The 461,373-nt window shown below is 71.1% G+C and carries 362 protein-coding genes, 7 pseudogenes, 2 CRISPR repeat arrays and 1 riboswitch (2 of these 372 only partly in view); of the genes and pseudogenes, 173 read left to right on the forward strand and 196 right to left on the reverse strand.

Annotated elements, in window-relative coordinates; translation table 11 throughout:
- The 10 genes and pseudogenes from casA to QOM21_RS08330 form a co-directional block, all read left to right on the forward strand.
- Positions 1-3,251, forward strand: the 3' portion of a protein-coding gene (gene casA / locus QOM21_RS08285; RefSeq protein ID WP_407549101.1) for a type I-E CRISPR-associated protein Cse1/CasA. It extends 1,417 nt beyond the left edge of the window; the window shows 3,251 of its 4,668 coding nt (coding positions 1,418-4,668); its start codon lies beyond the left edge, outside the window; the stop codon is at positions 3,249-3,251.
- Complete coding sequence (casB, locus tag QOM21_RS08290) at positions 3,248-4,042, forward strand: type I-E CRISPR-associated protein Cse2/CasB (protein WP_407549102.1); 795 nt, start codon at positions 3,248-3,250, stop codon at positions 4,040-4,042. Before casA ends, casB begins: the two co-directional genes overlap by 4 nt.
- A 72-nt stretch (positions 4,043-4,114) precedes the next feature.
- Positions 4,115-5,314 carry a type I-E CRISPR-associated protein Cas7/Cse4/CasC gene (cas7e, locus tag QOM21_RS08295; RefSeq protein WP_407549103.1) on the forward strand — a complete coding sequence of 400 codons (1,200 nt, stop codon included), beginning with the start codon at positions 4,115-4,117 and terminating at the stop codon, positions 5,312-5,314.
- The gene (gene cas5e, locus QOM21_RS08300; protein ID WP_407549104.1) at positions 5,311-6,057 is read left to right on the forward strand and encodes a type I-E CRISPR-associated protein Cas5/CasD; all 747 of its coding nucleotides are present in this window, start codon (positions 5,311-5,313) and stop codon (positions 6,055-6,057) included. Before cas7e ends, cas5e begins: the two co-directional genes overlap by 4 nt.
- A complete protein-coding gene (gene cas6e, locus QOM21_RS08305; protein ID WP_407549105.1) occupies positions 6,057-6,767 on the forward strand; it encodes a type I-E CRISPR-associated protein Cas6/Cse3/CasE in 711 nt (236 codons plus the stop codon). Before cas5e ends, cas6e begins: the two co-directional genes overlap by 1 nt.
- A 3-nt stretch (positions 6,768-6,770) precedes the next feature.
- Positions 6,771-7,727, forward strand: a complete 957-nt coding sequence (gene cas1e / locus QOM21_RS08310) for a type I-E CRISPR-associated endonuclease Cas1e (protein WP_407549106.1) — start codon at positions 6,771-6,773, stop codon at positions 7,725-7,727.
- Positions 7,724-8,086, forward strand: a complete 363-nt coding sequence (cas2e, locus tag QOM21_RS08315) for a type I-E CRISPR-associated endoribonuclease Cas2e (RefSeq protein WP_407549107.1) — start codon at positions 7,724-7,726, stop codon at positions 8,084-8,086. Before cas1e ends, cas2e begins: the two co-directional genes overlap by 4 nt.
- Positions 8,087-8,241: 155 nt before the next feature.
- Positions 8,242-11,616: direct repeats of the CRISPR family, unit length 29 nt; unit sequence GTGGTCCCCGCGCATGCGGGGTTGGTCCC.
- A gap of 93 nt (positions 11,617-11,709) precedes the next feature.
- Positions 11,710-12,468: a CRISPR direct-repeat array (repeat unit 29 nt; unit sequence GTGGTCCCCGCGCATGCGGGGTTGGTCCC).
- A gap of 171 nt (positions 12,469-12,639) precedes the next feature.
- Entirely contained in the window at positions 12,640-13,932 is a 1,293-nt protein-coding gene (locus tag QOM21_RS08320) for a hypothetical protein (protein ID WP_407549108.1), read from the forward strand.
- Positions 13,933-14,090: 158 nt separating this feature from the next.
- A complete protein-coding gene (locus QOM21_RS08325) occupies positions 14,091-15,293 on the forward strand; it encodes a hypothetical protein (protein WP_407549109.1) in 1,203 nt (400 codons plus the stop codon).
- Between the two features lie 2,574 nt (positions 15,294-17,867).
- Positions 17,868-18,224: pseudogene (locus QOM21_RS08330) on the forward strand (carbonic anhydrase); the annotation flags it as partial.
- 307 nt (positions 18,225-18,531) lie between these two features.
- Here the strand turns inward: QOM21_RS08330 and QOM21_RS08335 are convergent.
- Positions 18,532-19,623: an IS110 family transposase gene (locus QOM21_RS08335; protein ID WP_407549110.1), complete on the reverse strand. Its 1,092-nt coding sequence runs from the start codon at positions 19,621-19,623 to the stop codon at positions 18,532-18,534.
- A gap of 1,239 nt (positions 19,624-20,862) precedes the next feature.
- Positions 20,863-20,952, reverse strand: a pseudogene (locus QOM21_RS08340) (3-oxoadipate enol-lactone hydrolase); the annotation flags it as partial.
- Between the two features lie 604 nt (positions 20,953-21,556).
- On the opposite strand from QOM21_RS08340, the gene QOM21_RS08345 reads away from it, so the two are divergent.
- The gene (locus QOM21_RS08345; protein WP_407549111.1) at positions 21,557-22,588 is read left to right on the forward strand and encodes an MBL fold metallo-hydrolase; all 1,032 of its coding nucleotides are present in this window, start codon (positions 21,557-21,559) and stop codon (positions 22,586-22,588) included.
- Between the two features lie 555 nt (positions 22,589-23,143).
- Here QOM21_RS08345 and QOM21_RS08350 read toward each other — a convergent pair.
- The 11 genes from QOM21_RS08350 to QOM21_RS08400 form a co-directional block, all read right to left on the reverse strand.
- Entirely contained in the window at positions 23,144-23,431 is a 288-nt protein-coding gene (locus QOM21_RS08350) for a hypothetical protein (RefSeq protein ID WP_407549112.1), read from the reverse strand.
- 561 nt (positions 23,432-23,992) lie between these two features.
- Positions 23,993-24,565, reverse strand: coding sequence for a hypothetical protein (locus QOM21_RS08355; protein ID WP_407549113.1), 573 nt, complete (start codon positions 24,563-24,565; stop codon positions 23,993-23,995).
- Positions 24,562-25,683 (reverse strand): ROK family glucokinase, encoded by a 1,122-nt coding sequence (locus QOM21_RS08360; protein ID WP_407549114.1) that lies wholly within the window; start codon positions 25,681-25,683, stop codon positions 24,562-24,564. Before QOM21_RS08360 ends, QOM21_RS08355 begins: the two co-directional genes overlap by 4 nt.
- Positions 25,684-25,889: 206 nt before the next feature.
- Complete coding sequence (locus QOM21_RS08365; protein ID WP_407549115.1) at positions 25,890-26,732, reverse strand: ATP-binding cassette domain-containing protein; 843 nt, start codon at positions 26,730-26,732, stop codon at positions 25,890-25,892.
- Positions 26,729-27,790, reverse strand: a complete 1,062-nt coding sequence (locus QOM21_RS08370) for an ABC transporter permease (protein ID WP_407549116.1) — start codon at positions 27,788-27,790, stop codon at positions 26,729-26,731. Before QOM21_RS08370 ends, QOM21_RS08365 begins: the two co-directional genes overlap by 4 nt.
- Positions 27,787-28,770, reverse strand: coding sequence for a sugar ABC transporter substrate-binding protein (locus QOM21_RS08375; RefSeq protein WP_407549117.1), 984 nt, complete (start codon positions 28,768-28,770; stop codon positions 27,787-27,789). The genes QOM21_RS08370 and QOM21_RS08375 overlap by 4 nt, the downstream gene beginning before the upstream one ends.
- 549 nt (positions 28,771-29,319) lie before the next feature.
- Positions 29,320-30,039 carry a GntR family transcriptional regulator gene (locus QOM21_RS08380; protein WP_407555610.1) on the reverse strand — a complete coding sequence of 240 codons (720 nt, stop codon included), beginning with the start codon at positions 30,037-30,039 and terminating at the stop codon, positions 29,320-29,322.
- A 190-nt stretch (positions 30,040-30,229) separates the two neighbouring features.
- Positions 30,230-30,679, reverse strand: a complete 450-nt coding sequence (locus QOM21_RS08385; protein WP_407549118.1) for a PaaI family thioesterase — start codon at positions 30,677-30,679, stop codon at positions 30,230-30,232.
- 63 nt (positions 30,680-30,742) lie between these two features.
- Positions 30,743-31,609 carry a transporter substrate-binding domain-containing protein gene (locus tag QOM21_RS08390; RefSeq protein ID WP_407549119.1) on the reverse strand — a complete coding sequence of 289 codons (867 nt, stop codon included), beginning with the start codon at positions 31,607-31,609 and terminating at the stop codon, positions 30,743-30,745.
- Between the two features lie 306 nt (positions 31,610-31,915).
- Entirely contained in the window at positions 31,916-32,584 is a 669-nt protein-coding gene (locus QOM21_RS08395; RefSeq protein ID WP_407549120.1) for a bifunctional 4-hydroxy-2-oxoglutarate aldolase/2-dehydro-3-deoxy-phosphogluconate aldolase, read from the reverse strand.
- Positions 32,585-33,109: 525 nt separating this feature from the next.
- Positions 33,110-33,559, reverse strand: a complete 450-nt coding sequence (locus QOM21_RS08400) for a ribonuclease domain-containing protein (RefSeq protein WP_407549121.1) — start codon at positions 33,557-33,559, stop codon at positions 33,110-33,112.
- 273 nt (positions 33,560-33,832) lie between these two features.
- On the opposite strand from QOM21_RS08400, the gene QOM21_RS08405 reads away from it, so the two are divergent.
- From QOM21_RS08405 to QOM21_RS08420, 4 genes are all read left to right on the forward strand, one after another.
- On the forward strand, positions 33,833-34,459 hold the full coding sequence (locus QOM21_RS08405) for a helix-turn-helix domain-containing protein (protein ID WP_407549122.1): 627 nt from the start codon (positions 33,833-33,835) through the stop codon (positions 34,457-34,459).
- Positions 34,460-34,540: 81 nt separating this feature from the next.
- Complete coding sequence (locus tag QOM21_RS08410; RefSeq protein WP_407549123.1) at positions 34,541-34,720, forward strand: DUF6126 family protein; 180 nt, start codon at positions 34,541-34,543, stop codon at positions 34,718-34,720.
- Positions 34,721-34,968: 248 nt separating this feature from the next.
- Positions 34,969-37,647: a beta-N-acetylglucosaminidase domain-containing protein gene (locus tag QOM21_RS08415; protein ID WP_407549124.1), complete on the forward strand. Its 2,679-nt coding sequence runs from the start codon at positions 34,969-34,971 to the stop codon at positions 37,645-37,647.
- 195 nt (positions 37,648-37,842) lie between these two features.
- The gene (locus QOM21_RS08420; RefSeq protein ID WP_407549125.1) at positions 37,843-38,538 is read left to right on the forward strand and encodes a transcriptional regulator; all 696 of its coding nucleotides are present in this window, start codon (positions 37,843-37,845) and stop codon (positions 38,536-38,538) included.
- 160 nt (positions 38,539-38,698) lie between these two features.
- Here QOM21_RS08420 and alc read toward each other — a convergent pair whose 3' ends face one another.
- From alc to QOM21_RS08440, 4 genes are all read right to left on the reverse strand, one after another.
- Positions 38,699-39,823, reverse strand: a complete 1,125-nt coding sequence (gene alc / locus QOM21_RS08425; protein ID WP_407549126.1) for an allantoicase — start codon at positions 39,821-39,823, stop codon at positions 38,699-38,701.
- Positions 39,820-41,163, reverse strand: coding sequence for an allantoinase AllB (gene allB / locus QOM21_RS08430; RefSeq protein ID WP_407549127.1), 1,344 nt, complete (start codon positions 41,161-41,163; stop codon positions 39,820-39,822). The genes alc and allB overlap by 4 nt, the downstream gene beginning before the upstream one ends.
- Before the next feature lie 142 nt (positions 41,164-41,305).
- On the reverse strand, positions 41,306-42,844 hold the full coding sequence (locus QOM21_RS08435; protein ID WP_407549128.1) for an NCS1 family nucleobase:cation symporter-1: 1,539 nt from the start codon (positions 42,842-42,844) through the stop codon (positions 41,306-41,308).
- Between the two features lie 65 nt (positions 42,845-42,909).
- A complete protein-coding gene (locus QOM21_RS08440) occupies positions 42,910-43,683 on the reverse strand; it encodes an aspartate/glutamate racemase family protein (RefSeq protein WP_407549129.1) in 774 nt (257 codons plus the stop codon).
- 270 nt (positions 43,684-43,953) lie between these two features.
- Here QOM21_RS08440 and QOM21_RS08445 point away from each other — a divergent pair, with 270 nt between their 5' ends.
- Positions 43,954-44,757 (forward strand): IclR family transcriptional regulator, encoded by an 804-nt coding sequence (locus QOM21_RS08445; RefSeq protein WP_393897525.1) that lies wholly within the window; start codon positions 43,954-43,956, stop codon positions 44,755-44,757.
- Positions 44,758-44,854: 97 nt separating this feature from the next.
- Here the strand turns inward: QOM21_RS08445 and QOM21_RS08450 are convergent, their stop codons facing one another.
- Together QOM21_RS08450 and QOM21_RS08455 are read right to left on the reverse strand one after the other, a co-directional pair.
- Positions 44,855-45,145 carry a DUF5955 family protein gene (locus tag QOM21_RS08450; protein ID WP_407549130.1) on the reverse strand — a complete coding sequence of 97 codons (291 nt, stop codon included), beginning with the start codon at positions 45,143-45,145 and terminating at the stop codon, positions 44,855-44,857.
- Between the two features lie 291 nt (positions 45,146-45,436).
- The gene (locus tag QOM21_RS08455; protein WP_407549131.1) at positions 45,437-47,254 is read right to left on the reverse strand and encodes a serine/threonine protein kinase; all 1,818 of its coding nucleotides are present in this window, start codon (positions 47,252-47,254) and stop codon (positions 45,437-45,439) included.
- Between the two features lie 324 nt (positions 47,255-47,578).
- Here QOM21_RS08455 and QOM21_RS08460 point away from each other — a divergent pair, with 324 nt between their 5' ends.
- The 4 genes from QOM21_RS08460 to QOM21_RS08475 all read left to right on the forward strand — a co-directional run bounded on the left by QOM21_RS08460 (position 47,579) and on the right by QOM21_RS08475 (position 50,810).
- Positions 47,579-47,806: a hypothetical protein gene (locus QOM21_RS08460; protein WP_407549132.1), complete on the forward strand. Its 228-nt coding sequence runs from the start codon at positions 47,579-47,581 to the stop codon at positions 47,804-47,806.
- A gap of 137 nt (positions 47,807-47,943) precedes the next feature.
- Positions 47,944-48,555, forward strand: coding sequence for an NTP transferase domain-containing protein (locus tag QOM21_RS08465; protein ID WP_407555611.1), 612 nt, complete (start codon positions 47,944-47,946; stop codon positions 48,553-48,555).
- A 224-nt stretch (positions 48,556-48,779) separates the two neighbouring features.
- On the forward strand, positions 48,780-50,408 hold the full coding sequence (gene aceB / locus QOM21_RS08470) for a malate synthase A (protein WP_407549133.1): 1,629 nt from the start codon (positions 48,780-48,782) through the stop codon (positions 50,406-50,408).
- Positions 50,409-50,543: 135 nt separating this feature from the next.
- On the forward strand, positions 50,544-50,810 hold the full coding sequence (locus QOM21_RS08475) for an SCO5918 family protein (RefSeq protein ID WP_407549134.1): 267 nt from the start codon (positions 50,544-50,546) through the stop codon (positions 50,808-50,810).
- 96 nt (positions 50,811-50,906) lie between these two features.
- On the opposite strand, the gene QOM21_RS08480 is transcribed toward QOM21_RS08475, so the two are convergent.
- Positions 50,907-52,472, reverse strand: coding sequence for a YfcC family protein (locus QOM21_RS08480; protein ID WP_407549135.1), 1,566 nt, complete (start codon positions 52,470-52,472; stop codon positions 50,907-50,909).
- Positions 52,469-53,869 (reverse strand): M20/M25/M40 family metallo-hydrolase, encoded by a 1,401-nt coding sequence (locus tag QOM21_RS08485; RefSeq protein WP_407549136.1) that lies wholly within the window; start codon positions 53,867-53,869, stop codon positions 52,469-52,471. The genes QOM21_RS08480 and QOM21_RS08485 overlap by 4 nt, the downstream gene beginning before the upstream one ends.
- Before the next feature lie 367 nt (positions 53,870-54,236).
- On the opposite strand from QOM21_RS08485, the gene QOM21_RS08490 reads away from it, so the two are divergent.
- The 3 genes from QOM21_RS08490 (at position 54,237) to QOM21_RS08500 (ending at position 56,768) form a co-directional block, all read left to right on the forward strand.
- Positions 54,237-54,791 (forward strand): TetR/AcrR family transcriptional regulator, encoded by a 555-nt coding sequence (locus QOM21_RS08490; RefSeq protein WP_407549137.1) that lies wholly within the window; start codon positions 54,237-54,239, stop codon positions 54,789-54,791.
- 140 nt (positions 54,792-54,931) lie between these two features.
- The gene (locus QOM21_RS08495) at positions 54,932-55,747 is read left to right on the forward strand and encodes a GNAT family N-acetyltransferase (protein ID WP_407549138.1); all 816 of its coding nucleotides are present in this window, start codon (positions 54,932-54,934) and stop codon (positions 55,745-55,747) included.
- Between the two features lie 148 nt (positions 55,748-55,895).
- A complete protein-coding gene (locus QOM21_RS08500; protein WP_407549139.1) occupies positions 55,896-56,768 on the forward strand; it encodes a chitosanase in 873 nt (290 codons plus the stop codon).
- A 102-nt stretch (positions 56,769-56,870) separates the two neighbouring features.
- Here QOM21_RS08500 and QOM21_RS08505 read toward each other — a convergent pair whose 3' ends face one another.
- The 8 genes from QOM21_RS08505 to QOM21_RS08540 form a co-directional block, all read right to left on the reverse strand.
- Entirely contained in the window at positions 56,871-58,331 is a 1,461-nt protein-coding gene (locus QOM21_RS08505) for a nucleobase:cation symporter-2 family protein (RefSeq protein WP_407549140.1), read from the reverse strand.
- Between the two features lie 286 nt (positions 58,332-58,617).
- On the reverse strand, positions 58,618-60,018 hold the full coding sequence (locus QOM21_RS08510) for an 8-oxoguanine deaminase (RefSeq protein ID WP_407549141.1): 1,401 nt from the start codon (positions 60,016-60,018) through the stop codon (positions 58,618-58,620).
- A 78-nt stretch (positions 60,019-60,096) separates the two neighbouring features.
- Positions 60,097-61,497 (reverse strand): nucleobase:cation symporter-2 family protein, encoded by a 1,401-nt coding sequence (locus QOM21_RS08515; RefSeq protein ID WP_407549142.1) that lies wholly within the window; start codon positions 61,495-61,497, stop codon positions 60,097-60,099.
- An 82-nt stretch (positions 61,498-61,579) separates the two neighbouring features.
- The gene (gene pucL / locus QOM21_RS08520) at positions 61,580-62,503 is read right to left on the reverse strand and encodes a factor-independent urate hydroxylase (RefSeq protein WP_407549143.1); all 924 of its coding nucleotides are present in this window, start codon (positions 62,501-62,503) and stop codon (positions 61,580-61,582) included.
- Positions 62,504-62,510: 7 nt separating this feature from the next.
- Positions 62,511-62,918 (reverse strand): hydroxyisourate hydrolase, encoded by a 408-nt coding sequence (uraH, locus tag QOM21_RS08525; RefSeq protein WP_393897540.1) that lies wholly within the window; start codon positions 62,916-62,918, stop codon positions 62,511-62,513.
- A complete protein-coding gene (gene uraD / locus QOM21_RS08530) occupies positions 62,915-63,436 on the reverse strand; it encodes a 2-oxo-4-hydroxy-4-carboxy-5-ureidoimidazoline decarboxylase (protein WP_407549144.1) in 522 nt (173 codons plus the stop codon). The genes uraH and uraD overlap by 4 nt, the downstream gene beginning before the upstream one ends.
- A gap of 171 nt (positions 63,437-63,607) precedes the next feature.
- A complete protein-coding gene (locus tag QOM21_RS08535) occupies positions 63,608-63,988 on the reverse strand; it encodes a helix-turn-helix domain-containing protein (RefSeq protein ID WP_407549145.1) in 381 nt (126 codons plus the stop codon).
- Positions 63,985-64,290 carry a hypothetical protein gene (locus tag QOM21_RS08540; RefSeq protein WP_407549146.1) on the reverse strand — a complete coding sequence of 102 codons (306 nt, stop codon included), beginning with the start codon at positions 64,288-64,290 and terminating at the stop codon, positions 63,985-63,987. Before QOM21_RS08540 ends, QOM21_RS08535 begins: the two co-directional genes overlap by 4 nt.
- Positions 64,291-64,426: 136 nt before the next feature.
- Between QOM21_RS08540 and QOM21_RS08545 the strand changes: the two genes are divergently transcribed.
- From QOM21_RS08545 to QOM21_RS08570, 6 genes are all read left to right on the forward strand, one after another.
- On the forward strand, positions 64,427-65,266 hold the full coding sequence (locus QOM21_RS08545) for a TIM barrel protein (protein ID WP_407548230.1): 840 nt from the start codon (positions 64,427-64,429) through the stop codon (positions 65,264-65,266).
- Positions 65,267-65,329: 63 nt separating this feature from the next.
- Positions 65,330-66,226 (forward strand): 2-hydroxy-3-oxopropionate reductase, encoded by an 897-nt coding sequence (locus tag QOM21_RS08550; RefSeq protein WP_407548228.1) that lies wholly within the window; start codon positions 65,330-65,332, stop codon positions 66,224-66,226.
- A gap of 5 nt (positions 66,227-66,231) precedes the next feature.
- The gene (locus QOM21_RS08555) at positions 66,232-67,482 is read left to right on the forward strand and encodes a thiamine pyrophosphate-binding protein (RefSeq protein ID WP_407549147.1); all 1,251 of its coding nucleotides are present in this window, start codon (positions 66,232-66,234) and stop codon (positions 67,480-67,482) included.
- Positions 67,483-67,666: 184 nt separating this feature from the next.
- Positions 67,667-69,139, forward strand: coding sequence for a catalase (locus QOM21_RS08560; RefSeq protein WP_407549148.1), 1,473 nt, complete (start codon positions 67,667-67,669; stop codon positions 69,137-69,139).
- Between the two features lie 561 nt (positions 69,140-69,700).
- Complete coding sequence (locus QOM21_RS08565; protein ID WP_407555612.1) at positions 69,701-70,447, forward strand: hypothetical protein; 747 nt, start codon at positions 69,701-69,703, stop codon at positions 70,445-70,447.
- A 115-nt stretch (positions 70,448-70,562) separates the two neighbouring features.
- A complete protein-coding gene (locus QOM21_RS08570; protein ID WP_407549149.1) occupies positions 70,563-71,096 on the forward strand; it encodes a GNAT family N-acetyltransferase in 534 nt (177 codons plus the stop codon).
- A gap of 120 nt (positions 71,097-71,216) precedes the next feature.
- Here QOM21_RS08570 and QOM21_RS08575 read toward each other — a convergent pair whose 3' ends face one another.
- Positions 71,217-71,981: an SDR family NAD(P)-dependent oxidoreductase gene (locus QOM21_RS08575; protein WP_407549150.1), complete on the reverse strand. Its 765-nt coding sequence runs from the start codon at positions 71,979-71,981 to the stop codon at positions 71,217-71,219.
- 85 nt (positions 71,982-72,066) lie between these two features.
- Here QOM21_RS08575 and QOM21_RS08580 point away from each other — a divergent pair, with 85 nt between their 5' ends.
- On the forward strand, positions 72,067-72,441 hold the full coding sequence (locus QOM21_RS08580) for an MmcQ/YjbR family DNA-binding protein (protein ID WP_407549151.1): 375 nt from the start codon (positions 72,067-72,069) through the stop codon (positions 72,439-72,441).
- A 63-nt stretch (positions 72,442-72,504) separates the two neighbouring features.
- Here QOM21_RS08580 and QOM21_RS08585 read toward each other — a convergent pair whose 3' ends face one another.
- The gene (locus tag QOM21_RS08585) at positions 72,505-73,044 is read right to left on the reverse strand and encodes a GNAT family N-acetyltransferase (RefSeq protein ID WP_407549152.1); all 540 of its coding nucleotides are present in this window, start codon (positions 73,042-73,044) and stop codon (positions 72,505-72,507) included.
- Between the two features lie 260 nt (positions 73,045-73,304).
- Between QOM21_RS08585 and QOM21_RS08590 the strand changes: the two genes are divergently transcribed.
- Positions 73,305-74,168, forward strand: coding sequence for an MBL fold metallo-hydrolase (locus QOM21_RS08590; protein WP_407549153.1), 864 nt, complete (start codon positions 73,305-73,307; stop codon positions 74,166-74,168).
- A gap of 59 nt (positions 74,169-74,227) precedes the next feature.
- Here QOM21_RS08590 and QOM21_RS08595 read toward each other — a convergent pair whose 3' ends face one another.
- Together QOM21_RS08595 and QOM21_RS08600 are read right to left on the reverse strand one after the other, a co-directional pair.
- Positions 74,228-75,865: an AMP-binding protein gene (locus tag QOM21_RS08595; protein WP_407549154.1), complete on the reverse strand. Its 1,638-nt coding sequence runs from the start codon at positions 75,863-75,865 to the stop codon at positions 74,228-74,230.
- Positions 75,862-77,565 (reverse strand): AMP-binding protein, encoded by a 1,704-nt coding sequence (locus tag QOM21_RS08600; protein ID WP_407549155.1) that lies wholly within the window; start codon positions 77,563-77,565, stop codon positions 75,862-75,864. The genes QOM21_RS08595 and QOM21_RS08600 overlap by 4 nt, the downstream gene beginning before the upstream one ends.
- Positions 77,566-77,657: 92 nt before the next feature.
- Between QOM21_RS08600 and QOM21_RS08605 the strand changes: the two genes are divergently transcribed.
- The gene (locus tag QOM21_RS08605) at positions 77,658-78,548 is read left to right on the forward strand and encodes a response regulator transcription factor (RefSeq protein ID WP_407549156.1); all 891 of its coding nucleotides are present in this window, start codon (positions 77,658-77,660) and stop codon (positions 78,546-78,548) included.
- Between the two features lie 45 nt (positions 78,549-78,593).
- Here the strand turns inward: QOM21_RS08605 and QOM21_RS08610 are convergent, their stop codons facing one another.
- The gene (locus tag QOM21_RS08610; protein ID WP_407549157.1) at positions 78,594-79,511 is read right to left on the reverse strand and encodes a LysR substrate-binding domain-containing protein; all 918 of its coding nucleotides are present in this window, start codon (positions 79,509-79,511) and stop codon (positions 78,594-78,596) included.
- A gap of 122 nt (positions 79,512-79,633) precedes the next feature.
- Between QOM21_RS08610 and QOM21_RS08615 the strand changes: the two genes are divergently transcribed.
- On the forward strand, positions 79,634-80,197 hold the full coding sequence (locus QOM21_RS08615; protein ID WP_407549158.1) for a GNAT family N-acetyltransferase: 564 nt from the start codon (positions 79,634-79,636) through the stop codon (positions 80,195-80,197).
- Positions 80,198-80,220: 23 nt separating this feature from the next.
- On the opposite strand, the gene QOM21_RS08620 is transcribed toward QOM21_RS08615, so the two are convergent.
- The 6 genes from QOM21_RS08620 to QOM21_RS08645 form a co-directional block, all read right to left on the reverse strand.
- A complete protein-coding gene (locus QOM21_RS08620; protein WP_407549159.1) occupies positions 80,221-81,405 on the reverse strand; it encodes a winged helix DNA-binding domain-containing protein in 1,185 nt (394 codons plus the stop codon).
- A gap of 233 nt (positions 81,406-81,638) precedes the next feature.
- Complete coding sequence (locus QOM21_RS08625) at positions 81,639-82,874, reverse strand: XdhC family protein (RefSeq protein ID WP_407549160.1); 1,236 nt, start codon at positions 82,872-82,874, stop codon at positions 81,639-81,641.
- A 36-nt stretch (positions 82,875-82,910) separates the two neighbouring features.
- Positions 82,911-84,368, reverse strand: a complete 1,458-nt coding sequence (locus QOM21_RS08630) for an NCS2 family permease (protein ID WP_407549161.1) — start codon at positions 84,366-84,368, stop codon at positions 82,911-82,913.
- A 213-nt stretch (positions 84,369-84,581) separates the two neighbouring features.
- Positions 84,582-86,966, reverse strand: coding sequence for a xanthine dehydrogenase family protein molybdopterin-binding subunit (locus QOM21_RS08635; RefSeq protein WP_407549162.1), 2,385 nt, complete (start codon positions 86,964-86,966; stop codon positions 84,582-84,584).
- Between the two features lie 5 nt (positions 86,967-86,971).
- Positions 86,972-87,589, reverse strand: a complete 618-nt coding sequence (locus QOM21_RS08640; protein WP_407549163.1) for a (2Fe-2S)-binding protein — start codon at positions 87,587-87,589, stop codon at positions 86,972-86,974.
- Complete coding sequence (locus QOM21_RS08645) at positions 87,580-88,479, reverse strand: FAD binding domain-containing protein (protein ID WP_407549164.1); 900 nt, start codon at positions 88,477-88,479, stop codon at positions 87,580-87,582. Before QOM21_RS08645 ends, QOM21_RS08640 begins: the two co-directional genes overlap by 10 nt.
- 269 nt (positions 88,480-88,748) lie before the next feature.
- Between QOM21_RS08645 and QOM21_RS08650 the strand changes: the two genes are divergently transcribed.
- The 3 genes from QOM21_RS08650 (at position 88,749) to QOM21_RS08660 (ending at position 93,155) form a co-directional block, all read left to right on the forward strand.
- Complete coding sequence (locus QOM21_RS08650) at positions 88,749-90,413, forward strand: PucR family transcriptional regulator (protein ID WP_407549165.1); 1,665 nt, start codon at positions 88,749-88,751, stop codon at positions 90,411-90,413.
- Positions 90,414-90,988: 575 nt separating this feature from the next.
- Positions 90,989-91,825, forward strand: coding sequence for a hypothetical protein (locus tag QOM21_RS08655; protein WP_407555613.1), 837 nt, complete (start codon positions 90,989-90,991; stop codon positions 91,823-91,825).
- A 454-nt stretch (positions 91,826-92,279) separates the two neighbouring features.
- Positions 92,280-93,155, forward strand: coding sequence for a hypothetical protein (locus QOM21_RS08660; protein WP_407549166.1), 876 nt, complete (start codon positions 92,280-92,282; stop codon positions 93,153-93,155).
- 32 nt (positions 93,156-93,187) lie between these two features.
- Here QOM21_RS08660 and QOM21_RS08665 read toward each other — a convergent pair whose 3' ends face one another.
- Positions 93,188-94,009, reverse strand: a complete 822-nt coding sequence (locus QOM21_RS08665) for a GntR family transcriptional regulator (RefSeq protein WP_407549167.1) — start codon at positions 94,007-94,009, stop codon at positions 93,188-93,190.
- 130 nt (positions 94,010-94,139) lie between these two features.
- Between QOM21_RS08665 and QOM21_RS08670 the strand changes: the two genes are divergently transcribed.
- The 4 genes from QOM21_RS08670 (at position 94,140) to QOM21_RS08685 (ending at position 97,449) form a co-directional block, all read left to right on the forward strand.
- Complete coding sequence (locus QOM21_RS08670) at positions 94,140-95,003, forward strand: (2Fe-2S)-binding protein (protein WP_407549168.1); 864 nt, start codon at positions 94,140-94,142, stop codon at positions 95,001-95,003.
- Between the two features lie 172 nt (positions 95,004-95,175).
- Positions 95,176-95,484 (forward strand): hypothetical protein, encoded by a 309-nt coding sequence (locus tag QOM21_RS08675; protein ID WP_407549169.1) that lies wholly within the window; start codon positions 95,176-95,178, stop codon positions 95,482-95,484.
- Positions 95,485-95,567: 83 nt separating this feature from the next.
- Positions 95,568-96,080, forward strand: coding sequence for an NUDIX hydrolase (locus QOM21_RS08680; RefSeq protein ID WP_407549170.1), 513 nt, complete (start codon positions 95,568-95,570; stop codon positions 96,078-96,080).
- Between the two features lie 286 nt (positions 96,081-96,366).
- Positions 96,367-97,449 carry a DUF2637 domain-containing protein gene (locus QOM21_RS08685; RefSeq protein ID WP_407549171.1) on the forward strand — a complete coding sequence of 361 codons (1,083 nt, stop codon included), beginning with the start codon at positions 96,367-96,369 and terminating at the stop codon, positions 97,447-97,449.
- A gap of 74 nt (positions 97,450-97,523) precedes the next feature.
- On the opposite strand, the gene QOM21_RS08690 is transcribed toward QOM21_RS08685, so the two are convergent.
- Positions 97,524-97,889, reverse strand: a complete 366-nt coding sequence (locus QOM21_RS08690) for an ATP-binding protein (protein ID WP_407549172.1) — start codon at positions 97,887-97,889, stop codon at positions 97,524-97,526.
- Positions 97,890-98,204: 315 nt separating this feature from the next.
- On the opposite strand from QOM21_RS08690, the gene QOM21_RS08695 reads away from it, so the two are divergent.
- A complete protein-coding gene (locus QOM21_RS08695; protein WP_407549173.1) occupies positions 98,205-101,351 on the forward strand; it encodes an alpha-mannosidase in 3,147 nt (1,048 codons plus the stop codon).
- Between the two features lie 22 nt (positions 101,352-101,373).
- On the opposite strand, the gene QOM21_RS08700 is transcribed toward QOM21_RS08695, so the two are convergent.
- From QOM21_RS08700 to QOM21_RS08710, 3 genes are all read right to left on the reverse strand, one after another.
- Positions 101,374-103,116 (reverse strand): pyruvate dehydrogenase, encoded by a 1,743-nt coding sequence (locus tag QOM21_RS08700; RefSeq protein WP_407549174.1) that lies wholly within the window; start codon positions 103,114-103,116, stop codon positions 101,374-101,376.
- A gap of 207 nt (positions 103,117-103,323) precedes the next feature.
- On the reverse strand, positions 103,324-105,189 hold the full coding sequence (locus QOM21_RS08705; protein WP_407549175.1) for a protein phosphatase 2C domain-containing protein: 1,866 nt from the start codon (positions 105,187-105,189) through the stop codon (positions 103,324-103,326).
- A gap of 322 nt (positions 105,190-105,511) precedes the next feature.
- The gene (locus QOM21_RS08710) at positions 105,512-106,012 is read right to left on the reverse strand and encodes a hypothetical protein (RefSeq protein WP_407549176.1); all 501 of its coding nucleotides are present in this window, start codon (positions 106,010-106,012) and stop codon (positions 105,512-105,514) included.
- Between the two features lie 372 nt (positions 106,013-106,384).
- On the opposite strand from QOM21_RS08710, the gene QOM21_RS08715 reads away from it, so the two are divergent.
- Positions 106,385-106,867 (forward strand): DUF456 domain-containing protein, encoded by a 483-nt coding sequence (locus QOM21_RS08715; protein ID WP_407549177.1) that lies wholly within the window; start codon positions 106,385-106,387, stop codon positions 106,865-106,867.
- 71 nt (positions 106,868-106,938) lie between these two features.
- On the opposite strand, the gene QOM21_RS08720 is transcribed toward QOM21_RS08715, so the two are convergent.
- Complete coding sequence (locus QOM21_RS08720) at positions 106,939-108,468, reverse strand: DNA-3-methyladenine glycosylase 2 family protein (RefSeq protein ID WP_407549178.1); 1,530 nt, start codon at positions 108,466-108,468, stop codon at positions 106,939-106,941.
- Positions 108,469-108,617: 149 nt separating this feature from the next.
- A complete protein-coding gene (gene rsgA / locus QOM21_RS08725) occupies positions 108,618-109,778 on the reverse strand; it encodes a ribosome small subunit-dependent GTPase A (protein ID WP_407549179.1) in 1,161 nt (386 codons plus the stop codon).
- 376 nt (positions 109,779-110,154) lie between these two features.
- Between rsgA and QOM21_RS08730 the strand changes: the two genes are divergently transcribed.
- Positions 110,155-112,944, forward strand: coding sequence for a SpoIIE family protein phosphatase (locus QOM21_RS08730; protein WP_407549180.1), 2,790 nt, complete (start codon positions 110,155-110,157; stop codon positions 112,942-112,944).
- On the opposite strand, the gene QOM21_RS08735 is transcribed toward QOM21_RS08730, so the two are convergent.
- Together QOM21_RS08735 and QOM21_RS08740 are read right to left on the reverse strand one after the other, a co-directional pair.
- A complete protein-coding gene (locus QOM21_RS08735; protein WP_407549181.1) occupies positions 112,827-113,654 on the reverse strand; it encodes an acyltransferase family protein in 828 nt (275 codons plus the stop codon). The two genes, QOM21_RS08730 and QOM21_RS08735, sit on opposite strands and share 118 nt — an antisense overlap.
- Before the next feature lie 18 nt (positions 113,655-113,672).
- On the reverse strand, positions 113,673-113,888 hold the full coding sequence (locus QOM21_RS08740) for a hypothetical protein (protein ID WP_407549182.1): 216 nt from the start codon (positions 113,886-113,888) through the stop codon (positions 113,673-113,675).
- Positions 113,889-114,503: 615 nt separating this feature from the next.
- On the opposite strand from QOM21_RS08740, the gene QOM21_RS08745 reads away from it, so the two are divergent.
- Positions 114,504-115,226, forward strand: coding sequence for a transcriptional regulator (locus tag QOM21_RS08745; RefSeq protein ID WP_407549183.1), 723 nt, complete (start codon positions 114,504-114,506; stop codon positions 115,224-115,226).
- Positions 115,227-115,312: 86 nt separating this feature from the next.
- Here the strand turns inward: QOM21_RS08745 and QOM21_RS08750 are convergent, their stop codons facing one another.
- Positions 115,313-116,755 (reverse strand): nucleobase:cation symporter-2 family protein, encoded by a 1,443-nt coding sequence (locus tag QOM21_RS08750; RefSeq protein ID WP_407549184.1) that lies wholly within the window; start codon positions 116,753-116,755, stop codon positions 115,313-115,315.
- 507 nt (positions 116,756-117,262) lie between these two features.
- On the opposite strand from QOM21_RS08750, the gene QOM21_RS08755 reads away from it, so the two are divergent.
- From QOM21_RS08755 to QOM21_RS08765, 3 genes are all read left to right on the forward strand, one after another.
- A complete protein-coding gene (locus QOM21_RS08755; RefSeq protein ID WP_407549185.1) occupies positions 117,263-119,608 on the forward strand; it encodes an FHA domain-containing protein in 2,346 nt (781 codons plus the stop codon).
- Between the two features lie 117 nt (positions 119,609-119,725).
- On the forward strand, positions 119,726-120,757 hold the full coding sequence (locus QOM21_RS08760) for a hypothetical protein (protein WP_407549186.1): 1,032 nt from the start codon (positions 119,726-119,728) through the stop codon (positions 120,755-120,757).
- The gene (locus QOM21_RS08765; RefSeq protein WP_407549187.1) at positions 120,754-121,839 is read left to right on the forward strand and encodes a serine/threonine-protein kinase; all 1,086 of its coding nucleotides are present in this window, start codon (positions 120,754-120,756) and stop codon (positions 121,837-121,839) included. The genes QOM21_RS08760 and QOM21_RS08765 overlap by 4 nt, the downstream gene beginning before the upstream one ends.
- Here QOM21_RS08765 and QOM21_RS08770 read toward each other — a convergent pair.
- A complete protein-coding gene (locus QOM21_RS08770) occupies positions 121,799-123,139 on the reverse strand; it encodes a streptophobe family protein (RefSeq protein WP_407549188.1) in 1,341 nt (446 codons plus the stop codon). The two genes, QOM21_RS08765 and QOM21_RS08770, sit on opposite strands and share 41 nt — an antisense overlap.
- A gap of 524 nt (positions 123,140-123,663) precedes the next feature.
- Here QOM21_RS08770 and QOM21_RS08775 point away from each other — a divergent pair.
- Complete coding sequence (locus QOM21_RS08775; protein WP_407549189.1) at positions 123,664-124,590, forward strand: DUF6777 domain-containing protein; 927 nt, start codon at positions 123,664-123,666, stop codon at positions 124,588-124,590.
- 604 nt (positions 124,591-125,194) lie between these two features.
- A complete protein-coding gene (locus QOM21_RS08780) occupies positions 125,195-126,241 on the forward strand; it encodes an Ig-like domain-containing protein (RefSeq protein ID WP_407549190.1) in 1,047 nt (348 codons plus the stop codon).
- 119 nt (positions 126,242-126,360) lie between these two features.
- Here QOM21_RS08780 and QOM21_RS08785 read toward each other — a convergent pair whose 3' ends face one another.
- Positions 126,361-126,564, reverse strand: coding sequence for a cold-shock protein (locus QOM21_RS08785; RefSeq protein ID WP_393893624.1), 204 nt, complete (start codon positions 126,562-126,564; stop codon positions 126,361-126,363).
- 670 nt (positions 126,565-127,234) lie between these two features.
- Here QOM21_RS08785 and QOM21_RS08790 point away from each other — a divergent pair.
- The gene (locus QOM21_RS08790; protein ID WP_407549191.1) at positions 127,235-127,438 is read left to right on the forward strand and encodes a cold-shock protein; all 204 of its coding nucleotides are present in this window, start codon (positions 127,235-127,237) and stop codon (positions 127,436-127,438) included.
- Positions 127,439-127,693: 255 nt separating this feature from the next.
- On the opposite strand, the gene QOM21_RS08795 is transcribed toward QOM21_RS08790, so the two are convergent.
- The 6 genes from QOM21_RS08795 to lysA form a co-directional block, all read right to left on the reverse strand.
- On the reverse strand, positions 127,694-128,182 hold the full coding sequence (locus tag QOM21_RS08795; protein WP_407549192.1) for a lamin tail domain-containing protein: 489 nt from the start codon (positions 128,180-128,182) through the stop codon (positions 127,694-127,696).
- A 222-nt stretch (positions 128,183-128,404) separates the two neighbouring features.
- Positions 128,405-128,860, reverse strand: a complete 456-nt coding sequence (locus QOM21_RS08800) for a hypothetical protein (RefSeq protein ID WP_407549193.1) — start codon at positions 128,858-128,860, stop codon at positions 128,405-128,407.
- A gap of 27 nt (positions 128,861-128,887) precedes the next feature.
- Entirely contained in the window at positions 128,888-129,301 is a 414-nt protein-coding gene (locus QOM21_RS08805) for a cupredoxin domain-containing protein (RefSeq protein ID WP_407549194.1), read from the reverse strand.
- Between the two features lie 38 nt (positions 129,302-129,339).
- Positions 129,340-129,891, reverse strand: coding sequence for a hypothetical protein (locus QOM21_RS08810; protein WP_407549195.1), 552 nt, complete (start codon positions 129,889-129,891; stop codon positions 129,340-129,342).
- Between the two features lie 204 nt (positions 129,892-130,095).
- Positions 130,096-131,655, reverse strand: coding sequence for an APC family permease (locus QOM21_RS08815; protein WP_407549196.1), 1,560 nt, complete (start codon positions 131,653-131,655; stop codon positions 130,096-130,098).
- Between the two features lie 42 nt (positions 131,656-131,697).
- Positions 131,698-133,014 (reverse strand): diaminopimelate decarboxylase, encoded by a 1,317-nt coding sequence (lysA, locus tag QOM21_RS08820; RefSeq protein WP_407549197.1) that lies wholly within the window; start codon positions 133,012-133,014, stop codon positions 131,698-131,700.
- A gap of 188 nt (positions 133,015-133,202) precedes the next feature.
- Here lysA and QOM21_RS08825 point away from each other — a divergent pair, with 188 nt between their 5' ends.
- Both QOM21_RS08825 and QOM21_RS08830 read left to right on the forward strand, forming a co-directional pair.
- Positions 133,203-134,420 (forward strand): PucR family transcriptional regulator, encoded by a 1,218-nt coding sequence (locus tag QOM21_RS08825; RefSeq protein WP_407549198.1) that lies wholly within the window; start codon positions 133,203-133,205, stop codon positions 134,418-134,420.
- Between the two features lie 426 nt (positions 134,421-134,846).
- Positions 134,847-135,365 carry an RICIN domain-containing protein gene (locus QOM21_RS08830; RefSeq protein ID WP_407549199.1) on the forward strand — a complete coding sequence of 173 codons (519 nt, stop codon included), beginning with the start codon at positions 134,847-134,849 and terminating at the stop codon, positions 135,363-135,365.
- A 196-nt stretch (positions 135,366-135,561) separates the two neighbouring features.
- Here QOM21_RS08830 and QOM21_RS08835 read toward each other — a convergent pair whose 3' ends face one another.
- Positions 135,562-137,619, reverse strand: a complete 2,058-nt coding sequence (locus tag QOM21_RS08835) for a phosphocholine-specific phospholipase C (RefSeq protein WP_407549200.1) — start codon at positions 137,617-137,619, stop codon at positions 135,562-135,564.
- 336 nt (positions 137,620-137,955) lie between these two features.
- Here QOM21_RS08835 and QOM21_RS08840 point away from each other — a divergent pair, with 336 nt between their 5' ends.
- Positions 137,956-138,579 carry a LysE family translocator gene (locus QOM21_RS08840; RefSeq protein WP_407549201.1) on the forward strand — a complete coding sequence of 208 codons (624 nt, stop codon included), beginning with the start codon at positions 137,956-137,958 and terminating at the stop codon, positions 138,577-138,579.
- Between the two features lie 3 nt (positions 138,580-138,582).
- On the opposite strand, the gene QOM21_RS08845 is transcribed toward QOM21_RS08840, so the two are convergent.
- Positions 138,583-139,386 carry a class I SAM-dependent methyltransferase gene (locus QOM21_RS08845; RefSeq protein WP_407549202.1) on the reverse strand — a complete coding sequence of 268 codons (804 nt, stop codon included), beginning with the start codon at positions 139,384-139,386 and terminating at the stop codon, positions 138,583-138,585.
- Between the two features lie 118 nt (positions 139,387-139,504).
- On the opposite strand from QOM21_RS08845, the gene QOM21_RS08850 reads away from it, so the two are divergent.
- Positions 139,505-140,395, forward strand: coding sequence for a class I SAM-dependent methyltransferase (locus tag QOM21_RS08850; protein WP_407549203.1), 891 nt, complete (start codon positions 139,505-139,507; stop codon positions 140,393-140,395).
- 87 nt (positions 140,396-140,482) lie between these two features.
- On the opposite strand, the gene QOM21_RS08855 is transcribed toward QOM21_RS08850, so the two are convergent.
- From QOM21_RS08855 to QOM21_RS08875, 5 genes are all read right to left on the reverse strand, one after another.
- Positions 140,483-141,010 carry an ATP-binding protein gene (locus tag QOM21_RS08855; protein ID WP_407549204.1) on the reverse strand — a complete coding sequence of 176 codons (528 nt, stop codon included), beginning with the start codon at positions 141,008-141,010 and terminating at the stop codon, positions 140,483-140,485.
- Between the two features lie 215 nt (positions 141,011-141,225).
- A complete protein-coding gene (locus tag QOM21_RS08860) occupies positions 141,226-143,364 on the reverse strand; it encodes a xanthine dehydrogenase family protein molybdopterin-binding subunit (RefSeq protein WP_407549205.1) in 2,139 nt (712 codons plus the stop codon).
- 152 nt (positions 143,365-143,516) lie between these two features.
- The gene (locus QOM21_RS08865) at positions 143,517-144,503 is read right to left on the reverse strand and encodes an FAD binding domain-containing protein (protein WP_407549206.1); all 987 of its coding nucleotides are present in this window, start codon (positions 144,501-144,503) and stop codon (positions 143,517-143,519) included.
- On the reverse strand, positions 144,500-145,138 hold the full coding sequence (locus tag QOM21_RS08870) for a 2Fe-2S iron-sulfur cluster-binding protein (protein WP_407549207.1): 639 nt from the start codon (positions 145,136-145,138) through the stop codon (positions 144,500-144,502). Before QOM21_RS08870 ends, QOM21_RS08865 begins: the two co-directional genes overlap by 4 nt.
- 225 nt (positions 145,139-145,363) lie before the next feature.
- Positions 145,364-145,738, reverse strand: a complete 375-nt coding sequence (locus tag QOM21_RS08875) for a hypothetical protein (RefSeq protein ID WP_407549208.1) — start codon at positions 145,736-145,738, stop codon at positions 145,364-145,366.
- Positions 145,739-145,959: 221 nt separating this feature from the next.
- Between QOM21_RS08875 and QOM21_RS08880 the strand changes: the two genes are divergently transcribed.
- Positions 145,960-146,778 carry a lipase family protein gene (locus QOM21_RS08880; RefSeq protein WP_407549209.1) on the forward strand — a complete coding sequence of 273 codons (819 nt, stop codon included), beginning with the start codon at positions 145,960-145,962 and terminating at the stop codon, positions 146,776-146,778.
- Between the two features lie 79 nt (positions 146,779-146,857).
- On the opposite strand, the gene QOM21_RS08885 is transcribed toward QOM21_RS08880, so the two are convergent.
- Positions 146,858-147,565 (reverse strand): isochorismatase family protein, encoded by a 708-nt coding sequence (locus tag QOM21_RS08885; RefSeq protein ID WP_407549210.1) that lies wholly within the window; start codon positions 147,563-147,565, stop codon positions 146,858-146,860.
- Positions 147,566-148,109: 544 nt separating this feature from the next.
- Between QOM21_RS08885 and QOM21_RS08890 the strand changes: the two genes are divergently transcribed.
- Both QOM21_RS08890 and QOM21_RS08895 read left to right on the forward strand, forming a co-directional pair.
- Positions 148,110-149,303 (forward strand): serine hydrolase domain-containing protein, encoded by a 1,194-nt coding sequence (locus QOM21_RS08890; RefSeq protein ID WP_407549211.1) that lies wholly within the window; start codon positions 148,110-148,112, stop codon positions 149,301-149,303.
- Positions 149,304-149,663: 360 nt separating this feature from the next.
- On the forward strand, positions 149,664-149,933 hold the full coding sequence (locus QOM21_RS08895; RefSeq protein ID WP_393893602.1) for a hypothetical protein: 270 nt from the start codon (positions 149,664-149,666) through the stop codon (positions 149,931-149,933).
- Between the two features lie 86 nt (positions 149,934-150,019).
- Here the strand turns inward: QOM21_RS08895 and QOM21_RS08900 are convergent, their stop codons facing one another.
- Entirely contained in the window at positions 150,020-151,411 is a 1,392-nt protein-coding gene (locus QOM21_RS08900) for a hypothetical protein (RefSeq protein ID WP_407549212.1), read from the reverse strand.
- Positions 151,412-151,592: 181 nt separating this feature from the next.
- On the opposite strand from QOM21_RS08900, the gene QOM21_RS08905 reads away from it, so the two are divergent.
- Positions 151,593-152,840, forward strand: coding sequence for a molybdopterin-dependent oxidoreductase (locus QOM21_RS08905; RefSeq protein WP_407549213.1), 1,248 nt, complete (start codon positions 151,593-151,595; stop codon positions 152,838-152,840).
- Positions 152,841-153,091: 251 nt separating this feature from the next.
- Complete coding sequence (locus QOM21_RS08910) at positions 153,092-153,529, forward strand: hypothetical protein (protein WP_407555614.1); 438 nt, start codon at positions 153,092-153,094, stop codon at positions 153,527-153,529.
- On the opposite strand, the gene QOM21_RS08915 is transcribed toward QOM21_RS08910, so the two are convergent.
- The 4 genes from QOM21_RS08915 to QOM21_RS08930 all read right to left on the reverse strand — a co-directional run bounded on the left by QOM21_RS08915 (position 153,516) and on the right by QOM21_RS08930 (position 157,094).
- Entirely contained in the window at positions 153,516-154,367 is an 852-nt protein-coding gene (locus QOM21_RS08915; protein WP_407549214.1) for a class I SAM-dependent methyltransferase, read from the reverse strand. The two genes, QOM21_RS08910 and QOM21_RS08915, sit on opposite strands and share 14 nt — an antisense overlap.
- Complete coding sequence (locus QOM21_RS08920; protein ID WP_407549215.1) at positions 154,364-155,023, reverse strand: DUF2064 domain-containing protein; 660 nt, start codon at positions 155,021-155,023, stop codon at positions 154,364-154,366. The genes QOM21_RS08915 and QOM21_RS08920 overlap by 4 nt, the downstream gene beginning before the upstream one ends.
- Positions 155,020-155,739: a glycosyltransferase family 2 protein gene (locus QOM21_RS08925; RefSeq protein ID WP_407549216.1), complete on the reverse strand. Its 720-nt coding sequence runs from the start codon at positions 155,737-155,739 to the stop codon at positions 155,020-155,022. The genes QOM21_RS08920 and QOM21_RS08925 overlap by 4 nt, the downstream gene beginning before the upstream one ends.
- A gap of 218 nt (positions 155,740-155,957) precedes the next feature.
- Positions 155,958-157,094: an NAD-dependent epimerase/dehydratase family protein gene (locus QOM21_RS08930; RefSeq protein WP_407549217.1), complete on the reverse strand. Its 1,137-nt coding sequence runs from the start codon at positions 157,092-157,094 to the stop codon at positions 155,958-155,960.
- Between the two features lie 290 nt (positions 157,095-157,384).
- On the opposite strand from QOM21_RS08930, the gene QOM21_RS08935 reads away from it, so the two are divergent.
- A complete protein-coding gene (locus tag QOM21_RS08935) occupies positions 157,385-158,401 on the forward strand; it encodes a PP2C family protein-serine/threonine phosphatase (RefSeq protein ID WP_407555615.1) in 1,017 nt (338 codons plus the stop codon).
- A 31-nt stretch (positions 158,402-158,432) separates the two neighbouring features.
- On the opposite strand, the gene QOM21_RS08940 is transcribed toward QOM21_RS08935, so the two are convergent.
- From QOM21_RS08940 to QOM21_RS08975, 8 genes and pseudogenes are all read right to left on the reverse strand, one after another.
- Positions 158,433-159,617 carry a 4-hydroxybenzoate 3-monooxygenase gene (locus QOM21_RS08940; protein ID WP_407549218.1) on the reverse strand — a complete coding sequence of 395 codons (1,185 nt, stop codon included), beginning with the start codon at positions 159,615-159,617 and terminating at the stop codon, positions 158,433-158,435.
- Positions 159,617-160,918, reverse strand: coding sequence for a 3-oxoadipate enol-lactonase (gene pcaD, locus QOM21_RS08945; protein ID WP_407549219.1), 1,302 nt, complete (start codon positions 160,916-160,918; stop codon positions 159,617-159,619). The genes QOM21_RS08940 and pcaD overlap by 1 nt, the downstream gene beginning before the upstream one ends.
- Positions 160,915-162,459, reverse strand: a complete 1,545-nt coding sequence (pcaB, locus tag QOM21_RS08950; protein ID WP_407549220.1) for a 3-carboxy-cis,cis-muconate cycloisomerase — start codon at positions 162,457-162,459, stop codon at positions 160,915-160,917. Before pcaB ends, pcaD begins: the two co-directional genes overlap by 4 nt.
- The gene (pcaG, locus tag QOM21_RS08955) at positions 162,395-163,030 is read right to left on the reverse strand and encodes a protocatechuate 3,4-dioxygenase subunit alpha (RefSeq protein ID WP_407549221.1); all 636 of its coding nucleotides are present in this window, start codon (positions 163,028-163,030) and stop codon (positions 162,395-162,397) included. The genes pcaB and pcaG overlap by 65 nt, the downstream gene beginning before the upstream one ends.
- On the reverse strand, positions 163,030-163,770 hold the full coding sequence (gene pcaH / locus QOM21_RS08960) for a protocatechuate 3,4-dioxygenase subunit beta (protein WP_407555616.1): 741 nt from the start codon (positions 163,768-163,770) through the stop codon (positions 163,030-163,032). The genes pcaG and pcaH overlap by 1 nt, the downstream gene beginning before the upstream one ends.
- A gap of 316 nt (positions 163,771-164,086) precedes the next feature.
- Positions 164,087-165,304 carry a thiolase family protein gene (locus tag QOM21_RS08965; RefSeq protein WP_407549222.1) on the reverse strand — a complete coding sequence of 406 codons (1,218 nt, stop codon included), beginning with the start codon at positions 165,302-165,304 and terminating at the stop codon, positions 164,087-164,089.
- The gene (locus QOM21_RS08970) at positions 165,304-166,083 is read right to left on the reverse strand and encodes a CoA-transferase subunit beta (RefSeq protein WP_407555617.1); all 780 of its coding nucleotides are present in this window, start codon (positions 166,081-166,083) and stop codon (positions 165,304-165,306) included. The genes QOM21_RS08965 and QOM21_RS08970 overlap by 1 nt, the downstream gene beginning before the upstream one ends.
- A 129-nt stretch (positions 166,084-166,212) precedes the next feature.
- A pseudogene (locus QOM21_RS08975) lies at positions 166,213-167,013 on the reverse strand (CoA transferase subunit A); the annotation flags it as partial.
- Between the two features lie 235 nt (positions 167,014-167,248).
- Between QOM21_RS08975 and QOM21_RS08980 the strand changes: the two are divergent.
- Complete coding sequence (locus QOM21_RS08980; RefSeq protein ID WP_407549223.1) at positions 167,249-168,937, forward strand: IclR family transcriptional regulator C-terminal domain-containing protein; 1,689 nt, start codon at positions 167,249-167,251, stop codon at positions 168,935-168,937.
- Positions 168,938-169,272: 335 nt separating this feature from the next.
- On the opposite strand, the gene QOM21_RS08985 is transcribed toward QOM21_RS08980, so the two are convergent.
- Together QOM21_RS08985 and QOM21_RS08990 are read right to left on the reverse strand one after the other, a co-directional pair.
- On the reverse strand, positions 169,273-170,637 hold the full coding sequence (locus tag QOM21_RS08985; protein WP_407549224.1) for an MFS transporter: 1,365 nt from the start codon (positions 170,635-170,637) through the stop codon (positions 169,273-169,275).
- Between the two features lie 181 nt (positions 170,638-170,818).
- Positions 170,819-172,117: a YihY/virulence factor BrkB family protein gene (locus QOM21_RS08990; protein WP_407549225.1), complete on the reverse strand. Its 1,299-nt coding sequence runs from the start codon at positions 172,115-172,117 to the stop codon at positions 170,819-170,821.
- A gap of 18 nt (positions 172,118-172,135) precedes the next feature.
- Between QOM21_RS08990 and QOM21_RS08995 the strand changes: the two genes are divergently transcribed.
- Positions 172,136-173,779 (forward strand): acyl-CoA dehydrogenase family protein, encoded by a 1,644-nt coding sequence (locus QOM21_RS08995; RefSeq protein WP_407549226.1) that lies wholly within the window; start codon positions 172,136-172,138, stop codon positions 173,777-173,779.
- A 132-nt stretch (positions 173,780-173,911) separates the two neighbouring features.
- On the opposite strand, the gene QOM21_RS09000 is transcribed toward QOM21_RS08995, so the two are convergent.
- The gene (locus QOM21_RS09000) at positions 173,912-174,328 is read right to left on the reverse strand and encodes a hypothetical protein (RefSeq protein WP_407549227.1); all 417 of its coding nucleotides are present in this window, start codon (positions 174,326-174,328) and stop codon (positions 173,912-173,914) included.
- A 266-nt stretch (positions 174,329-174,594) separates the two neighbouring features.
- Here QOM21_RS09000 and QOM21_RS09005 point away from each other — a divergent pair, with 266 nt between their 5' ends.
- The 14 genes from QOM21_RS09005 to QOM21_RS09070 all read left to right on the forward strand — a co-directional run bounded on the left by QOM21_RS09005 (position 174,595) and on the right by QOM21_RS09070 (position 187,179).
- Positions 174,595-175,887: a GAF domain-containing protein gene (locus tag QOM21_RS09005; RefSeq protein WP_407549228.1), complete on the forward strand. Its 1,293-nt coding sequence runs from the start codon at positions 174,595-174,597 to the stop codon at positions 175,885-175,887.
- 218 nt (positions 175,888-176,105) lie between these two features.
- On the forward strand, positions 176,106-176,774 hold the full coding sequence (locus tag QOM21_RS09010; RefSeq protein WP_407549229.1) for a class F sortase: 669 nt from the start codon (positions 176,106-176,108) through the stop codon (positions 176,772-176,774).
- A gap of 142 nt (positions 176,775-176,916) precedes the next feature.
- The gene (locus QOM21_RS09015; RefSeq protein ID WP_407549230.1) at positions 176,917-177,510 is read left to right on the forward strand and encodes a GNAT family N-acetyltransferase; all 594 of its coding nucleotides are present in this window, start codon (positions 176,917-176,919) and stop codon (positions 177,508-177,510) included.
- Between the two features lie 92 nt (positions 177,511-177,602).
- Positions 177,603-177,686, forward strand: a complete 84-nt coding sequence (locus tag QOM21_RS09020) for a putative leader peptide (protein WP_332328088.1) — start codon at positions 177,603-177,605, stop codon at positions 177,684-177,686.
- Positions 177,687-177,866: 180 nt separating this feature from the next.
- Positions 177,867-179,564 carry a nitrite/sulfite reductase gene (locus QOM21_RS09025; RefSeq protein WP_407549231.1) on the forward strand — a complete coding sequence of 566 codons (1,698 nt, stop codon included), beginning with the start codon at positions 177,867-177,869 and terminating at the stop codon, positions 179,562-179,564.
- Positions 179,561-179,743, forward strand: a complete 183-nt coding sequence (locus QOM21_RS09030; RefSeq protein ID WP_393893581.1) for a hypothetical protein — start codon at positions 179,561-179,563, stop codon at positions 179,741-179,743. Before QOM21_RS09025 ends, QOM21_RS09030 begins: the two co-directional genes overlap by 4 nt.
- Positions 179,740-180,429: a phosphoadenylyl-sulfate reductase gene (locus tag QOM21_RS09035; RefSeq protein ID WP_407549232.1), complete on the forward strand. Its 690-nt coding sequence runs from the start codon at positions 179,740-179,742 to the stop codon at positions 180,427-180,429. Before QOM21_RS09030 ends, QOM21_RS09035 begins: the two co-directional genes overlap by 4 nt.
- Before the next feature lie 68 nt (positions 180,430-180,497).
- Positions 180,498-181,031: an adenylyl-sulfate kinase gene (cysC, locus tag QOM21_RS09040; protein WP_407549233.1), complete on the forward strand. Its 534-nt coding sequence runs from the start codon at positions 180,498-180,500 to the stop codon at positions 181,029-181,031.
- The gene (gene cysD / locus QOM21_RS09045; protein WP_407549234.1) at positions 181,028-181,981 is read left to right on the forward strand and encodes a sulfate adenylyltransferase subunit CysD; all 954 of its coding nucleotides are present in this window, start codon (positions 181,028-181,030) and stop codon (positions 181,979-181,981) included. The genes cysC and cysD overlap by 4 nt, the downstream gene beginning before the upstream one ends.
- Positions 181,982-181,983: 2 nt before the next feature.
- Complete coding sequence (locus QOM21_RS09050) at positions 181,984-183,327, forward strand: sulfate adenylyltransferase subunit 1 (RefSeq protein ID WP_407549235.1); 1,344 nt, start codon at positions 181,984-181,986, stop codon at positions 183,325-183,327.
- A gap of 214 nt (positions 183,328-183,541) precedes the next feature.
- Positions 183,542-184,651 carry an aliphatic sulfonate ABC transporter substrate-binding protein gene (locus QOM21_RS09055; protein WP_407549236.1) on the forward strand — a complete coding sequence of 370 codons (1,110 nt, stop codon included), beginning with the start codon at positions 183,542-183,544 and terminating at the stop codon, positions 184,649-184,651.
- A 38-nt stretch (positions 184,652-184,689) separates the two neighbouring features.
- Positions 184,690-185,493, forward strand: coding sequence for an ABC transporter ATP-binding protein (locus tag QOM21_RS09060; RefSeq protein WP_407549237.1), 804 nt, complete (start codon positions 184,690-184,692; stop codon positions 185,491-185,493).
- Complete coding sequence (locus tag QOM21_RS09065; protein WP_407549238.1) at positions 185,480-186,412, forward strand: ABC transporter permease; 933 nt, start codon at positions 185,480-185,482, stop codon at positions 186,410-186,412. The genes QOM21_RS09060 and QOM21_RS09065 overlap by 14 nt, the downstream gene beginning before the upstream one ends.
- A gap of 2 nt (positions 186,413-186,414) precedes the next feature.
- The gene (locus QOM21_RS09070; protein ID WP_407549239.1) at positions 186,415-187,179 is read left to right on the forward strand and encodes a sirohydrochlorin chelatase; all 765 of its coding nucleotides are present in this window, start codon (positions 186,415-186,417) and stop codon (positions 187,177-187,179) included.
- A 66-nt stretch (positions 187,180-187,245) separates the two neighbouring features.
- Here the strand turns inward: QOM21_RS09070 and QOM21_RS09075 are convergent, their stop codons facing one another.
- From QOM21_RS09075 to QOM21_RS09100, 6 genes are all read right to left on the reverse strand, one after another.
- Positions 187,246-187,845: a hypothetical protein gene (locus tag QOM21_RS09075; protein ID WP_407549240.1), complete on the reverse strand. Its 600-nt coding sequence runs from the start codon at positions 187,843-187,845 to the stop codon at positions 187,246-187,248.
- A 317-nt stretch (positions 187,846-188,162) separates the two neighbouring features.
- Complete coding sequence (locus QOM21_RS09080; RefSeq protein WP_407549241.1) at positions 188,163-189,254, reverse strand: glycosyltransferase family 2 protein; 1,092 nt, start codon at positions 189,252-189,254, stop codon at positions 188,163-188,165.
- A gap of 436 nt (positions 189,255-189,690) precedes the next feature.
- Entirely contained in the window at positions 189,691-190,893 is a 1,203-nt protein-coding gene (locus QOM21_RS09085; protein ID WP_407549242.1) for a S8 family peptidase, read from the reverse strand.
- Between the two features lie 567 nt (positions 190,894-191,460).
- Positions 191,461-192,819: an ABC transporter substrate-binding protein gene (locus QOM21_RS09090; protein WP_407549243.1), complete on the reverse strand. Its 1,359-nt coding sequence runs from the start codon at positions 192,817-192,819 to the stop codon at positions 191,461-191,463.
- Complete coding sequence (locus tag QOM21_RS09095) at positions 192,819-193,751, reverse strand: carbohydrate ABC transporter permease (RefSeq protein ID WP_407549244.1); 933 nt, start codon at positions 193,749-193,751, stop codon at positions 192,819-192,821. The genes QOM21_RS09090 and QOM21_RS09095 overlap by 1 nt, the downstream gene beginning before the upstream one ends.
- Entirely contained in the window at positions 193,748-194,689 is a 942-nt protein-coding gene (locus tag QOM21_RS09100) for a carbohydrate ABC transporter permease (RefSeq protein WP_407549245.1), read from the reverse strand. The genes QOM21_RS09095 and QOM21_RS09100 overlap by 4 nt, the downstream gene beginning before the upstream one ends.
- A 505-nt stretch (positions 194,690-195,194) precedes the next feature.
- On the opposite strand from QOM21_RS09100, the gene QOM21_RS09105 reads away from it, so the two are divergent.
- Complete coding sequence (locus tag QOM21_RS09105) at positions 195,195-196,085, forward strand: aminoglycoside phosphotransferase family protein (RefSeq protein ID WP_407549246.1); 891 nt, start codon at positions 195,195-195,197, stop codon at positions 196,083-196,085.
- 142 nt (positions 196,086-196,227) lie between these two features.
- On the opposite strand, the gene QOM21_RS09110 is transcribed toward QOM21_RS09105, so the two are convergent.
- On the reverse strand, positions 196,228-196,947 hold the full coding sequence (locus tag QOM21_RS09110) for an exonuclease domain-containing protein (RefSeq protein ID WP_407549247.1): 720 nt from the start codon (positions 196,945-196,947) through the stop codon (positions 196,228-196,230).
- A 201-nt stretch (positions 196,948-197,148) separates the two neighbouring features.
- Between QOM21_RS09110 and QOM21_RS09115 the strand changes: the two genes are divergently transcribed.
- Complete coding sequence (locus QOM21_RS09115) at positions 197,149-197,979, forward strand: SDR family NAD(P)-dependent oxidoreductase (protein ID WP_407549248.1); 831 nt, start codon at positions 197,149-197,151, stop codon at positions 197,977-197,979.
- Positions 197,980-198,032: 53 nt separating this feature from the next.
- Here the strand turns inward: QOM21_RS09115 and QOM21_RS09120 are convergent, their stop codons facing one another.
- The 3 genes from QOM21_RS09120 to QOM21_RS09130 all read right to left on the reverse strand — a co-directional run bounded on the left by QOM21_RS09120 (position 198,033) and on the right by QOM21_RS09130 (position 201,641).
- On the reverse strand, positions 198,033-199,283 hold the full coding sequence (locus QOM21_RS09120; RefSeq protein WP_393893562.1) for an SAV2148 family HEPN domain-containing protein: 1,251 nt from the start codon (positions 199,281-199,283) through the stop codon (positions 198,033-198,035).
- Between the two features lie 101 nt (positions 199,284-199,384).
- Entirely contained in the window at positions 199,385-200,725 is a 1,341-nt protein-coding gene (locus QOM21_RS09125) for a copper amine oxidase (RefSeq protein ID WP_407549249.1), read from the reverse strand.
- A 103-nt stretch (positions 200,726-200,828) separates the two neighbouring features.
- The gene (locus tag QOM21_RS09130) at positions 200,829-201,641 is read right to left on the reverse strand and encodes a Tat pathway signal sequence domain protein (RefSeq protein WP_407549250.1); all 813 of its coding nucleotides are present in this window, start codon (positions 201,639-201,641) and stop codon (positions 200,829-200,831) included.
- Positions 201,642-201,859: 218 nt separating this feature from the next.
- On the opposite strand from QOM21_RS09130, the gene glgX reads away from it, so the two are divergent.
- Positions 201,860-204,013: a glycogen debranching protein GlgX gene (gene glgX / locus QOM21_RS09135; RefSeq protein ID WP_407549251.1), complete on the forward strand. Its 2,154-nt coding sequence runs from the start codon at positions 201,860-201,862 to the stop codon at positions 204,011-204,013.
- A 35-nt stretch (positions 204,014-204,048) separates the two neighbouring features.
- On the opposite strand, the gene QOM21_RS09140 is transcribed toward glgX, so the two are convergent.
- The gene (locus tag QOM21_RS09140; RefSeq protein ID WP_407549252.1) at positions 204,049-205,374 is read right to left on the reverse strand and encodes an MFS transporter; all 1,326 of its coding nucleotides are present in this window, start codon (positions 205,372-205,374) and stop codon (positions 204,049-204,051) included.
- 138 nt (positions 205,375-205,512) lie between these two features.
- Here QOM21_RS09140 and treY point away from each other — a divergent pair, with 138 nt between their 5' ends.
- On the forward strand, positions 205,513-207,987 hold the full coding sequence (gene treY / locus QOM21_RS09145) for a malto-oligosyltrehalose synthase (protein ID WP_407549253.1): 2,475 nt from the start codon (positions 205,513-205,515) through the stop codon (positions 207,985-207,987).
- A gap of 239 nt (positions 207,988-208,226) precedes the next feature.
- Positions 208,227-210,254 (forward strand): tetracycline resistance ribosomal protection protein Otr(A), encoded by a 2,028-nt coding sequence (otr(A), locus tag QOM21_RS09150; protein WP_407549254.1) that lies wholly within the window; start codon positions 208,227-208,229, stop codon positions 210,252-210,254.
- Positions 210,255-210,332: 78 nt separating this feature from the next.
- On the opposite strand, the gene QOM21_RS09155 is transcribed toward otr(A), so the two are convergent.
- Positions 210,333-210,878, reverse strand: a complete 546-nt coding sequence (locus QOM21_RS09155; protein WP_393893555.1) for an FHA domain-containing protein — start codon at positions 210,876-210,878, stop codon at positions 210,333-210,335.
- A 252-nt stretch (positions 210,879-211,130) separates the two neighbouring features.
- On the opposite strand from QOM21_RS09155, the gene treZ reads away from it, so the two are divergent.
- The gene (gene treZ / locus QOM21_RS09160) at positions 211,131-212,960 is read left to right on the forward strand and encodes a malto-oligosyltrehalose trehalohydrolase (protein WP_407549255.1); all 1,830 of its coding nucleotides are present in this window, start codon (positions 211,131-211,133) and stop codon (positions 212,958-212,960) included.
- Between the two features lie 21 nt (positions 212,961-212,981).
- On the opposite strand, the gene QOM21_RS09165 is transcribed toward treZ, so the two are convergent.
- The gene (locus QOM21_RS09165; protein ID WP_407549256.1) at positions 212,982-213,515 is read right to left on the reverse strand and encodes a type 1 glutamine amidotransferase domain-containing protein; all 534 of its coding nucleotides are present in this window, start codon (positions 213,513-213,515) and stop codon (positions 212,982-212,984) included.
- A gap of 189 nt (positions 213,516-213,704) precedes the next feature.
- On the reverse strand, positions 213,705-215,183 hold the full coding sequence (locus QOM21_RS09170) for a purine-cytosine permease family protein (RefSeq protein ID WP_407549257.1): 1,479 nt from the start codon (positions 215,181-215,183) through the stop codon (positions 213,705-213,707).
- A gap of 111 nt (positions 215,184-215,294) precedes the next feature.
- Between QOM21_RS09170 and QOM21_RS09175 the strand changes: the two genes are divergently transcribed.
- From QOM21_RS09175 to QOM21_RS09185, 3 genes are all read left to right on the forward strand, one after another.
- The gene (locus QOM21_RS09175; RefSeq protein WP_407555618.1) at positions 215,295-216,935 is read left to right on the forward strand and encodes a PucR family transcriptional regulator; all 1,641 of its coding nucleotides are present in this window, start codon (positions 215,295-215,297) and stop codon (positions 216,933-216,935) included.
- 84 nt (positions 216,936-217,019) lie between these two features.
- Positions 217,020-217,964: a metallophosphoesterase family protein gene (locus QOM21_RS09180; protein WP_407549258.1), complete on the forward strand. Its 945-nt coding sequence runs from the start codon at positions 217,020-217,022 to the stop codon at positions 217,962-217,964.
- Positions 217,961-218,635, forward strand: coding sequence for a 4'-phosphopantetheinyl transferase (locus QOM21_RS09185; RefSeq protein WP_407549259.1), 675 nt, complete (start codon positions 217,961-217,963; stop codon positions 218,633-218,635). Before QOM21_RS09180 ends, QOM21_RS09185 begins: the two co-directional genes overlap by 4 nt.
- Before the next feature lie 66 nt (positions 218,636-218,701).
- Here QOM21_RS09185 and msrB read toward each other — a convergent pair whose 3' ends face one another.
- The 4 genes from msrB to QOM21_RS09205 all read right to left on the reverse strand — a co-directional run bounded on the left by msrB (position 218,702) and on the right by QOM21_RS09205 (position 222,513).
- Complete coding sequence (gene msrB, locus QOM21_RS09190) at positions 218,702-219,103, reverse strand: peptide-methionine (R)-S-oxide reductase MsrB (protein ID WP_407549260.1); 402 nt, start codon at positions 219,101-219,103, stop codon at positions 218,702-218,704.
- A gap of 18 nt (positions 219,104-219,121) precedes the next feature.
- The gene (gene murC / locus QOM21_RS09195; protein WP_407549261.1) at positions 219,122-220,519 is read right to left on the reverse strand and encodes a UDP-N-acetylmuramate--L-alanine ligase; all 1,398 of its coding nucleotides are present in this window, start codon (positions 220,517-220,519) and stop codon (positions 219,122-219,124) included.
- Between the two features lie 96 nt (positions 220,520-220,615).
- A complete protein-coding gene (locus QOM21_RS09200; RefSeq protein WP_407549262.1) occupies positions 220,616-221,254 on the reverse strand; it encodes a response regulator in 639 nt (212 codons plus the stop codon).
- Positions 221,251-222,513 (reverse strand): sensor histidine kinase, encoded by a 1,263-nt coding sequence (locus QOM21_RS09205; RefSeq protein ID WP_407549263.1) that lies wholly within the window; start codon positions 222,511-222,513, stop codon positions 221,251-221,253. Before QOM21_RS09205 ends, QOM21_RS09200 begins: the two co-directional genes overlap by 4 nt.
- 182 nt (positions 222,514-222,695) lie before the next feature.
- Here QOM21_RS09205 and QOM21_RS09210 point away from each other — a divergent pair, with 182 nt between their 5' ends.
- Together QOM21_RS09210 and QOM21_RS09215 are read left to right on the forward strand one after the other, a co-directional pair.
- Entirely contained in the window at positions 222,696-223,775 is a 1,080-nt protein-coding gene (locus QOM21_RS09210) for an FtsX-like permease family protein (protein WP_407549264.1), read from the forward strand.
- Positions 223,772-224,506, forward strand: coding sequence for an ABC transporter ATP-binding protein (locus tag QOM21_RS09215; RefSeq protein ID WP_407549265.1), 735 nt, complete (start codon positions 223,772-223,774; stop codon positions 224,504-224,506). The genes QOM21_RS09210 and QOM21_RS09215 overlap by 4 nt, the downstream gene beginning before the upstream one ends.
- Here the strand turns inward: QOM21_RS09215 and QOM21_RS09220 are convergent.
- Together QOM21_RS09220 and QOM21_RS09225 are read right to left on the reverse strand one after the other, a co-directional pair.
- Positions 224,451-224,930 carry an indole-3-glycerol phosphate synthase gene (locus QOM21_RS09220; protein ID WP_407555619.1) on the reverse strand — a complete coding sequence of 160 codons (480 nt, stop codon included), beginning with the start codon at positions 224,928-224,930 and terminating at the stop codon, positions 224,451-224,453. The genes QOM21_RS09215 and QOM21_RS09220 overlap by 56 nt on opposite strands.
- Positions 224,931-225,091: 161 nt before the next feature.
- Positions 225,092-225,934, reverse strand: a complete 843-nt coding sequence (locus QOM21_RS09225; RefSeq protein WP_407549266.1) for a pyrimidine reductase family protein — start codon at positions 225,932-225,934, stop codon at positions 225,092-225,094.
- Between the two features lie 67 nt (positions 225,935-226,001).
- Between QOM21_RS09225 and zapE the strand changes: the two genes are divergently transcribed.
- Together zapE and QOM21_RS09235 are read left to right on the forward strand one after the other, a co-directional pair.
- Positions 226,002-227,126: a cell division protein ZapE gene (gene zapE, locus QOM21_RS09230; RefSeq protein ID WP_407549267.1), complete on the forward strand. Its 1,125-nt coding sequence runs from the start codon at positions 226,002-226,004 to the stop codon at positions 227,124-227,126.
- Between the two features lie 146 nt (positions 227,127-227,272).
- Entirely contained in the window at positions 227,273-228,649 is a 1,377-nt protein-coding gene (locus QOM21_RS09235; protein WP_407549268.1) for an alkaline phosphatase PhoX, read from the forward strand.
- Between the two features lie 78 nt (positions 228,650-228,727).
- Here the strand turns inward: QOM21_RS09235 and QOM21_RS09240 are convergent, their stop codons facing one another.
- From QOM21_RS09240 to QOM21_RS09255, 4 genes are all read right to left on the reverse strand, one after another.
- Positions 228,728-228,940, reverse strand: coding sequence for a hypothetical protein (locus tag QOM21_RS09240; RefSeq protein WP_407549269.1), 213 nt, complete (start codon positions 228,938-228,940; stop codon positions 228,728-228,730).
- An 81-nt stretch (positions 228,941-229,021) separates the two neighbouring features.
- Positions 229,022-229,690, reverse strand: a complete 669-nt coding sequence (locus QOM21_RS09245) for an ABC transporter (RefSeq protein ID WP_407549270.1) — start codon at positions 229,688-229,690, stop codon at positions 229,022-229,024.
- Entirely contained in the window at positions 229,687-230,649 is a 963-nt protein-coding gene (locus QOM21_RS09250) for an ATP-binding cassette domain-containing protein (RefSeq protein WP_407549271.1), read from the reverse strand. The genes QOM21_RS09245 and QOM21_RS09250 overlap by 4 nt, the downstream gene beginning before the upstream one ends.
- A 43-nt stretch (positions 230,650-230,692) precedes the next feature.
- Complete coding sequence (locus QOM21_RS09255) at positions 230,693-231,370, reverse strand: AIM24 family protein (protein WP_393893537.1); 678 nt, start codon at positions 231,368-231,370, stop codon at positions 230,693-230,695.
- A gap of 173 nt (positions 231,371-231,543) precedes the next feature.
- Between QOM21_RS09255 and QOM21_RS09260 the strand changes: the two genes are divergently transcribed.
- The 5 genes and pseudogenes from QOM21_RS09260 to QOM21_RS09280 all read left to right on the forward strand — a co-directional run bounded on the left by QOM21_RS09260 (position 231,544) and on the right by QOM21_RS09280 (position 238,050).
- Positions 231,544-232,368, forward strand: a complete 825-nt coding sequence (locus tag QOM21_RS09260) for a peptidyl-tRNA hydrolase (RefSeq protein WP_407549272.1) — start codon at positions 231,544-231,546, stop codon at positions 232,366-232,368.
- A gap of 242 nt (positions 232,369-232,610) precedes the next feature.
- Positions 232,611-233,958 (forward strand): annotated as a pseudogene (locus QOM21_RS09265) (DUF692 domain-containing protein).
- A 3-nt stretch (positions 233,959-233,961) separates the two neighbouring features.
- A complete protein-coding gene (locus QOM21_RS09270; protein WP_407549273.1) occupies positions 233,962-234,999 on the forward strand; it encodes a TIGR04222 domain-containing membrane protein in 1,038 nt (345 codons plus the stop codon).
- A 99-nt stretch (positions 235,000-235,098) separates the two neighbouring features.
- Positions 235,099-236,220 (forward strand): TIGR04222 domain-containing membrane protein, encoded by a 1,122-nt coding sequence (locus QOM21_RS09275; RefSeq protein WP_407549274.1) that lies wholly within the window; start codon positions 235,099-235,101, stop codon positions 236,218-236,220.
- A gap of 135 nt (positions 236,221-236,355) precedes the next feature.
- Positions 236,356-238,050: an alpha/beta hydrolase gene (locus QOM21_RS09280; RefSeq protein WP_407549275.1), complete on the forward strand. Its 1,695-nt coding sequence runs from the start codon at positions 236,356-236,358 to the stop codon at positions 238,048-238,050.
- 79 nt (positions 238,051-238,129) lie between these two features.
- Here QOM21_RS09280 and hemQ read toward each other — a convergent pair whose 3' ends face one another.
- Both hemQ and hemG read right to left on the reverse strand, forming a co-directional pair.
- Complete coding sequence (gene hemQ / locus QOM21_RS09285; protein WP_407549276.1) at positions 238,130-238,894, reverse strand: hydrogen peroxide-dependent heme synthase; 765 nt, start codon at positions 238,892-238,894, stop codon at positions 238,130-238,132.
- A complete protein-coding gene (gene hemG / locus QOM21_RS09290; protein WP_407549277.1) occupies positions 238,882-240,351 on the reverse strand; it encodes a protoporphyrinogen oxidase in 1,470 nt (489 codons plus the stop codon). The genes hemQ and hemG overlap by 13 nt, the downstream gene beginning before the upstream one ends.
- 258 nt (positions 240,352-240,609) lie before the next feature.
- Between hemG and QOM21_RS09295 the strand changes: the two genes are divergently transcribed.
- The 4 genes from QOM21_RS09295 (at position 240,610) to QOM21_RS09310 (ending at position 245,136) form a co-directional block, all read left to right on the forward strand.
- Positions 240,610-241,662: a DUF4349 domain-containing protein gene (locus QOM21_RS09295; protein ID WP_407549278.1), complete on the forward strand. Its 1,053-nt coding sequence runs from the start codon at positions 240,610-240,612 to the stop codon at positions 241,660-241,662.
- 108 nt (positions 241,663-241,770) lie between these two features.
- Positions 241,771-242,967, forward strand: coding sequence for a thiolase family protein (locus QOM21_RS09300; protein WP_407549279.1), 1,197 nt, complete (start codon positions 241,771-241,773; stop codon positions 242,965-242,967).
- A 26-nt stretch (positions 242,968-242,993) separates the two neighbouring features.
- Positions 242,994-243,680 carry a chloramphenicol phosphotransferase CPT family protein gene (locus QOM21_RS09305; protein WP_407549280.1) on the forward strand — a complete coding sequence of 229 codons (687 nt, stop codon included), beginning with the start codon at positions 242,994-242,996 and terminating at the stop codon, positions 243,678-243,680.
- A 76-nt stretch (positions 243,681-243,756) separates the two neighbouring features.
- A complete protein-coding gene (locus QOM21_RS09310; RefSeq protein ID WP_407549281.1) occupies positions 243,757-245,136 on the forward strand; it encodes an FAD-dependent oxidoreductase in 1,380 nt (459 codons plus the stop codon).
- Positions 245,137-245,155: 19 nt separating this feature from the next.
- On the opposite strand, the gene hemE is transcribed toward QOM21_RS09310, so the two are convergent.
- A complete protein-coding gene (gene hemE, locus QOM21_RS09315) occupies positions 245,156-246,205 on the reverse strand; it encodes a uroporphyrinogen decarboxylase (protein ID WP_407555620.1) in 1,050 nt (349 codons plus the stop codon).
- Between the two features lie 158 nt (positions 246,206-246,363).
- Between hemE and QOM21_RS09320 the strand changes: the two genes are divergently transcribed.
- From QOM21_RS09320 to QOM21_RS09330, 3 genes are all read left to right on the forward strand, one after another.
- On the forward strand, positions 246,364-247,017 hold the full coding sequence (locus QOM21_RS09320) for a DUF3000 domain-containing protein (protein WP_407549282.1): 654 nt from the start codon (positions 246,364-246,366) through the stop codon (positions 247,015-247,017).
- Between the two features lie 332 nt (positions 247,018-247,349).
- Positions 247,350-248,012, forward strand: coding sequence for a response regulator transcription factor (locus tag QOM21_RS09325; RefSeq protein ID WP_016573641.1), 663 nt, complete (start codon positions 247,350-247,352; stop codon positions 248,010-248,012).
- Between the two features lie 78 nt (positions 248,013-248,090).
- Positions 248,091-249,374 carry an HRDC domain-containing protein gene (locus tag QOM21_RS09330; RefSeq protein ID WP_407549283.1) on the forward strand — a complete coding sequence of 428 codons (1,284 nt, stop codon included), beginning with the start codon at positions 248,091-248,093 and terminating at the stop codon, positions 249,372-249,374.
- 37 nt (positions 249,375-249,411) lie between these two features.
- Here the strand turns inward: QOM21_RS09330 and QOM21_RS09335 are convergent, their stop codons facing one another.
- A complete protein-coding gene (locus tag QOM21_RS09335; protein ID WP_407549284.1) occupies positions 249,412-250,143 on the reverse strand; it encodes a PepSY domain-containing protein in 732 nt (243 codons plus the stop codon).
- Between the two features lie 244 nt (positions 250,144-250,387).
- Here QOM21_RS09335 and QOM21_RS09340 point away from each other — a divergent pair, with 244 nt between their 5' ends.
- The 4 genes from QOM21_RS09340 to QOM21_RS09355 all read left to right on the forward strand — a co-directional run bounded on the left by QOM21_RS09340 (position 250,388) and on the right by QOM21_RS09355 (position 255,049).
- Complete coding sequence (locus QOM21_RS09340) at positions 250,388-251,605, forward strand: thiolase family protein (RefSeq protein WP_407549285.1); 1,218 nt, start codon at positions 250,388-250,390, stop codon at positions 251,603-251,605.
- Positions 251,602-253,731, forward strand: coding sequence for a 3-hydroxyacyl-CoA dehydrogenase NAD-binding domain-containing protein (locus tag QOM21_RS09345; RefSeq protein WP_407549286.1), 2,130 nt, complete (start codon positions 251,602-251,604; stop codon positions 253,729-253,731). The genes QOM21_RS09340 and QOM21_RS09345 overlap by 4 nt, the downstream gene beginning before the upstream one ends.
- A 146-nt stretch (positions 253,732-253,877) precedes the next feature.
- Positions 253,878-254,285 (forward strand): NTP pyrophosphohydrolase, encoded by a 408-nt coding sequence (locus QOM21_RS09350; protein WP_407549287.1) that lies wholly within the window; start codon positions 253,878-253,880, stop codon positions 254,283-254,285.
- Between the two features lie 548 nt (positions 254,286-254,833).
- Positions 254,834-255,049 carry a hypothetical protein gene (locus tag QOM21_RS09355; RefSeq protein ID WP_407549288.1) on the forward strand — a complete coding sequence of 72 codons (216 nt, stop codon included), beginning with the start codon at positions 254,834-254,836 and terminating at the stop codon, positions 255,047-255,049.
- Positions 255,050-255,206: 157 nt separating this feature from the next.
- Here the strand turns inward: QOM21_RS09355 and QOM21_RS09360 are convergent, their stop codons facing one another.
- The 9 genes from QOM21_RS09360 to ngcE form a co-directional block, all read right to left on the reverse strand.
- Positions 255,207-256,733: an amino acid permease gene (locus tag QOM21_RS09360; protein WP_407549289.1), complete on the reverse strand. Its 1,527-nt coding sequence runs from the start codon at positions 256,731-256,733 to the stop codon at positions 255,207-255,209.
- A 195-nt stretch (positions 256,734-256,928) separates the two neighbouring features.
- Entirely contained in the window at positions 256,929-258,881 is a 1,953-nt protein-coding gene (gene dxs / locus QOM21_RS09365; protein ID WP_407549290.1) for a 1-deoxy-D-xylulose-5-phosphate synthase, read from the reverse strand.
- Between the two features lie 246 nt (positions 258,882-259,127).
- Positions 259,128-260,441 carry a sugar ABC transporter permease gene (locus QOM21_RS09370; protein ID WP_407549291.1) on the reverse strand — a complete coding sequence of 438 codons (1,314 nt, stop codon included), beginning with the start codon at positions 260,439-260,441 and terminating at the stop codon, positions 259,128-259,130.
- The gene (locus QOM21_RS09375) at positions 260,438-261,238 is read right to left on the reverse strand and encodes an ATP-binding cassette domain-containing protein (RefSeq protein WP_407549292.1); all 801 of its coding nucleotides are present in this window, start codon (positions 261,236-261,238) and stop codon (positions 260,438-260,440) included. The genes QOM21_RS09370 and QOM21_RS09375 overlap by 4 nt, the downstream gene beginning before the upstream one ends.
- A 164-nt stretch (positions 261,239-261,402) precedes the next feature.
- The gene (locus QOM21_RS09380; RefSeq protein WP_407549293.1) at positions 261,403-262,497 is read right to left on the reverse strand and encodes a substrate-binding domain-containing protein; all 1,095 of its coding nucleotides are present in this window, start codon (positions 262,495-262,497) and stop codon (positions 261,403-261,405) included.
- A gap of 141 nt (positions 262,498-262,638) precedes the next feature.
- Complete coding sequence (locus tag QOM21_RS09385; RefSeq protein WP_407549294.1) at positions 262,639-263,838, reverse strand: ROK family protein; 1,200 nt, start codon at positions 263,836-263,838, stop codon at positions 262,639-262,641.
- 314 nt (positions 263,839-264,152) lie between these two features.
- Positions 264,153-265,082: a carbohydrate ABC transporter permease gene (locus QOM21_RS09390; protein ID WP_407549295.1), complete on the reverse strand. Its 930-nt coding sequence runs from the start codon at positions 265,080-265,082 to the stop codon at positions 264,153-264,155.
- 12 nt (positions 265,083-265,094) lie between these two features.
- Positions 265,095-266,018: a carbohydrate ABC transporter permease gene (locus QOM21_RS09395; protein WP_407549296.1), complete on the reverse strand. Its 924-nt coding sequence runs from the start codon at positions 266,016-266,018 to the stop codon at positions 265,095-265,097.
- 39 nt (positions 266,019-266,057) lie between these two features.
- Positions 266,058-267,494 (reverse strand): N-acetylglucosamine/diacetylchitobiose ABC transporter substrate-binding protein, encoded by a 1,437-nt coding sequence (gene ngcE / locus QOM21_RS09400; RefSeq protein WP_407549297.1) that lies wholly within the window; start codon positions 267,492-267,494, stop codon positions 266,058-266,060.
- A gap of 428 nt (positions 267,495-267,922) precedes the next feature.
- Here ngcE and QOM21_RS09405 point away from each other — a divergent pair, with 428 nt between their 5' ends.
- The gene (locus QOM21_RS09405; RefSeq protein ID WP_407549298.1) at positions 267,923-271,327 is read left to right on the forward strand and encodes a GH92 family glycosyl hydrolase; all 3,405 of its coding nucleotides are present in this window, start codon (positions 267,923-267,925) and stop codon (positions 271,325-271,327) included.
- A 247-nt stretch (positions 271,328-271,574) separates the two neighbouring features.
- Entirely contained in the window at positions 271,575-272,183 is a 609-nt protein-coding gene (locus QOM21_RS09410; protein WP_407549299.1) for a hypothetical protein, read from the forward strand.
- 131 nt (positions 272,184-272,314) lie between these two features.
- Here the strand turns inward: QOM21_RS09410 and acnA are convergent, their stop codons facing one another.
- Positions 272,315-275,026, reverse strand: a complete 2,712-nt coding sequence (acnA, locus tag QOM21_RS09415; protein ID WP_407549300.1) for an aconitate hydratase AcnA — start codon at positions 275,024-275,026, stop codon at positions 272,315-272,317.
- Between the two features lie 406 nt (positions 275,027-275,432).
- On the opposite strand from acnA, the gene sigJ reads away from it, so the two are divergent.
- Complete coding sequence (gene sigJ / locus QOM21_RS09420; RefSeq protein WP_407549301.1) at positions 275,433-276,317, forward strand: RNA polymerase sigma factor SigJ; 885 nt, start codon at positions 275,433-275,435, stop codon at positions 276,315-276,317.
- 193 nt (positions 276,318-276,510) lie between these two features.
- On the opposite strand, the gene QOM21_RS09425 is transcribed toward sigJ, so the two are convergent.
- Entirely contained in the window at positions 276,511-277,260 is a 750-nt protein-coding gene (locus tag QOM21_RS09425) for a S16 family serine protease (RefSeq protein ID WP_407555621.1), read from the reverse strand.
- Positions 277,261-277,736: 476 nt separating this feature from the next.
- On the opposite strand from QOM21_RS09425, the gene QOM21_RS09430 reads away from it, so the two are divergent.
- Complete coding sequence (locus tag QOM21_RS09430) at positions 277,737-279,266, forward strand: helix-turn-helix domain-containing protein (protein WP_407549302.1); 1,530 nt, start codon at positions 277,737-277,739, stop codon at positions 279,264-279,266.
- Positions 279,267-279,274: 8 nt separating this feature from the next.
- Here the strand turns inward: QOM21_RS09430 and QOM21_RS09435 are convergent, their stop codons facing one another.
- On the reverse strand, positions 279,275-279,526 hold the full coding sequence (locus QOM21_RS09435) for a substrate-binding domain-containing protein (protein WP_407549303.1): 252 nt from the start codon (positions 279,524-279,526) through the stop codon (positions 279,275-279,277).
- 104 nt (positions 279,527-279,630) lie between these two features.
- Positions 279,631-280,425 carry a VOC family protein gene (locus QOM21_RS09440; protein WP_407549304.1) on the reverse strand — a complete coding sequence of 265 codons (795 nt, stop codon included), beginning with the start codon at positions 280,423-280,425 and terminating at the stop codon, positions 279,631-279,633.
- Between the two features lie 220 nt (positions 280,426-280,645).
- Between QOM21_RS09440 and QOM21_RS09445 the strand changes: the two genes are divergently transcribed.
- Positions 280,646-281,143: a hypothetical protein gene (locus tag QOM21_RS09445; protein ID WP_407549305.1), complete on the forward strand. Its 498-nt coding sequence runs from the start codon at positions 280,646-280,648 to the stop codon at positions 281,141-281,143.
- A 64-nt stretch (positions 281,144-281,207) separates the two neighbouring features.
- Here QOM21_RS09445 and QOM21_RS09450 read toward each other — a convergent pair whose 3' ends face one another.
- Positions 281,208-282,341, reverse strand: coding sequence for an acyl-CoA dehydrogenase family protein (locus QOM21_RS09450; protein WP_407549306.1), 1,134 nt, complete (start codon positions 282,339-282,341; stop codon positions 281,208-281,210).
- Positions 282,342-282,598: 257 nt separating this feature from the next.
- Between QOM21_RS09450 and QOM21_RS09455 the strand changes: the two genes are divergently transcribed.
- The gene (locus QOM21_RS09455) at positions 282,599-284,191 is read left to right on the forward strand and encodes an AMP-binding protein (protein WP_407549307.1); all 1,593 of its coding nucleotides are present in this window, start codon (positions 282,599-282,601) and stop codon (positions 284,189-284,191) included.
- Between the two features lie 30 nt (positions 284,192-284,221).
- Entirely contained in the window at positions 284,222-285,103 is an 882-nt protein-coding gene (locus tag QOM21_RS09460; protein WP_407549308.1) for a PaaX family transcriptional regulator C-terminal domain-containing protein, read from the forward strand.
- 4 nt (positions 285,104-285,107) lie between these two features.
- On the opposite strand, the gene QOM21_RS09465 is transcribed toward QOM21_RS09460, so the two are convergent.
- Positions 285,108-285,872, reverse strand: a complete 765-nt coding sequence (locus QOM21_RS09465; protein WP_407549309.1) for an HAD family hydrolase — start codon at positions 285,870-285,872, stop codon at positions 285,108-285,110.
- Between the two features lie 452 nt (positions 285,873-286,324).
- On the opposite strand from QOM21_RS09465, the gene QOM21_RS09470 reads away from it, so the two are divergent.
- Positions 286,325-286,984, forward strand: coding sequence for a TetR family transcriptional regulator (locus QOM21_RS09470; protein ID WP_407549310.1), 660 nt, complete (start codon positions 286,325-286,327; stop codon positions 286,982-286,984).
- Between the two features lie 55 nt (positions 286,985-287,039).
- Here the strand turns inward: QOM21_RS09470 and QOM21_RS09475 are convergent, their stop codons facing one another.
- Positions 287,040-288,059 (reverse strand): MDR family NADP-dependent oxidoreductase, encoded by a 1,020-nt coding sequence (locus QOM21_RS09475; RefSeq protein WP_407549311.1) that lies wholly within the window; start codon positions 288,057-288,059, stop codon positions 287,040-287,042.
- 195 nt (positions 288,060-288,254) lie between these two features.
- Here QOM21_RS09475 and QOM21_RS09480 point away from each other — a divergent pair, with 195 nt between their 5' ends.
- On the forward strand, positions 288,255-288,851 hold the full coding sequence (locus QOM21_RS09480; RefSeq protein WP_407549312.1) for a ScbR family autoregulator-binding transcription factor: 597 nt from the start codon (positions 288,255-288,257) through the stop codon (positions 288,849-288,851).
- Between the two features lie 149 nt (positions 288,852-289,000).
- Positions 289,001-289,981, forward strand: coding sequence for a ScbA/BarX family gamma-butyrolactone biosynthesis protein (locus QOM21_RS09485; RefSeq protein WP_407549313.1), 981 nt, complete (start codon positions 289,001-289,003; stop codon positions 289,979-289,981).
- Positions 289,982-290,129: 148 nt separating this feature from the next.
- On the opposite strand, the gene QOM21_RS09490 is transcribed toward QOM21_RS09485, so the two are convergent.
- The 10 genes from QOM21_RS09490 to QOM21_RS09535 all read right to left on the reverse strand — a co-directional run bounded on the left by QOM21_RS09490 (position 290,130) and on the right by QOM21_RS09535 (position 304,416).
- On the reverse strand, positions 290,130-292,601 hold the full coding sequence (locus QOM21_RS09490; RefSeq protein ID WP_407549314.1) for an FAD-dependent monooxygenase: 2,472 nt from the start codon (positions 292,599-292,601) through the stop codon (positions 290,130-290,132).
- Positions 292,586-293,413 carry an enoyl-CoA hydratase family protein gene (locus QOM21_RS09495; protein WP_407549315.1) on the reverse strand — a complete coding sequence of 276 codons (828 nt, stop codon included), beginning with the start codon at positions 293,411-293,413 and terminating at the stop codon, positions 292,586-292,588. The genes QOM21_RS09490 and QOM21_RS09495 overlap by 16 nt, the downstream gene beginning before the upstream one ends.
- A gap of 592 nt (positions 293,414-294,005) precedes the next feature.
- Entirely contained in the window at positions 294,006-295,514 is a 1,509-nt protein-coding gene (locus tag QOM21_RS09500; RefSeq protein ID WP_407549316.1) for an amino acid permease, read from the reverse strand.
- 405 nt (positions 295,515-295,919) lie between these two features.
- Positions 295,920-296,924, reverse strand: coding sequence for an ornithine carbamoyltransferase (gene argF / locus QOM21_RS09505; RefSeq protein ID WP_407549317.1), 1,005 nt, complete (start codon positions 296,922-296,924; stop codon positions 295,920-295,922).
- Positions 296,925-297,194: 270 nt separating this feature from the next.
- Positions 297,195-298,454 (reverse strand): arginine deiminase, encoded by a 1,260-nt coding sequence (locus QOM21_RS09510; protein ID WP_407549318.1) that lies wholly within the window; start codon positions 298,452-298,454, stop codon positions 297,195-297,197.
- Positions 298,455-299,267: 813 nt separating this feature from the next.
- Positions 299,268-300,191 carry an LLM class F420-dependent oxidoreductase gene (locus QOM21_RS09515; protein ID WP_407549319.1) on the reverse strand — a complete coding sequence of 308 codons (924 nt, stop codon included), beginning with the start codon at positions 300,189-300,191 and terminating at the stop codon, positions 299,268-299,270.
- 719 nt (positions 300,192-300,910) lie between these two features.
- A complete protein-coding gene (locus tag QOM21_RS09520; RefSeq protein ID WP_407549320.1) occupies positions 300,911-301,366 on the reverse strand; it encodes a DUF6099 family protein in 456 nt (151 codons plus the stop codon).
- Positions 301,367-301,962: 596 nt separating this feature from the next.
- Positions 301,963-302,316: a nucleotide pyrophosphohydrolase gene (locus QOM21_RS09525; RefSeq protein ID WP_407549321.1), complete on the reverse strand. Its 354-nt coding sequence runs from the start codon at positions 302,314-302,316 to the stop codon at positions 301,963-301,965.
- Complete coding sequence (locus tag QOM21_RS09530; RefSeq protein WP_407549322.1) at positions 302,313-303,968, reverse strand: biotin transporter BioY; 1,656 nt, start codon at positions 303,966-303,968, stop codon at positions 302,313-302,315. The genes QOM21_RS09525 and QOM21_RS09530 overlap by 4 nt, the downstream gene beginning before the upstream one ends.
- A 55-nt stretch (positions 303,969-304,023) precedes the next feature.
- On the reverse strand, positions 304,024-304,416 hold the full coding sequence (locus tag QOM21_RS09535; protein WP_393893473.1) for a cell division protein SepF: 393 nt from the start codon (positions 304,414-304,416) through the stop codon (positions 304,024-304,026).
- A gap of 221 nt (positions 304,417-304,637) precedes the next feature.
- Between QOM21_RS09535 and QOM21_RS09540 the strand changes: the two genes are divergently transcribed.
- The 3 genes from QOM21_RS09540 to QOM21_RS09550 all read left to right on the forward strand — a co-directional run bounded on the left by QOM21_RS09540 (position 304,638) and on the right by QOM21_RS09550 (position 307,901).
- Positions 304,638-305,792, forward strand: coding sequence for a magnesium and cobalt transport protein CorA (locus QOM21_RS09540; RefSeq protein ID WP_407549323.1), 1,155 nt, complete (start codon positions 304,638-304,640; stop codon positions 305,790-305,792).
- A gap of 122 nt (positions 305,793-305,914) precedes the next feature.
- The gene (locus QOM21_RS09545; RefSeq protein WP_407549324.1) at positions 305,915-306,511 is read left to right on the forward strand and encodes a TetR/AcrR family transcriptional regulator; all 597 of its coding nucleotides are present in this window, start codon (positions 305,915-305,917) and stop codon (positions 306,509-306,511) included.
- A 148-nt stretch (positions 306,512-306,659) separates the two neighbouring features.
- The gene (locus QOM21_RS09550) at positions 306,660-307,901 is read left to right on the forward strand and encodes an MFS transporter (protein WP_407549325.1); all 1,242 of its coding nucleotides are present in this window, start codon (positions 306,660-306,662) and stop codon (positions 307,899-307,901) included.
- A 14-nt stretch (positions 307,902-307,915) separates the two neighbouring features.
- Here the strand turns inward: QOM21_RS09550 and QOM21_RS09555 are convergent, their stop codons facing one another.
- Both QOM21_RS09555 and QOM21_RS09560 read right to left on the reverse strand, forming a co-directional pair.
- Positions 307,916-308,587, reverse strand: coding sequence for a maleylpyruvate isomerase family mycothiol-dependent enzyme (locus tag QOM21_RS09555; RefSeq protein WP_407549326.1), 672 nt, complete (start codon positions 308,585-308,587; stop codon positions 307,916-307,918).
- A gap of 95 nt (positions 308,588-308,682) precedes the next feature.
- On the reverse strand, positions 308,683-309,138 hold the full coding sequence (locus tag QOM21_RS09560; RefSeq protein ID WP_407549327.1) for a MerR family transcriptional regulator: 456 nt from the start codon (positions 309,136-309,138) through the stop codon (positions 308,683-308,685).
- 113 nt (positions 309,139-309,251) lie between these two features.
- Here QOM21_RS09560 and QOM21_RS09565 point away from each other — a divergent pair, with 113 nt between their 5' ends.
- The 5 genes from QOM21_RS09565 (at position 309,252) to QOM21_RS09585 (ending at position 313,629) form a co-directional block, all read left to right on the forward strand.
- Positions 309,252-310,121 (forward strand): polysaccharide deacetylase family protein, encoded by an 870-nt coding sequence (locus QOM21_RS09565; RefSeq protein ID WP_407549328.1) that lies wholly within the window; start codon positions 309,252-309,254, stop codon positions 310,119-310,121.
- Positions 310,122-310,387: 266 nt separating this feature from the next.
- A complete protein-coding gene (locus QOM21_RS09570; RefSeq protein WP_407549329.1) occupies positions 310,388-310,510 on the forward strand; it encodes a putative leader peptide in 123 nt (40 codons plus the stop codon).
- A gap of 180 nt (positions 310,511-310,690) precedes the next feature.
- On the forward strand, positions 310,691-311,563 hold the full coding sequence (locus tag QOM21_RS09575; protein ID WP_407549330.1) for a glutathione S-transferase C-terminal domain-containing protein: 873 nt from the start codon (positions 310,691-310,693) through the stop codon (positions 311,561-311,563).
- A gap of 331 nt (positions 311,564-311,894) precedes the next feature.
- Positions 311,895-312,944 carry a hypothetical protein gene (locus QOM21_RS09580; protein WP_407549331.1) on the forward strand — a complete coding sequence of 350 codons (1,050 nt, stop codon included), beginning with the start codon at positions 311,895-311,897 and terminating at the stop codon, positions 312,942-312,944.
- 151 nt (positions 312,945-313,095) lie between these two features.
- Positions 313,096-313,629 (forward strand): hypothetical protein, encoded by a 534-nt coding sequence (locus tag QOM21_RS09585; protein ID WP_407549332.1) that lies wholly within the window; start codon positions 313,096-313,098, stop codon positions 313,627-313,629.
- Positions 313,630-313,755: 126 nt separating this feature from the next.
- Here QOM21_RS09585 and QOM21_RS09590 read toward each other — a convergent pair whose 3' ends face one another.
- From QOM21_RS09590 to gvpJ, 3 genes are all read right to left on the reverse strand, one after another.
- Positions 313,756-314,181, reverse strand: a complete 426-nt coding sequence (locus QOM21_RS09590; protein WP_407549334.1) for a DUF2267 domain-containing protein — start codon at positions 314,179-314,181, stop codon at positions 313,756-313,758.
- A 344-nt stretch (positions 314,182-314,525) separates the two neighbouring features.
- Positions 314,526-315,239, reverse strand: coding sequence for a GvpL/GvpF family gas vesicle protein (locus QOM21_RS09595; RefSeq protein ID WP_407549336.1), 714 nt, complete (start codon positions 315,237-315,239; stop codon positions 314,526-314,528).
- Between the two features lie 2 nt (positions 315,240-315,241).
- Positions 315,242-315,691, reverse strand: coding sequence for a gas vesicle protein GvpJ (gvpJ, locus tag QOM21_RS09600; protein ID WP_407549338.1), 450 nt, complete (start codon positions 315,689-315,691; stop codon positions 315,242-315,244).
- 762 nt (positions 315,692-316,453) lie between these two features.
- On the opposite strand from gvpJ, the gene QOM21_RS09605 reads away from it, so the two are divergent.
- The 6 genes from QOM21_RS09605 to QOM21_RS09630 all read left to right on the forward strand — a co-directional run bounded on the left by QOM21_RS09605 (position 316,454) and on the right by QOM21_RS09630 (position 324,831).
- On the forward strand, positions 316,454-318,673 hold the full coding sequence (locus tag QOM21_RS09605) for an NADP-dependent isocitrate dehydrogenase (protein ID WP_407549340.1): 2,220 nt from the start codon (positions 316,454-316,456) through the stop codon (positions 318,671-318,673).
- A 334-nt stretch (positions 318,674-319,007) separates the two neighbouring features.
- Positions 319,008-320,453, forward strand: coding sequence for a glyceraldehyde-3-phosphate dehydrogenase (locus QOM21_RS09610; RefSeq protein ID WP_407549341.1), 1,446 nt, complete (start codon positions 319,008-319,010; stop codon positions 320,451-320,453).
- 1,015 nt (positions 320,454-321,468) lie between these two features.
- A complete protein-coding gene (locus QOM21_RS09615; RefSeq protein ID WP_407549343.1) occupies positions 321,469-321,978 on the forward strand; it encodes a hypothetical protein in 510 nt (169 codons plus the stop codon).
- 305 nt (positions 321,979-322,283) lie between these two features.
- On the forward strand, positions 322,284-322,556 hold the full coding sequence (locus tag QOM21_RS09620) for a hypothetical protein (RefSeq protein WP_407549345.1): 273 nt from the start codon (positions 322,284-322,286) through the stop codon (positions 322,554-322,556).
- 1,015 nt (positions 322,557-323,571) lie between these two features.
- A complete protein-coding gene (locus QOM21_RS09625; RefSeq protein WP_407549347.1) occupies positions 323,572-324,405 on the forward strand; it encodes a hypothetical protein in 834 nt (277 codons plus the stop codon).
- A 150-nt stretch (positions 324,406-324,555) separates the two neighbouring features.
- Positions 324,556-324,831, forward strand: coding sequence for a hypothetical protein (locus QOM21_RS09630; RefSeq protein WP_393893447.1), 276 nt, complete (start codon positions 324,556-324,558; stop codon positions 324,829-324,831).
- Positions 324,832-325,387: 556 nt separating this feature from the next.
- On the opposite strand, the gene QOM21_RS09635 is transcribed toward QOM21_RS09630, so the two are convergent.
- The 3 genes from QOM21_RS09635 to QOM21_RS09645 all read right to left on the reverse strand — a co-directional run bounded on the left by QOM21_RS09635 (position 325,388) and on the right by QOM21_RS09645 (position 326,675).
- Positions 325,388-325,705, reverse strand: a complete 318-nt coding sequence (locus QOM21_RS09635; protein WP_407549348.1) for a hypothetical protein — start codon at positions 325,703-325,705, stop codon at positions 325,388-325,390.
- A gap of 126 nt (positions 325,706-325,831) precedes the next feature.
- Positions 325,832-326,116: a hypothetical protein gene (locus QOM21_RS09640; protein ID WP_393893445.1), complete on the reverse strand. Its 285-nt coding sequence runs from the start codon at positions 326,114-326,116 to the stop codon at positions 325,832-325,834.
- Between the two features lie 319 nt (positions 326,117-326,435).
- The gene (locus QOM21_RS09645) at positions 326,436-326,675 is read right to left on the reverse strand and encodes a hypothetical protein (protein WP_393893444.1); all 240 of its coding nucleotides are present in this window, start codon (positions 326,673-326,675) and stop codon (positions 326,436-326,438) included.
- A 1,187-nt stretch (positions 326,676-327,862) separates the two neighbouring features.
- Here QOM21_RS09645 and QOM21_RS09650 point away from each other — a divergent pair.
- On the forward strand, positions 327,863-328,549 hold the full coding sequence (locus QOM21_RS09650; RefSeq protein ID WP_407556025.1) for a hypothetical protein: 687 nt from the start codon (positions 327,863-327,865) through the stop codon (positions 328,547-328,549).
- 125 nt (positions 328,550-328,674) lie between these two features.
- Positions 328,675-329,022, forward strand: a complete 348-nt coding sequence (locus tag QOM21_RS09655) for a hypothetical protein (protein ID WP_407549350.1) — start codon at positions 328,675-328,677, stop codon at positions 329,020-329,022.
- Between the two features lie 1,262 nt (positions 329,023-330,284).
- Here QOM21_RS09655 and QOM21_RS09660 read toward each other — a convergent pair.
- Positions 330,285-330,566, reverse strand: coding sequence for a hypothetical protein (locus QOM21_RS09660; RefSeq protein WP_407549351.1), 282 nt, complete (start codon positions 330,564-330,566; stop codon positions 330,285-330,287).
- A 957-nt stretch (positions 330,567-331,523) separates the two neighbouring features.
- Here QOM21_RS09660 and QOM21_RS09665 point away from each other — a divergent pair.
- The 12 genes and pseudogenes from QOM21_RS09665 (at position 331,524) to QOM21_RS09720 (ending at position 354,965) form a co-directional block, all read left to right on the forward strand.
- Entirely contained in the window at positions 331,524-331,706 is a 183-nt protein-coding gene (locus QOM21_RS09665) for a hypothetical protein (protein ID WP_393893441.1), read from the forward strand.
- Positions 331,707-332,063: 357 nt separating this feature from the next.
- A pseudogene (locus QOM21_RS09670) lies at positions 332,064-332,291 on the forward strand (chaplin); the annotation flags it as partial.
- A 993-nt stretch (positions 332,292-333,284) separates the two neighbouring features.
- Positions 333,285-333,944, forward strand: a complete 660-nt coding sequence (locus QOM21_RS09675) for a Crp/Fnr family transcriptional regulator (RefSeq protein WP_407549353.1) — start codon at positions 333,285-333,287, stop codon at positions 333,942-333,944.
- A gap of 183 nt (positions 333,945-334,127) precedes the next feature.
- Positions 334,128-335,036: a hypothetical protein gene (locus QOM21_RS09680; protein WP_407549355.1), complete on the forward strand. Its 909-nt coding sequence runs from the start codon at positions 334,128-334,130 to the stop codon at positions 335,034-335,036.
- 107 nt (positions 335,037-335,143) lie between these two features.
- Positions 335,144-337,108 carry a hypothetical protein gene (locus QOM21_RS09685; protein ID WP_407549357.1) on the forward strand — a complete coding sequence of 655 codons (1,965 nt, stop codon included), beginning with the start codon at positions 335,144-335,146 and terminating at the stop codon, positions 337,106-337,108.
- Positions 337,105-338,013 (forward strand): hypothetical protein, encoded by a 909-nt coding sequence (locus QOM21_RS09690; RefSeq protein ID WP_407549359.1) that lies wholly within the window; start codon positions 337,105-337,107, stop codon positions 338,011-338,013. Before QOM21_RS09685 ends, QOM21_RS09690 begins: the two co-directional genes overlap by 4 nt.
- Positions 338,014-338,066: 53 nt before the next feature.
- Positions 338,067-338,534, forward strand: coding sequence for a Pycsar system effector family protein (locus tag QOM21_RS09695; RefSeq protein ID WP_407549361.1), 468 nt, complete (start codon positions 338,067-338,069; stop codon positions 338,532-338,534).
- A gap of 256 nt (positions 338,535-338,790) precedes the next feature.
- Positions 338,791-339,598: pseudogene (locus QOM21_RS09700) on the forward strand (IS5 family transposase).
- Positions 339,599-339,650: 52 nt separating this feature from the next.
- Positions 339,651-340,421 carry a transposase family protein gene (locus QOM21_RS09705; RefSeq protein ID WP_407549363.1) on the forward strand — a complete coding sequence of 257 codons (771 nt, stop codon included), beginning with the start codon at positions 339,651-339,653 and terminating at the stop codon, positions 340,419-340,421.
- A 1,016-nt stretch (positions 340,422-341,437) separates the two neighbouring features.
- Positions 341,438-347,764, forward strand: coding sequence for a protein kinase domain-containing protein (locus tag QOM21_RS09710; RefSeq protein ID WP_407555622.1), 6,327 nt, complete (start codon positions 341,438-341,440; stop codon positions 347,762-347,764).
- Positions 347,765-347,856: 92 nt separating this feature from the next.
- Complete coding sequence (locus QOM21_RS09715) at positions 347,857-350,838, forward strand: DEAD/DEAH box helicase (RefSeq protein ID WP_407549364.1); 2,982 nt, start codon at positions 347,857-347,859, stop codon at positions 350,836-350,838.
- A complete protein-coding gene (locus QOM21_RS09720; RefSeq protein ID WP_407549366.1) occupies positions 350,838-354,965 on the forward strand; it encodes an Eco57I restriction-modification methylase domain-containing protein in 4,128 nt (1,375 codons plus the stop codon). Before QOM21_RS09715 ends, QOM21_RS09720 begins: the two co-directional genes overlap by 1 nt.
- 58 nt (positions 354,966-355,023) lie before the next feature.
- On the opposite strand, the gene QOM21_RS09725 is transcribed toward QOM21_RS09720, so the two are convergent.
- On the reverse strand, positions 355,024-355,215 hold the full coding sequence (locus QOM21_RS09725; protein ID WP_407549367.1) for a DUF397 domain-containing protein: 192 nt from the start codon (positions 355,213-355,215) through the stop codon (positions 355,024-355,026).
- Complete coding sequence (locus QOM21_RS09730; protein ID WP_407549369.1) at positions 355,212-356,069, reverse strand: Scr1 family TA system antitoxin-like transcriptional regulator; 858 nt, start codon at positions 356,067-356,069, stop codon at positions 355,212-355,214. Before QOM21_RS09730 ends, QOM21_RS09725 begins: the two co-directional genes overlap by 4 nt.
- Positions 356,070-356,214: 145 nt before the next feature.
- Between QOM21_RS09730 and QOM21_RS09735 the strand changes: the two genes are divergently transcribed.
- The 8 genes from QOM21_RS09735 to QOM21_RS09770 all read left to right on the forward strand — a co-directional run bounded on the left by QOM21_RS09735 (position 356,215) and on the right by QOM21_RS09770 (position 367,738).
- Entirely contained in the window at positions 356,215-356,661 is a 447-nt protein-coding gene (locus QOM21_RS09735) for an ATP-binding protein (protein WP_407549371.1), read from the forward strand.
- A 70-nt stretch (positions 356,662-356,731) separates the two neighbouring features.
- Positions 356,732-358,927: a hypothetical protein gene (locus QOM21_RS09740; protein ID WP_407549373.1), complete on the forward strand. Its 2,196-nt coding sequence runs from the start codon at positions 356,732-356,734 to the stop codon at positions 358,925-358,927.
- Positions 358,924-359,196, forward strand: coding sequence for a hypothetical protein (locus QOM21_RS09745; protein ID WP_407549374.1), 273 nt, complete (start codon positions 358,924-358,926; stop codon positions 359,194-359,196). The genes QOM21_RS09740 and QOM21_RS09745 overlap by 4 nt, the downstream gene beginning before the upstream one ends.
- On the forward strand, positions 359,193-359,780 hold the full coding sequence (gene grpE, locus QOM21_RS09750) for a nucleotide exchange factor GrpE (protein WP_407549376.1): 588 nt from the start codon (positions 359,193-359,195) through the stop codon (positions 359,778-359,780). The genes QOM21_RS09745 and grpE overlap by 4 nt, the downstream gene beginning before the upstream one ends.
- Before the next feature lie 49 nt (positions 359,781-359,829).
- Positions 359,830-362,340, forward strand: a complete 2,511-nt coding sequence (locus QOM21_RS09755; RefSeq protein WP_407549378.1) for an Hsp70 family protein — start codon at positions 359,830-359,832, stop codon at positions 362,338-362,340.
- A gap of 113 nt (positions 362,341-362,453) precedes the next feature.
- Positions 362,454-364,253, forward strand: a complete 1,800-nt coding sequence (locus QOM21_RS09760) for an AAA family ATPase (RefSeq protein WP_407549379.1) — start codon at positions 362,454-362,456, stop codon at positions 364,251-364,253.
- Positions 364,250-365,575: an McrC family protein gene (locus tag QOM21_RS09765; RefSeq protein ID WP_407549380.1), complete on the forward strand. Its 1,326-nt coding sequence runs from the start codon at positions 364,250-364,252 to the stop codon at positions 365,573-365,575. Before QOM21_RS09760 ends, QOM21_RS09765 begins: the two co-directional genes overlap by 4 nt.
- A 27-nt stretch (positions 365,576-365,602) precedes the next feature.
- A complete protein-coding gene (locus QOM21_RS09770; protein ID WP_407549382.1) occupies positions 365,603-367,738 on the forward strand; it encodes a UvrD-helicase domain-containing protein in 2,136 nt (711 codons plus the stop codon).
- Positions 367,739-367,810: 72 nt separating this feature from the next.
- Here QOM21_RS09770 and QOM21_RS09775 read toward each other — a convergent pair whose 3' ends face one another.
- On the reverse strand, positions 367,811-369,475 hold the full coding sequence (locus QOM21_RS09775; protein WP_407549384.1) for an N-6 DNA methylase: 1,665 nt from the start codon (positions 369,473-369,475) through the stop codon (positions 367,811-367,813).
- A 146-nt stretch (positions 369,476-369,621) separates the two neighbouring features.
- On the opposite strand from QOM21_RS09775, the gene QOM21_RS09780 reads away from it, so the two are divergent.
- Positions 369,622-371,292 (forward strand): TIGR04141 family sporadically distributed protein, encoded by a 1,671-nt coding sequence (locus QOM21_RS09780; RefSeq protein WP_407549386.1) that lies wholly within the window; start codon positions 369,622-369,624, stop codon positions 371,290-371,292.
- A gap of 911 nt (positions 371,293-372,203) precedes the next feature.
- Here the strand turns inward: QOM21_RS09780 and QOM21_RS09785 are convergent.
- The 4 genes from QOM21_RS09785 to QOM21_RS09800 form a co-directional block, all read right to left on the reverse strand.
- A complete protein-coding gene (locus tag QOM21_RS09785; protein WP_407549387.1) occupies positions 372,204-373,532 on the reverse strand; it encodes a class I SAM-dependent RNA methyltransferase in 1,329 nt (442 codons plus the stop codon).
- A 257-nt stretch (positions 373,533-373,789) separates the two neighbouring features.
- Positions 373,790-375,838, reverse strand: coding sequence for an APC family permease (locus QOM21_RS09790; protein ID WP_407549389.1), 2,049 nt, complete (start codon positions 375,836-375,838; stop codon positions 373,790-373,792).
- A gap of 664 nt (positions 375,839-376,502) precedes the next feature.
- A complete protein-coding gene (locus QOM21_RS09795; RefSeq protein ID WP_407549391.1) occupies positions 376,503-377,621 on the reverse strand; it encodes a PucR family transcriptional regulator in 1,119 nt (372 codons plus the stop codon).
- Between the two features lie 142 nt (positions 377,622-377,763).
- Positions 377,764-379,710, reverse strand: a complete 1,947-nt coding sequence (locus tag QOM21_RS09800; protein ID WP_407555623.1) for an NAD-binding protein — start codon at positions 379,708-379,710, stop codon at positions 377,764-377,766.
- 329 nt (positions 379,711-380,039) lie between these two features.
- On the opposite strand from QOM21_RS09800, the gene QOM21_RS09805 reads away from it, so the two are divergent.
- Together QOM21_RS09805 and QOM21_RS09810 are read left to right on the forward strand one after the other, a co-directional pair.
- Positions 380,040-380,708, forward strand: coding sequence for a potassium channel family protein (locus QOM21_RS09805; protein WP_393893399.1), 669 nt, complete (start codon positions 380,040-380,042; stop codon positions 380,706-380,708).
- Positions 380,705-381,382, forward strand: a complete 678-nt coding sequence (locus tag QOM21_RS09810; RefSeq protein ID WP_393893398.1) for a potassium channel family protein — start codon at positions 380,705-380,707, stop codon at positions 381,380-381,382. Before QOM21_RS09805 ends, QOM21_RS09810 begins: the two co-directional genes overlap by 4 nt.
- 103 nt (positions 381,383-381,485) lie before the next feature.
- Here the strand turns inward: QOM21_RS09810 and QOM21_RS09815 are convergent, their stop codons facing one another.
- From QOM21_RS09815 to QOM21_RS09830, 4 genes are all read right to left on the reverse strand, one after another.
- Positions 381,486-382,334 carry a DUF3159 domain-containing protein gene (locus QOM21_RS09815; protein ID WP_407549393.1) on the reverse strand — a complete coding sequence of 283 codons (849 nt, stop codon included), beginning with the start codon at positions 382,332-382,334 and terminating at the stop codon, positions 381,486-381,488.
- Positions 382,335-382,337: 3 nt separating this feature from the next.
- The gene (locus QOM21_RS09820; protein ID WP_401471211.1) at positions 382,338-382,736 is read right to left on the reverse strand and encodes an OB-fold nucleic acid binding domain-containing protein; all 399 of its coding nucleotides are present in this window, start codon (positions 382,734-382,736) and stop codon (positions 382,338-382,340) included.
- Between the two features lie 101 nt (positions 382,737-382,837).
- The gene (locus tag QOM21_RS09825) at positions 382,838-383,521 is read right to left on the reverse strand and encodes a response regulator (RefSeq protein ID WP_393893396.1); all 684 of its coding nucleotides are present in this window, start codon (positions 383,519-383,521) and stop codon (positions 382,838-382,840) included.
- A 79-nt stretch (positions 383,522-383,600) separates the two neighbouring features.
- Positions 383,601-386,156 carry a DUF4118 domain-containing protein gene (locus QOM21_RS09830; RefSeq protein ID WP_407549395.1) on the reverse strand — a complete coding sequence of 852 codons (2,556 nt, stop codon included), beginning with the start codon at positions 386,154-386,156 and terminating at the stop codon, positions 383,601-383,603.
- A gap of 257 nt (positions 386,157-386,413) precedes the next feature.
- On the opposite strand from QOM21_RS09830, the gene QOM21_RS09835 reads away from it, so the two are divergent.
- Positions 386,414-386,953 carry a GNAT family N-acetyltransferase gene (locus QOM21_RS09835; protein ID WP_407549397.1) on the forward strand — a complete coding sequence of 180 codons (540 nt, stop codon included), beginning with the start codon at positions 386,414-386,416 and terminating at the stop codon, positions 386,951-386,953.
- A 205-nt stretch (positions 386,954-387,158) separates the two neighbouring features.
- Here QOM21_RS09835 and QOM21_RS09840 read toward each other — a convergent pair whose 3' ends face one another.
- The 4 genes from QOM21_RS09840 to QOM21_RS09855 all read right to left on the reverse strand — a co-directional run bounded on the left by QOM21_RS09840 (position 387,159) and on the right by QOM21_RS09855 (position 390,779).
- Entirely contained in the window at positions 387,159-388,337 is a 1,179-nt protein-coding gene (locus QOM21_RS09840; RefSeq protein WP_407549398.1) for an alginate lyase family protein, read from the reverse strand.
- A gap of 552 nt (positions 388,338-388,889) precedes the next feature.
- On the reverse strand, positions 388,890-389,657 hold the full coding sequence (locus QOM21_RS09845) for a DUF3710 domain-containing protein (protein WP_407549400.1): 768 nt from the start codon (positions 389,655-389,657) through the stop codon (positions 388,890-388,892).
- A gap of 1 nt (position 389,658) precedes the next feature.
- Positions 389,659-390,180 (reverse strand): dUTP diphosphatase, encoded by a 522-nt coding sequence (gene dut / locus QOM21_RS09850; protein WP_393893391.1) that lies wholly within the window; start codon positions 390,178-390,180, stop codon positions 389,659-389,661.
- Positions 390,177-390,779: a PaaI family thioesterase gene (locus QOM21_RS09855; RefSeq protein WP_407549402.1), complete on the reverse strand. Its 603-nt coding sequence runs from the start codon at positions 390,777-390,779 to the stop codon at positions 390,177-390,179. The genes dut and QOM21_RS09855 overlap by 4 nt, the downstream gene beginning before the upstream one ends.
- A gap of 58 nt (positions 390,780-390,837) precedes the next feature.
- On the opposite strand from QOM21_RS09855, the gene QOM21_RS09860 reads away from it, so the two are divergent.
- Positions 390,838-391,281 carry a DUF3093 domain-containing protein gene (locus QOM21_RS09860; protein WP_407549403.1) on the forward strand — a complete coding sequence of 148 codons (444 nt, stop codon included), beginning with the start codon at positions 390,838-390,840 and terminating at the stop codon, positions 391,279-391,281.
- A gap of 33 nt (positions 391,282-391,314) precedes the next feature.
- Here QOM21_RS09860 and QOM21_RS09865 read toward each other — a convergent pair whose 3' ends face one another.
- The 4 genes from QOM21_RS09865 to QOM21_RS09880 all read right to left on the reverse strand — a co-directional run bounded on the left by QOM21_RS09865 (position 391,315) and on the right by QOM21_RS09880 (position 394,995).
- Positions 391,315-392,178 (reverse strand): hypothetical protein, encoded by an 864-nt coding sequence (locus QOM21_RS09865; protein ID WP_407549405.1) that lies wholly within the window; start codon positions 392,176-392,178, stop codon positions 391,315-391,317.
- A gap of 15 nt (positions 392,179-392,193) precedes the next feature.
- A complete protein-coding gene (locus QOM21_RS09870; RefSeq protein WP_393893387.1) occupies positions 392,194-392,496 on the reverse strand; it encodes a DUF4193 domain-containing protein in 303 nt (100 codons plus the stop codon).
- Between the two features lie 576 nt (positions 392,497-393,072).
- A complete protein-coding gene (locus QOM21_RS09875; protein ID WP_407549407.1) occupies positions 393,073-394,335 on the reverse strand; it encodes a sensor histidine kinase in 1,263 nt (420 codons plus the stop codon).
- 6 nt (positions 394,336-394,341) lie between these two features.
- Entirely contained in the window at positions 394,342-394,995 is a 654-nt protein-coding gene (locus tag QOM21_RS09880; RefSeq protein WP_393893385.1) for a response regulator transcription factor, read from the reverse strand.
- Between the two features lie 336 nt (positions 394,996-395,331).
- Here QOM21_RS09880 and QOM21_RS09885 point away from each other — a divergent pair, with 336 nt between their 5' ends.
- Complete coding sequence (locus QOM21_RS09885) at positions 395,332-395,508, forward strand: hypothetical protein (protein ID WP_393893384.1); 177 nt, start codon at positions 395,332-395,334, stop codon at positions 395,506-395,508.
- A 61-nt stretch (positions 395,509-395,569) separates the two neighbouring features.
- Here QOM21_RS09885 and QOM21_RS09890 read toward each other — a convergent pair whose 3' ends face one another.
- Positions 395,570-396,385: an inositol monophosphatase family protein gene (locus QOM21_RS09890; protein WP_407549409.1), complete on the reverse strand. Its 816-nt coding sequence runs from the start codon at positions 396,383-396,385 to the stop codon at positions 395,570-395,572.
- A gap of 49 nt (positions 396,386-396,434) precedes the next feature.
- Positions 396,435-397,589, reverse strand: coding sequence for a ferrochelatase (locus QOM21_RS09895; protein WP_407549411.1), 1,155 nt, complete (start codon positions 397,587-397,589; stop codon positions 396,435-396,437).
- Between the two features lie 202 nt (positions 397,590-397,791).
- On the opposite strand from QOM21_RS09895, the gene QOM21_RS09900 reads away from it, so the two are divergent.
- The gene (locus QOM21_RS09900) at positions 397,792-399,060 is read left to right on the forward strand and encodes an MFS transporter (protein ID WP_407549413.1); all 1,269 of its coding nucleotides are present in this window, start codon (positions 397,792-397,794) and stop codon (positions 399,058-399,060) included.
- Between the two features lie 242 nt (positions 399,061-399,302).
- Complete coding sequence (locus QOM21_RS09905; protein ID WP_407549415.1) at positions 399,303-400,643, forward strand: D-arabinono-1,4-lactone oxidase; 1,341 nt, start codon at positions 399,303-399,305, stop codon at positions 400,641-400,643.
- 72 nt (positions 400,644-400,715) lie between these two features.
- On the opposite strand, the gene QOM21_RS09910 is transcribed toward QOM21_RS09905, so the two are convergent.
- Positions 400,716-401,993, reverse strand: coding sequence for a hypothetical protein (locus tag QOM21_RS09910; RefSeq protein WP_407549416.1), 1,278 nt, complete (start codon positions 401,991-401,993; stop codon positions 400,716-400,718).
- A 495-nt stretch (positions 401,994-402,488) separates the two neighbouring features.
- Here QOM21_RS09910 and sepH point away from each other — a divergent pair, with 495 nt between their 5' ends.
- Complete coding sequence (gene sepH / locus QOM21_RS09915) at positions 402,489-403,559, forward strand: septation protein SepH (protein WP_407549418.1); 1,071 nt, start codon at positions 402,489-402,491, stop codon at positions 403,557-403,559.
- Positions 403,560-403,679: 120 nt separating this feature from the next.
- On the opposite strand, the gene QOM21_RS09920 is transcribed toward sepH, so the two are convergent.
- Positions 403,680-404,519, reverse strand: a complete 840-nt coding sequence (locus QOM21_RS09920; protein WP_407549420.1) for a sulfurtransferase — start codon at positions 404,517-404,519, stop codon at positions 403,680-403,682.
- A gap of 246 nt (positions 404,520-404,765) precedes the next feature.
- Here QOM21_RS09920 and QOM21_RS09925 point away from each other — a divergent pair, with 246 nt between their 5' ends.
- Positions 404,766-405,539 (forward strand): VOC family protein, encoded by a 774-nt coding sequence (locus QOM21_RS09925; RefSeq protein WP_407549421.1) that lies wholly within the window; start codon positions 404,766-404,768, stop codon positions 405,537-405,539.
- 37 nt (positions 405,540-405,576) lie between these two features.
- On the opposite strand, the gene QOM21_RS09930 is transcribed toward QOM21_RS09925, so the two are convergent.
- From QOM21_RS09930 to QOM21_RS09945, 4 genes are read right to left on the reverse strand one after another with little or no spacing between them, the layout of a single operon-like run.
- A complete protein-coding gene (locus tag QOM21_RS09930; RefSeq protein ID WP_393893375.1) occupies positions 405,577-406,242 on the reverse strand; it encodes a thymidine kinase in 666 nt (221 codons plus the stop codon).
- Positions 406,243-406,299: 57 nt separating this feature from the next.
- Positions 406,300-407,490 carry an alkaline phosphatase family protein gene (locus QOM21_RS09935; protein ID WP_407549423.1) on the reverse strand — a complete coding sequence of 397 codons (1,191 nt, stop codon included), beginning with the start codon at positions 407,488-407,490 and terminating at the stop codon, positions 406,300-406,302.
- Positions 407,490-408,083 (reverse strand): DUF5998 family protein, encoded by a 594-nt coding sequence (locus tag QOM21_RS09940; protein WP_393893373.1) that lies wholly within the window; start codon positions 408,081-408,083, stop codon positions 407,490-407,492. The genes QOM21_RS09935 and QOM21_RS09940 overlap by 1 nt, the downstream gene beginning before the upstream one ends.
- A 38-nt stretch (positions 408,084-408,121) precedes the next feature.
- A complete protein-coding gene (locus tag QOM21_RS09945) occupies positions 408,122-411,112 on the reverse strand; it encodes a GNAT family N-acetyltransferase (RefSeq protein ID WP_407549425.1) in 2,991 nt (996 codons plus the stop codon).
- A 223-nt stretch (positions 411,113-411,335) separates the two neighbouring features.
- Here QOM21_RS09945 and QOM21_RS09950 point away from each other — a divergent pair, with 223 nt between their 5' ends.
- Positions 411,336-411,617, forward strand: coding sequence for an HPr family phosphocarrier protein (locus tag QOM21_RS09950; RefSeq protein WP_393893371.1), 282 nt, complete (start codon positions 411,336-411,338; stop codon positions 411,615-411,617).
- Positions 411,618-412,052: 435 nt separating this feature from the next.
- Here the strand turns inward: QOM21_RS09950 and QOM21_RS09955 are convergent, their stop codons facing one another.
- The 4 genes from QOM21_RS09955 to QOM21_RS09970 form a co-directional block, all read right to left on the reverse strand.
- Positions 412,053-412,742 carry a GntR family transcriptional regulator gene (locus QOM21_RS09955; RefSeq protein WP_407549427.1) on the reverse strand — a complete coding sequence of 230 codons (690 nt, stop codon included), beginning with the start codon at positions 412,740-412,742 and terminating at the stop codon, positions 412,053-412,055.
- Between the two features lie 208 nt (positions 412,743-412,950).
- Positions 412,951-413,763: a M23 family metallopeptidase gene (locus QOM21_RS09960; protein ID WP_407549429.1), complete on the reverse strand. Its 813-nt coding sequence runs from the start codon at positions 413,761-413,763 to the stop codon at positions 412,951-412,953.
- A 12-nt stretch (positions 413,764-413,775) separates the two neighbouring features.
- Positions 413,776-413,932: riboswitch (cyclic di-AMP (ydaO/yuaA leader) on the reverse strand.
- 243 nt (positions 413,933-414,175) lie between these two features.
- Positions 414,176-415,552 carry a M16 family metallopeptidase gene (locus QOM21_RS09965; RefSeq protein WP_407555624.1) on the reverse strand — a complete coding sequence of 459 codons (1,377 nt, stop codon included), beginning with the start codon at positions 415,550-415,552 and terminating at the stop codon, positions 414,176-414,178.
- Between the two features lie 29 nt (positions 415,553-415,581).
- The gene (locus QOM21_RS09970; RefSeq protein WP_407555625.1) at positions 415,582-416,934 is read right to left on the reverse strand and encodes a M16 family metallopeptidase; all 1,353 of its coding nucleotides are present in this window, start codon (positions 416,932-416,934) and stop codon (positions 415,582-415,584) included.
- A 265-nt stretch (positions 416,935-417,199) separates the two neighbouring features.
- Between QOM21_RS09970 and QOM21_RS09975 the strand changes: the two genes are divergently transcribed.
- Positions 417,200-419,647: a DNA topoisomerase (ATP-hydrolyzing) subunit A gene (locus QOM21_RS09975; protein ID WP_407549431.1), complete on the forward strand. Its 2,448-nt coding sequence runs from the start codon at positions 417,200-417,202 to the stop codon at positions 419,645-419,647.
- A 42-nt stretch (positions 419,648-419,689) separates the two neighbouring features.
- Here QOM21_RS09975 and QOM21_RS09980 read toward each other — a convergent pair whose 3' ends face one another.
- Together QOM21_RS09980 and QOM21_RS09985 are read right to left on the reverse strand one after the other, a co-directional pair.
- The gene (locus QOM21_RS09980) at positions 419,690-420,865 is read right to left on the reverse strand and encodes a CobW family GTP-binding protein (RefSeq protein WP_407549433.1); all 1,176 of its coding nucleotides are present in this window, start codon (positions 420,863-420,865) and stop codon (positions 419,690-419,692) included.
- Between the two features lie 341 nt (positions 420,866-421,206).
- Positions 421,207-422,382 (reverse strand): citrate synthase/methylcitrate synthase, encoded by a 1,176-nt coding sequence (locus QOM21_RS09985; RefSeq protein ID WP_407549435.1) that lies wholly within the window; start codon positions 422,380-422,382, stop codon positions 421,207-421,209.
- Between the two features lie 112 nt (positions 422,383-422,494).
- Between QOM21_RS09985 and QOM21_RS09990 the strand changes: the two genes are divergently transcribed.
- From QOM21_RS09990 to QOM21_RS10005, 4 genes are all read left to right on the forward strand, one after another.
- The gene (locus QOM21_RS09990) at positions 422,495-423,754 is read left to right on the forward strand and encodes a citrate/2-methylcitrate synthase (protein WP_407549437.1); all 1,260 of its coding nucleotides are present in this window, start codon (positions 422,495-422,497) and stop codon (positions 423,752-423,754) included.
- 96 nt (positions 423,755-423,850) lie between these two features.
- A complete protein-coding gene (locus QOM21_RS09995) occupies positions 423,851-424,861 on the forward strand; it encodes a sucrase ferredoxin (RefSeq protein ID WP_407549439.1) in 1,011 nt (336 codons plus the stop codon).
- A 759-nt stretch (positions 424,862-425,620) separates the two neighbouring features.
- On the forward strand, positions 425,621-427,285 hold the full coding sequence (locus tag QOM21_RS10000) for an ATP-binding protein (RefSeq protein ID WP_407549441.1): 1,665 nt from the start codon (positions 425,621-425,623) through the stop codon (positions 427,283-427,285).
- Entirely contained in the window at positions 427,282-427,956 is a 675-nt protein-coding gene (locus QOM21_RS10005; RefSeq protein ID WP_407549442.1) for a response regulator, read from the forward strand. The genes QOM21_RS10000 and QOM21_RS10005 overlap by 4 nt, the downstream gene beginning before the upstream one ends.
- A gap of 73 nt (positions 427,957-428,029) precedes the next feature.
- Here the strand turns inward: QOM21_RS10005 and QOM21_RS10010 are convergent, their stop codons facing one another.
- The 3 genes from QOM21_RS10010 to QOM21_RS10020 all read right to left on the reverse strand — a co-directional run bounded on the left by QOM21_RS10010 (position 428,030) and on the right by QOM21_RS10020 (position 432,588).
- Entirely contained in the window at positions 428,030-429,634 is a 1,605-nt protein-coding gene (locus QOM21_RS10010) for a cation acetate symporter (protein ID WP_407549443.1), read from the reverse strand.
- Positions 429,631-430,125, reverse strand: a complete 495-nt coding sequence (locus QOM21_RS10015; RefSeq protein ID WP_407549445.1) for a DUF485 domain-containing protein — start codon at positions 430,123-430,125, stop codon at positions 429,631-429,633. Before QOM21_RS10015 ends, QOM21_RS10010 begins: the two co-directional genes overlap by 4 nt.
- A gap of 342 nt (positions 430,126-430,467) precedes the next feature.
- Positions 430,468-432,588: a type IIA DNA topoisomerase subunit B gene (locus QOM21_RS10020; RefSeq protein WP_407549446.1), complete on the reverse strand. Its 2,121-nt coding sequence runs from the start codon at positions 432,586-432,588 to the stop codon at positions 430,468-430,470.
- 445 nt (positions 432,589-433,033) lie between these two features.
- Here QOM21_RS10020 and QOM21_RS10025 point away from each other — a divergent pair, with 445 nt between their 5' ends.
- Positions 433,034-433,264 (forward strand): hypothetical protein, encoded by a 231-nt coding sequence (locus QOM21_RS10025; protein ID WP_393893359.1) that lies wholly within the window; start codon positions 433,034-433,036, stop codon positions 433,262-433,264.
- 121 nt (positions 433,265-433,385) lie between these two features.
- Here QOM21_RS10025 and QOM21_RS10030 read toward each other — a convergent pair whose 3' ends face one another.
- The 7 genes from QOM21_RS10030 to QOM21_RS10060 all read right to left on the reverse strand — a co-directional run bounded on the left by QOM21_RS10030 (position 433,386) and on the right by QOM21_RS10060 (position 444,418).
- Positions 433,386-434,195, reverse strand: coding sequence for a S1 family peptidase (locus QOM21_RS10030; protein ID WP_407549448.1), 810 nt, complete (start codon positions 434,193-434,195; stop codon positions 433,386-433,388).
- A gap of 137 nt (positions 434,196-434,332) precedes the next feature.
- On the reverse strand, positions 434,333-435,889 hold the full coding sequence (locus tag QOM21_RS10035; protein ID WP_393893673.1) for an RNA polymerase sigma factor: 1,557 nt from the start codon (positions 435,887-435,889) through the stop codon (positions 434,333-434,335).
- A gap of 396 nt (positions 435,890-436,285) precedes the next feature.
- A complete protein-coding gene (locus tag QOM21_RS10040) occupies positions 436,286-437,281 on the reverse strand; it encodes a FadR/GntR family transcriptional regulator (RefSeq protein WP_407549450.1) in 996 nt (331 codons plus the stop codon).
- Positions 437,282-437,401: 120 nt separating this feature from the next.
- Positions 437,402-439,354 (reverse strand): ATP-binding cassette domain-containing protein, encoded by a 1,953-nt coding sequence (locus QOM21_RS10045; protein WP_407549452.1) that lies wholly within the window; start codon positions 439,352-439,354, stop codon positions 437,402-437,404.
- 187 nt (positions 439,355-439,541) lie between these two features.
- A complete protein-coding gene (locus QOM21_RS10050) occupies positions 439,542-440,306 on the reverse strand; it encodes an NUDIX hydrolase (protein ID WP_407549454.1) in 765 nt (254 codons plus the stop codon).
- Positions 440,307-440,353: 47 nt separating this feature from the next.
- On the reverse strand, positions 440,354-442,462 hold the full coding sequence (locus QOM21_RS10055) for a glycogen debranching N-terminal domain-containing protein (protein ID WP_407549455.1): 2,109 nt from the start codon (positions 442,460-442,462) through the stop codon (positions 440,354-440,356).
- Positions 442,463-442,585: 123 nt separating this feature from the next.
- Positions 442,586-444,418: a DUF4192 family protein gene (locus QOM21_RS10060; protein WP_407549457.1), complete on the reverse strand. Its 1,833-nt coding sequence runs from the start codon at positions 444,416-444,418 to the stop codon at positions 442,586-442,588.
- A 125-nt stretch (positions 444,419-444,543) separates the two neighbouring features.
- Between QOM21_RS10060 and QOM21_RS10065 the strand changes: the two genes are divergently transcribed.
- Both QOM21_RS10065 and QOM21_RS10070 read left to right on the forward strand, forming a co-directional pair.
- On the forward strand, positions 444,544-446,706 hold the full coding sequence (locus QOM21_RS10065) for a RecQ family ATP-dependent DNA helicase (protein WP_407549459.1): 2,163 nt from the start codon (positions 444,544-444,546) through the stop codon (positions 446,704-446,706).
- A gap of 247 nt (positions 446,707-446,953) precedes the next feature.
- A pseudogene (locus tag QOM21_RS10070) lies at positions 446,954-447,469 on the forward strand (hypothetical protein); the annotation flags it as partial.
- 953 nt (positions 447,470-448,422) lie between these two features.
- Here the strand turns inward: QOM21_RS10070 and QOM21_RS10075 are convergent.
- The 5 genes from QOM21_RS10075 to abc-f form a co-directional block, all read right to left on the reverse strand.
- Positions 448,423-449,073: a hypothetical protein gene (locus tag QOM21_RS10075; protein WP_407549460.1), complete on the reverse strand. Its 651-nt coding sequence runs from the start codon at positions 449,071-449,073 to the stop codon at positions 448,423-448,425.
- A gap of 66 nt (positions 449,074-449,139) precedes the next feature.
- Entirely contained in the window at positions 449,140-449,841 is a 702-nt protein-coding gene (locus QOM21_RS10080) for a ribonuclease HII (RefSeq protein WP_407549462.1), read from the reverse strand.
- Positions 449,842-450,308: 467 nt separating this feature from the next.
- Positions 450,309-451,217, reverse strand: a complete 909-nt coding sequence (locus QOM21_RS10085; RefSeq protein WP_407549464.1) for an ADP-ribosylglycohydrolase family protein — start codon at positions 451,215-451,217, stop codon at positions 450,309-450,311.
- Positions 451,218-451,228: 11 nt separating this feature from the next.
- On the reverse strand, positions 451,229-451,888 hold the full coding sequence (locus tag QOM21_RS10090) for a histidine phosphatase family protein (protein WP_407549466.1): 660 nt from the start codon (positions 451,886-451,888) through the stop codon (positions 451,229-451,231).
- 186 nt (positions 451,889-452,074) lie between these two features.
- Entirely contained in the window at positions 452,075-453,715 is a 1,641-nt protein-coding gene (gene abc-f, locus QOM21_RS10095; protein WP_407549468.1) for a ribosomal protection-like ABC-F family protein, read from the reverse strand.
- 373 nt (positions 453,716-454,088) lie between these two features.
- On the opposite strand from abc-f, the gene QOM21_RS10100 reads away from it, so the two are divergent.
- Entirely contained in the window at positions 454,089-454,844 is a 756-nt protein-coding gene (locus tag QOM21_RS10100) for a TetR/AcrR family transcriptional regulator C-terminal ligand-binding domain-containing protein (protein WP_407549469.1), read from the forward strand.
- A gap of 9 nt (positions 454,845-454,853) precedes the next feature.
- Here QOM21_RS10100 and QOM21_RS10105 read toward each other — a convergent pair whose 3' ends face one another.
- A complete protein-coding gene (locus QOM21_RS10105; protein ID WP_407549471.1) occupies positions 454,854-455,459 on the reverse strand; it encodes a DUF4937 domain-containing protein in 606 nt (201 codons plus the stop codon).
- A gap of 951 nt (positions 455,460-456,410) precedes the next feature.
- Between QOM21_RS10105 and QOM21_RS10110 the strand changes: the two genes are divergently transcribed.
- Complete coding sequence (locus QOM21_RS10110; protein ID WP_407549473.1) at positions 456,411-456,929, forward strand: TerD family protein; 519 nt, start codon at positions 456,411-456,413, stop codon at positions 456,927-456,929.
- 345 nt (positions 456,930-457,274) lie between these two features.
- On the opposite strand, the gene QOM21_RS10115 is transcribed toward QOM21_RS10110, so the two are convergent.
- Positions 457,275-457,847: a CGNR zinc finger domain-containing protein gene (locus QOM21_RS10115; protein ID WP_407549475.1), complete on the reverse strand. Its 573-nt coding sequence runs from the start codon at positions 457,845-457,847 to the stop codon at positions 457,275-457,277.
- Positions 457,848-458,070: 223 nt separating this feature from the next.
- On the opposite strand from QOM21_RS10115, the gene QOM21_RS10120 reads away from it, so the two are divergent.
- Entirely contained in the window at positions 458,071-459,381 is a 1,311-nt protein-coding gene (locus QOM21_RS10120) for an MFS transporter (protein ID WP_407549476.1), read from the forward strand.
- A 121-nt stretch (positions 459,382-459,502) separates the two neighbouring features.
- Here QOM21_RS10120 and QOM21_RS10125 read toward each other — a convergent pair whose 3' ends face one another.
- Positions 459,503-461,373, reverse strand: partial view of a vitamin B12-dependent ribonucleotide reductase gene (locus QOM21_RS10125; RefSeq protein WP_407549478.1) — the 3' portion only. 1,009 nt of this gene lie beyond the right edge of the window; 1,871 of the gene's 2,880 nt are visible here — the last part of the coding sequence; the start codon falls outside the window, past its right edge — the gene reads right to left on this strand; its stop codon occupies positions 459,503-459,505.

The following is a 461,373-nucleotide window of genomic DNA, read 5'->3' on the forward strand; positions in this document are numbered from 1 at the left end:
CGCTCCGGCACCTGGCGTTGGCAGGGAAGGTCGTCATTATCGACGAAGTCCACGCATACGACGCCTATATGAGTACCTATCTCGAGCGTGTTCTGGAGTGGCTTGCGGCCTACAAGGTTCCCGTCATCCTGCTCTCCGCTACATTGCCCGCGGCTCGCCGACATGCCCTTACCGAAGCCTACGCCGGTACAGGTGCCGGAGCCGGGATGGAGCTCCGGGCGGACTCGTACCCTCTCCTCACTGCGGTAGCTCCTGGCAGAGAGCCTCTGACCGCGCAGCCTCCGGCCGCATCCGGCCGAGGTACGGACATCGTCCTTGAGCCGCTGGACGACGACCTGTTGTCGCTGACGGACCGGCTCGAAAGGGAGCTGGCCGGCGGGGGCTGCGCCCTGGTCGTTCGCAATACGGTGGACCGGGTTCTGGAAACAGCGGAGCGGCTGCGGGAGAGATTCGGGGCGGACAGGGTTACCGTGGCCCACTCCCGATTCGTTGCCGCCGACCGCGCATCCAAGGACAGGGACCTGCGGGAACGGTTCGGGCCGGAAGGCGCGCGGCCCACCGGCCCTCATGTGGTGGTCGCGAGCCAAGTCGTTGAGCAGTCGCTCGATATCGACTTCGATCTCCTGGTCACAGATCTAGCTCCCGTCGACCTGATGCTACAGCGAATGGGGCGACTCCACCGCCACCCTCGCCACCGTCCCGCCCAACTGTGCAGCGCCCGTTGCCTCGTGACGGGCGTCGACTGGCGCAGCGACCCACCCGAGCCAATACGTGGTTCGCTCGGGGTGTACGAGGGGCACTACACACTGCTGCGTGCGTTGGCCGTGCTTCGTCCGTATCTCGAAGGGGCGCCGCTGAGCTTGCCGGCGGACATCAGCCCCCTTGTTCAAGGCGCGTACGGGGATGCGCCAGTCGGACCGGAGCACTGGGCGGAGGCCCTGGACGAGGCTCACAAGAAGTACCGGGCCAAGCTCGCTGACAAGCAGGCACGGGCCGAAGCCTTCCGCCTCGGTCCGGTCCGCAGGGCAGGACGGGCGGTCATCGGCTGGGTCGACGCAGGTATAGGTGACGCCGATGAAACCCGCGGTGGCCAGGCACAGGTGCGGGACAGCGAGGAAAGCGTCGAAGTGCTTGTTGTCCAACGCCGCAGGGACGGCATGCTCACCACTCTCCCAGGGCTGGACCGTGGGCGGGGCGGTCTGGAGCTCCCCGAGCACGCTGTGCCGCCGCGTGGGGCCGCTGAGGCGGTGGCCGCGAGCGCACTCTCCCTGCCATGGCATTTCTCCAAGCCGTGGGTCATTGACCGGACCATTGCCGAACTGGAGAAGTTCCAGGTGGGCGCCTGGCAAGCGAAGGAATGCCCTTGGTTGGCAGGGGAGTTGATTCTGGTTCTCGATGAGGATTGTCAGACCCGTCTGTCAGGCTTCGACCTCCGATACAGCCGCGCTGACGGATTGCTTGTGACACCCGCCGGTGCACGCGACACAAGAGTGGTGGACCTCGTGCCCTCGTTCGATCTGGTCTCCCGGCCATGGCTGCCCGTCCAGCTTCTCGACGGGACGACGACCCAGTTGTCCTTGCGGGACGCCTTCGCTCGGGCATCCGACATCCGCCGCCTGATCGGCGACGTCCCCACGCAGGAATTCGCCCTGCTCAGACTGATGTTGGCTCTCCTGCACGATGCGGTGGACGGGCCCGAGGACCTGGATGCATGGGAAGAGTTGTGGGAGGCCGAGGACTCTTTCGCCGCCGTACCCGGCTACCTCGACCGGCATCGGGATCGATTCGACCTTCTCCATCCCCAGCAGCCGTTCTTCCAAGTCGCCGGCCTTCGGACGGAGAAGGACGAGGTGGCCTCACTCAACCGCATCGTCGCCGACGTCCCGAACGGGGATGCCTTCTTCTCCATGCGCCAACCCCGAGTCGAATCACTGACCTTCGCAGAGGCGGCCCGTTGGCTGGTCCACGCTCAGGGATTCGACCCCTCCGGAATCAAGTCCGGACTGGTGGGCGACCCTCGCGTCAAAGGCGGCAAGGGCTACCCCCAGGGCGTGGCATGGGCGGGCAACCTCGGCGGCGTCTTCGCCCAGGGCAAGAACCTGCGCGAGACACTGCTGCTCAACCTCATCCCCGCGGACAACGACTTCCTCCAGACGGAGAAGGACGACCTGCCCGCCTGGCGCCGGGAAGCCCCCAGCGCGGCCCCCTGGGACCCGGACCCGGACACTCCCCGCCCCTCCGGACCCCGCGACCTCTACACCTGGCAGTCGCGGCGCCTGCGCCTGCACTGCACCAAGGACGCCGTGACTGGCGTCGTCCTCGGCTACGGTGACCCGCTCCCCCCACAGAACATGCACCATCGCGAGCCTATGACCGGCTGGCGACGCAGCGCCCCCCAGGAGAAGAAGCTCGGCCGCCCGGTCGTTTACATGCCGCGTGAGCACGACCCCAGCCGCGCAGCGTGGCGCGGGCTGGCAAGCCTGCTCTTCGCACAGCCCGGCCGCCGTGACCTTGGGGTGCAGCGTCAGGACGCTGCTGCAGGACTTGTCCCAGGAGTGGTCCAGTGGCTGGCACGGCTCGCCACCGAGGAGGTCCTCGACCGCCGCAGCCTCATCCGGACCAGAGTCGTCGGAGCGAAGTACGGTACCCAGCAGTCCGTGGTCGAAGAGATGGTCGACGACGGTGTCACCCTCTCCGTCGTCCTGCTGCACGGGGAGCGCCCGGACTACGGCAAGACGGCCATCGACGCGGTCGACGACGCGGATGCCGCCGTGAAAGCGTTGGGTCACCTCGCCCGCAACCTGGCACTGGCCGCCGGCTCCGATCCGGGGTCCGTGACGGAGACCGCTCTCGACATGGGATTCGGTTCACTGGACGGTCCCTACCGACGGTGGCTGCGGGACCTGGGCAAGAGCCCCGATCCACGCCTGGCCCGGGCCGAATGGCAGCACGAGGCGCACCGGATCGTCGGCGAACTCGGGCGCAGCCTGCTCGACTCCGCAGGTCCCGCGACGTGGGAGGGCCGTCTCGTCGAGACCCGCGAAGGCGGCACCCGCTGGATTGACGACTCCCAGGCCGAGTTGTGGTTCCGGCGCCGTCTGAACACGGTTCTGCCCGGCGCCTCATCCCGGGCAGACGGCACCCCGCAGGACCGCGTCACGCAGACGGCGGCTACCGGTGACAGCCCTACTCCCACGGACGAATCCCTGTGCGGCCCCACCAGCGATGACACCACGGAATGGATCACATGACCACGAACGACATGCTCACGTCACCTTCTCAGCCTCATGCGTGGCGCAAGCGCGGTCCGGTTGGCGCCGCCGCCGACCGCCACATCCGGAAGCTGCAGCGCGGCTATCGCATGGACCACCCGGTTGCGGTAGGTGCCCTGGCTCGCCTGCGGCGGGGCGTCGGCCGACCAGCACTCGACCTGGCGGACCTCTGGGGCCTGACCGGCTCGGAAGAGCTCCTCAACCCGCCGGACGAAGCACCCGACCAACAGCATCAATTCATCGACCACGATCGCGCGGAGCTCGCTCTGCACGTTGCTGTGACCCTGTGGGCACTGCACCAACAGTCCCACCACGAGGCAGATATGCATGTCGCTGACCACGGCCTGGGCCGGGCAGTCCGCGAGCTGATGCGCCGCAAGGCCGCCGCACCGGGCGACTCTGCTTCGACCGGGGAAGCCAGTGCCTCGTCGGGCAACGACGAAATCGATGAGCCCCTGCGCAAGCGATTCGTGCGAGTGAGCACCGCCCACACCGTCGACATTCTTGCCGCACGACTGCGCGAGGTCGTCCTCCTACTGCGCGCCGGTGGAACGCCCCTCGACTACGGCCTGCTGGCTGATCAGCTCTACGCATGGCAGCGGCCTTCCAATCGAGCCCAGGTACACCGGGCCTGGGGGCGGGACTTCCACCTCGCCGCGTCAGCTTCCAAGCGACGAGAGCCGGCCCCAGGCGGCCAGGGCAGCGTGCCCGGTCAGCGCGAACCATCCGATCCGTACCAGCCCTACGGCCCCCTCACCCCTGGGGACTGACGTTCACCGGCTTTCGGCTCTGCACCTCTGCGACGTAGCCACCACATCACCAGCGATAAGGACCTGATTCCCGTGCCTCGGACCATCCTCGACATTCACATCCTCCAGACCGTTCCGCCGAGCAACCTCAACCGCGACGACACCGGCTCTCCGAAGACCGCCGTCTACGGCGGTGTGCGACGGGCCCGGGTTTCCAGCCAGGCGTGGAAGCGCGCCACACGAGCTGCATTCCACTCGCTGCTCGATCCGTCGGAGCTGGGTGTCCGGACCAAGAAGGTCGCCGAGGCGGTGGCCGATCGGCTTTCCGCGCTGGAACCGGAGCTGCCGAAGTCGGCAGCATTGGAGTTGGCCGCCGAGACTCTACGAACGGCGACCGGATCCAAGATTGAGGTTCCGGCGCGAAAGGCAAAGGACGGCGAGGGAAAGCCTGCCCCCGAGTCCTCGTACCTGATGTTTCTGAGCGGGCGCCAGCTCAACGGCCTGGCAGAGCTGGCGATCGAGGGCAGCAAGGGCACGGACGACGTCAAACTGCTGAAAGACTTCCTCAAGGCCAAGGAGAACAAGGCACGCGCCCGTCAGCTGGTCGACAGCAAGCACTCCGTGGACATCGCCTTGTTCGGTCGTATGGTCGCAGACGCCGCTGACCTCAACGTCGACGCGGCCACACAGGTAGCGCATGCGCTCAGCGTCCACACCATCGACATCGAGTCGGACTACTACACCGCCGTCGATGACAAGAACTCCGACTCGGAGTCCGGCGCAGGCATGATCGGCACCGTCGACTTCAACTCCGCAACTCTCTACCGTTACGCGGCGCTCGACGTGAACACTCTGCACCACAACCTCGGCACGGGCCTGCAAGAGGACAAGCCGACCACCGCACCGACCCGACGAGCCGTCGAAGCCTTTCTCGAAGGGTTCGTTACCTCCCTGCCCACCGGCAAGATCAACAGCTTCGGCAACCACACCCTCCCCGCCGTCGTCATGGTCAAGCTCCGCACCAAGCGCCCTATCAGCTTCGTCTCCTCCTTCGAGAGGCCAGTGCCCCAAGGCGACACAGGCGGCTTTCTTCACGCGAGCTGTGCTCGCCTGGCAAAAGAAGTACCCGACCTGGAAAAGGCATACGGCGTCGCGGACAGCGAAAAAACCTGGATCATGCGCGTCGGCGAGGACACCGAGCCGCTCGCCGGCCTCGGCTCGACGGTGACCCTCGACGAGCTCATCAAGGCCGCCGCAACAGCCGCCATCGTTCGACTGGAGCCGAGTGCATGAGCGTGCTGCTCCTGCGGCTGGCGGGCCCCCTCCAGGCGTGGGGATCTGCTGCTCGCTTCCCCCGCCGCACCACGGAGAATGCGCCGACCAAGAGCGGTGTCATCGGCCTTCTTGCCGGAGCTCAGGGTCGCAGCCGCGAGGCCGACCTATCGGACCTCTCCTCGCTTCGGTTCGGGGTGCGCATCGACCAGCCCGGCACCCGGCTGCGCGACTTTCAGACCGCACATCACGCAGGTTCAGGCAAGGCCATGCCCTTGTCGGAGCGTTTCTACCTGGCAGACGCCGTCTTCGTAGCCGGCGTGGAAGGCGATGCTGGACTCGTCGAGGAGTTGCACGCCGCCGTGCGGGAGCCGACCTTCCTGCCCTATCTGGGCCGCCGTTCCTGCCCCCCGGCACGGCCGATCGATCTGGGTATTCGCGCCAATACCGACCTGAAGAGCGCCCTTTTGCAGACCAATTGGCAGGCATCCGATTGGCACCAGAGACGCGCACGAGCCGCAGCCATGACTGCGGCCTCCCGATCGACCCAAGCCCGGCCCCCCACCATCCGGCTCGACCTGCTGATCGACTGCGCTCCCGACGAGGACCCCGACATTACCCAGCGCGACCAACCGGTCAGCTTCGACCCCCGCCACCGCCGCTACGGGCTGCGTGACGTCACATCGCTCGCCGTGCACCTCCCGGTAGCACAAGCCCCCGAGCCTCCGCATCACGACCCCATCGCCGCACTGAGGAATGCCTGATGTACCTGACCCGCTTCCGTGTCAACACTGCGCGCCGCGAGGCCCGGCAGCTCCTCGGTTCGCCACACCGTATGCACGGAGCGGTGAACATGTCCTTTCCACAGTCACCGTCCAGCGATGGCACCGGGCCACGGTTGCTGTGGCGTGTCGATCACAACTCCCGTGCCGAATGCTTCCTGTTCCTCGTCAGCCCCGACCGCCCAGATCTGACACATCTCGTCGAGCAAGCCGGGTGGCCGGCAGCCGACCAGCCAGGTTGGCAATCGCACGAGTACGGAAGCTTCCTGAACGCGCTCAGCGAAGGCGACACGTGGGCATTCCGGCTCACCGCCAACCCTGTGCACAGTATCCGCCTCAAAGAAGGGCAGCCCACCAAGCGCACCGCGCACCGCACCCCTCTCCATCAGGCCAAGTGGCTGCTGAGCAGACAGAAGGGTGCTGGCTTCGAGGTCGTGGAGAAGCCTGTGGAACGCAGGCTTCTGGAGCACGGAGACGACTACGAACTCACCGTCCGCGACCCGCAAGACCTGCAATTCGCCAAAGCCATGAACGAGGGCGGCCGGCGGATGAACGTGAGCCTGACCAGGGCCACCTACGACGGACAAATTCGCGTGACTGACGCCGCCGCTCTGCGCCGGACTCTCACGCATGGCCTGGGCAAGGCCAAGGCATACGGCTGCGGCCTGATGACACTCGCACCGGTGCGGTGATCCATGACCACCGTCAGCCGACGGGGCGTCTCTTCGCCCCATGAACTCGCGCGCATCGGTGACCGGCTCTCCTTCATCTACCTGGAGCGGTGCACCGTGCATCGCGACGCCAACGCGATCACGGCCGAAGATGCGGAGGGCGTCACGCACATCCCGTCCGCCACCATCGGCACTCTTTTGCTCGGTCCGGGTACCCGCGTCACCCATCAGGCCATGGCCGTCCTCGGCGAGTCCGGAGCAGGAGTGGTGTGGGTCGGTGAGCAGGGAGTGCGCTTCTACGCAGGAGGTCGCGCCCTGACCCGCTCCTCCGCACTGGTCGAGGCCCAGGCCACCGCATGGGCCAACCGGCGTACCCGACTGGACGTCGCCCGCGCCATGTATCGGCTTCGGTTCCCGGACGAAGACCCGGCAGGGCGCACCCGGCAGGAACTCCTGAGCATGGAAGGCCGACGCCTCAAGGACTGCTACCGACGCGAATCCGCACGCACCGGCGTTCCATGGCGCCGCCGCGAGTACCACCGTGACGACTTCTCGGCCGGGGACGCACCGAACCAAGGGGTCACTGCAGCAGCCCAGTGCATGTACGGAATCGCCCATGCCGTCGTCGCGGCACTCGGATGCTCACCCGGCCTGGGTTTCGTTCACTCCGGTCACGAACGCTCCTTCGTCCTAGACGTAGCCGACCTCTACAAAACGGAGATCGCCATCCCAGCCGCGTTCGACGCGGCGGCCGAAGGACCTGAGGACATCGCCGCCCGCACCCGACGCGCGCTTCGCGACCGCATCAACAAGACCCGACTCCTTGACAGGTGTGTCCGCGACATTAAGAACCTGCTCGGGCACGGCAACGACCGGGACACAACAGACAGCTCTCCTTCTCAGGACATCGTCACCCTCCAGTCCGACCACGACACCCATGTCGGCGGAGGCCGCAATTACGACGACGAGATCGTCTGGTGACCATCATCATCCTCACCAATTGCCCAGCCGGCCTGCGCGGCTTCCTCACCCGCTGGCTCCTGGAAATCTCTCCAGGTGTCTTCCTCGGTGCCCCATCAGCTCGCGTACGACAAGCCCTGTGGGCAGAAGTCCGCCAGTACGCAGGCCAAGGGCGCGCCCTAATCGCCTATCAGACCAACAGCGAACAGGGCTACACCTTCGAAACCCATGACCACGCATGGCACCCCAACGACCACGAGGGCCTGACCTTGATCCACCGCCCCAACCCCCAGGCTCAGCGTAAGGACAGGAAGCCAACTGACGGTCCTCGTCACGGCTGGAGCAAGGCGTCCAAGCGCAGAAGATACGGCAGCCGATGAGCCTAGAGGACCACGAGTCGCCCCTTGGCGGAGCAACAAGGATCTGTTGCTGCCTCGCTGGACTTGGGCCCACCCACCAGAAGGCCGAAATGCCCGAATCGATGAAGGTAAACAAAATCACGTCTCTCTCCGCCTGAACCCGCAGGTCGCGGGCTGTGGTCCCCGCGCATGCGGGGTTGGTCCCTGGAGTCCGCTACGCCCGATTTGGGCGAGAAGGTGGTCCCCGCGCATGCGGGGTTGGTCCCGGGGGTGTGGGCTACGCGGCGGCCACCGTGTTGTGGTCCCCGCGCATGCGGGGTTGGTCCCATATTGAAGATCGTCGAATGCCCTGAGAACCAGTGGTCCCCGCGCATGCGGGGTTGGTCCCGGTCGTGCCGATCGACCCGAAGATGGTCAGCAGTGGTCCCCGCGCATGCGGGGTTGGTCCCTAAAAACAGGTCGATATTCGCTGAGAAAGGGTGTGGTCCCCGCGCATGCGGGGTTGGTCCCAGTGCCGAGCCCCAGATGCGGCCGACGCCGTAGTGGTCCCCGCGCATGCGGGGTTGGTCCCGACCACACCGCGGCGACCGGCCACATGAGGGCGTGGTCCCCGCGCATGCGGGGTTGGTCCCCCCATGGCCATACCCAGGAGTCCGGCAGACGTGTGGTCCCCGCGCATGCGGGGTTGGTCCCTTCGAGCCGACCTCGTACTCACCAGCGTGGATGTGGTCCCCGCGCATGCGGGGTTGGTCCCGTCGACATGTTCCTGCTCGACAAGGGCCTCTAGTGGTCCCCGCGCATGCGGGGTTGGTCCCAACAAGGGCGGGGCCAAGAAGACCACGTTGACGTGGTCCCCGCGCATGCGGGGTTGGTCCCTGCTCAGCCCCCGCCACCGGCGCCAGCTCCAGGTGGTTCCCGCGCATGCGGGGTTGGTCCCGACCGGGACAGTGTCCCTTTCCCCCACCGGTCGTGGTCCCCGCGCATGCGGGGTTGGTCCCGACAGCGGGTACGCCACCCGCACCGCCGCCACGTGGTCCCCGCGCATGCGGGGTTGGTCCCTGCCTTTCCAGCCGCTCCACCTCGGCCGCTTCGTGGTCCCCGCGCATGCGGGGTTGGTCCCGCGGGCCTTCATCGCCGCATTGGGGGCGGGGTGTGGTCCCCGCGCATGCGGGGTTGGTCCCGGCAACCTCGGCGGCATCTCGGTCCTCGACGTGTGGTCCCCGCGCATGCGGGGTTGGTCCCTACCCGACATCGGCTAGCACCGGAAACTTGGTGTGGTCCCCGCGCATGCGGGGTTGGTCCCGTCTACGGCAAAAACGCAGACTGGGTCACCTTGTGGTCCCCGCGCATGCGGGGTTGGTCCCTACCCACCGGAGAGGTTCAGTACCCAGCGCTTGTGGTCCCCGCGCATGCGGGGTTGGTCCCTGCGCCGGGCCGCCGCCGCATCCGGCCACCGCGTGGTCCCCGCGCATGCGGGGTTGGTCCCCGCTCCTGACGCAGCTCCCCTTTCCCGAGAAGGTGGTCCCCGCGCATGCGGGGTTGGTCCCGACCGCCGCACCGGGGCGCACACCTTGCGGCCGTGGTCCCCGCGCATGCGGGGTTGGTCCCGTCCACCTCGGCCGAAATCTTCGCGGCTTTGAGTGGTCCCCGCGCATGCGGGGTTGGTCCCGGCGTGATCGGCGGCGGAGGGGCGGCCGCGGGGTGGTCCCCGCGCATGCGGGGTTGGTCCCCGGGACAAGGCCGGTGGCCTGGGGATCGGCTTGTGGTCCCCGCGCATGCGGGGTTGGTCCCTACGTGCAGCGTCGCCCCGGCGAGCTGATCGAGTGGTCCCCGCGCATGCGGGGTTGGTCCCGACGAGATGCGGCAGGCCGCCTGATGAAGGTCGTGGTCCCCGCGCATGCGGGGTTGGTCCCAGCCGCAAGAAGGCCCTCCAGGAGAACGCGGAGTGGTCCCCGCGCATGCGGGGTTGGTCCCGCGGCCCTCCGACAGTCCGGAAAGGCCGCCTGGTGGTCCCCGCGCATGCGGGGTTGGTCCCGTCACTCACGCTGAGGCGGAACGGGCGCTGGCGTGGTCCCCGCGCATGCGGGGTTGGTCCCCCCTTCTGGGCGCGGGCCAGGTCGGACATGAAGTGGTCCCCGCGCATGCGGGGTTGGTCCCTGCCGCCGGCCGGCTGGCTACGTCGCCACCGTGTGGTCCCCGCGCATGCGGGGTTGGTCCCAGCATCGCTGCGATCGCTGACCATTGCGGTCGGTGGTCCCCGCGCATGCGGGGTTGGTCCCTGTTCGGCGCCCCCAGCCCCACCTGATCTTTTGTGGTCCCCGCGCATGCGGGGTTGGTCCCGGCTCGCATTCGTCGGGGCCGGCGTGGTCCCCGCGCATGCGGGGTTGGTCCCTTCGCCGCACTGCGCGGACAGCTCAGGGTCTCGTGGTCCCCGCGCATGCGGGGTTGGTCCCTCCTCGGCCACGGCCCGCACCACCCTCCCAGCGTGGTCCCCGCGCATGCGGGGTTGGTCCCGTCCATGTCGATGACGCTGTGCACCTCCGCGGGTGGTCCCCGCGCATGCGGGGTTGGTCCCCAGTACGACGAGGCCCGTGAGGTAGCCGGGACGTGGTCCCCGCGCATGCGGGGTTGGTCCCGGCACCGAGCGCGACGGAGAATAGGAGCCAGAGTGGTCCCCGCGCATGCGGGGTTGGTCCCGCCGCCGGATTCGTCGACACTCTCCTCAACGGGTGGTCCCCGCGCATGCGGGGTTGGTCCCATCGAGGTCATCCGGCATCAGTTCGACACCCTGTGGTCCCCGCGCATGCGGGGTTGGTCCCTAGCCGATCCTCTCTGGCTGGCGGACCCTCCGGTGGTCCCCGCGCATGTGGGGTTGGTCCCCCACGAAGGTGAGACCGTCCGCATCGCCGCTGGTGGTCCCCGCGCATGCGGGGTTGGTCCCTCGAGCTGGGTCAGCTCGCGGTCCTCGCGCAGGTGGTCCCCGCGCATGCGGGGTTGGTCCCTACTGCAACATGGTCCGCGCGCTGATGATCCAGTGGTCCCCGCGCATGCGGGGTTGGTCCCGACGCGGCCCTGGGCACGCAGCTCCTGGACATGTGGTCCCCGCGCATGCGGGGTTGGTCCCCAACCGGCTGCGGGCCCCCGCCAAGGGGCTCTGTGGTCCCCGCGCATGCGGGGTTGGTCCCATCCGGGAGGCCGTGCCCATGACCTGGTGGTCGTGGTCCCCGCGCATGCGGGGTTGGTCCCTGCGCCACCTCGGGGCCCTCATCGTCGTCGGGTGGTCCCCGCGCATGCGGGGTTGGTCCCTCCTAGGGCGGCGTGTTCCGGTCGTTGTGATGGTGGTCCCCGCGCATGCGGGGTTGGTCCCGCAGACGCTAAGTCGCGCCCACCTCTTCCCTGGTGGTCCCCGCGCATGCGGGGTTGGTCCCACCTGGGCTGGGAGGGCCGCCACCACCGCGTCGTGGTCCCCGCGCATGCGGGGTTGGTCCCACCTGGGCTGGGAGGGCCGCCACCACCGCGTCGTGGTCCCCGCGCATGCGGGGTTGGTCCCCTGGAGCGGGACGGCGTCCCGCCCGGAAGCCAGTGGTCCCCGCGCATGGCGGGGTTGGTCCCAAGCGCAAGGGCTACGTGTACCTGGTCTCCGCGTGGTCCCCGCGCATGCGGGGTTGGTCCCTCTCGGCGCTCATGGGGCGTCCCCTCTGCCCTGTGGTCCCCGCGCATGCGGGTTGGTCCCTCCATTCCACCCACCGGAATATGGAGGAATCGGTGGTCCCCGCGCATGCGGGGTTGGTCCCTCGACAGGATCGTTCATGAGCACGGGATCAAGGTGGTCCCCGCGCATGCGGGGTTGGTCCCACCCGCGCCCCGGCGGTCTGTCAGGACGAGGTGTGGTCCCCGCGCATGCGGGGTTGGTCCCAGCGCCGCCCAGACCGCCAGGTCCCAGAACGCGTGGTCCCCGCGCATGCGGGGTTGGTCCCGTCGTTGACGGCCGTCCACGCGGGGTTCCACGGTGGTCCCCGCGCATGCGGGGTTGGTCCCCCTCGTACCTTTGCACTCATCGGGGTACGAACGTGGTCCCCGCGCATGCGGGGTTGGTCCCGTCACGCCGGCGTGGGCTGGGTCTGGTACACGTGGTCCCCGCGCATGCGGGGTTGGTCCCACGGCCAGGACAGCACCGGTCAGGCGGGCGAAGTGGTCCCCGCGCATGCGGGGTTGGTCCCGGGTCCGCTCGGCCGTCGGGGTTCGGGGTGCCGTGGTCCCCGCGCATGCGGGGTTGGCCCCGACCCTCAGGCCGGAGATGGTGCCGAGTACGAGTGGTCCCCGCGCATGCGGGGTTGGCCCCTGATTGCGGATGAAGGTGACGGACGGACAGCCGTGGTCCCCGCGCATGCGGGGTTGGTCCCCACACGATGCCCGTCCTTCTCCAGATTTGCCCCTGTCTCATGAGACATCGTTGGGCTCAGCCCGCTGGGCGCCAAACGATGGGCGGCCCGAGGCGATGCGGCGTAGGGTGATCACAGGGTGCCGTGCTGGGGGAGCACGTGCAAGGAGTTCCTGGCCAGGTAGGGGGCGCTTTGACTTTCTTGACGGATGCTGAGCTGTGCTTGGGGCTCTCCCGGCATCTTTCGGCCTATCAGATGAGCCCAGAGCGGGCGGCCCTCGAACAGCTTGAGTTCGCTGGCTGGACTCTGGACATGGCCTTCCGGCTCCAGGGAAGCACCAGCAGTAGCGCTCGTCGAGTGCAAGCGATTGGGTTTGACGTTGGCGTAGGGAATCGCAATCTCAACGCTGTGCTCGTCACGATGGAGAGCCTTGGGTGGGTTTCCGTCGAGAGGGACGACAATGGAGTGGCGGTTTCGATCACAGAGCGGATTCCCACTCGTGGTGATCTCGTTCTGGCTGCTCCGGTGTTGCTGCAGACGGTCATGGCTACTGCAGTGGAACGTGCCGCACTGGCGCTCCTTCGTGCAACGGCACTGCAGCCGCTTCTCGTACACGCCGCTTTGCAGATGGCGGCGACGGCCGAAGGGGTTGGTGGCAGCGCGGAGAGTGCGGAGGCGGCTTTGCGGCACCTCACTCACACCGGTCTAATCCGCCGCGTGGTCGCCGCTGATGGCCGCGAGGTTCTGTATAACCCCAACATCTGGGTTCAGGGCGACTCGATCGCCCAGGCCGCGCTTCGAGCCACGGACGCTAGGGGGACGTCGGAAGTCACCGCGCTGCTTGAGGAGCTGGCGGAGAATCCCGGCATGCCTGAAGAGCGCGTCACGTCGACTGAGCGTAGATGGATTGACTTTGCTGTATCGCAGAACCTTGTACAGCGGTCAGTGGTGCAGACATCCGATGGCGGGGTGGAGCGAGGATTCCTCTTCACTCCCCATCTTGGGCGCGACCCGTTCGGCGGAAGCGTGGCCGACGTATCCGGTCATGTCCGTCAGCTGGTTGGCTCCATGGTCTACGCCGCCACGTATGCCCAGTTCAAGCTTCATTCGCCCGACGTCTTTCTGCGTTCGTTGATCAACCGCGGTATCGCCGGCAACGTCTCGTCTATCGGCACTGACTACCCGATGCTGGAGAAGGCCGGCGTGGTGAAGGTCGTCGATGGAATGACGCCTGGAAAGTATAGCCTTCAGCTCCTGCAGCCTGATGTTGCTAGGGACGCACTCAAGATGCTCGATACCCGTGAAGGGACAGAGGGCGAGAGTTCTGACATTGCAGCACTGCGTGCTCAGCGCTCCTACGTTCATGTGGACAAAGAACGTGCTCGCCTGGCGCTGACGGCGGGTATCGATGAAGTAGAGCAGGCCAGGCTCATCGCAGCCCTTAGAGAGGTCCCAGTGAAGCGCATGTTTGGTGGGCAGCCGTGACCGATGACGGCTCACCCGAGCGTGCACCGTCCAAGTCGGTGAGTGGTAGCCAGGCGAGAGGGGGCGACGGACGCCGCCGCTCAGCCCGCGCTTCAAGCAGGCGAACCGAAGCTGGAACGCGGCCTTCGGAGACTCCGGGGGGGCAGCTGGAGAGGCGCGTGGCGCGGCTGGAATTCGCTGAAGGCGCTCACGCGCGCCTCCGTGTTCCAGTGCCGGCAGAAGATGCGGATAGCGGCCGCGATGTACTCACAGACATCGACATTCTTTCGCTCGATGTCGATTCGCGGCTGCGCATTTCGCGCTCAAGCCTTGAATGCAAGAGCGGAAAGGGGCAGAGCGGCGAACCCGACACCATTCTCTGGCTCGCCGGTTTTAGGGAACTGCTGAACCTGGATCGAGTGACCCTGGTTCGTCAGGTCGTAAGTCCGCGCGGTCAAAGTCTTGCACGCAAGCTGCAGATTGTTGTGATGGACGAAGCCATGGTTGCCAGGCGCGAGAAAGCCCACGCCTGGCTCCCGGAGAGGTTTGCGCATCTCGACGGACCTGCTTGTAGTAATGCTGAGTCGAGGACCACGACTCAACTTAAAGGGCTTCCTGGGATTCCCAGTGGCCTCGCGCGCTTCTTGCGAGGAGATGCGCTTCTAGCTGATTCGGCTAGCCTGGTTGGTGCCGTTCAGGCTTTCGGTGCTGCTGTTGAAAAGCAAGGGGTTCTTCCCGAACCAGCGGCACTCGTGCTTGCCGGACACAGTTTGATGGCAGTACTTCTGGCAGGAATCCAAGATGCAGGACGTCTGGACGCTGTGCCGCGGAATATGCTTCGCACTCGCCTGGAGAGCGCGCTGACTGTCGGTGACTCCGACGATGTCTATGTGCTGCCAATGCTGGAGAAGGCAGACGCGCTTTTCCGCTTCGTTCAAGATAGAACCCACAAAGCTTATGTCGAAGCGGGTGCCGAACCAATTCGTGTCGAAGTTCCCTCGTTGAGGGATGCCATTGCTTCGCCCCCTCAGTATATCGACTACTATCTGGACTTCGTTGAGCGCCTTCGCGAGAATCCCCAAGTGGCCAGTGGGCTTGTGCAGACGGCAGAGCTGACTTGCTTCGATGCCCTTTTGGGTGATGGAGCCTGGAAGGCTGAATCCTTCGCCCATCTATTCACCACGGAGCATAAGGGGCTTCTCTTGGTGGGGCTGAAGTGCCTGGAGAATATTGCGGGTCGACAGGTCGCTTCTTCGCTCCGTGGGATTCATGACTTGCCATTTCGAGGGTCGGCTGGGAAGGTTCCGGACCGGCGGGAGTCATCCGATCAGCCAACCCTGTTCGATGCATCAGGCGGCACTGGATCAAGCGACAATCGCTAGCCGAGCAGCCATCGCGGCTGGTCTCGTGAGCGACTGAACGGGACCGCGGCGGGGGGAGCTAAGACCCTGTTCGCGGAGTGCTGCGTTCTCGGCGAACAGTGCCGCGATGACGGTGGCCGCGACACCAACCTCGCCCTGGAGTCGTTGTCGCTCGTGCCGGCTGTCTCTCAGCTGGCGGCGGAGCCGGGCGATCTCAGCGGCTTGGGCCTGGTCGTGCTGGCTTGCCGTGCTCTGGCTGACCTGGTCGTCCCAGTCGGCGAGCACTGCGGTCGCGCGGTGCCCGCATCGTCTTCGCGTCCTTGCGCTCCAGAGCAGGCGACCGGAACCACGACGACACCGGCTCCACCGGCCGCATCGCATCATCCCGCAGAATCGGCGTGCCCGTAGGCTCCAGACGTCGCTCGAACAGAGCTGACAGTTCTGCATGCTCAACCCAGCGACCTGGCCGACCTTCCGCTGGTCGGTGAAGAACAGCTGCACGGGACCCCACAGGTATGCGTCAGCACTCCGGCAACGTGAAGTCTCGCGGTGGGGATCAGAGATGTGTCGGGAGACGCCGTGGTACCACTCGGATGAGGCAACTTCAGGTGTTTGGAGAACCGTCGAACTTCGGCTCGTAGGGTGGTCCCCGCGCATGCGGGGTTGGTCCCTTGCAGCTCGGCACGTGACCAGTGCTCAACGCGTAGTCCCCGCGCATGCGGGGTTGGTCCCAACCGGAACATCACTGCCGAGAACGGCAGCTTGTGGTCCCCGCGCCATGCGGGGTTGGTCCCTGGGCGACCGTCTCCGGATCGTGCTTGAAGGAGTGGTCCCCGCGCATGCGGGGTTGGTCCCCAGACCGGTCGGGCCGACAAGCGGCTCGGGCAGTGGTCCCCGCGCATGCGGGGTTGGTCCCGACGGGCCGCCGATGGGGGGTGCGCTCCAACGGTGGTCCCCGCGCACGCGGGGTTGGTCCCGTCTGGGGATCGCTCGCGAACTGCTGGCTGTCGTGGTCCCCGCGCATGCGGGGTTGGTCCTCCATCAGCGTGGGCCCGGCGTAGTGGTCGGGTGGTCCCCACGAATGTGGGGTCGGTCCCGACACGCCCTCCGCCGGCAGCGGCAAGGCCCTCCTTTTGGGATCGTCCGAACCCGGCAAGGCGCCCGCTCTGCGCATCGCCCGAGCGAGGATCACCGGGTCCTCAACCTCCAGTACGCAGAGATGTCACCCGGCCCATCTGGCCTCCTGCCATATCCAGCACTGCTTGGGGATGGACGGAACGTAGACGCGCCAGTTCAACCTCAGCGGGTTTCCCGCACTGTCGGCCACCTCCCATCGCGTCGACGGCGCACTCCGGCTCACAAACTGCCGGATAGCGGGGATCGTTCGGCTGAGCGACGCCGAGATCTCCAGCGGGACCTTCCTGGAAAGCGCGCATTTCAGGTCTGGTGACGGATGGGCGCTCCAAGTCAATCGCGCGTCGGTGGGCGCCGATGTATAGGCACCCGGCCTCGTGGCGCTGGGTGGGATCCACCTCGGCGCGGCACATGTCGAAGGGGCTGTCGATCTAGAAGACCCAGGTCACGCGGTCACTCCTTCGACGCCGCGCGGCTCACCTTCGGAACCGCCCTCAACGCTGGTGGCCATGCCAGGTCAGACTTACTGGCGCCCAGGTCGCAGGCTGGATCTCCTTCACAGAAGCCAGCTCAGCAACCCGCCTTGACACTGATCCAAATACCAACGAACAGTTACGCGAGCGCTCCTCAGGTCGGCGCATCTCCCCAGTTAATGATCCTCCCAAGGACGACAGCCGCTTAGCATGCACCCTGCCAGAAGTGGCGACACATGCACATGCAGCGACCCCCTCTGCACCGCCTCTGATCTGCATAGATGCCGCCCAACCTCCTACATCCGCAACGACGTCCCAAACCCGGTGCCAGTGGAAGCCGAAGAGGGGCCGTTTCCGACGCCTAGCGGGTTGCCATGCCCGTGCAGTTCAGCTCGCCGCAGGCCGCGCTGCTACTGGCCAGTCACCGACGATCCGATGAAGGCGCCTTCCGGGGCAGCGCCGACAACCCTGCCCCAACGTTCAGGAAGTGACGCCAAGATCCGGACCACGCACGGACCAACGCTCTGCCGACGGCAGTTGCCAATTCAGCAGGTCAGTAACAATGGGAGCTCTGTACTACCAGCAGACGAAGGATCTGCTTGTGCCGCACTCGGCGAAGCCCGGCCTCCGTTGACTGCATAGCCAGCAGCAGCATGCTGGTAACCGCTGACCTCGTCCCCGCTGGCTGATGCGGTGAGTAACAAAGACCAGGCTGCGAGAGGCGCCCCTCACCCAACTCAGGACCACGTCTGCCGCCCATGCCCCCCGCCTGGGGAGAATCTGGGGAGTTTGACCGCCACTGGGGAGCTCGTGGGGAGAATCAGCTGCATAGAGCTGACGCACGCCGAAAGCCTCTGAAAGATCCGTTCATGCAGGTCAGGGCGCAGTTCAGGAAGTAATTGCAGGTCAGGGCCACGGGGGTGAGGACTTCAAGGAGTTCTCCCCGCCGATGCGGGGGTGTTCTGGTGCTCCCTATGTCGCGGGTCGGGTGAGCGTGCTGGACTGCCCGCTGATCGGGGCCCTGGGCCACGCCCCGTGCGGGGCCATCGCGGCTGCCTGCGCCGCCGCCTACGGGGGCAGGGCACCCTCTGGTTGGGCCGTGGCGTCGACGAGCGGGGGATCCCAAGCGTGCTGATGGTCGCGCTGCCGGCCGCGAGGAGCCGAAGAGATCCTCCACGAGCACACCCGGCACACCATAGACCTGCTGCTGGATCGCTCCTGTGTCCTGGCCGAGCGGATCGCCGTCGGCCGCCTCGCGGTCGCGGGTCTTTCCTCCCGGCTGGCCGATGGCAGTGCGCAGCTGGTCGCCTCCCATGGCCTGAGCAGGGCTGGACTCGCGCGGTGAAACCCGCTGCCCGCCCGGTGTCCAGCGTTCCTGGCGGCCAGGGGCGGGCGTGGGGCGAGGTCCCGCGGCACAGCGGAGTCGATTGACGATCGCGAGTCCCAGTCCCTCCTCCGTCGGCAAGAACGCGATGATGAGGTCGCAGGGAGGCGCTTTGCCAGGCCGAGGATAGTCTCGCCGCACGCGCGAAGCGCAGCGCCTTTGTGCTGCCTGGTCGGCATGCGAGGGGGAAGATGGCGAGGGTGTATGCGGCCGCCGGCATGGCGGTCCCGCGAGCGTCAAGCGCTCGTCCCGGTGAGGACGTTCGGCCCTAAGCCCCTTCGCGGGGCTCGATGCCAGACCGGACCAAGTTGAACACTTCTCGGGCAGCATAGCGTTTGAGGCAGCGGATGATCTCGCGCCGGGACTTGCCCTCCACAGTGCGCCGCTCGTAGTAGTTGCGGGTACGTGCATCGAACCGGAGCCGGGTCTGCACGATCCGATACAGGGCGGCATTGGCTCTTCGATCGCCCCCTCGGTTGAGCCGGTGGTGACGCTGTCGACCGGAGGAGTGCTCGACAGGACTGACCCCGCAAAGCGCCGCGAACGACGCCTCACTGGACAGGCGTTCTGGGTTGTCCCCCATCGTGATCAGCAAGGTGGCGGCACTATCCGGGCCGATCCCCACCGGGACAAGCAGCTGCGGAAAGTGCCGCTGCACCAGCCCAGTCAGGTGTCGCTCCAGGTCACGAATCTGCCTGGTCAGCTGATCGATCCGCTGGGCCAACACGCACAGGGCGATGTGGGTGGCCTGCCCGACGGCATCTTTCACGCCGACGTCATCCTCACGATCGTCGAACTGCGCGCAAGTCCTGACCAAGGCCGGATTCTTCAGGCCGGCCAGCTGCTCGCGCAGGTCCGGATCGGCGGTGACCATGACCGCCTTGAGCTGATTGATTGCCTGTGTGCGGGCCTTGACAGCGGAGTCCTTGGCCAGTTTGAACAGACGGGCGCACTGCACCGGCCCATCCCCAGCCTTGGCCTGGGAGCAAGCGCGGCCACTCAGCACCGCCCAGGCCGCCTCCTGCGCGTCCACCACGTCCGACTTACCCCGCCGTCGACGAACCGAGCGATCAGCCCAGCTGACCTCGAACACCTCGACCCGGCGAGCCAGCAAATAGCGGGAGAGGGCAGCTCCGTAGCTTCCGGACCCGTCCACCCCGGCCCTGTGCACCGTACCCAGCCGGCTGACCCACCCCCAGAGTTCGCGATAGCCCACCGCCGTGGCGGGAAAGGACGCGGTGCCCATAACCACGCCTAACGAGGAGAGTGCAACGGCCACATGAACATCTCGGTGAGTATCCACTCCAAGGATGACCTCGGCCGCAGCAGGAGGCCCGTGTCCAGGATTTGGGACATTCATTGCGGCGCACCTCCTGTTCCGGGAGCCTGCAGGCCCACGCCACCGGGCCGTTGAGGCGGTCAGCAGTGAGACAGTGCCCTTTCACAGCACGTTCATCCATGGGACACGCCTCAACAGCCCGGCAGCAGCACATCCCGCACTGGTGATCGACCGAGGGCCGTCCGGACACCCGGGTCCGATTTCTCACGAGCCAGAACCCAGCGCGCGGATACCTCAACCGGTATACCCAGGTCTCGCGGCTTGCGATCACTCGGAGCGCAATGCTCTTTCAAGGCGTGGTGATCTGGTACGGCGGCGCATCTCCACGAAGGCGAAGGCGGGTCGATTCATCGCGCGGCCGTCGAGTTGGGGTTGAGGGGTTCTTCACACAAGGGGCAGATAGGCGCCTGCTGGTTCGAAGCGAGGCAACATAGCGCGGGATTGCCGGTTAGCCAAACCGGCGATCCTGCGGATCATTGATAGTCCACCGCCACTTGACCGCACAACGAAAAGCATCGCCGAGAGGTCTATCAATGCAACTTGCCTCACGTCACGCAGCCCTTCGTAGCCCGCCTACCCCTATGGAACAGTCTCGTGCACTCCCGATCCCATGAGTCTCAAATCTGCATTCCCAAATCGACCGGGCCGCGAAGACAGCACAGCATCGCTTCTTCCCAGGGATCCCAGGAATGAGGTCCACCTTGCATTGGGTTGGCCAACGTCAACCGCAGCATCCGATAAGAGCCCAACTCGGGGCAGCTTCAAACCGTACCGACCATGCGTAAGCAGCACTATTCCTGCAGCGGAGAGTCCCAAAATGCACGAACAGCCCAACGAGGTTCAGGGCGCCCGGTATAGCCCTACGAGCATCCGCGCCACCTGGGACGGAACGGGAAGCGTGGAGGACGCTTCCAGAGCGTTGGGGTTCTCGCGGGCAAAGGGGTACGACCTGGCTCGTCGCTTGGAGTTCCCATGCCGTGTGCTGCGTATCGGCCGTCGCACACGTGTCGTCACCGCATCCCTCCTCCGCGTCCTCGAAAGCGGGGAGCCGGAGTACCAGTGCCCGAGCTGACACTGCCGCCGCCCTAGCCCGCCACGCGTAGAAGCCCCGCCGGAGCACTCCGGCGGGGCTTCTCGTCTCACGTGCTCTCACACGCGTCTCACAGACTGTGTGGACGCCCCCGGACTCAGGGGCTCCGACATGGCCTTGGGCGCCACTCCCTGCTTCGGCTGGACGCCCCAGGGCACAGGTTACGACCTGTGCCATGTGGTACCAAGCGAGGCACCCAGTACGAGTACGGGTGCGTCGTCGGGGCCGTCAATCCGGTGCTGCAGGGTCTTCTCGCTCACCCGCCCACGCTACCGACTCTCTGACGCGATCCTGACACCCGGGTCAGGAAGAGCCGTCGGAGTGTGGCCGCCGGACGCGCCCGAAGCGGGGTTTGCGCAGGTCAGAGCCTCACCATGGGGATAGAGGAGACAACCGGGTGAACCCGGCTCATCATAGCACACCATGATCCGCGGGTACGGATGCGGCGCCTTGCGCGTGAGCGGGACCGGGCGTCCTCCGGCCCGGAAAAGCGGCGTCGCAGGGTGTGCCGAATCTGAACTCACCCCTCCACAGGCTCAGACCTCACGATTTCTCACGCGCTGGGGCCGGAACCGCGAATGCCGGACCGCCGAGCCGGAAGGGGACCGCTGACGGCTCAGGCCGGCCCGAGCGCTCCTCTCGCTCTGCCACGGCCTCCGTTTGGCGGGGATGCGGGGATGCGGGGGGTGCGGGGATGCTGCTGCGCACCTGCTGACAGGCCGGGCCCTCGATGCGTTCTGGCATTGGACGATCCTCCGATCCCTTACCCGGTCGAGCTGTAGGGACTGTCCGTGTGCCGCTGCGCCGAGCATTGCTCTACTGATCCCGCCGTTGCGGCTGTTCTGCACGTCGGAAGGAACCACCATGAGCGAAATCGCCCGCCGCCCCTTGCTCGCGGGATCTGTTGCCCTTTCCTTCGGCCTCATGGGCTGCACGTCCGAGAAAGCCTCGCCCGCCCGCGCGACTGTTTCCGAAACCGATGGCCCGCACCAGGTGAAGGTCTATCTTCTCGGGACCGGAGGGCCGGAGATGACGACCACCCGACAGGGAATGTCGACCCTCATCGAGGCCGACGACCGACGATTCCTCTTCGACGCGGGCCGTGGGGCCACACAGAACATGTACGAGTCCCGGGTCCACCCCAAGGACGTCACCAAGGTCTTTCTGACCCATCTGCACAACGACCATTACGAAGACCTTCCGTCTCTCTGGCTCAACCCGTGGTTCATGTACGGGCGGAAGGAGCGGATCGAGGTCTGGGGCCCGCGGGGGACCGCCGGAATGGTCAGAGGGATGCGGGCGATGTATGAGCACGATGTGGACCATCGTGCGAACGACCTCTTCAAGAAGGAAGACCTGGACATCCGCGTCCACGAGATCGAACCGGGCGTCGTCTACGACAGCGACGGCATCAAGGTGACTGCTTTCACCGTGGAACACCACGACGGAAATCCCGCCTTCGGCTACCGCTTCGACCACGCAGGGAAATCCGTACTTCTGTCGGGCGACACCACCTACGAAGAGAATGTCGTCTCGCACGGTGAACATGTCGATGTGCTGATCCACAATGTGGTGGCGCTCTCGGAGGACATCGCCAAGTCAGGGAAGTTCAAGGCCGTTGAGGCAAAGCTGACCACACCTGAACAGGCGGCCCGGGTGTTCTCCAAGGCGCGCCCCCGGGCAGCGGTCTTCTCTCACATCGTGAAGAAGGGCCTGCACGGAGAGAAGGGCGACAAGGTCATCCTGGAGCGGACCAGGAAAGCGGGATACCGCGGTCCGTTGCACATGGCGGTGGACAGGATGACGATCGAAATCGGCGACAAGGTGACGGTGAAGGGCCCCCTCTCAACCGAGAACCTACCCGACCTGGACGGACCCGATGTCCGGCTCTCCTGACCCCGAACCAGGCCCATTCCGCCGCGCAAGTGGAGACTCCTCAAGGCCGTTCATGTCCGCGGTTCCCGCGCAACGCCCGCGATGACCCCGGGCACGGACGTGCGGACGGATTCCGGTTCGGGCGGGATACCTTCTCGGTCAGGACCGGAACGCCGGTCGGCTGGCGCAGGCGGGCGCGAAGGTCGTCCCGGGAGGTGCCAGGGATTCCACAGCAGGAACTCGAAGCGGCTGTATATGCGGTGGAGCATCTCCCTTGGGACGGCGCGAGCGCAGCCACCGAGCAGCTGGTGGAAAGTCACGGTGATGGCCGGCACCGCGCCTGCCGCCGCTTTCACCTCCTCTGCCGAGAGGCTCGGTGACATGAACTCCGCGGCCTTCGACCCAGACGGAGAAGCACTGGCCTGCAGCTATGCGAGCGGGGAACCGCATGACGACCCGTCGCACATCGGGAGTTGACGCACTCGTCCCACCCGCATGCGGACGAAACGGCCCCTGCCGTGGGTTGCGCAGGCGCATCGCCCTCCTCCAACCGCCCGAGCCCGTGCGGGATATCGGTCAGTGGCAGATGAGCACGATGAGGCCGCTGCAGTCGTCGTCATCATCGTGGTCGTGGCCCCGCCCCTCGCCGTGGCCCCGGCCGTCGTGCTCGCCTCGGACGGACTGACCGCCGGTTGGGCTCGAATGGGCAGTTGCGGCGATTGTGGCGACGTGACGGGCGGGCGTCGCAGCCACGGCGGAGGCGGTCGTCACCGCCCCTGCCGCAAGAGCGATGCCCAGGGCAGCGCTGACCGCGAATACTCGCGAAACGGATTTCGTCGGGGGATTCACCTGTGCAGTGTCCATGCCCGCATCCTGCACGCCCCTGCAGCCGATTTCCCCCCGAGCGCCGCTGATCGGGCGAGGCATGCGGATCCAACGATTCGGTTGGGCGAAACTCCTCCGCTTTCCTTTCGCGGCCTCAAGGGCCCGGTCCGGCCCGGCTCGGCGAGGTCGCCGACGCCACCGAGGAGGGGACCGCGCTCAGTTCCGGCACGGCCGTACGCAGCCGCGCCGCCGAACCTCGGCTTGGAGTGGCGCAAGCTGACAGCCACCGCGGCCCGCTTCAGCGACCACGCAGACTTCAGCCCCCGCCGGCGGCGGCTGCCCTACAGCTGCGCTGAGCACGCCGAGTTCGTCGAGCAAGCCGATGACGTCATGAGAAGCGGCAGGTACGACGGCGGGCGCATCCGTAGCGGCACTACGTCGCCCGGCATCAGGCCGCGCCCAAGTCCTGGACCACCCGGACCGCCCTGGGCACGATCTACCACCTGCGCCAGGTGGTCCCGAGAGACGCACCCAGTACGGGTACGAGGGCGCAGGTCTTCTTGCTCACCCGGCCACGCTCCCGACAAGATGCCGGAAGAGTCAGAATTTTACGGTCGAGACGGTGTAGACCACCGGATGCCCGGGCTCCGCGAAGCTGACCATGATCCGCTGGGAGGGGTGCGGCGCCTTCTTCGAGTTGACCGCGCCGGCCCACTCCTCGTCGGTGGTGAAGTCCCAGCCCACCTGGGCCGCCTTCCCCGCCGAGATGGTGACCTCGCCCTTCTTGAGCGCGGTGGAGTCGGTGCCGATCTTCCTCAGATAGCGGTCGAGCCCCCCGTCGTTGGTCCTGAACTGCACGAACAGCGAGCTGCTCTTCCACGAGTTGCTCTCGTAGTAGTAGACCGGGGTGGAGCCCTTCGGCACCGGCACGTCGTAGATCCGCTGCTGGACGCGGGCCGGGAAGGCGTTGGTCAGGCCGGTGGCGGCGGCCTCCTGCTCCTTGCCCTCGCCGCTGTCGCGGCTCTGCTCGGCGGAGATGACGATGTAGCCGGCCGGGATGGCGATCAGCAGGAAGACGATCAGCGCGAACAGCACGGGACGGCGGGGCTTGGTACGGGGCTGCGCGGTGGACTGGTGGTCGTCGTGCAGGGGCGGAAGGTCCGGGTCGGTCATCGGCGGCCGGACCGTTCATAGCGCTCGGAGCGCTCGACGCGGCGGCGGTTGGCGCGCCGGAAGCGGCGGGCGACCAGCCGGGCCAGGTCGGCGGCGCCGACCATACCGGCCTCGGGACCGAGCTGGGCCTTGGCCAGCCGGGCCTCCGGGCGGTAGCCGCGGCCGGTGAGCTGGCGCCGGAAGGCGTCCCTGGCCGGGCCGATCAGCAGGTCGTCGGCGGCGCTGACGCCACCGCCGATGACGAAGCAGGAGGGGTCGAGAGCGGCCGCGAGGTTGGCGATGCCGACGCCGAGCCACTGGCCGATCTCCTGGAGGAGTTCGACGCACATCGCGTCGCCCTCCCGGGCCAGCTCGGTGATCAGCGGCCCGGAGATGTCGCCGATGCGTCCGCCGACCCGCTCGATGATGTTGTACGCGACCGGGGAGTCCGCGGCGGCCAGCTCGCGGGCCTCGCGGACCAGCGCGTTGCCGGAGCTGTACTGCTCCCAGCAGCCGCGGTTGCCGCACGGGCAGCGGTGCCCGGCCGGGACGACCTGCATATGGCCGAATTCACCGGCCACACCGTACTTGCCGCGCTTGACCGCGCCGTCCTCCAGGATCGCGCCGCCGATGCCGGTGCCGAGCGTGATCATGACGAGGTGGTCCTCACCGCGGCCGGCGCCGAAGCGCCACTCCGCCCAGGCGGCGGTGTTGGCGTCGTTGTCGACCATCACCGGCACCGCGAGGCGGCCGGCCAGCCGGTCGCGCAGCGGTTCGTTTCGCCAGTTCAGATGCGGTGCGAACAGCACCTTGCTGCGGTCGGCGTCGACCCAGCCGGCCGCGCCGATGCCCACCGCGTGCACGTCGTGCCGGTCGGAGAGGTCCAGCACCAGCTCGGTGATGGTGTCCTCGACGACCTTGGGGCTCTTGGACTTGTCCGGCGTCTCGGTGCGGACCTTCTCCAGGATGACGCCGTCGGCGTCGACCACGCCCGCCATGACCTTCGTGCCGCCGATGTCGATGCCGACGGTGGGCACGCGCGGCGCCGTCAGATGCGAGCGCCGCTCACGGGTGCCGACCGTGCGCAGCACGGTGGCTCTGGCCGATCCCCGGTGGACGCGTTCCCGGTAGATGCTCATCGACCCACCTCATCGCCGTTACGGCTGCCGTTACGGTCGCGGCGGCTGCGTGCTCGCAAGAGTCGTCTCGTCCCTGCGGGGTCTCGGGAGGCCGGGGCCTCGGTGTGCATGTTTCGGTGCGATTGTGCATCACGCGAACCATCCGGCGCACCGCGAGGTGAGGTGGGACGCCCCGCGGCGGGTGGCCCGCCACGGGGCGCGGGACGTCAGTCCGGCCGGTGGCCGCCCGGAAAATTCGGGGTCGCCGTGCGGGCCAGCTCGTGGCTGAGCTGTTCCAGTTCACTGCCGCCCGCCATTTGACGGGTGAGCTCCTCCAGGGCGATCTCCGACTTGGCGTGGCTGCCGGCCATCGTGCCGCGCTTGAGGAGGACGAAGCGGTCGCCGACGAGGTAGGCGTGGTGCGGGTTGTGGGTGATCAACACCACGCCGAGGCCGGCGTCCCGGGCCGCCGCGACGTACTTCAGGACGACGCCGGACTGCTTGACGCCGAGCGCCGCCGTGGGCTCGTCGAGGACGAGGACCTTGGCGCCGAAGTAGACGGCGCGGGCGATGGCGACGCACTGCCGCTCGCCGCCGGAGAGGGTGCCGATGGGCTGGTCGACGTCGCGCAGGTCGATGCCCATCCGCAGCAGTTCGCTGCGGGTGGTCTCGCGCATGGTGCGGACGTCGAGCCGCTTGAAGGGGCCCACTCCCGTCGTCGGCTCCGAGCCGAGGAAGAAGTTGCGCCACACCGGCATCAGCGGGACGACGGCCAGGTCCTGGTAGACGGTCGCGATGCCGCGGTCCAGGGCCTCGCGGGGCGAGGAGAGCCGGGCCTCCTCCCCCTCGATGGTGAAGGATCCCGCGTCGTGCTGGTGCAGCCCCGCGATGATCTTGATGAGGGTCGACTTGCCGGCGCCGTTGTCGCCGAGCACACAGGAGATCTCCCCCGCGTGCACTTCGAGGGACACGCCCTCCAGCGCCTTGATGTTGCCGTAGAACTTGCTGATGCCGGCCAGCTCGACCAGGGCGGGCTTCGCCTCGGGGGCGGTCTTGGTCAGGGCAGTCATGCTTTCTCCTCCGCCCGCTTGCGGACCCATGCGTTCAGGAGCGTGGCGAGCAGCAGCATCGCGCCGAGGAAGAACTTGTACCAGTCCGGGTTCCACTGGGCGTAGACGATGCCCTTGCTGGTCATGCCGAAGATGAAGGCCCCGACCGCGGCGCCGATCGCCGAGCCGAAGCCGCCGGTCATCAGGCAGCCGCCGACCGCCGCCGCGATGATGTAGAGGAATTCGTTGCCGACGCCGTCGCCGGACTGGATCGCGTCGTACGAGAACAGCAGGTGCTGGCCGGAGACCCAGGCGGCGAAGGCGACGCCCATGTAGAGGCCGATCTTGGTCTTGGTGACCGGGACGCCGACCGCCCGCGCGGCGTCGGCGTTGCCGCCCACCGCGAAGATCCAGTTGCCGACGCGGGTGCGCAGCAGGATCCAGGTGGCGACGGCGACCAGCACGACCCACCACACGATGGTGATCTGGACGTCGACCTCGCCGATGGTCAGGTGCGAGGCGAAGAGCGCCCGGGCCGACGCGAAGCCCTCCATGTCGGCGATGGTCTTCGTCGAGACGGTGCCGCTGATGAGCTTGGTGAAGCCGAGATTGAGGCCCGTCAGCATGAAGAAGGTGCCGAGGGTGATCAGGAAGCTCGGGAGTTTCGTCCTGGTCAGCAGGAAACCGTTGAAGACCCCGATGGCGAGGGTGACCAGCAAGGACACCCCGACGCCGACCCAGGTGTTGGCGGTCATCTGGTAGCTGAACATGGACGAGACCAACGCCGAGCTGACGACCATGACACCGGCCGACAGGTCGAACTCGCCGCCGATCATCAGCAGCGCCACCGGCACGGCCATGATGCCGATCGTCGAGGACGCGTAGAGCACGGTGGAAAGGCTGGACGCCCGCAGGAACGGTTCGGCGGCCACGGAGAAGAAGACGAAGACCGCGACGGCGCCGACGACCGAGCCCAGTTCGGGGCGGCCCAGCAGACGGCGCGCCGGCGAGCGGCGCACCAGCCGGTCGTCGCCCTTGCTCACCGCCGGCTCCCGGGGAGGGGCTTCGGCGCTGCTCATCGGGTCCCCCGCTTCGTGTACTCCTGGAGCGCGGAGGCGTCCTTCTTGGTGATCACCTGGGGGCCGGTCAGCACCGGCTTGCCGCCGCCGAGGGCGTCGGCGTTGTACTTGTACAGCCACAGCAGGTCGACGGCCTCGTAGCCCTGGAGGTAGGGCTGCTGGTCGACGGCGAAGCCGAGCGAGCCGTCCTTGAGGCCGCCCGCGACCTGCGCGTTGAGGTCGAAGGTGTCGATCTCGGCCTTGCTGCCGGCCTGCTCCGCGGCCTTGACGGCGGTGGGCGCGAACGGCGCGCCGAGCGTGACGACGGCGTCGATGCCGTTGTCGGCCTGGAGCTTGGACTCGATGGCCGACTGCACGTCGGGCATGTTCGTGCCCTCGACGTAGAGCTTCTGCAGATCGCCCTTGAAGGTCTTGGCGGTGCCGTCGCAGCGCTGCTCGTGGCCGACGTTCCCCTGCTCGTGCAGGACGCACAGGGCCTTCTTCCGGCCGCGCTTGTTCAGTTCCTCGCCAACGGCCTCGCCGGCCACCTTCTCGTCCTGCCCGATGTGGCTGAGCGCGCCGAAGGCCTTGGACTCCTCGGCGCCGGAGTTCACCGTGATCACCGGTATGCCGGCCTTGCGGGCCTTGGCGACGACGTCCTTCATGGCGTTGGGCTTGGCGAGGGAGACGATCAGCCCGTCGACCTTCTGGTCGATGTAGGACTGCACGAGCTGGCTCTGCCGCTGGGCTTCCTTGTCGTGGCCGTAGACGAACTTGATGTTGTCCTTGGCGGCGGCCTGCTCGGCACCGCTCTGCACGATGTCCCAGAAGGTGTCGCCGTCGCCGGAGTGGGTGACCATCGCGAAGGTCCACCGCGGGGTGTTCACCGCGGCCTTGCCGCCTGCGGCCATGGCGGCCCGCTCGTCCTCGGCGCGCTTGCCGCCGGTGCTGCTGCATCCCGCCAGGGACGCGCCGAGCACCGCTGCCAGAACGGCGCTCACGACGCGTACCCGTCTCCGAACCCTTGCCACGAGGACTTGCCCTTCCCGCTGATGAACTGCTGTGTTGGCTGCGTGTGCGGTTGCGCACCTCGGCGCCGGAGCTCCGGCCCCAACCGCGCAAGTATCCGTTACCGGTGATCTGTACCGGTTCATCGGGTCCCGTCTTCCGTAGGGCGGCACAGGGTGCGACGACACGGCCGCACCGTGTCATCGCACCCGGTGGGGTTCGTCGGCTTCGATAGGTACGTGGCGGCGGTGGCCGGGCGGGACATGCCGCGGAAACGCGGCGGCCCGGCCTGCCCGGTGGGCGCTTGCACAAGGGCCCTGAGGAGCGTCGCTTGGTCCATGGCGCCGGCACCGCGGGCAGGGAGGGGCCGAGCCGTACGCACGCCGGTCATCGTGGCACCGCCTTTGCTCCCGGCCGCCGGAATGCGGCTGGAGGAGTTCTAACGGCGCGCGAGGAGCCACGTCAATGGTTTGTCAGAACATTCTTACGCCGAGCCTGCGCAGAGCGGGACATCCCGGCGCGAACAGCCCTGGGGGCACACCCTAGGGGCGGACGAGCAGCTGGAATTCGAAGGCGTAGCGGGAGGCGCGGTAGACGTGCGAGCCGAATTCGACGGCGCGCCCGGTGTCGTCGAAGGTGGTGCGCTGCATCGTGAGGAGCGGGGCGCCCTCGGGCTCGTCGAGCCGCTCGCCCTCGTCGGCGGTCGCGGCCCGCGCGCCGACGGCCTGCCGGGCGCTGTGCAGGGTGATGCCGGCCGAGCGCATCAGGCGGTACAGGCCGGTCTCCTCCAGCTCGGCGGTCTCCAGCCGGAGCAACCCGGCGGGGAGGTGGTTGCGCAGGTGCGCGACGGGCTCGCCGTGCGTCAGGCGCAGTCGTTCGACGAGCGCGACCTCGGCACCCTCCGCGATGCCCAGCGCGGCGGCGACCTCGGCATCGGCGGTGGTGGTGGTGTTGAGCAGGACGCGGGTGGCGGGCTTCTGGCCGGCCGCCTCCAGGTCGTCGTAGAGGCTGCTCAGCTCCAGCGGGCGCTTGACCTGGCTGTGCACGACCTGGGTGCCGATGCCGCGGCGGCGGACCAGCAGCCCCTTGTCGACCAGCGACTGGATCGCCTGACGCACGGTGGGCCGGGAGAGCCCGAGGCGGCCGGCGAGTTCGATCTCGTTGCCGAGCAGGCTGCCGGGGGCGAGCTTGCCGTTCTCGATGGCGGCCTCCAGCTGCTGGGACAGCTGGAAATACAACGGGACCGGGCTGCTCCGGTCCACGCTGAACTGGACGGGGCTCTCGGCGCCCGCGGTACGTGCTTCGCGTTTCCCCACGCTCGCGAGCGTAACCGGAGGCGCTGATGACGGGAAGTCCAGAGGTCACATTGTCCGGACAAGGGCGGGTGTGCGGGCCGCCGGCCGAACAGCCGCCGGCCGGTGCGCCGCGTTCACCCGGGCGAGGAGAGGGCCGTCAGCGGTCGGCAGGTCCGTTGAGCGGCATCACGGTCCCCTGGGCCACCGCGCACACGCGCTCCGCGCCGTCCTCGTCGATCACCGACAGATCGCAGCGGCAGACGGCCTGCCGGCGGCCCGCCTGGACGACCTCGGCGCGGGCGATCAGGGTGCGCCCGCGCGCCGGGCGCAGATACTGGATCGAGAATCCGCCGGTGAGGACCGCGGGCCCCAGAGCCGTGGCGGCGGCGAAGGTGAGGGTGTTGTCCGCGGCGTAGGCCAGCACGCCGCCGTGCACGAAGCCGTGCTGTTGCAGCAGCTCCTCCCGGATGTCGATCTCCAGCGTCGCCCCGCCGGAACCGAACGCGGCGATGCGCGCCCGCACCAGCCTGCTGAACGGCTGGGAATCCAGGGCCTCTTGGGCAGCCCCCAGATCGAACGCCGCACTCCCCTGCTCCGCACCCGCCATGCCCGCCGCCTCTCCTTCACAGTCACCCAGTTTGAGAGCCACGTCCGCCCGGGGCCTCCGGCCTCACTTCATCCACGCGTCCTCGTACTTCCGATATGTCCCGTCGTGTGTCGCGAGGTGCACCCACTGGTCCACGTACTCCCGGAACTCGTCGTCGCCGCGGGGCAGTGCGTAGGCCTTCTCCGAGAACGTGAAGGGCTCGTCCGGGTGGACCGAGCAGAGCTCGGGGTGGATCTTGGCCTGGTAGCGGGTCTCGCTGGCATCCGTCATCATCAGATCCGCCCGCCCCGCGACGATCTCCTCGAAGATGGTGGTGTTGTCCGGGTGGACCGTGAGGTTCGCCTGCTTGAGGTGTGCACGGGCGAACTGCTCGTTGGTGCCTCCGGGGTTGACGATGACGTCCGTCCCCGGCCGGTCGATCTGCTCCAGCGTCCGGTACGTGTCCTTGTCCTCGCAGCGCACGATGGGCGTCTTGCCGTCCGTGCGGGTGGGCTCGCCGAAGGAGACGGACCGCGCGCGCGGAAGCGTGATCGACACCCCGCCCATGCCGATGTCGCAGCGGCCCGCCGCCAGGTCGCCGACGAGGTCGGCCCAGGTCGTGGCGACATAACGGGGTTTGGCGTCCAGGCTCTTGGCGAGATCTTCCGCCATCTTGATGTCGATGCCGCTGTAGTCACCGGTCTTCGGGTCGCGGTGGGTGAAGGGTCGGTAGTCGCCGGTGGTGCAGACGCGCAGCACACCGCGCCGCGGGACGCTGTCCAGGAGCGAGGCCGGTGGGCGGTGGCCCACCGCGGCGCCGTCCGGGGCTCCCGTGGAGCCGGCCGCGGGCGCGGTACCGGGCGTCGGCGCGGGGGTGCCCGAGGCAGCCGGGGCGGCGGCGGTGACGGCGAGCAGACAGGCGAGGGCGGACAGCGTGGCGGCGCGCTTCATGGTGACTCCTGTACGCGGCGGACGGCTGGACGCGGCGGGGGCGCGATCCACGGTCGGCTCGGGCATGCGGTCGCGCGCCGTTGGCCGACGGGCGGGCCGACGCGGCGGGATCACATGATCGAGAGCTCAGCGTGGCAGAGCCCACGGCCCAGGTGAAGACCATGACCGCCCGGCGAGACGGCACGGACCGGACAGTGGGTCACCGCCCGGGACTTGAGGCCGGGAGGCGAACGCGGGGGCCGGGACCTGATGGCCGGACTCGGGCCGGATGCCCCGCCCGCCGAGGCGGGCGGGGCGGACGGGGCGTCAGTCCTCGTAGAGCTCGGCGGTTCCCCGGGTCGTCGGCCGGTCCGGGACGGCGTCGGCCAGGCGGTCGAGGAGGTCGGCGGCGCGCTTGGCGACGGTTTCCCGGTCCCCCTCGGAGAGGGCGGCGCCCATGCCGACCGCGACCGCGCCGGCCTCGATCCACTCCGGCGCGCTCTCGACCGTCACCCCGCCCGTCGGCAGCAATGGGGCCTGCGGGAGCGCGGCGCGTACGTCCTTGACCCAGGAGGGGCCGTGGGCGGAGGCCGGGAACAGCTTGAGCGCGTCCGCGCCGAGTTCCAGCGCGCGGACCATCTCGGTCGGCGTCGAGACCCCGGGGAAGACCGGGATGCCGTAGCGGTGGCCGGTACGGATGACGTCGGCGTCCAGGCTCGGCGAGACGAGGAAGCGGGCCCCGGCGTCCACCGCCATCCGGGCCGACACCGCGTCAAGGACCGTGCCCGCGCCGATGACGGCGTCGTCACCCAGCTCGCGGGTGAGGGTGGTGACCGCCTCCAGCGCGAAGGGCGTGGTCAGGGATATCTCCAGGCTGGTGATGCCCGCCGACAGCAGGGTGTCGGCCGTGGCGCTGGCCTCGTCGTAGGTCTTGCTGCGGACGACTGCGAAAACACGCTGCGCCAGTGCGGCCCGGGTGATCTCCCAGCGATACACGGCAGTTCGCCGTCCTTCCTTGTCTCCAACGCTCCATGCCGCCTTGCCGTGCACTCACGGCAGACGCAGCGCTTCCTGGAGGGGGATGGGGCGGCGGACCACGGACCACCACATGATCCCTATGCCGCCGATGCCCCGCCCACTCCTCGTTTCTACCGAAACGCTACCGGGAACCTCCGACAATGCTCCCCCGGGGGTGCGCCCGGCGCACGCCTTCCGCCAAGTACGGCCGAACGGGATCCGTGTGCACCGCGGGGAGCATGGGAAGCACGGGGGGCGCGAGGGGCGCGGGGCCGGCGGGGAGACCGGGCGGGGCCAGGGGGACAAGGTGGGGCCAGGCCGGAACAGCCTGCCCACGGGGCCGGGACTACAGGTCCCACAGTGCCTGAAGAGAGTCACATGCCGCAGGGCAGCCGGTCGCTATGGCGCGAAGGGCTCACCGCGCCGCGCCGCCGCCGGGCAGCACGGCGGCGGCCGGGGTGCTCGTGCACCCCGGCCGCCGTGTGTCGCGTGTCGTCCGCCGCGTCAGCAGCTGCGGTCGACGAGGTCGAACGACTCGTAGTGGTCAGCGGTGTAGTAGTCCTCGTCCGTCTTCTCACCGGCCACGATGCGCCGGGCACCACGGTCGGGTGAGCCGGGGGTGACGACGGTGAACTCGTGGTAGTAGCCGGAACTCTGCTGCGGGAGGATGCCCTCGCGGTTGTCGAAGACCGTCCCGTCCTGCGGATAGGGGTAGGGCCCGCCCTTCTCGATCAGGTCCAGCGTGTCGTGGGCCTGGGAGGGCAGCTTGGAGTAGCAGATGTCGCCGACGGCGTTCACGTGCACCGGCGCGGCGTACGCCGACGCCTGGTGCGCGGTGGCCGCGTGCGGTGCGGTGGTGGGCGGGGCGGCGACCGCGGCGCCGCCGCCCATGAGAAGGGCCGATGCGAGGGCGCCCGCGGCGCCGATCCTGGTGATCCGTGGGGGGATTCTCATGGCTCCAGAATGACGCGCGTAGACATGACCCTGTCAACCCAAGAGGCGGAAGTTTTCCGTGAGTTCACCACGGAGGAGAGCGGTCGGCAGCCTCTTGGCGGACATGCGGAGGAGCGGAGACATTGGCCGAATCCGATCACCGACCGCCGGTCGGCCCCGCCGGACACGCGCGGGCGTATCGGCCTTCCGGCACTCGGCCGGCTCGCACCGGACCCGCCTTGCCTCAGAGGCAAATCTTTTGCCTCCGGGGCCGGCGCTCGCTATACCCGGTGTATGAGCGAAACCTCCGACGAGCCCGTCGCGGACCCGTCCGACGATCTGGCCACCGTCGCGCCGCGCTTGCGTGACCTGCGACGACGCAGGGGGCTGACCCTGGAGACGGCGGCCCGGCGGGTCGGGCTTTCGCCGGCCCACCTGTCGCGGCTGGAGACCAACCGGCGGCAGCCGTCGCTGCCGATGCTGCTGACACTCGCCCGTACGTACGGCACCACGGTATCCGACCTGCTCGGCGAGACCGCGCCCGAGCGGGACCCCATCGTGCGGGCAGACCGGACCGAGCCGTCGGAGGCCGGCGGCTGGACGTACTGGACGGTGGGCGGCGCCGGCCGGGCGATGCAGGCCCTGCGCCTGCACGTGCCGCAGCGGGCACAGGGCGACCTGGTGCGGGTGCATCCGGGCGAGGAGTGGCTGTACGTCCTCAAAGGGCGGCTGCGGCTGGCGCTCGGCGAGGCGGTCCATGTGCTGGACCCCGGCGACGCGGCGCATTTCGACTCGTTGACCCCGCACCGCATCGCCGGCGCGTCACCGGGCGGGACGGAGCTGCTGTTCGTGCACACCCTGCTGCAGAGCGGCGCCGCCGAACTGTGCCTGGGCGACTCCGCGCCGCGCCGCGGCGTGTGACGCCGGTTCACCCGGACAAACGACACCGGCCGCCGCCGGGCCCGTACCACCACCGCCTCCAAGGGGAAGGACCCTTTCGCCGTGCCCGATCAGACCACTCCCGCATCCGGCGTGCCGGGGCCCGAGGGCGAGCCCGCCCGCGTCTATGTGGAGAACAAGCCACCCCGCGGGCTCTACGTCCGGGTGTTCATCTACGTCATCGCCACGCACGTGCTGCTGGGGTTCATGAGCCTGCTGGTGGTCATCGCCAAGTCGCGTTGAGCGGCGGCGCATCGGCCCCGCGAGGGTCGCCCGGAGACCGCCGGCCCGGCGAGCTTCGCCCCGCGGGAAGGCTCCGCGCCCCCCGGCACGGCCGTTTCGCCAACGTCCATCGACCCGGCGGGAAAGTCCATTGCTCCGCCCCGGCATCCGGGTGAAGCCTGCTTCCGCGCTCGGCGGTCGTCCGCACCGCGCAGTCGTCCGCACCGCACAGTAGGCACCGCACCCGCTGGACCGAGGAGGACCGAAGGATGCACCGTACGCGTACCGCGGCCGCCACCGCGCTCGCCGTGGCCCTCGCCCTGATTCCCCTGACGGGCATGTCGGGGCCACCGGACAGGACTTCCGCGCCGGCCCCCGGCTCCGCCCGGGACAGCCCGGGCGCCGCCGACTCCCTCTCCCCCACCCCGCAGTCCGTGCACGACCGGCACGACCGGGTCACCATCACCCCCACGGTCACCGTCGTCACCGGCCCCAAGACCGACAGACCGGCCCTCGACCTCGTCGAGGACTCCCTGAAGGACGCGGGCGCCGAGAAGGTCGTGCGTGCCGAGCGTGCCCCGGCCGGCCGGCAGCTGACCGTGTTCGTCGACGGGCCGGGCGCGGCACGGGCCCTGACGGAACTGGGGGCGGGAGAGACCGGTGAACTCCCGGCGCAGGGTTACGCGTTGGCGCTCGGCGAAGGCCGCATCGCCCTGTCCGGCAAGGACGCCACCGGCACGTACTACGCCGCGCAGTCGTTGCGCCAGCTCCTGCCGCATCGTGACCGGCCCGGCGCGCGCGTCCAGGGAACCGCGGTGCGCGACTGGCCTGCCACTCCCCTGCGCGGCGTCATCGAGGGCTTCTACGGCACTCCTTGGTCGCACCAGGCCCGGCTGGACCAGCTGGACTTCTACGGCGAGCACAAGATGAACATCTACGTCTACTCGCCCAAGGACGACGCCTATCTGCGGGAGAAGTGGCGCGACCCCTACCCCGCGGACCGGCTGGCCGAGATCAAGGAGCTGGTGGACCGGGCACGGTCCCGGCATGTCGAGTTCACCTACGCGCTCTCGCCCGGCCTGTCCGTCTGCTACAGCTCCGACGCCGACCTCGCGGCGCTGACCGAGAAGTTCAGCACGCTCTGGGACATCGGCGTACGGACCTTCGCGGTGCCCCTGGACGACATCAGCTACACGGACTGGAACTGCGCCGAGGACAAGGACGCCTTCGGTACCGGGGGCGGGGCGGCGGGCACCGCGCAGGCGCACCTGCTCAACCGCGTCAACAAGGACTTCATCGCCCGGCACCCGGGCGCAGAGCCGCTGCAGATGGTGCCCACCGAGTACTACGACGTGAAGCCGTCGCCGTACAAGAAGGCACTGGCCACGAAGCTCGACAAGGACGTGCTGGTGGAGTGGACGGGCGTGGGCGTGATCGCGCCGACGATGACCGTCGACCAGGCGCGGCAGGCCCGGGAGGTCTTCGGGCATCCGATACTCACCTGGGACAACTATCCGGTCAACGACTACGTGACCAACCGGCTGCTGCTCGGCCCGTTCAGCGGCCGGGAGAAGGGGCTGCCCGCCCAGCTGGCCGGCATCACCGCGAACCCGATGATCCAGCCCGCCGCGTCCAAGATCGCGCTGCACACCGTCGCGGACTACGCGTGGAACGACCGCGCCTACGACGCGCGGGCCTCCTGGGGCGAGGCGATCGAGGAGCTCGCCGGTGGCGACGCCCGCACCGCACGCGCCTTGCGCGCCTTCGCGGACGCCCACTACTCCTCGTCCCTCAACCCTCGGCAGTCCCCCGAACTCGCCCACGCCATCGCCGAGTTCGACGAGGACGGAGACGCGCGACGGCTGGACGGGGCGCTGCGCACCCTGCAGGACGCGCCGGGCGTGCTGCGCGACCGGCTGCCCGACCGCGGCTTCGTGGCGGACAGCGAGCCGTGGCTGGATGCGACACGGGCCTGGGGCACCGCGGCGCGTACGGCGCTCCGGCTGATCGAGGCGACACGGGCCGGCGACGACGACACGGCCTGGCAACTGCGGCAGCGCATCCCGGCGCTGGTGAAGACCGCCACGTCGTTCGTCTATGTCGATCTGAACGGCAAGAAGATCCCGGTGCTGGTCGCGGACGGGGTGCTGGACACCTTCGTCGAGGATGCGGTCGCCGCGCACGACACGTCCCTGGGCCTCACCGGCAGGCCCACGGCCTCGACGGATCTGGCCGTCCATCAGGACAACGCCGCCTCCCGCATGACCGACGGCGACGAGCGCACCTACTTCTGGAGCGCGGCGGCACCCCGCTCGGGCTCCTCCGTCGGGCTGGACCTCCATGCCGAGCGCCCGCTCGGCACCGTCGGCCTGGCGATGGGCAAGAGCGGCAGCCCCGACGACTATCTCCGGCACGGCGTCCTCGAATACTCCTCGGACCGGAAGAACTGGACGAAGCTGGCCGCCTTCGACGGGAAAGCGGAGGTGACGGCCGAGCCGCCGGCCGGCGCCACCGCACGGTATGTGCGCGCCCGTGCCACCGAGGCGCAGGACAACTGGCTGGTGGTGCGGGAGTTCACCGTCGCCGGGGAGAAGCGCGGCACCGTGACCGGCAACCCGCCCGCGGCCGAGAACAGCGCGCTGCGGTCGGCGGCGGACGGTGTGGCGGAGAGCGTCTACCGCGCGGCGCGGTCAGCCCGGCCGGGAGAGGCGTTGGAGTTCCGGCCCGCCGAGCCCAAAACCGCCCGCTCGGTGGTGGTGCTGCGGCCGGAGGGAGCGGCCGGGGACGCACGGGTCGAGGTCCGAACGGCCGCCGGCGTGCGGACACTCGGCACGCTGTCCGGTGCGTACACGGCGCTCCCGGCGGGCGACGACGAGATCGGCGCGGTGCGGCTCGTGTGGCCCGGCGGGTCGGCGGCACCGCAGGTGAACGAGGTGATTCTGCGCTGACCCGGCATCGGGGGCGGTGCCCGGCAGGACCTCTGCCGGCACCGCCCCTCGAAGCCGTCCGGGGCGGTGCCGGTCCGGTCCGGCGGCACGGCGCGCCCGGATCGCCCGGCCCCGCGTCACGCGCCCTGAGCTGCTGTCCTCCGCCTTACTGTGAGCCCTGGCCACCCTCGCACCCACCGCAGGAGACCCGACACGATGGCCCGATCCGCCGACACCGCCCGCCCGACGGCGGCCGCCGTCCTCGACGACGCCGTACGCGCCCTGGCCCCGGGCTCCGGCACCAACCGGGTGGTCGCGCAGATCGCGGCAGGTCAGGCGCCGCGCGCGGTGTTCACCGCCTTCGCCCTGGAACAGCACCAGATCATCGCCGCCGACCGGCTCAGCTTCCAGCACCTGGCGCGCCGGGCCGACGCCGATCCACCGGTGGCCGACTTCTTCGATCTGCTCGCCGAGGGCGAGGCACTGGCCCTCAAGCAGCTGGCCGGCCTGGCCGACGCCTGTGAGCTGACCGACCGGGAGATCTCCGCCTACGAGCCGCACCCAGGCTGCCAGGCGTACCCCTCCTACGCGGCGCGGCTCGCGCTCGGCGCGGAGCCGACCGACGTGGTGATCGCGCTCAGCGCCAACTTCGCGGCCTGGGGCGCCTATTGCGGCACGGTCGCCGACGCGATGCGCGCGCACTACGGCTTCCCGGAGTCGGCCCTGGGCTTCTTCACGTTCTTCACCGAGCCGGCTCCGGACGTGGCGGACCGCGCCGACGCCGCACTCCAGCACGGCCTGGACACCGGTCAGGCGCGTCCGGAGGCCGCGCACCGCTACGGGCGGCTCCTCCAGGCGTACGAGCTGATGTTCTGGCACTCCCTCACGGACGGTCCCGTGAACCGCTCCTGACCCGCGAGGTCCCGTATCACGCGGCACGCGGCGGCGGCTGGATACGGGGTTCCGGAAGTGCGCCATGGGCGGCGGACGTTCCGGGATGCCGGCGTCGAAGCAGTGTGGGCACCCCCGGGACCGGGGGTGCCCACACTGCGACGGTCGTTGCCGCCGGGGCTCAGCCGCCCCACTCCTGGTGGCGGGCGCGCAGCCGCCGCTCCCCCTCGGCGGTCAGCGAACCGTGCAGCCGCAGCCGCGCGATCCCGCCGTCGGGGTAGATGTCGATCCGGACGTGGGTGACGGCCGGTGCGTCCGCCGGGAGCAGGAACCGGTGGACGGTGTCGGGCTGCAGCCGCGTACGGGGCAGCAGTTCGGTCCACTCACCGTCCGCGCCGTCCCGCCCGAGCAGCCCGGCCCAGCCGGCCGCGTTGCCCTTGAGGTAGCCGGTGTCGATCTCGACCGCGCGGATCACGGCCTGCTCGGTGAGGCGGTAGCGCACCCAGTCGTTGCCGGAACCACGCCGTCGCCGGGTCTCCCAGCCGTCGTCCATCTTCCGGGAGCGGCCCGGCCGGATGGTGTTGGTGGGCGAGGAGTAGAAGCGGTCCGAGGCGTCCTCGACCCGGCCGCCGTTCTCCAGCGCCGCGAGATCGAAGGTACCCAGCGCGGCCAGCCACTCCGGGGCCGGGACGACCTCGCCGTGGACCCGCAGGCGGGCGACGCCGCCGTCGGGGTGCTGGTTGAGCCGGAGGTGGGTGAAGCGCCGCTCGACGTCGACGGCGAAGCCGTTGGCGGCGTGCCCGCCGACGGCCGTGCGGGGCACGAGCGGTGTCCACTCGATGCCGTCGGCGAGGAGTTCCGTGGGCGAGGGAGAGCCGGCGACGCAGGCGCCCTCGACACTAACGGACTGCGGGTAGTTGCCCCGGAAGTGCGCGGTGTCGACGACGATGCCGCGGATCACGCCGGGCGCGCCGAGCCGGATCAGGGCCCAGTCGTGGTCCTCGTCCGTCGGGAAGGGGTGCGCGCCGTCCGCACCGCGGCGGCGCCGGGTCTCCCAGCCGTCCATGATCTTGCCCTTGTGGCCGAAGGCCTCGGGGTCGAAGTGGGCGGGCTCGGGCTTGAGGAGGTTCTCGCGCTCGGCGAAGAACTCGTCGTTGGCGGCGACCACGCCCGCTCCCAGCCGCCGGTCCGCGAGGTCGGCGAGGTGGGCGAAGGGGAACTCGGCGGTGCGGTAGTCGGCGTACGGGTCACCGCCTCCGAACGGCGCGGCGTCGCCGGTGAAGCGGGGCAGGTCGGCGGTGGTCATGTGCGGTGCGGCCTTTCGAGGAGTTCGCCGGTGGGCTCGGCGAGCGTGGCACCGTCGTTGATCTGCCGGCCGCGCAGCCAGGTGGACCGCACGACGCCGTACAGGGTCTTCCCGGCGTACGCGGTGATCTTGTTGCGGTGCTGGAGGGCGGCCGGGTCGACGGTGAAGGTCTCCTCGGGCGCCAGGACCGCGAAGTCGGCGTCCCTGCCGGGCTCGATGGCGCCCTTGTGGCCGAGACCGACCAGCGCCGCGGGGGCGGTGGCCATCCAGCGCACGACGTCGTCCAGGGTGTGGCCGCGCTCGCGGGCCGCGGTCCAGATGGCCGGCAGGCCGAGCTGGAGGGAGGAGATGCCGCCCCAGGCCGCGCCGAAGTCGGCGGTCTTGAGGTCGGCGGTGGAGGGCGAATGGTCGGAGACGATGCAGTCGATGGTGCCGTCGGCCAGGCCCTGCCACAGCGCGTCCTGGTTGGCCGACTCACGGATCGGCGGGCAGCACTTGAACTCCGTCGCGCCGTCCGGGACCTCCTCGGCGGTCAGGGTCAGGAAGTGCGGGCACGACTCGACCGTGATCTTGACGCCCTCGGCCTTGGCGGCGGCGATCAGCGGCAGCGCGTCGCTGGAGGACAGGTGCAGCACGTGGACCCGCGCGTCGAGCCGCTTGGCGAGGGCGATCAGGCCGGCGATGGCGTCGTCCTCGCTGACCCGGGGACGGGAGGCGAGGAAGTCGGCGTACTTGGGGCCGTGCGGCTCGGGGGCCGCGTCGAGGTGGCCGGGGTCCTCGGCGTGCACGATCAGCAGACCGTCGAAGCCGGCGATCTCACCGAGGGCGGCGGCCAGTTGCTCCTGGTCGAGCTGCGGGAACTCGTCCACCCCTGAGGGCGAGAGGAAGCACTTGAAGCCGAAGACCCCGGCGTCGAAGAGCGGGCGGAGGTCCTTGACGTTGCCGGGAATGGCGCCGCCCCAGAAGCCGACGTCGATGTGCGCCTTGCTGCGGGCGACCTCGCGCTTGATGTCGAGGTGATCGACGGTGGTGGTGGGCGGGAGGCTGTTGAGCGGCATGTCCACGAGGGTGGTGATCCCGCCGGCCGCCGCCGCGCGGGTGGCCGTCCAGAAGCCTTCCCACTCGGTACGGCCGGGGTCGTTGACGTGGACGTGGGTGTCCACCAGGCCGGGCAGCAGAACATCGTCACCGACGTCCTCGACCCGCGCCCCTGCGGGGACCTCGGCGTCGTGCGGCAGCACCGCCGCGATCTTCCCGTCCTGGACGGTGACGGACGCGGCACGCGTCCCCTGCGGGGTGACGACGCGCGTGGAGCGCAGCACCAGCTCTACCTCGGACACCGGGTCCCCTTCTCGATTCGTGTCTTCATCGTCGCGTGATGGCGGGCGGGGCGCACGGCCGCCGATGAGCCGTGGAGCCCGCACCGCGGAATCTCGGCTTCAACAGACTGTTGAAGCAGTCTTCACTTCGGACCTCACCCCGTCAAGACCCTTCGGCCGGCACCGGCCGGACGGCCGCCACGGGCGCCTCCGCGACCGCGTGCTCCTGCTCCGCCACGCCCCTGACCTGCGAGGTGATGATGTCCTCCGGAACCGGGCCGGCGTCGGCCGCCTCCCGCCCGCGGCGCGAGACCAGGGCGTAGAGCCCGCCGGCCAGCCCCATGCCGAAGATCCACGAGAACGGCGCCACCGCGCCGAAGGCGGGCACCAGGGCGAGCGCCGCGGACACCACGGCGGCCGGCAGGAAGGCGACGACGGCCTTCGGGTTGTAGCCCTTGCGGTAGAAGTACTCGCCTTCCCGGTCGGCCGAGAAGAGCGCGTCCACGTCGATCCGCCCGCGCCGGATCAGGTAGTAGTCGACGAGCAGGATGGCGACCAGCGGACCGAGGAAGGCGCCGAGCGCCCCCAGGAAGTACTGGATCACCAGCGCCGAGGAGTACAGCTTCCACGGCATGACGACGATGGCCAGCACCGCCGTGATCATGCCGCCGCGCTTGAAGTTCAGGTACTTGGGCGCGAGGTTGGCGAAGTCGTAGGCGGGCGAGACGAAGTTGGCGACGACGTTGATGCCGATGGTCGCGATGATGAAGGACAGCGCGCCGATGACCGTCACGACCGGGTTGTCGATCTTCTCGATCACCTTCACCGGGTCGTAGATCGCCTCACCGAAGACCGAGATGGTGCCGGCCGTGACCAGCACGGCGACCACCGCGAAGGCGGTGAAGTTCACCGGCAGCCCGATCAGATTGCCGCGCCGGTAGGACCGGTGGTCGGGGGTGAAGCGCGCGAAGTCGGCGTAGTTGAGGACCAGGGTCAGGAAGGTGGCGACGGTCAGGCTGACCGCGATCAGGCTCTGTTCGAGCTGCGCGGAGCCGCTCAGCCCGGTGAGGCTGCGGGTCAGCGAGATCCCGCCGTCGGCCTCGACGACGAGGTACACCGCGAGCGCCAGCACCACCAGCCAGACCACCGGGCCGGTCGCGAAGTCCTGGACCTTGCGGATGAATTCCATGCCGCGGGTCAGCAGGGCGGCCTGCAGCCCCCACATCACCAGGAAGGCGATCCAGCCGAGGGTGGACAGCCCCAGCACGGAGTTGTGGTTGTAGGCGTCCAGACCGGGCGCGACCTGGAGCGTCAGCAGCACCACCGCGGTCGAGGCGAGCCAGGTCTGGATGCCGTACCAGGCCACGGCCATCACGGCGCGCAGCAGCGCCGGGATGTTGGCGCCGTAGACACCCCAGCTGGCACGCGCCAGCACCGGATAGGGAACGCCGGTGCGGTGGCCCGCGTGGCCCATGCGGTTCATCAGCCAGTAGACGATCGAGATGCCGACGAGCAGCGCGAGGAACACCTCCCAGGCCGGCAGCCCCAGCACGAACAGGCTGGCGGCGAAGGCGTAGTTGCTGATCGCGTGGGTGTCGGACATCCACAGCGCGAAGATGCTGTACGTGCCCCATTTGCGTTCGGGAGCCGGCGCCAGGTCTTCGTTGTAGAGCCGCGGGTCCGGCTTCGGGGGTGTCGTCACAAGTCCTCCCAGGCAGGTGGGGTGGAGCTTCGGTTATCAGATGCCAGTTATCAGATGTCTGATGTCTAACGTGAAAAATCGGTGTGACAGTTTGCGCCCACCACCCGCTCCGACGGAAGGTGCGCGCTCAGCGGCCAGGATCCGATCTCCTTCGGACGCGGCGGCGCGAAGCTGCGGTGGGCACTGGTGGCGAGGCCGAGTCCGACGACCGCCTCCGCGAACTTCACCGCGGCGGCCACGCCGTCCACCACGGGCACTCCGAGTGCCGCGGAGACCTTCTCCTGGAGCCCGGCCATGCCGCCGCAGCCCAGGCAGATCACCTCGGCGCCGGCCGCGACGACCTCGCGCGCGGTCTCGATGATCACCTCGACGGTGCGCGCCTCGTCCTGCTCCAGCTCCAGCACGCCCAGCCCGGTGCCGCGTACGGCGGCGCAGCGCTGCAGCAGCCCCGCGGTCAGCAGCCGGTCCTGGATCTGCGGTACGGCGCGGTCGAGCGTGGTGACGATGCCGTAGGCGTGGCCCAGCATCATCGCCATCTGGGCGGCGCTCTCGGTGATGTCCAGGACCGGGACGTCCAGGAGCTCCTGGGCGCCCTCTCTGCCCGGCTCACCGAATCCGGCCATGACCAGCGCGTCGAAGGGCGTGTCGAGGGTGGCGAGCCGATCCAGGACGGCCGCGGCGCTGAGATAGCCCTCGAAGTGCCCCTCGATCGATTCCGGGCCCCACAGGGGCTCGGTGGCGACGATGTCGGTGCCGGGCGCGGCGGCCGCGGTGGCGGTGGCGCGGATCGAGGCGGTCATGGAAACCGTGGTGTTCGGGTTCATGACGAGAATGCGCATGACGCTCCAGCGATTTGGAGGATTCCACAGAATGGACAGTAGGTTTCGCGCAGCAGAACGTAGCTACGGCCACTGGCACCGTCAAGGGATCGCGACTAACGCATTGCCGCTCCATGACGCCGGGTCGCTGACCGGCGGGAACGAGTGTGCGAGAGACAGTGTGTCCGCGGAAGGGGACCGGTAGGCTGCTCCGGTCGGGCCCGGCGCCCGCAAAGCCCCAGGGCATGACCCAGCCGAGACCGATCCGCCCCGCCCCGAAAGGAACGCGACGTGCCGCCGTCCAGCGCCAGCACCTCCGCCGCCGAAGCCAAGCCCGCAGGCGCCAGCGGCGGCGTCCAGTCCCTCGAGCGCGCCTTCGACCTGCTGGAGCGGATGGCAGACGCAGGCGGCGAGGTCGGCCTGAGCGAGCTCTCCAGCAGCAGCGGGCTCCCGCTCCCCACCATCCACCGCCTGATGCGCACGCTCGTGGCCTGCGGCTACGTCCGCCAGCAGCCCAACCGCCGGTACGCCCTCGGCCCCCGCCTGATCCGGCTGGGCGAGAGCGCGTCGCGACTGCTCGGCACCTGGGCGCGGCCGTTCCTGGCCCGTCTGGTCGAGGAGACCGGCGAGACCGCCAACATGGCACTGCTCGACGGCGACGAGATCGTCTATGTCGCCCAGGTGCCCTCCCGGCACGCGGTGCGGATGTTCACCGAGGTCGGCCGGCGCGTGCTGCCGCACTCCACCGGCGTGGGCAAGGCCCTCCTGGCCAACCACCCGCCGGAGGAGGTCCGCGCGCTCCTCGGCCGTACGGGCATGCCGGCCGCCACCGAGAAGACGATCACCGACCCGGACGCCTTCCTCGCCTCGCTCGCCGATGTCCGCCGGCTCGGCTACGCCGTCGACGACAACGAGCAGGAGATCGGCGTCCGCTGCTTCGCGGTACCGGTGCCCAACTCCCCCACCTCCGCGGCGATCTCCATCTCGGGCCCGACCGGCCGGGTGACGGAGGCATCGACGGACAAGATCGTGCCGGTGCTCCAGGACGTCGCGGCGCAGCTGTCGGTCGCGCTGGCCAACCAGTCGCCGGCCTGATCCGGCTACGGACCCCGAAGCAACGCTCGACCGCAGCGGAGGAACCGAGGGCCGGGAGGCGTACGCCCCCGGCCCTCGGCCTTTCCCGCGCAACCGTTCATCGGCTGCGCGGCAGCTCCCCGAAGCGGTCGATGCCCTCCCGGACGTCGGTCAGCGCGGGCGAGAGGGCGCTGACCGAGCCGACCGCCCCGGCGATCAGCAGCAGCGAACGGCGCAGCCTGGGCACCTCGGGCATCCCATGACTCACCATCGCGTCGAGTGCGGCCAGTTCGTCATCGGCGGCCGCCCTGTCGGGTAATTCCCCTGGGAGTACGGCCAGTTGGCGGCGCAGGCGGGCCACCGCGCCACGCAGCTCCTCGACCCGCGGATCATCCTCGACCCCGGTCACTCGCCTCTGCCTCTGTTCCACAACGACGGCGCTCTCCAAGGACGTTGACCCGTTTCGCAATGCGGGCCAGTTAACGCCACTCTGTGGTGACCGCGCCATACGGAGAGCGAAAAAATCTGATCACCGTCCGGATACGCGCCGTGCCGCACGGTGCCGCCGCCGCGCCCGTTGCGCCGGCCGGTCCGTGCGGCGGCACCACACGGACGATCCCCGCCCGGCCGGCGCACCGGTCGTGACGGGGATCGTGAGCAGCGGCGGACCGCGCCTGCGGGCGCGGTCGGGCCGGGCGGGTCAGGAGTTCTCTTCGGGCTCCACCGCGTTGCGCCACACCCGCACATCGACGGTCATGTACTTGCTCGGCGACGACTCGGGCGCGTAGCCCCTGAAGGTGATCAGCGCGACGTGGCCGTAGCTGGTGGTCAGGCACATCTGCGAGCCCTTGCTCAGGCGCTTGGTCAGGATCGTCTCGGTGAACCGGGTGTCGCTGCGGCAGGTGTCCAGCGTGCCCTGCTGGCCCGCGTCGAGCAGCACCAGCTTGCCGGTCTGGGTTTCCACCTGGTCGTCGGAGTAGTTGTTGTCCTGGTACGCGAAGTCGACGTCCGAGGAGTTGTCCGCGTTGCTGGGCTTGACCGGCTCCTCGGCCACCGACAGGTGGTACTCGTCGGGGAGGTTGATGCCCTTGAAGTCGACCGGCTCCGGATCCTGCTTCGGGGCCTGGGCGTTGTCGCCCGTGTCGGCTCCGGTCGCACCCGTGGCGCCATCGCTGGGCGACGGGGCGGTGTCGGCGTTCTTCGTCTTGTCGTCGGCCTGGGAGTTCTTCTTGGTGTCGTCGCCCTTCATGACGTAGTAGACGGCGCCGCCGCCCGCGCCCGCGAACACCAGCAGACAGACCAGCACCAGGGCGGTCACCAGGCCCTTGCGCTTCTTCTTCGGGGGCTGCGGGGCCGGCATGGCCGTGATCGGGCCGGTGGCGCCCGGTCCGCCGGACATCGGCGGGACCGGCGCCGTGCCGGTGGCGGTCGGCGCGTACGCGGCCGGGCCGTAGCCGGGCGGCGGGGTCTGCGGCTGGTTCAGCGCCGTCGGCACCTGCTGGACCGGCGGCGGGGTGGGCGGCTGCGCGGGCTGCGTGGGCGGCTGCGGGACGGCGGCCTGGGAGGCCGGCGCCTGCAGCGGTGGCGGCGGGGTCTGCACCGGCGCGGGGGCGGCGGTACGCGTGGTGATGTCCGCGGCGACCGCGGTGGGCAGCCACTCCTCGGGGCGGCGCAGCTGCGTCTGGCCTGATGCCTCGCCGCACAGGGCGATCACCTCGGCGACGGACGGGCGCTCCGAGGGGTCCTTGGCCAGGCAGCGGGAGACCAAGTCCCGCAGCTCGTCGGGGAGTCCGGTCAGGTCCGGCTCCTCGTGGACGATGCGGTAGAGCACGCCGTGCGAGGTTCCCTCACCGAAGGCGGGGGTGCCGATGGCCGCGTAGGCCGCGACCTGACCGAGCGCGAAGATGTCGGTGGCCGGGGTGATGGTGCTGCCCGCGGCCTGCTCGGGGGCCATGAAGGTGGGAGTGCCGACCGTGACGCCGCTGCTGGTGAGCGAGGTGGCGTCGGCGGCGCGCGCGATACCGAAGTCGATGACCCGCGGACCGTCCGCGGCCAGCAGGACGTTGGACGGCTTCAGGTCGCGGTGCACGATGCCCGCGCCATGGATCACCTGAAGGGCCTCGGCGATACCGGCCACCAGCAGCAGCACGGTGGAGACCGGCAGCCGGCCGTGTTCGGCGACCGCGGCGGAGAGCGACGGTCCGGGGACGTAGGCGGTGGCGAGCCAGGGGCTGGGGCCCTCGGCGTCGCTGTCGATGACCGGGGCCGTGAACAGGCCCTGGACGCGCTGCGCGGACTGCACTTCCTGCTTGAAGCGGCGACGGAACTCCGCGTCCTCGCTGAACTCGGGGCGGATCACCTTGATGGCGACCGGCCGCCCACCGGGCGTGTAGGAGAGATAGACCTTGCCCATGCCGCCGGCGCCGAGCTTCGCCGAGAGGCGGTAGCCCGCGATCACCCGCGGGTCGTCACCTTCCAGCGGCTGGAAGATTCCGGACGGGCCCACACTGTTCACCACGACGTCCCCCGACTGAGAAATGGGCCCGTCGTCGACACGACGGCCTCGATATCCGCAACGGGTCAGCACTTTATCCGGACCGGCGGGGCGTGGTGACATCCGTGCCCGTCGAAGTTTGCGCCTTGCCCGAAGAGCGAGGTTTCGATCTCGCTTCGAGCGCGCCCTTCGCGCGTTGCCCACAGCAGGGCTGATTATGCGTCAGACATGCGTTCCCCCCGACACCCGTTGGTGTGGGCGTGCGCGATCCGATGCGTAGCGCGGAAGGGGATGGAGCATTCTCCCTTCCGGGGAAATGTCCGGCATATCACTGGATCGGAGACTGTCATGGAGTCCAACAACGGCCCCGAACCCGGCCCGGACCATCGCCGCGTCAGCGTCGTGCAGCTCATCTGCCGGGCGTACGGCCTGTCCGACGCGTCCGAAATCACCGTCGAGCACATATACCGCTACGTCAACGAGCGCCGTCGGGAGGAAGAGAAGGCGCACCACGTCCGCGACCGGCTGCGCCCGAGAATCCCCCGCCCGCGGGCGGCCGCGGACGACGCGGCGTGACGCCCTGATGCGGCGGACCGCGCGCCGCGCCGCGGGCCGCCGTGCGGTAAGCAGTTCCCATGGCACCCACAACACCGGCCGCACAGCCGGGAATCACGACAAGGGAAGCGGGGGGCGCCCGGCCGCCCCGGGGGAAGGTGGCCGGGCTGCTGCTCGCCGCGGGCGGCGGGCGGCGGCTGGGCGGGCGGCCCAAGGCACTGCTCGACCACCGGGGGCGACCGCTGGTCGAGCACGCCGCACGCGTCCTGCGGGAGGGCGGCTGCGGCCCGGTGCACATCGTGCTGGGCGCGGCCGCGGACACGGTGCGCGAGGTCGCCGATCTCACGGCGTACGACACCTCCGACAACCCCGACTGGGCGCAGGGCATGGGGTCCTCACTGCGGGTGGGACTGACGGCACTGGCCGGGTCGGGGGCGGATGCGGTGGTGGTGTCCCTGGTGGACCAACCGGGCATCGGCGCCGCTGCGGTGGCACGGGTGGTGGCCGCGTACGACGGCGCCGACGCACTGGCGGCCGCGGCGTACGAGGGGCGGCGGGGCCATCCCGTCCTCTTCGGGTCGGCGCGGTGGGCGGACATCGCGGCGAGCGCGGAGGGTGACCGGGGGGCGCGGGACTACCTCCGGCGGCACACGGAGGCGATCCGGCTCGTCGAGTGCGCGGATGTGGCCGAGGCGTACGACATCGACACCCCGGAGGATCTGCACCGGCTGGAGGGGCCGAGTGGCCGGGATTCGGGTAATCGAGAGTGACCGCGATGGCACCCAGAGCCATTTGATCATGACTTCTGTCGACTCGGAGAATCTCGATGTCAACAAACCATTGAAGTTCCGCGATAAGGAAACTACTCTCCACTGGTCAGAAGCGCCCTGAATCCAAACGGCGCCCGCGACCGTATCTCGGAGCCCGCGGCACCCCGTGCCGCTCGGGCGCCCCGGCGGCCGCCAGGCACCGCCGCTGAATGGAGTGACAGCTCATGTCCGCACCAGCGCCGTCCCCGCTGGCCATCGTCGAAGTCGACCCCGACAACACCCCTGCACGGCAGGGCGAGGTCCTCACCGACGCCGCACTCGCCTTCGTGGCCGAGCTCCACCGGCGGTTCACCCCCCGCCGCGAGGAGCTGCTCGCCCGCCGCGCCGAGCGCCGGGCGGAGATCGCCAGGACCAGCACGCTGGACTTCCTCCCGGAGACCGCGCAGATCCGCGCGGACGACAGCTGGCGGGTCGCCGGCGCGCCCGCCGCGCTCGACGACCGCCGGGTGGAGATCACCGGCCCCACCGACCGCAAGATGACGATCAACGCGCTCAACTCGGGCGCCAAGGTCTGGCTCGCCGACTTCGAGGACGCCTCCGCTCCCACCTGGGAGAACGTCGTCACCGGGCAGCTCAACCTGATCGACGCCTACGAGCGCCGGATCGACTTCACCGACCCGCGCTCCGGCAAGTCCTACGCGCTCAAGCCCGCCGAGGAGCTCGCCACCGTCGTGATGCGGCCGCGCGGCTGGCACCTCGACGAGCGCCACCTGCAGTTCGAGGGCCAGGTGGTCCCCGGCGCGCTGGTCGACTTCGGCCTGTACTTCTTCCACAACGCCCAGCGTCTGCTGGATCTCGGCAAGGGCCCGTACTTCTACCTGCCGAAGACCGAGTCGCACCTGGAGGCCCGCCTCTGGAACGAGATCTTCGTCTTCGCCCAGGACTACGTCGGCATCCCGCAGGGCACGGTGCGCGCCACCGTCCTGATCGAGACCATCACCGCCGCGTACGAGATGGAGGAGATCCTCTACGAGCTGCGCGACCACGCGTCCGGGCTCAACGCGGGCCGCTGGGACTACCTCTTCTCCATCGTCAAGAACTTCCGTGACGGCGGCGCCAAGTTCGTCCTGCCGGACCGCAACGCGGTGACGATGACCGCCCCGTTCATGCGGGCGTACACCGAACTCCTCGTCCGCACCTGCCACAAGCGCGGCGCGCACGCGATCGGTGGCATGGCCGCCTTCATCCCCAACCGCAGGGACCCCGCCGCCAACGAGCAGGCCCTGGCCAAGGTGAAGAACGACAAGGACCGGGAGGCCGGCGACGGCTTCGACGGCTCCTGGGTCGCCCACCCCGACCTGGTGCCCATCGCCCGCGCCTCCTTCGACGCCGTCCTCGGCGACAAGCCGAACCAGAAGGACCGGCTGCGCGAGGACGTCGACGTCAAGGCCGCGGACCTGATCGCGATCGACTCGCTGGACGCCAAGCCCACCTACCAGGGCCTCGTCGACGCCGTGCAGGTCGGCACCCGCTACATCGAGGCATGGCTGCGCGGCCTGGGCGCCGTCGCCATCTTCGGCCTGATGGAGGACGCCGCCACCGCGGAGATCTCCCGCTCGCAGATCTGGCAGTGGGTGGACGCGGGCGTCGTCTTCGAGAACGGCGAGAAGGCGACCGCGGACCTGGTGCGCACCGTCGCATCCAAGGCCCTGGCCGACATCCGCGCCGAGGTCGGCGAGGACGCGTTCACCGCCGGCAAGTGGCAGCAGGCGCACGACCTGCTGCTCCAGGTGTCCCTCGACGCGGACTACGCGGACTTCCTGACGCTGCCCGCGTACGAGCTGCTCGGCTGATGCGCGCCGGGTCCGGCGGAAGCCGGATCCGGCACGCCGAAAGGCCCCGGCCCGCACCGGCCGGGGCCTTTCCGGCGCGCGGTTTCATGAGAGGCTGAGGTCTCGGGCTCCATTCCTGCTCACCCTTGTTGAGGCATGATGCGCGTCACCATTGCCGGCGTTTTCTTCTATCTCCAGGCGAGTGAGGTGGAGCAGAAGATGAGCACGGTCGAACCGGAGCCGATCGACGGGGACTCCGTCGTGGTCGGCACCACCGCCTACCCCGTCAAGCAGGTCGGCCGCATCGTCACCGGCCAGGACCCGCGGGACTTCAGCACGGGTGAGATCGTCCGGGCGCTGCGGCAGCTCGGCTTCACCTGCAAGCCCCGCCCGGCCGCTCCGGAGCCGACGCCCTTCCTGTGACCGGACGGGCACGCTCGCCCGCCCCGGCCACGCCCCGCTCTCCGGGCCCGACGACGGCGCTCGCACCCGCGCGCCGGCCACCGTGCAACCGCGCGGTCAGCCGATCACCGCGCCCAGCGCCACGAAGCCGCAGATGAGAGCGAAGAGGACGGCCAGCAGTGGCCAGACGAAGCGCAGGTACTTGTCGTAGCCGACCTTCGCCAGGGAGATGCCTCCCATGACGACGGCGGTGGTGGGGACCCACAGGTTCATCCAGCCGCTGGCGGCCCCCCAGGCCGTCACCACCACCGCCCGGGACACCCCCGCGAAGTCGGCGAGCGGCGCGAGGATCGGCATCGCGAGCGTGGCGTGGCCCGAAGAGGACGGAATCAGGAACGCCAGCGGCAGATTCACCACGAACACCATGATTCCGAAGAGCGCCGACGGGGTGCCGGAAACCGCGCCCTCCATCGAGTGCAGCACGGTGTCGGTGATCTTCGAGTTGTTCATGATGACGGTGATCCCGCGGGCGAGGACGATCACCAGCGCGGGCGCCATGAAGTCCGCCGCGCCCTGGACGAAGGTGGCGCTGAGCCGCTGCTCGCCCATCCGCGCGAGCAGCCCGACCAGCACCGCGGCCACCACGAAGAGGGCCGCCAACTGCGGGAACGACCAGCCGAGTTCGAAGCCGTACGGCGTGGCGTCGGCGTCACCGGTGAGCGCGCCCGCCCACGGGATCACCGAGAAGATCATGAAGGCGAAGACCAGCGCCACCGTCACCAGGATGGTGATGTGCAGTCCGGTCAGCGCGGGCGGCTCCTCGGCCCGCACCGCCGTCCGCGCCTGCCCGCGGTCCCCGGGCAGGAATCCGCACAGGGAGCGGCCCGGGTCGGCGCGCACCCGGCGCGCGTAGCGGACGACGTACGCGATGGTCACCGCGGTTAGCACGACCCACATCGCGAAGCGCAGCGCGATGCCGTCGCCCAGGGAGATCTCCGCGGCCGAGGAGGCGACGCCGGTGGCGAACGGGTTGACGGTGGAGCACAGCACGCCGACGCCCGCACCGAGAATGATGGTGCCGGTGGCGACCAGCCGGTCGAAGCCGAGCGCGAGCATCAGCGGCACGATCAGTCCGTAGAAGCCCAGTGTCTCCTCGGCGAAGCCCTCGACGGTGCCCAGCAACGAGAAGAGCGCCATCACTCCGATGATCAGCAGCGGACCGCGGTCGCGCAGGCGGTGGGCGAGGCGGCCGATCCCCCGGTCGAGGGCGCCGGTGGCGAACACCACGGTGATGAAGGCGCCGATGGCCAGAACGAAGAGGAACACCCCTGCGCTGCCGTACAGTTCACCGGTCAGATCGGGGCCGACCCGCCCGGTGCGTTCGTCCTTGATGCCGTACAGACCGTTGACCGGCGCGAGGAAGAGGTCGTCGAGCCGGTCGAGGAAGGTCTGGCCGGAGGGCTCACGGTGGTAGGTGCCCTGGACGGGACTGCCGTCGCCGTCCCGCTCGTAGGTGCCCGTGGGGATGACGAAGGCCAGGATCCAGACGGCGAGGGTGACGGCGGCCAGCACGGTGAGCGCACTGGGGAAGGTGAACCGCCGCTTGCCGGACGGCTCTTGGGCGGGCGGTGCGGGCGGACCGCCGGCGGGCGGCACGGGGCCGTGCGTCCGCGGCTCCGTCATGCGGCTCCTCCGGGGCGGTACGCCGCGGCGTACTCCGCCAGGAAGGCCGCCTCGGCGAGCAGCGCGCCGCGCAGCTCGGACAGCAGCACGCGTTCGTCGGGGCCGTGCAGGTTGCACCGGTTGTCCTCGGCGCCGAACAGCAGGATCTCGGCGTCGGGCACCGCCGCGGCAAGGCCGTTGACCAGCGGGATGGAGCCGCCACTCGCGGAGTGCACGGGGTCGGCGCCCCAGGCGCGACGCAGCGCGGTGCGGGCGGCACGGTAGGCGGGGCCGGTGGTGGCCGCCTCGTAGCCGGGGCCCGCCTCGCCCGGGGTCACGGTGAGCGGGATGCCGAAGGGCCGCAGCCGTCGCAGGTGGCCGGCGAGGGCGTCGAGCGCCTCCTTGGGGTCCTGCCGGGGGTGCACGCGCAGGTTGAGCTTGGCGCGGGCGTAGGGGACGACTGCTGAGGCGGCGTCCGCGACGGGCGGCGCGTCCAGGCCGATGACCGTGATCGCCGGGCCGGACCACAGGCGTTCGCCGAGGCTGCCGGTGCCGATGAGCGGCGTTGCGTGCGGGACGCCGGCCAGCTCGCGGAACTCGTCGTCGGTCAGGGTGGCGCCGGTCCACGGCTCGCGGCGCAGGCCCTCGACGGCCACATCGCCGTGGACGTCGTGGAGGGTTCCGAGGGCCTTGAGGAGGACGAGCAGCGCGTCGGGGGCGGGGCCGCCGTACTGGCCGCTGTGCACGGCGGCGGGCAGGGTACGGACCTCGACGAGCAGTTCGGCGGCGCCGCGCAGCGCGGTGGTGAGGGTGGGGGTGCCGGGGCGGATGTTGCCCGTGTCGGCGATGACCATGGCGTCGCAGGCGAACAGGTCGGGGTCGGTGGGCGGGTAGTGGTCGAAGGCGCTGCCGTACTCCTCCTGGCCCTCGAAGATGATGTTGATGCCGACCGGGGGCCGTCCGCCGTACGCCCGCAGGGTGCCGATGTGGACCATCAGGTTGGCCTTGTCGTCCGCGATGCCGCGGGCGCGGATGCCGCCCTCGAAGTCGGTGGGCTCGAAGGGCGGCGAGGTCCAGTGCCGCTCGTCGCCGGGCGGCTGCACGTCGTAGTGCCCGTACAGCAGGACGGTCGGCGCGTCCGGGGTCGGCGGCGGGATGCCGGCGGTGATGACCGGCGCGGTGCCGGGGAGGTTCAGCTCGCCGATGTCCGCCACGCCCGCGTCCCGGAGCAGGGCGACGAGCAGGTCGCGAGCCTGGAGGACGGGCTCGGGCGAGAAGCCGGGAAAGGCGATCGAGGGGATGGCCGCGAGCCGCTTGAGGTCGGCGCACACCCCGTCCATGAGCGCGTCGACGGTGGTCTCCAGTGCGGCGGCGGCCTTGCGGGCGTGACCGCCGGGGCCATGGGCTTCCTGGTTCACCGCGGAACCCCTCTCCGTGGCGCCGCCGACGGGCGCACCTTGACACTCTTTCAGGGCCAATGCAGCATAACGGTCATATCCCCCCTTGCCGCGTCGCCGGACGGACCGCCGCGAACGGGGTGCATCGCAAGGGTTCATACCGCCGGCATCCCCGGGGCGAGGCGGCACGCATCCCGGGCGGCGGGCGACGGAGTATCAACGCGCCTGCTACCGCCAAGGCTTCAGGGGGATGACCGATGCGCTGTGCTGCGGCGTCCGCAGGGGCCGGGCGGCCCCTCGCCGTCGATGCACGCGGAGGCCCGCCGCACCCCCGCTACTATGTTTGTAGTAGTCGGACGGGATCGAGCGCGGCAAAGGAGCGGACGGCGTGGCACGACGGCGGGAGCAGGTGCTGGACGCGGCCGTTGACGTACTGGGGGCCGAGGGCTCCCGGCGGCTGACGTACCAGGCCGTGGACAGCGCGGCGCGCGTCCCCACCGGCACCACATCCAACTACTTCCGCAACCGCACCGCCCTGATCGACGGCATCGTCGACCACCTCCAGGCCCTGGAGCGGCGCGAGTGGGAGTCCTTCGCGGCGGGCGTCGATCCGGCCGACCTCGGTGAGCTGGCCGAGGCGATGGCCGCGTTCGCCCGGCACACCACCGGCCCGGGACGCGCCCGGACCGCCGCGCGCTTCGCGCTCTTCCTGGAGTCGTCGGCCCGCCCGGAACTGCGGGCGCCCCTCGCCCGGGGGCGGGAGACGGTGCTGGCCTGGAGTGCGGCGTGGGTGCGCCGCTTCGGCTCGTCCGACCCGGAGCGGCACGGCCGGATCCTGCTGGACCACCTCGATGGCGTCGTACTGCACCAATTGGCGTTCCCTGACGAGGATTTCGACCCAGCTCCCGACATCCGGCAGCTGCTGACCGGGCTGCTGGGCTGAATCGCCCCTGGGCGGCACCGTGCGGGGATCGCCCCGTTCGGCCCGTCGGGCGTACCCGGCCGGCCGGTGCTCCGGCCCCGCCTGCGACGCGACCGGCGATCCGCTCGCCGCACCTCACCCCGTGTGGTGAAGTGGCGCCGATGACGACTCATGACAGCGACAGACGGGCGGCCGCCTACCGCGCCGCGTACGACGAGCAGCTGCGCGCCCGCGGTTTCGCGCCGGGCCGGCAGGGATCCGCACGCGTCGGGCCGGTTCTGCGCAAGGCCCATCCGGGGCAGGGCGGTCTGATCCTCTATCGCGATCTGGACGGCCTGGACGGCGCCGAGCTGGACGCCTTCATCGCGGCCCAGCGCGATCACTTCGCGGCACTGGGGCAGCCGGTCGAGTGGAAGTACCACGGCCATGACCTGCCCGCCGATCTGCCGCAGCGACTGGTGGCCGCCGGCTTCTCCCCCGGCGAGCCGGAGACGGTGCTCATCGGCGAGGCGGCGGAGGTCGCGTCCGAGCCCCGGCTCCCGGAGGGCGTACGACTGCGCGAGGTCACCACCCGGGCCGACTTCGACCGCATCCGGGTACTCGCGGAAGAGGTCTGGGGCGACGACTGGAGCTGGCTGCCGCCGGCGCTCCAGGAGTGGGTGTCGGGCGCCGGCGACCCCTGCACGGTCCTGGTCGCCGAGTCGTTGGCCGGCGAGGTGGTGAGCGCGGCCTGGATCCGCTTCCACACCGGCACCGACTTCGCCTCGCTGTGCGGCGGTTCCACCCTCCCCAACTGGCGCGGCCACGGCGTCTACCGGGCCCTCGTCGGCGCGCGGGCGGCGCTCGCCGCGCGGCGGGGCTTTCGCTACGTCCAGGTCGACGCGCTGGAGACAAGCCGCCCGATCCTCGTCCGGCTCGGACTGGTCGCGGCAGCCACGACCACGCCGTACGTCTGGCGGCCCGGCAGCGGGAGCTGACTTCACACCCCGCCGCACACGCCCAACAGCGCGCGGGACGGACGGACTTGGCGACGCTTGACGGGTATACGTCCCTCACCAAGTCTGGTAGGAAAGCTTCCTAACGATTGGTGACCCCCCACGACCCCACTCCGAACCGGAGGACTCCATGCGCATCCGATCGATAGCCGGAGCCATGCCCAGGACCGCCGTCCGTGTCTCCCTCGGCCTCGCCCTGCTCGCCGTACCGGCAACCGCCGTCGCCGCCTCGGCGATCCCGGCCGACAAGGCACCTGCCGGGGCACACTCCGCACCGCACCACGCGCGCGCCGCGGCCGGCCTCGACGACCCGGCGAAGAAGGAGATCGCCATGCAGCTGGTCTCCAGCGCGGAGAACTCCTCGCTGGACTGGAAGGCCCAGTACAAGTACATCGAGGACATCGGCGACGGCCGCGGCTACACCGGCGGCATCATCGGGTTCTGCTCCGGCACCCACGACATGCTGGAACTCGTCGAGCTCTACACCCAGCGCAAGCCGGGCAACGTCCTGGCCAAGTACCTCCCCGCACTGCGCGAGGTGGACGGCAGCGACTCGCACGAGGGCCTGGATCCCGGCTACACCGCGGACTGGAAGAAGGCCGCCGCCGACCCCGCGTTCCAAAAGGCGCAGAACGACGAGCGCGACCGGGTCTACTTCAACCCCGCGGTCAAGCAGGGCAAGGCCGACGGGGTAGGAGTGCTCGGCCAGTTCGCCTACTACGACGCGATCGTGATGCACGGCGACGGCGACGACAGCACCAGCTTCTCCAGCATCCGCGAGCGCGCCCTGGCCGAGGCGAAGCCGCCGGCCCAGGGCGGCGACGAGAAGACGTACCTGAACGCCTTCCTCGACGCCCGCGTCTGGGCGATGAAGCAGGAGGAGGCGCACAGCGACACCAGCCGCGTCGACACCGCGCAGCGGGTGTTCCTCGACAAGGGCAACCTCCCGCTGGACACGCCGCTCGACTGGAAGGTCTACGGCGACAGCTACCACATCGGCTGACGCCGCCTGCGGGGCCGCACCACGAGCGTCCCCGCACACAGGTCAACGGCCCGTAACGGAACGGTCGTTGCCGTTCCATTACGGGCCGTTGACCGTGCCGCGTCAGTGCGCGGGGGCACTCGCCGGCTCGGCGGAGTCCGCCTCACCGCTGCGCGGCTGCGGCGGGATCTCCACCTCGCCGTGACCACCGCCGGCCTCCGCGTCGAGCGGGTCGGGCTCCGCGTCCGCCCGGCCGCCGAAGTGGTTGAAGGCGAGGTTCAGGACGATGGCGACGAGGCAGCCGGTGCTGATGCCGGAGTCGAGGACGACCAGCATGTCCTTGGGGAAGGCGTGGTAGAACTCCGGCGCCGCGATGGGGATCAGGCCGATGCCGACGGCCGCCGCGACGATCAGCGCGTTCTCGCCCTTCTCCATCGCCGCGGACGCCAGCGTCTGGATACCGCTCGCCGCGACCGAGCCGAAGAGCACGATGCCGGCGCCGCCCAGGACCGGCAGCGGGACCAGCGAGATGACCGACGCGGCCACCGGGCACAGCCCCAGCACGATCAGGATCAGGCCGCTGGTCGCCACGACGAAGCGGCTGCGCACCTTGGTCATCGCGACCAGGCCGATGTTCTGCGCGAAGGCGCTGTTGGCGAAGCCGTTGAAGAGCGGGCTGATCGCGGTGCCGAGGGTGTCGGCGCGCAGTCCGCCCTCGATGGTCCGCTCGTCAGCCGGACGGTCGACGATCTTGCCCAGCGCGAGCATGTCGGCCGTCGACTCGGTCATACAGACCAGCATCACGATGCACATCGAGATGATGGCGGCGATCTCGAACTGCGGCGCACCGAAGTGGAAGGGCGTCGGGAAGCCGACGATGTCGGCCTCGGTGATGGCGGAGAAATTGGTGATGCCGACGGGTATCGCGATCAAGGTGCCGGCTATCAGTCCGAGCAGGATGGAGATCTGCTGGAGGAATCCGCGCAGCACCCGCCGCAGCACCAGCACGATCAGGAAGGTCAGTGCGGCCATCCCGATATTCGTCAGCGACCCGTAGTCAGGTGCGGTCGCGTTGCCGCCCTGGGACCAGTTGAACGCCACCGGCAGCAGCGAGACGCCTATCAGGGTGATGACGGTGCCGGTGACCACCGGCGGGAAGAACCGTACGAGCTTGGAGAAGTAGGGGGCGAGCAGGAATCCCAGCACACCGGCGACGATCACCGCGCCGAAGATGATCGGCAGCGCGTTCTCGGGACTCTGCGACTTGCCGATGGCGATCATCGGCGTGACACCGGCGAACGAGACGCCGTTGACGAACGGCAGCTTCGCGCCGACCTTCCAGAAGCCCAGCGTCTGCAGCAGCGTGGCGATGCCCGCCGTGAAGAGGCTGGCGCCCATCAGGAACGCGGTCTCGGTGGGACTCAGCCCGCAGGCGGGTCCCACGATCATCGGCGGGGCCACCACGCCCGCGTACATCGCGGCCACGTGCTGGAGGCCGCTGGTGAACATCTTGAAGGGCGGGAGGGTCTCGTCGACCGGGTGCTTCCGGTCCCCCTCCGGCTTCTGCCCGGGGTTTGCGGCCACTGCGGGCCTCCTGTCGATTTCTGCGCCGACGGGGCCGGCGACGCGAGGCTGTCACGGAGGGCGTGCGTTGTGGTGCGGTGGTGCGAGAAGCCGCGCTCGTGGGCGGTGCTGCGGTGCGGCTGCGCTTGTGGCGCGAGGCCGGCGGTGGGGCGGTGTACCGGCCCGGAGGTGCAAGGGGAAACCCCGCACCTCCGGGGTCCGGCGCTTGTGGATCCCGCTCGGATCCACAAGCTCGGCCGGGAGCCGTCCCTCCCGGCCGAGTTTGTGAGGTAAGGCCACGGAAGGATCAGCCCTCTGCGGCGATACGGGCCAGACGCTGCGCCTCGGCCCGCGCGGTGCGGGCGATGGCGTCCTCGTCGACGTTGGTCAGGTGGTTGTCCTCGACGACCGGCTTGCCGTTGACCAGGGACAGCGTGACCGGGGCGGCCGCGCCGAAGACCAGCGCGGTGACCGGGTCGGCGATGGAGGAGTGGCCGAGGCCGTCCAGCTTCCACAGCACGAGGTCGGCGAGCTTGCCGGCCTCCAGGGAGCCGATCTCCGCCGTCCGGCCGAGGACCTGGGCGCCGCCGTAGGTGCCGAGCCGCAGCGCCTTGCGGGCGTTGAGGGCGGCCTCCTTGTGTGCGCCGAGGCGGTTGATGAGCAGCGCGTTGCGCAGCTCGGTGTGCAGTTCGCCGGACTCGTTGGAGGCGGTGCCGTCCACGCCGAGGCCGACCGGGACGCCGGCCGCGAGCATGTCCGGGACGCGGGCGATGCCGGCCGCGAGGCGGGCGTTGGAGGACGGGCAGTGCGCGACGCCGGTGCCGGTGCGGGCGAAGGCGGCGATGTCGGAGTCGTTCATGTGGACGCAGTGCGCCATCCACACGTCGTCACCGAGCCAGCCGGTCGACTCGAAGTAGTCGGTGGGGCCCATGCCGAAGAGTTCGTGGCAGAACTTCTCCTCCTCCACCGTCTCCGAGCCGTGCGTGTGCATCCGCACGCCCTTGCGGCGGGCGAGCTTGGCGCCCTCCCGAAGGAGCTCGGTGGAGATGGAGAACGGCGAGCAGGGGGCGGCGGCGATGTGCACCATCGAGCCGAAGGAGGAGTCGTGGTGCTTGTCGATGGCCTCTTCGGTGCCCAGGAGGGCGCCCTCGGTGGTCTCGACGGCGAAGTCCGGGGGCAGCCCGCCGTCCTTCTCGCTGCGGTCCATGGAGCCGCGGGCGAGGGTGATGCGGGCGCCGATCTCGGCCACGGCCGCGAGCTCGGCGCTCACGAGGTCGCCGGAGCCCTGCGGGAAGACGTAGTGGTGGTCGGAGGCGGTGGTGACGCCGCCCTTGACCATCATGCCGAGCGAGCCCTGGGTGGCCGCGGCGAGCATCGGGGCGTCGATGCGGGCCCAGGTCGGGTAGAGGGCGACCAGCCAGTTGAACAGGTTGTGGTCGGTGGCCAGGCCGCGGGTGATCCACTGGTAGAAGTGGTGATGGGTGTTGATCAGGCCGGGGGTGACGAGGTGTCCCGTGCCGTCGATCCGGCGGACGACGTTGGCCAGGCCCTCGGGGGCCTTGCCGGCGCCTACCGACTCGATGACGTTCCCGGCGACGACGACATGACCGGTGGCGTACTCGGTGTCGTGGGCGTCGACGGTCGCGATGGCGCAGTTCTCGATGACGATGCGCTCGACCGCGCTGTCAGGGGATGCCGATGCAGCCATGATGCTTCCTACTTTCGGTACTGGCATGGAGGTCCCCCTGGGGCTTGTCGGAGCCTTGGGGGAGGGCACGGCATGGCCCTACGGGATTTGAGTGCCGGAGCCGGGCGAGGCGGCTGACAGTACCGCTGCCCGTGGCGTGCTCCGGGTGCCGAGATGGTGAAAGAACAGGTTGAGCAGGACCGCGACCAGCGCGCCCGCGCTGATCCCGGAGCCGAGGACGGTCTGCGCCCACGCGGGGAAGTCGGCGTAGAACGTCGGCGCGGCGAGGGGGATGATGCCGGCGCCCAGCGACACGGCCACCAGGATGATGTTGGAGCTGTCGTCGAGGCCGGCCTCGGCGAGCGTGCGGATACCGCTGACCGCGATCGACCCGAACAGGACGATACCCGCGCCGCCCAGAACCGGCATCGGCACGAGCGAGACGACCGCGCCGAGCACCGGGAAGGCACCGAGGACGATCAGGGCGCCACCGGCCACCGCGACGACGTACCGGCTACGTACCCGGGTCAGCGAGACGACGCCGACGTTCTGCGCGAAGGCGCTGGTCGGGAAGCCGCCGAAGACCGGTCCCAGGAGGGTGGCCAAGCCGTCCGTGCGCAGTCCGCGGGTGATCGTCGAGCCGGTGGTGCGGCGGTCGCAGATCTCGCCGAGAGCGAGCATGCCGGCCGACGACTCGGTCATCAGGACGAGCATCACGATGCACAGGGACAGGATCGCGGCGGGCTGGAACTCGGGGGCGCCGAAGGAGAAGGGGGTGGGCAGCGCGGCGATCGGCGCCGAGCGCAGCCCGTCGAAGCTCGCCATGCCGAAGGGCAGCGCGGCGAGGGTGCCGATGACCAGGCCGAGCAGCAGGGCGATCTGCTTGACGAAGCCCTGGGTGAAGCGCTGGATGAGCAGGATCACCACGAGGGTGAAGGCGGCCAGGGCGAGGTACTTCATGTCGCCGAAGTCGGCGGCCTCCGCGTCGCCGCCCTGCGCCCAGCCCACCGGGACGGGCATCAAGGTCACCCCGATAAGGGTGATCACGACGCCGGTGACCAGCGGCGGGAAGAAGCGGAGCAGCTTGCCGAAGAACGGCCCGATGGCGAGGCAGAACACTCCGGCGACCATCACCGCCCCGTAGATCGCGGGGAGTTGGTGGCCCGTGGCGGTGGTTTCGGCGATGGCGAGCATCGGGGTGATGCCGGCGGAACTCGCCGCGTTGACGAACGGCAGCCGGTTGCCGACGAACCCGCGGACACCGAGCGTCTGCAGGAGCGTGGCGAGGCCGGCGATGAGCAGGCTCGCGGCGATCAGCCGGGTGCTGCCCGCGGCGTCCAGGCCGACGGCCTGGCCGATGATGAGCGGAGGGGTGACGACGCCGGCGTACATCGCAGCGATGTGCTGGAGCGCGGCGGGGATCAGCCGCTTGGCGGCCGGCTTCTCGTCCACCGGGTGGACCGGCGGGGGGTGTTGCTCAACGTGCGGATGCTGTGCCATGGGTCGTTCCCCTCAGGATTCGCGCCCCTCCCCGCTGCGGGGTGGGGAGGGGACGCGAGGCACGGCGCTGCGTCGGAGCCGTTTAGAGGTTCGTCAGATCCATCGGGATCCGGGCTTCGACACCGTCGCGCAGAACAGTGGCTTCGATGAGGCCGTACGGGCGGTCCGCCGCGTAGTAGACCTCGTTGTCGTTCTTGAGCCCGAACGGCTCCAGGTCCACCAGGAAGTGGTGCTTGTTCGGCAGCGAGAAGCGGATCTCGTCGACCTCGGACCTGTTGTTGATGATGCGCGAACCCATTTGGTACAGGGTCTGCTGGAGGGAGAGGCTGTAGGTCTCCGCGAAGGCCTGCAGCATGTGCTTCTTGACCTGCTCGTACGAACGCTCCCAGTTGGGCATCCGCTGCTCGTCGTCGGTCCAGTTGAACCGCCAGCGGCTGGATACCTCGGTGGCGAGGATGCGGTCGTACGCCTCCTTGAGGGTCGTGTACTTGTCCTTGATGTAGCCCCAGAACTCCGAGTTGGTGGAGTTCATCACGACGAGGTCCTTCAGGCCGGAGATGACCTGCCAGCTCTCGCCGTCGTAGGTGATCTCGGTCAGGCGGGTCTCCTGGCCCTTGCGGGCGAAGGAGTGCTTGACCTCGTCGGAGCCGATGAAGCGGGAGTTGCCGTCGGAGGTGGCTATCCGCTCCCAGGCGTACTCCTCGATGCGGATGCGCGCCTTCTTGATCGGCTCCTGGCTGGTCACGAAGTGCCGGGCCAGGTGGATGCCGAACTGCTCGGCCGACTCGATCCCGTGCTCCTTGGCGAAGGCGTACACGGTGTTCTTCGTCGTGTCGGTGGGCAGGCAGTGGGCGTTGGAGCCGGAGAGGTGGACCTCTTCCAGGTCGCCGGAGAGCGCGACCGAGACGTTCAGGTCCTTGATGTGGTGCGTGTCGCCGTCACGGGTGATCTTGACGACGCGGTTTTCCGCTTTGCCGTACTGGTTCTGGCCGAGAATCGTGGGCATGTCGGTGCTAGCTCCCTCGGTATACGGAGTAGCCGAACGGGTTGAGCAGCAGCGGTACGTGATAGTGCTCGCCCGGCTTGACGGCAAAGGTGATTGCCACCTCCGGGAAGAAAGCTCCGCTGTCCCTTACGCGGGGGGCGTCCTGCTGTTCCTCGGCTTGCTGGTCGGTCTTGTGGTGTACGAAGTACTCCTCGACGGCGAAGTCGAGGCGCACGTGGGTGGTGCCCTCCGGCAGGGCCGGCAGATCCTTGCAGCGCCCGTCCGCGTCGGTCTTGGACGCGCCGTGGGCGGTCCACTCCCCCTCGCTTCCGGAGCGCACCGAGAGCGTGAGGGCGACGCCCTCCGCGGGGCGGCCCACGCTGGTGTCCAGGATGTGCGTGGACACCGACGTCGGTGCGGCCGTCTCGCTGCTCATGCTGCCTCTCCTTCTGTGCCTTCCGCGATGCGCGTCAGGCGAATGCGGTTGATCTTGCCGAGCTCCACACGAACGATCTCTCGTTCCTGTTCCGGCGTGTTGTCGATCCGATTACGGACCGCGTCCCGCATCTGCTCCCCGGTACGGCCGGAGGCGCAGATCAGGAAGACATGACCGAACTTCTCCTGGTAGGCCAGGTTGAGTTCGAGCATCTCGGACTTGAGCTCGTCGGAGGCCCCGGCCATCCCGCTCTGCTCGCGGGAGGACGTCGGGTCACCCGGCTTCGGGCGGCCGATGGGCGGATGCCCGGCCATCGCCTCCGCCAGGTCCTGCGCGGTCAGCTCCGCCATGGCGGCGTCGCTCGCGGCGAACAGGTCCTCGGTGGTGGCGTACGGGCGCCGGGCGAGGATCTCGCTCCCCCATGCCCGGCTGGCACACACCTCGTGCAGTGCGGCCTGCGCCGAACTGTCGTCGGCGGTGTTGAACCGGGTGAGACCCGGGGTCGAACTCGAAGACACGGGACAGCCTCCGCGGCCTGGTGCTGGACAGCTCTGCTTGGCTGGAAACAGCTAAGACCCCCGGCAACATCACGTCAACACTTTGTTGAAAACTCGGCAACACAAAAGCCGCCGTCCGGAGAACCCGGACGGCGGCTCCGGGGCGCGTACGGGCCCGGCGGCCGACGCGCCTCAGTCGCCGCCCTTCGCGGCGTTCTCCCTGTTCAGGTAGTTGTAGACGGTGAAGCGGCTGACCCCGAGGGCGCCGGCGACCGTCTCCACTCCGTGCCGTACGGAGAAGGCCCCGCGGGCCTCCAGAATCCTGACCACGGACTGCTTGGTCTTCCGGTCCAGCTCCGCCAGCGGCATGCCGTGCCGGCGCTGCAACTCGGTGAGGATGTGGTCCAGCGAATCCGACAGATGCGGCAGGCGCACCGCGACGCGGTCCTCCCCCTCCCAGGTCAGCACGACATCGTCGCCCTGGGCCAGGCCGGGCGCGACCATCTGTCCGCCCATGGCGTCCACCAGCGGCTTGACCGCCTGGACGAACGGGTGGTCGGCGGGCTCGGTCATGTGGCGCTCCCCTCGGACCCCTCGGACCTCTCGGACCGTTCGGGGTCCTTCGACCCGCCGGCCTCCGCGATCACATTGACCTGCAAGGAGACCCGGGTGGCTCCCGCCCCCAGGGACTCGCGCAGCAGGGCGGCCACCGCGCCGAGCACCTGATCGGCGTCGCCCTCGGCCGTGTTGCCGAACGGACCGACGTCGACGGCGTCCAGCTCGGCGCCGGTGACGATGTCCCGCGCCACCACCGCATGAGCCGGCGCCTCGTCCAGGTCGAACGGCTCCGTCGTGAACTCCACTCTCAATCGCACGTCGCTCAACCTACGCGCGGTAGGGCTCCGCCACCAGAAATTGCCCCCTGCACCTCTTGACAGCTTCCGAGCGCGACAGGCAGTGTTCCATTAAGCAGAAAGTAAGTTCCGCTATCCGGAAGGAGCGCCGGCCCTTATGGGTTTCACGGACACGCGCTTCAACGTCAATCTGTCGATTTTGTTCACCGAGCTTCCGTTGCTGGAGCGGCCGGCGGCCGCGGCGGCGGCGGGTTTCACGGCGGTGGAGCTGTGGTGGCCGTGGGTGGATGCCGCGGTGCCGGAGCAGTCGGAGCTGGATGCACTGCGGGACGCGCTCAATGACGCGGGGACGCAGTTGGTGGGGCTGAACTTCTATGCGGGGCAGTTGCCGGGTCCGGACCGTGGTGCGTTGTCGGTGCCGGGTGTGGAGTCGGAGCGGTTCCGGGCGAATGTGCCGGTGGCGGTGGAGTTCGGGCGGTCGCTGGGCTGTGTGACGTTCAATGCCCTGTACGGCAATCGTGTGGAGGGTGTGGCGGCGGCGGAGCAGGACGCGCTGGCGCTGGAGAACCTGACGCTGGCGGCCCGTGCGGTGGGCGAGGTGGGCGGGACGCTGCTGATCGAGGCGCTCAATGCGCCGGAGTCGCCGGCCTGTCCGATCGTTTCGGCGCCGAAGGCCATCGAGGTCGTCGATGCGGTGAACGCGGCGACGGGTCTGGACAATGCGCGGTTCCTGATGGACCTGTACCACCTGTCGATGAACGGTGAGGACCTCGAGGAGGTCATCGACCGCTGCACGGCCAAGACCGCGCATGTGCAGATCGCCGACAATCCCGGCCGCGGCGCGCCCGGTACCGGTGCGCTGGACCTGGCCGGGCTGCTGGGCCGGCTGAGGAAGAACGGCTACCAGGGCTGGGTGGGTCTGGAGTACAAGCCCGGTGACGCGCCCAGCGCGCAGTCCTTCGCCTGGCTGCCGGCCGAGCTGCGCCCGGCCCGTTGACGCCTGCCGTTGACGGTTGCCCGCTGATCTGTCTGAACGTTTGAGTGTGAAAGAGGCTTTGGTATGAGCAAGCTGCCCAAGATTGCGTGGGTCGGGCTGGGGATCATGGGGTCGCCCATGGCCGAGAACCTGATCAAGGCCGGGTACGAGGTGACCGGCTACACCCTGGAGGCCGACAAGCTGGAGCGGCTGGCGGCGGCCGGCGGCACGGCGGCCGGTTCGATCGCGGAGGCGGTCAAGGACGCCGACGTCGTGATCACGATGGTGCCGGCCTCGCCGCAGGTGGAGGCCATCGCCTACGGCCCGGACGGCATCGTCGACAACGCCAGGTCCGGTGCGCTGCTGATCGACATGTCCTCGATCACCCCGCAGACCTCCATCGACCTGGCGAAGGCTGCCGGTGCCAAGGGCATCCGGGTGCTGGACGCGCCGGTTTCCGGTGGTGAGGCGGGTGCGATCGAGGCGGTGCTGTCGATCATGGTCGGTGGTGAGCAGTCCGACTTCGACGCCGCCAAGCCGATCCTGGAGGCGCTGGGCAAGACCATCGTGCTGTGCGGTCCGCACGGCGCGGGCCAGACGGTCAAGGCCGCCAACCAGCTCATCGTCGCGGTCAACATCCAGGCCTGCGCCGAAGCGGTGGTGTTCCTGGAGAAGTCCGGCGTCGACCTCGCTGCGGCCCTGGACGTCCTCAACGGCGGTCTGGCCGGCTCCACCGTCCTGACCCGCAAGAAGGACAACTTCAAAAACCGGGACTTCAAGCCCGGCTTCCGCATCGACCTGCACCACAAGGACATGGGCATCGTCACCGACGCCGCCCGCACCGTCGGGGCGGCCCTGCCCGTCGGCGCCGTCGTCGCGAGCCTGGTCGCCTCCCTGCGCGCCCAGGGCGACGGCAACCTCGACCACTCCGCCCTCCTGCGCGGCGTCGAACGCCTCTCCGGAACCACCACCGAAAGCTGAGTCCCATGGCGGCGCAGCGCGTACCCGCCGTACAGGCGGCCGTCCGCATCATGAAGGACGAGGGCGTCGACATCGTCTTCGGCTGCCCCGGTGCCGCCCTCCTCCCGCTGTACACGGCGATGGAGGAGGCGGGCGGCATCGAGCACTACGCGGTGCGTCACGAGGAGGCCGCCGCGCACATGGCGGACGGCTGGGCCCGTACGGGCGACGGCCGGGTCGGCGTCGCCGCGGTGGCCTCGGGCCCCGGGGCCGCGCGGCTGGTCACCGGCCTGTACGCGGCACGGCAGGACGCGGTCCCGCTGGTCTGCGTCACCGCCCGGCCGCCGGACGGTCCGCACCGCCGGTCCGGCTCGCTCCGCCACGGGGCCGGCGACTCTCCGGACCTCATTCGGCTGGCCGGTCCGGTCACCAAGCGGGCGGAGCGGATCGAGGATCCGGCGCGCATACCGGGAGCCTTTCGCGAGGCGTTCCGGATCGCGCGGGAGGGACGGCCGGGCCCGGTGCTGATCGATGTGCCGGCCGATGTGGCCGCTGCGGAGATCGCTGACGACGCCGGATCGGCCCTCGACTTCCGGTTCCGGCAGCAGGCTTGCCGGACAGCGGCCGCCGTTCGGCCGGACGTTCCGGCGTCCGACGGCGCGGCGTCGCCGGTCCTGGCGGAGATCGACAGGATCCTGGGCGCGGGCTCGGCATCGGACCCCGCGGTGTACGTCGTCACCGGTTCGCCCGGTGCCGCGGCGACGGCGGACACTCCCCGGCCCCGGCACCACCTCCGTACGGGGACGGGCCTGCCCGGCTGGGAGGTCCCGGCCGCCATCGGCGTCCGCAAGGCCCTGGAGTCCCGGGGCGAGCAGGATGCGGAGGTCGTCGCGGTCATCGAGGGCCACGGCCTGTCGTTCCTGGCCGAGGAACTGTCGGGCGCGGCGCGGTACGGCGTGCCCTTCGTCCTGCTCGCGCTCACCCCGGGTCACCCCGGTTCGGCCCGCGCGGCCGCCGGCGGTCACCCCCGCAACGTTCCGGTCGGCTTTCCGGACGAGCAGCTCACGGACCACGTGAAGCTCGTCGAGGCATACGGCTGCGCAGGCCGTGGCCTCGCCGATCCGGCAGATCTCCGCTCGGCCGTCGAGTGGGCCCGCAAGGAAGCCGTCTCCACGCGGCGGCCGGTCCTCGTAGAGGTACCGGTCGAGCGCGCGGTGCCGGCTGCCTGCGGCGGCCCCGTCGACGGTGCCGTGCGGGAGTACAGCTTCGGGCCCTGAGGGCCCGGAGCCCGAAGTTTCCGGGCGGCGGCTGCGCTGACACCTGTCCTGTCGCGCCCAGGCGCGGTCGCCGTCCGGAACACCATCCAGCTTTGTTTCAACAAACTGTTGACGTTTGGTCGGAGCTCTTCTTACGCTCCGACATGCGGAAGCCAACTTCCGCGCTCTCGTACGGAAGGTCACCATGTCGAAGCCCACGCCGACGGCGCGCGTTCTCACAACGGAGGCTGGCGCCCCCGTCGCCGACAACCAGAACTCCTCAACCGCCGGCGTCGGCGGCCCGATCATTCTCCAGGACCAGCACCTGCTGGAGAAGCTCGCGCGCTTCAACCGCGAGCGCATCCCGGAGCGCGTGGTGCACGCCCGCGGCTCCGGCGCGTACGGCTACTTCGAGGTGACCGACGACGTCACCGGCTTCACCCGTGCCGACTTCCTGAACACCGTCGGGAAGCGGACCGAGACGTTCATCCGCTTCTCGACCGTCGCCGACAACCTCGGCGGTCCGGACGCGGCCCGCGACCCGCGCGGCTTCGCCCTGAAGTTCTACACCGAAGAGGGCAACTACGACCTCGTCGGCAACAACACCCCGGTGTTCTTCATCAAGGACCCGATCAAGTTCCCGGACTTCATCCACTCGCAGAAGCGCGACCCCTTCACGGGCAAGCAGGAGCCGGACAACGTCTGGGACTTCTGGGCGCACGCCCCCGAGGCCACCCACCAGATCACCTGGCTCATGGGCGACCGCGGCATCCCGGCCTCCTACCGCCACATGAACGGCTACGGCTCGCACACCTACCAGTGGACGAACGCCGAGGGCGAGGCCTTCTTCGTCAAGTACCACTTCAAGACCAACCAGGGCATCCGCTGCCTGGACGCCGAGCAGGGCGCCGAGCTCTCCGGCACGGACCCCAACAGCCACCAGACCGACCTGCTGCAGTCCATCGAGCGGGGCGTGTACCCCTCCTGGACCCTGTACGTGCAGATCATGCCGGCGGCCGAGGCGGCGGACTACCGCTTCAACCCGTTCGACCTGACGAAGGTCTGGCCGCACAGCGACTACCCGCTGCAGCGCGTCGGCCGGCTGGTCCTGGACCGCAACCCGGACAACGTCTTCGCCGAGGTCGAGCAGTCCGCCTTCTCGCCGAACAACTTCGTCCCCGGCATCGGTCCCTCCCCGGACAAGATGCTCCAGGGCCGACTGTTCGCCTACGCCGACGCGCACCGCTACCGCCTGGGCGTCAACCACACCCAGCTGCCGGTGAACGCCCCCAAGGCGACCGAGGCCAACAACTACGGCCGGGACGGTCTGATGGCCGCCAACGCCTACGACCGGCGCGCGAAGAACTACGAGCCGAACTCCTACAGCGGCCCGGTGCAGACGAACGAGCCGCTCTCGGCTCCGCTCGCCGTAGCCGGCTACGTGGGCACCCACGAGGCCCCGGCGCACACCAAGGACGACGACTTCTTCCAGGCCGGTGAGCTCTACCGCCTGATGTCCGAGGACGAGAAGAACCGGCTGGTGAACAACATCGCCGGCGGTCTCTCCCAGGTCGGCCGCGACGACGTGATCGAGAAGAACCTCGCCCACTTCCACGCCGCCGACCCGGAGTACGGCAAGCGCGTCGAGGCCAAGGTCCACGAGCTGCGCGAGGACTGACGGGAGGTCAGCATCCTTGCGCATCCGTACCGGCCGGCTCGCTGAGGGGTGGCCGGCCGGTGCGGAGAGGTAGTGCGGAGCTCCGCGGCATCCGGGGAGCAACCAGTGCGGTGGCAGTACTCACCCGATAAGGAAGGGTGAGTCACTCCCCCGCCGCGGAGCCCGCCTCCTCCACCGCCCCCACCGAGGGGCCCCACCTCTCTCCCACTGCTCCGTCCGGTGGCGCGATGTCCTGTCGCGCCCATCTCTCGCGCTGCCGGGCGGGAACAACTCGCACTGGGCCCGGTATCCGTACGGTCACGGATACCGGGCCCGGTGTGCGTCACGGCCCGGTACCGCGTGCCGCTGGAGGTCCCGGGCAGGACCGCCGTTGGCCGGTGAGCGGCGCGCACGGGTCCCATGCGCGCCGTGCGGGAGGCCGCGTACGCTCCGCGCTCCCCCACTTTCTCGCCCGACCTGCGGCTCTCTCCGTCAATTCCGCCCACGGCGCCCGGTTTTGGAGAGACGATGGGCGACAGCAGAGAGCCGTCCTGTCTGCCGACCTACCGCCAGGAGCCGACCATGGCCGACAGCGTGCCGGTGCGGTGCCCCACCTGCCGCCGTGAGAACGCCTTCACCCCGCCCACCTTCCCGTGTGCGTGCGGTGCGCCGCTGACCATGCCCGTGCTGCGCGGCGGTGTCCCCGTCGAGATAGTGCACCGCACCTGGCAGGCATCCTGGGTCGAGGTGCGCTGCGAGGTCTGCGGGCGCCAGGACGAGTGGCCGGCGCCGGAGTCCGGCTGTGCGTGCGGCACGGTTGTCCGTGTCCCCGTCGTCCCCCCGCCCACACCGGCACCGCCCGTCCTCCCGGCCACCGGCTCCCTCGACCTCACCGGCCTGCTGCCGACCGCCGCGCCGAGCGCGCGGCGCGCAGTGCTGCGCCCCGCCTTCCACCCGGTCACGATCCGCACGGCCCGCGACTGCGTGACCGCCGCCGGGCAGTATCTGAAGTGGCTCGGCTACCCGGACGTCACCCGCACCCAGGAGCGCACCGCCTCGGGTGTGGATCTGCGCGGCACCGGCGTGGTGGCGCAGGTCGACCCGACCACCCACGCCACCGAGCTCCGCGAGATCGAGTGTGTCTGGCTCAACGGCCTCAACGACTCGGCCATCGCGGTCTTCTTCTCCCTCGCGGGGTACGCCCGCGACGCCCGCTCCCGGGCCGACGAGCTGCACATACCGCTGTTCGTCATGGACCTCACCGGCACCCCGCAGCCGGTCAACGACCCGGCCGACGAACTGATCAAGTACGGCGCGCCGGAGCAGTGATTCGTCGGGCGCCGGAACCCTTCACGTCGGCCGGGGCACGCCGCCACGCAGGAGCGGGCGACGGCGAGCCGGAAATCCGCTCGCCCGCCCGGAGCCGACCGGCGAAACTGGCCGGATGACCATCCGCGAGCCGTCCCCCGCCGACCTGCCGGCGTTGCGCGAGATCGAGCGGGCGGCCGGGGAGCCGTTCCGCGCTCTGGGCATGGCCCGGATCGCGGACGACGAACCGCCGTCGGTGGGCCAGTTGACCGACTACCTGCGGGCGGGGCGGCTGCTTGTCGCCTATGAGGGACCCGAGGGCGATACCGCCGGACGGCCGGCCGGCTACCTGCTGTGGGACCCGGTAGACGGCTGCGCCCATATCGAGCAGGTGTCGGTCCACCCGGAGTACGCCCGTCGCGGCATCGGCCGCGCCCTCATCGAACGTGCGGAGCGCGACAGCGGACTGGGCGCCCTCACCCTGACCACCTTCGCCGAGGTGCCGTGGAACGCGCCCTACTACCGCCGCCTCGGCTTCCGGGTGCTCGACGACACCGCGCTCACTCCCGGCCTGCGGGCCATCCGCGCACACGAGGCGGCGCTCGGCCTGGATGCCTGGCCTCGGGTCTGCATGCGGCGACAGGCCGAGCACTCGGACGGGCCGCAGTGAGCCGTCGGCACGGGCGCCGTTGACGGGGCATCGGCCGACGGTCGTACGGCGATCGCACGGCGGTCCCTCGTCGGTCCCGGCCGACGGCATCCCGTCGTTCCTCGCCGGTCCCGCCGCCCCTCACCCCGCCCGTACGGCCGCCGGCGCCTCCCCCGCGGTCGACCCCCCGTCGACCGCGATCTCGGCGCCCGTCAGAAAGCCGGCGGCGTCGGAGGCGAGGAACGCGACCAGGCCGGCGACGTCCTGCGGCAGGCCGATGCGACGCAGGGCGACCGCTGGGTGGTTTCCCGCCCCGGCCGGTGGGGCGATGCCCTCGACCATCGGGGTGTCGATGATGCCGGGGTGGACGGAGTTGACCCGGATGCCGTGCTCGCCGAGTTCCAGCGCGGCGACCTTGGTGAGGCCCCGCAGGCCCCACTTGGACGCGCCGTAGCCGCCTGTGCGGGCAATACCGGTGAGGCCGGCGATGGAGGAGACGTTGACGATCGCGCCCCCTCCCGCGCGGATCATCGGCGTACGCACGGCCCGCATCCCCAGGAACGGCCCGACGAGGTTGACGCGGAGGGTCGCCTCGAACGCTTCGGGATCCTCCTCGTGCAGTGGCACGGAGCGGAACACCCCCGCGTTGTTGACGAGTATGTCGAGCCGCCCGAAGCGCTCGCAGGCGGTGTCCACGGCGGCGGCCCACTGGGCGGCGTCGGTGACATCGAGGTGGACGTAGTGCGCCCGTTCACCGATCCCGGCGGCCACCTCCCGGCCCAGGCCGTCCCGCACGTCGCCGAGCAGGACCCGCGCGCCCAGGCGGGCGAAGAGCCGGGCCGCCTCGGCGCCCTGTCCCCGTGCCGCACCGGTGATGACAGCGGTCTTTCCCTCAAGACTGAGCACAAGCCCTCCAGCGGATCGTCCGGATGCTTCAGTCAGCAATATGACGGGTAGTCAGGTCAAGGTGTGTGCGGGCCATACTGGAGAGATGATCGACGCGAACGCCCTACGGTCCACCTGCCTCGGCTTCAACGGCGCGACCGAGGAATTCCCCTTCCCGGGCCATCCGGACGTGGCGACGTTCAAGGTCGGCGGCAAGATCTTCGCGTTGACCGGCCTCGACGCGCAGCCGCTCACCGTGAGCCTCAAGTGCGATCCGGACGAGGCGCAACGACTGCGGGCGGCGCACCCGGAGGTGGTGCCGGGGTATCACCTCAACAAGCGCCACTGGAACACCGTCTCGCTGGCGGGCGGCCTCCCGGACCAGCTCGTCCTCGACATGATCGAGGACTCGTACGACCTCGTGGTCGCCTCCCTCCCCCGCGCTCAGCGCCTGCTGCTCGACTGGCCGGGCGGCCGCTGACCGCACCGGCGGGACGGGACGGCACCGGGCGGGTACGGGGACGACGGACGCTTCGGGGGCCGGTCAGCGCGCGGCGGCTCGGCGTCCGACTGCCGCACCAGGAGCGGGCTCGCCGACTCCGTCCACCAGAGGCTTCGCGTAGCAGCGGCTGAGCTCATCGAAGCGGTACGGGCCGAACTTGGCACAGGGCCGGTAGCCGCTCGAGATGTAGAGGGAGATGGCTTCCGGCAGCTTGGTGCCGGTCTCCAGGACCATGCGGAAGCGTCCGGCGCCACGGGCGTCGCTCTCCAGCGCGGCAAGCACCAGCCGGGACAGGCCGCGGCCGCGCGCCTCCGGGACGACGTACATGCGCTTGATCTCCGCATCGCCGTCGGCGTACCCGTGGCCGTTCCCCTCCTGGCCACGCCAGCCCCCGGTGGCCACGGGGATGCCCCGGTCGTCGTAGACGATCAGAAACAGGCCCTGGGGCGGCTCGAACATGGCCGCGTCGAGGGGCGTGATGTCGCCCTCTTCCTTGCCGAACCGCGCCGCGTACTCGAGCTGGACGCGGTCGTTGAGTTCGACCGCGTCGGGGTGCCCGAAGGAGACCTCCTGGATATTCATGCGTCCTACTGTACTTCTATGCAATCAGCAGAGGAAGGATCCGCACGGCGGCGAGCGCGTGCCCCCTTGCCACCCTGCCGTGACGCCGACGGCCTGATCGGCCGTCATCAGCCGCAGCCCACTCCTTGTTCTCTATAGACCGGTCGGTCCGGCGGGCAAGGAGCAGTTGGCCGCCGAGGCGATGGAGCTGGCCGGCGCGCCGCACACACCTGGCCGCGTCCGCGCGCGTCACGAAGATCCACCACCTCAACCGCGGCTCCATGATGCCCATCGAGGCGACCTACTTTGGGCCGCAGCCCTTACCCGCCGTCTGCCACTGCCTTCTGGTGGAGACGGAGCGGGACGGACTGGCGCTGATCGAGACCGGCCTCGGCACGGACGACGTGCGGCGGCCGCAGGAGACGCTGGACGCGGAGTGGGTGGAGCTGGCCCAGCCGGCGCTGCGACCCTCCGAGACCGCTCTGCGGCAGATCGAACGCCTGGGTTACACCGCTTCGGACGTCCGCCATATCGCGGTGACCCACCTGGACGTCGACCACAGCGGCTGCCTACCGGACTTCCCCGAGGCCCGTGTGCACGTCATGGAGGCCGAGCTGCGTGCCGCCGAGAAGGAGGGGCCCAGCAGGCGCTACCGCCCGGCGCACTGGGCGCACGGCCCCCGCTGGCAGACGTACGCCCCGGACGGCTCAGGAGAGGAGTGGGGCGGCTTCTCCGGGGTGCGCCAACTGGTGCGCGTGCACGACGACTTGCTGACCGTGCCGCTCGGCGGGCACAGCGCGGGGCATGCGGGGGTGGCGGTCCGGGACGGCGACCGCTGGCTGCTGCACGCCGGGGACGCGTACTTCTACCATCGGGAGATCGCCGCCCACGCGCCGCACTCCCACCCCCTGATGGACATCATCCAGCTGGACGCCCAGGTGGACGAGCAACTGCGGATCGCCAACCAGGGGCGCCTGCGGGACCTCGCGGCACAGGACACCGCCGGAACCGGGCCCGTGTCCCGGCTGCCGGTCGACAGCCGGGACACGCCGGACGGGCCGAGTGCCCCGCACGAGCGGATCACGGTCCTCAACGCACACGACCCATGGGACTACCTGCGCCTCAGCGGCGCCGACGCCCGCTGAGGCGCAGGGACGAACGGGGGTGCCGTGGCGCCGAGATGCCCCGCCGGGGGGCGCCCCCGCTATGACACCCGGCCCAGCTCCTTCGCCAGCCGTTCGCGTAGTTCGATCTTGCGGACCTTGCCGCTGACCGTCATCGGGAAGGCGTCGACGATGTCGAGATAGCGCGGCACCTTGAAGTGGGCGAGCCGGGAGCGGCAGTAGCGGGCCAGTTCATCCCGGGTCAGCGGGTCCGCGGGGTCGCGGAGGATCACGCAGGCGGCGATCTCCTCGCCGTACTTCTCGTCCGGGACACCGATGACCTGGACGTCGGCGATCTTCGGGTGGGTGTAGAGGAACTCCTCGATCTCGCGCGGATAGACGTTCTCGCCGCCCCGGATGATCATGTCCTTGATGCGGCCGACGATACGGACGTAGCCGTCGTCGTTCATCACCGACAGATCGCCGGTGTGCATCCACCGGGCGGCGTCGATGACCTCGGCGGTGCGCTCCGGCTCCTCCCAGTAGCCGAGCATCACGCTGTAGCCGCGGGTGCACAGCTCCCCCGGCGTGCCGCGGGGCACGGTCCCGCCGGTCGCCGGGTCGACGACCTTCACCTCGATGTGCGGCAGCACCCGGCCGACCGTCGCCGTGCGGTGCTCCAGATCGTCGTCCCGGCGGGTCTGGGTGGACACCGGCGAGGTCTCGGTCATGCCGTAGCAGATGGACACCTCCGCCATGTGCATCTCGGCGACCACCCGCTTCATCACCTCCTCCGGGCACGGCGAGCCGGCCATGATGCCGGTGCGCAGGGACGTCAGGTCGTAGGTGGCGAAGTCGGGGTGGTTGAGTTCGGCGATGAACATCGTCGGCACGCCGTACAGCGAGGTGCAGCGCTCGTCCTGGACGGCCCGGAGGGTGTCCGCGGCGTCGAAGGCGGGCCCCGGGATGACGATGCAGGCGCCGTGCGAAGTGGCGCCGAGGTTTCCCATGACCATGCCGAAGCAGTGGTAGAAGGGCACCGGCAGACAGACCCGGTCGTCCGCGGTGTAGCCGACCGTCTCACCGACCCAGAAGCCGTTGTTGAGGATGTTGTGGTGGGAGAGGGTGGCGCCCTTGGGGAAGCCGGTGGTGCCGGAGGTGTACTGGATGTTGACCGGGTCGTCGGCCGTCAGCCCCTCCTCGCACTCCGCGAGCCGTGCGGCCGGGACGGCGGCCCCGGCGGCCAGCAGCCCGCCCCAGGTCGGGTCGTCGATGTAGACCACATCGCGCAGCGCCGGGCTCTGGCCGCGGACCTGCTCGATCATCCGGCGGTAGTCGCTGGTCTTGTGGTGGGTCGCGGAGACCAGGACCTGTATCCCGGACTGCCGCAGGACGTAACTCAACTCGTGCACCCGGTAGGCCGGGTTGACGTTGACCAGGATCGCGCCGATGCGGGCGGTGGCGTACTGGATCAGCACCCACTCGGCGCAGTTGGGGGACCAGATGCCGACCCGGTCGCCCTTGCCGACGCCCTTGGCGAGCAGCCCGAGGGCCACCTCGTCCACGGCGCGGCCCAGTTCCGCGTACGTCCAGCGCCGCCCGCTCGGCACGTCGACCAGGGCCTCGCGGTCACCGAAGCGGGCGATGGTACGGCTGAGGTCCGCGCCGATGGTGCGGCCGAGCAGCGGCAGCTCCGCCGCGCCGCTCGCGTAGGACAGCTCCGTCTGCGACTGCGTCATCGGTAGTCCTCCTCCCGGTATTCGGCGCCGCCGTCGCCCTGCGCGGTGCGCTCGCGCAGTTCGATCCGGCGGATCTTGCCGGAGACGGTCTTCGGCAGTTCGGCGAACTCCAGCCTTCTGACCCGCTTGTACGGGGCGAGGACGGCACGGGAGTGCGCGAAGAGCAGCTTCGCGGTCTCCGGGCCCGGCTCCCATCCGGCGGCCAGCACCACATAGGCCTTGGGGACGGCCAGCCGCAGCGGGTCGGGCGCCGGGACCACGGCGGCCTCGGCGACCGCCTCGTGCTCCAGCAGGGCACTCTCCAGCTCGAACGGGGAGATCTTGTAGTCGGACGCCTTGAAGACGTCGTCGGCGCGTCCGACGTAGGTGATCCAGCCGTCACCGTCACGGGAGCCGATGTCGCCGGTGCGGTAGTAGCCGCCCGCCATCGCCTCCGCGGTGCGGGCCGCGTCGCCCTGGTAGCCGGCCATCAGGCCGACCGGGCGGGCGGTGAGGTCGAGGGCGATCTCCCCCTCGTCGGCCGGGGCGCCGCTCACCGGGTCGAGCAGGACCACGTCGAAGCCGGGTGTGGGCCGGCCCATGGAGCCCGGCTTGACCCGCTGGCCGGGGGTGTTGGCGACCTGGACGGCGGTCTCCGTCTGCCCGAAGCCGTCCCGGATCGTCACGCCCCAGGCGTGCTGCACCTGCTCGATGATCTCCGGGTTGAGCGGTTCACCGGCCGCGACGATCTCCCGTGGGGGGTGCGCGAGCGCCGAGAGGTCGGCCTGGATCAGCATCCGCCACACGGTCGGCGGGGCGCAGAAGCTGGTGACCTGCGCACGGTCCATCTCGGCCATCAGCCGCGCCGCGTCGAAGCGGGTGTAGTTGTGGATGAAGACGGTGGCCTCGGCGTTCCAGGGCGCGAAGAGGTTGGACCAGGCGTGCTTGGCCCAGCCGGGCGAGGAGATGTTCAGGTGCACATCGCCCGGCCGCAGGCCCGTCCAGTACATCGTCGCGAGGTGGCCGATGGGGTAGGAGGCGTGGGTCTGCTCGACGAGCTTGGGGCGGGCGGTGGTGCCGGAGGTGAAGTACAGCATCAGCGTGTCGTCGGCCCGGGTGGGCGCCTGCGGCTCGAAGGCGCCGGGGCTGTCGTACACCTCCTCGTACGTAAGCCAGCCGTCCCTCGCCCCGCCGACGGCGATCCGGGTGTAGTCCCCGGGGACCGCCGCGAACTTCTCGGTGTCCGCGGCGCGCACGAGGACGTGCCGGGCCCGGCCGCGGTCGATGCGGTCGGCGAGGTCGGCAGGCCCCAGCAGCGGCGTCGCGGGGATGACGACGGCACGCAGCTTCATCGCGGCCAGCGCGGTCTCCCACAGCTCGGCCTGGTTGCCGAGCATCACCACGATGCGGTCGCCCGCCCGCACCCCTTTGGCGGACAGCCAGTTGGCGGCCTGGTCGGAGCGGTGGCGCAGCTGGGCGAAGCTCAGCTTGGTCTCGGCGCCGTCCTCCTCGACGATGTGCAGGGCGGTGCGGTCGTTGCCCTCCGCGATGACGTCGAACCAGTCGAGCGCCCAGTTGAAGTGCTCGGGCCGGGGCCAGCGGAAGGCCGCGCGGGCCGCGCCGTAGTCCTCCCGGTGCCGGAGCAGGAGGTCCCGCGCCGCCCGGAACTCCTCGGTGGCGGAGGGCGAGCGCCCCGCCGCCGCGGTTTCCGTGTCCGTCATGTGTCCTCCTCATTGCCGCACCGCTACCCGCCATCGTGTAATCAGTGGCGCAGGTCTCACCACCCCCGAAAGGGGGGAACCGGAGGTTTCGCGTGCAGCTCGCATCGGGGGCGAACGATTCCGTGGACGTACGGACGGCATTGTCCCGGCTGCGACGGGCCAGTGGGCTGCCGGTGGCGTTCGGCGGGTTGCTGGCCGCCCCCGGGCGCTTCCGCATCAACGAGCTGTCCGGGACGGCGACCGCGGTGCTGAGCGGGCTGGACATCCTCCAGGGCAACGGTCTGGGCGGGAAAGCCGCGTCGCTGGCACGGCCGTTCGCGGTGACCGACTACAGCGCCTCGTCGGTGATCAGCCACGAGTACGACGCGGCGGTGGCGGCCGAGGGGCTCCGGTCGGTGCTCGCGGTGCCGGTGGTCGTCCGCAGGCGGGTGCGCGGGGTGCTGTACGGGGCGCTGCGCCGGCCGGTGCGGCTGGGTGACCGGCCGCTGACGGCCGCCATGGAGGTGGCGCGGGAGCTGGAGCAGGCGCTGCTGCTGGAGGACGAGGCGGCTCGGTTGCTGTCGGTGGCCCACTCTCCCGCCGCGGCGGCACGTGAGGCGTCCGCGCCGCCCGCCGCCGCGGATCCGGCGAGGTGGGAGGAGGTCCGTGAGGCGCACGGCGCGCTGCGGACGCTGGCCCAGCGGATCGCCGATCCGTCGCTGCGGCAGGAGATGCTCGCGGCCTGCGGCCGACTCGCGGCGGCCTCCTCCGGGCGGCCCGGCGGCGCGGAGCGGGCGGAGCACCGGGGCCCGGTGCTGTCGCCGCGCGAGGTGGATGTGCTGGCGTGTGTGGCATCGGGGGCGACCAATGCCGAGGTGGCGGAGCGGCTGGGGCTGCGCCCGGAGACGGTGAAGGGCTATCTGCGCTCCGCCATGCGGAAGTTGGGCGTACACACCCGGCTGCAGGCCGTGATCGCGGCCCGGCGGTGTGGGCTGCTGCCGTAGGCGCGGCGGCCGGGATCCGGGGCGGGCCGCGAGCGCCGACCACGATCAGAAGACCTCGCGGCCGCCGGTCGGAGCGCAGGCCCTCAGCAGCAGATCCAGTCCTGCGGGCGGGTCGGCGCGGGGTACGGCGAGGTAGGCGGTGAGTTCCATGCCGGGGTTGCGGAACGGCAGGAACCGCACCTCGGGTGTGTTCAGCCGGTGTGCGTGCGAGGCGTAGACGACGGTCCACAGCGCCTCGCCGGGGCCCGCCGCGCGGATCGCGGCGAGGGTGTCGTCGAGCGACCCGGTCCTCGGGCCCGGTACGGGGGCGAACCCGGCGTCGTGGCACGCGCTGACGACCAGGTCGAACAGGGCGTGGTGGGTACGGCGTTCGGTCAGTACGAGCGGCAGGCCGGCGAGGTCCGCGAGCGCGACCGTGCCCGGTGAGGCGGCGACCGGATGGTGGGCCGGCAGGGCCGCGACCAGCGGGTCCTGCCACAGCGGCACGAAGCGCAGACCGTCCCGGCCCGCGCCGTCCGGCTCCCCCCGCACGAACGCCGCGTCCAGGTCGCGGTCGGCGACCCGCTCCAGCCGCTCCCGGGCGGGGGCCGCGATCAGCTCCAGGGTGAGGTGCGGGGCGAGGCCAGCGAGGGCTTCGCCCACCCGGTCCAGGTGGGCGCCCAGGCCCGTACCGGTGCCCACCCGCAGCGTGCGGGTCCGCGCGGCGTGCGGGCCGGCGACGACCGCCCGGGCCCGCGCCTCGGCGGCGAGCAGCGCCCGCGCCTCCGGCAGGAAGCGCTCCCCCGCGGCCGTGAGCCGCACCTGGTGCGCCGACCGGTCGAACAGCTCGGCCCGCAGCTCCCGCTCCAGCAGGCCGATCTCCCGTCGTAGCGCCGGCTGTTCGGTGCCCAGCAGGTCCGCCGCCCGGCCGAGGGCCATCTCCTGGGCGACCGTCACGAAACACCGCACCTGTCGCAGCTCCACGCCGCCCCCTTCCCGACCCGGCCGCCGAACCCGCCGGGCGGCGCCGGGCCGGCGGCCGTGCGCTGCCGATCCGGAGGTCAATTCGATTGCCGCGGCATCCGCGGCCCCGCCATCATCCACCCATGATCGATGCCAGCGCACTCTCCGAGAAGCCGGTTCTGCCCGGCTCCCGCATCCGGCTCGCGCCGCTCTCCATACGGCACGCCACCGCTTTCCACGCCACGACCCTGGATCCGGAGACCCGCAGGCTCACCGGCACCCACCGCCGGTTCACGCCGGAGGACATCCGGGCCTGGTGCTCGGGACGCGCGGACCAGAAGGACCGGCTGGACCTCGCCATCGAGGACCTGGAGACCGGCGACTACCTCGGCGACCTCGCGCTGCTCGGCATCGACGCCGACAACGCCCATGGCGTGCTGCGCATCGCCCTCGTGCCGGGCGCCACCGACCGCGGCATCGGGACGGAGGCGATCCGGCTGCTCCTCGACTACGCCTTCGACCGTGTGCGGCTGCACCGCGTCCAGTTGGAGGTCTTCGCGCACAACGACCGGGCCCGGCGCGCGTACGAGAAGTGCGGCTTCGAGGTGGAGGGCCGGATGCGCGAGGCGCTCGCGTGGGACGGCGAGTGGCACGACGTCCTGATGATGGCCGTGCTGAGCAGTGCGCGCCCGACGGGCGCTCGCTAGCCCGTCGGTGGCCCGCCGTCGGCCTACGGGGCCGCCCCTGCGGGCTTCCTGGCGACCTGGCCGTAGCGGAGGTCGTGCCGGGCGTCCGGGGCGGTCATCCGCAGGACACCGGCTGCCTCGTCCGCCACCGCGGCCTGTTCGGCGCGGGTGAGCGGGTCGAACGGCTCGACGGTCAGGTGGGCGCTGTCGCCGGCGGTATCGATCCGCCACAGGCCGCGGATGCCGCCGTCGACGAGGAGCACCCGGTAGGCGACATTGCGGTCCCAGGTGCGGCCCTGGTGCTCGGGCGCGAGGATCCGGGTGCGGTCGGCGTGCGAGAGGGCGACGTTGTCGAACTCCGGGAGGAAGCGCACCGGCGCCTCGGTGTCCGGGTCGGGCAGCGGCCCGTCGGGCACGTCGAAGAGTTCCACCCCGTGCTCGTCCCGGAAGGTACGCAACCGGGGCCGGAGCGGGTCGATCACCTCCCGCAGCCGGGTCAGCCCGCACCAGACCTGCATGTCCTTGACCGAGGCGGGACCGAACGCGGCCAGGTAGCGCAGCAGAACGGCGGCGAGGGCTTCCCCCGGGCCGGCCTCGGGACCGTCGGGCGGGGTGTCCTTCCCGGCGGTGGCGGCCGCGTCCGGAGCCCCGGCCAGCCAGGCGTCGAGGGTGGTGTGCGCGGCCTGCCCGCTGCGTCCCCACAGGGCCCGGGGCGTGACCTGGACCAGCGGCAACAGCTGGCGCGCGGCCATCGCCAGCGGCCAGCGGTCGTGGCCCGGCCACTCCTCCTGGAGCCGCTCCCCCAACTCCTTGAAGGTCAGCGGCCGCTCCTCGACCAGGTCGCGCGCCGCCGCGGCGAGCCGGTCCAGGTCGATGCCGGTCAGCTGCTTGCCGAAGCTGCCGCGCAGGGTGCGGTCGTGCACGGGGCGGGTGAGGGGCCGCAGCAGCCGGGCGTCGCGGGCGCTCACGAGATGGATGGTGGAGCGCATCACCGAGATGCGGACGGCCTGCCGGGTCTCCAGGAGGCCGGACAGCTCCTGCGGGCGGAAGCCGGCCAGCCGCGCGGCGAGCGCGTGGTACGGCGGCCGCGGCGACTGGGCCTGCAGTCCGATCAGCCGCTCCACCGCGTCGAGTGCGGTCATATCACTGCGGCGCAACAGGAGTTGACGTTCAAGAGTGGCACGGCCGAGGGCGCGGGCGGTGAGTGTGGGCGCGGTGCGCTGCGTCATGCGGACGACAGTACGGGCCCTCGCGGACAGAATCCGTCCGCAACGGCTCCTGGTGTCCCGCGCGTCTCGTCGATGGCCGCCAGGGCCTCCTCGCGGGCGGCGGCCGGAGAAGCACCGGCACGGCCACGCCACGGCCCCGCACGCCCAAGTGCACCGGCACGTACTCCCGTTGAGGAGTGCGTGCCGGTGCACGAGGTGGCCGTTCCGTCCGGGGCCCGGAGGAGTCCCGGAGGTCAGGCCACCGACCCGATCCGCCCCACCGGACGGGCCGTGTCATGGTGAATGGGGGTGTGCGCGCCGGTGAGCGGCACGCCCGTGCCGCCGCGCCGGTTGGCGACGATCTCGGCGGCGATGGACAGCGCGGTCTCCTCGGGGGTGCGCGCGCCGAGGTCGAGACCGATGGGTGAGCGCAGCCGGTTCAGCTCGATCTCGCTGAGGCCGATGTCGCGCAGCCGCTCCAGCCGGTCGAGGTGGGTACGGCGCGAGCCCATCGCGCCGACGTAGGCGACCGGGAGCTTGAGTGCCCGCTCCAGCAGTGGCACGTCGAACTTCGCGTCGTGGGTCAGCACGCACAGCACCGTGCGGGCGTCCAGGGACTGGGAGTCGAGATAGCGGTGCGGCCAGTCCACGACGATCTCGTCGGCGTCCGGGAAGCGCTGTTGGGTGGCGAAGACCGGGCGGGCGTCGCAGACCGTGACGTGGTAGTTGAGGAACTTGCCGACCTTGACCAGCGCCGAGGCGAAGTCGATGGCGCCGAACACGAGCATCCGGGGGGCGGGGACGGAGCTTTCGACGAGGAGGAGCACCCGTGGCCCGCACTGCGTGCCCCACTGCGCTCCGTCGGCGCTGTCCGCCGCGTCCTCGAAGCCGGCGCCGCCGCCGATCTCGACGGTCGCGGTGCGTCCGGCGTCCAGCAGCGCGCGGGTGTGCCCGATGGCGGTGCGGTCGAGGGCGGGGTGGCCGCCCAGGGTGCCGGTGTGGCTGCCGTCGGGGCGGACGAGGAGGGCACGGCCGAGGAGTTCGGCGGGTCCCTCGACGACTCGCGCGACCGCCGCCGCCTCCCCCTTGGCGGCAGCGGCCAGCGCGGCGGCGAGCGTTTCGGCAGTGCTGTCCACCGGTTCCCCCGCTCCGCCGTCGCCGGCGGATCCGGAGGCGCTCGTCCGTACCGGGGTGACGAGGATGTCGATGATTCCGCCGCAGGTCAGGCCCACGGCGAAGGCATCCTCGTCGCTGTAGCCGAACCGCTCCAGCACCGGCAGGCCGGTCTGGAGCGCGTCCTGGCACAGTTCGTAGACCGCCCCCTCCACGCAGCCGCCGGAGACCGACCCGATCGCCGTGCCGTCGGTGTCGACGGCGAGGGCGGCTCCGGGCTGGCGGGGCGCGCTCCCGTTGGTGGCCACCACGGTGGCCACCGCGAAGTCGCGTCCCTGCTCGACCCACCGGTGCAGCTCTTCGGCGATGTCCAGCATGTCGGTCTCCTTATGGATGGTGGAGCGGGCAGGCCGTTACTTGACGCCCAGCCACTGCTCGATCGGATTGAGCGAGAAGTAGACGAGGAAGATGAGGCTCAGCGCCCACATGAAGCCGCCGACCTCGCGCCACTTGCCCTGGGCCGTCTTGATGGCGGTGTAGGCGATGACGCCCGCGCCGACACCGGCGGTGATGTTGTACGTGAACGGCATCAGGGCCACGGTCAGGAAGACCGGGATGGACACCGAGCGGTCGCTCCAGTCGACGTGCTTGGCGGCGCTCATCATCATCGAGCCGATGACGACGAGGGCGGCCGCGGCCACCTGCGCCGGCACGAGCTGGGTGAGCGGGGTGAAGAAGAGGCAGGCCGCGAAGAACAGGCCGGTGATGACCGACGACAGGCCCGTACGGGCGCCTTCGCCGACACCGCTCGCCGACTCGATGAACACGGTCTGACCGGACGAGCCGGTGACACCGCCGATCGCACCGCCCGCGCCGTCCACGAACAGCGCCTTGGACAGGCCCGGCATGCGGCCCTTGTCGTCGGCCAGCTTGGCCTCCGTGCCGACGCCGATGATGGTGGCCATGGCGTCGAAGAAACCGGCCAGCACCAGGGTGAAGACGATCATGCCGACACCGAGGGCGCCGATGGAGCCCCAGCCGCCGAATTCGACGTGTCCCAGGAGCCCGAAGTCGGGTGCCGAGACGGCGCTGCCGTGCAGCGCGGGGGCGGTGCCGCCCCAGTCCTTGTCCGTGAGCCCGCCGATCTTGCTGACGACGATGGACAGGACGGTGCCGGCGACGATGCCGATGAGGATGGCACCGGGGATCTTGCGGGCCTGCATCATGAAGATGAGCAACAGGGTGACGCAGAAGAACAGGACGGGCCAGCCCACGAGTTGGCCGGTGGCGCCGAGCTGGACGGGGCCGCCTTCGCTCTTGCCGACGAAGCCGGCCTTCACCAGTCCGAGCAGGGCGACGAACATGCCGATGCCCATGGTGATGGCGTGCTTGAGCGCCAGCGGGATGGCGTTCATGATCATCTCGCGGAGGCCGGTGACCACCAGGAGCATGATGACGACGCCGTACATCACACACATGCCCATGGCCTGCGGCCACGTCATGTTGGGGACGACCTGGGTCGTCAGGGCCGCCGAAACGTTCAGTCCGGCCGCCAGGGCGAGCGGAACCTTGCCGATGAAGCCCATCAGCAACGTACTGACCGCCGCGGCGAGCGCTGTCGCGGTCACCACGCCCGCGTGGGCGAGCGTGTTCTTCTCCACGTCGGGCGTCGAGAGGATCAGCGGATTGAGCAGGAGGATGTAGCACATCGCCATGAAGGTGGTGATGCCGCCGCGGACCTCACGCGAGATCGACGATCCTCTGTCGGATATGTGGAAGTACCGGTCGAGCCAAGAGCGGCCGGCGGGCTGACGCGAGCCCTCAGCCGCGTCTTCCGCCACCGTCTTCGGCTCAGTGGACTGCTGGGTCATGGTGCCTGACTCCCAAGGTTCATAGGGGCCCCCGCATCAAGTGCGAGATTTGGGACGAAACTTCGGCTGCACGACCCGGGGGACGGCCCGAGACGAACTGGGTACTGCTCAGGTGGTGCGAAGAGCAGCGACTGCGTGGTGCGAAAAGGAACTCCGGGCGGTGCGCGGAGGAGGACGGACAGGGACACCCCTGACACCCACCGCCCGGAGGGCTCAGGTGCCGGTGAGGTGCTCGGGGCGTACCGGCGTCTTGTTCAGCTCCAGCCCCGTCGCGTTCCGGATCGCCGCGAGGACGGCCGGGGTCGACGACAGGGTCGGGGCCTCGCCGATGCCGCGGAGCCCGTACGGGGCCGCGTCGTCGGCGAGTTCGAGCACATCGACCGGGATGGTCGGGGTGTCGAGGATGGTGGGGATGAGGTAGTCCGTGAAGGAGGGGTTGCGCACCTTCGCGGTCTTGGGGTCGACGATGATCTCTTCCATGACCGCCACGCCCAGGCCCTGGGTGGTACCACCCTGGATCTGGCCGACGACCGACAGCGGGTTGAGCGCCTTGCCGACATCCTGGGCGCAGGCCAGCTCGATGACCTTGACCAGGCCGAGGCCGGTGTCCACCTCGACGACCGCGCGGTGCGCGGCGAAGGAGTACTGGACGTGGCCGTGGCCCTGACCCGTCTCCAGGTCGAACGCCTCGGTCGGCCGGTGCCGGAACTCCAGCTCCAGGTCGACGGCCTCGCCTTCGAGGACGTCCACCACATCGGCGAGGACCTCGCCGCCGTCGGTGACGACCTTGCCGCCCTCCAGCAGCAGCTCGGCCGTGGCCCACGCGGGGTGGTATGTACCGAACTTGGTGCGGCCGATCTCCAGGACCTTCTCGCGCACCGCCTCGCAGGTGTTCTTCACCGCGCCGCCGGTCATGTACGTCTGGCGGGAGGCGGAGGTGGAGCCGGCGGAGCCGACCTGGGTGTCGGCGGGGTGGATGGTGACCTGCTCGACGCCCAGCTCCGTACGGGCAATCTGGGCGTGCACGGTGATGCCGCCCTGGCCGACCTCCGCCATCGCGGTGTGCACGGTGGCGACCGGTACGCCGGCCACCACCTCCATCCGCACCCGGGCGGTGGAGTAGTCGTCGAAGCCCTCGGAGAAGCCGACGTTCTTGATACCGACGGCGTAGCCGATCCCGCGGACGACGTCCTCGCCGTGCGTGGTGTTGGACAGTCCGCCGGGCAGCGCGCGGACGTCCGCGCTCTCACCGGCCGACAGCCACTGCTGCTCGGGGGGAAGCGGCATCGCCTTGACGCGGCGCAGCAGTTCGGCGACCGGAGCGGGCGACTCGACGGGCTGTCCCGTCGGCAGCAGGGTGCCTTGTTCCATGGCGTTGAGCTGCCGGAACGCGACCGGGTCCATCTCCAGCTTCGCGGCGAGCTTGTCCATCTGCGCCTCGTAGGCGAAGCACGCCTGGACCGCGCCGAAGCCGCGCATCGCGCCGCAGGGCGGGTTGTTGGAGTAGAGCGCGATGGCCTCGATGTCGACGTCCTCGACGACGTACGGGCCCACGCTCAGCGAGGAGGCGTTGCCGACGACGGCCGGGGAGGCGGACGCGTAGGCGCCGCCGTCCAGCACGATGCGGCACTTGAGGTGCGTGAGCTTGCCGTCCTTGGTGGCGCCGTGCTCGTACCAGAGCTTCGCCGGGTGCCGGTGGACGTGTCCGAAGAAGGACTCGAACCGGTTGTAGACGATCTTGACGGGCTTGCCGGTGCGCAGCGCCAGCAAGCAGGCGTGGATCTGCATCGACAGGTCCTCGCGGCCACCGAACGCGCCGCCGACGCCGGAGAGCGTCATGCGCACCTTCTCCTCGGGCAGGCCGAGGACGGGGGCGATCTGCCGCAGGTCGGAGTGCAGCCACTGGGTGGCGACGTAGAGGTCGACGCCGCCGTCCTCGCCGGGCACCGCGAGACCGGACTCCGGGCCCAGGAACGCCTGGTCCTGCATGCCGAAGACGTACTCGCCGGTGACGATGACATCGGCGTGCTTGGCGGCCTCGTCGGCGTTGCCGCGGACGATGGGCTGGCGGTGCACGATGTTGGGGTGCGGTACGTGGCCCGCGTGGTGGTCGTCGCGGCCCTCGTGGAGCAGCGGCGCGTCCTCGGCGATGGCGGACGCCTCGTCGACGACGAGCGGCAGCTCGCGGTACTCGATCTTGATCTTGGCGGCCGCGCGGCGGGCGGTCTCCGGGTGGTCGGCGGCGACCAGGGCCACCGGCTCACCGTGGTGGCGGACCTTGCCGTGGGCGAGAACCGGCGTGTCCTGGATCTCCAGGCCGTAGTTCTTCACCTCGGTGGGCAGGTCGTCGTAGGTGAGTACGGAGTAGACACCGGAGGTCGCGAGGGCCTCGGAGGTGTCGATCGAGACGATCTCGGCGTGCGCGACGGTGGAGCGGAGCGTGAAGCCCCACAGCATGTCCTCGTGCCACATGTCCGAGGAGTACGCGAACTCGCCGGTCACCTTGAGGGTGCCGTCGGGCCGCAGCGTCGACTCGCCGATGCCGGCCTTGGTCTTGCCGCCCTGCGTGAGGTTGGTGGGTGTGCGGGTCACTCCCATGGCGATCAGGCCCCCTGTCCGGTGGTCGCAGAGGCTGCACCCTCACCGCGGGCGGCTGCCAGCCGGACCGCGTCGAGGATCTTTTCGTAACCCGTGCAGCGGCACAGGTTGCCCGACAGCGCCTCACGGATGTCGGAGTCCGACGGAGAGTCGTTGCGCTCCAGCAGTTCGTCCGCGGCGACCAGCAGCCCCGGGGTGCAAAAACCGCACTGGACCGCGCCGGCGTCGATGAACGCCTGCTGGATCGGGGAGAGTTCGACCTGCTCGCCGGTCTGACTGTCGGCGGTGGCCGGGCGCGCCTGCCACTGCTTGGCCGCGTCGACGCTGGTGCCGCCGCAGGCGCCGGAGGCGCAACCGCCGTGCTCGGCACGCTGCTTGGCGAAGTCCGCGAGGCCCTCGACGGTGACGACCTCGCGGCCCTCGACCTGGCCGGCGGCCACCAGACAGGAGCAGACCGGCACGCCGTCGAGACGGACCGTGCAGGAGCCGCACTCGCCCTGCTCACAGGCGTTCTTGGAGCCCGGCAGGCCCATCCGCTCGCGGAGGACGTACAGCAGGCTCTCGCCTTCCCAGACGTCGTCGGCCTCTTGCTTGCGGCCGTTGACGGTGAAGTTCACGCGCACTGTGCGCCTCCCTTGGTGCCATGGTCGTTACCGCGGTAGGACTCCCAGGTCCAGCCGAGGGTGCGGCGCGCCATGATGCCGACCGCGTGGCGGCGGTACTTGGCGCTGCCGCGCACGTCGTCGATCGGGTTGCAGGCGCCGCTCGCGAGCTGTGCGAACTGCTTGGCGACGGCCGGCGGGATCGTGTTGCCCGACTCCCAGAAGCCGCCCTCGTCCAGCGCCGCGGCGAGGAAGTCCTCGGCCTCACGGGCCCGTACGGGGGTGGGGGCGGCGGAGCCGATGCCGGTCCGCACCGTGCGGGTCTCGGGGTGCAGCGCGATACCGAAGGCGCAGACCGCGATCACCATGGCGTTGCGGGTGCCGACCTTGGAGAACTGCTGAGGGCCGTCCGCCTTGGGCAGGTGCACCGCGCGGATCAGCTCGTCGGCCTCCATCGCGTTGCGCTTGACGCCCAGGTAGAAGTCGTCGATGGGGATCATGCGGACGCCGCGTACCGACTCGACCTCCACCTCGCCTCCCGAGGCGAGCAGTGCGGGGTGCGCGTCACCGGCCGGGGAGGCGGTACCGAGGTTGCCGCCCACGCCGCCGCGGTTGCGGATCTGCGGAGAGGCCACGGTGTGCGACGCGAGAGCCAGGCCCGGCAGTTCGGTCCGCAGGTTCTCCATGATCTGGGTGTAGGGAACGGACGCACCCAGTCGCACGGTCTTCTCTCCGACCTCCCACTCGCTCAGGTCACCGACGCGGTTCAGGTCGAGCAGGTACTCGGGACGGCGGTGGTCGAAATTGATCTCGACCATCACGTCCGTGCCGCCCGCGATGGGCACAGCGGTGGGGTGCTCTGCCTTGGCGGCGAGCGCCTCCTCCCAGCTGGCGGGGCGAAGGAAGTCCATGGGTGGCCTCTTCTGCTTCTACGATTTCGAGTCGTTCGCTGCTCATGGTGAGGACTGCGGGCCCTCGTCGCCATGCAGCTGTTCATGTCTTGTTAACGCGGATGAGCCAAGTGAACGACGCCACAACCCACCCGGTGCAGTCACCGAAACCATGAAGCGGTTGGCTGGCCAAGGTGCCCGTCTTGTAGATTCGAACGAAAGACGAGGCGCCAAAACCTCGCGGCATTCCACCGGCAACACAAGACACGCAAAGAACGGCGGGCGAGGTCATGCGGCTCCGCGCACTCCTGGAAACCAACACCCTGGGCCTGCGGCTGCTCGGCGGCGAGGAAGAGCTGGACCGCACCGTACGTGGCGTGATGACCACCGACCTACGCGATCCCAGCCGGTATCTCTCCGGTGGCGAGCTGGTCCTCACCGGTCTGGCCTGGCGGCGCGACCCGGAGGACTCCGAGCGGTTCGTGCGCATCCTGGCCACCGCGGGGGTCGCCGGTCTCGCGGCGGGCGAGGCGGAGCTCGGGGCGGTCCCGGACGACCTGGTGCAGGCCTGCCAACGGCACCGGCTGCCGCTGTTCTCCGTGGTCGAGGACGTGTCGTTCGCGTCCATCACGGAGTACGTCGTGCGGCAGGTCTCCAGCGAGCGCGCCGGCGACCTGGCCGCCGTGGTGGACCGCCACCGCCGCCTGATGACGTCGGGGCCCGCCGGCGGCGGTCCGGAGGTCGTCCTGGACCTGCTCGGCTCCGACCTGGACCTGCGGGCCTGGGTGCTCTCCCCCACCGGTCGGCAGATCGCCGGCTCGACGCTGGCGGACTCCGGCCCCGAGCTGCCCGGCGAGCTCGCGGCCCGGCTCGCGGGCGAGCATCTGGCCGCCTCGCGCACCGGCCGCCGGGGCCCGCACCGCGTCACCCTCGGCGGCGCGACGTACTCGCTCTTCCCGATCCGCTACGACGGCCGGGATCTGCGCGAGACACTGCTGTCGGACTGGCTGCTGGCCGTCGAGGCCGACGCCGGCGACTGGCCGGAGGAGCGCCTCGACCTGCTGCACGGCGTCACCCAGCTGATCGCAGTGGAGCGCGACCGGCGCGACGCGGCGCGCACGGTCCGCCGGCGGCTCGCGCAGGAGGTGCTCGAACTCGTCCAGACGGGTGCCCCGCCCGCCGAGATCGCGGCCCGCCTGCGGGTGGCGGCCCCGGTGCTGCTGCCCGGCCTGGGCACCGCGCCGCACTGGCAGATGGTGGTGGCGCGGGTGGAGTGGGAGAACGGCGACGTCCCCGGCGGGGCGGTGGCCCAGACCCTGCTCGAAGAGGTGCTGGTCGATCCGGGCACCTTCGGCCCCGAGCCCTCGGACCGCATAGCGGTCGCGCACACCGGCGACGAGGCGGTGGCGCTGGTCCCGCTGCCCGCCGTACCGGACGACTCCGGAGCCCCCGAGGTGACCGGGCTGCACGCCGACGACCTGCTCCGCGTCGTCCAGGAGCCGCTCGGCCGGGGCCTTGCGGACGACGGGCGGCTGACCATCGGCGTCAGCGCCTCGGTGCACTCCGCGGAGGGGCTGCGCGGGGCGCTGGAGGAGGCACGGCACGCCCGCCGGGTGGCCGCCGCCCGCCCGGGACGCGTCTGCGCCGCCGGCCACGAGGAGCTGGCCTCGCACGTCCTGCTGCTGCCGTTCGTGCCCGACGACGTCCGCCGGGCGTTCACCGCGCGGCTGCTGGACCCGCTGCGCGACTACGACCGCAGGCACCGCGCCGAACTGATCCCGACGCTGGAGGCGTTCTTGGACAGCGACGGCTCCTGGACGCGCTGCGCCACCCGTCTGCACCTGCATGTGAACACCCTCCGCTACCGCGTCGGGCGTATCGAGCAGCTCACCGGCCGCGATCTGGCCCGCCTGGAGGACAAGCTCGACTTCTTCCTCGCCCTGCGGATGAGCTGACGACCGCCGGGCCGGGGAGGACACCTCCCCGGCCCGCGCCCGTCCGGTGGCCTCGCACTGCCCCGCCGCCGGGAAAGATCCCTCCCATGGCCCAAGGCGGGCGAGGCGATTCGCGCCACGACGATGCCCGGCGTCCGAGACGTCGCGTTAAGTGACGTGGGGTGACGTCCGGTGGCCCGCTGCGCCGTCCGGGGAGTGCGCCCTGCGGATCACGTGGGGGCCGGAGGGTTTATGCGGCGCAGGTGCTGATCCCGTCGCCGGGGCACGTGCGCCGTGCGCCCCGCGTGCGCTCCCTTCCGCGAACGTCCGCCGGAGCCCACCGGACGGTTGCCCGCCATGCGGAGTAACTCGATCGGGCGGCATCCGCTCAACGCCGTTGCCCGCCACGGCGACCGCGCCCGGCCTTGGCACGGCCGATCAGGGCCCCCGTACCGACCTCAACCACCGCGCCCAAGATTGTGAATTCATTCACCCACCCCCTTGGCCGGACGACGGAAATCGTGCTGAGATTCGCCCACTGCTTCCAGTTCCAGCTCAATGGCGCGCTCGGGGAGGGCAATGTGGCGGATACCGCCATGTCAGGTTCCGCGGATTCCGCGGACCCCATCAGGTCCGCGGAACCGCTTTCGATGCGGGCGGCATTTCCACCGGCGGTACCGGCAGCGAGAACGGTCGAGGGGGACGATCCCCTCGACCGCGCCGTTTGGCGGCTGCGGTCCCGCGGCTGCTGGGACGACGCGGCCGCGCTCCTGGAACCCCACTCCGTCCATCACGCCCCGTCCGCCCTGCGCCGCGCGGCCCTCCTGGTCGAGCGCTGCATGTTCACGGCGACCGGCTGGGCGGAGGCGGAGGACGCGCTGCGCACCGCCGAGGCACTGGCCGGTGACGACGACGAGCGCGGCGGCGCCGCCTGCGAACGCGGCCATCTCGCGTACGCCGCAACGGTCCTGGGCGCCCGCGACCGGGCCGACGAGGCACGCTCGGCGCTCGGCAGGGCCGCCGCGCTGCTCGATCCGGCCGCGCCCGGACGCCCGTTGCTGGACTTCCGCCGCGGGCTGATGGCCGAACACATCGCCGACAGCCCGGATTCGGCGCGCGCCGCCTACCGCCGCGCGCACGCGGGCGCCACCGCCCGCAAGGACTCGCTGCTGCTGTCCTTCACCTGGCGCCATCTCGCCGGACTCGCCCTGCGCGACGGTGAGTTGACGGAGGCGCGGCACGGCTTCGGCGAGTCGCTGCGGATCCGTGAGGAGCTCGGCTTCCTCATCGGCACGGCGCCGGCGCTCGCGGCGCTGGCCGATGCCGTCGATGAGGACGAGGCGGCCGGCCTGCGCGCCGAGGCGGCCCGGCTGTTCCGCCTCATGGGCGGCGTCCCCACCTGGCTCGCCGGGCAACTCCCGCCGGTCCCGTGACGGAGAGCCCGGCAGGGGCGCGCGACTGACGGCCGCGCGCCCCTGCCGGGCCTGTCAACCCCCCGTCGTCGGCCATGCCGGTTCCGACACCGATTGGCCGGAACCGGACGGCGTCCACGAGGTTTCGGCCGGAACGCGGCAACGCGGGCGACCGCCGGTAAGGCCCCGGCCCGCCTCGCGGCGGGGATCAGGGCGGGCAGCGACCCCATCAGCCGGTATCCCGTCGCCGGCGCAGCCGCGGCACGGCGGCCGGCACCCCCCTCGGCGAGATCACCCGGCCGATGAACAGGGAGGTGGGGCGGCCCCTGATTGACGCGGGGCGACGCCGCGGGCGCCCGTCCCACGCGCCCCGAGAATGGCCGCAAGTCGCACTGTGAGGCGGTGGCGGGGCCTGGATGCTGGTCCGGGACCAGCCGGTTCCCCCCGTTGACAGAGCCTTTCAGGAGGCCCATTCGTGGCAGCAGGAGCGATCAACACGACCGCTGGATCCGACTGGGGCAAGGCGGATTTCGAGGCGATCTACAACTGCCCTGATCCCCGGCGTTACTTCACCACTCTGCAACCCCTGGACTACCAGATTCCGCACCACGGCCAGGCGGTGTTCCGCGCCGTCGCCGAGACGCTGCAGCGGTGCAGGGCCGACCGCGCACCGCTCGATGTCGTCGACCTCTGCTGCTCATACGGGGTCAACGCGGCGCTGCTCAACCACCGGCTCTCGCTCGGCGATCTCTACGACCGGTACACGGCGCACGGCACCGGAGTGCCGCAGACCCGTCAACTCGCCCGTGAGGACGGTACGTTCTTCGCCACCAGGCGACGGCCGGGAGCCGCCCGGGTGATCGGCATCGACGCGGCGGAGCACGCGGTCGACTACGCACAGAAGGTCGGCCTGCTCGACCACGGCTTCGCGGAGAACCTCGAACACGACGAGCCGAGCGCGGCGCTGCGGCGGGCGCTGGCCGGCACCGACCTGATCACCGTCACCGGCGGCGTCGGCTACATCACCGCACGCACCTTCGCCCGGCTCTTCGACTGCGTGTCGTCGCCGCCCTGGGTCGCGGCGTTCGTCCTGCGCACCGTGTCCTACCGACCGGTCTCGGATCTGCTCGCCCGCGCGGGGCTGGTGACGGAGAAGTGCACCACGCGGACGTTCCGCCAGCGGCGGTTCGCCGACGACGGCGAGCGGCAGGCGGCCTTCACCGCGCTGGCCGGGCACGGACTGTCCATCGCCGGCAAGGAGGACGACGGCTTCTACCACGCGGAGCTGTATCTCTCCCGGCCCGCGGCCGATGCCGCGGCGGTTCCGCTGACGGAGCTGCTGCCCGGCTGAGCCCGGGCCCCGCGCCGGCCGGCGGGGGCCGGTCAGTGCGGGTGGCGCGCCACCGAGAGGTGGGCGCGGGCGATGCGTTCGGCGACCGCGTACTCCTGGGCGATCAACGCGTCCAGCAGCGCCGTGTGCTCGGATGCGTCGGCGAGCAGATCGGCCGTACGCAGCCGGGCCCCGCCGGCCGGCCACTGGGTGCGGCGCAGCAGGTCGTCGGTGGCCTGCACGAGATGGCGGTTGCCGGTGAACGAGACGAGCGCGTGGTGGAAGACCCTGTCGGCCTCGGCGTAGCCGGCGCGGTCGCCGTGGGCGGCGGCCGTGACGCCCGCCGCGGCAAGCGGGCGCAGCTCCTCCCAGCGCGCGGGCGGCAGCGCCCTGGCCAGCCGGACGACCGCCGGAACCTCCAGCATGGAGCGGACCTCCGCCAGCTCGGCGAGGTCGCGGGGGCTGCGTTCGCAGACCCGGAAGCCGCGGTTGGGCACGACCTCGACGGCGCCCTCGCCCGCGAGCTGCTGCATGGCTTCGCGGACGGGGGTCGCGGAGACGCCGTAGCGCTCGCCGAGCGCGGGGGCGGAGTAGAGCTCGCCGGGCGCCAGCTCGCCGCTGAGCAGGGCCTGGCGCAGCGCGGTCAGCACCTGGCCGCGGACGGAGTACCGCTGCGGCCGTGGCGCCTGCGCGGGCACCCGCGGCCCGGTGGGCGCGGCCACCGGCGACGGGCCGGGGACGGCGGGGTCCGGAACGTCGCGCTCATGGACGGCGCGCTCGTGCACGACATGGTCGCCGTACGGCGCGGCGGTGCCGGCCCGTGCGGGCAGCCACGCCCCTGTTCGCGGCTGCTGTTCCGCTGTGCCCTGCTCCATGGCGGTTCCTCCTGACGTCCCCAGCACCATAGGCGCCGACGACGGCGGTTCACACCTCGGTGGACGCGGGTAAGACTTCCGGTAAGGTAAGGCTTACCTGCTAACGATCGCGATTCGGTGGTCTCCCGCAATGACTCCTGCCCTCGCCGCCCCGCCCCTCGCGCAGCCCGTCGTCCAGCCCGTCATCCAGCCCGTCGCCGGGGCCTATGCACGGCTGACAGAGGTGTTCCCCGGCCTGCGCATCACGGAGTGGGACGCCGCCCCGCCCAGCGGCGACGGCTGGGTGTGCGCGGCCGGTCTCGCGGCCGGCGGTGAGACCCTGGACGCGTTCCTGGCCTGGGACGACGCGCAGGTCCTGAAGGACTACGGACAAGCCGCCCGGCCGGACGTCGTCGCGAGCTTCGCACTGCACCGCTACGCCTGGCCCGCCTGCCTGCTGATCACCATCCCGTGGTTCCTGCACCGCCGCGTCCCCCGACTGCCCGTGCAGGACGTGTCCTTCCAGCGCGAGCTGGGCCGGATGGCGGTGCGCGTTCGCTCCTTCGCCTGCCTTCCGGACGACCCGGCGGCGGCGCTGCCCGGTGCACGGGTGGTTCCGGACGAGGAAGCGCTGCGCGCCGAGGTCCGGGAAGCGGTCGCCGAGCATCTGTCGCCGGTGCTGGACGGCTTCCGTCCACGACTGCGGCGCGGCCCCCGCGCCCTATGGGGCATGGCGACCGACGAGATCGTCGAGGGCCTCTGGTACATCGGGCACCTGCTGGGCGACGAGGCACGCGCGGTGGCCGAGGCACGGCTTCTGCTGCCCGGCGCCACCACTCCGTACGTCGGAGGTGCCGCGTTCCGCGAACTGACCGGCCCACGCGGCGAGGCGCTGCCGACCCGGGACCGCGCCAGCTGCTGCATGTTCTACACCCTGCGCCCCGAGGACACCTGCGGCACCTGCCCCCGCACCTGCGACGCGGACCGCATCAAGCGGCTCACCGACTCCGCCTGACCACGCCACGGGGCCGCCAGGCCAGCCCCGGTGACAGGTTCCACCCGCGACGCCCTGCCCCGACCCCGCCCGCGGGTCGGGGGCTTCGCCGTACCCCGACCCATCCCGGCGCATCCCTGCCGGTACGATCGGCTCATATTTTGAACACGTTCAAAAAGAGGGGGACCGGATCATGCCCGAGTCGACCACGACCACCACCACGACCGCGCCCTACCGGACCGAAACACCCGCCGTCGCCCTGGGCCCCACCGCACTCCTCCTCGGCGTGCTCTCCGCCGTGGGCGCGTGGGCGCCCGCACTCACCCTCGGCGCCTTCCCCCTGACGATCATCGCCGGGGGCCTCGCCGTCACCCTCGGCGCAGCGGGCATCCACTACGCCCGCCACGGCACCGGCCGCCTGTGGACCGCCATCGCCGGAACGGCCTTCGGCATCGCCGGATTCACAGGCGCCATCACCCTCCTCTGGGCAGTCAGCTCCTAAAAGCCGAGTGAGTGCCGTCAAACCACCGACATACGCTGTGAGTTGAGCGCACGGCCGGCCGGTTCGACGGAAGGATTGAGGCGATGGAGACGACGCATCGCCCCGCTGTGCGGGTGATCTGCCTGGACGTCGCTCACCGCGTGCTCCTGCTGCGTTGGCGTGATCCGCTTGCCGGGACATGCCTGTGGGAACCGCCCGGCGGCGGCATAGAGCCCGGCGAGACACCGCTGGAGGCGGCACGACGCGAACTCTCCGAGGAAACGGGCCTGTCCCCGGACGCGGTCGCCGACCGGTCGGTGCCCGTCGAACGCGACGTGCGGTGGAACGGCAGGCGGTACGTGGGGCAGGAGCTGTTCTTCATGGCTCATTTCGCCGAAGAACAGCCGACGTTGGTACGAACGGGCCTGCTCCCCGATGAGCAAGCCAACCTGGACACGCACGCCTGGGTGGTGTGGTCGGGCCTGGCTTCACTCCCGGATCCGGTCGAACCGCCTCAGCTGCCGGCCGTCCTGGACGCCCTGGCACCGGACGGCCCCTGGCGGGTGCGACGTCGGGTGACCTCCCCCCTCGCTGACGTTCAGCTGGGCGACTGCTGAGCCATCCGCGAAACACAGTCGCCACGCCCACTTGGACACGCCCGAGCCTGCACCTGACGGGCCGTCGCACAGGCATGGACCCTCACCCGGCGCCGCGCCCCGAGCTCCACGCCACCCGGAAGAGCGATCTCTCTCGAACTCAACTCCGTCATGAGGAACGGTCGTTCGACACCGGGTGGCTTCCTCGCACCCCTTGGCGTCCTCTTGTTCAGAATGCCTCGGTTACAGCAGCGGCTTCCGTAAAGATGTCGCGCGAAACCGCGTACGCGAGGCAAGGGATCCCAGAATGATGATGACCGACATATCGCTGGACTGGCTGATTCCGGCCGTCCTGATGTTCGCCGGGGTCCTGGGGGCCGTGGCGCTGGTTCTGCGTGGCAAGCGCGCGGCGGCCCGGTCCGGTGGCGAGGACTCCTGGGAGCGCAGCGAGGAGCGCCGGCGGCGCAAGGAGGCCATCTTCGCCTCGGCCTCGTATCTGCTGCTGTTCTGCTGTGCGGCGGTCGCCGCCGCGCTGTCCTTCCACGGCCTGGTGGGCTTCGGCGTCCAGAACCTCAACCTCTCCGGGGGCTGGGAGTATCTGGTGCCCTTCGGGCTCGACGGCGCCGCTATGTTCTGCTCCGTGCTCGCGGTGCGCGAGGCCAGCCACGGCGACGCGGCGCTCGGCTCCCGCATGCTGGTGTGGACGTTCGCCGGTGCCGCGGCCTGGTTCAACTGGGTGCACGCGCCCCGGGGGCTGGACCACGCGGGCGCGCCGCAGTTCTTCGCCGGGATGTCGCTGTCGGCCGCGGTCCTCTTCGACCGTGCGCTGAAGCAGACCCGCCGGGCGGCGCTGCGCGAACAGGGCCTGGTGCCCCGTCCGTTGCCGCAGATCCGGATCGTGCGCTGGCTGCGCGCTCCCCGCGAGACCTTCGCGGCGTGGTCGCTGATGCTGCTGGAGGGCGTGCGGACACTGGACGAGGCCGTCGAGGAGGTGCGGGAGGATCGCCGGGAGAAGGAGCAGAGCCGTCACCGCAGGCGTGAGCAGGGCAAGCTCGACCGGGCCAGGATCAAGGCCATCAACCGGCAGCACCGCTCCTGGGGCATCGGCCGGGGCGGCGGCAGGCTGGCGGTGACGCAGGGCGCCACGGCTGCGGAGATGGCCGGTCAGGACTCTGCCATAGCCGGGTCCCAGCCGCTTTCCGCAGGGGAACTGCCGGTGCGCTCCCGCCCGGCCCTCAAGGCCGTATCCGCCGCTGAGGCCGCCGCGAACGCGGCAGCGGCGGAGTCCCGGTTGACCGTGGACCTCACCGCAGAGGACGACACCCAGACCCTGCCCCGGCTGGACTCCCTGGAGGAGAAACTCGCCCAGATCGAACGGCAATTCGGCTAGGCGGTGACCACGCTCCGTCCCGCCCTCGCCGTCCTGGTGGCGGACCGTGCCGGCCAAGCATTCCCCAAGGCCCGTCAGGCCGGTCCGCCGCCCAGTTCGAACCACACGCTCTTGCCGACGCCGTGGGACCGTATTCCCCACGCGTCGGCCAAGGAGCGCACCAGCATCAGTCCCCTGCCGGAGGTGCCGTCGGTGGTCGGCGCCCGGGGTTCGGGCCGACGCGAGACGAAGTCGCGTACCTCCACCCGCAGCCGGTCGGTGAGCGTCGCGGTGACGACGGCGCCGCCCTTGGCGTGCACCAGTGCGTTGGTGACGAGTTCGCTGGTGAGCAGCGTCGCGACCTCCTCGAGTTCGCCGCTGCCCGGCGGCGCCCAGCGGCTGAGCAACTGCCGCAGCTCGTGGCGCACCTCGCCGACCGCACGCAGGTCCGCGGGCCGCACCTTGCGTTCCAGCGTCCGCGGAGGGGGCGTGGATAACGCCCCTCGCCGGCTCCGGTCGGTCGTTTCGTGTCGTCTGTCCCGTTCCTCGCGCCGCACAGGCTGACGCATTCTCTCCCCCGCCCCGAACGAACCATCGGCGCTCTTCCTCGAACAGCCTCACGGTCATGCATGCCCAACGGGCCGGGCGCCATGCTTCGGCGTTCGGCCGGGCGGGGGCACGGCTTCCGCGCGCCGGGTGGGCCGATCCGGCCGCCAGTGGGTATGCCTGGCGGTGACACGCCTGGGACGTGTTCCGTACGAGCGTGAGGAGCCGCTGTGCACGACGACCGACTGCTGGTGGAGGGGCGCCTGGAGAGGGCGCTGGGGCAGTTCATCAGGCCCGCGCAGTACGGGGCGCGGGTGCCGCTGCGCCTCACCGCATGGCATGTGCCGGGCGAGCCGGTGCCGGTACGGGAGGCGTTGCAGGCCCGGTACGAGCCGTTCGCAGTGGGCGACGCGTGGGGTTCGCCCTGGTCGACGAGCTGGTTCCGGCTGGCGGGCGAGGTGCCGCAGGAGTGGGCGGGGCTGCGGGTGGAGGCCGTCATCGACCCCGGGTTCAGCGGCGACGGGCCGGGGTTCCAGGCGGAGGGGCTGGTCCACGACGCCGGCGGCGTCCCCCTCAAGGGCATCCATCCGCGCAACCGGCACGTCCCCGTCGGCGCCCCGGCGCACGGTGGTGAGGACGTGCGCCTGCTGTTGGAGGCTGCCGCGAACCCCGCGGTGCTGCGGAACTTCCGGCCCACCTCGCTCGGCGACGTCACCACCGCGCCGGACCGGCCGCTGTACCGCTTCGCCTCGGCGGATCTGGCGGTGCTCGACGAGACCGTCTGGCAGCTGATCCTCGACATCGAGGTGCTCTCCGAGCTGATGCACGAGCTGCCCGCCGACCGGCCGCGGCGGCACGAGATCCTGCGGGCGCTGGAGAACATGCTGGACGCGCTGGACCTGCACGACGTCTCCGGTACGGCGGCCGCGGGACGGGCCGAGCTCACCGAGGTGCTGAGCCGTCCGGCCAGTGCGAGCGCGCACCGGGTGTCGGCCGCCGGACACGCCCATATCGACTCGGCCTGGCTGTGGCCGCTGCGGGAAACGGTGCGCAAGGCGTCCCGCACCTTCGCCAATGTGACGCAACTCGCCGAGGAATACCCGGAGTTGGTGTTCGCGTGTTCACAGGCGCAGCAGTACGCGTGGGTCAGGGACAACCAGCCGCACATCTGGGAGCGCATCAAGGAAGCGGTGCGGGCGGGGAACTGGGCGCCGGTCGGCTCGATGTGGGTGGAGTCGGACGCCAACATGCCCGGGGGTGAGGCGCTGGCGCGGCAGATCGTGCACGGCAAGCGGTTCTTCCTGGAGGAGCTGGGGGTGGATACCGAGGAGATCTGGCTGCCGGACTCGTTCGGCTACACGGCGGCGTTCCCGCAGCTGGCGCGGCTGGCCGGGGTGAAGTGGTTCCTGACGCAGAAGCTGTCGTGGAACCAGACCGACAAGATGCCGCACCACACCTTCTGGTGGGAGGGCATCGACGGCACCCGCGTCTTCACGCACTTCCCGCCGGTCGACACCTACAACTCCCAGTTCCATGCCCGTGAACTCGCCCACGCCGAGCGAAACTTCGCCGACAAGGGGCGGGCGACCAGCTCCCTGGTGCCGTTCGGCTGGGGCGACGGCGGGGGCGGCCCGACCCGCGAGATGCTGGAGCGGGCCCGGCGGCTGCGCTCCCTGGAGGGCTCGCCCACCGTCGCGATCGAGCCGCCGTCCCGGTTCTTCGCGGCGGCCCACGAGGAGTACGGTGCGGCCGCGCCGGTCTGGTCGGGGGAGCTGTATCTGCAGTTCCACCGCGGCACGTACACCTCGCAGGCGAAGACCAAGCAGGGCAACCGGCGCTGTGAACACCTGCTGCGGGAGGCGGAGTTGTGGGCTGCCACGGCCGCGGTGCGGGCAGGCACCACGGGCGCGTACGCCTATCCGTACGACGCACTGGACCGGTTGTGGAAAACCGTCCTGCTGCATCAGTTCCACGACATCCTGCCCGGCTCGTCCATTGCCTGGGTCCACCGGGAGGCCCGCGCCACGTACGCCGCCGTCGAGGCGGAGCTGACCGCGCTGACCGAGGCCGCACTCGCGGCGCTGGGGGCGGCGGGCGAACCGGCGGGCGCCGCGGAGGGTCTGACGCTCTTCAACGCCTCGCCGTACGCGCGGGACGAGGTCGTCGAGGTGCCGACACCCGGCGGGCGCACCGCCGTCGCGGTTCACGTGCCCGCCCTCGGGGCGGCCGTCGTCGGCGCCGAGACGAACGGTCACGCGCCGGCGCCCGTGCGCGCGGACAGCGACGGCGGCACCGTCACCCTCGACAACGGCCTGCTGCGGCTGCGCGTCGACTCCGACGGGCTGCTGACGTCCGTCCGCGACCTCACCGCGGGGCGTGAGGTACTGGCGCCGGGCGCACGGGGCAATCTCCTCCAGCTCCACCCCGACCATCCCAACCGCTACGACGCCTGGGACCTCGACCGGCACTACCGCAACCGGCACACCGATCTGACCGATGCCGAGTCCGTCGACCTCGTGGCGCCCGGCCCGCTGTCCGCCACGGTGCGGGTGACCAGGGCGTTCGGCGCCTCCCGGATCACCCAGGAGGTGACGCTGCGGGCCGGCTCGCGGCGCGTCGACATCACCACCGACATCGACTGGCACGAGTCGGAGAAGGTCCTCAAGGCCGCCTTCCCTCTGGATGTGCACGCCGAACGGTCCGCTTCAGAGGTGCAGTTCGGGCATGTGCACCGCCCCACGCACGCCAACACCAGCTGGGACGCGGCCCGGTTCGAGATCTGCGCGCACCGCTGGCTGCGGGTCGCCGAACCGGGCTACGGCGTCGCGCTGCTCAACGACTCGACGTACGGCCACGACGTCACCCGGGCACCCCATGACCACGGCCTCGGCACCACGGTCCGGCTGACACTGCTGCGCGCACCGCACAGCCCCGACCCGGAGACCGACCAGGGCACGCACCGGTTCACCTACGCGCTGCTGCCGGGCGCCGAGGTCGGCGACGCGGTCGCCGAGGGCCTGGCCCTCAACCTTCCCCTCCGGGCCGCCGCCGTGGGGCCGGGCTCCCCGACAGCTCCGGTCCCGGCTGCGGTCCCGGCTCCGGATCCGCTGATCCGCGTCGACCATCCGGCGATCACCGTCGAGTCGGTGAAGCTGGCCGAGGATCGCAGCGGCGACGTGGTGGTACGGCTCTACGAATCCCGTGGGGGCCGCGCCACCGGCACCCTCTCCCCCGGTTTCGCCGTCGAGCAGGTCACCGTCACCGATCTGCTGGAGCGGCCGCTGCACGAGGAGGAGGAAGGGGTGACCTCCGACGTGACCGTCGAGCTGCGACCGTTCCAGATCCTGACGCTGCGACTGCGTCCGCAGCATCGGTAGGACACATATTCATGGCCTCTCGTCACATAGGCCGAATATTGCGCAGGTTGGAGCGGGCCATCTGAAGCATGCGGCCGACCCCGCCGTCCAGCACCATCTTGCCCGCCGAGAGCGCGAAGCCGGACACCATCTCCGCGCTGATCTTCGGCGGGATCGACAGGGCGTTGGGGTCGGTGACGATGTCTACCAGCGCCGGGCCCTTGTGCTTGAACGCGTCGCGCAGCGCCCCGCGCACATGCTTGGGCTTCTCCACCCGCACGCCGTGCGCACCGGCCGCGCGGGCGATGGCCGCGAAGTCCGGGTTGTGGTTGGTGGTGCCGTACGAGGGCAGTCCGGACACCAGCATCTCCAGCTCCACCATGCCCAGCGAGGAGTTGTTGAACAGCACCACCTTCACCGGCAGGTCGTACTGCACCAGGGTGAGGAAGTCGCCCATCAGCATGGAGAATCCACCGTCGCCCGACAGGGAGACGACCTGCCGCCCCCGGTCGAGGAACTGCGCGCCGATCGCCTGCGGCAGTGCGTTGGCCATCGAGCCGTGGCTGAACGAACCGATCACCCGCCGACGGCCGTTGGGGGTGAGATAGCGGGCCGCCCAGACATTGCACATGCCGGTGTCGACCGTGAAGATCGCGTCGTCCGCGGCCTCCTCGTCCAGGAGCGAGGCGACGTATTCGGGGTGGATGGGAACGTGCTTGTCGACCTTGCGGGTGTAGGCGCTGACCACACCCTCCAGCGCGTCGGCGTGCTTCTTCAGCATCCGGTCGAGGAACTTGCGGTCGGGCTTGGGCCGCACCTTCGGCGTCAGGGAGCGCAGCGTCTCGCGGACGTCGCCCCAGACGGCGAGGTCGAGCTTGGTGCGCCGGCCCAGGTGCTCGGGCCGCACGTCGACCTGGACGATGGTCACGTCGTCGGGCAGGAACGCGTTGTACGGGAAGTCCGTGCCGAGCAGGAGCAGCAGATCGCACTCGTGGGTGGCCTCGTAGGCCGCGCCGTAGCCGAGGAGCCCGCTCATCCCGACGTCGTAGGGGTTGTCGTACTGGATCCACTCCTTGCCGCGCAGCGCGTGCCCGACCGGGGACTTCACCCGCTCCGCGAACTCCATCACCTCGGCGTGTGCGCCCGCGGTGCCGCTGCCGCAGAACAGCGTGACCTTGTCCGCCGCGTCGATCATGCGGGCCAGCTGGTCGATCTCGGCGTCTCCGGGGCGCACCGACGGGCGCGAGGTGACCATCGCGTGCTCGACGGGCCGTTCGGGGGCCTGCTCCGCGGCGATGTCTCCGGGCAGTGCGACGACGGCGACCCCGCTCTGCCCGACGGCGTGCTGGATCGCCGTCTGCAGCACCCGCGGCATCTGCTTGGTGCTGGAGATCAGCTCGCTGTAGTGGCTGCACTCGGTGAACAGCCGGTCGGGATGCGTCTCCTGGAAGAAGGTGGTGCCGATCTCGCTGGAGGGGATGTGCGAGGCGAGGGCGAGGACCGGTGCCATCGAGCGGTGCGCGTCGTAGAGCCCGTTGATGAGGTGGAGGTTCCCCGGGCCGCAGGAGCCGGCGCAGGCCGCGAGCTTGCCGGTGAGCTGTGCCTCCGCCCCGGCCGCGAAGGCCGCGACCTCTTCGTGCCTGACCTGGATCCAGTCGATCGCGCGGTTGCGGCGGATGGCGTCCACCACCGGGTTCAGGCTGTCGCCGACGACACCGTAGAGCCGCTGCACCCCCGCGCGCACCAGGATGTCCACGAACTGTTCGGCAACGGTCTGCTTCGCCATGTCGCTGTCGCTCCTCAAGTGGCGGACGGGGGAAGACGCACGGGCGCGCGCCGGCGGGCGTAGCGGCGGTTGGCGTACCGCCGGGGCCGTATCGGGCGGGGTACGGGCTCGCCGCCTCCCATGAACCCACGCGCGGCCCGGCTTCGCCTCCGGTGTCCCCCGTGCGGCGGATCCTCCTGGCGGACGACAGGTCCCTGCGGACACGCCCTAGGGGATCTCCCAGACCCCCACCGCGGTCCGGTCCTTCGTGTGCCCCTCTGCCGGGTACTGCATATCCCCGAGGAAGGCGGCCGGACCGGGTGGCCGTCCGTCGCGCCACGCCGCGGCCAGCCGGGCGGCCCACGAAGGCTGCGCTGCCAGCGGCTCCGCCATTCCGGCGCTGCAGAGCAGCAGGGCGTCCCCCGGCCGGGCCGTGCACGCCCGGAAGAGGAAGGGGGCCGGTCGCGCCGCGGCGTCGGAGGCGTAGGAGCCGCCCCACGCGTTCCCGTGCTGCCCGGTGCCGTGGCCCGGCGGCGCGTCGTACACATCCGTGTCCGTCGCGGCGGGCTCCAGGTCCTGCCAGGCGCCGTCGCGCAGCCGGAGCAGTCCGCCCCCGCCGACGCCGAAGAACACCCGGGTTCCGCACTCGGGGTCGGCCGGCAGCAGCAGGCAGCGCAATGCGGCGGTGTACTCCTCCGGCTCCGCGCCCAGCTCGGCCGCCCGGCCACGCAGCTTGCCGTAGCTGCGGTCGGTGAGCCGCTGGAGGCCGGACTTCAGGGCCCCGCGGTGGTCGGTGCGGATGTCGTCGGACAGACGGGTGTAGCTGCGGCCGACCGCGCCCCCGATCCAGGCGCAGGCGTCGCGGGCGGCGCGGTGCGAACCCTCGATGTCCGGCCGGCCGGAGGCCATCGCGACGAGGATCAGGGCGTGCCGTCCCGTGCCGAAGCGGGCGGTGAGCAGGGCATCGCGCCGGGGGTCGCCGCGATAGCGGCCGTCCTCCCCGCGCTGCGATACGGCCCGGAGGGTCAGCGCGCCGTAGCGGGCGCCGTCCAGCGCGGTGTCGGGCACCAGCTCGTCGAGCGCGGCGGGGTCGGCGGTGGGCAGGGTGAGCGGTTCGGGGTCGTACGCGGGGTGCCGGTCGCGGGTGGGGCGGTGGTCGGCGGTCAGCGGCGACGGAGGCGGCTGGGACGAGGTGCCGTTCCGGGCCGCGGCCGCCGACGCCGGCCGTTTCGACGGCTCCGGCTCAGGCGGGGCCGGAATCCGGGCCGCGGGGCCCGACGCAGGCCGTCCCGACGGCTCCGGCTCAGGTGGGGCCGCATTCCCGGCCGCGGGGCCTGACGACGGTGTGTCGGGTGGAGTGTCCTCCGGAGCGTCGGACGAGTCGGCAGCTGCGGGGGCCGGCGGCGTCGGTGCCGTGGGCGTCGGCGCGCTCCCGCGCGAGCCCGGGCCGGTGGATTGCAGCGGAATCGGGGCCGACGGGCGAGAGGGGCGCGGCGTCGAGCTCCGGCGGGGTGGTTCCCAGGGCGTCGGCTCCCACGGGGTCGGCTCCCAGGACTTGCCCTCCGTGGAAGCGGGCGCCGCGGAGGCCCGGGACGCCGGGTGCCGCTCCGTGGATCGCTCGCTCGCCGGTCCCGGGCCGGCCGCGTCGGCCCGACCGTCGGGGTCCGGGGGATCCACGAGCCCACCCGGGTCCTCCAGGTCCGCCAGGTCCGCCGGATCCCCGAGGCCCTCAAGGTCCCCCGGACCATCCGGGCCCCGTCCGTCCTCCGGTCCCGCCGGGTCCACCGGGTCCACCGGGTCCAGTGGATCCCCCAGATCCCCCAGATCCCCTAGGTCGTGCGGTTCCGCCGGGGCCGGCTGGTCCGCCCGCGCTCCCCGTTCCGCCGGTCTTCTGGCGGCCGTCTGCGAGGAACCCACCGTCCGCAGCGCGGAGTTGACCCGGTCTTCGAGGGAGTCGGGGGCCTCGGACGGCCCGGTGTCCCGTGCCCGGCCGAGGCCCCGGCCCCCTCTCCCCCCGCCGTCGTCGTCTTCGTCTCCGTACAACCGCCGCCACCAGTCGTCCTCGTGGCCGCGTGGTGCCCCCTGCTGGTTCATGGGCCGTATTGTCCATGGATGGCCGCAGCGTCAACAGGGCGCGAAAGAGCAACACCCATGGGCCGGCCACCCCGCACGCGTTCCCGTCCGAGCGCCCTACGCCGCCGGTGACGGGGACGACTGCGCGGGCGATGACGCGGACGGAGACTCTCAAGTCCGGTGCAGAGAAGGGAAGTTACAGCGCTTCCCTGAGCGCGCCCGCACCCGGTCGTCCCCGAACGGGTGCGCCCCGGTCTCCCGCGAACGGACACCCGCCCCTGTCGTCCGCGAACGCGGAACGGATCCGCGCGGACGTCTTCCGCGCGGATCCGTCGGCGGGACCTCAGTCGAGATCCTCCGCGTAGTCGGTCGTCGTGCATCCCTCGACGGCGCCGTCCTCGGACGTACTGCCCTCCGGTGCCGTGAAGTTCGGGGTGCAGTTGAGGAACAGCAGCCCGGCGTCGAGAAGAGAGCGCCGCTGGTCGTCGCTGCTCGGGTCCACGGCGAAGTCGTCGCCGACCATCAGGTCGTCCTGTTCGTCCTCGTCCCCCTTGACGGCGGTCTGGAACGCCTCCATGTCCTCGACGGTGAGGAAGTCGACGTCACCGTCGCCACCCGCCGGATCCTCGCACTCACCGCCGCCGTTGACGCCGGTGAGGCCCATCGCCCGCACCTGCTGCACCTCCCGGGGCGAGGCGATGTCGATGCTCTCGCAGCCGAGCGTTGACTTCAGGAGCTCCCCGGCCTCCTGGGACGAACCCGCGGAGGGCAGACCGCCGCAGGCGGAAACCGACGCCAGGGCGAGAAGGGTTCCGACGGTGGCAAGTGATCGGTGGAAACGCATGACGTTCCTTCGCAGATGTGGCTTTGAGTCGAGCGCGCCGACCGGATGCGGCGGCGCCTCGGCCGCGGGGTGAAGCAGGCAGGCCGCTCGGCCTGCCGCTCTTCCCCCGTTCCCCCGCCAAGTTGAATTGACCGGGACATGGTAAGCGGGAATCCCAGGTCAGGAGGCCGGACCACCTGAACCGAGGCGTTCGGGCGCCGCAGGGGCCGGCGGGGCGACCCGGTCCCGAGGGGCGCGACCGCTCCCCGTCCGGCAGGCTTGGGCCATGAGGGAACGCAGTGTGCGAGCCGGGAGCGGCGGCACGCTGCACCGGGCGCGTTCCCCGGCCCACGGCTGCGAGCGCGCGCCCGCCGAACGGAGTGAGGCCGGCGCATGAGCGTGTGGCAGTTGGTCGCAGTCGGCCTGGTCATGCTGCTCGGTCTGTTCGGGGTGCTGATGCCGGGCATCCCCGGGCCGCTGATCGTATGGGCAGGTGTGCTGTGGTGGGCCCTGACCGAGCAGACCTCCGCCGCCTGGACGGTCCTGATCGCGGCGACCGGCGTCCTGCTCCTCAACCAGGCCCTCAAGTGGCTGCTGCCCGCCCGTGACCTGCGCATCGCCGGGGCGCCCTATCGCACCCTCTTCCTGGCCGGGGTCGCCGGCATCGTGGGCTTCTTCGTCCTCCCGGTCCTGGGGTGCGTGCTGGGCGGCGTGGGCGGGCTCTACGCCCTGGAGCGCATCCGGCTGGGCAGCCATGGCGACGCGTGGTCCTCCACCCGTACGGTCATGCGCACCATCGGGCTGAGCGTGCTGCTGGAACTGTTCGCCTGCCTGCTGATCTTCGGCGCCTGGATGGGTGTCGTCCTCGCGGGCTGAGCGGGTCGGCGCGCGACCACCGCTGCCCCGACGGGACCACGCGCCTCACACATGCCTCCCGGGCAGCCGGGTCATCCGGCCGATGCCCCCACGGGCGCGTACACCGACAGATCCGCTTCGGGAAACTCCCCGTCCGGCAGGAGCCCGGCGCGCCACAGGTGATGCAGGGCGTAGGCGCCCCACGGCCGCCATCCCGCGCCCGGTGCCGCCCCTTCCGGAGCTGCCGCCTCTGCGGCAGGCACGTCCGGGTCCCCCAGCGCGCGCATCCGGATGGCGGCCGCCGACCGGGGCCCGACGCCGGGCAGCGCGGCGAGTGCCCGCTCGGCGGCGTCGCGGTCGGCGCCCGCGTCCAGCACGATCGCCCCGTCGGCGAGCGCGGCGCACAGGGCGCGCACCGGCTCCGGCACCTCTGCGCCGGTGAGGTCGCCGGGCGCCGGGAAGAGGTGGGTGAGTCCGCCGTCCGGCGCGTCCAGCGGTTTGCCGTAGGCCCGCACCAGCTCGGCGGCACGCTCCGGAGGCCCGCCGAGGACGGTCCGTACGGCCAGTTCTTCGGGATCCGCGGCACCGGGCGAACGCAGCCCCGGGCGTGCGGCGACCAGCGGCCCGAGGATCGGATCCGTCCCCAGCCGCTCGGCGACCGCGTACGGGTCGGCGTCCAGGTCGAACAGCCTGCGCAGGCGCTGCACCGCGGTGGACAGGTCCCGCAGGTCGGTCAGCCGCAGCCGGCACTCCAGCCAGCCGCCGTCCGCGCCCCGCTCGGCGGGGCAGACCAGCCCGGCCGGCGGCCTGCGCCGTCGCGGCGCCCCCGCGTGCTCGTCGACCTCGGCGATCCCGCTGCCGTAGGCGAGCCGCAGCGTACGGCGGTAGGTGCGGCTGCCGCGTGCCCCTGCGGTTTCCTCGACGCCGGGCACCGCGCGGACCTGCAGAAAGTCGAACACCTCGGCCGCGGCGTACGGGCCCCGGTAGGCGAGCCGCAGGGCGATTCCGCCACCCGCGGACCGGACCGATTCGCCCCCCACGGTCCGCCGCCCGACGCCGGCGCGTCCGGCCGCCGCCCGCAGTTCGCTGGGGGTGCCCGCGTAGATGTCCCGCATGGTGTCGTTGAACTGCCGGATGCTGGCGAACCCGGCGGCGAAGGCCAGCTCGGTGACCGGCAGCTCCGTGGTCTGCAGCAGCAGTCGCGCGGTGTGCGCACGCCGGGCGCGCGCCAGGGATACCGGGCCGGCGCCGAGTTCGGCGGTCAGCTGCCGCTGCACCTGGCGGGCGCTGTATCCCAGCCGCCTGGCGAGCCCGCCGACTCCTTCCCGGTCGACCACGCCGTCCCCGATGAACCGCATGGCCCGCCCCACCAGGTCGGCGCGGACGTTCCACTCCGCGGAGCCCGGGACGGCGTCCGGCCGGCAGCGCCGGCACGCGCGGAAGCCGGCACCCTGCGCGGCGGCGGCCGAAGGGAAGAAGCGCACATTGACCCGCTTCGGGGTGACCGCGGGGCAGCTGGGCCGGCAGTAGATGCCGGTCGTCACCACCGCGAAGAAGAACTCCCCGTCGAATCGTGCGTCCCTGCTGGACACCGCTTCGTATCTCGCCTCGTCATCCCTCACACCACCCAGTGTGCGCGGCCCGGAGGAGGAGGGCTGGCGGGAATCGGACACGGCCTTCGGGGAGGGCGCGTCGAGGACTGAGCCGCCCATCGTGCGATCCGAGCCGGCGCGGGCGGGCGGCCCGCACCGGAACCCCGGACACGCGCGCCTCAGCCCCGGGGCCCGCGCTTGCGCTCCATCATGTGGCGGCCCAGCGCCTGCTTCTGCTTCCAGTCGCGCCGGATCTCCGCCCGGAGCCGGACGTCCGTCTTGGCGACGATGCGCTGGTTCTCGCGCAGCAGCTTGCGGTAGCTGTGCAGCCGGCGCTCCGGGAGCGCCCCGCTCGCGACGGCTTCCTGCACCGCGCAGCCCGGTTCGGACTCGTGTGCGCAGTCGTGGAAACGGCACTCCTCGGCCAGCGCCTCGACATCGGAGAACGTCCGGGCCAGGCCGCCCTCGGCGTCCCACATCCCGACGCCCCGCAGACCGGGGGTGTCGATCAGGACCCCGCCCCACGGCAGCGGCAGCAGATCCCGCGTCGTCGTGGTGTGCCGCCCCTTGCCGTCCCGGTCCCGGATGGCCTGCACCTCCTGCACCTCTTTCCCGAGCAGGGCGTTGGCCAGGGTCGACTTCCCCGCGCCGGACCGGCCGAGCAGCGCCGAGGTGCTTCCCGCCAGCGCGGCGGACAGCACCTCGATCCCTTCACCCGTCTCGGCGCTCACCGCGAGGACCTGCACCCCGGGCGCCGCGGTCCCGGCGTCCGCCACGAGGTACCCGAGCCCGGACGGATCCGCGACCAGGTCCGCCTTGGTCAGCACCACGAGCGGCTGCGCCCCGCTCTCCCAGGCGAGCGACACGAACCGCTCGATCCGGCCGAGGTCGAGCGCCTCGGCCAAGGAGACGGCGATCACCGCGTGGTCGACGTTGGCCGCGAGGATCTGCCCCTCGGAGCGTTTCGACGACGTGGAGCGCGTGAAGGCCGTACGCCTGGGCAGCAGGGCCCGCACCACGCCGTCCAGGTGGTCGCCGGTACGGCCGTTGTCGAGGTCGATGACGGCCCAGTCGCCCGTGCACGGCACCCGCATCGGGTCGCCGGTCGCCACCAGCGCGGTGTCCGCCAGGACGGTCCGTACGCCGTCGGTGTCCGCGGGGCCGGCGGGCACCACCGCGTCGACCCTGCCACGGTCGACGCGCACGATCCGGCCGGGCAGGAACCCCTTGCCGGCGAAGGGGGCGAAGCTGTCCACGAACCCGTCGTCCCAGCCGTACGAGGCCAGCGTGCGCGTCGAGGACGCGGCGGAGGGGACGGCGGAAGCAGAGGAGAAATTCAAGGGAAACCCTTCACAAGGGTGGCCCCGGCGCCGCGCGGAACGCGCGGAGAAAGAAAGGGAGTGTGTTCAGCCGGAGACCACGGAAGCGGGAGTGATGATCCTGTGAGTGCGGGCAGCGCCCATCGCAACAACAGCCATCGGTCACACCTCCTGGTCCGTCAACAGCCGGGCACGGCAGCCGAACTGGCGCCGTGCGGAACGCCCTCACGATAGACAGAACACGGGCAGCCGCGCCAAGCAATTAATTTCCGGTTCCCCGGATCCGGGCTGAGGCGCCGTTCCGTACGCCCATTTCTCCGGCCGCCGGGAGAGGCCCGCCCTCGTGGCGTGCGGCCGCCGAACACCCAATAGCTGAACACAATGCTAGATATGGTGTATGAAGGAAAATTTCGGGCGAGAGGGTGGCGGCCCCCCGTCGGCACGCCTCTCCCCGAGGCGACGCCTTCGCTCCCTGCTGAGCGAGCACAGCGTCGCAGGTCAGGTTTTCCTGCTCCAGCTGGCCCTCGCCCTGGTGCTCGTCGTCGCCGCGGTGGTGGTCCTCGTTCTGCAGGCGCGCGGCGCGGGCATGGAAGAGGCCCGTCAGCGTTCCGTCGTCGGCGCGCAGGCCTTCGCGCACGCGCCGGGCACCCTTGACGCCATCCAGTCCTCCGACCCCACCGCACGGCTCCAGCCGAGGGCGGAGGAGGCGCGCAAGGAGGCCGATCTCGACTACATCGTCGTCTTCGACGCGAAGACCGGTCTGCGGTGGACGCACCCCGATCCGAGCCTGATCGGCAAGCACGTCATCGGCTCGTACCGGCAAGGGCTCGCCGGGAAGACCACCACCAGCACCTTCGCCACGTCCGTCGGACCCGCCGTCAACACCTCCGTCCCCGTCAAGGACCGCGACGGAAAGGTCGTCGGGCTGGTGTCCGTCGGGATCACCGTGCGCAACACCCAGGAGCGGGTGGGGCATCAGCTGCCGCTGCTGCTGGGATCCGCCGCGGGCGCCCTCGCGCTGGCGACGGGCGGCGCGGCACTGGTGAGCCGCCGGCTGCGGCGGCAGACGCACGGCCTGGACCCCGCCGAGATCACGCGGATGTTCGACCACCACGACGCGGTGCTGCACGCGGTACGCGAGGGCGTGCTGATCGTCGGCGGCGACGGCCGGATGCTTCTGGCCAACGACGAGGCCAGACGCCTGCTGCACCTGCCCGAGGACGCCGAGCGCCGTCACGTCCAGGAGCTGGGACTGCAGCCACGACTGCTGGCCCTGCTGACGTCCGGGACGGAGGCCACCGACGAGGTCCTGCCGGCCGGCGACCGCCTGCTCGCGGTCAACGTCCGGCCCACCGCCCCGTACGGCGGCCCTTCGGGTACGGCCGTGACGCTGCGGGACACCACCGACCTGCGGGTGCTGGCCGGGCGGGCGGAGGAGGCGCAGGAACGGCTGCGACTGCTCTACGACGCGGGGATGCGGATCGGTACCACGCTGGACGTGGTGCGCACGGCGGAGGAGCTCACCGAGGTCACCGTGCCCCGGTTCGCCGACATCGTCACCGTGGAGTTGAAGGAAGCCGTACTGCGGGGACAAGGGCCGACCGGGGCGGACCAGGAGGCCCACCGGGTGGTGGTCCGCGGCCTCGCGGAGGACTCACCGCTGTACCCGCCGGGCGAGCTGCTCGGCTTCGTGCCGGGCACCGAGATGGCGTCGGAGGTGGCACGCGGGCGGCCGGTTCCGGAGAGCGACCTGCGGAACTCCGACCGCTGGCGGGCCCAGGATCCCGAGCGGGCCCGCGCGGCGCTGGAACACGGCATCCACTCGCTGATCAGCGTTCCCCTCCAGGCCGGCGGGGTGGTGCTGGGGCTGGCCACGTTCTGGCGTTCGGGCGGGTCCGACGGCTTCGACGAGGAGGACCTGGTCTTCGCCGAGGAGCTGGCCACCCGGGCGGCGGTCTCGATCGACAACGCCCGCCGCTACACCCGCGAGCACACCACCGCCGTCACCCTCCAGCGCAGTCTGCTGCCCCGGGTCCTGCCGGAGCAGTCCGCCCTGGAGGTGGCCCACCGCTATCTGCCCGCGCAGGCCGGGGTCGGTGGGGACTGGTTCGACCTCATCCCGCTGCCCGGCGCCCGGGTCGCCCTCGTCGTCGGCGACGTCGTCGGGCACGGGCTGTACGCCGCGGCCACCATGGGCCGGCTGCGCACCGCCGTGCACAACTTCTCGGCCCTGGATCTGCCGCCCGATGAGTTGCTGGGCTACCTCGACGAACTGGTCAGCCGCATCGATACCGACCGGGCGGGCGAGGACAACGGTGCGGGACAGTCGGGCGAGCGGGCCGGCATCACGGGCGCCAGCTGCCTGTACGCCATCTACGACCCGGTGGACGGGCGGGCGACGTTCGGCCGGGCGGGCCATCCGGGGCCGGCCCTGGTACTGCCCGACGGCACGGTCACGTTCCCCGACGTGCCGGTGGCGCCCCCGCTCGGTCTCGGCGGCAGTCTGCCGTTGGAGACCGCGGAGATCCCGCTGCCGGAGGGGTCCCGGCTGGTGCTGTACACCGACGGCCTGGTCGAGGGCCGTCAGCACGACTTCGACACCGGCCTCGCGCTGCTGCGCTCCGCCCTGACCGGCGGCGCGGACCGCACCCCGGAGGAAGTGTGCGCGGCCGTCCTCGCCACCATGCTCCCCACCCGCCCGAGCGATGACATCGCGCTGCTGGTGGCCGGGACCCGGCTGCTGGACCCGGCACGGGTCGCCGAGTGGGACGTGCCGTCCGACCCGGCCGCGGTCGCGCGGGTGCGCGCGGCGTGCGGCCGGCGGCTGGAGTCGTGGGGGCTGGAGGAGATCGGGTTCACCACCGAGCTGATCCTCAGCGAGCTGATCACCAACGCCATCCGCTACGGCACCCAGCCGATCCGGGTCCGCCTGCTGTACGACCGGGCGCTGATCTGCGAGGTCGCGGACGGTGCCGCCACCGCGCCCCATCTGCGCCGGGCCGCGCTGACCGACGAGGGCGGCCGGGGCCTGTTCCTGGTGGCCCAGCTCGCCGACCGCTGGGGCACCCGCTACACCCCGAACGGCAAGATCATCTGGACCGAGCAGAGCCTCGACGCCGGACACCAGGAGCCCGGCCCCGGGATCACCGAGGACATCCTCGACCAGTGGGACGAGCCGGCGCTGTGAACGCGGCGGCCCGGCGCGGGTGACGCCGGGCCGCAGCGGTGCACGTCAGCCGCGGCCCGTACCGGGCGCCGCCGCGGCCGGGCGGACCGGCTCCGGATAGCACTCGCGGGAGCGTCCGGTGGCGTCCTTGAGGCGGCCGAGGAGGCTCGCCGGGTATTCGACGAGCCAGTAACTCGCCACCGCCGTGGGCACGGCCACGGCAGGACGATCGCGACCGCCAGGGGGAAGCCCGCCTGGCCGGTGGGCAGCAGGCCGGTCTTGTGCAGTTGCAGCATGCCCGGCTCGTGCCAGAGGAAGAGGCTGTAGCTGATGAGCCCGGTCGCGGTGAGCCAACGGGTCGTCAACACCCGGTTCCATCGGGTGCGCCGGTGCGTGTGCAGAGTGCTGAAGAGCAGCAGCCACAGCGCGGAGGCGAGCGGGTGGTAGAAGGCGAACGCGAAGTTCTCCGGTACGGAGAGGAGCGAGAGGGCGTGGAGACCGGCGGCCGCGAGCGTGGCGAGGGGTATCGCCGAGCGCACCCGCAGGCGCCCCCGGTCGCCGAGGGCGGTCATGGCGACCGCCGGCCCCATGCCGGCCGCGAAGCCGCCGAACCTGGCCTGCGGTCCGAAATTGACCGCCCAGTCGGTGTGCGGCACCCCGAAGACGCCCTGCGCGGTGGCGATCCAGGCACACGGCGCCGCGAACAGCGCCAGGCACCCGGCCGCGCACACGGCCACCCGCGTCCGGCGTCAGCGCAGCGGCCGGCAGGCGCGTACCGCCACCGGGCCGAGCGCGTCGAGGACGAGGACGAGGTAAAACATCACCTCCAGCGACAGGGACCAGGTGGGGCCCAGGGTGCGTACACCCGCAGGGCGGCTCGGCGGCCACCTGCCGAGGGCGAGGTGATCGATGACGACGGCCCGGTCGTGGTCGGGGCCGGCTCGTCCGGAGAGCGGGGAGTTCACCCGTGCGGTCGCGGGAGCCCGGTCGTCATGAGGAGAAGGCGCCGTACGGCCTCTCCTGCAACTGCCCCATGCATGGCAAGAGTGCGGCCGCGGTCGCCGGACAGGACCGTCTCAGGGGGAATCGGCCCGTTGCGTAGCGACGCGGGGTGGTGAAGGCGCGTAGCGCGGGAGGGCGCTCCAGCTGGTTTCGCATTGAAGGGTCCCATCCTGTCGGATTGTGGGGGGAGGACCGGATTCTGGTGTGGTGTCACCAATCGGACCCGCACGCGGCGCCCGTCGGCAACGTCAGCCTCCGCGATCACCGTGACGCCGCCCCTTCGCCTGCGTAACGCTCTGATCACGTCACCCCGTCGAGATGGCTTCCCGCACCCTTACCGACCGGTACGCACCGGTCGATCTGCTATACCCGGTAAGCGAGTTGATGAGGTGTATCGGCAGAAAAGGCACATCTCGTCCCCCGTGATCGCGCGTGGGCGCTGCCGCCTTCGAGTCGAAGGGGAACTGTCGGTTCGTACCTCTCGACCATCTGTTAATCTGCCCGCTCCTGGATGTTCCTCCATGTCCCCCCTCCCCCAAGCACCCCCCGCCACCTGGGTGCAGCGAGGTGTCCCGCACGTGTACAGCACTCCGTTTTCCCCCGCAGAGTCCAGATCCGCGCGCGCCCGGGTGGGCCTGACCACGGCTCAGGTCGCCCAGACCATGACGGCGTGCGGCGCCCCGGTCCGCCCGGAAATGGTCGAGGCCTGGGAGTACGGCTCCCAGCTGCCCACCGAGCACCAGCTCTTCGTGCTGGCAGACGTCCTGTGGTGCCCGCCGACCGTCTTGATGGGCGTCGAGCCGCGCACCCTGGCCGAGCACCGGCTGGCCCGGCAGCTGAGCACGGACCGGCTGGCGCAGATGATCGGCATGGACCCGGACATCTACCGGGCCGCGGAGGCGGCCCAGCAGTGGACCGGCGACTACCGGCAGACCAAGGCCCTGGTGGAGGCGCTGGGCCTGTCGCTGCGCAAGCTGATCGACGTCATGGGCCAGGTCGAGGACCTGGGCCGGCACCTGCGGACGGCCATCGACGGGCGCTGGAAGGCACACGTCGGGCCGGTCACGGAGATCACCACCCTGAACAAGACCAGGGTCGGTGACGCGCTACGCACCATGAACGCGGAGTTCCAGGAGTTCTCCGAGCGCTACATGGGACATGTGGTGGCCCGGAACGACGACTCCCGCCTCAAGGAGGTCGCGGCCGAGCGCTCGGCGTATCTGCGCCGCCTGGTGGACCGGTTCTGGGAGCTGATCGGCGAGGCGGGCGAGGCGCCGCCGTTCAACACGGTGGGCCACTGACCGCAACGGCCCACCGAGCCCGCGGCGCCCCGCGGGCGGGGGACACGCCGGCGGACCGTCGTGCCCTCCCCGCCCGGAGCCGCGGCTCAGCGGGTGGCCGCGCCGCCGAAGTACGGGTCGGCCGGCTCTGCCGACTCGTCGTCCTCGATGTCGTCCCAGTCGATCTCCATCGACTTGCGGCGCGTGAAGACGTTGAAGAAGAGATTGAGCACGATGGCGGTGAGGCCGCCCAGCGTGATGCCGCTGTCCAGGACGGCGCGGACATCGTCCGGCATCCGGTCGAAGAACGGCCCGACGACCGTCGGCAGCATCGAAGCGGCCAGGCTGACCGCCAGGATCAGGGCGTTGCGCTCCTCGCGCAGGTCCACCTTGCCCAGGATCTGGATGCCGACCGCGGCGACCATGCCGAACATCGAGATGGCCGCACCGCCGAGCACCGGGTGCGGGATCACGGCGACCAGGCTGCCCGCCTTCGGCAGCAGGCCCAGGATGATCATGAAGACACCGGCTCCGACCACCACGAACCGGCTCATCACCTTGGACATCCGCACCAGACCGATGTTCTCGGCGAAAGCCACGTACGGGAAGGAGTTGAACACTCCGCCGAGTACGGTGGCGGCACCGTCGGCGCGCAGCGCCCGGGCGACGGTGTCGTTGTCGACCTTCTTGTCGGTGATCTCGCCGATGGCGTACACGTCGCCGGTCGTCTCCACCATCGTGATCAGCATGACCACCACCATGGCGACGATGGGGAAGAGCTCGAACTTCGGCAGGCCGTAGTGGAACGGGGTGCTGACGCCGAACCAGTCGGCCTCGCCGACCGCGCCGAACTGCACATCGCCCAGGAGCCAGGCGACCGCCGTACCGGCGACCAGGCCCAGCAGGACGGCCAGGCTGCTCAGATACGGCTTGCCCACCCGCACCATGAGGAGGATGAAGAGCAGGGTGCCGAGGGCGTAGAGGAGGTTCTTGGGGTCGCCGTATTCGGGCTTCCCGATCAACTGCGCACCGCCGGCCGCGTCCTGCAGGCCCTGGGGTATCAGCGTGAGCCCGATGATGGTGAGGATGGTGCCGATGACGAGCGGCGGGAAGTACTTCACCAGCTTGCTGAAGAAGGGCGCGAAGAGGAACGTCGCGATACCCGCCGTGATGACCGCGCCGTAGACCACGAGCAGGCCGGCGGTGCCGCCGCCCGCGCCCAGGCCGATGGCGATCATCGGTGAGACGGCGGTGAAGGTGACGCCCTGGACCAGGGGCAGCTTGGCGCCGATCTTCCAGACGCCGAGTGCCTGGATGATCGAGGCGACACCGCAGGTCAGCAGGTCGGCGTTGATCAGGTAGACGAGCTCGTCGTGGGAGAGCCCCAGGGAGTTGCCCAGGAGGATCGGGACGATGACCGCTGCCGCGTAGAAGGCAAGGACGTGCTGGAACCCGTAGAGGGCGAGCTTGCCGACGGGGAGTACCTCGTCGACGGGGTGCGCCCTCTGCCGGGGGAACTGCTGGGAGGATTGTCGGGAGACTCGTGCCATCTCTGCCTTGCCTTCACGAGGTAGGTGAATAAGAGGGAACCCGGCGCCGTCGTGTCCCGGATGACAGGACGGGCCGGCTGGGTCATACAAAGCCGACGCTCGGCGGTGTTGCCGACACCACGTAGCCCTGCGCTGCACATGTGCGTCCTGGTTCGGCAGGACATCCTTCGATCAACGCGGCAAATTCCGGCATTTCCATGGAATTTACAGGTGGGGTTAATCGAAGCGCTCACCATAGTTGACCTCCGCACTTTCCCGCGAGTAACCGGCCGCCACACCCGTACACAGCCGGAAGAGAGCGGCACACGGCAGGGAAAAGGACACCCTTCGCTTTCCGGGCCATCACACGGATTCGCCCTCCGCATGCCCTCTTAAGTGGCCTGTCCGGTACCACCGTTCGACGTCGCCGCCCGATGCGCCGCATACCCCGGCGACGGCGGCTCGTGCGGGCCGCGACAGCCCCGGGCAAACAGGCGCGGCCCGGCGCCCCGCCGTAAAATTCCTGTTATGGCAGAGCGGCCGGGATCCCCTCCCGCACCTGAGCTCGTCGTGGAGTCCAACGGCGACTCGCAGGTGATCGATCCGCACCGCATCTACCACGTGGGGCGGGACCCGACGAGCGATGTCGTGCTGAGGGATGCCCGCGTCTCCTGGCATCACGCCGTGCTGCGGGCCGCGTCCGGACACTGGCTGGTGGAGGACGAGGGCAGCACCAACGGGACGTACGCCGACGGGCGGCGGGTGGAGCGGTCCGACGTCGGCGCCGGGAGCGTGATCCGGTTCGGCAGCCCCGCCGACGGCCCGTGCGCGGTGCTCACGGGCGTGCCCCGGCCCGCGAGGTCCGCGCGGCGGCCGTCCGCCGTCTCGCACCCGGCCGGCACCCACACCTTCCGGCAGCCGAGTTCGGTACGGCCGCTGCCCGCCGCCCGGACCACCCGGATCGGCCGCGCCCCGGACAACGACCTGGTCATCGACGACCTCGTGGTCTCGCGCCGGCACGCGGAACTGCGGGCCGGCCCCGGGGGCTACGAGATCGTCGACCTCGGCAGCCACAACGGCACCTATCTCAACGGCCAGCCGGTGACCGGCGCCGCCGTCATCCCCGGCGACATCGTCGGCATCGGCCACTCCGCCTTCGCCCTCGTCGGCGATGAACTCCAGGAATTCATCGACACCGGCGAGGTGTCGCTGGACGTCCAGGACCTCGCCGTACGGGTGGACAAGGGCCGCAGGACGCTGCTCGACACGGTCTCCTTCCCGGTCGGCGAGAAGTCGCTGCTCGCGGTCGTCGGACCGAGCGGCGCCGGGAAGTCGACCCTGCTCAACGCGCTGACCGGGCTGCGCCCCGCGGACGGCGGCACCGTGCTCTACGACGGCCGCGACCTCTACCGCGACTACGCCGAGCTGCGCCAGCGCATCGGGCTCGTCCCGCAGGACGACATCCTGCACTCCCAGCTGACCGTGCGCCGGGCCCTCGGCTACGCCGCGCAGCTCCGCTTCCCCGAGGACACCGCGAAGGCGGAACGGCAGGCGCGGGTCGACGAGGTGATCCATGAGCTGGGCCTCGACCAGCGCGTCAAGCAGCCGATCCACAGCCTCTCCGGCGGCCAGCGCAAACGCGTGAGCGTGGCGCTCGAACTGCTGACGAAGCCGTCGCTGCTCTTCCTCGACGAGCCGACATCCGGTCTCGACCCCGGCATGGACCGGTCCGTCATGCATATGCTGCGCGGCCTGGCCGACGACGGCCGGACGGTCATCGTCGTCACCCACAGCGTGCTGAGCCTGGACGTCTGCGACCGGCTGCTGGTCCTCGCACCGGGCGGCAGGATCGCCTTCTACGGCCCGCCGGAGGACGCCCTGCCCTTCTTCGGCTTCGAGCAGTGGCCGGAGGCGTTCGAGGCGTTCGAGAACGACCGGGACCGGGACTGGGCGGGGCAGTTCCGGGAGTCACATCTGCACCGGCACTACATCGCCGCCGACTCCCGGCAGCCGCGGCATGCCCCCCAGTCCCCGCGCGGCCCGGTCGCCGCGCCCAAGGCGCAGAGCTGGGGCGCGCAGCTGCGCACCCTGGTCCGCCGGTACGCCGCGGCGCTGACCGCCGACCGGACGTTCCTGATCATCATGGTGGCGCTGCCGTTCGTGATGGGGGCGATGGCGCACGCCCTGGCCGGCAGCGGGCTCACCAAGGATTCGGCACTGAACGTCCTGCTGATCCTCTGCGTCGGCGCGGTGCTGACGGGCGCCGCCAACGCGGTGCGCGAGCTGGTCAAGGAGCGGGTGATCTACCAGCGGGAGAGAGCCGTCGGCCTGTCCCGCTCGGCGTATCTGATGTCCAAGGTGCTGGTGCTGGGAGTGATCACGATCGTCCAGGCCGTCGTCCTGACGATGGTGGCGCTGTTCGGGGTGAAGCTCAACACGCCTGAGGGCAAAGGGGTGTTGCTGCCACCGTTGATGGAAATCACCCTCGCCGTGGCGCTGTTGGCCTTCACCGCCATGATGCTCGGCCTGTTCGTGTCCGCCCTGGTGCGGAAGGAGGAGGTCACCATGCCGCTGCTGGTCCTCCTCGCGATCGTGCAGGTCGTCTTCTGCGGCGCGCTGCTCAGGCTCCAGGGCGTCCCGGGGCTGGAGCAGCTGGCGTGGCTGGTGCCCTCCAGGTGGGCGCTGGGGGCCATGGCGGGCACCGTCGACCTGCATCGGACCGTGCCGACGGACATCACCTCGGACCCGTTGTTCCAGCATGCGGCAGGGATCTGGCTGCTCAACACGGTCATGCTGGTCGTGCTCTGCCTCGTGCTCGGGTTCCTGGTCACCAAGCTGCTGCGGCGGCGCGAGCCCGAGGTCATGCGCAAGTAGCGCCGAGGAGCCGCCTGTGACCGCGCCCGCCTTCCTCCCCAGCCATGTCGTCCCGCCGGACGGCATGGCCACCTGGTCGGCGCCCGACGCCGCCCGGCCGCTGGTGCCGCTCGACCGTTGCTGCCGGTCCAGGTCGTCGAGCGCCGGGGCGACTGGGCGCTCGCGCTGTGCTCCAACGGCTGGTCGGCGTGGGTCGACGGGCGATTGCTGCTGTCCGTACCGCACGGCCCGCCGGCCGCGGGTCAGCCCGCCGCAAGGACCGCGGATCCCCGGCCGCTGCTGGGCGCGGTCGAGGGCGAACTGAGCCGGTACCGGCGGCTGATCGAGGAGCTGGCCGCGGGGCGGCTGGACGGCGAGTCATTCGGACAGCGCACCCGGGGCATGCGGGTGGGGGTCGTCGTGGACGGCGAAGCGCTCTGGCTGTACGACGGGCGGCACGAGCGGTGGTGCTACTGCGACGGGTCGTCGCTGGAGACGTACGCGGTGGACGCGCGGCCCTCGACGTCACCGGCGCCGGACGATACGGGCGGCGCGCCGGGGCCGTACGGCGGACCGGGGGCGTACGGCGGCTCGGGGGCGTACGGCGGCTCGGGGGCGTACGTGGCGTCGCGGTCCGGCGGTGGCGCGGGACCCTATGGGGCGTCGGGGGCCGGGGCGTCGGGGGCCGGGGCGTCGGGGGCCGGGGCGTCGACGGCGGGGCCGTCTTCCGGCCCGTCCTCCGGGCCGTCCTCCGGCCCGGAGGCGCAGGAGACCACGGTCCTGCCGTCGGGCGAGGCCGGCGGCCGCAGCGCGCCGCGACCGGCCGGAGCCGCCTCCGAAGCGACCCGCGTCGCCCGGCCGGACGGCCTCCCCCCGGAAGCCTCTCCCGCCCTGCGCCCCGACGGCCCAGCACCGGAACCCACCCGCGCCGTACGCCCCGATGAGTTCCTCCCCGACGCCCCACGGGCCGTGCGCCCGGAGGACCTTTCGCCCGGCGCCTCGCCCGGTGCGCCGCAAGAGGAGACGGAGGGCGACCCTGCCCGGGACCGCCGGCCGGAGGACCCGGACCCCGACGGGACCCGGGCGATCCGGCCCGCCGCCGACCGCCCCGGCACACCTCACCCGCCGCCACCCGGCCATCCGCCCACCCGGCATGGTGACTTCGGGTGAGCGGCGAGGGGATTCCGCCCGACCGGCCGGTGGAACGGCCTGCCGCCGCCGACGCCTCAGGGCTGCGCGGGCGTCGGATCGCCGCCTATCTGCTGGAGGACGAGACCGGCCGGGGCGGCATGGCCGTCGTCTACCGGGCCGAGGACCTGCGGCTCGGCCGCACGGTCGCGGTGAAGCTGCCGGCCCCCGAACTGGCCCGCAACGACACCTTCCGCCGCCGCTTCGCCCACGAGTCCCGGGTGGCCGCGGCCATCGACCATCCGCACATCGTGCCGGTCTTCGAGGCCGGGGAGGCCGACGGCGTCCTCTACATCGCCATGCGCTACGTCGAGGGCCGGGACCTGCGTGCGCTGCTCGACCGCGACGGCCGGCTGCCCCTGGAGACCGCCTGCCGGATCGCTCTCCAGGTGGCCTCCGCGCTGGACGCCGCCCATGCGCACGACCTCGTGCACCGGGACGTCAAGCCGGGCAACATCCTGATCGCCGAGGGCACCGACAGCGACCACCCCGAGCACGTCTACCTGACCGACTTCGGGCTGACGAAGAAGTCCCTGTCGCTGACCGGCTTCACCAGCGTCGGACAGTTCGTGGGCACGCTGGACCATGTGGCACCGGAGCAGATCTCGGGACGCCCGGTGGACGGCCGGTGCGACGTCTACAGCCTGGCCTGCGTCCTGTTCGAGATGCTGACCGGGGCGCCGCCGTTCCGCCGCGACGACGACATGGCGCTCCTCTGGGCGCATCAGTACGATCCGCCCCCGGCCCTGACGACCCTGCGGCCCGACCTCCCGCCCGCCGTCGACACCGTGCTGCACGCGGCGCCGGCCAAAGCACCGGAGGACCGCTACGAGACCTGCCGCGGGTTCGTCACCGCGCTGCGGACGGCGGGCAGAAGCGCGCCGCGCCGGGCCACGGCGGCCCGGCCCGAGGAGCATGCGCCGACCAGGGTGGACGTCGACGCGGAGCGGACCGGACCCCGAAGCACGGCGCCTCCTCCGCCACCCCGCTGGGCGACACCGGTGTTCCCGGGCCGCCCTGGGGTCAGGCCCCGGGAGGCGGCCCCGGGCGGCGCGCCTCGGTGAACGGCACCTGACCACGGTGTCGGACCCGGCGCGCCAGAAGGCTGCCGAGCCAGCCCGTCACCAGCCCCCAGGCCGCGCCGAGACCGGCCAACCGCAGAAGTTCCGGTTGCAGGACGATCTCGCCGCCCAGGCCGCCGCCGAGATCCCCGATGCCCATCAGGGAGAGGCCGTAGTGGGCGAAGACCTCGGTGAGCAGTCCGACGACGAGCAGGGTGAGCGCCAGGGCGACGGCCATCTCCAGCGCGTGCCGCCAGGCAGGTACCCCGGCCGGTCCACGGACCGCCGCGACGAACGCGGCGGCCAGCAGCACCACCGCCGCCAGGGCCACCAACAGCCAGGCGCGGCCGTCGTATGCGGCAAGCGAACCCACGTCGAGAGTGCGGTCCCCGCCACGGCTGCGCAGCGCCTGGTCGAGGATGTGCGGCATGGGCAGACCGATGCCCTTGTCGATGTGTCCGCTCCAGGCGCCGCCCATGCCGACGCCCAGCGCCATCCACGCCAGGTTCGGCAGTCCGAGGCAGAGGACGGCGAAGGTCTCCGCCTCATGGCCCTTGGTGAGGAGCACCACCACTCCGGTGATCAGCCCGATCACGACATAGCCGAGCAGCACCAGCAGCATCGCGAACCCGGGCGGCCGCACGGAGTTCTGGAAGTGCAGCAGTCCGGAGGAGAGCGGTGCCCGGCGCGAGATGAGGAAGGTGAGCGCGAGCACCGCGACGAGCCACAGCAGCCCCAGGCCGAGCGTGGCGGGGACATCGGCGCGGAAGCTGACGGTGGGGGTCGCGCCGAATTCCGCGCCGAGGTCGTCGGCGGTCTCGTCACCGAGCGAGATGCGGAAGCTGTGGCGCGCGGCCAGGGCGAGGAACAGCAGGAAGATCAGCCAGAACAGGGCGGTACGGGCGACCCGGCCGAGCAGTTCTCCGATGCCGGCCACCGCCCGGTGACGCAGCGGCAGCAGAAAGACGGCGGCGGTGGCCAGGACGCCGGCCAGTGTCACCGACAGCGGCACGACCTCCAGGGCCGCGTCGGCCTGCACGATGACGCCGGCGTCGCCCCACAGGTCCACCGAGCCGCCTGCCGCGATGACGACAACGGCGGCGACCACCCGGGGAAACGCCCCGCCGGGCAGGTCGTTCGCCCCGGCAGCCCACAGGCCGAGCGCGGCGACGACGAACATGGCGACGATGCCCGCCGCGGCCGCCGCCAGCGCTTCGGCCCAGGCGCGCACCCATGACGGCGCGCCAACGGGACGTGACGGCTTGTCGGGGCCGGCCGGCGAAGGGCCTCGCATCTGGCTCACGCAAGTCTCCTGCCGGGCGCGCGGGACCGAGGGGACAACTCGCCCGAACGGCATGTGCCGTGCCGTGGGGACGCCTTGAACCACCGTAAGCACGAGCGGGCCGCCCCGCTTGCGGACACCGCCGCACCGGCGCACACAATGGCCCTTAAATAGGCAAACACGGGCAAAATACGCATCGCCGGATGACCCACGCGCGTCGGAAGAGGGGCCCGCGACCACGCCACCGTCGCCCTGACAGTCACCCGACCGGACCGCCGTCGGGGCCGCTGTCCGGCCCCTCCTCGGGCTCGCCCGCCGGCCCGTCGCCCGAGCCGACCCAGATCGACTCCGGCCCGCGGGAGGGACAGCCCGAGCAGCCGGAGCCGCCAGGGCCTCCCACCACACCGGGTGGCCCCGGCGGCAGCGGCGGAGGTGACTCCGGGGGCGATGGCGCCGAGGGCGCGGGCGGCGCATCCGGTGGACAGGGCGGCGGCAGGCCCTGGTGGCGGTCGGCGCCGCGCGTCGCCATCCTCTCGGCCGCCGTGGTGACCGCCGTGATCCTCACCGTGGTGCTCACCCGCCCGGACGGCACCTCGGGCTCGGGCGAGGTGTTCCTGCAGCCCGCCGCCGCGGAGGGCCCGGCCCCCTACACCGGGTCGACGGCGGAGGACTCCTCCGCACCGGCTTCCCCGACGGCGACGCCCTCGGCGCCCTCCGGCGGGGACGACGGCACGACCGGCGTCCGCGGCTCGGCACCGGGCCTGTACGGCGGCAGCCGCAATGCCGCGAGCTGCGACGTCGACCAGCAGATCGCCTTCCTCCAGAAGGACCGGACGAAGGCCGCGGCGTTCGCCGGCGTCGAGGGCATCGACACCGGCTCGATCCCTTCCTACCTGCGGTCGCTGACACCCGTACAGCTCCGTATGGACACCCGGGTCACCAACCACGGCTTCAAGGACGGGAAGGCCACCGCCTACCAGTCGGTGCTGCAGACCGGCACGGCCGTCATGGTCGACTCCCGTGGGGTGCCGCGGGTCCGCTGCGCCTGCGGGAACCCCCTCACACCGCCGGTGGCCGTCAAGGGAACACCGAAGACCGCCGGCACATCCTGGCCGGCCTACCGCTCCTCGAACGTGGTGGTCGTGCAGGAGGCCACGACGGAGGTGAACGCCTTCGTCCTCGTCGGCCCGGACACCGGGCAGTGGTTCCAGCGCCCGAAGGGCGACACCGGAGGCTCGGACGTCCCGATAACACCGCCGACGCAGCCGCCCTCCGCCTCGCCGTCGTCGCCGACACCCACCTCGCAGCCCCCTTCCGGACCGTCCGGCTCGACGCCCGCTTCACCGCCCTCGGTGCCCGGCACCTCGTACGCGCCACCGGACAGCGGCACACCCGGCCCGGACTCCCCGGCCCCGCCGAGCGAGGCCCCCGGCTCCGCATCCCAAGGCTCGGCCCCCCCCCCCCGGTGGTGAGTCCTAGGACGGCCCGTCCGGCCCGCGGGGTCTGACGCGTGAGTTCTAAGCGCCCCTCCTCCGTCACGCCCTGACGGACGAGGGGCGCAGACGTTGACACAGACGTTGACGCAGACGTTGGCACGTGCCCAGGACCGCAGCCCTGGGCACCCGCCGTCCGGTCACAACCGGGCGCCCGCCACCACTCCCCGATCACCGCGCCGTCGCGCCACACCGTCATGCCGTCGTGCCCTCCGGGCCCCTCCCGCACCCCTCCCCCGCGCGCACGCGCGGCCGCTCTCGCGCCCCGCTCACCGTCGCCGGCGCTCCCCTCGCCGTGCCGTGAACAAACCGTGTCGCAAATAACGGGCGCGACGGACAACCTCTTCAGCGGACAAGCCCTCTGGCTATGCGGTGGGTGCAAGGGCGCCCCGGCGGTACTGCCGCCGGGGCCGCGCCCCGCCGCTGCCGCTTGTCTGCTCTGGAGGGACTCCTCGTGCATGCCTCACTCCGCCGCCACCCTGCCCGGTTGATACCTGCCCTGATAGCGGCGGCCACGCTGATGACCGCATGCGGGGCCGGAGCCGACTCGGCGAAGGCAGGCGGGTCCGACACGAAGGTGACCGTGACCCCCGCGGCGGGCAGCAAGGCTGCCGCGCTCGGCTCCCGGATAGCGGTGCGCGCCAAGGGCGGACAGCTGACCTCGGTCAAGGTCAAGGACGACAAGGGCGCCGAGATCGGCGGCCGGCTGGCCGGCGACGGCACGTCGTGGACATCGGACCGCAAGGTCAGGCCGCAGACCGCGTACACCGTCCGGACCGAGGCGGAGTCGACGGACGGCAAGAAGTCCGCCGCCACCTCGTCGTTCACCACCGAGCAGGCCGAGAAGGTCAACAAGCTCACCAACTCCCCGTCCGGCGGGCAGACCGTGGGCACCGGGATGCCCGTCTCGATCCTCTTCGACCATCCGATAGCCGAGGACCGGCGTGCCGAGATCGAGAAGGCGTTGAAGGTCACCAGCCGGCCGCACGTCGAGGGCGCCTGGGGCTGGGTGAAGGACTACTCGGGCAAGGACCGGATCGACTGGCGCCCCAAGGAGCACTGGCCGGCCGGCACGAAGGTCTCCGTCAAGGGCGCCCTGGCGGGCATCGACTCCGGGTCCGGCGGCTGGTTCGCCCGGGACTACGACTTCTCCTTCACCGTCGGCTCCGACCACCGGGCCGTCATCGATGTGCCGTCACACACCCTGACCATGTACGAGGACGGCAAGGCCGTGGGCACCATCAGGGGCTCCGCCGGATCGCCGCAGGACCCGACCCGCGGCGGCGTGCACACCGTCCGCAGCAAGAACGCGGCCGAGACGATGGACTCCTCCACCATCGGCCACGGCGACGAGTGGATGCTGGACTCGAAGTGGGTCACGCACCTGACCGCTTCGGGGACCTTCCTGCACTCCGCCCCCTGGAACAAGTCCCTTGGTGTGGTCAACAACAGCCACGGTTGCTTCGGCATGACCACCGCGGACGCCAAGCGGGTCTACGACTTCCTGCCGGTCGGCTCCACCGTCGAGGTCAAGGGCACCAGCAGCACCACGAAGACCGATGTGGGCAACGGCCTGGAGGTCTGGCAGGAGACCTGGCCGCAGTGGCAGCAGCGCAGCGCGCTGAAGTAACGGGCGGCGGCCCCGCTTCGGCCCCTCGCCGGTGCCGGAGCGGCCGCCGTCACCGCAGCAGGACAGCGCAAGGGGCCCGCACCAAATGGTGCGGGCCCCTTGGGCTGTACGCGTCAGCGTCAGGCGGGAACGATGTTCTCCGCCTGCGGGCCCTTCTGGCCCTGGGTCACGTCGAACGAGACCTTCTGGCCCTCCAGCAGCTCACGGAAGCCCTGAGCCTGGATGTTCGAGTAGTGGGCGAAGACGTCAGCGCCGCCGCCGTCCTGCTCGATGAAGCCGAAGCCCTTTTCCGCGTTGAACCACTTCACGGTGCCAGTAGCCATGTTTTTCTCCTTCGGGGCAATGCCCGAGGCGCACACTGTGCACGCCTCGCGTCGCCGCGATGATTACCCCGTCCGGAAATACACCGGATAATACAAAAGCGCTCCCGCCGTATCCGCCGGCGAAGGCGCTTGAAGTCCTTGGGAACCACAACTGCAACTGAGAACGACACTAGCACGGCCCGATGGACCCTGTACAGCAATGCTTTTGTGCGTTTTCGTGGCCCGATAATCGCTACCGCGACGCCCGTTATTTCTGCACTGGCGGCCCTAGATATTCGACGCCGGCGCCCTGCGGAGAGCGCCGGACGGGGGCGCCGGAGGGCTCCCCGTGGCGCCGGCACCAGCCCCGTCGAACTTCGACCGGTCCGCTCACACAGCGTGAGCACGAAAAGTTCCGCCCGCCGGAGCAGGAAACAACCCGGTGTACACCGAGGGTTTATACGACGGCCGCCGGCCCGAAATCGTCCCGTGCCCGTCCGCTTGCGCCGTGCTAGTGTCGTGCCGCGCTGCCGTTATCTCCGAACGATCGATTGCCGGCACCCCGGCCAATTCGAAGTCGGTGGGCGCGCTTTTTTTATTTCTTCGGTGTTTCTCCGGGCGAGGCGATCATCGCGGCGACGCGGGGCTCACGAGCGTGGGCCTCTGCGACTACCCAAGAGGAGAAAAGCAAATGGCTACCGGCATCGTGAAGTGGTTCAGCGCGGCGAAGGGCTTCGGCTTCATCGAGGAAGCGCCGGGCGGCGCGGAGGTGTTCGCCCACTACTCGCACATCGCGGCCGACGATCTCGTCGTGCTCCAGGCGGGGCAGCAGGTGGACTTCGACCTCGCACAGAGCCCCAAGGGCCCCTACGCGCAGAACATCCACCCCGCCTGACGCCAACGCCCGCACGACAATGCCCGCATGACCACGGCACGGACGACATGCGCCGAAGAGCAGCATGCCGGCGGAACCTGTCAGGTGGCGGCCGAACGCCTGCAAGGCTTCGGCGAGTTCGTGCGCTGCCCCGGTTGGCGACGAGGGCGGCCACGCCTACGACTTCGCGGCGATCCACAGCGCGATCCCGGACGTGAAGCGGCCCCCGAAGTCAGGCTTCGGGGGCCGCGGGGGTCAGTTGACGCCCTTCATCGATCAGTGGCCGTGACCGTGCCCGCCACCGTGGTGGCGGCCCCAGCTCTCGGTGTCCACGACGCGGCGGTGGTCGTTGCGCAGCACCGCGGTGTCGGAGCGGTTGTCCCACACGTACGTGCGGCGGTCCTGGAAGACGTCCCGGTGGGTGTCACGGCCGTGCCCGGTGTGCACCCGTACCGACTGGTGCCCCCGGAGCACCAGGTGGCCGAAGCGGTAGACCTGGTGGCGGCCTTCCGAGAGCGTCCAGCCCCGGAGGTTCACGGCGTGCCGGCCGGTGTTACGGACCGTCACCCACTCCGCGTTGAGGCTGCGGCGGGAGCCGTCGTCACGCCCGGGGCTGTCGTACTGGATGGCGCCCAGCACGACGGAGGAGCGCTGCGGGCGCGGGTCGTGCGGGTGGCCGGCGGCCGCGGCGGGAAGTACGGCGGCGGCCGCCAGAGCCGTCGAGCCGAGAACGGCGGCGATGACGCGGGATGCGGAGCGGAACATGAAACCTCCTGCATACAGCCCCCCGAAGGAGGCCGGTGGTGCCCAGTGCCCAGCACCTCGCCGGGCATCCACACTGTGACGCCCGGCCGGTCGGCTTCATGATGAATCAGCTTGTGTGTTACCAAACATGGACATTTACGCATCCGATTGGTCTCCGGCGTGCACTCCCCAGCGCGCAGCGACCCTCGCGCGACGGCGGATACACCGATCTGCGTTTCCCTCTCACCTGCGGCGTCTGCCCGGCGTACGGGGGCGGCTGGACAGCAGGAAGACCGTGGCGAGAACGGCGACGGCCTGAGCGATGGCGCTGAGTCTCTTGTCCGCGGTCCACAGCGGCTCGTACATGTTCGGCACCGGGCCCAGTGTGCCGACGTCGACGTAGCGGTAGACCAGCAGCAGCGCGAGCCCGCCCGCCGCGACGAGCCAGGCGAAGAAGTCGGGAGCGGGCCGCCGCCAGATCAGCACGAGCAGGGCCGCGAGCGAGGCGAGCCCCGCCTCGATCCGGAACAGGGTGCCCTGGCTGATGCTTTCCGTGATGGCGTCGTAGCTGCCCGCCAGGTGGGCATGGACGTACGCGTCCACGGCGAGGCCGGCCGCGGCGAGCAGCCGCGCGGCGCCCCGCAGCACGCGCAGCGCCCGCCGGGGAGCCGGCTGCGGTGCGGAGAGGTCTTGTGCCACGGCTTCTCCAAGCCTCGCGGGAGCGCGTCAGCGGACGGTGAGCGAGCCCTTCATGGACGGGTGGATGGTGCAGAAGTAGGGGTAGCCGCCGGTCTTCGAGGGTGCGGTGAAGGTGGCGGTGCGGCCCGGCCCGATGGTGCCGGTGTCGAAGGGCTTGGCGCCGGTGGCCGTCACGGTGTGGGCCGTGGAGTCCTCGTTGACGACGGTGACCTTCGCGCCGGGCCGTACGGTCAGGTCCGCCGGTCCGAAGGTGAAGTCCTTGATGGTGATCCGCGTCCCGCCGACCGCCGGGGAGGAGGGGGAGGCGGAGGGCGTGGCGTCACCGGACGAGCCGCCGTCCCCGTCGGAGCAGGCGGTGAGGGCGGCCAGGCACAGGAACGAGGCTGCCAGTGCGGTGCGGCCCCCGGAGGAGCGGCGTGGTCGGCGGCGCAGGAGGGTCATGGTGTCTCCGATGTGCGTGAGGGATCCCCGCGAGGCGGTCAGTAACCGCCACCGCCGCTGCTGCTGTCCTCCGCCGGCTTCTCGACCTTGTTGCCGGCCTCGTCGAGGACGAACCACTTGGCGCCGAACTGGTCGAGCCCCTGCCCGTTGGTGTCGCCGGGCTCCTGGTCGCCCTCGAAGGAGTACAGGGGGTGGCCGTTGTACGTGACCTGCTTGCTGCCGTCGTCCCGGGTGGTGGTGCCCAGCAGGTCGCTCTTCACCCCGCCGCCGCCCTTCGGTGTGCCGGTGGTGGTCGCCGGCGGCCATGCCTTGGCGCACCCGCCGGAGCAGGTGGACTTGTCGGAGGTGTCGGCCTCGAAGAGGTAGAGGGTGCGGCCCTGGCCGTCGACGAGGATCTGCCCGAGCTTCCCGGACCGGGAGTTCACCGTCCCCGCGTCCGCGGAGGGTGAGCCGCCCTGGCTCGCGCTCGCGGTGGGGGTCGGGGACTTGGACGTGGAGGATCCGTCGCCGTTGTCCGAGCATCCGCCGACAACGGCGGCGAGCACGGCGACGGTGGCCGCGGCGGCGGCCGCCCTGGCGCTGTTCGTCATCAAGCGTCTCCTCCACTTCGACCGCCACTGCTGCGGTACACGCCGCGGCCGTTCCGTGACGGGCCGCCCACCACAGTGGACCCCGGCCGCGGCGGCCCGGCCATCCGGGCGGCGGCGTTCGGCGTACCCGGACCATGATCGGGGCCGGGGTCGGGGCCGGGGCCGGGGTCGAGGTACCGGCCCGGTGGTTCGCGCCCGGTCGGCTCAGGGGCGTCGCTCCTCCCTGCCGCCTCGGGCACCGGGCCCGCCGGGCGCCGCGGGATCGCCGGCCGGCGCGGACGGGTGCAGCCGGAGCCGCGAGTGGCGCCGGCCGTAGAGGAGGTACACGGCCAGGGCCGCGGTGAGCCAGCCGGCGAACAGCAGGTAGGTGGCCGGCGGCAGCCCGTACAGCAGATAGCCGCAGAACGCCACGGACAGCGCCGGCACCACGGGGTATCCGGGGACGCGGAAGCCCCGGTCGAGGTCCGGCGCGGTGCGGCGCAGCACGATCACGCCCACCGACACGACGGTGAAGGCGAGCAGGGTGCCCAGGCTGGTCAGGTCCGCCAGGACGTCCAGCGGGAACACCGCGGCCGTCAGCGCCACGAATCCGCTGACGATGAGGGTGCCCGCCACCGGTGTACCGGTCCGGCGGTCCACGCGGTGGAAGACGGCCGGCAGCATGCCGTCGCGGCTCATCGAGAACAGGATGCGGGTCTGGCCGTAGAGCACCACCAGGGTGACGCTGACGATGGAGAGCACCGCGCCCGCCGAGAGCAGCGCTCCCGGCCAGCCCGCCCCGGTGACCCGCGCGAGGATCGCCGACAGACCGGCCTCCTGGCCCGCGAACGCGGTCCACGGCTGTGCCCCGACTCCCACCAGGGCCACCAGGACGTAGACCGTGGTGACCACGAGCAGCGCCAGGATGATGGCGCGCGGCAGCGTACGGCGGGGGTCGCGCACCTCCTCGCCCGCGGTGGAGACGGCGTCGAGTCCGATGAAGGAGAAGAAGACCGTGGAGGCGGCCGCGCCGATGCCGGCCATGCCCATCGGCGCGAAGGGGTGGAGGTGGGCGCTGTCGAAGCCGGTCAGGCCCAGCGTGACGAAGATCGCGAGCACGGCCAGCTTGAGCAGCACCATCACGGTGTTGACCAGCGCCGATTCCTTGGCGCCGCGCACCAGCAGCAGCCCGCACAGAAGGACCAGTACGGCGCCCGGCACATTGAGGTATCCGCCGGCTCCGGGCGGCGCGGACAGGGCTTCGGGCATCTGGACGCCGAAGAGGCGCCGGGTCAGGTCGTTGAGGTACTGGCCCCAGCTGACCGCGATGGCGGCGCCGGAGACCGCGTACTCCAGCAGCAGGCACCAGCCGACCGCACAGGCCGCGAACTCGCCGAGTGTCGCGTAGGCGTAGGAGTACGCGGATCCGGAGACCGGTACCGCGGAGGCGAGTTCGGCGTAGCACAGGGCGGTGAGCGCCGCCGCGACGGCGGCGATGACGAAGGAGACGGTGACGGCGGGGCCGGCCTCGGGGACGGCCGCGTCCAGGGCGAAGAAGATGCCGGTGCCGATGGTCGCGCCGATGCCGATCATGGTGAGCTGGAAGGTGCCCACGGTGCGGCGCAGTCCCCCGCCCTCAGCAGGCGCCGCGGCGTCCGCGAGGAACGCCGCCACCGGTTTGCGGCGCAGGAGTTGACGGTGCAGCGGAAGCGCCGTGGGCGGGGTGCCGGGGGCGGCGGCGGCCGGGCGGGGCGCGCCGGGCGTGGTGCCTGTTTCGGGTCGCAAGGCAGTCTCGTTCCGGGAGCGGGCGGGCGGGAGCGGGTGCCGTCAGGGCAGGTCGCGGCGCATCAGATCGGCGTAGGTCTCCCGGCGGACGACGGGGCGGGAGCGGCCGTCGCGGCAGAAGACGACGGGCGGGCGGCGGGCGGCGTTGTAGTTGTTGGCGAGGGAGTAGGTGTAGGCGCCGGTGGCCGGGACCGCGATGAGATCGCCCGGCCGCGGGTCGTCCAGGAAGACCCCGGCGCTGAGCACATCGCCGGATTCGCAGTGCCGTCCCACGAGCCGGCACAGTTCGCGGCCCTGCGGTTCGCTGCCGCCGCCGACGCGGGTGGCGACGGCGGCCTCGAACCGCTGCCCGTACAGCGAGACTTCGAGGTTGTCGCCCATTCCGCCGTCCACCGCGACGAAGGTCTCGCCGTCGGCGCGCTTGACCGTCACGACGCGGTAGAGCGAGACGCCGGCCTCCGCGACCAGGGACCGGCCGGGCTCGATGATCACCCGCGCGCCGGCGGGCAGCACGCCGTCGGCCGCGGAGGTCAGCGCGTCCAGGTAGTCCTCGACGCTCGGCGGGTGATCGGCGTAGGTGTAGCGGGCGCCGAGCCCGCCGCCGAGGTCGTACACGTCGAATTCGCCGAGTTCCGCGACGGCAGCCACCGCCCGGACGAACGGCTCGGTGTCGAGGATCTGCGAGCCGATGTGCACATGCAGGCCGTCCAGGCGCAGCCGGTCGCTGCCGCGCAGCCGGTCGATGGCGGCACGTGCCTCGGGCGGCAGCATGCCGAACTTCGCGCCGCGCTGGCCGGTGGATATCGCCTCATGGGTGTCCGGCCGTACGTCGGGGGTGACCCGGACGAGGACGGCCTGCTCGCGCCCGGGTGTGCCGGCCAGGATGCGTTCCAGGCGGTCGATGTCGTCGAAGTTGTCGATGACGACGAGCCCGGCGCCCGCTTCGACGGCCGCCCGGAGGTAGGCATCGGTCTTGGCGTTGCCGTGCACGATCAGCTGGGCCGGGTCGGTGCCGCCGGCCAGGGCGAGGGCCAGCTCACCGCCGCTCGCGACGTCGACGCCGAGCCCTTCCTCGGCCAGCAGGCGGTAGACGGCGGTGCAGGGGAACGCCTTGGAGGCGAAGCTGACCTTCGCGTCGGGGCGGCGGGCGGCCAGCCCGTCGGCATAGCGGCGGGCGCGGGCCCGCAGCGCCGACTCGTCGATCAGGAGCGCGGGAGTGCCGTGGCGCTCGGCCAGCTCCGTCACCGAACAGCCGCCGATGCGGAGTGTCCCGTCGGGGGCGGTGGTGCCGGGCGGGAACAGCCCGAGCAGCGCATCGGCCGAGGGCCGGACGGGGGCCGTGGTGGTGCGGGGGGCCATGGGCGATCTCCTTGGTACGGGTGGGTTGCGTGCGGCCGGCAGCGCATCGCTCCGGAGGCATGCGGCTGCGCGGGGCGTGCGCCTCTGAAGGCGGCCGGTGCGGGGCCGGGCCGCCCCTGGAGGCGTTCGGGACCATGCTGGAGGCCCCGCCTCTCGCCGTCGTTGTCGCGATCGCCTAGGGTCCGGCCATGGAAATGACGGATCCGCCAAACCAGCCGGACCTCGGCGGCACGAGCGAGGAACTGTTCGCGCTGGCCAACGCCGTCGCCGCGGTCATCGGGGGCTCCGTCGCGATCGAGGACCTCGACCACCGGGTCCTGGCGTATTCCTCGATACCGGGCCAGCGGATCGACGAGCTGCGCCGGCGCGGCATCCTGGAGCGGCGCGTCCCCGACGAGCCCGAGCAGCAACGGCAGTACCGCGAGGTGCTCGGCGCCCCCGGAGTGGTGCGGCTGCCGGTCCTCTCCCCCGACGAGCTGCCGCGCGTGGCCGCGGCCGTCCGGGCGGGCGATCTGCCGCTGGGCACCATCTGGGCGATCGAGGGAGAGGGCCCGCTCGACGCCTCGGGTGACCGCGCGCTCCTGGATGCCGCGCGGCTCGCGGCACTGCACATGCTGCGACGGCGCAGCTCGGCGGAACTGGACCTGCGCGCACGGGAGGACGCTCTGCGCGCGGCGCTGCGCGGCGAGGGCACGCCGCAGGAGATCCGTTTCCAGCTGGGCCTCGCGGAGCGGTCGCGGATGACGCTCCTCGGCTTCGCGCCCGCGGCGTACGGCGTGGACCGGACGGGGCCCGCGGTGGTCAGGCTCGCGGCCGCGGCCGCCCGGCACTGGGCCGCCGTCCACCACGAGGCGGCCGTGGCCACCACCGGCCGCACCGTCCATGTACTGCTCCCGCAGGCCGGCGCCGCCGAGGCCCGCCGGCTCGGCGAACAGGCCGTCGCCGCCCTGAGCCGCACCCTGGAGACTCCGCTGCGCGCCGCCGTCAGCCGGCCCGCCGACGATCCGGCGGAACTGCCCGTGCTGCGAGCCGAGTTGGCCGACATCCTGCGCGTGACCACCGCGTCCCCGGACGCCCCGGTCGTCGCGGCGCTCACCGATGTGCACGCCCGCGTCCTGCTGCTCCACTGCGCCGACGAGCTGGCCCGACGGCCGCGGCTGCGCCATCCCGGCATCGAGGCGATGCGCGCCCATGACCGCGGCCGCCACACGGATTACGCAGCCTCGGTCGTCGCCTGGCTGGACGCGGTGGGCAACGTCGGGGAGGCCGCCCAGCGGCTGACGGTCCACCCCAACACCCTCAAGTACCGGCTGCGCCGCGCCCGCGAGCTGTTCGGCCTCGATCTCGACGACCCGGACGTCCGGCTCTCGTGCTGGCTGCAACTGCGCCTGGCGGAGCAGGAGTAGGGCGCCGCGGCCGGAACCGTCGCCGGCCTCGCGGTAGGCGCCGCGCCCTGGGACGTCGCCTCCCGGGGGCGTGCGGCGCGATCACCCGCCCCCTCCCCCGGCCACCGGCCACCCACGGGCCGACGCGGCGGCATCTTTCGGCCCCTCGGGGGTAGAGCCACGGTTCAACCGGTGCTCACCGGACCGAAGTTGAGCCCCCTCCCCTCTGCCGTCACGCCGTTGTGCGCCCGCCCCGGCCGCTCTCCTCGTTTAACCATCACAAGACACCTGATCGTATGAAAGGTCAGATGCACGACAGGCGGGCCGCCACCCCTTGGCTACGGTAAGTGAGCGTGCGCATGCCGTTGGTGAGATGCGCGTGCCGCGGTTCCGGCGCATGCGTACGCAGCAACGCGAGACGGCACGAGAGCTCAGGAGAGGTCTTTCATGCAACGCGTCCTCAGTCGGCTGGTTCCGGTCCTCGGCCTGCTGGCCGCCCTGCTCGGCGGGTTCACCGCCGGCTCGGCGAGCGCGGCCGAATACCCTGCCTACCGCATCCTCAACAACGCCACCGGCGGCAGCCTGCTCCCCCAGGGATACGGCAACAGCTCGGCCGACGGCATCTACATGTACGCCTGGAACCCCGCCGCCACCCTCGGCGGCGACCAGTGGCGGTTCGAGAACGTCGGCGGCTCCTACCTCATCCGCAACACCAAGACCGGTAAGTGCCTCAAGCCGGGCGGCCCGTACGCGGGCAAGACGTATGTGACCCAGGGCGCGTGCAACATCAGCTACGAGTTCCAGTGGCTGATCGAGCAGCGGCCGTACGACAACCAGTACAAGATCACGTCGCTCTCCTCGCGGCAGGTCATGACGCCGTACTACGGCAACGTGCTCAACGAGGTCGTGGTCCTCGAACCGGACAGCGACGTGGCGAAGAACTGGTGGTCCGTCACCGCGGTCTGATCGCCCGTCCGGAACCATCGCGCCCCCACCCGGCCCGGACGCCACGCACCCCGGGCCGGTCAGCCCATTCGGCCACGCCGCGGAACGGGGTGCCCGCGAGATCGGCGGGCACCCCGTTCCTGGCCGGACGAACGGCTCGACATCTCAACTGCCTCCCGGGGTCGGCCGGTTCAGGCAGTTCGGCCGGTCCGGTGGTTCAGCCGGTGATGAGGGCCGGGTCGCTGACTCCAGGCCCGCCGTTCTCGACGTGCCCGGCGAAGCGCCGCAGGTAGGCCGCGTCCTTGTCGGACACCACCTTCAGGTCGTACCAGCGCTTGCCGGCGCTGAGATCCACCGCATGCCGGACGGTGGCCCCGGCACGGACGGTGAGCGTCTCGCTCGCGCCCCCGTAGCCGTTGGTGACCGTGAGACGGCAATCGGCGCTGCCCGGGTTGGTCAGGGTGAGGACGATGCCTCCGGCGCTCGCGTCGTGCCGGGCGGTCACCTCGGGGCCCGCGGTCTTCCCTGCACCCTTGAAGGTCCGCAGGAAACCGTTCGGCCCGGAGACCGACAGGTCGTACACGTCCTTGGAGTACGAGGTGTTCCAGGTGTCGGAGATCGTCTTCCCGGCCTCCGTGGTGTACGTCCACGGCCCGTCCGTACGGTTCCCGGCGGTGACGGTGAAGCACGCACCGGCCGACTCACCGGCGCTGAACGTGAGGGTGTAGCGCCCGGTCGAGGGCGTGGCGCTGCCGTCGGTCCACGGCGCGTACGGCAGCGGGCGCGCGGGCCGGGAGCCCGCCTCCTGCTTGGGCAGTACGGGGTTGGCCGGCGGCTTCGGCACATAGCTGTCGTGCCGCTCGTTGTCCGGAGGCCGGTAGGCGTCGGTGTCGGGCAGCGAGACCGGCTCGGTGTCCTCCAGGCCGAAGTCGAAGGCCGAGGTGAGGTCGCCGCAAATGGCGCGCCGCCAGGGCGAGATGTTGGGCTCCTGCACACCGAAGCGGCGTTCCATGAACCGGATGATGGAGGTGTGGTCGAAGGTCTCGGAGCAGACGTAGCCGCCGGTGCTCCAGGGGGAGACGACGAGCATGGGAACGCGCTGGCCGAGGCCGTAGGGCCCGGCGGCGTATCCCCCGTTGCCGGAGAAGTGGTCGAGGGTGGTGTCGACGGTGGACGCACCCTGGTCGGCGGAGGCCGGCGGGAACGGCGGGGTGACGTGGTCGAAGTAGCCGTCGTTCTCGTCGTAGGTGATGAACAGCGCCGTCCTGCTCCACACCTCGGGGTTGGAGGTGAGCGCGTCGAGCACCTGCGAGATGTACCAAGCACCGTAGTTCGCCGGCCAGTTGGGGTGCTCGGAGAACGCTTCGGGGGCGGCGATCCAGGAGATCTGCGGGAGCTTGCCCGCCTTCACATCGGCCTTGAGGACGTCGAAGTAGCCGTCGCCCTTCTTGGCGTCGGTGCCGGTGCGCGCCTTGTCGTACAGCGGGTCGCCGGGCTTGGCGTTGCGGTAGGCGTTGAAGTACAGCAGGGAGTTGTCGCCGTAGTTGCCGCGGTAGGCGTCCTCGATCCAGCCCCACTTGCCGTTCGCGTCGAGGCCGTCACCGATGTCCTGGTAGAGCTTCCAGGATATGCCGGCCTTCTCCAGCCGCTCTGGGTAGGTCGTCCAGCCGTATCCGGCCTCCTCGTTGCCGAGGACCGGGCCGCCGCCCTTGCCGTCGTTGCCCGTGTGGCCCGAGAACATGTAGTAGCGGTTGGGGTCGGTGGCCCCGATCAGCGAGCAGTGGTAGGCGTCGCACACGGTGAACGCGTCGGCGAGCGCGTAGTGGAACGGGATGTCCTGGCGGGTCAGATGGGCCATCGTGCCGGCGGACTTGGCGGGGATCCACTGGTCGTACTTGCCGTTGTTCCATGCCTTGTGGCCGCCGGCCCAGTCGTGGTTGAGGCCCTCGATGAACTGCATGCCCAGGTTCTCGGCGTCCGGGTGGTAGGGCAGCACTTCCTTGTTCCCGTCCGGCTGGTGCCAGACCGGCTTCCCGCTGGGAAGCGTCGCCGGGCGCGGGTCGCCGAAGCCGCGTACGCCCTTCAGCGCGCCGAAGTAGTGGTCGAAGGAACGGTTCTCCTGCATCAGCACGACGACGTGCTCGACGTCCTTGATGGAGCCCGCGCGGCGTGCGGCGGGGATGGCCGCGGCCCGGGTGATGCTGTTCGACAGGGCCGAGAAGCCCGCGGTCGCACCGGCGATCTGGAGAAAGCGCCGCCGATTCAGTTCTGCCATGAGTCTGGAACCTCTGGGTGTGGGGAGTGCGCGGAAGGGTGGATGGATCGTTTTGTTCGGTCGTGTGCGGAGGTGTGGGAAACACAGCTCGCACGCAGTGTTCCAAGAGGAGCGAGCGCCAGGGAAGGGGTGGTGTCCCGCATCTGACCGATCGCCGTACGGAGAGCGAACACCCTGGCCGGGGCGGCGGGCGTGGGCACGGCGGGCCGTGCGGCCGGGAACCGACCGGCCGGGCCGGTTCCCGTTCCGGCAAGCGCTGCTCGCAGGAGACGGGCTCCTGGCATGGTGGTGAGCCGACCACGAGGGAGCCAGAGGGAGCCAAAGGAGCGGCCCTGCATGAGCGTTGAGTTTCTGATCACCGCGCTGATCATCGTCGTCTCGCCCGGAACCGGTGCCGTGTACACCGTGGCCACGGGCCTGACGCGCGGACTACGGATGTCGGTCGTGGCGGCGTTCGGCTGCACCCTCGGCATCGTCCCGCACATGGCGGCGGCGATCGCGGGCCTTGCCGCCATCCTGCACACGAGCGCACTGGCCTTCGAGAGTTTCAAGTGGGCGGGCGTCGCCTATCTGCTCTTTCTCGCCTGGCAGACGCTGCGGGAGAGGGGCGCGCTGCAGATCGACACCGAGGGGGAGAGCACCGAGCGGGACAGGTCGGCGGCCGGCATCACCGGAACCGCGATTCTGATCAACTTCCTCAACCCGAAGCTGTCCATGTTCTTCCTGGCGTTCCTGCCCCAGTTCGTCCCCGCCCACGGCACCGACACGCTGCCGCTCATGCTCCAGCTCTCTGCCGTCTTCATGATCATGACGTTCGTCGTGTTCGTGGTCTACGGTGCCTTCGCGGCGGCCGTACGGGATCACCTCGTCACCCGGCCGAAGGCGATGGCCTGGATGCGGCGCACCTTCGCGGTCGCCTTCGTGGGCCTCGGCGTCCAATTGGCTCTCGCCGACCGCTGAGGGCTAGGGGCGGCGTCCCCACGCGGAGATCATCGGGGCGGTGGCCAGGTCGAGCCGCCCGGTGGCGACGTTCGCCAGGTGGCGGTCGATCTCCTCGTCGGTGGCCAGCCCTTGCTCGGTCAGGTGGTGGCGGATCTGCCGCACCGTCGCGTCCTCCAGCACGGCGCACGCCGGGGAGGTGATCGGGAAGTACGCGTCGGCCTGCACATCCTCCAGACCGGCCTCGCGCAGCACTCTGGGCAGGGTGCGTCCGTACGCGAGGTCCGCGCCGCGGTCCGCCATCAGAGCCCGGAAGCCGGACCGCAGCCGGTTGGCGAGCCGCTGCTCCGGACCCGACTCGTCCGGGCACAGCAGTGGCTGCAACGCGGGGTCGGCGTCCTCCAGGAGCAGCAGGCCGCCGGGCCGCAGCGCCTGGACCATCCGGCGCAGGGCCTCGGCGCGGTCGGTGACATGCACCAGGAGCAGGCGGGCGTGCACAAGATCGAAGCTTCCGGGAGGCGGCGGATCCGCGGCCACGTCGTGGGACAGCACCTCGATCACGCCGCCGGCGATGTCCCGGGTCCAGGACACGTCGATGTCGGTGGCGATGACCTTCCCCGTCGGGGTGACTCGCTCCGCCAGCCCGAGGGGCACGGAGGGGCCTCCTGCGCCGACCTCCCAGCACCGCATGCCGGCACCGATGCCGAGCCGGTCGACGTGCCGGAACGTCACCAGGTCGAAGAGCTCGGCGAGGGCGCCGAAGCGGATTCCCGCCTCCGACTGTCGGTTGTCCAGCAGATACCCGCGGTCGGCCGCATGCTCACCCATGCGGCGATTCTGGCAGACGGAAGCGGGGCGGGTCCGACACCGCCGGTACGGCATATACATGGTGTGGGAGGCGGGTACCTCCGCCTTCGGCGCGCGTCGAGCGGCAAGGGAGATCGTCATGGTGCAGGGTGCGGGCGGAAGCGACGCGGCGTGGCCGGGCGACGGCGTCGCGGCGGGCAACGCGGAGCAGGCGCAGGCGTGGAACGGTGACGACGGGCGTTACTGGGCCCAGGAGGCCGCGCGCCACGATGCGATGCTCCGCCATTTCACGCCGCACCTGTTGGCCGCGCTGCCGCTCAGGGCCGACAGCCATGTGCTGGACATCGGGTGCGGTGGCGGGGAGACGACCACCGAGACGGCCCGCGTCGCCTCCGACGGTGCGGTGCTGGGTGTCGATCTGTCCGGTCCGCTGCTGGACGTGGCCCGGCGGCGGGCGGCCGCGGACGGGTGGCGCCAGGTGACCTTCGAGAAGGCCGATGCACAGGTCCACCGGTTCGCCAGGGGCGGTTTCGACTGCGCGCTGAGTCGCTTCGGGGTGATGTTCTTCGCCGATCCGACCGCCGCGTTCGGCAATATCGGCGGCGGTCGGCGGTCCGGCGGCAGGCTGGCGTTCCTCTGCTGGCGTGCCCTGACCGAGAACGCGTTCCTGAGTGTGCCGTTCGCCGCCATCGCGCCGTATCTGCCGCTGCCGGACGTCGGGGAGCCGGGTGCCCCGGGGCCGTTCTCGCTCGCGGACGCCGACCGCATCCGGGAGGTGCTGACGGGCGCCGGCTACGACGAGATCGCGGTCCGGGCCGTGGACGAGCCGATGCGGATGGGAGCCGACCCGGAGGACGTCATCTCCTATCAGTTGGGGCTGCCCGTGGCACGGTCGGCCTTCACCGAGGGCGACAGCCGGGCGCGGACCAAGGCGCTTGCCGCACTGCGGGAGACCCTTGCCGAGCATCACGGCCCGGACGGGGTGATGCTCGGCGGCGCGGCGTGGCTGGTGACGGCCCGGCGGCCGTGAACGAGGCCGGGAGCCCTTGGGCCGTCGCGTGCGGGGCCTGGGCAGGGGCGGGTGGGTGCCTGTGGGCCGCCGTGAGTTGAGAGGGTGTCAGACGGCCTCGGCGAGCGGGGCCGTGGCCGGGTTGCCGGCCAGGGTCTCCTCGGGCCTCGGCTCGCGCGGCTGCGCGGGTGAGGCGGCGGGCTGCCCCTTGGCATCGGGCACGCTGCGCAGCGGCGTGGGGGCGGCCAACGGGGTCTCGACGGCCCGGTCCACCCGCTGGGTGAACCAGACGACCTTGCCGTCCTCCGTGCCGCAGGTGCCCCAGCTGTCACTCAGCGCGGCGACTGTCGAGAGTCCGCCGCCGCTCTCCAGCCGGGGCAGCGGCGGGCCCTCGTCGGCCACCGCGGCCGTGAGGTGGCGGCCGGAACAGCGGATTTCGACCACGCACCGTGCGTCCGGGCCGAGGTGGCGGTGCACATTGGTCAAGAGCTCCGTCACCGCTCGGCAGACGGAGGGGACGTGCGGGTCGAGACGCCAATATCGCAGGTGCGCAGCCACGATGCGCCGGATCTGCGGGACGCGTTCCGCCGAGGCGTGCAACTCGACCGTGTAGCGACGGTCGCCGGCAAGTGTCATTCGTGGCTCCTCACCGCGAGGCTCACGTCCTTCACCTCGTTGCCGCAAGGAACCCCGAACACGAAGAGTGAGCGCTTTTTCACGTATGGGTCATGCGACATCGTGACCCGGGTATCGGCGGCTCGCAACAGATCGTGGGCCGCCGGAGTACACCGTGGACCGTTCGTGGACGTGTCGCCTGCGCCGGGCCCGGTGCCGCCCGTGCCGGGCCCCGGTCAGTCGGTCGGGCGGGGCAGGTGGGCCAGGTGGGGCAGCAGCTTGTCGGGAGTGAGGGGCAGGTCGCGCAGGCGTACGCCGGTCGCGTGCCATACGGCGTTGCCGATGGCCGCCGCGCTGCCCACCGTGCCGATCTCCCCGATGCCCTTGCTGCCCATGGGGTTGAGGTGCGGGTCGTCCTCGTCGAGCCAGTGCGCCTCGATCAGCGGGACGTCGGCGCAGGCCGGGACGTGGTAGGACGCCAGGTCGGTCGCGGCGAAGTCGCCGAAGGCGGGGTCGAGTGCGCTGCCCTCCATCAGCGCCATCCCGAGGCCCATGGTCATCCCCCCGATGAACTGGGAGCGCGCGGTGCGGGAGTTGAGGATCCGTCCGGCCGCGAACACCCCCAGCATGCGGCGTACCCGGATCTCGCCGGTCGTGGTGTCGACCTGGACCTCGGCGAAGTGGGCGCCGAAGGAGTGACGGGCGTACGGGCCCTTCGCGGACGCCTCCTGCCGGGTGTCCGCACGGACCGTCACCCCCTCGGCGGGGAGCGGTCCGTGGTGCTCGCGCAGCCGCTCCGCGAGTGCCGTACACGCTTTGTGGACGGCCCAGCCCCAGGAGCCGCTGCCCGCGGAGCCACCGGCCAGCGGCGCGGTCGGCAGGTCGCTGCTGCCGATCTCGATGCGCACCCGGTCCTCGGACGTGCCGAGCGCGGCGGCGGCGATCTGCGCGAGCACGGTCCGGGCGCCGGTGCCGATGTCGGTGGCGTTGACGCGGACGAGGTGGTCGCCTCCGGCGGCGGCATGTGCCTCGGCGTCGGATCCGCTGATGAGGACGGGGTAGGTCGCCGACGCGACCCCGGTGCCCACCAGCAGGTCGCCCTCGCGGCGTACGGCGGGACGGCGGTCCCTGGGGAGCCAGCCGAAGCGCTCGGCGCCCTCCCGCAGGCAGTTGACGAGGTGGCGGCTGCTGAAGGCGCGGTCGCTGTCCGGTTCGGTCTCCGGTTCGTTGCGCACCCGCAGTTCGACGGGGTCGATGTCCAGGAGGACGGCGAGTTCGTCGAGGGCGGACTCCAGTGCGTACATGCCGGGAGCCTCACCGGGTGCGCGCATCCACGAGGGGGTCGGCACGTCCAGGGGCACGACGCGGTGCTCGGTGCGGCTGTTCGGCGAGGTGTACATGACGCGGGCCGGGACGGCGGCCTGCTCGACGAATTCCCTGACCGTGGAGGTGTGGGTGGCCACCTCGTGCGCGAGCGCGGTGATGGCGCCGTCGGTGGACGCGCCGATACGGACGCGCTGGATGGTGGGCGCGCGGTGCCCGACGGTCGCGGGCATATGACGGCGCGGCAGGGAGAGTTTGACGGGGCGGGCGGTGTGCCGGGCGGCCATCACGGCCAGGACGACCTGCGGGCGGGGCGTGCCCTTGGAGCCGAATCCGCCGCCGACGTGCTCGGAGATGACGGTGATCTCACCCTTGTCGAGACCGAAGAGGGTGGCGAGGTCGTCCCGCACCTTGGTGGAGCCCTGACTGGAGTCGTGAACGGTGAGGTGTCCGTCCGTCCATCGGGCGGTGGCGGCGTGCGGTTCCATGGGGTGGTTGTGCAGGGAGGCGAGGTGGTACGTCGCGTCGACGGTGACGGGCGCGGCGGCGAACGCCCCGGCGAAGTCGCCGCGTTCACGGAGACCGGGGTGGCCGCCGTTGGCCGTCTCCGGTGTGTAGAGGCCGGGGTGGTCGGCGGTGAGGCGGACGTCGTGAGCGGCGGTCTCGTAGGTGCACCGCACGGCTTCGGCGGCGTCCCGGGCCGTTTCGAGGCTGTCGGCGACCACCAGGGCGACGTACCAGCCGCGGTGCGGGACGCGGTCGTCCTGGAGCACGGCCAGCGTCGGGTCGTCCGACGGTTCGAGGCGGGGCGCGTTCTTGTACGTCAGCACCTCGTGCACTCCGGGCAGCGCGAGGGCGGCGCCGGTGTCGATGTCGGTGATCCGGCCCCGCGCGACGGTCGCGGGCACCGGCCAGGCGTAGGCGCAGTCCGGCGGGGTGTGCTCGGCCGCGTAACGGGCGCCACCGGTGACCTTCTCCCGGCCTTCACGGCGGACGAGCGGTGCGCCCAGCGGGTGCGGGGAGGTGCTGAGCGGGAACGGGTCGTGGCTCATGGCGCGCGTCCTTGTGGTCGTGTTCGTCTGTCGTCGTCCGAGGGAGGGGCGTCTTCCGGGGGTCTACCGGGGCGCCTACCAGGGGGCCACCGGGGTGAGTCGTCCTCCGTTCGGGGGGGGAGCGGCGGATGCCGGTACGGCGGGCACGCCGGTCAGGCGCGCGCGGCCAGGTCCGCCAGCACACCGACCGCCAGGTTGCGGGCCAGGGTGACCTTGAAGCCGTTCTCGCGCAGCGGCCTGGCGGCGGCGAGTTCGGTATCGGCGGCGCGGGCGAAGGCATCGGGGGTGGCGGGCGCGCCCTGCAGAGCCTCCTCGGCGGCACGGGCCCGCCAGGGGCGGTGCGCGAGCCCCCCGAAGGCCAGCGCCACGTGCCGCACGACGCCGTCGCGTACGTCGAGCACGGCGCCCACGGAGACCAGGGCGAAGGCGAACGAGGCCCGGTCGCGGGCCTTGCGGTAGCGCGAGTGCGCGCCGGGGCGGTGCGGCGGCAGTTCGACGGCGGTGACCAGCTCGCCGGGCCGGATCACGGTGTCCCGTTCGGGGCTGTCACCGGGCAGCCGGTGGAAGTCCGTCACCGGTACCCGGCGCTCGCCCTCGGGGCCGTGCAGGTGAACGGTGGCGTCGAGGGCGGCCAGGGCCACCGCCATGTCCGAAGGCTGCGTGGCGACGCAGTGCGCGGAGTGGCCCATGACCGCGAGGTCCCGGTGCTCACCCTCGCGGGCGGGGCAACCGGTGCCCGGCGCGCGCTTGTTGCAGGGCTTGGAGATGTCCTGAAAGTACCCGCAGCGGGTCCGCTGCAGCAGATTCCCGCCGGTGGTCGCGGCGTTCCGCAACTGCCCCGAGGCACCGGCCAGCAGAGCCTGGGACAGGACGGGGTAGCGGTCGCGCACCGCGACGGCCGCGGCGAGGTCGCTGTTGCGGACCATCGCCCCGATCCGCAGCCCGCCGTCCGGCAGCTCCTCGATGCGGTCGAGGGGCAGCCCGGTCACATCGATGAGCAGCCGCGGGTTCTCCACCCCGAGCTTCATCAGATCGACGAGGTTCGTGCCGCCGCCGAGGAACCGGGCGCCGGGGTTCCCGCTTCCTGCCCGTACGGCTTCCTCGACGCTCGCGGCCCGCACATACCCGAACGGCTTCACGACGCCACTCCCCCACCGGCCGCAGCCGGCGTACCGGACGCTGCTGCCGCACCTCCCGCACCTGTCGCGCCGCCCGCGACATCCCCCACTGCTTCGACGATGCGGGGATAGGCGCCGCACCGGCACAGATTGCCGCTCATCCGCTCCCGGATCTCGTCCGGGGTGAGTGCCATCGGCGTCCCGGATTCCGCGGTCGGCGGGGTGACATGGGACGGAAAACCGTCCGCCGCCTCCGCCAGCACTCCCACGGCCGAACAGATCTGCCCCGGGGTGCAGTAGCCGCACTGCAGCGCGTCCCGCTCCACGAACGCGCCCTGAAGAGGATGGAGCTGCCCGCCGTCGGCGAGACCTTCCACGGTGGTGAGGTGCCGCCCCTGCTGCGCCACCGCCAGCAGAAGGCAGCTCTTCATGCGCCGCCCGTCGACGAGCACCGTGCACGCGCCGCACTGGCCCTGGTCACAGCCCTTCTTGGCGCCGGTCAGGTCGAGCTGCTCGCGGAGTGCGTCCAGGACCGTGGTGCGGTGATCCAGGGTCAGGGTGTACGGCGTTCCGTTGACGTGCAGGACCGTCTCGGAGCGCTCGTCATACGTCGACTGCGGTCCGCCGGCATCCGCCGGAGGGTGGGTGGACTCCACTCGCTCGCGCCTTTCCGATCGTGAACCGGATCCCTCCTGCCTACCAGGAGACGACGGCCGCCGCGCGTCGGCGGCGGCCGGGTGCGCGTGCTTGCTCGGCGGGGCGCGAGCCGGCCTGACATGGGGCGGACCGCAGGTGGTGAGCGGTGTGGCGGTCGGTCTGCGGGGCGGGTGGTCCGCATGGGCGCGCCGCCGCGGAGGGTGCTCCCCGGACATCTCCTGGTGTCAGTGGCCCTCCAGCCGCAGCTGCACCTCCTGCTCCTGGTCGCCGGCGACACTGCCCTCCACCCGCACCGCGAACGGGACGGCGAGGGCCTCACGGAGACGGGCCACCGCCCAGTAGCCGCCCTGGAGGGTCACCGTCACCGGGGCGATCAGCGACCGCGGCTCGGCCTCGGCCCGCAGATCGGTGACGTCGAATGTCGCGGTCCACACCGTCGAACCCGGGCCCTCCATCTCCTGCGGCACATCGTCCGCGGCCCGGTCGGAGGCGAAGGACGTGCGCAACGCGCTGAAGACGGCGTGCGCATCCGCCGTGTCGCAGCCGACGACCTCCACCACGACCTCGGCCGATGGATGTTGATGTTCGGTGACGGACACCTGATTCGCGTGGTTCGCATGATTCGCGCTGTTCACTGTGGGGCCTTCCTCTGGGAGCCGGACGCTTCCAGGCTCACCTCCCGGCCCGGTGTGTGCGACCGGAGGCTCGAACGAGTGGTTTGAACGGGCGCAGCGGCATCTTCACCCCGTCAATAGTTACCGTGTGTAGCGAGACGGGGAAACTCGTAACTGTCCGTCGCCGTCGTCGCTCGGGAGGCCCCATGTCCAGCACCTTCATCGATCACCGCGCCACCGGCTACAGCCTGGGACATGCCCTGTGCATGGCCCGCGCCGCCGAACTCGCCTACAAGGACGAGCACACCATCGAGGCCAGGGCCGAGGAGTGGGGCTTCGGCCGGGTCCGCCATCACCACACCCGGTTCCGGCCTCCGTTCCCGCTGGAGGACACCCAGGCGTACACCATCGGCGGCGACAACATGATCATTACCGCCTTCCGGGGGACGGAGCCGACCCAGATGCGGGACTGGCTGTCCGACGCGGCCACGCCGCCGTGGCCCGGGCCCAGCGGCAAGGGGTTCGTGCACTACGGATTCGGCGAGGCGCTGGAGTCGATCTGGCCGCAGGTACGAGCCGCCGTCGAGGAACTCCGCGACAACCAGCAGACGCTGTGGTTCACCGGCCACAGCCTGGGCGGCGCGCTGGCGATGCTCGCCGCCGCACGACTCCACTTCGAGGAGCCGCGACTGACGGCCGACGGCGTCTACACCTTCGGCCAGCCGCGCACCTGCGACCGGGCCCTGGCCAAGGAGTTCAACACCGCCTTCACCGACCGCATGTACCGCTTCGTCAACAACAACGACATCGTGGCCCAGCTCCCGCCGGAGCCCACCTTCCACCACGTCGCGGCCCTGCGCTACATCGACTCCAAGGGCCGGGTACACGACGCCATGCCGGTGATCAGCGGCCTCTTCGACCGCGCCAAGGGCTACACCGCCGACATGCTCGCACCCGCCTCCGACGGAGTCCGCGACCACTTCATTGACGAGTACGTGACCGCACTGCAGAGAAGCGTGAACTGAGGGGGTGGGGGGCTGAAGGGGCTCGGGGGGGCTGGGGGGGCTGGGGGGGAGGCCCCCCCGGGGGGGCCGGGCGGCGTGGTCAGTGGTCGTCCACAGGGCGAGGGGCCGACGGGCGAGGGGCCGGCTCGCCGGACACCGTGTGGCGATCGCATCGCCCGCGGTGCGGACCGGACGCCGGGAGGCCGGGTGTTGCCCTGTTCCCGGGGGTGTCGGGTGGGGCGGTGAAAGTGACGTCGGTGGCGCGGGGCAGGATTTCGACGCCGTCTCCGAGGGCCCATTCGGCCGCCCGGGAGGACATCGCGGCCGGGACGCTCTCGCTGATGCCAGGCGCCGCCGGAATGTCGTAGGTGGCATGCCCGTCGTGCGGAAGGACGACGCGGTAGCCGCGTTCCAGGGCCGTACGGGCAGTCGCGCTGACGCACATCTCGGATAGCACGCCGCAGATCGCGAGCGCCCGTACCCCTGCGCCCATGAGCAGGTCGCCCAGCGGCGTGCCGTCGAAGCCGTCGTCGTCCGTCTTACGAATCACGCTCTCGCGCGGGCCGTCCGACCGTACCGGCAGATGGAGTTCCCAGCCCGGCGTCCCCGGCTCGTCCACGGCTCCCGGCGGTCCGTCGTTCTGCAGGTGGACGACGAGCGCGCCGGCGGTACGCGCCCGGTCGATCAGATCCCGGCTGCGGTCGAGCACCCGCTCGCCTTCGGGGACCGCGTCGCGGCCTGTGAAGAAGGCCGTCTGTATGTCAATGACGAGGAGTGCCTCGACGGGCCGGCTCGGGTGCATGGTCATGGGGTCCATCGTGCCTGTGGGCCGCGCCTGCGCGATCCGGCATGCGGCGAGAACCCGCCAAGGCAGCACTTGAGCCTGGATCACGGCGGTGGTGAGGTCGGTTCCCGCCGCGGGTGGCCGTCACCCCTTGAACCCTTAGCGCTGAGCCGGTCGGGCCCATATGGTTGCCACGGGCACCGATCTGGGCGGACCATCGTGCCGACCACCGACGGAGACTGCTGCGCCGAAAGGACTGTGGTGGCATGGATGTTGGGTCACGACTGTTGGGCCACGACTGTGGAGACGCTGGACGCTGCTGGTGCGACGCGACTGTGAGGGCGGCGCGGTAAAAGCAGCGCTGTGATGGCAGCCGAGGCGGGCCCGCGGGCGGGGTGGACAGGGTCGGTGGTGCCCAGCGGGGTGACCGAGAACAGGGCACCGCGCAGGTGGCCGAGGCCCAGGGCCTCGGGCCCCGGACCTCGGGCCTCGGGCGGAGTGGCAGATGCTGGGGCACCGTGTGGGGTGGACGGGGCGGGCTTACCAGGGACGAGGTGAGGGAGACATCGTGGAACGAGCCGTCGTGAGTGGCCGCTGCGCGCCGGGCTTCGAGGGCGTCCGTGCTGCCTTCGAGCGGAATTTCAGCGAGCACGGAGATGTCGGTGCGTCGGTGGCGGTGACGGTCGGCGGTGAGCCGGTCGTCGACCTCTGGGGCGGGCACACCGACCGGGCCAGGACGCGGGCGTGGGAGCGCGACACACTCGTGAACGTCTACTCGACGTCCAAGGGGATGACCGCGCTCTGTGCCCATCTGCTGGTGGAGCGGGGCGAGTTGGACCTCGACGCACCGGTGGCCCGGTACTGGCCGGAGTTCGCACAGGCCGGTAAGGGGGATGTGCCCGTGCGCTGGCTGCTCAGCCACCGCGCCGGACTGATCGCGCCCCGCGAGCCGCTGACCGTACGGCACGCCTACGACTGGGAGGACGTGTGCGGCCGGCTCGCGGCCACCCGTCCGTGGTGGGAGCCGGGTACGGCGCAGGCGTATCACGCGGTGACGTTCGGATACCTCGTGGGCGAGGTTGTCCGTCGCATCACCGGGCAGTCCCTCGGCACGTTCCTGCGCAGCGAGATCACCGAGCCGCTCGGGGCACGGGTGTTCATCGGCACACCGGCCGAGGAGCACGCACGGTGCGCGGAGATGGTCGGGCAGCTGGACGAGGCGCGGATCGCCGAGCGTTTCCCCGGCGTTCCCGAGCCCCCGTTCCGCAGCATCGACGACCATCCGCTCGCCGTCGTCATGCTGGCGCTGACGTACATCCCGACCGGCGACGTCAACAGTGCGGCCTATCGTGCGGCCGAGATTCCCGCGGGCAACGCCCACGCCTCGGCGCTCGGCCTCGCGACGGTGTACGGGGCGCTGGCGTGCGGACAGCTGGTGTCGCCGACGACGCTGGAGGAGATGCGTAGGTCGCAGAGTCGTCCCGGCGAGCGGGATCTGGCCCTCGACGCGCTCGCACCGGCGGGGCGCGAGCATCACTGGGGCCTGGGTTACATGCTCAACCACGAGGGGCAGGCCGGGCCCAACCCGCTGGCCTTCGGTCACGGTGGCGCGGGCGGCTCGTACGCCTTCGCGGACCCGGAGAACCAGCTGTCCTACGCGTACACGATGAACCGGTACGGCGGCGGCACCTCCGGCGACGACCCCCGCAATCGGGGCCTGGTCACAGCGGTGTACGCGGCCCTGGACCGAGCCGGCGGCTGATCGCACCGCCGGTCGGGCTGCCACCCGTACGTAGCCGGCCGCCCCGTGCCCCGTCACGGCCCTGTACGTAGCCGCCACCCCCCACGCAATCGCTGCGCCCGCCCCGAGCCAGGGCCGACCGCCCCCCCTGACTCCCTGATACGCCGCCCCGACGGACGCCAGGCCCTGACCAGCACAAACGTGCCGCCTCGGGCTGCTTCTCCGGCTCCCCCGGCTTCGCCGCGGCCTCGGCACGCCCCCGCCATCCCCTCCCCCGCCTTCGCGCTGCCCATATCGCCCACCGAGCGCGATACTGGAAGGTGCGGCACGAGCTGGACCCGGCGCGAGAGGTACGACGGGCCACGAGAGGGCGTGGTGACCATGGAGAAGGACACCGAGACGGTGCACGAGGCGTACGGGTTCGTCTGCCTGCACTGCGGACACGGGTGGGATGAGGACTACGAGATCCGGCACTCCGCCGATCTTTCCGGTCGGCAGCGCGTCGACTACTTCGTTCGCGGCGTCAAGGTCTCGTCCCCGCTGACCCGGGCCGCCTGCCCGTCCTGCAACGGCGGTCCGATCCGGATCCTGCACCCGAGCCGGGTACGGGCTGCCCGGCCGTACTTCGGCCCGACGTCCACACCGTTGTGAGCAGACGCCCGAGCGGGGAGCGGTAGCGGGCAGAGCGGTAGCGGGACGGAAGGGCGGTCGGCCCATCTGCCCGCCCCGCGACCGCTCTACCAGCCCGTATACAACAGATGGTTGACGAGCAGCGCCGTGACCGCTTGGGCGGTCAGCCAGTGGCGGTGGCGGGATGCCGGCAGCAGGGCGGTGGCCGGCAGGAGCCAGAGGGCGAAGGGCAGCCAGATGCGTTCGGTCTCCGCCTTGCTCATCCCCGAGAGGTCGGCGACGACCAGCGCGGCGAGGGCTACCAGGACGAGGATCACCAGACGATCGCGCGGTGACGGGTAAAGGGCCTCAGGCCGCGTCTTCGGAGTGGCGCGGGACGGCCGTAGCCGGCGCAGGGCGGTGGGGGCAGCCGCGAGGGTGTGACGGAGGCCGGCGATTGTCGCGAGGCCGGCGATCAGGACGGTGCAGGCGAGATTGCCCCAGACCCAGTAGGCGTACGGGCGGACCGCCGCGGCGCCCTGGTAGTAGCGCTCGACCAGGAGGTGGTAGCCCTCCCACCAGTTGAAGCCCGCGAGGGTGAAGGCCGCGGCCACGGCGAGGATGCCGGCGAGCACCAGCGGCAGCGGGCGCGCGGTGCGGGTGATCAGCAGTACGGCGCCGGCGATTACCGCGATGAGGGTGAGCCCGTAGGAGAGGTAGCACGTCAGGCCGAAGAGGAGTCCGGCCCCCAGGGCGGCAGGCACCCGGGAGGGGCTTCTTCGGGTGGCGGCGAGCGCCAGGAGGGCGAGGGCCCAGGCGGCGACGGCGGCGAAGTAGCCGTCCGCGGAGGTGCCTACCCAGACCGCGGCCGGGGCCAGGACGAGGAACGGGGCGGCACGGCGCGCGGTTGCCTCGTCGGTGAGGGCGCGCAGGGCGATGAGGACCGCGGCCACCGCGGAGGTGCCGAGGAGGAGGCACCAGAGGCCGGCCCAGGCCCCGCCGCCCAGACCGATCCGGTCGAGCCCGACGAAGGTCAGGACGGCCGCCGGCGGATGTCCTGCGACGTGGGCGGGCCAGTGGTCCGGCGCGTTGTTGAGGATGTGGGAGGTGTAGTCGCGCAGTGTCGGGCCGAGGTCGTCGAAGCGGCGGATGACGGTGAGGTACTCGTACTTGGTGGTGAGCCGGCCGGCGATCCCGGTCTGCCAGCCGTCTATCAGGGCCAGCGAGAGCGTCCAGGCCAGTGCCGCCGACCAGGCCGCCGGGAGGAGTCCGCGCCAGGGAAGGCGGGCGGCCAGTGAGGGCCCGCAGACGATGACGGCGGCGGCGACCGTGAGGGCGGCGGGCGTCCCGGGTCCGAGGTGCGGGAGCCACGAGGCGTACAGCGGGGGCCAGTTGACGTGCAGGCTGCCGTTGGCGTGCTGGATGGCGGTGCCGACGACGGCGGCAACCGCGACGAGCAGGGCGCCGGCCGCGGCGGCGAGCAGGTCGGCGCGGCGCACGGTGCGTTCATCTGGAGTCACGTCGGCACGCTAGGGCGGGGGCGGCGGGGGGCGGCCGTTTCGCGGTCCGCTGTCACCGATCCGTCAGATCTTCCGGCACGTCAGACTTTCGTCATGTGCCGTACCGGCGGTGGCGCGCCTGTAGCGGCTTACCGTCGGGGCAGGGCGGCGATCGTCGCCGCGTGAGACGCCGAGGACACACATGCGTGCCCATCATTTCCCCTCCCCCATGTCGCCGTCGTTCTGGCGCAGTCCGCTGCGCGGGCCACGGCTCACGGCGCTGCTCGGCGTGGTGTTGCTGGGCGGCATCACGCTGCTGTTCGTGACCGGCCTGCTCTCCTACGCGGCGTACAACCCGGATCTGGCCGGGGTGAACGACAAGACGCCCGACAAGGGTGTGCTGGGGTTCTATCTCTTCGACTGGCCGACCGGTCCGCACTGGCTCTACAGGGTCACCCAGGGGCTGCATGTCACGGTGGGTGTCGCTCTGGTCCCCGTCCTGCTGGCGAAGCTCTGGTCGGTGATCCCGAAGCTGTTCACGATGCCGCCCGCCCGGTCCGTGGGGCATGCGCTGGAGCGGGTGTCGCTGCTTCTGCTGGTGGGCGGGGCGCTGTTCGAGTTCGTGACCGGGCTGCTGAACATCCAGCTGGAGTACCTCTTTCCCGGGTCGTTCTACCCGCTGCACTTCTACGGCGCCTGGGTGTTCATCGGTGCGTTCGTGGCGCATGTGGTGCTGCGGATGCCTCAGGCCGTACGGGCGCTGCGTGAGCGGGCGGGCCCCAAGGCGGAGGAGGACGACACCGGGCTGGTCGCGGCGCGGCCTGCGGCGCCGACCGTCTCGCGCCGGGGCGCGCTGGGGCTGGTGGGCGCCGGTTCGTTGCTGCTGCTCGTGACGACGGCGGGGCAGAGCATCGGCGGGGTGTGGCGCCGGACGGCGCTGCTGGCGCCGCACGGGGGCAGCGACCCCGGGAGCGGTCCCAACGGCTTCCAGATCAACAAGACGGCCGCGTCCACCGGGATCCGCACGCAGGACACGGGTGAGGCATGGCGGCTGACCGTGGTGAACGGGGCGCGCCGGGTGCTGCTGAGTCGTGCGGATCTGCTGGCGATGCCGCAGTACGAGTCGGCGCTGCCGATCGCCTGCGTGGAGGGGTGGTCGACGGACGATCAGCGCTGGAGCGGCGTCCGGCTGCGTGATCTGGGGGCGTTGGTGGGGGCCGGGGAGCGGCCGCCGGACGTCCTGGTGGAGTCGCTCCAGTTGCATGGCGCGTTCCGTCGGGCCGCGCTGCGGGAGAACCAGGTGCGCGACGGGCGGTCGCTGCTCGCGCTGCGGGTGAACGGCGCGGAGTTGTCCCGGGATCACGGGTATCCGGCGCGGGTGATCGTGCCCGCGGCGCCGGGTGTGCTCAACACCAAGTGGGTGTCGCGTATGACGTTCGGGGAGCTGTGATGGACGGGAACCGGAGGAACGGCGAGACCGGCGGGCGGAGTCGGATGCATGACGAGCACGACGGGCATGGCTCGCGGGGCCTGCGGAGCCTCGGTGACGGCGCGAAGGGCCGGAGCAGCAGGACGCCCGAGGACGATAGGGCCCGCGGGGGCGGTGATGCCCGTGGGGACGGGAAGCGGGTGTCGGCCCGCCGGGAGATCGTGTGGCGGCGGCGCCACTGGTACGGGGAGGGCCCGCTGCATCTGGTGTTGATGCTCGGCTCGTTCGCGCTCACCGGTTATGCGGGAGTGCGGCTGCTGTCCGGTGCGCAGTGGCCGATGGTGGTGGTGTGGTTCGTCGGGGCGGCGCTGCTGCACGACCTCGTGCTGCTCCCGTTGTACGCGCTCGCGGACCGCGCGGTGTGCAGGCTGACGGCGGGGAGGGGGCGGCGCCGCGCATGGACCGCGTACGTCCGGGTCCCGGCGGCCCTGTCCGCCCTGCTGTTGCTGGTGTGGCTGCCGTTGATCGTGGGCTCTGCGGGGAGCGGCGCGGCGGCGCACTACGAAGCAGCCACCGGTCTGTCCGGTGAGGTCTTTCTGCCCCGGTGGCTGCTCGTCACCGCCGCGCTGTTCGCGCTGTCCGCCCTGGTGCTGCTGTGGCGCACGGTTCAGCAGCGTTGCTGTCGTGGCGCGCGGTTCAGCCGCGGCTGAGGGGTTCGGCGCGGCGGCGCAGCGCGACGAAGCAGCGCACGGCGGCCGGAGGCTGATCCGGTCCCGAATCCGGCCCGGGGAAGGCATCAGGCCCGGGGTAGGCGTCCTGCCCGGGGAAGAGGCCCTGTCCGGGGAGGGCGCCTTCCAGGTGGCGGCGCCCCTGGCCGGTGGCGGGTTGCTGTTCGGGGACGGTCCACCGGTCGGTGGGCGTCCAGCCCGCGGCCGCGGCGTGGCGCAGCAGTGCGGGTGTGCCGACGCGCGCCCAGGGGAACCAGGAATGGCGGCCGCTCTGTCGGCGGCGCGGGCCGTGCAGGTCGTCGACCCGGACCTGCACCCGTTCGTCGATGTCCGCGGGCGTGGTCTCCACGAGGAGCAGGCCCCGCCTGCCGAGCAGTTCGCCTATCCGGGTGAGCAGGGCGTGGGGGTCACCTCCGATGCCGATGTTGCCGTCGAGCAGCAGCGCGGTTCCCCAACTCCCCTCGTCGGGCAGGGAGTCGAAGACGGAACGGCACAGCGCGGTCCCACCGGTCGCCGACGTTCGGGCGACGGCGGCCTCGCTGACGTCGATACCGAGCGCCCGGCGGCCCTGTGCGTGCAGCGCGGCGACCAGCCGGCCGGGGCCGCAGCCGATGTCGAGGACCGGACCCTCGCAGCGGCGCAGCGCGGAGAGATCGGCGGCGTCCGCCCCGGCACACCAGCGCTCCACCTCCAGGGGCAGCAGCCAGCCGTCGGTGCGGCGCAGGAAGAGCGGGCCGCGGCCGCTGCGCAGCGCGTCGGCGTAAGGGTCGGCGCCCCACGGTGCGGTGTCGTCCCGGGTGACGGGGGTGCTGGTGCTCATCGTTGGACGACCGGGGTCAGCCGGGCGAGGGCGGCGGCGAACCGCCCGTGCGGTGCGGCCGACGCGACCTCTTCGGCGTCGGCGGCGGTGTCGACGTCCCGTAGCGGGGGCAGCTCCCGGATCCGGAGTCCGGCGGCGGCCAGGCGGGCGCGCTGGGCGGCGCCGGTGCGGTGGGTGGACATCGGCACACCGCGCAGCAGTCGGGGGTCCGGGGCGGCGAGGCCCAGTGCCCAGAAGCCGCCGTCCTCGGCCGGCCCCAGCCAGGCGTCGCATTCGCGCCAGGCGTACACGTCCAGTGCGGGGGCGACGAGTTGGGGGGTGACCTGGGGGGTGTCCATGCCGATGAGCAGGGTCGGTCCGCTGCTGCCGGCGAAGGCCGCGGCCAGGCGTTCGTCGAGGCCGCCCGTGCTCTGCGGGCGGACCTCGAAGCCCGGCGGGAGCCAGCCGCCGGGGCGGCCGTCGAGGACCACGACGCGGCGCCGGGCAGGCATGGCGCGTACCGCTTGGAGCGTGTCGTGCAGTGCGGCCTCGGCCAGTTCGGCGGCCTCGTGCGGTGTGTAGGGCGGGGTGAGGCGGGTCTTGACCCGGCCGGGCAGCGGTTCCTTGGCGATGACCAGGACCGTCGTCGGTCCCGGACAGCCGGTGGGGTCGGTCATCGGGCGGATCCCTCCATACGGGCGGTCAGGGGCGGTTGCTGCAGCACGGATCGCATGTCGCGTACGGCGTGCCAGGTGCCGCGCCAGGTGCCGGTGACCTTCGAGCGGCCGGTGCGCGGCCGGTAGGGGACGTCCCGTTCCTCGACGCGCCAGCCGGCGTCGGCGGCGCGGACGACCATTTGGAGCGGGTAGCCGCTGCGCCGGTCGGTGAGGGCGAGGTCGAGCAGCGCGGTACGCCGGGCGGCCCGCAGGGGGCCGAGGTCGTGCAGCCGCAGGCCGGTGCGGCGGCGCAGCATCCGCGCGAGGGCGATGTTGCCGAGGCGGGCGTGCGGCGGCCAGGTGCCGCGGCTCTCGGGGCGTCTGCGGCCCAGCACCAGATCGCTGTCGCCGTCGCGCACGGCGTGCACGAAGGGGGTGAGCAGTGCGGGGTCCAGGGAGGCGTCGCAGTCGCAGAAGCAGACGATGTCCGCCTCCGCGGCCAGCAGGCCGGCATGGCAGGCGGCGCCGAAGCCGCGGCGCGGTTCGTGGACGACGGTGGCGCCCAGTTCGCGGGCGAGGTCGGCCGAGCCGTCGGTGGAGCCGTTGTCCACGACGATCGCCCGCCAGCCGGCCGGGATGCGCGCGAGCACCCAGGGCAGCGCGCCGGCCTCGTCCAGACAGGGCAGTACGACGTCCACCGAAGCGGGGAGGGGCTCTCGGGGAGGGGAGGAGGTCATGCGTTCACCTACACATCGGATAAAGATCGGAGGGGTACATGGGCGGGTCGGCCCGGCGAAGGCGGTGGGTTGACGGGCCCGGCGGAAGCGGTGCGTTGGAGGCTCCGGCGGGAGGAGTGCGCATTTGCGTATAAGGGCGCGTGGCTCGCCGCGGTCGACGGGGCGGCGTCCGGTCCCAAGAGGCGGCACGGCGGGCAGCGCCGGCGGGCGGCGGCCACTCAGGGCCCGTCCACCGCCCCGGCCGGTACGGCCGCACCGGAGACCACCGCCCCGGCCCGCATCGCCACGTCGGACTCCGTGGGCACACCGGCCCGCATGCCGTCGCGTGCGAACTCCTTCATGCCCGACGCGAAGTCCACCCGCGCCCGCCAGCCCAGTTCGTCGGCGATCCGCCGCGACGAGGCCGTGATGTGCCGGACGTCCCCCAGCCGGTACTCCCCCGTCACCACCGGCTCCGGGCCGCCGCACGCCTCGGCCAGCGCCCGCGCCATCTCCCCCACGGTGTGCGGCACTCCGCTTCCCGCGTTGTAGGCGGTGAGGGTTCCCGCCTCGCGGTCGGCGGCGGCTTCCAGCGCCACCGCGTTGGCGGCCGCGATGTCGCGGACGTGGACGAAGTCCCGCCGCTGGCCGCCGTCCTCGTAGACCACCGGTGCCTGTCCCCGCGCCAGGGCGGAGCGGAAGAACGACGCCACGCCCGCGTACGGGGTGTCGCGCGGCATGCCCGGGCCATAGACGTTGTGGTACCGCAGCGCGACGGCCCGGCCGCCGGTGGCGCGCGCCCAAGAGGCAGCCAGATGCTCCTGGGTGAGCTTGGTCGCGGCGTAGACGTTGCGCGGGTCGGTCGGCGCGTCCTCGCTCACCAAGTCCGGGCGCAGTGCGGTGCCGCAGGTGGGGCAGTGCGGTTCGAAGTGTCCGGCGGCGAGGTCGGCTTCCGCCCGCGGGCCGGGCCGCACCACGCCGTGGCGGGGGCAGGCGTAGCGGCCCTCGCCGTAGACCACCATGGATCCGGCGAGCACCAAGCTGCCGACGCCGGCCTCGGCCATCGCGGCCAGGAGGACGGCGGTGCCCAGGTCGTTGCAGCCGACGTAGTCGGGCGCGTCCGCGAAGTCCTTGCCCAGGCCCACCATCGCCGCCTGGTGGCAGACCGCCTGCACGTCCCGCAGGGCCTCGTCGACGGCGGCACGGTCCCGGACGTCGGCGACGATGCGCCGTACCGCGGGGTGCGGCGGCGGGGGCTCGGTGTGGGCGGAGGGCAGCAGCGCGTCGAACACGACGGGTTCGTGCCCGCGCGCCAGAAGCGCCTCGACGACCTGCGATCCGATGAATCCGGCGCCGCCGGTGACCAATACACGCATGCTGGTCACGCTAAGGGCACAGCGGCGGGCCGTTCCGCGTGTCGGCGGCCGTGTCATGGGTCCGTAAGATCCGGCCCGCTGCGATTCGGTAACAGCGGCGCATTCGAGGTAATTCGGGTCGGCATATGTTGCATATGCTCAGGTCGGGGGCCGGTTTCGGGCAGACCGGCGGCCGACGGCCCCCACCGTCCCCTTCACCTCTCGTGACACCGTCGGAGTACACCTTGGCCGTGGAGAACGGGGAGCCGCGCACCGGCTCCCGTGTCCTGTCCGCGCTTCCCTACACGGTCATGGCCGTGGTCAGCGCGGTCGAACTCATCGCGGGCCCGGGGGTCGGTTTCCTGCCCCTGGTCTCTCTGGGCCCCGCCTTCGCCGGGCTGGTCGGCGGGTGGCGGCGTACGGCCCTGGCCGGTCTGACCGCGTGTGTGCTCTGCCTCGGCCTGGGCTTCTACAACGGCCTGTTCGAGGGCCGGCGCGGGCTGCCCGCGCTGCTGTCGGTGGCCGGCGTCACGGCGGCCGGTGTGGTCGCCGCGGTGATGCGCCAGCGCCGCGAGGAGGAGTTGGCCAGTGTCCGCTCGATCGCCGAGGTGGCCCAGCGGGTGCTGCTGCGGCCGGTGCCGCTGGCCGCGGGCCCGTTGCGCATCGCCGTGTCGTACACCTCGGCGGTGGCCGAGGCCAGGATCGGCGGCGACCTCTACGAAGTGGTGACCTCGCCCGCGGGGGTGCGGATCATCGTGGGGGATGTGCAGGGCAAGGGCCTTGAGGCGGTGGAGAGCGCGGCGGTGGTGCTGGGCGCCTTCCGGGAGGCCGCGCACGACGAGCCGGATCTGCCGTCCGTCGGCGAGCGGGTGGAGCGGGCGCTGAACCGGCATCTGTCCGGCGAGCGGTTCGTGACGGCCGTGCTCGCCGAGATCGGCGAGGGACCGAACGCGACGCTGCTGAACTTCGGGCATCCGGCGCCGCTGATCGTGCGGCCCGCCGGCGAGGTCGGCTTCGCGGCCCCGCCCGACCGTGCGCTGCCGCTCGGCCTCACCCCGTACGTCTCGCAGGCGCCCGTCCCGCACGAGGTGCCGTTCGCGCCGGGCGACCAGATGCTCTTCTACACCGACGGGGTCACCGAGGCGCGCGACGGGGCGGGGCGTTTCTACCCGTTGGACGAGCGCGCCGACCTGCTCAAGGACCCCGACCCGGAGGCCGCGCTGCGCGCGGTCCGGGAGGATCTGGTCGAGCATGCCGACGGCCCGCTGCACGACGACGCCGCGATGCTGCTGGTCCGCTACCGGACGGCGTGCGAGGAGGAGCAGTGACCGTCCCGGACGCGGGCGGCGTGCGGCGGTCTCACCCCAGCGGCAGCCCCGTGTAGTTCTCGGCGAGTTCGGCGGCGGCGTGCGGGGAGGTGGCGATGCGGTCGAGCTGGGAGAGCTGCAGCCGGGTGTCGAACGGGCTCTGGTCCGCCGCGGTGTGCAGGGTCGTCGTCATGAAGTACGAGAAGTGCTCGGCGCGCCAGACCCGGCGCAGGCAGGTGTCGGAGTAGGCGTCGAGCAGCTCTGTCGAGCCGGTGTCGTGCACCTGGGCCAGGGCGCGGGCCAGCACGGTGACGTCGGCGACGGCGAGGTTGAGGCCCTTGGCGCCGGTGGGCGGCACGATGTGCGCGGCGTCCCCGGCGAGCAGGACCCGCCCGTAGCGCATCGGTTCGGTGACCGCACTGCGCATCGGCAGGACGGCCTTGGCGGTGAGCGGGCCGCGCTCCAGCTTCCAGGGGGTGTCGACCGCGGCGCGGGCCTGAAGTTCGTCCCAGATGCGGTCGTCGGGCCAGTCGGCGGGATCGGTGCCGTTGGGGACCTGGAGGTAGAGGCGGCTGACGGTCGGTGTGCGCATGCTGAACAGCGCGAAGCCCCGCGGGGAGTGCGCGTAGATCAACTCGTCGCAGGAGGGCGGCACATCGGCGAGCACGCCGAGCCAGGAGTAGGGGTAGGCGCGTTCATAGGTGCGGCGCTCGCTCTCCGGCACGGCGTGCTGGGTGACGCCGTGGAAGCCGTCGCAGCCGACGACGTAGTCGCAGGTGAGGGTGTGTTCGCGGCCCTGGTGGGTGTAGCGGATGACCGGCCGGTCGGTGTCCGCGCCGGTCACCTCGCGCACCTGCGCCCCGAACAGCAGGGGCGCGCCCGCGTCGAGTTGCAGGGCTATCAGGTCCTTGACGACCTCGGTCTGGGCGTAGACCGTCACCCGGCGGCCGCCGGTCAGCGCAGGGAAGTCCAGGCGGTGGGCGCGCCGGTCGTAGCGGAGTTCGATCCCTGCGTGGACGAGGCCCTCGCGGTCCAGCCGCGCGGCGGCGCCGCACTCGCGCAGGACGTCGACGGTGCCCTGTTCGAGGATGCCGGCGCGCTGCCGTTGCTCGACGTAGGCACGGTCGCGGTTCTCCAGGACGACGCAGTCGATACCGGACCGGTGCAGCAGTCGGGCGAGCAGCAGGCCGGCGGGGCCGCCGCCGACGATGCCGACCGTGGTGTGGCTCGGGTTCATCAGCTGTCCGTTTCTGCCGTGTCCGGGTCCGGGGTGTGTTCGGCGAGGTACTCGTCGACGATCCGGTCGGCGAGGGCGAAGGCGGTGTTGGCGGCCGGGACGCCGCAGTAGATGGCCGACTGCAGGAGCACTTCCTGGATCTCCTGGGGGGTCAGGCCGTTGCGCAGCGCCGCCCGGAGATGCATCGACAGTTCGTCGTGGTGGCCGCGGGCCACCAGCGCGGTGAGGGTGATGCAGCTGCGGGTACGGCGGGAGAGGCCGGGACGGGTCCAGATCTCGCCCCAGGCGTAGCGGGTGATGAAGTCCTGGAAGACCGCGGTGAGGGCGCTGGTGCGGGCGATCGAGCGGTCCACGTGGGCGTCGCCGAGGACGGCGCGGCGCACGGTCATGCCGGCGGCGTGCCGGGAGCGGTCGTCGCCGGCCGCCGCCCGGCCGTCCGGGTCGTGTCCGGCCGGCCGGGCCGGGTGTTCCGCGAGATGGCCGAGGAGCGCGGCGAGTACCGGTGCGGGCCGTTCGGCGCTCGCGAGGTGCGAGGCGCGGGGCAGCTCGACGAGAGTGGCACCGGGGATGTGGTCGGTGAGTTCGCGGGCGTGCGCCGGGGGCGTCGCCGGGTCCTCGCGGCCCGCGACGACGAGCGTGGGGGCGGTGATGCGGTCCAGGTCGGCGCGCAGGTCGTAGCCGGCGAGGGCGTCGCAGCAGGCCGCGTAGCCCGCCGGGTCCACGGTGTCGCGCAGTGCCTTGACCAGGTCCCGCGCCGGTGCGGAATCGGCGAAGGCCGGGGTGAACCAGCGGGCGGCGGTGGCCGCGGCAACCGGGCCGAGGCCCTGTTCGCGGACGAGCGCGGCCCTGTCGCGCCAGGCGGCGGGCTCGCCGAACCGGGCGGAGGAGCAGACCAGGGCGAGCGAGTCGATCCGGTCGGGGTGGTGTGCCGCGAGCCATGCGCCGACGGCGCCGCCGAGGGAGACGCCCGCGTACGCGAAGCGCTCGGCGCCGAGGGAGTCGGCGAGGTCGAGGACCAGGCGGGCAAGGTCGGCGACGGCGGTAGTGGGCACCTCTGGGGCGGCGCCGTCCCGCGGCTCCAGCACGTCGGTGGGGGTGCCGCCGTGTCCCGGCAGGTCCCAGCGCACGACGCGGTACTGCCGTGCCAGGTCCGGGAGTTGGGGCTCCCAGAGGGAGAGGGCAGTGCCCAGTGACGGGCCGAGGACGAGGACGGGCGCGTCGGCGGGTCCGTCCACCTGGTGGTGCACGAGCCGCGGCGCGTCGGCGGTGTCCGGCTGTGCGGCGGTCGGGGGCTGTGTCATGCGGGCTCCTGCGGGTCACTCTCGGGTCGCGCCAGCGCGCGGTCGACGAGCCGGGCCGCGGAGCCCGGGTAGTCGGTCGGGTCGAGGAGCCGGCGGAGCCGGTCCTCGGGGAGGGCCGAAGCGGCGGCGGGGTGCTCGGCGAGCGCGGCCTGCAGCGCGTCGTACAGGTCGACGCCGTCCTGGGCGGTGCGCCGGGCCGCCCTGTCGAGGATGCGGCGGGCCTCGCCGCGGCCGGTCAGGGCGGTGAGGGCCGCGGCGAGGCGCTCGGTGGTGATCAGGCCGCCGGTCGCGTCGAGGTTCTGCCGCATCCGGTCGGGGAAGACCCGCAGGCCGGCGGTCAGTTCGGCCGCGTCGCGGGCCGCGCCGCCGACCAGCCGCAGGGCCTCGCGCAGCGGCTGCCATTCGGCGTGCCAGGCGCCGGCCGGGCGTTCGTCCTCGGCGGCGAGCGCGCCGTGCAGGACCGCGGCCTGCGCCGGGACCTGCCGGGCGGCGGCCGCGATCAGCGTGGCGCGCACGGGGTTGTCCTTGTGCGGCATGGCGGAGGAGCCGCCGCCGCTGCCCTCGAGGACCTCGCCGATCTCGGTGCGGTTCAGGGTCAGGACGTCGGCCGCCATCTTGCCGAGCGCGCCGGCGGTGAAGGCGAGGGCGCCGGCGAGGTCGGCGACCGGGGTGCGCAAGGTGTGCCAGGGCAGGGCCGGTTCGGCCAGCCCGGTCTCGGCGGCGTACGCGGCGAGCAGCCGGCCGCCGAGGTCGGGAGCACCCTCCGCGGCCGAGCCGTTCGCCTCGGTGCCGTTTCCGTCGACGCCGTCGGCCTCGGCGAAGGCGTGGAAGGCCGCGAGGGTGCCGGCCGCGCCGCCCAGTTGTGCGGGCAGTGCGCCACGTACGGCGGCGAGCCGGTCGTGGGCGTCGAGGACGAGGGCGCGCCAGCCCGCGGCCTTCAGGCCGAAGGTGGTCGGTACCGCGTGCTGGGTGAGGGTGCGGCCCGCCATCGGGGTGTCGCGGTGCGCGGCGGCCGTGCGGCGCAGGGCGGCCGCGGTGCGGGTGAGGTCCGCAAGCACGGTGTCCAGGGCGCGCGCGCAGACCAGCATGGTGGCGGTGTCCAGGATGTCCTGGCTGGTGGCGCCCCGGTGGACGTAGGCGGCGGCCCGCGGGTCACGGTCGGCGACGGCGGCCGTCAGGTCGGCGACGAGCGGGACCACGGGGTTGCCCGAGGAACGGGCCCGTAGCGCCAGGTCGCCGGCGTCGAACGGGGCCGCGGCGGCCTCGGTCACGGCGGTGGCCGCTTCCCGCGGTGCGAGACCGAGCGCGGCCTGGGCGCGGGTCAGGGCGGCTTCCGCGTCGAGCATGGCGCGCAGGTACGCGGCGTCCCCGGTCGCGTCGGCCGCCGCGGAGCCGGCCCCGGACGGGGTGAGCAGCCCCAGATCGGCGGCGGCTCGGGGGGCTTCGGTGGCCTGCGGCGTCGCGGGCCTGCGGGTGTCATCGGAAGGCAAGGAAGACCGTCTCCTCGGTGCTGCCGTCCTCGGCTGCCTGCAGACGGACATCGAAACGGTAGCGGGCGGGGCCGTCGGGCCGGGCCAGGAGCGTTCGTGCCCGGTGTGCCGGCAGCGACGACAGCAGCGGGTCGGCGGCGTTGGCCGTCTCGTTCCCGGGGAAGTGGACGCGGGTGAAGAGGTGGTGCAGCAGGCCGCGTGCGAAGACGCACACCGCGAGGTACGGCGCGGCGTCCGGGGCGCCGGCGGGCGCGGTCGGGGGCAGGGTGCGCACCGCGTAGCGGCCGTCGGCGTCGGTGGGGACCCGGCCGAAGCCGGTGAAGTCCACGCCACTGCGGCCGAGGACCGCGCCGGTGACCGGGTCGCGGCGCAGCGAGCCGGGCGCGCCGGTCAGGCTGCCGTCCGGGCCGGCCTGCCAGAACTCCAGGAGGGCGTCGGGGACGGGCGCCCCGGCGCCGTCGAGGACGGTGCCGTGGACGGTGATCGTGTCGGGGTGGCCGGTGGGTGCCATGTGGTCGCCGCCGGGGAACGGCAGGGCGTAGCCGTAGAAGGGGCCGACGGTCTGGGAGGGGGTGGCGGCGAGCGGGGCGGCCTGCTCGGCGCGGTCGGTGGTGCCGGTCATCAGCGGCCTTCCTCGATCCAGGTGGCGGACGGCCCGTCCAGGACGATGTCCCAGTGGTAGCCGAGGGACCATTCGGGGCGGGTGCGTTCGTGGTCGTAGGCGGCCACCAGCCGGGCCCGCGCGGCGGGATCGGTGACGGAGGAGAGGATCGGGTCGTACGGGAAGAGGGGGTCGCCCGGGAAGTACATCTGGGTGATCAGCCGCTGGGTGAAGGCCGATCCGAAGAGCGAGAAGTGGATGTGGGCCGGGCGCCAGGCGTTGTCGTGGTTGCGCCACGGGTAGGCGCCGGGCTTGACGGTGGTGAACTCGTAGCGGCCCTGGTCGTCGGTCAGGCAGCGTCCGGCGCCGGTGAAGTGGGGGTCGAGGGGCGCGGGGTGCTGGTCGCGCTGGTGGGCGTAGCGGCCGGAGGCGTTGGCCTGCCAGATCTCGACGAGCTGGCCGCGTACGGGGCGGCCGCCGCGGTCCAGGATGCGGCCGGAGACGGTGATGCGTTCGCCGAGGGGCTCGCCGTGGTGCCGGCGGGTCAGGTCGGCGTCGAGGGCGGTGATGTCGGTGACGCCGAAGGCGGGGCCGGAGAGTTCCACGGCCTCGGGGTCGGCCAGGGCGTCGATCTCGACCAGTGGCTGCCGGGGGTGGCGCGCGATGCTGCTGCGGTAGGGGCTGTAGTCCCGTGCGGGGTGCGGGGACGTGCTGAGCCCTGCGGCCCGGTCCCGCTCCGCAGCGCCTTCCAGAGCAGCCATCTCGCGGCTGATGTCGGCCTGGGTGGGGGGCGTTGCCGGGGTGGGCGGGGACTGCGGGGCGGGGAGTGCGGTGCCGGCGGTGGGGTCGGCCGCCGGGGCGGTGACGTCGCCGAGTGGTGTGGGTGGAGTCATGAGTGCCTCTTCATGCGGTGAATCGCAGGGGGTCTGCGGGAGCAAAGGTGCGCGGTGGGCGGGAGCACGTGCGGGGGCGTGCGGGGGCGTGCGGGGCGAAGGGCGAGTGGCCGGGATTTCTCGATCCACCCAACTCAGTTTGCCTACAGTCGAGTTGAAGCCCTCCTGCCCCGACGGCCCGCTGCTACCTCTCCAGCACCACGGCGAGACCCTGCCCGACGCCGATGCACAGCGTCGCCAGGCCCGTACCGGAGCCCGCGGCCGCCAGCCGGTGGGCCACCGCGCCGGCGATCCTGGCGCCGGAGGCTCCCAGCGGGTGCCCGATGGCGATGGCGCCGCCGTGCGGGTTGACCAGGGACGGGTCGAGGTCGGGCCAGCCGGCGAGACAGCCGAGCGCCTGGGCGGCGAACGCCTCGTTCAGTTCGACCGTGCGCAGGTCACCGAAGCCGCGTCCGGCCTTTTCCAGGGCCCGTTCGGCCGCCTCGACCGGTCCGAGTCCGAAGTACTGCGGTTCGATGCCGGTGACCGCGCTGCTGCGGATCCGGGCGAGCGGTTCGCAGCCCGACTCGCGCAGGCCCTGCTCGTCCATCAGCAGCAGTGCGGCCGCACCGTCGTTCAGCGGCGAGGAGTTGCCCGCGGTGACGGTGCCGCCTTCCTTGCGGAAGGCGGGCCGCAGCTTGCCGAGCGCCTGCAGGGAGCTGTCCTCACGGATGCACTCGTCGCGGACCGCGACCGGCTCGCCGCCTGCATCGGCCCCGTCGCCACACGGCACGACCTCGGCGTCGAAGGCGCCGTCCTTCCATGCCCGCGCCGCCTTCTCGTGGCTGGCCAGGGCGTAGGCGTCCTGCTGGGCACGGGTGATGCCGTGGCGGTCGGCGACCAGCTCGGCGCCCTCGCCGAGGGAGACGGTCCACTCGTCGGGCATCCGCGGGTTGGTCAGCCGCCAGCCCAATGTCGTGGAGTGCAGGGTCTGCTGGCCGGCGGGGAAGGCGCGGTCGGGCTTGGGCAGCACCCAGGGGGCGCGGCTCATCGACTCCACCCCGCCCGCGATGACCACGGAGGCGTCGCCGAGGGCCACCGACCGGGCGGCCTGGATGAGGGCCTCCATGCCGGAACCGCAGAGGCGGTTGACGGTGACGCCGGGCACGCTCACGGGAAGCCCTGCGAGCAGCACCGCCATCCGCGCCACGTCGCGGTTCTCCTCGCCGGCCCCGTTGGCGTTGCCGAGGTGGACGTCGTCGATCCGGGCCGGGTCCAGGCCCGGGGCGCGGTCCACGAGTGCCTTGACGACGTGTGCGGCGAGGTCGTCGGGTCGGATGCCGGACAGTGCGCCGCCGTACTTGCCGACGGGGGTGCGGACGGCGTCGACGACGTAGACGTCCCGGGGACGGTCGGTGATCATCAGGCTTCCTTCCGGGGGATGTGGCCCGCGGCGGTGCGCGTACCGGCCGGTTCGGACGCGGCGGCCTTCAGGGCGCGCAGCGCGGTGAGTTCGGCCTCGGTGGGCGGCGCGGTGACGCCGAGCCGGGCGACTTCCTTCAGCTCCCAGCCGGTGGCCTCGCGGACCTGCTCGACCGTCACCCCCGGGTGCAGGTCGGTGAGGACGAGTTCTGCGGTGTCCGGGTCGGGGCGCAGCACGCCGAGGTCGGTGATGACCGCGGTGGGGCCGGCGCCGGGCAGGCCGAGTTCCGCGCGGTCGTGCGGTCCGGTGCCGTGGCCGAGGGTGGTGACGAAGTCGAGCGCGCCGACGAAGTTGCGGCGGCTGTGCCGGAGCACCATCAGCACCTGGCCGCAGTTGGCGGCGATCTCGGGGGCGCCGCCCGCGCCGGGCAGCCGCCCTTCGGGCTTGTCGGGGCCGCGGTCGACGACGGTGGTGTTGATGTTGGCGAACCGGTCGACCTGGGCGGCGCCGAGGAAGCCGACGTCGATCCGGCCGCCCTGGAGCCAGTAGTTGAACATCTCCGGCACGGACACCACCGAGTCGGCGGTGTCGGCCAGTTCGCCGTCGCCGATGGACAGCGGCAGCCGCGTCGGCTTGGAGCCGATGGTGCCCGACTCGTAGACCAGCACCAGGTCGGGGTTGACGGTGCGCCGGGCGAGGTTGGCGGCGGTGCTGGGCAGTCCGATGCCGACGAAGCAGGTGCGCGCGCCGGCCAGTGCGCGGGCGGCGTTGACCTCCATCAGCTCGTCGCGGGTGCAGTCGGGAGCGGTGGCCAGGGCATCGGCAGGGGCCGCGGCGGGAACGGCGGTCGCGGCAGGGGCCGGCGTTCCGCCGTCGGGGGCCGGAGCGGGAGAGCCCTCTCCGGGGCGGCCGAGGACGCTCTCCTCGACCCAGCGCCCGAACGCCGCGCGGTCCCGGGAGATGGCGTCCCACGCCTGGTAGAAGGCGTTGTCCCGGACCGAGTAGCCGGCCGCGTAGGAGGGGTGGGCGCCACCGGGGACGAGGGCGACCGCGTCGGCCACCCAGGAGGGCAGGACGATGCCGCCGGGGCGGGGTTCGAGGGCGTCGACGATCTCCTCGACGGTGACCAGGACGCGTCGCGCGGCGAGCGCCGCCTCCTTCTGCACCCCTGCCAGGCCCCACAGTTGGACGTTGCCGGCGCGGTCGGCCTGCTGGGCGTGGATGACGGTGACGTCGGGGTTGAGCGCGGCGACGGCGGCGAGCTTCTCGCCGGTGAAGGGGCAGGTGACGGTGGAGACGGTGGTGGTGCGGCCGGGGATGTCGCTGCCCCGGTAGCCGCGCAGGACCGCGAAGGGGAGCTTCGAGGCGCCGGCGGCATAGCGGTTGGCCATCCCGGCGTGGCTGTGCTCGTCGATCTCCAGCGGGGCGGGCCAGCCGTTCTCGACGGCGTCGCGGAACCGGTGCAGCGAGCCGACGCCCGGGTTGCCGCCCCAGGAGAAGACCAGCTTGCGCGCCGCTCCGGCGCCGATCAGCTGGTCGTAGACCACGTCCGGGGTCATCCGGGCGAGCGTCAGGCCCGTGATGCCCTGCCGGATGATCTCGTGCGCCGCGGCGAACGGGATGAGGTGGGTGAACCCCTCAAGCGCCACGGTGTCCCCGTCGTGGATCAGTTCCTTGACGGCGTCGTGCAGGGAACGGATTTCGGCCATGTCCTCGCCCTCGGGTCGTACGGGCACACGGTCCGGGCGGACCGCCCCTTTGGTGAAGTGCTCGGGTGCGCGGGTCGCGCCGCGCTCTTCTTCGCACTGCTCTTACTCATGGACTTGTTCGCGTAGTGAACTTAAGTTCATAATTGAGCTGCCCTGAGTTTGAACCCCGGCCCCGGCTCTGTCAACGGTCCGCCGGGTACGGTTCCGACCAGATCGCCGCACCAGTGGAGAGCTGATGACCCACCCCGCCCCCCTCGCCCCGCCGCCACCGCCACCGGAGGCGGTCGGACCGCTGATGCGCAGCCTGGCCGTCCTGCGGGAGCTGGCGACCGCCGGCGGCCGCCGGGCCGTGGGGGACCTCGCCCGCGACACCGGCCTCGCGCGGTCCACCGTCGACCGCGTGCTGAGCACCCTCGACCGGCTCGGTTACGTACGGACCGAGGGCCGGGACGCGGTGCTCGCGCCGCGCCTGCTGGAGCTCGGCAACGCCTATCTCGCCGCCTCCGAGCTGCCCGACCGGCTCGGGCCGCTCGCCGACCGGCTGGCGGACGAGCTCGACGAGTCCGTCTCGCTCGCGGTACCGGACGGCGACGGGGTGCGCTTCGTGCACCAGGCGACCCGCCGCCGCGCGATGTCCCTCGCGTTCCGCATCGGCGATCTGCTGCCCCCCGAACGGGGCGCGCCCGGCGCGCTGTTCGCGGACCGGTGGACGGCGCGGGACTGGGAGCGCTGGCGGTCGCGCCGCGCCGCCGACCCGACGGACGCCCACTTTCCCGCCGTGCCACCGCGCGGTGACGGCCGGCCCGCCGGGGTGGACCCGGGAACCGACTTCGAAGACCGGGTGGCCGCCGCCCGCACGGCCGGCTGGTCCCTGGACGACGAGCTGATCGAGCCGGGGCTGGTCGCGGTGGCCGTGCCGGTCCGCGACCCGTCGGGACACACGGTCTGCGCGCTGAGCGCGGTCAGCCACACCAGTCGGCTCAGCGCGCGGGAGCTGCGGGACGCCGTACTGCCGCGGCTGCGGGAGACGGTGGCCGCGATGGAGTACGCCCTGAGCGCGCCCGCCACCGACGAGCAGGACACAGACGACCCGCGGGGGCCGGCCCCCGCGGCCTGGATGCAGGCGTCCAAGCAGGAGTTGGGGCCGGAGTTCGTCGAGTCGATGGCCCGCGGGCTGATCACCCTCACCGCGTTCGGCACGGGGCGCGCCGACCTCGGCCTCACGGCCGTGGCGGAGGCCACCGGCCTGGCCCGCGCCACCGCCCGCCGGGCCCTGATCACCCTGGAGCACCTCGGCTACATCGCCACCGACGGCAAGCTCTTCCGCCCGACGCCGAAGGTGCTGGAACTGGGTTTCGCGCACCTCTCCGGGCTGACCCTGCCCGCCATCGCCCAGCCCCATCTGGCCGCACTGGTCGAGCGGGTGCACGACTCCGCCTCGATGGCCATCCTGTCCGGCGACGACATCCAGTACGTGGCCCGGGTGCCCACCGTCCGCATCATGAGCGTCAACATCACCCTCGGCACCCGCTTCCCCGCGTACCCGACGTCGATGGGCCGGGTCCTGCTCGCCGGCCTGCCGCCGGAGGAACTGTCCGCACGGCTCGCCCTCACCGACCTCGAGCCGCTCACCCGGCACACCGTCACCGCGCCCGAGCGGCTCACCGCCCTCCTGGAACGGGTACGCGACGAGGGATACGCCCTGGTGGACCAGGAGTTGGAGGAAGGGCTGCGCTCGATCGCCGTACCGGTGCACGACCGCACCGGCCGGGTCGTCGCCGCCGTCAACGTCTCGACCCACGCGGGCCGTTGCACCGCCGACGAAGCCCGGGAGTCCCTCCTGCCCGCCTTGCGCGAGGCCGCCGCCGACATCGAGGCGGACCTGCGCATCGCCGGCCGCTACGCCCGCATCCCCACCCACTGAGCCCTCCATGGGGAGGGGGCCGGAACTCCGGGCCGCCCCGGGGGGCAACGGCCCCGTCCGTGACGCCCGGGGGGCGCCTGGAATCCGGGTTGCGGGCGCTCGGCAGGCGTCACGTCGGCCGGCACGCTCCGGTGCCGGGGCCGGCGCCCTTGTCCCCCTTGGGCTTCGGGCCGGTTCGGGCACACCCACCAAACGGCCGCCGACCGGACGGGAATCGGTCGGCAAGAGGCCGACCTCCTCAGAACTCCCGAGGGCCGGGCGCCGCACCCAACGGGGACGCCCGGCCGACGCCACAGCCTGCAAGGGATCCGCGTCCCGCCGTCCCGCCCGCAGCCTCAGATCTCGGTGCCGGCGGCCGCAGGCGCCGCGGGTGCCGTGCGTCCGATGCGCCGGGCGAGTGGCACCAGGCCGATGGCCAGAGCGCCCAGCAGGCCGGCCAACGCGAAGGCGGTGAAGCCCAGTTGGTCGTTCCCCTGGGCTGCAAGGGTGCCGCCCAGCCAGGGGCCGACCACCGCGCCGGTGCGGCCGATGCCGGTCACCCAGCCGATGCCGGTGGCCCGTTCGGAGGCCGGATAGACGCGGTTGGCCGCCGCGTACACCATCACCTGCGCGCTGAAGAGCCAGACACCGGTGATCGCCACGACCACGTAGGTGAGACCCAGCGGCAGTCGCGCGCCCAGGAGCAGCGCGCCCGCGGCGGTGAGCAGGAACCACAGGGCGGAGACCTTGACGGGGCCGAAGCGGTCGGCGGTGCGGCCGGCGACGAGCATGCCCACGATGCCGCCCGCGTTGATGATGAGCAGGAAGCTCACCGAGGACGTCAGGCCGTAGCCGGAGGCACGCATCATCTGCGGAAGCCAGGTGCTCACGCCGTACACAAGGAGCAGGCCGCAGAAGGAGGCGAGCCACAGCAGCGGCGTGGCCCAGCGGGCTCCGGGGCGGAAGAGTGCGCGGACCGCGTCCAGCCGGCCCCTCGCCCCTTGGGTCGGGGCATCGGCGGGGACGGGGCGGGCCATGCCGTAGCGGTCGGCGACGGCCGCCGCCTCGGCGGTACGGCCCTTGGCGAGCAGCACACCGGGGGATTCGGGCAGCGACCTCAGCAGGAGCGGCGCGGCGACGACGGCGGGGAGCACGCCCGCCCAGAACACCCAGCGCCAGCCGAGAGCGGGGGCGAGCGTCAGCCCCAGCCCCGTCGCGAACATGCCACCCGCGTGATACGAGGTCATCAGCAGCCCGGTGGCCAGCGCGGCCCGGCGCGGCGGCGCGAACTCCATCACCATGGACAGGCAGATCGGCATCAGGCCGCCGAGGCCCAGCCCGGCGACGAACCGACCGGCGCCGAAGAGGCCGGGCGAACCGGCCAGGGCGCAGACCGCGGACCCGCCCGAGAACAGCAGCACGCTGGTGACGAGCACCGGGCGGCGCCCGAGCCAGTCGGTCAGGGTGCCGGTGCCGAGGGCGCCGATCAGCATGCCGAAGGTGGTCCAGCTGCCGATCGTGCCGGCCGCGCCGGGGGTGAGGCCGAGCCCCGGGTCGTCGAGCATGTGCGGCATGACGGCGCCGTAGACGTTGACGTCCATGCCGTCGAAGAAGACGGCGAGCCAGCACAGCGCCAGGACCGGCGCGACGGAGCGGAACGTGTGGCGGCGGCCGGAGGCGGCCGTGGTGCCGGTGGGCGGTGGGTGACCGGTGTGGGACATGGAGACCTCGGATTCGCGATGACCCGGCGGAGAGCGCGGAAATTCCACGAGATGTTCGCGTGGTGAACTTTCGTTCGCGCGATGGTGGCAAGGATCATCTGCCCGAGTCCCGGGGCTGTCAATGGCTCGCGCACACCTACGGCCGACGGCCCTGCCTCCCGGCCGTCGCGTTCAGTTCGGCTCAGCCGCCGTGCCGGCGCTGCGGGTGCAGCCGGGACCGCACATCTCCCGGCGGCAGGAACTGCGCCCTGCGCTCGGGGAATTCGGAAGGCGGCCCGGCTTCACCGCGACCCCCACAGCCGCCCGCGCCACCGGGTCCGCGCCCCGCGCCACCGCCGGCCCCGCCCCCGTCGACCACGCCCCCGCCGGCCGCACGGTCCCGGTCGTTCCCGTCGCCCGAGTCGTCCCTGCCTTCCCCGTACGCCCCGTCGCTCTCATGAGCCCCGGCGAGCCCCGCACCCCACTCCCCCACACCGGGCTCCCCCGCCGACTCCGCGTCGGCCGTCGCCCGCTGCGCCGCCTGCTCCCGCACCCGGCGCTCCTTCTCCGCCCGCCCGGCGGCCGTGGCCACCGACGGCCAGACGCGGTCGAGCGCCGCGTTCATCGCCGCCCCCACCAGCACCGCGAAGGCGGAGACCCCGATCCACAGCAGGACGGCGACCGGCGCGGCCAGCGACCCGTAAACCGTCGGCCCCTCGACCGTCTCGGTGAGGTAGATCCGCAGGAGGAAGCTGCCGAACACCCACATGCCGAGCGCGGCCACCGCCCCCGGAATGTCCTCCGGCCAGGGCGAACGGACCGGCACGGACACGTGATAGAGCGTGGTGAGGAAGGCGACCGAGAGGATCAGCACCACCGGCCAGTACAGCGCCCGGATGATGTCCTCACTGGCCGGCATCCAGCTGACGACCGTGTCGGGTCCCGCGACCATCAGCGGCAGCGCGATCGCGCCGACGACGAGCGCCGCGAGGTAGAGCACGAAGGCGAGCAGGCGGGTCCTGACGATGCCGCGCCGGCCATCCAGGCCGTACATGATCGTGATGGTGTCGACGAAGACGTTCAGCGCCCGGGAACCGGACCACAGGGCGATGGCGAAGCCGAGGGAGATCACGTCCGGGCGGCGGCCGGTGAAGACATCGTCCAGCAGCGGCTTGGCGATCTCCGCGACGCCCTTGTCGGACAGCACGGTGGCGGAGGCGCCGAGGATGTTCTGCCGGATGGTGTCGATGGTGTCGTGGCCGATCCACGGCTCCATGTAGCCCAGCAGGCCGATGAGCCCGAGGAGCAGCGGCGGCAGCGACAGCAGGCAGAAGAACGCCGCCTCGGCGGCCAGGCCGGTGACGCGGTACTGCATGCAGGAGTTGACGGTGTCCTTGAGCAGCAACCAGGCCAGCCGACGCTTGGAGACGTTGCGGTAGAGGACGCGGGCCCTGGTCAAACGGCCCGCGGGCCGCTCGGTTGGTTCGTTTGCCGGCTGCACCTCCTTACCGTAGCTGCCATGGCAGCCACCACTCACACGGTCACCAACCAGCCCCCGCCGCTGGTCGGATATGACGTCTTCACGTCCGACAATGCGCTCACCGAGGGCGTGGCCCGATATGTAGCCGACGCCCGCCTCGGCGAGGTGCGGGGTGAATTGCGCACCCTCGGGCAGGCGGCCGGCTCCGCGCACGCGCAGCAGTGGGGCGAGCAGGCCAACTCCCATCCGCCCGTCCTGCGCACCCACGACCGCTACGGTCACCGCATCGACGAGGTGGAGTTCCACCCGTCCTGGCACCGGCTGCTGGGCCACGCCGTCACCACGGGCCTCACCGCCGCGTGGACCCGGCCGGACGGCCACGTCCGGCGGACCGCGGGGTTCCTGGTGTGGTCCCAGGCCGAGGCGGGGCACGGCTGCCCGGTGTCGATGACCCACGCGGCCGTCCCCGCCCTGCGCACCGACCCCGAGCTGGCCGCCGAGTGGGAGCCGCGGCTGACCTCGCGGGTGTACGAGCAGGAGCTGCGGCCGCCCGCCGAGAAGACGGGCGCGCTGGCCGGAATGGCGATGACGGAGAAGCAGGGCGGCAGCGACGTACGGGCCAACACCACCCGTGCCGAGCCGCTCGCCGCGGCCGGTGAGTACGCCCTGACCGGACACAAGTGGTTCTGCTCGGCGCCGATGTCGGACATCTTCCTGGTGCTCGCCCAGGCGCCGGGAGGACTCACCTGCTTCCTGCTGCCCCGGGTGCTGCCGGACGGCACCCGTAACTCCTTCCGGATCCAGCGGCTCAAGGACAAGCTCGGCAACCGCTCGAACGCCTCCGCCGAGATCGAGTTCGACGGGCGGAGCTGGGCGCGCCGGGTCGGCGAGGAAGGGCGCGGGGTGGCGACGATCATCGAGATGGTCGCCGCGACCCGGCTGGACTGCGTCACCGGGGCGGCAGCGGTGATGCGGCAGGCGGTCGCGCAGGCGGTGCACCACACCGCGCATCGGGAGGCGTTCGGCAGCCCCCTGATCGACAAGCCGCTGATGCGCAATGTGCTGGCGGACCTGGCGCTGGAGTCGGAGGCGGCGACGACGCTGGCACTGCGGCTGGCGGCCGCGTACGACGGGGACAGCGAGCAGGACCGGAACTTTCTGCGGCTCGCCGTGCCGGCCGCCAAGTACTGGGTGACCAAGCGGTGCGCGCCGCTGGCCGCCGAGGCGCTGGAGTGCCTGGGCGGCAACGGCTACGTCGAGGAGTCGGGGATGCCGCGGCTGCTGCGCGAGGCACCGCTGAACTCGATCTGGGAGGGCTCGGGGAACGTCCAGGCCCTCGACGCCCTGCGGGCGTTGCAGCGGGAGCCCGCCGCGCTGAACGCCTTCCTGACGGAGATCGGCACCGCCCGGGGCGCGGACCATCGGCTGGATCGCGCGATCAAGGGGCTGCTGACCGAACTGGCCGATCTGGAAGGGATCGAGGCGCGGGCCCGGCGGGTCGTGGAGCGGATGGCGACGGTGCTGCAGGGCTCCCTGCTGGTGCGCTTCGCGCCGGTCGAGGTCGCCGACGCGTTCTGCGCGTCCCGGCTCGGCGGTGACGCGGGAGCCGCGTTCGGGACGCTGCCGCACACGCTGGATCTCGCGGCGATCGTGGAGCGGGCCCGGCCGGTCGTCGACGGCTGACCGGGCCGGGCGCCACGGGGTGGGCGCCGGTACGGCGGCGGCTCCCCGCCCCTCAGGGGGACGGGGACAGGGGTTACCGCCGCCGTACCGGTCAGGGAGCGGTGCCGCGCCGACTCGGCGCCGCTCCCGGTCTCAGGGCCATCGCGGCGGATCCGCGGCGGTACGTCCGCGCAGCGCCGCCTCGACGGCCACGATGATGTCGCCGACGGGCGTCTCCTGGCAGAAGCCGACCAGCACCCCGCGGGCCTCGTAGTAGCCCAGGACGCGGGATGCCTCGCGTCCTTCGCTGCGGGTGGCGTCCCGCAGGTGCACCACGATGTCGGCGAAGGCCAGCGCGGGCAGCAGACCGCCGACGCCCGCCACCCGGTCGAGCAGCTGCGGCGCGCCGTCGATGACGTAGCCGTCCTCGGGCAGCAGCCGGCGTCCCGCCAGCACGTCGACCGCCGCGATGCGGGGAAGGCCGTAGTGGCCGGCCAGACGGGAGGCGCGGGCGAGGCGCACTCCTTCCTGCGCGCCGATCACCACGACACGCGGCGCGGTGGCCACCATGGAGCTCCCCCTCCTGCGCCGTGCCGGCGAGCCACGCGGCGGACGCGATCCCCGGCCCGCCCCGTCCACGTCGTTCCGCGGCAGATGACCGGCGACACCACCGACATCGGGCCGGGCAGCGGCCGCTCGGACCAGATTCCCCCGGTGCGTCATAGGCCACAACGGTTGCACTTCGTTGCACCGGATCCACGCATTGGCCCACCGGAGAACACCAGGTGACGGCACGATGGGCAGGACCCAGGCGACAGCGCGCATCGGAGAGCAGCGTGAAGGACAGACCGATCGACAGCGCCATCTGGTCGGCCCAGGAGATCCGCGAAACCGCCCGCCGCCTCGCCTCGGTACGAGAGGCCACGCTCTCGGGCGCCTCCCATCTCGACCCGCCCTCCGACGCGCCGCGCCCGCTCATCGGCGAGTCCTGGCTCCGGGCGCTGGGGTCGGGGGTGGACCCGGACCGCGACGCCGATCAGCAGCCCCTCTCCGTGGCCGAGCTGGAGCACCGACGGCACAATTCGCAGCTCACAGCGGTGCTGCCGGTCCTGCACGACGGGCTGCTCGCGGCCGCCCACGCCGCGCAGCAGATCATGGTCGTCACCGACGCCGAGGGGCGGGTGCTGTGGCGTGAGGGGTGCGCGCCGATCCGGCGGATGGCCGACCGGCTCGGCTTCGGCAAGGGCGCCGACTGGACGGAGGACGTCGTCGGCACCAACGCCATCGGCACCGCGCTGGTGGCCCGCCGCCCGGTGCTGGTGCATTCGGCCGAGCACTTCGTGCGCAGCCATCACCAGTGGACGTGCGCCGCCGCACCGCTGCACGACCCGCGCGACGGGCGCCTGCTGGGCACCGTCGACGTCAGCGGCCCGGCGCCGTCCTTCCACCCCACGACGCTGCCGCTGGTCTCCGCCGTCGCCCGCCTGGCCGAGGGCGAGCTGCGCACCCGGCACCACGGCGCCCTGGAACGGCTGCGGTCCAGTGCGGCGCCGGTGCTGGCGCGGCTCGGCGGGCGGGCGCTGGCCGTCGACCCCCACGGCTGGGTCGCGGGAGTCACCGGCATCAGCCCGCCGGACAGGGTGGCGCTGCCGAAGGCGCCGGAGGCGGGGCCTTTGTGGCTGCCGCGCTACGGCATGTGCGCGCTGGAGCCGCTGCCGGGCGGCTGGCTGATCCGGATCGGGCGGCAGCAGGAGCCGTCCCCGGGGCCGGGCCGGGTCCTGCTGGACCTCAGCGGCCGGGACGGTACGACGCTCACCGTCAGCGGTCCCGTGGGCGACTGGTCGCACGAACTGACGCCGCGCCACGCCGAGTTACTGTTCGTCCTCGCCGCGCATCCGGAGGGGCGCAGCGCCGCGGAACTCGCCCGGGACCTGTTCGGCGACGGGGGCCGCGCCGTCACGGTACGCGCCGAGCTGTCGCGGCTGCGCCGGCATCTCGCGGGGATCCTCTCCCACCGGCCGTACCGCTTCGCGGACGGGGTCGAGGTGGAGCTGCGGCTACCTGCCCTGCCCGGCCGACTGCTGCCGCAGTCGACGGCTCCCGCGGTGCTGGCGGCCCGGCGGGGTTGAGGGCCGCGGCCCTTCGGGCGCCGCTCCACCGTCCCAGCAGATGGACCGGCGTTCCGTGATGTGGAGCGGCCTGGTCCCTGGCCGGCCGCGGGGGCAGCCCCCTGCCATCGGCGGCCCCACCCGTTCAGCCGTCTGCTGTCGCAGCCGTACCGGCGCGCGCCTAGCGTGCCGACTGCGAACCGTACGCGCAGGGGGCGCGCGATCACGGGAGGAATGCGATGAGCCTGACGGGCCCACCGGAGGAACGGGATGCGCCGGCCGCCCCGCGCCGCCCCAACTGGGGGGTGCTCGCGCTGGTCGGCCTGACCGGCTTCGCCATGGTGCGTTACGGGCTGTCGGACCAGGCCGACGGGCCGCCGCAGCCGGGAGGTGCCGCCACCTCCCTCTCCCCGGCCGCCGGCCCCCGCGACGCCTCCGGCCCGCCGCCCCTGCCGCGCTCCGCCGCCGCCCGGGTGACCATCCCCGCGATCAAGGTGTCCGCCCCGATGGTCCCCCTGGGCCTGGACAAGGACGGCTGGGTCGCCGCCCCGCCGGCCGAGGACCCCGATCTGGCCGGCTGGTACCGGGGCGGCCCGGCGCCGGGTGAGAACGGCACGGCGATCGTCGTCGGGCATGTCGACAATTTCAGCGGCCCCGCGGTCTTCTACGGCCTGGGCGCCCTGAAAAAGGGCCACACGGTCCGGGTGACCCGCAAGGACGGCCGCACCGCGATCTTCGAGGTCTACGGCGTCCGGGTCTTCGCCAAGGACTCCTTCCCCACCGAGGAGGTCTACGGCAGCACCGGACGCCCCGAGCTGCGCGTACTGACCTGTGGAGGCGGCTACTCCGCGAACGCGGGCTACGCGGGCAACGTGGTGGTCTTCGCGCGGATGACGGCGGTCGCCTAGAGAGCTGCCCCCCAGGCGCCCGCCGGCGGGCGCGCCGCGGCCTCCTGGGCCCCCGGCCGGCGGCACCCGGCCCCCATGAGCGGTCCGTCTCACCGATCGGGCGGGGTACCGGCCCGTGACACCCGTGTGGTGTGCTGAGCGCATGAGCACCCCGGTCACCACCTGGTACCTCGAACAGACCTCCGGCGCGGACCTCATCCCCGCCAAGGCTCCGTCCGCGGAGCAGGACGTCCGTATCGTCAGGGCCGAGACGCCGTCGCCCGAATTCAGCCGCTTCCTCTACACGGCGGTCGGCGGGGACGTCCGGTGGGCCGACCGGCTGCCCTGGCCGTACGCACAGTGGGCGGATTTCCTGGGCCGGCCGGGCGTGGAGACCTGGGTGGCCTACGAGCACGGCACCCCGGCCGGGTTCATCGAGCTGGACGCCCACCCGGAGGGCGTGGTGGAGATCAGCTACTTCGGCCTCCTGCCGGCCTTCCGCGGCCGCCGGATCGGCGGCCACCTGCTCGCCCAAGGGACGGCGCGGGCGTGGGACCTCGCCGAACGGTGGCCGGAGCGCGCGCCGACGCGTCGGGTGTGGGTGCACACCTGCAGCAAGGACGGCCCGCACGCCCTGGCCAACTACGAGCGGCGCGGCTTCCGCCTGTACGACACGACGCTGACCGAGGAGCCCGACGTACGGACGCCGGGCCCCTGGCCGGACGCCGGCCCGACCACACACGTCGCCGCGGAGTGACCAGCACCACACCATCTCAGCATCCGGGACCACGGTGTCCAAATCCTGGATAACGGTGGACTGGCCGGAGAGCCTCATGACACGCTTCCGTCATGTCCAGAGCTGGAATTGTCTTGGTGAGTCGGCGGCACGTCGACCTCGGCCGCATGTCCAGCGCCATCTGTCCGGCGGGCTGACAGTCTCAGCACCGCCGTATCTCGCGCCGTCCCCATCGCTGCGGACGCGCTGACACCCCCGACCCCCGCAGGGCACCCCGACGCGTCACCGCGCGCCGCACTTTGGTGTGTCTGCACAGGTCATCGCGGGTGCACCCGCCACGCCAGGACCCCTTGAGCCGCCCAGAAGGACGTACACCCATGGCCGCCACCCCGGACCGACCCGCCGCCGCCACGACCCGCCGCAAGGCCGGACGCCACCGCGGCGAGGGCCAGTGGGCCGTTGGTCACTACACGCCCCTCAACGGCAACGAGCAGTTCAAGAAGGACGACGACGGTCTCAATGTGCGGACACGCATTGAGACGATCTACTCCAAGCGGGGCTTCGACTCGATCGACCCCAACGACCTGCGCGGCCGGATGCGTTGGTGGGGGCTCTACACCCAGCGCAAGCCCGGGATCGACGGCGGCAAGACCGCGATCCTGGAGCCGGAGGAGCTGGAGGACAAGTACTTCATGCTGCGCGTGCGCGTCGACGGAGGCCGGCTGAGCGTGGCGCAGCTGCGCGCCATCGGCGAGGTCTCCGAGCAGTACGCGCGCGGCACCGCCGACGTCACCGACCGGCAGAACATCCAGCTGCACTGGATCCGCATCGAGGACGTGCCCGCCATCTGGGAGAAGCTGGAGGCCGTGGGGCTGTCCACGACCGAGGCGTGCGGCGACTGCCCGCGTGTGATCATCGGCTCCCCGGTCGCCGGTATCGCCGCCGACGAGATCATCGACGGCACCCCGGCCGTGGACGAGATCCACGAGCGCTACATCGGCAGCAAGGAGTTCTCCAACCTGCCGCGCAAGTTCAAGACCGCGATCTCCGGCTCTCCTGTCCAGGATGTGGTCCACGAGATCAACGACGTGGCCTTCGTCGGTGTCGAGCACCCCGAGCACGGCCCCGGCTTCGACCTCTGGGTCGGCGGCGGCCTGTCCACCAACCCCAAGCTCGCGCAGCGTCTTGGCACCTGGGTGCCGCTGGACGAGGTCGCCGACGTCTGGGCCGGTGTGGTCGGCATCTTCCGGGACTACGGCTACCGGCGGCTGCGCACCCGCGCCCGCCTGAAGTTCCTGATGGCCGACTGGGGTCCGGAGAAGTTCCGCCAGGTGCTGGAGGACGAGTACCTGGAGCGCAAGCTCGTCGACGGCCCGGCGCCGGCCGAGCCCGTACAGCGCTGGCGTGACCACGTCGGCGTGCACCAGCAGCAGGACGGCCGCTTCTACGTGGGCTTCGCCCCGCGCGTCGGCCGCGTGGACGGCGCCACCCTCACCAAGATCGCGGAGGTGGCCGCCCGGCACGGCTCGGACCGGCTGCGGACCACCGTCGAGCAGAAGATGATCATCCTCGACGTCGAGCAGGACCAGGTCGACTCGCTGGTCGCCGCCCTTGAGGCACTGGACTTCCAGGTCAACCCCTCGCCGTTCCGGCGCGGCACCATGGCCTGCACCGGCATCGAGTTCTGCAAGCTGGCCATCGTCGAGACCAAGGGCCGCGGCTCCGCCCTGATCGACGAACTGGAGCGCCGCCTGCCGGAGTTCGACGAGCCGCTCACCATCAACCTCAACGGCTGCCCGAACGCCTGCGCCCGCATCCAGACCGCGGACATCGGCCTCAAGGGCCAGCTGGTGCTGGACGACGACGGCAACCAGGTCGAGGGCTACCAGGTGCACCTGGGCGGCGCGCTGGGCCTGGAGCCCGGCTTCGGCCGCAAGGTCCGCGGTCTGAAGGTCACCGCCGACGGACTCCCCGACTACGTCGAGCGGGTGCTGCGCAACTACCAGGAGCAGCGCACGGACGGCGAGCGGTTCGCCACCTGGGCGGCCCGCGCGGAAGAGGGTGCGCTGAAGTGAGCGAACGCGCCGCGCCGTTCTACTGCCCGTACTGCGGGGACGAGGACCTGCGCCCTTCCGAGGAAGGGCACGGGGCGTGGGAATGCCGCGCCTGCAGCCGGGCGTTCCGGCTGAAGTTCCTCGGCCTGCTCTCCCAGGGCCTGTCCAACGCCACTTCACCTGATGGAGGTGCGTCGTGACCACTGCCACCGATCTGCCGCAGCTCGCCGAACACGCGGGCCGTGATCTGGAGGACGCCAGCGCGCTGGACATCCTCACCTGGGCCGGCGAGACCTTCGGCAACCGGTTCTGCGTCACCTCCTCGATGGAGGACGCGGTCGTCGCCCACCTCGCCTCGCGCGCCGTCCCGGGCGTGGACGTGGTGTTCCTCGACACCGGCTACCACTTCCCGGAGACCCTCGGCACCCGGGACGCGGTGGCGGAGGTGATGGACGTCAACGTCATCACGCTCACGCCCCGTCGGACCGTGGCCGAGCAGGACGCCGAGCACGGCCCGAAGCTGCACGACCGCAACCCGGACCTGTGCTGCGCGCTGCGCAAGGTCCAGCCCCTCGAAGAGGGTCTGACCGCGTATGACGCGTGGGCGACCGGGCTGCGCCGCGACGAGTCCCCGACCCGCGCCAACACCCCGGTCGTCGGCTGGGATCCCAAGCGCCGGAAGGTCAAGATCTCGCCGATCGCCCGCTGGACGCAGGACGACGTGGACGCCTACGTCAACGAGCACGGCGTCCTCACCAACCCCCTGCTGATGGACGGCTACGCCTCCGTCGGCTGCGCGCCCTGCACCCGCCGGGTGCTGGAGGGCGAGGACGCACGGGCCGGCCGGTGGGCCGGCAGCAACAAGACCGAGTGCGGGCTGCACTGATGGCCGAGCTGCAGAGCCGTCGGAGCACCCGCGAGATTCAGGACCCTGCGGATGTTCAGGAGATATCGATGACGGGCGCCACGGTGTGGCTGACCGGACTGCCGAGCGCGGGCAAGACCACGATCGCCCACGCCCTGGCGGAGCGGCTGCGCGGCGAGGGCCGCCGGGTCGAGGTCCTGGACGGTGACGAGATCCGCGAGTTCCTCTCCGCCGGCCTCGGCTTCACCCGAGCCGACCGGCACACCAACGTCCAGCGGATCGGCTTCGTGGCCGAACTGCTGGCGAGCAACGGCGTCACCGCCCTGGTGCCGGTGATCGCGCCGTACGCCGATTCCCGCGAGGCGGTCCGCAAGCGCCACCAGACCGAGGGCAGCGCGTATCTGGAGGTGCACGTGGCCACGCCGGTCGAGGTGTGCTCCGAGCGCGATGTGAAGGGGCTGTACGCCAAGCAGGCGGCCGGTGAGATCTCCGGTCTGACCGGTGTGGACGACCCCTACGAGCAGCCCGAATCGCCCGACCTGCGCATCGAGTCGCACACCCAGACCGTGCAGGAGTCCGCAGCCGCGCTCCACGCGCTGCTCGTCGAAAGGGGACTGGCGTGACGACCGCGACCGTTCTGAACCAGACCGGCGGCGACCCCGGGGGCGACGACAGCCCCTACGCGTTGTCGCACCTCGACGCCCTGGAGTCCGAGGGCGTCCACATCTTCCGCGAGGTCGCGGGCGAGTTCGAGCGGCCGGTGATCCTCTTCTCCGGCGGCAAGGACTCCATCGTCATGCTGCACCTCGCGCTGAAGGCGTTCGCGCCGGCCGCGGTGCCGTTCTCGCTGCTGCACGTCGACACCGGTCACAACTTCCCCGAGGTCCTCGACTACCGCGACCGTACGGTCGAGCGGCACGGCCTGCGGCTGCACGTCGCCTCCGTGCAGGACTTCATCGACCGCGGTGAACTGCGCGAGCGCCCCGACGGCACCCGCAACCCGCTGCAGACCGTCCCGCTGCTGGACGCCATCGAGAAGAACCGCTTCGACGCGGTCTTCGGCGGCGGCCGCCGGGACGAGGAGAAGGCGCGCGCCAAGGAGCGGGTCTTCTCGCTGCGCGACGAGTTCGGCGGCTGGGACCCGCGCCGGCAGCGGCCCGAGCTGTGGCAGCTCTACAACGGCAAGCACTCGCCCGGCGAGCACGTCCGCGTCTTCCCGCTGTCCAACTGGACCGAGCTGGACGTGTGGCAGTACATCGCCCGCGAGAAGATCGAACTGCCCGCCATCTACTACGCCCACGAGCGCGAGGTCTTCGCCCGCAGCGGCATGTGGCTGGCGCCCGGTGAGTGGGGCGGCCCCAAGGACGGCGAGAGCCTGGAGACCCGGCAGGTGCGCTACCGCACGGTCGGCGACATGTCCTGCACCGGTGCCGTCGACTCCGGCGCCGACACCATCGAGGCCGTCATCACGGAGATCGCCGCCTCCCGGCTCACCGAGCGGGGCGCGACCCGGGCCGACGACAAGATGTCCGAAGCCGCCATGGAGGACCGTAAGCGCGAGGGGTACTTCTAACCATGACCACGATCAACACCGTTGACGCGGGCGCCACCTCGCTGCTGCGTTTCGCCACCGCCGGCTCCGTCGACGACGGCAAGTCGACCCTGGTCGGCCGGCTGCTGCACGACTCCAAGTCGGTGCTCACCGACCAGCTGGAGGCCGTCGAGCACGCCTCCCGCAACCGCGGACAGGAGGCGCCCGACCTGGCGCTGCTGACCGACGGGCTGCGCGCCGAGCGCGAGCAGGGCATCACCATCGACGTGGCCTACCGCTACTTCGCCACCCCGCGGCGCCGCTTCATCCTCGCCGACACCCCCGGGCACGTGCAGTACACCCGCAACATGGTCACCGGCGCCTCCACCGCCGAGCTGGCCGTGGTGCTGGTCGACGCGCGCAACGGCGTGGTCGAGCAGACCCGCCGGCACGCCGCGGTCGCCGCGCTGCTGCGCGTCCCGCACGTGGTGCTGGCCGTCAACAAGATGGACCTCGTCGACTACGCCGAGCCCGTCTTCGCCGCCATCGCCGAGGAGTTCACCACCTACGCCGCGTCGCTGGGCGTCCCGGAGATCACCGCCATCCCGATCTCCGCGCTGGCCGGCGACAACGTCGTGACCGCGTCCGCGAACATGGACTGGTACGGCGGCCCGACCGTGCTGGAGCACCTGGAGACGGTGCCCGTCGTCGCCGACCCCTCGGACGACCCGGGCCGCTTCCCGGTCCAGTACGTCATCCGCCCGCAGACCGCGGAGCACCCCGACTACCGCGGCTACGCCGGCCAGATCTCCTCCGGCGTACTGCGCGTCGGCGACGCCGTGACCGTCCTGCCCTCCGGCCGTACGAGCACCATCGAGGCGATCGACGCGCTGGGCCAGGCCGTGGACGTCGCCTGGGCGCCGCAGTCGGTGACCGTGCGGCTCGCCGACGACCTCGACATCTCCCGCGGTGACCTGATCGCCCCCACCGCCTCGGCGCCGAGCGCGACCCAGGACATCGAGGCGACCATCTGCCACGTGGCGGACCGTCCGCTGAAGGTCGGCGACCGGGTGCTGCTCAAGCACACCACCCGCACGGTCAAGGCGATCGTCAAGGACATCCCGTCGCGCCTGACCCTGGACGACCTCTCCCAGCACCCGGCACCGGGCGAGCTGGTCGCCAACGACATCGGCCGGATCGTCGTGCGCACGGCCGAGCCGCTGGCCCTGGACGCCTACGCCGACTCCCGCCGCACCGGCTCCTTCCTGCTGATCGACCCGGCGGACGGTACGACGCTGACCGCGGGCATGGCGGGCACCGCCTTCGCCGAGGCGGCCGCGGAGGTCGCCGCGCCCACCGAGGCGGACGACGAGGGATGGGACTTCTGATCATGCTCAAGGACATGTTCTCGACCTTCGCGAAGGAGGGCGGCCGCATCGGCAGCGGCGCCCTCGGGAGCGGCCAGGGCGGAGTCGGCCGATGTGTGCGCTGACGATGCTGGACTCCGTGCCCCCCACACCCCCTTTCCGAAGATCCACTGAACTGCCGGGCGCGCCCTAGAGGGGCGCCAACCGACCCGGCCCTCCGAGAGGAACACCTCCCGTGTCTGCCGTTCGTTTCCGCCTTTTGGCGGCCGCCGCCACCGTCCCGCTCCTGATAGGTGCGCTGGGCGCCTGCGGCTACGGCTCCCAGGCCAAGAAAGACACCGCGGCCGACATCGCCCCCAAGGGCGCGAAGACCGACGGGCTCGACGAAGTCAAGCTCGGTTTCTTCGGCAACACCACGCACGCCACTCCGCTGGTCGGCATCCAGAAGGGCCTGTTCCAGAAGGAACTGGGCGGGACGGCGGTGAAGTCCTCCGTCTTCAACGCCGGCCCCGCGGAGATCGAGGCCCTCAACTCGGGCGCCATCGACATCGGTTGGATCGGCCCCTCGCCCGCGATCAACGGCTACGTCAAGTCGCACGGCAAGAGCCTGAAGATCATCTCCGGTTCCGCCTCGGGCGGCGTCTCGCTCGTGGTCAACCCCAAGAAGATCAAGAGCCTGGACGATCTCAAGGGCAAGACGATCGCGACCCCGCAGCTGGGCAACACCCAGGACGTCGCGCTGCTGAACTACCTGGCCGACAAGGGCTACAAGGTCGACGCCACCACCGGCAGGGGTGACGTCACCGTCCAGCGCACCGAGAACAAGGTGACGCCGACCGCCTTCCAGCAGGGCAGCATCGACGCGGCCTGGGTCCCCGAGCCCACCGCCTCCAAGCTGGTCGCCGAGGGCGGTAAGACGCTGCTGGACGAGAAGAAGCTGTGGAAGGACGGCAAGTTCGTCATCACGAACGTGATCGTCTCGCAGAAGTTCCTCAAGGAGCACCCCAAGGCCGTCGAGGCGGTGCTGCGCGGCTCGGTGAAGACCAACGACTGGATCAGGTCCAACCCGGCCGCGGCGAAGAAGGCGCTCAACGACAAGCTCGCCGACCCCACCATCTCCGGCAAGTCGCTGCCCGGCGAGGTCATCGACCCGGCGTTCAAGAACGTCGACCTCACCGACGACCCGCTGGCCGCCACCCTCCAGGAGGAAGCGGATCACGCCGTCAAGGCCGGCCTGCTGAAGAAGCCCGACCTCAAGGGCATCTACGACCTCACGCTGCTCAACAAGGTGCTCAAGTCCGAGGGCAAGCAGCCGGTCGACGACGCCGGTCTCGGCAGCAAGTAGTCCCGCCCCAGCACCGCAGTCCCCAGGAGGTGACACCGATGACGACCACCACGCTCACCAAGCAGCCCGCCACGGCGGACACCGGCACCACCGTGCCGTACGCCGCTCGCATCGACCATGTCTCGAAGTCGTTCGGCCGTCCCGGCGCGCAGCAGCACGTGCTGGACGACATCAGGATCGATGTCGCGCCGGGCGAGTTCGTCTGCCTCCTGGGGGCCTCGGGCTGCGGCAAGTCCACCCTGCTCAACCTGGTGGCCGGGCTCGACGCGCCGTCCGCCGGCAGCATCGAGACGCCCGGCGGCCGGCCCGCCCTGATGTTCCAGGAGCACGCGCTCTTCCCGTGGCTGACGGCGGGCCGCAACATCGAACTGGCGCTGCGGCTGCGCGGCGTGCCGCGCGCGGAGCGCCGCGACGAGGCCGAGCGGCTGCTCGAACTCGTCCGCCTCAAGGGCGCCCACGGCAAGCGGGTGCACGAGCTGTCGGGCGGCATGCGCCAGCGCGTCGCGATGGCCCGCGCGCTCGCCCAGGACAGCCAGCTGCTGCTGATGGACGAGCCGTTCGCCGCGCTCGACGCCATCACCCGCGACGTCCTGCACGACGAGCTGACCCGTATCTGGCGGGAGACCAACCTGTCGGTCCTCTTCGTCACCCACAACGTCCGCGAGGCCGTACGGCTCGCGGAGCGCGTCGTCCTGCTGTCCTCCCGCCCGGGCCGGATCGCCCGCGAATGGCAGGTGGACATCCCGCAGCCGCGCCGCATCGAGGACGCCGCCGTCGCCGACCTTTCCGTCGAGATCACCGAACAGCTCCGTGGGGAGATCCGCCGACATGGCCAGCACTGAGACCAAGGACCGGTCCGGCACCGGAAGGCCCGGCGACGGGGCTTCCGCCGGTGGTGACTCCGCCAACGATCTGGCAGGTCTGGAGGCCGGACTGGACGCCCTGGAATCGAGGGTCGTCGACCGGCAGCCTTGGCTGCGCACCCTCGGCTCGAAGGCGTTGCCGCCCGTCATCGCCATCGCCATCGTCCTCGGGCTGTGGCAGCTCGCCTACCACTTCGAGCTCAAGGAGCACTACCTGCTCCCGAGCCCCATCGAGGTGGGCCGGTCGCTGCAGGACAAGTGGCTCGAGGGCACGCTGCTGAGCTACGTCTGGACCAGCATCTCCCGCGGCGCCCTCGGCTTCCTCGCCTCGGTCGTCATCGGTACGGTGCTCGGGCTGATCGTCGCCCGGGTGAAGGTCGTCCGGGCCGCGATCGGGCCGATCCTGAGCGGTCTGCAGTCCCTGCCGTCCGTCGCCTGGGTCCCGGCCGCGATCATCTGGTTCGGCCTGAGCGACGCCACGATCTACGCCGTGGTGCTGCTCGGCGCGGTCCCCTCCATCGCCAACGGGCTCGTCGCCGGCGTCGACCAGATCTCGCCCCTCTACCTGCGGGCGGGCCGCACCATCGGCGCGACCGGTCTCGCCGGAGTACGGCACGTCCTGCTGCCTGCCGCGCTGCCCGGCTACATCGCCGGCCTCAAGCAGGGCTGGGCGTTCTCCTGGCGCTCCCTGATGGCCGCCGAACTCATCGTCAACGCACCCGAACTGGGCACCGGCCTCGGCCAGCTCCTGGAGCAGGGCCGCGAGTTCCAGGACATGTCCTGGGTGCTGTCCGCGATCCTGCTGATCCTCATCGTCGGGATCGGCATCGAACTGCTGATCTTCGCCCCGATCGAGCGGCGGGTGCTGCGCAGCCGCGGCCTCCTCGTGAAGAGCTGACCATGTCTGCCCGCCCCACTCTCCTCGTCATCGCCCACGGCAGCCGCGACCCGCGGCACGCGGCGACCGTCTCCGCGCTCTGCGCGCGGGTCCGGGCGCTGCGGCCGGGGCTGCGTGTCGAGGTCGGCTATCTCGACTTCAACGCGCCGAGCGTGCCCCGCGTGCTGGAGCGTCTGTCGGCCGAGGGTGAGCGGGACGTGGTGGCCCTGCCGCTCCTCCTGACCCGGGCCTTCCACGCGAAGTCCGACATCCCCGCGGCGCTGCGGGAGGCCGTGTCCCGGCTGCCGCGGCTCGCCGTCCACCAGGCCGAGGTCCTCGGCCCCTCCTCCCTCCTGACCGCCGCGTTGGAGCGCCGGCTGGAGGAAGCCGGGGTACGCCCCGGCGACCGCCGCTCGACCGGGGTCGTACTGGCCTCGGCGGGCTCCAGTGACCCGGAGGCGATCGCAGTGATCGCTGAAACCGCGCGGGAGTGGCGGCGCACCGCTGGTTGGTGTGCCGTGCGACCTGCGTTCGCCTCCGCATCTCTTCCCCGCACGGCGGACGCCGTGCGGGCGCTGCGGGCCGAGGGCGTCGACCGGGTGGCCGTCGCGCCCTACGTCATAGCCCCCGGCTTCCTGCCCGACCGGATCGCCGCCGGTGCCCACGAAGCCGACGCCGACGTCCTCGCCCCCGTCCTCGGCCCAGCCCCCGAGCTGGCCCACCTCCTCCTGCGCCGCTACGACCAGTCCCTCAGCTCCCGGCAGGGCCTGCCGACGCTGGTTGCCTGAGGGTCCCGGGGCGACGGGCTCCGGGTGTTGCCCACGCGCGCAGGGATGCCGTGGTCGGAGGCCGCATCAGTAGGGAGGCCGGAGATACGAAGCCCGCACCGGGCGGGCGCCGGCGCCTCCCGGGCGAGGGTTCGCGGCGTCGGGCCGGTCGTTCGGCGCACTCAGTTCAAGCCGGCTCCGCAGACGCTGCAACCCCCTGAGAACCTCCGTGCGGTTGCGGGCCGACTTCATCCAGGCCGGCAGCCGGTCGAGCATACTCATGGCCGGGTATCCGGCACGTTCGCGAAGGCGGGCGGCCACGTACGCCTCGAGTACGTCGACATGACGGCCGTTGTAGGCCCACAGCAGCTCGTTGCAGCAGGGTGTCTGCAACCACAGAGGCTGCTCGAAGAACGGATCGTCGGGGCCGCCGAGCGTCGCCGCGATCAGCGCGTTGCCCTTGCGCTCAGCGGTCCATTCCTTTGTCGTGCCGCAGAGTTGGCACACCAGGCGTCGCGGCCGGAAGTGCATTTCCGTCCAGTAGCGCAGCTCCGGCAGGTCGGGCCTCGGTACGACGACGGCTCGCCCGCCACATCCGGGGCACAGGACATGAATGAGGTCCGAGTACGCGGACAAGCGGTGGCGCGAGTCGAGATGCCGCCGGCCGTCCCCTCCTGATTCGGTCACACTCAAACCTCCCACATGGCCCTGCCCTGCGTCCTGGCCTGTCGCGGTGGACCGTCAGCCTGCACTGTCCTCGCGTGTGGGAGGACTCGGCAGTCGGCGGATCCGTACGGGCGATGGTGGGGGCCCATCGCCCCGTACGGCACTCGGCGCTGCCGATCCGGCCTGACCATGCCTGGCCTGACCCGGCCTGCCTGGCCGCCCATCGGCTACGACGCCGAGACCGACAGCCGCTCAGCCTCCCTTCCTCTACACGGCCGGCCGCTCCGCCGCGCATCAAGCCGTTCCACGCTCTTGTCGAGAGGTGACCGGGCTGCGGTTCAGCCCGTCCCGGTGAGCGCTGCTCGGGTTGGTCGGAAGTCGGCTCGGCCCTTCTCGTAGACCGTGAGGCCGCGCGACAGGTGGAGCGGGACGAGAAGCAGTTCCACGATGAGGGCCTTCCAGGCGTAGACGAGGTTGACGGCCTTGGTGGCGTAGACGCACGGGATGTTCAACAAGACGGTGCCGACCGGGAGTTTGCGTCGGCGGGCCGCATAGATCAGGGGTGGTGTCGTCAGGAGAAGTTCGGCTCCGGCCCACCAGACGAGGACGATCGGGAGCGGCTGATCCGTTGTCGCGGCGGCGACGAACGGCGTCGCCCACCAGAGGGGCGCGGTGAGGATCTCCAGGAGGGCGAGCAGAACCCAGAGGGCGAGCAGGGGCTTGTGGGTGATCAGCCTTCCGAGGTGCAGGCGCACGTTCTGGCAGAAGCCGGCCATCCAGCGCCAGACCTGTTTGCGCAGATAGGTGAGGTCCTCCGGGTCGGCTGCCAGGGCGACGGCGTCGGAGACGTAGACCGCCTTTCTGCCCGCGATCTGCTGGGACCAGGTGTAGTCCATGTCCTCGACGATGGTGCGTTCGGGGAAGCCGCCGAAGGAGACCAGATCGTCGCGGCGGAAGACGGAGCAGCAACCCGAGCAGACCATGGGGCTGTTGGCGCGGGCCTGGATGGGGCGATGCCAATGAAAGCCGAAGAGGTACTCGGTGGACCGGCCGCGTTCCCAGATCGTGTGGGTACGGCGGGTGCGGACCGTGCCGGCGGCGACGGATACCCGGGGATCGTCGAAGACGGGGAGGACGGTTTCGATGTAGTCGGGCGCGAGGACGGTGTCCGCGTCGACGGCCAGCACGAGGTCGGTGGTACAGAGCGGCAGAGCGTAGTTCTGCGCCTTGGCCTTGCTGCCGAGGTTGTCCGGCGGACGGAGAACGGTTACGCCGTGTGATGCCGCTACCTCGCCCGTACGGTCGGTGGATGCGTCGTCCACGACCAGGATGCGGTCAGGCGGGACGGTTTGCGCCGCGAGGGACCGCAGGGTGGCCGGCAGCCCTTCCTCCTCGTTGTGAGCGGGCACGATGACGGTGACGGTGTGCATGCTGAACTCCCCCTGTGGTGCGGAACGCGGCGGCTACGACAGCGATCAGTCCGATCACGCCGTAGACGAGAGTGCTGATGCCGATGAACGGCAGTCCTCCGTGCATGTCACCGAACGTAGTGGGGTCCGCGCGAAGACGGTTCCGGAGGCCGCCTCCTGTGGATAAGTGAGGGAGGAGCAGGCAGGGGGTGCAGTCGCACGCACCCCCCACGGTGCGTCACCGGGGCCTGGAGAAAACAGAGTTGAGGCAGGGGAGCTCACGGGAGTTGGCGCAGGTCGGGGGTTCGAGGAGACTGCTCGCGTCCGACTCCTCACACGGCTCTCGGCCGGCTCATCCACGGCTCTCGCCCGGTTCACGCACAACGACGCCGGCCGCCGCGCCCCGTGGGGGCGAGCGCGGCGGCCGGCGTGTGGTGCTGCGGTGTTGCGTCTCTTGTTACTCGACGACCTTGAGCAGCTTGTTGGGCGTGCCCTCGCTCGGGTTGGTGATCTTGTCGGCGGTGGCGCCCTCGGTCAGGGCCTTGGAGACCTGCTCGGGGGTGGCGTCCTTGTGGCCGGCCAGGTAGACCGCGGCGGCACCCACGACGTGCGGGGTGGCCATGGACGTACCGGAGATCGTCTTCGTGCCGTCGTCGCTGTCGTTCCAGTCCGACGTGATGTCGGAGCCGGGAGCGTAGAGGTCCACGACGCTGCCGAAGTTGGAGAAGTCGGACTGCTCGTCCTTGTTGGTGCTGGAGGCGACCGTGATGGCCTCCTTCACCCGCGACGGCGAGCCCTGGCCGGCGTCGCTGGACTCGTTGCCGGCCGCGACCGCGAAGGTGACACCGGCGGCGATCGCCTTCTGCACGGCCGCGTCGAGCGCCTCGTCCGCGCCGCCACCGAGGGACATGTTGGCGACCGACGGGCCCTTGTGGTTCTTGGTCACCCAGTCGATGCCGGCGACGACCTGCTCGGTGGTGCCGGAGCCCTGGTCGTCCAGCACGCGGACGGCCACGATCTTGGCCTTCTTGGCCACGCCGTGCTTCGCACCGGCGATGGTGCCCGCGACGTGCGTGCCGTGCCCGTTGCCGTCCGTGGCGTCCTCGTCGCCGTCGACGGCGTCGAAGCCGGAGGCGGCGCGACCCTCGAAGTCCTTGTGCGTGGTGCGGACTCCGGTGTCGATGACGTAGGCGGTGACGCCCTCACCCGCGCTGTCGGGGTAGTTGTACTTCTTGTCGCCCTCGGTGTCCGCCTGGTCGATGCGGTCCAGGCCCCACGACGGCGGGTTGTCCTGGGTGCCGTCGATGTGGAACTTCTTGTTCTGGACGACCTTGTCGACGGCCGGGTCCGCGGCGAGCTGCTTGGCCTCGTCCTCGCTCAGACCGGTCGCCGAGAAGCCGTCGATGGCCGACGAGTAGTTCCGCTTGACCTTGCCGCCGTACTTGTCGGCGAGGTCACCGCTCTCGGCGGTACGGATCGACTTCTTCAGCATGACGATGTAGCTGCCGTTCACGGCGCCCTTGGCCTCGGCACCGTAGATCTTGCCTTCGGCAGGAGCGGCGCCGGCGGTGACCGCGGTGACGGCCGCGATGCCGGTGGCGGCGACCGCGGCGGTTATCGCCGTAACGAGCCGCTTCTTGCTGGAACGCTTGTGAGCCATTGCGAGGGTTCTCCTCGTTCGTGGTGTGGGGGGAAAGCGTTGCGCAATAGCCCGCGAGGACCGGAAGATCTCCGCGAGCTGGCTCGAAACCCTGTCTGATTGACGGGTCCAATTCAAGGCCAGCCCGGCCGTGTGACATAGACAACAAGATTGCTTAATTACAAAGGGCCGCAGAACTGGACAAACGAACAGCCCAAGTTGAACCGGGAAGACTCAACTCCCTTTACATTCGTGCAACAGAAGGTGATGTCACGCGAAGTGAGCGCGGGATTACCGAATTTGATGTGTCAGGCTCGCGCCTCGTAAGAGGCGTGGAATGAGCGGACGTAATTGGGCGAGGCCGACCGGAGTTTCGGAGGTCCCGGTCAGGAGGCTGCGAAGCACGCTGCGGGGGTTTGTGGTTCACCGCGGTTCGGTGCAGCCCGGGCGGTCGGGTCCGGTGCGGCCCGGGTAGTCGGGTGCGGTGCGGCTCGGGCAGTCGGGTGCGGTGCGGCTCGGCCGAACGGGCGGCTGCCTCGGGCGCGTTCCTTTGCACTCGGCGTGCGCCCGACTCGACTTCCTTCGCGTCTACCGCTGGTAGCGAGCCAGCACCAGATTTCCGTCCCTGACCAGTCGCCTGCGCAGCTCGCCCAGGCCGATCGCGCCGCTGTAGTACTCCTGGAGGCCGGGTGTGGCCACCTTGTCCTTCCATTCCGAGTAGCCGCGGACGGACTGGGCAGGTGCGGGCCGCAGGGAGTCCGCCAGCGCGGTACCGGTCGCCCAGTCGTACTTGGACACCCGCAGCGCCGGGGCCTTCAACGCCTCCCGACCTGTCGGCAGCATCCAGTCCCCCAGCGCCAGCCGGACCATGTTCGAGGGCTGGAGGAGGAAGTCGATGAAGGCCATCGCTTCCTCCTTGTACGGGCAGGCGTCGGCGATCGACAGCGTCTGCGGGCTGACGCCCTGGTCCAGGGCGGTGCCCTTGGGGGCGGGCAGCACCGTCCAGTCGAAGCCCTCCGGCGCCTGCTGGGCGATCTGCTGACGGTAGGAGAACCCCAGGGGCACCATGGCGTAGCGTCCCGCGAAGAAGCCGGGCAGGGTGTCGGAGCCGCCCATCCCCAGGGTCGTGCGGGGCGCGCTGTGGTCGACGTTCACCTGGTCGTGGACGGCTCTCGGCACCACCTGGTCCACGGCGTCGAACCGCACCTCCACCTTGCCGTCGGGGCGGCGGTGGAAGACCTGGCCGCCCGCGGACAGGGAGAGGTTGAGCGTGGCGGAGACCGGCTCCTTCAGCGGCCAGGCGACGCCGTACTTGCCGTCGCGGGTCAGCTGTTCGGCCGCGTCCGTGAACTCCTCCCAGGTCCAGGGATGTTCAGGGGAGGGGATGCGGACGCCGGAGCGGCGCAGGAGGGTGCGGTTCGCGATCAGGACCCGCGGCTCCTGGAGGAACGGGATGCCGTGGATCCGGCCGTCGAACGTCCCCATCTCCCAGCTGTGCCGGGGGATGTCCCGCCGCAGCCGGGTGGGCAGCAAGGTGGTGAGATCGGCGAGGTCGCCGCCGTAGGCGAAGTCCGCGAGGTCGTCGGAGGCGTCGTGGATGATGTCCGGCGCCTCGCCGCCCTCGAAGGAGGTGAGCAGTTGGTCGTGGACGGTGGGCCACGCGCCCTGGACGTACTGCACCTGGACCTTCGGGTGCCGCGCGTTCCACTCGGCGACGAGCTGCTTGTTGGCCTTGATGGAGTCCTGCTGCCAGGCCAGTGACTGGAAGCGCAGGGTGATCCGGCCGCCCTTCGCCCGCCGCGAGTCGTCGGAACAGCCGGGCAGGAGCGCCGCGGCGGGCAGCGCGACGCCCGCCACGAGCAGGCCACGCCGGGGGAAGCGGGCGGGCGGACGCGGGCCGGGGTCGGCCGGCGGGGAACTCTCCGGTGCCGCGGAGTCGTCGCGCATCAGCTTTTCACCGCCCCGGCCAGCATTCCGCCGGTGATCCGCCGCTGGATGACGGCGAACAGCAGCAGGCTGGGAAGCGTGGCGAGGAGTGCGGCGGCGGCGAGCGGACCGAGATCGGCGACGCCCTCCGCCCCGAGGAAGTGGGTCAGCACCACCGGCAGTGTCTGCTTTCCGGGCGACTTGAGCAGGACCAGGGCGAAGAAGAACTCGTTCCAGGCGGTGATGAAGGCGAACAGGGCGGTGGCGATGATGCCCGGTGCCAGCAGCGGCGCGGTGACCGAGACGAGCGTACGGACCCGGCCCGCGCCGTCCACCGCGGCGGCCTCCTCCAACTCGGGCGGCACGGCCCTGACATAGCCGGTCAGCATCCACAGCGCGAACGGCAGCGACCACACCACATAGACCATGACCAGACCGATCCGGGAGTCCACGAGATGGAGGTTCTTCAGGATCAGGAACAACGGGATGATCACCAGCACCAGCGGAAACGCCTGGCTGATCACGACCCAGCCGGTGGCCGCCCGCGCGAAGCGGTTGCGGTAGCGCGCCAGGACGTACGCCATCGGGGTCGCCAGCACGATCGCGATCACCGCCGAGACGGCCGCCGCGAGCAGGCTGTTGCCCGCCGCCTCCAGCAACGGCTGCTGCGCGAAGGCCTGCCGGAAGTTCTCCAGGGTCGGCGCTTCGGGGATCCACGTCGGATGGATGCTGCCCAGCTCGCGCGGGGGCTTGAAGGCCGTGGAGATCAGCCAGAGGAAGGGGAAGGCGAGGAAGACGAGGTAGCACAGCAGCGCGGCGTACTGTCCGGTGCGGCCCGCGGTGCGTTTGATCGTCGGCCGGCGCCGGCCGGCCGGGCGGCGCTCCGGGGCCGGCCGTGACGGCGCCCCGGCCGGCTGCTGCGGTGGTCCGCTCACGTGGCTGACACGGCTCATGTCTGGTCGTCCCCCTTCAGCCGGCCGGCCAGGAAGACGGCCAGCAGGACCGAGATCACCGCGACCATCGCCAGGCCCATCGTGGCGGCGTACCCGAACTGCCCGTAGCGGAAGGCCTCTTCGTACGCGAAGAGCATCGGCAGCCGGGTCCGGCCGCCGGGCCCGCCATCGGTCAGGACGTAGACCAGGGCGAAGGAATTGAAGTTCCAGATGAAGTTGAGCGCGGTGACGGCGAGCGCGATCGGCCGGATGGCGGGCCAGGTGACCGTGCGGAAGCGGCGCCACGCGCCCGCACCGTCCATGGACGCGGCCTCGTGCAGTTCGTTCGGGACGTTCTGCAGGCCGGCCAGCAACGAGACGGTCGTCTGCGGCATACCGGCCCACACGCCGACGACGATGACCGCGGGCAGCGCCGTCGCCAGACCGCTGAGCCAGTCCCGTCCGTCGGCCGCTCCGGCCAGGCCGAGGCTGCGCAGCGTCTCGTTCAGGATGCCGGCGTCCGGGTGGTAGACCAGCCGCCACATGATGCCGATGACGACCTCGGGCATCGCCCACGGCACGATCGCGAGCGCGCGGGCCAGCCAGCGCAGCCGCAGATTCAGGTTGAGCAGCAGCGCGAGACCGAGTGCGAGGAAGAACTGCGGGACGGTGACGCCGACGGCCCACACCAGGCCGATCCGGAAGGAGTCCCAGAACAGGGAGTCCTGGAACAGGTCGGAGAAGTTCAGCAGCCCCACCCACTGGGTGGGCCTGGTCCGCCCCGACTGCGCGTCGGTGAACGCCAGGCCGATGCCGTACAGCAGCGGTCCGACGCTCAGCACCAGGATCGGGATCAGCGCGGGAAGCACCAGGAACCACGCGCCGTGGTCGCGGCGTGGTCCCGCGGCGCGGCGCGAGCCCGCTGCGGTTGACCGCTGTGGCGCGGTCGCTCGGGTCACGGCAGAGGCTCCTTCAGGGACGCGGCTCGGTCCGGCGCCCGCGACGCGGCACCCCGGTCTGCTCAGTGCGGACGGCGGTCTCGGCTCCTGCGACGAAGCGTGGGTACGGCGGTCGGCAGGGCCATGGGCGAGGCGTGGGCAGCGGCATGGGCGTGACGTTCCGAGGCCGGTGTGCCCGGCCCGGGGCATGTCGTCGGCGTCCCCCGGTCGGTGCGGTCGACGCACACAGGTGGCGCGTCAGCCCGTCCGTCCCCCTCGCGTCTCCCCCTTCCCCCGTTCCCGGCAGCCATGGCCGGGCCTCGCCCCGTGGTGCTCTGTTGTCGCTCCCGTTCCCTCCCGTTGCGCGCGCGGGAGGCACATTGACGCAGGTGGTCGCCGTCATCGTCGTGACGGCCGCGACCGCAGTCAAGCTTCCGGCCCGATTTCCCTACCGGGATCTGCCCGCCGGGCGCCTTCCCCCGACCTGCGACACTGGTCGCGATCACGCACCGCAGGAGGCACCACGATGACCGAACCGAGCCCCGGCGCCTTCACCGAGGCCCGCGCCCGCGACGTCCTGGCCGCGGCCGGACGGCCCGAGGCGGCTGCGGACGCGAGGTTGCTGTCGCTCGGCGAGAACGCCGTCTTCGCGCTCGGCGACAGCGGCCCGGTCGTACGGGTGGGCCGCAGCGCCGAGCTTCTGGAGCGCGCCGAGCGGGAACTGGCCGTGGCCCGTTGGCTGGAGGCCGAGGACGTGCCGGCGGTACGCGCCGCCGAGCCGGTGGCCGCCTTGGTGGACGGACATCCGGTCACGTACTGGCGGCGCCTGCCGGAGGCCGTCCGCCCCGCGGGGCCCGGCGATCTCGCGGCACTGCTGCGGCGCGTCCACGCCCTGCCGGAGCCGCCTGTCACGCTGCCCCGGCGCGAACTCCTCGGCGGGGTGGAGCGCTGGCTGCGGCTGGCCGGGGACGCCGTATCGGCGCAGGACGCGGAGTATCTGCGCGGCCGGCGGGACGCGTTCGCGGCGGCTGCCACGGCACTTGAGCCGCACCTCCCGCGCGGCCCCATCCACGGCGACGCGCTGACCCGCAATGTGCATGTCGGCCCCGACGGCCCGGTCCTGGTGGACCTGGAGACCTTCTCCTCCGACCTGCGCGAACACGATCTCGTCGTCATGGCCCTGAGCCGGGACCGCTACGGCCTGGCCCCGGACGCCTACGACACCTTCGTGTCCGTCTACGGCTGGGACGTTCGGGACTGGGAGGGCTGCGCGGTGCTGCGCGGCTCCCGGGAGACCGCGAGCTGCGCCTGGGTGTCCCAGCACGCGCCCGGAAACCCGGCGGCGCTCAAGGAGTTCCGACGCCGCATCGCCTCGCTGCGCGAGAAGGACGCGACGGTGCGGTGGTACCCCTTCTGAGGGGACGGCAGAGCTCCCGGAGCGGATCTCTGCGCCCGGCCGCCCGCAAACGGCCCCCAGGGCGTGCCCTGTGCATCAGCGCGGGCCCCGGGCCGCGAACTCTCGCCTCGCCCCGGGACGACGGCACAGCTACGGACGCGGCCTACCGGCCCACCTGATACGGGATCAACGGCCAGGCGGGCTCGACTATCGCGCCCGGGTCCCCGGAGCGCCGCAGATACGCCTGGAACGAGGCCGCCTGCTCGGCCGCAGCCTCCTCCTGGAGTGCGTGCAGGGCGCGCGGGGACGGGATGGCGACGGCCGGGTACTTCTCCCCGATGCGCCGGGCGACGCCGGCCGCGGCCGCAGCGTCGGCACCCGCTTCGTGTGCCCCGTCCAGCCGGACGCCGTAATGCCCGCAGAGCGCCTGCAGGGCGCGCTTCCCCTTGCGGTAGCGGTCGACGTGCTTGTCCAGGACCAAGGGGTCGATGACCGGTGCCGGGGCGCGCCCCAGCCGGTCGGAGAGCGTCGCTACGCCATGGCGGCGGCACTCGCGGTCCAGCAGCGAGAGGTCGTAGCGCGCGTTCATCACCACCAGGGGAATGTCCGCCTGCAGGGCGTCGGCCAGTGACCCGGTGATTTCCTCTATCGCGGTCGCCGGCGGCCGGCCGTGCTCGCGGACATGGGCGGTCGAGATGCCGTGAATGGCCGCCGCCTCGTCGGGAATCGGGACGCCGGGATCGAGCAGCCAGGACTGCGTGGCCGCCGCCCGGCCGTCCCCCTCCAGCCGGATCAGCGCGGCGGTGACGATGCGGTCCTGCTCGACGTCGGTGCCTGTGGTCTCCAGGTCGAAGCTGACCAACAGCTCCTGATGCCAGCTCATGGCGGCCTCCTTCAGTGGTACATCCCCCGTTGCTCGGACACTCTCGCACGCACCACTGACAATGCCCGGCCGTCCGCCCGCGCAAGGCAGCGAACCGTCCGCGGCACGAGGCAGGCGGCACGCGGCACCTCGCGACGGCACGAACCCGCCATCGCCGCCGCACGGCCCCCCGGACCGCCCGCCGCGCCTAGGCTGACCGCCATGGACCTACGGCTGGCAGGACAGGGCGCGCTGGTGACGGGCAGCAGTTCGGGTATCGGGGCGACGATCGCCGAGACCCTGGCCGGAGAGGGATGCGACATCCTCGTCCACGGCCGGGACGCGGCGGCAGCGGCGGCCGTCGCCGAGCGGGTCGCGCTCCACGGCGTACGTGCCGAGGTCGTGCTCGGGGATCTGATGGAACCGGGGGTGGCCGAGCAGATCGCGGTCACCGGACGCGACTTCGGGGCGCGGATCCTGGTCAACAACGCGGGCCCGTTCACCGAGCATGACTGGGACAGTGCCCGTCCGGCCGACTGGCGGGCCGCGTTCGAGGGGAACGTCCTGCCGACGGTCCGGGTCACCCAGACCCTGCTGCCGTCACTGCGCTCCCATGGCTGGGGCCGCGTGATCACCATCGGCAGCCGGGCGGTACGGACCCCGCTGCCCCATATGGCCACGTACTCCGCGGCCAAGGCGGCCGTCGTGAACATGACCACGAGCCTGGCCCGGCACCTCGCGGGCACCGGGGTCACCGCGAACTGCGTGAGTCCCGGGGTGATCATCACGCCGTCCCTGCAGCGCATGCTCGAACAGCGCGGGGAACACGGACAAAGCGGGGATTCCCGGCATCCCGTGGACCCGGCCGACGCGGACCTCGACGGCGGTCCCCGGGAGGCCGCGCTGGTCGCGGAGTACGCGCCCAATCCCACCGGCAGGCTGGGGCGCCCGCAGGACATCGCGGCGGCGGTCGCCTACCTCGCAAGCCCTCTCGCCGACTACGTCAACGGCATCGAACTACGCGTCGACGGCGGCATCACGGGGACCTCGTAGGCCCCCTCGGCACTCCAAGGGAGCGGGCTCGCAATCCGTTCCCGATCCCGCGGCTAGGAGACCGGACGGGAGTCGGCCCACATGCTCTCGAACTCCTCGCGGTAGGTCTGGAACAGACCGTGCTCACCGCCGCGGCCGTCCCTGGCGTCCTGCCGGACCACCTCGCGCCCGCCGCCGCGCAGGACGAGGACCGGCACCTCCATGCCCCGGCTCTTGCGGAGGTAGGTCTGCACGACGGCGACGCCGTCCGGGCCGTCCCCGTCCACGAGGTACGCCGTGAAGCGCGGCGTCTCGTCGAAGACCTGGATCTCGAACGCGCCGGGGTCGCGAAGCCTGGCCCGCACCCGCCGCATGTGGAGGATGTTCATCTCGATGGAGCGGCTCATCTCGCCCTTCTTCAGGCCGATTTCGCGCTCGCGGCGGCGTACCGCGCTGCTGGCGGGGTTGAGGAAGAGCAGGCGGACGCGGCACCCGGACTCGGCGAGCCGCACCAGTCTGCGGCCGGAGTAGTTCTGGACGAGGAGGTTCAGGCCGATGCCCACGGCGTCCAGTCGGCGGGCGTCTCCGAAGAGGTCCTCCGCGGGGAGCTGGCGCTGCAGACGCACCCGGTCGGAGTGGACCCCGATCACGTCCGCGTAGCGGTCCCCGACGAGGTCCTCGACGGCGTCGATGGGCAGCCGGCCGGAGATGCGGGTGCCGACGCCGGAGCCCAATATGTCCAGCAGCCGGGCGGACGCCCGCTCCGCCTGGGCGAGGACCGTCTCGGACAGGGCGCGGTTGCGCGAGACGATGTTGCGGGCGACCTCCAGCTCGTCCAGCGCCAGCTCGACGTCGCGGCGGTCGTCGAAGTACGGCTCGAAGCAGGGCCAGTGCTGGACCATCAACTCCCGCAGCTGCGGGAGCGTCAGGAAGCTGACGATGTTGTCGTCGGCCGGGTCGAGGAGGTAGCCCTTGCGTCGGCTGACCTCGCGGACGGCGACGGCGCGCTGGACCCATTCCTGCCCGGCGGGTCCGGCCGCGGCGATGACCCATTCGTCGCCGTGGACCGGCTCGTAGATGGGGCGCAGGACCGCCGCGACAACGGCCCGCAACCGCTGCTCGACAAGATTCAGCCAGATATAGGCGCGGCCGGCCCGGCGGGCGCGGGTGCGCACCTCGGTCCAGGCGTCGGCGCCCCAGTCGAGTTCCGCACCGATCTCCAGTGGTCGTGCCAGGGACACCGCGCCGGGCGGTGCGTCGACGGAGCCGCCCTCATGACCCTCGTGACTCTCGTCACCAGGGGGCAACTCCAGCCCGCCGCTCACCTGCCACCGCCTTCCGAACCCCCGTGCCCAACGATCAAGGCAGACTACTGCGGTGCGGGAGACGGTGCAGCAGGATGGGTCGAGACGTCTACCAACTCCCCTTATTCATAGTGCCCGTTGTGCCCGGAAAGAGCGGGGGGCGTGAGCGGATTCATAGCCGTGACGTCGCGCGGAGCCAGCTGGAAGCCCTGCCAGTGGACGGGCATGGGCTCCTGGTCCTCATCCCTGGCGATGTGGTGGAACCCGATGTTGACCCACGCGATGGGGTGTTTCAGCGGCTGCCCGTTGACCCAGGTGTCGACGCTCTTGCCCGCGCGTGCCCCGCAGTTGGCCAGGTTGTTGCTGGCGAACTGCTCACATTTGTTGTACTCGGTGAAGTAGACGTCGTGTTTGGTGTACCCGCGCCCCGTGTACTTGCTGGTGGCGCCCGGCACGATCTCGTACGAGCGCCGATGGCCGTCCTTGTTCCTGCCGGTCGGGCTGACCACCCGCCACCAGCGCATCCGCCCGGCGTCCCCGGCCAGTTCCTTGGTGACGGGCTTGCTGGTGGTGCGGATGGTGGGGGTGCGGCCGCCGGGGCGGGTCGTGGTCGTGGAGTCGAACTGCTCGACCTTGTTCGCCGTGGAGCCGTCGAGGCCGAAGTTCAGCCGCCAGAAGACGTTGTGGCTGTGGCTGGTGGCGTAGTCCTTGGCCCCCTTGCCGAGCGGCATGCCCCGGCCGTCGCCGGCGTCGTAGTCGGTGGGAGAGACCGTACCGGTCGCGCCGACCTGCATCGTCATGGTGCCGTCGCCGGCGAATCGCCACTCGGTGATGTACTCGTACCAGCCGACCTTGTTGACGGTGTAGAGCAGCAGGTCCTTGCCTTGGAGCTGGTAGGTCTTGGTGCCCTCCCCGGGGTAGCCGCCCATGCGGTAGGCGTGGCCGCGGGCGCGGGTGGTGGCACACAGGCCGCTGACGTTCGGATGCGCCGGGTCCCAGGCCCCGGGCACCTTGACGGTATTGATCGTGCCGCCGGGGCATTCCGCGGGCGCGAGCTTCATCAGCCCTTGGGCGAATCCCTGACCGGTGAGGTCGTCGTACTCGTTGCCGCCGTCGTCGTAGGGCACGTGGATCTGGGCGAGTTTGGCGGTGGTGAGCACCTTGATCGGGGTGCGCTCGCCCTTGGGCTGGTAGGAGACGTTGTCCAGGACGAGGCCGGCGTTGCCTTCGTAGTGCCAGCACATGCGCCAGACGGTGCCGCCGTCCAGGACCTGGGTGATGCGGTAGGCGGCGCTGCAGCCTGCCGCGGGGGCGGGCGCCGCCTCGGGGGCGGCGTGCGCGGCCGGTCCCGAGAACAGGGCGGTCGCGGCGAGCAGCAGGGGTGCCGCGGCGAGGGCCGCGGTGCGGCGGCGCGTGCGGCGGCGGACCCCGCCGCGGGCAGGGCCGGATGGGCTTTCGTGCATGCGGAGGCTCCTGTACGGCAGATGCGGACGGAAGTGGCCGGTGGGCGACGCACGGTCCCGCCCGGCCGGGCCGGTCGGCTCCCGGTCGGGCGGGGCCGCACGGTCAGCCCAGGCGGGCCACGGTGCGGGCGCTGAGGTCGATGACGAAGCGGCGGGTGTCGATCCACCGGCCGTTGTCGGCCTTCGTGAAGAGGCGTACGCAGCGGTGCGCGCCGCAGTCGCCCAGTGCGCCGGGTGCGTCGCCCTCGGCGCGGCCGCGGTAGACGAAGCCGCTGACGGTGAGCTGGTCGGGGTCGGTGAGGTCGCGGCCGGCCGTGTCGCGGTAGTCCTGGCGCAGGCCGGTGCCGAGGGGCGCCGCGATCAGCAGCCTGGCCGCTTCGACGGCCTCGGCGTGGCTGGGCGGCGGCTGGACGCCGTGTTGGCTGTCCGTCGACTCCACCTTCGAGGTGGTGAGGTTGACGGTCCTGGTGAGGTAGGCGTCGTTCCTGTAGTCGTACAGGGTGACGTTCGCCCTCCTGGGCGGGTCGGCGAGGGCGGCCTCGTCGGGGCCGAGCTCGGCCAGCTCGGTGATCAGGTGTTCGGGTCCGGGCTTTCCGGTGACGTTCTCGGCGTCGGCGCGCAGGGTGCGCGGCAGCGCGAGGTCCCGGGCCCGCCGGAGCTCGTCGTCGGTGAGCGGGTCCCGGCCCTGACCACGCTCCCCCTGGGCGCGGGCCCCTTCGACGACGCCGGGCGCCGGTTTCCCCTCCTCGCCGGCCGCCGCCCGGCCGGCCGCGGCGGAGGCGGACGGGTCTGCCGCTCGGCCGGCGGCGCCCGCGTCGGCGGGAAGGGTGAGGGCGGCCATGGCCGCGGTACCGGTCAGTGCGATGGCCGCACCCGCCACTAACTTGCCGAGGTGGCGGTGCATCAGTTGGCGCACGGATTCCCCCTGCTGTCACGTTCCGTCACACGCATATAGGTCCCCCATCGGTCCCCCAGTAGGACGATCCGACATCGCGACAGGTTGCCCGCCTTTCGGCGAAGATCCTGCGAAATCCGATAGGTGTGCGGCAAGTTGGGGAAGTATTCCCATTCGGTCCGCGGACGCGTGTCGTGGAGTCGCCGCAGCCTTCGATGAGAAAGTGGAAGAGTCTACGCATGCAGGTCTGGCCGGGACAGATGTATCCGCTGGGTGCCACCTACGACGGTGCGGGCACCAACTTCGCGGTGTTCTCCGAAGCCGCGAAGCGCGTCGAGCTGTGTCTGCTGCACGACGACGGGTCGGAGACCGCCGTCGAGCTGCGCGAATCCGATGCCTTCGTACGGCACGCCTATCTCCCGGGGGTGATGCCGGGGCAGCGCTACGGCTTCCGGGCGCACGGACCGTACGAGCCGGGGCAGGGGCTGCGCTGCAACTCCGCGAAGCTGCTCCTGGACCCGTACGCGCGCGCGATGAGCGGCCGGATCGACTGGGACGAGGCGGTCTACGGCTACCACTTCGGCAAGCCGGAGGTGCGCAACGACCTGGACTCGGCGCCGCACACCATGGCGTCGGTGGTGGTCAATCCGTACTTCGACTGGGGTGACGACCGCCCGCCGCGCACCGCGTATCACGAGACGGTGCTCTACGAGGCCCATGTGAAGGGCCTGACGATGAACCACCCGGACCTGCCGGAAGAGCTGCGCGGCACCTACGCGGCGTTGGCGCATCCGGCGATCATCGACCATCTGACGAAGCTGGGGGTCACGGCGCTCGAACTGATGCCGGTGCACCAGTTCGTGCAGGACCACCGGCTGGTGGATGCCGGGCTCACGAACTACTGGGGCTACAACACCATCGGGTTCTTCGCCCCGCACAACGCCTACGCCTCCTGGGGCGATCGCGGGCAGCAGGTGCTGGAGTTCAAGACGGCGGTGCGGGCGCTGCACCGTGCGGGCATCGAGGTGATTCTCGATGTGGTCTACAACCACACCGCCGAGGGCAACCATCTGGGCCCGACGCTGTCCTTCCGGGGCCTGGACAACGCCTCCTACTACCGCCTGACGGAGGACCAGCGCTACTACATGGACACCACGGGCACCGGCAATTCACTGCTGATGCGCAGCCCGCATGTGCTCCAGCTGGTGATGGACTCGCTGCGCTACTGGGTGCAGGAGATGCGGGTGGACGGCTTCCGCTTCGATCTGGCGGCCACGCTGGCCCGGCAGTTCCACGAGGTGGACCGGCTGTCGTCGTTCTTCGACCTGGTGCACCAGGATCCCGTCGTCAGCCAGGTGAAGCTGATCGCCGAGCCGTGGGACGTCGGTGAGGGCGGCTACCAGGTGGGGAACTTCCCGCCGCTGTGGACGGAGTGGAACGGCAAGTACCGCGACACCGTGCGGGACCTGTGGCGGGGCGAGCCGCGCACCCTCGCGGAGTTCGCCTCCCGGCTGACCGGCTCCTCGGACCTGTACCAGGGCGACGGGCGGCGGCCGATCGCCTCGGTGAACTTCGTGACCTGCCACGACGGCTTCACCCTGAACGACCTCGTCTCGTACAACGACAAGCACAACGAGGCCAACGACGAGGACAACCGGGACGGCGAGCGGTTCAACCGGTCCTGGAACTGCGGGGCGGAGGGCCCGAGCGACGATCCCGCGGTGCGCCGGCTGCGCGCGCGGCAGATGCGGAACTTCATCGCGACGCTGATGCTGTCGCAGGGCGTTCCGATGCTCAGCCACGGCGACGAGTTCGGCCGCAGCCAGGGCGGCAACAACAACGCCTACTGCCAGGACAACGAGCTGTCCTGGGTGCGTTGGCCGGAGCCCGCCGATCCGCCGGGGGACGACGACGAGGCGGCGGAGATCGACGAGGAGCGGGAACTGCTCGCCTTCGTCCGGCAGATGGTGTGGCTGCGGCGTGACCACCCGGTGTTCCGGCGGCGGCGGTTCTTCCAGGGCCGCCCGATGGAGGACACCCACGACGAGCTGTCCGACATCGCGTGGTTCACCGCGGCCGGCGAGGAGATGGGGCCGCGCGACTGGCAGTCGGTGCACGCCAAGTCGCTGGCGGTCTTCCTCAACGGCAGCTCCATCTCCGAGCCGGGGTCGCGTGGCGAGCCGATCACGGACGACTCGTTCCTGCTGATGTTCAACGCACACGAGCAGGAGAAGGACTTCACGATCCCGGCGCATCACGGCCGGCAGTGGCAGGTGGTGGTGGACACCGACCGGCCGGGTCCCGCGGCGGCCGGCGACGGGGCCAAGGTCAAGGCCGGGGACCAGGTCACGCTCACCGGCCGCAGCCTGCTGGTGCTCCAGCGGCCCGCCTGAGCGCCGCGGGGCCGGCGTGGTCCGAAGGGCAGGCCCTACGCCTCCATCCGTTCGGTCTCCGGCGCCGGCCGGCCCGCCACAGGTCCCGCCGGAGCGGCGGGCCGGGGCGCGGGCCTGACGGCGAGCGCGACGACGAGGATCAAGACCGCGGCGCCCACCGCGACGGCGAAGGCCGCGGGCGGGCCGTACGCGTCGGCGAGACGGCCGGCGGCGGCCAGCGCCAGGGCCTGGCCGCCGACCACCGCGCTGGTGAGGAAGGCCATCGATTCGGCCATCCGGCTGCGCGGCACCGTCCGTTCGGTGAGGCCGAAGAGCGTGATCATGTGCGGGGCGAAGGCCACGCCGAGGATGACGACGACCGCGTAGAGCGCCCCGAGGGACCCTACGTACAGCAGCGGGGCGGACAGTGCGATCAGGGCGACGGCAGACACCCGCCACCGTGTCGGCAGGGTGACCCGGGCAGGAACGAGGGTCAGCGACAAGCCGGCGACCGCGCTCATCACCCCCATGGCGGCGTAGACGAGTCCGGCCTGGGCGGACTCGCCGAGGCGCTCGGTGAGCGCGGTGATGCCCGCCTGGCAGGCACCGAACATCGCGCCCTGCAACGCCATCGAGGCCCGCATGGCGTGCACCGCACGCGGCATCCGTGCCCGCGTCCTCCCCGGCCGGCGCCCGGCCGGTACGGAGGCCGTCGGGGTTCCGACGGTGTCCGCGGCCGACCTCTCCGTCTCCTTCGGGGCGCGCGCGGGCGGCAGCACCCGGGCGGTCGGGTGGAGGGCGAACGCCGAACCGCAGACGGCCAGCAGTCCCGCTGCCAGCGAGAGCGCGAGGGCCGGGTGGGCGACCGCGGCGGCCAGGCCGACCAGCGCGGGGCCGAGCACGAACGACACCTCGTCCAGCGTCCCCTCCAGCGACAGCGCCGCGCCCACCAGCCGCTCGTCGGCGCGGGCGCGGCGCGCCAGGGCGACCGTCCGGGTGCGGGCGAGCGGCCCGATCTGCGGCACGGTGGCGCCCGCCAGGAGGCCGGTCAGCGCCAGCGGCACCGTCGCGGTCCCGGCGAGCGCGGCGGCCACCAGGGCGGCCACCGCGAAGGCGTTGAGCCAGCAGGCGGCCAGCACCACCGTGCGCTGCCCGTGCCGGTCGGCGAGCCGGCCGATCAGCGGCCCGGCGGCGGTCTGGCCCGCCGCCAGCGCGCCCCCGACGAGGCCCGCCGTGGTGAGACTGCCGCTGGTCTCGGCCACCAGCAGCAGACTGCCGAGCTGGCACATGGCGGTCGGCAGCCGGCCGAGGAAGGACACGGCGGACAGCAGGGGCCCGCCCAGCGCGATCACCCGGCGGTACGTGGCAAGAGCAGCGATCATCGGGCGACGCTACCCGGGGAGGAGTCCGATGCCCCATGCACGGGACGTACAAAGGTGTGCGGTGCACGGGCGCGCGGGGTCGGATGAATCCACAGCGCGGATGACACAACAAGCCGCCGACGGGGTACGGGTGTTCCCATGACGCAGCCATCGAGTCCGTCACCGACCGCCACCTACCGGCTGCAGCTCCAGCCGGACTTCCCGTTCGCCGCCGCCGAGCGGGCGGTGCCGCACCTCGCCGCGCTCGGCGTCTCACATCTGCACCTCTCCCCCGTCCTGGAGGCGGTGCCGGGCTCGGCGCACGGCTACGACGTGGTCGACCACGCCGTGGTGCGGGCCGAGCTGGGCGGCGAGGAGGGGCTGCGGGCGCTGGCGGCGACGGCGCGGTCGCACGGACTCGGTCTGATCGTCGACATCGTGCCCAACCACATGGCCGTGCCGACTCCGGAATCGCTCAACGGGCCGCTGTGGGAGGTGCTGCGCGACGGTCCGCAGTCCCCGTACGCCCGGTGGTTCGACATCGACTGGGACGGCGGGCACGGCGGACGGCTGCTGCTTCCGGTGCTCGGTGGACGGATCGGGGAGGAGGCCCGGCATCTGCGCGTGAAGGACGGTGTGCTGCGCTATCACGAGCACGCGTTTCCGCTGCGGCCCGGGACCGAGGAGTTGCCGCTCGACCGTCTCCTGGACGCCCAGTGGTACCGGCTGGCCTGGTGGCGGCTGGCCCGCAGCGAGCTGAACTACCGCCGCTTCTTCACCATTTCGGAGCTGATCGGCGTGCGCGTCGAGGACCCGGACGTCTTCGAGGCGACGCACGGCACGCTGCTGCGGCTGATGCGCGAGGGCGTCATCGACGGGCTCCGCGTCGACCATCCCGACGGGCTGGTGGACCCGGGCGGCTATCTGTCCCGGCTGGACGCCGCGACGGGCGGCCGGTGGACGGTGGTGGAGAAGGTCCTGACCGGTGACGAGCGGCTGCCGGACAGCTGGGCGTGCGCGGGCACGACCGGCTACGACGCGCTGCGGCACATCGACGGGCTGTTCGCCTGCCCGCAAGGCTCTGCCCGGCTCTTCGCCCACTACCGCGACTTCGTCACCCCGCTCGCCGACGAGGGCGGCGACTGGGAGGAGACGGTACGCCGGGCCGCGTACGAGGTCGTCACGCACGATCTGGCGGCCGAGGTCGAGCGGCTGACGCGCACCGCGCGGCGGATCAGTGAACGCGCCCCCAGGCCGGGGGACCACGCGGCGTGGGCCCTGCAGCACGCCATCCGCGAGCTGATGGTGCGGCTGCCCGTCTACCGTCCCTACGCCGCGGACACCGACCGCGCCGAGCAGGACGCGTCGATGCTGGACAAGGCGGCGGTGGAGGCGCGTACCGCGTTCCGCGTGCCCGAGGAGGCGCGGGCGGTGGACCTGGTCCGCGATCTCGCGCTCGGGCGCTTCCAGGACGACCCGGACTGCGAGGACTTCGCCGCGCGCTTCGCCCAGACCGCGTCCGCGCTGCACGCCAAGTCCGTGGAGGACACGGCCTTCTACCGCTATCCGGTGCTGCTGTCCGCCTGTGAGGTCGGTGGCGACCCCGGGGAGCCGGCGCTCGGCCCCGAGATCTTCCACGCCTTCTGCGCCCGGACGCAGCGCGACCGGCCGCTGACCGGGACGGTGCTCTCGACCCACGACACCAAGCGCAGTGCCGATGTCCGCGCGCGGATCGCGGTGCTCTCGGAGTGCCCCGACCGGTGGCGGGACGTGCTGGGCGAGCTGTCCGGAGGGGCCGACGGCGCGGTCGGGGGCATGGGGGTGGACGGCACGGGCCCCGCGGACCCGATGGTGTCCTGGCTGGCCTGGCAGACCGCGTTCGGTCTGGGCGCGCCGGGCGGCACCGGGCCGGCGGCGGGCGACGAGCGCCGCGAGGACACGGCGGAGCGGATGACACCGGCGATCCTCAAGGCCGTTCGGGAGGCCGGGCTGCGGACCTCGTGGACGGAGCAGAACGCGGACTACGAGAGCGCCGTGACGGACTTCGTACGCAGCGGTCCTGCGGGGCCCGGGGCGGGCCTGTTGAGCGCGCTGGACGAGGAGCTGGCGCCGTTCGTCCGCGCCAATGTGCTGGGCGCCACGCTGCTGCATCTCACCATGCCGGGGGTGCCCGACCTCTATCAGGGCACCGAACGCCGGTACGCGGCGCTCGTCGATCCCGACAACCGGGAGCCGGCCCGCTTCCGCCCCGACCTGCTCGCGGACCTCGACGCCGGCGTCGCGCCGCGCGGCCTGTCCGAAGAGAAGCTGCTGCTGACCGCCACCGCGCTCCGGCTGCGCCGCTCCCACCCGCAGTGGTTCGGCGAGGACGCGTCGTACGAGCCGCTGCGCGCGGAGGGGCCCGCGGCCGAGCACTGTGTGGCCTACTGCCGCGGCGGGCGGGTGGTGTCGGTGGCGACCCGGCTGTCGCTGCGCCTGGTGGAGACCGGTGGCTGGTGGGACACGGCGCTGCGGCTGCCGTCCGGCGGTTCGTGGCGCGATCTGCTGACGGGCCGGACGGTGGCAGGGGGTGCGGCCCCGACGCTGGATGAGCTGTTGGACGTGTCGCCGGTGGCGCTGCTGGTGGCGGAGTAACAGGGCGTCGGGAGAGCGCGAGCCGGGTGGCCGGCGTCCGGCGTGGCCCGCGGGGCCGACGACGGCCTTCGCCTGCGCGGCGGCCACGGGGCCCTCGGCATAAATCGGTTGCGCTCCCGCCCCCGCCTGGCAGCATGCAGCTGTACCCACGACCTTCTCCCGGGAGAACCGCATGCGCCGAAACCTCGGAACGACTCAGCGCCCCTATCGGACGACAGTTGTCGAGGTTTCGCTCAGCCATGCCCTCCCCTTCCCCGCGCCGCACCGGGCGCCCCGCCCGCCACGTTGCTGACGCTCCCGCCGCGCACGGCGCGCCGTTCACCGGCCGCAATCACCCCCGCCACACCCTGAACATCGGCATCGTCGCCCACGTCGACGCGGGCAAGACCAGCCTCACCGAACGGCTGCTCTTCGATACCGGCGTCATCGGCCGGCTCGGCAGCGTCGACGCCGGCGACACCCGAACGGACACCGGCGAGCTGGAGCGGCAGCGCGGCATCACGATCCGCTCTGCCGTCGCCGCCTTCACCGTCGGCGATGTCCAGGTCAACCTCATCGACACACCCGGCCACGCCGACTTCATCGCCGAGGTCGAACGTGCCCTGGGCGTGCTCGACGGCGTCGTGCTGCTGCTCTCCGCGGTGGAGGGCGTCCAGGCAGGAACGCGGATTCTGATGAAGACGCTGCGGCGGCTGCGGCTGCCGACGCTGCTCTTCGTCAACAAGATCGACCGGCCGGGTGCGCGCGGAGACGCGCTGCTGGCGGACATCCGCCGCACCCTCGCCCCGGTCGTCGTCCCCATGGCGACGGCCCACGACCTCGGCACCGCGCGGGCGCACGTGAGCGCGCACCGGCTGGAGGACCCGGCGGACCGCGAGCGGATCGCCGAGACGCTGGCCGAGGCCGACGACGCGATCCTGGCTCGGGTGGTCGAGGGCCCGCCGCCCGGTGCGGCCCGCCTCCGCGCCGCGTTGGCCGCCCGCACCGCCGACGCCGCGGTGCACCCGGTGTACTTCGGGTCGGCTCTGGGCGGGCAAGGGGTCGGTGCCCTCGTCGAGGGCATGGTGCAGCTGATCCCCCCGGCTCCGGTGGCAGGCGGCACCGAGCCGCGCGGCACGGTCTTCGCCGTTCAGCAGCAGCCGCACGGCGAGCGCACAGCACATGTCCGGCTCTACGAAGGGGAATTGCACGCGCGCCGGCGGATCGCGCTGCACCGTCGGGAGGCGGACGGCGCGCGCGGAACGCTGACCGGCAAGATCACCTCGCTGGAGGTCGTCGGCCGCCCGCCCGGGGACAGCAGCCCGCTCACCCCGGGCAATATCGCGGTGCTCCGCGGGCTGCCCGGCATCCGGACAGGTGACCGCGTCGGCCCCGTGCCCGCCCCCGGCGCCACGGCCCCGGGCGACCGCACGGCGGCCCCGTTGTTCCCCTCCCCCACGCTGGAGACGGTCGTTCGTCCCCAGGATCCCGCGCGCGCCGCGGCCCTGCGGTCGGCGCTGCTGGATCTGGCCGACCAGGATCCGCTGCTGCGGGTGCGTTCCGCGCCCGGTGGAGCGACATCTGTGCTGCTGCACGGCGAGGTGCAGAAGGAGATCATCGCCGCGACCCTGCGCCAGGCGTACGGCATCGAGGCGGAGTTCGCGCCGAGCCGGGTGGTGTGCGTGGAGCGGCCCCGCGGCGTCGGCGAGGCGCATGCGGAGATCGCGCGGCGCGGCCACACGGGGCCGTGGGCGACGGTCGGGCTGCGGGTCGAACCGGGCGCGCGCGACTCCGGGCCGGTCTTCACGTACGAGACCGAACTCGGCGCGCTGCCGCACGGCTTCCACCAGGCCATCGAGGAGACGGCGCTGGCCACACTGCGCCACGGACCGCACGGACTCGCGGTGACCGACTGCCGGGTGGTGCTGACCCGTTCCGGGTTCGTCGGCCCGCTCAGCACGGCCGGTGACTTCCGTGCCGTCACGCCGGTGGTGTTGCTGCGGGCGCTGCGGCGGGCCGGCACCCGGGTCCACGAGCCGTATCACGCCTTCGAGGTGGAGCTCCCGCTCGACGCGCTGGCTCCGGTGACCGCCCGGCTCACCGCGCTGGGCGCCGAACTCGGCGAGACGTCCGGCGGCCGGCACTCCTGGCTGCTCAGCGGTGTCCTGCCGGCGCGCCATGTCCGGCAGGCGGAAGGGCTGTTGCCCCACCTGACCCGCGGTGAGGGGGTGTGGACCTCACATCCGTCCGGTGACCGGCCGGTGCGCGAGGGGACGCCGCATCCGTAGCAGCGGGCGCGGGGCAGGGGCGCGCGCGAGGTCACACCCGGGCGGCGCGCCCTCCCGGCTGTCGGCCACCCGCCCCGCTCACTTCTCCGTCAGGACGTAGTCGACGCGGCCGAAGCTGATGTGGTCGCCGGGTCCCACGGGCACCTCGCCCACCACCCGACGCCCGTTGACACAGGTGCCGTTGGTGGAGCCGAGGTCGCGCAGCAGCCAGCCGTTGCCGGCGCTGCGCAGTTCGGCGTGGGCTCGGGAGACCGTCTCGTGGTTGAGCCGCAGGCCCACGCCGGGCGCCCGACCGATCAGCAGCGGGAAGGGGCCAGGCGCCGGCAGCAGAAGCTTGGGCAGCCGCTCCGTACGCCATGCCCGGCGGACCCTGAGGTGGAAGGACGACGCCCGGCCGACCATCCGCAGCAGGGCGCCCTGGACCTTGCCCCGTGCGGCCAAGTCCGCGGTGGCCTGCTCCAGTTCGGAGTTGTGCTGGGCGGTGAGGACGAGTTCCAGGCGCCGCAGGAAGGTGTCCTGGGACAGCCGCCCGTGCGCCGCGCCGTCGCGCAGCAGGTCGAGGGCGCGCTCCCGGTCGGCGTCCGACGGGCGCGCCGGCCGCGCCGGGAACTCCAGGGAAGTCATGTCGGTGATTGTCCGGCCACCGCGAGCCGGTGTCCAGGCGATGTGTCCGTGATGCGCGCCCCGGAGTCCCCGGAAGGGACCGCGAGGTGCGGCGGACGCCGGTGACCACGCCGCGGCGGCTGCGTCCGCCGCTCGCCGGAACGGCCCAGCGGAATGGCCCGATGTCGCCCCGGTTCGCCACGTCGGACTGCCGGGCGGCGGCGCGACGTGCTTTCGTCGAGGGGGACCGGGAGCGAACGAAGGAGTGCAGCCGTGCTGTTCGAGGTATGGGCGCCGAGCGCCGGACGGGTCGCTCTCCAGTGGGCGGGCGACCGGGCCGGCGATCCGGCCGTGTCGATGGAGCGTGCCACCACCCGCGAGGGCTGGTGGCACACCGAGGCACCGGCCCGCGACGGGGACCGCTACAGCTACCGGCTCGACGACGGTCCGCCGTTGCCGGATCCGCGCGCCGTACGGCTGCCGGAGGGGCCGGGCGGCCCCGGTGCGGTCGTCGACCACGACCGCTTCACCTGGCGGCATCCGTGGCCGGGCCGTCCGCTGCCCGGCGCGGTCCTCTACGAGCTGCACATCGGCACCTTCACCCCCGAGGGCACCTTCGACGCGGCCGCGGCGCGGCTGGCGCACCTCGCCGACCTGGGCATCACCCATGTCTCGCTGATGCCGGTCTGCCCCTTCCCCGGGGCCCACGGCTGGGGCTACGACGGGATCGCGCCGTGGGCGGTGCACGAGCCGTACGGCGGGCCCGAGGGGCTCAAGCGGTTCGTGGACGCCGCGCACGCACACGGGCTCGGGGTCGTCCTGGACGTGGTGCACAACCATCTCGGGCCGTCCGGCAATCATCTCCCCGCGTTCGGGCCGTACTTCACCGACACTCATCACACACCGTGGGGCGCGGCCGTCAATCTCGACGCGCCCGGCTCCGACGAGGTGCGCCGCTATCTCGTGGGCAGCGCGCTGAGCTGGCTGCGCGACTACCGGATCGACGGGCTGCGGCTGGACGCCGTGCACGCGCTGCACGACACCCGCGCCCACCACTTTCTCGCCGAGCTGTCCGCGGCGGTGGACGCGCTCGCCGGGCATCTGCGGCGCCCGCTGTTCCTGATCGCCGAGTCCGACCTCAACGATCCGCGTACCACCGCGCCGCGCACGGCCGGCGGCCACGGCTTGCACGCGCAGTGGAACGACGACCTCCACCACTGTCTGCACACCGCGCTGACCGGCGAATCCCAGGGCTACTACGGCGACTTCGCACGTGCTCCGCTTGCCGCCCTGGCCAAGACCCTGACCGGCGGCTTCTTCCACGACGGCAGCTACTCCACCTTCCGCGGCCGGGCACACGGCGCCCCCCTGGACCTGCGCGGCACGCCTGCGTACCGTCTGCTGGCCTACGCGCAGACCCACGACCAGATCGGCAACCGGGCGCTGGGCGACCGGCTGGCCGCGGCGCTCTCTCCCGGGCTGCTGGCCTGCGCCGCCGCGCTGGTGCTGTGTTCGCCGTTCACACCGATGCTGTTCATGGGCGAGGAATGGGGAGCGCGCACTCCGTGGCAGTACTTCACCGACCACACCGATCCGGAGCTGGCCGAAGCCGTACGGGCCGGTCGGCGACGGGAGTTCGCCGCCCACGACTGGGACACCCAGGGCTCCGCGGCCACAGGCCCCTCCGAGGCCGACTGGCCGGACCCGCAGGATCCGGCCACCCGCGACCGCTGCGTGCTGGACTGGGCCGAATCGGAGCGGGCGCCGCACGCCGCTCTGCTGGCCTGGCACCGCGCCCTGCTCGCGCTGCGCCGCGAACAGCCGGCGCTGACCGACCCCGACCCCGCCCGCACCGGCGTCACCCACGACGAGCGGGGCCGCTGGCTGTTGCTGCGGCGCGGGCCGCTGAGGGTGGCGGTCAATTTCTCCCCGGATACCACGGCCGCCATCCCGGTCGGCGGCCCGGAGGCTGCCGGGAACGTCGGGACGACGGCCCGGAAGCCGAGGCTGCGCGCGTTGGCGGCCTGGTCCGATCCTGCCGTCCCCGACAGCGACGGTCTGCTGTGGCTGCCACCGGAGTCGGCGGTCGTGCTCGGCCCGTAGCGCGCCGTGGCGGGGGTGGCGTCAGTGGGCGAACTCCGCGATGAACGCGGGGCAGAAGGCATCCAGATCAGCCGGCTTACGGCTGGTGATCAGCGTGTTCGGGCCCGCCGTACAGATCTTGACCTGTTCGTCGACCCAGGTGCCGCCCGCGTTGTGGATATCGGTCCGCAGGCTCGGCCAGGAGGCCAGCGTCCGCCCGCGCACCACATCCGCCTCGATCAGCGTCCAGGCCGCGTGGCAGATCGCGGCCACCGGCTTGCCCGCGTCGAAGAACGCCTTGGCGAACGCCACGGCCTCCTCGTCCATGCGCAGCGCGTCCGGGTTGGCGACGCCGCCGGGCAGGACGAGGCCGTCGAAGTCGCCGGCGGACGCCTCGCCGGCCGTCAGGTCGACGGGGAAGGTGTCGGCCTTGTCCAGATGGTCGAAGGCCTGCACCTTCCCCTCCGCGGTGGAGACCAGCTTCGGAGTGCCCCCGGCCGCGGTCACCGCGCGCCACGGCTCGGTCAGCTCGACCTGCTCCGTGCCCTCGGGGGCCACCAGAAATGCCACCTGCATACCGCGTTCACGTCCCTTCGTCCCGGCCGCTCCGGCGGGCCGGCACGCACCGCGCCGCCCCGGGCCGGGCACGACCGTCCGGGTCGGTCCATGTCGGTCCATGTCAGCTGAGAAGGACGGGATCGCCCTCCCCACCCACGACCATAACGGGGCATACGGCCTTCGCTCATCCGCAGGAGCGTGCGGCGCCTACGCCGCGGAGACGGCACGGTCCGCGTCCGCGCCCTCCAGCTCCCGCTCGCTGGCCGCGACCGCCGCCTCCTCGGCCGCCGCGTCCAGGCCGCGGTTGAGGAGGTAGTAGAGCCCGCCGCCGACGAGCAGGCCGGGGACGAAGGAGAGGTCCGCGCCACCCAACGCCTCGGTGACCGGGCCGGTGTAGAACGACGTCGCGAAGAACGGGATCATCGCGGCGAAGCCGGCGACGTACGCGACGATGCCGCGCCACGCCCACCGGCCGTAGATGCCGGCCGGGTCGAAGATCGCGGTGACGGCGTAATGGCCGCGCCTGACCCAGTAGAAGTCGACGAGATTGACCGCGGTCCAGGGGATGAGGAAGTAGAGCATCATCAGCACGAAGGTGTTGAAGCTCTCCAGGTAGTTCTCCGGGAGCAGCATGGCCACGGCGAGGATGACGACGCCGATGGCGACGATCCCGGCGACCCGGATCCGGACGGTCGGCCGGACGGTGCGGAAGGCGTCGACCGCGCTGGTGGTGGTGAGCATCGCGCCGTAGGAGTTCACGGCCATGATGCCGATCAGGGCCACGGAGGAGACCACCACCGCGAAGGTGCCGAAGCCGGGCAGGATGGCGTTGCCGACCTGCCGGAGACCGGTGATCGCGTCCGGGTCGGGCAGCGCGGAGGCGAGCAGCGCGCCGAGCGACATCAGCCAGGCAGCGGAGCCCGCCGCGCCCGCGTACGTCCACCAGATGACCTTGCGGGCGGAGACGTCGCGCGGAAGGTAGCGGGAGTAGTCCGAGACGTACACGGCGTAGCTGATCTGGTAGCCGGCCGCGGCGGAGAAGACCACGAGGAAGGACGTCCAGGAGCTGTGCGCGGGGGACGCGGCGCCCGCCGCCGCGGACGGGTCGAACTGGACCAGCGCGCCGACCGTCAGCACGCCGAAGACGGCGATCAGGACGTAGGTGAGCCAGCGCTGGACCAGGTGGAGCAGGTCGTGGCCGACGATGGCGAGCACGATGGCGACGCCGATGATCAGCACGTACCAGAGGGTGCTGCCGCCCGGGAAGACGGTGCGCAGGCCCTGTGCGGCCAGGACGACGTTGAAGACGTTGAAGCCGACGTAGACGAAGACCACCGCGGCGAACGGGACGATGGCACCCCGGATGCCGAACTGCGCCCGCGACTGGATCATCTGCGGCAGGCCCATGCGGGGGCCCTGGTTGGCGTGGAAGGCCATGAAGAAGGTGCCGAAGCAGGCGCCGAGGACGACCGCCGCGACGGAGGCGGGCAGGCTCAGGCCGAGCTCCGGGCCGAGGAAGCCGGTGACCATGGTGGTCAGCACGAAGTTGCCGGTGAACCAGAACGGCCCCTGGTGCCACACCTTCCCGTGCCGCTCGCGGGCGGGGACGTAGTCGATCGAGCGGGCCTCGATGACGCGGGACGGTCGCCCCGCGTCATCGCCTGGTGCGGCGGCCATGGGATCCATGGAGTTCTCCTACGGGGGACGGCGGCATGTCTGCGGTGCTGTGAACCTAGGTGCATGGGCCACCCGATTCGATCGCCCGATCGTCCACTCCATAGATATGTGATGGACACTATGTCTATGCCGCTGCGTATCTCCGACCTTCTGGCCCGGCCCGACCTCGATCTGTCGGTCGGCTACGACGTGCCGCCGGACCTGCTGGCCCGCACCGTCGAAGCGGCCACCGTCTCGGACCTGCCCACCCCGGGGAAGTGGCTGCAGGGCGGCGAGCTCCTCATGACGATCGGCCTGCTCCTGCCCATGGAGCCGCACGCCTGCCGCGCCTACGTACGGGATGTGGCGGAGGGCGGGGCGGCCTGCCTCGCGCTCGGGCTCGGACAGGGACTGCCCTACCAGTCGGCGCCGGAACCCCTGGTCACGGCGGCCGAGGAGGCCGGGCTGCCGCTGCTGACCGTGCCGGACGAGGTGCCCTTCATCGCCGTCACCAAGGCCGTGTTCGACGCGCGCGCCACCGAGCAGCGCGAGATGCTGCACCGGGCCTTCGCGACCCAGCGGCGGCTGACCGCGGCGGCCACCGGCGACGGGCTGCGGCCGATGCTGGCCGAATGGACGGCGGCCACGGGCGTGGGCGCGGCGGTCCTCGACCCCCTGGGCCGGCTGCTGGCCGTGGGCGAGCGGGGAGCGTCGGCGCCACCACCGGAAGCACGCGAGCTGGTCGAGCGGGTCGCGGCGCGCGGTCTGCGGGGCAGCGCCTCCAGCACGGCCGGCGGACATCAGCTGGAGGTGCAGCCGCTGGGCGCCCGGCGGCTGCGCGGGCTGCTGCTGCTCACCGGCCGCCCCGACGGCGCGGCCCGTTCCGTCGTCCCGGGCCTCGTCTCGCTGCTCTCCCTGGAACTGGAGCGGCGCCATCTGCGCGACGAGCCGGAGCGCCGCCGCAGGTCGGCGTTGCTCTCCCAGCTGCTGGCCGACGAGGACCTGCCGGCCGACCGGGCGCGGGACCTGCTGGTCTCGGCGGGTCTGACCGCTGAACGGGTGCGCGGGGTCGTGGTGGCGGCGGGCGACGACCGGCGGAAGGCCGCGGACCGAGTGCGGGGGCGCGCGCCGGGGGCCCCGAGCACGCCGGCCGGACCTTCGGGAGCCGGCTCGTCCGGTGCCGACTCCGCCGGAGCCGAGGGCGCGGCGCAGGAGATGGCCGCCGACCTGGCACTGGCGATGCCCGGCGGCCTGGTCAGGGTGGTGGACGGCACCATCGAGGCGGTCGTCGGCGAGGACCTCGACATCCGTGAGGTGCTCGGCCGTTTCGCCCCGCACCACCCCGCCGGGATCGGCCCCGCGGTGCCGCCCGAGGCGGTCCGCGTGTCGCTGCGTCAGGCGGCGGGGCTGCTCGCCGTCAGCCGGGCGGGCGGCGAGCCCGCCGAGGCCCGCCCGAGCGGAACCAGCCGGCTGCTGCTGGACCTCGGGGACAGCCGTACCCTGCACGGCTATGCCGACGCCGTGCTCGGACCGCTCGATCTGGCCGACAACGGCGAGGAGTTGACGGCCACCCTGGCGGCGTGGCTGGAGACCGGCGGCGCCTGGGACGCCACCAGCCGCCGGCTCGGCGTCCACCGGCACACCGTGCGCAACCGCCTCGACAAGGCCATGGACCTCACCGGCCGGCGCATGGACGATCCCGACGACCGCTTCGACCTCTGGCTCGCCACCCGCATCCGCCGCGGCGACACCCCTGCCCCGGGCACCGACGGCCCGCGCTGAACCGGGCGCCGCCGCACGGGCGATGCGGGCCGGCGTTCGCCTGCCGCCCTTCACTCCGCCCCGGCCAACGACTTTACTTCGACGGTGACCTACGAAATCCGTCCTGTGCCCCCCGGCCCCGCTCCCGGTCCCGCCGCGCCCGCTCCCGTCGCCGACGGGCCGGGCCGCCCGGGGCGCGGCAAGCTGGTGGCGGTCAGCGATCTGCACGTCCGCTACGCCGAGAACCGCGACATCGTCGAGCGGCTCACTCCGGAGTCCGACGACGACTGGCTGCTGATCGCGGGGGACATCGGCGAGTTCGTCGCCGACATCCGCTGGGCCCTGACGGTGCTCAGCGGCCGGTTCGCCCGTGTGGTGTGGGTGCCGGGCAACCACGAGCTGTGGACGCCGTCCCAGGACCCGGTGCAGCTGCGCGGCGTGGAGCGCTACGAGCATCTCGTCGCGATCTGCCGGGAGTTGGGCGTCCTGACCCCGGAGGACCCGTATCCGGTGTGGGAGGGCGCCGACGGCCCGGTCGTCATCGCCCCGCTCTTCCTGCTCTACGACTACACGTTCAGGCCGCCGGGGGTCACCACCAAGGCGGCGGCCCTGGCCGTGGCCGAGGAGGCGGGCGTGATGTGCACCGACGAGCTGTTCCTGCACCCCGACCCCTACCCCACCCGGGAGTCCTGGTGCCGGGCGCGGGTGGCGGCCACCGAGGCCCGGCTCGCCGCCGTCCCGGAGGACCTGCCCACGGTCCTGGTCAATCACTTTCCCCTGGTGCGCGAGCCCCTGCGGCCCCTGTGGCACCCGGAGTTCGCGCTGTGGTGCGGCACCGAGGCGACCGCCGACTGGCCGCGCCGCTTCCGTGCGGCCACGGTCGTCTACGGCCACCTCCACATCCCCCGGCTGCTGGTCTGCGACGGCGTCCCCCACCAGGAGGTGTCGCTCGGCTACCCACGCGAATGGCGGCCGCGCGCCGGCACCCCGGGCCGCCCGGTCCAGATCATGCCCTCCGTCACCGCGGCGTCCACGGCGGCCACCTCATGATCGACAAGCTGCTGCCCGTCCCGATCGCGACCGCCGAGGCGTTCCACGACGCCCCGCTGACCGCCATGTACCCCGAGGAACGCGAAGCGGTGGCCGCCGCCGTCCCCCAGCGGCAGAAGGAGTTCGGCACCGTACGCGGCTGCGCCCGCGCGGCGCTGGCCGAGTTGGGCGTGGCCCCCGGGCCGCTGCTCCCCGGACCCGACCGGGCCCCCAGCTGGCCGGACGGCATCGTCGGAGCGATCACGCACTGCACCGGCTACCGCGCCGCGGCCGTGGCCCGCTCGTCGGACATGCGCGCCATCGGCCTGGACGCCGAACCCAACGAGCCCATCAACGACCCCGGAGTGATCGGTCTCGTCACCCTCCCCGGGGAACGCGCCCAACTCCCCCGGCTGGCCCGGCTGGAACCCGAGATCTGCTGGGACCGCCTGATCTTCAGCGCCAAGGAAAGCGTCTACAAGGCGTGGTATCCGCTCACCCACCGCTGGCTCGGCTTCGAGGAGGCCCACCTCACCCTCGACCCGACGGACGCGACCTTCACGGCCCGCCTGCTCGTCCCCGGGCCGGTCGTCGACGGCAGGGAGATCACCGAATTCAGCGGCCGGTGGCTGGTCGAGGCGGGGCTGGTGGTGACGGCGGTCGTGGTGCCCGGGGTGAGGAATGGCGGGTGACGGGACGGGCGGGCGGGGCGCCGGGCGGACAGTCCGCCGAGGCGCCTCCACCCGCCCGTCGCCGCCCTAGTCCGCCGTCAGCCGCAGCGAGATGCTGTTGATGCAGTACCGCTGGTCGGTGGGGGTCGGGTAGCCCTCGCCCTCGAAGACATGGCCGAGGTGGGAGCCGCAGCGGGCGCAGCGGACCTCGGTGCGGGCCATGCCGTGGGAGCGGTCCTCGATGAGTTCCACGGCGTCGGTGTCCTTGGGGTCGTAGAAGGACGGCCAGCCGCAGTGGCTCTCGAACTTGGTGTCGGAGCGGAAGAGTTCGGCGCCGCAGGCACGGCAGGAGTAGACGCCCGCGGTCTTGGTGTCGGTGTACTCACCGACGAAGGCGGGCTCGGTGCCGGCCTTGCGGAGCACCTGGTACTCCGCGGGGCTCAGCTCGGCGCGCCACTGCTCATCGGGCTTGTCGATCTCGTACGACATCTGGAGTGCCTCCTCAGCTCAGCTGCCCAGGCGGGACAGGATGGCGGGGCCGAGGTCGGTCACATCGCCCGCGCCCATGGTGAGAACAAGGTCACCGGGCTTCGCCATTCCGGCGATGACATCCGGGACGGCGGCCTGGTCGCTCTCGGCGGTGACATCGGCGCCCGCGGTGCGCGCGGCGTCGATGATCAGGGCGCTGGTGACGCCCGGGATCGGGTCCTCACGGGCGGGGTAGATGTCCAGGACCACCGAGGCGTCGGCGAGGGCGAGCGCCTGGCCCATTTCCGTACCGAGTTCCTGGGTGCGGGAGAAGAGATGCGGCTGGAAGACGACCAGGACCCGGGAGTCCTCCGCGGCGCCCCGGATCGCCTCCAGGTCGGCCGTCATCTCGGTGGGGTGGTGCGCGTAGGAGTCGATGACCTGCACGCCGGCCGCCTCGCCCCGGAGCTGGAGGCGGCGCTTGACGCCGGTGTAGGTGCCGAGCGCGGAGGCGAGGTTGTGCGGCGGCAGGCCCATGGCGATGCCGGCGGCGAGGGCTGCGACGGCGTTGCCGGCGTAGTGGCGGCCGGGGACGGAGACGGTGAAGGTCAGGATCCGGCCGCTGCTGAGGGCGACGGTGACGTCGCTGGTCAGGCCGCGCGGGTTGACCTTCAGGATGCGGACGTCGGCGTCGGCGGACTCGCCGTAGGTGACGACCTCGATGTCGAACCGGCCGGAGATCTTGGCGGTCAGCTCACGGGCACCGGCGTGGTCGGCGGAGATGACCAGGGTGCCGCCGGGGCGGACACGGCCGATGAAGGTCTCGAAGGACTCGTAGATCTCGTCCATCGAGGCGTAGTTGGCGTGGTGGTCCAGCTCGACGTTGAGGACGATGGCGACCTCGGGGGCGTACTTGTGGAAGCTGCGGTCGCTCTCGTCGGCCTCGGCGACGAAGATCTCGCCCTCGCCGTGCTCGGCGTTGGAGCCGGGGGCGTCCAGGTCGCCGCCGATGGCGTACGACGGCTTCAGACCGAGCGAGCCGAGGGAGACGGCGAGCATGGAGGTGGTGGTCGTCTTGCCGTGGGTGCCCGCGACGGCGATCGGGCGCAGGCCGTCCATCAGGGACGCGAGGGCGTCGGAGCGGTGCACGACCGGGATGCCGCGCTCGTGGGCGGCGGCCAGCTCGGGGTTGTCGGGGCGGATCGCGGAGGAGACGACGACGCTGGTGGCGTCCTCGGCGAGGTGGTCGGCCGCGTGCCCGATGTGGACCGTCACGCCGAGGGCGCGCAGGGCGTCGGCCGTCGCGGAGTCCTTGGCGTCGCTGCCCGCCACCCGCGCGCCGCGCTGCGCGAGGATCTTCGCGATGCCCGACATGCCGGCTCCGCCGATACCGATGAAGTGCGGCCGGTCCATCGTGGCTGGGATGGCGGGTGCCATGGGCGGGTCTCCCTGATCGTCGCGAGCGGTGGTGCTGCCGATGATTCTCGCACCCGGCACCGACAAGGTGTGTCCCGCCGCGTGGGCGGGGCCCGCTCAGCGCCGGATCAGGCCCCGGGCCGTGGCGGCGGCGACCGCGGAGGTGCGGGAGTCGACGCCCAGCTTGGCGTAGATGTGGACGAGGTGGGATTTGACGGTGGCCTGGCTGAGGAAGAGCTGCCTGCTGATCCGCGCGTTGGACAGGCCGTCGGCCACCAGCTGGAGGACTTCGGTCTCGCGCCGGGAGAGGGCGGTGGCGGGGGCCCGCATCCGGTCCATCAGGCGCAGCGCGACGGTGGGTGCGAGTGCGGACTGCCCGGCGGCGGCGGTGCGCACCGCGGCGGCCAGTTCCTCGGGCGGGGCGTCCTTGAGGAGGTAGCCGGTGGCGCCCGCCTCGATGGCGGCGAGGATGTCGACGTCGGTGTCGTACGTGGTCAGGATCAGGACGCGGGGTGCGTTCTCGCGGGCGGTGATGGCGGCGGTGGCCCCGGAGCCGCGCATTTCGCCGTCGAACCGGAGATCCATCAGGACGACGTCGGGGGCCAGCCGCCCGGCGAGTTCGACGGCCTCCTCAGCAGTGGGGACATCCGCGACGATCCGGAAGCCGGGTTCGGTCTCCAGGACGGCGCGCAGCCCCGCGCGGACGACCGGGTGATCATCGGCGAGGAGCAGCCGGATGGGCGCCGGGGGTGTCACGGGGCGGTGTCCCCGGCGCTCACGGGCACCACGGGCACCGTCGGGTCGTCTGCGGCGCCCGGCTCCGCGGCCGGGCAGGGCAGGGTCACGGCGACGGCGGTGCCTTCACCGGGCGCCGACTCGACGGCGAGGGTGCCGTGGAGGGCGTGGGCCCTGGCGCGCATGGCGGCCAGGCCGAATCCGCTGTCGGTGACCTCCGCGGAGCCCGGTGCGGGGACCTCGTCGGGGCGGAATCCGGCGCCGTCGTCGACGACGTCGAGGGCGACCTCGGTGTCCATGTAGCTCAGGGTCAGCTCGGCGCGGCCGGCGGCCGCGTGCCGGACGGTGTTGGCGAGGGCGGACTGGGCGATGCGCAGCAGGGCGACCTCGTGCGCGGTGGGCAGCTCGGCAGGTGTCCCCGAGACCTGGCAGCGCACGGCGAGGCCGGTGGTGCGGGCGGTGCTGTCGCACAGCCGCTCCAGAGCGGCGGGCAGTGAGCCGGCCTCCAGATCGGGTGGCGTCAGGCCGCGGACGAACCGCCGGGCCTCGGCAAGATTGCCGGCCGCGGCCACCCGGGCCTGCCGGACATGGCCGAGGGCCGCCCCGGGCCGCTCCGGCAGCGCGCGCTCGGCGGCACGCAGCAGCAGCTGGATGCTGGACAGTCCCTGCGCGACGGTGTCGTGGATCTCGCGGGCCAGGCGTTCCCGTTCGGCGAGGACTCCCGCGGCGTGCTCGGCGTCGGCCAGTTCGCTGCGGGCCGCGGTGAGCTCCTCGATGAGCCGGCGGCGCTGTTCGCTCTCGCGGTAGAGGGCTTGGTAGCCGAGGACGACGGCGACCGCGACGGCCGCGCCGAGTGCGGGGCCCACGGCAGTGCCGACACCGAGGGTGCGGGTGTGCCAACCGAAGCCGGCGACGGCGGCCACGGTGGTGAGCCCGACCGAGGGCAGGGCCCAGCGCAGCGGCAGCAGGTGCAGCTCGACGAAGAACAGCGGGAAGGCCAGCCAGACACCGTCCTGGGTGAGCGCGAGCAGCACCGTCCAGCCCAGGGCGAGAGCCGCGAGCCAGAGGGCAGCCACGGGCGGCGAGGTGCGGACACGCGGCAGGGCGGGGCCGACGGCGTAGAGGGCCAGCAGCGCGAGGGCCGTGGCGACGACGGCCGGGGCGTCCGGTGTGCGGTCGGTGACCGCCCGTACGGCGGCGAGGGCGAGCAGCGCGGCCACCATCAGATGGAGGCAGCTGCGCAGTACCCGCAGGACAGGGGTGAGGTGGTGATCGGTCACGGCCTCCCCAGGCTAAGTGCGCGGACCGCCTGCGGCATCAATCAAAAGGTGGAGGGGCGGCCGGGCCTTTCGATCCTCCGGGACCGCTCGCGGGCGCGATGCCCGGGGCCCTCCTGGCGGGCGACGGTGGGCACAGCGTCCGGACAGCGGGTCCGGCGCCCGAGCCGAGGTGGGAAAAGTCTGTGTTCGTCGCTTGGAGGGACCTCGGATTCGCCAAGGGGCGGTTCGCCCTGATGGGGACCGTCATCGTGCTGATCACGGTGCTTGTGGGTCTGCTGTCGGGGCTCACGGCGGGCCTGGGCAGGGAGAACACCTCCGCGATCACCGCATTGCCCGCGGATCACCTGGTGTTCCCCGAGCCGGCCGAGGGCGGCGCCGTCGCGTTCGCCGACGCGGCGCTGCCGGAGCGGACCGTGCGCGAGTGGGCGCGGGTGCCCGGCGTACGGCGTGCGGAGCCGCTGGGAATCACGACGACGAAGGCGGAGGCGGGCGGCACAACGGCCGCGGTGTCGGCGTTCGGTGTGCGCCCCGGGTCCGCGCTGGCACCGGCGGAGGGTGCGGTCGGGGACGGCGAGGCGGTGCTCTCCGAGCAGGCCGCCGAGGCCCTCGGGGTACGGGCCGGCGGTGCGCTCACCCTGGGCGGCAGGTCGGTGCGGATCACGGCCGTGTCGGGCCGGGCGATGTACAGCCACACACCGGTGATCTGGACGTCGCTCGGTGACGGGCGGAAGGCCGCCGGCGGCCCGGGTGCCCCTGGCGGCGCCACGGTGCTCGCCCTGTCCACCACCGGTGCCGCCGATCTGGCCGCGGCCGACCGCGCACTCGGCACGACGACGGTCACCACCGAGGACTCCCTTGAGGCGATCGGCTCCTACAGCGCCGAGAACGGCTCGCTGCAACTGATGCGCGGCTTTCTGTTCGCCATCTCCGCGCTGGTCATCGGCGCGTTCTTCACCGTGTGGACGATCCAGCGCAGCGGCGACGTCGCCGTGCTGAAGGCGCTCGGCGCCTCCACCGGTTTTCTGCTGCGCGACGCGCTCGGCCAGGCGGTCGTGCTGCTGGTGGCCGGTACCGGCCTGGGCACGGCCGTCGCGGCCGGGGTGGGCGCCGCGGTGGGCGGCACGGTGCCGTTCGTGCTGGACGCGTCCACCGTGCTCGTACCCGCCCTGATCATGATCGCGCTCGGTGCCGCGGGCGCCGCGCTGTCCATCCGCCGCATCACGTCCGTGGACCCTCTGACCGCCCTGGGAAGTGCCCGATGAGCCTCGAACTGACCGATGTCACCCTCACCTACCCCGACGGCGGCACCCGGCTGACCGCGCTGGACGAGGTCTCGCTGGCCGTACCGGCCGGCCGGGTGACCGCCGTGATCGGCCCGTCCGGCTCCGGCAAGTCCAGCCTGCTGGCGGTGGCCGCGACGCTGATCGCCCCGGACCGCGGCCGGGTGGTGATCGACGGCACCGACACCACGGGGATGAGCCGCGCGGCGCTGACGTCACTGCGGCGCACGACGATCGGCACGGTCTTCCAGCAGCCGAACCTGCTGCCGTCGCTGACCGCCGCCGAGCAGCTGCAGGTCATGGCGCACCTGGACGGCCGCTCCCCGCGCAGCGCCCGGCCGCGCGCGCTCGAACTGCTGGCGGCAGTCGGCCTCGCCGATCAGGCCGGCCGCCGGCCGCACCAGCTCTCGGGCGGTCAGCGGCAGCGGATCAACATCGCGCGGGCGCTGATGAACGATCCGGCGGTGCTGCTGGTGGACGAGCCGACCAGCGCGCTGGACCACGAGCGGGGCGCGGCGGTCCTGGAGCTGCTGACGACGCTCACGCGGGAGCGGGCGACCGCGACGGTGCTGGTCACCCACGACCGTGCCCACCTGGACGCGGTGGACGAGGTGGCCGGGATGCTGGACGGGCGGCTGCGCCCGCACGGCGGCGCGGTCAGCTCCCCGCGGAGTCCTGGGCCGGATCGTCGGCGGCGTGCGAGAACAGCTTGAGGACCGGCACACCGACCTTGTGACGGGCGCGCGAGGCCCAGTCGCGGTGGAAGAACTCCTCGACGAAGTGCGGGGTGGTCAGCACGATCACCTCGTCCGCGTCGGTCTGGTCGACCATGGACCGCAGCAGGTCGAGGGGGTGGTCCTCGACCACCTGCCCGACGGCCTGCGCCCCGGTGGCGCGCAGTGCGGCCAGGGTGTGGGAGAGGGCACGCTCGGCGGGGAGCTCCGCCCGGACCCCTCCGGGTTCCTCGCCCTCCCGGACGGCGTCGTCGAACTCGCCGAGTGCGACGTCGTCGATCGCCCGCAGCAGCACGTCCTGCTTGCCGCGCGGCTGCATGAGGACGACGAAGGAGATCTGGTCGCCGCCATGCAGGGTGGTGACGAACTCCACGTCGGCGGGCGTCAGAGGCTTCTCGATCATCAATACGCTCGTGAACACGACGGGCGCCCTTCTTCTCTTCTTCCGGGCGCCGAGTGGCACGGCGCCCGGACAGAACTCGTCCTGCCCCGTCGCCACACGGGGCCTGTTGGCCTTAAGTCTGCCCAACGGAAGCTAAGCGGAACGGGTAATTCCACTGATTGTCATGACCGACGGTAGCGGGTGAACAGGAACCCGGCCTCTTCCAGTACGGACACCAGGGCGAACCGCTCCGGGACGGCGACGGCGGGCCCGTTCATGATCCGCGCCGCGGCGCCCACCGTGACCACCGGAGCCAGCGAAAGGCACAGCTCGTCCAGCGCGCCGGCCGCCGCGAACTGCCCCAGGAGCTTCGGCCCGCCCTCGGTGAGCAGCCGGGCGTGTCCCCGTTCGGCCAGCACCGCCGCCACCCGCGACGGGTCGACGCCGATGCCCTCCCCGGCGAAGAGCACCTCGGTGCCCGCGTCCCGGGCCGCTCGCACCCGGTCCGACGGTGCGCCCGCGCCGGTCAACACGAGGGTCGGCACCAGCGGCTCGGTGAACAGCGGCAGCGAGAAGTCCAGCTCCAGCCCCGCGCTCACCACCGCGATGGCGGGCGCCGGGCCCTGCCCCGCGGCTTCCCGGCGCGCCGCGAACGCCGCGCGGGCGCGGGCCGGCCGGTACCCCTCCTGCCGAACCGTTTCTGCGCCCACCACGACCGCATCCGCCAAGCCCCGCAACACGCCGAAGATCCGCATGTCGGCGGCGCCGGAGAGGGGCTGCGAACGCCCGTCGTGGTGGGCCGCGCCGTCCACGGAGGAGACCATGTTGGCGCGCAGCCAGCCGGTGCGGCCGGCCCGCACCGGCTCGTCCGCCGCCGGGTAGGCATAGGCGTCGGCCAGCTCCTCCAGCGTCCATTCGCGGTCCACGACGTCCGGCGGCACCGGGACCGGAGCGGAGTTCCCACCGTCGTGAGCCGACGGGGGCGGGGATGCGGGCGGGGAGCTGAGCGGGAACAGGCGTCGCATGGCGGCAGTGTGACATGCCTCGCTCATCGGACCGGCGAGTACGGCGGAGCGACTAGGCTGGACGGCTGTGTCACCTTCCGAGCCCTCGTCCCCGCAGTCCGCTCCCATAGCCGAACCGCCGGCGGAAGGGAGCGAGGCGGCCCCGGTCGCCCTCACCGCACGCGCGCCGCATGTCCCGGCCGAGCACCTGGTCGCCGAGATGGTGCCGCCTCCGCGCTTCCAGGGCGCGCGCTTCGACACCTACATCCCGGACCCGAACCAGTCCAGCCAGGCCGAGGCCGTCCGGGTCCTCGGCGCCTTCGCCGAGAGCATCGACGGCGGGGCCGGCGCGGCTGGCACCGGCAAACGGCGCTGGTTCGCCAAGAAGCCGGCCGCCCCCAAGGGTCCGCGCGGTGTCTATCTGGACGGCGGCTACGGCGTCGGCAAGACCCACCTGCTCGCCTCCTTGTGGCACGCCACCCCCGCACCGCCCGAGCTCAAGGCGTTCGGCACGTTCGTCGAGCTGACGAACCTCGTCGGTGCGCTCGGCTTCCAGCAGACCGTGCGCACGCTCAGCGAGCACCGCCTGCTGTGCATCGACGAGTTCGAACTGGACGACCCCGGGGACACCGTCCTGGTCTCCAGCCTCCTGCGCAAGCTGGTCGACGCGGGGGTCGCGCTGGCCGCCACGTCCAACACCCTGCCGGGCAAGCTCGGCGAGGGCCGCTTCGCCGCCGCCGACTTCCTGCGCGAGATCCAGGGACTGAGCGCCCACTTCCGGCCGCTGCGCATCGACGGCGAGGACTACCGCCACCGCGGCCTGCCCGAGGCGCCCGCCCCGTACGACGACGAGACCGTCACCCGCGCCGCCTACCGCACCGCCGGCGCCTCGCTCGACGACTTCCCCTCCCTGCTGGAGCACCTGTCCAAGGTGCACCCCAGCCGGTACGGCGCGATGTGCGACGGCATCCGGGCCGTCTGCCTCACCGACGTTCAGGCGGTGCCCGACCAGTCCACCGCCCTGCGGCTGGTGGTCCTCGCGGACCGGCTCTACGACCGCGAGGTGCCGGTACTGACGTCCGGCAAGCCCTTCGACGAGCTGTTCAGCGACGAGATGCTGCGCGGCGGCTACCGCAAGAAGTACTTCCGCGCCATCTCCCGGCTGACGGCACTGGCGCGCGACGCGGGGCCGCTGGTGGTGGACCGGGGCTAGGGCTGCCGCCCGCACCGTCCCCCGCTGTGACGAAGCGCCGTCCCCGTGCATCCGGGGGACGGCGCTTCGCGCATGGTTCCCGGCGGCGTGGTCGCGTGATACACACGTGCGGGTCACGTCACCTGTCCGCCAACAGGGAGTTGCCCATGTCCGCGACACGACGTCAGATCCTGGCAAGAACCGGTGCGCTGGGGGCGGGAATCGCCTTCACCGGAAGCCTCACGGAGATCTTCGCGGGTACCGCCACCGCCCAGAGCATGGGCGGGAGCGGCTACGGACCGCTGGTGCCCGACCCGGACGGCCTGCTCGACCTCCCCAAGGGCTTCCGCTACAAGGTCCTCTCCCGGGAGGGCGATCCGCTGCTCTCCGGCGAGGGCAAGGTGCCCAGCAACTGCGACGGCATGGCGGCCTTCCCCGGCCCCGGCGGCCGGTCGGGCCGCACCTGTCTCGTCCGCAACCACGAGAACCGCACGAAATCCCGCTCCGCCGTCCCCACCGTCCCCGACCTGACGTACGACCCGGGCGGCGAGGGCGGGTGTACGGCCCTGGAACTCGACCGGGACAACAACCTCCGGAGCGAGCGGGTCGCCATCGCCGGCACCTCCACCAACTGCGCGGGCGGCCCCACGCCTTGGCACACCTGGCTGACCTGCGAGGAGACCGAGTTCCGGGCCGGTGAGGAGAACTACACCAAGGACCACGGCTTCATCTTCGAGGTCGACCCGTACGACCCGCGCCGCACCGGCGCCGTCCCGCTGACCGCGATGGGCCGCTTCCAGCACGAGGCGATCGCCGTGGACCCCGGCACCGGCACCGTCTACGAGACCGAGGACGCCTTCGAGAAGCCGTTCGGTCTCTTCTACCGCTTCCTCCCGGAGAAGCCGAGGGGCGGACGGGGCTCGCTGCGCGCCGGTGGCCGGCTGCAGGCCCTGCGCGTCCCCGGAGTTCCCGACCTGTCCGGTGTCCAGGAGATCGGCGCCACCTTCGATCATGTCTCCTGGGTGGACGTCCCCGACCCGCTGGCCCGGGAGACCCCGATCCGCTTCCAGGACTTCGGGCCCCAGGGCATCACCCACGCGCAGAAGCTGGAGGGCTGCTACTGGGGCGGGTCCTGCGTGTACTTCGTCTCCAGCTTCGCGCACAGCGACGAGGGTTCGGTGGGCGACCACTACGGCCAGGTGTGGAAGTACGACCCGAAGCGGCGCCGGCTCACGCTGGTGGTCGCCTTCGGACCGGACAGCGACCTCCAGCTGCCCGGCGAGTCGCCCGACAACATCACGCTGGCGCCCAGCGGCGGCCTGATGGTCTGTGAGGACGGGGAGGGCGCGCAGCACGTCTTCGGCCTCACCCGGCGCGGCGAGGTCTATGCGATGGCACGCGGCCGGCAGAACATCGGCACCCCGGAGAAGCCGGAGTGGGGCGAGTTCGCGGGAGTGACCTTCTCCCCGGACCACCGGACGATGTACGTCAACTGCTATACGCCGGGCACGACCTTCGCCGTGACGGGTCCCTGGCACCACTGAAGGACACGCGCCGATGGGGTACCCGGGCGCTCGGGGGCCCGGGTACCCCAAGGGCCGCGCGACGCCGCGTCCCGGACGTCAGCCGGAGCAGGCGGAACGCTCGGCTTCCTGCCATTCGCAGACCGGGCACAGCACGATGCCGGGGCGGGTGACCGGGTATTCGGTCGGCTCGCCGCACTGCACGCAGTCGGCGAAGGGCGGACCGGCAGCGGCGTCCGTACCGGTACCTGTGGCGTCGGTGCCCTCGGGGGCGCTGTCGCGGTCGCGCGGGTGCGCTTCGGTGGCTGCCATACCTCCGAGCGTACGCCCGTCGGTCACGGCGGCGGGGCGGCCAGTGGCCGGGAGCGGGCCGGCCCCGGGACCCGGCTGACGTCAGGTCCGGCGGGAGCTGAGCGCGCAGGCGACGGCCGTCGCCGCGGCCGCGATCAGGACGGTGGCGGCCAGCGGCAGCCACGGGGTGTGGATCGTCCCGTCTGCGGAGCCGGTGACCAGGCCCGATACGGCGGCATTGGCGGGCGAGGCGCTCAGCACGAGCAGCAGCAGCGCGCCGAGCAGCCCGGCGGGTACGGCGGAAGCGGGGCTGCGCAGGACCGGCCAGTTGCACAGCGCACCGATCGCGGTGCCCAGCAGCACGCAGGCGAGTTGGGCGAGCAGCCCGGCCCCTGCCGCGGGCAGGACCGGCACGGCGACGCGGTGATCGGCGGAGTGCGGGTCGGAGAGCAGTGCGACGAAGACGACGCCGACCAGCCCGAGGAGCTGTGCGGCACCCGCCGCGGTCAGGACGCAGGCGAGGTGCACGCGGCCGGGTCCGGCGGCGGCCGCGGTGCAGTTGCGGGCGGCCGGCGGCTCGTTGCCGACGCAGATCCGGGTCAGCCACACCGCGAGGGGAAGCAGCGCGGCGGCGGCGTAGCCGTACGCGTCGAGCACGGGGCCGCCGGTCTGCACGCCGACGGCCAGGAACGCGGCGTACAGGATCGCGGGCGGGAGCCAGCGGTGCGAGCCGAGGAGCAGGGCCGCCTGGTAGCGGAGCAACGCGGTCACGGGAGGGGAAGCTCCTCTTCGGGGCCGGGACCGGGGCTGGGGTCCGGGGCGGGGGCGGAGTGGGGGTCGGGGAAGTGCTCGGCAGATCCCGTCCCTCCCTCGGGCGGGGCCGCGGTCACCGCGCGGATGTGCCAGGGCGGACGGGCGGTGAGCAGGGCACGCAGCAGGGCGTCCGAGTGGACGGCCGGGACGCTCAGCCGGGTCGAACCCTCGGGGCCCGGGGCCAGGTCCGGATGTCCCGGCAGGCCGTGCGCACCGGGGTGCGTGGCGCTGCCCTGCGGGCCCAGCGCGTCGATGATCACGCGGGGGCCACGGTCCTCCGCTCCGCCGTCTCCGGGCACCGCGTCCGACTCCTCGGCCAGCAGCCGCCCGTCGGCGACGCGGTAGCGGACATCGGCCGCGCCGGCCAGGCGCCGCGGGTCGTGGTCGACGAAGACGACGGTGCCGCCGGCCGCCACCCGCTCCGCGACCGCGCGGTCGAGCTCACCGCGCGCCGCGGCGTCCAGACCGGTCCACGCCTCGTCCAGGACGAGGAGTTCGGGCTCGGCGACCAGCGCCTGGGCGACGGCGACCTTCTGGCTCGTCCCTTTCGACAGGTCGGCCAGCGGCGTGCGCGCGTGCCCGGCCGCCCCGAAGCGGGTGAGCCACTCCGTGGCGCGACGGTCCGCTTCGGGGCCGCGCAGACCGTGCACGCGGCCGAGGTGGGTGAGGTAGCCGACCGCGGTGAAGGGCAGGGCGGCCGGGAACCGCTCAGGGACGTACGCAGTGCGCGGGCGTCCGGTGATCCGCCCGGTGGAGGGCCGGTCGATCCCGGCCAGCAGCCGCAGCAGCGTGGACTTCCCGCTGCCGTTGGTGCCCTCGACGCGCAGCAGCGCGCGGGCGGGTACGTCCAGGTGCACGTCCCGCAGGACCCAGTCCCCCCGTACCCCGTAGCGCCGCCCGACTCCGTTCAGCCTCATGGGCCTTCCCTCTCTCCCCCGCGATCCGCCGACAGTAGCCGGATCAGTTGCCCGCGGACTTCTCGGGGCGCAGCTCGCTGGGCCGTACGATCACGAAACCCTCGCCGTCCAGGCGGAGTTGGACGGCCTCGCCTGAGCCGCCGCGCAGCATCGAGCCCATGCTCTGCGACCGGTGGAGCGAGGTCTGCAGGGAGCTGCTCCAGCCGACCACCGCGTCGGTGTCGACGAACACGGGGGCCTGTGAGGAGACGGGGATGACGATGGGGTTGCCCTCGCACATCACGCCGAGCTTGCCCTGGCCGCTGAAAACGGAGTTGAACAGTCCGCCGCCGACCATGCCGGCGCCCTTGACCACCTTGATCTCGTAGGCGAGCGACGGGTCGAAGCACAGCACGTTGCGGCCGTTGACGGTGATGCCGTCGCCGGGAGCGAGGTCGATGATGAAGCAGTTGGCGGCCTCGTGCGCGAACCACACCTCGCCCTTGCCGCGGACGGCCATCAGCGCCAGGCCCTCGCCGGTGACGGCCCGCTTGAGGAACTTGCCGACGCCCTGTCCCTGCTTCTCGAACTGCAGGTCGCCGCGGTAGGCGATCATCGCGCCCTGGCGCGCGTAACACTCCCCTTCCAGCGCGTACTTGAGCGACTTCGCGTTCTGCTGCGTGAGGCCGGGTGCGGTGGCCTGCGTGGCCATGTTCTCGGAGGCGAAGAGGTCACTGTTCATGGCCAGGATGCTAGGCCGAACGGGTACGGAGGGTGGTGGAATCCGCGGGCCGAGCGCAGAGGGGGCTCGCCGCCGATCGCGCCGCCGTGCGCCTTGACGGTGGGCCGCCGGTGGGAGCCCGCCGCCCCGGCGGTGGCTGCGCCGCTGTCGTAGGCGGCTGGCAAACTGGGCGGGTGACCAGCGCAGAGACCACCCGAGCCACCGGTTCCCTCGGCAGCAGCGACGCCGCGGGCCAGGGCCGCCCCGCTCCCCACTCCGCCGCGCCCCAGGAGGTCCCGACTCCTCAGGACGCCCCGGCCGCCCGCGAGGAGACGAGCCCGGAAGCGGCGCCGCAGTTCGTGCTGCCGCTGGTCGCGCGGATCGAGCGGGCCGAACCGCCGGCCCGTACGGACGCGCTGGAGACGGCGGCGCGCGCCGTGCTCGTGCTGCTGTCGGACGAGCGGGCGGTCGGCGAGGGCGAGTGGGCCGCCGCGGTGCGGGACTGGCAGGACGCGCAGATCCGCAAGGTGGTGCGGCGGGCCCGCGGCGCCGAGTGGCGGCGGGCCCAGGAGCTGCCGGGCATCACCGTCCGCGGCGACCGCGCCGAAGTGCGGGTCTATCCTCCGGTGCCGCTGGACGGCTGGCCCAAGGACCTCGCACGCCTCCAGGTCTCGGGCACCGAACTGGACGACCCGGCGGCCCCGGAGGCACCCCCGGCGGACCGGCCGGTGCTGTGGTTCAACCCCGAGCTGGAGATGTCGGCGGGCAAGGAGATGGCGCAGGCCGGGCACGGCGCACAGCTGGCGTGGTGGGGCCTGACCGCGGAGGAGCGGGCCGCCTGGCGCGCCACCGGCTTTCCCCTGGCCGTCCGCTCCGCGGCACCGTCCGCCTGGGAAGCGCTGACCCGCAGCGGGCTGCCCGTCGTCCAGGACGCCGGGTTCACGGAAGTCGCCCCGGGCTCGTGCACGGTCGTCGCCGACCACCCCGCACTGCGCCGGACGCCGCCGGTCAGCCACTGAGCGCAGCGCGTGCGGCGCTGCGGCGCCCGGTGTCCGTGCTGACGGCAGTGGGCGGATCCGGCCACCCGACGAAGGCTGCCCCCGAGGGCGCGGCGGCGCGGCGGGAGTGCCCGCAGCTTCGCGCCGGAGCCGCACCGCATCCCCGGTAAAGCTCAAATCAACCTCTGAACCGCGGGGCTGCAGGGTTCGGCCTGCCGTGGCGGGGTGAAGAGTACCCACACCACGGAGGGGACGGGGGAGCTATGGAGCGTCTGGGAACGGGAATCGGCTGGCGGCCGGAAATCGCCGCGGAGATCGCGGAACTGCCCGGCGTCGACTGGGTGGAGGTCGTGGCCGAGAACATCTGCCCCGGCCATCTCCCGCCGGCCGTGCAGGAACTGCGCGCCCGCGGCACCACCGTCGTCCCGCACGGCGTCTCGCTCGGCCTCGGCGGCGCGGAACGTCCCGATGCGGGCCGGCTGGCCGCCCTCGCCGAACGCGCCGAGGCCCTGGGCGCACCGCTGGTCTCCGAACACATCGCCTTCGTCCGGGGCGGCGGACCGCTCACCGCCTCACCCCCGATGGAGGCCGGCCATCTGCTGCCGGTGCCGCGCACCCGGGACGCGCTGGACGTGCTCTGCGAGAACGTCCGGATCGCCCAGGACGCGCTGCCCGTACCGCTGGCCCTGGAGAACATCGCCGCGCTCATCAACTGGCCGGGCGAGGAGATGACCGAGGGCGAGTTCCTGACCGCGCTCGTCGAGCGGACGGGCGTACGGCTGCTCATCGATGTCGCCAACCTCCACACCAACCACGTCAACCGGGGCGAGGACCCGGCCGCCGCACTGGACGCGCTGCCGGTCGAGGCCATCGCCTACGTCCATGTCGCGGGCGGCGTGGAGCGGGACGGTGTGTGGCACGACAGCCACGCCCACCCCGTGACCCGGCCCGTCCTGGACGTACTCGCCGAACTCTGCGCCCGCATCACTCCGCCCGGGGTGCTGCTGGAGCGCGACGAGGACTTCCCCGAGGGCGGCGAGCTCGCCGGTGAACTCGACGCGATACGCACTGTGCTGAAGGAGGCCCGCCATGTCCGGGCGGCGTGAGTCCATGACCGGCCACAGCGGGCCCGGACCCGACACCGGGTCGCCGGCCCCGCAGGCCGACCGCGACAAGGCCCCGGAGACCGGCACCGAGGCGGCGCGGCAGCGGCTCGCTCTCGCGCAGACCGCGCTGCTGTCGGCTCTGGTCGCCGGGACGCCGGCCCCGGAAGGCTTCGACCGCGCCCGGCTCCGGGTGCAGAGCAGGGCGTTGACCGCCAAGCGGGCGTCCGTCGTGACCAAGGTGGCTCCCGAGCTGCCCGAGATCCTCGGCGAGGGCTACCGGGCCGCCTTTACCGACTACGCACGGCACCGCCCCATGAGCGGCGGCTACCGGCAGGACGCCCTGGACTTCGCTTCGTTTCTGCTGGCCCAGGAGCTCCCCCGGGATGCTGCCGCGCGCCGGGAGCTGACGCAGTGGTGGCGCGACCGCGCGGGGCCACGGCCGCCGTCGGCCGGACCGCTGCCCCGTCTTGCGCGCGCCCTGCGGCGTGCACTGGGCCGGGGGTGAGCCATGTCTTTCGACATCTCTTTCGCGCAAGGGGTGTACGCGGGCGTCCTCGCCTCGTCGCTGCTGCTCGTCATCGGAGTGGTCAGCTCCGGCCGGCGGACGCCGTCCACCCGCCTGGTGTCCGCCCCGACTCACGACCCGTGGGAGATCGCCTTCCTTGCCGGCGGTCCGGCCCGTGTCGCGGACGCCGCGATCGCCGCTCTCTACGAGGACGGCCGGCTCGCCATCGGAGGCCCCGGTGTGGTGACCGTTCGTCAGGCCGTCGCCCGGGACCAGGTCGAGCAGGCGGTACTGGACACCCTCGCCCGGACACCGGGTGGGGCGCTCGCCATGCTGCGCGCCGGCACGATGCGCAGCGCGGCGGTACAGCAGATCGGCGACCGGCTGGAGGCGCGGGGGCTGATGCGCAATCCGCGGCGCTCCCGGATCTGGCGGCGGATGGCCGGCGCGCAGGTGGCGGCGTGCGTGGCGGTCTTCCTCCTCAGTGTGCCGCTGACGCTCTCGGGAGCGACCGGGGACGCTTTCGACGAGCCGCCCACCTTCTTCACCGTCGCCCCCGCGGTGTTCGTGGGCGTCATCGTCGGATCGGTCTGCAAGCGCACGGCCGGCCGCCGGATCACCAAGGCGGGGGCCTTCGCGCTGCACACGGCGCGGGTGGCCCATGGCCCCGCTGCCACGGGCGCGGCCCTGCGACCCGCCGGACTCGTGGTGGCGCTCGGCGGCACGGCCCTGCTCACGGACGAGCTCCTGCGGCAGCAGCTAGCGGAGGCACAGCGTGCCCAGGCGTACACCGGCTCCGGCACCACCTCCGGCGGTTCCTCCGGGTACGACTCGGGCTGGAGTTCTCCGGGCGACGGGGCGGCGTCGTGGTGCGGTTCCTCCGACGGGGGTTCCGGTTCGGGGTGCGGCAGTTCGTCGTCGGGCGGCTCGTCGTGCGGCAGTTCGTCGTCCGGCTCGTCGTGCGGCAGCGGGTCGAGCAGCTGCGGCGGGTCGTCCTCCGGCGGGTCGAGCTGCGGCGGGGGCTCCAGCTGCGGTAGCTGACGCGGGCCGGGAGACCCGGGAGAGCGCCTGCCCGGATGCCCGGGCCGCTCCGGGCCGCTCCGGGGCGGGGCGGGGCGGGGCGGGGCGGAAACTGCGCAGGTGAACGCCCAGGTCCGGGCGCAGGACCAAACGAAACCGGCCATGTTCCTCGCCACGCCGACCCGCTCCTTCGCCGCCCCGCCGCCAACTGCCTTCCAGATATCGAGAAACCGCGTGGCGGCGGGCGTCGTCCGTCCCGTAGAACCTTCCGCCATGTGGCTCCTCTTTCTCCTCGTCGCCTGGGCGGTGGCCGTCCTCTCCTGCGTATGTGTCTGCCGGACGGCGCTCGCCGCCGCCCGGGCTCCGGACGGCGGCGCCCGCCCGGCGCCCGGCCACGGCACGGACCGGGAGGTCACCGAGCGCCACGGCCCGCCGTCGCTCACCCTGTACGAGACGGCCTACCTCACCGGTGGCCCACACCGGCTGGCGGACGTCGCGCTGGTGTCGATGGCTCAGCAGGACCGGCTGCTGCTCGCCCACACCGGGTGGGCGACCGTCGTCGACCCGGTCGGCAGGGACGCCGTCGAGCGGGCCACACTCACCGCCATCGGCCCGGACGGGCAGCGCCCGATACCGGCGGTGCGCGGTGCCCTCGACGGATCCGACGCGGTGCGGGCGCTGGCCGGCCGCCTCGTCACCGCCGGTCTCGCGCAGCCCGAAGCGGCCCGCAGGGACGTCGGTCACTCGGTGCGCCAATTACGGTGGGCCACCGTCGTGGTGCTGCTGACCGCGGCGGCGGCTCTGTGGATGACCCCGTCCGGCAGGGCCGCCGGGCCGATGCTCGCCTGGTTCGCCCTCCCCCTGGTGCTCACCACGGGTACCTGGGCGATGGCCCGGGTGGACATCCACCCGTACACCCGCTGGGCCACCGCGGCGGGCGAGCATCTGGTGCGGCGGGTCGCGGCCGCCGGCGACCGGGCCGGGCGGTACGGCGGCCGCGCCGGACGCGCAGTCACCGAACGGGACGCCGGAACCGGTAGGGCCAGCGGTGACGAAACGGACCGCAGGGGTATCTGTGCTCTCGGACGACTCGGCGGGCGGAGCAGGCGCGCGCGGCGCCATAGGTGCCCGGGGCAGGGGACGACCGACACCCGTGCCACCCTCACGGCGCTCGCCGTCCACGGGCCCGACGCGCTCGCCGATCCCGCCCTGCGGGCCGCGCTCCACTCTTCCGGGGTATAGCTGCCGACACCGGTGCCCGGTGCTTTACATCGGCAACGACCGCCTCAACTATCCCTTTTGTATGCACACCGTGCGGCCCAGTGCACCAGCCTCTCGCCGTGCGCCGCGCACCACGCACCACACGAAGGGACGTTCGTGAGAGCACTCGCGTTGTACGGCACCATCGGGTCGCTGGTCCTGACCGCCCTCGCCACCGCCCCGGCGGATGGTGCAACCGGGCCCTCGACAGCGCCGCCGGCCCCTGTCCCCCACCCCATCACCTTCGGCCGGTGCGCACCGGTGGAGCATCTGCCCGCCACCGTCGAGTGCGGCAAGGTCACCGTCCCGCTCGACTACGCCCGCCCCAACGGCAAGAAGATCGACCTCACCGTCAGCCGGATCCGGGCCACCGCGCCCAAGGAGCGCCAGGGCGCCCTGGTCTTCAACCCCGGCGGTCCGGGCGCGAGCAGCATGGAATTCCCGCTCTACGGCGCGCTCCCCAAGTGGCGCAAGACGGCCCGCGCCTACGACTTCGTCGGCTACGCGCCCCGCGGTGTCGGCCGGTCGGCTCCGCTCTCCTGCCAGAACCCGCAGGAGTACACCAAGTCCCCCACCGAGAGCCAGAAGTACCCCACCGACGAGTTCAAGCGCCAGAAGCAGGCGCAGGCCAAGGCGTACGCCCAGGGCTGTGCCCGCAACGCCGGGGCGGACCTGCCGTTCTACAACTCGGTCAACAACGCCCGCGACCTGGACATGGTGCGGGCCGCGCTCGGCGAGAAGAAGCTGACGTACATGGGCGCGTCCTACGGCACGTACTTCGGTGCCGTCTACGCGACGCTCTTCCCGGGCCACGTGCGCCGGATGGTCTTCGACAGTGTGGTCAACCCCGACCCCCGGCAGATCTGGTACCGCAACAACCTCGACCAGAACATCGCCTTCGAGCGGCGCTGGGGCGACTGGCTGAGCTGGGTCGCCAAGCACCACACCCACTACCGCCTCGGCAAGGACGCCAAGGCGGTGCAGCGCTCGTACGACTCGGCCGTCAAGAAGGTCCGCCGCACCCCGCTCAACGGCAAGATCGGGCCCGCCCAGCTCCAGGCCGCCTACCTCAAGACCGGCTACAACGACGCCTACTGGCCGCTGCGCGCCGAGGCGCTCGCGGGCTTTCTGCACGGCAACGCCAAGCCGCTGATCGCCCAGGCCACGCCCCGGGCGGAGGGCGCCAAGGCCGAGGAGAACGGCAACGCCGTGTACACCGCCGTGGAGTGCAACGACGCGGCGTGGCCCCGCGACTGGCAGACCTGGGACCGCGACAACACCGAGGTCGCGCGGGTGGCACCGTTCGAGACCTGGGACAACGCCTGGATGAACCTGCCCTGTGCCTACTGGCCCGACCGCTCGGCGTCGGCCCAGGCCGGGATCCAGGCCGCGGCCGACAAGGCGGTCCGCCAGGCCGCCGAGGGCGGCAACCGCAGCGCCGACAACGGCCTGGCCGAGGCCACCGCGCACGCCGCCGCGACCGGTGTGGACGATGCGCTCAACCCCGGCCGCCACGGCCCGGTCGACGTCCGCACGGAGCCCGGCGCGCTGCCCCCGGTGCTGCTGCTCGCGGCGGAGCGGGACGCGGCGACGCCGTACCCGGGCGCGCTGGAGCTGCAGCGGCGGCTGGCCGGCGCCGCGCTGGTCACCGAGAACAAGGCGGGTACGCACGGCATCGCCCTCGGCGACAACAACTGCGTGAACGCGTACACCGAGGCGTATCTGCTGCGCGGCAAGGTCCCGGGGCACCGGGTGTACTGCGCCCCGCGCGCAGAGCCGGAGCCGGGAAAGCCGGCGGTGCGGAAGAAGTAGCGCCGACAGCTGCGGCACCGAGGAACAGCACTGCGGGCCGTCCCCTACGAGGGGCGGCCCGCAGTGCTGTGCTGTGCGATCAGGCCAGGCCGGCGACCAGTTCGGAGACCGGCTTGCGACGGCCGGTGTAGAACGGGATCTCCTCGCGGACGTGCCGACGCGCCTCGGAGGCACGCAGATGACGCATCAGGTCGACGATGCGGTAGAGCTCGTCGGCCTCGAACGCCAGGATCCACTCGTAGTCGCCCAGCGAGAACGACGGCACGGTGTTGGCGCGGACGTCCGGGAAGCCACGGGCCATCTTGCCGTGGTCGGCGAGCATCCGACGGCGGTCCTCGTCGGGGAGGAGGTACCAGTCGTAGGAGCGCACGAAGGGATAGACGCTCACGTAGTCGCGGGCGACCTCGTCGGCCAGGAAGGCCGGGATGTGCGACTTGTTGAACTCGGCGGGGCGGTGCAGCGCCATGTTCGACCAGACCGGCTCCAGCGCGCGGCCCAGGCGGGTGCGGCGGAAGAGGTTGTACGCCTCCTGCAGCGCGTCCGAGCTCTCGGAGTGCCACCAGATCATGAGGTCGGCGTCGGCGCGCAGGCCGGACACGTCATAGGTGCCGCGCACCACGACGTCCTTGGCGGAGAGCTGCGCGAACAGCTCCTCGACCTCGTCGGCGTAGCCGCTGCGGTCCTCGGGGAGCACCTCACGCAGTTTGAAGACCGACCAGAGGGTGTAGCGGATGACCTCGTTGAGGTCCTTCGCCTTCTTGCCGGCGTTCGGGGACTTCTCCGGCGCGGCCGCGGAGGTCCCGGCCTCGGAAGCGGGGGTGGAAGCGTCTGTCATGCCGTCCATTGTCCCTCGCTCCGGACGGCACCCGGCGTCAGGGTCCCGAGGATCTCGTCCGCGGCACGCCGCGCGGAGCCGACGCAGGCCGGGATGCCGACGCCGTCGAAGACCGCGCCGCACACCCGCAGCGCACCCGGCAGGCCGGCCACCGCCTCACGGATCGCCGCCACCCGCGCCAGGTGGCCGACGTCGTACTGCGGCAGGCCGCCGTCCCAGCGGGTCACGGTGCTCGCGACCGGCCGGGCGGCCAGACCGACCGCCGCGCCCAGGTCGGCGAGCGAGAGAGCGACCAGTTCGGCGTCGTCGCGCTCCAGGTCGGCGTCGTCGCCGTACCGGCCGATGGACGTGCGCAGAACGAAGAGGTCGGGGTCGGCGTCCCCGATCCAGCCCCACTTGTGGCCGGCGAACGTCGCGGCCTTGATCCGGTGGCCGTCGACGGGCGGTACGAGGAAGCCGCTGCCTTCGGGCACCGTGTGCAGGTCGGACCGGCGGAAGGCCATGGTGACCAGCGCCATCGAGGCGTAGTCGACGCCGGCCAGCTCGGTGGCGGCGGCCGGGCAGCCGGGGCGCAGCAGGCGCGCCGCGTCGCCGGCAGGCGCGGCCATGACCACCGCGTCCGCCCGGATCGACCGGTCGCCGGCGCGGACCGTCCAGCCCTCCCCTGCCGCCCAGCTCAGCTCCCGCACCGGGGTGGCGAGGAGGATCTCTCCCCCTGCGCCGCGCACGGCGTCGGCCACGGCACCGGGCAGCGTCCCGATGCCCCCTTCGATGCCCATGAAGACCGGTCCGCCGGGCGCCGCCGCCGTGGCCGCACGCGCCTGCACGGCCCGTACGCCCGCGATCAGTGACCGCTCGGCGCGGGCCGCGTCGAAGAGCTGCGGGACGGCGGCGCGCATCGAGATGCGGTAGGCGTCGCCCGCGTAGACGCCGCCGAGCAGCGGCTCGACGAGCCGGTCGACGACCTCGTGGCCGAGCCGGGCCGCGACGTAACTGCCGACCGCGACGTCCTCGCCCGCCTCGGTGCGCTCCAGCGTCTCGTCCCGGGCGATCCGCGCCAGCCCCTCCTCGGAGATCACCCCGGAGGCGGCGAGCAGGTCGAGGTCCCCGGGGACACCCATGACATGTCCCTTGGGCATCGGGCGCAGGGCGCCGCGGGTCCACAGGGACGCGGAGGCTGTGGTGGGCGGCTGCAGCCGGTCGCCGAGGCCGACTTCGCGGGCGAGCCGCACGGCTTCCGGGCGCCTGGCGAGCATGGACTCGGCCCCGAGATCGACCGGTACGCCCGCGATCTCGCCCGCGCGCAGCTTGCCTCCGAGCCGGGCGGAGGCTTCCAGGAGCGTCACCCGGGCGCCGCCCTCCAGGAGGCGGTGCGCCGCCGCCAGACCCGAGATGCCCCCGCCGATGACGACGACGTGCCCGACGCTGCCGGGCTCCCGGCCCGTAACCGTGTGCGCTGCGCTCATGTCCCCACTCTCTCAGAGGCCGCCGGGCCCACGGCTGGTCGGGCCCGGCGGCGGCCGGGAGTCCGCACGGAGTCCTGACCGTGACCTCATCGGGACCTGCGGACGGCAACCCGGGGCCGCCAAGGGCCGTCGAAGAGGCAACACCGGCACACCACTTCGGGGGGACAGGTCATGCGCGGAGCACGACGAGCAAGGGGAACGTGGGGCCCACCGGCCGGGCGCGCGCGCCGGGCGGCCACGGCGGGTGTGCTGCTCGCGGTGTCCCTGACCGTCGCCGGGTGCGGTGCGGCGGGCGAGGCGACCACCGCCGACGCGAAGTCCGACAAGGGGGCGGTCGCGCCGGACGAGGCGGCCGGCGGCCGGTACGCGCCGGGCGGGCAGCGAGCGGGCGACCGCGTCGAGGGCGGGGCGACCGCGGAGAGCGGCAAGGCGGCGCCGGACGGTGCGAACGGCTCGGACCGCGACGACAGGACGCCGAAGGCGGCCGCCGCCCAGATCATCAGGACCGCCACGGTCACCGTGCAGACCGAGGACGTGCCCGCGGCCGTGGCCAAGGCACGGGCCGCGGTGGACGGCGCGGGCGGCTACGTCGGTGACGAGACCACCGATCAGGACTCGGAGGGTCACGACAGGTCGCGGATCGTGCTGCGGGTTCCCCCCGCGGAGTACGACGCCGTGCTGGCGCGGCTCTCCGGCCTCGGCAAGCTCGTCTCCCGGCAGGTCTCGGCCAAGGACGTCACCGACCAGGTGGTGGACGTCGACAGCCGGATCGCGACGCAGCGGGCGAGTGTGGCGCGCGTCCGCACGCTGCTCCAGAAGGCGACGACGATCAGTGACATCGTCTCGCTGGAGTCCGAACTCACCACCCGCCAGGCGAACCTGGAGTCCCTCCAGGCCCAGCTGAAGTCCCTCAAGGACCGGACCGGGACGGCCACCGTCACGCTGCTGCTGCGCGAGCCGGACGCGGCCCCGGAGGAGGAGTCGGACGACCCCACGTCGTTCGGGGACGCGCTCTCCGGCGGCTGGCACGCCTTCACGGCCGCGGTGCGGTGGGTGCTGGTGGTCACCGGCGCGGTGCTGCCGTTCGCGGTGGCCGGGTCCCTGCTGTACGGGCTGTGGCGGCTGATCCGCAACCGGATGCCGGCCGGTCTGCGCCGGCGGCGTGGCGCGGGCGGGGACACCGCGAAGGCCACGCTCCCGCAACAGCCCGCCGGTCCCCGGTCTGCCGAGGACGACGCCGCGGACCCGGCGGCGGACAGGTCCGCCCCCTCCGGCGGCAGGGGGGCCACCCGCTCGCCGGAAGGTGGCTGACGGCCCCGTTGACAGGGGCGGGCGGCGGGCAAAGACTCGGACCGGGCGGTCTCGATCTTCGTGTCGCCCGCCGACCCCCTTGAGCCGGGACAGCGAGGACACCGTCTGATGACCGACCCACGCATACGGGATGTCTATGTCGTCGATGCCGTACGGACCCCCGTCGGCAAGTACGGCGGCGCCCTGGCCGGAATCCGGCCCGACGACCTCGCCGCCCATGTCGTCAAGGCGCTGGTGGACCGCACTCCCGAGCTGGATCCGGCCCGGATCGACGATGTCTGCTTCGGCGACGCCAACGGCGCGGGCGAGGACAACCGCAACGTCGCGCGGATGGCCGTCCTGCTCGCCGGGCTGCCGGTGACCGTCCCCGGTGTGACCGTCAACCGCCTGTGCGGGTCCGGCCTGGAAGCGGTGATCCAGGCCGCCCGTGCCATCGCGCACGGCGATGCGCACATCGCGGTGGCGGGCGGCGTGGAGTCGATGAGCCGCGCGCCGTATGTGCTGCGCAAGCCCGAACGTGCCTTTCCCGCGGGCCATCAGGAGATGTACTCCTCGACGCTGGGCTGGCGGATGGTCAATCCGCGAATGCGCCCGGAGTGGACGGTGTCGCTGGGCGAGGGCGCCGAGCTGATCGCCGACCAGCACGGCATCACCCGCGAGCAGCAGGACGTCTTCGCACTGGCCAGCCATCAAAAGGCCGTCCGCGCCTGGCAGGAGGGTGCGTACGACGCGGAGGTCGTGCCGCTGCCCGGCGTGGAACTGAAGCGCGACGAGACGATCCGCGAGGCGTCGTCACTGGAGGCGCTGTCCAAGCTGAAGCCGGTGTTCCGGGCCGCCGGCGGCACCGTCACGGCCGGCAACTCCTCCCCGCTCAACGACGGCGCGGCCGCGCTGCTGCTGGTCGACGAGGAGGGTCTGCGGGCCACCGGTCGCGAGCCCCTGGCCCGTATCCGGGCGAGCGCGGTGACCGGCGTCGAGCCGCAGCTGTTCGGGCTGGGCCCGGTGGAGGCCGTGCGGCGTGCCCTGGAGCGGTCCGGGCGGGGCCTGGCCGAGGTGGCGACGTTCGAACTCAACGAGGCGTTCGCGGCGCAGGCGCTGGGGTGCGTCGGCCAGTGGCCGGAGCTCGACCCGTCCGTGGTGAACCCGCGCGGCGGCGCCATCGCCATCGGTCACCCCTTGGGCGCGTCCGGTGCCCGTCTCGCGGGCTCCGTGGCCCACCAGCTGGCGGCACTGGGCTCGGGTACGGGCCTGGCCGCACTGTGCATCGGTGTGGGGCAGGGGCTGGCGCTCGTGCTGGAGCGCTAGGGCGCCCTGAGGAGCGGGCCCGCCGTGTGACCATCCCGAGCGAGGAAGTGACGATGCCGGAGAGAGGCCGGGCACAGCTCGGGGAACCCGGCGTGCCGGAGGGCGCCGCCACGCCGCCCCGCGGACTGATCATTTTCCTGAACGGTACGTCCAGTTCCGGCAAATCGAGCATCGCCGAGGCGCTGCTGCACACACTCGACGAACCCTGCTTCCACATGCCCGTCGACTCCTTCCACGCCATGCGGTCCCGCAAGGAGCTGTCGCCGGACGACCTGCGGTCCGTGCTGCACCGCACCTGGCGGGGCTTCCACCGGGCGGTCGCCGGGATGGCGGACGGCGGCAACACCGTCGTGGTGGACCACGTCCTGAGCCAGCCCTGGCGACTGCGGGACTGCCTCGGCCTGTTCGCTCCCCGGGACGTCGTCTTCGTGGGCGTCCGCTGCTCGCTGCAGGAGGTGGAGCGGCGCGAGCGCGCCCGAGGTGACCGCCCCGCGGGCCTGGCCGCCGCCCAGATGGAGAACGTGCACGCCCACGGCGTCTACGACATCGAGTGCGACACGACCTCCACCACCCCGGCGGAGTGCGCCCGGCAGATCAAGGACTTCCTCCCCCGCCGCCCGGCCCCCACGGCCTTCGAGCAGCTCCGCCTGATCCACCAGGGCCGGGCGGGGCAAGGTGACGAGACCGGCGCGGCGGGGTCCCCCGGAAGGTGACTCGCGCGGTAAGGGGTACCAGAAGCGGTGTGGCGCGGACGTGCCACGCGGACGGCTGAGGGAAGAGGCGCGCGGGATGGCAGAACGACTGGTGGTCGTCGGCGGCGACGCGGCGGGCATGGCGGCGGCCTCACAGGCCCGCCGGCTGAAGAAGCCCGACGAGCTGGAGATCACCGCCTTCGAGCGGGGCCACTTCACCTCCTACTCCGCCTGCGGGATCCCGTACTGGGTCGGCGGCGACGTGGACGGCCCGGACGCCCTGATCGCCCGCAGTGCCGAGGAGCACCGCGAGCGCGACATCGACCTGCGGATGCGTACCGAGGTCACCGAGCTCGACCTCGACCGCGGCCGGGTGCGCCACCGCGACCTGGAGGACGGCGGCAGGGAGTCATGGACCGGCTTCGACAAGCTGGTGCTGGCGACCGGCGCCCGCCCGCTGCGCCCCGGTCTGCCGGGCATCGACGCTCCCGGCGTGCACGGTGTGCAGACCCTGGACGACGGCCAGGCCCTGCTCGACACGCTCACCGCCGCCTCCGGCCGCCGCGCGGTGGTCGTCGGCGCGGGCTACATCGGCGTCGAGATGGCCGAGGCACTGATCCGCCGCGGCTACGAGGTCACCGTCCTCGAACGGAGCGAGCAGCCGATGTCCACCCTCGACCCGGACATGGGCAGCCTCGTGCACGAGGCGATGTGCGGCATGGGCATCGAGACCGTGTGCGGCGCGACGGTCACCGCCGTGCTGACCGACGCCGAGGGCCGCGCCCGCGCGGTCACCACGGAGGACACCGAGTACCCGGCGGACGTCGTCGTGCTCGGCCTGGGCGTACGCCCCGAGACCACCCTGGCCGCCGCTGCCGGCCTGCCGCTGGGCGAGTCCGGCGGGCTGCTCACCGACCTGGCGATGCGGGTGCGCGGCCACGACACCATCTGGGCCGGCGGCGACTGCGTGGAGGTCCTCGACCTCGTCTCCGGGCGCCACCGCCATATCGCGCTGGGCACCCACGCCAACAAGCACGGCCAGGTCATCGGCAGCAATGTCGGCGGCGGCTACGCCACCTTCCCCGGTGTCGTCGGCACCGCCGTCAGCAAGGTCTGCGATCTGGAGATCGCCCGCACCGGACTGCTGGAGGCCCAGGCCCGCGCCGCCGGCCTCGCCTTCGTCACCACCACCGTCGAGGCCACCAGCCGGGCCGGCTACTACCCCGGCGCCCGCCCGATGCACGTCAAGATGCTCGCCGAGCGCCGTACGGGCCGGCTGCTCGGCGTGCAGATCGTCGGCCACGAGGGCGCGGGCAAGCGCGTGGACATCGCCGCGGTGGCGCTCACCGCCGGGATGACGGTGGAGCAGATGACCGCCCTCGACCTCGGCTACGCCCCGCCGTTCTCCCCGGTGTGGGACCCGGTGCTGGTCGCGGCCCGCAAGGCGACGGCGGCCGTGCGGTCCGCGGGCATCTGACCTGCGGGGCGGCGCCCGCTCAGCGCGCCGTCTGCGTGTGGACGTACTCGACGAGGCCGGTCAGCGTCTCCGGGTCGGTGCTGGGCAGTACGCCGTGGCCGAGGTTGAAGATGTGGCCCTCCAGACCGGCCGCGGCGTCCAGCACCTCACGGGCCTTGGCCTCCACGGCCTCCCGGGGGGCGAAGAGCACGGCCGGGTCGATGTTGCCCTGGAGTGCCTTGCCGGGGCCGACCCGGCGCGCGGCCTCGTCCATCGGGACCCGCCAGTCGACGCCGACGACATCCGCGCCCGCCTCGCCCATCAGGCCGAGCAGCTCGCCGGTGCCCACGCCGAAGTGGATGCGCGGCACGCCGTAGCCGGCGACCGCGTCGAAGACCTTGGCGGAGGCGGGCATCACGGAGCGGCGGTAGTCGGCGGGCGAGAGCGCCCCGACCCAGGAGTCGAAGAGCTGGACGGCGCTCGCCCCGGCCTCGATCTGCACCTTGAGGAAGGCGGAGGTGATGTCGGCGAGCCGGTCCAGGAGGTCGGCCCAGAGCTGCGGGTCGCCGTACATGAGCGCCTTGGTGCGCTCGTGGTTGCGGGACGGGCCGCCCTCGACGAGGTAGCTCGCGAGCGTGAAGGGGGCACCGGCGAACCCGATGAGGGGGGTGGGGCCCAGCTCACGGACGAGCATGCCGATGGCCTCGGTGACGTAGTCGACGTCACCGGGCTCCAGGAGACGCAGCTGCTCCAGGTCCGCGCGGGTACGGATCGGGTTCTCGACGACCGGGCCGATGCCGGGCTTGATGTCGAGGTCGATGCCGATGGCCTTGAGGGGCACGACGATGTCGCTGAAGTAGATCGCCGCGTCGACGCCGTGCCGGCGGACCGGCTGCAGGGTGATCTCGGTGACCAGGTCGGGCCGCATGCACGAGTCGAGCATCGCGATGCCCTCGCGGACCTTGCGGTACTCCGGCAGTGAGCGCCCGGCCTGGCGCATGAACCACACCGGCGTGTGCGGCACCGGCTCGCGCCGGCATGCCCGGAGGAATGCCGAGTCGTACGTTCCGCTCTGCTGCTGGCCCGTGATGGGGGTCTCCCCTGCTCGATCCGAGTGGAGGCTCTGGGGAAGGTCGTTGGCGCTCACGCCCAAATCTTCGCACGTGCCGAAGGACACCTCCGAATGGGCGACGCGCACATCGGGTGTCCTCCCCGTATGGCGGCCCCGTTCCCCCTACTCTTCCGGGCATGGCTGCGGCTCAAGAACACCTCGCGGACAGCGCGGACGAGACCCCGATCCCCTTCCGTCAGGCGGTCGAGGCGCTACGGGCTGCACGACTGCGGCCGGAGATCGAGATCGACCCGACTCCCCCGCCCAAGAGACTCGCCCCCTTCGCGTACGCCCTGGAGGCCGCGGTCGTCGAACCCGGCGCCGGTCCGGACGGCGAGGACAAGGACCTGGCGGACGGCCGGCTGGTGCTGCTCCACCAGCCCGAGGGGCACGACGCCTGGCAGGGCACCTTCCGGGTGGTGACGCTGACGCGGGCGGAGCTGGAGCCGGAGATGGGCTCGGACCCGCTGCTCCCCGAGGTGTCGTGGTCGTGGCTCACGGGCGCGCTGGAGGCCCGCGGGGTGCGCTACGGCGAGCCGAGCGGCACGGTGACGCGGGCCGGCTCGCACTACTTCGGCGGGCTGTCCGCGCGGGAGCCCGCCACGCAGATCGAGATCAGGGCCTCGTGGACACCGGCCGAGGGACCGGGCGGAGTGCCGGACATGGCGGCGCATCTGTCGGCATGGTGCGATCTGCTGTGCCAGGTCGCCGGGCTGCCGCCGGCCTCGCTCGACACGGCGCGCGGCGGGGTCGTCCCGCTGCCGCAGCGCCGCGGCCCACAGGTCCACTGAGCGCCTTTCCCCAACGGCCGGGCCCCGCCGCACCTCGCGGCGGGGCCCGGCCGTTCCGTATGCCCGGCCTCGCGTCCCGGCATCGTGATCACCCTCGCGGGCCCGGGCCGCGGTCACCGGCCGCCGCGCTCCCGGCTCCGGCATGCCCGACGCTCCCTTAGGATCGAGCACGCATCCGATTTGCCCGAATTGCCCCTAACTAAATCGTGATCAAAGTCTAAAGTCCCGCGGGATTGCTGCCGAAGAGGTCAGTGACCCTTCAAACACGGATCATTCCGACGCCCCCGTCGGCTTCCCGCTTCCGTGCCCCGCCACTCCCCCCAGGAGGCCCGGTGTCTGTTCTCCTCGAGCAACCTTCGAGCCTGGTCGCCTACCGCCCGAACAAGCCGACGGCCATGGTCGTCGTGGCCGACCCTCGCGTCCGCTCCACCGTCACCCGCCACCTGTGGGCGCTCGGAGTGCGTGACGTGATCGAGGCGTCGTCCATCGCGGAGGCCCGTCCCCGCGTCGGCAACCCGCGCGATATCTGCGTTGCCGACGTCCACCTTCCAGACGGCTCCGGCCTCACTCTCCTCTCCGAGACCAGGGCCGCCGGCTGGCCCAACGGCCTCGCCCTGTCCGCCGCCGACGACATCGGCGCCGTGCGCAATGCCCTCGCGGGCGGCGTCAAGGGCTACGTCGTCACCGGCACCCGCACCAACCTCGGCCTTCCCGGCCGGCCGGGCGCCGCACCCATCGGCGCCAACGCAGCCCGTATGCAGCGCCGGCCTCCGGGCGCCCCCGGGCACCCCGGTGGATACCGCGAGCTGTCGGGCCGCGAGGTCGAGGTGCTGCGGCTGGTGGCGGAGGGCCAGTCCAACAAGGCGATCGGCGTCTCGATGGGACTGTCGGCGCTGACCGTCAAGAGCCACCTCGCCCGCATCGCACGCAAGCTCGGAACCGGTGACCGGGCGGGAATGGTGGCGGTCGCACTGCGCACCGGCATCATTCACTGAGCCCGTCAGCCGCACGTCTCGCCCGTCGAGGGATCGTTCCCTCGACGGGCGACGTGCATACACAGATACCCTTGACTGGTGACCGACGCCCAAAAGACCGCAGCAGACACGACACTGCGAGCAGCCGGAGACTCGCCTCCGGATCCCCGACCGGCGCCGGTACCGCTGTTGGAGCCACGCGAAGGCATCCCCCCGGTGGTCGCCACCGATGAGGCGCTCGCCGAGGTCGTGGCCGCCTTCGCGGCCGGCACCGGGCCCGTCGCCGTCGACGCCGAGCGCGCCTCCGGCTACCGCTACGGCCAGCGGGCCTACCTCGTCCAGCTGCGCCGCGAGGGCGCCGGCAGCGCGCTGATCGACCCGGTCGGCTGTCCCGACCTGTCGTCGCTCGGCGATGCGATCGAGGACGCCGAGTGGGTGCTGCACGCCGCCACCCAGGACCTCCCGTGTCTGCGCGACATAGGGATGGTCCCCACCCGCCTGTTCGACACGGAGCTGGCCGGCCGGCTGGCCGGCTTCGCCCGGGTCGGCCTGGGCGCGATGGTCGAGAACGTCCTCGGCTTCGCCCTGGAGAAGGGCCACTCCGCCGTCGACTGGTCCACCCGGCCGCTGCCCGAGCCGTGGCTGCGCTACGCCGCGCTCGACGTCGAGCTGCTGGTGGACCTGCGCGACGCGCTGGAGGAGGAGCTGGAGCAGCAGGGCAAGCTGGAGTGGGCCCGTCAGGAGTTCGCCGCGATCGCCGCCGCTCCCCCGGCCCCGCCCCGCAAGGACCCCTGGCGCCGCACCTCGGGCATGCACAAGGTGCGCAGGCGTCGCCAGATGGCGGTCGTCCGTGAGCTGTGGACGGCCCGCGACCAGGTCGCCCAGCGCCGCGACGTCTCCCCCGGCAAGGTGCTCGGCGACGGCGCGATCGTGGAGGCGGCGCTGAATCTGCCGCCGAACACCCACGCCCTGGCCGCCCTGCCCGGCTTCGGCCACCGCATGGGCCGCCGTCAGCTGGAGCAGTGGCAGGCCGCCGTCGACCGTGCGCGGACCCTGCCCGACAACGAGCTGCCGCAGCCGGGCCAGCCGCTCAACGGCCCGCCGCCGCCCCGTTCCTGGGCCGACAAGGACCCGGCCGCCGCGGCCCGGCTGTCGGCCGCGCGGTCCGCGGTGACCTCGCTCGCCGAGAGCCTGAACCTCCCGCAGGAGAACTTGATCACGCCGGACACCGTCCGCCGGCTGTGCTGGGAGCCGCCTGCGCAGCCGACGCAGGAGACGGTCGCCGAGGTGCTGGCCGGGCACGGCGCGCGCGCCTGGCAGATCGAGAAGGTCGCGCCGCTCCTCACCACCGCGCTGCTGACGGACACGGACGGCGACGACTGACACCGACTGAACGGCGCCGGCCCGTGGCGGGCGCCGTTCAGTCGCGGTCGACGTGCTTGCGCAGGATCTTGCCGTCGGTCGCGCCGATGTCGTACGTCGTCTTGGTCCAGTTGTCCTGGGTGACGATGTCGACGGCCCAGGAGAGCGTGCCGTTGCCGAAGCCGCCGAGTTCGACGGAGCTGACGGTGCCCCGCTGCCCGCCGGTGGCGGTCCGTACGGCCTGCTGAGCGGTCACCGTCGATCTTCCCAGCCGGCCGGCCAGCTCCCGCTTGTCCTCCGCGTCCTGATCGGGCTCGGCGCGCGGCGGGTCCGCCTTGCCGGTGACCGCGTCGACGCGGACGGCGTGGGCGGTGCCGTCGGCCGTCGCCACCTCGGTCTCCCAGGCCGCCCCGCCGCCCGGGGTGCCCTTGAGTTCCGCGGAGACCGGCTCGGCGGCCGGGACGGCGGCGATCGCGGCCGTCAGGGCTCGCTCGTAGCTCACCTTGGCCCGCGGCACGAGGGCCTTGCGCTCGGCCTGGTCCTCGGTGAGCCCGCCGCTCGGGGAGGCCGGGGCGGACGGGGAAGCCGGGGCGGAGGGGGACGACGGCGTTTTCGGCGCTCTCGACGCGGCCGCGCTGCTCTTCGTGGCGCCGTCCGCGACGCCGCTGTCCTCGTCCGCGCAGCCCGCCAGCAGCACTCCCGCGGCAGCGACGGCGAGGGCCGCGCCGAGCGCGCGGGGCGCCGCCGGGCGACGGCACGCTCCCGCGGCGCCAGTTCTCTTCGCACACATATGGGCACTCTAAGTCCAATATGAGTAGATTCTGAGTACCCGTCGGACGCGCCTTCGTGTGCGCCGTCGGCGGCCGCGTCCGCACGGGTCCCGCGCCGCGCTTTCCGCCTCCTCCCGGTGTGACGTTCACCGCTCCGGGCGGTGGGGGTGTGCAGCTTGGTTACCCGTAAGTAGCATGTGGGGTGTGAAGCGTCCCCCGGGGCGCCCCGCAGCAGTGCCATCCCGCACCTGGAGGAGAGCCAACGTGCCTCGTACCGCTAGGGACGTCGTCTTCGTCGACGGCGTCCGCACCCCGTTCGGCAAGGCGGGCCCCAAGGGCATCTACCACGAGACCCGCGCCGACGATCTCGTCGTGAAGGCCATCCGGGAGCTGCTGCGCCGCAACCCGGCCCTGGACCCCGCGAAGATCGACGAGGTCGCCATCGCCGCGACCACGCAGATCGGTGACCAGGGCCTGACCCTGGGCCGTACCGCCGGAATTCTCGCGGGTCTGCCGCAGTCCGTCCCCGGCTTCTCCATCGACCGCATGTGCGCCGGCGCGATGACCGCCGTGACGAGCATGGCCGGTGGCGTGGCGTTCGGCGCGTACGACATCGCCCTCGCCGGCGGTGTCGAGCACATGGGGCGCCACCCCATGGGCGAAGGCGTGGACCCCAACCCGCGCTTCGTGTCGGAGAAGCTCGTCGACCAGTCGGCCCTGTTCATGGGCATGACGGCGGAGAACCTCCACGACCGCCTGCCGCACCTCACCAAGCAGCGCGCCGACGAGTACGCCGTACGCAGCCAGGAGAAGGCCGCCAAGGCGTACGCCAACGGCAAGATCCAGGCCGACCTGGTGCCGATCTCGGTGCGCCGCACCAACGCCGAGGCCGGCGAGACCGGCTGGGGCCTGGCCACCGCCGACGAGCCGATGCGTCCGGGCACGACCCTGGAGAACCTCACCGGCCTCAAGACCCCGTTCCGTGCGCACGGCCGGGTCACCGCGGGCAACGCCGCCGGCCTCAACGACGGCGCGACCGCCTCGCTGATCGCCGCCGAGGACGTGGCGCGCGAGCTGGAGCTGCCGGTCAAGATGCGCCTGGTGGACTTCGCCTTCGCCGGCGTCGAGCCCGAGGTCATGGGCATCGGCCCGGTCCCGGCGACCGAGAAGGCGCTGGCCAAGGCCGGTCTCACGATCGACGACATCGGCCTGTTCGAGATCAACGAGGCCTTCGCGGTGCAGGTGCTCTCGCTCCTGGACCACTACGGCATCGCGGACGACGACCCGCGCGTCAACCAGTACGGCGGCGCGATCGCCTTCGGCCACCCGCTGGCCTCGTCCGGCGTCCGTCTGATGACGCAGCTGGCCCGGCAGTTCGAGGAGCAGCCGAACGTCCGCTACGGCATTACCTCCATGTGTGTCGGCTTCGGCATGGGTGGAACGGTCATCTGGGAGAACCCGCACTTCGAGGGGAACAAGTGAGTACTACCGCTGAGCTGTTGAAGGGTGCGGCAGAGCTGTTCCCCGACGAGGTCGTGACGCAGGCGCACGTGCGCCACCTCGACCTGCCCCAGGGCGCGGGGAAGTTCGCGCTCATCACGCTGGACAACGGCCTGGACCACACCAAGCCGACCACCTTCGGGCCCCAGTCGCTGGCGAACCTCAACGTCGCCGTCGACCAGGTCGAGAAGGAGGCCGCGGACGGCACCATCGTCGGTGTCGGCATCACCGGCAAGCCGTTCATCTTCGCGGTCGGCGCCGACCTCAAGGGCGTCGAGCTGCTCAAGCAGCACGACGACGCGCTGGCCATCGGCAAGGGCGGCCACGACGTCTTCAAGCGCCTTTCCGGCCTGGCCGTGCCGACCTTCGCCTACTACAACGGCGCGGCGATGGGCGGTGGCGTCGAGGTCGGTCTGCACTGCACCTACCGCACCGTCTCCAAGGCGCTGCCGGCGTTCTCGCTGCCCGAGGTCTTCCTCGGTCTGGTCCCGGGCTGGGGCGGCTGCGTCCTGCTGCCGAACCTGATCGGCGCCGACCGCGCGGTCTCGGTCATCATCGAGAACTCGCTGAACCAGAACAAGCAGCTCAAGGGCAAGCAGGTCTTCGAACTCGGGATCGCCGACGCGCTCTTCGAGGGTGCGGACTTCCTGGAGCAGTCGCTGATCTGGACCGCGTCCGTCCTCAAGGGCGACACCGAGGTCGTACGGCCCGAGATCGACCGCGGGGCGGCCTGGGACGACGCCGTGGCGCGCGGCAAGGCCATCGCCGACGGCAAGGTGCACGGCGCGGCCCCGGCCGCCTACCGCGCGCTGGAGATCATCGAGGCCGCCAAGAACGGCGACCTCCAGCAGGGCTTCGACGCCGAGGACCAGGCCCTCGCGGACCTGATCATGGGCGGCGAGCTGCGCAGCGGCATCTACGCCTTCAACCTGGTGCAGAAGCGCGCCAAGCGTCCTGCCGGTGCCCCGGACAAGAAGCTGGCCCGTCCGGTCACCAAGGTGGGCGTTGTCGGCGCCGGTCTGATGGCTTCCCAGCTGGCGCTGCTGTTCGCGCGCCGCCTGGAGGTCCCGGTCGTCCTCACCGACATCGACCAGGCCCGGATCGACAAGGGCGTGGAGTACGTCCACGGCGAGATCGACAAGCTGCTGCTCAAGGGCCGGGTGAACCAGGACAAGGCCAACCGCCTCAAGGGCCTGGTCTCCGGTCACCTCGACAAGGCCACCGCCTTCGGCGACGCGGACTTCGTCATCGAGGCCGTCTTCGAGGAGATGGGCGTCAAGCAGAAGGTGTTCGCCGAGGTCGAGTTGGTCGTGCCGGAGCACGCCGTCCTCGCCACCAACACCTCCTCGCTGTCGGTCACCGAGATGGCGTCGAAGCTCCAGCACCCCGAGCGGGTCGTGGGCTTCCACTTCTTCAACCCGGTCGCGATCCTGCCGCTGCTGGAGATCGTGCGGGCGGAGAAGACCGACGACGCGTCGCTGGCCACCGCCTTCTCGGTCGCCAAGTCCCTGAAGAAGACGGCCGTGCTGACGAAGGACGCCCCGGCGTTCGTCGTCAACCGCATCCTGACCCGCTTCATGGGCGAGATCCAGAACGTCATCGACGAGGGCACCCCGGTCGACGTCGCCGAGAAGGCCATCGAGCCGCTCGGTCTGCCGATGTCGCCGCTGGTGCTGCTGGAGCTGGTCGGCCCGGCGATCGGTCTGCACGTCTCGGAGACGCTCAACGGCGCCTTCCCGGACCGCTTCACCGTCTCGCCGAACCTCGCCGCCGTCGTCAAGGCCGGCAAGCGCGGCTTCTACGTCTACGACTCCGGCAAGCCGGAGCTGGACCCCGAGGTCGCCGCCCTCCTCGAGCAGGGCGATGTCGTCCTGACCGAGGAGCAGGTCCGCGACCGCGTCCTGGACGCCGTCGCGCAGGAGATCGGCCTGATGCTGGACGAGGGTGTCGTCGCCGAGGCGCAGGACATCGACCTGTGCCTGATCACCGGCGCCGGCTGGCCCTTCCACCTGGGCGGCATCACGCCGTACCTGGACCGCGCGGGTGTCTCCGAGCGGGTCACCGGCAAGCGGTTCCTGGAGCCGGGCGTCGCGAGCGTTCCCGCGTAAGCGGACGCAACTGAAGGAGGATGCGCGGGCCGGCTCGGCGGAGCCGGCCCGCGCATCCGTGCGTCCGGGGCCCTGCGGGGGCGCTCCGGGGCGGCCGGTCCTCCGCGTCCGGCCGCTGCGGCGGACCGGCGTGGGAGGGTGGCGGCATGGATTCCTTGGTCATTGTCGATGCCGCGAACGTGGTCGGTTCGGTGCCGGACGGCTGGTGGCGGGACCGGCACGGCGCGGCGGAGCGGCTGCGGGACGCACTGCGGCAGTACGTCGCCGGCGGGCTGCCGGGGATCGTCGAACCGCCGGTGGAAATCGTCCTCGTGGTGGAGGGCGCGGCGCGCGGCGTGGCGTCCGTCGAGGACGTGCGGGTGGAGTCCGCGAGCGGCAGCGGCGACGACCGCATCGTGGAACTGGTCGCCGAGGAGGGCGGCGGCGACCGCGCCTGTCTCGTCGTCACCGCGGACCGTGGGCTGCGTGAACGCGTGGAGGCCCTGGGCGCCCGGGTGACGGGGCCGCGCGCGGTGTGGGGCCGGCGCGACGGCGGGCAGGCTTCCCGGGGCTGACGGGGCGGTTGCAGGGGGCCGAACAGCCCGGCCCGGCCACCGTCCGCCCGGTCCTTCCGACACCACTTGTGCGCTCGCGCGCGCCCCGGGTTTTCGCCGCATGCCCATTGGATTCACCGGTTCTGCACATTCGATACACGTGCGGCACGCGGAAAAGCTGAAGATGCCGACATCTCGTGTCATCCCGCGCCCGGGGCGCATCTGAAGATCCACCGAACGGTAAATGCAGATATCCCTCTGACAGCCTTTGCCGCACTATTGCGCGCGGGTTGTCCAAGAGGTGCCGCGCCAGGGGGTTCGTCCGTATGGGACCTGGTAAAGCTGCACGTCAGAGCAATTGTGATCTCAAAGCGCGTACCGGAAAAAACGGGACCGCAAGTTGCCGGGGGGTCCGTCGGCGTGATTGCATCCTACGAGTGTGCGAGTCGTCAATTTGGCTCCCGATTTCGGGAGCCGGACGCTTGCTGCACCGGTCGGATTCTCATTTCCCGCCACCCGGCCGGCATGACTTTTTTCCTTAACCTCACCGCATTACAAGGAAGGCACCCATGCGTAACGACGTCACCTCCGCGATCGCCACCAGCGAGATCTCCGACAGCGAGCTGGACAACATTGCCGGTGGCCTCGCCGCCGGTGCCGGCGCAGGTGCGCAGATCCACGCCGCCGGCCTGAACATCGACGCCACCCTCGGTGCGCAGGTCTCCCTGGCCCCCGGCCAGGCGCACGTCTCCGGTCTCGTCGCGGTGCACGCCTCCGGCGTCTGACAGCGACCGCCGCGACCTGCGTCGCGGCCGCTCCGACACGGCCCACCGTCGCCGACGGGTACCGGTGAGCCGGCCGGACACCTCGAACCCCGGAACCTCCAGGTTCCGGGGTTCGCCCGTTCCACGGCCGCGTTCCGTGGCGCGGCGGACGGCGGTGTCACACCTTCCGGTTCTGCCGCCCCCGGATGCCGAGGCGGCTGTGCGAGCGGCCGTACACGAAGTAGACGAGGAAGCCGATCCCCATCCAGATCGCGAACCGCACCCAGGTCTCGGCGGGCAGATTGATCATCAGCCACAGCGAGGCCAGGACGGACAGCGCCGGGACGAGCGGCACGAGCGGGGTACGGAAGGACCGCGGCAGGTCGGGGCGTGAGCGGCGCAGCAGCACCACGCCGATGGCGACCACCACGAACGCGAACAGGGTGCCGATGTTGACCAGTTCGGCGAGTTCGTCGATGGAGGTGAAGCCTGCCACGACGGCCACCACACCGCCGAGCAGGAGGGTCGACCGGTAGGGGGTGCCGAAGCTCGGGTGGACGCGGGAGAAGAATCGCGGCAGCAGCCCGTCCCGGCTCATCGCGAAGAACACCCGGCTCTGGCCGAGCAGCAGGATCATGCAGACCGAGGTCAGGCCGACGGCGGCACCGAAGCTGATCAACCCCGCGAAGAAGGGGTGCCCGAGGTCCTTGAAGGCATCGGCGAGCGGGGCGTCGGTGGAGAGCTTGCTGTACTTCTGCATGCCGGTGACGACGACCGAGACGGCGACGTAGAGGAAGGTGCAGATCGCGAGCGAGCCGAGAATGCCGCGCGGGACGTCGCGCTGCGGGTTGCGCGTCTCCTCCGCGGCGGTGGCCACGATGTCGAAGCCGATGAAGGCGAAGAAGACCACGGCCGCCGCGGTGAAGATGCCCATCGTGCCGAAGTCGGCCGGGGTGAAGCCGAACATCAGCTGGACGAGCGGCGCCGCCAGTCCGCCGCCGCCCTCGGTGGGCTTGCTCGGCGGGACGAAGGGCTCGTAGTTCGAGCCGGTGATCAGGAAGGCACCGGCGACGATGACCAGCAGCACGACGGTGACCTTGATGCCGACGACCACCGCGGTCACCCGCGAGGAGAGCTTCATCCCCAGCACGAGGATCGCGGTCAGCAACAGCACCAGGACACAGGCGAGCAGATCGAAGCCGAACTCCCCCTCATGGGTGCCGGACAGCCCCGCGGGCAGCTGCACCCCCGCGGTGTCCAGCAGCGAGCGCACATAGCCCGACCACCCGACGGCGACCACCGCACACCCCAGCGCCAGTTCCAGGATCAGGTCCCAGCCGATGATCCAGGCCGGCAGTTCACCGAGCGAGGCGTAGGAGAAGGTGTAGGCCGAACCGGCCACCGGGACGGTGGAGGCGAATTCCGCGTAGCACAGCGCGGCCAGCGCGCAGACGACACCCGCGACGACGAAGGAGAGGGCCACGGCGGGCCCGGCCTGCTCCTTGGCGATTTTTCCGGTGAGGACAAAAATGCCGGTGCCGATGACGACACCGACTCCGAAAACGGTCAGATCGAGCGCCGAGAGGGATTTCTTGAGCGCGTGCTCCGGCTCCTCGGTGTCCTGGATCGACTGCTCCACGCTCTTCGTCCGGAACATACCGTGACTGCGGCGCGAATCGGGCTGTGTGCCGTGCTCTGTGCTCATGGGCGAACCTCCGCCTGGACGACCCTCGCAATTCTCCTGAACTGACCGAGTCTCCGTAATGGCGCGAAGCAGCCAGGCCCGGCGGGCCTTCGGGCGGCGGTGATTCACCCGATAGGGCGCGGCCATGGATATGCCGAGGGGCCGGCCGGAACACCCTTTCGGATGACCGGCCGGCCCCGTGCGGCAGTGGTGGGGTCAGTCGCGGGCGACCTCGGCGGGCTTCGCCTCGTCCTTGGTCCCCACGGAGTCCGCGCTGTCCTCGTAGCGACCGTCGATCTTCGCGACCAGGCCGGTCACCTGGCGGGCGATGTCCGGCGCGGTGAGCCCGATCTCGGCCATGACCTCCTTGCGGGAGGCGTGGTCGAGGAAGCGCTCGGGGATGCCGAAGTCGCGCAGCGGGAGGTCCACACCGGCGTCCCGCAGCGACTGGGCGACGGCCGAACCGACGCCGCCGCTGCGGATGTTGTCCTCGACGGTGACGACCACGCGGTGCTTGGCGGCGAGGCCGGGCAGCTCCGCGTCGACCGGCTTGACCCAGCGCGGGTCGACGACGGTGGTGGAGATGCCCTGCTTGTCGAGCAGGTCGGCGATCTCCAGGCACATCGGGGCGAGCGCGCCGACCGACACCAGCAGGACGTCGGGCCGGGCGACCGTGGCGGCGGGAGCGCGCAGCACGTCCATGCCGCCCACCCGTCCGACGGCCTCGACGGCCGGGCCGACGGCGCCCTTGGAGTAGCGCACCACGGTCGGCGCGTCATCGACGTCGACGGCCTCGCGAAGCTGGGCGCGGACCTGGTCGGCGTCGCGCGGCGCGGCGATCCGCAGGCCGGGGACGACCTGGAGGAGCGACATGTCCCACATGCCGTTGTGGGAGGCGCCGTCGGTGCCGGTGACACCGGAGCGGTCCAGGACGAAGGTGACTCCGCACTTGTGCAGCGCGACATCCATCAGGACCTGGTCGAAGGCGCGGTTGAGGAAGGTCGCGTAGAGGGCGAAGACCGGGTGCAGTCCGCCCGTCGCCAGGCCCGCCGCGGAGACCGCGCCGTGCTGCTCGGCGATGCCGACGTCGTAGACCCGGTCGGGGAAGGCGGTGGCGAACTTCTGGAGGCCGACGGGCTGCAGCATGGCGGCGGTGATCGCCACGATGTCGTCGCGCTCACGGCCGAGCTTGACCATCTCCTCGCCGAAGACGGACGTCCAGTCCGCGCCGGAGGCCGCGACCGGCAGGCCGGTGTCGGGGTGGATGACACCGATGCCGTGGAAGCGGTCCGCCTCGTCCTGCTCGGCCGGCTTGTAGCCACGGCCCTTCTCGGTGAGGCAGTGCACGATGACCGGGCCGCCGAAGCGCTTGGCGCGCTGCAGGGCGGACTCCAGGGCGTCCAGGTCGTGGCCGTCGATCGGGCCGACGTACTTCAGGCCGAGGTCCTCGAACATGCCCTGCGGGGCGATGAAGTCCTTCAGACCCTTCTTGGCGCCGTGCAGGGTCTCGTAGAGCGGCTTGCCGACGACCGGCGTGCGCTCCAGGATGTCCTTGCCGCGGGCCAGGAAACGCTCGTAGCCATCGGTGGTGCGCAGCGTGGCGAGGTGGTCGGCCAGACCGCCGATGGTCGGCGCGTAGGAGCGCTCGTTGTCGTTGACCACGATGACCAGCGGGCGGTCCTTGGCGACGGCGATGTTGTTCAGCGCCTCCCAGGCCATGCCGCCGGTCAGCGCACCGTCCCCGATCACCGCCACGACGTGGTCGTCCTTGCCGCGCACCTGATTGGCCTTGGCCAGACCGTCCGCCCAGCCCAGCACCGTCGAGGCATGGCTGTTCTCGATGACGTCGTGCTCGGACTCCGCACGCGACGGGTAGCCCGACAGACCGCCCTTCGCCCGCAGCTTCGAGAAATCCTGACGCCCCGTGAGCAGCTTGTGCACATACGACTGGTGACCGGTGTCGAAGAGGACCCGGTCCTGCGGGGAGTGGAAGACGCGGTGCAGGGCGATGGTCAGCTCGACCACGCCGAGATTCGGCCCGAGGTGTCCGCCGGTCTTGGCGACCGCGTCGACGAGGAAGCTACGGATCTCCCCCGCCAGCTGCTCGAGCTGGTCGGGTCCGAGCCGGTCCAGATCGCGCGGTCCCTCGATGCGGGTCAGCAGCGCCACCCGTGCCTCCTTGTGCTGTCGAGCGTGTTCGAACCTGGTCGGGTCCGAGCTGGTCGAGCTTGCCGATCAGTCGAGTCTAATGTTCCGCCCGCTGCGCCGGTGGCCGGGCCTTGCGATGTATGTCACTCGGGTGAGGCGGTCGCACGGCGCACGCCGCGCAAAAGGCGCCGGCCCCCACCAGATCGTGCCTGGTGAGGGCCTGGCCGGCCGGACGGGGCGGGAGGGGCCGCGGGCGCGGCCCCGGAATCATGTTCTTCCGGCCGTTTTCTGTGTCCGCCGGGAGACCGAGTCGATCACGACGGCGGCGAGCAGCACCGCGCCGGTGATCATGTACTGGATCTCGCTGGCCATACCGAGCAGGTTCAGGCCCTGCTGGATGGACTGGATGACCAGCATGCCCAGCAGCGCGGACCAGATCTTGCCGCGGCCGCCGAAGAGGCTGGTGCCACCGATGACGGCCGCCGCGATGACGTTCATCAGGGTGTTGCCGGAGCCCAGGTTCTTGGTGGCGCCACCGGAGAGGCTGGCGATGAACAGTCCGCCGAAGGCGGCGAGCATGCCGGAGACGGCGAACACCGTGATGCGGATCTTGTTGACGTTGATACCGGCGCGCCGGGCCGCCTCGGCGTTGCCGCCGACCGCGAAGATCTGCCGTCCGTAGGTGGTGCGGCGCACCACGAAGTCGGCGAGGACCAGGACCGCGAGGAAGAGCACCAGGGCCAGCGGCAGGCCGCGGGCGCCCTCCGGCTCGTTCAGGACGTAGGCGACGGCGAAGGCGAGCAGCGCGACGACGCCGGTGCGCAGCAGGATCTCGCTGAGCGGGCGGGACGGCAGCACCGCGGCCCTGCGACGCTTGGCGTCCAGCAGCAGCGACCCGGCGTAGGCGAGGACGGCGATCAGCGCGAGACCGTACGCGGCGGCCTTGTCCTCGAAGTAGTAGCCGGTGAGGTTCTCCACCACGCTGCCGGTGGGTGTGTTGATGGAGCCTTCCTTGCCCATCATCCAGATCTGCAGGCCGCTCCAGCCGAGGAAGCCGGCGAGCGTGACCACGAACGCCGGGACGCCGACCTTGGCGAAGAAGAAGCCGTGCAGGGCGCCGATGGCGATGCCCGCGGCGATGGCGATCAGTACCGCGAGCCAGTCGTTGACGCCGTTGGTGACGCTGAGCACCGCCCAGACGGCGGCGCCGACGCCGGCCACCGAGCCGACCGACAGGTCGATCTCGCCCAGCAGCAGGACGAAGACGATGCCGACGGCCATGATGCCGAGGCCGGAGGTGTAGACGCCGATGTTCGCGAGGCTGTCGGCGGACAGGAAGCTGCTGTTCTTCAGCTGGAAGACGACGGCGATGACGAGCAGCCCGATGACGACCGGGAGCGAGCCCAGCTCACCGCCGCGCACCCGGCGCTTGAAGTCGCTGAGGTAGCCGGCGAAGCCCTGCTCGCGGACGAGCAGGCGCGGGTCGACGGCTGCGGGCTGGGGCGGGTCGACGGCGGCCGGGGCGGCGGTCGCGTCCGCCGCGTCCTCGCCGGCGGCGGGCTGCTTGGTGAGGTCACTCATGCGCCGGCCTCCTTCTTCACCTGGGTCGTACGCGCCTTGCGGCGGGTGACGGCGTTGTCCGAGGCGCCGGTGATGGCGGCGATGATCACTTCGTGGGAGGTGCCCTCGACGTCGAAGACACCGTTGTTGCGGCCCAGCCGCAGCACCGCGACGCGGTCCGCGACGGCCTGCACATCGGCCATGTTGTGGCTGATGAGGATGACGCCGAGGTTCCGCTCGCGCAGTCGTTCGACGAGGTCGAGGACCTGCGCGGTCTGCTCGACGCCGAGCGCGGCGGTGGGCTCGTCGAGGATGACGACCTTCGGGTCACCGATCAGCGCGCGGGCGATGGCGACGACCTGCCGCTGGCCACCGGAGAGCGCGGCGACGGGGATGCGGACGCTGGGGATGCGGATGGACAGGGTGTCCAGCAGCTCCTTGGCGCGCTTCTCCATCGCGATCTCGTCCAGGACGCCAGCGGTGCGGATCTCGTTGCCCAGGTAGAGGTTGGCGACGACGTCGAGGTTGTCGCAGAGCGCGAGGTCCTGGTAGACGGTGGCCACGCCGAGTTCCTGGGCGTCGTGCGGCTTGTTGATCCGGACCGCCGCGCCCTCCCACTCGATGGCGCCGTCGTCGACCGGGTGCACACCCGAGATGGTCTTGACGAGGGTGGACTTGCCGGCGCCGTTGTCGCCGACCAGGGCGACCACCTCGCCGGGGTGGATCTCCAGGGTGACGTCCGTGAGTGCTTGAACGGCGCCGAACCGCTTGGAGATTCCGCGCAACGCCAGCACAGGCGTAGCGGACACGTGAATCATCTCCTTCGCCGCCGTGGCAACGGCGGGGATGGTGCTGCGTGGAGCAGAGGGGGGTGGGTGCGAGGTGCGGTGGGTGCCGGCCGGAGCGGGAAGGGCTCGGGGGGCACCGGACCGGGGGCGCGGGGCCGCGGGCTGTGCCGCGCGGCCCCGCGGAGCCGGGGTGCTTACTTGATGCCGGCCGCCTCGCAGGCCGCCTTGAGGTCCGCCGAGCAGATCTGGCTCGCCTTGTAGACCTTGTCCTTGATGATCGTGTCCGCGATGTCGTCCTTGGTCACGATCTGCGCGTCGTAGAGCTTGGCGGGGATACCCTTGACCTCACCGCTGAGGCTGTCGACCTTGGTGTCCGTCAGGGAGTCGATCTTCCCGCCCTTGAGCAGCTTGACCGCGATCTCGGCCGTCGAGTCGGCCTGCGGCTTGATCTGCTTGTAGATCGTGAACGCCTGGTCGCCCTTGAGGATCCGCTGCAGGCCCGCGAGCTCGGCGTCCTGGCCGCCGACCGGGACCTCGACGCCCTTCTGCTTGAGCGCGGTGATGATGCCGCCGGCCATGCCGTCGTTGCCGGAGTAGACGCCCTGGAAGCCGTCCTTGCCGAGCGAGTCGAGAGCCGCGCCCATCTTCCGGTTCGCCTCGTCGGGCGACCAGTCGGGGATGTCCTGCTCGTACGCGATCTTCTTGACCTGCTTGTCGAGGACGCTGTGGGCGCCCTTCTTGAAGAACGGCATGTTCGGGTCGGTCGGCGAGCCGTTGATCATGACGACATTGCTGTCCTTGGCCTCGTCGCCGAGCGACTTGACCAGCGCCTCGCCCTGCAGGCGGCCGATCTTCTCGTTGTCGTAGGACACGTAGGCGGAGATCTCACCCTCGGCCAGCCGGTCGTACGCGACGACCTTGACGCCCTTCTTGGCGGCCTGGTTGACCCAGGACTTGGTGGCCTTGTAGTCGACGGCGTCCAGAATGATCACCTTGACGCCCTGGGTGATCAGCGCGTCGAACTGCTTCTTCTGGGTCTCGGTCTCCTGCGCCGCGTTGTTGTACTTCACCGTGCAGTCGCTGCACAGCTCCTTGATCTTCGCCTCCATGAGCGGACGGTCGAAGGTCTCGTAACGCGTGGTCTTGTTCTCCGGCAGCAGAAGGCCGATGGTCTTGTTGTCGCCGCCACCCGCCTTGTCGCCGTCTCCGGCCTTGCCGCACGCGGCCACGGAGAGGGCCATCGATACGGCGGCGGTGCCTATGACGACGCGACGCGTCCAAAGGTTCATTGGGGTTGCCTCCCTGACGAGGCCGCGTCGTTGCGGCCGAGGTGGCTGGAAGTCAACTCGGCCGCCAGCCCACCGTCAAGGAGTAAATCCTTAACGAGATGACAACGGTGCCATGCGTTAGCTGTCTGAACTCAGAGCGGATCAGGTGAGGGCAGGGGCCTCGGCGGCCTGCGCACCGTCGAGGAGGGAGGAATCCCCCATCTCGCTCAGCACCAGCGCCAGCGCGCCCAGCACCTCGGCACGCCCCCCGAGCGTGCCGGGGACGACGCCCAACTGCCGTGCGGCGCTGGGGATCGCGTAGCGCGACACGGACTCCCGGATGGGCGCGAGCACCAGCTCGCCGGCCTCGGCCAGATCGCCGCCGAGCACCACCCTGCTCGGATTGAGGAGATTGCACAGATTCGCCACACCACTACCGATATGACGGCCTACGTCCGCGATCACCCGCCGGCAGCCCGGATCGCCCTCGCGGGCCAGCTGCACCACCCGCGTCATGGTCAGGTTCGGGCCGTGGCTCGGCTGGAGCAGCGGAAGGACGTACCGGGCCGCGGTGAAGGTCTCCAGACAGCCGCGGTTGCCGCAGCGGCACACCGGGCCCGCCTCGTCCAGGGTGATGTGCCCGATCTCGCCCGCCGTGCCGCCCGGCCCGCGGTAGATCTGCCCGCTGATCACCAGACCGGCGCCGACACCGCTGGCGACCTTGATGTACGCGAGGTCGGCGGCGCCTCGGCCGCTGCCCCAGACCAGCTCGCCGAGCGCGCCGAGGTTGGCGTCGTTGTCGACGTAGACGGGCACCCCGAGCCGCTCCGACAGCGCCTGGCTGGGGTTCGTCCCGGACCAGCCCGGCAGGATCGCCGTCGAGCCGAGGGTGCCGGATTCCACGTCGATGGGGCCCGGGACGCCGAGGCCGACGCCGATCACCTTGCCGGGGGCGATCCCGGTCGACTCGACCAGCCTGCTGACCAGCTGCTCCGCCCGGTCGAACCCTTCCGCGGCGGAGGCGTCCACATCGATCGGCTCGGCCTCCTCGGCCAGCACCTGGTGGGCCAGGTTGCCGACCGCGACCCGCAGGTGGGAGTGGCCGAAGTCGACGCCCACCACGATGCCCGCGTCCCCGGACAGCGAGACGCTGCGCGCCCGCCGGCCGCCCGCGGACGTCGGGGTGACCTCGACGGTCCCGCCGTCCTTCAATTCGCGAACGATGTTGGAGACCGTCGCCGCGGACAGCCCCGTGCTCCGGGCGATCTCCGCCTGCGTGAGCGAGCCCGCCATGCGCACCGCGCGCACGACCCGCTCCAGGTTGGCCCGGTGCAGCGAAGACTGTGACCCCGGAGTCTCCATCGACTCATCCACTCCCATCTGGGGCTGGGGGCACCTCCCAGCCGTGGCTGGGGAGGTACGACGACCGCCCGCCGGCCGCACCCACGTCCTCGGGGGGCGGCTTCGAATTCAACATGTGAACCCTAAGCAGAACGCCAGCCGGGAAGTCTCGTCAAGGTGTTGAGCGAAGCATGATCGGAAGGCAGCTCATATGTGAAGCCGATGCCCGGCCTGTGTACCCGTGCCCACGCAGTGTGAGCAGGCGTGCCGGAGGGCGGTCCCGCCGCAGCGGAACCGCCCTTGTGGCGTGAAATCGCCGTTCACCGGCGAGGGGTCTACTTCAGCGCGCCGGCCGTCAGACCGGCCTGTACCTGGCGCTGGAAGATGAAGTACACGATGAGCACCGGCAGCATCGCGATCATCATGCCGGCCATCAGCCCGCCCCAGTCGCCCTCGTAGCCCTGTTGCAGCGCGATGTTCGCCAGGCCCTGGGTCAGTACGTACTTGTCCTCGTCCTGGTTGAGGACCATCGGCAGCAGGTACTGGTTCCACTGCCCCAGGAAGTTGAAGATCCCGATACTGATCAGGCCGGGCTTGGCCATCGGGAGCATCACCTGGAAGAACGTCCGGACGTGCGAGGCGCCGTCGATCATGGCCGCCTCCGCCACCGAGGTCGGCAGGGTGCGGAAGAAGGACGTCATGAAGAAGACCGTGAAGGGCAGCGAGTAGGCGATGTAGACCATGATCAGGCCCTGGTACGTCGCCAGCAGCGGCACGCCGGGGAAGTCCCGCATCACGAAGAACAGCGGGATGACCAGCATGAACACCGGGAAGGACATACCGGCGACGAACAGGTAGTAGATGAACCTGTTGCCCGGGAACTCGAACCGCGCCAGGACGTAGCCCGCCATCGAGCCGAGCACCATCGTCCCGATGACCGACCCGCCCACCACGATCAGGGTGTTGAGGAAGAAGCTGCCGATCTTGGCCTTGTTCCAGGCGTTGGCCCAGTTCTCGAAGTGCAGGGTGTCCGGCAGCGACCAGGGGGTGGTGAGGATGTCGCCGCTGCTCTTGAAGGAGCTCCACAGCACCCAGACCAGCGGCAGGCCCACCATCAGCGCCCACACGATCAGCATGCCGTGCGAGAAGACGTTCAGCACGCCGCCCTCGGCGCGCTTGCGCGACCCCTTGGCACGCCGGTGCTCGTCCAACCGCCGGCCGGTGAGGGCCGGCAGCTTCTCGACCGCATCGGTTTCCGTCGTCATGCGCCAGTCCCCCTAGAACTCGATCCGCTCACGCCGCGCGAAGCGCATCGTGAGCACGGCGAACAGCAGCGTCACGACGAGCATGGCGACACCCATGGCCGCCGCGTAGCCGAACTGGCTGTCGCGGAAAGCGGTTTGGTACAGCCGGAGCGGGACGACGTCCGTCGCGCCGTCCGGGCCGCCCATGTTGACCGACATGATCTGCACCAGGGCGAAGGCGTCCATGGCGATGATGCCCATGTAGACCCAGCCCGTCTGCACGGTGTCCCACAGCAGCGGCAGGGTGATCCGGAAGAAGGTGTGGAAGCGGTTGGCGCCGTCCAGCAGCGACGCTTCGTAGATCTCCCGGGGAATGGAGGCCATGGCGGCGGAGAACAGCACGACATAGAAGCCGACATTCGCCCAGACCATCACGACCATGATGCAGGCGAGGGCGATGCTCCGCTCGCCCAGCCAGGAGCTCTGGAGGGAATCGAGACCGACGGATCCGAGCAGCGAGTTGAGCATGCCGTCGTGCGGATCCGGGTTGTAGATGTTGAACCAGATCACCGAGATGATGGTGATGGAGATGACCTGGGGGAAGAAGTAGACGAATTTGTAGAAGGCGGCCCCGCGTACGCCGGTGATGACGGCGCCGCGCCGGGCCTTGCCGCCGACATTCAGCATGAAGGCGAAGAAGAGCCCCAGGGTGAGCGTGGCGATCGGCACCAGCACGAGCATGACGACGTTGTGCCGGAGCGCGTTCCAGAACTCGTCGCTGTGCAGCAGCTTGTCGTAGTTGTCCAGGCCGATGCTCTCGGCGGCGCCCCGCAGGCCGCTCCACTCCGTCGTCGAGATCTGGAACGCCTGGACGAACGGTGAGATCACGAAGATCGCGTAGATCAGCAGGGGCAGGGCCAGGAACCCCACGATGAATCGGTACTTGCCGTGTTGCATTGCGCTCCCCGGCCCTCCCTCGTCAGCGGTGGTGCGTGGTCAGGAACCGCGGTGGAACTTGGTGACGGAGTCGTCCTTGGCGAATTCGTCCGCGTACTGCTGAGCCTTCTTGATCCACTCCGCGGCCTTCATGTCACCGGTCAGCAGCTGACTGGTGAGACCGCCAAGCTTCTCGTCGGTCAGCTTGGGATACCACTCCTGCAGCTGAATCATCAGCAGATTCTCGCCACCGTCCTTCACGGCCTGGGCAGCGGAGGACAGACCCGGCGAGAGTTTCATCCCATCGGTCGCACCCTGGACCGAGGTGAGGGACTTGACCTTCGTGGCGAAGTTCTGCGCGTGCTTCTCGGACAGCAGAATGCGCAGCAGCTCCATGCCGCCGATCGGGTTCTTTCCACCCTTGGCGACGATGAACGGCTCGCTGGGTTCCGCGCGCAGCGTGCCGTGCGGCATCTTGTCGCCGCTGCCGCCGTCGAAGAGCGGGCCGACGGCCATCCCGAACCCGTCCGGCGTGGTCGGCGCGGACTCGTTCTCCACCCAGGAGCCGTTGGGGATGAAGGCGGCCTTGCCCCGCGTCCAGGCGGTCTGGGACTGGATGTGCGTCAGGCCCTGGCTGCCCTGGAGGAAGTAGCCCTTGGCGGCCAGCTCCTCGTAGTGCTCGATGACCTGCTTGACAGCGTCGTTGGACGTCCAGGCCTTCGGCTCCAGGTTGTCGATCGCGATCCACTTGTCCAGTCCGCCGATCTTGGCGATCTGCGGGAAGACGTTGAAGTGCACGTAGTACGGATACTTGCCCGGGTAGGTCCAGGGCGCGACCCCCGACTTCTTGATCTCGGCGCAGAGCTTGATCATGTCGTCGAACGAGGTGGGGTATTCCCAGCCCTTGTCCTTGAGGAGCTTGCTGGAATACCACGTTCCGTACACGGTGAACGCGTAATAGAGGACATCGAAGGTGTCCTTGTGCTTGCCCTTTTCCAGGGTGCTCGGGTAGAGCAGGTCGCGGACCTTCTTCTTCGGGTCGTCCAGCGACGGGGCGTCGAGCAGCGGCGCGAGATCCTGCAACTGCCCCTGGGAGGACAGCTTGTTCATGTCCAGGTGGTCGGAGCCGGAGTTGTCGATGAGATCCGGCGGATTTCCGCCGGCGAAGCGCGGCTGGAGCTTCGGGCCGACCTGCTGGGTACCGGTGTGCTTGATGGTGACGCCATACGTCTTGTTGTAGTCGGCCTCGGCGTCCTTGGCGTATTGGTCGCCCAGACCGCCCTTGAAGATGAACGCCTCCAGCGCAGCGCCCTTCTTCGCGCCGAGAGGGTTCTTGGCGGAAGTCGCGCCCTTGTTCTTGGTCCCGTCGGTCTCGCCGCCCCCACCACCTCCGGTGGCACACGCGGAAAGCGCGCTCATCGCCGGTACGGCGACGATTCCCAGGGCCGCGGCACGCTTGACCAGATCACGACGGTTGAATTCTGAGGTGGATCCCATGCTCAAGTCCTCGCCTTCTTCAGGACTCAGGCGGTGTACCGGAGCCACCCCGGCACCGCGGGTCAGATGAAGCTGAGTTGTACGGGATGTGCACCGGGCGCGCTAGAGATATGCGGGGAAATCATCCGTCCCCCGCAGTTCCCCCCGGATCCGCAGCCGCGTTCCCGCAGCCGGTCGGACGCCGACAGGTATAGTCCACTTCCGGTCGACGGGGCAAGATCGAATGCAGGGTTGGACGGCAGTCTTTCCCTAGTTGAGACCTCCCCGACATGCGGCGGATCGTGCGGCGTTCGCCGCCGCCGGCCCGCACGAGCGCATGTCCGACCCACGAATCGCAGCGCCACCCTTGACACCAAACTTCCCACGCACCTTACTTATCTCTGCATTACGCAACTGACAACGATGTCAATCTCGTTGAGAGGGCTCGCGTGCGGCTCAGACACCGGCACAGTCCACTGCGGCGGATCGCCCGCCCCGTCGCCCTCGCGGCGGCCACCCTGCTCGTCCTCACCGTGCACGGCCCGGCAGGGGCCGCGCCACCACAAGCTCCCCGCGGAGCGGCCGGGTTCAGCTCCTCCTTCGAGTCCGGGGACCCGCGCCCGGACTGGACCGACACCGCGGAGACCGGCCCCGACGGCACCCCGCGGGCCTCCGGCGTCAGCCCGGAGACCACCCCCGCGGCCCCCGGCATGACCACCAGGACCGACACCGGCCCCGCCGAGTCCCCCACCGCCAAGGCGAACGCCGGCTTCTCCGGCGGGCATGCGCTGCGCTACGCCGGCACCCACACCGGGCACCGGCGCGGCTATGCGTACAACAAGATCTTTGACGTCAACACCCGTGTCACCGCGGCCACTTCCCTCTCCTACAAGCTCTTCCCGGAGATGCGCACCACCGACGCCGACTACCCCGCGACGCATGTCGCCGTCGATCTCGCCTTCACCGACGGCACGTACCTCAGCGAACTGCGCGCCGTCGACCAGCACGGCGCCCCGCTGACGCCGCAGGGCCAGGCCGCTTCGAAGACGCTGTACGTCAACCAGTGGAACCACCGGGAGTCGCGGATCGGCGCCGTCGCGGCCGGCAAGACCGTCGACCGGATCCTGGTCGCCTACGACGCGGCCGAGGCCCCGCCGACCGCCCCCGCCTTCCGCGGCTGGGTCGACGACGTCACCCTCGCCGCCGAGGCCCCGGAGAAACCGCTCGGGCACCTGTCGGACTACGCCGAGACCACCCGCGGCACGCTGTCCAGCGGCAGCTTCTCGCGCGGCAACACCTTTCCGGCGACCGCCGTGCCCAACGGCTTCAACTTCTGGACGCCGGTGACCAACGCCGGCTCCTCCGACTGGCTCTACGAATACGCGCGGAAGAACAACGCCGACAACCTGCCCACCCTGCAGGCCTTCAGCGCCAGCCATGAGCCGAGCCCGTGGATGGGCGACCGGCAGACCTTCCAGGTCATGCCGTCGGCCGCGTCCGGGACCCCGGACGCCTCGCGCACCGCCCGCGCGCTGCCCTTCCACCACGCCAACGAGACCGCGAAGCCGCACTACTACGGCGTGACCTTCGACAACGGCCTCAAGACGGAGATCACCCCGACCGATCACGCCGCGATGATGCGCTTCACCTTCCCCGGCGACGACGCGAGCCTGATCTTCGACAACGTCAACAACAAGGGCGGACTGAGCCTGGACACCGAACGGGGCGTCGTCACCGGCTTCTCCGACGTCAAGAGCGGCCTGTCGACCGGCGCCACCCGGCTCTTCGTCTACGGCGTCTTCGACGCGCCGGTCACCAAGGGCGGCGGGCTCGACGGCGGCGGAGGCAAGGACGTCACCGGCTATCTGCGCTTCGCGCCCGGCGCGGACCGGACCGTGACCATGCGCATCGCCACATCGCTGATCGGGGTGGAGCAGGCGAAGGCGAACCTGGCCCGCGAGATCCCGACCGGCGCGTCCTTCGACGGCGTGCGGAAGGGTGCGCAGGCGCAGTGGGACGACATCCTGGGCCGTATCGAGGTCGAGGGGGCGAGCCGCGACCAGCTCACGACTCTCTACTCCAACCTCTACCGGCTCTACCTCTACCCCAACTCCGGTTCCGAGCAGGTGGGTTCGCGTACGCGCTACGCCAGCCCGTTCTCGCCGCAGGTCGGCCAGGACACCCCGACGCACACCGGATCGAAGATCGTCGACGGTGAGGTCTACGTCAACAACGGCTTCTGGGACACCTATCGCACCACCTGGCCTGCCTATTCGCTGCTCACCCCGAAGCGGGCCGGAAAGATGGTCGACGGGTTCGTGCAGCAGTACAAGGACGGTGGCTGGATCTCGCGCTGGTCCTCCCCCGGGTACGCGGACCTGATGACCGGGACCAGCTCCGATGTGGCCTTCGCCGACGCGTACGCCAAGGGGGTGCGCTTCGACGCCGAGGCGGCGTACGAGGCGGCCGTCAAGAACGCGACCGTCGCACCGTCGAATCCGGGCGTCGGCCGCAAGGGGATGAACACCTCACCCTTCCTCGGCTACACGAGCACCAACACCCGGGAGGGCGCGTCCTGGGCGCTGGAGGGATACCTCAACGACTTCGGCATCTCCCGCATGGGCAAGGCGCTGTACGAGAAGACCAAGAAGCCGCGCTACAAGGAGGAGTCCGACTACTTCCTCGGCCGCGCGCAGAACTACGTCAAGCTCTTCGACGACAGGGTCGGCTTCTTCCAGGGCAAGGACGAAAAGGGCAACTGGCGTCTGCCGGCGGACAAGTTCGACCCGCGCGTCTGGGGCAACGACTACACCGAGACCAACGCCTGGAGCTTCGCCTTCACCGCGCCGCAGGACACCCGCGGCCTCGCCAACCTCTACGGCGGGCGCACCGGACTGGCCAAGAAACTGGACACGTACTTCTCCACCCCGGAGACCGCGTCCAAGGAGTTCGCCGGCTCCTACGGTGACGTCATCCATGAAATGACCGAGGCCCGCGACACCCGCATGGGCATGTACGGGCACAGCAACCAGCCCTCGCACCACATCGCCTACACCTACGACGCGGCCGGGCAGCCCTGGAAGACACAGGAGAAGGTCCGCGAGGTGATGTCCAGGCTCTACCTCGGCAGCGAGATCGGGCAGGGGTATCCGGGCGACGAGGACAACGGCGAGATGTCCGCGTGGTACGTCTTCAGCTCGCTCGGCTTCTATCCGCTGGTGATGGGCCAGGGCGAATACGCGGTGGGCTCCCCGCTGTTCACCAAGGCCACCGTCCACCTGGAGAACGGTCGCGACCTCGTCATCAAGGCACCCCGTAACAACGCCCGCAACGTCTACGTCCAGGGCCTGCGGGTGAACGGCAAGGCGTGGAACTCCACCGCCCTGCCGCACGACCTGCTGGCCCGGGGCGGCACCCTCGACTTCGCGATGGGCGCCGAACCGTCCGCCTGGGGCAGCGGGAAGAACGCCGCCCCGGCCTCCGTCACCAAGGACGACGAGGTCCCCTCCCCGCCGGGCGATCTAACCGGCACGGACGGTCCGCTCTTCGACAACACCTCGGACACCTCCGCGGCGCTCACCGACGCCCCGGTCGAGCTGACGGAGTCCGCCGAGGTCACGTCGTACACCCTCACCTCGGCGGACCACGCCGCGGCTCCCACGGGCTGGACGCTGGAGGGCTCCGCAGACGGCACCCGTTGGAAGCCGCTGGACCGGCGCAGCGGCGAGTCCTTCACCTGGGACCACCAGACCCGGGTGTTCGCCGTCGACCGGCCGGGCGAGTACCGGCACTACCGGGTGGTGCCCTCGGGGAAGGGCGAGCTGGCGGAGGTGGAGCTGCTCGGGGCGTCATAAGTCGCACCGATGTACGCGGTTCCTGTGCACCTGTTCGACTGATCACGTGACGCGTCCCCTATGGGGGCGCGTCACGCCTCTTGTCCGAATACTTGGAGACAGAGGTGCTTCACCCTCTCGCCGTACGCGCGGGCGCATACGGACCCGGCTCGCGACGGCGGCGCTCGTCGCGGCTCTGGCGGGCACGACCGCAGGCACGGCCTTCGCCGACAGCCCACCGCCGTCCGAGGCGCCTCGCCTCAAGGCCGTGCAGACGCCCGAGGCCGCGCAGGCAGACGCCGGGGAGGTGTACGACACCCCCTTCTTCTTCGTCCTGGACGGCGTCGACCAGAAGGGCAGCCTGTATCTGTACGCCCCGGACAGCAAGGGCGCCTTCGGCCCCCGCGACAAGATCTTCGACGGCGACGGCATCGGGGACTTCACGTACCTCAAGGCCGCGGCGCAGGTCGACAACGACAAGGACGGCTACTCCGACGCGACGTACTACGGGACCGACGAGGGGGTCCTGTCCTACACCTGCACGAACGCCGACGGCGAGGTGAAGACCCGCCGGATCGGCGGCGGTTGGGACATCTACGCCAAGGTCCTCTCCCCGGGCAGCATCGGCGGCGCCAAGGAGTCCGACATCCTCGCCGTCGACAAGGCCGGTGTGCTGTGGACGTATCCGGCCCGCCCGGACGGCACCGTGACCCCGCGCGGGCGCGTCGGCGCCGGCTGGAACACCTACAACCCCCTCCGCTCCAACGGTGACCTGGACCGGGACGGCACCGCCGACCTGCTGGCCCGTGCCGCCGACGGCAGCCTCTCCTTCCACCGGGACACGGCCAGGCATCCGCCCCGTACGCCAAGCCCGTGAAGCTGCGCGGGAGTTTCGGCAGCTACCGCCTGATGTTCTGAGGCCGTCCCGGCCGCAGCAAAGCACAAGGGCCGCACCCCGTCTCCGGGGTGCGGCCCTTCAAGCGCGGGTCAGAGCCTGCGCCCGTGCGCTCAGCTGTTGATCAGCGAGCGGAGCACGTACTGCAGGATGCCGCCGTTGCGGTAGTAGTCCGCCTCGCCGGGGGTGTCGATGCGCAGCTTCGCGTCGAACTCGACCTCGCCGGCCTTGACCTTGACGGTCTCGGGGATGCCACCGTCGTTCAGGCCGGTGACGCCGGTGACCGAGAAGGTCTCCTCGCCGGTCAGGCCGAGCGCCTCGGCGGACGCGCCCTCGGGGAACTGCAGCGGCAGAACGCCCATGCCGATGAGGTTCGAGCGGTGGATGCGCTCGTAGGACTCGGCGATGACGGCCTTGACGCCGAGCAGCGCGGTGCCCTTGGCCGCCCAGTCGCGGGAGGAGCCGGAGCCGTACTCCTTGCCGGCCAGGATGACCAGCGGGGTGCCGGCGGCCTGGTAGTTCTGCGACGCGTCGTAGATGAAGGAGACCGGCCCGCCGTCCTGGGTGAAGTCGCGGGTGAAGCCGCCCTCGGTGCCCGGCGCGATCTGGTTGCGCAGGCGGATGTTGGCGAAGGTGCCGCGGATCATGACCTCGTGGTTACCACGGCGCGAGCCGTAGGAGTTGAAGTCGCGACGCTCCACACCGTGCTCGGTGAGGTACTTGCCGGCCGGGGTGTCGGCCTTGATCGCACCGGCCGGGGAGATGTGGTCGGTGGTGACCGAGTCGCCCAGCTTGGCCAGCACCCGGGCGCCGGCGATGTCCTCGACGGGGGTCGTCTCCATGGTCATGCCCTCGAAGTACGGGGGCTTGCGCACGTAGGTGGACTCGCTGTCCCACTCGAAGGTGTTGCCGGTGGGGATCGGCAGCGCCTGCCACTGGGCGTCACCGGCGAAGACGTCCTCGTAGGACGAGGAGAACATGTCCTGGCCGATCGCGGAGGCGACGACCTCGTTGACCTCGGCCTCGGAGGGCCAGATGTCCTCGAGGTGGACGGGCTTGCCGTCCTGGTCGACGCCGAGCGCGTCCTTGGTGATGTCCACCTTCATCGAACCGGCGATGGCGTACGCGACGACCAGCGGCGGGGAGGCGAGGTAGTTCATCTTGACGTCGGGGTTGATCCGGCCCTCGAAGTTGCGGTTGCCGGAGAGCACCGAGGTGACGGCCAGGTCGTGGTCGTTGACGGCCTTGGAGACCTCGTCCGGCAGCGGGCCGGAGTTGCCGATGCAGGTGGTGCAGCCGTAGCCGACGAGGTTGAAGCCGACCTTGTCGAGGTACGGGGTCAGGCCCGCACGGTCGAAGTAGTCGGTGACGACCTTGGAGCCCGGGGCGAGCGTGGTCTTGACCCACGGCTTGCGGGTCAGGCCCTTCTCTACCGCCTTCTTGGCCACCAGCGCGGCGGCGACCATGACGTACGGGTTCGAGGTGTTGGTGCAGGAGGTGATCGCGGCGACGGTCACGGCGCCGTGGTCGATCTGGTAGGTCGAGCCGTCGGGGGCGGTGACGGTGACCGGGTTCGTCGGGACGCCGTTGGTGGAGGCCGGGGCGTCGGACGCCGGGAAGGACTCCTTGCCGGCCTCCTCGTCGTCGGCGACGTAGTTGCGGACGTCGACGGCGAACTGCTGCGCGGCGTTCGCGAGGACGATGCGGTCCTGCGGGCGCTTCGGGCCGGCGATCGACGGGACGACCGTCGCGAGGTCCAGCTCCAGCTTCTCGGAGAAGTCGGGCTCGGCGGCCGGGTCGAGCCAGAGGCCCTGCTCCTTGGCGTACGCCTCGACGAGCGCGACCTGCTGCTCGCTGCGGCCGGTGAGCTTGAGGTAGTTCAGCGTCTCGTCGTCGATCGGGAAGATCGCGGCGGTGGAGCCGAACTCCGGCGACATGTTGCCGATGGTGGCGCGGTTGGCGAGCGAGGTGGCGGCGACGCCCTCGCCGTAGAACTCGACGAACTTGCCGACGACACCGTGCTTGCGCAGCATCTCGGTGATGGTCAGGACGAGGTCCGTGGCGGTGGTGCCCGGGGTCAGCTCACCCGTCAGCTTGAAGCCGACCACGCGCGGAATGAGCATCGAGACGGGCTGGCCGAGCATCGCGGCCTCGGCCTCGATGCCGCCGACGCCCCAGCCCAGCACACCGAGGCCGTTGACCATGGTGGTGTGCGAGTCGGTGCCGACGAGGGTGTCGGGGTAGGCCTGACCGTTGCGGATCATGACCGTACGGGCCAGGTGCTCGATGTTGACCTGGTGCACGATGCCGGTGCCCGGGGGGACGACCTTGAACTCGTCGAAGGCGGTCTGGCCCCAGCGCAGGAACTGGTAGCGCTCCTTGTTGCGGCCGTACTCCAGCTCGACGTTCTGCGCGAACGCGTCGTTGGTACCGAACTTGTCGGCGATGACGGAGTGGTCGATGACCAGCTCGGCCGGGGCGAGCGGGTTGATCTTCGCCGCGTCGCCGCCGAGCTCCTTGACGGCCTCACGCATGGTGGCCAGGTCCACGACACAGGGCACACCGGTGAAGTCCTGCATGATCACGCGGGCCGGCGTGAACTGGATCTCCTGGCTGGGCTGGGCCTGGGAGTCCCAGCCGCCGAGGGCCCGGATGTGGTCGGCGGTGATGTTCGCGCCGTCCTCGGTACGGAGCAGGTTCTCCAGCAGCACCTTCAAGCTGTACGGCAGACGGGCGGAGCCCTCGACCTTGTCCAGCTTGAAGATCTCGTACGACTCGTCGCCCACCTGCAGCGTGCTGCGGGCGTCGAAGCTGTTCGCCGACACGACAGTCTCCTTCATGCATGAATTCGCGCGTACCACCGCAATGCTGCCGTCACAGGCCCTTGCCCATCCGCTAAGGTATGCCTAAGTTAGGTACGCCTTACTGGCGCGGCAGCGGTACGCCTCTCGGCAGATATCTCGATGTCGAGATAACTCTAGTACATCACCGCGCCGAGGTCATGCCCTGGCCTGCCCTCCTTTCTCCGGGAGGCCGGCGCCCCACCCGCGCAGGGGCGGGGAAAGCGCCGCGCAGACCCGCCCGCGACCGCTCTGACCTCCTCGGCTCCGACGTCCCCGGCATTCGTCCATAGGGCGGGCACAGGCGCGGGCCGCTGCGTATCTTCGTGTCACAACGGCCTGGGCCGGGTCCGTCGCGTCCGTGACGGACCGCTACGGAGGAAGATCACCGATGGACGAACGTGACCGGCTGGCGGAGCGCTTCGAGGGCCACCGCCCCCATCTGACGGCGGTGGCCTACCGGATGCTCGGCTCGCTGAGCGAGGCGGAGGACGCCGTCCAGGAAGCCTGGCTGCGAACCGAGCGGTCCGGTGTCGACGGGGTCGAGAATCTGGGCGGCTGGCTGACGACCGTCGTCGGGCGGATCTGCCTGGACCAGCTGCGCACCCGCAAGACGCTGCGCGAGGACTCGCTGGAGACACATGTCCCCGAGCCGGTGCTCAGCGGCGCGGACGGTATCGATCCCGAGCAGGAGGCCGTGCTGGCCGACTCGGTCGGGCTCGCGCTGCTCGTCGTGCTCGACACCCTGGCTCCCGCCGAGCGGCTCGCCTTCGTCCTGCATGACATGTTCGCCGTGCCGTTCGACGACGTCGCCCCGATCGTCGAACGCACTCCGGCCTCGGCGCGGCAGCTCGCCAGCCGCGCACGACGCCGGGTCCAGGGCGCCGCGCCGGTGCCGGACACCGACCTCGCCCGGCAGCGGAAAGTGGTCGACGCCTTCCTCGCCGCCTCGCGCCAGGGCGACTTCGACGCGCTGCTCGCGCTCCTCGACCCGGATGTGGTGCTGCGGGCCGACAGCGGCGAGGCGATGCCGAGCCTGTCGAAGCTCGTCCGCGGGGCGCGGTCGGTGGTGGCTCAGGCGCTCACCTTCTCCAAGGCCGCCCTGCTCGCCCGCCCCGCGCTGGTCAACGGGGCCCCGGGGCTCGTCACGATCCGGGAGGGGCAGCTGCTCTCGGTCATGGCCTTCACCCTCGTGGACGGCAAGGTCGTCGAGCTCAACATCCTCGCCGACACGGCACGCCTCAAGCGGGTGGACGTGAGCCGGCTCGACGGCTGAGGACCGGGCGGTCTGCCGCGTACGGGGCGTGAGTTGGCGCGCCCCGTACGGGCGCTGCATGGCCGGGCAGGAGGCGAGCGGCCGAAAGGACGGCGGCGCGCGGGGGCCCGCTCGGATCAGCAGCTCGGTCCGCCGCTCAGGGCAGCCGCGCGGTGCGACACCTCGCCCCGGCAACCGGCCCCCGCGGCTCGCCTCAGCAGCTCGGGACCGCGCCGCCCTTGTTCAGTGCGGTGAGCGCGTGCACGGCGCCCTTCAAGCTCGTGACGGGTATCAACCGCAGCCCGTCCGGGGCGTCCTGCGTCTTCGCGCAGTCCGCCCTGGGAAGTAGGAACACGGTCGCCCCGTCCCGCTTGGCGGCCTGGGTTTTCAGCGCCACCCCGCCGACGGCCCCCACCGTCCCCTTCGCGTCGATGGTCCCGGTGCCGGCTATCGTGCGGCCGCCGGTCAGCTCGCCGCCGTCCCCGTCACCGTCCAGCTTGTCGACAACGCCGAGCGAGAAGAGCAACCCGGCGCTCGGCCCGCCCACATCGGCGAGGCTGAGCTTCACCTTCACCCGGTCCGGATCCTTCCCCAGGTATCCGAGCGCGGCGGACGCAGCGGCGTGCTGGGAGTCCTTCATCTCGGCGAGGTTGTGCTCGGCGATCTCCGCCTCGGACTTCCCGGGCGGGAAGACCGCGTCCTTCGGCATCACCGCACGGTCCGTACGGAACCACCCGTCGATCACCTCGCCCAGACGGATATCGGCGCGCGGCGCGGTCGCGACGATCGCCGTCATCCGCAGCCGGCCGCTGGTCTCCCGCACCGGAGCGCCGGTGAGAGAGATGACGTCCTTGCCCTGATACTCCCCCAGCACATTCGTGGTCTGGCCCGGTCGCGCGAGGGAGTACGGCAGGGGCGCCAGCCCCGCCACGGCCAGCAGCGCCACGACCGGGACGGCGGTCAGCGCGAGAGAACGGGGGCGGGAGGAGTCTCCGTCAGCGGCGGGTGACCCGGCTCGGGAGGTGGCTCCGTCGCGGGAGGAGGCTCCAGCACGGGAAAGGCGAGTGATCACGCCGCCCAATGTAACTGCCGTGCGCAGGGCACCCGCAGGCCCGTGCGGTTCCGGAGACAAGGCGCCCGCCTCGCCGGGCGGGCAGGGCCGAACAGGTGCATTTCGAGTGTCGTGACAGGGGGTCGACGGAGGGCGCGCACACCGTCGCGTTCCCGCTCGGGCCGCATCCGCCGAGGCCCGCCACACACCCCCACGGGTCCGCGATAGCCGAGGCAGGAGGGCATCCGGGTGCGGGGACGACGCCCCCGGACCAGAGGCGGACCACTCCCCGACGCACCGACAAACAGGGGCGAACGACGCAGCCGCGCGACGCCCCTCATGACCACCACCTCCCCGCATTCATCTCATATCTGAGATACGGTCGAGTTATGGCAGACGACTACCTCGTACGCATCGGCAGGCTCATCCGCGACGCCCGGCAACATCGTGGCTGGACACAGACGCAGCTTGCCGAGGCGCTCGGCACCAGTCAGAGTGCGGTGAACCGCATCGAGCGCGGGAACCAGAACATCAGCCTTGAGATGATCGCGCGCATCGGCGAAGCCCTCGACAGCGAGATCGTCTCGCTCGGTTACGCCGGCCCGATGCATCTGCGCGTGGTCGGCGGACGCCGCCTGTCCGGCAGCATCGCCGTCAAGACGAGCAAGAACGCCTGCGTGGCGCTGCTTTGCGCGACCCTCCTCAACTCCGGCCGGACAACTCTGCGCCGGGTGGCCCGGATCGAGGAGGTCTACCGCATCCTCGAAGTGCTCGCCAGCATCGGCGTGCGGACCCGGTGGATCAACGGCGGCAACGATCTGGAGATCGTCCCCCCGGCCGAGTTGAACCTCGACGCCATGGACACCGACGCGGCCCGCCGCACCCGCAGCGTCATCATGTTCCTCGGTCCGCTGCTGCACCGGATGGACCACTTCAAGCTGCCGTACGCGGGTGGTTGCGACCTCGGCACCCGTACCGTCACCCCGCACATGACAGCGCTGCGGCACTTCGGCCTGGAGATCACCGCGACCGACGGCACCTACCTCGGCCAGGTCGACCGCAGCGTCTCCCCCAAGCGCGCGATCGTGCTGACCGAGCGCGGCGACACCGTCACCGAGAACGCGCTGCTGGCCGCCGCCCGGCACGACGGCGTCACGGTCATCCGCAACGCCTCCTCCAACTACATGGTCCAGGACCTGTGCTTCTTCCTGGAGGAGCTGGGCGTCCGGGTCGACGGCATCGGCACCACCACGCTCACCGTGCACGGCGTCGCGCACATCGACCGCGACGTGGACTACGCGCCGTCCGAGGACCCGGTCGAGGCGATGAGCCTGCTGGCGGCGGCAGTTGTCACCGAGTCGGAACTGACGATCCGCCGGGTGCCGGTGGAGTTCCTGGAGATCGAGCTGGCCGTCCTGGAGGAGATGGGCCTGGACCACGAGCGAAGCGCCGAGTACGCCGCCGACAACGGCCGCACCCGGCTTCTCGACCTGACGGTCCGGCCCTCCAAACTCCAGGCCCCGCTGGACAAGATCCACCCGATGCCCTTCCCGGGCCTCAACATCGACAATGTCCCCTTCTTCGCGGCCATCGCGGCCAGCGCCCAGGGGCAGACCCTCATCCACGACTGGGTCTACGACAACCGCGCCATCTACCTCACCGACCTCAACCGCCTCGGCGCGCAGGTCAAACTCCTCGACCCGCACCGCGTCCTGGTCGACGGCCCCACCCGCTGGCGCTCCTCGGAAATGATGTGCCCCCCGGCCCTGCGCCCGGCCGTCGTCGTCCTGCTGGCCATGATGGCCGCCGAGGGCACCTCGGTCCTGCGCAACGTCTATGTCATCAACCGGGGTTACGAGGACCTGGCGGAGCGGCTCAACTCGATCGGCGCACAGATCGAGATCTTCCGGGACATCTGAGAGACGGCTCAGCGGGGCTCGGCCACGGTGCCGCGTACGACGAGTCGGGGAGTCAGGACGACCTCGCAGGGGTCGGTGCGGCCCCGGTCGAGGCGTTCCACGGCGGCGGCCACCGCGTACCGCGCCTGCTCCTCGGCTCCCTGACTGACCGCGGTCAGGCCTAAGCAGCTCAGCCGGGAGGCGCGTTCACCGGCGGCTGCCTCGGTGGTGTCGCCGCGCAGAATCCTGATGTGCGTGCTCAGGCCGGGGGCGGGGGACATCGTCCATAGCGTTCGCGTGGGTCATGCGGGACCGTGGCGAGCGGCACCGGCAATGCAGCGAACGGGACGGTTTCTCAGCAGAGTTGCAGTCTCTGCCCCCCCTGTCAGCCCTGCTCGGGAGTGAGGACGACGAACTCCGCGCCGGAGGGATCGGTGCACACGGCCAGTCGGCCGACGCCCTCGGCGGTCTCCGGGCCCATGGACAGGGCGCCGCCGTTCTCCTTCACCTGGGCGACGGTGGCGTCGCAGTCCGCGGAGCCGAATACCGGGTGCCAATACGGCTTCCCGCCGGAGCCGAACATCTCCGGGACCCCCATGATGCCGCCGTGCATCCGCTCCTCGCCGCAGTTCGCGGGCGTGACCAGCGTGTAGGCGCCCCCGCCGCCGGGCAGCGGCATGTCCTGGGTCGTCCAGCCGAAGATGCCCTTGTAGAACGTCTGCGCGGCGGGCGAGTCGGAGGTGTACAGCTCGATCCAGCCGAGGCTGCCGGGGCCGTCCGTCTCCTCGACTCCTCCCAGGTCACCGGGCTGCCAGACGGCGAACCTCGCCCCCTGCGGGTCCGTGAGCTGGGCGAACCGTCCGTCATTCGCTCCGACCGGGGTGGGCGGCACACGGACCGCGCCACCGGCCTTCTGGACCGCCTTGACCGTGGCGTCCGCGTCGGGGGTGTGGAAGTAGATGGTCCAGGCGGAGCGGTCGCCCTCGTCGGTGAGCGGGCCCACCGCACCGACCACCTTGCCGTCGAGTCGGAAGACGGAGTAGCTGCCCGCGTCACCGTCACCGAACGGCGACGCCTGCCAGCCGAAGACCGCGCCGTAGAAGGCAGCTGCCGCCTCGACGTCCGGGGCACCCAGATCGAGCCAGCACGGGGAGCCGGGTACGGGGTCAGTAGTGATCATGACGATTCCCTTCGCGGATCCGCTCTGGATTTCAGCCTGACATCCACCACTGACAATCGCCCGTCGACCCGATTCGTTGTCCGTCCCCCTGCTTGCTAGCCTGACGCGCGCTCGTCAAGAATTGACGGAGCACACCGCCCGCCACTTCAGTGCGCGGGCGCTCACCAGCGGCCGTGCCGGCCGCTCTCTCGGGGGAGAACACGACGTGAATCGTCGCCATGTGCGTGCTGTTGCCGTTTTCGGGATCGTGGTCGTCGCGCTGACGGGCGCGCGGCATTCACACGGCGGGGGGTGCGGCAGCAGCCACTCCAGCAGTAGCAGCAGCAGTGGCGGCTACAGCAGCTCAAGCGGTGGCTACAGCAGCTCCGGCAGCACCACCAGCAGCGGCACCACCGGCTCGCCGACGGCGGGCTCGACCACGGCGCCGGAGTCGGACATCAGCATCACCGACTGCAAGGTCGACAGCTCCGCCGGCACGCTGAGCGCCCAACTGAGCGTGCGGAACGGCAACAGCACGGGCTCCGCGTCCTACAGCGGCACCGTGGACTTCACGGACGGCACCGGCCGCACCTTCGGCAGCGCGATGATCTCCTCCCTCCGGGTGTCCGCCGGTCAGACCATGCCCACGACCGTCACCGGCACCTTCATCACGAGCAACGACCAGGCGCCCAGCGCGGGCAAGTGCAAGCTCGGCCGGGTCTACAAGAGCAACAGCTGACCACCCACGGCACACGAGCACGGCCCTCCGGCGCGGCAGTGGAGCTGGAGGCCGGGGGGACCGTTCACCGTGCGGTCCGGTACAGCTCCTTGGCGATGACCGAGCGCTGCACCTCGGTGGCGCCCTCGTAGATGCGCGGGGCACGCACCTCGCGATAGAGATGCTCCAGGAGGTGGCCCCGGCGCAGCGCCCGCGCGCCGTGGATCTGGACCGCGGCGTCGACGACGTACTGCGCGGTCTCGGTCGCCAGCAGCTTGGCCATGGCCGCGCGGCGGGCGATGTCCGGGTCCGCCCGGTCGTACGCCGACGCGGCCGCGTACACCAGCAGCCGGGCGGATTCGACACGGGTGGCCATCTCCGCGAGCTGGTGGCCGACGGACTGCAGGTCCTTCAGCGGTCCGCCGAACGCCGTGCGCGCGCCCGCGTGCGCCAGCGCAGCGTCCAGGGCCGCCTGCGCCATACCGACCGCGAAGGCGCCCACACTCGGCCGGAAGAGGTTCAGCGTCCGCATCGCGACGCCGAAGCCGTGGTCGACCTCGCCGAGAACGTCCGCGCGGGTCACCGGCACCCCGTCGAAGACGAGCGTGCCGATGGGGTGCGGGCTGAGCATGTCCAGGTGCTCGCCGCTGAGGCCGGGCCGGTCGGCGGGCACCAGGAACGCGGTGACGCCCCGGGCGCCCGCACCGCCCCCGGTACGGGCGAAGACGGTGGCGAAGTCGGCCTCCGGGGCGTTGGAGATCCAGCACTTCTCACCGGTCAGCCGCCAGCTGTCCTGGCCGTCCGCTTCCGCGGCCAGGGCCAGGGCCGCGGCGTCGGAGCCCGCGCCCGGCTCGCTCAGCGCGAAGGCCGCGACGGCGCGCCCCGCGGTGACCTCCGGCATCCAGCGGGCGCGCTGCTCCGCGGTGCCGGACTGCACGATCGGGGACGCCCCCAACCCCTGCAGCGCCAGCGCCGTCTCCGCCTCGGTGCACTCCTGCGCGAGGGATTCCCGCAGCAGGCAGAGATCCAGGGCGCGCACGTCGTTGTCAGCGGGGAACAGGCGGCGCAGCAGGCCCAGTTCGCCCAGCGCGGCGACCAGCGGGCGGTTGATCCTGCCCTCCTCGCCCTGCTCGGCAAGGGGGCGCAGTTTCTCCGCCGTGAGCGCGCGCAGTTCGGCGCACCATTCCTGTTCGTCCGGTCCCAGCGCGAATGCGGTCACGAGGCGACTCCCTGCTAGCGGGCCTTCTATCGCGATCTGTTGACTGCCGTCACGAACACGTTACGCTGACGACGGATCCGAACGGCAGCCCTCACGCCCTATCCGACCGGTTTCCGCACCGCCCGGCCGGCCTCCGCACCCGACCTGACCGCGCTCTGCGAACCGGTCTCCACGGTCCCTCATCCCTCTCCCGGCCGCTCGTCGGCCACCTCCCGCAGGCGGTACTCGGACTCACCCACCAAGGGGGCGCACCCGCCATGGAGCTACGGTCCTCAGCCCACGCCGACACCTTCGCCCGCGACCGGCTGCCGCCCCACGACCAGTGGCCGCACCTCACCGACCTGGGCTACCCCGACCGGCTGAACTGCGGCGCGGAGCTGCTGGACGGCACCATCGCGCGGCTGGGCCCGGACCGGCCCGCGTTCCACGACGCGAGCGGCCTGGTGTGGACGTACGGGCGGCTGCGCGAGCAGGTCGATGCGATCGCCCACGCGCTCACCGGGCGCCTGGGGGTCCTGCCCGGCAACCGCGTGCTGCTGCGCGGCCCGACCACGCCCTGGCTCGCCGCCTGCTGGCTGGCGGTGATGAAGGCGGGGGCGGTCGCGGTGACCGTGCTGGCCGCGCAGCGCCCGGACGAGCTCGCCACCATCTGCCGGCTCGCCGAGGTGCGGCACGCGCTGTGCGACGCCCGTTCCGTCGAGGATCTCGTCAAGGCCGAGGTTCCCGGTCTGGCGGTGACGGCCTACGGCGGGGACGGCCCGGACGACCTCCGCCACCTCGCGCAGCCCGGCACCGCGCCGTACCCGGCCGTCGCGACCTCCGCCGACGACGTGGCGCTGATCGCCTTCACCTCGGGCACCACCGGCCGCCCCAAGGGCTGTATGCACTTCCACCGCGATGTCCTGGCGATCGCCGACACCTTCTCGGCGCAGGTGCTGCGACCGAGCCCGGACGACGTGTTCGCGGGCAGTCCGCCGCTCGGCTTCACCTTCGGCCTGGGCGGCCTGGTGATCTTTCCGCTGCGGGCCGGCGCCTCGGCCCTCCTCGCCGACTGGGGCGGGCCCGACCGGCTGCTGTCGGACATCGCGAAGCACCGCATCTCGGTGCTCTTCACCGCGCCGACCGCCTACCGCGCCATGCTGCCCCAACTCGGCGCGCATGACGTCTCCTCACTGCGCCGGTGTGTGTCGGCCGGCGAGAACCTGCCCGCCACGACGTGGCAGTCCTGGTACGACGCGACCGGTCTGCGGATCATCAACGGCATCGGCGCCACGGAGCTGCTGCACATCTTCATCTCCGCCGCCGATGACGCGATCCGGCCCGGCACGACCGGGCTGCCGGTTCCCGGTTTCCGGGCGCGCGTCGTGGGACCGGACGGGGAGACCCTTCCGGACGGCGAACCGGGCCTGCTCGCCGTCCGCGGCCCGACCGGCTGCCGCTACCTCGCGGACACCCGGCAGGCGGAGTATGTGCGGGACGGCTGGAACATCACCGGTGACACCTACGTCCGGGAGCCCGACGGCTACTTCCGCTATGTCGCCCGCGCCGACGACATGATCATCTCGGCGGGCTACAACATCGCCGGCCCTGAGGTGGAGGACGCCCTGCTCCGGCACCCCGACGTGACCGAGGCCGCGGTGGTCGGGCGGACCGACGAGAGCCGCGGGCAGGTGGTCGTCGCGCATGTGGTCCTCCGGGCGGGCGTCCCCGAGGGCGCGGACACGGTCGCCGCGCTGCGCGCCTTCACCAAGTCCGTTATCGCACCCTACAAATGCCCGCGCGAGATCGTCTTCCACACTTCCCTGCCACGCACCCCCACCGGCAAGCTCCAGCGCTTCCGCCTGCGCTGACGGCTCCGCCGACGGCTCTAGAGTGACCCGGTGAGCGACCAGCAAGCGCAGCGCACCCCACGGTCCCTGATCGTCACGTTCTACGGCGCCTACGGGCGCGGTGAGCCGGACGGACCGGGTGGCACGGCCGGCCCCGTACCGGTCGCCGCCCTGATCCGGCTGCTCGGCGTGCTCGGGGTCGATCCGCCGTCGGTGCGCTCCGCCGTCTCCCGCCTCAAGCGCCGCGGCCTGCTCGTCCCGGAGCGCACCGCCAACGGCGCGGCCGCGTACGGCCTCTCCGGCACCGCGCGCCAGCTCCTGGAGGACGGTGACCGGCGGATCTACGGCCGACCCGCCGCCCGGCTCTCCGACGGCTGGGTGCTCGCGGTGTTCTCCGTACCCGAGGAGGAGCGGCACAAGCGGCACCAACTGCGCTCCCGGCTGGCCCGCCTCGGCTTCGGCACCGCCGCACCAGGAGTGTGGATCGCCCCGGCGCATCTGTACGAGGAGACCCGGCACGCCCTGGACCGCCTGCAACTCGCGTCCTACGTCGACCTGTTCACCGGGGCCCACGCGGGCTTCGAGCCGACCGCGCGGGCGGTGGCCCGGTGGTGGGACCTGGACGCCATCGCCGCGCAGCACCGGGCCTTCCTCGCGGAGCAGGAACCGGTGCTGCGGCAGTGGTCGCGGCGGCGCACGGTGCCCCCCGAGGCCGCCTACCGCGACTACCTGCTGGCGCTCGACGCCTGGCGCCGCCTCCCCTACGCGGACCCTGGCCTGCCCTCTCCCCTCCTGCCGGAGGACTGGCCGGGTGGCCGCGCGGCGGACGTCTTCGGCCGGCTGCACAGCAAGCTGCGGGCGGCGGGCGCCCGTTACGCGCACGAGGCGCGGGCCGAGCCGCAGCAGCCCCCCGGCGGCTGCGACCGACCGTAGCGCCTCAGCGCCTGCGCTGGCCGGCACCCACCGCGACGGCCGGACGCGGCCGGGCGGCGGCGATGACGGACACCACATCCTTGAAGGAGCCGCACATGCGGGTGCCGGCGACGGCGGCCAGCTCACCGAAGGTGCCGACCCCGTAGGTGACGGCGACCGGCGCCATCCGCGCGGTCACCGCCATCCGCATGTCCCCCACGGTGTCCCCTACATAGGCGCTCTCCCACGCGGCGACGCCCAGCCGGCCCGCGGCGCGCAGCACCATCTCCGGGTGCGGCTTGCCGCGGCGCACCATGTCCTGCCCGACGACCGGGCCGACGAGGTCACGGATGCCCATGACGTCGAGCAGCGCCTCGGCGCTGCGGGTGGTCTTGGACGTGGCGACGGCCAGTTCCACGCCGTGTGCGCGCAGCGCGGACAGGCCCGCGGTGACGCCGGGGAAGAGCAGCTGCGGCCCCTGGCACAGGACTTCGTAGGAGAACAGCTCGCGGTAGCGGGCGATGGCGGCCTGCACCCGGCCGTCGTCCTCGGGCCTGCCCAGCAGCCGGCCGAACGCGGGGCCGGGCGGTTTGCCGATGGCGTGCGCCGCCTGCCGGGCCGTCACCGAGCATCCCTGCTCCGAGGCCACCTTGACCAGCAGCTTGCTGATAGCGGGAAGGGTGTTGGCGAGCGTGCCGTCGAGATCGAAGACAGCGGCCTTGATCGTCTCACCGCCGGCGCCCCGCGCGCCTCTGACAGGACGTTCGCCGACTTCCGCTGTTACGCGCATGGCTGGAGACCTTTCCGGATTCCGATGGATGCAGTGGCTCGGGTGACGTTGCTGGCTCGGCATGTTCGGGCGGCCCGCGGTCGATGACATTGGGAGGCAGAGGCGGTCTCGCCAGGGCGCACCACTGTCCAAGGGCGGTGCGTGACCGTCGAGGCGGTGGCAACGGAGGTGGATCCTCCCGTTTACCGCCTGCGGAGATTTAAAAACCGCCTGCGCTGTTTGTCAATGTGCCTTTGTCACACGCTGACGGGTCGACATCGCTCTTCATCCAGGCCAGACTGGTTACGCACGCGCCTCGGGGCCGACCAACCCCGCGCGGGGGCCGGGACGGTGACTTCGCGACACCTGGCAGCAGATCCAGCCATTCAACCCGAGCATAGCGAACCGCATGGTTGGTTTTCTATGTAGACTGCATGGGAGCTCGCAGCCGTACTAGAGACGGGACGGACACCGTGCCTACGCAGCATCGCGCCATTCAGAGCCGCCAGGCGCTCATCCGCTCGGCCGCCGAGACCTTCCTGGAGAAGGGAGTTCCCGCCTCGGGCATGGTGGAGATCAGCAGGCGGGCCCGCCTGAGCAAGGGGGCGCTGTACTTCCACTTCACGTCGAAGGACGACCTCACCCTGGCGGTGCGCGATGCCGCCCTGGCGACCCTGCAAGAGGTCGAGGACGCCCTCACCCGCTCGACGCAGCCCCTCGCCACCGCCGTACGCGACTTCGCCGTCGAACTCTTTAGCCGGGTGCAGTCCGACGCGGTGCTCCGCGCCGGACTGCGACTGCGCCCGGAGACAGCGCCGGGCCTCGGCATCTACGCACTGGAGCAGCGCTGGTACGCCCTGTTCCTCGACAAGGCGATGACCTGCCCGGCCGGCGACCGCATCGGCCCCGGAGCCGCCGCAGGACCGACCGGCCCCCAGGCGTCCGACACCGAACCGCGGCGCACCGCCCAGCTGCTGACCTCGATCGTGGTGGGCCTGCTGCACCTCGGCGGCGAGGACGGCACGTGGTGGGAGGAGGAGTCGGTGGCCGGTCTGTGGGGGCTGCTGTCCGGCGCACCGGAGGACATGGTGCCGGCCGGCATCCCGGCGCCCGTCCACCTCCCCGCCGGCTGAGCCCCCCGCTCCGGGCGGCCCGCCCCGCGGCGCCCGGCGGCTCCGCCGCCCGGCCTCACAACTCCACCAGCACCGCCCCGATGTGGCGTCCCTGCGTCAATTCGCACAGCGCTCGCGGCGCCTGCGCGATGCCCCGCAGCAGCGCGTGCGGGAAGACCAGATCACCCTCCCGCAGGCCCCGCCCGAATACCTTCGTCCACTCCTGAGGGAGGTCCGGGTGAGCGTGCAGCCCGAAGCCGCGCAGCGCCACCCGGCGGGTGATGATCAGCCCGGCGTCCAGCGCGACCGGGGCGGCCACCCCACCGTCCCCGCCGAGCTGGCTGGAGAGCGCCCCCACCAACGCGAAGCGGGCATCCGGGCGGGCCAGGGCCAGCGCGGCCGTGAGCTGCTCACCGCCCACGGTGTCCAGCAGGACGTCGACACCGTCCGGGGCCGCGCGATGCAGCTGTGCCTCGATGGGGCCCGCACCGCGCACGATGGTGTCGTCGTAGCCCAGCTCCGCGCGCAGCCGGGCCGCCTTGCGCTCGGAACCGGTGCTGCCGACGACGCGTCCGGCGCCCAGCCGCCTCGCGATCTGGCCGGCCAGGCTGCCCACGCCGCCGGCCGCGCCGGTGACGAACACCGTGTCCCCCGGCCGGATCTCCGCAGCCCGGTGCAGGGCGCCCCATGCGGTGGGGCCCTGCGACAGGTGGGCACCGAGAGCCGGCAGCGCGTCGGGGTCGATGCGCCGGGCCTTCGACTCGTCGACCGCCGCGAACTCCCGCCATCCGTACGGGTGATGAACCAGGTCGCCGACTTCGAGGTCTCCACCGGCCGCCGCCACGACCTCGCCGATCGCCGCGCCCCACAGGGCCTCGCCCGGCTCGAAGGACGGTATGGGGAGCCGCATCCCCGTCATCTGCGTCCGCATCACCGCGGTGACGGCCATCATGCGGTTGCGCACCAGCACCTGCCCGGCCTCCGGTTCAGGCACCGGGACCTCGGTCACGTCGAAGTGCCGCAGGGACAGTTCCCCTTCGGCGCGGGACATGAGCCGGATCTCCCGGTGCGTGGCGGGGACGGCTGTGAGGGACATCGAACAGCTCCTAGCACTCTCGGTGACATGGCCTCGCGCCACGCCGCCGAACCGGCTTCGCCATTCAATACCGCATGGTTGGCTTCTTTATGATGCGGAAATAGACTGCGCGGCCACGGGCGGCGGGTCGCACTCAGGCACAACAACTCCAAGAGAGCATACGGAGGATGATCGGTGGTCAAGCAGGAACGCGCAGTGCGTACGCGACGCGCCGTCCTCGAAGCAGCGGCCCACGTCATCGGCACCCGCGGATACCAGGCCGCCACGATGGCCGAGATCATCCAGCGCGCCGGGGTGACCAAGGGAGCCGTCTACTTCCACTTCACCTCCAAGGACGCCTTGGCCCGCGCGGTCATCACGGAACAGACCGACCCCTTCCTCCCGCCGGTCAGCGAATCCCGGCTGCAGGACGCCATCGACTTCACCCACCAGGTGGCGCTGGCGCTGCGCAGCGACCCGTTATTGCAGGCAGGGACGCGTATCGCGGTCGAGACGACCTTCAGCGAGGACCCACTGGTCCCCTATCAGGCGTGGACCGACATCATCACCACGATGTTCACCGAGGCACGGGACAACGGTGAACTCCTGTCGGCCGTGGTGCCGGACCGGGCGGCGGAGTTCTTCGTCGCCGCCTACATGGGCGTGCAGCTGTTCTCCCGGGCCGCGACCAACCGCGCCGATCTGCCGGAGCGGGTCACCGCCCTGTGGAAGCACACGTTGCCGGGACTCGCATCGCCCGGCGCGCTGAGCCACCTCGACCCGCACGGCCGCTGCGTCAACCTGATCGCCTGACTCCTCCGCCTCCGCCCTGACGGCGTACGGTCCGCCCGGCACTGGAAAACAAACCACATGGTTCGTATCTTTGGTGGCGCACCGCCGTTATCGATGCTCCGCCCGCAAGGGCCCGGGCATCGAGAGCTGCCCATCCGAAGGGACCCCACATGGCCAGCGCCACCCTTACATCGCACACCACACTCCATCGGCATGCCGAGTGCGCACGCCGGTCCGCCCCCGGAAACCGACCACCGGAACTCACCACGACGGTGCCCCGTGAGTACGTCCACCGCACCGCCGTCTCGGAGGTGTTCCTGACCAACTGGCGCCGCGAGGGCGCCGGTTGCTGGACGGTGAGCGCGCAGTGGCCACGGGCGCACAGCTTCTACGGCCCGGTGAACGGGCTGCACGATCCGATGCTGGTGATAGAGACCGTGCGGCAGGCCGGGATATTACTGAGCCACGTCGCGCACAACGTGCCCCTGGACCACCCGATCATCTGGCAGCGCGTCCGCTGCGACCTGTCGCCACAGGCTCTGCGGACCGCCGAGACCCCGGCGGAGGTGACCCTGCACGTCACCGACCACGAGGTGGTCCGGCGAGGGAAGCGGCTGATCAGCGCGCGCCAGGAATTCCGCATCCGGTGTGACGGCGCCGACCTGGCCATCGCCGCGCTCGACTTCTCCTGCCACAGCCCCGCCGTCTACCGCCGGCTGCGCGGCGAATACAGCAACCTGGCACTCGCCAACGCGCGCAAGCTGCCGGTCCCCGAGGCGGTGGCACCGCAGGTCGTCGCCCGGGACCGCACCCGTGATGTGGTTCTTTCCCCGACGAGCCGCCCCGATCACTGGCAGTTGCGGGTGGACACCTCGCACCCGGTGCTCTTCGACCACCCCGTGGACCACGCTCCCGGCATGCTGATGGTCGAGGCCGCCCGGCAGGCCGCCCAGGCCGCGACGCCCGGCTTCGCGCTGCCCATCACTTTGGAGTGCGCCTTCGAGCGGTACGCGGAGATGGACGCGCCGTCCTGGGTCCGGGCGCGGACCACCGCACGCGGCGACGACGGACGGCGGCAGGTCGACGTCGACATCGAGCAGCACGCCAGGCAGGTTCTCTCGGCACAGATCACCAGCGTGCCGGCGCCCTGACGGAGCCGCGACGCGACAGCGGCCGGTCGACGCCGGATCAGCGCCGGGACCTTTCGCACCGACGTACCACCCGCTGACCGCGCGCCCCGGCGGCTCCTTCGCCGCCCCTCCCGCGATACGGCCCCGCCCCGCTGCTTCGGCCTCCCCGTCACCGCAGCGTGAGGCGGGGCTTCGGCGCGTCGGTACGTCCGGTGGGCGGGGTGCGGCTGCCCGCCCCATAGGGCAGCGGCCAGGGCGCGCCGGGGCCGGTGTAGCCCTGTTCCGCGGCGGCGTGCAGGGTCCAGTGCGGGTCGTACAGATGGGGCCTGGCCAGCGCACACAGGTCCGCGCGCCCGGCCAGGACAAGGGAGTTGACGTCGTCCCAGGAGGAGATGGCGCCGACCGCGATCACCGGCACGCCGAGGGTGTTGCGGATACGGTCCGCGAACGGCGTCTGGTACGACCGGCCGAAGTCGGGGCGCTCGTCGGCAACGACCTGCCCGGTGGAGACGTCGATGGCGTCGGCGCCGTGCGCGGCGAAGGCCGCGGCGATGTCCACCGCGTCGTCTGCGGTGGTGCCGCCGTCCGCCCAGTCGGTCGCGGAGATACGGACCGTCATCGGACGCCCGGCCGGCCACACCGCGCGGACCGCGTCGAAGACCTCCAGGGGGAAGCGCAACCGGCCCGTCAGGTCACCGCCGTAGGCGTCGGTGCGGTGGTTGGTGAGCGGGGAGAGGAAGCCGGAGAGCAGATAGCCGTGCGCACAGTGCAGTTCGAGCAGATCGAAGCCGGCGCGGGCGGCGGAGGCTGCGGACGCCACGAACTGATCGCGTACGGCCCTGAGCTCCGGCCCGGTCAGTGCGTGGGGGACCTGGTTGACGCCCGGCCGGTAGGGCAGCGCGGAGGGGGCCACGACGGGCCAGTTGGCGTCCTGGAGGGGCTGGTCGATACCGTCCCACATCAGCCTGGTGGAGCCCTTGCGGCCGGAGTGGCCGAGCTGCACTCCGATGGCGGTGCCGGGGGCGGAGTGGTGCACGAAGTCCGTCACCCGCCGCCAGGCGTCTTCATGATCCGGCCGGTACAGCCCCGTACAGCCCGGGGTAATGCGCCCCTCGGCGCTGACACACACCATCTCCGTCATCACCAGCCCCGCGCCGCCCAGCGCACGGGCGCCCAGATGAACGAGGTGGAAGTCCCCCGGTGTGCCGTCGCCGTCCGCCGAGTACATGTCCATCGGCGACACCACGACCCGGTTGCGCAGGGTCAGATCGCCCAGCCGGAACGGTGTGAACATGGGCGGCGTACCGGCCGGGATCCCCGCTTCCTTCGCCACGGACGCCACGAACTCCCCGTCGCGCAGCCGGAGGTTGTCGTGGGTGACGCGGCGGCTGCGGGTCAGGAGGTTGAAGGCGAACTGGTGGGGTGGCTGCGCGGCGTAGGTCCCGAGCTCCTCGAACCAGGCGAGGCTGGCGCGTGCGGCCCGCTGGGTGGAGGCGACGACGGGCCGGCGCTCGGCCTCGTACGCGGCGAGCGCCTCGGGCAGACCTCCCTGCTCCTCCAGGCAGGCGGCGAGCGCCAGCGCGTCCTCGACGGCGAGCTTGGTGCCGGAGCCGATGGAGAAGTGCGCGGTGTGCGCGGCGTCCCCGAGCAGCACGATCCTGCCGTGCGACCAGCGTTCATTGACGACCGTGCTGAAGGCGATCCAACTGGAGTTGTTGGACCGCAGCGGACGGCCGCGCAGGGCGTCGGAGAACAGCCGGGCACACCAGGCGGCGGAGGCGCGCTCATCGCAGCGGTCCAGCCCGGCCGCCCGCCAGACCTCTTCACGCATCTCGACGATGACCGTGCTGGCGCCGGGCGTGGGCGCGGAGTCTCCGCCGGCGGGGGCGGTGAGGGGGCCGCTCGATCCTGTCGTGGATCCGGCGTCGGGGCCGGTGCCTGACGCGGGTCCGGTGTGGTCGGGGGCCGCGGGCGTCCTCGCGTACGGGTAGCCGTGCAGCTGGGCGATTCCGTGCCCGGTCTCTGCGGTCTCGAACCGGAAGGCGTCGAAGGCGAAGTCGGCGGACAGCCAGATGTAGCGGCAGCGGTGGGTGGTCAGCTGCGGGCGGAAGACGTCGGCATGGGTGGTGCGGGTGGTGCTGTGCACGCCGTCGGCGGCGATCACCAGGTCGTGGTCGCGGGCGAGTTCGGCGGCGGGCGGCGCCTCGGTCCGGAAGATCAGCCGTACGCCCAGGGAACGACAGCGCTCGTGGAGGAGCGCGAGCAGCCGGCGGCGTCCGAGCGCGGCGAAGCCGTGACCACCGGAGGTCAGGGTCCGGCCGCGGTGCACGATGTCGATGTCGTCCCAGCGGACGAACTCCTCCTGCAGCGCGCGGTAGATGACCGGATCGGCGTGCTCGATGCCGCCGAGGGTCTCGTCGGAGAGCACGACGCCGAAGCCGAAGGTGTCGTCGGGGGCGTTGCGCTCCCAGACCGTGATCTCACGGTCCGGGTCGAGGCGTTTGAGCAGGGCGGCGGCGTAGAGACCGCCGGGGCCGCCCCCCAGGACGGCGACCTTCAGCGCGGACCGGCCGCGCACGCCGGGCCCGGGGGGTGCCGGCCGCTCCTCGGTCGGCGCGGCCACCGCTATTTCCCCTGCCACTTGGGGGTCCGCTTCTCGGTGAACGCGGCGTGGAACTCGGCGTAGTCGGAGCTGTTCATCAGCAGCGCCTGAGTTGCGGCGTCCATCTCCACCGCCGCGGCCAGCGGCATGTCGAGCTCCGCGGTGAGCAGCGCCTTGGTCTGCGCGTACGCGAGCGCGGGGCCGTCGGCGAGCCGCCGGGCGAGTGCCGCGGCCGCCTCGTCGGCCTGCCCCTCGTCGGCCAACTCGCTGATCAGGCCGAGCCGTTCGGCCTCCGGAGCGCGCACGGCGTCGCCCAGCATCAGCAGCCGGGTGGCATGCCCGAGCCCGATGACGCGGGGCAGGAGGTAGGCCGCGCCCATGTCGCCGCCGGAGAGCCCCACCTTGGTGAAGAGGAAGGCGAAGCGGGCCGAGGGGTCGGCCACCCGGAAGTCCGCGGCCAGCGCCAGCACCGCCCCGGCCCCGGCCGCCACACCATGGACGGCCGCGATCACCGGGAAGGGGCATTCGCGCAGCGCGCGGACGACCTGGCCGGTCATCCGGTTGAAGTCCAGCAACCGGTCGGTGTCCATTCCGAGTGTGGCGCCGATGATCTCCTCGACGTCGCCGCCGGAACAGAACCCGCGGCCCTCCCCACTGAGGACAAGGGCACGGGCCGAGCGTTCCCTGGACAGCTCCGCGAGCAGGTCGCGGAGGTCGGCGTATGCCTCGAAGGTGAGCGCATTGAGCTTCTCCGGACGCGCCAGGGTGACGGTCACGATGCCGTCGTCCCTGGTCACACGGATGTGCTCCCATGCGCTCGTGCTGCGGGCGGATCCTGCGAACGGGCTCATTGGGCTGCCTGCCCCCTTCAGCCGGACGGCTGGTGCCTGCGTATGGCTGCGATGCCTGGGCTTTCCCGTACGAACCGGCGCGTGCCGTGCCACCGGCTCCTGCTGCCCTTCGAAGTTATCACTGGTTCGTGACTGTCGTCACGAGGGCGCGATATCGGACGGAGGGAGTGAGAGGTGGGGTGGGGGAAGGTGGGCCGGTGGACCTGGGGGGGCGCTGGCAGTGGGAGCGCTCGGGAGGCGTTTTGGCGCGCGGGGGCGCGTAGGGGCACGCGTGGGTTGCGGTGACGGGGGTGAGGGCGGGGGCCGGACTCAGCGCCGGGGACGGCGCGCCGCGCCGGCACCCGCCCCGCAGGTGCCTGGTGCGCCTGGGCGGGCGGGGCCCGCTGCGGACCGGCTGCTCGATGGGGGGCGGGAGCCCTCGGGGGCGCCGCCCGAGGGCTGTCGGCCTGCGCAGGCGGGCCTGCTCACGCGGGCCTGCGCCTAGTAGGGACGCGGGCGGCGGGCTACTCACCGTCTCCTGCCAGGGGACGATTGCGCCCGCGACCCATCGCCAGTACGTCGGCCCGCCAACCGCACCCCCGTACTCCTTCCCTCAGGCCCCCCGGCCCGAGGAACCGGCCGCGACCGCAACATCACCCGGCTGGTTCACGCCCTCGCCATCACCATCGCCGTCCCCCTCCGCTGCCGCGGACTGGGCGCCCAGGCGGGAGTGGCGGCGTCCGTAGAGGGCGTAGACAAGCGCGCCGACGACCAGCCACCCGGCGAACTGGAGCCAGGTCTCAAGGCCGGTGCCGTAGATCAGGTAGACGCAGAAGGCGATGCCGAGCACCGGGCTGAGCGGGTAGAGCGGGACCCGGAAGCGGCGCGGAAGCGCGGGGCGGGTACGGCGGAGCACCATCACGCTGATGTTGACCACGGCCATGACCGCCAGCGTCCCGATCGTCGTCAGGTTCATCACGACGTCCAGGGGGACGACCGCGGCCGGGACCGCGAAGACGACCGCGACGATCCAGGTGTTGGCGACCGGGGTGGAGGTCCGCGGCGAGATCCGCTCGAAGACCCGGGGGATCAGCCCGTCCCGGGACATCGACATCAGGATGCGGGTCTGGCCGTACATGACGGCCAGCACGACGGAGGCGATGGCGACCACCGCGCCGAAGGCGATCACGCCGCCACCGAGGGCCGAGCCGGTGACCCGGTTGACGATCAGCGAGAGGGCGGCGGGCTGGTCGGCGACCTGGTCGGAGGAGAGAGAGCCGATGGCGGCGACCGCGACCAGGCAGTACAGAACGGTGACCACCCCGATGCAGATCATGATCGCGAGGGGGATGTTGCGCCGCGGGTTCTTGACCTCTTCACCGGCCGTGGTGATCGCGTCGAACCCGATGTACGAAAAGAACGCGAGCGAGGCGCCGGAGGTGATCCCTGCGACGCTCTCCGGTGCGAACGGCGAGAGATTGCCGTCCCGGAAGGCGCTGAAGGCGACCACGCAGAACACCGCCAGGATCCCGATCTTGAGCACCGCCATCGCGGCTGTCGCGCGGGCGCTCTCCCGGATTCCGCGGACGAGGAGGAGCGCGGCGAGCAGCATCACGACGACCGCCGGGATGTTGACGATGCCGCCGTCGCCGGGCGGGCTGGAAAGCGCCGCCGGCAGCTCCCAGCCGATCAGACTGCCCAGCAGCTCGTTCACATACTGGCCCCAGCCGACGGCGACGGCCGAGACGGAGATGCCGTATTCGAGCAGCAGGCACCAGCCGACGAGGAAGGCGGTGCGCTCGCCGAGGGTGGCGTACGCGTAGGAGTAGGAACTGCCGGACACCGGTATCGCGCCGCCCAGCTCCGCGAAGGAGAAGGCGGTGAAGACGCAGGTGATGGCCGCCAGTACGAAGGAGACGATGACGGCGGGACCGGCCTCGGCGACGGTGTCGGACAGTCCGACGAAGATTCCGGTGCCGACGATGGCGCCGACGCCGAAGCACACGAGCTGGAACAAGCCCATGCTGCGCTTGAGGCCGTTACCTTCAAGATCCGCGCCCGATTCGGCGACGAGGATGTCGGGGGACTTGATGCGCAGTCCGGACGGACCTGAAGAACGCATGGGTGGTTCGCTTCCTGGTGGTGCGGGGCGTGCGCGGCTGCGGGTGGTGCCGCACACGGGTCGGGGCCCGGACCGGTGGGTCCGAACCCCGTGAGCGACTCGATGGTAGCCGCTTTACCTGCATGATCGCCCATTTGTACGTATGGATATGCGGCGTGATGTTCCCTACGCCGGATAGCGCGAGGTATTGGCCGGAGGCGGTTCGGAGCGCCACGACGCCCCGAACCCATGCCGACCTGGGCGTACGACCTCGGGGCCGCACGCGGCAGGGGCGGGCGGGCCCGCGACATCAGAACCGGGCACGCGACCCAGGGGCCGGACACCCGACAGACGACGAGCAACAGGAGACCGGAGACGGGACGCAGGAAGCAGGGAGTAGGAAGCAGGCGATACGGCCGGCTGTGACTAGCCGGCCAAGGTCGCGACGAGCACGGCCTTGATCGTGTGCATCCTGTTCTCCGCCTCGTCGAAAACGACGGAATGCGCGGACTCGAAGACCTCGTCGGTGACCTCGAGCGACGACAGCCCGTACCGCTCGTGGATCTCGCGGCCCACCGCCGTGCCCAGGTCGTGGTAGGCGGGCAGGCAGTGCAGGAACTTCACATCCGGCTTGCCCGTGGCGCGCAACACGTCCATCGTCACCGCGTACGGAACGAGCAGCGCGATCCGCTCGTCCCACACCTCCTTGGGCTCCCCCATGGAGACCCAGACGTCGGTGGTGACGAAGTCCGCGCCACGCACACCCTCGGTGACATCGGCCGTGAGGGTGATGCGAGCACCGCTCTTCTCGGCGAGTGCCCGAGCCTGCTCGACGACCGACTCCTCGGGCCACAACTCCTGCGGCGCCACGATCCGGACGTCCATACCGAGCAGAGCGCCGGTGACGAGGTAGGAATTGCCCATGTTGTTGCGGGCGTCGCCGAGGTAGGCGAAGGCGATCTCCTCCAGGGGCCCGCCCTGACCGTGCTCGACCATCGTCAGCATGTCGGCGAGCATCTGCGTGGGGTGCCACTCGTCGGTCAGCCCGTTGAAGACGGGCACGCCGGCGTGCGCGGCAAGCTCCTCCACGTCCGACTGGCGGCTGCCCCGGAACTCGATGCCGTCGAACATCCTGCCCAGCACCCGGGCGGTGTCCCTCACCGACTCCTTGTGCCCGATCTGCGAGCCGGACGGGTCGAGGTAGGTGGTCGACGCCCCCTGGTCCGCGGCCGCGACCTCGAAGGAGCAGCGGGTCCTGGTGGAGGTCTTCTCGAAGATCAGGGCGATGTTCTTGCCCTTCAGGCGGGCGACCTCGGTCCCGGCCCGCTTGGCTGCCTTCAGCTCGGCCGCCAGGGTGATGAATCGGCGGAATTCCTCGGCGCTGAAGTCCAGCTCCTTGAGGAAGTGGCGGCCCGTGAGGTCTATCGCCATGAGGGGCTCCTGGTTCGCGGCTGTCGGGGGCGGTCCTTAACCCTGGAAGTATATACGAGGCTCCGCATCTCTATACAGAGCCCCGTCCGCGCCCCTCCCCGGCCCCTCCGGACTCACGCGCCTTCGCACCCATCCCTGCCGCAACCTCCCGGACACCGAAACACATCAGCCTCACCGCCACCCGGAAGACAACCGGGGGCCGGGAGCGGAACGGCTACCCAGGAAGGTAGCTACGCCCCCCTCAGCCCACTCCTGCCCCCGGCCCCGCTCCTATCCCCATCCAGCTCCCGTTCCCGTACCCGTCCCCGGCACCGCATCCCGCTCCACCGGGCAGCTCATACAACGCGGCCCGCCACGACCCCGGCCCAGCTCACTCCCCGGAATCGTGATCACCTCGATGCCACGCTTGCGCAGGAACGTGTTCGTGGTGACGTTCCGCTCGTACGCCACGACCACGCCCGGCTCCACGGCCAGCACATTGCAGCCGTCATCCCACTGCTCACGTTCGGCCGAGTGCACATCCTGCGTAGCGGTCAGAACCCGGATGTCGGCAAGGCCGAGAGCTGCCGCTATGGCGCGGTGCATGTGCTCCGGCGGATGGTCGGTGACCTTCAGGTCCTGGTCGCCCGAGCCCGGCTCGATGGTGTACGAGCGCAGCATCCCCAACCCCGCGTACTGCGTGAAGGTATCTCCGTCGATCATGGTCATGACCGTGTCCAGGTGCATGAACGCACGGCGCTTGGGCATGTCCAGCGCCACGATGGTCCGCGCGGACCCCGCCGCGAACAACCCACGCGCCAGCAGCTCCACGGCCTGCGGAGTGGTCCGCTCGCTCATGCCGATCAACACCGCACCGCTGCCGAGCACCAGTACGTCCCCGCCCTCGATCGTCGAGGGGAAGTCCGCCTGGCCCTCCGACCAGACATGGAAATCCTCGTCGCGGAACAACGGGTGATGCCGGTAGATCGCCTCGTAGTGGACCGTCTCACGCTGCCGGGCCGGCCAGCGCATCGGATTGATCGACACTCCGTCGTAGATCCACGCCGAGGTGTCGCGGGTGAAGAGGTGGTTGGGCAACGGCCCCAGCAAGAAGTCGTCAAGGTCCATCACATGGAAGCGAACCGACGTCGGCTCGGGGTATCGCTCCAGGAACTCCCGCTTGGTCATCCCGCCGACCAGCGCCTCGACGAGCTCGGGCACGGGCAGCTCGTCGAAGGCGGCCCGCAGATGATCCGTCGCCAGCGGCCCGTACTCCTTCTCGTCGAAGACCCGGTCCAGGACCAGCGTCCGCGCCTCCGGGATCTCCAGGCTCTCGGCCAGCAGATCTCCGAAGAGGTGCACTTCCACGCCCCGGTCGCGGAGTACATCCGCGAACCCGTCGTGCTCGGCCCGCGCCCTGCGCACCCACAGCACGTCGTCGAAGAGCAACGCATCCTTGTTCGACGGCGTCAGCCGCTTCAGCTCCAGATCGGGGCGGTGCAAAATGACGCGGCGCAGCCGCCCGGCCTCGGAGTCGACTTGGAATCCCATCTCCCCATCTTGGCCGTTTGGACGCCCGCGCGAGCGTCGTCGCGGGATGTCGAAACATGTCGGCGCATTCCAAGACCGAAAACCGGCACACCCCGGAGCCGCCCCCAAAGCCGACGAAGGCGGGGCCGAGGCGCCAGCACCCAAGGTCATCCCGTACGCCACACCCACCACAACCCACCACAACCGCCACCAACGCCCGTAACGGTGGCCCGCCCCCTCCCTCCCCTCCCCACCCCCTCCGCCCCACCTCACCGAATCAGCGCTCGGGTCGCCCACTCCAGTCCGCAGCTGCCCCGCCCCTCTCCCCCGTCTCGTCCCCGCCCCTAGTCCGGCGCCGCCCCCGGGCGTCCCGCCTTCAGCCCCCACCGGGCCGGGACCTGCGCTCCGACCGCGCCCAATGACGCTGCCTCCATGCAACGTTGCGCGGACCGCGATTCAGATCCCCAAGCACGCAACAAACCGCAATGCACTGCTACGCCGATACGCAACGCTTGCGCAGGAGGACGCCGCAGCCGATCGCCGGGAAGCGCGACGCCGCCCCCTGGCTTCGCTTGCAATCCCCCCGCCCCCACCCCGCACCCCACTCCCCCTACCGGCTCTGCCCCGGAGAAGAGCGCCCGCAACAGCGTCCCCCGCACACCTCACGGCCCCGACCGAGCCCCAAGCAAAGCCGGAGCCGAAGCCAGAGTCATAGCCGTAGCCACAGCGCAGCCCCAACCACAGCCACAGCCACAGCCACAGCCCGACCAACTCACAGACGAGCCCACAGAGCGCAGGAGCCGAGCCCTACCTACTCCCAATAGATCTCAGCCGTCAGCTCAGCTGAGACTGCACCCGCGACGAGATCAGCTCCAAGTGGTCCAGGTCGTCTAGGTCGAGCACCTGGAGGTAGAGCCGGGACGCGCCGACGGCGGCGTACCGTTCGATCTTGTCGACGACCTCGGCAGGAGTGCCCGCCAGACCGTTCGCCTTCAGTTCTTCCACCTCCCGCCCGATAGCGGCTGCCCGCCGCGCCACCTCGGCATCGTCCTTACCGACGCAGACCACAAGAGCGTTGGAGTACACCAGATCGTCGCCCTTTCGCCCGGCAACCTCGGCAGCCGCGCGCACCCGGCCGAACTGACGCTCCGTGTCTTCCAGAGAGGCAAAGGGGATGTTGAACTCATCGGCGTACTGCGCCGCCAGCCGCGGCGTACGCGTCGCGCCGTGGCCCCCGACCAGCACCGGCACCTTGCCCTGGGCAGGCTTGGGGAGCGCGGGCGACTGCTCAAGCTGGTAGTAGGTGCCGTCGTAGCTGAACTCCTTTCCTGTCTCAGTGGCCCACAGGCCGGTGACGATCGCCAGCTGCTCCTCCAGCCGTGCGAACTTCTCCTTGGGGAACGGGATGCCGTACGCCCTGTGTTCGTCCTCGAACCAGCCCGCTCCGAGACCGAGCTCCACCCGTCCACCGGACATCTGGTCAACCTGGGCGACCTGGATGGCCAGCACCCCGGGGAGACGGAAGGTCCCCGCCGTCATGAGCGTGCCGAGGCGGATGCGCTTGGTCTCGCGGGCGAGGCCGGCAAGCGTGATCCAGGCGTCCGTCGGGCCGGGCAAACCGTCCGCGTTGCCCATGGGCAGGTAGTGGTCGGAGCGGAAGAAAGCGTCGAAGCCTAGGTCCTCGGTGGCTTTGGCGACGGTAAGGAGGGTGTCGTAGGAAGCCCCCTGCTGAGGCTCCGTGAAGATTCGTAGATCCATACCTCCATCCTGCACGCTCATTCGCAGACCAACCGTGAGGCCGCGGCGATGCACTGGGTTGGGTCATTCAATAGACCAGAGGGGGCGGTCAATTACTGACGCCGCACGAGGCGGCGGTGGATCGCGACCGGCAGCCATTCGGGGCGGCGGCCCAATGGACCAGAGGAAATATCCCCGCGGGCAACCGAATGCACGGGCGGCCACGCGGAAGGTGGACGGTCGACGGTGGACGGACAGTGGGCTGGTGGGCGGGAACGGTGTGGGTAGCGGGTTGATGGGTTGCTGACTCCCATAGCTGGGCCTACTCCCTCTGCAAATCAAGCTGGGGAGACAGCCCCGACAGGCAAAGCGGGTTGAAGGCTCGCGGCAATGGGGCGAGCTGACGTGAATTCGATCAGCTCTGTCGGTGGGTCAGCTCAGCCCACACAGTGAGCTCAGGGCGGGGCGGGGCAGGGGCGAGGGGGCCGCCGGCCCGTCAGGCGAGACTCATCTCATGGAACATCGCAGTGGGTTGGCGGTGGAGCTGGCCACCGCTAGCAAGCCGAAGCCGCCGGCCTGAGGTCGTTATGACGCCAGCTCTATGACGTCAGAGTCACGCCCGCCGCTCTGATGGCTAGATGCGAGCAACCGGGGTCCGGGGTAGACGCCCCAGGTGTCACCGCACTCGGCGCGCGCCCCCGTACCTGCGTAGTGGGAGCCGATCGCAAACGCGCACGGTGTCACGCGGGGTCCCGGTCCCGCACCTCCAGCTTTTCCAGTATTCCGGTCACCCGGTCGCGCGATTCATCGGCCGTATCCATGGCCTCGACACAGGTCCAGTACATCCCCTCCTCGTCCGCCGAGCACACGACGGCCACCAGCGCTTCGCACACTTCTCTCAGCAATAGGCACAGCCCTGTCAAAGCGGCCTTGGCATCACGCACTTCGGACAGCTGAGCCGCCCGCAGCCCGCCGGTTGCCGACGCCGGGCACAGCAGTCCCCCGCTGAACCGCCCGCCCGCGTCGCCCAAGCCTCGCGCTCTGGATCGCACTTCGTACGGCCCGAATATCGCGAGATGGCTGCCGATCGCCTCGGCTAACGCTTGCGCCTGCCACGCCTCGACAATCACGTCCTGGACCGTGCTCGCCTGCGCCAGACCGCGCCGACTGGCCGCGATGATCCGCACCGCGTCCATCCGCGCCCCCTCCTTCCACCCTCACTCGCTTCCGCCCTGCACCTTCTCATTACCCAGAGTGAGGGCTGGCAGCCGAAAACACCAGAGAATTTCGCAAATCTGTGGACAAGCAAGGCGATGTGGAAAGATCCATGACTCCGGAGCGTAACTATCGCCATGTCGGGAAGCGCTCCAATCACACAGGTCACTCTGCCTCCCCCTGCCCCACAGCCCCTCGACGGCAGCATGCGCCACGTACGGCACGAGGGAGTAGCCGGTGAAGAGGCAGCAACTGAACGCACGAGGGCGCACCGCAGTCAGAAACAGCTACGGGAACCAGCTCGCCGGCAAGCGGCCCAAGGCAGGAGCACGAACGACGAACCGGGAGGAAGACCGGCGGAACGGCCGAAGAAGCAGAGGAGAAGAGAGAGGAAGGGCGAGGGAGGAGAAGAGTGGAGGGTGAAGGAGCAAGGACGGAAGAGATGGGGAGGAAGGTGAAGGGGAGAGCCCGTCGGTTTCCACCTCCGCCCTCCCTGCCCCGCCCGTCCCCCTCCTTCCCTCACCCCCGGCTACCTCCGAATCCCCCTACGCCCCAGCCCAGTCCACCCCACCCACCGCTACTCCCCCCGGGCCCGGTCCGGACGGGCGTCGCGGACGGCGGGGAATCGGGACTCGTTGCGCTCGATCTTCGCGGCGAGCGCCGTCAGGGCGTCGATGCCCAGCGCCTCGCAGAACTGCAGCAGGTATGCCAGCACATCCGCGACCTCGTCCTCGACGCGGCCGGCTTTCCGCGGGTCGGACATCACCTTCGCCGATTCCTCCGGCGTCAACCACTGGAAGATCTCGACCAGTTCGGCCGCCTCGACGCTGAGCGCCGCGGCCAGGTTCTTGGGCGTGTGGTACTGCTGCCAGTCCCGGGCCGCCGCGAATTCGGCCAGTCGCCGCTGCAGGGCGTGAAGATCCTCACTCATGCCCCTAGGTGTAGCACCTGTACACCGGGCAGCCCCTCGGCGACCGACGGGTCCCGCACCGTCCCCAGCAGGCGGACGTGTCCGCGTTCGGCCATCCGTACGCCCAGCGACACCAGCTCACGTGCCTGCCTGTTGTCCATGCAGCGGTCCATGCCGTCCGCCATGACGGTCAGCTGCTGCTGGGCGGACGGGATCTCGCCCGCCGGGTCCATGGCCAGCACCCCGGGCCCCGTGAGCAGAACCAGCGCCAGGGCGAGAAAGCGGAGTTCGCCGTCGCCGAGTTGCTCAACGGGCATCACGCCCAGCGCACCCCGGTCGACCACGGCTTGGATGCCGCCGTCCGCCACGCGCTCCCCCTTGTCGCTCGCACGAGGCGCCTGACCCGCCCGCCCCGCCTGCCCTGCCCGGCCTTCCCGGCCCGTCAGGGTGCCCCGCGCCGCCTGCCCGACGGCTGACGAGAGCGTCGAGACTGGTGTCCCTGACCCTCCGGACGAGCCCGGCACCCCCTGCCACCCCGGGGCTTTCGGCGCCCCCGGCACGACACCACGCTCACCCGCATCGCGCCCGGTTACGGCCCCACTTCCCGTCCCCCTCGCGCCCGTCACCCCGGACGCCGAGCCGGGAACCGCCCCGTCATCCGTGGCGTCCGGCTGCCGAGGGATCGCGCGCAACCCGTCGACGGGGCCGTTGCAGGCGTCCCGCACGGCCGCGACCAGCACCGCATGCCGTCGGGCGCACTCGCGGCTCGTCCGCTCCAGAACCGCGGGCAGGTTGTCGCAGGACGGCCTCAGCCGGCCCTCGTCCGGTTCCGCGTCGGCGTCGCGGCCCCACCCACCGGCCTCGCCACCGCCCCGGCTGCCCGCCACCCTTCCCCGCTTGTTCGCGCTCCCCCGCGCGGAGTTGCCGCCCCTGCCGCTGCCGCGCGCCGCCCCGCTCCCTCGCCCGGTGCCGCTCCCGTCACCACCGCGCGCCTCACCAGCCCGCCCCGCACCACCCGCAACGGCGCCCGCCCGTTCCTTCCCCGTATCCCGCATGGCCTCCGGACGCGGGTCGCACGCGAAGGCGGATCGCAGCGCGACCACGACCTGCTCGGCCGCGGCCAGGACGAGGCGCTGCCCGGCCGTCTTGCCCGCGACGCGCAAGGGCAGCAGCGAAGTGCCCAGCCGGTCGTCGGGAAGGGGGGCGCGGGTCACGGGAGTGGCGCCGGCCGTGTGCCAGGCCGCCTGGACGGCAGGACGGGCCGGGTCGATGAGCGCCGTGGTGAGCAGCGTCTCGCCGCCACCGGTCAACCGCTCCCCGACGATGCGCAGTTCGGGTTCGGCCTGTACGGCGAGATCGAGCATGACGGGGCCGGCCGGGCCGTCGACGGTGCAGCCGATGCGGAATCCGCGTCGCCCCTGGTCATCGGGGCGCGCCCCTGCCGGAACGCACGCCGAAGCGCCGCCCGCCACGACCTCGACCGCCCGCGCCAACGGCTCCCCGCTGCCGAGCCGGGAGAGGATCTCGTACGCCTGCAGGGCGCTGGACTTGCCGCTGCCGCTCTCCCCGCTCAGCAGCGTCACGGGGCTCAGCGGCAGGGTGACCCCTCGGTGGGTCTTGAACGCGGACAGCCGTAATTCGATGACCGCAGGTCGTGCACTGTCGGTATCCATACGGGGACGCTATGCATCGGCCCGCACGGAGAACCGTTACGCCCAACAGCTCTTCCTACGAACGGGGGACGGCGCCGCCCACCGCTTCCGCCACCTCCGTGCCGACCGGCGCCAGCAGGAACACATTGGTGTCGACGCGGTGCATTCCACTGCCGAGCCCGAACACGACGCCGCTGGAGAAGTCCAGGATGCGCTTGGCGACATCGGAGTCGGCGCTGCTGAGGTCCAGCAGGACCGGGATCTGGGCCATGAGGTATTCGGCGACCTCGCGGGCGTCCGCGAAGGTCTGGACACGAATGACGATGAACCGCCGCATCTCCTCGGCGGGTTCCTCGTCGGGGAGGGCGCGGTGGTCGGGCCAGGACGGCCATTCGCTGCCGCTGCGGAGCGGTACGACCTCGGCGAGCCCTTCCCACTGCTCGTCGGTGGCATCGGGTCGGCCGTTCACCGAATCACCTCACTCAGAGGAGCGCTGGCTGTCTGCGGTATCTGCATCGGACAATTCTAGGGATAAACACACAAAAGTTGCCGGACGCGACACACGTGGCGTCAGGTCCCTCTCCCATCCTGCACCATGGCCCCTGACCAGTACCGACAGCCGGGGCAGATATCCTGCGTCGAGTTTCTGTGTGCCTGTTCATCCCCGCTTGTGAAGGAGGTCGGTTCTGCGTGAGCAGTGAGCCTCCCGGTAGGCGACTGCGCGGCCTGCGCGGCCTGCGCAAACCCGCGAAGAAGCGGCCGGCCGTGCCCCCGGCGGACGAGGCGCCGGGACGTAAGGACGCGGACGAGCCGGCAGAGACATCCAGCAGCGTTCTGAACGCGGCCCTCTACCAGGAGGGGCGACGCGTCAGCACCCACGACACTCTCGCCGACACCTTCCAGCAGCTGCGCAGCACCCCCGACACGCTGGCGTGGATCGGGCTGCACCGCCCCTCGTCCGACGAACTGGTCACGCTGGCTTCGGAGTTCGATCTCCATCCGCTCGCGGTCGAGGACGCGCTGGAGGCCCACCAGCGGCCGAAGCTGGAGCGGTACGGCGACACCCTCTTCGTCGTTCTGCGCGCCGCCCGCTATCTGGACGACCCCGAGGAGGTCGATTTCGGGGAGCTGCATCTCTTCGTCGGCCGCGATTTCGTCATCACCGTGCGGCACGGCGGCGCCCCCGACCTCTCGGCCGTACGCCGGCGCATGGAGGAGGCCCCCGAACTTCTCAAGCGCGGCCCCGAGGCGGTCCTCTACGCGATTCTCGATGCCGTCGTCGACGGTTATGTGCCGGTCGTCGCGGGGGTCCAGAACGACATCGACGAGATCGAGACCGAGGTCTTCGGCGGTGACCCGCGGGTTTCCCGGCGGATCTATGAACTCTCCCGCGAGGTCGTGGAGTTCCAGCGCGCGACCCGTCCGCTGAACGGCATCCTGGAGAGCCTGACCGCGGGTTTCGAGAAGTACGCGATCGATGCGGAGCTGCGTCGCTATCTGCGCGATGTGGCCGACCATGTGCTGCACACGACGGAGCGCGTCGACGGCTTCCGGCAGGCCCTGCAGGACATCCTCACCGTCAATGCGACGCTGGTGAACCAACAGCAGAACGCCGAGATGCGCGCCCTGGCCGAGGCCGGCTTCGAGCAGAACGAGGAGATCAAGAAGATCTCGTCGTGGGCGGCGATCCTCTTTGCGCCCACCCTCGTCGGCACCATCTACGGCATGAATTTCACGAGCATGCCGGAACTGACGTGGGGCTTCGGATACCCCTTCGCCATCTGCTTGATGGCGGTCGTTTGCGTCAGTTTGTACATCATTTTCAAGCGACGCGACTGGCTCTGAGCTACGGCCCGCCGGCACCTGGTGACCCCAATAGCCCCCGGGTCACAGCACACACCGACGACGCGGACCCATGAGCGGGATTGTTTTGGATCGTTCGATACAAAACCTGCTAGGGTATCCGCATGGCACGACCGCGGATGTTCGACGAGAAGCGCGCCCTGGAAGGGGCCATGCGCTTGTTCTGGGAGAAGGGGTACGAGGCCAGCTCGACCCAGGAGCTCTGCGAGGCGACCGGCTTGGGCCGCAGCAGCATCTACAACACCTTCTCCAGCAAGCACGCCCTCTTCCTGCGGGCACTGACGAACTACCTGGACACGACGACGGTCCGTCAGTCCGAGATTCTGGGTGACACGGCTCGACCTCCCGCCGAGCGCGTGCGGGATCTGCTCAGCTCCGTGATCGACATCGAGGAATCCAACCGCCGGGACGGCCTGGGCATCGGCTGCCTGGGCGTCAACAGCACCTCCGAGATGGCAGGCCACGACCGGGAGGTCGCAGGGCTGCTGCGGCGCGACCGGGAGCGGCGACGTTCGGATTTGAGTGCCGTCATCGCCGAGGGTCAGCGCGCCGGGGAGTTCTCCCGGGCGCGAAGCGCGGACGACTACGCCTCGTTCCTGAATGCCGCGATCGCCGGCATGCGCATCTCGGCCCAGGGCGGAGCCGACCGCGCCGCACTGGAGGCAATCGCCGGCACCGCACTGGACTCGCTGATCCACTGACCTACCGACCGCCGACCTGCCGATACCCCCCGAGCCCCCCTCAACTCCCCCTACGCACCAACCCGTCGACCCGCATTCGAGCGGCGGGCAGCCCACGCCTGGGCAAATTTTGTACCGATCGATCCAATACTCAGAGATGTGATCTTTCATGCCACGCGCTGTCCATGTACTGGCCCTCGGCATCTTCGCCATGGTGACCAGCGAGTTCGTCGTCGCGGGCCTCATGCCGCAGATGGCCGCCGGCCTCGATGCGACCATCCCGCAGATCGGCTTCCTCATCACCACCTTCGCTGTCGCCATGGCAGCCGGCGGCCCCTTCCTGACGGTCGCCGTGATGCGGATGCGCCCCAAGTCGGCACTGCTCACCCTGTTCGCGGTCTTCCTCATCGGCAACGTGCTTGCGGCGACCGCGCCCGGCTACGGCGTCATGGTGGCCGCCCGCGTCATCAGCGGTGTCGCCTCACAGGCGTTCTTCGGCGTTGCCCTCTCCGTGTGCTCCGCGCTCACCCGTCCCGAGGTCCGCGGCAGGGCCATAGCCACAGCCATGAACGGCCTCATGCTCGGCACCTTGCTCGGTCTGCCGATGGCCACCTTCATCGGCGGAAACCTGGGCTGGCGCGCCGCGTTCTGGGCGATCACCCTGCTCACGGTGATTGCCGCCCTTGCCGCCCTCTTCGGAGTGCCTCAGCTGGACCGCCCCGGCAGCGGTGGCGGTACTTTCCGCGACGAGGCCCAGGTGTTCAAGAAGCCACGCCTGTGGCCCGCTCTTTCCACCAGCACCTTCATCATCGGGGCCACCTTCGCCGCGTTCAGCTACTTCAACCCCATCCTCACCGAGGTCAGCGGCTTCAGCGAGAACACCGTTCCGCTCCTGCTCATCGTCTACGGGGCCGCCACCGTCGTGGGCAACAACGTCGTCGGCCGTATCGCCGACCGGCGCACCATCGGGGTGCAGGTTGTCGGCCTCGGACTCAACGTCGTATTCCTGGTCTGCTTCACTCTCTTCGCCGATGTGGGTATCGCCGCGGTGGCTCTCCTGGTGGGCATCGGCCTGGTGGGTGTGACCATGAACCCGGCGATGGCGACACGGGTCCAGCGCGCCGGAAACTCGGGCCCGCTGGTGAACACCGTGCACTCCTCCTTCATCACCCTCGGCGTCATCATCGGATCGTCCGTCGGCGGAGTCCTCGTCGAGAAGTTCGGGCTGCGTTCCCCGCTCTGGCTCGGCGCCGCGTTGGCCGTCATGGGGCTGCTCTCACTCCTGCCCGAATTGCGGCGACACCGTTGCGGTGGGGTAGTTGCGCCTACCGCGCCCCTGATGACCTGCCGTACCGCAACAACAACCGCTTCCCCGGTCCCGGCGCACAGCCCAGGACCGGACGCGACCTGACGCGCACGCCGAAGTCAGATCCAGTGTGGCGCCTCGGGCAGTGCGCCACCTCGGAAGGTCGCAAGCCCGGCCCCACCCGGGCTGCGACCGCTGAGCCACGCCAGCAGGTCGGCGAGCGCGCCCGCGACGACCGGGCCGCCGCCGCCAACGTCCCACGCCAGGCCCGCGTCCGTCGCTTCGAGCCTCATCCCCGCTTCGAGTTTCACCCCCGGAGTGTCCGCCCGAAGCGACAGGGCGTCGAGAATGTCGTCGACGATCCAGCGGGCCACGGACTCCGGAATGTCGGCGAAGGCGTAGCCGGCGGCCAGGTCCGCGTGGTGGATCTCAAGTTCGCGCAACCGTGTTCCCATCAGACCGGCAGGCGTTCGCAGTTCCCCGGTACGCAGCCGTACGCGGCGTCCCCAGGCAGCTTCCGGGAGCGAGCGCGCAGCGGTGTCGAGCCGCTCGGCACTCGACAGCACATCGCTGACCAGGTCGGTAACCGGGCGCTCAGCCCCGGCCTCGATCTCCGCCTCCCGCGCATGCATGCTCGCGTACTGCGGGATCTCCATTCCCGTACGAGCCCCTTCCAGCAGACGGCAGAGACTGTCTGCCGCGCGCGCCACATGGGTGATGACGTGCCCGGTGGAGAGATGGGGGTCACGCGGGCTGCGCTGACCGTGCGGGGCGTGTTGCTTGACGCCCACCCGTTTCTGTCACCGCTCCGGTCACGTCCCTCGCCCCCAACAGTGGGCGGCGCAGCACTCCTCCGAGCGTCGGCAGCAGGGGCGCCGCCGCACGGTCAAGGGGCGGCGCTCGCGGCGTCGGCGGCATCGGCCGGCGACACCGGGGAGATCGGGGACACCGGGCCAGGGCTCGCCGTACCGGATGCCGCGCCGTTGTACTCCAGCACCGCGTCGAGGTATTCGCCGATCGCGTCCCGGTTGCGGGCCAGGCACTGGATCCGCTCCGTCATACGGTCCCGCTCGCGCCGTAGCGTGGCGAGCATCTCGGGTGTGGCGTCGGGAAAGTAGATGGTCCTGGGTTTGTCGAGGCAGGGCAGGATCTGCTTGATGATCCGGGTCGGCAGCCCGGCGTCGAGCAATCCCCTGATCTGCAGGACCCGGTCGACGAAGCGCTCGTCGTACTCCCGGTAGCCGTTCGGGGCGCGATCGGCGGCGATCAGCCCCTGCTCCTCGTAATAGCGCAGCAGCCGGCGGGGCGTGCCGGTGCGCTCCGACAGCTCTCCGATACGCACGAAGTCCCCGTCCTGAGAAGCCGTTCGCTTCCCGCCTTGACCTTCTCATCTATGTGAAGCTTTGAGGATATCCATCGAACGCAACCGCACCGTCCCACGCGAGGTGAGTTTCGATGGACCAGCAGCTCTTCGACTACAGCCCCATCGTCGAGCGGGAGCCGCTCCACTGGCCCGGCGGGGCCCGGGTCGCCTTCTACGTCGGGCTGAACATCGAGCACTACCGGATCGACCGTCCCTCGACCAGCACGTTCCCGGGCACCGCCCATCTGACGCCGGACCCGCTGAACTACGGGTGGCGCGACTACGGCCCCCGGGTCGGCTTCTGGCGCCTGCTCAAGGCCCTGGACCGGCATCGCATCCGCGCGAGCGTCCTGCTCAACTCCGATGCCGCCGAGCACTATCCGCAGATCATCGAGGCGGGCCGGGAACGGGACTGGGCCTGGCTCGCGCACGGGAAGAACAACTCCGTCCTGCAGCCGGACGTGGCCCCCGAGGACGAAGGGGCGTACCTCGCCGAGGTCGTCGACACCATCGAGAAGGCCACCGGGAAGCGTCCGCGCGGCTGGATGGGGCCGGCGCTCACCGAGTCCTTCCGGACGCCGGAACTCCTCGCGGGGCTCGGCCTGAGCTATGTCCTCGACTGGACGAACGACGACCAGCCCTACCGGCTGAACCTGCCCGGGATGCTGAGCGTGCCCTATTCCGTCGAACTGAACGACATCGGTCTCTTCGTCGGCAAGCACCTCAGTGGCCCGGACTTCGTCCGGATCGTCAAGGACCAGCTGGACCAGCTCCACGAGGACGCGGCCGACGGCGGGCGCGTGATGGCGCTGGCTCTGCACCCGTTCGTCATCGGCCAGGCGTTCCGGTGCAAGTACCTCGACCAGGCCCTGGAGTACGTGGCCAACCACCCCGGTGTGTGGCTCACCACCAGCGACGAGATCGCCGACCACTACGCCCGGACGGTACGCCCGGCGACGTGATACCGGAGCCGGCCAACACCCGGACGAGCCTTGCCCCTGCCGGCGGAGACGTCGGCAGGGGCATTGTTCCGTTCTGCGGACTGCTCGATGTGCCACCGAGACCCACGTTGGGAACTCCCACGGCCGCGGGCGGCAAGCAGCAGGCAGCACAGGCGGCTGGCGCGGGCAGCGGACGGCAACAGAGCGCGACGCCGCATCACCCTTGACGCGGTCCGGCGGCGGCTCGACACTCAAGGGTGGGAACCCTAGTGAACGGGTGGGAAATCATGAGGCGCAGGAGGCCGGACTCCGACCGCGCGGTCTGCGCGGCCCAGTCCCTTCCCCTGTTGACCTCGCGCAGGCACATCGATCTCCTGCGCGTCTCCAGCGCGACAAGTCCTCGCCGCTGAGGCGGTAGCGGCTCCCTCGCGCCGGCCCCACACCCCCGGCGAGCCTCCCTCGCACCCGGCCCGCGCCGAAACGGCGCCCGCTGCCCCTGCCTGCTGTCTCCTCTCCTGCCTGCCGTACGTCGTCCTCCTGCACATACGCCTGCCACGCCCGCGAAGCGGGTCCGGATTCCAGGGAGTCGCATGTCCGCCATGTCCCAGACCACCGCGTCGTCGCTCCGGGGCCGTATCGGATGCGATGTGCGCAGCGGCCACTACGCCGTACCGCACCGCTACCGCCTGCACCTCTCACTCTCCTGTCCGACCGGTCTCGAAATCGCCGTCACCCACAGCCTGTTGGGCCTCCGCGATGTCCTCCCGGTGTCGCTGCTGCCCGCCGTCCCCGACGGCCCGGGGGACGGTTACACCGCGCTGCGCCCGCTGTACGAGGCCAGTTCGCACCAGCATCCCGGGCCGGCCGCGGCGCCGGTACTGAGCGACGGATGGACGGGACGGATCGTCAATACGCACGCACCCGACATCCTGCGTGACCTCGCCGAGCGGTTCGGCGGCGATGGTCCGGAGCTGTACCCGCGCCACGCCCGGTACGACATCGAGGCGATCGGGCGGCTCTGCGAGCAGGACATCAGCGATGCCGCGCAAAGCGCCGGGCGGCTCGGCATCGGCAGCCCGGCCTACGGGGCGGCGCTGGGCACCCTGCTTCTGGCGCTGGAGTCCCTGGAGAGCCGACTGGCCGACCGCGACCATGTGCTGGGCGGCGAGGTCACCGCTGCCGACGTCCGGTTGTGGGTGACGCTCGTCCAGCTCGACACCGTGCACCGGTGGCATCTGGACGCCGCAGCGGTACACCGCATCGCCGCCCATCGGCGGTTGTGGTCGTACGCGCGCCGACTGGCTGTCCTTCCCGCCTTTGGCTCCCACCTCGACCTGGACGGCATCGCCCGGCGGCATCATGCGCATTGCCAGGGCCAGGAGGCCGCCGGAGCGGCAGTACAGATCGTGGACTGGACGGCGGCGCACTCGTCCGGACGGTCCGCCATACCGCACCAGCGCTGACCTCCGCGAGAAGCGCTCCCTGGACGTCTTCGCCGGACTCCAGGGGTCGCGTCCTCGCCGACATGCGCGGGCGAGCACTACTGGTGGGCCTGCTCCCCCACGTCACTGGCGTCACCGACGCCTCCGACAGCCTGCTTTTCCGCAACTCGGCGACGCGTGCACCGCTCCGGAGCCGCGCCGGTTCGGCAGGTGCCACCGGCAGGCGACGCCGCTCCCGACCGCCGGACCACAGCCTTGACAGGCCCCTGTGCGGGGAGAAACCTGGTCTTTCCGGCGATTGCCGGAGTTCGGGGGAAACGGGGGAAACATGGTGGGGTACACGTCTACGCGCGTGACACACGGGACACCGGATTCCGGCGCAGAACGCAGATCTACTCAGCCTTCCGCACCCGCATTTCGCTCCGCGGCCGGCCGCACGCCGCCGTTCCGCACCTCGACCGGTCCACGCCTCCACCGCGCCGCGGCCATCGGCGCCGTCCTGGCCCTCGCGCTGCCGCTCGCCGCCTGCTCCTCGGACGCCGCCAGCGGGGGCAGCGGCCGCCCGGTAGCAGCCGCGACACCCTCCGCCTCACCGACACCGACACCGACCATCGACCCCGACCGCTACCGCCGCGCACTGACGGCCGCACTCGGGCCACTGAACAACGCCCTGCGCGCGGTCGACGGCGCGCAGGACGGCAAGCCGCTGAACACCGCGCTCGAAGCGGCGGCGACGAAGGCCGACGCGGCCGCCGACTCCCTCGACACCGCGGAGATACCGGACGACGCCATGACCGGCAACGGCCAACTCGCCGCATCGCTGCGCGCCTTGGGACAGGATCTACGAGACGCCCGCGGCGACGGCAGCCGCTGCGCGACCTCACCGCGCGTCGAGCTGGGCTCCGCCGAGAGCCCCAAGAACGCCGAGGAAGCAGGGCGCGCGCTCACCGCCCTCGGCTACGACGCCCGGCTGCGGCTGCCACGCACGGAGGACCCCGAACACCGGCGGCTCGCCAACGGCAGCTTCGTCCGCGACGGCAGCCGGGGCGGCCTGGGCCGCCTCACGGTCAAGAACGGCACCGGCAGCGACGCGGTGGTGACACTGACCCGCAGCGGGCGCACGGCGTTCTCGGTGTACGTCCGCAAGAGCTCCGAGGCGACCGTACGCAGCGTCAACAGCGGCTCGTACACGGTGTACTTCACCACCGGCGAGGACTGGAACGGCGGCAAGCGGTCCTTCACCCGCGAGTGCAGCTTCGAGAAGTTCGACGATCAGGCGGACTTCCGGACGATCCGGGTCTCGGGCGGCACCCAGTACACGGTGCTGACCTTCAGCCTGAACAAGGTGCTTGGTGGCAACGCCTCCACCAGCCAGGTGCCGCCCGGCGACTTCCCCTCGTAGCGCGTCACGACGTGCCCGGCCGACGCCTGAGCATGCCGGTGTCGTCACGAACGCCGGGGCCGGCTTCAGCAGCCGCCCCCGGCCCGCGACGGCTGCTCCCGGCTCCTCCCGACCGCTTTCGGCCGTCGGGGCATCGGTATCGTGACGCCCCGTGGGCGACAGCACGGTGTTTACTCTTGCGATCGCGGCGCTGACCGGCGGCACCGCGGTCCTCGCCAGCTGGGTGACCAGCCGCGGCAGCACCCGGGCCGCCACGATCCAGGCCGAGATCGCCGCCCGCTCCTCGCGCGCCGAGCGGCTGCGCGAGAGCCGGCGTACGGCGTACCTGGACCTCATCGAACAGACCCACCGCATGGGCGAGTTGTACTGGGAGACCTCGGCGGCACTCCGCCTCGCCGGCTCCGACTCCCGTACGGACACCCTCCGCGTCCTGCACGACCGGGAGGTCGCCGAGTACGCGAAGATCCGCCGCTGCGCACGCGTCGTCGAACTGGAAGGCCCACCCGGTGCCGCCGCGGCGGCCCTCTCCCTGCAGAAGGCGACCGGACCCTTCTACGAGGCGCTCAAGGCCGAACTGTCCGGCGCCCCGGACGCCCGCAGCGCTTTCGACGCCGCGTACAGCCCCTTCTGGAAGGCGCTGGAGAACTTCGTGGATGCGGCGCGCGACGCCCACCAGACCGACTGAGCGCCCGACCACACGACTCCCCTTCTCCTCGGCGCGCAACAGGTGGTGAGGGCGACACCGGCGACCGACCAGTACCGCCCGCCCGGCTGCGTTCCGGCTGTCCGCCCCGGTCCGACGCTGCCTCGGTCAGGTGGACTCTTCGGCCCGCGCCAGGGGCAGCAGCTCCCGGATGTCATGGGGCAAGGAGTGGCTCAGCTTTTCCATCAGCTCCGGTGACAGCGCGGCGTCCAGCACCTCGAAGACCGCGGTCGCCTCCTGGAGGGCGGCTTCCTCCGAGACCCCACCGCGCCAGGCGACACGTCCCGCGAAGATCGTCAGGTCGAAGCGCTCTCCTCCGCTCGGCCGGCCCTCCGCAGGGGCGTGCTCCTCCGACACCCGCAGCATCGGCTCGGCGATCTCGTGCGGCAGCTGCGCGGCCAGATGCTGTGCCAGGCCGGCCGGTACCCGTTCCGCGACCGTCTCCAGCGTCGCCCGTGCGGCTCGTTCCGCCCTTCCCCGGTCCGGCAGTGCGGCGCGCGCCTGCACCAGACCGAGCAACTCGTCGTGCTGCATGATCCTGCCTCCGTTCCCGGAGGGAGGACGGCGCCAGGACCGTCGCCGGTCCCTCCGCTCCGCTGGCCGGCAGCCGCTGCCACACGGCCGCCACACATGCACCGGGCGGGTTTCCGCTGAGCCCCGGCCGAAACCGCTGCGGCCGCCGGAATCACGGGATGCCCGTCGACCGGCCTGCCGCGGCCCTTCACTCGGAGAGTGGCAGCAGGATTCCGGCGGCCCAGATCCAGGTCGAGCCCCTCAGCCCGTCCGGCCTGCGGCAGACGTCCTCACGATCGGCCGAAACAGCCCCATGACGCCGCTCGGTCAGACAAACCCGTCAGACAAACCCGTCAGGCAATTCCTCAGACAAAGCTGTACGCGGGCAGAGGCCCGCGGAGCCGGAGGGAGAAGTCCTCGCCCAGCTCGTCGGCCAGTTCCTTCTCGGCGGAGACGAAACCCTCCTCGCGGCCGCTCTCCACCAGGAAGGAGACGTTCAGGAAGTCCTCGCCTGCCGGCTGCGAGACCCGCTCTTCGCGGGCCAACCGGCCCAGCGCTCCGACGACTTGCGCCGCCTGTGCGTCCTGGCGCGCCCGCACTTCCTGGGCGATCAGCTCCCCGAGGGCGGCCGGCAGGCCGGGGCGGCCCCGGCCACTCCTGATCTCCTCGTTGAGCCCGCGCGCCTCCTCGGAGTCCAGCAGGATCCGGCGCAGCAGCGAGCCCTCGTCCCGCGTGGCCTTCAGGTGGTATTCGGCGCAGCCCTCCAGAACACGCAGCCGGGTCGTGTACTTCTCCGCGCGCTCCTCCAACGCCATCCGTACGACCTCGTCGTCCGGTGCGGTGAGGCCGAACTGCAGTGGCAGGAGCGTGCCGTCGGCCATCAGCCGTTCCTGGACGGCCTGGTGGGCGGCGAGGTCGCGGCGCTTGGGACGCAGACCCTCCGGCGTGTCACTGACGACCGCGGCGAGCTTCCCGCTCGGCACGGTGCGAAGAGCGGAAGGCGGGTCACCCACCCCGTCGAGGCCGTCCAGACGCTGCGGATGCGTGGACGCGACGACCGAGTAGACATACACAGCCATGGTCATTCCTTCCGGCCCCGGGCGGGCAGGGGCGCCGGACGCTCCCCCGTCTCCTCCAGCTCCGTCTCCCTCCCGTCGCTTCCGCCCCCCTCAAGTACGCCGGTCACTTCTTCCGCCACTTCTTCCGCGGCGCCGGTGAGCGCGTCCTTGCCGTTCCCGTGTGACGAGCCCTCGGTCACCCCTCCGACAAGATCGGTCAGCGGGGGCGGGGCCTTGCGCCCGGCCTCCAGATCGATCCGGTTGCAGGCCTCCGCGAAGCGCAGGTTGGTGTCCACGCTCGCGACGATGTGGTCGTCGATCTTGAGCACTCCGATGCCGGCCAAGGAGAGGCGCGCGAACACGTCGATGATCAGGCCGCGATCGAGAATCAGATCCAGGATGTCGTAGAGATTGCCCGACCCGGCGCCCCCACCCCTGGACATCGTTTCTCCGCTTTGCTGCACCACAGTCACGGCGCCTCCCTTCTGGCCCGCCATCACGCCGGTGGTCCGGGGCCGCGTATCGGTTCCAGTACCTCGGCGTCGCGAGCCGGCCGTCTTCGGTCTGCTTTCACGGCGGAGACGGACTCGGCGGCCGCCCGAGGGGGTCCGGGAGCTGGTCGGCCGCGTAGCGCACGGCGCGCGGCGTCGAAACGCGGCAGGGCCCGCGCTTCGCTTCACTTTTTCCTCGGCTGCCGGTCCGCACACCGCCGGTGCGATCGGCGGCCTGCTTGCCGGATGTGCGCCGACCACCGTCCGGGGCGTCCTCTTCGCTTGCGGCCATGTTCCTTCTCCGGCATCGGAGGCGACATGCTGCCCGCGCCATTACATAAGAGGCGCTTTGCGCGTATATACGACACTACAGGACACAGAGCGCCAAATGGCGCATATCGAGCCGCTACCCACCCAGCGCGACCGCCCTTCCCCGCGCCCCCGAAATGACGTCGCACGACGGCGTCGGCACCGGGTCCGCGGGCCGGCTGCGACCGTCGGGCCCCCGCCTCGACGCCGACGCCCCCGGGGGCCGTACCACCGCTCCACCCGGACGCCAGGTGCCGGGGGGACACTGCATCGCAGGTCACAGAGCCGACTCCGCCGGCCTGCGGATCGAACGCCGGCCGCCGCCCGCGCACAGCGACGACTTTGTGCCATTCGCAGGCAGGGCCCTGTGCCACGGGGGTCGGACAGGAGATATCTTGATGTCGAGCAATGTTGCAGACGTGGAGCGGAGCACCGGTGACTGACTCGACCATCATCTATACGCACACCGACGAGGCCCCGGCCCTGGCGACGTATTCGTTCCTGCCTGTGATCGAGGCATACGCCTCGACGGCCGGGGTGAGCGTGGAGAGCCGCGATATCTCCCTTGCGGGACGGATCATCGCCGGCTTCCCCGAGCGTCTTGAGCCGAGCCGGCGCATCGATGACGCACTGGCCGAGCTCGGCGAGCTGGCCAAGACGCCCGGCGCGAACATCATCAAGCTGCCGAACATCTCGGCGTCCATCCCGCAGCTGAAGGCGGCCATCGCCGAGCTGCAGGAGCAGGGCTACGCGCTGCCCGACTACCCGGACGACCCGAAGACCGACGAGGAGAAGGACGTCCGGGCGCGCTACGACAAGGTCAAGGGCAGCGCGGTCAACCCCGTCCTGCGCGAGGGCAACTCCGACCGCCGCGCCCCCGCCTCGGTGAAGAACTACGCCAAGGCGCACCCGCACCGCATGGGCGCCTGGACGGCCGACTCGAAGACCAACGTCGCGCACATGGACGCCGACGACTTCCGCTCCACCGAGAAGTCCGCGATCATCCGCGAGGACGGCTCGCTGCGGATCGAGCTGGTGGGCGACGACGGCAGCACCACGGTCCTGCGCGAGTCGGTACCGGTCCTGGCCGGCGAGGTCGTCGACGGCTCCGTCATGCGGGTCGCGGTCCTGCGTGAGTTCCTCACCGCGCAGATCGCCCGCGCCAAGGCCGAGGGCGTGCTGTTCTCGGTGCACCTGAAGGCCACGATGATGAAGGTCTCCGACCCGATCATCTTCGGTCACGTCGTGCGGGCCTTCTTCCCCAAGACGTTCGCCGCGCACGGCGAGACGCTCGCCGCGGCCGGCCTGACCCCGAACGATGGGCTCGGCGGCATCCTCAAGGGCCTGGAGTCGCTGCCCGAGGGCCCGAAGATCAAGGCGTCCTTCGAGGCCGAGCTCGCCGAGGGTCCCGAGCTGGCGATGGTCGACTCCGACCGCGGCATCACCAACCTGCACGTCCCGAGCGATGTCATCGTCGACGCCTCCATGCCGGCGATGATCCGCACCTCCGGCCACATGTGGGGCCCCGACGGCAACGAGGCCGACACCCTCGCCGTCATCCCCGACAGCAGCTACGCCGGCATCTACCAGGTCGTCATCGACGACTGCCGCGCCAACGGCGCCTACGACCCGTCGACGATGGGCTCGGTGCCCAACGTCGGCCTCATGGCGCAGAAGGCCGAGGAGTACGGCAGCCACGACAAGACCTTCGAGATCCCCACCACCGGTACGGTGCGGGTCGTCGACACCAACGGCGACGCCGTGCTGGAGCACGTGGTCGGCGCGGGCGACATCTGGCGCATGTGCCAGACCAAGGACCTGCCGATCAGGGACTGGGTCAAGCTGGCCGTCTCCCGTGCCCGCGCGACCGGCAGCCCGGCCGTGTTCTGGCTCGACGAGGGCCGCGCGCACGACGCGAGGCTCATCGAGAAGGTCAAGGCGTACCTCCCCGAGCACGACACCGACGGTCTGCAGATCGAGATCATGGCCCCGGCCGACGCGATCGCGTTCTCCCTGGAGCGCATCCGCCGCGGCGAGGACACCATCTCGGTCACCGGCAACGTCCTGCGCGACTACCTGACCGACCTGTTCCCGATCCTCGAGCTCGGCACCAGCGCCAAGATGCTCTCGATCGTCCCGCTCATGAACGGCGGCGGACTGTTCGAGACCGGCGCCGGCGGCTCCGCGCCCAAGCACGTGCAGCAGCTCGTCAAGGAGAACTACCTGCGCTGGGACAGCCTGGGCGAGTTCCTGGCCCTCGCGGTGAGCTTCGAGCACCTCGCGCAGACCACCAACAACGCGCGTGCCCAGATCCTCGCCGACACGCTCGACCGCGCGACTGCCACCTTCCTTGAGGAGGACAAGTCGCCGAGCCGGAAGCTGGGCGGCATCGACAACCGCGGCAGCCACTTCTACCTGGCGCTCTACTGGGCCCAGGAGTTGGCGAAGCAGACCGAGGACGCGCAGCTCGCGGAGGCGTTCGCGGCCCTGGCCAAGACGCTGAAGGAGCAGGAGCAGACGATCGTCGACGAACTGATCGCCGTCCAGGGCTCCCCGGCCGACATCGGTGGCTACTACCACCCCGCCGACGCCAAGGCCGCCGCCGTCATGCGCCCGTCGAAGACCTTCAGCCAGGCCCTCACCAACCTCGGCTGACAAGGCAACCGCGAAGGTCGGACCCCCGAAGCGCGGTCATCGCCCCGATGCGATCCCCGATGCCCCTGGGGCCCTCCCCTCGCACCAGCTCCGCCCCGGCAGGCACGCCCCGCCGGGGCGGAGCTGTCTCCGCAGGCTCACACCCTCCGGACCCAGCTCATCAGCCATCGCCCCTGAATCACCACAAAACAATCTCTGTGCCCACAAAGCGACCCCTGCACTGCGCCGCTGCGACGTGGCGCCGATCACGGCATCCCCTCAGGCGATACCGATGAAAAGATCGGAAAAGCAGGGCGCTAGCATATGAGCACCGCCTAGCTCGAAAGATAAACCTGTGACTGTCAATGACGACTCGTTCACCAACTGGAAAAACCGCGAGGAGATCGCGGAGTCGATGATCCCGATCATCGGGAAGCTGCACCGCGAGCGGGACGTCACGGTCCTGCTTCACAGCCGCTCCCTGGTGAACAAGTCGGTGGTCAGCATCCTCAAGACCCACCGGTTCGCCCGCCAGATAGCCGGCGCGGAGCTCTCGGTCACCGAGACGCTGCCGTTCCTGCAGGCCCTCACCACGCTCGATCTCGGCCCCTCGCAGATCGACATCGGCATGCTCGCCGCGACGTACCGGACCGACGACCGCGGTCTGTCGGTGGCGGAATTCACCGCCGAGGCCGTCGCCGGCGCCACGGGCGCCGACAAGATCGAGCGCCGTGAGCCCCGCGACGTCGTCCTCTACGGCTTCGGCCGCATCGGCCGCCTCGTCGCCCGCCTGCTGATCGAGAAGGCCGGCTCCGGCAATGGCCTGCGGCTGCGCGCCGTCGTCGTCCGCCAGGGCGGCGAGCAGGATCTCGTCAAGCGCGCCTCCCTGCTGCGCCGCGACTCCATCCACGGCCAGTTCCAGGGCACGATCACCGTCGACGAGGCGAACAGCACGATCATCGCCAACGGCAACGAGATCAAGGTGATCTACGCCAACGACCCGTCGGAGGTCGACTACACGGCGTACGGCCTCAAGGACGCCATCCTCATCGACAACACGGGTAAGTGGCGCGACCGCGAGGGCCTGTCGAAGCACCTCCGCCCGGGCATCGACAAGGTCGTCCTGACCGCACCGGGCAAGGGCGACGTTCCCAACATCGTCCACGGCGTCAACCACGACACCATCAAGCCGGACGAGCAGATCCTCTCCTGCGCGTCCTGCACCACCAACGCGATCGTCCCGCCGCTGAAGGCCATGGCGGACGAGTACGGCGTCCTGCGCGGTCACGTGGAGACCGTCCACTCGTTCACCAACGACCAGAACCTGCTGGACAACTACCACAACTCCGACCGGCGCGGCCGCTCGGCGCCGCTCAACATGGTCCTCACCGAGACCGGCGCCGCCTCCGCCGTCGCCAAGGCGCTGCCCGACCTCAAGGCGCGCATCACCGGCAGCTCCATCCGCGTCCCGGTGCCGAACGTCTCGATCGCGATCCTCAACCTCCGGCTCGCACGCGAGACCACCCGCGAGGAGGTCCTCGACTACCTCCGTGATGTGTCGCTGTCCTCTCCGCTGAAGCGCCAGATCGACTTCATCAGCGCCCCCGACGCGGTCTCCAGCGACTTCATCGGCTCGCGCCACTCCTCGATCATCGACGCCGGCGCCACCAAGGTCGAGGGCGACGACGCGATCCTCTACCTCTGGTACGACAACGAGTTCGGCTACTCCTGCCAGGTCATCCGCGTCGTGCAGCACGTCTCCGGGGTGGAGTACCCGACCTACCCGGCCCCCGCGGTCTGATCACGGCGGACCACTCGATCCCGCGCCCGGCAGGCGGCGTGGCGATGGGCGACATCCAGGTGCCGACGGCATCCGATGTTCCCCGCCGCCACCCGCAGGCCGGGCGCAGGCATCAGTACGCGCGACAGCGGCCGCGTCCCGCTCATGACGCCCCACCGAAAGCGCCACGCCGCGCCGGCAGGAACTTCCCACCCCTCCCCGGGCGCACGTTGAAACCCTCCCCCGCACACGGCAATCACCGTTCGGCGCGGAGGACGACCGACCCGGCGTGGGCCTACCATGATGGGGCTTCTCTCTGCTGAGAGAACATCGGCGGTCAGCGTGTTATTAGCCCTTCCGCGCTGGCCGTCACCCTTGCCCGCCGGCCGGTCCTCGCCCCTCACTTGAGCTACGCCGGTATTCCGTAGCGAGGCGCCCCACCACACCCCGGACCACCGCAGGCATCCCCAGCACTTTCCTCAATCCCCCCTGCGCGCCTGCCATTTCGACATGCCCGCGCCGCGCCCTGCCGCCAGGCATCACTCCCGCCGCACGCGAACAGACCTTGCCGACAACGAGTCACCCACGCCACGATCACGGGCCCTCCTGCGAAGACAAGGCCGCCAACACTCCAAAGGATTCAAGGCGGTGGGCAAATGGGTGACGGCGCACCGGTTCCCGTGACCGCGCCGAGGGGATTCCCGTTGCCCGCTGGGAGGGAACAGCGAACGGCCCTGTGTGCCGACGTCGGGAACACGTCTTCTTGATGACGGGCAGCGACCTGTCGCGACCTTGCCGGCAATGTCGACCGACGCGAATCGGAGGAGGAACGCGATGCGCCGTCGGAATCGGGGGAACGTCGACGGGCTGCGCGGGTCGTCCCGTCACCTTCCTGCCGCGCCGCCTCCGCCGCGGTCGGCACACGGCGTTCAGGGCATGGCGCGCCGACGGTCACCTCTGTTCCCCCCTCACGACAGCGCCAAATAGCCAGAACATAGTCAGATTTCCATACAGGTAATGAAGGGCTGAGGGTTTTATGCGCAAGCTTCAGCAGGTCGCGCTTATCGTCGCAGCAGCCGGCGGTCTGACCGCCACCGGCGCCGGCGTGAGCATCGCCGACGTTCCCGTCGGGTACAACGGGGCCGCTCCGCAGGCGCCTGCTCCGCAGCAGGCCCCCCAGGCAACCGCCTGGACCGCCTCCGAGGCCACGTCGCACGCCTACGGATCGGCCACCGTCCCGCAGCAGGCCGCTCCCCAGGCCGCCCCCCAGGGCGCTCCCCAGGGTGCCGCTCCGCAGCAGGCGCCTCAGGTCAGTCCGCAGCTCAACCCGCAGCTCAACCCGCAGCTCTCCCCGACGGTCTCGCAGGTCGTGCCGCAGTCCGCTCCGCAGCAGCAGACCAACGGCTTCCGCCCGTACCAGGAGTGCAGCCCGCAGTCCCTGCTCGACGCGAACGTCCCGGTCGGCCTGCTCGCCGCACCGTCGACCAAGGGCTTCACCTGCACCCAGTCCAACAGCCAGGCCAACGCCTTCGCGACCGCCAGGTAAGTCGGCTGAACCCGCCGGCAGAGCACACCGCGGCCCTTCGGGGAACTCCTCGAAGGGCCCGCTTCTGCCGTCGGCATCACCGAGAGCGCTCTGCGCCGCGCCGCCGAACAGGTGGTTCCGCACAGCGCTCTGCGGCTGTTTCCGCTTGTAGAAGCCCTGAACTAGAGGGATTCATGGGCGGCTTCCGAGTTCTTGCTCGCGTATTCCGGCGCGTCGCGTGCGGTCACGGGCGAGCAACTAATAACCTCCCAAATTGTACGAAGTCCGTACATCACAGCCACTTCGCTTCAATCCTCGGAGGAGAAATGCGTAAGCTCCACAAGGCCGCTGTCGTGGCCGCCGCCCTGGGCAGCCTCGGTTTCATGGGCGCGGGCACCGCGTTCGCCGGTGGCCCCGGCGGCGACTTCGACATCAAGCAGAGCACGTCGTGCAAGTCCCACGACCTGAACGTCGATGTCCTCGGTGAGGTCGGGATCCTCAACGGCCTGCTGGGCAACGCGCTCAACGGCGAGGGCGACCCGGGCGCTCAGTCCACCCACCTGGGCTCGAGCATGGGCTGCAACAACAAGGCGTTCTGATCCACGGTTGATCCCGTAGATCCCTGAAGGGGTCCCGGCGCCCGAGCAACAAGGGTCGCGCCGGGGCCCCTTTGCCATGCCCCGAACCCTCATACGCGATGGCGAAGTGGGACGAGTGTTCCGGATTCTGACGCCGCCCTCTCGTCAACTCCGCTTTCCGCAATTCGCTGAAAATACGATGAGTATCCTGCGAATTGGGCGGCCACCACCGCAGGCAAATCTGCCGGCTGTCGGACGGGCGAGTGCGAGCCGCCGGACCGATTCCGCCTCGCCAGACGCGTGACGCCCGCAGCTCCGAAATATCTGCGCCGAACAGATTCCCCCATCACTGCCGTCCGCCACGAGAACACCACGGTTCCGCTGCGCGATGAGGCCGACCGGCTCGCCCTCTACGGCCGAACAGGCACCCGGCTCGCCGAACTACCGCGCGTTTACGGGAGCCCCGAGAACGCCAACTCCACCGCGCTGCCTGCGTATCGGCCCACGCATACCACCTGGATCGGAATGCCCGGACGCCGGAGTTTCATCCACGTGAGGGTACGCAACCGCCATCGACTGCGGCGCGGCAAGGGATTCGGCCCCACCGGTGCGTACACCGCGTCATGGCGGACGCGTCTCGACCAACACTCCAAATGATTCATGGTGTTGAGCAAATGGGTGACGGTGCGCCGGCTCCCGTGACTGTGCCAGGGGGATTCCCGTTGCCCGCTGGGAGGGAAGAGCGAACGACCCTCTGGGTCGATGTCGCGGATTCTCTCCCTTGGTGACGGGACAGCGGTCTGTGGCGACCATGCGGACAGGTTGTCCGATGCGAATCGGAGGAGGGGTGCGGTGTGCCGTCGAATTCGGGGGCGTTGGCGGACTGCGCAGCGGACCCCATCGCATTGCCGGACGCTTCCGCCGTGGTGGGCAGGCGATGCGCAGGGCGCGTAGCCCGCGAGCGTCTCATTTTGTGCACTGAAGACAGCACTACGTAGTCAGATTTCCATACAGGTAATGAAGGGCCGAGGGTTTTATGCGCAAGCTTCAACGGGCCGCGCTCATCGTCGCAGCGGCAGGCGGCCTGTCCGCCATCGGCGTCGGCGTGAGCCACGCTGATTCTCCCAGCGGGTACAACGGTGGCGCCCCGCAGGCGACTGCTCCACAGCAGGAGGCTCCGCAGGCTCCGGCTCCGCAGCAGTACGCCCCGCCGCAGCAGCAGGCCCCCGCGCCGCAGCAGCAGTACGCACCGCCGCAGCAGCAGGCCCCCGCTCCGGCTCCGCAGCAGTACGCCCCGCAGCCGGCCCCGCAGGCCCCCGCGCCGCAGCAGTACGCACCGCCGCAGCAGCAGGCCCCCCAGGCTCCCGCGCCGCAGCAGCAGTACGCCCCGCAGGCCACCGCGGGATCCGCTTCACAGGGTGCTTCGCAGGCTTCCTTCGCCCAGCCGTCGGCTCCGCAGCAGTACGCCCCGCAGCCGGCTCCGCAGGCCGCCGCGCCGCAGCAGCCCGCCCACCAGGCCACCGCCTGGGCGACTTCGCAGGGCACTTCGCAGGCGTCCGTCGCCGAGCCGTCGGCCCCGCAGCAGGCCGCCGCGCCGCAGCAGCAGGCCCCGCAGGTCGTTCCGCAGGTGGCCCCGCAGACAGCCCCGCAGGTGACCCCCATGGTCGCCCCGCAGGTCGCCGTCCCGCAGGCCGTCCAGCCGCAGAACCTCCCGCAGGCTGCGCCGCAGGTCAACCCCCAGGTCAACCCCCAGGTCAACCCGCTGATCAACCCGCTGATCTCCCCCGGAGTCCCCCAGGTCTCCCCGGTCGGGCTCGGACGGCTGGCGGCCTCTCCGGTGGGACAGCTGGACCTGCCCCGGATGGCCTGACCGCTCAAGCACGGTCGGGTGCTCTCACCGGGCCGCAGCACCAGCGGAGTTGGGCCCGCAAGCAGTTGAGGGGCCTCGTACACGGGGCTCTCGCAGCCGCAAGCACACAGACCACCTTCCCAACGAATCCTTCAATCACCGGAGAATGAAATGCGCAAGCTTTACAAGGCCGTTGTCCTGGCCGCCGCCATCGGCAGCGCCGGCGCGCTCGGTGTCGGCTCCGCCTCCGCCCACGGCGAGCCGGGCCACGACTTCGACGTCCGGCAGGGCTCGGAGTGCCGCTCGCACGACATGAACATCGACGTGCTCGGCGCGGTCGGCGTCCTCAACGGCGTGCTGGGCAACGCGCTCAACGGCGAGGGCAACCCCGGCGCGCAGCCCACCAGCCTGGGCTCGAAGATGAGCTGCGAGAACCACGCCTTCTGAGCAAGTAGTCGCGCAGCTAAGCGAAATGAGTCCCGGCACCGCGCCACAGGCCCGGCGCCGGGACTCATTCTTGCCCGTGTTCGGGCCAAAGCCCCGGAGAGGGGATTGGTACCAGCACAGCGATCCCGACGGCTGTCTGCCTACCGACCCCAGGGTTGCGTCGGGCAGCAAATCGTGTGTATTGCACGGCCGTTGGCGGCAAAGGAGACTCTTCGCAGCATCGGCGGTTGCAGCGACGCGAGAAGGATGAGCCCCTGGTGCCCGATGGCGCGGTCGGCCCCGCACGGGGCCCATGTACCCACACGCATTGTGGAGTTGTGCCGCCGTCGCACCCGATAGCAGGTGACCCTCGCGCTGTCGGCCTGAACACGTGCTCTGCAAGAAACCAAACGGTGGATGGCGGGACCGGATGATCCCGGTCCCGCCATCCACCGTTCGAGAAGACGGCTCGAGGCTGCGGTCACGATGTGCAGGAGACGGCCGCGGACACCGTGCAGGTCACCTGCCCGGACCTGCAGAAGGCGCAACTCGCCGTTGTCGCCCACAGCCCATGGGGCTACCGGCCGTCGGTCCCCGGCGCTTGGTTGGAGCAGTGCATGGCCGGTCCGAGCTGCGTGCTGCCAGGGTTCAGGAGGCCGCGTACGGGCACCTCAAGGGGGTTCGTCGGCGTGCAGTTCTGGACCTGGCTGATGCGGTACCTGCTGTCCTCGTTCGCCTGGTCGCTGGTCCCCGGGGGACACATGGCACTGCCCTGGACGGACGAGGCGCAGAGGCTGGAGGCTTCCGCCGCGTACGCCTGGGGGGCGAAGGCACCGGTCACGGCGAGGCCGCCCAGGAGCGCTGTGACGGCTGCGATCTTCTTCCGACTGAACATGTGCTGCGTTCCTTTGTGATCGATACCCCGGGGGCCGAGCACCGCGAACGGGCCCGCGCCCGGACCAAATGAAGAAAACGGTTCTGGTGCCCGAGCTTTCGGCTCGGGCACCAGAACCCCTTCGGATTACTTGCTGAAGGCGCTGTTGCTGCAGCCCATCCCCGAGCCGATCGGGGTGGTCTTCTGAGCGCCCGCGTCGCCCTCGCCGTTGAGCGCGTTGGCGAGCACGCCGTTGAGGACGCCGACCTCGCCGAGGACGTCAACGTTCAGGTCGTGCGACTTACAGTTGGCGTCCTGGCCGATACCGACGTGACGACCGTGCTCGTCACCGGCGTACGAGGTGCCGGCGCCGAGGAAGCCGAGGCTGCCGAGGGCGACCGCTACGACAGCGGCCTTCTGAAGCTTGCGCATTTCTCCTCCGAGGAGTTCGCAGACGCGATACGAAGTTGATCCACTTCGTGCAGTTGCGGAGGTTATTGCGACAAGCTCCAACAGTCGCTGAGTGACGCGCCGGGCGGTTTCGCTGTCACGAACGGGCAGCCACCTGCGCGGAGTCCAATACCCCAGGAATTCCGGGGCCGCAACGGCATCAGGCGTCCGCGGCAAACCACCCGTTCGGCCGCCCACGTGCGGCGATCATTCGGCGGTACCGCAGACGAACGGGCCCTCCAGGGGGAACATCACCCCCGAAGGGCCCGAAGCGATCGTCGGGTGCGGCTGCCCCGGCGACTTAGCGGGAGAAGGCGTGGTTGAACTGACCGCAGGTGGTACCCCAGGTCTGCGGGACGGCGAGAACGCCGAGCGGGAGGTTGTTCTCAACCACCGTCTGCGGGCTGCACTCCTGGTACGGGCGGTACAGGTCGTTCACCTGCGTTCCGCCGTGGGCATAGGCGGTGCCGACGCCGGCACCGATGGCGGACAGACCGCCGGCCGCTGCGGCGACGATCGCGACCTGCTGAAGCTTGCGCATGGAACCCTCGGTCCTTCGTTACCTTGCATGGACACCTGATTGCCAGGTGTGATCGCCCGGACACTAGCAGTAGTCATCGCGCGCGTTCCACTCTCGTAGACGCTCCGGGGTCGCCCCTCGACGAACTCCTCCGATCAGACCGTGCACCGCCCTTCCGCGCCGCGCAGTCGAACGGCACCAGGTGCGAGCGGAAGGGGAGTTCGGGAGAGCCGACATGAACGGGACAGCCCTGGTTCTACAAATCCCCATGATTCAGGGGGTCGTGACCTCAAAAACGTTCCGAGGCCGTTCCCCCGCGCGCCGGTTGATGGCTCGGAGGAATCGGGATCGGCATGGCGCCATCGAAGCCCAACTCGGCGAAGTACGCGCCCTCCGACCGCCCCTCGTCAACTCGGTAAGTTCGCCACGCCGCGCGTCAACTCGCGTTTACATTCCCGGAGAAAGCCCGTCACGACTGGGGGAGCTTCATGCAACCAAAGGGAGCTGACAGGAACTAGCCGGAAGCCTCACCGGAAGGACGATGAGGCTCCCCGTGCGTTTATCTGCTTTACGACGTCCGATGCGTGCGGAGTGCGGCGCCGAGCCCAACAAGGCACCCGAGCACTCTGCTCCTACCGAGACGCCGAGGCGCCCGACCTTCCACCTTGCACACCACGACGTACGCCGCCACCGGGCCGTCGCCTCGTGCGTCGCCCGGAGCCGTGTGGTTCACGGGTGCCGTTCAGGCTTCGCACAGCAGTTGTTCAGGCTTCGCGCAACAATTGACGCCACTCCAGAGACAAACGGGTGACTGTCCACCAACTGCCGTGACCAGACCGGGGGGACGCCTCGTTCCCCCACAGGAAGTGGCCAACGCGTTCACCACGGCTACGTCCTCATTTTCGCCAAAGGGTCTGCCCCGCGGCCACCAGCGGAAGTTACCGACGTCAGGGGACCTGCCAGAGAGGCTCATGGGACACCTTCCGGCACCACAGGGGAGTGATGAAATCCGTCGTCCGCGCCGAGGCGGCTAAAGCGTGCCGCGGTGGCGCCGTCGCAGAACTGCGGGAGAAGCCCTCTCCTGCAGTCCCGACACGATGCGCGATACAGGGTGAAATCCACGATGGCTACTTTCTGCCTGCCTATATTCACCCTCAGTAGTTGCACCTGTCAGCGTCATTCACCCGCAGTGAAGGATCAAGAGTTCCATGCGCAAAATTCAACGAGTCGCCATCATCGTCGCAGCGGTCGGCTGTCTGTCCAGCCTCGGTGCCGGCGTCAGCTTCGCTGACGGGACCGGTGCCGGCCCGCAGGTATCCGCGTGGGCCGTCACGCAGTCCGCCTCAGGGGCTTCTGCCCAGGGCGCCCCGCAGGCCCAGGCGCCGCAGGCCGCCCCGCAGCCTGCCCCCCAGGCTCAGGCCCCTCAGGCTCAGGCACCGCAGGCCGCTCCCCAGCCCGCGCCGCAGGCTCAGGCTCCGCAGGCCGCCCCCATGCCTGCCCCGCAGGCCGCTCCGCAGCCGGCTCCCCAGGCCCAGGCGCCGCAGGCTGCCCCCCAGCCCGCACCGCAGGCTCAGGCCCCGCAGGCTCAGGCACCCCAGGCCGCTCCCCAGCCTGCCCCCCAGGCTCAGGCTCCGCAGGCCGCGCCCCAGCCTGCCCCGAAGGCGGCCCCCGCCCCGCAGGCGGCACCGCAGCCTAAGTCGGACGCCCCCAGCAAGATCGGCGTCGCGCAGAACACCCAGTGCAAGTCGCACGACCTGAACGTCAACATCCTCGGTCAGGTCGGGCTGCTGAACGGCGCGTTGGGCAACGCGCTCAACGGTGAGGGCTCGCCGGGCGCCCAGAACAGCCACCAGGGCTCGCGCATGGGCTGCAACAACACGGCCCTCAGCAAGTAACGAGGACGGGTTCTGGTGTCCGGGCCATCGGCTCGGACACCAGCGCCTGCTTTTCGGCATCCGCCCGGGCGAGGGCCGCTTCGCGAACGTCACCGCCCGGGCATCAAACACAAAGGACGCAGCACATGTTCAGTCGGAAGAAGATCGCAGCCGTCACAGCGCTCCTGGGCGGAATCGCCGTGACCGGCGCCGTCGCCCCCCAGACTCAGGCTGCCGAAGCCCCGGGCGGATGCGCTCGCGACGTCCAGCTCAACAAGGTCTGCGCCAAGAAGAGCGAGACCACCTACACCACCAAGGACGGCAAGGTCGTCATCAAGCAGAAGCAGAGCTGCTCGACGGACTCCCGGCAGCGCGTCGCGTGGCCCGAAACCGGCCTGGTGAACAAGCAGTCCACGAAGATCGGTCCGGAGATGGACTGCTCCAACAAGGTGCCGCCGCTCAAGGGCTTCAAGAAGCCTCGCATCAACATGTGAGCTGCACGCATTGATGGCCGGGCCGGGGCAACCCTGAGCCCGGCTGCAGTGTTTTTGGCATCGGAGTGCCACTCCTGCCGACCGGATGGCGCCAACTGGCCACCGAGCCATTGCGATTACCTGGCCGGCGAGCGCGCCTGCCCGCCGCCAAGCTCCACACGGTACGCACCTCGCCAGTGCGCCTGCTGCCCGTTCGGCGATGGCGCAGTCCCTCGCGCGTACCATCGCGCCAGCCTGGACGAGCACCTACGCAGACGCCCGCGTCATCCTGCCGGCGCACCCGTGAACCGGGCCCACATGCGCCAGCCCGTCATCGCCGTGCTCCCGGATGAGTGCCCCGCGCTAGGGCGGCGTGGACCCCAACTGATCGCGTCCGAACCGGTGGTCGGCATCGCAAAGGGCTGCGGGGCAGCTGCCGGGTGGGGACTTCAACCGATACGTAACCGGGGCGACTGCCGACTGCATGGACTACTTGCCAGCAGGGCGAAGTCAAAGGGCTGGACGAAGCTATCCGCACCCTTCCCACCGGTGACCGACCATCGTCCACGGCAGCCGCAATGTGGACCATGCGGCAGCTGCTCCCCCTGGATTCGGTCCGACCGTCAGTTCTCCCGCGCCCAGGAAGGCGCTTCCTCCACATGAACTGCCACCGGGATTGGGCGCGCGCCCGGCCTGCCGAGTGACACCTACGTGCGCGAAAAGCCCCGGGCCACACGAAGTGCACGTCAACTTGTCTCAACCCGCCTCTTGTCACGTTGAGCATCCGTGCGTGGCTCCCGTAAGTGAACCGCCATGTCAGACACGAAACGGGCCCGGGAGCCGTCCGGGAGACCTCAATTCGTACCGGGGATCTCACCCGCGCTTCCCCGTTGACGATTGAACGCAACGAGCCCCAGCGACCACGCTCATGTCAGACAAGGCATGCGTGAGTAGGGCCGCTAGGGCTCGTTGATTAATGATGTGTGCTGAAGCTGGCGGACCATTGCGAAGTAACACCGCTGGCGACCTTTTCGCATTTCATGGTCGTCCGCGAATCAAATACTCGCGATGTCTCCACCTGGCCTACCGGCACTCCTGCCGTCTGAGCAGAATAAATCGGCTCCTCTCCGACTCCACCGGCGGGACGAATACACACGGGTGGAGAGTCGGAGTCTCAGAGGAGCCAATCACCGGGCCATCAGCAGCAATTGCGACTCGGACCCGAAGACATAAATAGGTTCCGGCGCCCGGCCACCTGGCCGGACGCCGGAACCCTCACTTGCTTACTTGCCGAAGGCGCTGTTGTCGCAGCCCACGGTCGACCCGAGGTGGGTCTTCTGCGCGCCCGGCGAACCCTCACCGTTCAGCAGGTTGCCGCCCAGGCCGTTCGCGATGCCGACCTCACCCAGGACGTCCAGGTTGGTGTCGTGCGACGTGCACGAGGCGCTCTGCTTGATGTCGAACTTGCCGGCAGGACCGCCATCGGCGATGGCGGTGCCGACGCCGAGGAGGCTGACGCTTCCGAGGAAGGCGGCCACGGCAACAGCCTTGTGAAGCTTACGCATTTCATCTCCGGGTGGTTGAGCTGTTCGTTCTGTGTTGTACCGACTTCGTACAGTCAGGAAGGCTAATGCGAAATACCCTGAAGTGGCTGAGCGACGCGCCGGGTTGTACAGTGAGAGCTTTTGAACTTCCGCGAACCAGGTGTGATTTCGGGCGGGAGCAGTCCTGAACAAACGCAGGATCCGCGGTACACGTCACCTGTTCGGCTGCACTTCACCGAATTCTTCGGCGGCACCGGCCCCCAAGAATCGGGCGAACCATCAAGGCTTCGCCCCCGCTCAGTCATTGCCTCGGTGCGCACTTCGCAAACCCCGGCGACCGCCGTACGCCAGAAACCCCACAGGGACCTCGCCGGTCCAGGGGAATGGCACCTTCAGCACACAATCAGACCTTAAAAGTTGACCCCGCAACCCCAGGCTCCCGTCACCCTGACACTGCCCTGCGTCCGTCAACGCGCTGGCGCAGTAACCCTCTTCATGAAAATGAGATTTCCGGCCTGTCGGACCAGTCGGCGCCGTTATCGCTTCAAGTCGGCAAGACCGCAGGGCCATCGGAGATCTCGCTTGAGGTGGGAAGGTTCCGCGGCAGCCGGCCGGTGGAGAGCGATCACAGCGACCAGCGCCTGTGCGACTCGATCGCCGGCCCTCAGCGAATCGCCCACGCGGCCAAGGGGCCTCAGGGCCCTCCCCCGCGGGCGAACGCGGTTCAAATGGCAGCCCTTCGGCGAACTCTCCGCAGGCAGGAGCCGACCAACGCAGCGATTCCCCCTGCCAAGTCAGCCCCCGTCGACAGAACGCGTCGAGCTGTCCGCGCCCTCAACACAGATTGCGTAGCGCCACCATCTGCGCTCCCGCGATCAGGTGACCGCCTCGCGTGGGCGACGACGGCTGCCCGGGATGAATGGAATGGTGGGTTTTGCCAGCAGCACGCCAACGCTACGCAATGAAGCAGGAGCCGCTATGCGCCGCACACTCGCCACCCTCCTGGGCGCCTTCGCCCTCGCCGGAGCCCTCTCCTTCCCCGCCCACGCCGACGTTCCCGGCACGGGTATTGCCGGAGTCCTCGGCGATCCCGTCAAGGCCGCCTCCGGCGTCGGGCCTCTGCAAGTCGGCCAGCTGCCGTTGGACTCGCTGCTCGGCTGACGCTGATCGGCCTGTTCGCACAGGACGCTCGACACCTGCCGCAAATCCACCGAGGCCAGGTGGTTTCCTCAACTCGCGCGCAGCGGGGCCAAAACGCGACGACCACGGCCGCGAGATGCCCATCAGGCTTCCCTGCCGGGGGTGTTCGATAGGGCACCACCAGCCTGACACCGTCCAGTCTGATTAGCGCCAGGAACATCTCTCCGTAAAAACAGACTTAGCGTCACTCTTCGGCCTCGTGGGCGCGGATATCAAGCCGAAGGAGTGATCGAAATGCCGGAATCAGAGCTTTCCTCCTCGGTGCTCGTTATGTCTGTGCGGTCCGTGGATGTGACCGCACCGTCAAGGAGGAGTCACGTGATCAAGAAGGTCATCGCCGCTTCGGTTGCCACCGGCGGCCTGCTGCTCGCGAGCGCGGGCGTGTCCGTTGCCGACGCCGATGCCCACGGGGCCGCCGTCGGTTCTCCCGGCGTCCTGTCCGGCAACCAGGTCCAGGCGCCCGTAGATATCCCGGTCAACGTGTGCGGCAACACGGTGGATGTGGTCGGAGCGCTCAACCCCGCCTTCGGCAACGACTGCGTCAACAAGTCCAAGCCGCCGGTGCACCACCACAAGGTGAAGGAGCACAAGCCGAAGGAGCGCCAGCAGACGCCGCCGTCGCCGGCCGCTGCTCCCAAGCCCGTGCACCACCCGCAGAGCGCCCCTGTCGTCAAGCCCGCACTGGCGAAGACCGGTGGCGAAGGAACCGCCCTGGCGATCGCGGCCAGCGCCGGACTCCTGGCGGGTGGCGTCCTGCTCTACCGCCGGGGTCGCGACGCGGCCGCTCGCGGCTGAAGGTAAGACAACGCCGCCCGCGGCAGCGCGGGTGGGAAGGGGCGGGACACCACGCAGAGCGTGGTGCCCCGCCCCACACCTTTGTGGCCAACTGCCGGTGAGCGGAAGCGGAGCGTCCCCATCTATGGACCGATGACTCCGGTGTGGCGCAACTGCGGTGAGCCAAGGGCGGGCCGGCGGAACGGGCGTCCATCCCAGCCCCGTAGCTACGCAAGCCAGAGGCATTCGCCCCGCCGCGCCACAGCCGTCGCCGCGGACGTCATAGCGAGTCGGCCTCGGAATCGAAGCCGACCACGACTTCGGCGAGAGCGGCGATCTGCCGTCGTTGACCGAGGTCGTCGGTCGCTGCGGCGAAATCGCCAAAGTGACGAACGCACTGGAAGAGTCGGTTGCCCCGCTTCGGCAATCCAGGGCTGGGCGAGCATTTCCAGCCAGCACGTTGGTGAGTATGTCCTGGAATCGGGCGCAGCGACGAAGGGGCTTGCCTGCAAGGAGGGACAGCGCATGTGGGACGGCCGGTGGGAGACAGTCCCCTAGCAGCGCCTGACAATCCTCCACTCGCTGGAGTTTCCTTCGACACTCGCTCGACCGTGCGCCTGCGTGGCGACGTGAGCCGCATTCGTTCTCGGACAAGATCGTCCGACTGGCGGCGGAAGCGCGTCAGGGCGGCGTAGAACTCGGGGAAGTGGGCGAGGCTGTCTACGGCGCAGGGCAAGGGCGCATACGGGCGGATGGAGCAGGCGAGTGCTGTCGGACGAGACATGGCGCGAGCTACGAGACCAGGGGACGTCCCGCACTTTCCGCGAACGCAGCGTGATGCTGAGACAGGGTTCTCCGGGAACTCATCTGCTAGCGCTCACCGACGGCCTCGCCAAGGTCGTGTGCCGGGAGCCGGGCGGAATCGTGACCTGGCTGGCTTTCCGGGGCCCGGGCGACCTGCTGGGTGAGGTGTCCGTTTTCAATGGCACCCCGCGCACGGCGGAGGTAGTCGCGCTCACCCCCTGCGCGGCCGTCGTACTGGAGGCGGACCGCTTCCGCCGCTTCATCGAACAGCGCGGCCTGGTCATGGACTTGATGCGACAGGCGCTTTCCCGTCTGCGGGAGTCCGATGCACACCGCAGTGAACTGCTGACGCTTCCGTTGATCGTCCGGCTCGCGCGGGCTCTCCTCCGGCTGGCCGAACTCACGGCGCCCGAGACCGAATCGGAGGTCGTACGGCTGACCGGTCTGAGCCAGGAGGAGATCGCCCAGGCGATCGGAGTGACCCGCAACGCAGTCATCACCGGACTGCAACGGCTGCGGGAGTCCGGCGCGGTGGAGACGGCCCGCAGAGTAATCGTCATCAACGACATGAAGGCGCTTCGCGTCTGGGCGACCGGCGAACCAAGGACCAACCGCGGGTAGCCCTTCGGGCCGTCCCCGGTTTCGTGAACGCATCCGGGTCGGCCACCTGAGCAGGCGCGTGCTGTGACGTGGGACACCCACGAAGTGCCCTGCGCTGTGCAGTCGGACAGACGGAACTGACGGAATCTCGAATCAGCCGGTCATCGACTTCGTCCCGTCCCACCGTCTGCCAGGAGATCCCGCATGTCCACACCCGTTCCTGCCCCGTACGCCGAGAGCCGGCCTCTTCCTCCCTACCGTGCCTTGTTCGCCGTCGACGCCAAGGACTTCACCGGCCTTCCCGCCGTACAGCACGGTCCGGTGAGTCAGTTGATCCCCGACCTCGTCGACCAGGCACTGGAGCGCGCCGAGCTCCACGAACTGCGCGACTCCAAGCGGTTTCCGGCCAACACCGGGGACGGAGTGGTGTTCGGCTTCGATCCTGCGCTGCTGCCATTTGTCCTCTGGCCGTTCCTGGGTGTCCTGGACGACATCCTGGGCGCCTACAACAGGCAGTGCGTGGGCCCCCGCATCCGGCTCCGGGCCAGCATCCACGTCGGACCGCTGCCGGACGCGAACGGTCCCGGCGACGGCAACGGTGCCGCCCGCAATGACACGCACCGGCTACTGGACTCACGTCCGGTCAAGGCCATCCTGGCAGCGGCGAGTGAGCAGGTCACCCACCTGGCGGCGGTCATCTCCCAGCGCGTCTACGAGGACGTCGTGCTGGGCGGGTACACCAGGCTGCACCCCGACCGCTGTGTGGAGGTCCCGGCCACCGTGGAGGGTAAGGACTTCTCGCAGCGGGCGTGGCTGTACGTCCCGTCGCCATCCGGAAACCTTGTGCAGGCCGGCGTGCAACCGCGCGAGGAGTCCGTGGTGCAGGAGGACGCACCCGCCGATAGGGAACAGGATCCCGGGACACGTCCCGGCTCGCGCTACAGCGGCAATACGCAGCACGTAGGCGAGGGTGCCGCCGTGATGGGGAACGTCGGAAGGGACGTCACATACACCGGCGGCTCCACGTCGTACCACGGCACCAATCAGCACTGGGGCGGCGGCGACAACGTGTCGGGCGACAAGCGGGTCGATGGCGCCGGACAGAACCGGTGAGCGCCGATGCGGACGCCACTCCGAACGGTCCGGAGGGGGAAGCCCGGCCGGAACCGGGGAACTCCTACCGGGGCAATCAGCAGCGGCTTGACCGTGGATTGGCGGTCATGGGTGAAGTCGGCGGCGACATCAATGTCATCTTCAGCGGCCCGCCCGACGAGGACATCGCGGAACGCATCGTCAAACCCCGCCTACGAGAGGGCCCCTACCCTGCGGATGACGTCCACGCCCGCCTGCGCGGGTTCGTCGAACCGCCGGCCTACGCACAGTGCCGGAAGGTGCTGGACAGCCACATCCTGCTATTGAGGGCCAACTCCGGAACCGGTGCTGGTACCGCCGCCTTCGCCCTACTGGCAGACCGGTACGGAACCGATGGCATCACGGGCCTTGACTCGCCGGACGACCTCTCGCGCTGGTGCCCGAAAGAGCGGCGGGGCTATCTGCTCCAGGGGCTGTCCCCGGCGGCCGCTGCTTCTCTCAGCGAAGTCGTGCTTACCCGCCTGGCCACACTGCTGCGTCGAGCGGGCGCCCATCTGGTCGTTACCGCACGGGTGGACACGGCGCTGCCGGGAGACACAGTGCCGTGGCAGGCCCTGCACCGCCCGCCTTCGGCGAACGAGATCGCCACGGAGCATCTGAACGCCATGGCCGAGGCGGGTGAACTCACCCCCAGACAGAGAGCCGACGCACTGGGACACCTCGCCTCCGCAGACTTCATCGGCTACCTGAACGGCCGTCCCTTGCCACGAGACGGGGTCGAGGTGGCCGAGGCACTGCGTGATGTCGTCGTGTCGAGGAAGCCCGCCGCATCCGTACTCGACGAACTGCATGCCGGGGGTCTCGCGGAGGCACGCAGAACGTTGGAGAACTCCGGCCACCGAGCCGACCGCCTGTCCCTGATGGCCGCGATCTCGTTGCTGCCCGAACAGGACCGAACGGTCATCGAGGAGTTCAGCGCCATTCTCCGCCCCCGCATCGATGAACGCGACGGTCCTGAAGGGGTCATGGCCCAGCCGGCGCACCTCGGCACGCACGGCCCCCTCACCAAGGGGTCTCAGACGCGGCGCGACGTTCTCGGACCCGCCTTCGAGGACCGTCTTGCGGCCATCGACGCGCACCCGCTGCCACTTCGCTTCGGTGCAGGGCAGCGCTACCCGGTCCAGCCGGTGGCCTTCTCCGGCCGGCACCGGTCGGAAGCTTTGCTGCGGTGTCTGTGGCTGGACTACGAGGGCATGGCGGGCCTGTTGTGGGACACCTTGGACAAGTTCCCCCACCACTCGGGCATCGAACTGGCGGCAGGTCAGGCGATCGGGAAGGTGCTTGCCCACGCGACCGGGCCTGGCACCCTGCGTCAACTGCACCCCTTCGCCATCTCGACCAAGCGCTGGCGTCGCCGTCTGGTGGCCTACGCGCTCGGGGAGATGGTCCAGTACCCCACTCTTACCGGTGCGGTACGGGACCAGTTGGGGCAGTGGAGCCAAGCCGCCCTGATACCACTCCGCTGCACAGTGGCCGAGACCTGCGCGGGCAGCTACGGTCTGGCCCGGCCCGGCGCCGCCCTGAAGCTCCTGGACGCCGTGCTCAACCAGCCGGACGGCAAGCTGGAGGGCGGCTTGCGCTCCGCGGTGTCCTTCGCGCTCAGCACTCTCCTCTCCGAACACGCCAACCACGCCCTCGTTCTCGACCGCCTGTTGGAGTGGCAGCAGGCCGGCTCGGGCACACTGCGTCACGGCATGGCCGTCCACATCATGGAGTCGATGAGTCGGGGGACCTTCCCGCCGCGCGGTGCGCCGGGCGTACAGCGCATACGTCTCACCGACCTGCTCGCGGACCACCCTGAGCGAGCCATCGCCCTCGTGATCGCAGCACTGGACGACCCTGCCACCCACGAAGCGACAGCGCTGAGCCTCTCCCAGATCGAGAACGACCCGGTTCTACTGCGCCGCACCGACTTCCCGCGCTTCGTCGCCGCGCTCTCGGGCACGGCCCGAAGCCACCGCGGCGTCCTGCGATTCGTCCTGCGCCGTCATCGCATCCGTACCGCCTCCGCATCGGAAGGATTCGCCTCGTGACCGATCGACTCCTCACACCTCTGAGCTCCTCGCCGACCTGGCAGTTGTTCCGTCTACGCTTCGGCTCCCCGGAGGGCCGGGCCCTGGTGTTTCTCTCGGACGACGACGCCGACGGATTGGTCCCGCCCCGCGACGGCGACTACTGGGGCTATCCGCGGCCGACGGTGCGCGCTGTCCGTGAGGGTGGCTTCTTCGACATCGTGTGGGTCTCACTCGCGGAACGGAGGATGTCGGTCGACATCCCGCGCCGGCCACCGAAGATCCCCGCCCGTTACGGGGTCGCCTGGAAGGTCACCAACCCGGTCGTGGCAGCGAGGAACCGGATCACCGAGGAACAGGCCCGGCAGCTGATCGTCCACCACATCAGTGAGAACGCCACGTTGCCGGGAACGGACGACCCGCTGCGAAAGCCCCCACCCCACCCGGGCACAACCGAGGTCGAGCCGCCCGGCCGGCTACGGGTGATCGATGGGTCAGGCATCACGTATTGGTTCCTGGACCCTCCGGCCGCACTCCTGCCCACCCCCAACTCCAGCGCGACACCGAGCCTTCCGCCAGGCTTCGGCGAAGCCCACCGCGAGGCGTACCGCTTCTACCGGGAGGTTGTGGCCGGCGGCCCTGTCGGCCTGGCCGCTCTCTGGTTGCTGCATCAGCCGGAGCAGGCCAGGGAGGTCCTCGACTGGACGGTTACCCACCGCGATCTCCTCGCCGACCGTGACGGCTGGGAACGCACCCTCGCGGCGACGCTCCAGTCACTGACACCCGAGGATCGGGGCTTTGTCGGCGTCAACCTGGCGCGCGTTCTCAGCGATGTGGGGGTTGCGCAGGGCGATGAGGTCCTGCGCCGGATCGGCCACACCGACGGGGCGGACGACTGGCACAACCCTGATGGGGATACCCGGTGATCCCTCGCCTGCCTTTTCCGCGCCGCACTCCGCAAGGGGCCGAGCCAGAGGACATGGTGGCGCTGTCGCGCGAGCTGATCGCCCAGAACCACATCGAGATCGGGCGGGCGGACGGCAAGGCCGCCGTTCTGCTCGGTGCCGGAGGTTCCCTCTTCGGGCTCCTCCTGATTCGCCGCCCACACGGCACCTTTTGGCCGGACGTGCTGTGGTGGACGGCGGTGCTGACCACGACGACTGCTCTGCTGCTTCTGCTGGCGGCGCTGTTGCCCCGCCGTGGACCGAGGCTCAGGGAAAGCTCGCGCGTCCTGGCCTACTACGAGGACGTGATCGCGGCAGAGAAGCGGGCGGAGCTGTCGTCCGGACTACTCGTTACCAGTTCCGATCCGCACCCGCGTCTGTTCCGTGCCCTGACAGTGACCAGCCGCATTGCCCGTACCAAGAACAGATACGTACACGGCGCCGTTCTCCTGCTGCTCCCGGCGGTCACCGCAGTGAGCGCGGCCCTGCTCTCCGGCGGATGAGCCACGAGAGGGGCCGCGCTAAATGCGGGTCAGGCGCCCTTCCCAGCACGCTCAAGGATCGCCACGCACTCCACATGGTGCGTCATCGAAATGATGTCGTAAATTCCGACTTTCGGAAAACCCCAGATCAGACTGCACTTTCACCCCCTCCCCCTGCCCCGAAACCCCCTTGGAGCGTCAAACGAGCGTCAGGCGACTGTGTCTGACCAGTCCCTAAGACGACGATTCCTTTGGCTGGTAGCGTCGTTGTGTTGGTATGACGAGTCTTGCTGAGCATCTGGTCTCGGATGAGTTGTGGGAGTTGTTTCGGCGGGTGGCACCGGAGACGGTGGTGGTACGCCCGCAGGGCGGGGGCCGTCGGCGAGCCGGGGATCGTGAATGCCTGACTGCGATCGTGTTCGTGGCCACGTCAGGCTGTTCCTGGCGGCAGCTGCCTCCGGTGTTCGGGCCGGCCTGGCCGACCGTCTACCGGCGTTTCGCGCGCTGGAGCCAGGAGCGTGTGTGGGCTCGTCTGCACCGCGTCATCCTCGACGAACTCGGTGCTCAGGGCGGATTGGACTGGTCACGATTCGCCGTTGACTCCGTCAGTGTCCGCGCCCTCAAAGGGGGCAACTGACCGGACCGAATCCGACTGACCGCGGCAAAGCAGGGTCGAAAATCCACCTCATTGTGGACCGGTCCGGACTGCCCGTCTCCGTTGCCATCTCGGCCGCCAACACTCATGACAGCCTGGCCCTGCAACCGCTGGTCATGGGGATCCCGCCCATCCGCAGCCCACGCGGACCGCGGCGACGCAGGCCGGCAAAGCTCCAGGCGACAAGGGCTATGACTATCCCTACCTGCGTCGATGGCTCCGCGAACGAAGCATCATTCCTCGCATCGTCCGGCGCGGTGTCGAAAACTCGCAACGCCTGGGCCAACACCGCTGGGTAGTCGAGCGCACCATGTCGTGGCTCGGAGGGTGCCGCCGCCTCCACCGACGCTACGAACGCAAGCCCGAACACTTTCTGGCCTTCACCGCCATCGCGACCAGCCTCATCAACCACCGCCGACTCACCAACTGAAACGACGTCTAAGGCGTGTTGCAGAAGGCTGCGTGACGGGCAGTTTCCTTCTATGGGTGGGGTGTTGAGGGCTGAGGCGTTGTGGGTGGAGACGTTCATGGGTCTGCGGATGCGGCAGTTCGAGCGGTTGTTGAAGGTGGTGCGGGAGCGGGGTGGGAAGGGCCCGGGTGGCGGTCGGCCGTGGTCTCTGCCGCTGGCGGACCGGGTGCTGCTGGTGGCCGTGTACTACCGCACGAATCTCACGATGCGGCAGCTCGCGCCGCTGTTCGGCTGCTCATCGGCGACCGTGTGTCGGGTCAAGCAGCGGCTGAGTCCTCTCCTTGCCCTCGAGCCGGCAAGGCGTCCCACGGACGCGGCGCAACGGCTGTGGATCGTGGACGGCACGTTGATCCCGGTCCGTGACCGGAGCGTCGGCGCCTCCTCCCGCAACTACCGGTTCTCGGCGAACGTGCAGGTCATCATCGACGCGGACACGAGGCTGGTGATCGCCACCGCCCGGCCCGCTCCGGGCAACAGAGCCGATGCCCGTGTGTGGCGGGAGTCGGGCCTGGCCGAGCACACGGCAGGCGTGACCGTTCTCGGCGACGACGCGTACATCAATACCGGCCTCGTCGTCCCCCATCGCAAACGCCCTGGCCGGCCACTGCTACCCGGCGAGGAAACGGACAATGCCGAGCACCGGCGTGTGAGAGCCCGCGTGGAGCACACGTTCGCCCGCATGAAGCACTACAAAATCCTCCGCGACTGCCGGCAACACGGGAACGCCCTCCACCACGCGGTCCAGGCCGTCGCCCACCTGCACAACCTCGCCCTGGCCACCTGACGAAGACCGTCAGAACCCGGCATTGACCTGCCCGATCACAGCCTTCTGCAACACGCTTTAGGCACGCGCGTCTCTCGTGGATGCCGAGTGTGCTGTCGCCAGCACAGGCCCGAAAACGCTCAAGGCCGCTTCCTCATGTCCGAAAAGATGGCCTCCGACCGGCGTGAAACGCTGGTAGGGACGACAGGATTCGAGCCTGCGGCCCCTTGACTCCAGGATTGCGGGTGACCGGCACCGTCTGCGCATAACGGACAATTTCCGGGCGCATGTTGTGCATTGACGGGCATGCCGTGCGGTAACGCGCACATTGCACGGTTCCGAACCGGCCCCCAGACAGAGTCACCGCACTAGTCTCGACTGGGGCTGCCAGCCCCGAGGGCGACCGACTTCCTCCGCTCCCCTGGCGCCCAGGATGCCTAGGAGGAAATCTTCGAGGTGACCGGAATGACTCCGGTGACGCTGGTACTTCAGCAACACTTGCCCCTCGCTGTCTCTGTATCGCTCGAGCAACAACTCGCCGCGGCGCCCGGGAACGGGAACTCCCCCTGTCGCACTCATTCCCTCATGGGGCCGTGCAACTTTTTAGAGGCTGAAGGGTCGACTTCGGTATGCACCACCGCCTGCCGTACTGGCACCCAGCCCCCCGTTCCCCTACTGCGCATGACGGCCGAGGACCGGTGCTCCCACCTGCACCCGGAGCGCCGCCTTGGGCACCGCTCCACCTACCGCCGCCTGCCGCAGGCCGGCCAGAAGCGTCACCATGGCCCGCAGGCCATCTGGCACACCGTCGCCGGTCATGGACCGAAACGACAACCACCGCCCCCTCCATTCATTGCCGCAGCCGGAGTCAAGGCGTGTTGACATAGTCAACAGCACTTCACAGTCCATACCCTCACTTCTGGTGTACACTCCTCGCTAGATACCTTCGACCACGACGCGAGTGACGGGGAGCAGCAGTGGCACTGGAGCAGGTCGGTGGACGTTTCCGGATTACCGGTGACCTGGGTCGCGGAAACATGGGCGAGGTGCACCGGGCCGTGGACCTGGAGGCCGCACCCGCTTCGACGCAGTACGAGGTAGCGCTCAAGACGGTGCTGCGCAACCGCACCGGCCTGCTGGTCGAGGCTGCGGAGGGGAACAAGGAGACACAGCGCTTCCACCGCGAGGTGAAGATCATGCGCATGCTTTCCCAGGGTCACCCCAACCTCACCCATCTGATCGCAGGCGGCGTCGACGACGCACCGGGTGCCAGCGGTCTCCCTTATCTGGCAATGGAGTTGCTCGACGGCCACACCCTGGGCCTGCTTATGGATGAAGAGCCGCAGCTCCCAGTCTCCTGGGTCGCCGCGATCGGCGCGCAGATCGCGTCCGGCCTCGCCGCCGCGCACACGGCTGGCGTCGTCCACCGCGATCTCAAGCCGGCCAACGCGATGCTGCTCCGCGACGGCACCGTGAAGATCCTCGACTTCGGCATGGGCTCGATCGTCGACGACCCCGACCAGACGCGACTGACCAGCACCGGCGTGAGCGTCGGCACGGCACGGTACATGGCACCCGAGCAGTTCCGCGCCGAGCCGGTCTCCGCCGCGGCCGATCTGTACGCGCTCGGCTGCGTCCTCTACGAGATGCTGATCGGCCGCCCCCCGTTCTCCGCGCGGACCGCCTACGAGCTGTCCGTGCAGCACCAGTACGACCCGCCGCCGCGGCTGACCATCGTCCGGCCCGATCTGCCGCAGGCCCTGGTGCGCCTGGTCTCCCGGCTCCTGGAGAAGGAGCCGGAGAACCGGCCGGAGAACGCCACCCTGGTCCGCGAGGCCCTGATCCCACACGCGCTCGTCCCCGACGCGACGGTCGACCTGCTCGCCCCGGAGTGGACGGCGATGGGCCCGGTGGCCCGGCTCCGCGCCGAGCTGCCGCAGCCCGCCGCCGTGAAGCCGGCCCCGGTACCGCGCCGTTCGCCCCGCCTGCCGGAGACCATGGACGTCTTCGGCATCCACAACAATCTGATCAAGGAGTACGAGAGCTTCACGCGGAGCGCCACCGTCATCCGTGACGCCCGGATCGAGAACTTCGTCGAGGACGACCTGGCCTCGAAGTCGCAGTGGCCCGACCCCTGGCTCTCGCTAAATCCGTTCTTCGCCGACGGCGGCCAGGTCACCGATCTGGTCAGGGACGGGCTGCTGCATCCACGCTGTGCCGAGATCTTCCAGGCCGGCAAGAAGGAGGACGCCCGCCGTCCGGACGGCCGGCCGCTCACCTTCCACCGCCATCAGCGCGAGGCGATCGAGGCGGCCCAGGAAGGCGACTCGTACGTGCTCACCACCGGCACGGGTTCCGGCAAGTCGCTCTCCTACATCGTGCCGATCGTGAACCAGGTGTTGAAGGAGCGGGACGCGGCCGCTCCGGGGGCTCCGCGACGGGTACGGGCGATCGTCGTCTACCCGATGAACGCGCTGGCCAATTCCCAGCTCAAGGAGTTGGAGAAGTACCTGCGGCACGGCTTCGGGGAGGGCCACGAGCCGGTCACCTTCGCCCGGTACACGGGCCAGGAGGACGAGGAGCGGCGCAAGGAGCTACGCCGGAATCCGCCGGACATCCTGCTCACCAACTACGTGATGCTGGAACTGATGCTCACCCGGCCGGACGACCGCGACGGTCTGATACGGAACGCCGAAGGCCTGCAGTTCCTCGTCTTCGACGAGCTGCACACATACCGGGGCCGGCAGGGCGCGGACGTCGCGCTCCTGATCCGCCGGGTCCGCGAGGCATGCCGTGCGGGGCAGAACCTGCAGTGCATCGGCACCTCGGCGACCATGTCCACCGAGGGCACCTGGGAGGACCAGCGGCGGGAGGTCGCCCGGGTCGCGGGCCGGCTCTTCGGCACCACGGTGCTGCCCACCCGGGTGATCGGCGAGACGCTGGTCCGGGCCACCGATCAGCCCCCGGCGGCCGTTCCCCCCGAGCGGCTGCGGATGCCCGCGGCGCCCCGCGCGTACGAGGCACTCACCCGGGACCCCCTCGCCCGCTGGGTGGAGTCCCGGTTCGGCCTTGAGGAGGAGCCGGATACCGGGCGGCTGCGCCGCTGTGCGCCGCGCACTATCGAGTCGGCCGCCGAGGAACTGTCCACCGACTCCGGGATCCCCGCCGACCAGGTCCGGGAGGCGATCCGCGCCACCCTGGAGGCCGGTTCCCAGGCCAAGCACCCGGTGACCGAGCGGCCCCTCTTCGCCTTCCGCCTGCACCAGTTCCTCTCCAAGGGCGACACCGTGTACACGACCCTGGAGAACCCGCTCAACCGCCCGCTGACCCGCACCTTCCAGCTGGAGCAGCCGGGCAGCGGCGGCATGCCGCTGTACCCCTTGTCGTTCTGCCGGGAGTGCGGTCAGGAGTACCTCACGGTGTGGCGCACCGAGGGCCGTGACGGTGTCTTCAGTTACGAGCCCCGGCGTGGCACCTCGGCCTCCGGCGGCCGCGAGGGCGAGGGCTGTCTGTACGTCGGGGTGCCGGACGAGGACTACGTCTGGCCCGCCGATCCGCAGCGGGCCGTGGACGACCGGCGGATTCCGGAGTCCTGGCTGGAGCAGGATGCGAATGGTCTGACGGTGGTGAAGAAGACCTACCGGGAGCGGGTGCCCAGGCGCGTCGTCGTCGACCCTCTCGGCACGGAGAGCACGGAGAGCACGGAGAGCGGCAAGGGTCTCGAGGCGGCGTTCGTCCCGGCGCCGTTCCTGTTCTGTTTGCACTGCCAGGTGTCGTACGAGCAGACCCGCGGCCGTGACTTCGCCAAGCTGGCTACGCTCGACCAGGAGGGCCGCTCCTCGGCCACCTCCCTGATCTCGGCCTCCATCCTCAAGTCGCTGCGCGCGGTGCCGGAGAAGAGCCTGGACAAGGAGGCCCGCAAGCTCCTCACCTTCGTCGACAACCGTCAGGACGCCTCGCTGCAGGCCGGCCACTTCAACGACTTCGCGCAGGTCACCCAGTTGCGCGGGGCGCTGTACGCGGCGGTCGTGCGCTCCGGTGAGGAGGGGGTGCGCCACGACGACCTGACGGCGGCGGTGACGGAGGTGATGGGCCTTGCACCGCGCGAGTACACCGGTGTCGCCGACCAGCCGCCGTCCATGGAGCGCCGGGCGACGAAGACCTTCCGGGACGTCGTCGGCTACCGCCTCTACCGCGACCTGGAGCGCGGCTGGCGGATCACCATGCCCAACCTGGAGCAGACGGGCCTGCTACGCATCGACTACGAGGACCTGGAGTGGGTGGCCGCCCGCGCCGAGCGCTGGGAACCGGCGCACCCGGTGCTCCGCGAGATCGACGCGGAGCTGCGTGCCGAGATCTCCCGCACCCTCCTGGACTTCCTGCGCCGGGGCCTCGCCATTGATGTGCAGTACTTCCGGGACGACTTCGACGCACTGAAGGGCGCCAGCGAGGAGCGACTGAGCGGCCCCTGGGTCCTGAGCGACAGCGACAAACCGAACGTCGGCACGGCCTACCCGTACGGTTCCAAGCCCGGTATGGAGCGCACCGCCCTGTTCCTGTCCCCGCGCGGGAAGTTCGGCAAGTATCTGCGCCGGAACGTCCCCGCACTGCGCGACGCCGTGCAGGACGACGTGCAAGGAGTGATCGAGGACCTGCTCACCGTGCTCCGCGACGCCGACCTGGTGCGCGAGGTGGAGGCGGCCCCGGAACGTTCGGGGCCGGCGTTCCGCCGGCGTGCGCCGGAGAAGCGCACCGGCTACCGGGTGTCGGCCGCCGCGATCGTGTGGCGGGCCGGCACCGGGGAGACGGGGGCGATCGACCCGCTGACCCGCACCTACAGCCACGGCGAGGGGCCGCGAGTCAACCCCTTCTTCCGCGATCTGTACCGCGACGCCGCAACCGAACTGGCGGGGCTCTACGCCCGCGAGCACACCGCGCAGGTGCCGCCGGAAGACCGGCTGCTGCGCGAGGAGGAGTTCCGCACGGCCGAACTGCCGCTGCTCTACTGCTCGCCGACGATGGAGCTGGGCGTCGACATCTCCTCGCTCAACGCGGTGATGATGCGCAACGTGCCGCCGACGCCGGCCAACTACGCCCAGCGTTCTGGCCGTGCGGGCCGTTCGGGGCAGCCGGCGCTGGTGACCACGTACTGCGCGACGGGCAACAGCCATGATCAGTACTACTTCCGTCGCTCGGAGGCGATGGTCTCCGGCCAGGTCGCGCCGCCCCGCCTCGATCTCGCCAACGAGGACCTGGTCCGCTCGCACGTCCAGAGCATCTGGCTGGCGGAGACCGAGATGAAGCTCGGTACGGCCGTACCTGACATCGTCGACGTGGCGTACGACCCGGAAAGCGGGGACCGGCCCGATCCGCGGATGGTGCTGCCGCTGCACACGCACATCCGTGACAGGTCGCTCGACGAGGGGGCCCGGCGCCGCGCGGTCACCGCCGCACACAACGTGCTCGCGCCGCTGATCTCGGACTTCCAGGACACGACCTGGTGGTACGACGAGTGGATCGAGGACCGTATCGAGCGGGCCGCCGACAGGTTCGACAAGTCCTTCGACCGGTGGCGTGACCTGTTCCGGGCCGCCGTACTCGACCAGTACGAGCAGAACAAGCGGGTGGTGGACCACACGCTCAGCCAGGGCGAGCAGGGCCGCGCCCGCACCCGCCGCCGGGAGGCCGAGACGCAGACCAATCTGCTGCTCAACCGCTCCACCGACAACAAGTCGGTGATGAGCGACTTCAACCCCTACCGCTATCTGGCCTCCGAGGGCTTCCTCCCCGGTTACAGCTTCCCGCGCCTGCCGCTGGCCGCGTACATCCCACGTTCGGGCAACCGGCGCAACGCCGACGGCGACTATCTCCAGCGGCCGCGGTTCCTGGCGATCCGCGAGTTCGGCCCGGGTGCGCTGATCTACCACGAGGGCGCCCGCTACCAGGTGACCCGGATCCAGCTGCCGCCGGACGCCTCCGGCGATCTGGCCACGGCGGAGGCACGCCGCTGCGACACCTGCGGTTACCACCACCCGGTCCGTCCCGGCCTCGACCGCTGCGCGATGTGCGATACGGAGCTGACCGGGAAGCGCACCGGCCTGATCCATCTCCACACCGTGTACACCACCCCCCGCGAGCGGATCTCCTCCGACGAGGAGGAGCGGCGCCGGGCCGGTTTCCGGCTGGAGACCTCGTACGCCTTCCAGGACCACGGGGTCCGCAAGGGCCGTCTCACCTCGCAGGTGACGGACGGAGAAGGTGCCGCCGTCCTCGCCCTCGACTACGGCGATTCGGCCACGGTCCGGATCACCAACCTGGGCCGGGTCCGCGACAAGGAGGATGTGCAGGACGGCTACTGGCTGGACCTGGGCGACGGCCGCTGGCTCAACGACCGGGCCGCGGCGGACGCAGTGGAGGGCACCGGGATGCCGGTGGTCGACGAGGACGGCAACGAGAAGCGCCGCCGGAAGCGCGTCCTGCCGTACGTGGAGGACCGGCGGAACATCCTGGTGTCGACGCTGGACGAGCCGCTGCCGGAGCCGATCGCGTTCTCCGTCCTGTACGCCCTGGAGCGGGGCATCGAGGCCGCCTTCGAGCTGGAGGACTCCGAGCTGACGGCCGAACTCCTGCCGCCTCCGGACGGACCGCGCCGACGGCTGCTCTTCACCGAGGCGGCGGAGGGCGGAGCCGGTGTGCTGCGCCGGCTGCGACAGGAGCGAGGGGCGCTGGCGAAGGCCGCCCGCGCCGCCCTGCAGATCTGCCACTTCGACCCGGACACCGGCGAGGACTTGGGCGGTCCCGAGGGCGGTGAGGAGTGCGCCCGCGGCTGCTACGCCTGTCTCCTGACGTACGGAAACCAGACCCATCACCGCCTGCTGAGCCGCCACGCGGCCCGCCCGCTGCTGCTGCGCCTCGCGGGTTCGCAGACCGAACGCGAGGACCGGGGCGAATCCCGGAGCGAGCAGTTCCACCGGCTGGCGGCACCCACCGCGACCGGGTCCGGCGGCCCCGCCCTGACCGGCAGCGATGGCCCCGCCGCGCCCACTCCGCTGGAGGCCGACCTCGAAGCCCTGATCGCCTCGGGTGATCTTCTCGGCTGGCTGAAGGCCAAGGGCTACCGGCTGCCGGACGAGGTCGACGTCCTGGTTCCGGAGGCCGCCGCCAAGCCGGATCTGGTGTTCCGTATGGACGGTGCCCGTCTCGCGGTGTTCGTCGACCTTCCCGACCACGGCGCCGATTCCACCCGGGACCGCGAGGCCGGCTACCGCCTGGAGGAGGCCGGCTGGGACGTGCTGCGTTTCCGGGCCGGATCCGACTGGGACGCCGTGGCGGACGACAACGCGACGTATTTCCAGACCCGTTGACCGTTACGTTCTCCCCGTCGATCCTTACGCTCACCGCCCAGGTCCCACCCCGACCACTCCACCCCGCCGACCCCGAAGGAACCGAGAGACCCATGAGCCCCACGTACACGGCCGGTTCACTGGTGAACGCCCGCGGCCGGGAATGGGTGGTGCTCCCCGAGAGCGCCTCCGGCATGCTGGTGCTGCGCCCGCTGGGCGGCGGCGAGGACGACGTCGCGGCGGTCTTTCCCGCCTTCGAGGAGGTGCGGCCCGCCCAGTTCGCGGCGCCGAGCCCGTCCGACCTGGGTGACCAGCGGGCGGCCGGCCTGCTGCGGACCGCGCTGCGGATCGGTTTCCGTTCCGGGGCCGGGCCCTTCCGCGCGCTGGCGTCGATCGCCGTGGAGCCGCGCGCCTACCAGCTGGTGCCGCTGCTCATGGCGCTGCGGCAGCGCACCGTACGGCTGCTGATCTCGGACGACGTCGGCATCGGCAAGACCGTCGAGGCCGGCCTGATCGTCAAGGAGCTCCTCGCGCAGGGCGAGGCGAGCCGCCTCGCGGTGCTCTGCTCCCCCTCGCTCGCCGAGCAGTGGCAGGGGGAGCTGCGGGAAAAGTTCGGTATCGACGCTGAGCTGGTCCTCGCCTCCACCGTGTCGCGTCTGGAGCGCGGCCTGGAACTGGGGCAGTCGCTCTTCGACCGGCACCCCTTCACGATCATCTCGACGGACTTCATCAAGTCGACCCGCCACCGCGAGGACTTCGTACGGAACTGTCCGGACCTGGTGGTGGTGGACGAGGCGCACACCTGCGTCGCGGCCGACGACGCGCAGGGCCCGGCCTCCTCCTCGGCCACCAGTCAGCTCCGCTACGAACTGCTTCGCCGCGTCGCGGCCGACGAGGACCGGCATCTGCTGCTGCTCACGGCCACCCCGCACTCGGGCAAGGAGTCCGCGTTCCGCAATCTGCTCGGTCTCGTCCGGCCGGACCTGGCCACGGTCGATCTGGAGAGCCCGGCGGGCCGTGCCCGTCTCGCCGAGCACTTCGTCGCCCGTAAGCGGGCCGACGTGCGCCAGTACCTCACCAAGGAGGACGGTCTCGCCGACGACTCCCTCGTCGAGCGGACCGCGTTCCCCTCCGACCGGTGGACCAAGGACGAGCCGTACAAGCTGACCCCCGCCTACCGGGCGCTGCTCGACGACGCCATCGCCTACGCCGCGGACCGGGTGGAGACCGCCGGTCGCCAGGGCAAGCGGGAGGCCCGGATCGCCTGGTGGTCGGTGATCGCGCTGCTCCGGTCGATGGTGTCCTCGCCCGCCGCCGCGGCCCGCACCCTGGAGACCCGCTCCGAGTCCGCCGCCGCCCGGACCGCCGTCGAGGCGGACGCCCTCGGTGCGCCGCTGACCCGTGACTCCTCGGACAGTGACCGGCTGGAGGGCATGGACGTCGCGCCGGGCGCGGCGGAGAGCGAGCAGGGCGACCCGCGGCTTCGTGAACTCGCCGCGCGTGCGGCCGAGTTGTACGGCCCCGCATCGGACGCCAAGCTAAAAGCGCTGACCGCCCATCTCAAGTCGCTGATCGCGGACGGCTACAGCCCGATCGTCTTCTGCCGCTACATCCCCACCGCCGAGTACCTGGCGACGCACCTGGAGAAGAAGCTGGGGACGAAGACGCGGATCGCCGCCGTCACCGGCACGCTCTCCCCGCAGCAGCGTCTGGAGCGCATCGAGAAGCTGGCCGCCGAGGACGCCGACGACCCGGCTGTCCGTCGGGTCCTGATCGCCACCGACTGCCTCTCCGAGGGCGTCAACCTCCAGCATGCCTTCGACGCGGTGATCCACTACGACCTGGCGTGGAACCCGACCCGGCACGACCAGCGGGAAGGCCGCGTCGACCGGTACGGGCAGAAGCGCGACCAGGTCCGCGTGATCACCATGTTCGGCGAGGACAACGGCATCGACGGCAAGGTCCTCGAAGTCCTCTTCGCCAAACACCGGCAGATCAAGAAGGACCTCGGCATCTCGGTCTCCGTCCCGGACGAGACGGCCTCGGGCGTCACCGACGCGGTGGTCGAGTGGCTGCTCCTGCACGGCAGGCAGGGCACCCAGGAGAGCCTCTTCGAGTTCGACGGGCATCAGGAGTCGTTCGACCGGATGGAACGGGAGTGGAACTCGGCCGCCGAGCGCGAGCGGACCTCCCGTTCCAAGTACGCGCAGCGCGCGATCCACCCGGAGGAGGTGGCCCGCGAGGTGACCGCCGTACGGGCCGCGCTCGGCGGCTCCGAGGAGGTCCGCGACTTCGTGCTGGAGGCGCTGCGCGACCTTGACGCTCAGGTCCGTGACCCCCGCGACGGCTCCGGCGACTTCGCCGCGCAGGTCGGCGGTACGCCGGCCGGCGTGCGCGACGGTCTCGCGGCGGTGCTCGGGGGGCGGATCGTGGAGGAGGACCGGGAGATCCCGTTCCGCACCTCTCCGGCGATCGGGCGCGGCGAGGCGGCCCTGGTCCGCACCGACCCGGCGGTCGGCGCGCTCGCCTCGTACGTTCTCGACTCGGCCCTCGACGCGAACACTCCGGGCCCGCGCCCGGCCCGCCGCTGCGGCGTCGTCACCACGGACGCGGTCACCATCCGCACCACCCTGCTCCTGGTCCGCTACCGCTTCCACCTGACGCTGCCGTCCCGTACCGGGGTGCGGCAGATCGTCGCCGAGGACGCCCGGCTGCTCGCCTTCGAGGGCCTGCCGTCCCGGGCCCGCTGGCTCGACGACGACGCGGCAGCGGCGCTCCTCGGGGCACGGGCCGCCACGAACACCCACGAGCAGCTGGCCCGCAACCAGATCACCCGCACCCTGGACGGACTCCCCGAACTGTCCGGCCACATCACCGAGTACGGTGTCGCCCTCGCCGCCGACCTCAACGCCTCGCACCGCCGGGTACGGAAGGCCGACACCAGCGACCGTGCAGAGATCGTCCGCGGTCTGAAGGTCGTCCCGCAGGAGCCCGCCGACGTACTCGGTGTGTACGTGTATCTGCCGCAGCAGCCCGCCGCCGTATCCGCCCCTGCTACCTCTTCCGCCTCTACCGTGACCGGAGCCGAAGCCTGATGTCCGCCGCCACCCGCACCGCACCGGTCTTCACCGCCGTCACCACCGTCGGCGGGCTGCTCCCCGGCGACATGCTCGTCCGCATCGCCGAGGCACGGAACCTGCCGGGCACCAAGTCCGCGGACTACGGGCTGCCGGGCTCGGTCACCGTCCGCGACGAGGCCGAGCGCGCCTGGGAGTACCTCAAGCCGCTCTGGCGCGAACTGCGCGCCGCGCTGCCCGCCGACCCGAAGACCGGCGCGCCCGCCGCCGACCCGACCGGCCGGGCCTCCTCCGACTGGCTCTCCCAGCTCTTCCGCAAGCTCGACTTCGGGGCGCTGACGGAGGTCGGCCCGGAGGGCATCCCCGCCGACTCCGATACGGAGACCCGATTCCGTCTCTCGCACCGGCACGGGCCCGCGCTGCTCCACCTGATCCCCTGGAACCAGGAACCGGACAAGCGGCCGGCGGCCGGGCAGGTGCCGCCGCAGTCCCTCGTCCAGGACTGCCTCAACCGGACCGAGGCCCATCTGTGGGCGGTCCTCACCAACGGTCGAACACTGCGGCTGCTTCGCGACTCGTCGTCTTTCGCGACGGCCGCGTACGTCGAGTTCGACCTGGAGGCGATCTTCGACGGTGAACTGTTCAGCGAGTTCGTGCTGTTGTACTGCGTGCTGCACGCGTCGCGGTTCGAGGTGGCGGAGGGGGCGGCGCCGTCCGAGTGCTGGTTGGAGAAGTGGCGGACCGAAGCCGTCACCTCCGGCGCCCGCGCCCTGGACCAGCTGCGGCTCGGTGTCCAGCAGGCACTGACCGTGCTCGGTACGGGGTTCCTGCGGCATCCGGACAACGGCCGGCTGCGCGAAGACACCGACCCGAAGGCGCTGCAGGCGGCGCTCCTCCGGCTCGTCTACCGGCTCCTCTTCGTCTTCGTCGCCGAGGACCGGGACGCGCTGCTCGACCCGGCGGCGGATGAGGCCGCCAAGAACGCGTACGCCCGGTACTTCTCCTCGGACCGGCTGCGCAGGCGGGCCCGGCGGCGCCAGGGCACTGCGCACGGTGACCAGTACGAGGCGCTGCGCCTGGTCCTCGACGCGCTCGGCACCGAGGGCGGTCGGCCCGAGCTGGGCCTGCCCGGCCTCGGCGGGCTCTTCTCGCGTACGGAGGCGGACGCGCCGCTTACCGGACTGAAGCTGTCCAACGAGTCGCTGCTCAAGGCCGTCGGGTATCTGGCTCAGGTCCATGACCCGGGGGCGCGGCGGTGGCGGGCCGTCGACTACCGGCACCTGGACGCGGAGGAGCTCGGCTCGGTGTACGAGTCGCTGCTCGAACTGGAGCCGAAGCACTCGGCGGCGGACCGGTCGTTCGAGCTGGTCGAAGTGGCGGGCAACAGCCGTAAGACGACGGGCAGTTACTACACCCCGTCGTCGCTGATCGAGTGCCTGCTCGACACCACCCTCGACCCGGTGATCGACGACGCGGTCAAGCGCGGCGAGCAGCGGGCCTCGGCCGGCGGGCGTCCCGATCCGGCGGACGACATCGTCGCGGAGCTGCTGGGCCTGACAGTGTGCGACCCGGCGTGCGGTTCCGGACACTTCCTGGTCGCCTCGGCGCGACGGATCGCCAAGCGGGTCGCGGCGGTGCGCGAGCACAACCCGGAGCCGACGGTGGACGCGGTGCGGCACGCGCTGCGGGAGGTGGTGGCGCGGTGCATCTACGGTGTCGACCTCAACCCCATGGCGGTAGAGCTGGCGAAGGTGTCGCTGTGGCTGGAGGCGATGGAGCCGGGGAAGGCGCTCGGGTTCCTGGCCGCGCATGTGCGGTACGGCAACGCACTCCTCGGCACGACGCCGTCGCTCCTCGCGGGTGGGGTGCCCGACGAGGCGTTCGACGCGATCGCGGGCGACGACAAGAAGTACGCGGCCGCCCTCAAGAAGCGCAACAAGGCCCAACGCGGCGGCCAGGGCGACCTGTTCGCCGAGTCCGAGGTCACGGTCCCGAGCAACGCGCGGCTCGCGGCTCAGCTCAGCCGCATCACCAACGCTCCGTCCGACTACCTCACTGAGGTCAACGCCCAGGAGGCGGCGTACAAGGCGTACGTATGCTCCGCCGCGTACACGCGCGACCGTGAGACGGCGGACGCGTGGTGTGCCGCCTTCGTCTGGCCGAAGCAGCCGGGCGCGCCGGAGGCGCCGACGCACGACGTCGTACGGGGCCTGCTCGCCGGGGACACGGCGGGGGTGAACGACGCGACGCTGACGGAGGTGCTCGCGCTGAGCGAGCGGTACCGGTTCTTCCACTGGCATCTGGAGTTCCCGGAGGTGTTCGCCGTCCCCGAGTCGGGGGCGGGCGTCGATCCAGCGACGGGGTGGGCCGGTGGGTTCGACGCGGTGGTGGGGAATCCGCCGTGGGAGCGCGTCAAGCTTGCCGAGCAGGAGTTCTTCGCACATCGGTCGCTGGAGATTGCACAGGCATCAAATGCAGCGGCCCGCAAGACGCTAATCGCACAGCTCAAGGGCGATACCGCAAATGGCGGTCAAGATCTATATGCGGAGTTCGAGCTCGCCAAGCGGCGCGCGGAAGGAGAGAGTCGCTTTCTCCGCAACAGCGCACGTAATCCCCTCACAGGACGTGGCGACATCAACACCTATGCGGTGTTTGCAGAGTGCAGCCGAACATTGACCGGGCCTCGCGGACGCACTGGCGTCGTCGTTCCGACTGGAATTGCCACCGACGCCACAACGCAGTATTTCTTCAAGGACCTGGTGTCGGCGGGGTCGCTGGCGGCGCTGTTCGACTTCGAGAACGCGCAGCCGCTCTTCCCCGGCGTGCACCGCTCGTTCAAGTTCTGTGTGCTGTCCCTGGCAGGCCGCTCACTGCGTGAACCAGCCGCCCGATTCGCCTTCTTCGCCCACGACCCGGCGGAGCTGGAGGCCCCCAACAGGGTCTTCGCCCTCACCCCCGAGGAGATCACCCTCCTCAACCCCAACACCGGTACCTGCCCGGTCTTCCGCTCCCGCCGCGACGCCGAGATCACCCTCGGTATCTACCGCCGGGTGCCGGTCCTTCTCAAGGAGTCGGACAAGGTGAACGGCAATCCGTGGGGCGTGTCGTTCATGACCATGTTCCACATGTCCAACGACTCCCACCTCTTCCGCCCCTCCGCCGCCAACGGCGAGACGCTTGAGTCGATGCTGGCCGATGGGTGGCGAATCGATGGAAACGTACTCGTGCGCGGGGAAGAACGACTGTTGCCAATGTACGAGGCGAAGATGCTCCACCACTTCGACCACCGCTGGGCGACGTACGCAGACGAGGAGAACACCCGCGACCTCGCGCTCATCGAGAAGCAGGACCCGACCACCGTGGTGCTGCCCCGCTACTGGGCGCCCGAACAGGACGTCACGAGCGGAAAGTTCGACAAGCATGGACAGGAAGTCAAGGCTTCTGGTGTACAAAGCCGGTTAGCGGCCAAAGGCTGGGGGCGGGAATGGCTGCTGGGGTGGCGTGATATCTGCCGACCCAACGACGAGCGCACAATGATCAACTTCGCCTTCCCTTTGGCTTCGGTGCCGAACACCACTTTCCTCATGTTCCCCACTCAGGGGACACCCGCGAGCCTTCTGGCATGCCTGTCATCGTTCGTCTTCGACTTTGCGACGCGGCAGAAGTCCGGCAGCACGCACCTCAACTACTTCACTACATTCCAACTCCCGGCGGCCGCCCCAGAACAGCTCGCACCTCATACCACGTTCCTACTGCCCCGTCTCCTCGAACTCACCTACACCGCACACGATATGGCCCCCTTCGCCCGCGACCTCGGCGATACCGGCGCCCCCTTCCACTGGGACGACTCCCGCCGCACCATCATCCGCGCCGAACTCGACGCCCTCTTCTTCCACCTCTACGGCATCACGCGTGACAACGTGTCGTACATCCTCGACACCTTCCCCATCGTGAAGCGCAAGGACGAAGCGGCCCACGGCACCTACCGCACCAAGGACCTGATCCTCGCCGAGTACGACCGCATGGCCGCCGCCGGCCTTACCCTGGAGACCTCGCTCGACGAGAGCGACTCCGGCACGTACCGGTCCACGCTCAACCCGCCCCCAGGGCAGGGACCGCGCCACCCGGCCCGCCAGGACGACTGACGCCCTGACAACGCGAGGGGCGCCGCCCGCTACCCAGCGGACGGCGCCCCTCGACGTATCAGCGCTCCGACGCGAACCGTACGAACTGACCCCACCCGTCGCGACCGACAGCGAAGGCCGGACGAGCCAAATCCTTGGAATCCCTTACATGGACGGCCTGTTCGGCGATTGCGATCTCGACACAGTCGTCACCCTGACTGCCGCTGTAGCTGGACTTGAACCAGAACAGTTCCGCCGTACCGCTCGTCATCGCTCTCCTCGCAGTCTCTCCAAGAGGGCCCTGGTTTCCTGTGGATTGAGGGCCTGCGAGCGCAGTGTGTCATAGCGCTGGTGGAGGAGGCTCACCTCATTCGCGTCGGAGATGAGTCGGCCGCTCTGCTGCCCTTCGGCGTATCCGACCCGCCGCCGCTCCGGCGTCTCCAGCAGTCGCACCGGCCCATCCAGGCACGCGTGCAGCGCCGAGTCCAAGGGAACCACCTGCAACGTCACGTTGCGTCGGGACGTCAGCTCCAGCACGTGATCGAGCATTCCCCACATAGCTTCCGCATCCCCGAACCGCCGCCGGAAAACATGCTCTTCGACGATGAAGCTGAATAACGTCGTCGGCCGCTCCACCAGCATCCGCTGCCGTTCCGCCCGCGCCGCCAGCAGCGCCTCAAGCCGCTCGTCCGTCACCACCGGAATCGTGCCCTCGAACACCGCCCGCGCATACGCCTCCGACTGCAACAACCCCGGCACTAGCCTGCACTCATAGGTACACAGACTCACCGCCGTCCGCTCCAACCGCGCCCACTCCCGGAACCAAGCCGCCAACCCCACCTCGCCCCGCGACAGGTACGGCGCCGCCCTACGCAACGCCCCCGTGTTCCCCGTCGCCTCCTCCCCGCGCTCCACAAACAACTCGTCCGGCATCCGCCGCCCCAGCTCCACCGACTCCACGGTGTGCTTCGAGAACCGCACCCGCTCCCCGAACTCCACCCGGCTCAGCCCCGCATGCTCGCGCAGCGCCTGTACGACCGCCCCGAACGTCCGCAGACTGTCCAACGGATGCGGTTCCCGCTCTCCCTCCGAGAACGCACCGGCCCCTTCTCCGACGTTGGCCATCCGCCGCCTCTTCCTCCCGCACGATCACACGCACCCACAGTGACGGCTTACGCCCCGTACCGTCCACCCTGCGTGCCCGTACGGTGGCCTCCCGTACGGGCCTCCCCTCTCGCCGCCCCACCCCCGCGCGGGCCACGCTGACCCCATGAACCGCACCGCACCCCAACTCACCCCTTCCACCCGGACGTTCAGGCAGCAGTTGTCCTCCACCCGTCGCGGCGCACGTCTCGCCCGACTCCTCGCCGTCATCGAACTCCACGCCTGGGGCCTTCCTCCGGACGTCACGGAACGTGCCGAACTCGTCGTCGCCGAACTCGCCGCCAACGCCGTCCTGCACGGCCGTGTCCCCGGCCGCAACTTCGAACTCGCCCTGACCTGCACACAGTCGCCACTTCCCGGCCGCCTCCTGATCGAGGTCTCCGACGCCCGCGGCGACCGCCTCCCCCGAACGGCCGGCGAGAACCCCGACCTCTCCACCGGCGGCCGGGGCCTGACCCTCGTCACCCTCCTCGCCGACCACTGCGAGACCGTCCCACGCCCACCGGGCGGCAAGACCGTACGAGCGGAACTGGCCACTCCGTCCGGTATCTGACGGTCCGTTGACCGAGCCAACAGGCGCCACATAGGGTCAACCGCGCACCACGTGCACATGGGGGACCCGCTTGAACACCACCGACGCCACGCGCATGCTCCGTCAGGCCGAACTCGATTACGGCACGGGTAATTTCGCGCGCACGCTCAACCTGCTGGACCGGATCTCCACAGACCGTCCCGGCCTCCCCGTGGACGACCGCGCCTCCTACGACGCACTGCGCGCCCTGCTCGCCGAACGCGCGGGCAACTGGCCCGAGGCGGTCCACCGCTGGCTCGCGGTGTTCGGCGGCACCCCGCCCACGAGCGGCGAGGACCAGCCCTGCGACCTCGGCTGCGGCTGCGACGTCCGCACCGTACTCGACGCCCCGGACGCCACGTCCGGCAAGACGCCTTGCCGATGCTGCCCGGCACACGCGCTGTGGCGACTGGTGTGGCAGGCGGCCCGCCAGGGCGCGATCGGCGAGGCCCTCGACGCCGTCCCCGACCCGTCCGGGAACCGCCGCACCGCCCTGGTGCACGCGCTCGCGGTCGGCACGCTGAGGTCGCTCACCCAGAGCGAGAAGGTCGATCCGGCTCACGCGGTCTTCGCCATCGCCGTCTGGCACCTGCTGCTCGACGACGAGGACCCGCTCGGCTTCGAGAACCTGGTGACCGCCCGGCGCGGCACCCCCCTCGGCGCCAAGGACTGGCAGTCCGCGTGCGACACGCTGACGAACCGGATCCGTACGGCGTTCCGGTCCGTCGACGAACGCGACGGCCATGACGTCCTCGACGGCTGGGACACCGTCTGGAACGTCGAGGCGTACGAGTACAGCGGCGAGCTCGTCCGGGGCGAACGCGCCTATCTGCGGATGGAGGAGTGCTTCGGCAGCTGCGGAGACGGCTTCGACTGCCGGTGCCCGGTCGACACCTGGCAGCCGCCCACACGCGGCACCACTCCCCCGTGCCTGGGGCTGCTGCTCGGCGGCCGGCCCTGGGACGGCTCACCCGTCACCGTGGACAAGGCCGCCGAGCAGTTGGAGGTTTTCGGCGAACACCGCGCACTCCTCACCGCGTACACCCGCCGTCACGGCGAACCTGCCACCTGGCAGGCGGGGTCCGACACCCACAAGGCCTGTGCACCACTCCTCGCCAAGGCCCTGGCCGCCAGGGCACACGAGCAGTTCGAGAAGGGCGCGTGGCAGGACACTCTCGCCGACCTCACCTCGGCCGCCCGCCTCGGCTACGTCATCGACCATGGGCTGCACAAGATGGTCCGCAAAGCCGGACTCAGCGCGGGCCAGGACGGCAACGGCTACCAGCAGGCCACGCTCGTCCAGCGCACCCACTGGCTGGAGTCCGCGCACGCACTCGCTCCCGATGACGGCCCCCTGGCCGAGGAGCTGGCAGCCGCCCTGGTCCGGCGCGGCACGGAGGCACTGCGGAGGAACGACAGAGATCAGGGCCGGGCGCGCTTCCAGCGGGCGCTGTATGTACATCCTGGCGATCCCGCGGCACAGGAGGCGCTGGACGTACTGGAACTCGCCGATGTCGCCGCCGTCGTCACGGGGACCAGGCCGGGCAGGCAGCCCGGCCTGCAACGGGTCGGGGAACTTCTGCACCGCGGGTTCCGTGCGGAGAACCCGGCCGAGGATCTGCACAAGGTGTACTCCTGGTACTGCGACCGGATAATTGAACGGACCGCGCGGAAGGCGCTCGACGGGAAGAAGAGCGAGGCCCGTCGGGTCCTGCGGCAACTGCGGAAGGGCCGCCCCTCCGAGGACGAGTGGGGAGAACAGGTCGACGACGGTGACATCGCCCGCCTCCTGCACGACACGGCCGTCCGGCAGCTCGGAGCACGGTCCGGCGACTACACCCAGCAGGTGCCCCTGCTGCTCTCCGCCGCCGCGTCCTTCGCACAGCTCACCGGGGCGGAGGCGGAGTGGCAGGCACTGGAGATCGTCGTGCCGTTCGCCGGGGAACTGGTCGACACCGGACGCTGGTCCGAACTGATCGACCTCCAGGTCAGACTGCTGATCACGCCGGGCCGCTCCGCGGCGTACGACCAGCTTCTTGCCGTCGCATACCACCGGCGCGCCCGCGACCGCCGTGCCGAAGGCGACCGCGCCGGTGCCGTACGCGACGAACGCGCCGCGTCCGCGCTGGGGTTGGAGACCGGCCGGCAGACCTCCCTCCCGCTCGAACCGATGATGTTCCCCGGCCTCTTCGACTCACCTGGAACACCGGACCCGGACGACCCGCCGTACATCCAGGAGACCCTGTGACCGCGCACCCCCGCACACCGATGCCCTCCTTCGGCCCCACCGTGTTCGAGCTCCTCCCGCATGCCCGGCCGGGCATCGGCCAGGGGGACCTCGCGAAGGCGGCGGGCGTGGCGGTCTCCCGGGCCCGCCGCGCACGGGACACGGACCGCGAGCGCGCCCTGAAGGCCGCCCACGACGCGGCCCGCACCCCGGGCGACGCCCTCGTCAGCGAACTGCTCACTCCTCCCCTCCCGGCGTCCGCCGCTCCGAAAGGTCCCGCATCCAAGTGACCACTCCCCCGCCCGGCACCGACGAGCTGCGCAAACTGCGCGTTCGCGTCGCGGCCCTCTCCCGCAAACGTGAAGAGGCCGTGGCCCAACTGACCGACCTCCTCACCGCGTTGCTGCCACTCGACGATCTCCTCGCCGACACGGCGCACCGGTCCGAGCAGTTCGCCCGCTCCGGAGCAGGCCGTACCGGACAGCTCGCAGCCGCCGTGCAACAGCAGACGGACGCCGCCCACCGGATGCTCCGGGCCGAACTCGCCCGCCACGGCGTGCATCCGATGGACCTCATCGGGAAGATCCCCGACCCGGTGGAGGCACGGGCGACGGGCGTCGAACCGCATCCGACCGCCCCCGAGGGAACCGTCCTGCGGGAGACCGTCACCGGCTTCCGCTACGGGACCGACTGCCTGCGCCGTGCCGATGTTGTCCTCGCCGTACCCGGGCCCGCGCCCGCCACCGAACAGGCGGCATCCGCCGGGCCCTCCGACGGCGGGACCACGCGGGAGCGCCGGAACCAGCCGCGCCGCACCAGCCGCGCCCGGCGCCGGCAGCCGCTGCCTCACAAGCCTTCCAAGCGCCGCCGCTGAACCCGCTCCACACCGCCCGCTCCCGTCCCTGCCACCCGAAGGCCACGTCATGCCGTACCGCACACTCGGAATCGATCTCGGCACCACCAACTCCGTCACCGTCTGGATGGACGGCGGCGTTCCGGTGGTCCTCCCCAACCGCCACGACGAGCAGGCCACGGTGTCCGCCGTCGGTACAGGCGCCGACGGATCCCTCCTGGTGGGCAGCGAGGCGCTCGGCGTGCGCGACCACCTGCCCGGCTCCGTGATCACCGAGGTGAAGCGGCTGATCGGCCGCCGCCACGCCGACGCCGACGTACAGCGGCTGCTCGAAGAGCGGCCCGCGGACGCACCGCCGGTACGGGAGTCCCCGGACGGCGGGGTCGAGATCCAGCTCGGCGCCCACTGGCTGACGCCCGTACAGATCTCGGCGATCCTGCTGCGACGGCTGCGCACGGACGCCGAGAACACCGCCGGCGAACCCTTCCCGCGAGCCGTGATTACCGTCCCGGCGTACTTCACAGAACCGCAGTACGCGGCGGTGCGGGAAGCCGGGGAGCTTGCGGGCTTCACCGTCGCACGGATCCTGCCCGAACCGACCGCGGCGGCCCACGCCTTCGGGGTGGAGCGCCTCGTCGAGGATGACGACGACATGTGCTCGGTGCTCGTGTACGACCTCGGCGGCGGTACCTTCGACGTGTCCCTGCTGGTCATCGGGTCGGGGTACTTCCAGGTGTACAAGCTCGGCGGGGACAAGTCGCTCGGCGGGGCCGACTTCGACTCCGCGCTGTGCCGGATGCTCACCGACAAGCGACTCGGCGGCCGTGACCTCTCCGGGACCGGCGACGCGGCACGCATCCGCGCCGCCGCCGAACGCACCAAGATCGAACTCTCGGATGTCACCGCAGCGGAGATCATCCTCGCGCCGCTCGGAAAGAACGGCGGCTCCTGGACGGGAAAGGTCACCCGCGACGACTTCGAGGAGCTGATCGGCGCAGAGATCGACCGCACCCTGGAGCTCACCCGCGGCGTGTTGCGCGACGCGTCCAGGACGACCGAGGACATCGACAAGGTGCTGCTCGTCGGCGGCTCGACCCGTATCCCGCTGGTCCGCCGCCGTCTGGCCGAACTGTTCGGCGAGGGGAAGGTGCACAGCGGAATCGACCCCATGTCCGCCGTCGCGCTGGGCGCCGGCATCGAGGCCGGGCTCGCGTCCGCTCTCGCCTGCCCCTCCGAGCCGTGCCTGACCACCGGAATCCCGCTCACCGAGAGCGCCTGCCCCGACTGCGGCACTTCTCTGCTCGGCATGGCGACGGTCGACTGTCCGGGCTGTCATGTGCCCGCCGCCGAGGGGACCACGAGCTGTCCGGTCTGTGCCGTCAGCCTCTCCGGGCTGCGGGCGGCCGCCCCCGTCGCATCCCGCGCCGCGTGCCCCCACTGCGGCTGCCCGGAGAACTCCACCTCGGCCACCGTGTGCCAGGACTGCGACCAGCCGCTGGACGCCGGTGGCCTGAAGTGCCCCCAGTGTCAAATGGTCAACGCCGCCGGCTTGACGGCGTGTTCGGCTTGTGACGCGCTGTTCCAGACCGACCAGCCGGAGCAGGTCACCGCCCAGAACCTGGGACTGGCACTCGACGACGGCACCGTCGCGGTCCTCTTCACCGCCGGAACGACGTACCCGACCGACTGGCAGAACATCGAGAACCTTCAGATCCGGCCGGACGGCGCTCCCGCCCTGACCTTCCGGATCGTCGAAGGACCGCACGAGAAGTCCCATGCCCGCAACGAGTTCTGCGGGGAGCACACGCATGTCTTCGACAGGGGCACTGACAGCGTCGAGCGGCTCACACTCCGGGTACAACTGGACGAGAACCGCACCGTGAACCTCGCCTACCGCATCGGCGACGGCGAGGAGCTGGGCGCGCGGCTGCGGCGCAGCGCCGTCGCCGACGGCATCGGCCGCGACGCCTCTCGACTGCTCGACGAGATCCGTACCCATGTCGCCCATTTCGGCGACGAGGTGACGGCGGCGGAGCACAGCGTCTTCGCCGAACTGACAGAGCAGCTCACCGCGATCGTGCGCGGTGAACCCCTCGGCCGGTCCCTTGACGGATTCCTCGACGAGGCTCGCGACACGGTGGAGACGTGCCGGGACGCCCGCGGCTGGTCGGCCAACGCGTCCGTCGCCGCGCGCCGGGGCCGGGAGCTGGGCCTCGGCGCGCCGGCCGAAGAGCTAGCCGACGCCCGGCGCGCCCTGGACGCGGCACGCGAGCGGCTGGATCTGCCCGCGATGCGGGCAGCGACGGAGCACGCCCGCAGCCTGTTGCGGCAGCTCGACACGACCACCTGGCAGTCCATGCTCGCCGCCCACGACGCCGAGCTCGGCCGCTTCCCGGAGTCCGTACGCCGTCCCGTCCTGACCGCCTGGGACGACCTGCGCGCCGCGGCCTCTCGCGGGGACTACGCCGCCCAGGACGCGCTGCACATGAAGCTGAACGAGCTCGCCGGTCACTCGCAGGCGCCTGCCCTGGCGGCGCGCAAGCAGCGGGACAGCGCCCAGGTGTTCCCCGAGCGCCGGTAGCCGAACGGGCGTGGTGAGCGTCCAGCACACCGAACGTACCGATTGACACCGTCAACACGTAGGCTGGAACGCACTTCGTGCCACCCGAACCACCCGCGTCCCGGAAGGTCCCCATGCCGCAGCTCCCCGACCGTCTTCCCGGCTTCCCGGACTTCCGGATCGCCCTGCCCAAGGACGCCGGGGAGGCTCGCGGCTTCCTGCTCGTCGAGCCCGGCGACAACGGCTCGCACAAGTTCCTGGTGACCGCGGGTTCGGCAGTGTCGGCGGAGGACTGGCCGGGGCTGAGCGACTTCGCTCGCCGGCTCCGTTCCGGACTGCGGGAGAACGGAACGCTGGCCGACGGTCCCCGCCCCGGCGCCTGGACCGCGTCCCGCGACATCGTGTGCAACTCGCCGTCCGCCGCGGCCTCCCTGGTCCTCGGCTACGGAGCCACCGGCCCCGGCACCTGGCGCAGCGCCGAGGACGGGCACCGCCTGGGCGACTTCCTGCCGCAGAGCTGGCGGGCCCCGCAGAAGGCCTGGCTGGTGCGGGGGAACAACGTCTCCGGCCACAACCTGGTCCGCCGGCTCTGGCTGAAGGAGGGCTTCGTCTCGCTCGACGCACCCCACCTGCCGCAGGTGGACGAGCCCGACCCGACCAAGAGCGTGCTGCGCCGCTTCGTCGAGGAGGGCTACGAGGGCTCGGCGACGTACCACCAGAAGCGCGGTCTCGTCGACGAACTGCACGCCTTCTTCACCCAGATGCGGATTGGCGACACCGTCGCCACCCTCAGCGACGGCCTGCTCCACCTCGGGCGGATCACCGGCGACCTGGTGCAGTCAGGCTCCCCCGGCGAGCTCTCCAACCTCCGGCGCCCGGTGGCCTGGCAAGAGACCGCCCATCCGTACGAGGAGCTGCCGGAGGAGGTGCAGCAGAAGCTCTCCGCCCAGCACGACGTGGTCGACCTGACCCCCGTCCTGGAACAGCTCACCGCGCTCACCGGCGGCCCGGGGACAGCGCCGGAGCAGGCCGGGGAGGCCCTGGAATCCTCCGAGCAGCGTGTCCTGACCTTCCCCGAGGTCACCGACGAGTTCGCCCGGAAGCTCCTCGTCCACGACCGCTCCTTCCTCGACGAGCTGCGTGAACTCCTTCTCGACGAGCGGCAGATGGTCCTCTACGGGCCGCCCGGCACCGGAAAGACGTATCTGGCGCTGAAGCTGGCCGAGTACTTCGGCGGCGGCCCTGAGCAAGTCAAGATCGTCCAGTTTCATCCGTCGTACGCGTACGAGGACTTCTTCGAGGGTTTCCGGCCGGTCGAGGACCCCGAGACACGGGAGGTCGCTTTCCGGCTGACGGCGGGACCGCTGCGGGAGCTCGCCGACACCGCCTCGCGGGAGGGCAACCGGCATGTACCGCACTTCCTGATCATCGACGAGATCAACCGGGCTAATCTGGCGAAGGTCTTCGGCGAGCTGTACTTCCTCCTGGAGTACCGCAAGCGCTCGGTGCGCCTGACCTACTCCGGGGACGACTTCGGGCTGCCGCCGAACCTGTACGTGATCGGCACCATGAACACCGCGGACCGGTCGATCGCGCTGGTGGACGCGGCGATGCGGCGCCGATTCGCGTTCGTGGAACTCTCCCCCCGGGTGGAGCCCACCGCCGGCCTCCTCACCCGCTGGCTGGAGCGCGAGGGCAAGGACCCCGAGCCCGCCCGCCTGCTCGACGCCCTCAACACGACGATCGACGACCCCGACTTCGCCATCGGCCCGTCCTACCTGATGAAGCCCGGCGTATACCGCGAGGGCGGCCTCGACCGGACCTGGCGCACCAAGATCCTTCCTCTCCTTGAGGAGCACCACTACGGCGAGGGCATCGACATCGCCGCCCGCTACGGCCTGGACGCGCTGCGCGAGCGGAACCGGCGGTCATGAGCGGGAACGCGGCGGGCGGCGCCGCCCTGGCGCACAGTGACATCCCGGCCGCGACCACCGACGGCAACGCGGCAGACGACGCGGGCCCAGCATGCAGTTACATCCCGGGCGAGATCACGCTGCGGGAGTACGGCGCCGCCTTGTCCGTACCGCTGGACGCGGCCACCGGGCGGGCCCTCGTCGCGGCGCGATTCCTCGACGCCGCCGCGCCGGACCCCGAGCGGCCCGGACACTGGAGACTGCGGGCCGGCCACCAGGTCGGCGCGGTCCGGCTGCCGGGCGGGACGGTCCTGCGGATCGCGCCCAAGACACCGGTGGGGCGGCTGTTCTTCCTGCTCGGCTTCAGCCTCGACCCGGCTGGCGCCTGGCGCGACAGCCGTGAGGGCACGGTCAGCACCGGTGCGCACGACGAGGTGGTACCCGCGCTCGCGTACGCGGTGGAACGGCAGATCGACGGCGCGCTGCGGCAGGGGGTCCTCCAGGGCTACCGGGAGGTGGCGGAGTCCGCGCTGGTGGTACGAGGCCGACTGCGGGAGGCCGAGCAGATCCGGCTCCACTTCGGCCGCATGCCGCCCGCCGAGATCGTCTACGACGCGTACACCGCCGACACCGCCGAGAACCGCATCCTGCGCGCCGCGGTGGAACGGCTACTGCGGCTGCCGTCCGTTCCTGGGCCGGTGCGGCGCCGTCTCGCCCACCAGCGAATCCGCCTCGCGGACGCCGGTCCCCTGGTCCGCGGCCAGGACCTGCCGCACTGGCAGCCATCCCGTCTCAACTCCCGCTACCAGCCCGCCCTGCGGCTCGCCGAGGCCGTACTGCGCTCCACCTCGCCGGAGCACCGGACCGGCCCGCTCGCCCTGGACGGCTTCCTGCTCGACATGCACCAGCTCTTCGAGGACTTCGTGACGGTCGCACTGCGCGAGGCCCTCCGGGAGTACGGCCTGACGGCGCGGCTGCAGGACGTACACGCTCTCGACCCGGGCGGCCAGGTCCGGATGAAGCCAGATCTGGTGGTGTACGGCGTGGACGGCCGTACACCTGTCGCCGTCGTCGACGCCAAGTACAAGACCGAGAAGTCCCACCGGGCCCATGGCTACCCGAACGCCGACCTGTACCAGGCGCTCGCCTACGCCACCGTGCTCGGCCTGCGCGAGGCGCATCTGGTGTACGCGGCGGGCCGCCTGCCCGAGCGGACGACCGAGGTCCGCGGCACCGGCGGTCTGCGGTTGTTCCAGCACAGCCTCGACCTCACCTCGGAACCCGCGGCGCTGCTGCGGACCATCCGGGAGCTCGCCGCCCGCCTGGCCGGGCCCACCGCCTGACACCCACGGAAAGGGGGCCCACGGCCCATGCCCCGACTCGCCTTCGCCCAGAGCTTCTGGGACGGATTCGACACCCTGGAGAAGCCGGTCAGAGCCGGCGTCCGCAAGGCCATGACGAAGTTCCAGGCCCTGACCGTGGCCGAGCTCAACGCTGACAAAGGTCTGCATCTGGAATCCGTGGAGAACGCCCGTGACCGGCGGATGCGCACCATACGGATCACCGACTTCTGGCGCGGCGTGGTCCTCGCGCCGGACGACGGCAGCGATCTCTTCCTCCTCGTCCATGTGCTGCCGCACGACGACGCGTACACCTGGGCGGCGAAACGCCTGTACAGCACGAACAGCGCCACCCGCGGCCTGGAGGTACGCGACGCGGTCGCACTGGACGAGCTGACACCGCTGTACGAGACGGCGTCCCGCAAGGCGCCGAAGCTGCTGTTCTCCGGCGTCTCCGACGGAGTCCTGCGCGAACTGGGCATCGACGCCCAGGTGTTGCGTGCAGCGCGCTCGATGGCGGACAAGGCGCAGCTGGAGGCGTTCGCTACGCTGCTGCCCGAGGACCAGCTGGAGGTCCTCCAGTACCTCGCGGAAGGATTCTCGCCGGAGGAGGTCTACCGGGACGTGGTGGCCGTGCGCCGCCCGGTGGACGCGCCGCCCGAGCCGGACGAGGACCTGGCCACCGTCATCAGCAACACCACCGCCCGGATCCGTCTCGTCACCGGCCCGCAGGAGCTGGAGGAGATCCTGGCGAAACCGTTCGCGGCCTGGCGGGTCTTCCTGCACCCCTCCCAGCGGCGGGTCGCCCACCGCACCTCGTACGGCGGTCCGGTGCAGGTCACCGGCGGCCCGGGAACAGGGAAGACCGTGGCCGCGCTGCACCGGGTCCGGCACCTGCTGGGACGGTCGCCGGACAGCCGGATCCTGCTGACGACGTACACCAACGCGCTGGCCGCCGGACTGCGCGACATGCTCGGTCTTCTCCTCCAAGGCGACGAACTCCTCCTCTCCCGGGTCGATGTCACGACCGTCGACGCCTATGCCAACGGCGTGGTGCGGCAGCACACCGGCGTCACCCCGAAGCCGGTGGGCGACCGCGACCAGCGGCAGCTCTGGGAGAAGGCGGTCAAGCAGCTGGATCTGCCGTTCCAGGCCCGCTTCCTGGCGCAGGAGTACCGTCACGTGGTGCTCGGCCAGGACATCCGTGATCTGGACGGTTATCTCGCGGCGAGCCGGCGCGGACGCGGCACCGGCCTCGGAGCGGCCAGGCGCGGGCTCGTGTGGAACGGCGTCGAGTGGTTCGAGAAGCTGCTGCTGGAGCGCGGTGCCACCACCCACCTGCGGGTCTGTGCCCGGGCGGCCGATCTGCTCGCCGCCGGCCCGGCCCCGTACGACCACGTCGTGGTGGATGAGGCACAGGACCTGCACCCCGCGCAGTGGCGGGTGCTCCGGGCCGCCGTCACCCTCGGACCCGACGATCTGTTCCTCACCGGCGACCCGCACCAGCGGATCTACGACTCCCGGGTGTCACTCGGCTCGCTGGGGATCGCCACCTCCGGCCGCAGCTTCCGGCTGCGTCTCAACTACCGCTCCACCGAGGAGATCCTTGTCTGGTCGGCGCGGCTACTCGCACCGGTCAGCGTGGACGCCCTGGAAGGCGACGGAACCGACTCCCTGGCCGGCTACCGCTCGCTGCTGCGCGGCCGCCGACCCGAGGCCGCCGGGTACGCCACCCAGCCGGAGGAGTACGCCGCCCTCGTGGACCGGGTGCGGGCCTGGATCGGTGAAGGGCTCGCACCTCACGAGATCGGGGTGTGCGCCCGGTTCAACCTGGCACTGGACGCGGCGGAGTCCCGGCTGAAGGACGCCGGGATCCCGGTGGTGCGAGTGAAGGGGCAGGTCGCCGCGGATACGCCAGGGGTCCGGCTGGCCACGATGCACGCCATGAAGGGGCTGGAGTTCAGGGCGGTCTCCGTGCTCGGGGTCACGCAGGGAACGGTGCCCTTCGCCCGCGAGATCACCCCGCTGGAGACGGACGCACCGCAGCACGAAGCCGACCTCCTGCGCGAGCGCTGCCTGCTCTTCGTCGCCTGCACCAGGGCGCGCGAGGCACTGAGCGTGAGCTGGACCGGAAGACCGAGCGAGTTCCTGCCGACCCAGGTGTGAACGGGTGGCTCCGGGCTGCGGGCCCCGGCACTCCGGCGGCTCCGCCTCCCAGAGCCGCCCCGCCGGATGTCCTCAGTCCTCCGGCGCCAGAGCGCCGGTGGAGAGTCCGTCGCGGGCCAGCTCGGCGAGCCGGCGACTGAGCTCGGACACGGCCCGCATCGTCGCCTCGAATTCGGTGAGCTCCCGGAAGGCCGCACCGTAGCGGCGCTGTTCCTCGATGGCCAGCTGCGGAATCCTGGCGCCCTTGGTCTCCAGCCGGTAGGTGCCGGAGGCACTGGTGGCACGGCGGATGTTGGCCGGGCTGCGCAGGAAGCCCTGGAGGTAATCGGTGTCGAGCTGGTCGCTGACGGAGACCGGTTCCGGGCCTTCGTAGGTCACGAGGCCCGCCCGGAGGAGCTCGGCGACGCCCGCCGTGGCACCGTCGAGCGAGCCTGCCCCCGTACCGGGCCGTAGCTGAGGCAGCAGTGCGGCCAGCCGGCGCAGCTGCTCCTCCAGATCGCCACGGAGGGCCGTGAACTCGCCGGAGTAGTCGCGGTGCACGGCCTGGAGGTGGCTGCCCGGGGTGAGGTCGACCATGTCGTCGAGGAGACTGATCGAAGGGACGTCCACGATCTGCTCGGGGCGGGGGGCGAGGCTGCCGTCGGGATCGTTGGCGGTGAGGTCCACCACCCGCACCGTGGACGGGGGGACGTCGGCCGGCCCGGGACGACGCAGAGTCCAGAGGTGAACGGGGAGGGCATGCGAGGAGGCCGTGCCCGGCGGCAGGGCGACAACCTGGGTGAGGATGCCCCTGCGGACCAGCTCGGCCCTGATCCTTCGCCCAGCCTTGCGGTAGGCGACCGAGGCGGGCAGCACGATCACAACGTGCCCGCCCGGCGCGGTGTGTGCGTAGGCGTGCTGCAGCCAGGCGAGTTCGCCCTCCGCCTTGGACGGGGTGCCGAGTTCCCAGCGTGGATCGAGAAGGAGTTCCTCGCGGCCCCATCCGGTGACGCCCACCGGAGGATCACAGACCACGAGTTCGGCCCGGAGGTCGGGCCATCGGTCGTCGCGGAGCGAGTCGCCCGTCTCGATCCGGGTGTCGGGCATCGAGGACAGGGCGGCACGGAGCCTGGCGAGCCGCGCGGAGTCGGCATCGGCCTCCTGCCCGCGGCAGAGCGCCCCGGTCTGCCCGGCGACGGAGAAGAGCAACAGACCGATGCCGCAGGCAGGATCGAAGACCGTCGCCCCGGGCGGCAGCGGCGGCGCGAAGTGTCGTACGGCGAGGGCCAGGCGGGGGGACGTCACCTGATCCGACCCGGCGCGCCGTACGGCGTCGGCGAACCGTTCGGTCAGTGCGTTCACGACGTCAACGGGCCGCTCGGTTTCGGTGAGTGAACGGACGCGCGCCACGGCTTCTCGCGGCAGGCGCAACCCCGGCAGCCGTCGACCGTGCGCTTCGGAGAGCAGCTCGGCCACATCGGCGAGTCCGGCGATCATGTCCTCTCCGTAGGCGGCCCGCAGCTCCTGCCAGACCTGGACCTCGACCGAGACCTCCTGCCCCTTCCGCTGCTTCTCCAGCCACGCCTGGACTTCGGCCAGCGCGAACAGGGGGCTGCTCGCCCCACCTCCCGAGGGCGCGGGGAAGTCCTCGTAGCGGCGCCGCCAGTTGGACACGGCGGCGCGGGTGACGCCGGCCAGCCTCGCGATCTCTGATCCGGTGACGAGGGGGCCGGTGGCGGGGGCAGCTTGGTCCGACATGCGGCCACCGTACACGCAGTGGCACGACCATGAGAACACCAGTATCACGTTGACAACGTACACAGATACCTGTCATCGTTCTGCGTATACAGGTGAGACTTCGTCAGCCTTCTTGCTCGCCCCCGCAGACGCTCGGAGAACTTCCCATGGCCACTCACACCGCAGTCCGCACCGTCTATCGACTCCCCACCGTCTCCCCGACCCCCGAGGCGTTGTTCGAGGCCCTCGACCACGAACAGCTCGACCGGCTGGGAGCCGAACTGCACCACCCCGTGGTCCTCGGCGCGCCCGCGATCTACCTCACCTACGGCAAGGAGGAGGCCGCCGACACCTGGTGCGCCCCCAACGCCCGTACCACCGGAATCACGGTCTTCGAACCCGTCCGCCGCACCGGAGCCCTGCTGCTCCTCGCCGTCGACGGCCAGGTCTACGCCGTGACCTGCGGCAACGGCTACCGCCTGGTTCCCGATGCCCTCAAGGACAAGCGGTTCGGCCTCTGCTTCGCCATCCGCATGATCGACCCCCGGCACATCAGCGGCGCCGTCACCAAAGCGCTCGGCCGGCCGCGCACCGACATCTCCCTGGTAGCCGCCGGCACCTCGGTCCCGGCACTCGGCATCCGCGACCAGGCACGGGTGGTCCGCCACCTCGGCGGCCACCTCGACGACGTCCCGCTCACCCGAAGCCGCCACGCCAACGGCCGGGCCTGCACCGCCCAAGGCGGTGTCGGCCTGCGGCTCCCGCTCGGCATCGAGCCGGCCGACCTGGTCGAGGACCTGCGCACGATCACCCGGGTCTGCCAGGACGACATCCCGCACCCCGAGCTGGAATTCGTCGACCACATCGTCCCGGTCACCGACACCGTCACCCGCGCCGCACTCGAAGCCGCCCTCGACCGTCTGCTCGGCGCCCCCGCCGACGGACGGATCTCGTCCTCCGTACCCCTCGACCTGCACGAGACGTACGCCGAGGCCACCGCATACCGGACCTGCATCGGCAGCACCGAGGCCTACCTCTGCGACGACTTCGACCTGGAGTACGTCCTCACCCGGGCCAGGGTCCACCGCCCCGGCACCCGTATCGCCGCCCTGCGCGACGGCACGGTGACCCTCCACCGCGACCCGTCGCCCAGATCCTCCGTCCCACTGGCAACCACCCACGCCCTGGACTGGATCCAGGCCGATGTCTCCCTCGGTCCACGGACGTACTGCCTTCTGGACGGAGACTGGTACGAGCTCGGCGCCTGCTACATCGACTCCGTCCGAGACAACCTGCGACAGTTGTTCACCGATGCCTCCGTGTACGGCCTGCCGCACTGGCCCGAAGGCGCGAACGAACGCGCCTACAACCGAGCGGTCTCAAAGGTCCGGCCCGAATGGCTGTTCCTCGACGGCGAGTTCATCAATAACCCCCTCAAGCGCACCGACCGGGTCGAAATCTGCGACCTGCTGACTCCGGACGGTACCCTTATCCTGGTCAAGCAGTCCGGCTCCTCCGGCTCCTTCAGCCACCTCCTCGGGCAAGCACAGGTCGCCGTCGAACTCCTCGTCAACTCACCTGAGGCGCGCTGCCAGTTCGTCCGCCGGGTCGCACGGGACAGCGACAGGAGAATCAGGCTGGCCGAGGACTTCACACCTCGTCGGCTGGTCCTTGCGGTCCGGCACAAGTCCGGAGCCACCTTCACGCCCGACTCGCTTTTCGCCTTCTCCCAAATCACGCTCCACCAGACAGCAAGGGAGCTCACCACACGCGGGGTAAGTATCGAGGTCGTTCCCGTGCCGACGGCAGCCGAGATCGCTCGGACCACCGCGGCGTAACGGCACCCCACACCAACGGTCCATCGACGCTCGCCGAGGCAGGCGTGCGCTGCGTGCCGAAAACCTGCTCGTCGGGCTCACCCGGGGCACGAATCGTCTGGAGCCCTCCGAGAACAGGGCTGTGACGTCGGCGGTGAGGACTGCACGGCGATGCCCTCTGAGGGCCTTGACCGGAATTCCCCTTGGGAGTCCCGGGCTGGCCAGCGCATACGGGAATGCACCCCGTCCTTTGGTGGCGGGTCGTTTCACGACCTCGACGTCGAATCCTCGGGCGACTCCGTGCTGGAAGACGCTGTGCTGGTGCCGCTGTCGGCCCAGACCTTCGTTACGCTGGGATGCGAGACTGCGGGCTCGTCGAACAGGCGTCTCGTTCCCAGGCCGGTCCGGGCGGCTCGACAGGCCGCGAACATAGGCTCGATCAACGTCCGTGGGTATCCGAGACGTCACTGCGATACGCGCGTCGAAAACTCACGAAGCACGCAACGATCCACCCTTGCCTCGGTCACCGCTAATAGCTCAGACAGTCTGCAAAACAGATCAGTTGCCCCCGTGGGGGACGCCTGACCAGTCGGAATCAGCGTCCCGAACGCTCAGCGTCGCCTACCTGCAGCGCCCCGTCGATGCCGGCCCCCTCCACGGGGTCCGCGGGGACGCCAAATCGGCCGGATCGCGGCTGCCGGCCCTCGACAACGCCCGGTCGCCGCCGCAATCAGGGACGACGAAACCAGACCAATCTTCGGCAAGTTCCGTAGAGACAAACCTCGGGAACCGCGCCTTGCACCACTCGCGACCTGCTCGGCCAGGCAGGTGACGCCTCATCAGAACGAGCGTCATATGAGCGTCATTTCAGCGTCAAGATATCGCCCGTAACGCCCACAACGCAAATACCGCACGTCACCCAAACCCGCAGGTCAGGCGCCCTTCCCCGCCTTCTCCAAGATCGCCACGCACTCCACATGGTGCGTCATCGGAAACAGGTCGAACGCCCGCATCCGTCGCGGTACGTATCCCGCCTCCGCGAAGTACTTCAGGTCGCGGGCCAGGGCTGCCGGGTCGCAGGCGACGTAGGCGATGCGGCGGGGGGTGAGGGAGGCGAGGTGGGTGACGGTTTTCTTGCCGGCGCCGGCGCGGGGCGGGTCGAGGACGATGAGGTCGACGTCGGTGATGCCGGTGCGGGGGAGGATCTGGTCGACCTTGCCGTGTTCGATGCGGACGCGGTCGAGGTCCTGGAGGTTGTGGCGGGCGTCCTCGACGGCGCGCTTGCCGGATTCGATGCCGAGGACGGCGCCCTTGTCGCCGACGCGTTCGGCGAGTGCACCGGCGAAGAGGCCGACGCCGCAGTAGAGGTCGAGGGCCATGTCGCCCTTCTTCGGCATCAGGCCCTGCATGACGGCCTCGACGAGGAGGTCGGCTGCCTTCGGGTGGACCTGCCAGAAGCCGCCGTCGCCGACGCGCCAGGTGCGGTCGGCGGCGCGTTCGCGGACGAAGGGGCGGCCGTGGACGCGGTGGACCTGCTCGTCCTTCTCGCCGATGCGCTGGACGGAGACGGGCTTGTCGAGTTCGACGATGGGGAGACGGCCGCCGGGCTTGGGGGTGAGGATGACCTGGCGGTCGTGGGAGCCGGTGGCGGCGATGGCCTCGACGGTGGCGATCTGGGGCCAGGAGCGGGACTCGATGCCGAGTTCCGAGACGCCGGGGGCGGCGATCATGCAGTGGTCGACGGGCTGGACGTCGTGGGAGCGGTGCTTGCGCAGGCCGGCGCGGCCCTCGTCGTCGATGGCGTACTGGACGCGGGTGCGCCAGGCCGGCACCTCGCCCTTGGCGACCTTGTCACCCGGGGCCGGCTCGACGGTGCCGTCCCAGCGGGCCTCCTCCGGGGTGAGGCCGGCCAGCCGCTCCAGCTGCTCGGCGATGACGGAGCCCTTGAAGCGGCGCTGGGCGCCGGGCGCCGCGTGCTGCCAGTCGCAGCCGCCGCACTTGCCGGGGCCGGAGAACGGGCAGGGGGCCTCGACGCGGTCCTTGGAGGCGGTGTGGATCTCCACGGCGTCGGCGCGCAGGAAGCGGGCGCCCTCCTCGCCGTCGGTGATGCGGGCGGTGACGCGCTCGCCGGGGAGGGTGTGCCGGACGAAAAGGACCTGGCCCTCGTCGGTGCGGGCGATGCAGTGGCCGCCGTGGGCCACCGGTCCGACCTCGACCTCGTACTCCTCGCCGACCAGCGACTTCTTCGGTTCTGTCTGCATGGCGGCGGAGCTCCTGAGGTGGGGTGGTGCGGCGGGGCCGCGACCGGGGTACGGCGGGACAACAGCCTTCAAGTCTACGTGCCGTTGTCCGGTGCCCGTGCCGTGCGGCGGGAGCCGGGTCGGGGGCTGCCGGCGACGGGCCGGGAACGTCTCAGCGGCGGGCGCCGGGAGGGGCGCCCGCCGCTGAGGGGGACGTGCGGTCGCCGCTTCGGCAGCGGCGACGTGGGCCGCCGCCGAGGCGGCGGCCGGGTGGCCGGCTACTTCTTCGTGGCCGCCTTCTCCTTCTTCGGCTGGGTGACCGGCCCGCGGCGCACCGCGCCCGGAGCGTTCCACTCCGCACGCTTGCGGGCCCGCTTCTTGGCGGCCTCGGAGGAGTCCAGCTGCCAGGGCACGGAGGTCACCATCACCCCGGGGGTGAACAGCAGCCGGCCCTTCAGGCGCAGGGCGCTCTGGTTGTGCAGGAGGTGTTCGTACCAGTGGCCGACGACGTATTCGGGGATGTAGACCGAGACGACGTCGCGCGGGCTCTCCCGGCGCAGCGACTTGACGTAGTCGATGATCGGCCGGGTGATCTCGCGGTAGGGGGAGGCGAGAACCTTGAGGGGGACCTCCATGCCGCGGCGTTCCCACTCGGCGCGCAGCGCCTTGGTGTCGGCCTGGTCGACGTCCACGCTGACCGCTTCGAGGGTGTCCGAGCGCATCAGCTTGGCGTAGTTCACCGCCCGCAGGGTGGGCTTGTGGACCTTGGAGACCAGGACAATGGAGTGCACCCGGGAGGGACGCACGACCTCGTCGGCGGTGTCCTCGGCGGCGATCTCGTCGGAGACCCGGTCGTAGTGCCGGCGGATGGCGCTCATCGTGACGAAGAAGATGACCATGCCGAGCAGGGCCACCCAGGCGCCGTGGGTGAACTTCGTCAGCAGGACGACGACGAGGACCAGGGCGGTGAAGGTGGCGCCGAAGGCGTTGATGGCGCGCGAGCGGTGCATGCGGCGGCGCTTGGCGGGGTCCTTCTCGGTCAGCAGGTGGCGGTTCCAGTGACGGACCATGCCGATCTGGCTGAGGGTGAAGGAGACGAAGACGCCGACGATGTAGAGCTGGATCAGCCGGGTGGAGTCCGCGCCGTAGATATAGACGAGGACGGCGGCGGCGCCGGCCAGCAGCACGATGCCGTTGGAGAAGGCGAGCCGGTCGCCGCGGGTGTGCAGCTGGCGCGGCAGGTAGCGGTCCTGGGCCAGGATCGAGCCGAGCAGCGGGAAGCCGTTGTACGCGGTGTTGGCGGCCAGGAACAGGACCAGCGCGGTGGCGGCGGCCAGCACCACGAAGAGGAACGAGCCGCTGCCGAAGACCGCGGCCGCGACCTGGGAGATCACCGGGTCCTGGGTGAAGCCGGCGCCGACGGGGGTGCCGTTGTGCAGCAGGTCCTTGGCCGGGCTCTCCGCCATCTTCACGTCGGTGGCCATGGCCAGGCCGATGATGCCGCAGAACATCGTGACGGCCAGGCCGCCCATGAGCGCGAGGGTGGTCGCGGCGTTCTTCGACTTCGGCTTGCGGAAGGCGGGGACGCCGTTGCTGATCGCCTCGACGCCGGTGAGCGCGGCACAGCCGGAGGAGAACGCCCGCAGCAGCAGGAAGACCAGCGCGAAGCCGGCCAGGCCGCCCTGTTCGGCATGGATGGTGTAGTCGGCGGTGGGGGCCTTCATCGTGTCGCCCATGACCAGGCCGCGGACCGCGCCCCACATGATCATGATGAAGACGCCGGCGACGAACACATACGTCGGGATCGCGAAGAGCTTTCCCGACTCCTTGACGCCCCGCAGGTTCATCACGGTCAGCAGGACGATCGTGCCGACCGCGCAGAGCGTCTTGTGCTCGATGACGAAGGGGATCGCCGAGCCGAGGTTCTCCACTCCGGAGGAGATGGAGACCGCGACGGTCAGTACGTAGTCGACCAGCAGGGCGCTGGCCACGGTGAGGCCGGCCTTGGGGCCGAGGTTGGTGTTGGCGACCTCGTAGTCGCCGCCACCGCTCGGATAGGCGTGCACGTTCTGCCGGTACGACGCCACGACGGTGAACATCAGCACGACGACCGCGACCGCGATCCAGGGGCTGAAGTGGTACGCCGACACACCCGCAACGGACAGGACGAGCAGCACCTCGCCAGGCGCGTAGGCCACGGAGGAGAGCGGGTCGGAGGCGAAAACGGGGAGGGCGATGCGCTTGGGAAGGAGGGTCTCCCCCAGCTTGTCGCTGCGCAGCGCGCGCCCGATCAGGATCCGTTTGGGCACGTCGGTCAGTTTGGACACGCAGAGGATGCTAAGCCTTCGTCAAGGTCGACGCCCACCCGCCACCCGCATGGGGGTCGGAGCAGCGTGGGAGGCGTACATCCGGCCTGCTCCGCGCCCACGGGAGCGCCGCAACCTGCACACGATCAGCACGTCGATCCCGCACGGCACCACACCCTGCCGGTGGGTACAGGACCCGGCCGGGCCGGGCGGATGACGTGGCGTTTTTCACGCGGGGCGCCGAAGGTGCAGCTCAGCGCCGGATCACCACCCCGGCGGCCCGGCCGGTCGGGGTGTCGGCGGGCACACCCTCACCCCCGTCGAGGGTGTGCCCGCCAACACCACCGATCCCGGCCGGGAGCCGGTGTCGGCGACGATCAGCAGCACGGAGCGGAGCGGTTCCGCTCGCAGCCCGACACGGCCGAAGGTGCCTGGTCCGTGGCGGTCACACAGCGGCTGTACCACCGCTGACGTGCTGCTTTGTCGATGTGCTGATCCTGCCGGAGCGGCGGGGCGCGCACATTGCAAGAACCCGGCAGTCTTAACGCACCTTTGATGTCCTGCTCCCGACCCGCAGGTCGGCGGCCGCGCCGTCCCGCCGGGCGGCCGGCATCAACGCGGGACCTGGGCATCTGTCCGCGGCGCCCGCCTCCCTCGCCTCCCCTGGAGCGGCTTGTCGGGCCGGCTAGAGCGGCTTGTCGGGCCAGCCCAGCACCCGCGCGCCCAGGGCCGCGGTCTCCAGGGTGAAGCGCTGCAATCCGTCGGCCGTGTCGTAGCCCGTGAGGATCTTGATGCGGTCCAGGCGGTAGGAGAGGGTGCGCACGCTCACCTTGAGCCTGCGGGCCGCCTCGGCGTTGACGTAGCCGGCCGCCGCGCACGCGCGCAGCGTCTCCAGCAGCGGCCCCGCCCCGCCGCGTCCCTGGGTCAGCGGCTCCAGCACGGTCCGTACGAGATCGGCCATGGCCGCGCGGTCGCGCAGCAGCACCGGGAAGACCAGCAGATCCGCCGCGCGCAGCACCGGCTCGGTCAGCTCCAGCTGCTCGGCCAGTTCCAGGGCTGCCAGGGCCTCTTCATAGGAGCTCACCACGCCGCCGGCACCGGCGTGCGGCCTGCCGATGGCCACCCGCCCGGCGCCCGGCTGCCGCCCGTCGACGCGCTGCGCGCCGGCGGCGAAGGCGTCCAGGAGACTGCGTTCACTGCTCGCGCCGACGCAGATCAGCCGGCCTTCCTTGGTGGTGATCAGCACATCGCGGTCGCCGAAGCGGCCGATGAGTTCGCGTTCGACCCGGCGGGCGACGGGATGGACGTCGTCGAACGGCTCGTCGCCCTCGGCGACCGCGACGGCGTGCTCATGGGCCAGCCGCAGCCCGAACCGTTCCGCACGCTCGGCCAGCCGGCCCAGGTCGCTGCGCCCGTACAGCAGATCGTCGACGAACTCGCGGCGGGCTGCCTCCTCCTGACGCACCGCCAGTCGTTGCGCGCGCTCGTGGCCCTCGCCGAGCGCCGCGATGGCCGCGTCGACGGCGCCCAGCACCGCGTCGCCGGTCCTGGCGTGATCGCCGCCGCCGGACGCCCGCGCGACGCCCGGCAGGGTGCTCCACGCCCGGCGGGTCTCCCCCAGGAACAGGCCGACCAGTTCGCGCAGGCCGTGTCCGGACTCGGCCGCCCGCTCGCCCAGGTCGCGCAGGGCGTCGAGTTCGGGGCGGCGCGGCAGCCGGCCGGTCAGGGAGACCTCGCCGAGGAGCGCGGCGTACCCCTCGACGAAGTCGGCGGGGAGGGCGTCGGCGGAGGTGAGTCGGTTCATCGGACGCCGCCACAAGTCGCCGCCGCGCCGACCGTCCGCGGCGACCGCCGCCGCAGCCGAAGCCGTTCTCCGCCGTTCACGCCCACCACGTCGCGCACTCCTCGCACCCTGAAATTGCCGGGTCCCGGCTACCGGGACGGGGTCAATCCTGCCGGATCCCGGCAGGGTGCGGACGACGGGCCAGCAGATCGCCCAACCCCTGGCGGGTTGCGGCCAGCAGAACGCGGTCCTGTGGACGCAGGATGTAGTCGTCCCCCAGCTCGTGAACGAGGCGCGCAGGCTCGCGCTCCTTGCTCTGCTGCGGCGGTGCGGCAGCGGTGTTCGGCGCCGGTTCGTCGGGGGCCGAGGTGTCGACCGCCAGCACCCGCAGCCGTCCCGGGCGCAGCACCTGTGCGATCGTGCGGCCCTCCAGCGCGCGGTGGCCGCGCACTTCGACACGGGCGACCAGCAGCACCCGGCGCTCGACGGGGATCGCACCGAGGATCTGACGGCCCATCATCGCGCCGGCGAAGGCGGGCGCGGCCAGGAAGGAGACGCTGCGGCTGCGAGTCAGCGCCCTGGGGTGCGCGGCGCGCAGGGTGCGGTAGACGGCGGTGGCGAAGCGGTCGTCGAACAGCCGCAGCGTCACCCGCAGCCGGGGCTTGACCGACCGCGCGTACAGGGCGGCCTCCAGGTTGGTGGTGTCCTCACTGGTCAGGGCGAGCAGCGTCCGTGCCCGGTCGACCTTGGCGGCCTCCAGGACACCTTCCTGGGTGACGTCCCCCAGGACCGTCGGCACCCGCAGCCGCCGGGCCAGCGCGACGCCCCTCGCCTCGGGGTCGGACTCGACGCAGACCACCGGGATGCCCATCTCGTGCAGCCGGGCCAGGACACGGGTGCCGACCTTGCCGAGTCCGAGCAGCACCACATGGCCCGTCAGGCCGCGCGGGGGGCGACGCAGCGCGGAGGCGCTGCGGAAGGTACCGAGCCCTTCGAACGCCGCCGCCACCAGCACCGGAAGGAGCAGCAGTCCGGTCAGCCCGGACAGGAGTTGCAGCACCTTGCGTGCGGGCGACTCGCCGATCGCGGGGTCGTTGATGCCGAAGAGGTCCAGGAGGGAGAGGTACGCCGCGTGCACCGGGTCGTCGCCGGTGGTCAGGGAAGAGGCGATGGCCAGCGCGAGCACCGCGCCGATGACGCCGCCCAGCGACCAGCGCAGCCGGCGGGAGAATAACGAGGTGAGTGGGGCGCCGCGCCCTCGTAGACCGCCGGGACGCACCGGGCGGCCGGTGTAGGAGACGGTCTCCAGGACGATGGTGCCGCAGCCCTCGGCGGACGCGGTCGCCGCGTCGTCCGGCAGCAGTACGGGCCCCTCGTCACCGGGGGCGGGGCTCGGCACCTCCGCGGGGTCGTTGGCCGAGGCGGAGAGCAGCGCCAGGGTGCAGAGTCCGGGCTCGCCGGGCCGTCCCGGCGGCACCGGCATCCGCTCCACGGCCCGCAGCATCAGGCCGTCCGCCTCGATGACCTTGCTGGTGCCGGCGACGGCGGTGGCCGCCAGCGCCGGGGCGACGGTGTCGGCGTCGGAGAGCACCGTGGTGGAGGCGTCGACGGTCTCGGCGTCCTCGGTGCCGAGCGCCGCGACGGCCGCCGCCTGGTCGAGCAGTTCCTCGAGGTGCTGGCCCAGTTTGCGGTTGTAGAGCCGGATGACCAGCCGCAGGCGGGGGTTGAGACGGCGGGCGCGCAGGGCTGCGTGGATATTGACCTCGTCGTCGTCATAGACGAGTGCCAGCGCGCCCGCCTCGGGGACGCCGGCCGCGATCAGCGCGGTGTCGTCGGCCTCCGCAGCCTCCAGGATCCGCAGCGCTTCCTCCGGCGGCTCGTCGTCTCCGGGGTCCGCCTCGGGTGTCAGCGGCGAGGTACGGGCCATCGCCGCCGACACCCGGCCGATCAGCGCGGTGGCTCTCCCCAGTCCGCCGCGCGCCGGTGGCGGGATGCGTGGCCGGAGCGGCTCCCGCGCCGAGGGCACGACGAGAGTCACCCGTTCGCGGTAGAGGTCGCGAAGTTCGGCGGCGAGCCGGTGCGCGAGCGCATCGTCACCGCAAATCACCATGTGCGGGGCGGGAGAGCCCTGTTGGGGCTGCTGAGGCAGGTTGGGCACACCTCGTAGCGTGCCTTACCGGCGCGCGGCGGCGCAGCCCGGCGCGGGAGAAGCCGGAAGCGCCCCGGCCGACCGCACCCGACGAGCGCCGACCGCGCCCCCTACCAGGACCGGCAATACAGCTACGGTTGTACCGGACCGCGGTGCACCCAACCCGCCCGTTGACGCACCAGGTCACTGTCGCGAGCCGTAGCTTCGTGTCGCCGGTACTGGGAGAAGAAAGTAGTGAGCAGGGTGTTTGTGCAGGTCAGCGCGCTAGTCCAGGGCACGGGGTAATCAGCATGCACATCGTCATCATGGGGTGCGGTCGCGTGGGCTCCGCGCTCGCGCAGACCCTGGAGAGCCAGGGGCACACCATCGCGGTGGTCGACCAGGACCCGACCGCGTTCCGCCGCCTGGGCTCGTCCTTCGGTGGCCGCCGGGTGACCGGCGTCGGCTTCGACCAGGACACGCTGCGTGAGGCGGGCATCGAGGAGGCGGGCGCCTTCGCCGCCGTCTCCAGCGGCGACAACTCCAACATCATCGCCGCCCGGGTGGCCCGCGAGATGTTCGGCGTGGAGAACGTCGCGGCCCGGATCTACGACCCGCGCCGTGCCGAGGTCTACCAGCGCCTCGGCATCCCCACCGTCGCCACCGTCCGCTGGACGGCCGACCAGATGCTGCGCCGGCTGCTGCCGTCGGGTGCCGAGCCGCTGTGGCGGGACCCCAGCGGCGCCGTCCAGCTCGCCGAGGTGCACACCTCGCCGGCCTGGGTCGGACACAAGATCAGCACGCTGCAGGAGGAGACCGGCGTCCGCGTCGCCTTCCTCACCCGGCTGGGCGAGGCGACGCTGCCCACCTCGCAGACGGTGCTGCAGGAAGGCGATCTGGTGCACGTGATGATGCGCACCGACGACGTCGAGACGGTCGAAGCGGCATTCGCCGAAGGTCCTGAGGAGGCGCACGCATGAGGGTCGCGATTGCGGGCGCGGGTGCGGTGGGTCGTTCCATCGCCGGCGAGCTCTTGGAGAACGGTCACGAGATCCTGCTCATCGACAAGGCGCCGACCGCCATCTCGGTCGAGCGGGTGCCGCTCGCGGAGTGGCTGCTGGCCGACGCCTGCGAGATCACCTCGCTCGACGAGGCGGCCCTGCAGCGCTGCAACGTCGTCATCGCGGCGACCGGCGACGACAAGGTCAACCTCGTCGTCTCGCTGCTGGCGAAGACCGAGTACGGCGTGCCGCGGGTGGTCGCCCGCGTCAACAACCCGAAGAACGAGTGGCTGTTCAACGAGGCCTGGGGCGTCGATGTCGCGGTCTCCACGCCGCGTCTGATGTCGGCCCTGGTCGAGGAGGCGGTGAGCGTCGGCGACCTCGTCCGGCTGCTGCGCTTCAGCCACGGCGACGCCAACCTCGTCGAGCTCACGCTGCCTCCGGAGGCGGCCCTGGCGGGGACCCGCGTCGGCGATGTGGAGTGGCCCGTGGACACCTCCCTGGTCACGATCATCCGCGGTACGCGGGTGCTCACGCCCAACAAGGAGGACGCGCTGGAGGCGGGCGACGAGCTGCTGTTCGTCGCGGCCCAGTCGCGCGAGGAGCAGCTGGAGGACCTGCTGTCGATGCGCCGCGAGGACGCGTCGGACTGAGGCCGGGCAGAAACGGCCGAGGCCCCTGGGACCGGTGGTCCCAGGGGCCTCGTGCGTGTCGATGAGTGCGGGGAAGGCGGCCCGGCGGTAGCCGGACGGAAGCTCAGCGCCGGTGGCGCGGACCCTCCGCGGGCTGCTCGGCGACGGCCTCGGGCGTGACGCCCTGCGACAGGTCGTCCGCGACCCGGCTCAGCACCTTGCGCTCCTTCTCGGCCTCCTCCGCCTCCTTCTCCTTCGCCTCCATCTCCGCGAAGACGTCGATGGGCGGCGGCGCCTTCGCCAGGAAGACCCAGGTGAGGTACACCGCGAGCAGGAACGGTGGAATCTTGAGCGCGATCAGCACCCAGCCCAGCTGAGAGGTGTTCGCCCACCAGTACAGCGGGAAGAGGATCGCGCACTTGGCGAGGAGGATCAGCCCCCACGCCCAGCTGGCCTTGGCGTACGCCTTCTTCCGGCCGGGATTGCGGGTCCGCCAGGAGAGGTTCTCCTTGAAGACCGGGCCCAGGATCAGGCCGATCAGCGGGACGCCCGCGAGCGTGGTCAGTATGTAGGCGAGGGCCAGGCCGAGCGTGTAGAGCATGCCCGGCAGGTAGAAGTCCTTGGCGTTGCCGGTCATCATCGCGAAGACCACGCCGAAGGCGACCCCGAAAACGCCGCTGAAGGCGTGCTTGACGGTGTCCTTGCGGACCAGCCGCACCGCCGCCATCACCAGCGCGACGGCCAGCGCGGCGATCGCCGAGAGGTGCAGGTCCTTGTTGATCGTGAAGATCGTGACGAACAGCAGGCCGGGGAGAACGGTCTCCACCATGCCGCGTACGCCACCGAACGCTTCGAAGAGCGCCGCCTCGGTGACGGCTCTGCCGTCGGCGTCCTCGCCCGCGCCGGAGGCGGGCGGAGTGGACGAATGATCTGCGGGTGAAGCGTCAGTGGTCGGTCGGTCGTGAGACGTCACCGGCTACTCCTGTCCGAGCGGTCGGAGTTCGTACTTCGGGTTGAAAAGCACCCGGCGCCCGTGGCTCATGGAGACCCGGCCCGAGGCGATGAGCTTACGTCCCGGCTCTATCCCGACGATGGAGCGGCGTCCGAGCCACACCACGTCGAGGGCGGCGGAGCCGTCGAACAGCTCCGCCTCCAGCGCGGGCACACCGGCGCGCGGCCGCAGCGTCACATGCCGCAGAGTGCCGGTGACCTTGACTATCTGGCGATCGTCGCAGTCGCAGATACGGGTACACCCCGTCGCCTGCGTGTCCTGCTGCAGCTCAGCGGTCTGCAGCTCCTCCTCGGAGGAGGACAGCCTGTCGAGCATCCGGCGGAAGCGACCGGCCGGCTTCTCGGATCGGGTCCCAGCACTCATAACCCCAGCGTACCGGTGCGCCCGCTCGTCCATCACTGTCCGCGCACCTCCTCCGCAGGCGCCCCGCCCGTCCTCCGCACGGGTGTCACCCACAGTCGAGGTCACTGCTCGAAGCGGTAGCCCATCCCCGGCTCGGTGAGGAAGTGCCGGGGGTGCGAGGGGTCGCTCTCCAGTTTGCGGCGGAGCTGGGCCATGTAGACCCGCAGATAGTTGGTCTCGGTGCCGTACGACGGGCCCCAGACCTCCTGGAGCAGCTGCTTCTGGCTGACCAGGCGGCCCGCGTTGCGCACCAGGACCTCCAGCAGATGCCACTCGGTGGGCGTCAGCCGGATGTCCCGGCCGTCGCGGTTGGCCTTCTTCGCGGCGAGGTCGACGGTGAACCCCTCGGTCTCCACGATCACGTCGTCCCCGGCGGGCCCGGCCGGCTCGGCCCTGCGCACGGCCGCCCGCAGCCGCGCCAGCAGCTCGTCCATCCCGAACGGCTTGGTGACGTAGTCGTCCGCCCCCGCGTCCAGCGCCTCCACCTTCTCGTCGGAGGTCTGCCGGGCGGACAGCACCAGGATCGGCACCCGTGTCCAGCCCCGCAGTCCCTTGATCACCTCGACGCCGTCCATGTCCGGCAGGCCGAGGTCGAGGACGATGACGTCGGGGTGGCGCGCGGCGGCCAGCTTGAGGGCGGTGGCCCCGTCCGGGGCCGCGTCCACCTCGTACTTGCGCGCCTTCAGGTTGATCACGAGGGCGCGGACGATCTGCGGCTCGTCATCGACCACAAGCACCCGGTTCACTGGCGTTCTCCTCGTGGGGTCGGTTCCCGCCGGTCGGTGCCCGCGGGGTGTGGGGTGGGGACGGATGCGAAGGCCGGCCTCATGTGATGGCCTGCGCCGGAAGGGCGGGCGGGGCCGCAGACGGCCCGGCCGCCGCGCGCAGCGTCAGGACCATCGTCATCCCGCCCCCTGGGGTGTCCTCGGCGGCGAGGGTGCCGCCCATCGCCTCCGCGAATCCGCGGGCGACGGCCAGGCCCAGGCCCACGCCGGCCCCGCGGGGCGCGTCACCATAGCGCTGGAACGGCTCGAAGATCCGGTCCTTGGCGCTGTCGGGCACGCCCGGTCCGCGGTCCGCGATGCGCAGCTCGACGCGGTCGCCCAGCGCACTGGCCGCGACCAGCACCGCCGCGTCCTCCGGGCTGTACTTCACGGCGTTCTCGACGAGATTGGCGACCGCCCGCTCCAGCAGCCCCGGGTCGACCGCGACGATCGGCAGTTCCTCGGGGATGTCGAGCGTGACACTGCCTTCCGGCACGCCGCCCAGCGCCATCGGCACCACCTCGTCGAGGTCCGTCTCGCGGATCAGCGGTGTGACCGTGCCGGTCTGCAGGCGTGACATGTCCAGGAGGTTGCCCACGAGGTGGTCGAGCCGGTCCGCGCCCGCCTCGATGCCCTCCAGCAGCTCGCTCTCGTCCTCCTCGGACCAGGCGACGTCGTCGGAGCGCAGGGAGGTGACGGATGCCTTGATGCTCGCCAGCGGGGTGCGCAGATCGTGGCTGACCGCGGCCAGCAGCGCGGTCCTGATCCGGTTGCCCTCGGCCAGTTCCCTGGCCCGCTCCGCCTCGCCCACCAGCCGCTGCCGGTCCAGTACGACGGCGGCCTGCGCGGCGAACGCCGCCAGCACCCGCCGGTCCTCGGCCGGCAGCACCCGGCCGGACAGGGCCAGCGCCATGTGGTCGCCGACGGGCATGTCGACGTCCGCGTCCTCGGGACGCAGCAGCGCATGGCCGTCGGGCCCCTCGCCCACCCGGCCGGCGCAGGTCCACGGGGTGACGTCGCTGCTGCGCTCCAGCAGGGCGACCGTGTCCATCCCGAAGGTCTCCCGTACGCGCTCCAGCAGGGCGTCCAGCGTCGTCTCACCGCGCAGCACACTGCCGGCGAGGAAGGAGAGGATCTCCGACTCGGCGCGCAGCCGTGCCGCCTGCTGGGTGCGTCGGGCGGCGAGATCGACCACCGAGGCGACCGACACTGCCACCGCGAAGAAGATCACGATGGCGACGAGGTTCTGGGGGTCGCTGACGGTGAGGGTGCGGGTGGGGGGCGTGAAGTAGTAGTTCAGGAGCAGGGAGCCGACCGCGGCCGAGGCCAGCGCCGGCCAGCGCCCGCCGAGCAGCGCGGCGATCACGGTCAGGAAGAGGAACAGCAGCACGTCGTTTGCCAGGCCCGGGCCGTCCTCGACGCCGGTGAGCAGCAGTGAGAGCAGTGCGGGACCCGCCACGCCGACCAGCCATCCGGCGACGGTCCGGGCCCGGCTCAGCCGCGCCCCACGGGCGACCGGCAGCCCCCGGCCCCTGGCGACCTCCTCGTGGGTCACGATGTGCACATCGAGGTCCGGCCCGGAATCCCGGGCGACGGTGGCCCCCACGCCCGGCCCGAAGATGTACTGCCAGGTCTTGCGACGGCTGGAGCCCAGCACGATCTGCGTGGCGTTCACCCCGCGTGCGAACTCCAGCAGGGCGTGGGGGATGTCGTCGCCGATGACGTGGTGGAACGTTCCGCCCAGGTCCTCGACGAGGGTGCGCTGTACGGCGAGTTCCTTGGGCGAGGCGGAGGTCAGCCCGTCGCTGCGGGCGATGTAGACGGCGAGCACCTCGCTGCCCGAGCCCTTGGCCGCCATCCGGGCCGCGCGGCGGATCAGGGTACGGCCCTCGGGCCCGCCGGTGAGCCCGACGACGATGCGCTCGCGGGCCTGCCAGGTGGAGCGTATGGAGTGCTCGGCGCGGTACTGCTGCAGATACTCGTCGACCCGGTCGGCGACCCACAGCAGCGCCAGTTCGCGCAGCGCCGTGAGATTGCCGGGCCGGAAGTAGTTGGAGAGCGCGGCGTCGACCTTGTCGGAGCGGTAGATGTTGCCGTGCGCCATCCGGCGGCGGAGTGCCTGTGGCGACATGTCGACCAGTTCGATCTGGTCCGCGCGGCGGACGATCTCGTCGGGGACGGTCTCCCGCTGGCGGACGCCGGTTATCGATTCGACGACGTCCCCCAGCGATTCGAGATGCTGGATGTTGACCGTGGACACCACGTCGATCCCGGCCGCGAGCAGCTCCTCGATGTCCTGCCAGCGCTTGACGTTGCGCGATCCGGGGACGTTGGTGTGGGCCAGCTCGTCGACCAGCGCGACGGCGGGCTCGCGCGCGAGGACGGCGTCCACGTCCATCTCGGTGAAGGTCGTGCCGCGGTGCTCCAGCTCCCGCCGCGGGATCGTCTCCAGCCCGGCCAGCATCACTTCGGTACGGGTCCTGCCGTGGTGCTCGACGAATGCCACCACGACGTCGGTGCCGCGCTCGGCACGCCGATGCGCCTCGGACAGCATCGCGTAGGTCTTGCCGACGCCCGGTGCCGCACCGAGGTAGATCCGTAGCTTGCCGCGTGCCATGGCCCCATTGTCTTACGTTGTCCTGCGTTGACTTGGGTGAGGCACCTCCCCCGGAGGGCTGCCTCGGATCCGACACTACCGACCCGGTAACGGGAGGAATGGGGCGAACAGTGGTCGGGCCCCGGTCTTGACGCGACCCTGATGCGGCCGGGCGGGCTTCGGGTATCCGCCGCACGCGCCTGGCCCCCTGGCGGGCCTCCCCAGCCGTGCTCCCGCCCGCGGAAATACCGTCGTCAGCGCGCGCACCGGCTGCGAGGATGACGCGCATGACCGAGGTACGCATCGCCCACACCGCCGATCTGGACGCCGCCACCCTCGATGCGGCCCGCGCCCTGCTCTACGACGTCTTCGACGACATGACCGCCGAGGACTGGGAACACGCACTCGGCGGCCTGCACGCGCTGATCCACGAGGGCGGGGAACTGATCGGGCACGCGTCCGTGGTCCAGCGCCGGCTGCTGCACGGCGGCAAGGCACTGCGTTGCGGGTACGTGGAGGGCGTGGGGGTCCGCGCGGACCGGCGCGGACGCGGACACGGCGCGGCCATGATGGCGGCCCTGGAGCGAGTGGTACGCGGCGCCTACGAGCTCGGCGCGCTGGGCGCCTCCGACGAGGCCGCGGACTTCTACGCGGCACGTGGCTGGCAGGTGTGGCGCGGCCCGTCCTGGGCGTTCACCCCCGATGGCATCCGCCGCACGGCGGACGAGGACGGCTGCCTCTACGTCCTGCCGGGGGCCGTACCCCTCGACCTCGACAGCGACCTCGTCTGCGACTGGCGCGACGGCGACGTCTGGTAGCGGCGCAGGCCGACAGGCACGGATCCCGGCCTCGGCCCGAGGGCGCGGCGGCAGGACGGACGGAGGTGGGACGGGCGGCGGGGTGGGACGGGCGGCGGTGGAGCCGGACGGCCCCGCGTCTCCGCGGTCCCGCCCGGCCCGACCTGTCCCGGCCCCGACCCGTCCGGCACTCCACGTGCGGCCGAAATGAGGTGCCCGGCTCGGTTCAGCTGGGGTTTTCGGCGTGCGTGAGCGTCTCCCAGGCGACGAAGAGATTGTTGGAGCCGGCGGGCCGCTGCTGCCCGGTCAGCTTCTGGGTGTTGGTCATCTCGTGGCCCAGCCGGTTGTGCAGGGCGTTGTAGCCGACCTCGGTAACCGGCCCCAGGCCGCGCTTGACGCTGCCGCCGCACAGCCAGGACGGCGGGGCGGTGCCCAGCTCGTAGGTGGAATGGAAGCCGAGCGCGTGGCGCAGCCGGTCGGCGACCTCAGGGTAGAGGTCCTGGCCCTGGAGGCGGGTGGTCTCGGCGATGTGGGAGATGGCCGACAGCCCGTATCCGGTGTGGGTGAAGTCGCGGCAGGTCTCCTGACTGAGTCCGTCGACGAAGGTGGACTGCCCCTGCCAGTACTTGATGATCTTGTCCCGGCTGTTCAGGCCGCTGCCCGGGGCGGTCTTGGGCAGCGCGCCGTCGGACTTCAGATAGATGTACGCGGGCACGCGGGTGCGGAACTTCGCGATGGCCTTGTCGTAGGACGCCTTGTCCTCGATGAAGACCGAGATGCCGACGGCGGCCTCCATCATGCTCAGTTCCCAGTTCCCGTTGCTGTGCGAGCCGTTGATGACCTCCGGCAGGTACACCTCGCGCAGCATCCCGGCGAAGCGGTCGACCCGGTCCTCGGCCCAGCCGTCGTAGGTGTACCGGATGATCTCGGCGGCCCGCGGCCAGGTCGAGCCGGCCCAGCCGGTCTGTAGCGGGGCGTTGCTGTTGGTGTGGTCCTTGAGGGTGGCCGACCAGGCGTCCATGAGCGCGATGGCCTTCTCGGCGTACTTGCTGTCGCGGGTGATGTACCAGGCCAGCGAGAGGGTGTACGCGGCGAGGGCGTCCTCGCGTTCGTCGGTGCAGCCGTGGTTGGGGTCGGAGTACGAGCCGCACTCGACGACGGCGCGCGGCTTGGGGGTGCGGGAGAGCGAGGCGTACTTGCTCGCCATCATGCTGTCGTAGGCGCTCTTCCAGGGCTGGGCGCCGGAGTTGACCTTGCTGCGGGTGAGGTCGAGCTGCGCGGTCCCGACGAGGACGCCGGGGTGGGTGAAGGCGGCCGGGGCCGCGGAGGACGGGCCGCCTATGAGGAGGCCCGCGGTGAGAGCGCCGAGCAGGGCGCCGGCAACCAGGGTGAACTTTCTGCGCATGGGGGGTGTGCCTTCCTGTCGAGAGGCTCGATGAATGAGAGCTGTTCTCGTACATGAACGACAAGCGTCAATATGAACACCTGCGATGGCTGGCGAACGTAAGGGCAAGCACGCGCGCCGTCAAGGCCCGGCGTCAATGCCGCGCGACCGCAACCACCCTTCACGGAGGGCCCGTTGAGCGGCCGAGGCATGATCCACGACGGCGTGAGCCACGCGCCACCTGCTGGGCAGCAGAAAGCGGGCGGCTCCCGGGAAGATCTCCCGGGAGCCGCCCGATCGGTGCCCTGTCCCGGCGCACCGCCCTGCTCCCCTTCACCGCGCGACTTTCCACAGCCCGGTGCTCAACTCCACGCCCATGACCAACGGTTCACTCATGAAACCGAAGCACGCCCGACGAGCGGCTCCCGCCTGCTGCAAGACGTCGTCGCCCCGGGCGCGGCCGCAAAAAGCCGAAAGGGCCGTACTCCCCTCAGGGAGTACGGCCCTTCGCCATGGCCACCGGTGAGCCGCCGCCCGGCACTGCGTGCGCCCGCGCGGCCCTCGGCGGTCGAGTCAGCGGATCTCGGTGATCTCCGGTCCCCGCTCCAGCCTCTCCACGCCACCGCTGAAGCGCGAGCCCTCGGCCGGCTCCTGCTGCACACCGTCCGGCACCATCTGGGCGTCGTCCGGAAGCTTCAGGACGATCGGGTCACGCGGCGCCATCGGGGCGTCGCCGCGGATGACGACGGTGTCCAGGAAGATGTGTTCCAGGATCCCGGCGGCCTGCGGCTGCACCGCGCCCTGCCCGGAGATCACACCGCGCAGGAACCACCGCGGACCGTCGATGCCGACGAAACGCACGACCTGGACGCCGTTCGTCCCGTCCGGCAGCTGTACCGGCACCTGCGCGCGCAGCTCCCAGCCCAGCGGGCCCTCGACCTCGTCGATGATCCCACCCTGCTGGGTGATGCCGGAGGCGATCTCCTCGCGGACCTCGCCCCAGATGCCCTCGTTCCTGGGGGCGGCGAACGCCTGCAGCTGCACGGCACTGTCCTGCAGCACCACGGTCGCGGCGACGATCGCGTCACCGGCGACCTCCACCCGCAGCTCCATGCCCTCGACGCCGGGCACGAACATGCCACCGAGGTCGACCCGGCCCTCGCCCGGTTCCTTGACCTCGGACACGTCCCAGGGACCGTCCGGCCGCGGCGCGGGCGGGAGGTTGAGCCGCTCACCCGTCGCCTCGTGCTCGTCGGCGTCGCTCACCGCTTCCTCCTCGGCGAGCGTCGTGTCCTCCGCCGACTCTTCAGGAGCCTCGTTCTTCTTGCGACGTCCGAACACGTCACTGTCCTTCCCGGTCGGCACCGACCGATGCGTATCCATTCCCGCCCGTGGAGCCGCCCACCGCCGCATGGCCGCCGGTGGAACCGAATCCCCCCTCGGCCCGCGCCGAGCCGGGAAGCTCCGCCACCTCGTGGAAGCGCACCTTCTCGACCTGCTGGACGACCAGTTGGGCGATCCGGTCGAGCCTCTCGAACCGCACGCTCTCGCGCGGATCCAGATTGACCACGATCACCTTGATCTCCCCACGGTACCCGGCATCCACCGTCCCAGGGGCATTCACCAGCGCCAGTCCGCAGCGGGCGGCGAGGCCCGACCGGGGGTGCACAAAGGCTGCGTAGCCGTCGGGGAGCGCGATCGACACTCCCGTGGGGAGCACGGCGCGCTCCCCCGGAGCCAGTTCGGCGGCCTGCGTGGTCACCAGATCCACGCCGGCGTCGCCCGGGTGCCCGTAGGACGGGACGGGTACGTCGGCGTCCAGCCGCCGCAGCAGCACGTCCACCGGATTGCGTACCTGGGTCACGGGTTCACCTCGAAAGCACGCGCTCGCTTGAGCTGGTCCGGGTCGGCCATCGCTGCCTGGATCTCCTCGGGCCGTCCGTTGTCGATGAAGTGGTCGACCTTCACCTCGATGAAGACGGCCTCCGCACGCACCGCGACCGGCCCGTCGGGGCCGCCTATCCGCCCCACGGCCGTGGAGTAGATCTTCCGGCCGTGCACCGCCGTGACCTGCGCGTCCAGCCACAGCAACGTGCCCACCGGCACCGGCCGCACGAAGTCGGTCTCCAGCCGGCCGGTCACCGCGATCACCCGCAGCAGCCAGTTCAACGAGCCGAGCGTCTCGTCCAGCGCGGTGGCCAGCACACCACCGTGCGCCAGGCCCGGTGCACCCTGGTGGGCCTCCTTGACGGTGAACTCTGCGCTCACGCGCACACCGTCACCGGCCCGCGCCTCCAGGTGCAGGCCGTGGGGCTGGCCGTCGCCGCAGCCGAAGCAGCGGTCGTAGTGCGCGCCGAGGAGTTCTCCGGGCGCCGGCGCCTCGGGATGCCGGACCGGAGCGACCGCGTCCTTCGGTGGCGTCAGCCGCGGCGGATCCGTCCTCGTTCTGTCAGTTCCACTCACGAGTGCAGACCCTACCCGCGCGCGTAGGGGGCCCGCGCCGCCGTGCCAAGCTGGAGCCATGCAGTCGTACGAAGAACGCCTCACCGCGCCCCGCTCCTGGTGGGTGATCGCGGCCCTCATCGGTGTCGCCTGTGCCCTGATGCTGCTCCCCCTGGGGACGCTGCCGATGCTCGGCGGGCTGATCTCCGGAGCCGCCGCGGCCGCGGTGGCGGTGAGCGCGTACGGCTCGGTGCGGATCCGGGTGGTGGGCGACGCGCTGATCGCGGGCGACGCGAAGATCCCGGCGTCGGCGCTGGGCGAGGCACGGGCGCTGGACGCCGACGAGGCGCTGGCCTGGCGTACGCACAAGGCGGACGCCCGCGCGTTCATGCTGCTGCGGGGCTATGTGCGGACCGCGGTGCGGGTGGAGATCGCGGATCCCCAGGACCCGACGCCGTACGCGTACCTCTCGACGCGGGAGCCGGAGCGCCTGGTGGCGGCGCTGACGGCCGCACGCGCCTGATCCGACGGCGTTACGGGGCGCGGGGGACGGGGCTCAGCTGCCCGGGGCGGGAAGGTCCGTCCCTGCCCGTCTGCCGGTCGGCAGGATGCGGGGCTCGGAGTCGGGGAGCGCGTCCCAGGGAATCTGGCGGGGGCGCAGGTCCTTGCGGATCTTTTCCGCGAGTTTGCCGGTGTCCCGGCGGTTCATGAACGCACCGACCGCGGCGCCGATCATGAACGGGGTGAGGCTGGGGAGGTTGCGCAGGGTGCGCTTCATGATCTGCTGGCGCAGTTCCCGCTTCATCTGCCCGCCGAGCGCGATGTTCAGCGACGCGGGGCTGGTGATCTCGATGCCGCGTTCCTCGGTCCAGGACGTCAGATAGGCCATCCCGCGCTGCGTACGGCTGCCGGCCGGCCTCAGGCCGTAGACCTCGTGGAGTTCGGCGATCAGTTTGATCTCGACCGAGGCGACCCCGACGACCTCGGCGGCCAGTTCGGCCGGCATGGCGGGCGGTGTGGGCAGCATCGCTGCCGCGCCGATGCTCGCGCCGACGGTGCCCGTGCCCCGTCGGGCGCCCGCGACAAGCTTGTCGGCGAGCTCCTCGGGGGTCAGACCGGGAAACTGCGCGCGCAGGGTGGCGAGATCGCGGACCGGGATCCGCGGCGTGACATCGATGATCCGGTCGGCGATGGCGGCGAGACCGGCGCGCGCGCCGCTTCCGCCCTTCTTGGCGCCACGGCCGAAAGCAGCCGCGAGCGAGGCCGTGCGGCCTCGCTCCTGCAGTGGTTCGATCGTCCGCTCCGCGGGGAGGGCGGTCGGGTCGGCGGGCACGGGCGCGGTTTCCTCGCGTGATCGTGCGCCGGCCGCCGAGCCTTTCTCGCCCTTGTGGCCCTTACGGAACGGGTTCACGCCTGCCACGGCGTCGACCGTTCCTCAGGCCGCGCAGTCGCGGCAGATCGGCTGGCCGTTCTTGTCCTCGGCAGCGAGCTGGCTGCGGTGGTGCACCAGGAAGCAGCTCATGCACGTGAACTCGTCCTGCTGCTTGGGCAGCACGCGTACGGCCAGTTCTTCGTTGGAAAGGTCGGCGCCGGGGAGTTCCAGGCCCTCGGCCTGCTCGAACTCATCGACGTCGACGGCCGAGGTGGACTTGTCGTTCCGCCGGGCCTTCAGCTCTTCGATGCTGTCCTCGTTGAGGTCATCATCTGTCTTGCGTGGGGTGTCGTAATCCGTAGCCATTAGTCGCTCTCCCCCTCTGGGTGTCTGCGGTGTCTCAGCGCTCGTAACGCGTGAGAGGCCGGACTTGTGCCCGACCTGAGGCGGAGATTTTGCCTCACATCAAGGTCTGTTACTCAATCGACACCCAACCGCACCTCTGAAGAGGCGATCGGTTTGGATGGCGATCAGGACCGTACACGGTCCGAATGTCGCACCTCGCGCAGCCCATCACGTGTACTTCCCGTGATCAGGGCCCCGGGAAACCCGGATTTTCCCGGCTTTCCACCGGGAGTTTCGATCACGGAGCGTAGATGGCCGGAAAGGCGCATCTGTGAGGGATCACACACGGTCGGACCGGCGGGCGGACCAGCCGAATTCCGCGCAAAGCGAACTCGGCGAAGGATCCACGCCCACCCGCCGTCACGTCAAACCGGGAGGCGAAGCGATGTACGGGCGTTCGGCGGGCGACTCTACGCACAGATGTCCGAGGTCACCCGCGCGCCCCCGCCGCGCCTCCACGGGCCGCACAGCCCCTCTGCGACCCCCGCCGGCCCGTCCCCCGAAGCCCCCGGAACAGGTGCTTCGGGGAAGCCGTACTCACAGCGGCAGGACGACCCGCATCACGAGCCCGCCGCCCTCGCGCGGCTCGGCCATGATGCTGCCGTCGTGCGCCCGCACCACCGAGCGCACGATGGACAGCCCGAGCCCCACGCCCTTGTCGCTGCCGGTGCGCTCGGTGCGCAGGCGCCGGAACGGCTCGAAGAGGTTCTCCACCTCGTAGGCCGGGACCACCGGGCCGGTATTGGCGACGACCAGGACCGCGCAGCCGGGCTGCGGATCCGTGGTGACCTCCACCCAGCCCGCCTCGGGGACGTTGTAGCGCACTGCGTTCTCCACGAGATTCAGCGCGATCCGCTCCAGCAGCACGCCGTTGCCCTGGACGAACACCTGCCGGCGCGCTCCCCGGAATTCCACACCCCGGCTCTGCGCCTCCTCGCGGGTCTGGTCGACGGCCTGCGAGGCGACCTCGGCCAGGTCGACGGGCTTCTTGTCGACGATCTTGTTCTCGCTGCGGGCGAGCAGCAGCAGGCCCTCCACCAGCTGCTCACTGCGCTCGTTGGTCGCCAGCAGCGTCTTGCCGAGCTGCGACAGCTCGGGCGAGGCGTCCGGGTCGGCGAGCTGGACCTCCAGCAGGGTGCGGTTGATCGCCAGGGGGGTGCGCAGCTCGTGCGAGGCGTTGGCGACGAAGCGCCGCTGCGACTCGAAGGCCCGGTCGAGGCGGTCGAGCATCTCGTCGAAGGTGTCGGCCAGCTCCTTGAGCTCGTCGTCGGGCCCGCCCAGCTCGATCCGGCGGTGCAGATCGGAGCCGGCCACCCGCTGGGCCGTGCGCGTGATGCGGCCCAGCGGCGACAGCACGCGCCCCGCCATGGCGTAGCCGAAGGCGAAGGCGACCACGGTCAGGCCGAGCAGGGCCAGCAGGGAGCGGTTGAGGAGGCTGTTGAGCGCCACCGCCCGCTGGTGCTCCAGGCAGTTGTTGACCGCCTCCTGAAGCATCTGCCCGGAGGTCTCGGTGGGCAGATCGCAGATGTCACTGGTGGACTGGAACTTGCCCCCGAGGATCTTCAGCGGCAGCGCACTGCCGTCGTGCAACGCGTCCGCGGCGAGCATGTAGATGATCGTCAGCAGCACGATGCCGGCCATCAGGAACATGCCGCCGTACAGCAGGGTGAGCCGTATCCGGATGGTCGGGCGCAGCCAGGGGAACGGCCGGACGTGGATCGGCCTGGGGTCCCAGGTGGGCTTGGGCGGGGTGCCCGGCGGCGGGGTGGACGGCTTGGAGAACGAGGGCAGGGAAGGCATCGCCGGTCAGATCCGGTATCCCGATCCGGGGACCGTCACGATCACCGCGGGTTCGCCGAGCTTGCGGCGCAGTGTCATGACCGTGACCCGGACGACGTTGGTGAAGGGGTCGGTGTTCTCGTCCCACGCCTTTTCCAGGAGCTGCTCGGCCGAGACGACCGTGCCCTCGCTGCGCATCAGCACCTCCAGCACCGCGAACTCCTTGGGCGCGAGCTGGACCTCCTTGCCGTCCCGGAAGACCTCGCGGCGGTTGGGGTCGAGCTTGATGCCGGCCCGCTCCAGGACGGGCGGCAGCGCGACGGTCGTACGGCGCCCCAGCGCGCGCACCCGGGCGGTCAGCTCGGTGAAGGCGAAGGGCTTGGGGAGGTAGTCGTCCGCGCCGATCTCCAGGCCCTCGACGCGGTCGCTGACGTCACCGGAGGCGGTGAGCATCAGCACGCGGGTCGGCATGCCCAGCTCGACGATCTTGCGGCAGACGTCGTCGCCGTGGATGAGCGGGAGGTCGCGGTCGAGGACCACGACGTCGTAGTCGTTCACCTCGATCCGCTCCAGGGCGGCAGCGCCGTCGTAGACCACGTCGACGGCCATTGCCTCCCGGCGCAGTCCGGTGGCCACAGCATCGGCGAGCAGCTGCTCGTCCTCGACGACGAGAACACGCACGTCGCTAGTCCTTCCTCAGAGCCCGTTCGGGCTGGGTGTAACCAAGGGGGTAACCAAAGGTCATGTCACAGAGCCCTTCCATCCTGCCCCGAAGAGCCATAAACCGGCGGTAAGGGGGGTGCGAGGGGGTGGAGGACGGGTTTGGTCGCCCGATTGCCAGGATTCTTCTACGCGTTGAGGTTTCCCTGAGGTTGCGCAGGGGGAGGACGACTGCACACCCGCGATCACGCCCTGTACGGCGCTTTTCCGCGACCGATCCACCACAGGGACCACGCCGTGATCGACCCACCCGTCGGCACTCCCCTGTGCCACCGACCCACGACGAGGGGGCGCACCATGGACGCGTTCACCGCAGGCATTCTGCAGCGCATACGGAACACCGAAGCTGATCTGGACAGGGCCCGCGCGACGGGCGACGACTTCCTCGCCGAGGTCGAGCAGGCAGAGCTCGAGGACCTGCAGCGCCTGGCGACCGAGCACGGAGTACACGTCGGCGCGGCGACGCCCGCCTGACCTTCCGGCCGCACAGCGCCCCGGCACCCGATGGACGGTGCCGGGGCGCTGTCGTGTCCGGTCAGTCGTGCCAGGCGCCGAGGTCGTCCAGGAGGGGCTGGAGCTGCTCGAAGAGCGCCGGGGCGGCGGCCACGGTCAGCTCGTGCGAGGCGGGCTGCCCCGGGCGTCCGCCGGTGAGCGCGCCCGCCTCGCGGGCGATCAGGACGCCGGCGGCGAGGTCCCAGGGGTTCAGGCCGCGCTCGTAGTAGGCGTCGACCCGCCCGCAGGCCACGTCGCACAGGTCGATGGCGGCCGAGCCGCCCCGCCGGATGTCGCGGACCTGCGGGATCAGGGTGCGCAGCACCTCCGCCTGGCCGGCCCGGCGCTCGGCGACGTAGCCGAAGCCGGTCGCGACGAGCGCCTGGGACAGCGGCGGGGCGGGCCGGTGGTGCACGCGCTCCCCGTTGTTGAACGCGCCGCCGCCCACGACGGCCTGGTAGGTCTCGCCGCGCATCGGGGCGGCGACGACACCGACGACCGTCTCGCCGTCCCGCTCCGCGGCGATGGACACCGACCAGGACGGCAGGCCGTAGAGGTAGTTGACGGTGCCGTCGACCGGGTCGATGACCCAGCGCACACCGCTGCTGCCGGGGACGCTGGCGCCCTCCTCCCCCAGGAAACCGTCGTCGGGCCGGTGTTCCGCGAGGAAGCCGGTGATCAGCTTCTCGGAGGCGAGGTCCATCTCGGTGACGACATCGATGGGGCTGGTCTTGGTGGAGGCCACGCCGAGGTCCGCGGGGCGGCCGTCGCGCAGCAGGGTGCCGGCGCGGCGGGCGGCTTCCAGGGCCAGTTCCAGAAGTTCGTCGTTCAACGGGTCGGAGTGCAGCGGGTCGGGCACGATGCTCCTTGCTCGGGCGAGCGGTGGTCGGGTGGGCGGGGGGGGCGCCCTACACGGGGGCTTCGGCGACCGGGCCCTGCCAGTCCGCACCGGCCGCGGCCGGACGGGGCGCCCGCGCGGGGCAGCAGCCGACCGGGCACAGGTCGTGGGAGGCGGCCAGGGCGCCCAGGGCGCAGCGCTCCGGGGCGGCGCCCCGTTCGGCGGCCGCGCGCTCCAGGAGGAGGTCGCGGACTGCGGCGGCGAACCGCGGGTCGGCGCCGACGGTGGCCGATCGGGCGACCGGCAGACCCAGCTCGGCGGCCTTGGCGGTGGCCTCGGTGTCGAGGTCGTACTTGACCTCCATGTGGTCCGAGACGAAGCCGATGGGGGCCATGACGACGGCGGGGGCGCCCTCGCCGTGCACCTCCTCCAGGTGGTCGCAGATGTCCGGCTCCAGCCACGGGATGTGCGGTGCGCCGCTGCGGGACTGGTAGACGAGCCGCCAGGGGTGGTCCACCCCCGTCTCCTCCCGCACCGCGTCCACGATCGTGCGTGCCACGTCCAGGTGCTGGGCGACGTAGGCGCCACCGTGGCCGTCCCGGGTGTGGTCCTCGGACGTCCCGGAGGTGTCGGCCGCGGCGAGCGGGATGGAGTGCGTGGTGAAGGCGAGGTGCGCGCCGGCCCGCACCTCCTGCGGCAGTTCGGCCAGCGAGGCCAGCACGCCGTCGATCATCGGGCGGACGAATCCGGGGTGGTTGAAGTAGTGCCGGAGCTTGTCGACCCGGGGCACCGGCAGGCCCTCGGCCCGGAGCTCGGCGAGCGCGTCCGCGAGGTTCTCGCGGTACTGCCTGCACCCGGAGTACGACGCGTAGGCGCTGGTCGCCAGCACGGCGATACGGCGGTGGCCGTCGGCCGCCATCGTGCTCAGGGTGTCGGTCAGGTAGGGCGCCCAGTTGCGATTGCCCCAGTAGACCGGCAGGTCCAGGCCGTGCTCGGCGAAGTCCTTGCGCAGCGCGTCCAGCAGCTCACGGTTCTGGGCGTTGATGGGGCTGACGCCGCCGAACAGGAAGTAGTGCTGACCCACCTCCTTGAGGCGCTCTCGGGGGATGCCGCGGCCTCGGGTGACGTTCTCCAGGAACGGGACGACGTCGTCGGGGCCCTCCGGGCCTCCGAAGGACAGCAGCAGCAGGGCGTCGTAAGGACGTGAATCGCACTGTTCGGGCATGTCATCGATCCTGCCACCCCGGATGCGGTGGTGACGTGCAGGCCCCCGCGCGGCAGTCGGGGAGATCGGTGGCCGGCTGCCTCCCCCACGGCCGCCGTCCAGTGGGCGGAAATCCGGCAGCGGGCGGGGCTTCGCGCCCGTAAGCTGTATCGGCCACAGACATTGCTTACCGAGATTCGGTCCTCACCCGGCGGAGCCCCCGTTGCCCAGTCCCTACCGCGCCATTTTCGGCCGCCCCGGCACCCTGTCCTTCTCCGCCGCCGGACTGCTGGGCCGGATGCCGCTGTCGATGATGGGCATCGGCATCGTCACGATGGTCTCCCAACTGACCGGCCGCTACGGCCTGGCGGGCGCGCTGTCCGCCGCCGTCGCGCTGTCCGCGGCCGTCCTCGGCCCGCAGATCTCCCGGTTGGTCGACCGGCACGGCCAGCGCCGGGTGCTGCGCCCGGCCACCTTGGTGTCCATCGCCGCGGTCGCCGGTCTGCTGCTGAGCGCGCAGCAGCGCTGGCCCGACTGGACGCTGTTCGTGTTCGCGGCCTGCGCGGGGTGTGTGCCGAGCGTCGGGGCGATGATCCGGGCGCGCTGGGCGGAGCTCTACCGCGGCTCGCCCCGGGAGCTGCACACCGCGTACTCCTGGGAGTCGATCGTCGACGAGACGTGCTTCATCTTCGGCCCGATCCTCTCCATCGGGCTGTCGACCGCGTGGTTCCCGGAGGCCGGACCGCTGCTGGCCGCGGTCTTCCTGGGCGTCGGCGTCTTCTGGCTGACCGCCCAGCGCGCGACGGAGCCGGTGCCGCATCCGCGTGAGCAGCACTCCACGGGTTCGGCACTGCGCTCGCGGGGGCTGCAGGTGCTGGTGGTGACGTTCGTGGCGACCGGCGCGATCTTCGGGGCGATCGACGTCGTGACCGTCGCGTTCGCGGAGGAGAAGGGCCACAAGGCGGCCGCCAGCCTGGTGCTGGCCGTCTACGCGCTCGGCTCGTGCGTGGCGGGCGCGGTCTTCGGGCTGCTCCACCTCAAGGGGCACCCCTCACGCCGGTGGGTGGTGGGCGTCTGCGCGATGGCCGTCAGCATGGTGCCGCTGCAACTCGTGAGCTCGCTCCCGCTGATGGCGCTCGCCCTGTTCGTGGCGGGGCTGTCCATCGCCCCGACGATGGTCACCACCATGGCCCTGGTCGAGGAGCATGTGCCGCGGTCGAAGCTGACCGAGGGGATGACCTGGACGGGCACCGGCCTCGCCGTGGGTGTCGCGCTCGGTTCGTCGGCGGCCGGCTGGGTCGTGGACGCCGCCGGGGCAGGGCGCGGCTATCTCGTGCCGGGCGCGGCGGGGGCCCTTGCCGCGCTGGTCGCGTTCGCGGGTTGGCGCAGGCTTCGTCCTCAGCCCCTCGCACCGGCGGTGCCGTCGGCACCCGCTCCCCTTCTCGGAACGGGGCTGGCCACGGAGCAGCAGGACGGCGAGCGCGTCGGCTAGTCCAGCCGAATGACTCCTTGGGCGGTGTGCATCTCCGGCCGGTCGGGAGCCATGTAGGGCCTGCTGCGGGCGGGTGGCCGTTCGCCCGAGGCGACATGTCCGGAAGCCGGACGACAGCGGCCGATCCGCACCTCTGTGATTCGCGTCACCCCGCCTGGATGTCGCGTCGGTGACTGACATCATGCGCTCACACCAACGGCGGCCGAACAGGCCTGCCCGCGCGGAGGGGAGGGGACGTCACCATGGCAGCCAGCAACGCCGACGACGGCTCGGGAGGGCGCGGCTCGGGAGGGCCGTGGCGCAACTGGGCGGGCAACGTCACCGCCCGCCCCGCCCGCACCGTGGCCCCGGCGTCCGCCGAGGAACTGGCGGCGGCCGTGCGCGGCGCGGCCGCGGACGGACTGGCGGTCAAGGCGGCCGGCACCGGCCACTCCTTCACCGCCGCGGCCGCCACCGACGGGCTGCTGATCCGCCCCGAGCGGCTGACCGGCGTACGGAAGATCGACCGCGAGGCCGGGACGGTGACGGTGGCCGCCGGCACCCCCCTCAAGGTGCTGAACGAGACCCTGGCCGCGCACGGTCTGTCGCTGACCAACATGGGCGACATCATGGAGCAGACGGTCTCGGGAGCCACCAGCACCGGCACCCACGGCACCGGCCGCGACTCCGCCTCGCTCGCCGCCCAGATCACCGGACTCGAACTGGTCACCGCCGACGGCTCGGTGCTCACCTGCTCGGCGAAGGAGAACCCGGACGTCTTCGCGGCGGCCCGGCTGGGCCTGGGCGCGCTGGGCGTGATCACCGAGCTGACCTTCGCGGTGGAGCCGGAGTTCCTGCTGACCGCCCGCGAGGAGCCGATGTCCTACGGCGAGGTGGCCGGCCGCTTCGACGAGCTGGTGACCGAGAACGAGCACTTCGAGTTCTACTGGTTCCCGCACACCGACAGGTGCAACACCAAGCGCAACAACCGCAGCCAGGGCCCGTCGGCGCCGCCCGGCAGGGTCGGCGGCTGGATCGAGGACGATCTGCTGTCCAACGGCGTCTTCCAGGTCGCCTGCAGCGTGGGCCGTGCCGTACCGGCCGCGATACCGGGCATCGCCAAGATCTCCAGCCGCGCCCTGTCGGCCCGCACCTACACCGACATCCCCTACCGGGTGTTCACCTCGCCGAGGCGGGTGCGTTTCGTGGAGATGGAGTACGCGGTGCCGCGCGACGCCGCCGTCGCCGCGCTGGGCGAGCTGCGGGCGCTCGTCGAGCGCTCGGATTTCAAGGTCAGCTTCCCGGTGGAGGTGCGCACCGCGCCGGCCGACGACATCCCCCTGTCCACGGCCTCGGGCCGCGACACCGCGTACATCGCCGTGCACCTGTACCGCGGCACACCGCACGAGGCGTACTTCGCCGCCACCGAGCGGATCATGACCGCGCACGACGGGCGGCCGCACTGGGGCAAGCTGCACACCCGGGACGCCGGCCACCTCGCCGCCGTCTATCCGCGGTTCGGTGAGTTCACCGCGCTGCGCGACCGGCTGGACCCCGACCGGCGCTTCGCCAACGGCTATCTGCGGCGCGTACTGGGCGACTGACCGACGACGGCCGCGCTCCGGCCGCCCCTGGGCGGGGCACCGGAGCGCGGCCGTCGGCCGGTTCCCTCCCTGTCAGGAGGCGTCCGGAGCAGGGGCCTGCTGCGCGTCGGAGTCATTGCCGTTCTGCTGGGTTCCCCCGTCCTGGCCGCCGGTCGAGCCGTCTCCGCTGTCGCCACCGGTTCCGGTGGAGTCGCCCGGGGACGGGCCGGTGCTCGGCGAGGAATCGGGGTCGGGCGAGGTCTTGCCGCCGTCCGTCGGGGTCGGCGACGGGGACTTCGTCCCGCGGTCGGGGTCGGTGCCGCTCTTACCGGACTTACCGGGGTCCGGCGACGGCTCGTCACTGCTGTCGCGCGTCCCGTCGCCGGTGGAGTGGCCGGGATCGGGCGACTGCGGGGTTTCGGGCTGCTGCCGGCCGGAGCCACCGGTGTGGGTGATGTTGGTGAGCGTGGTGCCCTTGTCACCGCTCGGCGTCTGACCTGTGATCAGCTCGGTCGCCGTCACCGCGCCCATGGCCAGGACGAAGACGGCGAGGGCGCCGAGCGCGGGCCGCTTCCAGCCGCGCAGCCGGGTGCCGTACGTCGCGGCGCCGACCTCTTCGGCCGGGTGCGCCCCCGGCATCGCCACCGTGGCGTCCGCCGGAGGTGTCGGCGGCCCGGCCGGCCTGACGGCCCGCGCATCGAGGCGCGGCACCATCTGCGTCCGGTCGGTGGGACGCCCCTGAGCACCCGCGTACGCCGGCCGCAGCACTCGGGTCTCGTCGGAGCCGTCGGCCTCGACGGGTTCGGCCGGCCCGTCGGCATGGGCGAACCCGTCGGCAGCGGCGGATGACACCAAGCCCTCGGCGCCGGCGCGCCCCGGCAGCCGGCGCGTGCCGTCGGCGTCCGGGAGGGGGTGCGCGCCTGCCGGGTCCCGGCGGTGCACCGCTTCGGCCCGCGGGATCAGCTGCGTACGGTCCGTGCCGGGACCGGTCTTCCTGGCCGCGACGGATGTGAGGTCGTCCTCCGCGCCCTGCTTGTCGAAGGTGGGCAGCACCATCGTGGGGTCGGCGCGATGCGTCTCCCCGGTGGTGGATCGAGTGGTGGTGGAGAAGCGGCGCGGCTTCGGCCGTGTGGTGACCGTGGCTTCCTTGAGCTGCTCGCCGGTGCGCCGGAACAGATGCTGGAATATCGAGCCGCCGGTGGTGGCCACGACACTGACCACACCCGCGCCGATGATGGTTCCGTAAACGCCCAGCCGGCCCGCGAGGTACGCGGCGGCGGCCGCTGCGAGAGCACTGCCCGCGACCTGAGCCAGGCTCAGGTCGATCCGCTTCTCCTTCGTCTTCGTGTCGGTTTTGGTTTCTTCGTCCATCTCCAGCCTTTGATCGCCCCTTCGATCCATCTTGCATGGAGAAGGGACCATTTGGCGGAGCCAATAGTTCCGATTCCGGGGAATCTGTGAATCTTGCCACCCACAAGAGCGGTAGAGAGATCGACAAGGCGACCAACTCCGTTACCCCACCAGAAGTTCAGCGGCGCGGCGGTCCACCTCGGTGGCCCGAATGGAGTACTGTGGCGAGCCCTGGCCCCGGTTCCCGTCCGGCTGCCCGGACCCGCGGGAGGGGCCCTGGAGGCGGCACCCGACCTGGGGCGCCGCCGCTCGGAACGGGTGATCGGCGACAGGGCGTACGGCATGGTCACCGAGCGTTGTGAACCGGTAACCGTGTCATAGCGGCGTTTTCGGGCCAAGCCCGGACACGCCGGGCAACTCGGCAATGTTGTGGCAGGCTGCACCCGGGCAGGTCACACTCGACTAGCGGAAGCAGCGACGCACGTGACGTCGGCAGGCACCACCCGGGAGGTCCCCATGCCCGAACTGCGTGTCGTGGCCGTCTCCAACGACGGCACACGGCTGGTGCTCAAAGCTGCGGACAGCACCGAGTACACGCTTCCGATCGACGAGCGGCTGCGCGCCGCCGTCCGCAACGACCGTGCGCGGCTCGGCCAGATCGAGATCGAGGTCGAGAGCCACCTCCGCCCGCGGGACATCCAGGCGCGGATACGTGCCGGGTCCTCCGCGGAAGAGGTCGCCCAGTTCGCCGGCATCCCGGTGGACCGCGTGCGCCGCTTCGAGGGCCCAGTGCTGGCGGAACGCGCGTTCATGGCGGAGCGCGCCCGCAAGACCCCGGTGCGCCGGCCCGGCGAGAACGCCGGCCCGCAGCTCGGCGAGGCGGTCGCGGAGCGGCTGCTGCTGCGCGGCGCCGACAAGGAGAGCGTCCAGTGGGACTCCTGGCGCCGCGATGACGGCACCTGGGAGGTGCTGCTGGTCTACCGCGTCGCGACCGAGCCGCACTCCGCGTGCTGGACGTACGACCCGCCCCGGCGGCTCGTACAGGCCGTGGACGACGAGGCACGGGCGCTGATCGGCGAGACCGACGACACCCCCGAGCCGAGCTTCCCGTTCGTGCCCCGGATCGCACGGCTGCCGCGCGACCGGCCGCTGGACCGTGCCCTGGACCGCCAGTCGTCGTCCGAGCGCGGGGAGCGTTCCGCGCCCGCCGGTGGCGAGGAGACCGAGGCACCGCACGCCGAGGAAGCCATCGGCGAGCGGGACCGCGAGCGCGACTCGCTGACCAGCCTGCTGGAGGCGGTACCGAGCTTCCGCGGCGACATGATCGTTCCGGAGACGCCCAAGGCGCCGCAGTCCGACGAGGCGGCGGCGGAGGCCGATGTCGAGGAGCCGCCCGCGGCCAGCGCGGGCGCCGGCTCGGCGTATGCCGATGTGCTGATGCCCAGGGCCGTCGGCGGCCATCGCGACCGGCTGACGGGGACGACGGACCGCCAGGCCGAGGCCGACGGCGTACGCCCCGGGCGCCGGGCCGCGGTGCCGAGCTGGGACGAGATCGTCTTCGGCACCCGGCGCAAGAAGCCGGAGTAGCGCAACCGCAGTGGCGCAGGCGGGCCGAACGGCTCGCGGCAATCGCGTGGCAACGCCCGCTGCCTCCCCCTGTTCGGGGGCGGGCAGCGGGCGTTGCGCGTTGCACTCTTCGTGGACTGCTCAGCCAGGCTGGGGGCCCGTGGCGATCGGGCGGGCCGGATCCGCGGACCACTCGCTCCACGAGCCGACGTACAGCGCCGCGGGGACGCCGGCAACTGCGAGCGCGAGCACCTGGTGGGCACCGGAGACGCCGGAGCCGCAGTAGACACCGACCTCCGCGTCGGGGGTGGCACCCAGCGACGCGAACCGCTCGGCCAGTTCCGGCGCGGCACGGAAGGTGGTGCCGTCCGGGGAGACGTTCTCCGTCGTCGGCGCCGACACGGCGCCCGGGATGTGCCCGCCGATCCGGTCGATGGGCTCGACGTCCCCGCGGTACCGCTCGGCCGCCCGCGCATCGAGCAGCACACCGCGGCGAGCCAGCTCGGCGGCGTCCTTCGCCGTCAGCAGCGGCAGCGCGCCCGGCGTGGGCTGGAAGTCGCCGGGTTCCGGGGCGGGGATCGTGTCGGTCACTTCCCCGCCGGCCGCCTGCCAGGCGGCAAGACCGCCGTCCAGGACCCGCACATCGGAGTGGCCGGCCCAGCGCAGCAGCCACCAGGCGCGGGCGGCCCCCCAGCCCAAGCCGCCGTCGTAGGCGACCACGGGGCGGTCGGCGCGCACGCCGGCCGCGCGCATGGCGGCGCCGAAGACGGTGAGGTCGGGGAGCGGGTGACGACCGGCCGAGCCGGCCGTCCCGGCCAGGTCGGCGTCGAGGTCGACGAAGACCGCGCCGGGCAGGTGCGCGGCCTCGTAGTCGGGGCGGCTGGAGGGCCCGCCGAGTTGCCAACGGACGTCCAGGAGTACCGGAGTGGCGGACCCCGCCAACTCGCTCGCGAGTTCGGTAGCGGTGATGATGGCATTCATGGGACTCATCCTTGCGTAGGGACGGCTACGCACAGAAGGCGGGTGCCCACCCTCCGTATGACGGAGTTATGCCGGAGCGCAACGCCGCCGAAACGGAAGCGAAACAGCAAAACGGGCATTCTCCATCGCGAACGTCTCGCGGTCGGCGCGGCCGAGGCATACACCAGGACACGGGGTGCGAGCATCTGCTCCAGACCCCCGCGGTACCCGCACATGGCCACATCCGATGGTCCGAGGAGAATAACGATGACGACCGAGGCAGCGACCCGGCGGATTCCCGGTGCGCCCTGCTGGGTGAGCCTCCTGGCGCACAGCCTGCCCGCGACCCAGGAGTTCTACGGCGCGCTCTTCGGCTGGGAGTTCCGCCCGGGGCCGCAGCACTTCGGTCCGTACGCCCGCGCCTTCCTCAACGGCCGGGAAGTGGCCGGCCTGGGCGAGTTGGCGCCCGACCGGCATCTTCCGGTCGCCTGGACCACCTACCTGGCGAGCGACGACGCGGACACCACCGCCGAGCAGATCCGTTCCTGCGGCGGCACCGTGGCCGTCGGCCCCCTGGACGCCGACTCGGCCGGGCGGATGGCGATCGCCTCCGACCCGCACGGTGCCATCTTCGGCATCTGGCAGGGCGGGACGATGATGGGTACCGCGCTCAGCGCCGAGCCCGGCACCCCGGTGTGGAACGAACTGGTCACCCAGGACACCGACTCCGTCCGCACGTTCTACGAGCACGTCTTCGCCTTCGAGGCGGAAGCCGCGGACGCACCCGGCTTCGACTACCTGACGCTGCATCTCAAGGGGCGGGCGGTGGCGGGCATCCACGGCGTGGGCGCCGACCTGCCGCGCGACCGCGGCCCGCACTGGATGACGTACTTCGCCGTCCCGGACACCGACGCCGCCGCACGCCGCGTCACCGAGCTGGGCGGACACGTACTGCTGCCCGCACGGGACTCCGCACACGGACGGCTCGCGACGGTCGCCGACATCGAAGGCGCCGCCTTCACCATCATCCAGCCGCGCTGACACGGCAGTTGCACCCCTGGCGCACCGTGCGGGCCGGCTACCGCGGGGCGTCGACCGGCAGGACGTCCGGGGAGAGCGCGGCCGCGCGAGCGGCGGCGGAGGTCTGCTGACGGCGGTGGTGGCGCCGGCACAGCACTTCGTAGCCCACCTCTGCCTGCGGGCTGTCCACATCGCCGACGACATCACCGACGACGACCTGCTCCCCCTCGACGACCATCCGGCCGTCGACGGTGCGGGCGTTGTGCGTGGCGCGGGCGCCGCACCAGCACAGCGCCTCGACCTGCAGGACCTCTATGCGGTCTGCCAGCTCCACGAGCCGCTGGGAGCCGGGGAAGAGCTTGCTGCGGAAGTCGGTGGTGATGCCGAACGCGAAGACGTCCAGGTCGAGGTCGTCCACCACCCTGGCGAGCTGGTCGACCTGCTGCGGGGCGAGGAACTGGGCCTCGTCGACGATGGCGTAGTCGACCCGCCCGCCGGAGCTGAGATGGCCGACGACATGCGCGTAGAAGTCCATGTCGTCCGCGGCCTCGACGGCCTCGGTCACCAGCCCGAGGCGGGAGGAGAGCTTGCCGTGCCCCGCCCGGTCGTTGCGGCTGTAGATCATGCCTTGGAGGCCGCGGGCCGATCGGTTGTGCTCGATCTGCAGAGCGAGTGTCGACTTTCCGCAGTCCATGGTTCCGGAGAAGAACACCAGCTCGGGCATGGGAAGTTGCGGCCTTTCGGGCTCGTGTGCGGCGGGCGGGGCGGACAGGGCCGTGCGTCAGGTACGGACTTCCAGGAGCGGGACCAGCTGCTCCACCGGGGTCATGGAGCCGTGCATCCCGACCATCTCCGACTCACGGGGCTCGCGTTCGGTCGCGATGATCACCATGTCGGCGTGTGCGGCCGCGACCACATCGCCGATACGGCCGCGTACCCGGTCGTCGACGTGCGGGCCGAACCACCCAGCGGCGATGGCCTCCTCACGGCTCGCCACCCACATCTGCTCGCCGACCACCTCGCGCCATACGGCGAGCACATCGGCGGCCGCGCCCGGGTGGGCGTACAGATGCCGCGCCCGGCCCTCGCCGCCCAACAGGCGCACACCGGCGCGCAGTTCCCAGTCCTCGTCGAAGTCGATCCGGGAGTCCGGGTCGAAGGGGATGTCGATCATGCCGTGGTCGGCGGTGATGTAGAGGGCCGTGCGGGGCGGGAGCTGCTCGGCCAGCCGCTGCGCGAGCCGGTCGACATACATCAGCTGGCCGCGCCAGGCGTCGGAGTCGACGCCGTAGCGGTGCCCCTTGCCGTCCACCTCGGAGTAGTACGTGTAGACCAGCGAGCGGTCACCGGCGGCGAGTTGGGACGCGGCGAAGTCCATCCGCTCCTCGCCGGAGAGCCGGCCGTGGAACGTGCCGCCGCTGAGCGCCACCTTGGTGAGCGGGGTGTGCTGGAAGTTCGGCGCGGAGACCTGGCAGGTGTGGATGCCCGCGGCGTCCGCCAGCTGGAAGACCGTCGGGTACGGCTGCCAGACATGCGGATCCGTCCACGGGTGCCAGCGCAGCTGGTTCATCAGCGCGCCGGTGTCCGGGTCCTCGCAGGTGTATCCGGGCAGGCCGTGCGCGCCGGGCGGCAGGCCCGTTCCCACGGACGCGAGGGAGGTGGCGGTGGTGGAGGGGAAGCCCGCCGTGAGCGGACGCCCGCTGCCGTTGAACGAGGTGCCCAGCAGGGAGGTCAGGAACGGCGCCTCGTCGGGGTGGGCGCGCAGCAGGTCCCAGCCGAGGCCGTCGATCAGGAAGACGCAGGCGCGGTCGGCGGGGGCCAGTTCCATCGGGGAGCCGGGGTTTCCCAGCCCCTGGCCCGCGACGATGGCGGGCAGCAGGTCGGCGAGCGACCCGGCGCCGTAGCGGGGCACCGGGGCGGTGAGCGGGTCGAGTGGTTCCGGCTCCGGCCAGGCGGGGGCGGCGTGCACCATCAGCGGGTGCTGGTGGTGGCCGCGGTGGCCTCGGAGAGCGCCTGGGCGAAGGTGAGCGTCTCGCGCACGGAGTCCGGTCCGTCGCCCGCCTCGCTGACCCGCAGCGAGAGGTCGTCGGCGGTGGAGCTGCCGGTGTAGCCGTGGTCCGCCTCGCAGTTGGGGTCGCCGCAGGTGGCGGGCTCCAGGTCGAGGCGGGCGACCGCGCCCCAGCCGATGGTGAGGACGACCTCGCGGGGCAGTTGCCCGGGGGTGTAGGACTCGGGGTTGGCTACCACCCGGCTGAGCACCACCGAGGAGATCCGGCCGAGCTTCACGGACTCGGTGGAGGTGGTGGCGTACGGCGACGGGGAGGTGGCGTCGGCGGCCTGCTCGTCGGTGTGGCTGACGATGAAGCGGGTGCCGGTCAGGACCAGGACCGTGACATGGCGGCGGACCTCGTTGGCGTCGAAGGTCGTCTCCTGGTGCACGAGGTACGACACCACGGGCTCTCCGCCGACCGCGGCCTGCACCGCCTCGGCCACGAGCGTCGGGTAGTAGCCGCTGCGCTCGATCGCCGCGCGCAGCCCCTGGGTCGTCGTACCGGTCTTAGCCATGGGGTCCATCTTACGGGGCGTGCCGGGCTTGAAGAGCCTCAGTAGACGGGCAGACGGCGGGGACCGAGGTCGGTGGTGACAGGGGGACGGGCGAGGCGGACGGCGGCTCCCAGGACGGAGAGGCCGCTCGGGGCGACGACGACCGGTTCGAGGTCGACGGCGACGACCTCGGGGTGGTCGTCGACGAGCCGGGAGACCCGCAGCAGCAGCTCCGAGAGGGCGGCGGTGTCGACGGGCTGGGAGCCGCGCCAGCCGAAGAGCAGGGGCGCGGTGCGGATCGACCGGATCTGGTCGGTGACCTCGCGGTCGGTGGCGGGGATGAGGCGGTGGGCGATGTCGCCGAGCAGCTGGGAGGGGGCACCGGCCAGGCCGAAGGAGAGGACGGCGCCGGCGGCCGGGTCGATCGCGGCGCGGATGACGGTGTCCACCCCGCGCGGGACCATGGCCTGGACGACCGGACGGAGCTCTTCCGCGGAGCCGAGGAAGTCGGTCAGTTCCGTGTATGCCCGGCGCAGTTCCGTCTCGTTGGCCACGTCGAGGCGGACGCCGCCGAGGTCGGCGCGGTGCCGGAGGTGGGGCGCGGTGGTCTTGAGGGCGACCGGATAGCCGATCCGGGCGGCGGCACGGACCGCGGTGTCCGGATCGGGGGCGTGGAAGGCGGGGTGGGTGTGGATGCCGTACCGGGCCAGGAGGTCCGCGGCATGGTCCGGGGACAGCGGGACCGACCGGCCGGTGTCGGTGTCGGGGACGAGCCGGGCGAGCAGCCGGTCGATGTCGGCGCCGGCCGCTGCCTCCTCGATGTCGTCGTATGCGGGCACCCGGCCCGGCTCGGCGGCCTCGCGACGCCAGGCGGCGTAGCGGACGGCCTCGGCCAGCGAACGCACGGCGCGCTCGGCGGCCGGGTAGGCGGGGATGCGGACGGGAGCGGGGCGGCGGGCAGGTGCCGGCACGGCGCCGTCCTGGGCCTGCGGCGGCCGCGAGGCGAACGGGCTGGGCGGAGGGCCCGACGGGACCTGGGGCCGCTGCGGGTATGTCGCGTGCGGCGAGGGCGGGGCCGGGGGCCGTGGTGTGGGCGGGGCCTGGCTCTCGGAGGGAGCGGGCGTGTCCGCCGGGGACGCGTCCGCCGGCACGGAGACCGGCTCGCCCGGGGCGGCGAGCGTCCGCGCAAGGTCGTCCATCGCGAGGTGGACGACGGTCACCGGCTTGTCCGGGGCCGCTTCGGCGGCCGCGCGCAGGGCGCCTGCGAGCGCGGTGCCCTCGCCCTCTTCGGGGGAGCCGGGCGGCTCCTCCCCCACCCAGGGGATGGCCGTGACGACGACGGCGTCGCAGCTGTCGGCCGCGAGCGCCTCGGCGAGGGCCTCGCGGAAGTCGTCGGGCGTCGCCGCGGACGCCAATACCCGGGGGCTCATCGGGCGCAGCCCCTCGGTCAGGCAGGCGTCGTAGGCCAGCAGGGCCAGCGACTCGGAATTGCCGAGGATGGCGATGCGCGGGCCGGCCGGCAGCGGCTGGGACGCCAGCAGCAGTCCGGCGTCGATCAGCTCGGTGACCGTGTCGACGCGGATCACGCCGGCCTGGCGCATCAGGGCGGCGACGGTGCTGTCGGGGATGCGGACGGTGGGTACGGCGTGCCCCTGGGGCGCGACACCGGTGTGCCGGGCGCCCTTGGCGACCACGACCGGTTTGACGAGCGCGGTACGCCGGGCGAGCCGGGTGAACTTGCGCGGATTGCCGATGGACTCCAGATAGAGGATGACGACGTCGGTGTGCGGGTCGTCGTGCCAGTACTGGAGGAGGTCGTTGCCGGAGACGTCGGCGCGGTTGCCGGCCGAGAGGAAGGTGGAGATCCCGGCGATGCCGCCGTCGCCCGGGCCGCGGGCGTGCAGCCCGCTGAGCAGGGCGATGCCGATCGCGCCGGACTGGGTGAACAGGCCGATGTTGCCGGCGCCGGGCATCCGGGGTGCCAGGGAGGCGTTCAGCCGGGCGTCGGGGGCGGTGTTGATCAGGCCGAAGGCGTTGGGGCCGATCAGCCGCATGCCGTAGGAGCGGGCCTGCTGGAGCACCGCCCGCTGCCGCTCGCGGCCTTCGGGCCCGGCCTCCGCATAGCCGGAGGAGAGGATCAGGACGCCCTGCACGCCGTGCTCACCGCAGTCGCGGACCACGTCGGGGACGCGGGCGGCGGGGACGGCGATGACCGCGAGGTCGACCGGGTCGGGGATCTCGCTCAGGGAACGGACGGCCGGCACGCCCTCCGGCTCCAGCCGGTCCATGCCGTCGGCGAAGGCGTGGTTGACGGCGTGCAGACGGCCGGTGAAGCCGGCGTCGAGGACATTGCGCAGGGCCGTGCGGCCGATGCCTCCGGGGGTGCGGCCGGTCCCGATGACGGCGACCGAGCCAGGGGCCAGCAGCCGCTGGGCGGAGCGGGCCTCGGCGCGCTGCTCCCGGCCGCGCATCACGGCCATGGACTGCTCGGTCGGTTCGAGGTCGAATTCGAGGCGGACCACGCCGTCCTCGAAAGTGCGCTTCTGGGTGTAGCCGGCATCCGTGAACACCTTGATCATCTTGGTGTTCGCGGGGAGCACCTCTGCGGCGAAGCGGCGGATACCGCGCTCGCGGGCGACGGCGGCGATGTGTTCCAGGAGGGCGGAGGCGACGCCGCGGCCCTGGTGGGCGTCCTGGACCAGGAAGGCCACCTCGGCCTGGTCGTCCTCGGGATCCTTGGCGGGCAGCCCCTGGTCGTTGATCCGGTCGTAGCGGACGGTGGCGATGAACTCGCCGCCGACGGTCGCGGCCAGGCCGACCCGGTCGACGTAGTCGTGGTGGGTGAAGCGGTGCACATCGCGGTCGGACAGACGCGGGTAGGGCGCGAAGAAGCGGTAGTACTTCGACTCGTCCGAGACCTGCTCGTAGAAGGAGGTCAGCCGCTCGGCGTCATCGGCGGCGATGGGGCGGATGCGCGCCGTGCCGCCGTCGCGCAGCACCACATCGGCTTCCCAGTGGGTCGGGTAGGCGAGGTCCGGCGGCGTCTGCATGCGGCCAGGGTACGGCCGGGCACCGACAACCGGCTCGGCATGCGTACCCTCTGGAAACGGAACGGGCACGGCCACCGTGCCCGGCGCGGGCCCCGGCCCGTGCGCCCGGCGCCTCCCCCGAGGAGGGGCCGCACGCAGGAGGGCCAGGCCGACGGGCCGCCGGGACGTCCCGGCACCATGAGAGACTGGTCTAGACAACAGTCACGACTTGAAGGGCAACACCATGGCTGAGCGCCGCGTCAATGTCGGATGGGCCGAGGGCCTGCACGCCCGCCCCGCGTCGATCTTCGTCCGTGCCGCCACCGCGGCCGGCGTCCCGGTGACGATCGCCAAGGCCGAGGGCAACCCGGTCAACGCCGCCTCCATGCTCGCGGTCCTGGGCCTCGGCGCCGAGGGTGGCGAGGAGATCGTGCTGGCCTCCGACGCCGAAGGCGCCGACGCCGCGCTCGACCGCCTGGCCAAGCTCGTCGCGGACGGTCTCGAGGAGCTCCCCGAGACCGTCTGAGTCCTCGGGACCCCAGTGTCCGCGGCCCCGCCGTGACGACCGGCCGACGGTCGCCACGGCGGGGCCGTTTTCGTTGCCGGGGCGCTCCGTCTCCGGGGCCGTCCGCTGCCGGGGCCGGTTTCGCTGCCGGGGCACGCCGGGCCGGCGGAAGCCACGGAGCCTCCGACGGAAGCCCAGGTCTCCAGGCACAGCGGGACGTTTCGCAAAATCCTGGGTTGCTGCTCCGGCAGACCCGGCAGAAAAATGGCGCGGGATAATCAGCGCCGCGCACTGCTCCGAGCCATTGCCCCAAGAAATCAGCACCACTCCGCGGGCATGCCGAATATCCGGTTCACCGAATTCCGGGCCCGGCCAGGAGAAAGCGTGCCGAATTAGCGGCCACCGCCCTCCCCGCGTGCAATGTATTGCACGCCTTCTTTGTATACGGGGCCTTTGTTAATGGCGGGCGCGCGCCGTGTTGACGGGCTGTTTCGGCTTCCTCACCTCGGCCGCGCCGGCCCTCCGCAGCCGGTGCACCGGCAGGGACCGCTCGATATGAGCGGCCATCAGGGCGCGGGCGCGCTCGGCGTCGCCCCGGGCGACGGCGTCCAGCACCGCGCCGTGTTCGTCCCACGACTCGGCGACCCGGGCGGGCAGTTCGACGACGTACATCCACTCGATCTTCCGCCGCAGCTGGGTGAGCAGCGCCGTCAGACTGGGGCTACCGGCCGCCTGGGCCAGGGTTTCGTGGAACCAGCCGTCCAGTTGGCGCAGGTCCGCGGGGTGGCCGTGGCGTGCGCGCTCCCGGCCCAGCCGCACGAGGCCACGCAGCACCTTGAGATGGGCGGGGCTGCGGCGGGTGGCCGCGCGGGCGGCGCCCATGGGCTCCAACAGGGCGCGGATGTCCAGCAGATCGGCGGCTTCCTGCTCGGTCGGCTCGGCGACACAGGCGCCCGCATGATGGCGGGTGGTGACGAACCCCTCGGACTGCAAGGTCCGCAGCGCCTCCCGGACGGGGACCCTGGACACGCCGTAACGGGCCGCCAGGATGTCCTCGATCAGCCTGCTCCCCGGCGCGAGCACGCCGGAGACGATGTCGTCGCGAATCGCCGTGCATACCGCCTGCGCGGAAATATGGCCTCGCATCGTCCCGTGCCTCCGCCGCAATCCCCAGGAAACGCCGCCGATCGGCGACATTTCCGTGACTCTATTCGACCGGGACGGATTTTCCGACGGGCTTCGGGTATTCATGGATATTTTTTGGCCATCGGCATATCCGGTGGCCAAGGTGTCCCGATAACGCCGAAGCCCCGGCCGGGGCCGGGGCTTCGGAGAGGCTGCGGTGCCGTACGCGTCAGACGTTGACGCCGTGGCCGCGGAGGTAGGCGATCGGGTCGATGTCCGAGCCGTAGTCCGGGCCGGTGCGGGCCTCGAAGTGCAGGTGCGGCCCGGTGACGTTGCCGGTGGCGCCGGAGAGGCCGATCTGCTGGCCGGGGGTGACGGTCTGGCCGACCGAGACGCCCAGCGACGACAGGTGGCCGTACTGGGTGTACGTACCGTCGTTCATCTTGATCACGATGTTGTTGCCGTACGCGCCGCCCCAGCCGGCCTCGACGACGGTGCCCCGGCCCACGGCGTGCACGGAGCTGCCTGAGGCGGCGTGGAAGTCGATGCCGGAGTGGCTGCCGGAGGACCACAGGCCACTGGTGGCCTTGTACGGGGTGGAGACGTAGGAGCCCTCGACGGGCGCGACAAAGGCGTTGAGGCGCTTACGCTCCGCCTCGCGCGCGGCGCGCTCCTTGGCCTCGCGCTCCGCCTTGGCCTTCGCCTCGGCCTTCTTCTTGGCTTCCTCGGCGCGCTGCTTGGCCTCCTTGGCCACCTTCGCGGCGAGGGCCTCGGCCTTGGCCTTGGCTGCGGCGGCCTCGGCGGCCGCCTGCTGGGCGTCCGCCTGGGCGGCGATGCGGCCGGCGAGTTCGTCGCCGGCGACGACGGCCTGCCGCAGACCGGTGTCCTGGGTGGCGGCCGCGTCCGTGGCGGCCAGCGCGGGCGAGGCCACGGAGGCGACGACGCCGGTGGCGGTGAGGGTGGCTATGCCGGCGATTTTGCGGGTCGTGCGAGCAGCGCGGCTCGCACCACGATGCTTCCCGGTGGCACGGGTGAACGCCATGTGCTGGCTTGTCCTTTCCTTCCTTCTCGCCTACCGGGTTAGCTGACGGGTTCGGAGCAGGAAGGTCTCCTACGGCCCCCTCCGAGGAGGGATCCGATTCACCCCAGGGGACATGTGGGTCCCCGGCTCCCCTGGCTCGCGCCGTACGGGGACTCGGCGATGACTGTCCGGTGCCACGGTTGCGGCGTACTTCTGACGAACAGCCGGACTGACGCTAAACGGGACATCTTTCAATCGGCAAACAGAACCGGCACTTTGTGCGGCACGCCACAGGGGCACCACGCAACCAGCCACAATAATCCGGACATAAAGGAGATCCCGTGACGGGCGAGCGTCACGGGATCCCTTTTCCTGCGATTTGAGCGACGGTCACCGGCCCCCGCCGGACCGCCGCGGTGTCACCAACGGCAGGTCAGCCGCCGACGACCTTCACCTCGCCGATGCCCAGCGCCTTGACGGGCTCGGCGATCTGCGCCGCGTCGCCCACCAGGATCGTCACCAGCCGGTCCCCGGGGAAGGCGTTCACCACCGCGGCGGTCGCCTCGACCGTGCCGGTCTCGGCAAGCCGCGCGTACAGCTGCGCCTGGAAGTCGTCCGGGAGGTGCTGCTCGACCTGGTCGGCGAGGGTGCCCGCCACGGCGGCGGCCGTCTCGTACTTCAGCGGCGCGACCCCGACGAGGTTCTGCACGGCGACGTCACGCTCGGCGTCCGTGAGTCCCTCCGCCGCCACGGTGCGGAGCACCTTCCACAGGTCCTCGAGCGCCGGGCCGGTGGAGGCGGTGTCGACCGAGCCGCTGATGGCGAGCATCGCGGCGCCGCTGCCGTCCGCGGTGGAGCGCAGCACCTGGCCGAACGCGCGCACCCCGTAGGTGTAGCCCTTCTCCTCGCGCAGGACGCGGTCCAGGCGGGAGGTGAGGGTGCCGCCCAGGCAGTACGTGCCGAGGACCTGCGCGGGCCAGACCCGGTCGTGCCGGTCGGCACCGATGCGGCCGATGAGCAGCTGCGTCTGGACGGCGCCGGGGCGGTCCACGATCACCACTCGGCCGGTGTCGTCCGCGGTGATCGGCGAGGCCTTCACCGGCTCGGCGGTCGAGCCGGTCCAGGCGCCGAGGGTGCCGGCGAGCGACGCGTCCAGGTCGATGCCGGTGAAGTCACCGACGATGACGGCGGTGGCCGTCGCGGGCCGTACATGCGCCGCGTAGAAGGCGCGAACGGCCGCGGCGTCGATCCGCTCGACGGTCTCCTCGGTGCCCTGCCGGGGCCGCGACATCCGGGAGGCCGACGGGAACAGTTCCTTGGACAGGGCCATCGCGGCCCGCCGCGCGGGGTTGGCGAGCTCGTGCGGGATCTCGTCGAGGCGGTTGCGCACCAGCCGCTCGATCTCGCTGTCCGGGAAGGCGGGCGCGCGCAGTGCGTCGGCGAGCAGGCCGAGGGCGTGGTCCAGCCGCGACGCCGGCACTTCGAGGGAGACCCGCAGACCGGGGTGGTCGGCGTGCGCGTCCATGGTGGCGCCGCAGCGCTCCAGCTCGGCCGCGAACTCCTCGGCGTCGTGCTTGTCGGTGCCCTCGGACAGCGCGCGGGCCATGATCGTGGCGACGCCGTCCAGGCCCTCGGGCTCGGCCTCCAGGGGCGCGACGAGGTTGATCTCGACGGCGACGACCTGCTGGCCGGGGCGGTGGCTGGTCAGCAGGGTGAGCCCGTTGGGCAGTTGGCCGCGGTCCGGTGCCGGGAAGGCCCACGGCCGGGGCGCGCCACCCTGCGGCCTGGGGTGGAACTCCATGCTGGTCATGGCGGAATCTGCGCTGGTCACGGCATCGCTCACTGGGCCGCCTCCTCGTCGTCGTTCTCAGCGGTCTCGGCGGCCGCGTCGGCCGGCTCGGTGGGCTCGTAGACGAGCACCGCGCGGTTGTCGGGACGCAGCCGGGCCTTGGCCACCGCCTGTACTTCCTGCGGGGTGATCTCCAGGACGCGCTGCACGGCGGTCAGCGCGAGCTGCGGGTCGCCGAACAGGACGGCGAACCGGCAGAGTTCGTCGGCGCGGCCGCTGACCGTCGCGAGGCGGTCCAGCCACTCGCGCTCCAACTGAGCCTGCGCACGCTCCATCTCCTCGGGGGTCGGCCCCTCGGCGGCGAACCGGGCCAGCTCCTCGTCGACCGCACGCTCGATGTCCGGGACCTCCACCCCACCGGACGTCTTGACGTCCAGCCAGCCGAGCGACGGCGCGCCGGCCAGCCGCAGCAGACCGAAGCCGGCCGCGACGGCACTGCGGTCACGGCGCACCAGGCGGTTGTAGAGGCGGGAGGACTCGCCGCCGCCCAGGACGGTGAGCGCGAGGTCCGCGGCGTCCGCCTCGCGGGTGCCGTCGTGCGGCAGCCGGTAGGCCGCCATCAGCGCGCGGGCGGGGACCTCCTCCTCGACGACCTCGCGCAGCTCGCCGCCGAGGGTCTCGGGCAACGAGCCGTCCCGCGGCGGCTGCTTGCCGTCGTGCCCCGGGATCGAGCCGAAGTACCTCTCCACCCAGGCCAGGGTCTGCGCCGGGTCGATGTCGCCGACGATCGACAGGACGGCGTTGTTGGGCGCGTAGTACGTACGGAAGAAGGCGCGCGCGTCCTCCAGGGAGGCCGCGTCCAGGTCGGCCATCGAGCCGATGGGCGTGTGGTGGTAGGGGTGGCCCTCCGGGTACGCCATGGCCGTCAGCTTCTCGAAGGCCGTGCCGTAGGGGACGTTGTCGTAGCGCTGGCGGCGCTCGTTCTTCACGACGTCGCGCTGGTTCTCCAGCGACTCGTCGTCGAGCGCGGTGAGCAGCGAGCCCATCCGGTCCGCCTCCAGCCAGAGCGCGAGCTCCAGCTCGTGGGCGGGCATGGTCTCGAAGTAGTTGGTGCGCTCGAAGCTCGTGGTGCCGTTCAGCGAGCCGCCCGCGCCCTGGACGAGCTCGAAGTGACCGTTGCCCTTCACCTGGGCGGAGCCCTGGAACATCAGGTGCTCGAAGAGGTGAGCCAGGCCGGTACGGCCCTTGACCTCGTGGCGGGAGCCGACGTCGTACCACAGGCAGACGGCTGCGACAGGCGTCAGGTGGTCCTCGGAGAGCACCACGCGCAGGCCGTTGGCCAGCCGGTGCTCGGTCGCTGTCAGGCCGCCGGAGCCGGCTTGTTCTGTGGCCGTGTGACCCATGGGCATGTACGTCCCTTCGATCCGCTTGCGAGGAAGTTCTGTCACTGTATGCAAGCGCGTCGGCATCTGGCGAAGTTCCCGATCGACAGGCCCCGTACGAGGGCTCCGCGCCGCTCCCGCGTCGGCCGAAGGGGGAGTCGCGGTCGGCGTTGTCAGTGGGGCGGTCCACAATGGTCCGCGTCAGACTCAGGCAGACTGACCGGCTGATCCCCAGCTGGTTGAACCAACATCGGCAGTAGACGCAGCAGAAGGAGCCGCAGCCGCGATGGCCCGCCGCAGCACGAAGACCCCGCCGCCGGACGACTTCGAGGAGAGGATCCTCGACATCGACGTCGTCGACGAGATGCAGGGTTCCTTCCTCGAGTACGCGTATTCGGTCATCTACTCCCGCGCCCTGCCGGACGCCCGCGACGGTCTCAAGCCCGTGCACCGCCGCATCCTGTACCAAATGAACGAGATGGGCCTGCGGCCCGAGCGCAGCTACGTCAAGTGCGCCCGGGTGGTCGGTGAGGTGATGGGTAAGCTCCACCCGCACGGCGACGCCTCCATCTACGACGCGCTGGTGCGGATGGCGCAGCCGTTCTCGATGCGGCTGCCGCTGGTGGACGGCCACGGCAACTTCGGCTCGCTGGGCAACGACGACCCGCCCGCCGCGATGCGGTACACCGAGTGCCGGATGGCCTCCGCGACGTCGCTGATGACGGAGTCCATCGAAGAGGACACCGTCGACTTCACCCCGAACTACGACGGCCAGGAGCAGGAGCCGGTGGCTCTGCCCGCCGCCTACCCCAATCTCCTGGTCAACGGCGCCACCGGCATCGCCGTCGGCATGGCGACGAACATGCCGCCGCACAACCTGGGCGAGGTCATCGCCGCCGCCCGCCATCTGATCAAGCATCCGGGCGCCGACCTCGACACCCTGATGCGCTTCGTGCCGGGCCCGGACCTGCCGACCGGCGGTCGGATCGTCGGACTGGGCGGCGTGCGCGACGCGTACGAGAAGGGCCGCGGCTCGTTCAAGATCCGCGCCACGGCCACGGTGGAGGACGTCACGGCCCGCCGCAAGGGCCTGGTCGTCACCGAACTCCCCTTCACCGTCGGCCCCGAGAAGGTCATCTCCAAGATCAAGGACCTGGTCGGCGCGAAGCGGCTGCAGGGCATCGCGGACGTCAAGGACCTCACCGACCGCGAGCACGGCCTGCGGCTGGTGATCGAGATCAAGAACGGCTTCAACCCGGAGGCCGTCCTGGAGCAGCTCTACAAGCTCACCCCGCTGGAGGAGTCCTTCGGCATCAACAACGTCGCGCTGGTGGACGGCCAGCCGCTGACCCTGGGCCTCAAGGAGCTGCTGGAGGTCTACGTCGACCACCGCTTCAACGTGGTGCGCCGGCGCAGCGAGTTCCGCCGCGGCAAGCGGCGCGACCGCCTCCACCTGGTGGAGGGGCTGCTGACCGCCCTGGTCGACATCGACGAGGTCATCCGCCTCATCCGCTCCAGCGAGAACAGCGCGCAGGCCAAGGAGCGGCTGATCGAGCGGTTCTCGCTGAGCGACATCCAGACGCAGTACATCCTCGACACGCCGCTGCGCCGGCTGACGAAGTTCGACCGCATCGAGCTGGAGTCGGAGCGCGACCGGCTGAAGTCCGAGATCGAGGAACTGACCCGGATCCTGGAGTCGGACACGGAGCTGCGCAAGCTGGTCTCCGGCGAGCTGGCCGCGGTCGCGAAGAAGTACGGCACGGAGCGCCGCACGGTGCTGCTGGAGTCGTCCGGCGCCTCCCTCGCGGCGGTGCCGCTTGAGGTCTCCGACGATCCGTGCCGGGTGCTGCTGTCCTCGACGGGCCTCCTGGCGCGCACGGCGACCGGCGAGGTGCCGTACGACACCGACGCCAAGCGCGTGAAGCACGACGCGATCGTCTCCGCGGTGCCGGCGACGACCCGCGGCGAAGTGGGCGCGGTGACGTCCACGGGCCGGCTGCTGCGGATCGCGGTGATCGACCTGCCGCAGCTCCCGGACACCGCAACGGCGCCCAGCCTCTCCGGCGGCGCAGCGATCGCGGAGTTCCTGACCCTGCAGGACGGCGAGACGCTGATCTGCCTGACGACGCTCGACGAGTCCTCCCCGGGCCTGGCGATCGGCACGGAACAGGGCGTCGTGAAGCGGGTGGTGCCCGACTATCCGTCCAACAAGGACGAGTTGGAGGTCATCAGCCTCCGCGACGGCGACCGCATCGTCGGCGCGGCGGAACTGCGTACCGGTGAGGAGGACCTGGTCTTCATCACCAACGAGGCGCAGCTGCTGCGCTACCAGGCCTCGCAGGTCCGGCCCCAGGGCCGGCCGGCCGGTGGCATGACCGGCATCAAGCTGGGCGAGGGCATCAAGGTGATCCACTTCTCCGTCGTCGACCCGGCCACGGACGCCATGGTCTTCACGGTCGCCGGTTCGCACGGCACCTTGGACGACTCCGTGGCGACCGCCAAGCTGACCCCATTCGACCAGTACCCGCGCAAGGGCCGTGCCACCGGCGGTGTGCGCTGCCAGCGGTTCCTGAAGGGCGAGGACTGTCTGACGCTGGCGTGGGCGGGTGCCGCACCGGTCCGGGCGGCGGACGCGAAGGGTGCTCCCGTGGAGCTGCCCGAGGTCGATCCGCGACGTGACGGATCCGGTGTGCCGCTGACGAAGCCGGTGGCCGCGCTGGCAGGACCGGTGTAGGCAGTCGGTGCCGGCCCGCGCTATACAGCGCGGGCCACCGCGTCACTCCTCGCGGGAAGCCACGTACCGCAGAACGCCCCACATGCTGTCCTCCGATGTGGGGCGTTCCGGCGTCCCGGGACCCGCACTCGCCTGCGAGGCCTCCTCCCGGCAGCCTGCGAGCCCCTTGCGCAGCGCCTCCGCATCGATCCCGCTGCCGATCAACACGAGTTGAGTGCTCCGCTCCTCGTCCCGGCCCCAGGGCGACGGGTAGAAGCGCAGGAAGTCACCTACGGCGTGCAGGGTGAACTTCTGCCGGCTGCCGGGGACGTCGAAGTGGACGAAGCCCTTGATGCGGTAGAGGCCGGTGGGCCGGCTGTCGAGAAAGTCCATAAGTCGACGCGGGTTCATCGGCTCACCGGAGGTGAACTCCACGCTCTGGTAGACGGAGTGAAGATGCGCCGCGTGGCTCACGTCGGCCTGGTCGTGGGCGTGGTGGGCACAGCCTTCGTGCTCGGGGAGGTCGCAGTGGTCGACGTGGTGGGCGCCGGGGCTGCTAGGGGCCGCGCGGTCTGCCGCGGCGGCTTCACGCAGAAGGTCCTCGAAGGACAGCTGGCGCACGGCCGCGTCATGCTCCTCGCCGGCTCCGCGGTCGAAGAGCAGCTCCGGATCGATGCGCCCGTACGCGGCGCTCATCACCGGCCGGCCCGGGACAAGGTCCGCGAGGGTGGCCATGAGGTCCTGGCGTGCCGCCTCGTCGATCCGGTCGGCCTTGTTCAGCACCACGAGGTCGGCGATGCGCACATGCCGGTCCAGCTCCGGGTGGCGGACGCGAGTTGCGGCGAACTCGGCGGCGTCGACCACCTCGACCAGTCCCCCGTACACGATCCGGTCGTTCTCACTGGCCAGAATCATGCGGATCATCTCCTGGGGCTCCGCCAACCCGCTGGCCTCGATGACGATCACGTCGATACGGGCGGCGGGGCGGGCGAGCCGCTCCAGGTAGGTGTCCAGTTCACTGGTGTCGACCGCGCAGCACAGACAGCCGTTACCGAGCGAGACCATCGAGTCGACCTGCCCCGCGACTGTCATGGCATCGATCTCGATGCTGCCGAAGTCATTGACGATCGCCCCGATACGGGTGCCGTCACCTGCGGCCAGCAGGTGGTTGAGGAGGGTCGTCTTCCCCGACCCCAGGAACCCCGCGAGCACGACGACCGGGATCTGTTGCGTGGCCAAGGGGCGCCTCCAAGTGCGGGTGGCGAGCCGCGCGGACCGGCGGCGAACGAGCTGTCGATCGTAACGGAACGCCGGAGGGTGACGCCGCGCACGGCGGGTGGGGGGCGAGGGGTGGTGGGTGTACGAGCGGGTGTGGGGCGGGCGGGCGGCGCGGGGCAGGGGCCGACGGGGTGGGCCGGGTGGCTGGGGCTGGGGCAACACGGCGGCGTGGGTCCGAGCACCGCACGGCGGGCGGCCGAGCGCCCCAATGGCCTCGTCGCCGCGCGGATCGATCACCGCCGTCTTCTCCCCCGCCCCGCCCCGCCACCGCTGGCGCCTGCCGGCCAGCACGCCGCCTGCCGTCAGCCCGTAGCGACACCCAACGCCGGCACCGGCTGCGGCGGGGGCGGACCGACGTACCGCGCCGCCGGACGAATGATCTTCGAGTCCCGGGCCTGTTCCAGGATGTTGGCACTCCAGCCAACGACACGGGCCGCGCAGAAGGTGGGAGTGAACATCTCACGCGGCAGACCGCACAGCTCCATGACGACGCCCGCGTAGAACTCCACATTGGTGTGCAGCTCGCGTCCAGGCTTGAGGTCGGCCAGCAGCGCCTCCACCCGCGCCTCCACCTGGACCGCGAACTCCACCAGCGGGCCGCCGAACTCCTCCGCGATACCGCGGAGCATTCGGGAGCGCGGGTCCTCGGTGCGGTAGACGGGGTGGCCGAACCCCATGATGCGCTCGCCCCTCAACACTCGGTCGCGGATCCACGTGTCGATGCGGTCCGGCGTGCCGATGGCGTCCAGGGTGTCCAGAGCCCGGCTCGGCGCGCCGCCGTGCAGCGGGCCGGAAAGAGCGCCGACGGCGCCGACGAGGCAGGCGGCGAGGTCGGCCCCGGTGGAAGCGATCACTCGGCCGGTGAACGTCGAGGCGTTGAACCCGTGGTCGATGGTGGAGATCAGGTACGCCTCGATCGCCCGTACATGCTCCGGGTCGGGCTCCTTGCCGGTGAGCATGTAGAGGTAGTTGGCGGCATGGCTCAGATCCGCGCGAGGCTCGACGGGTTGGCCCCCCTGCCCGAGGCGGTGGAGCGCGGTGAGGAGCGTCGGGACGGCGGCACAGGCGGCAAGTGCGTCCGCACGGCGGCGGTCGTCGTCGATGTCATAGAGCGGGCGGAAGCCGGCCGAAGCGCCGAGCAGGGAGAGCCCGGTGCGCAGCCCGGCGAGGGGGCCGGACAGTGCTCCCGCCTGGGCGATGCCAGGGAGCGCGTCGCGGAGGGCCGCGGGCAGCACGCGCATGGCCGCGGTCTCGGCCTTGAAGGCCGCAAGCTGTGCCGCGTTCGGAAGCTCCCCGTGGAACATCAGGTACCAGACATCTTCGAATGTGCGGGCCGTGGCCAGCTCCACCGCCGAGTACTGGCGGTAGTGGTAGAAGCCCTCACGGCCCCGGACGTCACCCAGTTCGGTCTCGGTAACGATGACGCCCGCGAGCCCGCGGGGCGCGTCAATGGGGGCGTTCGCCTCAGTGATCGACATGGCAGCTCTCCTCGCCCATCCTTCTGCAACATTGATTTTGACTGTCCATGCTTGACTAAATCTTGTCAATGTTGATTCCATCAATATGGATGCTGATGGATACGGTGGCGACATGGCGGATCAAGGCACAACTGACGACACATCCGGCTCGCGGCTGAGCACTCGGGAAGCAGCCGACCGGCTCGGGGTAAAGCCCGAGACGGTGTACGCGTACGTCAGCCGCGGCCAGCTGGCCAGCCGGCGAGAACCGGGTGGCCGCGGCAGCACGTTCGACGCCAAGGAGGTCGACGCGCTCGCACGACGCGGCAGCCGACGCGAACCCTCGGGGTCCGGTGGCGAGTTGACCGTCCGCACGGGCATCACGCTGATCGACCGCGACCACTGCTACTTCCGCGGCGTCGACACCTCAGAGCTCGCGGCCCACTACGGCTACGAAGAAGTCGCCGAGTGGCTGTGGACGGGCGAAATGCGCCGCGACATTCGCTTCACCGCGCCCACAGAAGCCCTGGCCGCGGCTCGCCGCGCCGTACAGGCGCTGCCGGAGCACAGCGGTCCGATGGACCGACTGCGGGTCGCCGTGATTGCAGCAGCGGCCGCAGACCCGCTGCGTTTCGACCTGTCAGAGGACACCGTCCTCGACACCGCCCGCAGCCTCATCCCAACCTTGGTTGACGCCCTGCCGTCCCGAACCAATGCCGAGGGCGAGGGCGAGGGCGACGATGAGTCGCTCACCCCCCGGTTGTGGTCTCGCCTCACCAACGCGCCGGCCGACCCGGCTGCACTCCGCGTTCTGGACGCAGCACTCGTGCTGCTCATCGACCATGACCTCGCCGCCTCGACCCTTGCGGTCCGGGTCGCCGCGTCGGCGCGTGCCCACCCCTACGCAATCGTCTCCGCCGGTTTCGGAGCGCTGGACGGAGCCCTGCACGGCGCGGCGAGCGGCCTCGCCCATCGGATGCTGCACGAGGTCCTGGAACGGGGCAGCGCAGCGGCAGTCGTCGCCGATCACCTGCGGGCGGGACGCCGGGTGCCCGGCCTGGGCCACCGTCTCTATCCGGGGGAAGACCCTCGGGCGCGTGCACTCTTCACGCTGCTGGAGGACGTGCCTGAGGCCCGTCCGGCGCTGGAGGCCGCTCGCCAGGTGATCGCCACTACGGCCCGGCACACGGAGCTGCACGCCAACGTCGACCTCGCGCTGGCAGTACTCACCGTATCGGCGGAGATGCCCGCAGAGGCCGGCGAGACGGTCTTCGCCATCGCCCGTACGGCCGGATGGATCGCCCACGCCTTGGAGGAGTACGGGGAACGCCCACTGCGGATGCGTCCCAGCGGGCAATATCAGGGCCCCCGCCCACCCCAGCCCTTGCCGTGACGCAGACAACTGCCTTCAGCCACGCACACGACGCGTGGTTCCTCCGCGCGGGCTCCCGTCCGTCGGGCTCGGACGCGACGAGTTAGGCTCACCTTTGTGAGCACTTGCGCTACCGCTTCCCGTGAATCGGCTGAAACGTTGGCCGGAACCGCGGCTACCGCCCGAACCTGGCTCTTGATCGAGCAAACCGGGCCCTGGGGAGCCAAAGCGCTGACGGACAGCCACCTGGATCCTGACATCGGCCGGGCCCTGGAGACCGCGACAGAGGGTACGGACGTACGCGTCGCCCTGATCCGTCGGCCCGGACGCCATGCCGACTGCTACGGGGCCCCTCGCCGCCGACTGTTCCTCGCGCACACCGCCCCGGGCCGTTCCTGGATCCGCACGACCACGGTCACCGACCCGAGAGCGGCTCTCGACCTGGACTTCGCCGCTCTGGGGGCCGGAGACCACCGGGGACTGTGGGAGCGGTACACCGGCGAACCGTTGGTCCTCGTCTGCACCAACGGCAAGCGGGACCGCTGCTGCGCCCTCCTGGGCCGCCCTCTGGCCGCCGAGCTCTCCCGGAGCGGAACCGAGGCGTGGGAAGTCACCCACATCGGAGGCCACCGCTTCTCCCCCACCCTTTTCGTTCTCCCCTTCGGCTACGCCTACGGACGAGCCTCGGCACATCTCGTCAAGGATGCTGTGGAAGCGGCGCGCGACGGACGGATCACGATCGACCACTGCCGGGGCCGCTCGGCCTGGGACAGGCCGGCCCAGGCCGCCGACCTCGCTGTCCGCGAGCTGCTCCGGGAGGAGCGGGCGGACGCACTCGACGTCGTAGGGACCGACACGGTGCTGCCCGAACCGAGGCAGTCCCACGGCCCGACGCCCGGTGGCAGCCCCATCGCCGCCGGTCCCCCTACGTGGACTGTTTCCGTCGCGCATTCCGACGGCCGTGCCTGGCGCGTCACGGTGGAGCAGCGGTCCGACGGTGCTCCGGCGCCCGCCAGCTGTGGTGCGCCGCTCGGCCCACCGGCGCGAATGACCGTCACGGCCATCACCTCGGTCTCGGAAGCCGGCGCTCCGGCGTTCCCCGCTCCTGCTTCCCTTCCTCTCGGCTGACGCCCGGGCCCCGTCGTCCGACGCGCCTGCTCGGGACCAGCAGCGGCAGACATCTCCGGGAGGCGCGCCTCCCGTCGTCCCCAAGCCGCACGCGAATGCCATGCCGATTGCCACTCCCCACGTCACCGCGACACCCAGCCCGAGCATCGGACCCATGACCTGCAGCACCGCAATCGGGCGGGAAGCGCCCCGCCTCGTCGCTCCTCGGCCCCTCCACGTCCGGTCCCCCGTCAACCGCATAACCCCACCCCTCCACCTGTCTCTCGTGCCCGATCGACACCCCAACACGGGCAGGCAGCAGGTTCACCGGCCCACTCACAGGAGCCCTCGATAGCGTGACCTCGACATCACTCTGGGAGGCTATGCGCGCACGATCCGCCACCGAAAGCCCTGTGGATAACCCTCGGGCCTGCCACGCCCTACCTGGCACGCGAGCCGTCGCCACTCAGCCACTCTCTGAAGTCGCAGCTGAAGGAACTACCGACCTGGTAGCCGGCCCGCTTACTGTTCGTTCATATGGGCGAGACGCATGTACCGGCCACGCGCCCGAGCGCTGAAGAGCCCTCGGGCCCTGCGCCGATTCCCCACGAGGTAGCACGCCACACTGCCACGGCCGACAAGCAGGTCGCCGCCGAGGCCCGCGGCCGCGACCGGCGCCTCACAGCCCCTTCCCGGCACGATGCCCGACGCCGATCGGCCTGGCTTCCGACATTCCGGCCCCGCCTGGGGTGGCCACGCCGCGTCTTCTCCCAAGTGCTGATGATGCAATTGGCCATCGCCACCGGGGTCACCGCTCTCGCAACGGGCTTGTTCCTCGCACCCTTGAGTGCAGAACTCGACGATCAGGCAATGCGCCGCGCCCTCGCAATCGCTCAGACAACCGCGGCCCAGCCCCGCCTCGACGATGCCCTTGAGACCTCTCGCCCGTCGCGCCATGGCCCCGTCCAGAACGAGGCAGAGCACATTCGTGCCGCTACCGGCGCCGAGTACGTGGTGATCATGGATGAGCGCGGGGTCCGCTGGTCGCACACCGACCCCGACGAGATCGGCCGTCATGTCTCCACCGACCCGAGTGCAGCGCTCTCGGGCCAAGAGGTCATGCAGATCGACAACGGCACCCTTGGACGCTCCGCCCGAGGCAAGGTGCCGTTGCGCGACGAAAGGGGCAAGGTCGTCGGCGCGGTGTCCGTCGGCATCGCCTACGAGAGCGTGCAGGAACGGTTGCTCTCCACCGTTCCTGCACTCCTCGCCTACGCGGGCGGCGCGCTCGCCGTGGGCGCACTGGCTGCCTATCTCGTCTCCCGCCGACTCCAGCGCCGCACTCACGACCTGGCCTTCTCCGACATCTCGGCGCTACTCACCGAGCGCGAGGCGATGCTGCACGGCATTCGCGAGGGTTTCGTCGCGCTCGACAAACACGGCCGGATCCGCCTGATGAACGACGAAGCCCAACGGCTGCTCGACCTGCGTGCGGACGACACCGGCCGCCCCTTGGACGAGACCCTGCCGCCGGGCCGCACGACGGACGTACTGGCCGGCCGGGTGTCCGGCGCCGACCTTCTTGCCGTCAGCGGCCAACGCGTACTCGTAGCGAACCGCATGCCCACCGATGACGGTGGTGCCGTCATCACCTTGCGCGACCGTACGGAGCTGGAGCGGCTGGGACGCGAACTGGACGGCACCCGCGGCTTGATCGACGCGCTCCGCGCCCAGGACCACGAGCACGCCAACCGACTGCACACACTGCTCGGACTCCTTGAGCTCGGACTGCACGAAGAGGCCGTGGAGTTCGTAACCGAGGCGGTGGGTGTGCACAGGGCAACGGCGGAACAGGTCACGGAGCGCATTCACGACCCGTTGTTGGCGGCCCTCTTGGTCGGTAAGGCCACCGTCGCCACCGAGCGCGGCGCTTCTCTGTGCATCTCCGCCGACTCCCATCTCCCTGACCGCTTGGTCGACCCGACCAGCCTCGTCACTGTGCTCGGCAATCTCGTCGACAACGCCCTGGATGCGACGGGAGGCGAACGTGACGCGCAGGTGGAGGTGGAGCTCCGGGCCGCTGAGCGGACCGCGGTCATTCGTGTGAGCGACAACGGGCCCGGAGTGCCCGAGGCTCGTCGCGCCGAGATCTTCACCGAAGGCTGGACCACCAAGGAACCGCCGGCCCACGGTCAGCGCGGCATCGGACTCGCTCTCGTACGACGCCTCGCTGAGCGCTACGGAGGGAGCGCCAAGGTGGGTGAGCGCCCCGGCGGTGGCGCAGTGTTCACTGTCACCGTGCCCGACGCACTGTCCGACGACCTTTCCACGGCGCGGGATGCCCTCCGCTACGAGACGCCCACGGGCTCCGGGGCGGATGCTGCGAGCACCGATGACACCCGGGGCATTCATCGCCCCGAAGATGCCCCGGGAGCGGGCCGATGATCGACGTACTGGTCGTGGACGACGATGTACGGGTCGCGCAGATCAACGCGGCGTATGTAGCGAAGGTCGCGGGGTTCCGCGTCAGTTGCCTCGCCCACAGCGCCTCCCAGGCACTTGCCGCCCTCGACACCCATCATGTCGACCTGATCCTCCTGGACCACTACCTCCCCGACGAGACCGGTCTCCAACTGGTGGGCGACCTGCGTCGACGCGGCCTGCTCACCGACGTGATCATGGTGACGGCAGCACGCGACATCGCAACCGTTCAGGCAGCGATGCGGCACGGGGCGCTGCAGTACCTGGTCAAGCCCTTCACGTTCGCGGGCCTGCGCTCCAAGCTGGAGGGCTACGCCACTCTGCACCGCACGTTCGAGGGAGGTGGCCAGGCGGAGCAGTCCGAAGTAGACCGCATCTTCGGAGCACTGGGGGGCGCCAATGCCGGCCCCACCGAACTACCCAAGGGGCACTCCACCGCCACAGCCGACCGCGTGCGCTCGGTGCTGCGCACCGCGGAGGCCCCGCTGTCCGCGCAGGACGTCGCGCTCCAAGCCGGACTGAGTCGGCAGACGGCACAGCGCTACCTCAAGCTCCTGGAACGCACCGGCCGGGTCCGCCTCACCCTCAGATACGGCGAAACGGGCCGCCCCGAGCACCGCTACGAGTGGACCTGAACACCGGACAGGACCTCGGCCTCAGCCTCTCGCACTCCGCAACGCCCGGGCCCAACCCGCTGGCCCCGAGCTCCTAAGCCGCCCCCGCCCCCGTGAGCGCTCGGACCTCGGTCTCCGCGTGCCGCGCTTCATCAGCGGCCGCCGGGGAGAACACCGTGCCGAGCCATCCCATCAGGAATCCCAGTGGAATCGACACCACTCCAGGGTTCTGCAGGGGAAAGAGCGCGAAGTCCAGGCCCGGGAAGAGCGACTCCGGGCCGCCCGAGACCACCGGAGAGAGGACGACGAGCGCAAGCGCCGGGATGAGGCCGCCGTAGACCGACCAGACAGCGCCACGCGTCGTGAAGCCCCGCCAGAACAGGGCGTACAGCAAAACCGGCAGGTTGGCGGAAGCGGCGACGGCGAAGGCGAGGCCCACGAGGAAGGCGACGTTCAAATCCTGGGCCAGCAGGGCGAGGCCGATGGCGATGGCACCCACACCCACCGCTGCCACACGCGCCACTGCCACCTCACGGCGCTGCCGTTGCTTAGTCGTACCACCGGAGCGCCGCATCGAGGCATACAGATCGTGCGCCACCGAGGCGGAGGAAGCGAGCGTGATGCCGGCGACCACCGCCAGGATGGTGGCAAAGGCAACCGCGGCGACGACAGCGAACAGAACCGTTCCTCCAGTCGAACCGACGCCGCCTCCGAGGTCCATGGCGAGCAGCGGCACCGCGGTGTTGCCGCCGGTGTTGGACGCGCGCACGGCATCGCTGCCGAGGACCGCGGCGGCGCCGAAGCCCAGCACGATGGTCATCAGGTAGAAGCCGCCGATCAGGCCGATGGCCCAAACGACGGAGCGGCGGGCGGCGCGTGCCGTTGGCACGGTGTAGAAGCGCGCCAGGATGTGCGGAAGCCCTGCCGTCCCCAGAACGAGGGCGATGCCGAGGCTGATGAAGTCCAGCCGCGAGATCCAGTTGCCGCCGTATTTGAGGCCCGGAGCGAGGAAGTCCTTTCCGTGGCCGCTGCGTTCAGCAGCAGTGTTGAGCAGTGTGTTGATGTCGCCGTGAAAGCGCACCACCACCAGGACGGTCAGTGCGACGGCGCCGCCCAGGAGAAGTACCGCTTTGACGATCTGGATCCAGGTGGTGGCGCGCATGCCACCGAAGGCGACGTAGACCACCATCAGGGCGCCGACACCGATCACCATCCAGGTGCGGGCATGCGCTCCCGCGCCACCCAGGAGCAGCGCCACGAGACTGCCCGCGCCGACCATCTGCGCCACCAGGTAGAGCACCGACACGGTGACCGATGCGGCCCCCACGGCAATGCGGACCGGTCGTTCCCTCATTCGGGCGGCAACGACATCGGCGAGTGTGAATCTGCCGCAGTTGCGGACCAGTTCGGCGACGAGGAAGAGCACAACAAGCCAGGCAACGAGGAAGCCGACGGAGTACAGCAGGCCGTCGTAGCCGAAGAGGGCGATCAGCCCGGAGATGCCGAGGAAGGAGGCGGCGGACATGTAGTCGCCCGCGATGGCGAAGCCGTTCTCCATCGGGGAGAAGAGCCTGCCGCCCGCGTAGAACTCTTCGGCGGTGCCTTGCCTGCGGCGGCTCGCCCACGTGGTGATGGCGAGCGTGACGGCGATGAACGCGCTGAAGAGAACCAGCGCCAGGGTCTGGTGGTCGCCGGTCAACGGACGTTCCCCCCGGTCATCTCCTGGGTCTCCCAGCGGATGTCGAGCGCCGCGCTGTCCCGGCGCAGCCGCGCATGCCGTGCGTACGCCCAGGTCAGCAGAAAGGTGGTAGCGAACTGCCCGAGGCCCGCGAACATGGCGACATTGAGCGCGCCGACGATGCGGTGGGCCATGAGGCCGGGAGCAACGGTCGCGGCAATGACGTAGGCGAGGTACCAGGTGAGGAAGAGGGCCGTGGCGGGTACGACGAATCCCCGGTAGCGGCGGCGTACTTGCTGGAAAGCGGCGCTTCGCTGGACCGTCAGATACACCTCGTCGTGCGCTTCGGATCGCGGTGCCGGCACCGGGGAGGCCGCTTTGCCGCGTTCCTCATTCCTCTCGTCGGCCGCATCGTCCGACTCGCCCCACCCGGAGGCGAGGGTGTCGTACCAAGGGTCGTCCAGCCGCACGGCTCCTGGCTCCCCGACCACATGGCCGTCCTGCTTGTCCACGGAACACTCCTTGTTGCACGGGCCTGTTGACGATGCGCCCCAAGGATGGACAGAAAGGAAGATCCCGGACTCTTCATTCCGAATGCTTCACCCCATCAGGTGATGGACGATCCGGGCGACTGCAGGAGGCTGCGACGGACGGCGCGACCGGCCACCCGTGCCCGCCCCGCCCCACAGCCCCGCGGCCCGGCCGATCCCGAGGTCCAGGTCCAGGTCCAGGCCCAGGCCCACTGCAACCAATGCGACGCCTACAGACAAGAGATGAAGCGGTGAGATGGATACAAGCGACGGGCGCCCCTCCACCCCTGGGTGGACAGGCGCCCGTGCGGAACCGCGGCCAGCTCAGGTGTCGATACGCGAACGGTCGAGAGTGGAGGCGGAGTTGGTGATGAACTCCTTACGGGGGGCGACCTCGTTGCCCATGAGGAGGTCGAAGGCCTTCTCAGCCGCTTCGAGATCGCTGATGTTGATACGCCGCAACGTGCGGTGGCGCGGGTCCATGGTGGTTTCGGCGAGCTGATCGGCGTCCATCTCGCCCAGGCCCTTGTAGCGCTGGATGCTGTCCTTGTAGCGGACGTTCTTGCGCTGCAGCTCCAGCAGCGTCTGGCGCAGCTCGTTGTCGGAGTACGTGTAAATGTACTTTTCCTGGCCCTTTTTGGGGTTGGTCAGCTCCACGCGGTGCAGTGGCGGAACGGCGGAGAAGACCCGGCCTTGTTCGACCATGGGCCGCATGTAGCGCTGGAAGAGGGTGAGCAGCAGGCACCGGATGTGGGCGCCGTCGACGTCCGCGTCCGCGAGGAAGATGACCTTGCCGTAGCGGGCGGCGTCGATGTCGAAGGTCCGGCCGGACCCGGCTCCTATGACCTGGATGATCGAACCGCATTCGGCGTTCTTGAGCATGTCCGAGATCGATGACTTCTGGACATTCAGGATCTTGCCTCGGATCGGCAGCAGCGCCTGGAACTCCGAGTTGCGTGCCAGCTTCGCGGTGCCCAGTGCCGAGTCGCCCTCGACGATGAAGAGTTCGCTGCGGTCGACGTTGTCGCTGCGGCAGTCGGCGAGCTTGGCGGGCAGCGAGGAGGACTCCAGCGCCGTCTTCCGCCGCTGCGCCTCCTTGTGCTGGCGGGCGGCGATGCGGGTACGGGCCGCGGCCACGACCTTCTCCAGGACGGAGCGGGCCTGCTGCTTGGCGTCCCGCTTCGTGGAGGTCAGATGGGCCTTGAGCTCCTTGCTCACCACCTGGGCGACGATGCGGGAGGCGGCGGACGTGCCGAGCACCTCCTTGGTCTGGCCCTCGAACTGCGGCTCCGCCAGCCGTACGGTCACGACGGCGGTGAGGCCCTCCATCGCGTCGTCCTTGACGACGTCGTCCTCGGCGACGCGCAGCAGCTTGCTCGACCGGAGCACTTCATTGACCGTCTTGGTGATGGAGCGCTCGAAGCCGGAGACGTGCGTGCCGCCCTTGGGCGTCGCAATGATGTTGACGAAGGACTTGACCGTCGAGTCGTAGCCGGTCCCCCAGCGCAGCGCGATGTCGACGCCGAGTTCCCGGGTGACTTCGGTCGGTGTCATATGGCCGCGGTCGTCGAGGACCGGCACGGTCTCCTTGAAGGTTCCCTGGCCGGTCAGCCGCAGAACCTCGCAGATGCTCTTGTCCTGAGCGAGGTACTCGCAGAATTCACTGATGCCGCCGTCGTAGCGGAAGACCTCTTCCGACTTGCCGGCGCCGTCGATGGCGCGCTCGTCGCGGACCACGATGGTCAGGCCCGGCACGAGAAACGCCGTCTGGCGTGCGCGGGAGTAGAGCGTCTCCAGGGAGAGCTTGGCGTCCTTGAGGAAGATCTGCCGGTCCGCCCAGTAGCGGACGCGGGTGCCGGTCTTCGCCTTGGTGACCCGCTTGCCCTTGAGCAGGCCGTTTCCGGGATCGAAGGGGGCGTCCGGGCCGGATTCGGTGAAGATGCCGGGGACGCCGCGGCGGAAGCTGATGGAGTGGGTCTTGCTGTTGCGGTCCACCTCGACGTCGAGTCGCGCGGAGAGCGCGTTGACGACCGAGGCGCCGACACCGTGCAGGCCGCCGGAGGCGGCGTAGGAGCCGCCGCCGAACTTTCCGCCGGCGTGCAGCTTGGTCATCACGACCTCGACGCCGCTGAGCCCGGTCTTGGGCTCGACGTCGACGGGAATGCCGCGGCCGTTGTCGCGGACCTCCACCGACGCGTCGTCGTGGAGGATCACCTCGATGTGGTCGCAGTAGCCGCCCAGCGCCTCGTCGACGGAGTTGTCGATGATCTCCCACAGGCAGTGCATCAGGCCGCGACTGTCCGTCGAGCCGATGTACATGCCAGGGCGCTTGCGGACGGCTTCCAGACCCTCGAGGACGAGCAGATGCCGCGCGGTGTAATTGGATCCGTCCCGGTCTGCCCCGGTCAGCACTGCGGTGGACGGCACGGACATCTCGGCGGTCACGCGGTTCGCTCCTCGCTGAATTTCTGGCAGTCCGCATTCCGCGGACTCTGTTGTGGCGGTGGTCGCCGGTCAGAGGGTACCGAGGCCTGGTAGAGCCGATGTGACGCCACCCATGAGGTTGGCCATGGTAGTAGAATTTCGCTCGTGCGTTCGATCCCTCGAAGGGGTGACGTCGGGATGACGTGCACATCACGTTCCCTTCCAGGCATGAACCATTTAGGCTCCGGGCACGTCCTCATCAACAACCCGGCAAGCCGGCCGGGCGGACGGACCCCCCAACCCATGTGAATCAGACCACCAAGCAATACGGCTCATTCGCCGCCACCCGGCAGCACCCGGCCTCTCGAAGAACTTTTTTCGAGGAAAAGGCACGAGCGGGAACGTTTTCGGCCTGGTTGGATGTTGACCCTGGTACGACAGCTCGTCGAGCTAGAGAAGAGGCGACGTGACTACTGTTCTGACACCCGCGAGCCCGCTGACGGCCGCTGACCGCTGCGACCGCTGCGGCGCCCAGGCATACCTGCGCGTCGTCCTGATGTCCGGCGGAGAACTGCTCTTCTGCGCCCACCACGGTCGCAAGTTCGAGCCAGAACTCAAGAAGATCGCCGCGGAAATACAGGACGAGACGGAGCGGCTGACCGCCCCTCCGGCGTCTGCGACCGACGAGGACCGCTGACACATCGCATCCACGACGAGCGAGTAGCGGCCTAGGGCCGTGCTGCGGGCCGTCTCCCCGGACACCACCGGGGAGACGGCCCGCACTCGCATGTCCAGGAACGCCTGGTGCCGCCGCTCCCTCAGCCGGCTCCGTGAGCCGATACGGCCGGGAGCATCGACGAGGCACGCGTGTAAACGCCGGGGTTGCCGGCCTGACCGCACCCGGTCCCCCACGACACCACCCCTACCAGGCGCCCATGTGCCACCAGAGGCCCCCCGCTGTCCCCCTGGCAGGCGTCCCGCCCTCCGCTGGGCTCCCCGGCGCAGAGCATCGACGCGGCCTTGTACGTGCCGTCTGCGCTGCCTGGATAGGCCCGCGCGCAGACCGAGTCTTGCAGCACGTTGACGCGTGCCGCCCGCAGCCGTGACGCGTAGCTGCCCTCCCCCGTGGTGTCCCCCCAGCCGTAGACCTCGGCGGCGCCACCCGGCCGGTAGGCGGCGTCGTCCGAGCCGGCTATTGCAATCGGCCGGTTGCCGACCGGCTTCTCCAGCGTGAGGACGGCCATGTCGCCCTCGTTCGTCCAGCTGTTGTAGCCCGGGTTCACCCAGACCTTCGCGGGCTTGATCTCCTGGCCGCCGCCGCGTGCGAGGTCGTCCCGTCCGATCACGATCCGCAGATCGTGGACCTGTCGCCAGGGCACTCCCAGCACCTCCTTGCTCAGGCAGTGCGCGGCTGTGACCACCGTCGAGCGCCCGACGAGCACGCCCCCACAGAACTGACCGGAGCGCTCCGCCCCGAACCGGTCGTGGGACGAGAGAGCCACCGCCCATGGGCTCTGCGAGATCGGTACGGGCTTGCCGCCCACCACCGATCCGTCCGCGGCTGCCGAGGTCGGTGTGGCGAGGATCAGCGTGAGAGCTCCGAGGAGGGCGTGGGCGGACGGGCGCATACGGACTCCTGACTCTGGGACAGTGGTCGCCCACCCAGCGTGACCCAAACGGCCGCGCCCCGCACCCCGGACGGCCGCGAGCCCGGCCCCTCCACCAAGGAGGGACCGGGCTCGCGGCGTCGTCCGTGCCGGTTCGGCTAGTCGAGGTAGTCGCGCAGAACCTGCGACCGCGACGGGTGACGCAGCTTCGACATCGTCTTGGACTCGATCTGACGGATCCGCTCACGCGTGACGCCGTAGACCTTGCCGATCTCGTCCAGCGTCTTGGGCTGGCCGTCGGTGAGGCCGAAGCGCATGGAAACCACGCCGGCCTCACGCTCGGAGAGGGTGTCCAGCACCGAGTGCAGCTGCTCCTGCAGAAGCGTGAAGCTGACCGCGTCGGCCGGGACGACCGCCTCGGAGTCCTCGATGAGGTCACCGAACTCGCTGTCGCCGTCCTCGCCGAGCGGGGTGTGCAGCGAAATCGGCTCGCGACCGTACTTCTGGACCTCGATGACCTTCTCAGGGGTCATGTCGAGTTCCTTGGCCAGCTCCTCCGGGGTGGGCTCACGGCCCAGGTCCTGGAGCATCTGGCGCTGGACGCGCGCGAGCTTGTTGATGACCTCGACCATGTGGACGGGGATACGGATGGTGCGGGCCTGGTCGGCCATGGCGCGGGTGATGGCCTGGCGGATCCACCACGTCGCGTAGGTCGAGAACTTGTAGCCCTTGGTGTAGTCGAACTTCTCGACCGCGCGGATCAGACCGAGGTTGCCCTCCTGGATCAGGTCCAGGAAGAGCATGCCGCGGCCGGTGTACCGCTTGGCCAGGGAGACGACCAGTCGGAGGTTGGCCTCCAGGAGGTGGTTCTTGGCCCGGCGGCCGTCCTGGGCGATGATCTCCAGCTCACGCTTGAGCTTGGGGGCGATCTTCTCCTCGGTGGCCAGCTTGTCCTCGGCGAACAGACCCGCCTCGATGCGCTTGGCGAGCTCGACCTCCTGCTCGGCGTTGAGGAGCGGGACCTTGCCGATCTGCTTGAGGTAGTCCTTGACCGGGTCGGCGGTGGCGCCGGCCGCGGCGACCTGCTGCGCGGGGGCGTCGTCCTCGTCGTCGTCGGACAGCACGAAGCCGGCGTTCTCGGTGCCCTCGGCGGCCTCGGGAGCCTCACCCTTGCCGGGTGCGGGGGTCTCCTCGGTCGCCTCGTCGTCGAGCAGCTCGTCGACGTCCTTCTTGGACGCGGTCTTCTTCGCCGTGGCCTTCTTGGCCGTGGTCTTCTTCGCGACCGCCTTCTTCGCGGTCGCCTTCTTCGCCGCCGCCTTCTTCGCAGGCGCGGACTCGGACTCACCCACCGGCTCGTCACCCACAGGGGCGGCGGCCGCGGCGGTGGCCTTCTTCACCGTGGCGGCCTTGGCCGCGACGGTCTTGGTGGCGGTGCGTTTTGCCGGACTCTTCGCTGCGACGCTCTTGCGGGTGCGCTTGGGCGCCTCTGCGGCACTGACCATCAGCGTCACACCCTCCTCGTCGAGGATCTGGTTGAGGCTGCGCAGAACGTTCTTCCACTGGGTTGGCGGAATCTGGTCAGCCTCGAAGGCCCGACGCACGTCATCGCCGGCGATCTGCCCATCTGCCTTTCCCCGCTCGATGAGCGCCATCACAGACTCGGACTCGGCGATCTCCGGCGGGAGCGTACGGGATGTGCTGGCCGACACGAACAACCTCTCGGAACGATGGAAACGGCTTCCGACCCCGTCCATACTGCGGATCGGAGCCGACGACCGCCGGTGGGGATGGAACCGACGGCGCGGGGGTAACCGGGGAGTTGAACAGCGTCACGAACGCCGTCCGCATTCCCTCCTCGGCTATCACCTCTTTAGTCATCGCGCTTCCCTGAAGAGCGTTACGCCCAATCTGCGTGGCCCGAGTCACACCTCATAACGACCCCTTCCCGGTCATATGACATGCAACCCTCCCAAGACCCCATTGCCGGATCCGGCGACGCCCCGGATCCGGCAATCCTGTGTCTTCGACGTGTACGGCACCCCGCCGCAGAGGCCCGCAGGGCGCCGCGACCACGCGATGGCCACGCTCCGTACACGCTCGGGTACGGGCCTTCAGTGCTCGCGCGGCGCGGGGACGACGTGGTCCACGGGCGCCCCGGAGCCCTGGCCGCCGGGCTCGCCGTGGGCGGCGAGCAGCTGGCGCATCGCGGCCTCGGCGGCCGTGGCGTCGCCGGAGCCGATGGCGTCGACGATCCGCATGTGCTGGCCCACGGACGTCTCGATGGGGCGCTCGCAGCCACCGGCCGGGCCTCCGGAGACGTGCAGGGCGGAGGAGACGATGCCGGAGAGGTGATCGAGCATGCGGTTGCCCGCGAGCTGCAGCAGCAGGGAGTGGAACTCCGCGTCGGCGCGGGTGAAGGTCATGGTGTCGCCCTGGGCGGCGGAGTGGCCCATGATCTCGACCATGTCGGTGAGCCGCTGCTGGACGTCCTCCCGTCCGTGGCCGGCGGCGAGGCGGGCGGCGAGCGGTTCGATCGTCCAGCGCAGCTCGCACAGCTCACGGCGCTGGTCGTCGCGCTGGGGGCCGTACGCCCGCCACTCGATGATGTCGGGGTCGAGGAGGTTCCAGTCGCTGACCGGCCGGACGCGGGTGCCGACGTTCGGGCGGGCGCTGACGAGATCCTTGGCCTCGAGGACGCGCAGCGATTCGCGGACGACGGTGCGGGAGACCTCGAAGCGCTGGCCGATCTCCTCGGGGACGAGCGGACGGTCGGCGCCGAGATCGCCGGAGACGATCATCTGCCCCAGCTGCTGGACGAGTTGGCCGTGCAGGCCGCGGCCGCGGCTGCCTGCCGCGCGGCGACCGGACCTGCCGATGTCGGCTTCGGGGCTGTCCCATACCTGCGAGACGCGCTCGGCTCGATCCGTGCCGGCGGCGTTGGCAGCGGCGTTCGCGCCGCCGGCGTAGGGGTAGCGGTCAAGCTCGCCCGGGCCTGCGAGGCCGGTGTCGCCGGGGCGAGCCGCGGTCATCATGGTGTGCGCAAGGGTACTCACGCATCTTTTGTCGGCGACACCCTGAAGACCCTTGAGGTCTTTGGTGAAAAGCACACGAAAGGGTGATCGCCCGTCATCTCGCAATTGACGCTTTATCGGAAAGAAATGCCCTCTCTGTGGTGAATTGTGGACAGACGGTGCCTCGACAGCGTCGCGAAACGGGCACGTGCACGCTCAATGTGTTCGACTGCGCCGCATCGTGAACGCATATGCGCAGACGAGAGCGGTCAACGACAACGCCATTGCGCTGCCGACGGGTTGGGTCGCAAGACGGAGCAGAACCGATACTCCGTGATCGATTCCGGAAGGCCACTGAACGGGAGCCGACACCCGCATGCGGCCGGGCAGTCCGACGAGGGAGCGGGCCGCGGGCTCGGCCACCACTCGCTGCACCAACGGGACGACCAGGACGGGGACGGCGAGGACCGCCGCCAATCCCATCGACGTGGACCGGAAGACGCAGGCGGCCAGCACGCCCGCCCAGGCACAGCCGACCAGCAAGCCGATCCACCCCGCCGCCAGCACCGGCCACTCGGCGACGCTGTTGACGGAGTCGGGACCGAACACGAAGCGGGCCGACACCTCGTCGGCGGCAAGCACGCTCAACCCCAGTACCAGCGCGCAGCCGCCGCTGACCAGGAGTTTGGCAACGAGCAGCCCCAGGCGCCGGGGCACGGTGCCGACCTCCGGCGCCAGCGCCGGGTACCGGAACTCCTGGCCGAACGCGAGCGCTCCGAGCAGTCCGGCCCCGAGGGCGGCCGGAGGGAAGGGCAGTTGACGGGGCCAGCCTGTGAGCACTCGGGACATCGGGGCGTCCCCGTGGCGGGCCAGCAGCAGGGCCAGTACGAGCGACACGAGCAGGGAGACGACGGCTGCTGCGAGACCTGTTCGGTCTGTCGCCGTGCGGCGCAGTTCGTAGCGCAGTGGCCAGGTCGGCCCCGGGGCGGGCAGGCGGGGGATCGCGAGGCGCTCGACGAACGGCGTCGAGGTCCGCGGCGGGCGTGACACGGGTGCCATGGGGTCGACGAGCGGGAGGACGAGGGCCCTGGAGGGCGTTTCGACGCCGGCGCCGGTAGAGGCGGTGGAGGCGGCTCCTGGGGGCGCCAGCGACGTTTCGGCAGGCGCGTCCGGGGGCGGCTCCGGGGTGGTGGGGCTGATGCCGGGTGCCGGCGGGAGCTCGGCCACGGGGCCCGGGCGGCGGCCGTCGGCGCGGTGAAGGGGGGCGACCGAAGCCGTGTCTCCGACTTCGTCGGCGAGCTGGTGCACGAGGATTCCGTGCCGGAAGGCGGCTTCTCCCACTGCGGCGCAGCTGCTGCCGTAGACGGCGATGCGGCTTCCGCTCTCCCGTACGACCTCGATGGTGCGGCCGACTGCGGGATCGGTGGCGGGGTGGACGCGTTGGGACTCGTCGACGAGGAGGGAGGCGAGGCGATCGGCGTGCGGGGAGCGGACGACGACCCGGGGGCGCAGGCGGGTGCTCGCGAATTCGGCGGCTTCCTGGTCGGCGACGAGCCGGCCGTCCTCGATGGTGACGACGCGGTCGGCGATCCGGGCGGCTTCCTTGGCGCTGCGGGAAGTGACGAGCACGGCGCCGCCCTGGGCGGCGTAGCCACGCAGCAGGCCGTGCAGCCAGGCGCGCTCGCGTGGTGAGACTCCCTCGGCCGGTTCGTCGAGGAGGAGCGTGTGCGGGTCGCCGATGAGTGCCGCGGCCAGTGCCAGTCGACGGTCCATCCCGCGGGAGAGCTCCCCCAGGCGCTGGTCGGCGAGGCCGCTGAGGCCGACGAGGTCGAGCACGTCGTCGGCGCGGTCGGCGGGGACGCCGGCGGCGGCACTGAGCATCCGTAGATGCCCGCGGGCGGTGCGGGAGGGGTGCCCGGGGACGTCGCCGAGGACGACGCCGAGTTCGCGGGCGGGGTTGGGGACGCGGTGCAGCGGGCGGCCGCGGAACAGCGCGACGCCTCTGCCGTATTCGAGCTGCAACATCAGGCGCAAGGCGGTGGTCTTACCGGCGGCCGCGGCGCCGTGGAGCACGGTGACCCGGCCCGGGCGCGCTTCGAAGGTGAGGTCGTCCACGGCGGGCGGCAGTTCGCCACGGGGTTCGCCGGTCAGCCCGATGGCCTGGATCATCGCGTTCCTCGCGGTGCGTGAGACCGTTCGGAAGCAGCGGGGGGTACGAGTGGGCTCACCGACCCAAAGTAACGCATATGTCTTAATTGCCCGTATTTACGGGCTTTTGATGGGCTGTCGTGTCCCGCTAGGGCAGCACCTCCGCACGACACGCGATGCCGCGTGGTGACACCGCTCGACGGCAGACTCAGACCTCCGGGCGCAGCATCGGGGGGTTGAGCAGCGTGGCGCCGCCGGCTCTGAACAGCTGGGCGGGACGCCCTCCCTGACGTGTCGTCGTACCCCCCGTGGGCACCAGGAAGCCTGGGGTGCCGGTCACCTTGCGGTGGAAGTTTCGGGGGTCGAGTGCGACACCCCAGACCGCTTCGTACACCCTTCGCAGTTCGCCGACGGTGAACTCCTGCGGGCAGAAGGCGGTGGCCAGCGAGGAGTATTCGATCTTGGAGCGGGCCCGTTCGACGCCGTCATCGAGGATCTGTGCGTGGTCGAAGGCGAGCGGGGCCGCCTGGTCGCTCTCGCGGGCGAGGGCGCCCTCCTGGTCCAGGAGGGTCTCCACCGGCGCCCAGCGCGCGCTGTGGGCATCCCCGCCGGCCCGTGGGGCGGGCAGGTCGGGGGCGAGGACAAGGTGCGCGACGCTGACGACCCGCATCCGGGGGTCGCGCTTGGGGTCGCCGTAGGTGGCGAGCTGTTCGAGATGGGCGCCGTAAGCGGGTGGTGGCACGGTCGGGTCGTGGGCGTGCAGACCGGTCTCCTCGGAGAGTTCCCGGGCTGCGGCCTCCTCCAGATCCTCGTCGGCCCGGACGAATCCTCCGGGCAGAGCCCAACGGCCCTGGAACGGCGGCTCACCGCGTCGCACGGCCAACGCGCACAGGGCGTGGCGCCGCACGGTGAGCACGACCAGATCGACAGTGACGGCGAACGGCGGGAAGGCCGACGGGTCGTAGGGAGGCATGCCGTGATCATAGTCGTCCGCCTGACGATAAACAGGTCCTCAGGGGCTTACGACCCGAGTTGCAGGCGATCCGCCGCGGCCTCCACCACCCCCATCCCCAGCCTGCTGATTCGCACGGCGAACGGCTCCTCGGCGACCCTCAGGTCGGTGAACTGCATCGCCCCAAGTGGGGCACCGGCGAGCGGGCGGACGGCCACCGTGCCGGCGGGTGCATCGGGGCGAATGCCGGCCTGGGCGATCAGCATCTGTACGGCGCCGGCTGCCGCGACCGCGGCGGGACGGCAGGCCGCGGGGTGCGGGACCGGGACGCCGTCCGCGGTGCGCTGCTCTCCTGCGTACATCTCGGGGAGCCGGTGGCCGAACCCTGCTGCCGCGTCGAGGATGCCGCGGGTCAGGGCGCCCGCTTCCTTCTCGTGACCGGCCGCGGCGAGCCCTGCGGCGGCGATCGCCGTCTCATGGACGCGTACCGCTCCGCTGCGGTGGCCGAAGGGGTTGAAGCCGCTCTCCTTCGCGCCGAGTCCGCGCAGGCCCCAGCCGGAGTCCATCGCCGGGCCGCCCAGCAGCCTGGCCAGTTGGCCGGTCCGCACCCGGTCCAGCAGGCCGGGAGCGAGGCTGCCGCCCCCGAGCAAGCCGGTGTCGAGAAGATGGGCCGCTGTGGAGCCGAGGTGCGGAAGCGGGCGGCCGTCGCGGAAGAGCAGGGCGGCGGGACGGCCACCCGCCCGGTCCTCAAGCCAGAAGTCGCTGCGGAAGCGTGCGCGGAGGTCCGCTGCCCAGTCGCGCAGCTCCGCAGCCCCGGGGCGCCCGGAGGCGTCCAGGAGGTCGGCGCCCAGCAGGGCGGCACGGTGGGCGTGAGCCTGGGTCTCACAGCGGTACGGGCCATCGGGCGCCGGGTCGGGGACGTAGCTCCAGCGGCCCGTGGTGGGTGCCGCGGTCGCGGTGCGCAGCCAGGTCAGACAGCGCTCCGCTGCCGGCAGCAGCCGCTCGGTGTCCCGCTCGGGCAGTCCCCAGCGCCGGGCCTCCGCAAGAAGGACGGGGAACAGCAGCGTGGCTTCGACGCCCGTGCAGCTGGCCGGGCAGTGCGGGCCCGCGTCCCGGAGGGTTCCGGGAATTCGGCCGAAATCGCGCCCTGGCATGGCCTGTTGAGTGCGGGCGAGTGTGCGCAGCGTGCCGGCTGCCAGCCGGGTGCCCAGCGGCAGCAGCATGCGGGCCGTCCACAGCGCCTCGGCCGGGGCGAGGCCGCACCGCCAGGGGAATCCGCCGGCCACGTAGACGTCGGTGGGAGCGTTCAGGTCTCGCAGCAGCAGGCCGCGCAGGTCGTCGAGGCTGCCCGCAAACAGGGCGTCGGCCCGCTGGTCCTCGCACTCGAGCTGGGCGGGCGACCAGGGGCACGGTGGTCGGTCGCCGCGCGACCGTGGGACGGCCGGCCCGGTCCGCGGGCTCGGGATGGAGGGCACGAGCTGCCGTGGGCGGCCCGGGTAGGGGGCGCCGGGTGGCTGAGCGGGGTCGTGCTGGAGGACGGCGCGCAGCTCGATGGTGCGTTGGCCCCCTGGTGGCAGATCGAGTTCCCAGCGCAGCAGTCCCGCCGAGGCCAGGGCGTCCTGGGGTGAGGGCACCGCGGTGACCACGGCGTGCGCCCCCGCCCCGGACCAGCGCAGGCCCGAGCCGTGCACCGCAGGCCGCAGCTCCGGCCCGGGGATGCCGGCGGCGACGGCACCTAGCTCGGCGAGGTCCGTACCGAGCCGGACCTCGACCGGGAGCCGGACCGGCTGCGCCGAGCTGCTGCGGAAGGTGATGCGCTCGATGCCATCGGCCGTCCTCAGCCGCTCCATCCGGATCTCCGGGTCCGGACCGCGATCTCCTGTTCTGCGGATCGTCCCGACGAACCGTGCGCGGTCCGCGCCGGTCAATCGCCCCTGGACGACGAGCGGTTCACCGCCCGCTGCGCGCACTTCGCAGTGGGAGAGGATCCGCCTGCCGTCGCGGTAATAGCCCTCCAGACCTTCACCGGTCAGCTGCCCCGAGGCAGGTGAGACGGCGAGGGCCGGTAACGCCACACAGATGAGGGCGGAGTGGAAGGGCTGCGGCTGGAGGATCCGGGACGGCGCCCGACGCCGTTCGCCGGGCGGCCGAAGGGCCGGCTGAGTGGTGGGGACCATGCCTGGCACGCTCTGCGCTCCCTGGTGACGTCGAGACTCCGTCTGCCTGCGTACTTCCTGCTTACTCACCTGAACGGCTCAATCGGCGCCCAGGTCACGCCGACGCCGCCGGAGACCGCTCGCTCACCGCCTGCTCCGGTCGCCGTCCCGGCCGGCCCGGCGCCTGCCGCGTCCATCTGTCGTACGGGTGCCGGGCCCCGTGGCGCCGCGGGCTCCTTGGGGGCGGTTCGCCGCACTGGTACGCACGGCCCTGTGTCGAGTGCCGGGCTGCGGAGCCTCCCGGGTCTCGGCCTCCTGCCCTCCGCCGGGACTTTCGGTCTCCTCCTCACGCTGATCTCGGAGGCAGCGGCGCAGTGGCTCCGGATCGAGGCCGTCGTTGATGGCGCGATGCAGCAGCTGGGCGAAGAGGTAGTCCGGGTCGATGCTCAAGGCGCGGCCGAGGGCGACACGCGCCGAGGGAGCGTCCTCGGTGGCCCAGGACACCCATCCGGTGAGCGTCAGGGGTGGCACCGCGTGCTCGATGTAGCCGCCGGCGCAGCGGCGGGCGAGTGCACGCCAGAGGCGAAGGGCTGCGGCGGCATTCGGGCCGTCCATCCACTCCGCCGCCCGGTCGCGGGTCGTTCGGTCCTGGAGGCCGAGGATGAGCTCGGCGCACTCGCCGTCGGTGATCAGGGCGTCGTCGCAGGCATCCCTGGCGCGGTTGCTGCCCGACGGCGTGTCCTGTCGGAAGCGGTGGATCATGGCGCCGGCCAGGTCGAGGGTGGCCCGTCGAACCACCGTGGCGCCTTCGCGCTGGAGCATGCGGGGAACGAGTGCGGCGGAAGCTGCGTCCAGGGCCTTTTCCTGTTGGGCTGCCCGGCGCCCGGTCCGCGGTGTCAGCCGCGCCTCCATGTCCTTGAGGGATCCGCGTACCTGCATGCCCGCGTACGCGGCGGCCGCTGCCATCACGGACGTGCCGGGCATGACCAGGGGGGTGCCCTCGGCGGGGCAACAGCGGAAGTCCGGGCAGCAGTAGGACCAGTAGCGGCCATTGGAGAGGCACAGGGCTTCGAGGACGGGCACGTCAAGGGCTCCGCAGGCGGTGCGCAGCCGCTGGGCCAGGGGGCGGAGCCGGTTCTTCACGTCCTGGCCGCTCTCACCGGGACCGGGCTCCTGGCAGAGGAAGACGAGGATGCCGGCAGGCCGGGCGTCCGGGGCCTGGCCTGCCGGAATCAGGCAGTCGGCGAGTTGGCCGGAGACGTCGGGCCACTGCGTGGTGTCGGTGGGGATACCGAGCCTGACCCGGCCACCGAAGCGTCCTCGCTCGCCGTGGAGTGCCACCAGGACCACGCTGTCGTCCGGGTAGAAGCCCATGAGGTAGGGCAGCGCATCGGCCAGTTCGGCGGGGCCGCGCAAGGTGACCTGGGCCTCGGCGGTCGTTCCCTGCGACGCCTCTGCCGGGTCGGACTCGTGCCCCGTATTACGGTCGTCGGATGCTTGGTGGGAAGGGCTCGGGGGGCTGCACGGCCTGTCGGGAGAGCTGGTCGGCGTGGGAGCGGCGGGAGGGCTGACCGGGTCGGTGGAGGAGGCGGGGTGGGGCCTGTTCGTCGCGTCGGGCCGGTTCGTCGGGCCGACCGGGTGGGTCGGGTGAGCGGCGTCTAAGGGACGCGGAGGGCGAATGTGGCCGGCCGGAGGTGAGGAGCCGGCGCGCTTGGAGGAGACGGAGGAATCCGTGGCGCCCAAGGCCCTGTCACGGGAGGTGTCGGGGTTCTGGCCTGCGCCTGGGGAGGTGTCGCCGACCGGGCCTGAGGCCGGATCGGTGATCGGGTCGGCCGCCGGGTCGGTAGGCGGTCCGCCGATCGGACCGGTGGCGGGGTCGGTGATCGGGTCGGTGCTCGGGTCGGTGGCGGGGCAGCTGATCGGCTCGGTGCTCGGGTCGGTGGTCCTGCGCTTCGGCGGTTCGTTGTGCGGATTCATGGCTCGAAGATCCCGCGGTCCGCCACTCCGCCGCGACCCCTGTGGATAACTCACGGGTGACGCCGTTTTCCACAGGTTCGGGCCGCGGTTCGCGCGATGTCAGTGGCATCGGGTTGCATGGGGGCATGAGCAACGAAGACCTGCGAGCCTCGGCCAATGCCGTCCTGACCCGACTCGTCGGGGATCCCGGCGGCGAGGCCCGGCTGCGCGAGGATCAATGGCGGGCGATCGAGGCGCTGGTCGCCGACCACCGCCGTGCTCTGGTCGTGCAGCGCACGGGCTGGGGAAAGTCCGCCGTGTATTTCGTCGCGACGGCGCTGCTGCGCGAGCGCGGCAGCGGACCGACCGTGATCGTCTCGCCCCTGCTCGCGCTCATGCGCAACCAGGTGGAGGCGGCCGCGCGGGCCGGAATCCGGGCACGCACGATCAACTCCTCGAACACCGAGGAGTGGGACACCGTCCAGGCCGAGGTGGCAGCCGGCGAGGTGGATGTCCTGCTGGTGAGCCCCGAGCGGCTGAACAACCCCGATTTCCGTGATCAGGTGCTGCCCAAGCTGGCCGCGGCCACGGGCCTCCTGGTGGTCGACGAGGCACACTGCATCTCCGACTGGGGTCATGATTTCCGGCCGGACTACCGGCGGCTGCGCACGATGCTGGCCGACCTCCCGCCGGGGGTTCCGGTGCTCGCCACGACCGCCACCGCCAACGCCCGGGTGACGGCCGATGTCGCCGAGCAGTTGGGGACGGGCGAGGGTGCTGAGGCCCTGGTTCTTCGCGGCCCCCTGGACCGCGAGAGCCTGAGCCTGGGCGTGCTGCCGCTCCCGGACGCCGCGCACCGGCTCGCGTGGCTGGCGGACCATCTGCACGAGCTGCCGGGGTCGGGAATCATCTACACCCTCACCGTCGCGGCCGCCGAGGAGGTCACGGCGTTCCTGCGGCACCGGGGCCACACCGTGTCCTCGTACACCGGCAAGACGGAGAACGCCGACCGCCAGCAGGCCGAGGACGATCTGCTGGCCAACCGGGTCAAGGCGCTGGTGGCGACCTCCGCGCTGGGCATGGGCTTCGACAAGCCCGATCTGGGCTTCGTGGTGCACCTCGGCTCGCCGTCGTCCCCCATCGCCTACTACCAGCAGGTCGGACGTGCGGGACGCGGCGTCAAGCACGCCGAGGTGCTGCTGCTGCCCGGCCGTGAGGACGAGGCGATCTGGAAGTACTTCGCGTCACTGGCGTTTCCGCCGGAGGAGCAGGTGCGCCGGACGCTGGACGTCCTTGCCGCCGCCGACCGGCCCGTGTCGCTGCCCGCCCTCGAGCCGCAGGTCGAACTACGCCGCTCACGCCTGGAGATCATGCTCAAGGTGCTCGACGTCGACGGCGCCGTGCACCGCGTCAAGGGCGGCTGGACGGCCACCGGCCGGCCGTGGTCGTACGACGCGGAGCGCTATGCCTGGGTGGCCCGCCAGCGGGAGACCGAACAGCAGGCGATGCGGGACTACGCCACGACCACGGGCTGCCGGATGGAGTTTCTGCGGCGGCAGCTGGACGACGAGGAAGCGGTGGCCTGCGGTCGTTGCGACAACTGCGCGGGCGCACGCTTCACCCCTGAGGTGTCCGCCGCGTCGCTGGACGCTGCGCGCGGTGAGCTGGGCCGCCCGGGCGTGGAGGTGGAGCCGCGGCGGATGTGGCCGACGGGGCTGCCGGCCATCGGAGTCGACCTCAAGGGCCGCATTCCTGCCGGTGAGCTGGCCTGGACCGGCCGCGCACTGGGGCGGCTTTCCGACATCGGATGGGGAAACCGTCTGCGGCCGATGCTCGCGCCGCAGGCTCCGGACGGCCCGGTACCGGACGATGTGTCCGCTGCCGTGGTCACCGTGCTCGCCGACTGGGCCAAGGGCCCGGGCGGTTGGGCCTCGGGAGCGGCGGATGCCCCAGCCCGTCCCGTCGGCGTCGTCTGCCTCGACTCCCGCACCCGCCCACAGCTGATCCGTTCGCTCGCCGAGCGGATCTCCACCATCGGCAGGATGCCGTTCCTGGGGACGGTGACGTCGAGGGAGGACGACGCCGACAGCAGAATCCCCCGCAGCAACAGCGCACAACGGCTGCGCGCCCTGCACGGCGCGCTGAGTGTGCCGCCGGAGCTTGCTCAGGCTCTGGCATCGGCCGATGGCCCCGTGCTTCTGGTGGACGACTACGCCGACACCGGATGGACGCTGGCCGTGGCCGCGCGACTGTTGCGCAGGGCGGGAGCGGACGGCGTGTTTCCGCTGGTCCTCGCCGTACAGGGGTAGTGGGGCGCGGCGAGATGGTGGGCGGCTGTGGGCTTCGGAGGCCGATAAGGCGGGAAGGAATATAGACGGCGCACCGGGCCATTTCGGGTCGCGCGCGCGAATTGCTCGTTGCCGCAAGCGTGTGCGACCGCAAGAATTGAAGTCGCTTCCCCGTACCTGCCGTTCGCGGCCAGGCAGGGCCGTGCCGCGGTGCGCCTTCGCGCCCGGCAACCGCCCGACGCGTGGATGCGTAGACGAAGGGAGGACCGTGGCCTTCGGCTTCGCCCCGCCCACGAATGTGTCCCGGCCCGCATCCGCCGATTCAGCCGCCCGACTCAGTCGGATGCTGGAGCCCGCCGAGTGGGCTTCGGCAGGTATCCCCCTGCTCCGCAACCCCCGTGAAGTCGTCGCGGCCCTGTACGAGCGTCACCTCCCGGGGGCGTCGACGGCAGTGGTGGCCGTCCTCGATCCTCAGGAGCGGTTGACGGCCAGTGCCTCGTTCAGCGAACCCTCGGCCGCTCCGGATGGCTGGCAGTTCCGCAATGTGCTGCTGGCCCATCTGCGCCGGGTCATCCCGCATGACCTGCGGTTGCGTGCCCCGGTCCGTACGGCCGTGCTGCTCTACTGCCGTGAGGGCGACCTGCGTTGGACGGAGGCGGACGGCGCATGGATGTGGGGACTGCGCGACGCCTGCACACTGCACGGGCTTCGGTGCGGGGCGTACATCACACTGACCCGGGATCGCTGGCAGGTGCTCGGCGAGGACCGGGGTGGCCGCCGCCCCAAGCCGACTCCCGCCGCGTTTCCGCCCCTTTCGGCGCCCGGGGTCGAGACACGGAACGGGCCACGTGCCCAAAGACGCGCGGAAAGGCGGGCGGAGACGCGTCGCGGTGAAGCGCGGCGGGCGGGGCCCCGGCGTGACGAGTCTCCGGGCGAGGAGTTGGGGCGAGACGAGTCACCGCGCGCGGCAGCCGGCCAGACGGAAGCTGGGCGCAGGGAGACGGGCCACACGGAAACAGCTCATACGGGTGGCACGGATCGCAATGATCGTGCGGAGAGTGCGGAGAGTGCGGAGTGTGCGGAACAAGGTCAGACGGCGCGCATAGCCTCAACCAGCACGGGCGCGCCGAGTGTGGCCTCTCCGCGCTCTGCGGCGAAGCCCGTGGACTCGCCGCCCCGCCCGGTGGTGCCGGCCGGCCCATCCGAGCAGCGCATTCCCGCTGCTCGCAGCGGCGGGGCCGGGCACAGTGGAGCCACGGAAAGCGTGGAGGACGCAGGGGCCCTTGCGGCAGCGGAAGCCTCCTCGCCGCTTCCGGCCGACTCACGGGGGACCGGCAGCCGAGCCGCGCCACGGCGCGCTGGCGGCGGCGGCCTGGCGGAAACGCGGCGGCACACGGCGGCCCGCTGAGGCCGGGGGAGAGCCGAGCGATTCCCGGCATTCAGCGGCCCGGTTACCGAGGCTCGGGAGCATGCGGAAGCACGTCAACGCCCGCAGGATCAAACGATCTTGGCGTGGCGCACGGATCTTGACCGGCAGCGTGGCATCCAGACCTCCGCGCACCTGCATCGCCCGGACAATCTGGACCTAAGAGCACCCGGACACAGGCACACGCAGACGGCTGGAACACAGACCCGCAGAGCCACGCCCCCGGCCCGAATCCCCGCACGCACCTCCGCGGACACACCGACAAGCCCGGCCGGCCCAGGGGCCGACGGGCTGCCGGGAGTTGCGGACGGTCAGGCGTTCGCGCCGAGGACGGCGTTGATCCGCTGCGGGTCACCGCAGACGATCAACAGCGCACCCGCACGGGCCAGTGCCGCGGGCAGTGCCTTGGCGGTGACGTCGTCCGTGCCACCGTTGACGGCGACGATCACGACGGGCCGCCCCGCGATGCGCTCGGCAGAGGCGTCCGCGTAGAACACGTCGTCCGCAGCGTCGTGTTGGGCCCAGTAGGCCGCCTCACCGAAGGACAGCTCATGCGCCGCCCACGGGTGGGGGTCGCCGGTGGTCAGCACCAGGATCTCGCCCGGTGCCCGCCCGGAGTCCAACAGCAGATCAACGGCCTCGTCGGCGGCGTCGATCGCGCCACCTTCGGGTGCCGGGATCAGCTGGAGCTGGGCTCCCGCGGCGGGGGTGGCAGCCTTCGCGGCGGGCATCTGGGAGCCGGTGCGCTGCGCCGGCGGAGCGGCGACAGGCCCACGCGGCGGCGCAGCGGGTCCGGGCTTGCCCGGACGGACACCGGCCGCGGGGGCGCCACGCGGAGGTGCGGGGCGGGGACCGGGACCGGGAACAGGACGGGGGGTCGGCGCGGTACGGCCGGCGGCCGGAGTAGCGCGGGGACCCGGGACACTCTCGTGAATCTGAGGCTCCTCGGGGATGAGAGGCATGAAGGGATGTCTATCAAACGTAAGTGCGGGACATGACAGCGGGTACTGCATTTATGTCCGCACCGCTCAGAAGTCGAAGCCGAGTTGGCCACCGGCCTCCAGAGCGGCTGCTTCGGGGGTGACGCGCACCTTCTTCAGGTGCCGCCACCGGGGCAGGGCATCCATGTAGGACCACGACACTCGGTGGTGCGGCGTAGGACCGTACTCCTCCAGGGCGATGCGATGGGTCGGCGAGGGGTATCCGGCGTTGGCCTCGAAGGCGAAGTCGCCGTATTGGAGGCCGAGTTCGGCCATCATCGCGTCGCGCCGCACCTTGGCGATCACCGACGCGGCGGCGACCGCGACGCAGGACTGGTCACCCTTGATGACCGTACGGACCCGCCAGGGCGTGCCCAGATAGTCGTGCTTGCCGTCGAGGATGACCGCGTCCGGACGGACCGGCAGCGCCTCCAGGGCGCGCACCGCCGCGAGCCTCAGCGCCGCGGTCATTCCCAGGGCGTCGATCTCCTCCGGGGAGGAGTGCCCCAGGCCGTAGGACGTGACCCAGTCGCCGAGAACATCGCAGAGTTCGGTGCGGCGCTTGGGTGTCAGCAGCTTGGAATCGGTGAGTCCGGCGGGCGGGCGACGCAGACCGGTGATGGCTGCGCAGACGCTGACCGGGCCGGCCCAGGCTCCCCGTCCGACCTCGTCTACACCTGCAACGATCTTGGCACCGGTGGTGGCGCGCAATGATCGCTCGACGGTGTGGGTGGGAGGCTCGTACGGCATGGCGCCAGCAAGGTTACGCCTATTCGGCGCAACCGTGGGCACCGGATCCGCACCTCGCGCCAAACCGTTCGTGCGACCGCTTCCACCGGGACGGAAACGGAAGCTACCAACAGGTACTTTTCGGGGCGAGAGGGGCGGAAGAGAGGGAGGAGGGGGAGGGGGGAGGGGGGAGGGCAAGGTCGGGAGCTGGAGCCGGGACTGCGCGGCGCGCCCCGGAGGACCGGTCTCCGGGGTCGGCGGGTTGAGTGAGGCCGAGGGGTGGCGCACTTGGCAACGAGTCCGGCACGCGGGCATGAAGTCGCCGCCGCACTACGCCCGTTGGGCGGACACACGGCGGGTACGGCACGGCCCAGCCGTCGCGAAAGACCCGGCCGTCGCGAAAGAGCCGGTCGGGCCCAGGGCCGTTGCGGCAGCCCGCGGCCAGCCAGCAGCGCGACCGGTCAGCGGACGACAAGACAGAGGTGCGGTCAATCGGACAGGGAGGGGGCCCATGTCGGGAGGGCCTCAGTGCCCTCCAGCCATGCCTGCGGCGGGGCGCCGCCGCTGCCCGCCGCGACGATGCCGCCGACGATGGCGCAGGTGGTGTCCACGTCACCACCTGCCTGCGCGGTGGCCCAGAACGCCTTCTCGTAGTTGCCGAGGTTGCGTGCGGCGGCCCAGAGGGTGAAGGGCACGGTGTCGTGGGCGCTGGTGCGTCGACCGCAGCCCAGGACGGCGGCGACGGTGCCGGAGTCCGCGTAGTCGAGCATGTCCCGGGCCCGGCGCAGTCCGGCCTGTACGGCGCTGCGGGGGATCAGCTCCATCACCCCGTCGAGCAGATCCTCGGGGCCGAGCCCGCGGGACGGGTCGGCGACCAGGGCGGCCGCGGCGGCGACGGCCATCGCGCCGACGACGGCCTCGCGGTGCTGGTGCGTGATGTACGCGGAGATCTCGGCCTGGTGCGTGGCCTGCTCGGGGTCGTCGGCGTACCAGGCGCCCAGCGGTGCGATACGCATGGCGGCGCCGTTGCCCCATGATCCCTGGCCGTTGAAGAGCCCGGACGCCAGCTCACGCCAGTCGCCGCCCTCGCGGATCAGCCGGAGCATGCGGTTGACGGCGGGACCGTAGCCACGGTCGAAGTCGTGGTGATCGGCGAAGGAGTGGGCCAGCGCGTCCTGGTCGATCCGGCCCTGGGCGGTGAGCACGGCGAGGACGGAACAGGCCATCTCGGTGTCGTCGGTCCACTGCCACGGGACGGGCGGCAGTTCGCGGCGCTTGAGGGCGGGGTAATGGGCGGGGACGAAGAACTGGGATCCGAGGGCATCGCCCACGGCCAGTCCGCGCAGGCTCGCCAGGGCCCGCGTAGAGCGGTCTGCGTCACGGTGGTCGGCGGTCATCGCTGTGCACTCTAACCGGTGACGCCATAAGGCTCGGGTTTACACCAGCTCTCAAACGGCCGATCGAGCGTGTACCGCCCGTCGGGCCCGAGCAGCAGGGTCCGCCACTCCGCGTTACCCGGATTGGACAGCGATTCGAACTCCGCCACCGTCCAGTGGAACCACCGCATGCAGAACAGGCGCATGGTGAGGCCGTGCGTGACGATCAAGACGTTCGGCGGGTGGTCGGGATGCTCGAAGCTGCGCCACAGGCTCTCCAGGAACGCCCCGACCCGGTCGTAGACGTCCGCGCCGGACTCGCCCTGGGCGAAGCGGTAGAAGAAGTGGCCGTAGGCGTCGCGGTACGCCTTCTGGCGCCGTACGTCGTCACGGTCCTGCCAGTTGCCCCAGTCCTGCTCGCGCAGCCGCGGCTCCTCTCGGACCCGGACCTTGTCCGGGTCCAGCCCGAGCTGCTGGAAGGTCTGGTGGGTGCGGCGGTAGGGCGAGACGTAGGCGGAGATTCGTTCGTCGCCGAACATCTCGCGGAGCGGACCGCCGGCTTCCGCCGCCTGACGCATTCCCTTCTCGGTGAGACTGAGCGCGTGATCGGGTTCCCGCTCGTACACGGTGTCGTCGAGATTCCCTTCCGACTCGCCGTGGCGGATGAGAACGATGCGTCGGGGCCGGGCCATGAAGCCACCCTAAATCGCATGCCCTGTACATGCCGCACGCGGCCAAGGGGGCCGGTCCCCTGCCCCGCCTATGGGGCTCTCTTTCCCCCCTCCCCCTCCCCCGCCCCTCCCTCTGCACGCTCCCCGGCGCAGCTTCCCTCTGCCCACCTCCCAGCGCTCAGGGGCCGCGTACCTCCGGCTACCGGGCTACCTCCCGCACGCCGTGGCGACATCGGCCGACCGTCCGTCGCGTATCTCGTACCGGCGACCGCCGAAGCGTCGGCGCAGCAGACGGTCGTGCGAGACGAGGACCACGGCTCCGGGCCACGCCGCCAGGGCCTCCTCCAGCTCTTCGACCAGTGCGAGGGCCAGGTGGTTGGTCGGCTCGTCGAGGAGCAGCAGATCTGCAGGACGGGACAGCAGCCGGGCCAGCGCGAGCCGGCGTCGCTGCCCGGCCGAGAGGGCCCCGACCGGCACATGCAGCTCGCGGTCACGGAACAGCCCGAACGACATCAGAAGGGCAGCGACCTCTTCCCGGTCTCCGGTGAGCCCCCGCCCGAACGCGGCCAACAGTGACTCGGCAGGACGGGAGACCGGTATTTCCTGGGCGAGGTAGCCGATCTGCCCCTGGCGCGTGACCGTGCCGCTGTCCGGTGCGGTGAGGCCCGTCATGACGCGGAGGAGCGTGGTCTTGCCCGCGCCGTTGGCGCCGTGGATCAGGATCCGCTCTCCCGCGGCCACGGAAAGGGCGTCCACCGCCAACCGGTCCCCGACCCGCACTCCGTCGAGGTGGACGAGCGTCCCCTTGGACGTGTCGCTCTCTCCGGCCAGCCCTGCCGCCTGGAAGCGGAGGGGATCCGGTGGGCGCGGGACCGGCTCCTCCCGCAGCCTGCGCAGTCGCTCCTGGGCGTTGCGCACCCGACTGGAGACCGACGCCTGGACCCGGCCCTTGTGCCGGTCGTACGCCATCTTGTTGCCGTCCTTGATGGCCCGACCCTGGGCGACGCTGTGTGCGGTGCCGGCCGAGAAGGCTGCGAGGTGAGCGACCTCCTCCTGCCAGCGGGCATGGTCCTGCTCCCAGCGTCGCCGAGCAGCGGTTTTGGCGGCGACGAAGGTGCCGTACCCGTCGCCGTAGCGGACGATCTCGCGGCGGTCCGCGTCGACCTCGAGGATCGCGGTGGCGACGCGTTGAAGGAAAAGGCGGTCGTGGGAGACGGCGAGGACGGTGCCGGGATGGGCCAGCAGGGCGTCTTCCAGCCAGCGGAGGGCTGCCGTGTCGAGATGGTTGGTCGGCTCGTCGAGGAGCATGACCTCGGGCGCCGCGGCGATCAGGCAGGCGAGCCCCAGCCGAGCCTGTTCCCCTCCTGACAGGCTGCCGAGTGGGCGGTCATGACCGATGCGTTCCAGCCCGAGGCCGTGCAGCGCCTTCTCGACGCGAGCATCGGCTTCATAGCCACCGCGCAGCTCGAAGAGTGTGAGCAGATCGCCGTACTCCGACAGTTCTTCGGCTGTCGCCGAGCCGAGCTCGGTCTCCAGCGCGCGAAGTCTGCTCTCCATCTTCCTGAGGTCCGCCAGGGAGGAGTCGATCGCGTCCTGGACGGTGTGATCCGGCGGGAGATCGGGTGTCTGTCCGAGGTAGCCGGTGCCGCCGTCGGCACGGCAGACGACGTGGCCTTCGTCGGGCTGCTCGACGCCCGCGATGATGCGCAGCAGGGTCGACTTCCCGGCGCCGTTCTCGCCCACGATCCCGATGCGGTCGCCGGGTCGCACGGAGAGGGAAACCCCGCTGAACAGCAGGTAGTCGGCGTAGGACTTGGTGATGTCGTGCAACGAGATCTGGGTGGGCAATCAATCCTCCGTGGAGATCGCTCGGGCAGGTAGGACGGACGGGGCAGGTGGGGAGGGTGCGGCGGACCAAAGGTGAGGCAGACAAGAGGCGGAAGGACAGCGCAGCAATCGCAGCGACGGTCTGCGCGACGTGCCGCCTCGGTCGGGCCGGGAGTCGAGGAGATTCAGGGTCTTAAGGGCTGAGGGGGCCGAGGAAGCCGACGAGGCCAAGAGACCGGAGGCGTCGAGGCGGGAGGAACAGCAAGGAAGGGAAGAAGGGACGAAGTGCACGCGCTCATGGCGCGCTCGTACGGAGCGACGCCACAAACGCAACCGAAGTGGCGTTACGCTGATGATGACACGATCGACCCAACTAACGCAACAGGAGTTGCAATTGCCTGACGACGTCACCCCCACGACCCGGGCGACCAAGGCAACCGGAGCGACCAAAGGGACCGAAGGGACCGACAGCCCCGCATCCGACACCAGCGGCCCCTCCCCCTCACCCGGCACCCGACGCCCCGGCGGCCGTACCGCCCGCACCCGAGCCGCCGTCCGCGACGCCGTCCTCGCCGGTCTCACCGAACACGGCTATCCCGGCCTCACCGTCGAATACATCGCCGCGCACTCCGGCGTGCACAAGACGACGCTCTACCGCCGCTGGGGAGACATCGAGGGCATGGTGGCCGATGCCCTGGATCTGGCGGGGGAGGACAGCTGGGAGCCGCCCGACACGGGCTCGCTCGACGGCGATCTGCGCGCTCTGGCCCGCGAGGTGGTCGAGTCCTTCAATGATCAGGCGGTGGCCGCGTCCGTTTCCGCGATGATCGCGGCCGCCTTCCAATCGGAGCGAGCCGCCGTCGCCCTGCGCGCCTATTACACCGAGCGGTTCGCGCGCTGCGAGACGATCGTCGAACGTGCCGTGACCCGTGGAGAGTTGCCCACGGGAGCCGAAGGGGGCCCCGGGCACGCGATCGACGCCGGCAGCCTCGTCCGGTCCGTCTCCGCGCCGCTCTTCTTCCGCCTGTTCACCACCCGGGAGCCGGTCGACGTGGCGCTCGCCGACCAGTCAGCGGCGGCAGCGGTGGCCGCCGCCCGCGCCGGGGTGTTCGGTGCCGGCAACGCGCACGCTGCCCGAAACGGCTCCTGACCAGGGCCGTCACACCGTCCACGAAGGTTCGAGCTGCACCACATCGCCCGCGATCGCCTGCACATCCGCGGCTATCTGGGCCCGCAGCGCCAGCCGTTCCACCCGCTCCGGCCGGTACTTCCCTCGCTCGGCGGCGGACTGCCACAGGGACAACACCAAGAACTCCTCCCCCGGCGCCCGCCCCAGCATCCCCCGGAGCATTCCCGGCGACCCCGCCATCGCCGGGTTCCAGACCTTCTCCTGCATCAGCATGAAGTGGTCCACCCGGTCCTCGCGTACCTGGCAGTGCGCGAGCCGCAACACGTCGGCGTCGCCGAACGCAGGCCGAAAACCGACCTTCACATCGAATTCGTGCTCGAAGAGACGCACTTGGGCGTCCTTGTGGGTACCGACCTGGGCGGCAGCCAGCCGGGCGTAGGAACGCGCCATGAAGGAGTCGTAGAACGCCCGGCTCTCCCAGAAGGCCACCAGATGCGCGACCCCGGGACGGGTGCGGCTCCACCCCCCGCCCTGCCCTCGAAACCCCGGCTCACCCAGCAGCCCCGCCCATTTCCGCTGCCCCCGCTCGAACCCTCGACGGTCCACAACGGTGAGGCGAATCCACTTGACCAGCACCGCGCCATCGTAAGGCCCCTGGGCCGCAGGGCATCACTGCGCGTCACACGCACATACCGCCCCGAACTGCCTTACAGCACTGGGCCGATGGGCGTCCGCACCCCCAGCCGGTGGCCGCCCTGCTCCGCCGCCTCCAGGTACACGCGCTCCGATGGAAGCGCCCGCCGATCTGCACGCCGTACGGAACCCCGCTCACCACCCCCGAGAGCCAGTCGCCACCGGTAGGCCGACAAGGCTCGCGGTCATGCCCGGCCTCGTCGGCACCGGTCACCTTCCCCCGTCCCCTGGCCGGAACTCTGCGCTCAACCACCGCGCTCTGCGGACAGCCCGCTCCCGCCTCATTGTCGAAGCCCACCAACGCCTCGCACCGCGACCGGGCGGCACGCGTGGACCTCACCTTCGCCGTATGCCTGAATACGGACGCCCGGATCGGGCCGACCTTCCTACGCCGAGCCACTGATCAACCGCGGTGGTCATCTCAGCCATCTCCGGGCGAGGCGGCCGGCGGACCGCGCCACCATGGCTCGGCGCGGCGATCAACACGAGGCCATACGGCAGGCGTTGGCATTCCCCCCCCACCGTGCCCCGGGCTCCCGGGCCGGCCGGACGGCCAGGCGGGTAGCCGCGCGGGCCGCCGAACAGGGCGCATTCAAGCCACCGCTAGTGCCCACTCCACACAACCCCCATGTGGATCGGCGCACTTCAGCCCACCCCACGAGCCTCCCGGCGTGGCACGATGGTCAAACAACGGGGAGTCTTGGGGAGTTGCCCGCGACCAGCGCGCGGACGGTCCCCGCATTTCCAGGATCCCTCCGGCAGCCTGCCGACGATCGGGCGTACGGCCCCCTCGACGCCAGGCCGGACCGGCGCCGGGCCCTGCGAGGAGCCGTTCCGCGCAACCGGGCCGACCGGTTCGACGCATGTTCGACCACACAAAGGAAGGGAAGCCCGGTGAGCACGCTCAACAAAGGGATCGAGAAGGTCGAGGTCACGCTCAAGTGGGACCCCAGCCCCCTCGGCGCGCCGGATAACGATCTCGACCTCGTCGCCGCGACGTACACGGACGCGCCGCACAACGACCCGGCATACCTGGTGCACTTCGACAGCCGGTCGCCCGACGGCACCATCACGCTGAACCGGGACAGCCGGACGGGCCAGGGATTCGGCTTCGACGAGGTCATGACCCTTGAACTGGGCCGACTGGCCGAGACGTACACGCGCGTAGTGGTGGGAGTCGCCATCCAGCAGCGCGAGGGCCGGAAGACCTTCGGTGACATAGAGAACACCCACGTCCTGGTCCGCGAGGGCTATACGGACCTGGCGGAGAACGATTTCGCCGATGTCGCGGGGGCCACCGCCGCGAGGGTCGCCGTCTTCGCCCGGGACGAGCACGGCGAATGGCGGTTCCACGCGGACGTCCGGGGCTTCGACACCGACCCCGACGAGTTCGCCGGCCTGATGGGCAGCTGACCCGGAGCGCTCGCCGCCGCACCGACCGGCACCTGACCCACGCGCGTCCCGGCCGCCGAGCGGGCAGACGGCGCGTCGGTCGATGGCGACGGGAAACGCGCAACCGGTCGCCCCTGGGACAGCTTCCATCGGTCGACGGCCAAGGCAGGCTGATCCGGCACGGGCAGTGCAGCGCCGGCCGTCAACTCCCGGCCGTCCCAAGCACCTTGCCTCAGCTCGGTACGCATGGCAGCGGCGGGGGAAAAGCCTCAGGCACTCCCCCGCCGCTCATCCATAACGGATCGCCGCTCCCCGCACGAAACGCCCCCGCTCCACACACCCCTCGCATCCACTCCCCCGCGCCCCTCAGCCCTCCCGCTGACGCCGGCGGTGTGCCGCGACGCGCTCCCGCGAAGCGCAGGGGGTCGAGCAGTAACGGCGGGCGCTCCCCGGGCCGGTGCCCAGGTAGAGGTTGGCGCAGCGGGGGGAGTCACACGCGCCCCAGGGGACGCGACCGTACTCGGTGAGGATCTGCGCCAGCGTCAGCGCGCCTGCCGCGAGGAACCAGTCGGCCCAGCTCGCGTCGTCGCCCCGGTCGACATGCAGGTGCCAGGCGTGGCCGTCGTGGCGGGAGAGGCGCGGACGGGCGCCGCACTCGGCGAGCAGGTCGTTGAGGCCCTGCGCGGCCCGGTCGGTGTCGGTCTCCGTCAGTACCCCGGTGATGCGGACGACGGCGCTCCGCAGGTCGTCGGCGTCCTTGGGCGAGAACGACTGCTCGGTGAGGTCGCCCGGGCTCTCCCCGTGCCGGGCGAGCAGCTCCGCCATCTCCTCCCTGGGCAGCTCGGGGTCCGCGCGGACCGCGTTCGCCAGGTCGATCAACCTCTGGGCAGGCCGAAACCCCTGCCCCTCGCCGGTCATTGCGCCCCTGCCGCCACTCATGTGCCGCCCACTCCTTCCGTCCCCTGAGAAGCCCATGCCGCCTCCGCGCCAAAGCCTGCGCGCGTGAGCTACCAGCCGTGCGCGCATCACCCGCACCGCCCGCCCCACCGACCGCCTTCGCCACCCCCCTCAGGCCGCACCCTCTACTGTACCTTTCCGTATCGTCTTAGCTATATAAGCCGTTACGGAATCCTGCACAGCACGGAAAGGGCCGGAGGGCTTCATGCCACAACGAACCACCGATTCCGCTGACCCCACCGGCCCCACCGGTTCCGCGTCCGCCTCCGCGCCCGCCGCTTCCCCCGGCTTACGGCGCTATCTGGCCACCGCCTTCCTGGCCAGGCTGGCAGACGAAGGCGTGTCCGTGGGATTGCTCCTTCTGACGCTGCACCGCACCGGAGGCGCGGCCCAAGGGGCGTTCATCCTCACCGCGTGGATGGCACCGCACGTGGTCGCCGCGCCCCTCGTGGGCGCCATGGCGAGCCGGTTGCGGCGCCCCAGGGTCTTCTACTTCGGTGCTCTGGCCGGCTTCGCAGCGGCCATCGGGGCACTGGCGACCCTTGTCGGGCGCGCTCCCCTACCGGTCACACTGGCCGTCGCGCTCTTGGGAGGCGCCTGCGGCCCGGTGGTGTCCGGCGGCCTGTCCAGCCTGATCGCCGCACTCATGCCGCACGGCGCACCGCGAAACCGCGCCTACGCACTGGACGCGGCGGTCTACAACGCCGCCTCCGTCGCCGGTCCCGGCGTCGTCAGCGTCCTGGCAGCCACGGTGGCGCCCGACCCCGCGATGGGTCTGCTGGCCGGGGCGGCTGCCTGTGCCGCTGCGTTGGCGGCCGCGCTGCCCTTCGGTTCCTCTCTCCCCGGCGCTACGACCGGCGTCGCCCGCCCCGGCACCCTGCGGGCGGATGTGGCAGCGGGCCTGGCCGCTGTCCTGCGCATCCGCGAGCTGCGTGCGATCACCGCGGCCACCTGCCTGGCGTTCGTCGGTGTCGGTGGCATGACCACAGCGACGGTGCTGCTCGGCGATCACCGGGGAGACCCGGGCAGCGGCAGCATCCTGATGACGGCGTTCGCCTGCGGGGCACTCGCCGGTGCCCTGATTCTCGCCACATGGCAGCCGGCGCTTCCGGTGCCGCACCTCGCCACCGCGGCCCTGTTCGGCACCGGATTCGCACTGGCAGGCGCCGCACTCGTACCGTCCCTGACCGCTTGCACGGCGCTGTTCGCCGTCGCGGGGCTGTGCGACGGTCCCCTGCTGACCGCGACCCTGCGCATCCGAGCCGCCCACGCCCCACCGGCCACTCGGGCCCAGGTCTTCACGCTCGGCGCCGGGCTGAAGATCACCGCGGCCGCCTGCGGCGCCACGCTCGCCGGCCTGGCCGCCGCCCTGCCCCCGGCGATGCTGTTGCTAGGCATCGCGACGCTGCACATATGGGCCGGACTGCTCTACATCGGCCTCCGGAGGCGTACGGACGGCCGCGCCACCGACCGCACGGGGACAGGGCAGGACGAACGCCATCGGGCCACCCGGTAGCCCCGCCGCTCCCCGGCCCGGAGCAGGCGCGGGCCGCCAACGCCGAAGCGGGGACCGACAGTAGGTCGGTCCCCGCTCCCCCGGTCATCTCAGACCGGTACGGCGTTCACAGCGATCGCGCTCAGCTGCAGCCGCTCGTCGAGCCGCAGCCCTCGCACAGGTAGCAGCTGCCGGCCCGCTGCATCTTCGTGCCGCAGGAGAAGCAGAGCGGCGCGTCGGCGTTGATGCCCAGCTGCATCTCGACCAGTTCCGCGTTGGTGTGCGCCTGCTTGGGAGCCGGCGCGGCGGCCTCCTCGACGATCTTCGTCGCCGGGGTGTCCTTCTGCGGCGCCTCGGACTGCAGGTGCGCGGACTGGGCCAGCCCCTCCACGTCGACCTCGTCGTTCGGCTCGTACGAACCGGTGTCCAGGTGACGCTGGCGCTCCTCGACGGAGTGGATACCGAGCGCGGAACGGGTCTCGAAGGGCAGGAAGTCCAGCGCCAGGCGGCGGAAGATGTAGTCGACGATCGACTGCGCCATCCGCACGTCCGGGTCGTCCGTCATGCCGGCCGGCTCGAAGCGCATGTTGGTGAACTTCGAGACGTAGGTCTCCAGCGGCACGCCGTACTGGAGGCCCACCGAAACCGCGATGGAGAAGGCGTCCATCATGCCCGCGAGGGTCGAGCCCTGCTTGGACATCTTCAGGAAGACCTCGCCCAGACCGTCGTCCGGGTAGGAGTTGGCGGTCATGTAGCCCTCGGCGCCGCCCACGGTGAAGGAGGTGGTGATGCCGGGACGACCCTTCGGGAGGCGCTTGCGCACCGGGCGGTACTCGACGACCTTCTTCTCGGCCGGAGCCTCGGCCTTGGCCTTGGCCTCGGGCTCCTTCTTCTTGGCCGAGAGCGGCTGGCCGACCTTGCAGTTGTCGCGGTAGATCGCGAGGGCCTTCAGACCGAGCTTCCAGCCCTCGAAGTAGACCTCCTCGATCTCCTCGACGGTGGCGGTCTCCGGGACGTTGACCGTCTTGGAGATCGCACCGGAGAGGAACGGCTGCGCGGCAGCCATCATCCGGACGTGGCCCATGGCGGAGATCGAGCGCACGCCCATGGCGCAGTCGAAGACCTCGTAGTGCTCGGGCTTCAGGCCGGGGGCGTCGACGACATTGCCGTGGTCGGCGATGTGGGCGACGATCGCCTCGACCTGCTCGGGCTGGTAGCCGAGCCGCTTGAGCGCCTTGGGGACCGTGTTGTTCACGATCTGCATGGAGCCGCCGCCGACGAGCTTCTTGAACTTGACCAGGGCCAGGTCCGGCTCGACGCCCGTGGTGTCGCAGTCCATCATCAGGCCGATGGTGCCGGTCGGCGCGAGCACCGACGCCTGCGCGTTACGGAAACCGTTCTTCTCGCCGATGCGCAGCACGTCCTGCCATGCCTCGGTGGCCGCCGCCCAGACCGGGTTGTCCAGGTCGTCCATGCGCACCGCGGTGGCGTTGGCGTCGGAGTGCTGCTTCATGACGCGCTTGTGGGCGTCGGCGTTGCGGGCGTAGCCGTCGTACGGGCCGACGACCGCGGCCAGTTCGGCCGAGCGCTTGTAGGAGGTGCCGGTCATCAGGGAGGTGATGGCACCGGCCAGCGCGCGGCCGCCGTCGGAGTCGTAGGCGTGGCCGGTGGCCATCAGCAGGGCGCCGAGGTTGGCGTAGCCGATACCCAGCTGGCGGTAGGCGCGGGTGGTCTCACCGATCTTCTCGGTGGGGAAGTCCGCGAAGCAGATGGAGATGTCCATCGCGGTGATGACCAGCTCGACGACCTTGGCGAAGCGGTCCGCCTCGAACGTCTGGTTGCCCAGGTCGTCGTCGCGCAGGAACTTCAGGAGGTTGAGCGAGGCGAGGTTGCACGAGGAGTTGTCCAGGTGCATGTACTCGCTGCAGGGGTTGGACGCGGTGATGCGGCCCGACTCCGGCGAGGTGTGCCAGTGGTTGATGGTGTCGTCGTACTGGATGCCCGGGTCGGCAC

The sequence above is a fragment of the Streptomyces sp. Pv4-95 genome (assembly GCF_045782725.1).
Taxonomy (GTDB): domain Bacteria; phylum Actinomycetota; class Actinomycetes; order Streptomycetales; family Streptomycetaceae; genus Streptomyces.

Coding starts and splice junctions, on each gene's coding strand:
- casB (WP_407549102.1), top strand. CDS start 3,248: ATGACCACGAACGACATGCTCACGTCACCTTCTCAGCCTCATGCGTGG.
- cas5e (WP_407549104.1), top strand. CDS start 5,311: ATGAGCGTGCTGCTCCTGCGGCTGGCGGGCCCCCTCCAGGCGTGGGGA.
- cas6e (WP_407549105.1), top strand. CDS start 6,057: ATGTACCTGACCCGCTTCCGTGTCAACACTGCGCGCCGCGAGGCCCGG.
- cas1e (WP_407549106.1), top strand. CDS start 6,771: ATGACCACCGTCAGCCGACGGGGCGTCTCTTCGCCCCATGAACTCGCG.
- QOM21_RS08335 (WP_407549110.1), bottom strand. CDS start 19,623: ATGAATGTCCCAAATCCTGGACACGGGCCTCCTGCTGCGGCCGAGGTC.
- QOM21_RS08345 (WP_407549111.1), top strand. CDS start 21,557: ATGAGCGAAATCGCCCGCCGCCCCTTGCTCGCGGGATCTGTTGCCCTT.
- QOM21_RS08350 (WP_407549112.1), bottom strand. CDS start 23,431: ATGGACACTGCACAGGTGAATCCCCCGACGAAATCCGTTTCGCGAGTA.
- QOM21_RS08355 (WP_407549113.1), bottom strand. CDS start 24,565: ATGACCGACCCGGACCTTCCGCCCCTGCACGACGACCACCAGTCCACC.
- QOM21_RS08360 (WP_407549114.1), bottom strand. CDS start 25,683: ATGAGCATCTACCGGGAACGCGTCCACCGGGGATCGGCCAGAGCCACC.
- QOM21_RS08365 (WP_407549115.1), bottom strand. CDS start 26,732: ATGACTGCCCTGACCAAGACCGCCCCCGAGGCGAAGCCCGCCCTGGTC.
- QOM21_RS08370 (WP_407549116.1), bottom strand. CDS start 27,790: ATGAGCAGCGCCGAAGCCCCTCCCCGGGAGCCGGCGGTGAGCAAGGGC.
- QOM21_RS08385 (WP_407549118.1), bottom strand. CDS start 30,679: ATGGCGGGTGCGGAGCAGGGGAGTGCGGCGTTCGATCTGGGGGCTGCC.
- QOM21_RS08390 (WP_407549119.1), bottom strand. CDS start 31,609: ATGAAGCGCGCCGCCACGCTGTCCGCCCTCGCCTGTCTGCTCGCCGTC.
- QOM21_RS08400 (WP_407549121.1), bottom strand. CDS start 33,559: ATGAGAATCCCCCCACGGATCACCAGGATCGGCGCCGCGGGCGCCCTC.
- QOM21_RS08405 (WP_407549122.1), top strand. CDS start 33,833: ATGAGCGAAACCTCCGACGAGCCCGTCGCGGACCCGTCCGACGATCTG.
- QOM21_RS08415 (WP_407549124.1), top strand. CDS start 34,969: ATGCACCGTACGCGTACCGCGGCCGCCACCGCGCTCGCCGTGGCCCTC.
- QOM21_RS08420 (WP_407549125.1), top strand. CDS start 37,843: ATGGCCCGATCCGCCGACACCGCCCGCCCGACGGCGGCCGCCGTCCTC.
- alc (WP_407549126.1), bottom strand. CDS start 39,823: ATGACCACCGCCGACCTGCCCCGCTTCACCGGCGACGCCGCGCCGTTC.
- QOM21_RS08440 (WP_407549129.1), bottom strand. CDS start 43,683: ATGCGCATTCTCGTCATGAACCCGAACACCACGGTTTCCATGACCGCC.
- QOM21_RS08460 (WP_407549132.1), top strand. CDS start 47,579: ATGGAGTCCAACAACGGCCCCGAACCCGGCCCGGACCATCGCCGCGTC.
- aceB (WP_407549133.1), top strand. CDS start 48,780: ATGTCCGCACCAGCGCCGTCCCCGCTGGCCATCGTCGAAGTCGACCCC.
- QOM21_RS08475 (WP_407549134.1), top strand. CDS start 50,544: ATGATGCGCGTCACCATTGCCGGCGTTTTCTTCTATCTCCAGGCGAGT.
- QOM21_RS08480 (WP_407549135.1), bottom strand. CDS start 52,472: ATGACGGAGCCGCGGACGCACGGCCCCGTGCCGCCCGCCGGCGGTCCG.
- QOM21_RS08495 (WP_407549138.1), top strand. CDS start 54,932: ATGACGACTCATGACAGCGACAGACGGGCGGCCGCCTACCGCGCCGCG.
- QOM21_RS08500 (WP_407549139.1), top strand. CDS start 55,896: ATGCGCATCCGATCGATAGCCGGAGCCATGCCCAGGACCGCCGTCCGT.
- QOM21_RS08510 (WP_407549141.1), bottom strand. CDS start 60,018: ATGGCTGCATCGGCATCCCCTGACAGCGCGGTCGAGCGCATCGTCATC.
- QOM21_RS08515 (WP_407549142.1), bottom strand. CDS start 61,497: ATGGCACAGCATCCGCACGTTGAGCAACACCCCCCGCCGGTCCACCCG.
- pucL (WP_407549143.1), bottom strand. CDS start 62,503: ATGCCCACGATTCTCGGCCAGAACCAGTACGGCAAAGCGGAAAACCGC.
- uraH (WP_393897540.1), bottom strand. CDS start 62,918: ATGAGCAGCGAGACGGCCGCACCGACGTCGGTGTCCACGCACATCCTG.
- QOM21_RS08535 (WP_407549145.1), bottom strand. CDS start 63,988: ATGACCGAGCCCGCCGACCACCCGTTCGTCCAGGCGGTCAAGCCGCTG.
- QOM21_RS08545 (WP_407548230.1), top strand. CDS start 64,427: ATGGGTTTCACGGACACGCGCTTCAACGTCAATCTGTCGATTTTGTTC.
- QOM21_RS08550 (WP_407548228.1), top strand. CDS start 65,330: ATGAGCAAGCTGCCCAAGATTGCGTGGGTCGGGCTGGGGATCATGGGG.
- QOM21_RS08555 (WP_407549147.1), top strand. CDS start 66,232: ATGGCGGCGCAGCGCGTACCCGCCGTACAGGCGGCCGTCCGCATCATG.
- QOM21_RS08560 (WP_407549148.1), top strand. CDS start 67,667: ATGTCGAAGCCCACGCCGACGGCGCGCGTTCTCACAACGGAGGCTGGC.
- QOM21_RS08565 (WP_407555612.1), top strand. CDS start 69,701: ATGGCCGACAGCGTGCCGGTGCGGTGCCCCACCTGCCGCCGTGAGAAC.
- QOM21_RS08570 (WP_407549149.1), top strand. CDS start 70,563: ATGACCATCCGCGAGCCGTCCCCCGCCGACCTGCCGGCGTTGCGCGAG.
- QOM21_RS08580 (WP_407549151.1), top strand. CDS start 72,067: ATGATCGACGCGAACGCCCTACGGTCCACCTGCCTCGGCTTCAACGGC.
- QOM21_RS08585 (WP_407549152.1), bottom strand. CDS start 73,044: ATGAATATCCAGGAGGTCTCCTTCGGGCACCCCGACGCGGTCGAACTC.
- QOM21_RS08590 (WP_407549153.1), top strand. CDS start 73,305: ATGATGCCCATCGAGGCGACCTACTTTGGGCCGCAGCCCTTACCCGCC.
- QOM21_RS08595 (WP_407549154.1), bottom strand. CDS start 75,865: ATGACGCAGTCGCAGACGGAGCTGTCCTACGCGAGCGGCGCGGCGGAG.
- QOM21_RS08600 (WP_407549155.1), bottom strand. CDS start 77,565: ATGACGGACACGGAAACCGCGGCGGCGGGGCGCTCGCCCTCCGCCACC.
- QOM21_RS08615 (WP_407549158.1), top strand. CDS start 79,634: ATGATCGATGCCAGCGCACTCTCCGAGAAGCCGGTTCTGCCCGGCTCC.
- QOM21_RS08620 (WP_407549159.1), bottom strand. CDS start 81,405: ATGACGCAGCGCACCGCGCCCACACTCACCGCCCGCGCCCTCGGCCGT.
- QOM21_RS08625 (WP_407549160.1), bottom strand. CDS start 82,874: ATGCTGGACATCGCCGAAGAGCTGCACCGGTGGGTCGAGCAGGGACGC.
- QOM21_RS08630 (WP_407549161.1), bottom strand. CDS start 84,368: ATGACCCAGCAGTCCACTGAGCCGAAGACGGTGGCGGAAGACGCGGCT.
- QOM21_RS08635 (WP_407549162.1), bottom strand. CDS start 86,966: ATGGGAGTGACCCGCACACCCACCAACCTCACGCAGGGCGGCAAGACC.
- QOM21_RS08645 (WP_407549164.1), bottom strand. CDS start 88,479: ATGGACTTCCTTCGCCCCGCCAGCTGGGAGGAGGCGCTCGCCGCCAAG.
- QOM21_RS08650 (WP_407549165.1), top strand. CDS start 88,749: ATGCGGCTCCGCGCACTCCTGGAAACCAACACCCTGGGCCTGCGGCTG.
- QOM21_RS08655 (WP_407555613.1), top strand. CDS start 90,989: ATGTCAGGTTCCGCGGATTCCGCGGACCCCATCAGGTCCGCGGAACCG.
- QOM21_RS08665 (WP_407549167.1), bottom strand. CDS start 94,009: ATGGAGCAGGGCACAGCGGAACAGCAGCCGCGAACAGGGGCGTGGCTG.
- QOM21_RS08670 (WP_407549168.1), top strand. CDS start 94,140: ATGACTCCTGCCCTCGCCGCCCCGCCCCTCGCGCAGCCCGTCGTCCAG.
- QOM21_RS08675 (WP_407549169.1), top strand. CDS start 95,176: ATGCCCGAGTCGACCACGACCACCACCACGACCGCGCCCTACCGGACC.
- QOM21_RS08680 (WP_407549170.1), top strand. CDS start 95,568: ATGGAGACGACGCATCGCCCCGCTGTGCGGGTGATCTGCCTGGACGTC.
- QOM21_RS08685 (WP_407549171.1), top strand. CDS start 96,367: ATGATGATGACCGACATATCGCTGGACTGGCTGATTCCGGCCGTCCTG.
- QOM21_RS08700 (WP_407549174.1), bottom strand. CDS start 103,116: ATGGCGAAGCAGACCGTTGCCGAACAGTTCGTGGACATCCTGGTGCGC.
- QOM21_RS08705 (WP_407549175.1), bottom strand. CDS start 105,189: ATGAACCAGCAGGGGGCACCACGCGGCCACGAGGACGACTGGTGGCGG.
- QOM21_RS08710 (WP_407549176.1), bottom strand. CDS start 106,012: ATGCGTTTCCACCGATCACTTGCCACCGTCGGAACCCTTCTCGCCCTG.
- QOM21_RS08715 (WP_407549177.1), top strand. CDS start 106,385: ATGAGCGTGTGGCAGTTGGTCGCAGTCGGCCTGGTCATGCTGCTCGGT.
- QOM21_RS08730 (WP_407549180.1), top strand. CDS start 110,155: ATGAAGGAAAATTTCGGGCGAGAGGGTGGCGGCCCCCCGTCGGCACGC.
- QOM21_RS08750 (WP_407549184.1), bottom strand. CDS start 116,755: ATGGCACGAGTCTCCCGACAATCCTCCCAGCAGTTCCCCCGGCAGAGG.
- QOM21_RS08755 (WP_407549185.1), top strand. CDS start 117,263: ATGGCAGAGCGGCCGGGATCCCCTCCCGCACCTGAGCTCGTCGTGGAG.
- QOM21_RS08785 (WP_393893624.1), bottom strand. CDS start 126,564: ATGGCTACTGGCACCGTGAAGTGGTTCAACGCGGAAAAGGGCTTCGGC.
- QOM21_RS08790 (WP_407549191.1), top strand. CDS start 127,235: ATGGCTACCGGCATCGTGAAGTGGTTCAGCGCGGCGAAGGGCTTCGGC.
- QOM21_RS08795 (WP_407549192.1), bottom strand. CDS start 128,182: ATGTTCCGCTCCGCATCCCGCGTCATCGCCGCCGTTCTCGGCTCGACG.
- QOM21_RS08805 (WP_407549194.1), bottom strand. CDS start 129,301: ATGACCCTCCTGCGCCGCCGACCACGCCGCTCCTCCGGGGGCCGCACC.
- QOM21_RS08810 (WP_407549195.1), bottom strand. CDS start 129,891: ATGACGAACAGCGCCAGGGCGGCCGCCGCCGCGGCCACCGTCGCCGTG.
- lysA (WP_407549197.1), bottom strand. CDS start 133,014: ATGGCCCCCCGCACCACCACGGCCCCCGTCCGGCCCTCGGCCGATGCG.
- QOM21_RS08825 (WP_407549198.1), top strand. CDS start 133,203: ATGGAAATGACGGATCCGCCAAACCAGCCGGACCTCGGCGGCACGAGC.
- QOM21_RS08830 (WP_407549199.1), top strand. CDS start 134,847: ATGCAACGCGTCCTCAGTCGGCTGGTTCCGGTCCTCGGCCTGCTGGCC.
- QOM21_RS08835 (WP_407549200.1), bottom strand. CDS start 137,619: ATGGCAGAACTGAATCGGCGGCGCTTTCTCCAGATCGCCGGTGCGACC.
- QOM21_RS08840 (WP_407549201.1), top strand. CDS start 137,956: ATGAGCGTTGAGTTTCTGATCACCGCGCTGATCATCGTCGTCTCGCCC.
- QOM21_RS08845 (WP_407549202.1), bottom strand. CDS start 139,386: ATGGGTGAGCATGCGGCCGACCGCGGGTATCTGCTGGACAACCGACAG.
- QOM21_RS08850 (WP_407549203.1), top strand. CDS start 139,505: ATGGTGCAGGGTGCGGGCGGAAGCGACGCGGCGTGGCCGGGCGACGGC.
- QOM21_RS08855 (WP_407549204.1), bottom strand. CDS start 141,010: ATGACACTTGCCGGCGACCGTCGCTACACGGTCGAGTTGCACGCCTCG.
- QOM21_RS08860 (WP_407549205.1), bottom strand. CDS start 143,364: ATGAGCCACGACCCGTTCCCGCTCAGCACCTCCCCGCACCCGCTGGGC.
- QOM21_RS08880 (WP_407549209.1), top strand. CDS start 145,960: ATGTCCAGCACCTTCATCGATCACCGCGCCACCGGCTACAGCCTGGGA.
- QOM21_RS08885 (WP_407549210.1), bottom strand. CDS start 147,565: ATGACCATGCACCCGAGCCGGCCCGTCGAGGCACTCCTCGTCATTGAC.
- QOM21_RS08895 (WP_393893602.1), top strand. CDS start 149,664: ATGGAGAAGGACACCGAGACGGTGCACGAGGCGTACGGGTTCGTCTGC.
- QOM21_RS08905 (WP_407549213.1), top strand. CDS start 151,593: ATGCGTGCCCATCATTTCCCCTCCCCCATGTCGCCGTCGTTCTGGCGC.
- QOM21_RS08910 (WP_407555614.1), top strand. CDS start 153,092: ATGCTCGGCTCGTTCGCGCTCACCGGTTATGCGGGAGTGCGGCTGCTG.
- QOM21_RS08915 (WP_407549214.1), bottom strand. CDS start 154,367: ATGAGCACCAGCACCCCCGTCACCCGGGACGACACCGCACCGTGGGGC.
- QOM21_RS08920 (WP_407549215.1), bottom strand. CDS start 155,023: ATGACCGACCCCACCGGCTGTCCGGGACCGACGACGGTCCTGGTCATC.
- QOM21_RS08925 (WP_407549216.1), bottom strand. CDS start 155,739: ATGACCTCCTCCCCTCCCCGAGAGCCCCTCCCCGCTTCGGTGGACGTC.
- QOM21_RS08930 (WP_407549217.1), bottom strand. CDS start 157,094: ATGCGTGTATTGGTCACCGGCGGCGCCGGATTCATCGGATCGCAGGTC.
- QOM21_RS08935 (WP_407555615.1), top strand. CDS start 157,385: ATGGCCGTGGTCAGCGCGGTCGAACTCATCGCGGGCCCGGGGGTCGGT.
- QOM21_RS08940 (WP_407549218.1), bottom strand. CDS start 159,617: ATGAACCCGAGCCACACCACGGTCGGCATCGTCGGCGGCGGCCCCGCC.
- pcaD (WP_407549219.1), bottom strand. CDS start 160,918: ATGACACAGCCCCCGACCGCCGCACAGCCGGACACCGCCGACGCGCCG.
- pcaB (WP_407549220.1), bottom strand. CDS start 162,459: ATGTCCGTCTGCAGGCAGCCGAGGACGGCAGCACCGAGGAGACGGTCT.
- pcaG (WP_407549221.1), bottom strand. CDS start 163,030: ATGACCGGCACCACCGACCGCGCCGAGCAGGCCGCCCCGCTCGCCGCC.
- pcaH (WP_407555616.1), bottom strand. CDS start 163,770: ATGGCTGCTCTGGAAGGCGCTGCGGAGCGGGACCGGGCCGCAGGGCTC.
- QOM21_RS08965 (WP_407549222.1), bottom strand. CDS start 165,304: ATGATCACCGACCGTCCCCGGGACGTCTACGTCGTCGACGCCGTCCGC.
- QOM21_RS08970 (WP_407555617.1), bottom strand. CDS start 166,083: ATGGAGGTCAACGCCGCCCGCGCACTGGCCGGCGCGCGCACCTGCTTC.
- QOM21_RS08980 (WP_407549223.1), top strand. CDS start 167,249: ATGACCCACCCCGCCCCCCTCGCCCCGCCGCCACCGCCACCGGAGGCG.
- QOM21_RS08985 (WP_407549224.1), bottom strand. CDS start 170,637: ATGTCCCACACCGGTCACCCACCGCCCACCGGCACCACGGCCGCCTCC.
- QOM21_RS08995 (WP_407549226.1), top strand. CDS start 172,136: ATGGCAGCCACCACTCACACGGTCACCAACCAGCCCCCGCCGCTGGTC.
- QOM21_RS09000 (WP_407549227.1), bottom strand. CDS start 174,328: ATGGTGGCCACCGCGCCGCGTGTCGTGGTGATCGGCGCGCAGGAAGGA.
- QOM21_RS09010 (WP_407549229.1), top strand. CDS start 176,106: ATGAGCCTGACGGGCCCACCGGAGGAACGGGATGCGCCGGCCGCCCCG.
- QOM21_RS09015 (WP_407549230.1), top strand. CDS start 176,917: ATGAGCACCCCGGTCACCACCTGGTACCTCGAACAGACCTCCGGCGCG.
- QOM21_RS09020 (WP_332328088.1), top strand. CDS start 177,603: ATGTCCAGAGCTGGAATTGTCTTGGTGAGTCGGCGGCACGTCGACCTC.
- QOM21_RS09025 (WP_407549231.1), top strand. CDS start 177,867: ATGGCCGCCACCCCGGACCGACCCGCCGCCGCCACGACCCGCCGCAAG.
- cysC (WP_407549233.1), top strand. CDS start 180,498: ATGACGGGCGCCACGGTGTGGCTGACCGGACTGCCGAGCGCGGGCAAG.
- QOM21_RS09050 (WP_407549235.1), top strand. CDS start 181,984: ATGACCACGATCAACACCGTTGACGCGGGCGCCACCTCGCTGCTGCGT.
- QOM21_RS09060 (WP_407549237.1), top strand. CDS start 184,690: ATGACGACCACCACGCTCACCAAGCAGCCCGCCACGGCGGACACCGGC.
- QOM21_RS09065 (WP_407549238.1), top strand. CDS start 185,480: ATGGCCAGCACTGAGACCAAGGACCGGTCCGGCACCGGAAGGCCCGGC.
- QOM21_RS09070 (WP_407549239.1), top strand. CDS start 186,415: ATGTCTGCCCGCCCCACTCTCCTCGTCATCGCCCACGGCAGCCGCGAC.
- QOM21_RS09080 (WP_407549241.1), bottom strand. CDS start 189,254: ATGCACACCGTCACCGTCATCGTGCCCGCTCACAACGAGGAGGAAGGG.
- QOM21_RS09085 (WP_407549242.1), bottom strand. CDS start 190,893: ATGGCTCACAAGCGTTCCAGCAAGAAGCGGCTCGTTACGGCGATAACC.
- QOM21_RS09090 (WP_407549243.1), bottom strand. CDS start 192,819: ATGCGCGACGACTCCGCGGCACCGGAGAGTTCCCCGCCGGCCGACCCC.
- QOM21_RS09095 (WP_407549244.1), bottom strand. CDS start 193,751: ATGAGCCGTGTCAGCCACGTGAGCGGACCACCGCAGCAGCCGGCCGGG.
- QOM21_RS09105 (WP_407549246.1), top strand. CDS start 195,195: ATGACCGAACCGAGCCCCGGCGCCTTCACCGAGGCCCGCGCCCGCGAC.
- QOM21_RS09110 (WP_407549247.1), bottom strand. CDS start 196,947: ATGAGCTGGCATCAGGAGCTGTTGGTCAGCTTCGACCTGGAGACCACA.
- QOM21_RS09115 (WP_407549248.1), top strand. CDS start 197,149: ATGGACCTACGGCTGGCAGGACAGGGCGCGCTGGTGACGGGCAGCAGT.
- QOM21_RS09125 (WP_407549249.1), bottom strand. CDS start 200,725: ATGCACGAAAGCCCATCCGGCCCTGCCCGCGGCGGGGTCCGCCGCCGC.
- glgX (WP_407549251.1), top strand. CDS start 201,860: ATGCAGGTCTGGCCGGGACAGATGTATCCGCTGGGTGCCACCTACGAC.
- QOM21_RS09140 (WP_407549252.1), bottom strand. CDS start 205,374: ATGATCGCTGCTCTTGCCACGTACCGCCGGGTGATCGCGCTGGGCGGG.
- treY (WP_407549253.1), top strand. CDS start 205,513: ATGACGCAGCCATCGAGTCCGTCACCGACCGCCACCTACCGGCTGCAG.
- QOM21_RS09155 (WP_393893555.1), bottom strand. CDS start 210,878: ATGACTTCCCTGGAGTTCCCGGCGCGGCCGGCGCGCCCGTCGGACGCC.
- QOM21_RS09165 (WP_407549256.1), bottom strand. CDS start 213,515: ATGCAGGTGGCATTTCTGGTGGCCCCCGAGGGCACGGAGCAGGTCGAG.
- QOM21_RS09170 (WP_407549257.1), bottom strand. CDS start 215,183: ATGGATCCCATGGCCGCCGCACCAGGCGATGACGCGGGGCGACCGTCC.
- QOM21_RS09175 (WP_407555618.1), top strand. CDS start 215,295: ATGTCTATGCCGCTGCGTATCTCCGACCTTCTGGCCCGGCCCGACCTC.
- QOM21_RS09185 (WP_407549259.1), top strand. CDS start 217,961: ATGATCGACAAGCTGCTGCCCGTCCCGATCGCGACCGCCGAGGCGTTC.
- msrB (WP_407549260.1), bottom strand. CDS start 219,103: ATGTCGTACGAGATCGACAAGCCCGATGAGCAGTGGCGCGCCGAGCTG.
- murC (WP_407549261.1), bottom strand. CDS start 220,519: ATGGCACCCGCCATCCCAGCCACGATGGACCGGCCGCACTTCATCGGT.
- QOM21_RS09215 (WP_407549265.1), top strand. CDS start 223,772: ATGAGCCTCGAACTGACCGATGTCACCCTCACCTACCCCGACGGCGGC.
- QOM21_RS09220 (WP_407555619.1), bottom strand. CDS start 224,930: ATGATCGAGAAGCCTCTGACGCCCGCCGACGTGGAGTTCGTCACCACC.
- QOM21_RS09225 (WP_407549266.1), bottom strand. CDS start 225,934: ATGCGACGCCTGTTCCCGCTCAGCTCCCCGCCCGCATCCCCGCCCCCG.
- QOM21_RS09235 (WP_407549268.1), top strand. CDS start 227,273: ATGTCCGCGACACGACGTCAGATCCTGGCAAGAACCGGTGCGCTGGGG.
- QOM21_RS09240 (WP_407549269.1), bottom strand. CDS start 228,940: ATGGCAGCCACCGAAGCGCACCCGCGCGACCGCGACAGCGCCCCCGAG.
- QOM21_RS09250 (WP_407549271.1), bottom strand. CDS start 230,649: ATGAGGCTGAACGGAGTCGGGCGGCGCTACGGGGTACGGGGGGACTGG.
- QOM21_RS09255 (WP_393893537.1), bottom strand. CDS start 231,370: ATGAACAGTGACCTCTTCGCCTCCGAGAACATGGCCACGCAGGCCACC.
- QOM21_RS09270 (WP_407549273.1), top strand. CDS start 233,962: ATGTCTTTCGACATCTCTTTCGCGCAAGGGGTGTACGCGGGCGTCCTC.
- hemQ (WP_407549276.1), bottom strand. CDS start 238,894: ATGGACGGCATGACAGACGCTTCCACCCCCGCTTCCGAGGCCGGGACC.
- hemG (WP_407549277.1), bottom strand. CDS start 240,351: ATGAGCGCAGCGCACACGGTTACGGGCCGGGAGCCCGGCAGCGTCGGG.
- QOM21_RS09300 (WP_407549279.1), top strand. CDS start 241,771: ATGACCGACCCACGCATACGGGATGTCTATGTCGTCGATGCCGTACGG.
- QOM21_RS09310 (WP_407549281.1), top strand. CDS start 243,757: ATGGCAGAACGACTGGTGGTCGTCGGCGGCGACGCGGCGGGCATGGCG.
- QOM21_RS09320 (WP_407549282.1), top strand. CDS start 246,364: ATGGCTGCGGCTCAAGAACACCTCGCGGACAGCGCGGACGAGACCCCG.
- QOM21_RS09335 (WP_407549284.1), bottom strand. CDS start 250,143: ATGTGTGCGAAGAGAACTGGCGCCGCGGGAGCGTGCCGTCGCCCGGCG.
- QOM21_RS09350 (WP_407549287.1), top strand. CDS start 253,878: ATGGATTCCTTGGTCATTGTCGATGCCGCGAACGTGGTCGGTTCGGTG.
- QOM21_RS09355 (WP_407549288.1), top strand. CDS start 254,834: ATGCGTAACGACGTCACCTCCGCGATCGCCACCAGCGAGATCTCCGAC.
- QOM21_RS09360 (WP_407549289.1), bottom strand. CDS start 256,733: ATGAGCACAGAGCACGGCACACAGCCCGATTCGCGCCGCAGTCACGGT.
- QOM21_RS09370 (WP_407549291.1), bottom strand. CDS start 260,441: ATGAGTGACCTCACCAAGCAGCCCGCCGCCGGCGAGGACGCGGCGGAC.
- QOM21_RS09375 (WP_407549292.1), bottom strand. CDS start 261,238: ATGATTCACGTGTCCGCTACGCCTGTGCTGGCGTTGCGCGGAATCTCC.
- QOM21_RS09380 (WP_407549293.1), bottom strand. CDS start 262,497: ATGAACCTTTGGACGCGTCGCGTCGTCATAGGCACCGCCGCCGTATCG.
- QOM21_RS09385 (WP_407549294.1), bottom strand. CDS start 263,838: ATGGAGACTCCGGGGTCACAGTCTTCGCTGCACCGGGCCAACCTGGAG.
- QOM21_RS09390 (WP_407549295.1), bottom strand. CDS start 265,082: ATGACGACGGAAACCGATGCGGTCGAGAAGCTGCCGGCCCTCACCGGC.
- QOM21_RS09395 (WP_407549296.1), bottom strand. CDS start 266,018: ATGCAACACGGCAAGTACCGATTCATCGTGGGGTTCCTGGCCCTGCCC.
- ngcE (WP_407549297.1), bottom strand. CDS start 267,494: ATGGGATCCACCTCAGAATTCAACCGTCGTGATCTGGTCAAGCGTGCC.
- sigJ (WP_407549301.1), top strand. CDS start 275,433: ATGGACGAACGTGACCGGCTGGCGGAGCGCTTCGAGGGCCACCGCCCC.
- QOM21_RS09430 (WP_407549302.1), top strand. CDS start 277,737: ATGGCAGACGACTACCTCGTACGCATCGGCAGGCTCATCCGCGACGCC.
- QOM21_RS09435 (WP_407549303.1), bottom strand. CDS start 279,526: ATGTCCCCCGCCCCCGGCCTGAGCACGCACATCAGGATTCTGCGCGGC.
- QOM21_RS09440 (WP_407549304.1), bottom strand. CDS start 280,425: ATGATCACTACTGACCCCGTACCCGGCTCCCCGTGCTGGCTCGATCTG.
- QOM21_RS09455 (WP_407549307.1), top strand. CDS start 282,599: ATGGAGCTACGGTCCTCAGCCCACGCCGACACCTTCGCCCGCGACCGG.
- QOM21_RS09465 (WP_407549309.1), bottom strand. CDS start 285,872: ATGCGCGTAACAGCGGAAGTCGGCGAACGTCCTGTCAGAGGCGCGCGG.
- QOM21_RS09475 (WP_407549311.1), bottom strand. CDS start 288,059: ATGTCCCTCACAGCCGTCCCCGCCACGCACCGGGAGATCCGGCTCATG.
- QOM21_RS09485 (WP_407549313.1), top strand. CDS start 289,001: ATGGCCAGCGCCACCCTTACATCGCACACCACACTCCATCGGCATGCC.
- QOM21_RS09495 (WP_407549315.1), bottom strand. CDS start 293,413: ATGAGCCCGTTCGCAGGATCCGCCCGCAGCACGAGCGCATGGGAGCAC.
- QOM21_RS09500 (WP_407549316.1), bottom strand. CDS start 295,514: ATGCGTTCTTCAGGTCCGTCCGGACTGCGCATCAAGTCCCCCGACATC.
- argF (WP_407549317.1), bottom strand. CDS start 296,924: ATGGCGATAGACCTCACGGGCCGCCACTTCCTCAAGGAGCTGGACTTC.
- QOM21_RS09510 (WP_407549318.1), bottom strand. CDS start 298,454: ATGGGATTCCAAGTCGACTCCGAGGCCGGGCGGCTGCGCCGCGTCATT.
- QOM21_RS09515 (WP_407549319.1), bottom strand. CDS start 300,191: ATGGATCTACGAATCTTCACGGAGCCTCAGCAGGGGGCTTCCTACGAC.
- QOM21_RS09520 (WP_407549320.1), bottom strand. CDS start 301,366: ATGGACGCGGTGCGGATCATCGCGGCCAGTCGGCGCGGTCTGGCGCAG.
- QOM21_RS09525 (WP_407549321.1), bottom strand. CDS start 302,316: ATGAGTGAGGATCTTCACGCCCTGCAGCGGCGACTGGCCGAATTCGCG.
- QOM21_RS09530 (WP_407549322.1), bottom strand. CDS start 303,968: ATGGATACCGACAGTGCACGACCTGCGGTCATCGAATTACGGCTGTCC.
- QOM21_RS09545 (WP_407549324.1), top strand. CDS start 305,915: ATGGCACGACCGCGGATGTTCGACGAGAAGCGCGCCCTGGAAGGGGCC.
- QOM21_RS09550 (WP_407549325.1), top strand. CDS start 306,660: ATGCCACGCGCTGTCCATGTACTGGCCCTCGGCATCTTCGCCATGGTG.
- QOM21_RS09565 (WP_407549328.1), top strand. CDS start 309,252: ATGGACCAGCAGCTCTTCGACTACAGCCCCATCGTCGAGCGGGAGCCG.
- QOM21_RS09570 (WP_407549329.1), top strand. CDS start 310,388: ATGAGGCGCAGGAGGCCGGACTCCGACCGCGCGGTCTGCGCGGCCCAG.
- QOM21_RS09575 (WP_407549330.1), top strand. CDS start 310,691: ATGTCCGCCATGTCCCAGACCACCGCGTCGTCGCTCCGGGGCCGTATC.
- QOM21_RS09590 (WP_407549334.1), bottom strand. CDS start 314,181: ATGCAGCACGACGAGTTGCTCGGTCTGGTGCAGGCGCGCGCCGCACTG.
- QOM21_RS09595 (WP_407549336.1), bottom strand. CDS start 315,239: ATGGCTGTGTATGTCTACTCGGTCGTCGCGTCCACGCATCCGCAGCGT.
- QOM21_RS09615 (WP_407549343.1), top strand. CDS start 321,469: ATGCGCAAGCTTCAGCAGGTCGCGCTTATCGTCGCAGCAGCCGGCGGT.
- QOM21_RS09620 (WP_407549345.1), top strand. CDS start 322,284: ATGCGTAAGCTCCACAAGGCCGCTGTCGTGGCCGCCGCCCTGGGCAGC.
- QOM21_RS09625 (WP_407549347.1), top strand. CDS start 323,572: ATGCGCAAGCTTCAACGGGCCGCGCTCATCGTCGCAGCGGCAGGCGGC.
- QOM21_RS09630 (WP_393893447.1), top strand. CDS start 324,556: ATGCGCAAGCTTTACAAGGCCGTTGTCCTGGCCGCCGCCATCGGCAGC.
- QOM21_RS09635 (WP_407549348.1), bottom strand. CDS start 325,705: ATGTTCAGTCGGAAGAAGATCGCAGCCGTCACAGCGCTCCTGGGCGGC.
- QOM21_RS09640 (WP_393893445.1), bottom strand. CDS start 326,116: ATGCGCAAGCTTCAGAAGGCCGCTGTCGTAGCGGTCGCCCTCGGCAGC.
- QOM21_RS09645 (WP_393893444.1), bottom strand. CDS start 326,675: ATGCGCAAGCTTCAGCAGGTCGCGATCGTCGCCGCAGCGGCCGGCGGT.
- QOM21_RS09650 (WP_407556025.1), top strand. CDS start 327,863: ATGCGCAAAATTCAACGAGTCGCCATCATCGTCGCAGCGGTCGGCTGT.
- QOM21_RS09655 (WP_407549350.1), top strand. CDS start 328,675: ATGTTCAGTCGGAAGAAGATCGCAGCCGTCACAGCGCTCCTGGGCGGA.
- QOM21_RS09660 (WP_407549351.1), bottom strand. CDS start 330,566: ATGCGTAAGCTTCACAAGGCTGTTGCCGTGGCCGCCTTCCTCGGAAGC.
- QOM21_RS09665 (WP_393893441.1), top strand. CDS start 331,524: ATGCGCCGCACACTCGCCACCCTCCTGGGCGCCTTCGCCCTCGCCGGA.
- QOM21_RS09680 (WP_407549355.1), top strand. CDS start 334,128: ATGTCCACACCCGTTCCTGCCCCGTACGCCGAGAGCCGGCCTCTTCCT.
- QOM21_RS09685 (WP_407549357.1), top strand. CDS start 335,144: ATGGGTGAAGTCGGCGGCGACATCAATGTCATCTTCAGCGGCCCGCCC.
- QOM21_RS09695 (WP_407549361.1), top strand. CDS start 338,067: ATGGTGGCGCTGTCGCGCGAGCTGATCGCCCAGAACCACATCGAGATC.
- QOM21_RS09705 (WP_407549363.1), top strand. CDS start 339,651: ATGGGTGGGGTGTTGAGGGCTGAGGCGTTGTGGGTGGAGACGTTCATG.
- QOM21_RS09710 (WP_407555622.1), top strand. CDS start 341,438: ATGGGCGAGGTGCACCGGGCCGTGGACCTGGAGGCCGCACCCGCTTCG.
- QOM21_RS09715 (WP_407549364.1), top strand. CDS start 347,857: ATGAGCCCCACGTACACGGCCGGTTCACTGGTGAACGCCCGCGGCCGG.
- QOM21_RS09720 (WP_407549366.1), top strand. CDS start 350,838: ATGTCCGCCGCCACCCGCACCGCACCGGTCTTCACCGCCGTCACCACC.
- QOM21_RS09725 (WP_407549367.1), bottom strand. CDS start 355,215: ATGACGAGCGGTACGGCGGAACTGTTCTGGTTCAAGTCCAGCTACAGC.
- QOM21_RS09730 (WP_407549369.1), bottom strand. CDS start 356,069: ATGGCCAACGTCGGAGAAGGGGCCGGTGCGTTCTCGGAGGGAGAGCGG.
- QOM21_RS09735 (WP_407549371.1), top strand. CDS start 356,215: ATGAACCGCACCGCACCCCAACTCACCCCTTCCACCCGGACGTTCAGG.
- QOM21_RS09755 (WP_407549378.1), top strand. CDS start 359,830: ATGCCGTACCGCACACTCGGAATCGATCTCGGCACCACCAACTCCGTC.
- QOM21_RS09760 (WP_407549379.1), top strand. CDS start 362,454: ATGCCGCAGCTCCCCGACCGTCTTCCCGGCTTCCCGGACTTCCGGATC.
- QOM21_RS09765 (WP_407549380.1), top strand. CDS start 364,250: ATGAGCGGGAACGCGGCGGGCGGCGCCGCCCTGGCGCACAGTGACATC.
- QOM21_RS09770 (WP_407549382.1), top strand. CDS start 365,603: ATGCCCCGACTCGCCTTCGCCCAGAGCTTCTGGGACGGATTCGACACC.
- QOM21_RS09775 (WP_407549384.1), bottom strand. CDS start 369,475: ATGTCGGACCAAGCTGCCCCCGCCACCGGCCCCCTCGTCACCGGATCA.
- QOM21_RS09780 (WP_407549386.1), top strand. CDS start 369,622: ATGGCCACTCACACCGCAGTCCGCACCGTCTATCGACTCCCCACCGTC.
- QOM21_RS09785 (WP_407549387.1), bottom strand. CDS start 373,532: ATGCAGACAGAACCGAAGAAGTCGCTGGTCGGCGAGGAGTACGAGGTC.
- QOM21_RS09795 (WP_407549391.1), bottom strand. CDS start 377,621: ATGAACCGACTCACCTCCGCCGACGCCCTCCCCGCCGACTTCGTCGAG.
- QOM21_RS09800 (WP_407555623.1), bottom strand. CDS start 379,710: ATGGTGATTTGCGGTGACGATGCGCTCGCGCACCGGCTCGCCGCCGAA.
- QOM21_RS09805 (WP_393893399.1), top strand. CDS start 380,040: ATGCACATCGTCATCATGGGGTGCGGTCGCGTGGGCTCCGCGCTCGCG.
- QOM21_RS09810 (WP_393893398.1), top strand. CDS start 380,705: ATGAGGGTCGCGATTGCGGGCGCGGGTGCGGTGGGTCGTTCCATCGCC.
- QOM21_RS09820 (WP_401471211.1), bottom strand. CDS start 382,736: ATGAGTGCTGGGACCCGATCCGAGAAGCCGGCCGGTCGCTTCCGCCGG.
- QOM21_RS09830 (WP_407549395.1), bottom strand. CDS start 386,156: ATGGCACGCGGCAAGCTACGGATCTACCTCGGTGCGGCACCGGGCGTC.
- QOM21_RS09835 (WP_407549397.1), top strand. CDS start 386,414: ATGACGCGCATGACCGAGGTACGCATCGCCCACACCGCCGATCTGGAC.
- QOM21_RS09840 (WP_407549398.1), bottom strand. CDS start 388,337: ATGCGCAGAAAGTTCACCCTGGTTGCCGGCGCCCTGCTCGGCGCTCTC.
- QOM21_RS09860 (WP_407549403.1), top strand. CDS start 390,838: ATGCAGTCGTACGAAGAACGCCTCACCGCGCCCCGCTCCTGGTGGGTG.
- QOM21_RS09870 (WP_393893387.1), bottom strand. CDS start 392,496: ATGGCTACGGATTACGACACCCCACGCAAGACAGATGATGACCTCAAC.
- QOM21_RS09875 (WP_407549407.1), bottom strand. CDS start 394,335: ATGCCTTCCCTGCCCTCGTTCTCCAAGCCGTCCACCCCGCCGCCGGGC.
- QOM21_RS09885 (WP_393893384.1), top strand. CDS start 395,332: ATGGACGCGTTCACCGCAGGCATTCTGCAGCGCATACGGAACACCGAA.
- QOM21_RS09895 (WP_407549411.1), bottom strand. CDS start 397,589: ATGCCCGAACAGTGCGATTCACGTCCTTACGACGCCCTGCTGCTGCTG.
- QOM21_RS09905 (WP_407549415.1), top strand. CDS start 399,303: ATGGCAGCCAGCAACGCCGACGACGGCTCGGGAGGGCGCGGCTCGGGA.
- QOM21_RS09910 (WP_407549416.1), bottom strand. CDS start 401,993: ATGGACGAAGAAACCAAAACCGACACGAAGACGAAGGAGAAGCGGATC.
- sepH (WP_407549418.1), top strand. CDS start 402,489: ATGCCCGAACTGCGTGTCGTGGCCGTCTCCAACGACGGCACACGGCTG.
- QOM21_RS09920 (WP_407549420.1), bottom strand. CDS start 404,519: ATGAATGCCATCATCACCGCTACCGAACTCGCGAGCGAGTTGGCGGGG.
- QOM21_RS09925 (WP_407549421.1), top strand. CDS start 404,766: ATGACGACCGAGGCAGCGACCCGGCGGATTCCCGGTGCGCCCTGCTGG.
- QOM21_RS09930 (WP_393893375.1), bottom strand. CDS start 406,242: ATGCCCGAGCTGGTGTTCTTCTCCGGAACCATGGACTGCGGAAAGTCG.
- QOM21_RS09935 (WP_407549423.1), bottom strand. CDS start 407,490: ATGGTGCACGCCGCCCCCGCCTGGCCGGAGCCGGAACCACTCGACCCG.
- QOM21_RS09940 (WP_393893373.1), bottom strand. CDS start 408,083: ATGGCTAAGACCGGTACGACGACCCAGGGGCTGCGCGCGGCGATCGAG.
- QOM21_RS09945 (WP_407549425.1), bottom strand. CDS start 411,112: ATGCAGACGCCGCCGGACCTCGCCTACCCGACCCACTGGGAAGCCGAT.
- QOM21_RS09950 (WP_393893371.1), top strand. CDS start 411,336: ATGGCTGAGCGCCGCGTCAATGTCGGATGGGCCGAGGGCCTGCACGCC.
- QOM21_RS09955 (WP_407549427.1), bottom strand. CDS start 412,742: ATGCGAGGCCATATTTCCGCGCAGGCGGTATGCACGGCGATTCGCGAC.
- QOM21_RS09960 (WP_407549429.1), bottom strand. CDS start 413,763: ATGGCGTTCACCCGTGCCACCGGGAAGCATCGTGGTGCGAGCCGCGCT.
- QOM21_RS09965 (WP_407555624.1), bottom strand. CDS start 415,552: ATGACCAGCATGGAGTTCCACCCCAGGCCGCAGGGTGGCGCGCCCCGG.
- QOM21_RS09970 (WP_407555625.1), bottom strand. CDS start 416,934: ATGGGTCACACGGCCACAGAACAAGCCGGCTCCGGCGGCCTGACAGCG.
- QOM21_RS09975 (WP_407549431.1), top strand. CDS start 417,200: ATGGCCCGCCGCAGCACGAAGACCCCGCCGCCGGACGACTTCGAGGAG.
- QOM21_RS09985 (WP_407549435.1), bottom strand. CDS start 422,382: ATGTCGATCACTGAGGCGAACGCCCCCATTGACGCGCCCCGCGGGCTC.
- QOM21_RS09990 (WP_407549437.1), top strand. CDS start 422,495: ATGGCGGATCAAGGCACAACTGACGACACATCCGGCTCGCGGCTGAGC.
- QOM21_RS10000 (WP_407549441.1), top strand. CDS start 425,621: ATGATGCAATTGGCCATCGCCACCGGGGTCACCGCTCTCGCAACGGGC.
- QOM21_RS10005 (WP_407549442.1), top strand. CDS start 427,282: ATGATCGACGTACTGGTCGTGGACGACGATGTACGGGTCGCGCAGATC.
- QOM21_RS10030 (WP_407549448.1), bottom strand. CDS start 434,195: ATGCGCCCGTCCGCCCACGCCCTCCTCGGAGCTCTCACGCTGATCCTC.
- QOM21_RS10045 (WP_407549452.1), bottom strand. CDS start 439,354: ATGATCCAGGCCATCGGGCTGACCGGCGAACCCCGTGGCGAACTGCCG.
- QOM21_RS10050 (WP_407549454.1), bottom strand. CDS start 440,306: ATGCCTCCCTACGACCCGTCGGCCTTCCCGCCGTTCGCCGTCACTGTC.
- QOM21_RS10055 (WP_407549455.1), bottom strand. CDS start 442,462: ATGGTCCCCACCACTCAGCCGGCCCTTCGGCCGCCCGGCGAACGGCGT.
- QOM21_RS10060 (WP_407549457.1), bottom strand. CDS start 444,418: ATGAATCCGCACAACGAACCGCCGAAGCGCAGGACCACCGACCCGAGC.
- QOM21_RS10065 (WP_407549459.1), top strand. CDS start 444,544: ATGAGCAACGAAGACCTGCGAGCCTCGGCCAATGCCGTCCTGACCCGA.
- QOM21_RS10075 (WP_407549460.1), bottom strand. CDS start 449,073: ATGCCTCTCATCCCCGAGGAGCCTCAGATTCACGAGAGTGTCCCGGGT.
- QOM21_RS10080 (WP_407549462.1), bottom strand. CDS start 449,841: ATGCCGTACGAGCCTCCCACCCACACCGTCGAGCGATCATTGCGCGCC.
- QOM21_RS10085 (WP_407549464.1), bottom strand. CDS start 451,217: ATGACCGCCGACCACCGTGACGCAGACCGCTCTACGCGGGCCCTGGCG.
- QOM21_RS10090 (WP_407549466.1), bottom strand. CDS start 451,888: ATGGCCCGGCCCCGACGCATCGTTCTCATCCGCCACGGCGAGTCGGAA.
- QOM21_RS10115 (WP_407549475.1), bottom strand. CDS start 457,847: ATGAGTGGCGGCAGGGGCGCAATGACCGGCGAGGGGCAGGGGTTTCGG.
- QOM21_RS10120 (WP_407549476.1), top strand. CDS start 458,071: ATGCCACAACGAACCACCGATTCCGCTGACCCCACCGGCCCCACCGGT.